The organism is Campylobacter porcelli, assembly GCF_002139855.1.
GTDB lineage: Bacteria > Campylobacterota > Campylobacteria > Campylobacterales > Campylobacteraceae > Campylobacter > Campylobacter porcelli.
Genome location: NZ_CP018789.1, coordinates 403,700 through 865,072, shown reverse-complemented (window position 1 = coordinate 865,072; position 461,373 = coordinate 403,700). Strand labels below are relative to the sequence as shown.

Here is a 461,373-nt window from a genome sequence, read left to right as displayed (position 1 = left end):
AAAGAAATCTGGTTTAAAGAATTCTTTATACTTTGATACTTCTGCTTCAATTTCTTCTTCTGTTTCTTCTATCTCTTCACCTTTGTGTTTTGTAGAATCCAACTGTTGATAAAGGGCAAAATAGACCTGATATGCTGAAATTTTCGATTTATCTTCTTTTTGGAAATTGATTTTATGAATCACCTTTTCTAAAGGCTTAAAGTCGCCGTTAATAGTCTGATCTACGAGATTATTTCTGTCTGCAAGATAAAGAACTTTCTTTTTAGTTCCAGATTCAAGAAGTCTCCATACAATCTGAAAAGCCGTATAGGTTTTTCCTGTTCCTGTTGCCATTGTAATAAGAATTCGGCTTTGCTGTTTTGCTACTGCTTCAAGAGTTCTATTTACTGCATTTCGCTGGTAGTACCTAGGAGGATAACAATTTGAACCAGAATAAAAAGGCGTGTTTAATAATTTTTCTTCAAAACAAAGTGGAACATTATATACTTTTGATTCTCCATCTATCTCATATCGTTCTTTGTTTTCAACTTCTACTATTTTTTTTGCATCAGCACCTTTCCATCTTTGATAAAGTTCGTCAGCTGTGGGGAATTCAGAAAGTGGTAATTCTTTTTCAAGCCCAGTTGTAAAATCGTGTTCAAAAAAGCTATCTCCGTTTGAAGTATAGACAAAAGGAACATTCATCATAATTCCATAGGAAATGGCTTGTTGCATACCAAAGGATGCTGGATGATTATTATCTTTAGCTTCTACAATTGCTAGTGGAGTTCCTTTATTATACCAAAGAACATAGTCACACCTTTTCCCTTTATCACGACTTGGAACATTTCCTTTAATGAGAACCTTCCCATCCGTGAAATTATTTACAGGCTCTGTCTCCATGGTGATTTTTCTAGTATCCCATTTAGCCGACAATGCTGGAGTAATATAGTGAAATTTAATATCTTCTTCTGTCATTTTCGATTTTGGTAATATATAGGAAGTTGCCATAAAATTATTCTTTCAATAATAAAAATTATAAAAACATTATAACACATTTATAAGAAATTTACTAATTACGAAAATCATAATATCTTATTGTATTTTTAATTTTATTTGACTTTGTTTGGCTTTATAATAATGAGTTAGGTGCAGATATTTAGAATAAACATTTTATTTTTTTTAAATTTCAATTATGCTAAGATAACCATTTTTTATGGAGAGTTGATGAAAAATATTTTGATTATTGCTGATGGAATTTTGGCTAAAAATTTCCTTGAGAGATTATTTAATAGCAAAAATAACGCCCTGCATAACTATACAGTAATAACCTATAATGAAGAGACTATCCCTAGCTGGGATGTGAATTTTGAAAATTTTATATTTTATAACTTTGATCCAACTAGCCTTGGTAAGCTAAAGCTACATTTAAAGAGCGAATTTGAACAAGCTATGGTGATAATGCAAAATGAATTTGACATAAAATGTGTATGCGAAAATCTGCGTCAAATTTACCCAAATTTAGATATGGATGTGCTGGATTTATGGGGTATGGGTAGATATTTTAGCGGTGATAATCATATATCTATCATTGATGCTAGGAAAATTTTAAGCTCTAGATTTATGGATTTTTTACCAGATGTGCCAGTTATCGCTGATAATATAGGCATGGGGGTAGGCGAGATTATGGAGGTTCAAGTCCCAAATGGTAGTAGCTACGCCTATAGACATGTAGGAAATATCCGTAAAAAGCGGTGGAAAATAGCTATGATATATAGAAAAGGTAGCTACACCATCGCTACTGCTGATGATTTAATAATGCCAAATGATACACTTTTAATCGTAGGGGAGCCTAGAATTTTAGAAAGCGTTTTTCGTGCGATTAAAAAGGAGCCAGGTCAATTCCCAAATCCATTTGGAAACAATATATATTTAGAGTTAGATATGAAATTTATGAGTAAAAATGAGATAGATCTACTCATAGATGATACTATCGAACTTCATAATAGATTAAATAATAAAAAGCTTTTTATAAAGGTGATAAATCCGACTCTATGCTCTAATTTTAGCCGTATAAAAGAGCTAAAATCTAATAAAATATTTATAGATATTGACTATTTTAGCACTAAAATTTCGATTAATAAATCTAAGATGAATGAGCTTGATATAGGCTTAGTAATCACTAATAGCAAGGTCTTTAACCACTATAAAAGAGGTTTTGAAGCCCTTAAAGTGCCTATTTTAAAAATAGGAAAAAATGGATTTAAAATATTAAAAAAAGGTGTAATACTAGGCGATAAAACAGATGCCGAGAGCAACTCTAGCGTGATAATGGACTGCTGTAAGCAGCTAGATTTTAGTATCGATTTTTATCATTTTGATACTAAAATTGATAATGATAGCAAAAAGGTTATAGAGCATTTTAAGAGTCTTTCTAAAATCTTTAATAAAAAGGTAAATATAATAAATGATGATATTAATCCGCTTTTAAAGTTGCGTAATAGTGATGATATTTTACAATTTTTAAGCTTTAGTAATAAAATTTTGGATAATAAATTTGGAGCGATATTTTCTAAAGATATAAATCGCCTGTACTATATATTAGATGATAATTATCAGCTTTTCATACCGCAAAATGATAAAATTTAAAGGATATATATGAAAAATACAGCTTTTATAACTGGAGCTACTTCTGGTTTTGGGGAGGCGATGGCTAGGGCTTTATCTAAAGATGGTTATAAGCTAATCTTGCTTGGTCGCCGTAAAGATAGGCTAGAGAATCTAGCAGATGAATTGCCAAATTCTCATATAATTGCTTGTGATATTAGGGATAAAAATGCTCTATTTAAAGCTATTGATGAGCTACCAAGTGAGTATAGAGATATTGAAATTTTGATTAATAATGCTGGGCTTGCCCTTGGGCTTGAGAGAGTTAATGAGGCGAGTTTAGATGATTTTGAGACTATGATTGATACCAATATAAAGGGACTTTTATACGCTACTAAGGCTGTTTTGCCTATTATGACTAAGAGAAAAAGTGGCTATATATTTAATCTTGGCTCCGTAGCTGGTCAGTGGCCATATCCTGGTGGGAATGTATATGGTGCTACTAAGGCTTTTGTAAAGCAATTTAGCTTTAATCTTAGAAATGACTTAAAGGGTGATAATATAAGGGTTACAGAGATTGCTCCTGGCATTGCTAAGACTGAATTTAGCCTAGTAAGATACAAAGGAGATGAGCAAAAAAGCGATGCTGTCTATGATGGGACGAAGTATCTAAGCGCTGATGATATCGCAAAAATCGTGCTTGATTGTATAAATTTACCCAAACATGTCAATATAAATAGCCTTGAAGTTATGCCTACGACGCAGAGTTGGGCTGGATTTTTCTTTGAAAAAGAGTAGGGCGTGGATTGTAAATATTTACATAAATGTGGTAGTTGCGCCTTAACGATTAGCTATAATGAGCAAAAGAAGCTAAAAATCGCTAAGATAAAAGAGCTTTTTGGAAAGTTTTATAGCGGGGAATTTGAATTTTTTCAATCAAATGAGGCTGGATTTAGGAGTAGGGCGGAGTTTGGTATCTGGCATGAAGATGGCGATATAAGCTACTGTATGCGTGGGGTTAATTCTCAAAAATTGCCAATTGATAGCTGTCAAATAGTGGATTTGAAAATATCAAATTTAATGCCTAGACTGCTAAATGCTATTAAAGATGATGAGGCTTTAGTGGGGCGGCTATTTGGTGTGGAGTTTATCAGTTCGGCTAAAAGCTTGGTGGCAACACTTTTGTATCATAAGGATATAGATCAAATTTATGATAATCTAGCAAGATTACAAAGCAGATTAGAAATCGGCTTGATCGCTAGAAGTAGGGGAGTGAAGCTAGAATTTGGCAATGTAAATATCGATGAGATATTGATGGTAAATGGGCGTAAATTTTACTATACTATGAGTGATACTGCCTTCATCCAGCCAAATAGAAATATGAATGAAAAGATGATTTCATGGGCTGTAGATGGGATTATGGGTGGGGCTGATTTAATAGAATTATATTGCGGTCATGGTAACTTTACTTTACCTATTAGTTTTAAATTTAATCAAGTTTTAGCTACTGAAATCTCAAAAAGCTCAATCAATATGGCTTTAAAAAATTGTAAATTAAATAGCGTAAATAATATCAAATTTGCTAGATTAAGTGCTGCTGAGATAATGAGCGCAATGGCTAAAGAGCGAGAGTTTGAAAGATTGCGTGGTGTAGATCTAGATAGTTATAAATTTAGCCATATATTAGTCGATCCACCTCGTGCTGGGTGTGAGGATAGTGTGCTAAAATTTATGAGCGGGATTGATAATATTATCTATATTTCGTGTAATCCACATACACTTAGAGATAACCTAAATATTTTATCACAAACTCACAAGGTGGTTAAATTTGCCATTTTTGATCAATTTGTCCATACTAACCACATAGAATGTGGCGTAATATTAGAAAAATTCAATTAAGATTACTTTCTTTCTATTTTTAATCATACTTTTAAATATATTAAGCTAAATTTAATTTTTGCATTCAAAATTTATATCTTTTTATATAGTATAATTTTACATAAAATAATACACATACAAAAGTCAAATATTTCACCTTAAATTTTATGGATAAATTACTATCATACAAAAGGTAAAGTCAATTAAAATATGGTAAAATCGATATATTAATATATAAAAATAGGTTGGAAATTGCTAAATTTATTTTAGTTTGAAAATTATAGTTTTCAATACAAAATATATAAAATAGTGCGTATTTTACTATTTTTAATCATTCTAGCTTGGGTTTTTATTTTGAGTTAAGATTTTGGTTTTCAGATACAAAAATATATAAATTATGGCTTTTAGCTTTTATTTATTATTATGTTTATTGATTTTAATTTTGAAATATTACCATTTTGATGTTTTAAGTATTGATTAATATGGGTTTATTTGATTTTAAAATTTATCGTTCATAATGCTTATTTAAATTTGCTTAACTCTAGATAATTAATTTTAGTCTGTGTATAGGCTACAATTGCTTATTTTATATCGGTAATTCAAGCTAAAAAATAGATAAATTTAAATAAAAGATATAAGAAGTAGAAATAAAATATGGTAAATAGGGGATTTATACACTCCCCTACTCTATTAATGCGATATGGCTCCACTAGCACCAATGCCAGTTTGTGCTCTGAAATCTTGAGCTTCAAATCCAGTTCTATCCACTTTAGCCCTTTGTGAGTTATCTAGTTTAGATATGATATAGATAGCTATAAATGTGATAGGCATACTAAATATTGCAGGATAATTATAAGGGAAAATAGCACTCTCAAATCCAAGCACACTTACCCAGATACTAGGACTTAATGTAACTAGACTAATTACGCCAAATAGTCCTATCAAGCCACCATAGAATACACCTTTTGTGCTAAGCCCACGCCAATATATACAAAGTAAAATTATAGGAAAATTTACACTAGCTGCTATGCTAAATGCAAGTCCAACCATAAATGCTACATTTTGCCCTTCAAAAGCCATACCAAGTAAAATCGCTAGTAATCCTAGAGCTATTGTAGCTCTTTTAGTTACTTTCATCTCTTGTTTTGCATCGCATTGTCCATTTTTGCAGACATTGACATACAAGTCATGGCTGATAGCTCCAGCTCCAGATATGGTAAGCCCAGCCACAACAGCTAAGATAGTAGCAAAGGTTACAGCACAGATAAATCCATAAAATATATCTCCGCCTAGCACTTTAGAAAGCTCTATTGCCTCCATATTTGCTATACCATTAAATTTACCATCAGCTCCTATAAATTCAGGATTACCAAGCAAAAATGCGATAGCTCCAAAGCCTATAATAAATGTTAAAATATAAAAATACCCTATAAATCCTGTAGCGTAAAATACAGATTTTCTAGCCTCTTTGGCATCTTTTACTGTAAAAAATCTCATTAAAATATGAGGTAATCCAGCAGTGCCAAACATCAAAGCAAGCCCCAAAGATATAGCAGATATAGGATCAGATAGTAAGCCACCAGGTCTCATAATATCTTCGCCATTAGGGTGATTTGCAATGGCTAAATCAAAATATAAGCTAAGATTAAATTCAGAGCGATAAAGTATCATAATAGCCATAAAAGTAGCCCCACCTAGCAATAATCCAGCCTTAATAATTTGCACCCAAGTAGTAGCGTGCATACCGCCAAAAGCCACATATAATATCATCATAATTCCTACGATAACTACCGCTACTTCATAAGGCAACCCAAAAAGAACTTGTATCAAACTTCCAGCACCAACCATTTGAGCTATAAGATAAAATACAATAAGTATAAGTCCGCTAATTGCTGAGATTACCCTTACAGGCTTCTCATCTAGTCTATAAGCAATAATATCTGAAAATGTAAATTTTCCTAGATTTCTAAATTTTTCTGCTATCAAAAATAGCACAATAGGCCAACCTACAAGCCATCCTATTGAATATACAAGCCCATCAAAACCGCTGTGAAATACAATCCCTACAATCCCTAAAAAGCTAGCCGCACTCATATAATCCCCAGCTGTGGCCATACCATTTTGAAATCCAGTGATATTGCCCCCAGCAGTGTAAAATCCAGAAGTGGATTTTGAAAGCTTATTGGAGTAATATGTAATTCCAAGTGTAGCTAAGACAAAGATAGCAAACATCACAATCGCTACAATATTTAGCTCACTTTTTGCTCCATTTAAATCTAAGCTAGCCCCATAAGAATAGGCAAAAAATAGTAGTGATATTATAAATACTCTCATTCTAACCCCTTTATACCATATTTTTGAGCGTTATCTAATTTACCATTTGATTTTAGTATTTCAATAATTTGCATTTGCTCCTTATCAAAATATTTATTTGCAAATAGCGTATAAACGCCAGTAGATAATATGGCGATAATGATTATCGACACACCACAAATAATCCCAAGCGTAATAGAGCTAGGTCCTATTTTGTATCCTAAAATATCGGGATAAAAACCAATAGCTAGTATAAAAGCGAAAAATATAGCAAAAATTCCGCAACTCATCAAAACGCAAAATCTATTTCTAAAAGAGATAAATTTATTATATCTCTTTAAAATATCTTGATTTTTCATCTTGCCTCCCTATTTTTATTTGAGCTACAATTCTATCTCAATCATAGGGATTAATCAATAAGATATTTTTATTAGAATATTAATTTAAAATTATATTAATCTTATTAAAGATATATAAATTAATTATATATTACTAATTATATTTTTATCTTTTATAAATATTAATATATATGATTTATAAAAATTATCAATAGATATAAGATTTATATTTAATAAAATTATATGATAAATTTAAATATATAAGATAATTTTGCGTAGTATTAATCCAAATTTGAAAAATATCTTAGAAATTTATCTCTATTCATCAAATTTAGACGCACTTTGAACTCTGCTTTTGGTATTTTCTAATGAGTCCTTTTCTATAATTGAGATAATTCCTTTTAAAAGTTTGATAGAAGCCTCTATTTCTACTTTGCGAGTAGAGATACTCTCCACATTAGCCCCTATGCTAACTCCTTTTGTAAGACCATATTTATATAAAAACTCAAACATATCAAGGCTTAATTTCACTGAATTTTCTAAAGCATCACTACTATTAAAAATCCTACGCTTAGATAGCTCACTTATGGATATTCCTAGCCACTGCATAAATTCAAAAGTCTTTTCATTGCCACAAGGCGTAAATGTAAAAATTATCGGAGTATTCTTAATCCCCAAAGCAGCAAAATCATCTAAAAATTTCTTAGCAGTCTCAATATCATAAACAGCTTGAGTGATGAAAAACTCACACCCCTTAACTCGCTTAGAGGCTACTCGTAGATCTTCATTGTTTTTTTTCATATGACGCTCTGGAATGCAGATACCACCAAGCGTTATGGTATTTGCGATCTCCTTTTTCATCTTATAGGCTTCATTTAGAGTAAGTCTAGGAGTATCACTAGCTGAGCTAGCCCCTACAAATACGCTTATAGCATTACTATGAGATAGCAAAAAATCTCTAAATTCGCTCTTATCATAGTTGCCAACGGCCTTATATATCACAGATTCATAGCGATTTTGTAAATAATCCTTAGCATAAATTTCAGGATTTATCGTTCGGACAAATTCAAATGTCCTATTATCTGAGTTACGACTACTCTCATCTTGTAAATCATAGATTACTAAGCCATCTATCTTTATCCCTTCAAGCCTTTGAAGTTGCTTTAAGGCTATCTCTTTAGCTTTATCTTCGCTTAGACTAATTTTGGGCGGAGTAAGACCATATAAAATAATTCCCGATCTACCTTGTTTTATCTTATCTTTTAGCATATATCTCCAAATTTACTTAGTAGAGCCAACCGAAGTTAGCTCTGTAAATAAATTAACTCATACGGACTATTTTAACCGCTTTTACCATATTTTCTAGGCTTGGCTTTACCTCTTGCCATTTGCGTGTTTTTAATCCGCAATCTGGGTTTATCCATAGTTGAGACTTAGGTAGAACTTCTAAAAGCGCATTTATCTGAGTTGCTATCTCTTCAACTGTAGGAATTCTAGGACTATGAATATCATATACGCCTGGACCAACTTCTTGTTTATAGCCAACTGATTTGAATATTTTTAATAGCTCATTTCCACTTCTAGCAGTCTCTATACTGATTACATCGGCGTCCATTGCTTCAATGGTTTTGATAATATCGTTAAATTCAGAATAACACATATGAGTGTGAATTTGCGTGGTTTTATCTGCTACGCAAACGCTTAATTTAAAGCAATCAACAGCGAATTTCTCATATGCTGGGATATTCTCTTTACGAAGTGGATACCCCTCTTTAAATGCCGCTTCATCAACTTGAATGATTTTGATACCAGCTTTTTGTAAGTCATCGATCTCATCATAGATACAAAGTGCAAGCTCTTTAGCTATATCACTTCTTGGCTTATCATCACGCACAAAGCTCCAATTTAGGATAGTTACAGGGCCTGTTAGCATACCTTTCATAATCTTTGAAGTTTTGCTTTGAGCGTATGTGATCCACTCTACAGTCATTGGTGCTGGACGGCTCACATCTCCAAATAGAAGTGGTGGTTTAACGCAGCGACTACCATAGCTTTGCACCCAACCATTAGCGCTAAATGCGTATCCTTTTAGCTGTTCGCCAAAATACTCAACCATATCATTTCTCTCTGGCTCACCATGAACTAATACATCTAATCCGCACTCTTCTTGGAATTTGATACAATCATCAATATATTTTTTAATCTCACTCTCATAGGACTCTTTTGTGATTAGAGATTTTTTATATGCGTTGCGGACTTGGCGAAGCTCTGGAGTTTGTGGGAAACTACCAATTGTAGTAGTAGGAAGTTCAGGTAGGTTAAATAATGCTTTTTGGGCTTTTATACGCTCTTCATAGGCTGTATCTCTATCAAATTTAGTTAGTGATTTAACTCTATTTTGAACATTTATATCATTGATTAAATCTGAAGTTTTTCTAGAGGCTATGGCTGCTCTGTTGGCTTCTATTAGGCATTTGCCAGTTTCACAAAACTCGCCACCATTTACCAATTTTTTTAGAATTTTAAGCTCTGTAAGCTTCTCAACACCAAAGGCCAACCACTCTTTTATAGCCAAATTATCTTCATATTTTAAAGTATATGGCACATGTAATAAAGAGCACGAAGTTCCGATATATAGGCGCTCATCTGGGATAAATTCTTTTATTTTATTTGCGATTTGAGCCTTAGCATCAAGGTTACTAACCCACACATTTCTACCATCTATCAAACCAGCAAAAAGCACCTTATCGCTATTAGATAGTATCTCAAGAGCCTTATCTTGAGATGAGGCATGGACAAAATCCAAACCTATAGCCCAAATTTTGCTTTTTACTACTTCTTTAACCGCTTCATTTGCGTGTTCAAAATATGTCATAAATATGATTTTGACACTGTTTGCAGCAGTGGCTAAAGCATCATAAATTGGCACTATTTTATCTGCTAATTCGCTAGCTTTATCAGTTACAAATATCGGCTCATCAATTTGAATAATAACCTCACTATCAAGCTTTGAAAGCTCACTAATTAGCTTGACATATTGCTCACTTAAAGCATTAAGGTGGTCAAATGCATTGCTACCATCTGTTGTTTTGCTAAGTGCTAAGAAGGTAATAGGACCAATTAGATTGATTTTGGCTTTATCAACCCCAGCTTCTTTAGCCTCTTTATACTCAGCGACAATTTTACTGCTATCTAGCTTAAATTTAGTATCTCGGTTAAGCTCTGGCACGATATAATGGTAGTTTGTATTAAACCACTTTGTCATCTCCATAGCTACGCTATTTGCATTTCCTCTAGCCATTGAGAAGTATAGATCATATCCGCTAAGCCCAGCAAATCTAGGCGGAATAGCACCAAAAGTGATGATATTATCAAGCATTAAATCATAATATGAAAAGTCATTTACACTGATTAGATCTACTTTTGCATCTATCTGATAGCCCCAGTGGCGTTTTTTTAGCTCACTAGCTACATTTTGAACTTCATTAAAGCTAGTTTTACCAGCCCAAAAACTCTCAAGGGCAAATTTAAGCTCTCTTTGTTCGCCTATTCTTGGAAATCCCGTTACAAAACTTTTTGACATATTATTTATCCTTATATAATTATTTTAAAAATTAAATTTAAATTCTACTATTGGCAAAGTTGCGCATCTCAAAAAGCACAAGCGGCGGCCAAAGTCCATGAAATCTATAAAATTGGCTAAAATCGCTAAAATAGAATTTTTTTAATTTTAATAACGCTATGCGAGCTTTGCGTCTAAATACGCAGTTGCAATGCGTAGGAAAAGCTACTATAAAGGCCAAATATGATATAGCACTTATAAATGAGAGCTGTAACCTAACTAAAAATATAAATTTATCTTTATTTAAAGCTTTAGAAATAGCACGATAAGCAAGCACACATGGGACAGCTCATAGCCTTGTATCCTTAAAAATTTAAAATTTGGCCAAAATTCTATCAAAAATCTTATAAATAATAGCTGAAATAGCCCTGTTTAAGCAAGGCTATTAACTCTCTTTAAAGAGTTTTGAAGCTAGAATTTGAACTTTATCTTGGTCGCTTGATTTTTTCATTGTTTTAAAGATTTTATTTAGATAACCTTCGAAAAATTCGTGATTATTTATCGCTTTTTCATTTGGAGCTCTTACCACACTGCTATACTCTCCATCGCTACCTAATTCAAATGCTAACTCATTATCTTGGATTTGTAAGCGTAAAATTTCGCCCAATTTCCCTTGTGATACCGCATCAGTAATAGGCGTCATAAGCTCTAATCTTCTTTCTAAATTTCTAGGCATCCAATCAGCACTACTTATGTAAAATTTAGGATTTGCGTGTTTAAAATAGAATATCCTAGCGTGTTCTAAGTATTTACCTATGATTGATCTGACCTTGATATTTTCACTCATTCCTGGCACTCCTGGACGAAGACAGCATATACCTCTTATGATTAAATTTATCTGCACTCCAGCATTACTAGCCTCATATAGAGCTTTTATAACATCGCTATCTACTAGGGCATTCATTTTGGCTATAATTCTGCCTTCACTTCCCATTTTTGCTTCATTTTTAATCATTGCTATTACACGCTCTTTAATCTGCATTGGAGACATTGATAGCTCATTTAAGCGACGATTTTTGCTAAATCCTGATAAGATATGAAAAAATGTAGTAGTATCCTTAGCCACATCATCTCTAGAGGTAAAATAGCTAATATCTGTGTAGATTTTGGCACTACTTCCATTATAGTTTCCAGTACCTAGATGGATATAGAAATTTAGCTTATCTCCAATTTGGCGTATAACTTGACTAACTTTAGCATGAACTTTAAATCCAGTAATTCCATATATCACATGAGCCCCAGCATTCTCTAATGCTTTAGCCCAGTGAAGGTTATTTTCTTCATCAAATCTAGCTTTTAACTCCACCATTACCGTAACTTGCTTTCCATCGTTGGCTGCATCTATAAGGGATTGGATTATGGCTGAGTTCTTCTCCACTCTATAAAGGGTCATTCTAATAGATATAACTTTTGGGTCTTTGGCTGCTTCTTTGATAAATTGCGTTACAGGATCAAAGCTCTCATATGGATGAAATAGCAACACATCTTCTTTATCAATAGCATCAAACATAGAGACATTTTGACCAAATGGCGGTAAAGTCTTAGGCGTATATGGTGGCAATAATAGATGAGAAAACTCTTTATCAGAGATAATCTGCCAAAGCGCCCCAAGTGTCAAAGGTGTGCTATATTCATATATATCTTTATAGAAAATTTTCATATGTAAATTTAGAAAATCTAAAATTTCAGGATCGCAACCAGAGTCTATTTGTAATCTTACAAACGCACCTTTTCGGCGAAGTTTTAGCCCTTGTTCTAAAATAAGCATAAAGTCATCGGCCTCTTCTTCTTCTATTACCATATCAGCATTTCTAGTAACCCTAAAAGCACAGCTACTAAGTAGCCTATAGCCAGGAAATATCTCGCCTGCATGCTTATGGACTATACTCTCAATTGGCACATATACGCCATTTCCAGCATAGTAAAATCTAGGTAATACTCTACTAATCCTAATCATACCAAATTTGACAATCTCAGGATGAGCATCATCGCATAATTTAACCGCTAAGGCAAAGCTAAGATTATTAAGATGAGGAAAAGGGTGCGTAGGATCAACCGCAATTGGCACAATAACAGGCAATATATTTGAGAAAAAGTACTCATCTGCCCTAGCTTTAATCTCATCGCTTAACTCTTCATAATTTTGTATATACAATCCATGCTCAGCAAGCTTACTAACGGTATCTTTATAGTAAGCTTCTAGTAGTTGTTGCTCATCTTTTAGATACTTTCTAATCTCTCTTAGCTGATCTAGTGGAGTCATCTCATCGCTACCGCTTACTACTATACCAGCGGCAAATAGCTGCTTAAGCCCAGCTATCCTAATCATATAAAATTCATCTAAATTTGTGCAATATATCGCTATAAATTTAAGCTTTTCTAATAGTGGAAGATCTTTGCTGCATTGAGCTAAAACTCTAGAGTTAAACCTAAGCCAAGATAGCTCACGATTGATAAACATATCTTTATTTTCCATATTAACTTCCCTTTTTGTCGTTTTTACCACTAAATTCTCGTAAAAATCTAGCTTGAGTCTTTAGCCAATCTTTAAGCTCTATAAGTGGATGTCCGCCATACTCCTTGCTACCTTCAATGCTCTTTGATACAGCACCACGCCCAGCTATCTTAGCAAAATCACCAATGCTTAAATGCCCCGCAGTTCCACTCTGACCGCCCATTATAACATTACGACCAAGCTTAGTGCTTCCTGCTAGACCAACTTGAGATACTAAGATACTACCATAGCCAATTTCGCAGTTATGGCCTATTTGGACTAGATTATCAATTTTTGAGTATTTACGCACGATTGTAGGCTCGAAAACCCCCCTATCTATCGTAGTACAAGCTCCAATCTCCACGTAATCTTCTAAGATTACCCAACCATTATGATATATCTTAATATGCTCTCCAGTCCTTGTGTGTGCGTAGCCAAATCCATCGCTACCTATTACTGAATTTGCGTTTATTATACACTCATTGCCAATTATACTATCGGCGTATATTGTTACATTTGGGTGGATTATACACTCATTGCCAATTTGGACATTATCACCGATATATGCCCCTGGCATAATTAGACTATTTTTACCAATGCTAACTCCGCTACCTATATATACATTTGGCATTATAGTTACGCTCTCATCTATATTTGATGGTTTAAATTCCCTAATTAGCGGTTTTGAAAAGTGCTTTGATAAGATAGCAAAGGCAAGATGTGGATTTTCTACCACGACCGCCCTACCCTTTACCATATCAACCATATCTTTAGTCACTAGCACAGCACCAGCTTTACAATCAGCTAAATACTTTGTATTTTTAGATGAATCGCAGTAGCTCATCTGTCCTTGCTTAGCTAAAGCTAGGGAGCTAAGTGAGGCAATCTCCATATCATCTCCGCTAAATTCTAATCCTAAAATAGAGTAAATTTGACTTAATTTCATCATACTTCCATCATTACTGAGCCGCTTCGGACTATTTGTATTGGGTTATATTTTTTCATAACTTTAATAAAACAATCAATTCTAGCAGAGTTATCACAGCCCATTACTATTATGTATTGTTCATTTGCGTTAGCTACTATAGCGTTATATGATTTTAGTATCGCATCAAGTCCGCTAAAATCCTCATTTAGTGAAATTTTGATAAGCGCCATCTCTTTTTCTACATATTCGCCACTATCATCTATAACTTTATAAGTTGGTATGAGTTTGTGAAGTTGCTTAACGATCTGCTCAAATACCCTAGCATCGCCACTTGTGGTGATCGTAACTCTAGAAAATTCACTCTCTGGCACAGGAGCTACAGTCAAAGAGTCTATATTGTACCCACGCCCTGAAAATAGCCCAACTATACGGCTTAAAACCCCGTGTTCATTTAATACAATTGCAGAAATAACCCTTCTCATTCTCACTCCAATATCATATTATAAATAGCCGCACCGGCTGGCACCATAGGCAATACATTTTCAAATCTATCTATTTTAACCTCAATCACACTCACGCACTCACACTCTAAAGCGGCATTTAAAGCAGATTCAAATTCGCTCTTTGTAGTAGCTACAAATCCCTTACCACCAAAGCCTTCGCAAATTTTGACAAAATCAGGCTGAATGCTAAGATCGGTATTAGAGTATCTCTCATCGTAAAAAAATGTTTGCCACTGACGCACCATACCTAAGAAATTATTATTTAAGATGATATTTATCACTCGTTTTTTGTTTGCTACTAAGGTTATTAGCTCTTGGATATTCATCAAAAATCCACCATCACCGCTAACAGCAATAACAGGCGCATCACTAGCCCAAGCAGCCCCCATCGCAGCTGGAAGTCCATATCCCATAGTGCCTAAACCACCACTTGTAAGTAGCTGTCTAGGGCGATTAAATGGGAAAAATTGCGCAACCCACATTTGGTGTTGGCCGACATCTGTGGTGATTATGCTCTCTTTTGGCAAAATTTCTCCCATTTTTTCTATTACCCATTGAGGCTTTAAGACTTCATCACTATCTTTATAATTAAGCGGGTGAAGCTTTTTGTAAATTTCGATCTGATCTCTCCAAGCGCTAAATTCATCGCCATTTAAATTTATCTTCTCATTTAATTCTATCATTACATTGTTCAAATCACCAACAATAGGATAATCTACTTTGACAATTTTGCCAATGCTACTTGGGTCTATATCTATATGTATGATTTTGGCATTTTTGGCAAATTCGCTTAGTTTGCCTGTAACTCTATCATCAAATCTAGCCCCAAGGCAGATGATCAGATCAGCCTCGCTTAATGCCATATTGGCAGCGTAGCTACCATGCATACCAACCATAGCTAAATTTAAAGGATTAACAGAGGTTAAAACTCCAAGCGCCATTAGTGTCTCTACTGCTGGAATTTGGGTCTTTTGGATAAATTTTCTAATCTCATCACTAGCTCCGCTACTTACAGCACCGCCACCTATATAAACAATTGGTTTTTTGGACGCTAGTATAGCCTCACAAGCCTTTTTAATCTGATTTGGATGGCCTTTTGTGGTTGGCTTATATGTTTTCATCTTTATCTCGCTAGGATACTCAAAATCGCCAATAGCAGCCGTTACATCCTTAGGTATATCTACATGGACTGGGCCTGGGCGGCCACTTCTTGCTATATAAAAAGCTTGCTTTAAGATAAGTGGCAACTCTTCAATACTTTTGACTAAAAAATTATGCTTCACACAAGGCCTTGATATGCCTACGGCGTCAATCTCTTGAAATGCATCTGTGCCGATTAATGGTAGGCCAACTTGACCGCTAATTAAAACTAATGGGATGGAGTCAGCATACGCCGTAGCTAGACCGGTTACAGCATTTGTAAATCCTGGACCGCTAGTTACAAATGCCACGCCGACTTCGCCACTAACTCTTGCGTAACCATCGGCTGCATGTAGAGCTGCTTGTTCGTGGCGGGTTAAGATATGGGTGAAATACTCTTGTTTATATGTCTCATCATAGATATTTAATGCTGCGCCACCAGGATAACCAAAAACAACGCTAACACCTTCGTGTTTTAGCGCTTCGCTTATCATTTGCGAGCCATTTAGCTTTTTCATATTTTTACCTTTAATTAACTTTGATTTTCAAATTTTTTGATTATAGCATTAATTTTATTCAAAAAGTTTAAAAATATGAAATTAAGTAAAATTAAATTGAAAATGTATCAAATTTACACATTGAATTTATATTTTCTATCACCTCTTTGGCATTTTGGCAATTTATGCTATCTGGAATTTGCCTATTTGCTCCCCAAGTTATATTTATATATTCTATTTTTGCGTTTTTAGCAGCTAGTTTATCTTTATAGCTATCGCCTATGAATATTGCTTGATTGCCAAGTCTATTTGTGATGAAATTTAGCATATCTGGAGCTGGCTTACAAGGCATGGTAGCGCTAGCACCTACAATTATCTCAAATTTATCTAATATTTTAAGATTTGATAATATCTGATTTAGGCTTGTATCTGGAGCGTTAGAAGCAACTGTCATTTTATAACCCATTTTTTGAAAATAATCCATTATATCCAAAGCATCTTGATAAATTTTAGCGTGTAAAAAGTAGTTTTTCTGATACTCCTCTTCAAAAATTTTAATCATATTTTGGCTAACTCTCTCTACTGCGTAAAATTCCATCATATAGTTTTTTGCTGGATTATTGATAATTTCTATAATCTCATTATCATCTAATGGAGGCATATTTAGCCCTTGTCGCATATAATTAATAGTATTACAAATCGCCTTATCACTATCAACAAGAGTACCATCCATATCAAAGATTATAACCCTACTCATAAATCTGACCTTTGTGTTTATCTTTTTTGTAGCTTTTTGAATTTTTAAGCTTTTCAAGTGAATTTGCAGCTTTTAAAAGTGTTGTTTTATCATTTAGAGTAATAACCAAATTTACAAACTCGCAAAGTGATTTTGAGTATGGCTGATCTAAATAGACAGGCTCTATTTTAGCTAGAATTTGTGAGTTTTTATCTACAAGAGCTCGAAATTTACTCTCATCATAATCATCTCTTTTTAAATTTCTAATAGCCAATTTAGCAAATTTTTCAAGCCCCCTTAGATATTTGACCCGCTTTACTTTATCATTCATGGCTTTACTATATCAAGACCTTTTTTAGTCGCTAATATCATACCACCGGATAAATTTATCACATCTTTATATCCATTTTGGATTAAAATTTCAGATGCGGTTTGGCTTCTATGTCCGCTTCTACAAATTACAGCAATCTTCTTATTTGGGTCTGTTTTTTCTTTTATCATATTTATAAAATTCTCATTATAATACCCATTATCATCTGTTAAATTTACTAAAATAGCACCCTTTAATACTCCATAACTCCACTCGATCGGAGTGCGAATATCTACAATTTGTATATTTTTGTCATTAACTATACTCTCATCTATATCTACATTTATATACTTAGCCATAGCCATCGCAGTTGTAAAAAACATCATTAATAACACCTTTATCATTTTATTTCCTTAAATTTGATTTAATTTTTCTAGTAGCTCTTCAGGCGTGATTAGCCCAGTTATTTGATATTTTAATTGGCTATTATTATAAATCAATAAAACTGGTGGGCCAAAAATTTGATACTCCTTCATCAACTCTTGATTTTCTATACTATTTTGGCTTACATCAATTTTAACAAGCTTAAATTCGCTCAATCTTTTTGCTACATCGCTTTGGGTAAAAACACTGCTTTCAAGCTCCTTACAATTCACACACCAACTAGCCCAAAAATCTATAAGAAGTGGGGTTTTAGTAGTTTTTATAATCTCTTTTAACTCTTTTAGATTGGTTACATAATCAAATTTAATCTCATTTTTAGCCAAATTTATCTTAGGATTTGGCTTTAAATTTGGTGCAAATTTACCAATACTAAAATCTACAATCACCACTATACTAATAGAAAAAATAATGATAGATATAGCCTTAATCACTCTTTGAGCCATGCTAAATGCCCTATCAAATGCACCAAAAATCACGCTAAAAATCACGCCTAAAATAGCATATCCAAGCATAGCAAATTCATCTTTAAGAATAGGCGAAACCACCCAAATAGCCATAGCAAGCATGATAAAACCAAATGCGATTTTTACCCTTATCATCCACTCGCCTGGCTTTGGTAATAATTTATTAGCACCAAGTCCAATGGCAAGAAGTGGTAACCCCATACCAAAGCTCATTACAAATAAAGCTACTCCACCAACTACCATATCACCACTATTTGCAATATACAAAAGTGCTCCAGCCAGTGGTGCTGCTACGCATGGCCCTACTATCAAAGCTGATGTAACACCCATAAAAATCACACCGCCAATATGGCTAAATTTAGAGCTTTTAGAGTTTATATAACTTTGCAAACTCTTTGGAATATCAAACTCAAACAGCCCAAACATACAAAGAGAGAGTATAACAAAAAGAGCACTAAATATAATTAGCACAACTGGAGTTTGGAGCAATCCTTGAACGCTAGCTCCTATCATACTAGCCACTACTCCGGCTATAGCGTAGGTAAAACTCATAGATAAGACATAGATTAAGCTGATGATAAAGTTACTTTTAATATCCTTAGAGCCTTTGGAGATTATTAGTCCAGAAAGAATTGGTATCATAGGAAATACGCATGGGGTAAACGAGAGTAAAACTCCATAGATAAAAAAGGTAGAGATTATCCACAAAATCGAGTTATTTTCTAAATTTAAAGCGATTTGAGATTGCTCATTTTGTGTGGTTTTACCGCTATCTTTATTTAGTGATTTTGGCGTTTGATCTGCTTTTAATCTATTTGCTATAACCTTGCCATCTGTATCAAATTTAATATCAAATTTATCCCGCAAAGGTTGATAGCAAAATCCACTATCGCTACAACCTTGATAGTAAATATCAAGCTCAAATCTATCTTTATTTATCGCCAAGCCAGCAGGGATAAATATCTCTAAATCCCTATAAATTTCATAATTATCATATTTTATCGCTTTTGGAATATTTAAAAATTTAGTAATATCACTACTATCAAGCTCTATTTTTATCTTATCTTGATACAGATATACCCCGCTAGCAATATCAAATTTAGCCACTATACCGCTTTGATTATCCCCTAAAATAGCGATTTTAAAGGCATCTTTAGGCTCTAAAATATTACCAAGACATAAAGATACAATGAAAATAGATAGATATAATAGCTTTTTCATATATTAAATCTGTTTAAATATCTCTACAGCATCTAGCTTCTCCCATGGATAGCTAGGATCTCCTACTTGCCCTTTAGCCGCTACATTGGAGTATAAAAATGTATCTTTGCTAGGTTTATCTAGTCCAAATTTATCAGTAATCCACTTTGGAGTTAAGGCAAATTTCTCATAGACAAACTCAGAAAGCTTATCATCATTGCTATTTATATTTGTCCCCATACAATCCACGCTTACGCTCACTGGTTTTGCTACCCCTATAGCGTAGCTTAGCTGGACGATACACTTTTTAGCAAGTCCTGCTGCGACTATGTTTTTAGCTATCCATCTAGCTGCGTATAATCCACTACGATCGACTTTTGTGTAGTCTTTACTACTTTGAGCGCCACCGCCAATAGGTGAGTATCCACCAAAGCTATCTACGATCAATTTCCTACCTGTTAATCCGCTATCGTGAAGTGAGCTGTGATTTACATATCTGCCAGTTGGATTTATGTAGATTATGGTTTTTTCTTTGTCATAAAGCTCTTTTGGAAGTCCAGCATCATCTATCAAGCCTTGTATCAAATCTCTTACTTCTTCTATTTTTAAGCTCTCAACGCTTGGGGCTGAAACTACTATTGTATGGATTTTTTCTGGTTTGCAATTTTCAAAATTTGATTTTGTGCCATAATCGATTGTAACTTGTGTTTTTATATCCACACCTAGTTTATCTGGATTTTTAAGAGCGTAATTATAAACCTTATCACAAAGCACTCTTGCGTAAGTTATCGCTGCTGGCATTAAATTATTAGTCTCGCACGAAGCAAATCCAAACATAATCCCCTGATCTCCAGCGCCTATTTCGCCACTTTGTTGATCTACGCCTTGATTTATATCTGGGCTTTGCTGATTTAAAAATACATCTACCTCGATATCATCTGGATGGAGACATTGAGCTTTGCTAAAGTGCGGATTGCCGTTATATCCTATTTTTGCTAAGGCATTTTTAACTATTGTTCTATACTCTTGATGACTTAAATTTACACTTGAGTTGATCTCGCCGCCAATTACAATATGCTTACCAGCAACGAAAACTTCACTAGCCACCCTTGCTTTTGAATCTTGCGAAAGTATCGCATCTACTATGCTATCAGCTATTATATCAGCACATTTATCTGGGTGTCCTGGACTTACAACTTCACTTGTAAATAGATACATATTTTTCCTTATTTTGACAATTTTTGGCGTGGATTTTAGCATAATTTTGTAAAATATATATTAAATTTGTAACTTGAATTTGATATTATCTCGCTATAAATATTACTAAATCTTATTAATAGTTATATAGTAATTTAGATAAAAATTTTATAACCCCCTACTCTTAGCCAAATTTAATTAAATTTAAAATATAATAATTGATTTTATTAAAGGATTTTTATGATTAGACATATTGCACAGCGATATAATGATGGCAATTTAATAGTCCAAATTTTAGTTGGTATTATCCTTGGTGGGATTTTGGGGTTTGTAGCTTATGGTGGTAATGATATTGCGATAAATTTAGCCAATTTTGCTGCGATTTTAGGCTCTATTTTTGTGGGCGCTCTAAAGGCTGTGGCTCCTATTTTGGTCTTTGTGCTTGTGAGTGCTTCTATAGTGCTTAAAGAATTTGGTCATACGCATGGAATGAAAAATATAGTTATACTCTATATAATTGGCACATTTTTAGCCTCTTTAGCTGCTGTTTGTATTAGCTTTATCTCTCCTACTACACTTGTATTACAAAATACATCTGTAGCTATGAGTGCTGCACCAAGCGATATATCAGTGGTGCTAAAAGATCTAGCATATAAGATAGTAGATAACCCCTTAAACGCAATCGCAAATGGTAATTATATCGGCATCTTAGCGTGGGCTATCGGGGTTGGTATAGCTCTTAGGCAGTGTAGTAATGAGACAAAAAAGGTATTTAAAGATATGAGCGGCGCAATTACAAAGATAGTTAAATTTATAATTCGCCTAGCTCCATTTGGTATATTTGGTCTTGTTAGTATTAGTGTAGCTCAAACTGGATTTGCTGCACTTGGCGGGTATTTAAAGCTACTGCTTGTTCTTGTGGGGACTATGCTATTTGTGGCATTTGTGATTAATGCAATTATAGTATTTATAGTAACAAAGAAAAATCCATATCCGCTTATAATGATATGCCTAAAAGAGAGTGCGGTTATGGCATTTTTCACCAGAAGTAGTGCTGCAAACATACCTGTAAATATGAATTTATGCAAAAAATTAAATTTAAATGAAAATCTCTACTCAATCTCTATTCCATTAGGTGCTACTATAAATATGGCTGGGGCTGCTGTAACTATAGCGGTTCTATCTTTGAGTGCGGTTTATACCTTGGGGATTGAAGTTGGATTTTGGGATGCTTTACTACTTAGTATAATAGCAGCAATTGGTGCGTGTGGAGCTAGCGGGGTAGCTGGAGGCTCTTTGATGCTTATACCGCTTGCTTGTTCGCTATTTGGAATTAGCAATGATATAGCTATGCAAGTGGTGGCTATCGGATTTATAATTAGCGTTATTCAAGACTCAGTAGAGACAGCTCTAAATAGCTCTACAGATGTTTTATTTACCGCTATAATTTCAAATAATATAAAGGAATAATTATGATATGGGATCTATCTAAATTTTTTAATAGTATTGATGAGTTGGATAAATTTTGTCTAAATTTACGAAAAAATGCTAATGAATTTAATGGCAAATTTAGTAAAAATTTGAGTAATCTAAATAGTGATGAATTTAAAAATGCTATGGAAGGTTATGAGGAAATTTTAGCTGGTATTGGCAAGGTTATGAGCTATGCTTATTTAAATTTTGCTAAAGATACAAGCAAGGGGGCATTTTTAGCCAAATATGAGGAGATTTGCACCAAGATAGAAGAGAGTGTGCTATTTTTCGAGATTGAATTTAATGAGCTTGATACAAAAACTCAAAAAAATTTTATAATAAACACGCCTAAATTTGGCTACTACTTAGAGAATTTGGCTAAGAGTAGATCTCACCAACTAAGCTTTTTAGAAGAGAGAATTCTATTAAGGACGGCAAATACTGGAGCAAGTGCGTTTAGTAGGCTATTTGATGAGAGTATGGCTAGGGCTAGATTTGAGTTTGAAGGAGAGCTTTTAAAAGAAGAAGAGATTTTATCTAAGCTTAGTAGTAGTGATAGAAATATAAGAAAAGAGGCTGCCAAATCCCTAAGTAAAGGGCTAGAGCCAATGCAACATCTGCTCACTTATATCTATAATATGATTAAAACAGATCTAAAAAATAGCTGCGAACTGCGTGGATATGAGTATGGGGAGTCAAGTAGGCACCTAAGCAATCAAATAGAAAAATCAAGCGTAGATGCTTTGATTAATGCTAGTGAAAATAGCTTTGGTTTGGTATCTAAATTTTATGATAAAAAGCGTGAAATTTTAGGCTTTGATGAGCTATATGATTATGATAGATATGCCCCTTTAGGTGGCGATGAAAAGATGGATTATGAGGAGGCAAAATCAATAGTAATTGAGGCATTTAGCCAGTTTAGTCCGCTATTTGGTAATTTGGCTAAAAGGGCTTTTGATGAGAATTGGTGCGATGTATATCCAGATGAGAATAAACAAGCCGGAGCCTTCTCACACTCTGCTAGTAGCGATGTCCATCCATTTGTACTGCTAAATTTTACCGGTAGAAGGCGAGATCTTTTCACATTAGCTCACGAGCTAGGCCATAGTATCCATCAATACCTTAGCTATAGCGTGGGATATTTAAATTCGCACACACCGCTAACCACAGCTGAAACAGCCTCTGTATTTTGCGAAATGCTGGTTTTTGAATATGTCAAAAATAGACTTCCAAAAGAGCAAAAAGTTGCTTTATTAGCTGGTAAAATAGAAGATATATTTGCTACTTTGTATAGGCAGATAAATTTCACTACTTTTGAACGCCTAGTGCATTCATACGAAGGCGAGATAAGTAGCGATGAATTAAATAGAATTTGGCTACAAGAGAGTAAAAAGATGTTTGGAAATTCTCTTATTTTAAATGATTATTATAAAATTTGGTGGAGCTATATTCCGCACTTTATACACTCCCCATTTTACTGCTATGCCTATTCATATGCTCAGCTTTTAGTGTTAGCGCTTTTTGGACTATATAAAAGCAAAGAGTGTGATAATTTTGTAGAGATTTATACTAAATTCTTAAGCCTAGGTGGAAGCAAAAGCCCAAAAGAGCTTGTAGGAATGTTTGGCTTTGATATTGATGATGAGAAATTTTGGAATATTGGAATTTCTCAAGTGGAAAATTTGGTTGATGAGTTTATAAAGGAGAGTAGTCTATGATTGAAGAGATTTTAAAAGATGATAAATTTGGCTCTATGATGCGTAAAAATATCTATGATTTGCTAAATTTTTTGATAGATAAAGGCTCTACATTTGATATTTTAGTAAATACTAAATTTGTAAGCTTTAATCCGGATTTGCCAGATAGTATCAAATCAAGCTTTAATCCATCTGTTATTTTATTTAGTTTAGCTGGATATACGCTAAGTAGTGTTAAAATCAGTAGTGATGAGATAAGCTTTGAAGCTGGATTTGGCGAAGATGACTTTGCTAGTGTAGTGAGTGTCCCAATTGGTGCTATTATCAGAATTAGTATAGATGAAAATCCGCTATTAATAAATTTCGCTACCTATACACCAAATAGCATTAAAACAAAACAAGAACACTCAAAACAGATATTTTTAAATAACCCCAAAAATAGGGATATTTTCAAAGGTCAATAGATATTTTACTAACCTTATCTAGTATATGCTCATTCTCCCTAAACCCAGCTATAAATACTGGGCGAATGATCTTTACTCCTTCTATATCGATAGGAAATAGTAGTCCATCAGCAATAGCTTGTCTTATTAAAAATCTAGGCAAAAATGCCACATACTCTTTAGCCTTATTATTTAGCATTGCATACTTAGTAGCTACAGCACCATCTAACCTATAAATGGTGCGAAGCTCTTCATAATTTACCCCAAACTGCTCAAAATACCCCTTTAAAAAGGATTTTGTCCTATCTGTAATGAAGTTAAACTCGCCAAGTTTTGCTGGGGTGATTTTTTGATTTGCTACCATATTTGAGACTAAGATTATATCATACTCAAACAGCTTTTTAAATATCAATTGCTCATTATATAATCTCTCTTGAGTCATGATAATATCGCATCTTTTATCTATTAGACTTGAGACTAAATCATTATTTGTATCAGCTATTTTAACATCTAAATCGCTATTTATCACATCGCAAATTTTATCTAGCATAAATGGCAAAATCGCATGTGCTATAAGCAAATTAGTAGCAACTGAGATTTTAAATTTCTCATCTTTTATCCTATGGGCTTCTTCTTTAAACCTAAACATAGCCCCTTCAAATTTCATACATAATTTATAAAATCTATCGCCCTCTTTTGTCAGCACTATACCATTTTTACGCCTTACTAAAAGTGTGGTTTGTAGTGCCTCTTCTAGCTTTTTAATCTGTAAGGTAACAGCTGGCTGCGATAGCCCTAAGGTCGTAGAAGCCTTTGAGAAACTCCTTTCTTTGACAATTGTCATAAAAGTGTATATTTTATTAAAATCGATCATCAAAAAACCTTTTGGATTTTATAATTTTTTGATTTTATAGTTTATAGCTTAAATTAAAATTTAATATAATGTAAATTTTAATTATATTGACAATTATTAATAAAATATGTAACTTTTTGTAACACATATTATTATTAAGTTTAAATTTGGTATAATCTTAGCTTTAATAATAAAAAAGAGTAGTTTATGGATAATGTATTAAATTCGCTTAACGAAAATCAAAAAATCGCCGCCACGCATATAGATGGACCAATGCTTATTCTAGCTGGGGCTGGTAGCGGCAAGACAAAGACTATCACTTCACGACTAGCATACTTAATAAGCGAAGTTGGGATCGATCCTTTAAATACGCTTACGCTGACTTTTACCAATAAAGCTGCTACTACAATGAAGCAACGAGCTATGGCTATGCTTGGGGGATATAATGCTAATCCTTTGCTTTGCACATTTCATAAATTTGGTTTGCTATTTTTGAAATTTCATATAAATGAGCTAGGTAGAAGTAATAATTTTATCATAATTGATACTGATGATAAGAAAAAGATTATAAAAGATATAGAGAGCCAAGTCCCAGCTGCTATAATATCAAATGAGATCTCAAAATATAAAAATATGCTTTTAAGCGTAGAATCTGTAATGGATAGCTCAAAGCTAGATACTCAATACTCAAAGACAAATTATGAAAAAATTGCTAAAGCCTATAAATTATATGAAGAGTATTTAAAGGGTAATAATTTAGTTGATTTTGATGATCTTTTATGCTTGACATATAATATTTTGGATAATAATCCTGCTTTAAGTAGCGAAATTTCAGATAGATATAAATATATAATGGTAGATGAGTATCAAGATACTAATGACCTTCAGTATAAGCTACTTCGCAAATTATGCCATAATCACCAAAATTTGGTCGTTGTAGGCGATGATGACCAGAGTATATATGGCTGGAGAGGTGCAAGAATAGAAAATATCTTAAATTTCAAAGATCAGTTTAATGATGTTAAGCTTATAAAATTAGAGAGAAACTACCGCTCTACCCCTTCTATATTAAAAGCAGCTAATGAGCTTATAGATCATAATAGATCTAGACTAGGTAAAAGCTTGATTAGTCAATTACCAGATGAAAATCCTATAGAGATACTAGATCATATCGATGAGAATGCTGAGGCTAAAAATATCGCTATAAAGATCAATAACCTACTATCAAGCGGTGTATCAGCTAGTCAAATTGCTATTTTATATAGAGTAAATGCTCTATCAAGAAGCTTAGAAGATGGACTAAATAAAGCAAGAATTCCATATAAGATGGTAGGCGGAGTAAAATTCTATGAAAGAGCTGAGATTAAAGATATTATAAGCTATTTAAGATTGATTTTAAACCCAAATGATGATTTTTCTCTTACTCGCATTATCAATAGACCAAAGCGTGGTTTAGGCAAGGTTAGCTTAGCAAAATTAGAAAAATTTGCCTTTGATAATAAAACATCTTTATATAATGCGATATATATGGCTAGTGAGAATGTATTAAGCAAGAAATTAAGTCAAACGCTTATTGAGCTAGCTAATAATATTAAAGATCTCTCTACCCTAGCCCCATATGATTTGATAAGCAAATTTGACTCTACATTTGGCATTAAGGCATATTATGAGAGTTTGCCAGATGGGGCTGAGAGAGTGATAAATATCGATGAATTCTACGCTTTATTAAAAGATCATATATTAAATACTCCAAATTTTGATTTAGAGGAGTTTTTAAATGAGCTAGCACTTGAGAGCGAGCAAGATAGGATTAGCGATGATGCTATATCTATTATGAGCGTTCATGCTAGTAAGGGGCTTGAGTTTGAGCATCTTTTTGTAATCGGGCTTGAAGAGGGATTTTTCCCACTTCTTGGCGATGGTAGCGATATAGAAGAGGAAAGACGCCTAGCATATGTAGCCATCACTAGAGCCAAAAAGGGATTAAATCTATCATACTCAAATTCGAGATTTTACAAAGGTCAAAGGACAAGACTAAATAGATCAAGATTCTTAAGCGAAGCTGGGCTTTGCGAAGGCTCTTTAAAGATAGAGAGCCAAAATGAGTTTAAAAAAGGGGATCTAATCCAGCATAAGATTTTTGGTATCGGGCGTGTTATAGAAGTAAGTAAAATCAAAAATGAATTTAAACTAAAAATAAATTTTGGTGGAAATATTAAAGATATTATGTCATCTTTTGTCAAGAAGGTTATATGAATAGGCTATTTGTCGCATATAAACCAAAAGGAGTGGTATCAAATCACTTTTTAGGCAGACTTAAGCGTAAATATGGGGTTAAAAAAGCTGGATTTTCTGGGATTTTAGACCCATTTGCTAGTGGGTGCTTGATTGTAGCGTTTGGGTCATATACAAAGCTATTTAACTATCTAAAAATCGAGCCTAAACTATATCGAGCGACACTTTGGCTTGGGGCTAGCTCACCTAGCTATGATAGTCAAAATATCACTCAAATTCAAAATATCCCATCACTTGATGAGAGAAAAATCAAAGATGAATTAGGCAAATTACAAGGCAAAATCACCTACACTCCACCGAAATTTAGCGCTAAAAAAATTAATGGCAAAAGAGCCTATGAATTAGCAAGAATGGGGAGTGAATTTGAGCTAAAAGAGTGCCAAATGGAGGTATTTGATGTGAAATTTATTAACTACTCTCACCCATTTTTAACCTTTGAGATTAAGGTTTCAGCTGGGTCATATATACGCTCTTATGCTCAAATTTTATCACAAAATTTATCTCAAACAGGCACTTTAAGCGCACTTGAGAGAATCAGCGAAGGTGAGTTTAAATTTCAAAATGAAGCACCGCTTGACCCTTTAAAATATCTAAATTTAACCAAAAATAGCTATAAAGGCGATATCATGGATATAATTTTGGGTAAAAAGCTTAGAGCGTGTGATTTTGATATTAGCAGTGATGGGGAGTATGTTATAGAGTATGATAATGCTTTTAGCATAATTAAGATAGAAAATCAAGAGGTAAAATACGCAATAAACAGGATGGAAAAATGCTTATATTAACAAGAAAAGCCACAGAGTCAATACAGATTGGAGATGATATAGAAATCAAAATTCTTAGCACCACTAATAACACGGTAAAAATAGCAATTGAAGCTCCAAAAGATATTTTAATTTTACGAAAAGAGCTAGTAAAAGAGGTCGCTGATAATAACGCAGTAGCTAGCACACCTAAACAAAATTTACTTGATCTTTTAGCTAAAAAGATATTTAAATGAGAAGCTTTGCTAAGATAAATGTATTTTTAAAGATTGTTGGATTTCGTAATAATTATCACGAGATTAAATCTAGATTTATCCTTTATAAAGGGCTTTATGATGAGATAGATTTGGTTAGTAGGGTTAGTGATGGGCTTATTATCGATAATCCTTTTAGTGATAATATAATTTTTAAAGCTTATAATAAAATAGCAAATTTGGGTTTTGCTAATAAGCTTGATGAGTATTTTAAAGATAATCAAGTAAAATTAATTAAAAATATCCCATCTGGCGGTGGTTTAGGTGGTGGAAGTAGCAATGCGGCGGCTTTTTTACACTTAGTAAATGATAGGTTAAATTTAAACATTTCTAAAGAGAAATTAATACAAATAGCCCATAATATCGGTGCTGATGTGGCGTTTTTTGTAAGTAGATTTGACGCAGCAAATGTAAGCGGGATTGGCGAGATTGTGGAGGCTTTTGATGATGATATCCCAAATTTGGATATTGTAACAAGCCCTATTTTTTGCTCCACTCCAAAGGTTTTTGCAAGGTATAGAGCTGAATTTAAGGGATTTGATATAGAGTTAGCTAATAAACTTTGCCAGATGAAAAGCAAAGAAATTTTAAATAGCTATGAAAATATCAGATTAAACGACCTACTAAAACCATGCCAAGAGATATATAGCGATTTAAGCGTGGCTAGTGATGAGTTTTTAAGCGGGAGCGGAAGTAGTAAGTTTAAACTAAAAATTTAATATAAAAAAGTAAAATTATAAAACCAAATCAAAAAGGAAAAATATGAAGGTACTACTAATAAAAGATGTAAAAGGCTTAGGAAAAGCAGGAGAGGTAAAAGAGGTAAAAGATGGCTATGGCAATAATTTTTTAATAGGCAAAGGTTACGCTAAGGCTGCTACGGATGCGGTTTTAAGGCAGTGGGAAGCCGCTAAGAGAAATGAGGCTCAAATAAAAGAGTATGAGATAAATCAAAATGAGAAGTTAAAAGATGAGTTAGCTGGGGTTAAAATCACCATAAAAACAAAATTAGGAGCTAATGGCTCTTTATTTGGCAGTATCACAAAAGATGAAATAGCTAAAGCCCTAAAAGAGCAAAAAGGCTATGAAATCGATAAAAAATCCCTAGAATGCAATAATATCAAAACCCTTGGAGAGCATGAAATTTCAATTAAATTAACCCACCAAATTCACGCTAAATTTAAGATTGAAGTAGTAGGTGAGTGATGTTTCATGCTACTACAATTTTAGCTTATAGAGGCAAGGATGCCGCAGTCATCGGTGGAGATGGTCAAGTTAGCTTTGGTTCTACTATTTTAAAGGGCAATGCTGTAAAGATAAGAAAGCTATATGGTGGCAAAATTTTAGCTGGATTTGCTGGTTCTACTGCTGATGCTTTTAATCTTTTTGATATGTTTGAGCGAATTTTAGATGGGGTTAAGGGGGATTTGCTAAAAGCCGTTGTGGAATTTAGCAAAGAGTGGAGAAAAGATAAGGTCTTAAGAAAATTAGAGGCTATGATGCTAGTACTAAATAGAGAGCATATATTTTTGCTTAGTGGCACTGGCGATGTAGTTGAGCCAGAAGATGGCAAGATAGCAGCCATTGGAAGTGGTGGTAACTACGCTTTAGCAGCCGCTAGAGCTTTGGATAAATTTGGCTCGCTTAGTAGCGAAGAGCTAGTAAAACAGAGTTTAAATATAGCTGGAGAGATCTGTATTTATACTAATACAAATATAAAAACTTATACATTAACGGATTAAAGATGAATTTAACACCAAAAGATATAGTAAAATTTTTAGATGATTATGTAATTGGTCAAAATGACGCTAAAAAGATTATCGCTATCGCACTTCGTAATCGCTATAGGCGTATGCAACTACCAAGTAGTATTCAAGATGATATAGTGCCTAAAAATATTTTGATGATAGGCTCTACTGGCGTTGGTAAAACCGAGATCGCAAGACGCCTCTCAAAGCTATTTGGGCTGCCATTTATCAAAGTAGAAGCTAGTAAATATACTGAAGTTGGCTTTGTAGGTAGAGATGTGGAGTCTATGATACGAGACCTAGCTATGGCGGCGCTAAATTTAGTAAAACAAGAGCACAGAGATAGAAATAGCGATAAAATAGAAGAGTATATAGAAAAGCGAATTTTAGAAAAGCTCCTTCCGCCACTACCAAATGGGGCAACTGATGAGAAAAAAGAGCAGTATGAAATCAGCTATGAGAAGATGAAGCAAAAGCTAAGAGATGGTAAGCTTGATGATTTGGTTATTGAGATTGAAGTGGATCAATCGAGCTTTGAAGCTGGGGCGAATTTGCCACCTGATATGGCTGCTATGCAAGAGAGTTTTATCAAAGTTATTGGTATTACAAATAAAAAAGTTAAAAAAGATATGAAGGTCAAAGACGCCAAAGAGAGCTTAAAAAATGAGGCTAGTGAGAAGATTTTGGATATGGAAAGTATCAAATCTGAAGCTTTAAAAAGAGCGCAAAATGAGGGGATTATATTTATTGATGAGATTGATAAAGTAGCTGTAAGTAGCTCAACTCGCCAAGACCCTAGCAAAGAAGGAGTTCAAAGAGATCTTTTACCTATTGTAGAAGGTAGCGATGTATCTACTAAATTTGGGACTATCAAGACCGATCATATCCTATTTATCGCTGCTGGTGCATTTCATATGTCTAAACCAAGCGATTTAATCCCTGAATTACAAGGGAGATTTCCACTTCGTGTAAGCCTTGATAGCTTAGATGTAAATGCTCTATACGAGATCTTAACCAAACCTAAAAATTCGCTTTTAAATCAATATAAAGCCCTACTAAGCGTAGAAGATGTGGAGCTTGAATTTGATGATGAGGCTCTTAGACAAATTGCTAAATTAACGCAAAATACCAATCAAAAAGTCGAAGATATCGGCGCTAGGAGATTGCATACTGTGATTGAGAAGCTACTTGAGGATATTAGCTTTGATGCTGATATTTATAAGGGGCAAAAATTTATAGTAACTAAAGAGCTTGTAGATGAGAAATTAGGCGAAATTTGCCAAGATGAAGATAGAGCAAAGTATATATTATGAGAAGTGGGTTTGTAACCTTAATAGGTAGGACAAACGCTGGTAAAAGCAGTCTTTTAAACTACTTGCTAAATCAAAAAATATCAATGGTATCACATAAGCAAAATGCTACTAGGCGTAAGATTTTAGGCATTGTAATGCATGGAGATGACCAAGCGATATTTATAGATACACCAGGATTACACGATAGTAGCAAGGCGTTAAATAAATTTATGATCCAAAGTGCTATAAGCTCCTTAGGCGATGCGGATGTGGCTGTATTTGTGGCAAGTGTGTTTGATGGTGTAGAAAATTATGAAAAATTCTTAAATTTAAATAGCCCCCTACCCCACATAATCGCACTAACAAAAATAGATGAAATTACCCAAGATAAGCTATTTAAAAAGCTAAATGAGTATCAAAAATACTCTAATAATTTTCAAGCCATTATCCCAATAACAATCAAAAAACAAGCTTATCGTAAGATATTTTTAGACGCACTTATGCCGCTTTTACCTACTCACCCACACTACTATGATCCTGAATACATAACTACAACAAATGAAAAAGATATATATAAAGATTTTATCTTAGAAGCGATATTTGAGTGCGTAAGCCAAGAAATTCCATATAGCTCTGATGCTATGGTATCAAAGGTTAAGCAAAATGGCGATATTTTAGAAATTCAAGCTAAGATTATTACTGATAATAACCATCATAAGGCTATTTTAATAGGCAAAAATGGGGCTACGATTAAGCGAATAGGAATTGTATCTCGTAAAATTATAAGTAAATTTAATAATCAAAAAGTTTGTATGAAATTAAGCGTAGAAGTGGATAAAAATTGGCATACAAATGAAAATAGTATTAAAAAATATTTAGATATAAAAGGAAATTAAATGGGATTTCAAAGAGTTCTTAAGGCCATAGAAGATATAAAAAATGGTAAAATGATAGTTATGGTAGATGATGAAGATAGAGAAAATGAAGGTGATATTGTATTTTCGGCCGCATTTAGTGATGTTCAAAAGGTAAATTTTATGATTACTCATGCTAGGGGCGTTGTATGCACTCCACTTAGCAAGGAGTTGGCTGATAAATTTGAGTTATATCCGATGGTTGGAGCAAATACTAGCTCTCATGAGACAGCTTTTACCATTAGTATTGACGCCAAAAAAGCCTCAACTGGAGTTAGTGCGTATGAGAGAGATATGACAATCAAAATGCTAGTAGATGGTGCTACAAGGGCTGGAGACTTTGTAAGACCTGGCCATATATTTCCTCTTATTGCTAAAAGTGGCGGGGTATTAGAAAGAACTGGACATACTGAAGGAAGTATAGATCTATGTAGGTTGGCTGGGTTAGCACCTGTGTCGGTAATTTGCGAAATAGTAAATGACGATGGGACGATGGCTAGGCGTGATGATTTAGAGAAATTTTGCGATAAATTTGGATTAAATATGGTTAGCATTGCTGAGATTATCGAGTATAGGCTCCACCATGAGAAATTAATTAGTGTTAGTGAGCTTGGCAAATCTCAAATTGCTGGTAAAAATGCAAATAAATATAGCATTATGGATCATTTAGGCAATACCCACTACGCTTTTATTTTTGGCGATATAAAAGATACAACAAATGTCAAATTTCATAAGATTAAAGATGATATTGAGCTTTTAAATTCGCATAAATTTAGTGAATTTATCTCCCATATAGATCTGCTTGATAAAGAAGGTGGGATACTAATATTTTTAGCTGGTAATGAAGATGATGGTAGCTTGATTAAAAACTATGGTATAGGCGCTCAAATCTTAAAATATTTTGGGGCAAGCGATATTAAAATTTTAAGCTCTAGCGAATCTAAGGAGTTTGTAGCTATCAAAGGTTTTGGGCTTAATATTTTGGGACAAAAATCATAATAAAATCACTTGAAAGTTATAATATTAGAATATTTATAAAACTATAAATATTCTAATAAATTTAAACTAGATTTTAGCAAATTTAAAAACTAGATAAAATCTTATTATAATAAAAATTCTTAAAACACACTGGTAAAAAATTTACTAAATGCATCATAAATTTACTTATTTCTATTTTCGATATCGCCTTTTAACCAATCCTCTTGCGGACTTGTGGCTAAATCTTGTGCTTCTATAAAATAAGAAGATTGATATATCTCTTTCTTTTTATTAAAATACCCATTTCCAGCCTGAATATTTAACTTTTTCTCCAAAAACATTTTATTACCAACCTGTTCTAAATACTCTTGAGCCTCCTTTTCATCCCAACCATTATAATTTGTATTTTGCCAATTTCTAGGAAAAATATGCTCAATCTCTGCCTTTACTAAACTATAATTTTTATTATCTTTATTCCATTGCATTACTTGATTTTCGTTATACAAAATAGCATAAAGAGATAAAATATAGCGAATTTGCTGTGGTCTAGCTTTTTTTGAAAAGTCTATAAAATTTTCTAATGATGGCATTTTTAAATCTGGTAAATTTATACTCGACTCAAAAATATTTTTTATCTTATTTTCTTTAATAATATTTACATTTGCTTTCATAAGACTCCAGAATAATCCAGAACTTCCACCCTTTCCATATATAAGCCCTAATGCATTATACGCTACAAGTTGTGGTAAGATTTTATCGAAAATACCCTTATTTTCATCATTTTTATCCTTATAAAAACATACACTTACAACCATCTGCCATAATCTATTTTGATAGGTATTTAAAATCGCAAAATATTTTTTAGCTTCTGGATTTAAATAATTATAAGGATTACACCAAAACTCACCCAATTGTTTAATAAATTCAAAAGTTTCTTCTTTATTTAATAAATCTTCATTCGCGGCAAAATTTACTCTTTTATTTTTAGAGTTCTCTTTATCTTTTTTAGTCCAAAACTCAAGCACACCAGGAATAACTGTATCAACTTCACCATGCTCCGCTCTAATAATGTGCTCATATTGAGTAAATAAGAAACTAACATCTTCTTTTTTTAAGATAGTTTGAGTTTTGAATTTGATTTTCTAAAGCTTTCCACTCTTTTGCAAATTCCATTCTATCCTTATCATTTTTATTAGTAAAAATCAAGCCTTTAAAAATATCAGCTGGACTTAAGGAGACACCTCTATTGTTTAATGTATTAAAAATTCTTAAAGCTTTATCTCGACCATCACATTCAATTGGCAAAATTACACAATTTTGCAATAAACATAAACAAAAATTAAACCACTCTGTAGGTTTGTCTTTTGCTAATTCATCAATTTTATTTTGAAATAATATAAAATTTTTCTCATATAAAGATAATTTTTTACTCTCTTTATCAATAATTAAGTTATCTTTAAAAATATTTTCTAAGCTTTGATTGTCTAAATCTGTAGCCACTTCACTTTTAAAATGCACTTTATCAAAATCAATATTTCCAGTCAAGGGATTTATATCCCAAAGACAAGAAGCTAAATTATCCTTTAGCTTATCGATACCATTTTGCCCTCTTGCTTTTTCATATAATGCACGAATAAATAAACATAAAGTTGTCGTTCTTTGCTGTCCGTCAATAATGTTTTGTTTGCCATCTTCCTTATAAATCACCACAGAGCCTAAAAAATACTCTTCATCTTCTTCTTTATTTTCAAAGAAATTATAAACATCTTCCCATAACTGTTCGCACTCATCTTCGCTCCAAACATAATTCCTTTGATACATAGGGATTAAAAATTTATTTTTTGATAGATACTCAAAAATACTCTTTCTTTCCGCTCTCATTTCAGCCATCTGATCCTCCTAAATAACTTAAATTTTAAAGTTTAATCTACCTTTTCTTTGGTCTAAATACCTTTATTTTACTCTCATCGCACTCTATATACGCAGCACCTATTAGGTCTAGGCAGTATGGAATAGCTGGAAAAACCGGCTCTAGACACTCTCTTATCGCTTTTGGTTGGCCGGGCAGATTTACTATTAAAGTTTTATCTTTGATACCAGCAATTTGCCTTGATAAAATCGCTGTTGGAACATATTTTAAGCTCACACTACGCATTAACTCGCCAAAGCCAGGAAGTATCTTATCGCACACTGCTTTGGTCGCTTCAGGGGTTACATCTCTAGGGGCTGGTCCAGTCCCACCAGTGGTAAATACAATATCGCACCCTTGTGAGCATAACTCTATTAAGCTAGATTTTATCAGCTCATACTCATCGGGAATTACCTTATAGATAAACTCCAAATCCCCTACTATCCACTCTTTTAATAAATTTTGAATAGCCACGCCACTCTCATCAGCATATACCCCAGCACTTGCCCTATCACTTAGAGTTAAAACCCCTATTTTAGCCATTATTTATCCTTTGTATTATCATTATTACATCTGATTTGCTAGCTGATTCATTCTCTATTAAAAATGTTGATAATAGCTCTATCTCGGCTCTCATTTTAGCAACCAAATCATCTACTTGAGCTCGTATATCTTCTAAAAGTTTGCTAATTTCATCATCGCTAGATATGATTTTCTCTCCCATCGCATACTCATCTACTATTTTTTTAGCAATATTTTTAGCGATTTTTAAATCATCTTTGGAGTTAGTATATAACTCGCCTTTTATTAAATTCAGTGCTGAAATACCAGCTAAATGCACCTTTATAAGTCCTAAAAGATCGCTTTTTGAGCTTAAATATGTATCGCTAGCACCAAATTTATCATTTAAAAGTGAAATTTGATTAAAATTAATACCATAATATTCAGCCATAAGGGCTTTTGCTGATTGATATATGGCTTGGATTTGCTTCTCATTTTGATTTAAGCTATGAAGTGGCTTTTTGCCATCAATTACCCTATTTTCCACAGCTTTAAAATCATCATTAGTTATAATATCCTTACCATTTCTTAGAGCATTTATAGCCGCTTCATTGACTAAAGTCGCAATCGCCGCACCGCTAAATCCAGTTGTATTTCTAGCTACAATATCTATATCTACGCTATGCTTTTTATCTTGTAAATACATTTTAAGTATATCGCTTCTATCTGAAATATCAGGCAGACCTACATAAATTCTCCTATCAAATCTCCCGCTTCTTAGTAGCGCTTCATCCATCATCTCAATCTTATTTGTAGCAGCGATCACCACCACGCCACTACTACTTAAAAATCCATCCATCTCTGTAAGCAACTGATTAAGAGTAGCCTCTCTCTCATCGCTTCTATTGCCACCCCTTGCCTTGCCAACAGCATCAATCTCATCTATGAATATTATGCTTGGGGCATAGGTTTTAGCCATGCTAAATAGCTCACGCACCCGCTTTGCCCCCATTCCAGCATAAATTTGAACAAAATTAGCACCACTTTGGTAGAAAAACGGCACATTCGCCTCCCCTGCTACAGCCTTTGCTATTAAGGTTTTACCCACTCCAGGAGAGCCAACCATCAAGACACCCTTTGGCATTTTAATGCCTAAATTCGCATATTTAGCTGGATTTTTTAAAAAATCCACTATCTCGATTAATTCACTTTTAACCTCTTTTATACCAGCGACATCATCAAATGAGACATTTGATACTACTGGCGTAATCTGATTTGTGATATTTTGAGCTAGCTCTGCGTTTTTACTTTTAGGCTCTAGCCTTGCTATCTGTGGTAGAAATTTAAATGCCATAAATGCCATTACACCAAATATAATTAGAATAAGAAAAATCCATATAAATGAGCCATCGCCACTTATCTCTACAGCTACTTTTTGACCCAATTCATTTAAATTTATCATCTCTTTTGGGATTATGAAGCTTCTATTTTCTGTTTTTATTATCACTTCGTTATTATCAATTATAGCATTTTGTATGGCACCAGCTTGGAGATAATTATCATACTCTAATAGGGTAATTTTGCTAGGCATTGAGCGAAATATAGCAATTGCAAATAGCAAAACCAAAACCAAACTAGCCGCTACAATGATGGATTTTTTGTTAAATTTAGATAGTTTTATTTGATTAAATTTTAGCATAGTTAAATTCCTGCATTATTTCATAATCTGAGATATTTATCCACTCTTTTGATATATTTTTAGGGCTTTTTATCTTTATTTTATTATAATATTGATCCCAACCTTCATAAATATCATCATCGCAGCGTTTCTCAACTAAAATATTTAAAGGCTTATTAGAGTTATTTTGCCTAAATTTATAGTTATTATCAGCAACTATATTTTGAAGTGTTTTTAATCTCTCTTTGGCTGTTTTTGGATCTACATTTATAGGCATTGTGGCTGATTTTGTCCCGCTCCTTGGGCTAAAGATAAAAGCGTGAATGTGAGTAAGTGGAAATTTAACAAAATTTTCTAAAGCCTCACTCCATATTTTTGGCGTTTCGCCTGGATGAGCAACGATAAAATCCGTCCCAAGTGCAAATCCCATCGAGCTAAGCTCACAAAATAGATCCACATCTCTAAGTGCCCTATTTCGTCTATTCATAATAGTAAGCATATCTTGACTAGTATGCTGAAGTGCGATATGCAAATGACGCTCTAGCCACGGCTCAAGCAAAATCTCCTTAAAGCTCTCATCGATTTGACTAGGCTCAATGCTACCAAGGCGAATTCGCTTAATTCCACTAATTTTACCAAGTTTAGCTAATAACTTACCAAGAGTAGTAGAGCCTCCCTTGCCGTAGCTACCGATATTTGTCCCAGTTAAGACTAGTTCGCTATACCCGTTACTTGCTAAAATTTTAGCCTCATTTAATATAACGCTCTCATCAGTGCTTCTACTAAGACCACGCACACTTGGAATTATACAGTAGCTACAAGAAAAATCGCACCCCTCTTGAATTTTGATAAAAGCCTTAGTGTGATTTTCATAGTTGCTTACTATATTTTTATCAATAAAATTTAGATCACCTAGCTCATAAAATGGCTCACTCCTGCTTAGCATCTCATCTATTTTACTCTTATTACTCGCACCCAAAACTCCAAAAATAGCTGAATTTTTAAATAGCTCATCGCCTTTGCTAACTGCCCCACACCCTGTCAAAATAACCTTTTTGCCACTATTTCGCATACTATTTATATAGCTTCTTACTCCGCTATCAGCACCATTTGTAACAGTGCAAGAATTAACTACAACTATATCAGCCACGCTCTCATCATTTATAATCTCATAGTTTTTTACATAGCTTTTTAAAAGTTCGGTATCATAGATATTTGTTCTACAGCCAAATGTTTTAAAATATACTTTCAATCTATATTTTCCTTATTAAATTCTAATTGCTGATTTTCGATTTTGCCAAAGTGCCTTCCCATAAATAGAGTTTGAGTTGGGTATGCGATTTTAATATCGCTCTCAGCATTTAATGCCTCGACAATTTCAGCGCTAATAGTGCTTCTAAGCGCAAGCGTGCCATATGAATTATTCATATACCATACACTAATATTAATCCCATAAGGCTCAAAAAAGCTAAATATCCTAGGTTCTACATTTGTATTTTTAATATTGTATTGATCTCTAAGCTTATTCATCTGTTGCTTGGCAATATCAGTGTAGCCTTTTGAATACTTTCTTGCTATATTTTTAATAATATGCATAGCCTTTTTATGATTACTATCAAAGCTTAGCATTATATCGATTCCATCCCACACGGTTTTCATACCGCTGTGAGTGTAGTTAGCAATTAGCTCTGTAAATATATAGTTATTTGGTATAAATATAATTCTACCACTTCGGCGATTTACCTTATATGTAGTTAGCGTAATATCCTCATAAATTGTCATTCTAAGCAGACTAATATCGATAATATCGCCTACATAATCGCCATTTTGGTATCTTACACGAATTCTATCACCCACATGAAATGTCCCACCAAAGATAATCACGCTCCATCCAAGAAGACTCATAAACATATCCTTCATAGCAATAGCCAAACCAGCTGAAGCAAAACCAAGGATAGTTACCATATAGCTGACATTTTCTATATACGCAAAAAGCAAAATAAATATAATAATAGTAAAATTAATAACATTTATAAATTTATTTATTGTGTAGAATTTTTGATTATCTGTAAGATATTTTTTAGCTGTATATTTAAGCAAAAATCCAATCAAAATAACAATAAGAATGGTAAAAAATATAGTTAAAGTCTCTTTAATTTGTGATGTTAGGCTATCAGTAGCACGGTTAATAGTCTCATCTAATCTAGTTTGATATACTCCAAATGTAGTTGTAGCAATCTCTTTGGCTATATTAAATTCGCTTAAAGTTCTATTGATCTCAACTAAATTTGTATAGTTTGCTGTAGTTTTATTTGCGTCATAAATCTCTTGGAGTAAATTTTGCTTTTTACTAAGAATATCCACAGCCACCTCAAGTTGTGCTAAGCGACTATAATACTCAGCCTTTTGCCCCTTAAGACGCTTAATATATGAAAAACCGCCAATTATAGCAATTGGATTTGTGATCTTATACTCCTCTTCAATATCAGGCACGGCTAACATATTTTGAAATGGAGATCGCTCATACTCTTTTAAAAGCTCAATTTGCTCTTTTAAACTAGCCACTCTGCTACTAGCTTCTTCATAGTTTTGAGTGGATTTATCACTATTTTTTAGCTGATTTTGAGCCTGTTCTAACTCTAATAGTAGATTTTGATAAGTGTTATAATTAGCATATTTTATCAGCCAAATATTGCTCTTTAAGGCTGTATCTAATCTATTTATATTCTCATTTAGCTGATTTTGATCACCAGCCATTAAAATGGTGGTAAAAAATATTAAAAAAGCTATGATTTTACTCATTTAAATAGCCTTAAAACTTCAATTACTTGCTCTTTGGATATATCACTTTTTATGGTATTTGCTCCAATTCCATTTGGAAGAATAAATTTAATCACGCTATTTTCACTCTTTTTATCTAGGTTAAATGCGTCATAAAATGCGTATTCATCTTTTATTTTATACTTTGTTGGAAGGTCAAATTTGATTAGTAAATTCTCTATTCTATCAAGCTCCTTAACGCTCAAAAGCCCTAAATTTACTGCTAATTTATTTGCCATATTCATTCCTACAGCCACTGCCTCGCCGTGTAAAAGACCTTTATAATTTAGCTCATTTTCTATCACATGAGCAAAGGTATGACCATAATTTAATACCGCTCTTAAGCCTTTTTCACGCTCATCTTGGCTAACTACCATCGCTTTTAGCTCAACGCATCGCTTAATAATTTTGGTTAAATCATCTTGATTGTTTATATCACAACTTTCAAAAAATTCAAAAAACTTTTTATCAAACATCACTGCCATCTTAATTGCCTCAGCTATGCCAGCTACGAATTCACGACTAGGTAGGCTTTTTAAAAATTTACTTTGGCAATAGACTGCTTTGGGTTGATAGAAACTACCGATTAAATTTTTACCAAATTTATTATTTATGCCGGTTTTACCACCTACACTTGCATCTACTTGAGCTAAAAGCGTAGTAGGAATAGTGATAAAGTCAATCCCACGCTCATAAATACTAGCCACAAATCCGCTCATATCGCTAACCACCCCACCACCAAGGGCTATTATAGTGCTAGAGCGATCTAAGCGACTTACAAAAAGCTGCTCTAAAATATCTTCGATTGTAGCTAAATTTTTATACTCTTCTCCATCTGCAATGGTGATAACATACTTCTCATCAGCTTCGATTAGATCTAAAATTTCAGCTAAATATAGTCCGCCAACCTTAGAATTGGTAATTATAGATACCTTGCCTTTAAATTTGAGTTTATCAAGCTCATCTATATAGACTTTATAACTATTTTTATCTAAATTTATATCAATTTGCATATTTTATCCTTTTTTTGATTTTATCCAACTCACCTTTAATTACTCTTTAATTAGCCTTGAATTGCGTATAATTTTTTACGCTCACTTGAGCTAGCAATATTTAGCATTTTACGATATTTGGTTATAGTTCTGCGGACTAATTTTATATCAAATTCACTCTCAATCATAGCCAAAATCGCCTCATCGCTTAAAGGCTTTAATCTATTTTCATTCTTAATTAAGTTTAGCAAAAACTCCTTAATAGCGGCATTTGATACCTCTTTTGCCGCTGCTGCTGTAAAGAAATTTTTTAGTGGGACAATTCCTCGTTTGGAGCTTAGAAATTTATTTTGTATCGCACGGCTAATAGTAGATGGATTTCTGCCTAAATCATCAGCGATATCTTTTAGCTTCATAGGCTTTATATCTCCACCAAAGAAGTAGTCATATTGATATTCTATTATCATTAAACCAATCTTATAAAGCGTGGATTTACGCATCTCTAATGCATCGATTAGATCCTTTGCCTCTTTGATTTTACTAGATACAAACTCGCTTTTTTCATCAACTCCATCTATATCAATATTAATATGTGGATAAAATTCATCATTTACAGCCACCTCTATCGCACCATCATTATCATAAACAAAAATATCAGGAATAACTAATATATCACTATCCATATACTCTATTGCCGGGGGGTTTTTGAATTTTTTTATTATACTCATAGCGGCGTCATAATTTTTGCGTTTTGTAAATTTACTGATATTTTCAAAATTTTCTATAATCTCAACACAAAGCCTATATATCTCATCATCATCGCATAGATCATTAAGCTGAAATATAAAACTCTCCTTATAATCCACAGCCCCAACTCCAATAGGCTCTAAATAGGCAAATCTAGCACGAACTCTCTCAACTTCCTCCTTGCTAAAATTAGCAAATTTCTCATCACTCCACTCAAAATAGCCCTCATCACTAATAGACTCAATAATCAAATTTGCTATCTCTTTGGACTTTTGAGAAGGAAACAATCTATCATCGATTTGATTATATAGCTTTTCATAAAGGCTCTCTTTATAAATTATGTTTGATTCTATCGCATCACTTATGCTAGTTTTATATAGATCGTTATAAAAATTAATAGATCTACTTTTTGGATTTGGCTCTAGCTGAGCAAATGGGTTTTTTTCTAAAAATGGCTCTAAAGTCTCCTTTAGCTCATCACCAGAAGCTTGTAAAATAGGCAACCAGCTGCGAAGAGTTTGATTTAATTTAGTTTTAGCGGTGAGCTTTTGAGAGAGTTTCATTAGTCTAGCAATTTAAACTCTTCGCCAAGATAGTGAGTTCTAACCAAATTATTATTGGCTACATCTTTTGCGCTTCCACTAGCTAGCAAAGTTCCACTTTTAATCACATAAGCCCTATCACAGATCGCCAAAGTCTCTCGCACATTGTGATCTGTGATTAAAATTCCAATATTTAATTTTTTAAGATCATTTATAATACTTTGAATATCAGCCACAGCAATCGGATCTACCCCAGCAAATGGCTCATCAAGTAGTAAGAATTTTGGCATTATCATCAAGCTTCTAGCAATCTCACATCTACGCCTCTCTCCACCACTTAGACTAAGCCCTTTTCTAGTCCTAATAGGTTCAATATTTAATAAATTTAGCATCTCATCTACTTTTTGATCTATGATCTTACCATCTTTATATAGAATTTGTGCTGCTAAAATGAGATTTTCTTCTACTGTTAAATCTTTAAAAATACTGCTTTCTTGAGGTAAATATCCAATTCCTTGCATCGCTCTTTTATGTAAAGGATTGGCCGTAATATCATTTCCATCAAGTAAAATCTCGCCACTACTAGGCAAAATAAGCCCACAAATCATATAAAATGTAGTGGTCTTACCAGCTCCATTTGGCCCTAAGAGCCCCACTACTTCACCGCTTTTAATCTCAAGCGAAACCCCATTTATGATATTGGTTTTTTTAATATTTTTCTTTAAATTTCTAACCTCTAAGCTATGCATAACTCACCTCATAAATTCTCTCATCACCGCAAATTTCAATATCCACAATACACACATCAAGCCCATTTGTCTTAGCAAACTCAAGTAGCTCATCATCTGCCCACTCAATTATATGAAGTCCATCTTCATATAAATTCTCATATAATCCATTTTGTTTTAATGCTTTAAAGCCACCGCTATATATATCATAGTGATACACTCCATCATACTCTTGCATTATGCTAAAAGTTGGCGAAGTAACTAAATTTGAACTATTTATAATTGCCTTGCTAAGTGTAGTTTTACCACTAGCTAAATTTCCCCTAAGAGCGATAATTCCGCTATTTGGTAGCTCTTTTACAAGGCTATTAAGCTCATTTAAACCAAGTTTAAATCTCTTTGACATAGCTACTTTGCTCGCTTTTTGGGATTGATTTGGTCGTTGGGATAGCTAATACTTCATAGCTAATCTCTTTAACTAGGAATTTAATCGTAATCTTATCGCTGATTTTTACCTCTTTACTAGGCTTAGCTACAACTCCATTTATGCTTACTACGCCACTTTTACACATATCTTCGCTAATTGCACGGCGTTTAGTGATATTTACTGTATTTAAAAATTTATCTACTCTCATAGGAGTTATTTTAGCTAAATTTGGCTGAATTTTGATTTTAATTTATATATTTTATATAGTAGAGATAGCTCCCTCTTCATTTGAAGAGGGCAAGGGATTATTTTTTCTTGCAAGATTTGCAGTTAGCAACTGCATCTTTAAAGTTTTTACCAACTTTAAATTTAACAACTTTTTTAGCTGGAACTTTAACTTCTTTACCAGTGCTTGGAACTTTAGCCGTTCTGGCTGCTCTTTCAGTTACGCTAAAAGTACCAAAACCGACAAAAGTAACACTATCGCCTTTTGTTAGCACTTCGCTAATTGCTTCAAGCACACCATCAAGTGCAGCTTCTGCGTCTTTTTTTGTCAAGCTAGCTTTATTAGCTACTAGGCCTACAAATTCTGATTTTGTCATTGTTAATCCTTATGTGGAAATTTGCAATATAATTCTACACTATTTTACCGCTAAATTCAAGAGTTTAGCCTATTTTTACGCAAAAACAAGCCATTTTATACTAAATTTATATAGTTTTGACTTTAAATTTAGTATAAATAGCCATAAATTCACTATCTTTTTACTATTTTAAAATTGAGTTAATAATGGTTTTTGCACCATCTTTATCTATTAAAGATATTAATTTTTGCGATATATTTTTTAAATTTATGCTATAAATTATATTTATTAAACTATCTTTATCTATCTTATTTTGCTCTATTATCATTCCAGCGTCTTGGTCTTGTAAAAATTTAGCATTATGGAATTGATGGTTATTTGCAGCGTGCGGAAATGGTATAAAAAGTGTAGGTAAGCCATTTGCACAAAGCTCCCAAATAGTGCTAGCTCCAGCCCTACTAATGCAAAAATCAGCTCTATTCATAAAAAGCTCAATATCTTTACTAAAAGGGAAAACTTCAGCTTTTACGCCAATTTCTTCATATTTTTTACAAATTATCTCATACTCTTTTTGACCGCATTGATGGATAATTTTAACCCCATTTTTATCTAAATCTTTAGCCAAATTTACAGCTAATGAGTTGATAAAATTCGCCCCTTGTGAGCCACCAAGAAATAAAATTGTCTTTAAATTTTCTCGAACTCTTCTTGTTTTAAAAAATTTCTCATCAACAGGATAGCTAAATTTTGGCTCAAAATATGAGCTAAAAAACCCCTTAGCAAATGGCTTAAGGATTAAATTTAACCTACCAATCACAGCATTTTGCTCGTGAATATATAACTTTTTACCCCACATAATAGCACCAAATGCCGCTGGAGCTGCACTATATCCACCCACGCTAATAACTAAGCTAACCCCATGAGTACTAAAAATTTGCTTACATTTAAAAGATAGACTTAGTATATTAATTAAAGATTTTAATCTACCCAAACCTCGCTTATTTACCACACCACTGCTATTTAAAAAGTATGTAGCATCAAATATATCACTATTTTCAAACCACATTCTATCTTGTCCGCTACTTGAGCCTATAAATATCGTCTTAATGCCACGCGAATTTAGCTCATTAGCAAACGCTTTAGCAATAGCTAAATGTCCACCAGTCCCGCCACCTGTAATTGCTATCATGATAGATCTGCTTTCTTACTAACCATAAGCACCATTCCAACTCCTACACAAAGTGCTAAAATAGAGCTACCCCCATAACTCAAAAAAGGAACCGCAATCCCTTTAATAGGCGTAATTGATGTAATACCATATGAGTTGATTAAAAACGCCATCGTAATAATCGTCCCAACCCCTAAACTAAATAGATGATAAACTCTATTTTTATTTCTTGATGAAATTTTAAGTATCCTATAAATTGCAAATATCATTATCAAAGTAATACCAAAAATACCGATAAATCCAAGCTCTTCAGCGATTCCAGCTAATACAAAATCTGTATGAACTTCGCTTAAAAATCCAAGCTTAAATGTCCCATTTCCAAGCCCCACACCAAAAAATCCACCATGATATATAGCATTTAGCGAGTGGCCTATCTGATATGGCTCCTCTGCTCCACTTATCCGTAAAATATCAGCCATACTAGCTGGTAAAAATGACAATACAAAATCTTGATTTGTAACCCACCAAGACTGAAATCTCCTAATCCTATGCTCCTGAGTTATAATAGCAAAAAAGACTAAAATTACCCCAGCAAGACCAAATAAACCAAAAAATCTCTTACTAGTACCAGCAAATGTAGCTAAGACTATCAAAGTTAGTGCTAAAACCACCACTTGACCTAAATCTTTTTGTAAAATCGCAATCAAAAATACAGCAATAGCAAAAATAATAAAATATGGAAAAAGTAACATAAATTCATCTTTTAGCCGCTTTTTATTGTGATCTAGCTTTCTTGAAAAGCTCCAAGCTAAAAAAAACACAAAGCCAATTTTAAAAAACTCCACAGGAGATAAAGAGATAGGGCCAAATCTTATCCAACGCTTAGCCCCGCCAGTAATAGGCACAAGCGAAGTTGGCAAAAACTGCATTATAATCATTGCTAAAAATGAGCCAAAAAATAGCGTAAATCCTATCACTTCAAAAGATGTAAGTGAGCCGATCCATCTCTTATCTGGGTCAATTTGCGAAAGCTTCCACATAATAAAAATTCCAACAACCCCCACCAAAAACTGCCTAATAAAAAAGTGATAACTAGAAAAATCATAATAAAGCACGGTAAAAGCTGGTAGCGATAGCGAAAATATCATACCAATAGTAATAAGCACAACACAGGTATAAAATAGCCTAAAATCAACCTCGTACATATTTCTCCATCACTAATCATTTAGCTCTTCAGCTACCTTTGCGGCTAGCTTTAGTTTATCGCTATCAAAATGTGTATAAATTCTAGAAGTATCAAGACTAGCATGACCTAAAGCTTCTTGGACTAAGACTAGGTCTTTTTGCTTTTTATATAGCATTGTAGCAAATGTATGTCTAAGCATATGAGCACCATTTTTGCCTTTTCTAATACCAGCTTGAAATAAAATTTGCTCTACAATCCGACTTACATAAGCTTGAGTTAGCTTTCCGCCATTGCGATTGACAAATATATAGCCATCTTGATTTATATAATTAATAGCTATAGCATCTAAATGCGTATCAATCAAATGCTTTTTTACCATCACAACTCTATATTTATTGCCTTTGCCTCGTATCCTAATAATATATAAATCCCCTTCTTGGCTAATATCTTTTCGTTTTAAATTTATTGCTTCACTAACTCTAATTCCAGTAAAAACAATAATCTTTATAATAAGTCTATTTCTATGCGTATTACTCTTAAATTCAGCCGTATCGATAGCGGCTATAAATTTTTTTACCTCGTCTTCGCCCATAAATTCAGGTAGTTTAGCCCCTTGCTTTCCGCTGATACCACCCCAATTTTTAAGCTCGATATCAAAGATATGAGATTTGCCATTCTCTTCATTTTGCTTACTTAGATAACTAAAAAAATTGATAACTGCTATCCTATAATTTTTCTTACTTGCATCGCTTAGTGAGCCAGTAGCACTAGCTAATACTTCGCTTAATAGCTCTTCATCTATCTGAGAGAGACTCTCAAGATCATAATAATTTAGAGTCTCATATATCTTTTTAAGGGGGTTAAAATATGTGTTTATCCCAGTCAAACCAGCATTTCTAGCAACCTTAGCTAAGCCATCTAGCTCTTCAATATCCTTCACACCTTTAGTTAAAGCAAAATTTACACTAGCTAGGGCTTTTGGATCTTTTAGCTCTTTGTTTGATAGGGAATTTAACTTATATTTTACATATCTACTAAGCCAAAATAGCATAGAGCTTCGAAAATTATCTTTATAATCTAACTTATACTTCATGGCTTAGTAAAACTTTATTAATCAATTTTTCTACCATTTTTACCAGCGATGATAAAGCGAAGAGCATTTAATTTGATAAAGCCATTTGCGTCTTTTTGGTCATATACGCTATCTTCTTCAAATGTGCAATAAGCCTCGTTAAATAGATTATCACTCTTACTATCTCTACCAATTATTATCACATTGCCTTTATATAATTCCACTCTTACTATACCATTTACATGTTTTTGACTCTCATCGATTGCGGCTTGTAGCATCTTTCTTTCTGGAGAGAACCAATATCCATTATAGATTAATTTTGCATATCTTGGCATTAATTCATCTTTTAAATGAGCTGCTTCTCTATCTAGAGTTATACTCTCAATGGCTCTATGTGCTTTTAGCATTATTGTGCCTCCTGGAGTCTCATAGCATCCACGACTCTTCATACCTACATAGCGATTTTCAACTATATCAAGTCTGCCAACTCCATGCTTTGCCCCAAGTCTATTTAGCTCTTCAAGCATCTTACTAGCTTTTAACTCCTTGCCATTTAATGCTACTGGGTCGCCATTTTTATATGTGATTTCTATGATTTCGCTTTCATTTGGAGCATCTTTTGGGCTTGTTGTCCAACGCCACATATCATCTTCTGGAGCGTTATTTGGATCTTCTAAAATCAATCCTTCATATGAGATATGAAGTAAATTTGCATCCATTGAGTATGGGGATTTGCCTTTTTTCTTGCTTATATCTATTCCGTGCTTTGAAGCATATGCTAAAAGCTTTTCACGACTATCTAAATCCCACTCTCTCCAAGGTGCTATAACTTTGATATTTGGATTTAGAGCGTAAGCCCCTATCTCAAATCTTACTTGATCATTCCCCTTGCCTGTAGCGCCATGACTAATGCAATCAGCCCCAGTCTTTGCCGCTATCTCAACAAGTCTTTTTGCTATTAAAGGTCTAGCAATAGATGTGCCTAGTAGATACTCGCCTTCGTATATAGCATTGGCTCTAAACATAGGAAATACGAAATCTCTTACAAATTCCTCTTTTAAATCTTCGATAAAAATATTTTCAGGTTTTATACCAAGGCTAATAGCCTTTGCGCGAGCTGGTTCTACCTCTTCACCTTGACCAATATCAGCTGTGAATGTGACAACCTCGCACTTATACTCATCTTGTAGCCATTTTAAAATTATACTAGTATCAAGTCCGCCACTATAGGCCAAAACTACCTTTTTGACATCTTTTGCCTTCATTTTTACTCCCTTAAATAAAATGGAGTATTTTAGCCAAAATATGCTTAAGATTTGATATTTTGTATATTTGATTTATCTTAAATTTAAAATATTTGGAGCTAGAATTGCTCCAAATTTATATGGTTTATTTTAAGATTGTGCCATCTTTGCGAATTAGTGAGCCATCTATATCGCGTAAAAATTTGCCATTTTCATCACATTTAAAAATATCTTTATTGGTAAATGAATCTACAATTTCCCAAAATTCATCAGCACTAAATCCACTATATTCAAGATACTTTTTAATAGCTTTTTTAGGCGGCTTACCATCATATTTATTTACTAGCCTTACGCCCTGCTCTCTATCTATATATCCTAGTCTAATATCCATACAAGCATTATCAGTAGCCCTTCCAAAGCCGTATTTACAATATTTTATATAATCATGTAGATGGTTTGAGTAGCAATCTAAATTCTCAAAATTCTCATATGTAGTCTCAACAGGGCGATCAGAGCAGCTAAAGCCATTCTCTTTTGCAATTCTTAAGTTCTCTTTATAATCCCACTTCACATAATAGCCTAAAAATAGCCCAGTTACATTTACTCTTTTTAGCTCCTCATCGCTTGGATATGTGTAAAAATACAAATCTTCTTTAGTAAGTCCATCTACACCTATCATATCCTCTATACTACAACCCAAAAGCCCACCAAATCTATGTAGCCAAGATTTATCTAAGATATTATTATCCTTTGATGAGGCTGGGCCACCATACTCTAATTGCGGACTTTCGCCCCAAATTATTAGAGGAATTCCAAAATTTACAGCAATTCGTGGCACGCATGAAAAGATCCCAAGATGGTTTTGCCACTCATTATCCCCAGTCCTTTTAAATGCTGCTTTGGCTAGTTTTTTATAGACATTTGGATCTCTTTTTATATGGATAATATCAATTCCAAGTCTATTTAAATTTTTTAGATTTTTGCGACCTACTTTAGTTGGGATAGTAGGCTCAAAGCATACACAAAGCGGATTTAACCCTAAATTTAGCATTGTTAATACCTGAAAGTGAGAGTCCTTACCTCCACTTACACCAATTACACAATCATATATTGGATGTTTTTTATGCTTTTTGATAATCTCTAAAAACTCAGCCTTTCTACCATTCCAATCAATATCTAAATTCTTTCTCTCTTGAGATCTACACGCATCGCATACTCCCTCTTCATCAAAATACAAATTTGGCTTAGTATCTGGCATAACGCATCTTTTACAAAATTTCATCAATTCTCCTAAAATTTTAAAATTTTCGCCAAATTATACCCCAATTGAAAAAAAAAAAAATAAATTTGAAAAATTAATAATCAAATAAAATAATATATTTAAAATAAATATAAATCTACTATATAATTAAAATATCCGTTTTTACCAATAATAATTAGATAAATTTAATAAAATATAGATATATTATTGATTTACTTGACATTGTTAAAATTTTTTGATACAATTCGGTTATTAATTTTGATTAGAAGGAGATAAAATGCAAAAGGAAACTTTAGCAACCCATTATGGTTATGATACAAAGGTTGGCACAGGAGCTATGTCAGTGCCTATATATCAAAGCACGGCTTATGACTTTGGCACAGCTGAAACTGCTGCAAATAGATTTGCATTAAAAGAGCTAGGGCCTATCTATTCTCGTCTTACTAATCCAACACTTGATATATTTGAATCTCGTATAGCAGCACTTGAAAATGGCAAAGCAGCCATCAGCACCTCAAGTGGTCAAGCTGCGATATTCTTTGCGATTGCAAATTTAGCTGAAGCTGGTGATAATATAATAGTTGCTAAGAAAATTTATGGCGGTGCTACAACACTTCTAACTCATACTATAAAAAGATTTGGTATAAAGGCTAAAATATTTGATTCTGATAGTGCTGATGATTTAGAGGCATTGATAGATGATAATACTAAGGCTATATTTTTTGAAACTCTATCAAATCCACAAATTGCCATTGCAAATGTAGAAAAAATCGTTGAAATAGCAAATAAATATGGCATTGTAACAGTAGCCGATAACACTGTTGCTACTCCAATTTTATTTAATCCAATAAATAAAGGCGTAGATGTAGTAGTTCATAGTGCTAGTAAATATATAAGCGGTCAAGGTATTAGCGTAGCTGGTGCCATAGTAGCTGGTGAGCAACTAAATAAAAAATTAATAGGAAATAAAAGATATAATCACTTCAATGTAGCTGAAGATAGCTATCACGGATTAGTATATGCTGATTTAGTCGGAGCCTTTGATATATATACGCTAAGAATTCGCCTAAGCTTGTTAAGAGATATTGGTGCTACTCTTTCAGCGTTTAATGCTTGGCAGTTAATACAAGGCTTAGAAACTCTAAGCATAAGAGTTAAAGAGCACTCTAAAAATGCACTTAAAGTGGCTGAATTTTTAGAGTCTCATCCAAAGGTAAAATATGTAAATTATCCAGGATTAAAAAGCTCAAAGCTAAATGATTATGTCAAAGCAAATTTCACAGATGGTTTAGCTAGTGGGCTTTTAAGCTTTGAAGTGGCTGATTATGATACAGCTAAAAAAGTGCTTGATAGTGTTAAAATATTTAGCGTAGTAGTAAATATAGGCGATAGTAAATCTATAATAACCCATCCAGCTAGCACGACTCATCAGCAAATTCCAGTTGATGAGCTAGAAGCTACTGGTATTAGCCCAGGACTAATCCGCCTAAGCATAGGTCTAGAAAACGCTGATGATTTAATAAACGATCTAAAAGAAGCGTTAAAATGAGCCTACTTACCACCAAAGGCGTATATGGCTTAATGGCGATCTTAGAAATATCAAAAGGAGATAGGAGCAATCCCGTCTCCTTAAAAGAGATCTCCACAGCCATTGATGTCTCAAAAAACTATTTAGAACAACTCCTAAATAGCTTACGAAAAGATGGTATAGTAGGAAGTATAAAAGGTATTAAGGGTGGGTACTATCTTAGTAAAACTATAGATGAAATTACCCTTTATGATATATTTAACAGCTTAGAAAATGAATTTAATCTAATAAGCATAGAGCTAAATATTAGCCCATACGATATATTTTTCAAAGAGTATAATAATAAATTAAAAGAGCTATTTATGCAGCCTCTAAGCAGTATTAAAATAGACTCAAAACAAGCTGGTAAATATCTAAACTACATAATCTAAGGAATAAATATGAAAATTGCAAATAGTGTAAGTGAGTTAATCGGTAATACTCCTCTTATAAAAATAAATAAATTTGGAAATGAAGCAACTATCTTAGCTAAATGCGAATTTTTAAATCCTAGCCACTCTGTTAAAGATAGAATTGCGTTAAATATGATTGAGAATGCAATTGCTACTAATAAAATTGATAAAAGCACAACAATCATTGAGCCAACAAGTGGCAACACAGGCGTAGGACTAGCTATGATAGCAGCTGAGAGAGGGTTAAAAATCATTTTGACAATGCCAAGCTCAATGAGTATCGAGCGTCAAAAGCTACTTAAAGCATTTGGTGCTGAGCTTGTATTAACAGATCCAAAATATGGCATGCAAGGTGCAGTAGATGAAGCTTTAAGGCTATCAAAAGAGATTTCAAATAGCTTTATTCCAAGCCAATTTGACAATCCAGCTAACCCAGAGATGCATAAAAAGACAACAGCACTTGAAATTTGGAATGATACAGATGGCAAAGTGGATATAATAGTAGCTGGATTTGGCACTGGTGGAACGGTAAGTGGAGTTGGTGAGATACTAAAATCTAAAAATCCAAATATCAAAGTCATCGCCGTAGAACCAGCTAAATCACCACTTTTAAGCAAAGGCGAAGCTGGCCCTCATATGATCCAAGGTATAGGCGCAAACTTCATACCAAAAAATTTAAATAGAGATATTGTAGATGAGTTTATCACAGTATCAAATGAAGATGCCATCGCTACAGCTAAAGCACTAGCTCAAAAAGAGGGTCTATTAGTAGGTATATCAAGTGGTGCAAATATATACGCTGCTAGCCAAGTAGCCAAAGCAAATCCAGGCAAAACAATAGTAACAATCCTATGCGATACTGGCGAAAGATATTTATCAACCGTGCTTTATGATTAAAATTTGGAGTGGATTCACTCCAAATTTGTATTTATAAAATTATAAAAGTGTAAAAAGCTTTTTAAGCGTGTTATCTTTTAAATTTTGGGTTTTAAAACCATAATTATTTTCTTGTAGCTCTTTTTTATATCTACTTAGCGTATCTTCTATACTAGCTAAGGCTGCGGCCTTATCTTTTGGCGACATATTTTGCATATCAAGAGCCTTTAATAGCTCAGCTCTTTTACGCTCAATTTGCTCTTTGATTTTGTCATTATTCATCATTGTGATGGTTGCCATAATGCCATATTGCATTATATTATCTTTAAAATTTTGAGTTATATCTGATGAGTTGCTACCATCTGTAAGATTAGAACTCATCTGCTCTAAAATATCGCTAAAATCGCTATTTGATTGAGATTTAGATATATATTGAGTGTAGCTATTTAGATTGTTATTTACTTGCATATCTATCCTTTAAAATTTAGATATATCAAGCAAATTTAATTCCAAATTTTAAGCTTTTTCTCTTTTAAATTTAGCTATTAAATTAAGAAATTTTAAGCTAATTATCTTTAGAAATCCACGCTTTTTACTCTTGCTTAGTAGATATTTGGCTATCTCTTGTCTATTAAACATCACAGCAAAGCTATATGGAGTAAGCCCCATTCCATTATTTGCATCTATATCGGCACCATTTTCGACTAAAAGCTTTGTCATTTCAAGATTACCTTTAAAGCACACACCAGCAAGAGGAGTTTGCCCTCTATCATTTCTCTCATCTACTCTAGCACCTTTTTGGATAAGCATTTTTGTAGTTTCTAATGATCCATTATATGCTGCTAGCATAAGCAAGCTATCGCCTTTATGATTTTTTAAATTTGGACTAAGTCCCGCATCTATCATCTTTTCAAGCTCATTTGTTTCGTTATTTCTAGCGAAGTTAAAGGCATATCCACATAGCTCTTCATATCGCTTTTCTTCTTCTGGAGTTATCATCTTTCTATCCTTATTGCAAATTTAAATTGCACCTTTGTGATACTTAAATTTACAATATCTCCCCAAGATGGGGAGCTTTTTATTTAGCTAATGCTACTTTTACGCCATCAGCGTAAGATGGGTCAATTTGGTTAAAGTGATTAATAGCTCTTTGAATTATCTCATCTTTAACCCCCTCCATACTCGCTGCGATATTAGAATAAAGCCTATTTTTCTCATCAGCTGGAAGGATATTATATAGAGATCTTGCATCAGTATAGTAATCAGCATAATACTCTCTATGACTAAATCTTTGTGCCACATCACCAATAGCTAGATCTGGCTCAGCGAATTTATCGCTCTCTACTGGACCACCAAAACTATTTGGCTCATAGTAAGCGTGTGATTCTTGCTTATAGCTACCATTATTCATAGATCCGCCAACATAATAGTTATTTACATCTACTATAGGTTTATTTACATTAAGTTGTTGATAATGCACACCTATTCTATATCTTTGAGCATCTGGATAGCTGAAAATTCTAGCTTGAAGCATTCTATCTGGGCTATAGCCAATACCTGGAACTATATTGCTTGGGCTAAATGCTGCTTGTTCTACTTCATTAAAGTAGTTTTCAGGATTTTTATTTAAAGTCATCACGCCAACTGGTATTAGTGGATACTCAGCATGAGGCCAAATTTTAGTTAGATCAAATGGGTTAAATTTGCAATTATTTGCTTGTTCTTCGGTCATAATTTGTATTTTAAAATCCCATTTTGGAAAATCGCCTTTATCTATACTATTATATAGATCTCTTTGGTGGCTCTCTCTATCATTAGCGACTATTTTTGCTGCTTCTTCGTTTGTTAAATTTTTTATACCTTGGCGAGTTTTAAAGTGGAATTTAACCCAAAATCTCTCACCTTTAGCATTTATAAGGCTATAAGTATGAGAGCCAAATCCATGCATATGGCGATAACTAGCTGGAATTCCACGATCGCTCATAAGTATCATTACTTGATGCATTGTCTCAGGGTTTAAAGTCCAAAAATCCCAGGCGGCATTATTTGATCGTAAATGAGTTTTTGGATCTCTTTTTTGTGAGTGGATAAAGTCTGGGAATTTCATACCATCTTTTATAAAAAATGTTGGAGTGTTATTTCCTACTAGATCCCAGTTGCCCTCTTTTGTATAAAATTTGATAGCAAATCCACGCACATCTCTTTCAGCGTCAGCTGCACCAGCCTCTCCAGCAACTGTTGAAAAACGGATAAATAATTTTGTTTTTTCGCCTTTTTGTAAAACAGAAGCCTTTGTATATTTAGATATATCTTCTGTAATCTCTAATTCTCCATAAGCTCCACTACCCTTTGCATGGACTGTTCTTTCTGGAATTCTCTCTCTATTTTGAAATGCTAGTTTCTCAATTAATTGATAATCTTGAAGTAGCACCGGCCCTCTAGCACCAGCTGTGATACTAAATTGATTTGAGCTAATTGGATTTCCACTAGCTGTGTTTAATTGTTTTGCCATATTCTTTCCTTCTTAATAAATTTGGTTTGTTTTGAAATTATATATAAATTTAAATAATATTTTTTAAATAAGAAAAATTATTATTTAAATTTATACCCCTATTTTGGGATATAAATTTAAATAACCTACTTTACAAGTGCGATCTTTAACACATCTAAAATCGTATCTACAGGGATAATATCCATATTATCAATGACTTGCTGTGGAATATCTTTTAGATCTCTATCATAATTTTTACTAGGGATTATCGCTCTTTTAACCCCAGCCTTATAAGCTGCTATCAACTTCTCTTTTAACCCTCCAATTGGCAAGACCTTGCCACTTAGCGTGATCTCGCCAGTCATAGCCACATCGCTATAAATTGGCGTATCGCTCAAAATAGAAGCAATCACGGTAGTCATAGTGATTCCAGCACTTGGGCCATCTTTTGGCGTGGCACCTTCAGGGACATGAATATGCAAGTCATAACTATCATATACAGCTTTTTCTTTATCTTTATCGTCTTTTTGGATTAAATTTTTAGGAATTTTAATCTCGCCTCTATCTATCAAGCTCTTAACCAAGCTAAAAGCAATTGTAGCAGACTCTTTCATCACATCGCCTAATTGACCTGTTATTTGCATAGCTCCTTTGCCTTTGATCTTTATGGCTTCTATCTTTAATACATCTCCACCAACAGCCGTCCAAGCTAAGCCATTTGCGATACCAATCTCATTTTTATTGCCTACAATCTCTATCTCAAATACCTTTTTATCTAGATAGTTTTCTAAATTTTTTGTAGTTATTGATACTTTTTGAGTTGTGTTATTTAGAATTTCTAAGGCTGATTTTCTTAATATATCAGCTATTCTATGTCGCAAATTTCTTACTCCGCTCTCTCTAGTGTAATCACTAATTAAAAGATTTAAAGCATCTTTTTTGATTGTTACTTCGCTACTTTTTAGTCCATGTTTTTTAAGCTCATTTGGCCACAAATATCGCTTTGCTATCTCAAATTTCTCTTGTGGAGTATAGCTATTTAGCCAGATAAATTCCATTCTATCACGAAGTGGTGCTGGTATGGCACTAGCGTCATTTGCGGTAGCTATAAATATCACCTTGCTTAAATCTATATGAAAATTTAGGTAGTAATCACGAAATTTGCTATTTTGCTCTGGGTCTAATATCTCTAGCAACACAGCAGTCGGATCGCCCTTATAAGATCTAGCAATCTTATCAATCTCATCTAAAACCACAACAGGATTCATACTCTTAGCTTCAATCAATCCTTGGACAATTCGCCCTGGCATAGCTCCTATATATGTTCGGCGATGACCTCTTAGCTCATTTACATCCTCTAATCCACCAAGTGCGATACGCACAAGCTCACGCTTTAAGGCATTAGAGATTGAATTTGCTAAGCTAGTTTTGCCAATCCCTGGAGGTCCTACAAAGCACAAAATAGCTCCATTATTATCCTCAAGCCCCCTACTATGTAAAAGCTCTTTAAGCCCAAAATACTCTACAATTCTTCTTTTTGGCTTTTCTAATCCAAAGTGATCGCTATCTAGCTCTTTTTGGACATCTTTGACTGTTAAATTCTTAGTGCTAAAATTGCCAAATGGAATATCAAGCACCCAATCTAAATAGCTAGTAGTCATGCTAGATTCTGCGCTATCTGCGTGGAGTTTGCTTAGTTTTGTTATATTTTTATCAATCTCTTTATAAGCATCTTCGCTCATAAATTTTTGTTTGCTTTTTAATCTATTTTTATATTGAGCTATTTGGGCTTCTTTGTCTAAATCTATACCTAGCTCACGCTGAATCTCTTTTAACTGCTCTTTTAAAAAATACTCTTTATTGGCTCTATCGATTTTAGAAGTAACTTTGGTTTTTATCTCTTTTTGGAGCTTGTTTGTCTCTATTTGAGTATTTACATACTCTATAATATCTAAAATCTTCTTTTCTAAATTCATCTCTATAAAGAATTTATACGCTATATCTTTTTTAAGATGTAAGGCACTACATACAAGATCACAAACCCTATTAGCCTCATTGCTATCATCAATAGTACGAAGTAGATCTGGTGGAAAAAAGTGATTTAATAGGCTTAAGTTTTTCACACTCTCTTTTAATACACCCAAACTAGCCTTAACTCTATTTATGTCATAATCATCTAAATTTACACTTTGTACTTTAGCAGTAAGTGGGTCTATATCTATAGGCATTACTATCTTGCCGATATTTAATCCCTGAAATAGAATTTTTACCCTACCATCTGGCATAGCTACCCGTCTCATCACATTGCCTACTACGCCAAATTCATATATACTATCAAAATCCCTCTCTCCATCCTTTGATGGCTTGGAGCAGACTACCATTACAGATGTGGAGTCTTTTATGGCTAGATCTAATGCTTTGATATTTTTCTCATCGCTTAAAAATATAGGCGTAATCATAAATGGGTATAAAAATAGCTCATCTTCAACTATAATTGGTAAATTTACTAAACTCATCATCTCTCCTACTCAAATGGCGTCATATACCAAGGCAATTTTGCCTTAGTGGAGTTAATATCATTTAAAGGCGAGTTATCAACCTTATCTTGATATATCGCAGCTGAATCTGGTCTATCAAGCTTATCATAAAGATTATAAATATCGGAATTTAAGTAATATTCAGCTAATCTAAATTTAACAAGCATAGTCTCTATAAGTGCTTTATACTGAGTATTTGGGTAATTATTTAAAAATTCATTAATTTGAGAAATGCTCTCTTGGATCAATTTTTGATTACGATTTGGCTTAGAAAATGAGTCGAAATTTGCTTTAATTTTAAGATATTGAATATACTCAATACTCTCTTTTGTGCCATATTTTTTGATATACTCATCTAGATAAAAATTTGCCATTTTATACTCTTCTTCATCTACATGAGCATTAGCTAAGATTATTAAGACTTGCTCTAAATATGGACTAGCCACATGCTCACTAGCAAATGATATATAGTGTTTATTAGCAGTTTCTAAATCAGCATCTTTTATATCATCTAAAATTTGTTTATACCACTGATCTGGAGTAAGATTATATAATTCATTATCCTTTTTAGCTCCGCAACCTGCTAATAGTGTCAAAGATATGACAAATATAGCAGATTTGAATTTCATATTCATTGTAATTTCCTTGATTTATTATTGAATTTAGTGATTATAACAATATTTTGGTAAATTTATGTATTATTAGCAAAAAATTATATATTTTACATTTTAAACTCTATGAATTTGGAATAAAAAATGCTACAATATCACAAACCAAAATTTTTAAGGAGAGTAAAGTGAAATATTCTGTAAAAAACCCCATTCCAGGCTTTGAAAGTATAAAAGAAGTTGAGATAACTAAGATTGATGATTTTTTTGTCAAAATGCAAGATGTTGATAGTAAAACATCATTTACTATGATTAATCCATATGCACTTCGTCCTGATTATGAATTTGACATTCCAACACCATATAAAAATCTACTTGAAATAGATGAAAATTCGCAATTAGAGCTTTATGCAATTGTAGCTATTAGTAGCCCAATTGAAGAATCTACTGTGAATTTCTTAGCACCTGTGCTTTGTAATACCACATCTGCTACATTAGCACAGATCGTTTTAGATAATCGCTACTATCCAAATTTTGGTCAAGCAGAGAAAATTAGCAATTATGTCCAAAAACAATAATTTGCTTATAGTGGCTCTTATTTGAGCCACGAATTTATGCGTTATGCCTTCTCATCGATTGAGTTAGTTATCTCAATTATCATTGTATCGATTGGAGTTTATTCGATACCATCAATAATACAAATCTCACATAAAAGTGCTAGTGATATGATTTTATCCCAAGCAATTAGCCAAAGCTATACTAAAATGTTAAATATAATCTCACACCCATGGAGTGATAGCATAGATCCAGCCCTACCCCAGCCCATCTACCACAGCGATACTCTACCGCTAAATTCACTTACTAGCAGACAGATATCTCAAATTTCGCCAAATAATATAAATAATAATAAAAATAGCATAAATGGATTTGATGGCGATAGCGGAGTATTAAAAGCTAGCTCAAAAAGTTTGCTAAATTTAGACTATTTAATTAAGGTTAAATTTGTAGATAAGCCAAATGGTATCAGCTCAAGTGATGCTATGCAAATTAGCATATCAACAAAAGCAAATGATCAATTAATTATACTAAATTCATATAGCTACAATATTGGCGAACCACTAATCAAAAGCCTCATAATCCCAGCAAAAGAGCAGCCGTGAGAAGAGCATTTAGCCTAATAGAGATGATAATCTGTATTGTCGTCGGGGTAATTTTAATAGGGGTAATAATACAAATATATAATCTCTTATATAGCAATTACCTTCACACATCATCGCTTAACAAGCTAGAATCTAGCTCCATAAATACTATGCTAATTATAGAAAATTATCTAAATCAAAGCATTAAAGAATCAATATCTATAAAAAGCAATAATCAAATTCTCCCACTTCATACTAGCATAAATTCAGATGAGTTTATATGGTTTAATCAAAGTGTAGAGAGTCGTCAAAATAGTAGTAGCCAATTTAAGTGGAGCGGATTTGTAGATATTGATAATTTAGAGATTAAGCAAAATTTAATTACTATTAATTCACCTCTAAGTAGCCTTAACTCTAGTTTAAAAGATAGGATTATAAATAATCTTAAATTTGATAATGATGATATAAGAGTGATATTTAAAGGTAGTGATAATATCTATCAAAACGCATATAAAATTCTAAGCTCAAATGGCGAAAATATCACAATCCAAAGAGAAAATCAACCAATTTTTATAAGTGAAATTTACTATCTAAGCCACAATCTAATATCGCTAAAACTACAAGATAACACTCTAATCTTAAATGAATTTAGCCCAAAAAACCTAAATTCACCCATTAGAAGTAATATCTTAGCCACCAATGTAAGCTCATTTAATATCAAACAAAATGGAGGCAATATAATCTTTAGTCTATGTATGTTTGATAATGATGTAGAGCTTTGTAAAAGTAGCGGAATATGAGAGGTGGATTTAGCTTGATTTTGACTATAGTTTTTATACTTGCCATCTCAAGCATCGCCTTAAATATTATAACCATAAACTCAACCACAATCTCTATGACAAACCAGCTATATCTACACTCCCAAGCAAAATTAATAGCTATCTCATCTACACAAAATGCCATTGCTAATATCCAGCGTAATGACTTTGATAAAAGCTGTCCGAGCCAATTTACGCTATATTATCCAAATAATGGAGATTATATGCTAAAATCCGTAGTTACAATCAAATATATCGGCGGTAAAATGCCTAAAACTTGTAATGCTCAAATTTGGAAAGAGAGCAAAGATAGTAGCGGTATAAAAGCAGCCATAATGCATACTTTAGTAAATTCCAATCCAAATCTACTAATAACCCCAGTAAATATAAGTAAAATAACCACTCAAAAGCCCTAAATAAGATTATTTATGATAAAATAGGTCCAATTTTTCAAAGGAGAGTGCAATGAATACAAGTATTGTAGGCAAACAATTTGAGCTAACTGAATCTATCAAAAACTATTGCGATAGTGCTTTTGATGCCCTTGGTAAATATAATTTAGATATTATATCTGCTAAGGCTATAATCTCAGCTGATGAAAGAAATGGCAAAAAGGGATTTGATGTGGAATTTGCTATTAATCTAGCTAAAAAAGATACAATAGTAATTCGCCAAAAAGATAAAGATCTATATGCCGCAATCGATCTAGCGCTTGATAGGGCCAGTAAGGTTCTTCGCAGACACCACGATAAGCTAGTAACTCACAAAAATAGCGATGAGATTAAAGAGAGTAAAATAGCTGATGAGATAGCTATTGATGGTGCTGATGAGATAGTCCCTACTGAGCTTGAGCTATATAAACCTATGGAGATTGAAGAGGCTTTAAATAAACTCAAAGATAGCGGTGCGCAATTTTATGTATTTAATGATATGGATGCTAAAATGCGTGTCATATACAAAAGAAATGATGGAAAATTTGGATTATATTAATCCTTATAAATATTCTTAAAGGGGGTTATACCCCCCCCCAATTTATTCTAAATTTAAATATAAAGGTAAATTATGAAGTATTGCAAAAATTGTTTGCAGCCAGATACTCGTCCGGGGGTAGTTTTTATAGATGGAATTTGCGGTGCTTGCAGATGGGAAAAAGAGTCTAAGTTAATTGATTGGAAGCAAAGAGAAAATGAGTTAAAGGATATAGCTCAAAATGCCAAATCCAAAGCCAAGGGCGCTTATGATTGCGTAGTTGGTGTAAGTGGTGGCAAGGACTCTACATTTCAAGCTTTTTATGCTAGGGATGTGCTTGGACTTCGTGTTTTGTTAGTTAATCACGAGCCAATGGAGATAACGCCTATTGGTAGAGCAAATTTTGAGAATTTAAAAAACCATGGATTTGAGACAATATCTATAAATCCAAATCGCCACATAGCTAAAAAATTGATGAAAAAGGCGTTTTGGGAGTATCTAAATCCCACAAAACCGATTGAATACACCCTATACGCATCAGCTTATATAATTGCTGATATGTTTAATATCCCTATGATTTTACAAGGCGAAAATGCCGCCTTAACCTTAGGAGCCAATAAAGGCCTTCAAGATAATAGCGGAAACGCCTTAAATATAGTCCAATCAAACACTTTAAAAGATGACCCACTATCTATATATATGGATGAAGAGATAGAGTTAAAAGATCTATTTTTATACAAAGTTCCAGTAAAAGAGCTAATGCAAAAAGATATAACCGCAGTGTGGCTAAACTACTACACAGACAAATGGAGCACAGGCAATAATGCTAAATTCTCAATGCAAAGAGGTCTTAGCATATATCCAAAAGATATAAATCCATATGATATAGGCACATATCGCAGATGCTCTCAGCTTGATGCTTATACAACTATAGTAAATCAATATTTTAAATATGTTAAATTTGGCTTTGGGCAATGCGCTGATCATGTCGGATATGATTTAAGAAAAGAGAATATAAGCAAAGATGAGGCTAAATTTTTACTTCGTGAATTAGATGGCAAGTATGGGGAATTTTACATGGATAAGATGAGCTCATATCTAGACCTTAGCAAAGATGAGATTATAGATCATGCTAATAAATTTAGGGGTGATATGTTTGAACTTGATGAGAATGGAGATTATAAGCTTAAAGACCCTATCTGGGAGATAGAGCCTATAAAGGGCGATTATAGCGTTAAAGATATTATGTCAAAACTAGATTATTAATCTTGGTAGTAAGCTACTATATCGCTTACTACTTTTGATATTTTATCTAAGGATTTTAGCTCTAAATTCTCATTTATGCTGTGCGGTGAGTGGATATTGGGTCCGATTGATGCAGCTTGTAAGCCCCTTTGCTTAGCTACAAATACCCCACACTCAAGTCCAGCATGAACTGCTTGAAATCTCGCATTTGGATTATGTTTTTGCATAAAATTTAGCACTAAATTAGCAAATTCGCCTATATCTGGTGTCCAAGCCCCACTACGCTCAAAAAAGCTTACATCAAACCCAGCAAGTCTAGCTAAATTTGATGTCTCAAATTTCACTCTCTCTAGCCCATCTTCACTCATTGAACGAGCGAAAAAATCTATCTCTAAGCTATCTTTACTATCATTAATTATAGATAAATTTATACTATCTCTAACAATTCTAAGGCTCTCATCATAGCTCCTAACGCCTTGAGAGAAGCTATTTATAAAATCTAGTATATTTTGGCTTTGCTTAATCACTTCGCACTCGCAATTTCTAAGATATTTTACACTCACCCTATCATCATTATAAGAGATATTATCACACACCATTAACGCCTTAGCATTTACAGGAATGGAGTTGCTCCTCTCACCACCGCTAAAGCTTACTATTTTGCCGCCATTTTTGGCTATAAACTCAGCCATTATTTTTATGGAATTTGGTATATCTTTGATAATCTCTATCCCACTATGCCCTCCAGGCAAGCCACTTACATTAAGCTCATATAAATTTGATTTTATAGCTACCATCTCTTTAGATATTTTAGCTCTAATTAGCTCCCCAGCAGCACACCCTATAAATACCCCATCTTCATCTTCGCTATCTAAATTTAAAAGCCGACTACTTTTAAACTCCTTTTTAAAGCCATTAGCTCCGATTAACCCAACCTCTTCATTAGCACTAAATAAAATCTCAAGATTATCAAATTTACTCATCATCTCCATCATCATCGCCACGCCAATTCCATTATCAGCACCTAAGCTAGAGTTTTTCGCACGCAAAATATCCCCATCAAATATCAGCTTAATATCTGGCGCATCACCTACACAAACCATATCATAATGTGATTGAAGGCAAATTTTTGGCTTGCCTTTAAAGGCGTATATATTATCAAATTCATCAATTTCAACGCTGTATCCACAACTTTTAGCAAATTCAACCAGATAATCCCTAAGCTTTAAAGCATTAAAACTACAATGAGGAATGGCACAAATTTGCTTAAATTTATCTAATATTTGCATATTTTACTCCCAAATTTTTGCAAAATTATATCTAATTAAACAAAATAATGGTAACATTATCGCTATGAGAAATTTGATTATTTTTACTATTTTGGTGCTACTTTTACAAGGTTGCTTATGGGTAAATAAGCGTGGAATTTCAGATAAATACTACAATGGTTGTAAAGAGTATTATGACGCCTCTGGGGTCTATCATAAAAAGTGCGATGAAAATCTAATAGATTGGAAAGATTTATGAATAGCACTTATAATGAGCTTTTAGCTAGAATTTCAAAGCTTGATAATAGCAATTCCAAGCTTAGCTTAGATGATAGCGTAAGGCTAGAGATACCAAATTTTACTAAAGATATTAAGGATATGGCTCTAGCCCTAAAGCCTTGGAGAAAGGGGCCATTTCATCTAAATGAGCTTTTTATCGATAGCGAGTGGAGAAGTTTTGTTAAGTTTAATATCCTAAAACCGCATTTAAATTTAAAAGATAAGGTTGTAGCTGATGTAGGCTGTAATAATGGCTATTATATGTTTAAAATGCTCGAATTTAAGCCAAAAAGCATAGTTGGATTTGACCCTAGTGAGTTAGCATTTTTGCAATTTAGCTTTATTAACCATTTTGCTAAAAGTGATATAAAATTTGAGATAGCTGGAGTGGAGAGTTTGCCTAGTTATGGTATTAAATTTGATACGATTTTTTGCCTTGGAGTTTTATACCATAGGAGCGATCCTATAAAGTGCTTAAAGGAGCTAAAATCCGCTATGAAGCAAGGTGGCGAGGTCTTTATAGATACTATGTATATTGAGCGTGATGATGAGATGGTGCTAAGTCCAAATGGCAGCTACTCCAAAATCCCAAATATCAGCTTTATCCCAAGTATAAAAGCACTGCAAAACTGGGTCAAAAGAGCTAAATTTAAAAGCTTTGAAATTTTAGCCACCAAAGATACTGATAGCTTCGAGCAACGCAAAACTAAGTGGATTGATAGCCAAAGCTTGGAGGATTTTTTAGACCCAAATGATAGCTCAAAGACAATTGAGGGCTATCCAGCACCAAAGAGAGTTTATATAAGATTAACTTAAAGGTAGATTATGAGTGAATATGATGAGAGTTTGCAAGATATTGGATTGATAGATAGCTCAGAGCGTTTTCAAGGGATTTTAAATATTCCAATGTCTATAAATTCAACACTATGTGGTGGAATATTAGATATGAAGTCAAACTACGCTAAAACCGCTTTGATGGCTAGTAATGAGATGGTTTTTGATGATGAGAGATTAGTTCATGGTGGATTTATCATTGGAGCTGGGGAGTGGGCTGCACATGTAGCTGTAAATACTCAATACTCAGTTACCATAAGCACAAAAGCAAATTTATACGCTCCAGCTAGGGTTGGGGATTTGATTGAATTTGAAGCTCACGCTTACTTTGAAGAGTCCAAAAAGCGTGAGATAAAAGTAGTAGGCACCATCAAAGGCGTAAAGGTCTTTGAAGGCACATACCAAATAGTTGTATTAGAAGAGCATATATTTAAACTTCAACAAAAGAAAAAATCTGACAACAACGATGAAGAGTAGCCTATATAGCTTGAGCCCATCTGGTTAAAGAGCTTCTTTGGCTATCTAGAGTTGTTGGCTCTCCATGTCCTGGGTATAACTTATAATTTCTAAATTCAAGAACCTTATATAGGCTTTTTTTCATTAGACTTCCATCGCTAAAAGGAAAGTCATATCTACCTATTGAATCTTTAAATATAAAATCCCCACTAAACATAACTTCACCAGCTGTTATCACGCTACACCCTGGCGTATGCCCAGCAAAGTGATGAAAGCAAAATTTAACCCCACCAAGCTCAATCTCATCTTTATCATCTACCATAATATCTGGCTCAAATTTCGCTTTTAAAAGCCCAAATGGATCATTTTGGCACATAAAAGCATCATCTTTGGGGATATAAATTTTGATTTTAAACTCATCTTTTATAGCTAAGCAATCATAAACATGATCAAAATGCCCATGAGTGCATAATATCGCTAAAGGATTTTTACACACTCTTTTAATCCACTCATAAGCCCCATCACCTGGGTCTATTATGACCTCACCACCATCTAAAACAACCACATAACAATTCGTCCCATAAATACCAAAAGACCTTGAAATAATCTGCATTTTTACCTTTCTGATAATAAATTTAAATATTATAAGATATATTTTACCTTAAAATAGATATAATTTTGCCAATATTTTTGTAGGTGATATTAGTGGAAAATTTTAAATTCTTAGAAAATAAACTTATAAATTTTCTTAGTTCTTATCTAAATAGCTCTAAAGCAAATGGCTTTATCCTTGGGCTAAGTGGCGGTCTAGACTCTGCGGTTGTGGCTACTCTTTGTTCTAAAGTCGCACCCACAAAAGCCCTTATAATGCCTACTTCTATCTCAAATAAAGTAAATTTAAATGACGCTCTAACCCTATGTCAAAGCTTAAAAATAGATCATCAAATAGTAGATATCAGCGAAATTTTAGCCTCATTTTTACCTTTTAGCGATGAAAATGATAGATTAAGAGTTGGTAATATCACTGCTAGAATTCGTATGATAATGCTATATGATCAATCTGCTAAGCTAGGATATTTAGTCGCAGGCACGAGTAATAAAAGCGAGAGACTACTAGGATATGGGACAATATATGGAGATATGGCGTGTGCTTTAAATCCAATTGCTAATATCTATAAAAGCGATCTTTTTAAATTTGCTTCATATCTTGAGATTAATCAAAATATAATAGATAAAGCCCCAAGTGCTGACCTATGGCCAAATCAAAGCGATGAGAGTGAGCTAGGATATAGCTATAAAGAGATTGATGAGCTATTAAAAGCTATAGAAAATAGTGATGATCTATCCAAATTTGATAGCGAGCTTAAAAGCCAAATCATAGATAGAATGGCTAAAAATAGCTTCAAACTAAAACCACCAGCGATACCATAAATTAGGAGATTTAATGAGAGATATACCATTTTTTCGCCCACTGATTACAGATAGAGAACACGAGCTTATCAAAGAGACCTTAGAGAAAAATGCAAACTATATGGTTGAGAATTTAGAAAACAACATAAAAAATTTCTTTGGTGCCAAACACGCCATTACGACAAATAACGGCACCGCTGCTATCCATCTAAGCCTATGTGCGATGGATTTAAAGCGTGGAGATAAGATCATCTGCTCTGTTAATGCCTTTCCTAGTATCGCTCAAGTCATTAGGCATTTTGATGCTGAGCCGATCTTTGTCGATATAAATGAAGATGATTTTAATATAGACCCAAATGATTTAGAAAAAATCCTAAAAACCCAAAAACATAAAAAACTAAAAGCCGCATTTATCACTCATGTAGCCGGTCAAAGTGCCGATATGGACGCCATATACGCCCTTGCTAATGAGTATGATATAAAGATTATTGATGATGCTAGTAGAGCGATGGGAGCTACATATAAGGGTAAGTTAATTGGCAATATGAGCTCATATATGTCTTGCTTTCAGATCAATCCACAAGTCCAACACGCAGTAGCAACTACTGGGATTATAGTTACAAATGATGATGAGATGGCTAGTCGTGCAAGGCTCATTCGCAACCACGCTATAATCAATGATAGCTTTGATAAAGATGGAAATTTAGGATATATGTATGATGTTATAGATATTGGACAAAAATATGATTTAAATTCACTCTGTGCGGCATATAGTATCGCTCAATTTGAAAAGCTTGATATGTTTATTGAGCGTAGAAAAGCTATAGCGGCTATATATAATGAAGAGTTAAAAGATTGCCCACATATCACCACTCCAGTAATTAAGCGAGATCACATCTATAATCAATATATAATCAAAATTGATAAAAACCGAGATAGCTTTGCTAGGGAGCTAAAGGATATTGGCATTCACACTAGCCTTCACTACCGCCCAATGCATCTATTAAGCTACTATAAAAATAAATATCACCTAAGGGTAAATGACTTCCCAAAAGCACTTAAAGCTTATCAGCAAATTCTCTCACTACCTATATATGCTGCCTTAAGCGATGAAGAGGCGCTATATATCTGCAATGCAGTCAAATCAGTAGCGCAAAATCGTGTTTAACCCTAAATTACACGCTTGGCTGGAGAGATACTTTTATCAGCCAGGCTATTTTGAGCTAATTATTAGCACCCTACTCTTGCCACTTTCACTGATATATTACTGCTTGGTTTGGTTGAAATTTAAACTTGCTAAGCCGGTTAAATTTAGCATTCCAATCATCAGCGTTGGTAACTTAATCTTAGGCGGTAGCGGCAAAACCCCGCTTACAAAGGCGATATTTAATGAATTTAGCCACAAATATAAGATATTTATAATCCTAAGAGGCTATAAAAGAGAGTCTAAAGGTATGCAAATAGTCGCCTTAAATGGCGTTATAAAGTGCGATGTAGCAACTAGCGGCGATGAGGCTATGGAGTATGCCATAAGCCTTAAAAATGCTAATGTAATCGTCTCAAATGACCGCAAAATCGCTATAGATAAAGCCATTAGCCTTGGTGCTAATCTTGTAATTTTAGATGATGGATTTGGCAAGGCTGATATTTATAAACTAAATATTTTGCTCCATCCAGCCAAAGAGCCAAGATTAAATTTCACCATACCAAGCGGAGTTTATCGCTATCCAAAGAGTTTTTACAACCTAGCTGATATTACCTTAAAAAGTAGCGATATAATCAAAGAAAATAGCATTATAAACCCCACTGATAAAATGGTTTTAGTAAGCGGTATCGCTAGTCCTTCAAGGCTTAGCTTCATATATGATAGGTGCGTTGGATATGAGCATTTTGGCGATCATCATAAATTTAGTAAATTTGAGTGTGAGAGTATATTAAAAAAATATAACGCCGATTCGCTTTTAGTAACGCAAAAGGATTATGTAAAGATTAAAGATTTTGGCTTAAAGCTCTCAATTTTAGAGCTTAAAACTACTATTTTACCAAATTTAATAGATAAAATTGATATGTTTATCAAAAGCTACCAAATTTCAGATAGAATATACTCAAATTCACAAAAAGGAGATCTATGTTAAAAAGCAGTAGAACAGCTGAAGTAATTCTTAGTGCTTTGCCATATATACAGAAATTTAGGGATAAAATTTTTGTGATTAAATATGGAGGCGCAGCACATATAGATGATAAGCTCAAAGATAGCTTTGCTAGGGATATTGTGCTTTTACAAATTGTTGGTATCAAGGTTATATTAGTCCATGGGGGCGGTAAAACAATTAACTCATTTTTGGATAGGCTTGAGATTAAAAGCGAATTTATAAATGGACTTAGAGTTACTGATAGCCAGACTATGCAAATAGTGGAGATGGCACTAAGTGGCTTAGTAAATAAAGAGATTACTAGTATGCTAAATAAGCACGGCGCAAGAGCCATAGGAGTTAGCGGTAAAGATGATAATATGCTAAAAGCTAAAGCTATGGATAATGGCAAATATGGCTTTGTAGGCGATATTACCAGCGTAGATGATAGGCTGATTAACTCACTTTTAGATGATGGATTGATACCAGTCATCGCACCAATTGCCATTGGAGAAAACTACGAATCATACAATATCAATGCCGATTTATGTGCTAGTGCGATTGCTAGTAAATTAAGAGCCAATAAGGTAATATTTTTAAGCGATATAAAAGGTGTTTTGGATAAAAATTCAAATTTAATTGGCAAACTTAATGAAAATAGCATTAATGAGCTTAAAAAAGATGGCACAATAAGTGGTGGAATGATACCTAAAATAGATGCGTGTCTAGAGTGTATAAGAAGCGGTGTAGGCTCAGCACATATAATTGATGGTAGAATTTCACACTCATTGCTATTAGAGATTTTCACAGATGAAGGCATAGGGAGTATAATACAATGAAATTTATAATTATAAAATTAGAAAAAGATATGAGTAAAAAGGCGTTAAAAGAGCTTTCAAAGCATAAATCAGTATATGAAATTTACCACTTAAACCAGCACAACGCTAAGAAAATATTAGATATTAACATTGATGATAGTAAAGAGCTTATAGCAATCATAGGCAAATACAAGAAGATTAAATCTATCTTAGAAAGAGATCTCCCTGAGCTTATTAGAAATTTAGAAGCTAGAAAGCTAAATGAGATGAATCCTAAAAGCATTAAGGCGCTAAAAGATATTAATCTACCAAAATTAGTAGGCACTAGAGCTAATTTTACAGATGAAGATAATGAGCCTGTGAATTTGGATTACGCACTTCTTAATCCAGCGGCTAAATATGGCGGATTATACGCTCCAATCAATCTACCATTAATTAGCAAAAAAGAGTTTAAAAAGCTCTCAAATATGGATTATAATAAATTTGCTCTAGAGATTATCAAAAAATTTAACTTCAATATAAGCTTAAATAAATTTAAAAAGGCCATAGATAGATATAATAAATTTGATAAAAGTGCTGTAGAGATCAAAAAAATAAACAAAAATCTATATATAAATGAGCTTTGGCACGGCCCTACAAGAGCCTTTAAAGATATGGCACTTCAGCCTTTTGGAGAGCTTTTAAGTTCGCTTTCTAATGGCAATAAACAGCTAATAATGTGTGCTACAAGCGGAGATACTGGCCCAGCTACTTTAAGCTCATTTGAGAATGCTAAGGATATTAAGGTAGTTTGTCTATACCCTAAAGATGGCACAAGCCAAGTCCAAAGACTCCAAATGATAAATCAAAAGGCGCCAAATCTCAAAGTTATTGGTATTGAGGGTAATTTTGATGATGCGCAACAAGCACTTAAAATGCTATTAAATGATGATGAATTTAAAAACACTCTAAAAGATTTAGGCTACAATCTCAGTGCGGCAAATTCAGTAAATTTTGGTAGAATTTTATTTCAAATAATATATCATATCTATGTCTGTGTGCATATAAACAAAAATGAAAAACCAATTGATATAATCATTCCAAGTGGGAACTTCGGCAACGCACTTGGAGCGTATTACGCTAAAAAAATGGGTGCAAATATCGATAAAATCAAGATAGCTTCTAATAAAAATAATATCTTAACCGAGTTTTTTAATACCGGAATTTACGATCTAAACAACAAAGAGCTAATCCATACAATCAGCCCAGCGATGGATATTTTAATTAGCTCAAACATTGAAAGATTGCTATTTGATAAATTTGGCCCAGTAAGAACTAAAGAGCTAATGGATAACCTAGCAAATAACAAAAAATATGAGCTAACAAACGATGAGTTAGAGGTGCTTAAGGCTGAATTTCAAGCAGATTATTGCGATGATGATGAGTGTATGGAGAATATTTGTAAAGTGGCTAAAAATGGTATATTAATAGACCCACACACTGCTACATGCTTAAAATTAACTCAAGATGATAAAATAAGCGTGATCACCTCAACCGCTCAGTGGGTTAAATTCACTCCAAGTATGATTAAAGCACTAAAAAATAGAGATAGCAGTGATGAACTAGCCGATATGAAGTTGCTAGCTGATAAATATCATATCAAACTTCCAAAAAGCATAATAAAACTATTTAAAGAAGATGAAATTCACACTCAAGTCGTAAAAAAAGATGAGATAAAATCAAATATAATAGATTGGATAAAAAGATGATAATCATACCAGCCCGCCTAGCTTCAACTAGATTTGCTAATAAAATCCTAGCCGATATAGGCGGGATTCCTATGTTTATAAAAACTGCCAAATTAGCCAGTAAATGCGATGAAGTAGCCATAGCTTGCGATGATGAGAATATAGCACAAATCGCAACCAAATTTGGAATAAAAGCCATAATGACAAGCAAAGAGCACAATAGTGGCACTGATAGAATCAACGAAGCGGCTAAAAAGCTAAATTTAAATAGCGATGATATTGTGATAAATCTACAAGCCGATGAGCCATTTTTCGAAGAGAAAAATCTAATTAAATTTAAAGACTTCACCACTCAAAGAATCAAAGATGGGGCTTTTATGACTAGTTGCTTGAAATTTACTAGCTATGAAGAGGCTAAAAACCCAAATTTAGTCAAGGTAATAACCGATAAAGATGATTACGCCATATACTTCTCACGCTCACTAATCCCATATCCAAGGAGTCGTTGCGATCTATATAAAGCACATATTGGGATCTATGGCTATAGCGTAGATACCTTAGCTAGGTTTTGCTCACTTACTACTAAAGAGCTTGAAAATATAGAGAAATTAGAGCAATTAAGAGCCTTATCAAGTGGCAAAAATATAGCTATGCTTGAGATAAATAGTAGTAGCATTGGTATTGATACCATCGAAGATCTCCAAGCTGCTGCAAATAAATTTGGATTTACATCTACTTTACTGCGATGAATACAGCCACAAAAGAGTTAAAATTACACCCAAAAATTTATCAAAAGCTAATGCTATTATACATCATTATTTTAGCTGTATATGGCTCAATGTATGTTTACTCTGGGCTATTTTTTCTATTTACAAATTTTGCAATATGCTTTTTCATATCTACGGCTCTTTATATTGATTTTAACGAGCCAAAATTTGAAAAAATTATAAATTTTTGGATTCAAATTAGTGCCACTTATGCTATGGTTATATCCATAATTACACTAGGCTGGGGATATGGATTTGAGCTATTTTTGCTTGAGTTAATAGGCGTTTGCTATGTATCGCCAATGAAAAATTTATTTATCAAATTTATGCTTCCATCTCTTCAGCTAATTCTATTTATAGTCTTATACTTTACATTTGGAGATCAAGATATTAAATATGGCTCACCAACACTTCAGCATATTAGCTTTCTATTTTGCTTTTTTATGATTGCTATTAAATTTATAGTATTACAAGATAGCCACAGCAATACCTATGCTATGGATATTATCGCTACACAAAATGAGAATATCAGCTATAAAAATATCGCTGAAATTGACTATCTAACTGGCTTATATAATAGAGCTCCAATGAATGAGATAATAGAGCAAAATTTCAAAATGCTATCAAATAAAAAGATTAAATCACTAGCTATTATCCTTTGTGATATAGATAATTTTAAAAGCATAAATGACACCTATGGTCATATATTTGGTGATATAGTTCTATCTAAAGTAGCAGAGATACTAGATAATAAAATATCTAAATTTGGTAAGATTAGTCGCTGGGGCGGAGAGGAATTTTTAGCTATAATTCCAGCTCAAAATATAAAAAGATCAATCCAAATCGCAGAATCTGCTAGAGTAGCCATTCATAATGCCAATCCAAATAAAGTCCCAATTAGTGCTACATTTGGTCTATTATATATAGAAGATGCCATAGATATAAATCAAGCTATTAGCCTTGCTGATAACCTACTTTATCGCGGCAAAAATCAAGGTAAAAATCAAGTAGTATCGGAAAAATATGAATCTAATAAACGATAATCTCTCATTTAATTTCAAATTTGTATTAATGCTATTTTTGTGTGTTACACTTCTATACTCTTTTATATTTTACATGATGAATATGTATATTCTATCTGTTGTCTCATTTTTGGGGCTTTTTGTCTATGCTGTTTCTATTAAATCCATAGATGAAAATGAGTATGATAGGGTATTTTTGCTATCGCATTTGCATATTGTCATATCAGCGGTGTTGGCTACTATTATACTTGGGTGGGATTATGGGTTTTATCTTATTATTATAGCTATTGCATCAACTACATATCTAAATATCTTTAAAAATAGAGTGATTACTTATCTATTAGCTGGATTTGATTTTGCTATTTTTATCTTTGTTTATATGATCTCAAATATATATTTTCCAAAAGAGCCAGGAGAATTTGTAGAGATATTTTATATAAGCAATCTTGCCTTTTTATTATTTTTATTTGTTGTGATATTTAAGGTTTATGGTATCGTAAATCAGATAAATATCAAAGACCTTCACAGATATAGACATGAGCTAAAAACTGCCTCTCAGACAGATCACCTAACAGGTCTTATAAATAAACGAGCACTAAATATAATACTAGCTAAAAAATCCAATAAAACAATCACCATAGCTATGTGCGATATAGATAACTTTAAGAGTATAAATGATAAATTTGGACATAATGTTGGCGATGAAGTATTAAAAACTCTAGCTAAGATATTTACCAAAAATACAAATAAGTCTGATATAGTCTGTCGCTGGGGCGGAGAGGAGTTTGTCATCGTAGCAACCAATACTAGTAGAATAAATTTTATAAACCAAATTCAAAATATCAGATTTATAATCAATCAAACTCCAGTTAAAATCTCTAATAATAAATCCATTCACTTTACAGTAACATTTGGAATTTCAGATAGCGGGACAGATCCAAACAAACTTACAGATCAAGCTGATAAAAGGCTATATAAAGGTAAAAGAAGTGTCAAAAACTGCATAATTGCCAAATAGAGCTTAAATTATAAAATAATACCAAAGATCGCCACACTTGAAATATTATAAGGAGCTTAGTCGTGGCGATCTGAGTTACCAAAAATGGTAACTCTAAAAATATTAATCTACTTTTTCATACTACCTGTTTTATTAAATCTATCATGCCAGCTTAAAGCTTCGCTTAAAATATGTGGAGTATGACCTGGCTTTGGCTGAGCGCACGCTCTATCGAAGTAGTCTTGTAGCATATCTCTATAATCTGGATGAGCTATAGCTATCATCTTTTGCGCTCTCTGTCTTGGACTACAACCTCTTAAATCAGCATATCCATACTCAGTTACAACCACCATAGTATCATGCTCAGTGTGATCAATATGGCTTACAAATGGCACGATTGCAGATATTGCTCCACCCTTTGCTACTGAAGGGGTTAAGAATAGAGATAGATAGCCATTTCTAGCAAAGTCGCCACTACCGCCAATTCCATTCATCATCTGCGTTCCCATAACATTTGTTGAGTTGATATTGCCATATATATCAGCTTCTAGCATACCATTCATAGCTACAACTCCAAGGCGTCTTACTAATTCTGGGCTATTTGATATCTCTTGTGGGCGAAGAATTATATGCTCTTTATAGAAATCAACATTTTTTCTAAATTCCTCTACCGCAGTTGGGCTAAGTGAGAGAGCTGAAGCTGAGGCTAGATCAACGGTGCCGTCTTTTACAAGATCTAGCATACCATCTTGGATAACTTCTGAGTAGCACTCAAGCCCTTTATATCCAGCCTTGCTAAGAGCAGCTAAAACAGCATTAGCTACATTGCCAATACCGCTTTGAAGTGGCAATAATTTGCCTTTTGGTAATCTACCAGCCGCCTCTTCAGCAGCAAAAAATTTAGCTACATTATCCCCAATTGCTATTGATACTTCATCAAGCGGAGTAAAGCTATTTAGCCTATCATCAGTAGAGCTTAATACCACAGCTACAACCTTATCAAAATCCACGCTCATATATGGAGTTCCTATGCGATCTCTAGCAGTTTTAAGCGGGATTGGCTCACGAAATGGCGGCTTTGCTTGGACATAAATATCATGGAAGCCCTCAAGCTCTTTTGGCTGATTGATATTTAGCTCTAATATAACCTTTTTAGCAGCGTTTAGCCAAGCTTGGTTATTGCCTACTGATGTAGTAGGGATTAATTTACCATCTTCTGTAATGCCTGAAATTTCAATAACTGCAAAATCCATATCACCAAAATATCCACACTCCACTTGCCACGCAAGAGATGATAAATGCACATCAAGATACCTAGTCTCACCTGAGTTAATGCGACCTCTCATACTTGGGTCTGTATTAAATGGAGTTCTAAACTCAACACAATTAGCCTTAGCCAAAATACCATCTAAATCCACATCAGTGCTAGCACCTGAATATATACTAATTTTATACTCATTTCCAGCGGCATGTAATTTTTGCGCTCTATTGGCAATTGCAATTGGAACATACAAAGGACTTCCAGCACCGACAAATCCGCTAAATCCGATTTGAGATTTATGCGGGATAAGGGCTGCTGCTTCATCAGCTTTGATAACCTTAGATAAATATCTAGCATCTTTGATACGACTAGTATCATTTATAGTATTGTCAATCATTTTTATCCTTTAATTAAAATTTGACTTGATTATAAGCAAAATTTCTATAATTTCTCTTATAATATTAATAGTAGAAATTTATTTTAAGCCAAATTTAATATTTAAATCGATGGCTTTGCCATACCAGCTTCGACTAAAAAGCAGCTTGGTTGATACTGAACTTTTCTTATCTTATCATACTTAGCATAGCTTAGCACTAATTCATCTTTTGCCCTTGTAACAGCTACATAAAATAGCCTTCTTTCCTCTTCTATATCACTCATTAATTTTGAATTTGGAAATCTACCTTGAGCTAAATCCACCACAAAAACAAGATTAAACTCAAGCCCCTTACTAGCATGAATAGTAAGTAAATTTACCCCTTCGCCTTGGCTCATTTCGCTCTTGCCTAAGGTTAGAAAATTATAAAAATTATCAATATTATTATGGCGGTTGCTAATCTCTAAAAGCACATTAGCCTTTGATATTATACGCTCCATTGCGTTATGTTTTAGCTCATTATCTATATTACCACTTTTTAGCGTTGCTCTTTTGGTTGCTAAAATATCAACTATTATATTGTAAATTTTAGATTTTATTATCGTGTTTATAATCTCATTTGAGCTACTATTTTTATCTAGATTAAGGATTAAATTTCTAAGCTCATATAAAAATATTGCACCATTTTGATTTAAATTTGAGTAATTTAAAATAGGAGATGCCATAAATTCATCATCAAATCCAAGATCACAAAATCTATTTGAAGGTATAAATTCACTAAAATCATCAAACAATCCAAGCTGGTAATTGTGCTTTTTAGTAGAGAGTTTTACACTATTTTTATCTGGATTTCTAAGACCTTTTATTATGCTTCCATGACCTGCTGAGCTTATAATGTCAAAAAGCTCTTTAGCGTGAGCATTACCCACACCCTTAGCATACTCTAATATATGGATAAATGCCATAATATCCCTAGGATTTACCAAAATTGCCACTAGATCAATGAGTGCTTTTATCTCACGAGACTCAAAAAAGCTAATCCCGCCCTTTCTTTTACAGCTTATGCCAAGCTCTTTTAATGCTATCTCTAAGCCATCTGCACTTGAGTTATTACGAAAGATTATGGCGATATCATTTTTATTATATCTGCTATCTGAGATTAGCTGTGCTACAGAGCTATACTGGATAAAAAGCTCATCATAAGTAAGCAAAATTGGGGGTTTGAACTCCCCTTGACGCCCTACTTTAAGGGATTTTGGATATAGGCGTGGGTTGTTAGAAATTACCCTATTTGCTAAGGCTAGGATTTTAGCACTTGAGCGGTAATTTATATTCAAAGAAAACATATTAGAATCTAAATATCTATCTTTAAAGCTACCAATAATCCCTATATTTGCCCCATTAAAAGCGTAAATGCTTTGGTCAAAATCCCCTACACAAAATAGACTTTTAGTATTAAAAGCATCTATTAATGAGCCTTGAAGGGAATTTGTATCTTGATACTCATCAACTAAAATTTCATCAAAATAAATTCTAGCCCCCTTTTTTAGCTCATTTTTCATCTTGATTAATAGATCGTTAAAATCAGCATAATTAAAATTTGCCTTAGTCTCTTCAAACTCACGCAAAATATCATCGTAAATTTCAGCAAATTCGGCCTGATCTGGGTAGTTTAAGCTAAACCAATCTACAAAGCTCTCATCATTAACACAGCTATTACAAAACAAAGAGTATATATCATACAAATACGCCCCGCTATAGCCCTTAATATCGCTAATTCTGTGGAATTGCCTTCTATCTGTAATGCTCTTTAATAGCGTCTTTAGCTCACTAGGCTGCTTTAAGATCACCCCTTTATCAAGAGTTTTTAGGAGTAAATTTGAAACTGAATGAAATGTCCCAGCTGTGATTTGCGATATTGTGGAGCTATCAAAATAACGCTCCAATCTCTCTATCATCTCGCTAGCGGCTTTATTGGTAAATGTTAATAATAAAATTTTATTAGCTTTTATGCCTGAATTTAGAAGGTGAGCTATCCTAGCTACTATTGTGCTAGTTTTGCCAGTTCCTGCACTTGCTATAATGAGATTATGCCCCATAGGTGCTGTAGCGGCTCTATACTGCTCTTTATTTAGCTTTGAAAGTGGCATTTACTTAGCCTTATTTGAGCGATTAATTGCTCTTATATGGGCTTCATAAGTAGAGCTAAATATATGAGCTCCTGTGCTCTTATCTCTTACGAAATATAGATAATTTGTCTTTTTAGGAAAAATTGCTGCCTTAATCGCATCAAAGCTGACATTACAAACCGCATTTGGCGGAAGACCAGCATATTTATAGGTATTATATCTTGAGTTGTCATTAGCTATTCTTTGTGGTGTTATCTTCTCGTGAGAGTGTAGATCATAATTTAGCGTCCCGTCCATCTGTAGTTTCATTCCGATTTTTAACCTATTATATATAACTGAGGCTACAATAGGCATTTCATCTTTATTTGCGGCCTCTTTTTGCACTACTGATGCTATGGTTATAAACTCATACCACCGCCTCTCATCCCACTGCCCAAATATCTTTTTGCTTAGGTTTTCGTGCTGTTTTTTTGAGATATTTATAAGGTAATAAACTAGATGAGCCTCGCTAATTCCAACTGGAATTTTATATGTTTCAGGGACTAAAAACCCCTCTTTAATTGGCGAATTTGCTAGATAATTCCTCATTAATTCATCATAATTTAAGCCAAATTTCTTAGAAATATCATAGAAAAAATATGCCGTAGTCTCTCCAGGAATTAAAGTAATATCTCTCATAGCAGCCTTAGCTGTAGTAAGCTTGTATAAAAAGTCAAATTTGCTAAGAGTGGTCTTACCGATATCTATCCAGCCAGATTGCGGAAATCCCATTAAAACCAAAATGTATTTATCAAATCCATCAACCTTAAAATTTAGTTTAGCTAAATAGGATATAATTTCACCTACGCTTCCTTGTGGCAAATATACGACCTTACTTGTATTCATTGTTTGGGATAGTGATGCGAAAATCGTTAGGAAAAATATGAATAAAATTTCACATATTATATTTAAAAATCGCCTTTTAATGCTGTTTTTAACGCTAATTATAGCCATCTTTGCCCTTTTTATATGGTTAAAAATCGGAATTAAAATAGAATCTTTGGATTTTAACCGATTTAAAATTTCGCAATTATATATAAAATTAGATAACAAAATTACACTAAGAGCAAAAAATATAGATATTTTCCCATCTGATGATAAGCAAAATAGCCAAAAATCATCACTTCAGATTATACATTATGCTAAATGGATTGATATGCTATTTGATAAAATAGAGCTAGAAAACATATCAATTGGTAAGCAAAAATCATACTTCATCTATACAGATAATAAATTTAATCTTGATAGCAAAAAAATCTATATAAACGCACATTTAGCTAGGCAAAATAATAATCTAAATTTAGCCATAAATGAGATAAATATTAAGGATTTTAATACCACAATTAGCGGATATTTAAGGCTAAATTTCTATGATGATAAGCATAGTTTTAATGGCAAATTTAACTCATATGAGCTAAATGGGGATATAAATTTAAATATAGATAAAGATATTTTAAGCTATGAAATTTCAAATGTAAAAGCACCAACCATAGCTCAATTTATGGACGCTTTAGCTGGTGCAATAAGCCTAGATAGCGAGGTTAAAAATTGGATTTATGGATATATCATTGCTAGTGATTATAGGCTTGAGATTTTGCGTGGAGAGTTTAATCTTAAGAGTAATGACCCACTTATTTCTAAAATATATGGCAAAGCAAGTGCTAATATGCCAGTTGTCAAATTCCACCCAAATCTCCCAGCGGCAACTGCTAACTCTGTTATAATCACATTTGAAAACTCAAATTTGATATTTGATATCAAAGAGCCAGTTTATCAAGACCAAATAGCCGATATAGGACTTAGTATAAACAATCTAGATAAAAACTCAAATTTAATCTTAGATATTAGCACAAAATCTCTATATAATAGTAGTATCAACGATATACTAAAAGCCTATGATATAGGAATTCCAATATTACAAAATAGCGGATCTCTTGATACTAAATTGCGTCTTGATATAAACCTTAATAGCTCAAATCTTAAAGCTGATGGGGAGTTTATACTAGATGATAGCGTTATAGATATAGCAGGGGCTAAATTTAGCTCCAAACACGCCAAAATAATTCTAAAAGATAATAAAATCACAATCCAAGACGCACATATACAAAATGATATTTTTGATTCTAATTTCACTGCTTTGATAGATGCTAGTAGCAAAGTAGCGCAATTTAATACCAAATTTAACTCACTGAAAATTCCAAATCTACTTGATATTAAAGATTTAGATGATAATATCACTTTAGAATTTGCTAGCGATACTATAATTAGCTCAAAAGCCCTAGGCTATAGTATAAATTTAAATCAGCCAATAAAAATAGATATCCCTAGCATTTCCCCGCTTAAGCCATATTCTAAGCTGATAAATGACCTAAACATAACCAAAGCCAATATATCAATCATAACTGATGATTTTAGCAATATTACAGCTAGGGCAAGTGATGTAAATTTTAATTTACCAATCATAAATAAAAAAGATGAGAGCTACACTAAGGATAACTTCACCATACAAATTAGCGATGTTATAGATATTAAAAGCGATAGTGGAGTGATAAATGCAACCATTATAAATGATGAGATCAATCTATTTTTAAACTCAGCTAAAATTTCCATAGATTCAAAAGCGGCAAAAAGTAGCTTAGATACCAATATAAATTTCATAGCTAATAATACAGCCATAAATGCTACTGATATTAATAAAAGCGTTTTATTTGAGCATTTTAGCGGTAGCAAGAAAAAAGATGAGTTTAGATTTGACGGGGAATTTGATGGGGGATATATATCTTTAACTGAAGGGAAAGATATATTAAAAGCAAGGGGAAATGGCATATCAGCTCAAACCGTAAATGATATTTTAGACTTTAATAGCTTTAGTGAAGGTATATTTGGGATTAAACTAATAGGCAAAAGTAGTAAAAATTTTAAGGCTGATTTAGAGCTACAAAACACATATTTAAAAGATTATATAATCTACCAACAGCTCTTAACTTTCTTAAATTCCGTTCCATCTTTGCTTATATTTAAAGTTCCTGATTTTAATACCAAAGGTTTTAGTGTTAAAAATGGAAATATAAGAATTCAAAGAGTTGATGATAATCTTACCATACACGCCATAGATATAGAAGGAGCAAGTGCAGATATAGTAGGTAGCGGGAGTATAAATTTAAAAGATAATAGCCTAGATATAACCTTGGAGTTAAAACTCCTAAAAGACGCTAGTACCATAATAGATAAGATACCTTTGGTTAATCACATATTATTAGGCAAAGATAAAAGCATATCAACCATCATCGCCATAAAAGGGACAATAGATGAGCCAGATATTCAAACTCAAGTGATAAATGATGTCTTAAAAACCCCATTTAATATAATTAAAAATACACTAACCCTGCCCTTTGTGATATTTGAGTAGTGTTGGTTAAATTTAGTTAGTTATAATATTGATAAATCAAAAGGAGAATATATGCAAAAACATCAATTTCAAACACAAGTGAGCGATCTTTTAAATTTAATGATCCACTCACTCTACTCTAATAAAGAGATATTCTTAAGAGAGTTAATCTCAAATGCAAGCGATGCATTAGATAAGCTAAACTATCTAAGCCTAACTAATGATGAGTATAAATCGCTTGAGTATAGCCCTAGAATCGATATTAAACTAGATAAAGAGAGTAAGACCTTAATAATTACAGATAATGGTATAGGTATGGATGAAGATGACCTAATCAACAATCTAGGCACTATCGCAAGGAGCGGAACTAAAGGCTTCATAGAATCCATGAGCGGAGATGCGAAAAAAGATAGCTCTTTAATAGGTCAATTTGGGGTTGGATTTTACTCAGCATTTATGGTAGCTAACAAAATAGAAGTTATCAGTCGCAAAGCCCTAAGTAGCGATGCATATAAATGGAGTAGCGATACAAATGGATATGAAATTTCAAAATCCACGCTAGATAGCCACGGCACACAGATCACTCTATACCTTAATGATGATGAATTTACAGATAGTTTTAGAATAGAAAATATCATTACAAAATACTCAAATCACATTCCATATCCTATCTATATGGATAGAGATGAGTGGATAGCCCCACAAGATGAGAACAAAGAGGGCCATTATGAGAGCAAAAACTCTCAAATCAACAAAGCAAGCGCCCTATGGAGAATGAGTAAATCTACTTTAAAAGATAGCGATTACAATGACTTTTATAAGCAAATAAGCCACGATAGTAGCGATCCACTACTGCATATCCATACAAAAGCAGAGGGCAAAATAGAGTATTCTACCCTATTTTATATCCCATCAACTCAACCATTTGATCTATTTAGAGTAGATTATCAAAGCGGTGTAAAACTCTATGTTAAGCGTGTATTTATCACTGATGACGCTAAAGAGCTTCTACCACCATATCTTAGATTTGTGCGTGGGGTTATGGATGTAGAAGATATCCCATTAAATGTAAGCCGTGAAATCTTACAAGAGAATAAAATTCTAACCGCAGTCAAAGACCAAAGCGTCAAAAAAATCTTAAGCGAATTAGAAAAACTACTAAATAACGATAAAGAAAAATACTCCAAGCTCTACTCTCTTTTTGGTAATGTTATCAAAGAGGGCCTATATGGATTTAATGCTAATAAAGATAATATCTTAAATTTATGCCTATTTAAATCCACTCTAAACGACAAGCCAATCACGCTAAAAGAGTATAAAGCCGCAATGAAAGAAGATCAAAAATCGATATATTATATCAGCGGCCAAAATGAGAGTATGCTACGAAACTCACCACTTCTAGAAGGATTTAAATCCAAAGGGATAAATGTTCTAATCTGTGATGAAGAGATAGATACAATAGTCTTGCCTATGGTAAATGAGTATGACTCCACGCCATTTAAGAGCATAAATAGCTCTGATATAGATAGCGAGATAACTAGCAGTGAAATTTCAACTAGTGATGAAACAAACGCCCTAATAAGCAAAATAAAAGAGATCTTAAAAGATGAAGTCAAAGATGTCAAAATATCAAATCGCCTAAGCGACTCCGTAGCGTGCCTAATCTATGACAAAAACGACCCAGATTATGCTATGCAAACTTTATTAAAACAGATGGGTCAAGAAGCACCAAAAATCAAGCCAATCTTAGAGATCAATCCAAATCACGAAATCATCACCAAATTAGCTAATAACGAATTGATGATAAACGATGTTGCTATACTAATCCTAAATATGGCTAAAATCAGCGAAGGTATGAGCATAGAAAATCCAAGCGAATTTAGCTCTAAACTTGCTAAAATTATATCCAAAGCTCTATAAATTTACTCTGCCCTACTCTGGGCGGAGATACTCTATCAAACTGAAATTTATAAATAAATTTAATTATAATGTTACGATTATACACACTCAAACGATTTTTTTAAACAATTTTTATAATTTATCTTAAATTTAATAATAATTTACGCTAAAATTAAATTTCACAAAATTTTTATCGATAGGAGTCTATATGCAATGGACACAGATATATGATCCACTTGGCAATATATGGCTAAGTGCGTTGGTGGCGTTTTTGCCAATTTTATGTTTTTTGGTTTCGCTTTTAGTTTTTAAGCTAAAAGGCTATATGGCTGCTTTTTTAACAGTTATTTTGGCTTCTGTTTTGGCGTTATTTGTATATGATATGCCTTTTTCTCTCATCGGTGCTAGCTTCGTTCAAGGCTTCGCACAAGGTATGTGGCCGATCGCTTGGATCATCATCGCTGCGATATTCTTATACAAACTTTCAGTTAAATCTGGCTCATTTGAAGTTATCAAACAAAGCGTTATTAGCATCACTCCAGACCACAGAATTCAAGTTATCTTAATTGGATTTTGTTTTGGTTCATTCTTAGAAGGTGCTATCGGTTTTGGTGGCCCAGTTGCTATCACTGCTGCGCTTTTAGTTGGTCTTGGACTTAAGCCTTTATATGCTGCTGGATTGTGTCTGATAGCTAATACTGCTCCTGTTGCCTTTGGTGCTGTGGGTATTCCTATTATTGCGATGGCGAATTTGGTTGGTGTAGAACAATATGAAGTCTCAGCGATGGTTGGTAGAATGCTAGTTCCACTTAGCCTTACTGTTCCATTTTTCATTGTATTTTTAATGGATGGATTTAAAGGTGTTAAAGAGACATTTCCTGCAATTTTAGTAGCTGCAATTAGCTTTACTGCTACACAATTTATCAGCTCAAACTACCTTGGTGCCGAGCTTCCTGATATTGTTTCTGCTGTTGTATCCCTTATTTGTACTACTGCATTTTTGAAAATTTGGAAACCATCTAATATATTTAGACTTGATGACCAAACAGACTTTACAAGCAAAACCGAACTTAGTAACGGCCAAATATTCAAAGCTTGGCTACCATTTATCCTATTAATCGCTTGTATAATTCTATGGACTCAACCATGGTTTAAAGCGCTATTTGCTAAAGGCGGAATATTTGATTACACAGTTGTAACTCTAGCTGCTAACAATGTAGGCACAAGCATAGTTGATGCTACTGGTAAGGCTATTGGGTTAAATTTAAATATCAGCTTTGTAGGCCTTCAAGCTGGCACCGCTATATTACTAGCTGCTTTCTTATCAATTTGGTTTTTAAAAATCAAAGCCAACGATGCCGCAGATTGCTTCTGGGATACACTAAAAGAGATGGCGATTCCTTGTATTACAATCGGTCTTGTTGTATCATTTGCCTTTATCGCTAAAAACGCTGCTATGAGTACAACTCTAGGTCTTGCCTTTGCTCAAACTGGCGATGCTTTTGCCTTCTTTAGCCCTGTGATTGGCTAGATAGGCGTATTCTTAACAGGTTCGGATACAAGCTCAAATCTTCTATTTGGCCCACTTCAACAAGTTAGTGCTAGAGAGCTTGGTGTTGGCGAAGCACTATTTTTAGCAGCTAACTCTGTTGGTGGTGTCGTAGGTAAGATGATAAGCCCACAAAGTATCGCTATAGCGTGCGCTGCTGTTGGTTTAGTAGGTCGTGAGAGTGAGCTATTTAAATTCACACTTAAATACTCAGTTGCTTTCATTATCTTAATTGGTATTTGGACTTTAATCATCGCATTCTTTATGCAAGGAATTATCCCAGATATCGTACTTAAGGGTTAATATCTATGAGAAAAGTATATTTTTTCGCTACTTGCCTTGGTAGTGCTGCTATGCAAGATAGCGTTTTAAATGCTATTAAACTTCTACGCCGCCAGGGCGTGGAGGTGATTTTCAAAAAAAATCAAACCTGTTGCTCTCAACCATCTTTTAATAGCGGATATTTTGATGAGAGTAGAGCCGTAGCTATGCATAATATAAATTTATTTGATGAAGATATCCCGATTATCGTCCCTAGTGGCTCTTGCGCTGGTATGATGGGGCATGATTATTTAGAGCTTTTTGAAGGCAGTAGCGAATTTGACAAGGTTCAAAAATTCGCCGCTAGGGTATATGATCTAAGTCAATACTTAGATGAAATTCTAAAAGTAGATTACCAAGATAAAGGCGATAAAATCAAAGTCGCATGGCACTCTAATTGCCACGCTTTAAGAGTAGCTAAAAGCGTAGAATCTAGCAAAAATTTAATCCGCAAACTATCAAATGTAGAGTTAATCGAGCTTGAACATGAAGAGGAGTGCTGCGGATTTGGTGGGACATTCTCAATCAAAGAGAGCGATATCTCAAACGCAATGGCACTAGCCAAAATAGAAGATATCAAAAATACAGGTGCTAGCTACTTGATAAGTGGCGATGGTGGTTGCTTATTAAATATTTCAGGCACAATGAAACGAAATGGCGTAGATATCAAATGTCTTCATCTATATGATTTCTTGATTAAACGCTTAGAAGGAGTATCTCTATGAGTAAAAAAATGCCACACGAACAAATCGTAAAAATCAAACTTGGCGATACTCAATTAAGACAAAATCTCACAGTCGCTATGCACACCTTACAAAAAAACCGCCTAAATGTGATAAATGCGAAATTTAATAATTGGCAAGGATTAAGAGATAAGGCTAAAAAAGCTAAAAATAACGCCCTAATGTCTCTTAGCGATAGATTAATTGAATTCGAAAAAAATGCCACAAAAAACGGCATTAAAGTCCATTGGGCTAGCTCAGCTACTGATGCTTGTGAGATAATATATGAGTTAATGCGCCAAAACAATATCAAAAAGATATTAAAAGGCAAATCTATGGCTAGCGAAGAGATCGGCCTTAATCACTATCTAGCTAATAAGGGATTAAATGCTGTTGAGACTGACCTTGGTGAGCTAATAATACAATTAAATGATGAAGCACCAGTCCATATAGTCGTCCCAGCAATCCATAAAAATCGCAATGAAATAGGCAAAATTTTTCAAGAAAAATTAGGCTCAAATTTAGAAAGCGAACCAGAAAAACTAAATCAAATAGCTAGAAAACATTTAAGAGATCAGTTTGAAGGCTTAGAGATGGGGCTTAGTGGTGTGAATTTCGCTATGTCTAAAGAGGGCGCATTTTGGCTCATTGAAAATGAAGGAAATGGTAGAATGTGTACTACCGCTCCTAAAATCCATGTTGCACTTTGTGGGATTGAGAAGGTTATGGAGAGCTTTGAAGATGCTGCTACTATGGTTCATCTACTCACACCATCAGCCACGGGACAATTCATCCCTACATATAACAACATAATCACAGCCCCAAGAAATGATGAATTCGATGGGCCCAAAGAGGTTCATTTGATACTATTTGATCATCACAGAAGTGATATGCTAGCTCATCATGACTACTATGAGGCTCTTAGATGTATTAGATGTGGGGCGTGTATGAATTTCTGCCCTGTATATGACAAAATCGGCGGCCATAGCTATCAAACTATCTATCCAGGGCCTATTGGCGAAGTTATTAGCCCAAATATCTTTGGTATGGAAGCAACCGGTGACATACTTACATTTTGTTCGCTTTGTGGTAGATGTAGTGAGGTTTGCCCTGTTAGAATCCCGCTAGCTGATCTAATTAGAAAGCTAAGAGCAAATAAAGTTGGCCAAGGCAAAAATCCACCACTTAGCACGCAAAATAGCCATAAAAATAGAGCCGAAGCATTTGCGATGAAGCAGTTTGCTAAGATCGCTACAAATGGTGCTTTATGGAGATTTAGCCTTAGTAAAACTCATCTATTTAACTCAGTTTTACATAAATTCCAAAACTCAATCCCAGTTATAAAAAGCTGGAGCCAATACAAAGAGCTACCACAGATTAAAAAAGATCTATATAAAGAGCTTGAAAATATGGAAGGAGTTCGCTATGAATAGAATAGATGAAATTTCAGCTAAATCAAAAAATTTAATTCTTTCTCGCTTAAAAGATAGCTACAAAATCACAGGCCATGAATCCACTCCTAGCATAGATCCAGTAGAGCATATCCAAACTACAGATAATGCTCTTACTGAAATGAAGCAAAAAATGAGCGATAACAAATATATCGTCCATGAGTGCGAGCCATCAGCTCTAGAAGATACGATAAATGAGGTTGTAGCTAGCTATGGGTATAAAAAAATGATCTATGGAAGTGGGTTGAATTTAAATTTAGATAAGATTAAAGCTGATCAAAAAATCTGCTTCGATAAGCCTATAGAAGAGCTAAGAAGCGATGTATTTCATAGTGAGTTCTCTATAGTTCATGCCGAATACGGCGTCAGCTCTCATGGCGTAGCATTGCTAAAATCTAGCCAAGCTCAACCTAGAATGCTAAGTCTAGCTCCAAATCTTTGTATAGTTTTACTTAAAAAAGATAAAGTCAAAAACTCACTAGTAAGCGCTCTAAACGCTCTAAAAGTCGATCAAAACGGCAAATTACCAAGCAATATTTTATTTATCGCTGGGCCATCTAGGACAGCCGATATAGAGCTTATAACTGTTTTTGGCGTTCATGGCTCACAAAAAGCACATTTAATTTTATATTAAAATCGCATGGAGAGACTCTCCATGCCAATTATCTATCTTTAAAATCTCTTAAAATCACTCTAAATTTAGTTTGATTATCGCCACTTTCACACTCGATACTAAGACCAAGCTCATCACAATATCGCTTAACCAAACTAAGCCCAATCCCAAAGCCACCATTTTGCGTATCAAAACGGCTGAATTTATCATAGATTTTGTCTATATTCTCTTTAGAGATAGTAGCTCCAAAGTTGATTATCTCAAAGCTATTTTGGTCTAAATTGATAATAATTTTGGAATTTTTGTTACTATATTTTATCGCATTTGATATGAGATTATCTAATATTTTACCAACTTTTTGTATATCGCTAGATAGCTCAAAAGAGTTAGAATTAATCTCAAATTTAAGCCCCTTTGAATTAGCTGAAAGCTCAAATAGCTTAATGCGACTCTCAAGCAGAGTTTGGATATTAAATTTACTAATAACATTTGGATTATTCTTTAAATTCAAAGCCAAATCATTATAAATTCCACTCAGAGTTTTGGCTGCTATTTTGATATTTTCTAAATATTTTGGTGGATTTTTATCAAACATCTCACTACTCATAAGTATCACACTCAAAGGAGTATTAATCTCATGCGTAGTATCTGTGATAAAGTTATTAAGCGCTTTTATCTGCGCTAAAAGTGGCAAATACGCAAGCTTAACCAAAACAAAAGCAATAAGCCCAACTAAAACAAAAACCGCCCCAGCAATAAGCCACACACGCCAAAAAAGCTGATTTATATCCTTAATAGTATCTTCGCTTTTTAACTCTACAAATAGCTCTATTGCTCGCCTTTTTGAGTGGATATTCTCTCTCATATACAAAGCATCAGAAGTCTCATAAAATTTATCTTTAAATTTAGGAATATCAAAGCTTTTATATATATACTTATTTGTTTTAATATTATAAAGATTGATTGGGTAAAGACTTGCTAGTTTCATAATATTATCTATATTATCATTTAAGCGAAGAAGGTACTCAAGCTCTTTAGCAAATGCCTCCATACGTATCATATCTCGTTTGATTATATCGAATTTGGCCTCTTTATAATACATAGTGGCAAATCCGATTAAAAAAATCATACTAGAGAGAGTATATAGCAAAAATATTGGTAAAATATACTTTTTACTATACATATTCATAGCCTATTTTTGGATGCGAGATTATCCTCTCCTCGCCTATGATTTTGCGTAAATTTCTGATATAAACTCTTAAGCTAAGCTCACTTGGTATTTGCCCATAATCCCATAAATTCATATAAATCTCATCTCTGCTTAATATTTTGCCACGATTTTTTAATAATAATACTAGCAAATCAGCCTCTTTTTTAGCAATTTGGACTATTTTATTATCTTTGATTAGCTTTTTTTGGATTATATCAAATTTTATATTTGGAGAAATTTCTACATAGCTATCACTACTTGAGTGGCTAAATTTGCGTTTTAAGATATTATCTACCCTTAAATGTAACTCTGCTAATTCAAATGGCTTTTTGATATAGTCATCGCAACCACTTTTAAACCCTTTGGCTAAATCACTTATATCATTTAACGATGTTATAAAAATAGATGGAGTATCTACTCCTGAGCTTCTAAGATTACTAAGCAACTCAAAGCCATTACCCCCAATAATCTTAACATCAAAGATAAAAATATCAAATTTACCCTCATACGCTAGGCTTAATCCATCATCATAGTTATCACTACTTACTACTTCATAGCCTTGCTCTGTAAGATAATCTTTAATCATCTCACAAAGCATTGGCTCATCTTCTATAAGAAGTATTTTGCTACTCACAATCTATCTCGCCGGGCAATCTAAATTTATACAATTTGGATAGTCATAGGTAAATTTACCTGGACGCTCGTGATGATATTTTACTCTTTTACCAGCACAAATTCCCTTATAAAACTTCTCATCTTTACCTAGTTTTGCCATATTTTGACGCATTTGGTATCTAAATTCCTTATAAAATTCCTCTTTTTGTTTAGCATCCATATTTTGGGTTGCTTTTGTTATTTTGTCGTGAATTTTATCGCAACCTTCTTGAATTTTATAATACTCCCTACTAGCTTCTTTTTTAAACTCAAACATCTCTTTGCTTAAACTAGCTGGGCTATCAGCACCAAATGCTATACTACTACCTACCATAGCTATTAAGGCTATACTTAACACTTTTTTCATCTTAAATCCTTTGTATTAAAATATAGCGAAATTATATATAGATCTTGTTGAAAAAATGTGAATTTAAAAAAGAGAGTTGAATTTTTCTATAAAAACTAATGGATCGACTTGAATATTTTGCACTACCACACCAAAGTGTAAATGTGGGCCACTTACCCTACCAGTTGCACCACTTAGACCGATTTTATCGCCTTTAAGAACCTTTTGCCCTACTTTAACATCAATTCTATCTAGATGGTAATACTGAGTGTAAATCCCGCCACCATGGTCTATCACAACGCTCTTTCCAGCATAATATCTATCTTTAGCGATTCTTACAATGCCATCATTAGCACTTATCACACTCTGCCCTATAGCCGCCCTATAATCAACCCCACCATGATAGCTTTTAACACTACCATTAAACACTCTAGCATTCCCATACTGACTGGTAATAAAGCTATTCATCGGAGATATAAACTGGCTATTTACTAGCAAATTTGGACTAAAAGTCCTATATATCTGCGTAGCCTCATCTCTTTCTTTTTCTATGCGTTTCATCACATTTTTAGGTGGATTTGCCTTTGCTGGAGCTACGCTTATACTCTCTTTTTTATAGCTTTTTTGTTCTAATTTTAATAACATTGAGCTACTTTGATTATTTAAGCTATTTGTGATATTTATATCATTTTTAGCATAATAGCTCACAGGAATAAAAGCTACTTTTACCCCATCTTTCTTAGGGTGATCTAGCCATAACGAGCTTTTATCATTAACCCTTAGCTCTCCTGCGTAATCTGACTCAATGCTAATAATCTCTAATCCACCATTAAATATAGTATTACCCCAGCTAAATAGAGCAAAAATCAAAAGAGAGAAAACTACTCGCATAATCAAACTGAATATAGGGATAAAAATCTTTTTCTACTAATTGGAGAGTATCCATTTAGCTGTTCATACGCCTCTTCTGTATCGCCATCTGTTAGCTCTTTAATCTTTTCAATAAGCTCATAAAGCTCTTCATCATCTAAATTTTCAAACTCCCCACACTCTTCTAAAACCTCTTGTATAATCGCTTCTAATTCTAATTCATCAAAACTCACTATGTCTCCTTAAAAAATTTTCGCAATAATACCCAAAATTCCTTAATCTAACTTTGAAATTTATATTTTGATAATTAAATTTATGCTAAAATTCCAACCAAATTTTTGGAGCTATGATGAGAATTTTACATTTAATACTACCTTGTTTAATCTGCCTTAGTGGCTGTGCTCAAAAGAGTCAGAATATAGATGATTTATCCATACAATCATACAATATAGAAGTGGATTTTATGGATGCAAATGAGCATAATAAAAGAGATATAATGCTTGGATACAATGATATACTACACGATGTTCAAATAGACTCAAATAAAGATAATTTAACGCTTATAATAAGTGGAAAAAAGGCTATAAATAGAATTAAATTTGATGAAATTTCAAGCAAAATCGCACAATATCTAAAAAATCATAGAGAGCAAAATAAAATAGCAATCGAGTATCATCTAGATTCTAAAAAGCTATTTAAAGCCCTATTTTAATCTTTAAATTTCATTTAAAATCGATCCCTTAAAGCGGGATCTAAAATCATATAGTTATCTCTTTAATATCAGCTACTTTTAAGAATGCTTGGTAAATTTGACCAATTATCGATATACGATTTGCCTTAATCTTTGGATCATCGCTATTAATCATAACATTATCAAAATACTCATCAATTTGTGGCTTGAGATTAAATAGAGTTGATAAATAGCCCTTTGTATCGCTAATATCTAGCTTTAAAGAGATAAATGCTAGGTGTAATGCTCTTTCGCTCTCATGCTCCATTAGACTCTCATCTACTTTGATAATTTTGCTATCTTTAATGATATTAGCTAATCGCTTAAATGTGGAGAAATTCTCTTTAAATTCGCTATCTTTGCTGATTTCATCTAGAGCGATTATTGCTGAGTTTAATCTCTTAATATCGCTTATACCGCTATTTAAACAAGCTTTTATAACCGATGGATTAGCACTATACATAGTATAAAGCCTATCTGTGATAAATTCCTCTAAGCTATTTAAGTTAAATTTAGCATAATTTTTAGCTATTAAAGATAGGATTTTTTTAATATCAAACTCTATATTTAAATTTAAAACAATGCGTATAATCCCAGCTGCGGCTCGCCTTAATGCGTATGGGTCTTTATTGCCTGTTGGGATTTTATTTATACTAAATAACCCCATCAAAGTATCAAGCTTAGAAGATAGTGCTACCATACTAGAAAAGTAGCTCTTAGGACAAACGCTACCCTCTTTATTAGGCAGATACTGCTCTTTTATAGCCTCAACTACAAAGCGATTTTCCTTTCTATACTGAGCGTAATAGCTCCCCATAATCCCTTGAAGATCAGTAAATTCATACACCATCGAGGTAGTAAGATCAGCCTTACTAAGCATCACAGCACGATCAAGCTCATCTATAAACTCACCGCCAAACTCATCTTTAAGCTCTTTTTCATAGATTTTAGCTAGCTCTCTTGCAATATCACGCTCTCTAATCTCTTTATCATACATTGAGCCAAGACCGGCTAAATAGGTGATATTTTTTAATTTCGCTGAGCTAAACTCACTAGCTAAATCACTCTCCCAAAAAAATTTAGCATCACTAAGTCTAGCTCTTAGCACCTTTTCATTGCCTTTGATTATTAAATTTGAATCGCTGCTAATAGAATTGCTAACTACCACAAAGTGATTGCTTAATTTTCCATCTTGATTATATAATGGGAAATATCGCTGATTTTCCTTCATAGAAGTAACAATAACCTCGCTTGGCACCTCTAAAAATTCCTTTTCAAAGCTACCCATAAGCGCGGTAGGCATCTCTGTAATAGCCACAACTTCATCTAGCAAATCCTCATCTAATTCGATTTTTAAACCACTATTTTGCTCTATTTGTTTAAATTCATTTAAGATTTTTTGGCGTCTATTATCAGCATTAAGGATAACTCCATTAAGCTCTAAAGCACTATAATACTCATCTATACTACTAAATTTTACCATCTCATAGCCATAATATCTATGCGGATAAAATGCCATTTGCGACCTAACGCCATAAATCTCCATATCCACTAATTCATCATCCAAAACCGCTACAATAGATCTAATCGGACGGATAAACTCATACTTGCCATCTCCCCATCTCATAGATTTACCGAAATTTAAAGATGATATAAACTTATTTATAACCTTATCAAGCAGATTTTTACTCAAATCTCCCTTAATCACGCTCTTATGATACAAAACCTCTTTGCCATTAATATTTTCAAATTTCAGCTCATCTAAGCTTATACTGCACTTTTTGGCAAATCCTATCGCCGCTGCGGACCAATTATGATCACTACCTAGCGCCACATGCTTTGGTGCGCCGATACTCTCAACCACCTTATCACCAGCGAATTCATCCATATCACCATGCAATACAACTCTTCTAGGGGTATAATCAAGCTTAAAATCACACTTAATATTATACTCATCTAATACGGCTTTAAATTTAGGCTTGATATTGCCAAGCTCTTTTAAAAATGGTATCGCAGGAAGCTCTTCTACTCCAATTTCAATCAACATTCTCATTACTCTCTCCATCTATTTTTTGCTTTTTATCCTTAGCTGCCTTTCTAGCAGCTACTATCTCATCTCTAATCCTATTTTTCTCCATCATTTGGCGATTAAACCCAACGACAAGGACAAAAATAATAAATATAACGACAACCCAACCCATAAAACCTAAAAAATCACTCAATTATCAGCTCCTTTTGCCCCTTATAATTCCAAACAACAGCCCTTTTAACCGCTATTTTCCCATCGCTTATTTTACGATTTGGGGAGTAAATTTTAAATTTATCTTTAGATATTTTAGCAAATCCACCACTAATATCTAAAGTAATATCACCTATCACATCGCCACTTGTAGCTATACTAATATCTTTTTTATCCATTAAATACTTGCTCTCATCTGCTTTAAATTCAGTATCTACACTTATATAAGATAGGCTAGTAACTTCGATATTTCCTTTATAATTCTCAATTTTATTTACCACCGCTTCAACCTTAGCCCCAACGCTAAGCGATGGATTTTTCTCATAGATATAAATTCCACGCCTACTCTCATCGCAGATTATATAGCCATTTTTATCCTTATACACAATTACCCCAGTGATTTTAGCCCTTTGTTTGGTAGATTTAATCTGATTAATCGATACCTTAGGCAGATCTTCAAAGAGTGATTTTGTGCTTAGAGTTGCATATATAGGGTAGTGATCAGAGTAGCTTTTATCCATAAAATTTGCCTTAAAAACGCCAAAACTTCCATCTTTATAACGCAAATTTCCACCCATTAAATCACTACTTAATATTATATGATCAATCGCACTCTTGCCATTTTTATAGCTACTTCTTTGACTAGCAGGGACAAACTCCCATAAATTCGTCCATTCATCAAGATCATTAAGCAGAAATTTATATCCATAATTGCTATTTAAATCGCCTAAAATCACCCCATTTTTACTATTTTTTACAGCCTTTTTCATAGTATCGGCTGCGGCAATTCTGCTTTTAAGTGGATTTTTAGCCGCTGGAAAATGAGCTACAAAAAACTCAACACTATAACCATCAAATTCAACCCTACTCATCAATATCGGCCTAGTTTTGACATTTGGCACTATATAAACCATACTATCACTAATCCTATATCTACTAAGCAGTCCAAGCCCTACTGGGGCACCCTTTGTGGTAGCAAATTTATAATATTTATATCCGCTTAAATCGGCCAATTTTTCAATTACATTTTGATTTTCAATCTCATTTAAAGCGATAATATCAGCATCTAATTCCTTTAAAACTCTAGCGATTTTTTGCAATTTTTGATGATACTTCGCACTATTCCATCTATTTGATTTAAAATCAGCATACTCGCTACCGCTAATCTTATCATCAAAAAGATTTTCAACATTATATGTAGCGATCTTTAACTCCGATGAAAACAGCACTCCAAAAAGCAGCATAAAAGCAATCAAAACTCGCATACACTATCCCTAAAATCAAATTTATCTATATTTTGGCGGATAGCCTCATAGGTAATAATCCCCACACTAGTGGCTAAATTCAGGCTTCTTCCTTGGCTTGTCATCGGAATTGTGATGCAATTATCCCTATTTAATCTCATCAGCTCAAGAGGCAACCCACAATCCTCACCACCAAAAATCAGATAATCTTCTGGATTAAATTTAGCCTTAAAATATAATTTATTACACTTAGTGGTCGCAAAGAAAAATCTATCCTTAAACTCCAAATTCGCCTCTAAAAACTCCCCTAAACTCTCCCAAATTATGGGATTTAAATTCGCCCAGTAGTCAAGTCCAGCACGCCTTAAATGCTTATCATCAATCTCAAATCCAAGAGGCTTAACTAGGTGTAATTTAGCTCCGCAATTTACACACATTCTACCGATACTACCGGTATTTGTGTGAATTTTTGGATTTACAAGAACGATATTAAACATTAAAATATCACCGTTTTATTATTATAAACAAAAACTCTCTCATCAAAAACAAGATTTAAAGCATTGCTAAGCACCATTTTTTCCACATCTCTACCAGCTTTTTGCATATCTTTCCAATTCATTTCGTGATTTACCCTTATAACATCTTGAGTGATAATTGGCCCTTCATCTAAATCATCAGTAACAAAATGCGCCGTAGCTCCGATAATCTTCACGCCACGCTCATAGGCTTGTTTATACGGATTTGCTCCGATAAATGCTGGTAAAAATGAGTGATGGATATTAATAATCTTTTTTGGATATTGCTTGACAAAATTAGGACTTAAAATTCTCATATATTTAGCCAAAACCATATAGTCAAATTTATATTTTGCCAACTCATTTAATACCAGCTTCTCATGCTCACTTCGCTCTATTTTATCGGCATTAATATAGATAAAAGGTATATCAAATTTATCGCTTAATGGACGCAAAGTATCGTGATTAGCAATCACAGCTAAAATATTTGCGTTTAAATCCCCGCTACTATGCTTAATAAGCAAATCACCTAAGCAGTGGTTCTCTTTTGTAGCTAGGATTACTATATCTTTTTTCTTAATAGCTTCAAAAAATATCACACTATCACTTGGTAAATATGCACTTAAAGTATTCTTAAACTCAATAGTATTTACCTGCCCTACAACCACAGCACGCATATAAAATCTACTATTTTCATGATCTACAAATTCACTCGTGCTAACATAGTTTAATCCATGCTTAAATACAATTTCACTAACTCGTAAAATGAGACCCTTTTCATCATTACAATCAATCTTTAAAATATAATCCACAATATCTCCAAAAATTTTAGAAAAATTCGGTAGATTATACAATTTTTTTGCTAAAAATTAGCCAAAATTAACCGCTTTGCTTATATATCAAAATTAACTATTTTTAATAATTTTAGCCAAAAAAAATGCGTCCATATCACAATCTGGTAAAATTCTAAGCCCAAATTCCCCCACAATCTCACTATCTAAACCAAAGCTAACTGGCTCAATGCTAATATCAAATTTAGAGTTCAACCCATTTTTTACCACCTCTTCATTTTCACATTCAAAAAATGTACAAGTGCTATAAACCACGCTTCCACCTGGCTTTAAAGCTGTAAGAGCTGAATTTAAAAGCTGCTTTTGTAATCTTGATATGGCCTTAATCTCTTTAGCTGATTTTTCCACAAACCCATCACCAAAATGCAAATAGCTAGAGCATGGTGCATCTAGCAAAATCTTATCAAATCTACCCACGCAAGTTCTTGAGATGCTCCTTGCGTCTTTATTATAAGCTCTCACCCACTCGCAACCATATTTATTTAAATTTGCCTTTAATGTGTAAAATCTCTTGCTATCGCTCTCTATCACTGCTAAACTAGCATTATTTCCCATCATATTTGCTAATGCAATGCTCTTTCCACCTGGACTAGCACACATATCCAAAACTGCATCATTTTTACTCGGATTTAGGGCTAAAACTGCTAAATAACTGCTTGGATTTTGGATATATATCGCTCCGTTATTAAATAGCTCACAGCGGGTTAAAATCTCTTTAAATTCACTCTTACATATATAAAAATTAGGCAAAATTTCCCTAATCTCAACCCCTAAATCATCTAAATTTGAGATAATATAATCTTTATCAAATTTAAGTAAATTTAAATAAAATCCAACACTTTTAGGCTTAAAAAAGCTATCCCAAACCCTTTGAAAATCAGCGTTATTTAAGCTAGATTTTAAATAATCTTTAAAACTCATCTATTTAAAAATCTCTCTAAAATTATCATCGCTGCTATGCTATCAAATTTGCCATCTCGCTTATTGCTTACTAGCTCACTAGCCTCAACGCTACTATAAGATTCATCTTGATAACAAATCTCTCCATCAAACTCTAAAAGCGATATAAAATGCTTAATCCTACGCTCCATTTCAGCCTCAGAGCTTCCACCCTTTGGCAAGCCAACGACTAAGATTTTTGCCCCTTTTTCCTTTAGCATATCGCTTACATCTCTTGCGGCTTGATTGCGATTTTTACGCAAGATTGGGGTGCTTGGGATAGCGATTTTGCCTTCTAGGCTTATAGCTACGCCAATTCGTTTAAGTCCAACATCAATAGCAACTATCATAAAATTCTCACATAAATGCCATCAATGGCAATCTTACCATCTAATTCATACTCATATATCAAATCCCCAAATTTAGCATAACAATCATCGAAATTTGAGTTTTGCTTGATAAATTCCACCACTTCATCGCCTATATTATCATAATTTTCCACGCCAAATTTCATAGCAAATTTATCAAAATCAGTGATAATCTGTGCCTTACCACTTTGTAATAGCTCATTTGTTCCACTACTTTCTCCAAGCCTTTGAGGCAATACATAAAGCGGAATACCAAATTTAATAGCAGCCCTAGCACTACTCATAGAGCCACTTTGAATATCAGCTTGAGCTACGACAACTGCGTCACTTAGAGCCACTGTGATTAAATTTCGCTCCAAAAATTGCCACCCCTTTGCTGTGATATCTGGCTCATATGTGCTAAGCGCTAATGAATTTTCATAAATATCTTTTATGATTTTGGAGTTTTGAATAGGATAAATTTGATCTAAACCATTGCCAAAAACTGCGATTGTATGCGGATACGCTCCGGTATGAGCGCAAATATCCACCCCAATGGCTGCCCCACTAACTACGCAAACTCCATATTTTTTAAGGGTTGAAGCTAAATTTATAGTCATATTTTTGGTATAAGATGAGCATCTGCGTGAGCCTACAATCGCAACTTTTGGATAATCTAATAATTTTAAATTCCCCTTATAATATAGCTTTTTTGGCGGATTTTGGAAATTTGAATTTAGCTTAAATTCAGTGATAAAGCTCATACATATCCTTTAAAAGTATTAATCTAGTTTGGCTTTCTAGCTCACTTTTTATGGCTTTTAGAGCTTTAAAAGTCTGCTCATATGGATGTCCGATGGCTATAGCAAAACCATTTTTTTGAGCTATTTTTATACTCTCCTTTAGCTTACTAATTATAGCTTTTTCATCTTTGATATTATCTATAAAAACATCTCGCTTTAGATATTTATTGCCAAATTCATCGCTTAAAATCTTAGCTTTAGAATCTTTGGTGGTGTAGCTATCGATAAATATCATATTATGCTTTTTAAGTGTCTTAAATAGATTTTTCATAGAGTTATAATCGCTTGTAAATTTACTTCCTGTGTGGTTATTTATATATATGACATTTGGGAAATTTGATCTGATTTTATAAATTTGTGCTTCTATTTTTGCGATATTATCGCCTACTTTTAGGGTATCTTTCTCTTGTGCTTGGTAGTTCATCGCCTCAAGTGGTAAATGTATCATATAAAACTCAAAATCCTTAGCCACATTAGCACTATTTGGGTAGTTTTTACTAGGTGGAAATATAGAAGGGGTGATATTCATATCCAAAGACTTAATCTTTTTAGCTTGATAAAATGTAGATATATCATCTATGATTATGGCCAAATTTGGTTTATCCGATTTTAAATCAATGCTATTTATCGTAGTTGGTGGTTCTATTTTTTCATCAAATTTAATATCATTTTGCGTCTGATTTTCATCTATATTTTTAGGCTTATCAAGGATGGTATAATCCCTTTTTTTACCTTCGAAATATCTATCAATATTATCAATAGCTTTAAAGCTTACACTCTCTTTTTTAGTGTTTGATGCTAAATAGACAACGCCAATTATAACTATAATAGATATTAAAATACCAAAATATACAAGCACCTCGCCATTTGAGGTGCTCTTTTTGCTACGCTTTGCCAATTAATTTTTATCTTTATTTACTAATTTACCTTTATTTATCCAAGGCATCATAGCTCTTAATTTTTCGCCAGTTTTGTTTAGCAAACTCTCATCGCTTAATTTACGCTCAGCATTCATTTTTGTATATCCGGCTTTACGCTCTAAGATGAAATTTTTAGCAAATGTACCATCTTGAATCTCTTTTAAAATCTCTTTCATAGCTGCCTTTGATCTCTCATCTACCACTCGTTTGCCACTTACATAATCGCCAAATTCAGCTGTATTTGAAATAGAGTATCTCATATCAGCCATACCACCTTGATAGATTAAATCCACGATTAATTTCATCTCATGTAAGCACTCAAAATACGCCATCTCAGGCTCATATCCCGCCTCTACTAAGGTCTCAAACCCAGCATTTATAAGCGCACAAAGTCCGCCACATAATACAGCTTGCTCACCAAATAGATCAGTTTCAGTCTCAGCCTTAAAGGTAGTCTCTATAATACCAGTTCTACCACCGCCAATAGCACTAGCATAGCTTAGAGCTATATCTTTTGCTTTGCCTGAAGCATCTTGAGCTACTGCGATTAGATCTGGGATACCACCGCCATTTACAAATTCATTTCTTACAGTGTGGCCTGGAGCTTTTGGTGCTATCATTATACAATCAATGCCTTTTGGTGGGACGATTTGACCATAGTGGATATTAAATCCATGACCAAATGCGATTGCACTACCGCTTTTTAAATTTGGTTCAATTTCAGCTTTGAAAATATCTGCTTGTAACTCATCAGGAGTAAGTATCATCACAACATCAGCTTCTTTTGTCGCTTCGCTTACGCTCATAACCTTAAAGCCTTTAGCCTCTGCTTTAGCCCAGCTCTTGCCATTTGGATTTAGTCCGATGATAACCTCTACTCCACTATCTCTTAAATTTTCAGCGTGTGCGTGACCTTGAGAGCCAAAGCCTATCATAGCTACTTTTTTAGATCTAATTAGGCTTAAATCACAATCTTTGTCATAATAAACTGTTATTGCCATAATCTTCCTTTAGTAAAAAATAAATGGCAATTATACATTATTAAAATTTAAATTTAATAAATTTTCAAAAAAATTATCCAAAATTTAAGTTCAATCATAGTAAAATTATGAAAATCAATCAAAAATTATTATGAGAAATTTCAATGAATGAATCAATATATAAAAGTATAAAATCTCTACCACCACTTGATGAGACAATTATCAAAATTCAAAAGATTTGTAGCAATGATGATAGCGATATAGCAGAGTTAATTAGCGTAATCCACCAAGACCCAATGCTTACAGCAAATATTTTGCGTTCAGCAAATAGCCCATTATATGGCTTTAGTAGAGAGATAAATGATGTTGATAGAGCCGTGGCGTTATTTGGTATGGCGACTATTAGAGGATTTGCCCTTGCTGGGACTGTAAGTAAAAATTTTAAAATAAATTTAACTCCATATGGAATTAGTGAAACTCAATTTATGGAGTTAGCAACAATGCAAAATGCCTTAGCATTTAACTGGTGTAATAAGATAGATCGTGGGCTTTTAAATATCATATCACCGGCTAGTTTTATGATGGATATAGGTAAAATAGTAATCGCTAAAGAGCTAATAGACTCTAATAAATCAGATAAATTTAAATCCCAAATACAAAGTATATCAACCCCAATAGAGCTATATAATTTAGAGATAGATATGGTAGGTATCTCAAGCCAGATGGTAACAGCACAGATATTTAAAAACTGGAATTTAGAGCCAGAAATTTCAAATGCTATTAGATATTTATTAAATCCATCTGACGCACCAAATAATGTGAAAAAACACTGTATAATCTTAAATATCATAAGCAATAGTATAAATATTTTTGGCACTCTATCACAAAGTCAGATTGATAGCTCAAAAGAGCTTTTAGATTTTTATAATCTTGATGTTAAATCATACCTAGACGCCATAGAAAAAGTAAGAAATTGAGAGCATTTTTAAACTCTTTAACAACTGGCTTAGAGAGCAAATATATAAAGTCAAGTGAGCTTGAAATTTTAAGAGTTTTAGAGCAGATAAAGGCCGTATCAAAACATAAAAATAGATACTATCTAAATGACGGCTTTGTCTGCGGAAAGCTCGATATATCTGGCAATGGAACTGGATTTTTATACCCATATGATAGTAGATTTAAGCAAGATTTAATGATAGAAAATCGTGATTTATGCGGAGCTCACTTTGGCGATATTGTCCTTGCTAAACTAACTAAATTTAAAAAGCCACGCCAAAAAGCAGCCGTTGTGGCTGTATTGTTTATGGCAAATGAAACAAGCGTGGTCTATACTAAAAAAATTGGCTCTGTTATAATGGGCGTAACAATCCCAAATTCCATCACAATAGCTCTAAAAGCCAGTCAAAAATCCCTAAAAGAGCTACCTCAAGGCACAGTTTTAAAAATAAATAATTTAGATAATGATATTGTAGAGGTCTTAGGGGTATTAAGCGATCCAAATGTGGATCAAAAAATCTCTATGGCACTATATAATAAACGCGAAATTTTCCCTAAAATAGCAAGCAATGAGGCAATTAGCTTTGGCGATGAGGTTGATAAAAGTATGTATCCAGATAGGATTGATCTTACTCATCTACCATTTTGCACGATTGATCCAGTTGATGCTAAGGATTTTGATGATGCGATATACTTTGATAAAAATACAAATGAAATTTACATAGCCATCGCAGATGTAAGCGAATATGTCAGCCCATATAGTGGGATTGATAAGGAGGCTAGATTTAGGGGCTTTTCTATATATTTTCCGCATATTGCTGTGCCAATGCTACCTAGAGAGCTTAGCGAAAATATATGCTCTTTAAAGCCAAATTGCGATAGACTTGCCTTTGCTTTTAAAATCTGCTTAAACTCAAATTTAGAAGCCATTAAAGAGGAGCTAATAAGCTGTGTAATTCACTCCAAAAGAAGGTTTAACTACGATGAGGTTGATAGCTTAATAAATGGTGAATTTGAGTGTCAAAATGAGATAAAAGAGTGGCTAATACCACTTTTTAATATAACTCAAAAATTAAAAGAAAAACGGCTTAAAAATGGCTTTGACTTCCACACATTAGAGCTTAGAATGAGCCTTGATGAAAATGGCAATATCAAATCAACTAAATTTGAAAGCTCCACTCCATCGCACTCACTTATAGAAGAGTGCATGCTCTTAGCCAATAAAGCTGCAGCAAAAAGAGTAAATAAGGGCATATTTCGCAATCACGAACCAGCAGATTTTAATAAAATAAACGCTCTTTTAGATGACCTTAACCTGCTTGGAATTAGCGTAAAACCAACAAGCGATCTAGTATCTATGATAGCTCAAATTCAAGCTAAGGCTAATGAGCTAAATATAAGAGAAGATGTAGATAAACTCATCATAAAAGCACAAAAAAGAGCCGAGTATGCAAGTGTATCAAGGGGGCATTTTGGGCTTGGATTTGAGCTATATTCACACTTTACTAGCCCTATTCGTAGATACTCTGATTTAATTCTTCATAGAATTTTAAAAGCTCAAGATGATGCTAAATTGACAAACTACCTAATGCTAGGCATTGATGAGCTTTGTGCGAATTTAAATGTATTAGAAAGAGAAGCCGATAAGGTCGCTTGGGATTTTATGGATCGTAAATTTGCCCGTTTTGCAGCAAAAAATATAGATAAAATTTTTAAATGCTACATATATGAAAATAGCAATCAAACTATCGCTAGACTTGATGATGAGATAAAGGGAGCTAGGATTTTTTTAGATAATTTTACTTGCGATTTACTAACTCCGGTGATGGTAAAAATCATAGAAGTAGATATTCCAACGGCTAAAATTTTAGGAAAAGTGGTGGAAATTTTAGATGTATAAAAAGGATTTTATAGCACTTCTAAACTCTGCTAATATACCAAATTTTTTCTTACTTTATGGTGCTGAGAGCTATCAAGTGGAGTTTTACGCTAAGGAAATTTTAAAAAAATTTAATAATGATAATTTGCTTAGCTTATACTATGATGATTATGATTTTAGCCTTGCGATTTCGCATCTTAGTGAGCCTTCGCTATTTGCTAATTCAAATTTATTGCACATCAAAAGCGATAAAAAAATCCCATCTAAAGATACAAAAGAGCTAGTCTCTCAGTGTCAAAATAACCCAAATAATATCTTTATCTTTGAGTTACACGAAGGCGATGAGAAATCCTTAAGCGATATAAAGAAGCATTTTGGATTAAATTTCGTTAGATTTTTCCCACCTAGCAGTGCCATAGAGGTAAATCAAATTCTATCTAATCACGCTAAAATCCTTGGTCTTAATATAGATAGCCAGTCTCTTTTATATATTTATAACTTACAAAATGAAAATCTATATCTTAGTGCTAGTGAGCTAAATAAACTTGCAACCATAGCGACTAAATTTAATTTAGAAGAGATAAAAGAGCGAGTTTATCCCTTAAATGGAATTGGATTTGATGCTTTATTTGATAAAATAATTAGCAAAAAAAGTATTAATAGCGACTATTTTGAGTTTATAAACGATAGCTCATTTAACGAAATTGCCCTTTTAAATATGCTTTTTAAGGCATTTCATAGACTATATTTGATCCATAGCTCAATTAAAACTAGTGGAAAATTTGACCCAAAAATTGTATTAGGATACACTCCCCCGCCACAAATCCTAAATAAACTCCAATCTCAAGCAATATCGATAAAAATTTCACAATACTCTCAAATATTTAAATTTTTAAACGAGATTGAATTTGATCTAAAATGCAAAAGCAATATAGATAAAGAGTGCTATTTACTCTCATCGCTTTTAAATTTACAAGATATACTAAATAAAAACAGCAAATTTTAAGTAATTTTTCAGTATAATTCAAACCGCATTTTATGCAAATTTCCTTGCTCTTTTGGCAGAAAAAGGGCTAAATCCATAAGGAGAATATATGAGACATTATGAGCTTTTATTCATCTTAAAGCCAACACTTACAGAAGATGAAGTTAAAGTTAAGGCTGATTTCATTAAAGAGATCATCACAAAAAATGGTGGCGAAATCGCTAGTGTAGTTGAAATGGGCACACGCAAATTGGCTTATAAAATTGATAAATATGAGCGTGGCACATACTTTGTAATCTATTTCAAAGCTCCAACTCAATTAATCGCTGAATTAGTAAGAAATTTAAGAATAACTGAAGAGGTTATTAGATTCTTACCTGTAAAATATGAAAACAAAAAAGAGATCACAGCTTGGGAAAAACTAAGCAAAGGTCAGAAATTAACTCAACCTAAAAAAGAGCCAAAAACAGAAGAAAAAGCAGCTCAACAAGAGTAGATATAAAGGCTAAATTATGTTTAATAAAGTAGTTTTAGTAGGAAATTTAACTAGAGATATTGAGCTTAGATATATCCAAAGTGGTACCGCTGTAGGCAGCACTGGAATGGCCGTTAATCGTAAATTTAATGTTAATGGCGAAAGAAGAGATGAAACTTGCTTTATTGACATAACTTTTTTTGGTCGTCAAGCAGAAGTGGCAAATCAATACCTAAATAAAGGTAGTAAAGTTTTAATCGAAGGTAGGCTTAAATTTGACACTTGGCAAGACCAAAATGGACAAAACCGCTCCAAGCACTCAGTAGTAGTAGAAAATATGGAGATGCTAGGAGGGCAGCAAAATCAAGGTGGATTTATTAAAGATGGCAATGAGCCAAACTACGCTAACAACGGATATAGCACAAATATGTATAATCAAAATAGAGAGTATAACCAAAATAGCGGTGGATTTAATAGAGAATTTAACCAAAATAATAACTACTCTCAAAATCGTAGCTATAATCAAAAACAGATGGATTCAGAGCCATACCAAGAAAAAGTCCCAGAGATTGACATTGATGCCGATATTAAATATGATAACAAACCTACTAAATCAAATTTTGATAGTGGCACCGAAAATGAAGAAATTCCATTTTAAAAGGATACACAATGGCAGAAAAAAGAAAATATAGTAAAAAATATTGCAAATTTACAGAAGCTAAGATTGATTTTATCGATTATAAAGATACGGCACTTTTAAAACAATGCCTATCTGAAAGATTTAAAATTATGCCAAGACGCTTAACTGGCACAAGCAAAAAACACCAAGAGATGGTAGAAAAAGCAATTAAAAGAGCTAGACATGTTGCCTTAATACCATACATCGTAGATAGAAAAAATGTAGTTACAAATCCATTTGAAGGTTTGTAATACACAGCGCCCTACTTTAGGGCGTTTGCTTTTACATAATCTCTTTTAGCCTTATAATCAAATTTAAACCGCATTAAACAAATCTCGACAAGCTTTAGTGATTGGTCTAAATGCTAAGAGCTTTAGCGAGTAACTATTCTTGATTTTTTATATAAGCTTTGATTGTTTTAGAATTTATCTCTTCTATACTACAAGCAAAAATCCATCACTCCAAAAGATTTTTTATTTTTAAAAATGTTTTTTAAATACTTCGAATCTTTCATCACGCCAAACATAAAAAGTGGTTATTTGCTTTATATATTAAATAATAGAGCCTATGCTAACTTATAGTAAATATTATATCATTAAATGGATATGGTTTATATCGCTAAATTATATGTGCTTTTAGATTGTGTTTAGAGCAATTTGTAGAAATATAACCACACAGTTTATAATTATTCTTTTTCATTTTTTACTTTACACCTTTATAATACAATTATATAAAAAATGTGGAAGATAACATTTGTTAAGTGTCATAAAGTATAGAATTTACCCAATTAAAATACAAAAAGAGTTAATTTATAAATACTTTGACTGTGCTAGAGTGGGTTTATAATTATTTTTAGACTAAAGAGTAATTTAGTAAAGGCATAAAAGAAGAATATTTTACTTGATAACAAAATAAAACTTAATAAATCTAGGATAATAATCACCCAAAGTTTCTCTAAAGATAGCAATGGCGTGGCATCAAAGTATGTTTATACACTCTACCCATCAAGTCAAACGCTCTTTAGGCATTCATCATCACACTTATCAATTTATAACTCAAATAATTTTTATATATCTTAGGTGAGAAAATTTTAAAATTATAAAGCAAAAATCCCTAAAGCAATCATCAAATTTAAATAGATATTTTCTATTTAAATTTTTTAAGATTAAAATATATAATTATGATATTTATAAAGCCACTTAATTATTAAGTAACCTTATAATATCCAAAATCTATGAAAACCAACTCTTAATCTTATCCCAAATTCCCTTATCAGTAGCCATCTCGCCGCTTTTAACGCTAAAGCTATTTTGAAGTTTTTTAAGAAGCTCTATCTGCTCATCATTTAGCTTTTTAGGCATTTGGATTGAAATTTGAACTATTAAGTTGCCAAGCTGCTTAGTGCGAGCATTTTTAACACCCTCTTTAGGTATTACAAACTGCTGCTTATCCTTCGCTCCTACTGGCAAGTCTAAAATCGTATCGCCCCTAAGTGTAGGTATCTTAATACTATCGCCAAGTGCTGCTTGAGTAAAAAATACTGGAATTTCTATATATACATCATCTCCATTTCTAAGAAAATGCTCATCATCTTTTACAACAATACGAACATATAAATCGCCACTCATATCCTCATATCTATTACCCTTTTGACTAACCCTTATCCTTGTTGCGTTATCTACGCCCTCTGGAATATTTATCTTAATGCTATCGCTTATCTCATTAAAGCCATTACCGCTACATTCAGGGCATTTATCCTTAATACTCTCACCAGTTCCAGAGCACTCCGGGCAAGTTTGCACAAACTGCATAAATCCTTGCTGAATTCCTATCTTGCCACTTCCACCACATTTAGGGCAAGTTTGCTTTTTGCCATCTTTTGAGCCAGTTGCATTACAGCTTTGGCATGGAGTTTTATATCTATATTTTATCTCCTTCTCGCAGCCAAAAACCGCTTCATTAAATTCAAGCGTAAGCCCTATTTCTATATCTAAAGCATATTTATATCTACTTTTAGAGCCCTTTTGACTAAAGCCAAATCCACCACCAAAAAATGAACTAAATATATCGCCCAAATCATCAAAGTCAAATCCGCCACTAAAGCCGCCACCGGCCATGCCTTTTAATCCATCTTTACCATATCTATCGTATATTTCTCTTTTTTCTGCGTTGCTTAAGACCTCATAGGCTTCATTGATCTGCTTAAATTTCTCTTCAGTCTCTTTATCGCCTTGATTTCTATCTGGATGATACCTAAGCGCTTGCTTTCTATAAGCCTTTTTTATGGTATCGCTATTAGCATCTCTTGATACCTCTAATATCTCATAATAATCAAATTCCAAAATATCTTCCTTTATAATTTTAACTGGCGATTTTATCTAAAAATTACTAAATTTATACATAAAAAGCAAATTTATTATTAATTTTTGGTATAATGTCGCTAATTTTTAATACTAGGAGTCAAAAATGATAAATGTATTAATGATAGAAGATGATCCAGAATTTGCTCAAATTTTATCTGAATATTTGATAAAATTTAATATCAAAGTTACAAATTACGAAGATCCATATTTAGGTCTTAGTGCAGGGATTAAAAATTATGATCTTTTAATACTTGATTTAACCTTGCCAGGTATGGATGGATTGGAAGTTTGTAAAGAGATTAGAGAAAAATATGATATTCCTATCATTATTAGCTCAGCTAGAAGTGATGTAAATGATAGAGTTGTTGGGCTTCAAATAGGCGCAGATGACTACTTGCCAAAGCCGTATGACCCAAAAGAGATGCATGCTAGAATCACAAGTTTAATTCGTCGCTATAAAAAAAGCAATGAAGTTCAAGAAGAGATAGCTGATACGCTATTTAGGGTAGATGATAAACGCCATGAAATATCATATAATGGCACACCACTTACCCTAACTCCAGCAGAGTATGAAATTTTAGAGTATCTTATTAAACAGCATAGCTTTTCAGTCTCAAGAGAGCAATTAGTCTATCATTGCAAGAGCCTAAAAGATAAAGATTCTAAAAGTTTAGATGTGATAATCGGTCGTTTAAGGACAAAGATTGGTGATAACTCAAAATCACCTAAGCATATATTTTCAGTCCGCGGAATAGGATATAAACTAGTCGGATGAGATACTCTCTAACTACTAAAATCACGATAATATTTGCTATTGGATTTATCGTGATTTGCACACTATTTTTTATGTTCTTCAAACTACAAAATGAGAGGATATTAGGCAAGATTGGGGAGAATCATTACAACTCAATTAATTGGCTACTCTCGCTATATCAAAAATCAAATATGCCAGAAGATTGGGAGAGATATTTTAGAAATTTTGATCTAGCCTATGTCAAAAATGTAAATTTACAAAAAGCAATCTTTGATAATGGCACAATTGTAAGCCGTGCTGATACATTAATTGGCACAGTAGATACCATCAGTTATAAAAATAATCTATATTTACGCATTAAAAATCAAAGTGTAACTATACTATTAGAATCAACCCTACATAGCGGAAATGATAGCTTATTATTTAGTTTTATCATTGTTATGGCGTTGTTTATATCTTTGTATGTATCGATTTTTAGAAGCCTAATCCCGCTTAAGAAACTTCGTAGCGATATACGCAAATTCGCAGCTGGAAATATGGATAGCGTATGCGTGGTTAATTTTACCAAAGGCAATGATGAGATAAGCGAAGTGGCATATGAATTTAATAACGCGGCTTGTAAAATTAAGGATTTAATACTCTCTAGACAGCTATTTTTACGCACCATTATGCACGAGCTAAAAACGCCAATTGGCAAGGGTAGAATAGTAAGTGAAATGATCGAAGATGAGACCCAAAAAGAACGCTTGATAGCTATATTTGAGCGGCTAAATATATTGATTAATGAATTTGCTAAGATAGAACAGCTATTAAGCAAAAGTTATAGCTTAGATTACGCAAAGTATCACTTCAGCCTTATACTAGATCAAGCTAAGGATATGATGCTTTTAGATGATTTTGATAGTAATGTCAAGGTAGAATTAATCTGTGATCCACTATTAAAAGTGGATTTTCAGTTATTCTCGCTTGCGATTAAAAATTTAATAGATAATGCATTAAAATATTCTGATGATAAAAAGGCAATTATAAAGTGCGATAATAACGCAATCTATATAAGAAATCATGGAAAACCGCTTAATCGCTCAATTGAGCATTATAAACAAGCATTCATTAGAGATAATAATGCTAAAACTAGCGGTATGGGGCTTGGGCTTTATATTATAGAGCATATCTGTTCTATGCATAAATTTAGCTTAGATTATAATTATATAGATGGGTTTCATGAGTTTTGTATTAAATTTGGAAGTGTAAATAGTGAAAAATCTTGATCAATTTGATAATCTCGTAGAAGCATTTGGCAAAATTCCTGGTGTAGGCAAAAAATCAGCCATAAAATATGCCTATTATATAGCACTTCAAGATCCATTTTTTGGTCTAAATTTAGCTCACACTATAGAAAATTCAATTCATAATCTAAAACATTGCGTAATCTGCGGAGGAATTAGCCAAAATGAGATTTGCGATATATGCGCTAATGATAGTAGGGATAGCTCATTAATATGCGTAGTAGAAAGCCCAAAAGATATATTAACCATTGAAGATTCTCACTCATTTGATGGGCTATATTTTGTATTTAGCGATATCCAAAGCGTTGAAAAATTAAAAGATATGATAATTAAATTTAGCTCAAAAGAGCTAATCTTTGCTTTTAGTCCAAGTATAAATAGCGATGGTATAATGCTATACATAGAAGATCAGCTAAAAGATATTAATATTAATTTTACAAAAATAGCTCAAGGAATCCCAACTGGTGTAAGTCTAGAGAATGTAGATATGCTCTCGCTTACTAAAGCAATTAAGGATAGAAAGGAGCTTTAAAGCTCAAATGCTTTACTCATTAACTCTGTTATTTTAAGCTCATCAAATTTATTATTATAAAATAGATTAAACGCAAGGACAGCTTGATAAAGCAACATATCCTTGCCATTTTTAAATTTCAATCCCATATCTTTAGCCAAATTCAAAAATGGAGTTGGTCTATTATATATCACATCAAAGGCAAATTTAGAGCTACCTAAAATATCTTTTAAAATAGCCTCATCGCATGGAAGCTCATTCTTGCAAAGTCCAGCTGAAGTAGTATTAATCACTAGATCATAACCTGAAGGAGTAAAGCTAGAATGAGTGTGAAATTTATAATTTACAAACTGGGATTTTTTATCACTTCGATTTAAAATTTCAACATCCACGCCATTGATTGATAAAATATATGCAAGTGCCTTAGCAGTTCCACCAGCACCAAGTATCAAAGCCTTATCAATCTTACCAAATTCCAAAATCGCCATCATAAATCCGGGCGCATCGGTATTATATCCTTTGATTTTTCCATTTTTATTAACCAAAGTATTGATCGAGCCTATATCAGCTGCAATTTTATCAAGCTCATCACAAAGAGTTAAAGCTGACTCTTTAAAAGGGATAGTGATATTTGCTCCAGATAGATTATATTTTCTAAATTTAGCAATAATATCACTACCTTGCTCTAATAATACCCTGCCATAAATACCGCTTTGCCCTAATCCTTGTAATGCACTATTGTGTAATCTAGGCGATATGGAGTGAGATACAGGGTTACCAAATAGAGCAAAATAGCGCATTATAAATTCCTATTTTACCCTATATACAAAGGCACCATTTGATATATCTTGGCGAATTTTTTGCATATTAGCCTCTAAATCAGAACCAAATGGCCCAATAAGAATTTTAATAACCGTATTGCCATTTACTACAACTTTATGTGTTTTGTATTTATAGCCACTTGCTACAATTTTTTTGATTAAGGCGCTATTTGTATCTAGCTTGGATACTGAAGCGACTTGTATATATGCACCTTTTTCTAAAGATGGGTTGCTTTGAGATGCGTTTGTTTTAACGCTATCTTTTTTAACTTCAGCCTTTTTAGGCTCAGTCTTTTTAGGCTCAGTTGGTTTGGTTTGAGCTTTTTTATTCTCTACTTTTTTAGGTTCTAAATTTTTAGATACTTCTTGTTTTGTAGGCTCTTTTTTAACCTCTTTTGGCTCAGCTATACTAAATGGCTCTTCTACCTTTGGTGGCAATACAGGTGTAATTGTATTTGACGCTGTCTCCATAGTAGCTTGAGCATTCTTATACTCATTTACTATATTTTCAAAACTATCTTTTGAATTTGTAGTATCGCTTACTATAGGCACTTGCTCAAAAAGATCATTTGAGGCATTGCCAACTGGCGTATTAGTCGTAGGCAACTCTGTAGGCAATAAAAGAGTATCGGCTATATCGTTATTTTTGTTCTTATTATCTGAATTTAAGAATTTCATAATAATTAAAACAACAACAAAAACGATAACAAGCAACGCCACACCAATTAAAATTTTACGTACACCGCCAGATTTCTCTTCTTCATTTTTATCTAGCAATATATCTTGTAAATTATTATTCTCTTCCATATTTATCCTTTACATATGCTTTGACCAGCTAGCGCCTCGTTCTTTTTGATACAAAGCGTATGGCAAAGCTAGAATATTATACTCTAATGGCAAATCCATAGTAGGAAACATTCTCCACTCTTGTGGTAGCTTCTGTGATAGCATAACTGAGAGTTTGTTAGCTATTTGACAACCCTCCATAAAGGTGGTGTGACCCTTATGTATATATAGATGTAGATGACCTGGGGTTTTGCTCTCATAGGCTGTAAAATTTATAAACCCCTCCTCTCTTAACATCAGTTGAGCCCTATGCCAAAATCGTTCTGGCATTCTACCATTATAGTCAAAAACGATATTTTCAACCTTATTTAGCCTATTAATTAAAGAGTGTGCTACAACAATTTTTCTCTCTTCGTGCTCTCTTTGGACTGATAAGCTAAGTGGTTCATCTACCCTTTCAAATTTATCAAAATAATACCTACCCTTATGCTCGATCTTTTTTACCGTCATATCTCGCTTAATATAGTAGTGATCGGTTATCATTTTAATAAGTGATAAATCTATACGCTGCATTAGAATGTCGCCTTATTATAAATAATAAACTCATTAGCTAACTCTTTAAGCTGAGCTGCGATTTTGCGTTGTTTATCAACATTATTAATATCATCTAGCACATCAGCAATACGATTTGCAATTAGCTCAAACTCACTCTCTTTCATACCTCTAGCAGTAAGTGCTGGACTACCTATCCTTATACCACTTGTGATAAATGGACTTCTAGTTTCGCCTGGGACTGTGTTTTTATTTACCGTAATTCCAGCATTACCAAGAGCAATATCTGCATCTTTACCACTAAATTCTTTATTTAAAAAGCTTACTAGCACAAGGTGATTATCAGTACCACCACTAACTAAATCATACCCACGGCTAATTAAAACTTCGCCTAATTTTTTTGCATTTGCTTTTACCTGTTTAGCATAAACTTTCCATTCATCGCTTAAATTATGCTTAAATCCTACAGCCTTACCAGCTATAACATGCATTAATGGGCCACCTTGAATTCCAGGGAATATGGAGCTATTAATTTTTTTCGCAAATTCCTCATCATTTGTCATAATTATACCGCCTCTTGGACCTCTTAGAGTTTTGTGAGTTGTAGAGCTTACTACATGGCAGTGCGGAAATGGATGAGCGTGCTCTCCAGCCACAACTAGCCCAGCTATATGAGCCACATCGGCAAATAGATATGCACCCACGCTATCAGCAATCTCTCTAAAGCGTTTAAAGTCAATCTCTCTAGTATATGCACTGGCCCCACAAACTATCATTTTTGGTTTGACAATATTTGCTATATCAGCTACCTTATCATAATTAATCCTACCATCAAGCTCAACACCATAAAAGAAACTCTCATAATATTTACCAGAGCTTGAGACTTTTGCTCCATGAGTTAAGTGACCGCCATGACTTAAATCCATACCTAGAATTTTATCGCCTGGTTTTAAAAAGGCACCATATACACCTTGATTAGCCTGACTACCACTATTTGGCTGGACATTAGCAAACTCGCAACCAAATAGAGCTTTACATCGATCAATTGCGATCTGCTCTATCTCATCTACAAATTCACATCCACCATAATATCTCTTACCAGGATAGCCCTCAGCATATTTATTAGTCAAAATAGAACCCATAACTTCCATAACTTCAGGATAGGTAAAATTCTCACTAGCAATCATCTCTAAATGGCTACACTGACGCTCAAGCTCTTTATTTAAAAGAGTATAAATCTCCTTATCGTAACTTTCTAAATTCATATCTACTCCTTAATTTTTGGTTTCATCGCTGGAAATAATATAACATCGCGAATTGATTTTTTATTTAATAATAGCATTACTAATCTATCAACGCCAAGACCCCAACCAACGGTTGGTGCCATACCATAACCAAGAGCTACGCAATAATCCTCATCCATCTCATGAGCCTCATCATTACCGGCGTCTTTACTCTCTATTTGAGCCTTAAATCTCTCATATTGATCGACTGGATCATTAAGCTCATTAAATGCGTTTGCTAGCTCACGACCAGCAATAAATAGCTCAAATCTCTGTGCTATCTCTGGCTCTTCATCACTTCTTCTTGAAAGTGGCGAAATAGATATAGGAAAATCTGTAATGAATGTAGGATTAATAAGCTTACTTTCAACATAATTATCAAAAAGCTCAGCTTGTAAATGACCTAAATCTAGCTTATCATTTGCTTCAAATTTATCATCTCTTAATTTAGCTAAAATTTTATCTTTATCGCCTATAATATCCCTATCGATGCCACCTATTTCCACTAACGCATCAAGATATTTAATCCTTCTAAAAGGCTTAGAAAAATCTATATTTTCTCCATCAAATTCGATAATTTTTCCTAAATTTAACCTATCAAGCAAGGTGGCAAAAAGCTCTTCAGTCAAATCCATAGCCTCAAAATAGTCATGCCACGCCCAGTAAAACTCAATACTAGTAAATTCAGGATTATGAGTTAGATCCATACCCTCATTTCTAAAACAACGATTAATCTCAAATACGGCCTCCATACCACCTACGATTAATCTTTTTAGATATAACTCTGGGGCTATTTTAAGGTATCTATCCACGCCTAGTGCGTTATGATGAGTTATAAATGGCTTGGCATTTGCTCCTCCAGCTATTGGGTGCATCATAGGCGTCTCAACTTCTAAAAATCCACGCTCTTCAAAAAATCTTCTAATAGTGCTAATTATGATTGAACGCTTAAGAAAATCATCTCTGACATCACTATTCATAATCATATCTAAATATCTTTGTCTATATCTAGTCTCGATATCAGTTAAACCATGAAATTTCTCAGGTAGTGGAGATATAGCTTTAGTAGCTAAAGTTATCTGACTTGCATGCAAGCTAAACTCCCCAGTTTGAGTAACAAAAGCATACCCCTTAGCAAGTATAATATCGCCTACTTCAAGATTTTTTTTGAATTTAGCGTAGCTATCTTCGCCAATACTAGCTAGTGAGTAGTAAATTTGTATATTACCGCTCTCATCTTCTATATTGGCAAATGTGGATTTACCAGCAACTCTTTTTAATTTTATTCTACCAGCTATTGTTACTTCTTTAGTAGCTTTTTTATCGCCATCTGGTAGATCTTTTATATAGTTAAATTCACTCTTAAAATTAGCTATACTAAACTCTCGTTTTAAAAAATGCGGATATGGAGCAACGCCCATCTGCCTTAACTCATCAGCCTTAGCTAGACGAGTCTGCTCTAATTCATTATCAAAAATCAATCAAATTCCTTTTATTTTTTGTTTACTACACTCACTACAAACGCCATAAAGTTGCATTATATGACCTGTAAGCTTAAAGCCATTATCTTTAGCAATTGCTAATTGTCGTTTTTCTATTACTTGATCTTCAAATTCAACTATCACACCACACTGTCTGCAAATCATATGATCATGATGCGGTTTATTGGCTAGTTCAAATTTTTTCCCTTGAGCCCCAAAGCTAATAGATGTTACCATACCTGATTCTTCAAGTAAATTCAAGCTCCTATATACAGTTGCTATACCCACATTTAAATCAGGATAACGCTCCTTAATATGCAAATATAGTTGCTCTGGAGTAAAGTGTTCGCTATTATTATATAGCGTTTGTAAAAGCACCTCACGCTGCTTAGTATATTTTAGTCCATTATCTCGCAACACACGCTTAAAACGCTCTAATAAAGCATCATACTCAATATTTTCTATCATTATTCCACCTTAGTTGAATTTTGTTCCATTGTCTCATTACTATCTAAAATTTCAGGCACGACTATTTCGCCATTTTCTAAGCTATTTTGGACGCTGCTTATATCCATAGCCATTATAAACTCCCCAGCAGTCAAAAGAACTGGATAGACCTTACTATCTTTGAAATATGGAGAAATTTTTTGGTTTAAAACTGAAATTCTAGATACAATCGCAACCAAAATAGCAAAAACTAAAAATATCTTAGCAGCCCCTACGAAAAATCCAAGCAATCTATCTACAAATCCAAGTCCGCTCATCTTTAACATTTTAGATAGCAAATTTCCAAGCAATAAACATACAAACCAAAATATTAATAAAGTAAGCAAAAACCCAAAGAAAAACTCCGCCGAATCACTAAGCTCATATAGATAAAGGCTGATTTGCTCCCCTACTAAACTAGCATTTCTACTAGCTACGATCACACCGCCGATAATGCCAATTAGCCCAAATACCTCTTTAATAAGGCCATTTATAACACCCTTAATCCCTAAAATCACTACAACGGCGATAACAATAATATCAAACCAAGTAATAAAATCCATCAACTTTGCTCCATTAAATTTAAATTTTTAGTATTAAAACGCATTGCAACCTCTTTTGTAATTATATTCTCATTTAGTGCTTTTTGAATTTCATTAGCCATCACTCTCATACCGCTTTGAGCACTACCAATTTGCATTTGAGATAGTATTTGATGAGTTTTGCCATCTCTTATTAAATTTGAAATTGCGATATTATTTAGCATAATCTCAAAAAGCGCAATCCTACCACCTCCAATTTTTGGTAGTAAATTTTGCGATATTACAGCTATCAAAGATGAAGCCAAAGAGCTTCTAATGTATGATTGATCGCTAAGGCTAAAGCTATCTACAATCCTATCTATGGAGCTTGGGGCTGAGTTTGTATGCAAGGTTGCAAAGACCAAATGACCAGTTTGAGCCGCTTCAATCGTCATCGCCATAGTCTCTTTATCTCTCATCTCGCCGACTAAAATAACATCTGGATCTTGTCTTAGGGCATATTTTAATGCTTTTGAAAATGAGCTAGTATCACTTCCTACATTTCTATGGGAAAATAGAGAATTTTTACTTGTATGAATAAATTCCACAGGGTCTTCAATAGTGATAATATGCCTATTTTGTGTCTGATTTATCTCATTTAAAATTGCTGCTAGAGTTGTGCTTTTACCACTTCCAGTAGCACCTGTAACTAGTATCAATCCTTTTTGCTTTTTTGCAAGCTCAAATAGCAAATTAGGCGCACAAATATCATCTAATGTAGGCGTTTTAAATGGTATTATACGAAAAGCAGCACAAAGCTCCCCGTTCATTGTATAATAGTAATTAGCACGAAATCTACCAGCCCTATTAAGATCTACTATAAAATCAAGCTCTTTAGCAGATTTTAGCTCCATTTTTTGCTCTTGGCTAAGCAGTGGCAAGCAGATCTCTTCTACATCTTTTGGCGTTAAGGCCACACTTCCAGTAGATATAAGCTCACCATCAACTCTAATCTTTGGCACACTTCTAGCCACTAAGTGTAGATCGCTAGCCTTCCTATCTATAACTAAATCAAGAAAGGTTCTTATACTCATACTCTACTCAATAATCTTTGGCACTTCAAAGCTTCTGCCATGCTTTTTTGGGGCATTTTGTAATATTATATCTATAACATCGCTCTTTACTGGCTCATCATCACGAAGTAAAGTTCCACCACTTATAGTGCTTACAGCAGCCTCTACACCATCTAAATTTAACTCATTTAAAACATCTACAAAATCTACAATTTTGCTAAGTTGGCTTTTAAACTCTTCTCGCTTGTCATCTGGGATTTTTAATGCGCTTAACTTTTCTAATTTTTCAAGCATTTTATCATCAATATGCACGGCTATACTCTCGTAATTTAAAATTTTGGCGCTCATTATATCATAAGTTTTCTTAGATATAAATTATCAATATTGGTAAGTTTTTAATAATTAGCTATTATTTGTTATATTTAAGAAAATTTATGCTAAAATTAGCAAATTTTTATTTTAAGGAACTTACTTTGGCAGTTAAAGAGAATATTGATTATATCAAAAGTGAGATAAGCTCTCAAGAGCAGTTTTTAGAAAGCGCTATAAAAAGCGAAAGATTTTTTAGAAAAAATAAGAGAATTTTAATTGCTATATTTTTGGTTATACTAATCGCAATTATCGCATATGGTGTTTTTAATACTATACAAGTTGAGACAAAAATAGAGGCAAATAAAGCATATAACGCACTAATAAATAATCCTGATGATAATAGCTCAAAAGAGCTTTTAATAGCTAAAAATCCATCTTTATACGCACTATTTGTGATTAAAACCGCAGATGATTTAAATAAAATCAAGCTTATAGATGAAGCATTGGCTTTAGATATTGATCCACTTTTAAAAGAGATTTTACAAAATTTAAAAGGTAATAAATCAGCTAAAATTTTATCAAATTATAACTATCTAATAGATGGATATGAGCTATTAAAAGATGGTAAAATCGACGAAGCAAAAGGCGAATTTGCTAAAATTCCACTAAATTCACAATTACAACCAATAGTTAAAAATTTAGAACACTATCAAGGAAAATAGTATGAATTTAAAAAACTACATTTTATCATCCTTAATTATTTTAACTCTTGCTGGTTGCTATACAAAAAGGGAGTATTATGAGCCTGAGTTTGTATCTAAAAATGTGAGTTTTGATGGCTCATTGAGCTCATCTTTGCAGCAAACTAGTAGATATGGAGCTGTCTTAAAAAATGGCAATATACTACTTAAAAATGGTAATATAATAGAGCTAAATTTAGATAAAAATGATAACTTCTTAGGCGAGTATCAAGGCAAATTATTAATATCTAGTATTGATGGTAATTTTAAGGTGTTAATGGGCGAAGATGAGTATTATACTACCAAATTTAAAACTCGCATAGTATCAGCATCTATAAATGACAACCACCTTGCAGCACTTAGCGTGGATAATACCATCTATCTAATAGATATGATAAGCGACAAGTTGCTACTAGAGTATAATGTCGGCGTAGCATATGCCATTGACGCTAAGATGGCAAATCCAGTATTTTTAAACTCAATTATCGTCTATCCAACATTGGATGGCAAAATTATGATAGTAGATAAATTTAATGGTCGCATATTAAGAGATGCAGTAGTAAGTAGTGAATCATTTTTTAATAATATTATATTCCTTGATCTCCTTGGGGATAAGATGTTTGCAGCCAGTGCTACTAAGCTAATGGCGATCTCTACTCAAGGAGTTAAGCACTATGATGGTCAAATCAAGGATGTCTTGATTTATTCTGGAAAAATTTATCTATTTTTAAAAGATGGAATGGTGGAGATTTTAGATTTAGAACTAAATAAGCTTAGTAGCAAAAACTTCAAATTTGCCATATTCTCAGGCGTTATCCCAAAAGATGATAAGCTATATATAATTGAAAAAACTGGATATATGTTTATCACTGATTTGAATTTAAATAATCTTGAAATTGTAGAGCTTAACTCAGAGATTAGCAAAAAGAGTTTTATGGGCGAAAATGCCTTTTACTATGATGATGAAATATTAGAATTAAAATAATGGATAATAGAATTTGTAATATTTTTAACCAGCATAAAATTCTACTTAAAAATCTACAAACCCTTGATATAAAGGAGTTTAGTAAAAAGCGTAACTATCAACTCTTTTTAGGTGTTGATAGTAGTGGATTTTATAATCTGCTTTTTTTTAGAGAGTCTAAAAGTAGATTTATAAATAAGGAGCTTGAAGAGTTGAAAAAAATAAGTGAGCTTGTAAAGCGTAAATTTGACATTAATATAGTTAAATTTGGCTTATTATATAACTCTGCGATATGCTCGAAAGTTTTAAAATCAAATTTAGATTGGAAATTCTATGATTTTGTGTGATATTGGCAATACTCATGCCACCTTTTTTGATGGTAGGAAGATTTGGAATTTAAATATTGATGAGTTTAATCTTTATGAACCAAAAGAGAAAATATATTATATAAATGTAAATGAAAGAGTAGCTCAAAAAATCCAAGAGCCACTATTTATAGATATTGAGCCATATATTAATCTAAATAGCACTTATATTGGCTTAGGAGTAGATAGAGCCGCAGCTTGCTACGCTATAAATAATGGGCTTATAGTGGATGCTGGAAGTGCCATCACGCTTGATTTAATGGCAAATGGATGCCATATCGGTGGGTTTATCATACCAGGAATTACAACTTCTCTATCTAGCTTAAAGACTATTTCAAAGCGTCTAGATCTACCGCTGAATTCGCAAATAGACCTAGAGTGTTTGCCACAGCACACACAAGACGCTATTAGTTATGGAATAATCAAGCCAATAGTAAACTTAATTAATGAATTCTCCCGTGGAAAATCAATATATCTCACCGGTGGAGATGGTGAGTTTTTATCTAAATACTTTACTCAATCCATATATGATAGAATGCTGATTTTTCGCGGTATGCAAAGAGCCATAAATGAAAATAAGGAGATTTTATGCTAAGTGTAGCACTACCAAAAGGTAGAATTGCTGATCAGACCTTGGAGATTTTCACTCAAATTTTTGGTGATGAGTTTAAATTTGAAGATAGAAAGCTCATTATGCAAAAAGGAGAGTTTAAATTCCTAATGGTTCGCAATCAAGATATCCCGACTTATATAACCGAAGGAGCTGCTGATATAGGCGTAGTAGGTCTTGATGTGCTTGAAGAGCATAGGTGCGATGTGCTTAGACTACTTGATCTTGGACTTGGAAAATGCAGAGTTTGTATCGGGATTAAGGATAATCAAGAGCTAGATTACACCAAACCGGAGCTAAAAATCGCAACTAAAATGCCAAATATCACTAAAAATTATTTTGACCAAAAGGCAGTTGCAGTAAAGATAATCAAGCTATATGGCTCAATTGAGTTAGCTCCGATTGTGGGGCTTAGCGATGCGATAGTAGATATTGTAGAGACTGGCACTACAATGAAGCAAAATGGCCTAAAAGTAGCCCAAGAGATAATGCAAAGTAGCGCTCATCTAATTGCTAATAAAAATAGTTTTATCACTAAACGAGATGAAATTCTCTTGCTTTATCATAAAATCAATAGCATTATCAAAAAGTAATTTTATCATCAATTAAGGTTTTAAATGAGTCCACATATATTCATTCCACTATCTACAATTATATTTTTTGGTATGAATTTATATAGTTATTGGTGGTTTAAAAATAGTTTAATATCTAAATTTAAATGGCTTTTAAGACTGATTTTTACTCTTATATTTCTATTTGAGGTTGCATATTTCATCGCCATTAAAAGCTCTCCGCTTCCGCCACTAATCTATCAAGTATCCATAATTTGCATAGGTATAAGCTTTATGCTATTTTGCACCATTTTGCCATTTAATTTAGCACTACTTTTTATAAAAAAGCTTAAAAAAAATAGTCAAAAAATAGCTAAATTTATCATTGATATATGTGTGATTTTTGGCTTTTGTTTGTATATTATAATTGGCGCTTATAATGCAAATTTTAACACCATAATCACTGAATATAATGTAAAAATTCAAAATCTCAAATCCCCATTAAATCTAGCAGTAATCAGCGATGTGCATATAGGTGAGTTTTTTCAAAAAGAGTATATGGCTAGTATAGTTGATAAAATAAATTTATTAAATCCAGATGCCTTATTTATCGTGGGCGATTTGGTAGATTTAAGTAGTGATGAATTGGGCGATTTTTTAGATCCTTTAAAAGATGTTAAAAGCAAATTTGGCACCTTTATGGTCGTTGGTAATCATGAGTATTATCACGGAATTGATGGATTGATTAGTAAATTTAAAGAGCTTGGAATTAGAGTTTTAGAAAATGAAAGTGTAGAAATGGGAGGCGTGAATTTAGCAGGTGTATATGATATTACCGGCTTTAAAATGGATAAATTTAAGCCCGATTTTAATCAAACTTTCAAAAGTGTAAATTCAAATTTGCCTACAATCTTACTAGCCCATCAGCCTAGATCTTTAAAATATCTTAATAAAGATGTGGATTTAGCTATTTCAGGTCACACTCATGGCGGACAAATTTTTCCATTTTCACTCTTAGTATGGATAAATCAAAAATATATCTATGGACTATATAAAATCAATGAAAATATGCAACTACTAGTAAGCAGCGGTGCTGGACTATGGGGACCGCCATTTAGAGTTGGAACAAATAGTGAAATTGTATATTTAAAGCTGGGAGATTAATATGGATTATAATAAATTTTCAAACTATTTTGGCTTGGTCGCACACTATAAATTTCCAAAATGGCTTCAAAATGCTATAAATAGCTGGTATGTTAAAAAATTTAAAATAGATATGAGTGAGTTTAATCCAATTAATAGCTATGATAGTTTAAATGCTCTTTTTACTAGAAAATTACAAGCTCCAAGACCACTTGGCGATGGCTTTGTCTCGCCAAGCGATGGGCTTTGCCTTGAGTGTGCTAAGGGGAATAATCTAAAAGCTTATAGCATAAAATCCAAAGAGTATAAAATAGATGAACTACTAGGCAAATCACTTGAAGATAGTGAGCTTGATGGCGAATTTGACTATCTAAACATATATTTATCTCCAAGAGATTATCACCACTATCACGCCCCTTGCGATATGGATATTTTGAGTTTAAATTACACTCCTGGAACGCTATTTAGCGTAGCAAAAAGCGCTCTTTTAAAGCATGATAATCTCTATGCGTTAAATGAGAGAGTCGTGCTAAAAGCAAGGCTAAAAAATGGCAAATTAATCTGGATGGTCTTTGTAGGTGCTTTAAATGTGGGTAAAATGAAATTTGACTTTGAACCACGCATTCAAACCAACTCAAATCTAACCAAAGCTTTATATAAATATGATAATTTAAGCTTAAAAAAAGGCGAACATATAGGTAATTTTGATCTAGGCTCAACCATAGTTATAATCACTCAAAATAACGCCATCAACTACACAATCAAAAAAGATATGATACTCAAACAAGCTCAAAGCATAGCTAATATATGCTAATTCTTAGCCTTTAATTTAACTGCTAGAGCTTGTAGATTTTTTATTCTATTTTCATGGCTTGGATGCGTGCTTAAAAACTCCAATCCACCATCGCCTGAGTGCTCTTGCATCTTCTTCCATAGTGAAACCGCACCATCTGGATTAAATCCAGCCATATAAGCAAGCTCAAGCCCTATCTCATCACTCTCATTCTCATGCGAACGGCTAAATGGCAGCGAAATTCCCACATTTGCAGCTAAATTTGCAACCCCTAAAATAGTATTATCAACCCCAAAAATCGAAGCTACATTTATTAATCCACTCTTTATCATCTCTTGGCTTTGCTGCTCTCTGACATGCTCTCTTAAGGCGTGAGCAATCTCGTGAGATAGGATGAATGCTAGCTCATCATCATTTAAATTTAATTTCTCTACAATTGCGGTATATACGGCGATTTTACCACCAGCCATACACCAAGCATTGATAGTATCGCTTGTAATTACATTTACCTCCCAATTCCACTTTGAGCTATCTTGTCTAAAATATAAAGTTTTAGCAATTAATCTATTTGATATATTATTTACTCTTTGTGTTAATTTTGGGTCTTTATTTAGCGTATTTGTCGCCCTTGCTTTATCAATTATCTGAGTATAAGCCTTAGCAGAAGCCTCATTTATCTCCTCGCTTGATATAAGCATTAACTGACCCCTATTAACTTCAGAGTGGCCTACATTTGTGGTATTTTGCATACAACCAACAAAAAATATAAGAGCAAATATCAATATAAATTTTTTCATATTTTTCCTTAAAATTTATGTTAGTAATTCTACCCAAATTTATCTAGTAAAATCCTAAATTTGCTAGAATTTAAGATTTATTTGGCTATAATCACGCATTTTATAGAAATTCAAAAGGTTAAAAATGAGTAAATGGAATAAAGATAGTTGGAGAGATTATAATATTTTACAACAACCGGTGTATCCAGATATTACCAAGCTTAGAGAGTGCGAAGATAAGCTTAGCAAACTCCCACCACTTGTATTTGCAGGTGAGGTTAGAAATCTCAAAGATGAGCTAGCTAAGGTCACTCAAGGCCATGGCTTTTTACTTCAAGGTGGAGATTGCGCTGAGAGCTTTGCTAACTTTAATGCAGTAAATATCCGTGATATGTTTAAGATTATATTACAAATGGCAATTGTCCTTACCTTCGCTGGTGGCTGTCCTGTAGTCAAGGTCGGTCGTGTGGCTGGTCAATTTGCTAAGCCTAGAAGTAGCGATTTTGAAGAGATAAATGGGGTTAAGCTCCCTAGCTATAGAGGCGATATCATAAATGGATTTGAATTTAATGAATCAGCTAGAGTCCCAGATCCTAAAAGAATGATAGATGCCTACTATCAAAGCGCATCTACGCTAAATCTTCTAAGGGCATTTTCAAGAGGCGGATTGGCTAATTTACACGAAGTTCATAGATGGAATTTAGGATTTGTAAAGCGAAGTGAATTAGATGAAAAATTTGAAAAACTCGCTTCCGAGCTTACAAATGCTCTTAAATTTATGGAGGCTTGTGGGGTTACAACTTCTAATACTCCAACCCTAAGCGAAACTAAGCTATACACTTCTCACGAAGCACTATTACTACCATATGAAGAGGCACTTACAAGGGTTGATAGCTTAAGTGGAGATTGGTATGATTGCTCTGCTCATATGCTTTGGATAGGTGAGAGAACTAGAGGTATTAATGACGCTCATGTCCATTTCTTAAGCGGAGTTAAAAATCCAATTGGGTGTAAAATCGGCCCAAATGCCACAGCTGATGATGTGATAAAATTAGCCAACAAACTAAACCAAAATAACGAAAATGGTCGCCTAAATATCATAATTAGAATGGGTGCTGATAAGATAGAGAGCTACCTACCAAATATCTTAAAAAATGTTAAATCTGAAGGATTAAATATCCTATGGAGTATCGATCCAATGCATGGTAACACAGTAAAAGCCTCTAATGGATATAAAACTCGTGAATTTGATAATGTTTTAAAAGAAGTTAAAAGCTTTTTTGATATTCATAATGCTTGTGGCACTATAGCTGGTGGGGTGCATTTAGAGATGACAGGACAAGATGTTACAGAGTGTACTGGTGGTGCATTTAAGGTTACTCAAGAGGCTCTTGCTAGTCGCTATGAAACCCAGTGCGATCCAAGATTAAATGCCGATCAAGCCCTAGAGCTTGCTTTCTTAATCGCAGATGAAGTGAAAAAATCTCGCTCTTAAGCTATGGTATTTTAGCCATAGCTTTTAGAATATATTAAATTCAAAATAAATATAAGCATATTTTTGGTATAATCCATATCTATTTTTACATAAGGTGATAGTATGGATTATCTACAAATCAAAGGTGGAAAAAATTTAGAAGGCAAAGTGGTAATAAGTGGCGCTAAAAACGCAGCCTTACCTATAATTGCTATGTCAATTCTAGCCAAAAATAGAGTAACAATCCAAAACGCACCACAAGTAGCTGATATAAAAACTTTGATAAAACTACTACAAAATTTAGGCGCTAAGGCTGAATTTACAAACTCAACCCTACAAATAGATACAATGGCTATAAACTCCACAAAAGCCACATATGATATTGTCCGCACTATGCGTGCTTCTATATTGGTGCTTGGCCCACTCCTTGCTAGATTTGGCCATTGTGAGGTTTCACTCCCTGGTGGGTGCGCCATTGGGGCTAGACCAATTGATTTGCATTTAAGCGCATTAGAGAAAATGGGGGCAAAGATAGAGATAAAAGATGGATATGTGATAGCTAGTGCAAATGATGGATTAAAGGGTGCTAATATCGTTTTTGATAAAATCACAGTTACTGGCACTGAAAATATCATAATGGCAGCAGCTCTAGCAAATGGCGTAACTAAGATATTTAACGCAGCCAAGGAGCCTGAAGTAGTCCAACTATGCGAAATTTTAAATCAAAATGGAGTTAGAATTGATGGTATTGGCACAAGCGAATTAACCATATATGGCACAAATAGAACGCTTATAAATTTAGATGAGATTAGAGTAATTCCAGATAGGATTGAAGCTGGAACATATATGTGTGCTGTAGCAATCACTGGTGGAAAGGTTATAATAGAAAATATAAATCCAGATCACCTAGTAGCCATCACTTCAAAGCTTTATGATATGGGGGTTAAATTTGAGTTTAATCCTAACTCAATAAAAGTAATTAGCGATGGCAATTTAAAACCATGTAATATAATCACTACTGAATTTCCAGGCTTCCCAACAGATATGCAAGCGCAATTTATGGCTCTTGCTTGTGTGGCTGATGGAGTATCTAGCATTGATGAGAGACTTTTTGAAAATCGCTTTATGCACGCTAGTGAGCTATCTCGCATGGGAGCTGATATAAAGCTAAATGGTCATATAGCCACTATCACAGGCACAAAGCTAAATGGGGCTGATGTGATGGCAACTGACTTAAGAGCTAGCTCGGCACTTATCATTGCTGCTTTAAGAGCTAAGGGGACGACAAGAATTCACCGAATTTACCATCTAGATAGAGGGTATGAAAATTTAGAATCCAAGCTTACTGCCATTGGAGCTGATATAAAAAGACTTAGTGAGTAGATTATGAGAGTTGATGAGATATTTGAATTAGCTAAAGATTTGGAGCCACTAAATAGGAGCGAAATTTTACCCATTAGCCAAGCTACTGGAAAAATCCTAGCTAGTGATATTATAGCTAGTAGAAGCTTACCAGCATTTGATAACTCTGCTTTAGATGGATATGCTTTTGCTTACGCTGACATAGATAGTCCTCTTAAAATTAAAGGAGTGATTTTAGCTGGAGATAAAAATAGCTATGAAATTAGTAAAAATGAGTGCTATAAGATTATGACCGGTGCGGCATTTCCTAAAGGCTCTGATAGCGTTGTAATGATAGAAAATGAGTCTTTTGATGAGAGTGGAAATTTAATAGTGCCACCAGATACACCTAAAAATAATGCTAGAAAAATCAAAGGCGAAGAGATAGAGGCTGGAGAGCTTTTACTAGCTAAAGGCTCAAGGCTCACCCCAGCTAACATTATGCTCCTAGCAGCTCAGGGAATTAGCTATATTAATACTTTTAAAAATCCTAGAATTGCTGTTTTTAGTAGTGGAAATGAGATAAATGAGCCTTGGAGCGAGTGCGATAAACTATCTATATATAACGCAAATAGCTTTGGTATCATATCAGCATTAAGCCAAAATGGGTTTAAAAGTGAGTATAAAGGGATTTTAAAAGATGAAATTTCATATATAAAAGAGGCTATTAATAGCTGCAGCGATTATGATATTATCATCACAAGCGGTGGGGCTAGTAAAGGAGAGGCTGATTATATGAGTGAAGTATTAAACTCGCTTGATTTTAAGCCATTATTTAGCTCTATTGATGCTCGTCCAGCCAAACCAACAAAATGCTATAAAAATGGTAATAAGCTTATTTTTGTTTTGCCTGGCAATCCTATGTCGTGCTTACTAGCTACATATATCACCGTTATACCATTTGTTAAAAGAGTTGCTAATTGGAGTGATTATCTACCTAAAACGCAGATTGTGAAATTTAAAGGTAGCTTAAAATTCAAAGCTAGTAGAGCAAATATTGTAATTGGTACAGCAAATAACGGCGAATTTAGAGCTACAAATGATAATATCTATAGTCCTTCGATGATAAGACCAATATCGTTATCAAATTCTATATATATCTCCAATATCGGTCAAAGTGAAATTTGCGATAATCAAGAGATAAAAATTTATAAAATATCTTGACAAGTGGGTAAAAATATGATATTATTCCACCCTAATTTACAAAAATGCGGGAATAGCTCAGGGGTAGAGCACAACCTTGCCAAGGTTGGGGTCGCGAGTTCGAATCTCGTTTCCCGCTCCATATTTTTGCTTCTTATATTTTTTATTCCACTTTTTAGCGATACCTTAGTTGATAGACTTCACAAAACCATAAAAGATGAGTATCCCTCTATAAATATCAGCTCTATAAATATAGATAAGCCAAATGATTTACCAAATAATTTTAATGAATTTATACTAAAAGAGATTATTTTACTTAATCTGCGTGATGATAGCGGGGCATTTCGAGCGATATACATAACGCCAAATAAGAGTAATAAAAGTATATTTTTTAACTTTAAAATTGATTTTAAACTTCAAGTATTAATCGCTAAAAGGGATATAGATAGAGATCATATCTTAAATTTAGGCGATTATGAGCAAAAATTTGTAAATTTAAAAGATTATGATAAACAAGCTTTAACTAGCATTCCCAAATATCAGCTCATAACTAAAAGCAAGATAAAGCGTGGTAAAATTTTAACAAACCGCCACTTCAAAACCCTAAGCGATATAAGAAAAGGCGATAAAATCACAGCTATGATCAATGATGGTGCTTTAAAAGTTGAGATTATAGTAACAGCTCTTAGCGATGGCAATATAGGACAGATTATCAGCGTAAGAAATCAAAATAATCAAATTTTAAAAGCACAAGTAATAAATAAAAATCAAGCTATAATCAAGTAGAGGTAAGAATGAAATCATGTATATATCCAGGGACTTTTGATCCTATTACAAATGGGCATCTTGATGTTATTAAGCGTGCTAGTAATGTATTTGATAAGGTTATTGTAGCAGTTGCTTTAAATGAGAGCAAAACCCCATATTTTAACTACAATCAAAGAGTTGAATTAGCCAAGATCGCTACAAAAGATCTATCTAGCGTAGAGGTTGTAGGATTTGACAATCTCTTAGTTGATTTTGCTAAATCGCTTAATATCAACACGGTTGTAAGGGGATTAAGAGCCGTAAGTGACTTTGAATATGAGCTACAAATTGGCTATGCTAATGCCTCTTTGTGGAACGAATTTGAGACAGTGTATTTTATGCCAAGTCTTAAAAATGCCTTCATATCAAGCTCCATTGTTAGATCTGTTTTAAGTCATAAAGGGGATATTAGCTTACTTGTGCCAAAAGAGGTTTATCAAAAAATAAAGGATGAGTATGTTAGTTAGTTTTGAAGGGGTCGATGGAGCGGGTAAAACAACGCAGATTAATATGCTAAAAGAGATCTATCCAAATGCCATAATCACTAAAGAGCCAGGTGGGACAGAGCTTGGAGCGATGATTAGATCGTATCTTATGAGCAATGCAAGTAAAATATCTCAAAGAGCTGAAATACTACTATTTTTAGCAGATCGTGCTGAACACTATGAGAAGATTATAAAACCAAATTATAAAAATTTAATCTTAAGTGATAGAAGCTTTATCTCAGGTCTTGCATACGCTATGGCAAATGATGATAATCTAGATATTAAAACCCTAATTGAGCTAAATAAATTTGCCCTTTGCTCGGACTTTGGGGATAAATTTATCTTTTTAAAAGCAAATAAAGAATTAATCCACCAAAGACTCTTTAATAGAGATTGTAGCGATGAGATTGAGAGTCGTGGGATTGAGTATTTAATGAGAGTTCAAGAATTTATGAGTATAATACTCACCGATTTAAAATTTGAAGTATTAGAGATAGACGCATCACTAGCACCAGAGATTATACAAGATAAAATAAGGAAATTTATATGATAACTGCTCTTCGTGGTATGAAAGATCTGCTTGAAAATGATGGCAAGCTATATAAATTTATAATACAAACCTGTGAAAGTGTAGTCAAAAACTACGGCTATAAATTTTGCGAGACCCCAAAGCTAGAAGAGACAACACTATTTAAAAGAAGCGTAGGACAAAGTAGTGATATTGTCGGTAAGGAGATGTATCAATTCATTGATAAAAGTGGTAATGATGTCTGCCTTCGCCCTGAAGGCACAGCTGGGGTGGTAAGAGCCTTTATAGAGAGTAAATTTGATAGAGTTGGTGGGATTAGAAAGTATTTTTATTATGGTAGTATGTTTAGGTATGAGCGTCCTCAGCGTGGGCGTTTGAGGGAATTTCACCAATTTGGCGTAGAGTGCTTTGGCGAAGCTAGCGTTTATGAAGATGCCTCAGCGATCTTAATGCTAAATGAAATTTTAAATAATCTAGGGATTAAAACAACTCTTAAAATCAACTCTTTAGGCGATGGCGAGTGCATGCCAACTTATAAAGATAAGTTGGTTAAATTTATAAATATAAACAAAGAAAATCTATGTCAGGACTGCCTAAGAAGGCTAGAGACTAATCCTATTAGAATACTTGATTGTAAAAATGATAGTTGTCAAAATATCCTAAAAAACGCGCCATTAATCACAGATAATCTAAATCAAATTTGCCAAGATGAGTTTAATAAACTTCAAGAGATTTTAAGAGCAAATGGGGTTGAGTTTGAGATTGACCCTAAGCTAGTTAGAGGTTTGGATTACTACTGCAAAAGTGCTTTTGAATTTGTAAGTGCTGAGATTGGCTCTCAAAGTGCTGTAGCAGGTGGTGGGCGATATGATAAACTTTGTGAGTATCTAGGTGGCAAACCTACTGCAGCAGTGGGCTGGGCTATGGGAATTGAGAGAATTATGGAAATTTTAAAGCAAAAAGAGCCACAAAATAGCCGTCAAGGGATTTATATATGTGCTTTAAATCCAAATTTAATAGATGAAATCTACAAAATCGCTCAAAAGCTAAGAAAGCACCATATAACAGAGATTTCATATGAAGCCAAAAGCCCAAATAAGCACCTAAATATAGCCGATAAAAGAGGGTTTGAGATATTTTTGTGTCTTGGCGATGATGAGTTTAGCCAAAATCAAATTTGGTATAAAAACCTAAATGATAAGAGTGAAAAACGAATATCTATAGATGATTTAGGGAGCAAAATATGACAAATGACTATGGACTTAGCCTTTGGGGTGATTCAAATTTTATAATTGATAGCGGTAAGGTCTGTCTAAATAGCGACTTAAAACCAGCATTAATCGATATAGTAAAAGAGATTAGAAATGATGGCTATAGAGGGCCTTTACTCCTTAGATTTCCACATCTTATAAAAAAGCAAATTGTCCAAGTCTATTCTAGTTTTGAAAGAGCCAAAAAGGAGTTTGGATATAGTGGAAGTTTTAATGCTGTATATCCACTAAAAGTCAATCAATATCCAGGCTTTGTAGAAAATTTAGTTAAAATCGGCCAGAGTTATGGCTATGGCTTAGAGGCTGGTTCAAAGGCTGAATTGCTCCTAGCTATGGCGTATAATAACTATGGTGCGCCAATTACCGTAAATGGATTTAAGGATAATGAGCTAATCGATATTGGCTTTATCGCTGCTGAAATGGGGCATAATATCACTCTTACAATTGAGGGATTAAATGAGCTAAAATCGATAATCTCCACTGCCAAAGAGAGATTTAAGCCAAAGCCAAATATCGGACTTAGAATTAGACTTCATAGTAGTGGGACTGGAGTTTGGGCTAAAAGCGGTGGGATAAATTCCAAATTTGGATTAACATCAACTGAGCTAATTGAAGCAGTAAATTTACTAAAAGAGAATAACCTAATAGAACAATTTACAATGATTCACTTCCATATTGGAAGTCAAATTGATGAAATTCACCCACTTAAAAAAGCTCTTATAGAAGCTGGAAACATATACGCAGAACTTCGTAAAATGGGAGCAAAATCCCTAAAAGCTATAAATTTAGGTGGCGGTTTGGCTATAGAGTATTCGCAATTTAAGGAAAATCCAAGTAGAAATTACACTCTAAAAGAGTATGCAAATGATGTTGTATTCTTACTAAAAACTATAGCAAATCAAAAAAATGAGATTGAACCTGATATATTTATAGAAAGCGGTAGATATATTGCTGCTTCTCACGCTGTCTTGGTAGCTCCAGTGCTTGAGCTATTTAGCCAAGAATATACAGAAGAAAAATTGATATTAAAAAAAAATAATCCCCCTTTAATTAGCGAATTATATGACTTATATAGGAGTATAAAACCAAGCAACGCTATAGAGTATCTTCATGATGCAATAGATCATATGGAGAGCGTTTTAACCCTATTTGACTTAGGTTATGTAGATCTTCAAGATAGATCAAATAGCGAAATTTTAGTCCATCTAATCATGAAAAAAGCGATCTCGCTTTTAGGTAATAAGCAAAATTACGCTGAGCTTTTAAAAATTCAAGAAGAGGTCCAAGAGAGATATCTAGTGAATTTTTCTATGTTTCAAAGCCTGCCTGACTTTTGGGGTCTTGGGCAAAACTTCCCTATAATGCCTCTTGATAGACTTGATGAGCGCCCTACTTTGTCTGCTTCTATTTGGGATATTACTTGCGATAGTGATGGTGAAATCAGCTTTGATGCGACTAAAAATCCTCTATTTTTACATGATGTGGATTTAGAAAAAGAGGATTATTTCTTAGGATTTTTCCTTGTTGGAGCGTATCAAGAGGTGCTTGGAATGAAGCATAATCTCTTTACCCATCCGACTGAAGCTACAATTATCCTTAATGAAAATGGCAATTATGAGATAAAAAATATCTTAGAATCACAATCTGTTATAGATATATTAGAAGATTTAGATTATGATATACACTCCATTAGAGATACTTTAAATGAAAGGATAGAAAACTCAACCTTAGTAGATGAGAAACAAAAAAAACATATCCTAGGTGAGTTATATCTATTTTTAAACGATAATGGCTATTTAAAAACTATAGGCTAAGAATGGGAATTTTAAAAACAATAATAGAAGATCTATCACAACCAAAATCTCAAGATCCAGCATATCGTAGTTGCGTAGATCTGATATTTAACTATCCTGGTGTATGGGCTGTGATCAATCATAGATTTATCCATGCTTTATGGGTTAAAAAATGGCATAAATTAGCTAGAATACTAGCTGGTATTAGCAACTTTCTAACTAGAGTTGATCTACATCCTGCAGCTGTGGTTGGCAGACGCGTTTTTATCGATCATGCAACTGGAGTTGTAATCGGAGAAACAGCAGTAATTGGCGATGATTGCTTAATATATCAAGGTGTAACTCTAGGTGGTGTAAGCTTAGATAAAGGCAAAAGGCACCCTACTTTAGAAGATGGAGTTGTAGTTGGTGCTGGGGCAAAAATTTTAGGAAATATAACTATTGGTAAAGGCTCTAAGATAGGTGCTAATTCAGTAGTGGTAAAAGATGTCCCACCTAACTCTACAGCCGTTGGAATTCCAGCTAAATGTGTTAGTGGCAACACTCGCCCATTAGAGCACAACAAACTACCTGATATTACAAAAGAGTTGCTAATATATCTAATAAAAAGGGTGGAAAATCTCGAATCTTGCGGCGATTCTAAAATAGTATTAGACAAAAAATATCAAGAGTATATAAAATCAATCAAGGAGTAAAAAATGTTACTATCTCAAAGAATTTCTGTCCTAAGCGAAAGTATCACAATAGCAATTAGCTCAAAAGCCAAAGAGATGAAAGCAGCTGGGCTTGATGTCATTAGCTTTAGTGCTGGTGAGCCTGATTTTGATACACCTGAAGTTATCAAAAATGCGGTAAAATCAGCATTAGATAAGGGTTGTGGTAAATACACTCCAGTTCCTGGCACACCTGAGGTATTAGAGGCTATTGCTACAAAACTAAAAAGAGATAATAATCTAGATTATAAACCAAGCCAAATAATCACAAATGTGGGTGCTAAACACTCTTTATTTAACCTATTTTCTTGTATTATAAACCACGGCGATGAAGTTATTATCCCATCTCCATACTGGGTAAGCTATCCTGAAATTGTCAAATATTGCGGTGGAGTTCCAGTTATCATAGAAACTAGTGAAGATAATAAATTTAAATTAACTGCTAATCAGATAAAATCAGCCATAACCTCAAAAACTAGAGCAATTGTCATAAATAGCCCAAGCAACCCATGTGGTGGCGTATATAGTAAAGCTGAGCTTGAGGAGATTAGCGAAGTGTTAAAAGGGAGCCAAATCCTAGTAATAAGTGATGAAATTTATGAAAAATTAACCTACAATGGCGAATTCATCGCCTCAGCGTCAATTAGCGATGATATGTTTAAAAGGACAATTACCATAAATGGACTTAGCAAGTGTGGCGCAATGCCAGGCTGGAGATTTGGCTATATGGCAAGTAGCATTGATGAGCTAAATAAAGCCCTTAGAAAGCTCCAAAGCCAAAGTACGAGCAATATCTCAAGTATCGTTCAAGCTGGTGCTATCCCAGCACTTTTAGGAAAAGCTGATAATGATATAAAGTATATGAAAAGTAAATTTATAGAGCGTAGAGATTACGCAGTAAGTGCTATAAATAGCATAGAAAATCTAAGCGTAGTCTGCCCTGATGGCGCATTTTATCTATTTATCAATTGTAAAAATGTCGAGCCTAACTCAATGAAATTTTGCCAAGAATTATTAGAAAAAGCCTTAGTAGCCACTGTGCCTGGAGTGGGATTTGGTATGGATGGATACTTTAGACTTAGCTTTGCGTGTGATATAGATAGCTTAAAAATCGGTATTGAGCGCATTGCTGAATTTGTCAAAAATTATAAAAAATAAGCTATAGGAGTGCCATAAAGCACTCTTATTCAAACTAAATTCACAATCTTTAGCTATAATCCTAAGCTTATAAATAATAAAAGTATTAAAATGGGAAAAGATTTAGCAAAAAATAAAAAAGCATTTCATGATTATACCATCATTGAGAGCTTTGAAGCTGGTATAGTGTTACAAGGTAGCGAGGTTAAGGCACTTCGTGCTGGTAGAGCGAATTTAAAAGATAGCTTTGTGCGAATAATTCGTGGTGAGCTGTTTTTATTAAATGCTCACATCAGTCATCTCCAAACCGCTCACTCACACTTTCGCCCTGATGAGAGAGCGCCTAGAAAGCTACTTATGCACCGCAAACAAATCGATAAGCTCCTTGGTAAAGTCAGCACCGATGGCCTTACTATCGTGGTTTTAAGTCTATATTTAAATAATAAAAATATAGTAAAAGCTAATATAGCTTTAGCCAAAGGTAAAAATCTCCACGACAAAAGAGAAGCATTGAAAGAAAAACAAGCAAATTTAGAAGCTAGAGCAGCCCTAAAAAGATACATATAAAGGAAAAATATGAAAAATATTAAATTTATAACCCTATTTCTAACGGCGTTTTTGCTACTTAATGGGTGTAGTAAAGATGAATCAAATACTCAAACAAGCCAATCAGAGCAGTATAAAACCGCAGATGAGATAGAGCTAACTAGCATAATTGGCACTAAAGCCACGCTAATACGCACAGAAAATGGATTTAAGCTCAAAGATAGCGATAAAATTCTAATGCTTGATATATTTGGTACATACTGCGCCCCATGTCAAAAAGAAGCCCCACACCTTATGGATTTTCAGCTTAAGAATGCAGATAAATTTATGTTAATTGGGCTAATTCACTTTGAAGATGTAAGCGATGAGTATGTGCTAGAGAACTTTAGCAAAAAATATAACGCCTATTATTTCATAGCAAATTCAAAAGAGAATAGCAAAATTGTAGATCAAATTCTAAATGATATTAACTACAATAGAGCCCTTTCTATCCCTTTTAAAGTGGTTTTAAAAGATGGAATATACCAAAGTCTAAGTGATAATATAGATGGCACAGTAGTTGGGAATAAATTCTACCTAGGAGAGGTTAGCACCAACACAATTAGCCAAGATATAGATAAGATTTTAAATGCAAACTAAAAGAACGCTTAATACTAAAACCAAGCTAAAAGAGTTTAAACCAACTCTTTTTAAGGTGATTTTATTAAACGATGACGTTACCACTATGGATTTTGTAGTTATGGTGCTTTGCGAAATTTTCAATAAAGAGCTAAGCCAAGCTGTAAATTTAATGATGCAAATTCATAAAAACGGAAGTGCGGTCTGTGGAATTTACACCAAAGAGATCGCACAAACCAAACAAAATCAAACGCTAAGCCTTGCTAAAGCAAATGGCTTTCCGCTAAAATGCGTTATAAAAGAGGATTAATGATAGAACAAAATTTAGCAATGTCAATAAAACAAGCCAATGACCTAGCCATATCTCAATCTCATGAGTATATTAGCTCAGAGCATATCTTATACACATTGACATTTGATAAGGAATTTATAAAACTTTTAGAAAATATCGGTATAAGCGATGTAGTAGCACTTAGAAATGATCTAATAAATATGCTAAAAGATACGCCAAAATCTAATGAGAAAAAGCCGCCGATACTCACTCATAAACTTAGCGAACTATTTTCTAATATCACTGAAGAAGAGAGATTTGGAGTAGAGGAATTTTTAGATGAAATTTTAGCTGATAAAAACTCCCAAATATATCAATTATTTGAATTTCACGGATTAAATTTAGAAGACAATGATCTACTATCTGTAGCCACAAATTTAAATGAATTAGTAAAAAATAATCAAATAGACCCAGTAATAAATAGAGATAAAGAGATTGATAAAGCACTACAAATCCTATGTCGCCATAAGAAAAATAACCCAATTTTTGTAGGCGAAGCAGGAGTTGGTAAAACCGCTATAGTCCAAGGAATAGCTCAAAGAATAGTAGATGGTAATGTCCCAGCTAAATTAAAAGATAGTGTGATTTTTAGCTTAGATATATTTGCTATTTTAGCTGGAGCCAAATATAGGGGTGAATTTGAAGAGAGATTAAAAGAGATAATAAACCGCCTAAAAGAGAATAAAAATCACATAATTTTTATAGATGAAATTCACACAATACTAAACACAGGTAGCAATGACAATGGTCAAGACGCTGCAAATATCCTAAAGCCGCATCTAGCAAATGGGGATATTAGGTGTATTGGTGCGACTACTTATAGTGAGTTTAGGAATTTTAATAAAGATAGAGCCCTACTTCGCCGTTTTAATAAAATTGATGTAGCCGAACCAAGCAAAGAAGAGACTTTAGAAATTTTAAAAGGCTTAAGGCCAACTTATGAGAAATTCCATAGCGTAAAGTATAGTGATGAAATTCTAACTCAAAGTATAGAGATGGCTAAACGATATTTAAGTGATAAATTCCTGCCAGATAGTGCTATAGATATAATCGATGAGGCTGGAGCCGCTACAAATATCGAGCATAAAAAAAGCGTAACAAAAGCTAAAATAAATGAGATTGTCTCTAAAATGGCAAATCTATCTAATATCCAAACAAACTCTGATAACACTCAAATTTTAAAAAATTTAACCACCACGCTAAGCCAAAAAATATTTGGTCAAGACCTAGCTATAAAGAGCCTAAATGATGCTTTAATCACATCATACGCAGGGCTAAATGAGCCAAATAGACCTATTGGGGTATTTTTATTTACAGGAAGTAGCGGAGTTGGTAAAACTGAGTTAGCAAAAGAGTTAGCAAATGCTTTAAATATCCATTTTGAGCGATTTGATATGAGCGAATATATGGAGAAACACGCCGTAGCTAAGCTCATTGGGGCACCTCCTGGATATATAGGATTTGAAAATGGCGGTATGCTTACAAATATGGTAAAAAAGCACCCATATAGCGTGATTTTATTTGATGAGATTGAGAAGGCTCACCCTGAGCTATTAAATATATTTTTACAAATTTTTGATAACGCAACTCTAAGCGATGCGAGCGGAAATAAGAGTGATTTTAAAAACACAATTATTATAATGAGCTCAAATTTAGGCACCAAAGAAGCACCGATTATGGGCTTTAATAAAAGTGATAGCGATAAAACTGATAGAGCTGTGAAGGGATTTTTTACCGCTGAGTTTAGAAACAGAATTGATAAGATTATAAATTTCAACTCTTTAAGCCACGAAGTGCTTGAAAAAATAGTCCAAAAAGAGATAAAAGAGCTAGAAATATCAGCTAAAAAAGTTAAAATTTCCCTAAGCAAAAAAGCTATAAATGAGCTTATAAATCTAGGCTATAGTAGCGAATTTGGCGCTAGAAATCTCAAACGCACCATTAAGGATAATATAAATCTCAAGCTATCAAAAGAGCTTCTTTTTGGTGATTTAAAAAATGGCGGCGATGTTAGCATTGATTTTGATAATGGTGAGTTTAAATTTAGTAAAAATAGCCTATGAAATCCATCTTTCCAGATCCATCTAAAGCACCAAAAGATACGCCACTAGCTTATGGTGGCGATCTAAGTAGCGAAATTTTAATTGATGCTTATACGCATGGTATATTCCCTTGGCCTTGTGATGGAGCGATATTTTGGCATAGCCCCGATCCTCGTGCGATATTCTACCCGCAAAATGTTAAAATTCAAAAGAGTTTAAGAGCGTTTTTAAGGGATTATAGAGTTAAATTTGATTATAATTTTGCAAATTTTATAAATTTTTGCAAAATACAAAGAGAGCTTAAAGAGCCAACTTGGATAGACCAAAATGTCGTAGATAGCTATATTAAAATGCACGATCTTGGCTATGCTCACAGCGTGGAGATCTATTATAAAGATGAGCTTATTGGTGGGCTTTATGGGTTGATATTTGGTAAGGTTTTTTGCGGTGAGAGCATGATAAGCAAGGGCAAAAATGCCTCTAAAGTTGCCTTGGTAACTCTAGCTAAAGCTTTATCAAAGTATGATTTTATCATTGATGCACAGGTTATGAATCCTCATCTTGAGTTTTTAGGAGCAAAGAATATATCTAGAGATGAGTTTTTGGCTATTTTAAATATTAAGTCAAATCAACCTAGTGGATTTGAGAAATTTAGTGATTTAGAGCCAAATTTGGAATAAATTTTGCTTAATCAGCCTAATAAATTTAAAAGGATATCAGATGTATGCAGGTTTTAGCACTAGCAAATCAAAGCAACTAGTTGATTCTGCTCTTAGTAGTAGGGTTACTCGCAACCAACTAATCGCCAGTAATATCGCAAACATCGATACTCCATTTTATAAAGCCAAAGATATTGATTTTGAAACTGCTTTGATAGAAAAAAGAAAAGAGATCTATAAGCTAGGCGCAAACGAGCCAAAGCTAGAGTTAGCTAGGACAAATGATAAACATTTTGAGGCTATTGATTTTCCATCATCAAAGATACCAACCATATATCTAAGAGATGGCCATATGGCTAGAAATGACGCTAATACCGTGGACTTGGATATTGAAACAAGCGAAATGAGTAAGAATGTTTTAATGATTCAAGCTCTAGATTCAGCTAGTAAAAAGCATGGCGATATATTTAAAAGCGTGATAGACGCAAGCTCAAAAATCTAAAGGATAAGTGATGGCATATTTAAGTGATTTTGATATTAGCGGATATGGTCTTAGTGCTCAACGATTTAGAATGAGCGTAATTAGCTCAAATATCGCTAACGCTCACACCACAAGAACAGCTGAAGGTGGTCCATATCGTCGCAAAGAAGTTGTATTTAAAGAGATTGAATTTGACAAAGAGTTAAATAATCAAATAAATGCTAAAAATGATTTTTTAGAAAACGAAAATCCATTAGATGATATAGATGCACCAAGATTTCCAAAACCTGCGATCTCAACTGTGATAGTAGATAAGATTGTCCGTGATGATAAGGATTTTAAAATAAAATTTGACCCTACTCACCCAGATGCTAATGATAAGGGCTATGTAATGCTACCAAATATAAATCCAGTAATTGAGATGGCAGATTTAATAGAAGCCACAAGAGCATATCAAGCTAATGTATCGGCATTCCAAAGCGCAAAAGCAATCGCAACAAGTGCAATTGATATGATGAAAGGATAATTTAGATGAATATTAATAACATATCAAATTTAAACCAAATAGAGCAAAAAAATAGTAAAAATACAAATTTAACAGACCAAAGCTTTTCTGATATATTAAATAAAACTCTAGGCGAGTTAAATGATGTCCAGCAAAAAGCTGATAAAGCTGTAGCTGATCTAGCCACAGGAGAGGTAAAGGATCTCCACCAAGCAGCAATAGCAATCGGCAAAGCAGAGACTAGTATGAAATTAATGCTAGAGGTTAGAAATAAAGCTATAAGTGCATATAAAGAGATAGCAAGAACACAGCTATAATGAATCAAAATAGTAGCCAAAGTAAGGTTTATATAGTATTTGTATTAATAATACTTGGTATTTTTATATTTTTAACGGTTATATTTTATCGCTCCAGTATAGAAAGAAGACTTCCAAAACTCCAAAGTAGCGACTACACAAGTGCAATGCGTGGATCTATCTTAAGCCAAGATGGATTTAACCTAGCAAGTAGCCAAAAGCTATTTAAAGCTATGGTTGATACTAGAAATATCGATCCAAATAAAAAAGAGCTATTTATAAAGCTATATACTCTATATAGTGGCGATGATCCTAAAAAAATTCGAAAAATCTTAGCCAAAAAGGGGTTAGTTACCCTCTCATATGAGATTGACGCTAAGGGTGCTGCATATCTAAAAGAGTTAGCTAGAAAGCTATATAGAAGCAAAGTTTTTATCGCATATCAAGATCCAAAAACAGGTATAGTCTCCACTCAAGGAATGAGTATAGTAGAAAGCGGAGAGAAAAGGCTATATATGGCAAGTGATGCTCTAACTCCAACTATTGGCTATATAAAAAAGATAGAGATTGATGGGATTACCAAGGTTGAAGGGGTAAAAGGTATTGAAAAAATATATGACAACCTACTCTCTTCTACTCAAGATGAGCTAACCAAAGGTCCAAGGGATTTAGCAAATACAATTATATTAAGCAAAGACGCAGAGCTCTCACGCCGCATTGATGGCTATAATGTCGTGCTAAATATCCCTTTAAAACTCCAAAAAATCTTAGAAAAAATGGCAACTGCAAAAATGAATGAGCTAATAGCAAAAGAGGTAATTATAGGGGTGATGGATGCTAAAACTGGAGCTATAATATCTCTAGTATCCACCTCAAGATACAACCCATCAAATATAACTAAAAAAGATTACCAAGCACTAAATTCAACCGCAAGCGAATATGCATATGAGATGGGTTCTGTTATGAAGCCATTTATCTTTGCCCTGCTCTTAAAAGCTGGTAAAATAGATCCATTAGAGATAATAGATGTATATGGCGGTAAGTATAAACTAGGCAAAAGAGTTATCACTGATAGTCATAAAAATGATAAGCTAAGCGCTCAAGATATTATAGTAGAATCTTCTAATGTCGGTATGATACAAATCGTAGATAGATTAAATGAATTTGAGCTATATAATGGACTTTTGGATTTTGGTTTTTCTAGAAAAACAGGGATAGATTTAAGCTACGAGCAAGTAGGCATTATGCCATCTATATCAAAATTAAAAAATAAAGTATATAAATCCACTTTAAGCTATGGCTATGGCGTTCAAGCTACATTTATGCAGCTTTTAACCGCTTATAACGCCATCACAAATGATGGTATAATGATAACTCCACGCATAGTAAATCACCTAGAAAAAGACTCCAAAGCATACAAATATAAAGAGCAAGAGCAAACCCAAGTCTTACCCAAAGAGAGCGCTCAAAAGATGAAAGATATCCTAGTAAAAGTAGTAGAAAGTCCAAATGGCACCGCTAGAAAAACGCAAATTCCAGGTCTTATAATAGGTGGTAAAACTGGCACCGCTCATATAGCAGCAAGTGGCGGATATAGTGATAAGAGATATAATGCTAATTTCTTTGGCTTTGTGCGTGATGCTAATGGCAAAGAATATACCATTGGGGTGCTAGTGCGTGAGCCTATGAGACCATATCCATACTATTACGCATCATGGAGTGCATTGCCAATATTTCGCTCCACAGTTGAATTAATGGTAGAAAATGGTTATTTAACACCAGCTAAAGTGGAGATAAAGAATACAAAAAGCAAAGAGACAAATGTGATATTAGACTAAAATTTACCATAAATAAAAGCTTTTTAAGTCTCTTTAGCATATAATTTAAGTTTCATTTTTTAAGTAGAGTTGATTATGAATTTAATAGAAAAACTAAAAACAGGTCAAAGATTAGAATTTGACGATGCTATTAAGCTTTATGATTTGGAGCTATTTACCCTTGGTAAATATGCCAACAAAATACGAGAGACAAAAAATGGTAAAAAGGTATATTTTAATATCAATCGCCATATAAATCCGACAAATTTATGTGCTGATGTGTGTAAATTCTGTGCCTTCTCATCTCATCGTCAAAATGCTGAGAAGAGCTATACAATGAGCTATGAGAAGATTATACAAGCAGTGGATAGAAGCGTCTTAAATGGAGCAAAAGAGATACACATAGTCTCAGCTCACAATCCAAATGTATCGTGGCAATGGTATTTAAAGATATTTAAAATGATAAAAGATAAATATCCAAATTTACATATAAAAGCACTCACGGCAGCTGAAGTGGATTATCTCCATAGGAAACATAATCTAAGCTATGAAGAAGTGATAGAAAAGATGATTGAGTATGGAGTAGATAGTATGCCAGGAGGTGGGGCTGAGATCTTTGATGAGGGGATTAGATCTGAGATTTGTAAAGGCAAAGTAAGTAGCGATAACTGGCTTAAAATCCACTCCCTTTGGCACCAAAAAGGTCGCCAAAGCAACGCTACAATGCTCTTTGGTCATATAGAGAGTAAAGAACATAGGATAGATCATATTCTTAGAATTCGCTCACTGCAAGATCGCTCACTTGCGTTAAATAATGGTGGCGGCTTTAATGCTTTTATCCCGCTAGTCTATCAAAGGGATAATAATTATCTTAAAAATATCCCATTTTTAGGCTCGGTTGAGATATTAAAGACAATGGCAATTAGCAGAATTTTACTTGATAATATCAACCATATTAAGGCTTATTGGGCTACTTCTACTCTGAATTTAGCTCTAATAGCACAAGAATTTGGTGCTGATGATTTAGATGGCACTATAGAAAATGAAAGTATTCAAAGTAGTGCTGGAGCAGCTAGCAAAAATGGCAAAAGTCAAAAAGAATTTATAGAACTTATCCAAACAAGCGGTTTTATACCCGTAGAAAGAGATAGTCTATATAATGAACTTAAAATATATAATTAGGAAAATCTTATGGATATATTTAAACTAAAACAAAATGGCACAACCATAAAAACTGAGTTGAATGCGGCTCTTACGACATTTTTGGCTATGTTATACATTGTCCCCGTTAATGCTTTGATACTAAGTGATGCTGGTATGCCAAAAGAGGCTTTGCTAGTAGCCACTGCTCTTATTACAATTATTGCTACTATATTTAATGGCCTATGGGCAAACACTCCAGTAGCACTAAGCACTGGAATGGGATTAAATGCCTATTTTACCTATAGTATGGTAATTGGTATGCAAATTCCATGGCAAACCGCACTTGGGGCTATATTTATTAGCTCTGCGGTATTTACTATTTTAAGTTTTACTAATTTTCGCCTTTGGATTATCAAAAATATCCCACTAGATTTAAGGTGTGCTATAAGTGCTGGTATTGGTGCTTTTATATGCTTTATTGGCTTATCGCAAATGGGGCTTATAGTCTCAAGCCCAGCAACCAAAGTAGCAATAGGCAATGTAGCAGATCCTAAGGTTTTAATCGGATTAATAGGCGTTATACTTATGATTATATTTTGGGCTTTGAAAATTCGTGGTGGATTTGTGCTAGCTATTGCTATTACTTCAATAACTGCTTGGGTATTTGGAATTTATGAAATTCCACAAAGCATAGTGTCAATGCCAGTTAGCATTGCTCCTATTTTTGGTGAGCTTGATATATTTTCAGCACTTCAAATTTCACTACTTCCAGCTGTTTTAACCCTATTTGTAACTCATCTATTTGATAGTATTGGCACTCTTACTGGGGTTGGAAATAGGGCTAATCTATTTAGTAGCTCTGAAGGAGAGAAAAAACTAGCTAGAAATTTAGAAAGTGATGCTATTGCTAGTATGGCTGGAGCCACTATAGGAACTAGCACTGTAACTGCATTTGCTGAGAGCGCAAGTGGGGTAGAAGCTGGTGGTAGAACAGGGCTTACGGCTGTATTTATCGGAATTTTCTTTATCTTTACCCTATTTTTCTTGCCGCTATTTGGCGCCATTCCTGCTAATGCGATATATCCAGTGCTTGTGATGGTGGGGATTTTGATGTTTAGCGAACTTGGCAAGATTAACTACACAGACCCAGCTATTTGCGTATCTACATTTTTAACCGTAATTTTAATGCCACTTACCTACTCTATTACCATTGGATTAAGCGTTGGATTTATCTCATATTTTATTGTCAAACTAGCATTAAGAAGATGGGAAGATCTAAATTTAGGCGTGATTACTCTAGCTGTGATTAGTCTATTTGCCTTTGCTGCTAGCTCTATGCCAGATCTATTTCAATCCATAATTGGAGGCTAAAGGTGAAGTATTATAGTTTTAGCTCATTTGAGCAAGATGTTAAAATACTAGCTAAAAAAATCAAAAGTGATTTTAATCCAGATGCGATCTTAGGTATAGCTAGAGGCGGACTTACTCTAGCTCATTTTTTAGCAAATGGGCTAGATATTAGAGATTGTTTTAGCTTAAATTCCATTCATTATGAAAAAACCAAAAAGCTAGATACTATTGAAATATACAATATTCCAGATTTAAGCAAATTTAAAAAAGTTTTAATCACTGATGATATTGTAGATAGTGGCGAGACTTTGGTAGCTATCAAAAAAGAGATTAATAAGCTATATCCAAATTTACAACTTTGCATAGCAACTATATTTTATAAGCCAAAAGCCCTTATAATACCAAATTTTAGTATTAGAGAAGCTGATGATTGGATAGAGTTTTTCTGGGATTTGAGTTTGGATTAGACAATGAAACAAGCTGAGATTTTGCTATATTATTTTTGCACGGGGCTAACTCTATGCATCTTATACGCAACTCAGCCTATTGGACCTATCTTTGAAAGTCAGCTTGGTATCTCTAAGACCCAGGCTGCTCTATTTACCACTGCGATCATGACTCCACTAGCGTTTGCGGGGATATTTTATGGCTATTTGCTTGAGAAAATTCAGATAAAAAGCATATTGGTTATAGCATTTTTACTTCTTGGAATTAGCGAGATTATCTTTAGTTTTACCCACTCATATTTTTTGCTTTTAAATATTCGTGGATTTCAAGGATTACTAATCCCTGCGGTACTAACAGGAATTATGAGCTATATCAGCCAAATTTCATCTAAAGAGAGTGTCGCAAATGCCATTGGCGTGTATATCGGAGTGACTATAATTGGCGGATTTATGGGTAGAGCGCTTAGTGGATTTTTTACTGATATTTTTGGGTGGAGGGTGTTTTTTTTTATAATTGGTTGTGTAGCCATAATCGCTTCAATGCTTTTGCTTAAATTTAGCCAAAATATTAAAGCTAGTTATCTCAAACCACGCCTAGTAGATATAATCCACACGCTAAAAACTAGACACAATCTATATATATTTTTAATGATTTTTGGGATATTTTTTACATTTCAAGCAATGCTAAATTTCATTCCATTTGAGCTAGCTAAAATAGATAATGAGTATAGCTCATCAAAGGCTGGAATGCTCTATATAGGCTATTTAGTTGGCGTATTGGTGGCATTTAATACTAAAAAAATAGTAGCCTTTTTTGGCGGCTCAATCAAGGCTATAACCGCTGGAATAATCATACTAATCATCGCTACTCAAATTTTTAGAGCAGATAGCTTTGAGTGGATTTTTATAGCGATGGTGATATTTTGCCTTGGCAACTTTATATCTCACTCAATTGCTAGTGGCTTTATAAACAAAATGGCAACTTCTCATAAGGGAATTTCAAATGGATTATATGTGAGCTTTTACTATTTTGGCGGTGCGCTTGGTAGTTTTGTGCCTGGGTTTATCTATATGCCTTTTGGTTGGAGTGCGTTATTGTGGTTTATTAGTGGTGTTAGCTTGATTTCGTTGATATTTATAATGGTGATTCGTGATATTAAAAATTAATATATATTGGCTCTTTGGAGCACTCATTTTAAACCTATCTCTTTTAATTTTTAGCCTAAGTGGATTAAGCATTAGCTATTATGAGGCTCAAATTTACTATAGTAACTCAAATTTAGGAGCAATACTACGCTATATTAGCTCTATTTTTAATAGCAATGAGACTATGCTTAGGGCAATGTTTTTAACCTTACATATAGCCAATTCACTCCTTATCTACGCCATCTCTTTAAAGATTTTAAAACGACAAAGCGATTGCGTGATAGCTGCTATTTTATATATGTTTTTGCCTGGGGTATTAGTAAGCGCTCTTATCATCAACCAAGAGAGCATTGCTATATTTCTTACACTCATCATAATCCTTCTAGAGCAACACTCTAAGAGAATTCTAATGAGCCTAACTCTAGCCATAACCTTGCTATTTAGTGAGCCATTTATCGCCTTATATCTTGCTATTATGCTATTTGGAGTATTTAATAGAGATAAAAAAATGGCAATCCTTGGGGTAATATTTTGTATCGCTTGGTATTATCTAAATGGCTTTGATGCTAGTGGCAAGCCACGGGGGTATTTTTTAGATTCTATGGCGGTATTTGCTGCGGTTTTTTCTCCTTTACTTTTTATATATTTTATATACACTTTATATAGAATCGCTATTAAAGAAAATAAGAGTTTTTTATGGTTTATTAGCACGACTGCCATTGGTGTGTGTATGCTAATCTCTATGAGACAAAGGGTGGAATTGGAGATATTCTTGCCATTTTGTGTGATTTTCGTGCCTGTTATGGTGCGGACATTTTTTGCTTCATATCGCTCAAGACTTCCACAATTTAGAACAACACACAAAATAGCAACTATAGTAGTCCTAGCTACCTTAGCTATAAATAGCCTAACTATAATATTTCATCAATATCTATATCTATTTTTGGATAAACCAAGCAATCACTTTGCTTATAAATATGATATTGTAAAAGAGTTAGCAAATGAGCTAAAAAAGATGGGTATAACGAGCGTTAGCACAAATTCAACCCTATCACTTCGGCTTAAATTTTATGGTATTGAAAATGGCAAAGAGTATAAATTAAGCCAAAAATATCAAAAATCTTGTAAAAATATTAAAATATCTAAATTTAATAAAACCATCGCCACATTCTACCTATGCAAAAAATAAAAGCTTTTAGTATTCTTGAGCTTATAATTGTTATGATAATAATTGGTATATTTATATCCATCACAACTATAAATTTCAAAAATGATGAGCTATTAAGAGCTGTAAATCAAGTAGCGTTTCATCTTAGATATACTCAATATCTAGCTTTGATAGATGATAAATTTAATCCAGATGATAAAGATTGGTTTAAAGGTAGGTGGCAAATATATTTTATAAAAACAATTGATAAAAAAAGCGTCTTACACTATGCTATATTTAGCGATAGTGGCAAATATAGCGGAAGTCCAGATGGCTATGAAGTAGCCAAAAATCCGCTAAATCCAACCAAGGTTCTAGCCATCTCCCACGCTGGGATAAGCAGTATAAATCCAACTGATGAGCTAGATTTGATGAGTAAATTTAATATATCTAATGTGGAGCTTTTAGATGGGTGTAGCTACTATAATTCAACTAGAATTAGCTTTGATAATCTTGGAAGACCATATAAAGGCAATCCAAAAAGTAGCTCTAACTCCACTCAAAATTTAATCACCTCCACTTGTAAAATCCGCCTAACCCATAAAAATGGCGAGTGCATCCATATAAATATCGCCCCAATCACTGCTCTAATAAGCATAGCAGATCCGCAAAAAAATTGCAATTAACCCCATTATACAAAGCTCGGAGCATCATTACTAAATAAGATTAAATCCCCACTCATAGTATTTGATGATAAAAACTCACCCATTTTAGACTTATCAAATAATCTTACAATCTTAGCTTTTTTAATATACTTTGTTAGCTCATTTTCATTTAAAGCACTTGTAATTACCAAAATATCAAAAACATCATCTATAGCCTTTGAAAGCTCGATATTTACGCCACTTCCACCCTCTATAATACCTGGCGTTAATATAATTTTTCTTCCTTTAAACTCACTTACAAGCTTATAACTAGCTAACATACCATTTAAATTTCCATTAAAGCTATCATCGATAATTACCTTGCCATTAGCATCAATCCTTTGAAGTCTATGCTCTACGCTTTTTATGCTATCTAAATTTATATTTTTAACCCCAGCAGCCTTACAAGCCAAAATCGCAGCGGCAAGATTATAGCTATTAAACTCACCAAGCAAATTCGCACTAAAATGCCTTTTTACCCCATCTAAGCTCATATCAAACCAAACCCCATCAAGGGTGCTTCTAACCCCACTTACTAGCTCATCGTAGATTATGGCTTTATCTTTTAAATTTGTAGAGCTGTGAGCTATACAAGTCTTAAGTCTATTTGAGTTTAACGCCTCTAACTTTACAGCCCTTACCCTATCAAGTGAGCCAAAATACTCTAAATGCGCCCCACCAATCTGCCCTATAACCACAATCTGCGGATTTATAAATTTAGCAATCTCATCTATATCGCCACTAAGTCTAGCCCCAGCTTCAACTATATAAAGCTCCACATCACTGCTTAAATTATCATTAATATCACGAATGATCCCAAGCAAAGTATTTACGCTTCGTGGGGTCTTATGAGTTTTAAGCTCCCCATTAGCGATATCATAGATAAAATTCTTAATACTAGTCTTGCCAAAACTAGCTGTCACTAAGATAATTTTTAAATTTGGCATAGATTTTAGCTTTGAGATGGCTTGATTTTTATACCAAATAGCTACTATTTTTTCGCTAAGAGTGCTAAATAAAATGGCAAAAATCAAGCTAAAAATCGTATGAAAAAGCCAATTCCCACTATAAGGACAAAAGATAAAAAGCCCAAATCCAACAATCAAAAAAGCAAAAAATCTCTTCACTCTAGCAGTTATCACAACCCTTTTATCTAATTTATAAGCCCAAAAAATAGTAGCTATCAGATACAAAATAGTAATTGAAATTTGATATATAAAATTATCAAAAATAGCTATCAAAAATAGCGGTAAAATGATAAAATATATATGCCACATCGGCTTAGTATAGTGAAAAATCACCCTTTTAATCTTATAATTAAACCACTGAAACGCACTAATAAAATAGTATCCAAGAGTCATAACAAAGATAAATTTAGCCAGCACCAAGAATATACTCACTTTAGCTCCTTAGATATGGTTTGAGATATAAATTTAGCATTATTTAAGAAAAAAAAGTGATCGCCTTCAAGTGGGTAAAATTTGCTATTTTTAATCAAACTAGCAATCTTTTTTCCACTACTAAGTGGCGTCGCATCATCGCTAATCCCCCAAAATATAAGAGAATTTGAGTTAAGATTAGCAAAAATGGAGCTAAAATCCTCATCTACAACGCTCTTTAGCGTCTCATACATAATCTTACTCATATTATTCACATCTTTAGTAGCAAAAAATCTCCAAAATCTACTAAATCCAAAACGCTTTAAAAGCTTAAAAATAGCTATCTTAAATCGAACACTAAGACGCTTTTTATGGATTATCCCAGCACTACTAAGCAAGATTAAATTTTTTGGCTCTAAAAGTGTAGCTACCTTCCCACCAAAGCTATGCCCCATAATAGCATCAAACTCAAATCCTAGCATACTACTAAATTTACTTACAATATTAGCATAATCACGACTATTAAGCGCTACTTCTAAATGGCTACTAAGCCCAAATCCAGGGAGATCTAAATATACACAATTATAATCATCAAAATATCTACTAAATGCCCTTTTCATCAGCTCCTTATTTGCTCCCCAGCCGTGTAGGATTAGGATATTTTGACCGCTATTTTGCCCTGAAATTTCATAGCTTAATTCATACTTTAATCCATTATACTCTATCTGTTTTACCGCCATCTTAGCTCTCTTTTTTCTTATTATAAATCGCTTCTAGCAAGGTTACAGCTTCGCTTAATCTCTCATACTCATCCATATTTAAAAGCACAGCTTCAAAGCGATTATTTTTTAGTATAAATGCACGCTTCATCTTAGCTTGTGAAATATCGCTCAAAATCGAGCTAAAATTTCTTACAACCTGTGTAGCAGTATAGATCTCATCTTTGCTAAATTTTGCCATCTATATTCCTTGATGCATGGTTTTATGTAAAATTATACATAAAACTAACTTTAATAGCGATGAATTAAGGCAAATTTAAATAGCCAAAAGGCCATTTAAATTTAGGCTAATTTACCCTTATTGCTTGTGATTGAGTTGATATATTTATAATCAACTGGGATTTTTCTCTCTATTTTTACACTATTTGCTAAGCGATTTATAGAGCTTGTAAAGTCGCTAAATAGATAGTTTGCTAAGCTACCTGGATTTGGATTTATCTCATTTAGATAGACCTCATCATCAATAACAAAAAAATCGCATCTAATGATCGCCCCATCAAAGCCACCACCGATATAAATCCTATTAAATGCCTCTTTAATCTTATCTTTAATCTTATCGCTAATATCAGCTTCTTGTGAATTTGAACTTGAAAAACTCATATATTTTTGATTAAAATCTAGCATTTTATCCTTTTTTGGCTCTTCGATTATAGATAGCTCAAGCCCATTATCACTCATAAATCCAGCTAAATTAAACTCTCTAACACCATCTATAAATGGCTCAACCAAAATCTCTTTATCAAACTCAAACCCCACATCTAAAGCATAATCTAGCTCTTTTTGGCTAGATACCACGCTTACCCCAATGCTACTTCCAAGGTGCGAAGGCTTTAGGATATATGGCAAGCTTAAATTTGGCTTTTGACCTCTAGTTATCACCTCGTATTTAAGCGTTTTAACACCGCATTTTAAGGCTAAAAATTTAGTTAAAACCTTTGAGTAGCTCATCACACTAGCCTCAAGTCGTGGGCCTATAAATTTAAGAGAGTAAAACTCAAATAGCCCAGCTATCTTGCCATCTTCGCCATCGCATCCGTGAATTAAATTTATATAACAATCCACCCCAATACTCTTAACGCCAAAGATATTATGAGTGATGAAACCACCATCTTTTAAATATAGTTTTTTACACTTTTTATACTTTTTAGAGCTGAAAAAATTAGCCCTCATATCGCTAGGCTCGATTAGATAAAACTCCCTATTAGCATCTACAAATATAAATTTCAAATTAGCTTTTAACGCCCTTTTAATAGCTATAGCTGAGACAATGCTAATCTCATGCTCCCAACTTGCCCCACCAAAGACTATACCATAATTCATAACCAACCTTTAAGATAATATTTTAAGCGCCTCTTTAATCAAAGATGGCGTATCGCTACTGGTGCATTTAGATAGAGCTGCACTTATTTTATCTCGTTTAAAGCCTAAGCTCTCAAGCGCCATAAAGGCTTCACTACTAATACTATTTGAGCCACTTATATCGCCTAATTTAGCATCGCTTAGCTGAGCTATTAGAGTTCTAGCACTCTTTGGGCCTATTCCTGGGACACGCTTTAGCACTCCATCATCACCATTTATAATAGCTGAGCTAAACTCCTCTGGGCTTAGAGATGAACAAACCGCCATAGCCGTAGAAACCCCAATGCCATTAACCTTTAAAAGCAATTCAAAAATCCTTTGCTCACTCTCATTTAAAAATCCATATAGCAAATTCGCATCTTCTCTAATAATTTGGGTGATAAGCAACTCGACATTATCGCCTTTATTTAATGAAGTGCTAGTAAATAGCGATATATTTACTGCGTATGTGATACCGCTACACTTAATGTGTATATTTGTTGGTTCCTTTTTAGTTATTAATCCCTCAATTGCCCTTATCATAGCTCATTTGACCTTTTTATCTCATATCCATTTATACCAGCCTTTAGCGTCATAACCCTTGCTATCTCATTCTCTTTAGTGCTATATGATATATCAATTGGCGGCTCGATTAATTTAAATTTAATCTCATTTAGCTCAGTCCAGCGATCTCTATTTATGATTTTAGCATCAAAGATTATACTCTCCATACTAATTAACTCATCTTTTAAGGTAGCTAACTCTATCTGTTTTGAATTTATGCGTTTTAAAATTTGATTATAATCAGCTACTAATCCTTGGAAATCTTTTAATTTATTTAAAAACGCAGCTGGTGGGGTAATACCCTCTTGTCTCATCTCTAATAATCTATTTTTTATCATATTTATAGAGTTTTTATTACTCTCTATAACATTCTTTTTATACTCTAGATCTTTTGGCAATACCTTTAGCTCATCTTCTAAGGCTTGGATTTTTTTATGATGTTTGGTTACTTCGCCATTTTGATCTAATATACTACTTACATCTACTATTAATCTATTATTATCGCCCTTTAGCTCATCTATGCTTATTAAGGTTGAAGCTCTTATAACTGAATTTGAGTGAAGAGTTTTTATATATATCTCATCAGCTTCTATATCGCCACCTAAAACACAACCTATATACGCCTTTTTCGCCTTTATCTTACCACCTTCTAATCTATCTATATGAGCTTCATCGCACTCCAAATAACCCATATGTAATGATATATTCGCATCTTGTGTATAGATTTTTGATTGGGCGTGAGTATTACCCTCTATTACTACGCTTTTAGCTTTGATTACTGCATCTTTAGCGACATTACCAATAGCTCTAACCTCGCTAGTTTCAACCTTCATACCACTACCAATAGCATCACTTAAATAATCACTCTCTTTAATATTTATCTTAACATCAGAATCCAAGCTTGTAGTAATCGAGCCAGTAGATTTTAAATTTACAGACCCTACATCTATCTCCTCTTTTATATCATATTTATTACCCTCTTCAATTACATAGCCACTTTTAAGAGCTATATATTTGATATGATCTTCGCTCTCTTCTGCTTTGATATTTTGACTTACTATTATTTGATTCTCTTCAGTGTTTTTAGGAGCTTCTACTGGGATAATATCCCCTTTTAAGCTACGCCCACAAGAGCCAATAGTAGGCTTAATATACTCCATTATCAAATCACCCTCTATAACACCACTTAAAAATCCCCTATCAATATCTCTTCTACCCTTTTTTTTATCATCATTATTGCTATCATCATTATTATTTTTATAATAAACTAGCAATTTACCATCCATAGATAGCACTGGATCAATGCCAGTAGCTACGACAATAGTCTCTGATTTTTCTATCATCTCATTTATTCTTAAAATTGAGGTTAGCCTAGATACTCTCTTTTTAAAATCTTTACATCTTAAATCGATTAAAAATCCAGCCTTAAGCATTTTTTTATAAATTGTATTTATCAGCTCTTTTTCAAATGTCGGAGTATATTTAACTGAGGTGTCTTCTTTTATCGTTGCTACTACCTTTGTGGAGTATTTATTTGCTCCTAGAGTTATTTTTGGAAGGTAGGGTCTAATATCTTCTCTAGTATCATAAAATTTAACCTTATAACTTTGCATAATGGATAAATTCTCATCTAAGAAAAACTCATCATCATCAAAAATAGACACATCTTCTGCTAGAGCAAACTCGGCTTGTTGATTATTTTTATAACTAGTAAATATCTCTAAAATATCAAAATCCAAATACTCTGGCGGTACCCCCATACTCTTAGAAACCGCATCAATATCTTGATATGGATTTTTGCTGTCTTCTACCATCTATAAACCTTCTTACAGATTTTAAAATAAACTTAATCGCAAAATTATATCTAAAAAAGATAAAACGGCTTTTAAGCCTAATTATATTATACTTCGCACAATCTAATTTTTGGAGCAAAATTTGAAACAAAAGCTAATCTTAATCGGTGCTTCTACTGGTGGTCCTGGTCATTTAAAGAAGTTGCTATCTGGTATAAGCTTACCATCAAATGTCTCTGTAGTTATAGCTCAACATATGAATAAAAACTTTGTTGGTTCATTTGCTAATGGGTTGGCTCAAGAGTTAAGATCAGGCGTAGAGCTACTAAATAATAAAATAACATTACAAAATAAAATTTATATTTGTGAGCAAAATAGCATAATGCTAAATCATCAGCTTTTAACGGCAAATATAGATCAAAGCGGAGTTACAACCACATATAACCCAAATGTAAATATGCTATTTAACTCCGCTGTGCCACTATGTAGGATCGTTGATGTGATGGGAATTTTGCTTACTGGTATAGGCGATGATGGAGCTAGTGGATTAAATGAATTATATAAAGCTGGAGCTAAATGCATAGCAGAAAACGAACAATCAGCCATAGTCTATGGAATGCCAAAAAGAGCTAAAGATATAAATCCAAAATTAGAAATTGGCAATTTAGATATGATTAAAACAAATTTACAAAGGTTTATTGTATGAGAGAATTTGAGTGTAGCAGTAATGATATTTTAGAATTTATTGAACTAGCTAAAAGATTTAGCGGAAATGACCTAATAAGCAAAAAAGATATAGTTAAAAATAAAATAGCTAGTTTTGCTAAAAATAAAAATATAGATAGTATGAAAGATATATGTAGCAAATTTCAATTTGATAGAGCTTTAAGACAGGAAATTTTAAATTTAATTACAATAAATGAGACATATTTTATGCGTGAGTTAAATCAGCTAAACTCTGCCATTCAATATGCTAATAACATTAGTATCGGCACAAATAGCGTTAAAATTTTATGTGCTCCATGTAGTAGCGGTGAAGAAGTCTATTCTCTTGGAATTTTATCTAAAATTATAGGAATAGATAGGTATAAATTAAAAATTATCGGGATAGATATCAACTCGCAAATGATCCAAAAATGTAAAGAGGGCGTGTATAATGAGCGATCTGTTAAAAATTTAAGGCAATCGCAAAAAGAGATATACTTCAAAAAATATGAAAATGAGTATCAAATCAAACAAGATCTAATGCCGATGATAGAGTTTAAAACCATTAATATATTTGATGATTCTCTATTTTCTCTTGGGCAATTTGATGTGATTTTATCTAGAAATATGATGATATACTTTGATGAGAATTATCGACTTTTAACTATAGAGAGATTTGCTAAAATCCTAAAGCCATATGGTAGAATTTACTTTGGTAATGCTGATTTGGTACCTTATTGCGATCTATATAATAAAGTAGTTGATCTATCTAGTACATATTATGAAAGAGTATAGTGTCTATATACATAAAGGTAGTAAAATGCCCCAAACAAAAATATCATCGCCATCAAAAATGTAATCATAGCTAGACTCACACCACTTTCATATAAAAGTCCAACCACAAAAGATATGGTAGCAGATATAAAATAATACACCATATCTTTATAAGCTATAACCCTACCATAAAATCTCTTATCGCAATTATTTTGTAACATTGTAAATGTATATGACCACAAAGTAGAGGTACAAAATCCAGCCGCCACAAGCCCTATAAGCCCCAAATAGTAATTAAACTGCAAAATAGCCCACAGCCCAATCCCCAAAAATTCACCAATAAATAGCCATATGAGCGTTTTGTCATTTGTAAATTTACTCAAAACCATAGGACCAACAACCAAAGAAAACGCCCTTGTCATATTCATAAATCCAATTATCAATGATATACTCATAATCTCCTTATACTCATATTTTGCCATAAGGGCGATTAAATTATCATAGGCTGTGACCCCTACAAATGAGTGTAGCAATATTATATGTATTAATACTGGATTTGATCTAATATACCTTAACCCCTCAATCATCATTTTTAAGATATTTTGAGTGGTGGTTTTTATGATTTGTGGTGCTTTTAAACGAGTTAAAATCAGCATACCAAAGATATATAGCCCAAAATCAAACAAAAATGACGCCTTAATCCCAAAATAGTGGATAAAAATCCCAGCTAACCCCATTCCAGCAGTATATGAGACAGCCCAGATGATGGAGTGAATTTCATTTGCTAATTTTAGATTTTTCCTACTCATTAAATTTGGCAGCAGACTCATCTCAGTTTGAAAATATACAACCCCTACCCCCATACGCACAAAAATAATTATAAAAAGCAACCAAAGCAAAGAAATATCATCTATAAAAAGTAGCATAAAAACGGTAATAGTCTCTATTAATAGCATTATCATCATTAAATTTTTAGGGTTAAATCTATCTACAATCACGCCATTTATAGGGGCTAAAAGCACATTTGGGATAAAGGCCATCGCAGCAGCTAAGGTAATAGCCCACACAGGAGCTGACATCTGTATCAAAAGGGTAAAAATCCCAGTATGAGAAAACCACATTCCAAAATAACATATAAATTGTATAGAGCTTAAAATTCTCAAATTTGGCTTATAACAAAGCAATGCGTAATACTTTTTCACAACTAACCTAATGCTAAATTTAAAGCCAAAATTATAGCTAAATTTATATAAATAAGCTTGAATTTTGCCACTTTTTGATACAATATCGCCTAAAAATTTAAGGAATTTTCGTGAGTAGATTAAGCGTTGATGAGGCTTTAAACCTTATCAAAAATGGAGATTTAAGAGAGCTTGGAGAGATGGCAAGCGCTAAAAAATTAGAGCTTCACCCTGATAAAATCACAACTTTTATAGTAGATAGAAATATCAATTACACTAACACATGTTGGGTAGATTGTAAATTTTGTGCGTTTTATAAGCATGTTAATGAAGATGAGGCTTACTTGCTTAGCTTTGATGAGATTAATAAGAAGATTGATGAGCTAATAGAGATTGGCGGGACGCAAATTCTCTTCCAAGGTGGCGTCCATCCAAAACTCAAAATCGATTGGTATGAAAAATTAGTCTCTCATATCGCCACAAAATACCCAAATATCGATATTCACGGCTTTTCTGCTGTGGAGATAGACTATATAGCTAGAGTTTCTAAAATTTCAATTAGCGAGGTCTTATCTAGGCTTAAAAAGGCTGGATTATATAGCATTCCTGGTGCTGGAGCTGAGATATTAAGCGATAGAGTTCGCGATATAATCTCACCTAAGAAGTGCTCTAGCGATACTTGGCTAGAGGTACATAAAGAGGCTCATAAAATTGGGGTAAAAAGCACGGCTACAATGATGTTTGGCACAATTGAGAGCGATGAGGAGATAGTAGAGCATTTAGATAAAATTCGCAATCTCCAAGATGAAACTAGCGGATTTAGAGCTTTTATTTTATGGAGTTTTCAATCAGCTAATACAAAACTAATCCAAGAGATACCAAATATCAAAAAGCAATCTCCAAATAGATATTTAAGACTACTAGCAGTATCAAGGCTATTTTTAGATAATTTTGCTAATATCCAAAGTAGCTGGGTAACCCAAGGCTCATATATAGGACAATTAGCGCTTAAATTTGGTGCTAATGACCTAGGTAGCACTATGATGGAAGAAAATGTAGTCAAAGCCGCCGGTGCAAGCTATAGAATGAGCCAAGATCAAATGATAGAGCTAATCAAAGATATAGGCGAATTCCCAGCTAAACGAAATACAAATTACGATATTTTACAAAGATTTTAATTTGTGGCTCTCATCGCCACAAATCCCTTAAAATTTATGTGGATTTCCACCATTTTAGGTTATCAAAATGAAATTAAAATAGAGATTAATTACTAATCCTATCTAATTAGTAGAAATTTCAGCTGGTTTTACTAAGCCTTTTTTTAGCTTTCTTACTAGAAATCTCGATGGATTTAAGGCGTGTAATATCGATTTTTTAACACAAATTTGACGCCCCAAAACCATATCAAGCAAGATATTAGCACCCATAATTGCCGTGCTAAGCCCCCTTGAGCCATGAGCTGCACTGATTAAAATATTTGGGTGATAGATCGGATCTTGATGGGTTAGTTTGCCCTTTGTCCATAGAAGTGAGCTATAAATTTGCATATATCTACTCGCATTATGAACTCCGCCAATTATAGGAAATCTATCGCCACTATAGCCTCTAAATCCAACATTTGAGCCAATTATATCTATATCTTTTCTATCGATAAATTCACTCACTAAAGCCAAATTCCCATCATCATCGCTACTTCTAGGCAAGGCATACTCATCGCCTCTAGCATAGCTAGCACCAATTAGCTGGATTTTATCTACTGCTTTGGTTATATACCCTCTAGCACTAAGTGGTCTATCAAGCTTGATAAACTCACTAACTAATGTAGTCTGCCCTCGAACACTGCTAAGTTGCATATATGGGTCATTAAACTCACCTAAAAAAAGCTCCCTTACCCTATTACCATTAGCAAAAATCACTAAATCCGCTTTAATAATATTTAAATTATTAAATTTAACCTCATAGCTACCATTTTGATATTTAAGGGATTTATACTCATAGCCATAGCAAATATTTAGCTTGCTAGCTAGGCTTTGAGAAAGATTTTTAGGCATAATTTGCATAGCAAGATCGATATTTGCCCTAGGATATATATCATTAAAAATGGTAAAAAACTCGCTTTTATGGTTAAATTTAGCCGCCATTTTATCACTTATCAAATACTCATCACAACCGCAAAAATCTACAAATTCACCACCAAATCTCTTATAAAACTGCCTTGATAATAAAAATGAGCTAATATGCATATCGCCTAAAATCACTCCAGGCTGAGTAATCAGTGGCGCACAAACACCAGCTAAATTTGAGCTAGCACCTTGAGCTGAGCTACTAGCACTCTCAGCCACAATGACTTCAAATCCAGCTTTGCTAAATAACGTAGCGATGGATAATCCAGCAATACCAGCACCAACTACCAAAACGCTTTTTGGCTTAACTATCTTTGGCGGCTCAAACCAAATTTCCCTTTTAACCCTACTCTTTGGCGTTACACAAATGGCTTGTAGCATCTCTCGCTTTTTATGATAGCCCTTAATCTTGCTAACTTCAAATCCATTTTGACTAAGTCTATCACGCACCACCCTAGCGCAGCTAAAGCTTCTAATAACCGCATTTTCACTAGAGTAAGCGGCTAAATTTGATAAAAACTCTTCGCTCCACATTTGGGGATTTTTACTTGGAGCAAATCCATCTAAATACCAAATATCAGCCCTAAACTCGCACTCATCTAAAAACTCCAAAATATCGCCAAAATATAGATCAACAATAATGGTTGAATTTAGCAAATATATACGCAAAAGCGAATTTTTGACAATATAATAACTATCTAAAAACTCATCATAAATATCGCCACCAAGCCCAAGCTCTCTATATATAGTAGTTAGCTCATTCTTGCTAAATGGATACTTCTCAACTGCGATATAGTGAAGGCTTTTTTTGTTTAGGGTTTTGAATTTTTCAATAGTGCAAAAGAGATTTAGCCCCGTGCCAAATCCAGCCTCAGCTACTACTATTTCATCATTATCAATCTGCTCCAAAGCACTACTATAAGAGTATTGGCACTCCTTAAGCGGCTCATAAGTATTAAAGTATATATCATCAAATTTAGAGCTATAAAGCGTATTATTGATATACTCAATCATTGATTTTTCGCAAAATAATCATCAATTCCATTTGCTATCCCAAGAGCAATTTTGTTAGTGTAGTTTTTATCCGATAGCAATTTATGGTCATTTGTATGGGTTATATATCCAGCTTCTATCAATACAGCAGGCATCAAAGCCCCCACCAAAACCCAAAATGGCGCCTCTCTTACCCCGCCATCTACTACTTTAAATTTAGATTTGACCGCACCTAAGAGATTGGATTGAACATCAATAGCAAGCTTATTAGAAGCGATAATCTTCTCTCGGTTTAAAAAATTTAGATAACTAATTTTGGTAAAATAGTTCATCTCATCGGTATCAGCTTTATTCTCTAAATTTGCAGCTTGCATGCTTCGCTCACTTCTAGTTGGACTTAAAAAATAGGTCTCAATGCCTTGCATCTCTTTAGCTTTTTTCTCATTTGGGGCGGCATTTGCGTGGATTGAGATGAATATATCAGCTTTTTTCTCATTAGCAAAGCTTGTGCGATTTCTAAGATTTATAAATTTATCGCTACTTCTTGTATAATACACCTTATAACCACGATTTTTTAAGATCCTTCCAGCCTCTAAGGCTATATTTAAAACAACATTTTTCTCATATAATTTATTTTTACCTACAGCTCCAGCGTCCTTACCGCCATGTCCAGCATCTAAAACTACAATCTTATTTTTACCTGAATTTGTCTTTATGGTGGCTTTTTGAGCGTTATCGCTTTTTTGTGTAGATTTTTTTGTGGTGGTGGCTTTTTGCGTAGTTGATTTTGTGGTGAAATTTGAATTTTTAGCTGATTTTAGGGTAAAAATCACACTATTACCGCTTAATTTATACTCAATATCTTGCGATTTATCATCAGTGAAAACAACCCTAACTATCTCTTTATTAAACTGAGCTATTCTGATTTGATCTGAGATTTGATCCTTTTTATTCTTATAACTTGTAGTTAATACTCCATTAAAATCAAATATTTTGCGATATGTTTTATTCTGATTAAGCTGTGATGATTTGATATTTAAATCACTACTATTACTATTTAAATTCAAAATAAAAGTGGTTTTAGAAGATGATATAGATAGGACTTTATAGGTTATATCACCGCTTTTATCTTTTTGATTATTTTTTTGATTATTCTTGCTCTCTTTAATGCTATTTTTAGTGGCGATTTTTGGCTTTAGACTATCTTTGATTGCGGTATTTTGGGCTTGTATGCTACTTAGCTCCTTAGCATAAACGCTATAATCTACCTTAAGAATCTTCCCGCCACTAACTAATCTTTTTAAGCTCTCTAATTTTAATTTGTCATTATCATTTAATATAGAACTAAGATATACGCCCTTTAACTCGTGATAAATTTGAACTTTATCTTGCTTATTTGCCTTAGTAAATTTATTATCAAAATCATCAAACACACCACCAAAGGCAAAAATAACAAGAATAAATGGCAATAAAAGCTTAACTATTTTCCCCATAAACCAACTTTTTTATAAGCTCTTTAACGCTAATTATCTCATTTAATCTATACCCATTTGCCCCACTGAAAAATAGCCCAGTCTCCTTATTACCGCTTACTGCGTCATATAGCCTATCAGCGATACAATATCCAACTTGCTTAGCCTCTTTGCCTCTTTGACATGGGGCTACGCAGTTGCTTATACATTGGATTTTTGGTCCAGCTTTTTTATCTACTAAATCAAGCAAATTTGTCTGAATTCCACGAGCTGGGTATCCAACTGGGCTTTTAATAAGCCTAATATCCTCTTTTTTAGCAGCGAGTAATACCTCTTTAAATCCATCCGCAGCATCACACTCATAGGTTCCTATAAATCTAGTTCCCATCTGAACGCCACTTGCTCCAAGATTAATAACCTTAGCAATATCATCATGATCCCAGATCCCACCAGCTGCTACTACTGGAATTTGCTCTTTTTTTATATCAGCCCATCTAGTTGCCTCATCAACTACTGGCTTAATCAAATTCTCAAGCTGATAATTTGGATCTAGGCACTGCTCATATGTAAATCCTTGATGTCCCCCACTAAGTGGCCCTTCTAGCACAACCGCATCAGGTAGTCTATTGTAGCGATCATACCACCTTTTACAAATTATTTTTAGAGCTTTAGCAGAGCTTATAATTGGCACCAAAGCTACATCAGCAAACCCCTTGGTAAGCTCAGGTAAATTTGTAGGAAGTCCAGCCCCTGAAATTATGATATTTATACCATGCTCACAAGCATCTTTTACAATCCTAGCATAATCATTACTAGCACACATTATATTTGCCGCTAGCGGTCTATCGCCACAAATTTTACGAGCATTATCGATTATAGCTTTAAACCCCTCTCTAGAGTAGAAATTCACACTATCATATGGCTTTGAATTTAACTCTTTGGTGATATGAGCTCTATGCTCATAATACCCAGTGCCAACAGAGCTTATAACGCCCAAACCGCCATTTAAGCTTACATTACCAGCTAATTTATTCCAGCTTATACCAAGACCCATACCACCTTGAATTATGGGATATTTGATTACATATTTTCCGATCTTTAAACTCTTTAATTCCATTATTTTACCTCTAATCTAGCATAAGCTTTTTTACCAACTTGTAATACATACTCACCCTTAGAAAGTCTAAGCTGTTCATCGCTAATCTTAGCTTGATTGATGCTTACAGCATTTGCCTTAATGTGGCGACGAGCATCTGAATTTGACCCAACTAACTTACATAAACTAAGTGCTTCTACTATCCAAATATCATCAGCATTAATCTCAAATTTAGCCATATCGCTTGGCAATTCGCCCTTAGCATGAACTCTATTAAACTCCTTCATAGCTTCCATAGCTGCTTCTTTAGTGTTAAATCTAGCTGCTAACTCTAGAGCTAAATTCTCCTTAGCAACCTTAGGGTGTAAAGCTCCACTTTTTACATCACTTTTAAGCTTATCAATCTCATCGATACTTAAGCTACTAAGTAGCTCATACCAAACCCACATAAGATCATCGCTAATGCTTAAAGTTTTAGCAAAAATATCACTGGCTGATTCAGTAACACCAATATAATTACCAAGACTCTTACTCATCTTATTAACCCCATCAAGACCCACAAGAAGTGGCATCATAATGATAGCTTGCTCTTTGCCGATATTATATGTTCTACCAAGAGTTCTGCCCATTAAGAGATTAAATTTTTGATCCGTTCCACCCATCTCTATATCGCACTTCATCGCTACGCTATCATATCCTTGTAATAATGGATACAAAAACTCGCTAATAGCAATTGGAGTCTCAGCCTTATATCGTTTAGTAAAATCATCACGCTCAAGCATTCTAGCTACATTAAATGTGCTAGCAAGTGCGATCAATCCATCAGCTCCAAGATTATTTAGCCAAGCTGAATTAAACATAACTTCAGTCTTGCTCTCATCTAAAATTTTAAATACCTGCTCTTTATAGGTTTTAGCATTTTGAGCTATAACCTCATCGCTTAAAATCTTTCTAGTAGCACTCTTGCCAGTTGGATCTCCAATTTTAGCAGTAAAATCACCTATCAAAAACTGCACGATACCGCCGTGCTCTTGGAGCAATCTCATCTTATTTAGCACCACTGTATGACCTAAGTGAAGATCTGGAGCTGTAGGGTCAAATCCAGCTTTGATATAGAAATTTTTGCCATTTTCATAGTAGTTTTTGACTAATTTCTCAATACACTCATAATCAATTATCTCAGCAGTTCCACGCCTAATTTCACTCATAATTTTAGCTATCATAATCTTCCTTAATTTTTATATGCATCACTTAGTGAGCTAAATTCAGCTATCTTATAGCGATCTTTTAGCTTATCTTTAATCACTGAACTATCTAAATTATCACTAAGCTCTATTACCACATCAAAATAATCAGCCGCTATCAAATCATCACTTTCACTAAGCGTAATAGTAACCAAATCGACATTTAGCTTAGCCAAATAGGTTAAAAATTCAGCCAAACTTCCCCTTTTATTTTCAATGCTTAAAATAACCTTATATCTATGTGGAGCATTTCTTGTCCATTTGACAAAGATCATCTCCTCTTTATCGCTCATCAACTTAGCAGCTCTTTCACATAGCTTATGATGAACTGTAACATTACTACCATTTCTAAATCCTATAATATCATCGCCCCGTTTTGGATTACAACAATAATCAAAATCCACACTCTTAATAGCGAAATTTGAATATACCACTATATTGTCAAATTTCTGCTTTTTAATCTCGTGTTTATCGCCAAATTTAAGTGAAAATAGCTTATCTTTTTTAGAGTGCGTATCTAGAATTTGAACAACCTCTTTTAGATATACAGAATCTGTAGCAATCTTAGAAATCTTCTTACTTAATCCTTCTTTTTCTAACCAATCTAAAATTCTATCATTGCTAACATTAAATATAGCAGATAATATATCAATAGATACTTGATAGTTTATATCCCTTAATTTTTGACGACAAAAGCTTCTAATAGTAGCTCTAGCCTTACCAGTTTTAACGCTATCAAGCCAGCTACAACGATATTTAGCCTCATCGCCTGTAATAATGCGAACTATATCTCCATTTTTTAGCTCGGTTAATAAAGGGACTTTTATCCTATTTATATAAGCCTCTTTAGCATGAAGACCAACTTCAGAGTGAATTTCATAGGCATAATCCAAAGCCGTAGCACCCCTAGGAAGTGTAAATATCCCACCTTTTGGTGAATATACTGCAATATCTTCTACATACAAGCTATCTTTGGCATACTCATATAGTTCTTCAATGCTTTTATCATCGCTCTCTTGAGCTTTAATATCACTTAGCCAATCTAGCTTAGGAGAGACCAAGCCACCACTTTTATACTTCCAGTGAGCTGCTACGCCATACTCTGCTGTCTTATGCATATCAAATGAGCGAATTTGAGCTTCGATAATAGTTTTATCATCAAAGATTGTTGTGTGGATAGTTTGATATCCATTTTGCTTTGGCAAGGCTATATAATCTTTAAATCTCGATATTAATGGGTTAAAATTCATATGTATAATCCCAAGTGCTAAGTAGCAATCCTTTGGATTATGGACTAAAATTCTAACGGCTAAAAGATCCAAAACCTCTTCTAAGCTTATACCCTTTCTTTGCATTTTTAAATATATTGAGTAGTAGTGCTTAATGCGTTTTTGCATCATAAAGCTATCTTCAGAAAAGCCATTTGCCAAAAGCTTTTCGCTCACCTTTTGGCTAAATGAATTTATCTTTAGTTGTAACTGCTGCTTATGCTCATTGATATATGACTCAATCCCAGCATACTCTTTAGGCATAACATACTTAAAGCTTAAATCCTCTAAGATATTTTTAATAGATGAGATACCAAGCCTATGGGCAATTGGAGCATAAACCACTAGGGTCTCTTCTGAAATTCTCTTTTGCTTTTCTGGTCTTAAGACATCTAAGGTTAGCATATTATGTAATCTATCACAAAGCTTGATAATCAAAACTCTCACATCTTCTATAGATACTAAAAGCATCTTTCTAAATGTCAAAGCTGAAGCTGCTAACTTCTCATTAGAACTGGAGCTAATAAGCTCATTTTCTCTAATTGCCACAATCTTCGTAAGACCACGCACAAGCACCGCAACCTCTTCACCAAACTCAAATTGCAACTCCTCTTCAGTGCATTCAGTATCCTCTACCACATCATGGAGTAAAGCGGCAATAAGCATACTCTCATCGCCACCCATATGTGCTACAAATGAACATACCAAAATAGGATGAATGGAGTATGGCTCACCACTTTTTCTAAACTGCCCATCATGCAATCTAACGCAGTAATCAACAGCCTTTAAAAGCATTCCAGTTGGCTTAGCCACAGAGTATAAAACATCTTTTGCCGATTCTATGCTTTTAGCACAGACAACATCATCAATAAGCTGCTCTAAGAGCTGCTCGCTATCTATTTGATTCAACTATTCCCTCTAAAGCAATTTTACCATAAGCTATCTCTAAAAGCGCAATATCAGTATATTTCATCTTTTGTGTGTTTATATCTACTAAAATTTGCGCCCCATTTGCTAAAGCTTCAGCTCTTTTAGCCACTAAAAGTGCTAATTTATATCTATCATCGCCCACAGCTTCTAAAGCCTTAGCCGCTATCTCTTCTATTCTCATTATCTTCCTTTCTTATAAATTCTTAACTATCGAGCAGTTAGTATAATCTCCGTTTGCAATTTTCAATAAATTACCATCTTCAAACATATTACAAACTATAATTGGTAAAGAGTTATCCTTAGCTAAAGCAATAGCAGTATCATCCATAACCTTGATATTATCCTCCATAGCTCTTTCATAACTTAGCTCATTTAGGAGTTTTGCGTCATTAAATTTCATCGGATCCTTATCATATACGCCATTTACCTTTGTAGCTTTGATAATCATATCTGCATTTATCTCAATTGCTCTTAAAGTCGCAGCAGTATCAGTAGTAAAAAATGGATTTCCCGTCCCAGCAGCAAATATCACAACCCTTTTTTTCTCCAAATGTCTTTGAGCCCTACCTGTAATAAATGTCTCACAAATAGCCTCCATCTTAATTGCGCTTTGGACTCTTACATCAAGCCCAGAGTGCTCCAAAGCTTCACGCATAGCAATAGCGTTAATCACAGTAGCTAGCATACCCATATGATCACCACTAGTTCTTTTAATGATACCGCCCTCAGCAGCACTCACACCACGAATTATATTGCCACCACCAATTACAATGCCAACTTCGATGCCATTATTAACTAGCGACTTAATCTCCCCAGCAATATATCTTAAAATATGAGAATCAATCCCAAATCCATTACCGCCAGCTAGTGCTTCCCCAGAAAATTTAACTAAAATTCGCTTATTCTTACTCATTGCTATCTCCATAAAATTTGGCAATTATATCTAAAACAAATTAAAAAACGCATTAATTAATAATCAAATTTAAATCCATCAATTCATAGCGATCAGCTCTAGCGGATTTATGTGATAATTTTTCTGTGTTACTTCAAATGTCAAATCTTGCTTAACTCGTCCAATTACATAGCCTTTTTTGACCTTTTGACCTACCTTAATCGTAGGAGCGATCTTATCAAGATGTGCGTAAATAGTATGAATTCCATTACCATTTTCTACTATTACAACCTTATCAAGCACAGGTGTTTGCTTAGCAAAAACTATAGTCCCAGCTAATACATTTTTAACCCTAGCATCAGTAGTAGCTGAGCGTAATACAACAGATTCATTAAAAATTTTAATATTATAAACTGGATCTATATAATCGCCAAATTTCTGTTTAACGCTAAATTTATCCAAAGGCGCAATAGTTTTAGCCCCATTATATCTCTTTACATTTCCAGCTTGATAGCTTGAGCCTATCATTCTGACATCATCGCTTTTAGCTGTAGTTTGCTCTTTGGCTTGTTTTTTAGGCTCCTCTTTTGGTTTTGCGGCTAAAATTTGTAAATTCTCAAGCGTCTTTCTCATCTCATCTTGTTGCTTTTTAATATCATTTAACTTCTTAGAGTAGATATTTTTATCTTGATTTAAAATCTCTAACTCTCTTTTTTGCTTATTTTGCAAGGATTTGAGCGAAGCTTGTTTTTGGCGAAATTCTCTAAGGTCAAATTTTATAGATTCTATCTTTTTTGATTGTGATTTTATAAGATTAGTTGTCTCTTCGTAATCTTGAGCTAATTTTTTAAACTCACTACTCATCACGCTATTTAAATTTAGCAAAATTTCAGTAGCGATAATGCTATCTTGGCTCTCTGAATAATCATTTGGCACGACAAGATCATAAGCAAAATCCTCGCTAATAATCTTTACCATCCTAAGCTCCATATCTTTTTGACTCTTAATAAGCTCCCCATTTTGGCTTGTAAGCTTATCAAGCTCGATATTTGCACTATGAGCACTATCTTCTAAGGCTTTAACTTGCTGCGATAGCTCACTAATTTGCTTAGCGGTATTCTCTACAGCCTTATTACCAGCGATAATATCGATAGCTAACTCTTCTAGTTTTTTATTTATCTGATTTTCTAATTTTTTAGCTGAGCTTATGCTATCTTTTTGATCTTTAATCTTTTGTGAGACATTTGAGGCAAAAATAGCATTAAAAAATAGAGCAATAAGTAGTAAAAATCGCATTATCTACGCCTTGAAAACATCATAACCAAGCTAACTGCAACAATAGAAACCACAACTGATGCACCAAATAAAATTGCCGCATCACTTAGCAAATCTAAATTTGGCTGGTCAAATCCAATGGCAAAAATCGCACTTTTAAAGCTTGGAAGTGCTGGAAAAATAGCATAAAAGATCACAACAAGAGTAGTGGCTATAATGCTATCTACAATTGCAAGTTTGTAAAGCATAGCTGATTTTAGCCAATATGGCGCACCAAAAAGCGTCATAATCTCAACTCTCCTACGATGCTCATAAAGCCAAATTCTCATCTGCTTAAATACCAAAACAAGCCCCAAAAGCCCAACCAAAATAGCAAAATACCCAGCTAGGCTTTTAGATAAAATTAGCATATTATAGACTTGATCGTGCGTTTTAGAAAATGTCTCTACTCGCTTTATGCCTTGGATTTTAACTAAATTTGTCTTTATATCCATCATAGTTTCCTTAGATGGAAATTTAGTCAATTTAAGGGAGTAAAATCTTGGTAAAACGCTCTTTAATACGGATATATTTTTAGCTGATATATCATTTTTAAGATGATTTAAAACCAAATTCGCATCAAGCGTAGAAAGTGAAGCAAATGTCGGTATAACCGGAATTAGCATATTATCATTTAACTCCACTTCTGATACAACTACTATATTATAATCATTTGCCATTTTTAGCTCATAATCACTCACAAATTTACCAAGCATTAAGCTAAATTCAATAGCAAAAAGCAAGATAAGAAGTGGGAAAATAACGCTGATATGACTCTTAAATGATCTCATTTATCTCTCCATTAGATAGCTCAAAATGGCGATAGTGCATTCTTAAGCCTGAAGGGATCTTATGTGTAACAACCACCACGCAAGTCCCAAGCCCCTCTTTTGCTGAGCGAAGGAGCGACCAGATAACATCGCTTGAATACTCATCCAAGCTCCCAGTAGGCTCATCGCATAAAAGAAGTTGAGGATTGTGTGCTAAGGCTCTTGCCATCGCTACTCTTTGCTGTTCTCCACCGCTTAGCTCAAGTGGAAATTTATCAGCTTTATGAAGTAAATTTACATGATTTAATAGCTTTGCAGCCTGTTTTTTACACACGCTTTGATTGTAGCCTTTGATTATTAGCGGTAGCATCACATTTCGCTCTACATTCCACTCATTTATAAGTCTAAAATCTTGAAATATTATCCCAACCCTTTGGCGAAGAAGTGCTAAAGCAGATCTACTAATACCCTTTAGCTCACTCAAACAGACATTTAAGCTACCCCCGCTAATACTCATATCCCCATACATTGAGCGAATTAAGGTGGATTTGCCACTACCACTTTTACCAGTTATAAACACAAAATCATTTACATTTATATTAAAACTAGCACCATTTATAACCTTAAAGCTTTTATCATACTCTAAAACCAAATCTCTAGCTTCTACAATGTGACGCATCTTAGCATATCCTCTAAATTCTTATGAGCTTTGATATTTTCTATGGTTAGTAATGGCTTTTTAAATAGATATGAGATACTATCTTTTGTTATTATTAAATATCTATGCTCGGGTCTATAAAATGAGCCAAATGCCACCCTTAATAAAATAGATCCATCACAAAGCGTATAAATTCGCTCTAAATGTATAAAATGATCGCTATTTTTGATAGTTTTATTGGTAAAATTTGATTTTATCTGCTCCAAATTTGGCCTATCAAACTCAAATTCACACTCTAAATTTAGCTCATCACTACTACCATAAAATAAGTAGATCACATCATAAATATCCTTATTTTGCCTTATCCATCTATCTTCATATTTGCTTGATATTTCTAAAAATCTATTTTTATATATCTGTATATTTGAAATTTGTAAATCCATAAAGCAACTAATGGTATAATCGCTATACTCTCTGTCATCACTTCTTAGCTCAAATTTGCCACCATCTTTTAATATACGCTTAGTCTCCATAGCAAATTGTTCGCTTACTACTCGTCTCATCTTACTCTTTGTCCATGGCACTGGAAAGTGTAAAAATAGCCTATCAATGCTATTTGACTTTAATAAGCTCATCACAAGTCTAGCATCTAAATTTAGCAATAAAATATTATTTAACCCATTAATTCTAGCTAAATTTTCTACTTGCATACAAGCTGGTTTATACACCTCTATACCGATTATTAGCGTATTTGGGTTCTCTTTAGCTTGATATAGTAGATGCCTACCACTACCAAATCCAATCTCTACAAAAATACTCTTATACTCACAACCATCTAATCTGCTTAAAAGCTCATCGCTGCTTATTATATACTGATTATAACTGCTATTTTTAGACTCTTTTAATGCTATAGCCTGACTAATAACATCAGTAGCAAATAGATCTTTATATGCTATTAATGCCTTTTGTATAGCCTTAAGATTGGCTGGTCTTGAGAGTTTATCGCACTTAATTACATATTTGTCGCCGCTATTTTTTACCACAAGGCAAAATTCACAATCTAAAGCTTTAGTATATACTAACTTCTCATCGCCATTTATAGCCTCCCAGATAAACTCCACCCCATCCAATGATACTGGAAGTTTAATATCTTTTAAATTCTTAGCTAAAAAATTTGGCATTATTTAGTTATCACCACTGCTTTTTGACTATATTTAGACTCTAAGCCAAACTCATCTATGGCTTGAATTTTATATGTATATTCTACGCCTCTTCTAACTTCAAAATCGCTATAAGTTTGAGAATTTATATCATAAATTATATTCTCGCCTTCACTGCTTGATTTTGTAATTTTGTATTTTACAGCTCTTAAATCACTACCTTGATTCCAGCTAAGCTCCACAGATGAGCCATTAAATCCAGCTGAGCTAAATAGCGGCTCTTTAGGGGCTGGAAGAGTTGAGCCGACTACTGCGTTATTTTGGCGTGGGCTTTCTAAGCCATCACTATCTACAGCTGTAACCTTATAATAATAATTCACCCCATTATCATTAATCAAATCCTCATATGCCGTATCTAAAGTGGTAGCGATCTTTGTCATAGGAAATATATCATTTGTAGCGCGGTAAATAGCATAGTGATTAAAATCATCATTTGAATTTGGATCCCAAGTCAAAATAATTTTTTTAGGTAAATTCACACTAGCACTTAAATTCATAACCATATTTGGTAACGCCTTTGTCTGTGCATCTACTACCTTACTAGGAGCTGATATGATACCGCTATAGGTTTTGACTGAAATTCTATATCTATAATTCTGCCCTGGCTCAACGCTATTATCTATATATTCGACATTTAACCTGCCATTTATACGAGCTACTTCGTGCCAACTATCGCTAGATAGTGAGCTTTTTTCTAATATATATGAAGCCACCCTAAGGTCTGGATGGGGGCGCCATAAAACTTTTATCTTATTTGGCAAACCATAAAGAGCTTGAATAAATGTAACTGACTCTATAAGAGGCTGAGTTGTAGCACTGATTCTTTGTCCTTGTGCTGAGATATTGCCTAGCTCATTATATGTCCTAAGCTCATATAGATACTCAGTTGATGGAGCTAACGCACTATCTACATAGTGGGTGGTGAATTTATCATCAAGCTTAGCTATTACATTTAATTGATGATTATCATTTGGATTTGAGCGATATAGATAGTATCCACTGATATTTGCATCTGCCATCAATGGCCACTCAAAAGCAATCTCAGTCATATCGCTAATAGTTTTTAGCTCATTTACTATAGGCAAATTCGGATCTATCTGCGTTGTTTTATTCGTAACACACCCAGCAAGAAATATCCCTAAAAACATCATACAAAACACCAATACTCTCATCTACTATCTCCTTATTAAATTCCTTACCAATACGCTCATAAAATTCATTAGGCAAAGGGGCTTTAAATTCCATAATTTGACCACTTCTAGGATGAATTAATCTCAAAATATATGCGTGTAAAAAAATTCTGCCTATTTTATCATTATTGCTCTTAAAACCATATAAATCATCTCCTAAAATATGACGATTTATACTTGCTAAATGCACCCTAATCTGATGAGTTCGCCCAGTAAATAGCTTCGCAGCAATCAAATTTACCATCTTATTTTCGCTTGTTAAAATATTAGCAAATGCTGATTTAGAAGGTTTTGCACCACTTATTACGGCATTTTTTAATCTATTTTGCATATGCCTACCAATTGGTCTATTTATAATACAATTTTCCTTAAGAGGCAAATCACAAAGTGCTAAATAAATTCTACCCATATCTCTACTGCTTAATTGAGAGCTTAAATTTGCGTGAGATTCATTATTTTTAGCCACTACCATCACTCCGCTAGTGCCTTTATCTAGCCTATGGACTATTCCAGCACGCTCTTGAGAGGCTAAATTTGAAAGCGTGTAGCCATTTTGCTTTAGCCACTCTACAAGCGTGGCTTCTTTGACGCTTGGAGCTGGATGGACTATGATATTAATTGGCTTATTAATTACCAAAATATCATCATCTTCATATATGATTTCTATATCAAACTCAGCTTTAAATTCGCTTTGAATTTGAGTGATTTTAGCTTGATTTATCGTGATTTTATCGCCTAAATTTAGATTAAATCCAGCTTTTTTTACCACCTTATCATTTACGCTTACATTTGCGCTTTTGATTAAATTTATCACTTGATTTCGTGAAATATTAAGATAAGATGTCAGCTCTTGGTCTAGCCTTGCGATATTTGTAGATATAAATTCAGTCAATATTAACCCTTTTTTGGCTAGAATTTTAGCCAAATTTTGCTTAGGTTTGAATTTTGATACTATTAGATAAGAGAATCTTAACACATTTTGACTATGTTCAACCAGCACTTATTTTGCCAATCATATTTCTTTCATATAGCCTAATAAACGAAGCTAGCGATATGCTCTCAGCTAAGATGGTGGCATATTTGATAATTGGCTTTGGGGCGTTTTTGTTATTTTTTTTATTACCAATTCGCAAACTTGAGTGGCTCATCCCTAGCGTATATTGGATAAATATAATTTTGCTACTAAGCGTAGAATTGGTCGGCGTTAGCAAGCTTGGAGCACAAAGGTGGATTGAAATTCCATTTATCAACTTTACAATCCAGCCAAGCGAGATTATGAAACCTGCTTTTGTCTTAATGCTTGCTTATATCATCAAAAAAACTCCACCAGATGATGAAGGCTATAATCTTAAGCAATTTATCAAAATTAGCTTTTACATACTGCTTCCATTTGTTTTAATATTAAAAGAGCCAGATTTAGGCACGGCACTTATGCTATTAATCACTGGATATGGAGTGCTATTTATAATCGGAGTAAATCGCAAAATTTGGATTAGCATAGCCCTTTTAATCGGGATTTGTTCGCCAATATTATACGAAAATTTACACGATTATCAAAAAAAGAGAATAGCTGATTTCATAAGCGAAAAGCCAAGTTATCAAGTAAGACAGAGCATTATCGCAATCGGAAATGGCGGAATAACTGGTAAAAGCGTAGATGAAGCAACTCAAACTAAATTTAAATTCCTACCAATTGCTACAAGCGATTTCATATTTGCTTATACGGTTGAGAGATATGGATTTATCGGTGGTGCTGGGCTTATTATGCTATATGGGTTTTTGATTGTCCATCTTTTGAGCTTAAATTACAAGCTTAAAGATGAATATTTCATCAAAGTCGCAGTAAGCGCTGTGGCGCTTTTGATATTTATATATGTTAGTATCAATATCTTTATGACTATAGGTTTTGCGCCTGTTGTAGGGATTCCACTTCCATTTTATAGCTATGGCGGAAGTAGCTTTATCACATTTATGTGTCTTTTTGGAATTTTGCAAAATCTATTAACATTTAGATTTGATAAAACAAATAGATTTGTTAAGATTAATTTTTAGTCAATCCCAAAATCTCTTTTCTTATCTCATCTTTGGTTAAATTTGAGATCTCTTTATAAAATTTCCCATCTTTTTGAAATAGATAGAGTGAAGAGCTATGAGCCACGCTATAATCCATAGCTGAATTTTGTAAATTTACAATCTTATATCTAGCGTTATAATTCTCTACTACCCTTTTTAACTCATCATCTTTCATCTTTAAACATACTGAATTTGAATAAAAATATTTAGCAAATTCATCGCACTCCTTTTCGCTATCTCTTTGTAAATCAAGAGTAACAAACAGAACTTTAATCCTATCATTTAACCCCATTTCATCGATTACTGATGAGAGAATAGTAAAAGTAGAAGGGCAAATATCAGGGCAGAATGTATAGCCAAAATATAAAATTTTATACTCATCTTTAAAGCTTGTTATATTCACAGCTCCAAGCGTACTATTTGCGTCAAAATTATATTTGGCAATTTTTAGTCTATTATCTACCAAAATATACGCACCAAGTGCTAATACAATTAACAAAACAGCATACGCCAATCTTTTCATAAGTGCTCCTAAAATTTGCTTAATCAAAATTTCCTTGCAAAGATTAAATTTGCAAGGATTAAAAAAGTGGGGGGGGGATTATTTATTTGCTCTTTCTATATACTCACCACGCACAGTATCTACACGAATTACCTCGCCCTCAAGCACATGAAATGGTATCTGAACTACAGCACCGCTCTCTAGAGTTGCTGGTTTTTTATTGCTACCTTGAGTGTCGCCTTTGAAATTTGGCTGAGTTTCAACTATTTTTAACTCCACAACTTGTGGCACCTCTACGCCAATTGCCTTGCCATTGTGAAATAGGATTTGAACCATCATTCCATCTATCATCCATTTTTTAGCTTCACCTATCTCCTCATCAGCAATGGCTACTTGCTCATATGACTCAACATCCATAAATTGAGAGTATTCGCCATCATCATATAGATATTGCATCTCTTTTTCTACTAAATTTGGAGCCTCACACTTATCGCCTGCGTGGAAGGTTTTTTCTAATACCTTACCATCGACAAATGATTTGATTTTTACACGCACAAATGCCGCACCCTTGCCAGGTTTTACATGTTGATACTCGACAATTTTATAAGGTTTGCCATCAATTTCGATTTTTAAACCCTTTTTTAAATCTCCCATAGAGTATGTTGCCATATTTTCTCCTTTTAAATTAATACTGCATATCTAGCCCACACACACGCATCAAGTGCATTTAGCTGGTCTAGTATATCTTTGTTAATATCCTCATCTACTAATATAACAGCTAGGGCAAAGCCATCATTATCTCTACCTAATCTAAAATCAGCAATATTAATCTTAGCTTTTGCTAGAATTCCGCTAATATCGCTAATAACGCCTGGTATATCACGATTTTTAAATACTATCATTCTACCTTTTGGCTTAAAATCAGTCTTAAAGCCATTTACGCTTACTATTCTTTGCTCTGTTTCGCTAAATACAGTGCCACCTACGCTCACAGAGTCCTCATCTGTGATTAGCTTGATTGTTAATTTGCTCTTATACCCACTTGTTGGCACTACATTAGTAGATACTTCAATACCCTTTTCAGCTGCTTTTAGCGTGGCGTTTTCATAATTTATAGTATCACCTAAAACATCTTTTAAAGCCCCAGCAATACCAAAAGATAGCATAGCTTCAGCGTAATCTGACACCTCTCCTTCAAGCTCTAATCTAATAGCTTTAATCTGCTTTTTGCCACTAAGCTGAGAGGCAAAATACGCCATCTTAGGTAAAAGCTCTGTATAAGGAGCCACAAACAAAGGTAAATCCTCTACTTTAATAGGTAAATTTAGAGCATTTGGATAGCAAATACCCCTTGCTGCACTAATGGCCTGCTCTGCTGCGTCAATGGCGATATTTTTTTGCGATTCATATGTGTTAGCACCTAGGTGCGGAGTAGCACTTACATTGCTAAGTTCTAGTAGCTGATGGTCATTGCCAGGCTCTTTAACAAACACATCGATGCCAGCATATGCTATTTTACCACTTTTTAAATTCTTATAAAGAGCCTCTTCATTATACAAGCCACCACGAGCGCAATTGATAAGCCTTACTCCATCTTTCATCTTAGCAATCTGCTCTTCATCTACCATATTTGTAGTCTCTTTATTTTTTGGTGTGTGAATAGTGATAAAATCACAACCCAAAATATCATCAAAATTCGTAGTATATGTAGCCCCCATATCTGTAGCCTTACTAGGATCGATATATGGATCATAGGCTATAACCTTCATACCAAAAGCAAGGCTTCTATATGCTACTCTTGAGCCGATATTACCAAAGCCAATTACGCCTAAAGTCTTGCCATAAAGCTCATTGCCATACCATTTTTCACGCTTCCAAATACGATTTTGCTGCAAGTCATTTACTGAATTAATATAATTTCTAGCACTATTTAACAGATGGCACATAGTCATTTCAACAGCCGCAATTGTATTTGCAGTTGGTACATTCATAACTATAATGCCCTTTTTAGAAAAGCCATCTATATCAACATTATCCACGCCGACACCAGCTCTAACTAAAGCCTTCAATTTTGTAGCTGCGTTTATAAATTTCTCACCACAATCAGTTGAGCTACGAGTAATAGCCACATCAGCCTCACCCAAAATCTCTAAAAGTTTATCTTTTGGCATATCTACAGCATCGATAACTTTTATATCACTTTGAGCATTTAAAATTTCAAAACCAACTGGATGGATAGCATCGCACACTATAACTGTTTTCATAGGTTAATTTCCTTTAAAGTTGTATGAATATTATATTTTTTGAGTCCATTAACTACTTTTAAAGCCATATCTTTATCATCTGTATCCATATAAATAGTAGCTATATCGCCATCTTTTACCACTGTAAAATTTAGATTAAAATCCTTAAAAACTCTATTTATACAAAACATAGAATAAAAATCACATCTATTGATAATTAATATATATTGCTTAGTAGGCTTATTATCAGCAATCTTCTTATCATCTATCTTAATTATCATTAAATTTGTAGGCAATACAGAGTTATTATTTTTAAACTCTGCAATCTTCTCTAGCCAATTACCTGATTTTTGATAATTATAATCTAAATTTATATCACTACTAGTAGCTGTCGCTAAAGGAGAGGATAGCCCCGAATTTGCATAAGCAAACAAGGCTATCAATCCACCAAAAACTACTACAAATATAACAGCTAAAATAAGATAAAGGCTGTTAGTTTTCATAACTCAATTATGCTAACTGCTCTTTAATAATATCACCAAGCGTCATTTTATCATCATCATTAATCTCATTTAAGACTTCACGCTCTTTTTGTTTAGCTAATCTTTTTACGCTTAGGCGAATTCTATTCTTTTTCTCATCAATAAAAGCAATAGCAGCCTCTATGCTATCTCCAATTTTTAAAGAATCAATATCAAGTGAACCTATATCTTCTTTTCTAATTAGAGCATCGACATTGCCATCTAAGCTTACAAATATACCAAAATCTTTAATATCTCTTATAGTTCCACTTACAATATCGCCTATAGAGTGAGATCTAGCATATTCCATAGCCGGGCTAGCTTTTAAATCTTTTTGGCTTAAAGAGATTTTTTGCTCTTTTGGATCAATTTTAATGATTTTTACCTCTACTTCATCGCCAGCTTTAAACATATCTTTACACTTATCATTTCTATCCCAAGATGAGTCTTCATTATGTAATAAGCCCTCTAATCCGCCTACTCTTACAAAAGCACCAAAATTAGTAAGAGTAGTTACTATACCTTTTACCACATCTCCTTCTTTAAATTTAGAGCTAAACTCATCAAATGGTTTTGGTAATAAATTTTTAAGACTTACTCTTAGGCGACGACTAGCTGGGTTAATCTCTATAACCTCTACATCTAACTCTTCATTTTCTTTGATGAAATCTTTAGGATTTTTTATATTTTTATCCCAAGAAATTTCGCTAATGTGTAAAAAACCTTCAATATCATTACCCAAATCAACAAAAGCACCATAAGGCTCGATATTGCTTACAGTTACCTTAATAGTATCTCCTACTTCTAAGCCATCTTTAATCTCTTCCCATGGGTCTGGAGCCGCTGCTTTAATAGATAGCGATAGATGCTTTTTCTCATTATCATATTTAATAATTTTGACATCTACCTTATCACCCTCTTTATATAGAGTATTTGGATTTACTGGACCTTTATAGCTAATCTCGCTATAATGGACTAAGCCATCTATTCCACCTACATCTACAAACATTCCATATGTTGTAATTTTTTTGATTGTGCCTTCTATTATATCTTTATTTTCTAAGATTGTAGATACTATCTCTTTACGCTTTTTTCTATCTTCATCAACTAGCTTTTTGCGTGAGACTACAATGCTTTGATTTTCCTTATCAATCTTAATTACTTTGACTTTAAAGCTCTTATTCATAGCTTGATTTGGGTCTTTAAATCCGCTTTGCGATCTAGGCATAAAAAACTCTATACCATCATCATTAACAGCGACAAAACCACCTTTATTTTTTGATATAATCTTTACATCAAATATATTCTCAGCATTCTCATCAAAATTATCTATAAATGCCTTTACCTTCTCTTTTCTAAGAGCTTTTTTATGTGATACGCTAGGTCTGCCATTTTTAGAGCCTGTTACTGCTACTTTAATGCTATCACCGATATTAAATAGCAAATTTCCATTCTCATCAGTGATCTCAGATATACTCATCACTCCTTCTGATTTTTTGCGTATATCTACATAGACTTCATCATCTTTGATATTTACGATTACACCATCGCACACGGTAGCTTCTTCACTCTTTAAAGACTCTTCAAACATAGTAGCAAAATCTTCTTCTAGCTCGATTTTGTCAATGTCATTATTAACGAATTTATTCGCCTCAGCCATCTTGTTCCTTTTATCTATAGATTTCTTTCTGCTTTACAGCATTTAAGTGCTAAATTCTACCTTTTTTTAGCTTTATATTATATTAACCATTACAAATTTTATCGATATTTTCAAGCTCTTTTATCACATTTTGTATAACCCACTCAGGTGTGCTAGCCCCAGCACTTACGCCACAATATTTCTTATCTTTAAACCAAGATGAATTTAACTCATCTTGACTCTCAATCAAATAGCTATCCTTGCATAAATTCTTAGCTATTAAATATAACTGCTTGGTATTTGATGAGTTTTTACCGCCTACGATTACCATCACATCTGCTTTTGTGGCTAACTCTCTTACGGCCTCTTGATTTTCTAAGGTCGCATTACATATTGTATTAAAGACTCTAACCTCTTTTACTCTTTGCATAAGGTAGGTTACAATAGTCATAAAATCTTCAATTTTCTTAGTAGTTTGAGATATTACTGCTACTTTTTGAGGTAGTTTAGCACTTTCTAATTCATCTTTAGACAAAACCACATGAACAGTCTTAGTCGAATAGCTCATAACGCCTCTTACTTCAGGATGATTAATATCCCCAAATATCACTATTTCGTAGCCTTCATTACTCATTTTCTCTACGATATTTTGCGGTTTGGTTACAAATGGGCAAGTAGCGTCTATTATCTCTATTCCAGTGGTTTTAAGCCTTTGCAAATCACCTTTTGTAATGCCATGAGTGCGGATAATTGCCTTTTTCTCATCAGTTAGCTCATTTATATTTTTTAAGGTTTTTACTCTAAATTTATCCTTTAACCTATCAATTTCTAAGCTATTGTGTATTAATTCTCCGATTGTGGCTGATGTGGATTCTTGCGAACCGGCTGAATTTTCAGCTATTTTAATAGCTCTTTTAACGCCAAAACAAAATCCATAATTTTTAGCAAGTTCAATCTTCAACCTTAGCTCCTAAAACCCTTAAAAAATGGCTAAATTTAGGAAAAGATGTAGCTATAAATTCGCTCTTTGATATATTCATTCCGCACTTTAGCCCAAGCACCGCAAAACTCATAGCAATTCTATGATCTCCGTGGCTATCTATTAATGCCCTATTTGGCTTAGATCCAACTACCCAAAATCCATCATCATACTCTCCAGCCTCTATACCACAAGCCTTTAAAGCGTTGATAGTTACGCTAATTCTATCGCACTCTTTTACTCTAAGCTCAGCCGCATTTCTTAATTCGCTCTTGCCATTAGCACAAGCAAAAGCAATAGCAAGGGCTGGGGCTTCATCTATTAGCCATGAGATGTTATCATCTACGATAATGGAATTTAATTTATCGCCGATAATTTCAATATCTCCTATATCTTCATACTCGCTATTTGTCAATGTGTAGCTAACTTTTGCACCCATTTTTTCTAAAATTTTATAGGCTTGAATTCTAGTTTTATTAAGTAGTATATTTTTAAATTTAATCCTAGCCCCAGGAGTTATAGCCGCAGCCACAGCGTAAAAAAAGCATGAGCTAGGATCATTTGGCACACTCATAATAAGTGGCTTTAATTTTTTGGAATTTAGTGGTTTTACTATGATTTTGCCATTATTATAGCTAATATCAGCTCCCATTCCCTTTAGCATTCTTTCGCTATGATCTCGGCTCAATTCTGGTTCACTAAATTCACACCCCTTAGCACAAAGCCCAGCTAAAATTAAGGCACTTTTAACCTGTGCTGAAGCTATCTTTGAATCATAGCTAAAATAGTCTAAATTTCTACCCCTAATAGCGATTGGAGCTTTGTTTGCGTCATCTCTACCATCAATCTTAGCCCCCACTTCAATAAGTGGCTTAGCTATGCGTCGCATTGGACGCTCATTTAGATACTCATCTCCGCTTAAGACATAAAATCCATCACAACCAGCCAAAAGCCCCATATATATTCTCATTGCCGTTCCAGAGTTGCCGCACTCTAAAACTGATTTAGCTGAGCTTATTTTAGCTGGTGGCGTGATATAGTATTTATTATCAATTTTCTCAATCTTAGCACCAAGTTTTTTGGCAATTTCTAAAGAATTTAGAGTATCTTCTGCTTCAAGATAATCACTAATAACGCTCACTCCATCACTCAAAAGAGAGAATATAGCACACCTATGGCTTATGGATTTATCTGTAGAGACTAGATCAAGCTCTATATCAAATTTAGAATTTAAAGCCTCTACTTTCATCTTAATCCCACACCTAAATTATCTTTTAACGCCGCTAAAATCCTATCCATTATAGCTACAATCTCCTCATCTTCTAGCGTCTTAGCATCATCTTGAAATGTAAATTTAACACTCAAGCTAACATTATCACCTAAGCTCTCATCGCTATAAATATCAGTCGGCAAAAACTCTTTTAAGCTTTTAATATCTAGCCCTTCAATTACCTCTTTAATGCGAAGATATGGCATATCTTTTGGCATTATAATGCTTAAATCTCTACTTAAACTTTGAAATTTAGAGTATGGATTTGCTAGTTTTTTTATAGGTTTTAAATTGTCAAAATCTATCTCACAAATATAGGTTTTAAATAGATCTCTACTTTGTTCTATTACGGCATTAACCCTGCCAATATAACCGATATAGTCGCCATTTTGATAGACTTTGGCTTGTTCAAATTCGCTTAAAAATTCAATATCAATTGATTTTTTTAGCTCAATTTTACCTAAAATATTTTGGATTAAATTCGCAAAATGGATAAAATCGATAGTAGCTGGTTTAGCACCATTTAAAAGAGTAGGCTCACCTAAAAGCCCACTAAAAACAAAGCCAAATTTAGCCCTTTGGATACCATCTTTATTAATCACATCGCCAAATTCAAATAGCTTAATTGATCTTTTTGAATTTTTAATATTAAAGCTAACTGCATTTAATAGGTGGTTAATAAGAGTTGGCTTTAATACGCTTAGCTCACTATTTATCGGATTTAGTAGCACTTCAGATGAGCAAGCCACGCCTAGCTCTTTAAGCTCAAGCGGATTATCAAATAGATAATGCACACTCTCAAAAAATCCTAAATTCGCAGCTTTTTGCCTAATATCACGAGATAATTTATATCTCTCATACGCTTGATTTGTGCGGTTTTTTTCACTATATTCTAGTGCTTTTACTGGGATATTATCAATTCCAATAATCCTTACAATCTCTTCGCAAATATCGTGAGAATTTAATATATCATGTCGATATAGCGGTGCTTTGGCATATATCTGCTCTTGTTCTACATTAGCATTAATATCAAATCCAAGCTTTTTAAGAATTTTAGCAATACCGCTACTGCTGATTTGCATTCCAATCATCGAGCTAATCTCAGATGCACTAAAGCTAATGGCAGATTGCTCCTTATCTAGCTGGACTTGTTGCGTGCCAGAGTATGGCGATACGCTACTATTTTTAGATAATAGACTAAATAAAATATCCATAGCGTAGTTTAAATTTGGCTCAGAACCACGAGTTGTCCTATGGGTAAATTCATCTTTTTTAATACTCTTATTATCGCCTAAGATTTGTGAGATTAAATTTGGATCTATATAACTAGCTTCTATTATGACAATTTTGCTATTTTCATCTACTCTGGCCTCATCGCTTTGATTAATCCCTGCTAGGCTTAAAATTTTATCCCCACAGCTAATCTCATATGCGCCACTGCTTTGCTTTTTAATCGTTATAGCTATTTTTTCATCAATATTATTTGCAAGTTTATTATAGTCATAAGCCCTAAATACAACCCCAGTATAGTGAGTGATATACTCTAGCACACGCTCTAAATTTGTATTTTTATTAGAGCCAATCATAGCTATTCTAATGGCTAATTTTAGCCTTTGATGAAAGCTTTGTGTGATGCCAACTGCCCTATAGGCAAAAGCACCATTAATCTTATCCTCACAATGAACACTAAGCAAACGACCAATCCCAAGCTGCCTATCATCATCGATATTTAACTCACCATCTCTCATAATAATATCAAAAGCTGCTGATAGATCCCTAGCTACGCCATATATACTTAGACAATCTCCACGATTTGGTGTCAGCTCAATCTCAATAATATCATCATTTAAAGCCTCATACTCGCTAAGAGCCTTGCCTAAACACAACTCGCCTATACTATCATCTAAGATCATTATCCCATCATTTATCTTAGGCAAGCCAAGCTCGGTTGAGGAGCATAGCATTCCGCTACTTTTAACGCCTCTTAATTTAGCCTCTTTAATCTCCAAGCCATTTGGCATAATAGCACCGACCATAGCCACAGCTACATATATATCAGAAGTTGCGTTTTTAGCACCGCAAACTATCTGCAAAATTCTATCGCCAACATCAACTTCGCAAACATGCAAATGATCGCTATTTTCATGCTTTACACAGGTTTTAACATAACCAACTACGATATTATTAGGAATTCTTATACTAGTAAGGCTATCTACTTCTAATCCAATTGAATTTAGCTTAGCACAGATCTGTTCGGTGCTACAATTTGAAAGATCTATAATCTCATTTAACCAATTTTTACTTATTATCATTTAAACTGCTCCAATAGTCTAATATCCCCTTCAAACAAGCTTCTAAGATCTGGAATTCTATGAAGTAACATCGCAAAACGCTCCACACCAAGCCCAAAAGCGTATCCACTGACATTTTTATATCCTACTGCTTCAAAGACATTTGGATCGACAACGCCACTACCAAGGACCTCTAGCCAGCCTGTTTGCTTACAAACTCTACATCCGCACCCACTACAGAATATACAGCTTATATCAACCTCTGTGCTAGGCTCTGTAAATGGGAAAAAGCTAGGGCGAAATCTAACCTTAACATCGCCAAACATATATCTTAAAAAATCTTCTAAAATATATTTTAAATTCGCAAAGCTAACTTTTGTGCCCTCTTCTACAACTAAACCCTCTATTTGATGAAACATTGGAGTGTGAGTAAGGTCTAAATCTCTACGAAAAACAGACCCAGGGGCAATCATACGAATTGGTGGCTTTTGACTAAGCATAGTGCGAACTTGCACTGGGCTAGTGTGAGTCCTAAGAAGTCTAAAATCTTTTAAATAAAATGTATCTTGCATATCTCTTGCTGGGTGATGCTTAGGCAAATTTAAAGCTTCAAAATTATGAAAATCATCTTCGATCAGCGGCCCAGTCTCAATGCTAAAATTTTGTGCTACAAAATAGTCAATAATCCTATCCATTGTCTGCATCACTGGGTGTAAAGCGCCAGTAAAAAGCGGCTCATCAAATAGCGAAATATCAATGGCTTCGCTTTTCATTTTAGTTTTAATATACTCACTCTCAAGGATTATTTTTCTCTCATTTAGCTTGGCTGTTAGAGTGTCTCTTTTGATATTTAAGCTTTGGGCATAAGCCTTCTTATTTTCAGGCTCAACATCTTTTAATCTATTAAATTCAGCCGTAATGCTACCCTTTTTGCCAAATAGCTCAAGCCGAATTTGCTCTAATTCATCTAAGCTTGCAGCTAAGTCAATCTTACTAATAATATCTTGCAAACCATATTCCTTAACTAATTTTTAGATTTATTGTATCCAAAATTTAATTAAAAAAAATTGATACTGATAAGTTAAATTTATTAATCCATCTAATACTAAAATGAGTTATCATTTGAATATTTAAACAACTTTAATAAAAATAGAAAAATTATCAAAATTTATAAGGAATTATAAAAATTATCTGATATAATTATGAATAATTTCACATAGGAGTTTAGCAATGTCTTGTATTTTTGATAAAATTGTAGCTGGTGAGATTCCATCAAATAAGGTCTTAGAAAATGATAAATTTCTAGCATTTCATGATATAAATCCTAAGGCGCCTGTGCATATCTTGATAATACCTAAAAAGCACTATGAAAATTTCCAAGAGATGGATCCAACTCTAATGGGAGAGATGACAAAATTTATCCAAGAAGTGGCAATAGCCATAGGCGTGGATAAAACTGGATACCGCCTAGTTACTAACTGCGGAGAAAATAGCGGTCAAGAGGTGCCACATCTACACTTCCATATGCTAGGTGGCACAATGCTTAAATGGACTGACAATCACCAACACGACCCAAAAAGTAGCTTCTAAGCTACATAAATACCGGCACTGGAGTATTTTCTAAAAAGTACTTCGTGCTACCACCTAAGAATATCTCTTTTACCCCATTTTCGCCATAACTACTAGCTATAACCATATCAAAATTGCCTTTTAATGTATTTTCTAGCAAGGCCTCACCTGGAATATTTGTAGTAGTTACCACCTCAAATGTAGCATTTACATCATGATACTCTAGATAGCTAAGAAGTCTGGTTTTAATATCCAAGACTGAATTATCATATTTTTTAGTTACAATTATATGAATATTTTTAGCTTTTTTTAATATACTCATTGAGTTTGTAAGACTTCTTGATATGCTTGTTGTGCCATTCCAGCCAATTAGTATATTATCCATACTAAATTTTTTCATTGAATTTGGCATTATAATTGCGTTTTTACCGCTATTTACCACAGCTGCGTCAAATGTCGATGTAGCCTCGCCTTTTATAGGACAAGCTGTAACGACTAAATCACAAAATTTAGCCTCATACTCATAAACACGACTTCTAATACCATTTTGTGTCTCAAAATTCGCACTTGCCACACCGGCGATATTGCCGATACTTATACCTAAATCATCGCAAACTCTTTTAAAAATTTGATAATTTTTATTTTTTTGTTCATTTAACTCTGTGGCAAATGCCCCCTTTAATGACTCAAACATATTACTTCTACTAATAGTCATATCTAAAATCGACTCAAAATCCATTTGCGAAGATAAAAAGTCTATATGAGCCTCAAATTTCTTAGCGATAAGCAAACCGCCATATATATCACTTTCTATCTCATCAGTGCGAATCAATGGACAAAATATCTTTTTAATATTCATAAACTCTCCTTTTAAACTAAATCTAATGAGATTTTACCAGACTTAATCTCGCTTACTTTTACCTTAAGACGCTCCCCTTCTTTGATTGGAGATTTGATTTTTGAGATATGTAAAAGCCCATCTACGCCATCTCTTAGTGAGATAAATGCACCAAATGTAGCTATCTTGATAATCTCTCCTTCAAATTCATCTCCTATTTTAAAGCTATCAATATTTTTGCTATCTTTTTTACCGCCTCTTGATTTTTGCTCTTTTTGTGTAATTTGGATTATATACTCTTTTGCTGCTTCTACCTTGCCTTTTTGTGCTCCAGATACCTTAACTTCGCCTTTTTCTCTATCTAAATCAATACTTACATCAAATTTCTCAATTATCTCTTTGATAGTCTTACCAGCTTGACCGATAATATCTACAATCTTTGATGGATCAACGCTAAATAGCTCTAGCTTTGGCAATATATCCTCATTTACCACTATATCATCATTTGCTTTTTGCATAATGTTTAAGATATGCTCTCTTGCCTCTTTAGCTTGTAAAAGTGCCTCTTTTAATACCTCTTGACTGATCCCGCCAAGTTTAATATCCATCTGAAGTGCCGTAATGCCATCTATGCTACCTGCTACTTTAAAATCCATATCCCCATCGTGGTCTTCTAACCCCATAATATCAGTTAATATCGCATATTTATCGCCTTCAAATACCAACCCCATAGCCACTCCAGCTACTAATTTAGAGCTTTGTACTCCAGCGGCTCTAAGTGCTAAAGAGCCACCGCACACACTAGCCATAGAGCTTGAGCCATTACTTTCTAAAATTTCGCTAACAAGCCTAATAGAGTATGGACTATCTAGCTCCACGCTTGGATATAACGCCCTTTTGGCTAAATTTCCATGACCTAGCTCTCTGCGACCTGGAGCCTTAATGGCAGATGCTTCCCCTACGCTAAATCCAGGAAAATTATAATTAAACATAAATTTATCTGCTACAACGCCTTTTTCTGTGAGTAACTCACTCATTTGAGCATCGCTATCAGTCCCCAAAGTCGCTACTACTAAAGCTTGAGTTTGACCCCTTGTAAATAGGCAACTTCCGTGTGCATTTGGCAATATATTTGTCTCAATGCTAATAGGTCTTACATCTCTTAAGCCTCTACCATCGGCTCTTAAACCTTGATTTATTATCTGCTCTCTTACAATTTTTTTCTTATATTTACTTAAGATATTTAAGATAAGCTCCTTGTCCCAAGACTCGCTTATAGCAGTATCGCTAGAGGCTATTTGACTAGCAATTTGATTTAACTGACTAGCTCGCTCACTTTTTGCCATCTGATTTATGGCATTTTTTACCTCATCTTTATAAAATTCATCTATATAAATGGCAATATCTCTATTTTCTATCTCACTTTTATACTCTAGTCGTGCTGGTGCTTTCTTATACTCTCTAAAGGCCTCTTCGTAAGCATTAGAGCCGTTTAGTATAGCTATATTGGCAAATTTAATCGCTTCGAGCATCTTATTTTCATCAAATTCATTCATAGATTGCTTTTGGATAAAATCACTACAAAGCCCCATATCCATCACTGGATCCATAATCATCATAGGTGCCATATCGTTTGAGATGGTTGGCAAACTTCTCATCTCTATCATCAAAAGCTCATCTTTAACACCAGCTACATATAGATCAAGGGTGGATTTTTTAAGCTCAGAGTTGCTAGGATTTAAAATAAACTCACCATCAATATGCCCAACTCTAACCCCACATACTGGACGCTCAACTGGAATATCGCTTAAATATAGTGCCACGCTTGCAGCATTTAATCCAATAACTTGTAAATCCACCTCTGGATCAGCACTCAATACCATCACTACTATTTGCGTAGGATAAGCATAGCCCTTAGGAAATAGCGGACGAAGACTTCTATCAATTATGCGACTTGTAAGGGTCTCAAAGTCGCCAGGTTTTGTCTCACGCTTAACATATCCGCCTGGAATTCTCCCAGCTGCGTATTGCTTTTCTATATATTGGACAGTTAAGGGTAAAAAATCTTCTTCAACTTGTGTATCTTCTCTTGCTACTGTAGCTAATACTACACTATTTTTTACTCTTAAAAGCACTGCTCCACTAGCTTGTTTAGCGACCTTGTTTAGATCGAAAATTTGAATTTGATTATTTACCTCTATACTGCACTGCATCTATATCTCCTTTGATTTTTGTATTTTTTGTAATGGTAGATAGTGTGGGCTATCTTCTAAAATAGACATAACAGAATCCACCGCCACCCTATCACTATAATAAAAATCCACATCCACAAAATTACTTATCTTCTTAGCATAATATAAGCTATCAACTAAGGTATTAAAATATGATAGTATATCAGAAGCGATTAATGGTGTGCCATACACTATGGATTTGACGCCTAAATTTATTAGTGATTTTATACACACTAAAGCTGTAATCCCTGTTTGACATCCTAAATCAACTAATAATATATTTCTACCTTGAAGATTTTCTAATAACTTGCCTTTGCGATATTTATAAACATTTTTTAAAATTTTCTCTTCATATTTACGATGAGCCTCTCCATATATAAAATCCAAGCTTATATCAAATGCATTAACTAACTCACTATTATAGACAATCTCCTCAGTCTCACTTACTATAGCAATCTCGCATTCAGGGTTATTTGGAGCGTATAATCTCTCACTAAAAAGCAATTCATAGCTAAGTTCAAGTCTATTAGCCAACTCATCAGCTAGCACTACACTATCTAAAGATGAGCAAACTATAACAAAATTTCCATCCATAAGCTCTTTTTGCGGCAGCGCCTCTAATAGCTTATTAGCAGCATCTAGCTCATTTTGAAATTTAAGTTCATTTGGATTTATCAATTTATCGCCTTACTATCTTGTTCTATAGAGAAATCATATTTAAACTCACCCAATGGATAGAAACTAAAATATATATATACTCCTTGGCTCTTTTTAGACTCTATACCAGCACTTGTGTTTTTTGGCTCAATATCTTCTTTATATATTAAACTATAATCCCAGCACTTTCTCTTATAGTGAATTCCACTTTGCCACATCTTAGTATAATCTCTTTGTAAATCATAATCCACCCCGGCAAATAGCTCATAATTATATGGCAATTTAAAATTTGCACTACCGCTTATATAGCTCTCTTTATCATATGCATCTCCATCATAGTAGTTTTTATCATATGTATGCCATACTCTTGTTGCGATTTTGCTACCATTATATGAGATGCCTGTTTGGATTTTTGAAAGATCATTATCAATATGAGAATACTCTATTTTATTGGCAAAATCAAAATTTCCATAGTATAAATTAAATCTATTCTCCAAGCTCTCCATATCACTATCATCAAAGTTATAGCTCTGTTTTATACTATGCCTTATTAGCTTTTGTCCCATTGAATCATAAAAAAACTGCGAACCTTCAAATGCCAGTCGCTCGATTGTATATTTATTTGAAATTCTATCTATAAAATTATCTTCAAAAAGCGATAAATTGCTAGCATTATACGCCATTCCATCTTGGATTAAATAATATTTTAAAAGCTTTTCATTAGTATCGCCATCATTATATCCAGGTTTAATATAATCAAATTTAAAATTTAAAGTGTGGTAAAAACTGCTAAAAGCTCTAGCTATATCACTTTCTAGTAAAATTCTGTGATAATGGTTGATTATATCATCGCTATTATTAGTATAAAAATCAGTGCCATTATAGTATTTAGCACGATTATAATCTATATGTGAAGCATATAGATTCTGGCTTAAATATAAATTCGCATAATCATCAAATATCCCAAACTGCAATCCAAGCGGAATATCTATCTCATATTGATTAGCACTAGCTCCAATCTTTCTTGTGTAATTATGATATTTAAAATCAAATGAATAGGTCAAATTTGGAACTATAAATGTATCAAAAAAGCTATGATATTGGATTCTTGGCAGCTCTTGAAGTGTATCATCGTTGCCATATTTAGTGCCGATTTTTGCTGTATCTATATAATATTTTGCATAAGTTCCTAAATATTGATTATCAGTAGTAATAAAGTAGTTTAACTTAGATTGGACTAAAGAGTCATAATTGCCCCCATTTCGACCTCGCAAATTTAAATAATCAATATCATTTAAATTTACAAACTCCAGCCACAACCCTTCTTTAAAATCGCCATCTATCAAATACCCAACAAGCTTATCCCTATCATATCCTACCTCTATACCAGAGTGCTGTTTGTTTTTTAAATTCTCTTTTTGTTTATACTCACTTCTTTCTTCAAATACACCACCACGGATATATCCACTAGAGTATGGCGAGTCAGCAAATCTAAATGTAGAGTATAGCCCAACACCTCTATTTGTGCGGATCTGCGGATCAAATTCCAAATCCCACTCATTATACTCAGCTATATAAAATGGCTGTAAATATACCAGTCCTTCATCTTTGCTATATGATAGTTGCGGGGTTAAAAGCCCTGTTCTTCTAGTCTTATCAGTGCTAAAACCAAAATATGGAAGATACATAACTGGGGTATTTTTGACATAAAATACTGGATTGTAAAGGTGTAAGAATTTACTCTGTTTATTTAACTCTCCTTTGCTAAATCCTATATGCCAATCTGGATCGCTAACATTACAACTTGAGACTATAGAATTCTTTACACTTACCATCTCATCGCTATTACAACTTTGAGCACCTTGTAGCCAAATCTCCTTCTTTTTATCCATTATAAAGCTATTTTCAAAGATCATTTCATTAGTGCTTAGATCTATCCTAGCATACTCAGCCCTACTAGTCTCATACTCTCCACGCATTAGGCTAACATTGCCAAATAGCTCAATAATTTTATTTTTTTGATCATACTTTGCACTACTAGCACTAGCTAAATAGTTTTGCGAATATAATAAAACATTACCATTAGCAGTGATTATATCTCCATCTTTTTGGACATCACTAGCTAGAAATTCGACATTTTCTACATTGCCTAAAAGCTTATTAAATAAAAGCCCAACAAAAGCTAGTGATCTAATACGCATTACAAACCACGGTTTTGGCTAACTTATCTTGCCAAGTTTGACGCTGAGAATTTCCAAATGCCCATAAAAATCCGATATAAAACAGAGTTTCGCTAAGTATCCTAACACAAGCTCTAATAAAGCTACTACTAAGGCTTGGGCGAGATAGCATAATGGTATCTATACAGACTATTTTACACAGCATTTTACCTGGGGTAGCAGCGTAATACCATATAAAAAATGTATGATAAACCACCTTCATAAGCGCAATTTGCCAAAATAACCCAGATATAGCGTTTAATGTCGCCTCAACCCCAACATTACTAGCCCTAGCGATAAAATCCCAATAAACTAGCATAAATAGCACAGATATGATAATATCATCAATAGCATACGCTAAAACACGCCTATTTATACTAGCGATGGTGATATTTTCCCTATATAATCTCTCTTCTAAACTCTCTCTCATCAAAGTGCCTGATACCCTATATCGTTGCGGTATTGCATACCATCAAATTTAATATTTTTAGCTAACTCATAAGCTCTATCTCTAGCCTCTTTTACACTTTTACCCTTACCAACAGCTACTAATACCCTACCCCCAGTAGCATATAGCTCATCACCAACTAGCGATACTCCAGCATATGCGATATGAGAATGGGGTGGTATATTCTCCACTGCTATTTTGGCTGCTGGGCTACTTTTATAAGGGTAATCCTTACTAGCTAGCACCACTCCTACAGCATACTCATCTTTAATCTCAAATTTATTAAGCTTTCCAAGTGCCGCACTATGCAAAATCTCACCAAGCTCTCCATCAATTAATGGCATCAAAACCTCGCACTCAGGATCGCCAAATCTTACATTAAATTCAAGCACATATGGCACTGAATTTACCACCATTAAACCCACAAATAAAACTCCACAAAACGGAGCTTTCTCATCTTGCATGCCTTTTAGAGTTGGTTTTATAATCTCCTCTTCAACCCTTTTAATTAAATTTTTATCCGCAAGCGGACTTGGGGCATAAGCACCCATTCCGCCGGTATTTGGCCCCTCATCACCACTTAATAATCTTTTATGATCTTGTGCTACTGGCAAGGATACGAAGTTGCTACCATCGCAAATGGCAAAAAAGCTTAGCTCAAATCCATCTAAAAACTCCTCTATCACAACCCTACTTCCAGCCTCGCCAAAGCTCTTTCCACTTAGCATATCCTTTGCTGCGTCTTTAGCCTCGCTCTTGCTTTTAGCAATTATAACGCCCTTCCCAGCACACAAACCATCAGCTTTTACAACGACTATATCACCTAAGGTATCTATAAATTTAGCCGCCTCTTCATAGTTATTAGTATTTATAAATTTAGCCGTTCTTATGCTATTTTTAGCTAGAAATTCCTTCATATAAGCTTTTGAGCTCTCTAGTCTAGCAGCCGATTTCGTAGGGCCAAAAATATTTAGATTATTAGCCTTAAATATATCTACAACTCCGTCACTTAGGGCATTTTCAGGGCCAACTATAGTAAGCTCTATTTTATTTTCAAGTGCAAATTTAGCCAAATCATTAAAATCGCTAATATCCACATTTTGCCCTAAATTCGCAGTTGCTCCATTGCCAGGAGCGAAATAAAGATTGTGTTTTTGTTTATCTTGAGTTAGTCTTAATCCTATGGCATACTCTCTACCGCCACTTCCAATAACTAAAATATTCATAGATTTCCTAATTTAAATTAAAGTACCCAAATGGTCGGTGCATAGTAGAATCGGCCCTAAATAAAGCCAATCTTGCAAATAGGCAGCAGCTTTAGGTCGCAGCTTCTAAACCAGTTAAGCCTCAAGCAAAGTCGCGTCACACCACTTCTGCACATCTTCGCCAATACTAATTTGTTGGACCTTCGTAAAAATGCTATCGAGCCATCCAGGCGGAGAAATTATATAAAAATTTGACTTAAAATTTAGCACTATTATTAGCTTTTAAAATATTTTTTTCAAATTCAGCTCCAAATTGCTATAATCTTGTTTTTAATTTTAAATTTAAAGGTAAAAAATGTATCAAATAAGAGCAGCCTCAAAAGATGATATAAATGAGATAATTGCCCTTGTCAAAGAGCTAGCTGAGTATGAGAAAATGAGCGATAGAGTTAAATTTAATGATACTCAATTTGCCTCTTGTATATTTGAGAAAAATTATGCCAAAATCCTAGTTTGCCAAAATGAAAGCCAAATTATAGGATATGCTATATATTTTTACACATTTTCAAGCTTTTTAGGTCGTGGTGGGATATATCTTGAGGATTTATATGTCAAATTCCAATACCGCAATCAAGGTATCGGCAAGAGATTTTTAGCCAAACTTGCTCAAATTTGCATAGATGAGAATTTGGGTCGCCTTGAGTGGGAGTGCTTAACTTGGAATGAGCCAAGCCTAGCATTTTATCGCAAAATTGGCGCAAAAAATAGAGATGAGTTTTTTCATCTTAGGGTAGATGGCAAAGAGCTTGAGAATTTAGCAAATTTTATTAAAGATTAAATCGCTTTTTGGTAGTATGATGGATAAAAATTGTAGTATTTATGAGCTTGAGATACTCCGTGCTATGGGATTTAAATTTCTTAACCAATCCCCAAATATAAAAAGTAATGAGTTTAACTCACTTAAAATGCTAAATTTACAGATAAAAAGCTGCAATCTATGCCAACTATGCAAAAGTAGAAATAAAGCAGTAGTTGGTAGTGGTAATAGCGGTGGTGGCGTGGTTTTTGTCTTTGAAAGTCCAGATATAAAAAGCGATAAAAGCGGAATTTGCACCCCTGATGCTTCGCTGATGAGATATTTAAAAATGGCTGATATTGATATTGATGGCTTTTATTTTACATATATTTTAAAGTGTATCAATAAAACTTCTGAGCTAAAATATATGGATATATGCTTAAAGTTTTTTGAATTAGAATTTGAGATTTTATCGCCTAAATTTATAGTTAGCTTTGGGGAAAATTGCTTTAAATATCTAGCGAAAAATAGCTCATTTGATAGCCATAGAGGTGGCGTATATCAGCTAAAAAACTCGCTATATATGCCTACTTTTGATAGTAATTGGGTGGATAAAAATCCTAGTAAAGCTGATGAATTTATAGCGGATTTAAAAAAAATTAAAGGATATATATGAGAAATTTAATTATAACTTTTTTTATTATTTGTATGATTTTTACTCAATCAAATGGGCAAAATAGATGCGATAAAGAGTGTTTAAAAGAGCTTAGCAATGGGGTGGATTTTATCCAATTTATATATAATCCACTTACTCTTAAAGAGCCGATTAAGGGCTATTATGCTGATATTAAAAAGCTTTTAAATATTCCTGAAATTGAGATTGGACGCAAAGATATTAAAGTTGCCCTAATCATACCTCAAGATGTGATAAAAAGCTACTCTGTTGTGGTTAGCGATTCTGTTTTTAGCTATATTTTTAAGCGAGATATTGGCTCTCATATTGAGATATTTTATAGCGGAGATGAGAGTAAAGATAGCCTAAATTTTACCATACAAAGAGCTAAAAATAGCGGATTTAAGCACTTTATAGCTCCACTTACTACAGATGGGATAGAGGTGATAAATAATAGTGATTATGATGATTTAATCTTTTACATACCTACAGTAAATATCAAATCAATCCAAAATCCAAGCTCAAATATATTCTTTGGTGGGATTGACTACGAAGCACAAATTCAAAAGCTATTAACCAAATCAAATGGCAAAGTATCGGTATTTGGCGATGGGAGTAAGGTCGCTAATATGCTAAATGATATAGTGGCTAATAATACAGATAATCCATATATAAAAAATATCGAAGGTAACGATATAAAGCTAAATTTTTTAAAAGATAATTATAGGGTAAAAAATAGCTCAATCTTTCTAAATACCCCACTTATAAAAAGTGCTTTGCTTAGTTCGCAATTTAGAGTATTTGATCTAAATCCACATATACTTCTTTCTACGCAGCTTAATTACAATAGTGCTCTTATAAGCCTTACTCAAAGCAAAGATCGCCAAAATATCTATATAGCTAACTCCATAATGACCCCAGATAGTCAGCTAGAGACCCTTAGTGCTCTTTTAGGGCAAAAGCTTGCTTATGATTGGGTCGCTTACTCAACGATGATTGGAATGGATTTTATATATCTAAACTATATCAACAAAAATGCAAAAGCGATATTTAAAGAGAAATTACAAAATAATCAAGTCCAATATAAGATAGATATTATGCGTGCTGGTAATTATGGGTTTTACATAGATGAAGAGATATAATGGGTCTGATGACCCAAATTTAATCTTGATTTAACTTGCTAAAAACTTCAGCAAATTCTCTATCCAGCCTAGATAACTTGCCATCACTAATAAATCCCACAGTAACATTCGCACGAAATATTAGCTCCCTTTGAGTCTCGCCTTTGATATTAGCTACTTTATATATATCTTGCTCTAGGGTTAGGCTTACACCACCAATCTTTACAAGCTTAGTTTGTATATCTAAAATATCTCCTAAAACAGCTGGTTTTAAGTAGCGTGCTTCTAGCTTGGTAACTACGAAGTGGCGACTTTGGGTAAATTCAATCCCAGAGTTAAAAACTATCTCACTTCTAGCTCGTTCGCAAAATTTAATATAATTGCTATGATATACAATCCCTCCACTATCTGTATCTTCATAATAAACCCTAACTTTTAACCCCATTAGCTCTCCTTACGAGCTCTGATAAAAAATAATGCCACTTGAGCTAAAAGCATAGCTTTCATCACAATCTCACTAGCCTTATGCATACTAGCAAATTCCGCTGTAGCAGTCGCTTCGGCACCAATTTTTTGAGCTTGTAGAATATATGGAGTAAAGTAAAACACAAACGCCATAGCTAATAAAGATATGATAAGAGAGAGAAAAAACGCACTAATTTTATAATTAAAACTCTCGCTATTTTTCAAATTCACAATCTCAAAAAGCAAAAGCAAAGATGAGACAAAAATAAGCATAATATTATATTTTAAAAATACCTGAGTCATTAGCTGACCGCTTTGATAGTGGCTTAAGACGCCTTCGCCGATATATTGCGATGGATAGAATATCACAGGTGCCATAAAAATACCAATAGCAAGCTCAGCACCAATACAAATTCCAAGTAAAAATAGATAAAAACTTCTAAATTTAACCATTATTTTCCTTTATTATAAGCTACAAATCCACGATCTAATCCAGCCAAATCAGTATAAAACTCACTCTCAAAGCCAAGCTCATTAAGATAGTTTTTCATAGGCTCCTTTTGGTCATAACCCATCTCGCAAATTAGATATTTAGCTCTAAATTTAGCGATTTTAGCAATATCTTTTAATATCTCATCGCCTATATCTCCACCTATCAATGCGATCTTTGGCTCACTTAGCACCCATTTATCTAGCGGATAATTAGCTGCGATATATGGCGGATTGGAGATAATTATATCAAATTCTCCATCAATCTCATCAAGATAATTTGATAATACAAGCTCAACATTAGCTCCAAATTTCTCCTTATTAATCCTAGCAAACTCCAAAGCCTTGTGGCTAATATCAGTAGCAACTATACTAGCGTTTTTAAGCTCTAAAGCTAAAGATATGCTAATAATCCCACTGCCAACGCCAATTTCAGCAATCTTGGGTGAGTTAAATTTTTTAGCTACTTCTATGGCTTTTTGAACTAAAATTTCGCTTTCAAATCTTGGGATTAATACCCCTTCCCCCACTACAAAATCTCGCCCTATAAACTCGCATCGCCTAGTAATATACTCTAGCGGCTCACCATCTTTATATCTATTTAAAAGATGGATAAATTCACTCTTTTTAAAAAGCTCATCATTTAAATGTAAAAATATCCACTCCCTACTTTGACCTAGATGAAATTCCATCAAACAATAGGCAAAATGGCTACCAAATTCTCTAGCTAAGCTTAGTCCATCACAAATTCTCAAGACGATTTAGCCTCTCATATAAGGTTGGATGTGAGTGATAAACCATACTATAAAGTGGGTGCGAAAGTGGAAACGCCTTATTCTCCTTACCAAGCTTTTTAAGTGCTAAAATCATACTATCTTTGCTTGTTTGTTTAGCGCCAAACTCATCTGCACCAAACTCATGCGATCTAGAAAAAGTAGATATAACTGGCTCAACTATCACCATAAAAAGCGCAGAATATAGTAAGAAAAATATAAATAATCCACCACCACTTTCTTCAAGTCCCAAAGCGGTATAAAAACTAGCTGGAATATTACCAAAAATTGCAAATAATATAAAAAGGATTATACTCATCAATGCTATATTTTTAATTATATCCCTATGCTTAAAATGCCCTAGCTCATGCCCTAAAACGGCGATAATCTCATCTTTATCAAGCTTATTAATCAAAGTATCAAATAGCACAACTCTCTTTGTAGCTCCTAAACCACCAAAATATGCATTCAAGCGGTTATCTCTCTTACTTGCATCCATGCTATACACGCCACTGCTTTTAAATCCGCAAGAGTTTAAAAGCTCATTTATAGCTAAATTTAAATCACTATTTTCTAGTGGCGTTATCTTATTAAATATCGGTGCTATTAGGGTTGGATATATCAAATTCACTATCAAAATCAATCCAAAACTAATCCCAAAAGCCCATATCCACCAGCTAGCCCCAAGCAGATCATAGCATAATAACAAAATCCAAGAAATAGCAAATCCAAATATCAAAATCATAACCAAACTCTTAATAAAATCTGTGATAAAAAGCCTAGCCGTGCTATTTGAAAAGCCAAATTTCTTATCCATCACAAAGGTGTTATATATCTCAAATGGCAAATTTAAAACCGCACCAATAGCTAAAAACAGAGTTACTAATAAAGAATCCCTAACCAAAATTGACTCCACTCCACTAAGAGCATTTTGTAAAGCATTAGCTCCCCATACGCTCCATATCGCCACTATAATAAATGTGTAGATATTATGGATTATCTCAAATTTCTGCTTTGCTATCGCTACTTGTGCAGCACTTTGAAACTCACTAGCAGATAAGACCACAGGCTCTGTGCAACCACTTATAAATTTAATCTGTAAAATACTCAAAATTACCTTATAAGCAGTAAATAGAGCAAATAAAAAAATCAAAATTTCAAGCATTAAACTCACCTTAAAAAATTATCATAAAAACTACTAATAAATACGATTAAAATGATAAATGGAATTATAAATTTAACATAATAAAACCATATATCAACCACCCTTTTTGAACTCTTGGTGCCGTGCATTATCTCAGCCCTGGCCTCATCCTTTAACACCCAGCCGACAAATAACGCACAAAATAGCGATGTCAGCACAAAAAATATCGTAGCACTAATGGCATCATAAGCATCAAATATATTCTTGCCAAAAATCGTAATATCTGATAATATATTTGTAGCCATCAGTGATGGGATATTGCCAATTATAAAGATAGTAGCAAGAACTATGGCTATGGCATTGTGGCGTTTTATTTTAAATTTCTCTTCTAAAACCGTTATTATAACCTCATATATCGGTAAAGAAGTAGTAAGTGCTGCTATCATAAGCAAGCCAAAAAACGCAATAGCTATGATCTGACCAGCAAACATATTAGAAAATACAATTGGCAAACTCTTAAAAACTAAGCTTGGGCCACTATCTGGCGAAATTCCAAATGTAAATAGCGAAGGAAATATCATAAATCCAGCCACCACAGCAATTATAGTATTAATAACTCCTGTGATTATAGAGGTTTTGATGAGATCTTCATCTTTTCTTAAAAAGCTAGAAAGGGTAATCATAACCCCAAATCCAAGCGATAAAGCGAAAAATACCTGCCCCAAAACATCAATAAATAATCTCATACTAATCTTGCTAAAATCTGGCGTAAGATAAAATTTAATCCCATCAATCGCCCCTTCAAGCGTAATATTTCTAGCTACCATCGCTAACATTAATATAAATAGCAATGGCATTAGATATTTGGCTGCTTTTTCTATACCATCAACGGCGCCTTTGGCTAAAATAATATAGTTTATAAGGACAAAAATCGCCGTTGCAATGCTAATGGCAAGGGGTGAGTTTATGATATTTTCATCATAAAATTTAGCCGTAGTAGTAGCATTAATAGGCTGCGAAAGCTCAAATCCGCCGATAATTATATTATAAATATAATCAAGCACCCAGCCGCCAATAACCATATAATAAGCCATAATACCAAAGGCACCGCAAATTCCCATCCAACCAACGACTTTCCAAAGCGGATTTATCTTTTTGCCATTTGCATAACCACCAAAAGCATCTACAGAATTTATATGCAAACGCCTTCCTATGGCATTTTCAGCTAAGATCATTGGAATTCCAATTACAATCATCGCTATACAAAATATTAAAACATAAGCCCCACCGCCATTTTGCCCTACTAAATATGGAAAACGCCAAGTAGCACCAAAGCCGATAGTAGCACCAGCAACAGCTAAAATATAAGTAAGCCTAGAACTCCATGTCTGTCTATTTTCTATCATTGATATTCCTTAACTTTGAGAAAGCTCAAGCACCTCAAAATACTCATTCTCAAGCAAATTTAGCTCACCCTTTTTCTCTTCAAGCTCTTCAAATAGGGTTTGTAAGCCAACTTTTTGGTAAATTTCTGGAGTTGAAAGAGCGTGATTGAGCTCACTTATTCTACTCTCTAAGGCTTCTATTAGTGCTGGGTGATTTTGTAAAATTTGATTTTGTTTATAACTAAGCTTTATCTTTGATGCCTTTTGTTTCTCTTTGGTTTCTATACTTTGACCTAGCTCTCTTTCCATATCGCTTAGCTGGTTTAGCTCCTCTTCAATATCTAAATACTCACTATACTCCATATAAATTTGCTCTATTTTACCATTTTCATACGCCCAAAGCTTATTAGTGATCTTATCTATAAAGTATCTATCATGGCTTACTATCAATATCGCACCTTCAAAGCTAAGCAAATACTCCTCTAAAATATTAATAGTAGCAATATCAAGATCATTTGTAGGCTCATCTAAGATTAAGCAATCATACTCTTTGGTAAATAATAGAGCTAGGGCTAAACGATTCTTCTCTCCCCCGCTTAGAGTGCTAACTGGCTTATCTAAAAACTCTTTTGGAAATAAAAAATTCTTTAAATATCCATACACATGGTAGTTACGACCCCTTACCATTATGTGATCTCCACCATTTGGACAAAATAGCTCAATTAGGGATTTATCATCGCTAATATTTTTTCTATGCTGGTCAAAATAGCCTATTTTGATCTCGCCACGATTGATTGTGCCACTATCTGCTTCTAACTCACCTAGTAAAATTTTTAGCATGGTGGATTTGCCACTACCATTTCTACCGACGATTCCTATACGCTCACCTTGTAAAACCCTAGCATTAAAATCACTAAAAAGTAATTTATTATCTATAGTTTTGGATAAATTTTTACACTCAAATAGCATTTTTTTGCGATTTTGGTTTAATCCACCGCCATTAAAGCTCTTACTAGCCCTTTCTAATTCTAGTTTAACTCTGCGTATTAATCCTGGATTTTTCTTAGCCTCTTGGCGCATAGCTAGGATTCTTTGCTTTCTTCCTTCATTTCGTTTTAACCTAGCTTTTACTCCACGCCTTAGCCACTCCTCTTCGCTTTTTAAATTTTTTATTAATGTCTCGTGAGATTTAGCCAAGCTTCTTAAAATTTCCTCTTTTTTGGTTAGGTAATTAGCATATCCGCCCTCAAAACTCCTTAATAAACCATCTTCTATCTCTACAGAGCGAGTAGCTAATCTATCGATAAAATATCTATCGTGGCTTATAAATACAATAGTTTGGTTTGAGGCTAAAAGTAGCTCTTCAAGAAATCTTACCATATAGACATCAAGATGGTTTGTAGGCTCATCAAGCAATAATACATCAGGCTTTTTAAGGATTAAAGCACCCAAGGCAACTCTGCGAATTTCCCCACCACTTAGGCTATTTACCAGCCTATCTTCATACTCTCTAAGACCAAAACTATCTAAAATTCTATCAATCTTATTTTCTATATTCCAACCATCTTTGGATTCTATAAATTTCACAAGCTCATCTTGGCGGTGAAGTAGCTCAGGATTATCATGCTCATCACTCATTTTAGCTAGGACTTTTTCATACTCATTTCTAGCATTAAATATATCTTTTAACTCTAGATTTAAAGCCTCTTTTACGCTTAGATTATCATCAAATTTAGGGGCTTGAGCAAGCATATCTATAGTGATGGAATTTTGTCTAATCACTCTACCGCTATCAATCTCGCACTCCCCACGCAATATCTTCATAAGAGTGCTTTTACCGCCACCATTTTTCCCTATAATGGCAATTCTCTCTTTTTCATTTACACTAAAATTTGCCTCATTTAAGATAATCTTATCGCCAAATTTCTTACTAACTTCTATAAGATCGATGAGTGCCATATCAATTCCTATAAATTAATATCTTTTCGTGCAAACATAAACCATACACTACAAGCAACAGCCACAAAACCAAGAAGAATCATATAATACGCCAAATACATAGGATCAAATTTAAACACCATCGCAGTTGCAAAAGGTGTAGTAACGCCCCCAGCTATAGCATAAGCAATATTATACGAAAATGAAATTCCACTAAATCTAAGCTTATTAGGATATATAGCAACCATCAAAAATGGCGCACCACACGGCCCAACACAGGCTAGTAATCCACTAAGCAAATATAAAACCAAAACTATCTCAAAACTCGCCCCACTATAAAGCGCATCAAAATAAGCATATACGCTAATTGAAAATAGCAAAGCTAATACTAAAGTGCTCTTTGCAATCCCATATTTATCACTTAACCTTCCATACACAAAACAGCCAAAACACAAAAGCACTATAGCAGCCATCTGCATATATATGGTAGTTAAACGACCAAGCTCTACCCCATTAGCACTAAATGCTTTTGGCATAAAATTTGGCATTAAGAGTATAAGCACCACGATACATCCAGTTAAAACCCAAGTTATAAACATAGATACAATGCTATCAATTTTATGAAATTTAAATATAGATTTAATCGGGATATTATCTAGCTCATTTTTAGCTTGCATCTCTTTAAATACCGGCGTTTCGCTTAAATATCTTCTAAGGTATATAGATATAATCCCAAAAAATCCACCCAAAATAAATGGCAATCTCCACATTCCATCTTGAATTTCAGCATCACTCCAAATATTTTTAACAACCATAGTTACAAAACTACCTAGTAAAATTCCAGCTACTACTGCTGCTGTTAAAACGCTTATGCTAGTATATAGCTTCCCACGAGGTGCATGCTCACTTACAAATACCCAAGCACCAGGCAGCTCCCCACCAATAGCAACCCCTTGTAAAATTCTAATAATCACTAAAATTATAGGTGCTAAATATCCAATACTCTCAAATGTAGGCATTATACCTAATAAGAATGTAGGAATTACCATAAGTAAAATAGAGAGCATAAACATATTTTTACGGCCATTTTTATCCCCAAAATGTGCCATAATAATACCACCAAGCGGTCTAGCTAAATATCCAGCAGCAAAGGTGCCATAGGTATTAAAAATAGCCCAAAAAGGATCTAGATCAGCAGGGAAAAATAGTATAGATATATAAGAAGCAAAGAATACAAAAATGATAAAATCATAAAACTCAAGCATTCCACCAAGAGATGAAAGCCCTAAAATCCTAATATCTGATCTACTAAATGACCTAGCCATATTATCCCTTAAAGCAAAAAAATAAGTCTAGCATTATACAAAAGCATTGCTAAAATTGAGTTTAATATAAATTTTAGACCGCATTTGTGATTATCTCAGCTTCTTTTGTGCGTAGTTGGTCGTCGTAACTAGCTATTTCTCTCATTACGGCGGCGTTTTTTGCTTTTCGGTAGAAGTTTGAGCTTTTACAAGCTCCGTTCTTGCTTTGTTAAACTCAATTTCAGCATTTGAGAGTAGTTTTTGGCTATTGGTTTGTTCTTTTTTTAGCTCTAATTCTTGCTTTGATAGTTCTAGTTGGGTATTGATTTGTTGCCAGTTTAAAGCCGTTTCTAATGCTTTTGCTGTTAGATTAATAGCCATCGCACTCATCAGATTTGATTGGATTGTTATCTTATCTTTTGGGGCTAGGGTTTTATCATTAAAGCTATCATCAAGATATTTAATAACCTTAGCAAATATTGAGTTTTCACTAACGATTGACGCTTCTATTTGTTTATAATCGCTAATTAGCTTATTTGTGTCTAAATTCAGCATTTTTTCATCCTTTATTTATTTTAACTTCGCACGGCAACAAGTCGCCGTTTGCGACAAGGAGCTACGCTCCCTTGACCCACCTAAAGCCCCACTTCGTGGGGTTCCCCATATTTTAACTTCGCTAGAGCCAAGCTAGTCTTTACGGCAACATTACAAGGCTTTTACAAGGGGTTTAAATACTCCCTTAGCCCACCTTTAAGCTAAATTTTGATAATATTCTCATATTCAACTTAATAGCTACGGCTATTAACCGAGCCTCTAAATTTTAGGGGCTTGGACTTATGAGAGTTTATGCTTACATTGATGGATTTAATCTTTATCACTCCATTTTATCATTTAACGAGCCACGCCTACTTAAGTTATCTATCCGACAAATGCGGATTTTTTTTGGTTGGTTTTTCTATATCTTTTTTAGCCTTTTTATAAGCCTTATAAAGCTCATTTGGGGCAACTTGCGTTGGCTCTTTAGCTTCAGCTAGAAATTTAGCGTATTGTTTGGCTCTAGTTTGATTTGCGGTATCTTTGTTTTTATATCCATCTACTATACTTTGAGTTCCCATATATCCAAGCCCACCACCAACAAGAGCGATAGGTAGCCCTACTTTGGTGTATGCACCCATCATATTTGAATTTGGATTAAACGCCCCATTATTGCTTATACTTTTTATTTGATTTGGGCTAAAAGCTGTGTATATATAGCCTATATCATCATTCCAATCTTTATATACTACGCCATCATAGCCGTGTTCTTTTAGCACTTGTGCTGGGTCAAATTCGCCATAATTTTCTTTTACATTAAATTGCTCTTTGACTTCTTTTACAAAGCCATAATTATCAATTGCTTTTGAGATATAAGGATTTTTGATATTTAAATATATCGACATTACATTTTTGCCATAGCCTTTTGCTTTTTGTTTAGTATCTGTAAAATAAAAGCTTTTACCTAGCCAACTACCCTTTAATTTATTTATGTCAAAAGCATCAAAATTTGCGTTAGTGCCGTGATAAAACACCTTTGGTGAGCCGTCTTTTTCTTTTGTAGCTGGGTGGCTATCTTTATGCCAGTTTGCTAAGTTAGCAATTTTTTCATCGCTATATTCTTGACCCATTTTTGTCATTTTTGCTTTAAATTTATCAGCCCATTTTGGCAAGTCTTGACTAATCTTTGAATTTGCGCTAAAATCAACACCATTACTTGCGGTAGCGGGTGTAGCAGTCGGGCTGCCTGTTGCGTGTGTCGCTCCGCTAGTAGCTGGGAGGGCGTCGCTGTCCAGTCGTATTAACTTCCCAGCATCATCTGCTAGTGTTATTCCCATAGCATATACTCTTTTGCCTTTTTGGACACCCTTATTTACTTCTTTTAGTGTAAAAAGTATTTGAACATTATTGCCGTGTATTTTGGCATCACTTCTAAAAAACAGTATATCAGTTAAATCATTATCACTTCTAAGGTCACGATGTTTGCCTAAAAATCTAGAGTTATTAAAGTAATAATCAAGTTTCCCAGCTACTGCTAGATATTCAGCTTTATTTATATAATCATACTCTTTTATGGCTTCATACCCACGAGCGATTTTGCCTTTGCCACGATTGCTTATTGTATAATATTCTCCACCATTATAAAGACTAAAATCAGCACTAGAATAATGTTTTTGTATTTTTTTTGCTAAATCTTGCGCTTCTTTATCACTTATATCACTTAAATTAATATGGCTAATAGGGCGAAATTCATCACTTCTATTTGAGAGCATTGCCATTTTTAAAGCGTTGTGTTTTTCATCTGCGCTTTTGGCATTTTCATACAATTTTATAGTATCTGCTTGTGCTTTTTCATCCATATTTGCTAGTTCTATGCCTAGCTTATCTTTTTGTTCTTTCAAAACGCTAGAATTTGGAGTATAACTAGCACTCATATCGCTATCAAACTTAACTATTCGCTCATTTGGATTGATATCTAAGGTTTTATTAGGGTGTTCTTTGCTATTAGCAGTTAGCCTAGTTTGGACATTTCTAGCTTCTGCTTCACCAGCTAATTTGCGATATACATTATACTCAGCACTATCAGATACATAGTTATATTTTAGCCCATCATATAGATTTTGCAAGTCAGCATCATTAGGGTATTTTTCTAGAAGTTTTTCAACCTTTGTTATATCAGAAAAATAGCCACCGCCACTAGCAAAGCCCTCTATACTTTGGATTTTATGTTGTATTTCGTGGTATAAAATGCTTCTTAGCATTTCAGGCTTATTATATAGCTTAGAGTTTAAAACTATTTCATCAAGCGTTTTATTGTAATATCCATCATACATAGACATTTGGCTATCAAGTTCATCAAATCTTACTTTCAAATCTCTTAGCTGTGGATAAGCATTAAAGAGCTTTTTATCATCTAGCACTTCGCTAAGCTTTAAACCATCTTTTGCCTTTGTGATAATACTAGCTTGTTGGCTTAAAGTAGCGTTTAAGTTATTTAGATTGGTTTGGTATTTATCATTTATTTTAGCTCTATCTTGTAAGACTTCTAGTTTTTCTCTATTTTTTTCTTTAAAAGCCTTAGCGTCAAACAAATCTTTTATTACTTTTTTAAACTTGCCACCAAGCGGATTTATCTCAAACTTCCATTTGCCATCAATGTCTTTATACCAGCCAGTTTTAGTCCATATTTGGCTCTCATCTGCTCCATTTTTTACCATCTCCCTAGCGGTTTTTAGTTTAGCCTTATTTGCTCCGATTGCGTTCTCTCCGCCAAAAATATAATTATAATTATCCTTTGGTGTTTTACCTAGGGCTTTACCCACAATATCAGGTCTATCATTTAAAATCACAGGTAAATCATTGGCTAATCTTTGGCTAATTCGTGCCAATTGTGGGGCTAATTTGGCTGAATTTTCTAGCATTTTTATAGCCCCAACTGAGCCACCAGCTCCTAGTAAAAATCCCTTGAGAAATGCTTCAGCCTTTTTGTCTGGGTCTTGCTCAGCATTAGCATTTATCGCTCCACCTGCAGCTCCACTACCTAGGTGTAATATAGCCTTTTCCATCGCCATAGTGCTAAAGCCACCCATCATATTTTTGGCTTGACTTTTATTAACCGTTGTGGTAGAATTCTCAGCGGTGGTTAGCTTAGGTGTCTTTGAGCTTTTAATTTCAGCATAAGCGGAAATGGTCTTGCTGTCGCCACCTTTTAAAGCTTTATCTATTCTAGCTTTTTTATCTATACTTAGGTTAGTTTTTTCATACGCTGTAATAATCCAGTTATTATCCCCTTTATTATAAAAGCCCTTGCTAAGACCGATTAAATAATAATCATTATCTTTTTTATACCATATAGTATCTACGCCGTTTTCATTTATAATTTTGCCATTTTTTATAATCTCATTTAAGCCATTTATTAATTTCTCTTGTGGTGTATCGCCGTAAAAACTAGCAAAGTCATTAAGGTGCTTAGCTTCTATCTTGCTAAGCCCATACCCTTTTATATCGCCATTTGCAGCTTTAGCTTCTCCCCACACTAAATCTATATCCCCTAGCTCTTTTCTCTCAAACGCTCCAGCTACTTGCCCTTGTCTTTCAACTAAAAGCTTTCTAATGGCATTTGCCCCATCGTGGTAAAACTCAGCGTAATTAGTGCCGAATTCTTTTATAGGATTAATGTTATACTTAGTTTCGATATCTTTGCGATACTGAGCTAAATTTTCAGCTTCTTTTTTAGCTTCAGCTTTTACTGGCTCTTGCGTTGGCTCTTTGGTTTTAGATAAATTTACTTGATTTTCAGCCTTAATTTGCGTTGGCTCATTAGCTTGAGATTTAACCACTTGTTCTATATCTTTTAACGCATTTTTAAACTCATTTAAGAGATTTCTTGTAGGCGTTGGCAAGTTGCCATCTGGGATATTCTCAATATTTTTAATCGCTAGTTTAAAGTCGCCATTAGCATTTAAAATGGCTCTATTTAAGTGTAGTTTTAAGGCTTCATTATTGCCTAATCTTGGTATTAAAGGCTTGAGCTTTTCTATTATGAAGTTTGCCTTCATAGTTTCAGCTCTTTTTCCGCTTTGGTTTTTAATAGAGCTAAATTCAGCCAAAAATATCTAAAATTTAGATAAAATGTCCCATTTGATAAAGGGGAGATATCTTGATAGAGTATGGGAAATTTAAGATAGAGTGCATAAAAAAGCGTGTTAAATATTTACGCCTAAAGATTACTTCAACTGGTGATATTAAGCTCATAGCTCCACTTTACGCTACTAAATTTCAAATAGACAACTTTATCAAAACTCACTCTATTTGGATAGAAAAGACCCTATCAAAAATCCCAAAAAACGATCCAAATCTGATAAAATTCCTAGGTAAAAGCTATAAAATCCAAATATCTAATGAGTTTAAATTTAGCGATGATTATATATTTACTCCAGATTTACAAACTCTAAATCATTACGCCAACGAAAAGCTAAAAGAGCTAATAAGCCAATATATCGCTATTTATAGCCCTAAAATAGGCAAAGAGATAAATGCTATTAGGATTAAAAAGATGACTACTAGATGGGGTAGTTGTAATAGTAAAAAGGGATATTTGAATTTTAGTTCAAATCTCATTCAAAGAGATATTAAATTTATAGAGTATGTGGTGCTTCACGAGTTAGCTCACCTAATCTATCCGCACCACCAAAAGGAATTTTATGATTTTATCGCATCTTTAATGGCTGATTTTAAATCTAGACTTAATCTATAAATCTCCTTGTAATATCTCCATAAGACTCAACCCTTCTGTCTCTTAAAAATGGCCACCACCTTCGGATTTGCTCGCATTTTTGCATATCTATATCTACTATTTGGACGATTTCATCTGTTGAATTTGACCTAAATAGCTCTACCCCTTGAGCGTCAAAAACAAAGCTATTTCCCCAAAATTTAATCCCACCGCCACACTCATCGCTTTCAAAACCCACACGATTAACGCTAATTACAGGGATATTATTTGCCACAGCATGACCCCTTTGGACTGCTACCCAAGCCTCTAGTTGGGCTGATTTTGTCTCTTCATCATCAGAGTCAAACCACCCAATCGCAGTTGGATATATTAATAATTTAGCCCCACTTAAAGCCATTAATCTAGCAGCTTCTGGATACCACTGATCCCAGCAAACAAGCACTCCAAGCCTTCCTAAACTAGTATCAATAGGCTTAAAGCCTAAATCCCCAGGCGTAAAATAGAATTTTTCATAGAAATTTGGATCATCTGGAATATGCATTTTTCTATATATACCAGCCTCTTTTCCATCGCTATCAAATACAACTGAAGTGTTATGATATAGCCCCTCGCTTCGCTTTTCAAATAGCGAAGTTACCAGCACCACTTTATTATCCTTAGCTACATTAGCCCAGTAAATTTTATCCTTTTGATAATCATTTGCTAAATCAAATTTATCCACATTTTCATCTTGACAAAAATACGCCCCTTGATGGAGCTCTTGAAGCACTACAAGCTGCGCTCCATCTCTAGCAGCCTTTTGGATCATCTGCGTTGTGTGGTTAATCGTGCTATCTTTATTGCCATAATATCTATGCGAAATTAGCGCTACTTTCATTATTCTATCCTTTTATATCTATTTTGACTTGAGCAGTGTAAGCTACCATTTTGTCTAATAAACACCCTACTATCCACGCCTATTATATCCCTATTTGGAATTGCTTTTTTAAGAGCATTTATAGCGTTTTCATCAGCGTTTTTATCCCCATATGTCGGCACGATTACAGCACCATTTATAAATATAAAATTACAATATGTCGCCCCAAGGCGTCTGCCATTATAGTAGATTGGTTTGGGTAAGTTTAATCCCACAAGCTCAAATCCAGCCGATTCTAGCTCTCTTTTCATTAAATTTAACTCCACATAATGCTCATCGCTCTCATCATCACAAGCTGCGTAAGCTACAATATTTGGGGCTATAAATCTAGCTAGAGTATCTATGTGGCTATCGGTATCATCGCCTTTTATAAAACCATGTTCTAGCCAGATTATTTTCTCTAGCCCAAATAGGGATTTTAATCTATTTTCTAGCTCAAATTTGCTTAAATTATTTCTATTATCATTTAATAAACACTCAGTAGTAGTTAGCATCACTCCATTGCCATCAAATTCTACACTCCCACCTTCTAATATCAAATCCACATCTTGTAAAACTCCGCCAAAATGCTTAAATAATTTTGCATTTACTGCGTTATCTTTACTACTACTAAATTTGCCACCCCAAGCGTTAAATTTAAAATTATAGCTAATTATCTCATCAGCCCTTTGAACATCGATAGCACCATAATCTCTAATCCAAGTATCATCGGTATCAACTTGGAAAAATTCGCAATTTTTATACTTTTTAAACCTATCAAAATCACTTAAATTCGGCGCTATCAATAGCACTTTTTGATAGCTACTAACCACCCTTACTAGCTCTTCATAGCTATCTAAAATTTCATCTAGATATAATGCCCAATCACTCTTACTATGCGGTATGCTAAGCATCAAAAGCTCTTGAGCTTCCCACTCAGCAAAAGCCCTAATCTTACTATTTAAATTTAACATAACAAACCTTTAATTAAATCGCAAAGAATAGCAAAAAATATTTTAAAATCTAATAAATTATATTTTAATTTAAGCTAAATTACGATAGCATTTAGACCCTATTTTTAATGAAAGATAAACAATGATATTTAGCTCATATGCCTTTATATTTGGCTTTTTGCCTATTATGCTCTTTGGATTTTATCTCTTAAAATATCTAAAATATCATAGATTTTCTAATATATTTTTAGTCCTTGGTAGTCTATTTTTCTATGGATTTTGGAATTTAATCTATATCCCATTGCTACTTGGCTCTATCTTAATTAACTACATAATAGCTAAGAGAATTTTAACGCCGAATTTGAGCTGGTGGGGGGGGGTAAAGCTCGCTTTAATTTTTGGCATAATATTTAATCTTGGATTACTTGGATTTTTCAAATATACAGATTTTTTCTTAGAAAATTTCAATCTTTTTAGCCAAATTTTAAATTTAAACTTCAATATTCCTTTACCACATATAGTCTTGCCTTTAGCAATCTCATTTTTTACCTTTCAGCAGATTGCGTTTTTAACAGATTGCTATAAAAAGGTAGATACTAATGATTTACAAGAGGGAAGTAAAAATATTGATTTTATAGATTACTGCTTATTTGTCAGCTTCTTTCCACAGCTAATTGCTGGGCCAATAGTCCATCACAAGGAGATGATGCCGCAATTTAAAGCAAATGAAACTATCAAGATTGAGCTTATAGCTAAAGGGGTTTTTATATTCTGTATTGGAATATTTAAAAAGATATTTATCGCAGATAGCTTTGCTAAGTGGGCTAATGCTGGTTTTGGCTATGTTGAAAATGGTGGAATTTTAAATATTGTAGAGTCGTGGGTAACCTCGCTTTCATATACATTTCAGTTATATTTTGATTTTAGTGGGTATTGTGATATGGCTATTGGACTTGGGCTTATGTTTGGCATTATCTTGCCTATGAATTTTAACTCTCCATATAAATCATTGAGTATAACTGAATTTTGGCGTAGATGGCACATAACTCTTGGTAGATTTTTAAAAGATTATCTATATATACCACTTGGGGGAAATAAATTTGGCAAGATTTTAACACTTAGAAATCTCTTTATAGTAGCATTTTTAAGCGGAATTTGGCATGGTTCTGGCTGGGGATTTGTGATTTGGGGAACGCTTCATGGCTTAGCTATGGTAATCCATAGGATTTACTCATATTATAGTAGCTCATTTAAATTTATTAATTTTAGAGTGTATAAGGTTTTTTGCTGGTTTATAACATTTAATTTTTTAAATATAACTTGGATATTTTTTAGAAGTCAAAACTTAGATGGGGCTTTAAATTTACTTAAAGGAATGTTTGGAATTGTCTGGATAGAACTACCACAAAAGCTTAGATTTCCTTTTATTTTAGAGCATATTGGTGGTAGAAATGATACTATTATATATCTAATACTTGCATTTATCATAACCTTAATATTCAAAAATAGCATTGAGATGCTAAATTCATTTAAGCCAAATTTAAAAAACGCAATTTTTGCTGGATTTTTGCTATATTTAGCACTTATTACTTTAAGCATAACTCCATATGTAGAGTTTATATATTTCAATTTTTAAGGTTACAAAATGCCAAATGATAAGAATTCAAAAAGATTTATAGCAGTTGCTATTGCTACGCCTATAGCTCTTGCTACTATTTTATTTGGTTTTATATACATATATGACCCACTTCAGATATTTCATAAAAGCTTTTTTGGTAAGCCACGATTTTTTGGTGAGATGCGTCTTGGGGCTAGAGGGATTATAGAGCATTATGATTATGATTCATATATCATTGGCACCTCTATGCTACAAAACACCTCAGCAAAAGAGGCAAACCAAAAAATTAGCGGTAATTTTGTTAATATATCTCCAGCAGCAAGCAGTATAGCCGAAAGAGCCATTATATTAAATTTTCTATTTAAACACAAAAAACCTAAAAATATAATCTACTCTTTAGACGCATTTACCGATGAGATGAGAGGAAAGATCAATTTTAAACTACTTTATGATGATTCAAAACTAAATGATTTAGAAGCCTATCTAAATGATAGATTTTTAATTTGTATTTTAACACTTAGCAAAGATGAAAAATGCGTCGGTAAGCCTGATATTGAAACTGCCTTACAATGGTATAGAGAAGAGAAGCATCAGCAAAGATTAGGCGGATTTGCTAATTGGATAAAGTATAATCCAGATGAATTAAAGAAATTTGATCTTTTTAATCTCAAACCAGTGATATTTGATGATAACTTAATGGATATAACAAAGCAAAAGAAATTTCTCAGCCAATTTACCCTACCTTTTATCAAGGATAATCCGCAAACCAAATTTTACCTAATACTCCCGCCATACTCTAGATTTCATTTTAAAGTTTTTCCATCAGCTTTTATGGAGCGTAAAAAGGTGGTATTGTGGCTACTTGAGCAAATTAGGGATTTAGATAATGTTAAGATTTACGCATTTGATGATTTAGATTACCCTGATGATATTGCCAATTACGCTGGAGACACAGTCCATTACGCACAAGATATGAACTCTTTAGAGCTTAGTGCTATTAAAGACAAAAGGCATATTCTCACTCTTGATAACGCAAAATCATACTTTGATAAAGTGGAGCAAAAGATTAAATCATATGATGTAGAGCCGTTTGTTGATATGATAAAAAATTTATAATAAACAAGGTTTTAAAATGCCAAATGATAAGAATTCAAAAAGATTTATACTTATTACCCTACTATATCCACTGCCTTTTGTGATTATGATTTTTGGATTGATATATATTTATGACCCGCTCCAAATATTTCATAAACCATACTTTAGAAAAGCTACATTTTTTACAGATATGAGAAAACAAGCTTTAGGGATTATAAAAAATTATGAATTTGACTCATATATAATAGGAACTTCAATGCTAGAAAATACAGACTCCAAAGAGGCTACAAACAAACTTAGCATTGATGGCAAATGGATAAATATATCACTTAGCGGTAGTGGTTTTGATGAAAGAGCTATAGTGATGGATTATATATTTAAAAATCAAAATCCAAAACATATTATATACTCTCTTGATGGATATTATATTGTAAATAATCACAATAATAGTAGTTTGGATTGGGATTTTTTATACAATAATAATTTATACGATGATATAAAAATTTATATGAATTGGAAATTTATATCTTGTGCTGTCAGATTTTCAAACCAAGAAAAATGTGTAGGCAAAATAGATGATATATATCAAATTACCAACTGGTATAAAAAAATAAAGCAATATTTGGTGGATTTGATAACTGGATAAAAAATAAAGATAATGATGCGATCAAGCAGCCGCTAATAGATATAAAAAATGGTAATCTAAAAAATATAAATAATCAAGATGTATGGGGGGGGGTAGATATATTAGCTCAACAAGATTATCTACAAAAATATTTAATTAGATTTTTTAAAGACTATCCAAATACCAAATTTTCAATAATAATCCCAACATATTCAAGACTATTTTATCGTATGCGAAATATAAAAGGAGCATATAGTGATAATTCTAAATATTTTTATATCTGGGAAAAATCTCTACGATACTTTATCACAAAAAGCAGTAATTATAAAAATGTCAAAGTATATGGATTTGATGATTTAGATTATGCTGATGATATTGCTAATTATAAAGACTTGCCACATTATAGCAAAGATTTAAATTCAATCCAACTTGACGCTATCAAAAATCAAACCAATATCCTAACCCCACAAAACATAGATAAGTATTTAAAAACAGTGGAGCAAAAGATTAAATCATATGATATAGAGCCATTTATCAAGGCTTTAGAAAATGTAGAGATAGAGCAGTAATAGCCCATAAATAGGGCTATATATTGAAATTTAATCAGCTAAATTATCGTTTTAGCTGATTTACGGTTTGGAGCATTTCATCACTTGCGGTGATAGCTTTTGAGTTGGCCTCATACGCACGCTGACCGGTGATGAGATCGGTCATCTCTTCAACGAGCTGGACATTACTCATCTCTACAAAGCTTTGCTTAATCTGACCAAATCCATCAGTTCCACCATTTCCAATATTTGGAGCTCCGCTTGCTGCTGTTTCTAAAAATAGATTATCCCCCATAGAGTGAAGTCCAGCTGGATTGACAAAACCAGCTAACTCTATTTGACCAATTTGCGTCATCTCTTGATTGCCTGGCTGAAGCACAGACACAGTCCCATCTGTGCCTATTGAAATTTCAGTCGCATCAGCTGGAATAGTCATCTCTGGAAGCAATCTATAGCCATCACTATTTACTATATTTCCATCGCCATCAAGCTTAAATGCCCCATTTCTTGTATATGCCGTAGTCCCATCTGGGAGTTGTACTTGGAAAAAGCCATTTCCGGCAATTGTCATATCTAGATTATTGCCAGTCTCTTTAAAATATCCTTGATTAAACATCTTTGTAATAGCAGTAGGACGCACACCAAGACCCACTTCCATACCTGTAGGGCTCATAGTTGTAGCACTAGTTGGGGTGCCTGCGTATTGCATTGTTTGATACATTAAATCAGCAAATTCAGCTCTACTTTTCTTAAAACCTATTGTATTAACATTTGAGATATTGTGCGAAGTCGTATCTATCTGTGTTTGCTGAGCCATCATACCTGTAGCTGCTGTATATAGTGATCTTATCATTACTCTATCCTTTAGTTAGCTCTCATTGAGGCTAGTTTATTTATCGCTTCTTGGTTTAAATCACTCATATGAGTTGTCATAACTTTTTGATACATATCTACCATTCTTTGGGTCTCTATTAGACTTACCATCTCTTTTACTGGATTTACATTTGAGATTTGTGCGTAACCTTGAGCTATAGAGCCACTTGTAGCATTATCTACCACATCTTCTAAGCTATCTATTTTATATAGATTATCCCCTTCTTTTTGTAAATTTCTAAGCTCTCTAGGCTGGGCTACATATAATCTTCCTACTGGATCTTGATTTGAGTAGATATTACCATTACTATCAATTGTCATTGGAGTATTTTGCGGAATAATTATCCCCCTTGTGAGCGGTGGCTGGGCTTCATAATTTGTCGGCAAAACCCTATACCCCTCTTTAGTAACCAAATACCCTTCATTATCTAAATTCAAAGAGCCATTTTTAGTAAGTCTTACACCAGCTGGAGTATCTACTAATAAAAATAGATCATTTTTACCAATTGCTATATCAAGAGGATTATTAGTATGATTTAATCCGCCTACGCTAAAATCTGTATAAACTTCATTAATATGAGGCACTCTATTTAAAGTGCGATTTAAGAATTTAGCAGAATCTTTAGTGTGATTTTCTAGTGGCAATATATCCTTAGTCTCTTTAAAAATTCTTTCAAAATCAGCTATTACCACATCATCTTTTTTATACCCACTGGTATTGACATTAGCAAGATTATTAGTAATAATATCCAAGCGGTTAAACTGCGTTACCATCGCACCAGTTGCTTGGTAATATCCGTTTTGCATAGTAGCTCCTAATAAAAATGATTTTAGGCAAATAAGCAAGTTGCGTTCCATAATAAAATTTGAGTATAAAAAACATATTATTTTCATAAACATTAAGCTATAAAAAATTAATTTTAATGTATAATCACAACTTCATTTAAACCAAAATTAAGGCTTATAAATTTGACCAAGATATTTAATGAGAAATTTTTTAAATTCATCTTTATAGTTACCATAATCATAATTGGCTTATGGCTTACTTTTCCAACTGAGCTAACCCAAGCACAAAAACTAGCCTACAAAAATGCCTATTTTACCACAATTATGCTGACTTTTGGCGGGATTAGCATAGGTATAATTCTAGGCTTTATTTTAGCATTTTTAAAATTTTTAGATATTAAAATTTTATCATTTATCATCGATGAATACATAGATATTATCCGTGGCACACCTGTGTTATTACAACTTATGATATTTGCTTTTGTTATTCTTGCTACACTTAGTGATAATTTTTACGCAGCAGTTATCGCACTTGGATTAAATAGCTCTGCTTATGTCGCAGAGATAGTTCGTAGCGGTATTAATAGCGTAGATCGTGGTCAAATGGAAGCAGCTCGTGCAATGGGGCTTAGCTATAGTGTATCAATGAGATTAATCATATTTCCACAAGCTATTAAAAATATCCTTCCAGCCCTTGCTAATGAATTTATAAGCCTATTTAAAGAGACTTCCGTAGTGGGGCTTATAGGTATTTTCGATCTAACAATGCAAAGCAAAAGCCTACAAGCTACACTATTTACTCCAGAGCCGATTTTGTTTGCTGGGGTGATATATTATGCTAATGTTAAGATATTTTCTGTTATAGCAAAATTATTAGAAAATAGGTTAAATAAAGATGATTAAGGTAGTAAATTTAACAAAAAATTATGGCGATTTATCTGTATTAAATGGCATAAATACCCAAATTCACAAAGGCGAAGTAGTAGCTATAATAGGTCCAAGCGGCGGGGGAAAAAGCACATTCTTACGCTGTTTAAATAGATTAGAAGAGCCAAGTAGTGGAGAGATATTTATAAATGGCAAAAATATCTTAGATAAAAAAGTAGATATAAATAAGGTAAGACAAAAAGTTAGTATGGTCTTTCAGCATTTTAATCTCTTTGCTAATAAAACCGTAATGCAAAATTTAACCCTAGCACCAATCCAAACAAAGCTATGCAGTGAGTCTGAAGCTAAAGATATAGCCTTAACTTTACTAAAAAAAGTTGGATTAGAGTCCAAAGCAGATGTCTATCCGCACAAGCTAAGTGGCGGTCAAAAGCAAAGAATAGCCATAGCTAGAAGTCTAGCCTTAAAGCCTGAAATAATACTATTTGATGAGCCTACAAGTGCCTTAGATCCAGAGATGATAGGCGAAGTTTTATCCATTATGAAAGAGGTGGCAAGTGAGGGTTTGACTATGGTTGTAGTAACTCACGAGATGGGATTTGCAAGAAATGTAGCAAATAGAATATTTTTTATGGATAAGGGGGTTATAGCAGTAGATGGCTCCCCTAAATCCATCTTTGCAGATACTTCGCACCCAAGACTAAATGAATTTTTAAATAAGGTTTTAAACCATTAAAAGGAGCTTAAATGAAACTATTTTTCAAACTATTTTTCGGTGTTGCTACACTAGCTACTTTGGCTCTTAGCCAAACGATAAAAGTCGGCACAAACGCCACATATCCGCCATTTGAATTTATAGATAAGCAAAATCAAATAACTGGGTTTGATATTGATTTAATAAGTGAAATATCTAAGATTGCTGGGTTTAAATTTGAGATTGTAAATATCTCTTTTGATGCTTTAATTCCAGCTTTAAAAGCCGGTAAAATCGACATTATAGCTTCAGCTATGAGTGCTACTCCTATAAGAGCTAAGGCTGTTGATTTTAGCAAACCATACTATAATACTATGAATTTATTTATAAAAAGAGCTGATAATAAAGATTTAACCAAGCTTGAGCAATTAGAAGGCAAAAAAATATCAGTGCAACTTGGCACCGTTCAAGAGTTAGCCGCTAGAGAGATTAAATCAGCTAAAGTTATGGCTATTGATGAAATTTTTGGTGCGGTTATGGCTGTGAAAAACTCAAAAGCCGATGCCTTAATAGTAGATAGCTCTATAGGCTATGGGTATTTAAAGCAAAATCCAGATTTAGCTGAATTTTTAATCCTTCCAGATGGTAGCGATGGATTTAGCTTTGCTTTTGATAAAAATAAAAATAAAGAGCTTCAAGCTAAGGTAGATAGCGCCATAGATGAGCTAAAGAGAAATGGCACCTATGATAAACTTTTAATCAAATATGATCTAAAATAAGGGAGTTAAATGAGAAATTTATTTAAGATATTTGTGGCTATATTTTGTCTATGTCTAGCCTTAAATGCTAAGGAGATTATCATCGGTTCTGATGCTGAATATCCGCCATTTGATTATATAGATGAAAATGGCAAAATCGCTGGATTTGATATTGATTTAATCGATGAAATATCTAAAGTTGCTGGATTTGAGTATAAATTTATAAAAATTGGCTTTGATGCCTTAATTCCAGCTTTAAAAGCCGGTAAAATCGATATGATTGCTGCTTCTATGAGTGCTACTAATGAGCGTAAAAAATCTGTTGATTTTAGTGATCCATATTTTTTTACTAAAAATTTATATTTAAAACTTGCAAATAATGATAAAATCGTATCAAAAGAGCAGTTAAACAATCTTAAAATTGGCGTGATGCTTGGCACAGTTCAAGAGAGCGTAGCACATTCAATAAAAGGAGCTAGAGTTATTCCAACTGAAGGCATTGCTGGTTCTATTATGAATTTAAAAGCCAAAAAAGTAGATGTAGTAATCGTAGATAGCTCTGTTGGGTTTGGGTATCTAAATAAAAATAGAGATATTGTAAATTTCTTAGAAGAGTCAGATGGTAGTGATGGATTTAGCTTTGCTTTTAATAAGGGTAAAAATAGCGAATTTTTAAATAAATTTAATGCAGCCTTAAAAGAGATCAAAGATAATGGCACTTATGATAAACTACTTGTTAAATATGATCTTAAATGAATCAAATTTACGCATTAACTGATCAAAATTTCACCCCAAATAATACTTTAAAAGCTCAAATTAATGAGCTTTTAAATAGTGGAGTTAAGATAATTCAATATAGAAATAAAAGCCAAAATCATGATATATCACTTCTAAAAGAGATAGCAAAAATTTGTAAAAGTTATAATAGTAAATTTATAATAAATGATGATGTAAATCTAGCCAAAATAGTTCAAGCTAGTGGCGTTCATATCGGCAAAGATGATGAGAGCCTAAAAAGAGCTAGGGATATTTTAGGGTATGAAGCATTTATAGGAGTTAGTTGTTATAGCAATTTAAACCTAGCTAGGAATGCTATTAAAAATGGTGCTGATTATATCGCATTTGGCTCGCTATTTCCTAGTAGCTCTAAGCCAAACGCACCGCTATGTCCGCTTAATATAATCAAAGAAGCTAGATTAAAATTTAAAGAAAAAATCGCCGTAATAGGTGGAATTAATAGCTCAAATTTAAATTTAATAAAAGATATTGGCGTTGATTACATAGCTATCATATCTGCACTATACACAGGTGGACCTATAAAAGATAATATAGATAAATTAAATAGAGCATTAAAGGGATAAAATGGATATAATCTCAGCGATAATCTTAGGCATTGTAGAGGGGCTTACTGAGTTTTTGCCAGTTAGCTCAACTGGGCATATGATCCTTACTTCACACTTTTTAGGACTTAAGCAAAATGAAATTTTAAAATGCTTTGAGGTTGTCATTCAGCTTGGTAGTATTTTGGCTGTTGTGTGGGCTTTTAAAGAGCGTCTTACAAGTGATATTTTACTATGGATCAAGCTAATTATCGGATTTATCCCAACTGCGATTATAGGTTTTTTGGCCTATAAATACATTAAAGAGCTATTTGACCCAAATACAGTAGCATATATGCTTATCATTGGCGGTATTGTTTTTATCATTGTTGAGCTATTTCAAAAACGCCCTAGCTATACTCCAAGCACCACGCATATTCACAATATCAGCCACAAACAAGCCTTTATAATCGGTCTTAGTCAGTGCTTAGCTATGATTCCTGGCACCTCTAGAAGTGGCTCTACTATTATTACTGGGTTGCTTTGCGGGCTTAGCCGTGAAGTGGCAGCTAGATTTAGCTTCTTACTTGCAATTCCTACAATGATAGCAGCTACAATATATGATAGCTATAAAAATAGAGAGATTTTCGCTACTAATTTAGATCAAATTTGGATATTTTTACTTGGTGGGGCTGTAGCGTTTATAGTTGCTCTTGTGGTTATTAAGCTATTTTTGCGTTTTGTGGCACACTTTAGCTATATTAGCTTTGGGATTTACCGCATAATTTTAGGATTAGCGTTTTTGTTATTTGGCTCATATCTTGTTTAAAGATTTAGCTAATTCTACGCAATCTTTTATGCTTTGCGATTTAGAGATTATAGGGTCGCAATAGTCCTTTAGCTCCTTAGCTGTAGCTTTGCCTATAGCTACTGCTTTGTAGCTATGATCCCAGCCAAAATTTTGGATAAACGCACGCACATTCATAGGGCTTGTAAAAATTAAAATTGAGTTTAATTGTGGTTTTTCATAGCTATTATTTTTTAAAATTATATTTTCATAGCCATCAATTACGCTTATATCAATGCCGTTTTGACGAAAGTATATATCTAAATTTGAAATTGTCTCTTTAGCTTTGATAAATATTACTCTCTTGCTAACTAATTTTTCTAAAATTTCAGCACCAAACTCACTTCCATGCGAATTCTTAGCCTCATAAATTTGCCTAAATCCAAACTCCTTACAAGCTAAAGCCGTAGCCTTGCCAATAGCAAAAACCAAAATATCAGCTAAGGTTATAGAGTTAAATTTAAGCGAATTAATAGCGTTTTTGCTAGTAACTATAAGAGCGTCAAATTCACTTAAATCAAGATTAAATTTATTAAACTCAATCCTACAAAGCGAAATTTGCTCCACGCTCTCATCATCAAAAGCTGTATTTGAGAGTAGATATATCATATTTCAATCTAGAAAATCCACCCTACTCCCACTCAATTGTCGCTGGTGGCTTAGAGCTGATATCATAAACTACACGGTTAATTCCGCTTACTTCGTTTATTATACGGCGGCTACAATTTTCTAATAAATCATATGGGAGCCTTGAAAAGCTAGCCGTCATACCATCGCTCGCATCAACTACACGGATACAAACAGCATTCTCATATGTCCTATTATCCCCCATTACGCCTACTGAATTTACATTTAAAAGCACGCAAAATGCTTGCCAAGTCTTATCATACCAGCCACTACTTTTTAACTCTTCTCGTAAAATTACATCAGCTTTTCTAAGTAGCTCAAGGCTAGGCTCATTTACCTCCCCCATTATGCGTATAGCAAGTCCTGGCCCAGGAAATGGATGGCGAAATACCACATCACGACTAAGCCCAAGCTCAAGCCCAAGTGCTCTAACCTCATCTTTAAAAATCTCTCTTAATGGCTCAATAAGCTCAAATTTCATCCATTCAGGAAGTCCGCCTACATTGTGATGGCTCTTAATGGTTTTAGACGCACCAGCTACGCTACTCTCGATTATATCAGTATATAGAGTTCCTTGAGCTAGATATTTTACATTAGCGTGTTTTTTAGCTTCAGAGTCAAAAACCTCTATAAATGTCTCACCAATAATTTTGCGTTTTTTCTCTGGATCCCTTACCCCTTTTAAACGGCTCAAAAATAGCTCACTAGCATCAATGCTGATTAAATTTACACCAAGTTTAAGCTTAAACATCTCTTCAACTTGCTTAGCCTCATTAGTTCGTAGTAAGCCATTATCTACAAATACCACTATCAAATTCTCAGGCACTGCAGCTGCTAAAAGTGCAGCAACAACAGAGCTATCTACCCCGCCACTTACAGCACATAAAACCTTATCATCGCCTACTTTTTCTCTAATGGCGGCAATTTGAGTTTTAGCAAAACTTCCCATATTCCAAGTGCTATCGCACCCGCAAATCTTAGCAAAGTTTTTAAGCATTACACTACCAAATTCGCTATGAGCCACCTCTGGATGAAACTGCATAGCATAAATTTTACGCTCAAAATCACCAAATACGCAAAATTCGCTATTTTGGCTCTTTGCTATCACTTCAAAGCCCTTTGGAAGTTCATTTACCTTATCAGAGTGGCTCATCCATACAACGCTATTATTTACCACACCACTCATAAACTCGCACTCTTTTATAATCTCTATATTTGCCTTACCATACTCTTTGTGATTGGCTGGAGCGACATTGGCGCCATTTTTATGAGCGATTAACTGCATACCATAGCATATCCCAAGGATAGGAAGTCCAAGAGAAAATACCCCATCATCACAAAAATAAGCATTCTCATCATACACACTTGCTGGACCACCACTTAGAATTATCCCTTTTGGGTTTTTTGCTCTTATGGTCTCAATACTAGCATTAAAGGGCATAAGCTCGGTATAAACGCCTTGCTCTCTAAGTCTTCTAGCAATTAATTGGGTATATTGTGAGCCAAAATCTAGCACCAAAATATCAGCATTTTTCATAATTTATCCTAAAATTAAATTTACGCAAGTCTATCTAAATTTGGCTTATTAATTAATTAGCCTTAATCTCTTGTTTAAAATCTGTATAGAATGGATCTGCCTTATATCCACATCCTGCTAAAAAAATTAAGCAAAAAACGGCTATAATTGCCATATGCAAAGTTTTGAGATTATTAACCATATTATAAACGATCCTAAATATAAAAAATTAAAAGCCGCAAAAGAGACAAGAGATATATTAAAATTGCTCGGCGTTGCCAAAAATAGGCTTATTAAATTCACATACCAAAAAGATGGAAATTTATTTATCGCTGTGGTGCATCCACTTGCCAAATTTGAGCTAAATCACGATAGTATCAAATTTCAGATAAAAAACCTATTAAACACATATATTCATAATGCTCCTAGCACCGCCCTAACCCCTGTAAATAGCGTAGTAGTTTTCATCACAAAACCAAAAAATTTCCAAGAAATACCCAAAGAGCAAAAGCCAATTTTCATAGAGCGAAGTGATGGAAAATTTCAAAATAACGCCAAAGATAGAGATATTTACGAACTTTTTGAAAGATTAAGAGAGTCTATAAATGCTAATAGATGAGCTAAAATCGCTACCAAATAGCCCAGGAATTTATCAATATTTTGATAAAAATGCAAAGCTTTTATATGTTGGCAAAGCTAAGAATTTAAAAAACCGAGTAAAAAGCTATTTTAACGCTGATGCTACGCCAAATTCAAATCTTAGCCCACGCATAGCAAAGATGATAAGCCAAGCTGTGCATATAGAGTGGATCACTACTCAAAGCGAACAAGATGCGTTGATACTAGAAAATTCATTTATCAAGCAACTTCACCCAAAATATAATATCTTATTAAGAGATGATAAAACCTACCCATATATATGCTTAGATTTAAATAGCGATTTTCCTAGATTTGAGATAACTAGAAAGGTGTTAAAAGGCTCTAATATCAAATATTTTGGCCCATTTTTTAGGGGTGCTAACGAGATTTTAGAAGCTTTGTATTTGGAGTTTAAACTAGTCCAAAAAAGATCGTGCCTAAAAGAGAAAAAGGGGTGCTTATTTCATCAAATTAACCGCTGCTACGCTCCTTGTCTTGGGCTAATTGATAAAAATGATTACGCTAAAATCGTAAATGAAGCTATAAAAAAGATTAAAAATCCAGAGCTTTTAATACCAAATTTAGAAAAAACAATGCTAAATTTAGCCCAAAATGAGAACTATGAAGAGGCTGCTAAGATAAGAGATCAGATCAAAACCATTAACGATACAAGCGTAAAAATCCAAATCGATCTAGCTAAATTAGAGGATTTTGAGGTCATTAGCGTCAATGTAAATTCTGGCTTTGTTTGTGGTGTTAGATTTAGCATTAGAGATGGTAGAGTTTGCTTTTGTACTCACAGCATTAAACCAGCTCAAGATATGATAGAATCGGATTTAGAAGCGTTATACTCAACTATGATTTTAGATGCTTTTACAATAGATCAGCCTGTAGGTGCGACTAAAATTTACACATACGCAAAGCTTGAAGATGAGAAGATTTTAACTGATATATTAAATTTACGCCATAATAAAAAATTTCAAATCACTCAGCCAAAAATCGCAGAGAAAAAAGAGCTAGTAGATATCGCCTACCAAAATGCTCTTGAGTTTATAAAAAAACATATCAAAACAAATGATTACACTCTAGCAAGGGAAATTCAAGATCTATTTGAGTTAAATAATCTACCATTAAAAATTGAGATTTTTGATAACTCTCATCTATTTGGCTCAGCTCCAGTTGGCGCTATGGTCGTGTGGGAAAATGGGGAATTTAATAAAGCAAAATATCGCCATATGCACCTTCAAGATATAAATGATTATGACCAAATGTCAAAGCTCTTAACCCATAGAGCCAAAAGCTTTGATAAAGCCCCAGCTCCTGATTTATGGATTATAGATGGTGGCGATGCCTTGCTAAATTTAGCCAATCAAATAATCAAAAGTAGTGGAGCAAATGTCGATATAATCGCAATATCTAAAGAAAAAATTGACGCTAAAGCAAATAGAGCAAAAGGCAGGGCAAGTGATAAAATTTACACAAATATAGGCAAATTTAGCCTTAATCCAAATGATACAAAACTGCAATTTATCCAGCGTTTGCGAGATGAGGCGCATAGATTTGCCATTAGTTTTCACCAAAAAAGTAGGCAAAAAATTGATATACAAAGTAGTCAATTAGCCACTCTTGGTATATCAAAAGGATCAATAATCAAGCTTATTAACTACTTTGGTAGCTTTGAAAATATCCAAAATGCTAGCTTTGATGAGATAAAAAAAGTAACCAATAAAAGCGTAGCCCAAAAGATAACAAAAAGCTAAATTTAGCCATTAAATCAAGAGCTAAAACTCTTGAGTATATTCGTATCCAGCGTCTTTTAAGGCTTTTTGAACTCTATCTTGGTGCTCCTTGCCTTTAGTCTCTAAAGTGATGGTTATCTTAGCATCGCCATAGCTTAATTTGGTTGAAAATCTATCATAATCAATCTTAACGATATTTGCCCCAGCAATCCTTAAGACATCTCCAAGTGCCATTAAAGCACCTGGCTTATCGATCAAAGTAACATTAATTATCATCTTTCTATAGCTCTTTAAAAGGCCTTTTTCTATAATCACGCTTAGAGTTTGTACATCTATATTGCCACCGCTTAAGATAGCACCGATCTTAGAGCCCTTTTTAAACTCAAATTTACTCTCCAAAATGGCTGCTACCGATACCGCACCAGCTCCTTCAACCATAATTTTTTGCTGCTCTAAAAGATATAAAATCGCATTTGCGATCTCCTCATCATCTACTTGTACCATCTCATCTACGCTTTCTAAAATATGAGCTAGAGTAATCTTACTAGCATCTCTAACAGCAATTCCATCAGCAATGGTGCGGACACTTTTAGAATTGTGTTGGCACCTATCTTTAAAGCTCTCAAACATAGCTGGAGCCCCCTTAGCACTAACGCCAATAATCTTAATATTTGGATTAATCTGCTTAGCACAACTTGCCACACCGCTAATAAGCCCACCACCGCCAACTGGCACAACTATATAATCAAGATCGCTAACCTCATCTAGCATCTCTAGAGCGATTGTTCCTTGACCGGCTTGGACTAGCTCATCATCAAATGGATGGATAAAGCTCATATTATTCTCTTTAGCATACTCTAAGGCATACGCATAAGCCTCATCAAAATTATCCCCCTTTAAAATCACTTCAGCACCAAGAGCTTTAGTCCCAGCGACCTTTGATAGCGGTGCTGCTTCTGGCATGATAATTGTGGATTTAACACCAAAGTGCTTTGCGCTGATTGCGACCCCTTGAGCGTGATTACCAGCACTTGCTGCTACGACTCCACACTTTTTAGCATCTTCATCTAAATTTGCAATTTTATTAAAAGCACCCCTGACCTTATAAGCCCCAGTTATTTGTAAATTCTCTTTTTTAAGATAAATTTGCGCATCTGCTATCTTGCTTAATTTAGGAGCAAATCCAAAAGGAGTTTTAGCCACAAATCCATCGATATTACGCTTAGCTTGGATAATTTTATTTAAACTTATCATTTCTTAATCCTTTTATGCTCTATCATTATACAAGCATCTTGAACGAAATTTAACCCCGCATTTTGCGCAATCTGCTTAGCCTCATCATTTATAATCCCTAATTGTAGCCATAGATTTTTCACGCCTAATTTCACTGCTTCTTTGGCTAATTCAGTGGCAAACTCAGCCTTTCTAAACATAACTATAGTATCTATATTTTGATTAATCTGGCTTAGGCTTTGATAGGTTTGGCGTCCATTTATCTCTACGCTTTTTGGATATATGGCAAATACATTAAAACCTTGCTCTATTAAGTAGTTACCAACATGATTACTAGCCTTACTTGGATCTGGACTAAAGCCTACAACGGCTATATTTTTCATTGAATTTAAAATATTTTGCATTATTTTTCTTTTTTGTGATTTTTAGGTTTAGATTTTAACGAAATTTTGCTAAGTTTAAATTTAAATTACCCAAAAGCTTTGGTAATAAGCTTTTGGTAGTGTGATTATTTATTTAATAATTCTTTTTACATCAATTTCATTGGCAAAAACGCCATTGCCATCGACTTCACCATATATTGTGACAACTTCATCAGGACCTACGCTAAGCCCATACCAATCCTCATCATCAATCTCTATAATAATAGTATCTTTGCCATCGCTAAATTTATACTTTTCATGTCCGACTTGAGCTATGATTTTGCCTTTTATCTCAACCAAAGTATCATCCCAAGCACGAAGAGCTTCTTTGACTGTTGTAACTCCGCTTTTTGGACCTAAAAATCCACCTTGATTAATCGGTGCTTGACCACCTGTAAAGCCTGCTGCGTTAGCACTAATTGCTAAAGCTAAAATCGCTATCAAACTAATTTTTTTCATTTTACTTCCTTTAATAATTAATATGGCGTAATTTTATACCATATTTGTTAAGCAAGTGTGAAATTTAAAAGTATATTTTAATAAATATATAAAAATTTTGTCTAAAGTTATAGCTTTTTATCTTTACAAAAGCAAAGATAGCCAAAAACTAATCAAACTAAATTCCCCCATAATAACTTATATTTTATTGCTTTTTTATAAAATACCTTAATTTTAACAAAATTTTCACCGAAACAAACTAGAGATAAAAAGCGTAGAAATCATAAAAATCGGGTATATTATCACATTAAAACGAAAAATTAATTTAAATAAAAACTCTCTAATTTTTTTAAATTTTTTTAACTCTTCATCAGTGTAATTAGAATAATCACCATTAGCAAAGCTAAATCTCAAAGCCAATTTTGGTATCTTATACAAAAAAGGAAATTTATCACCAATTCCTAAAAAATTATCCTTAAATGGCTTAGCGTATGGGTCTGGAAATAACCTATTAACAATAGCAAATGGTAAGAAAAATAGACAAATCAAGCCAAATATAGTAAGTATAAGCAATAAAGATATAAAAGCTCCAATTGTAAATAAACCAATAATACCAGCAAACATATTAATCTCCTTAAAAATATATTATTTTAATGAAAAATTATAAAAATATTCGCCCAAGCAAAAGCACTTAAACCAAGAATAAAAGTAAGAATTGGATAAGAAAAACAAAAAACAAAAATCCTAAAAGCTAAATCCGATTTAAAACTATAATCAGCTCTTTTTTTAAAATAAAAAAATATCATCAAAATAGATGAAAACAAAATAATCAATAGTAGTAATAGCGCAAAAATAAGAAACAAACCACTTAAAAAATCTACCAAAATCCCCATTTAACTGCCCATATCTAAATATCTACTAAATTAATATTATAATATATCGCTAAGCTTATTAAATAAATTTAACGCAAAATCATCAAATTTAGCCCCTTTTAAGTGGCGTTTGCAAAATTCCACAATAACCCCATGATAGCGGCAAAATAGCTCATTATCGCTTATATCGCCAATTGCTTTATAAACCTCATCTCTATCAATGCTCTCTAACCACTCTTTAGCCTCTTCATAACTCTCAAACTCATACCCAAGGGCTCTTAAAATCCGATTAGTATAGCTATCAACGACCATCTCATCACGCCCACAAGCAAAGCATAAAATAGAATAAACACTCTCTAGCCCCAAGCCCTTTTGAGCTATTAGCCAATCAAAGCTAACCCTACTAGCAAACTCATCAAAGCTATCAAATTTAGTTACAATATTATTACAAAGTAGATTTAATCTCTTAGCCTTAGTGTTGTAAAATCCACTTGGCTTAATAAGCTCACTTAATATCTCAATATCTAAATTTGCTATATCATTTAGAGTTTTAACGCCATAATTTTTTAGATTATTTAAGGATTTTTCTACGCTAGACCACTTGCTATTTTGGGTTAAAATAACACCCACTACAACCCAAAAAGTCCCATAATCAGGCCACCAATGCCTATTTAGATTAAAATCAAACTCACAAACCTTATCAAGTGCTAAAAATAGCTCAACGCTTCTCAATATACTCCTTTGTCATTTGCCAAAACTGCTTAGCATTTCTAGGGCTTCTTACACCTTTGCTAGCTGCGTATGCTAGGGCTTCATTTTTTATCCTATCTTTATTGATATTGCTACTTTCAAAAAATTTACTCACAATATCGATATATTCATCGATCCCTAACTCATAAAAGCTAATATGAAGTCCAAATCTATCAGCAAGGCTTAAATTCTCCCTGCTATTTTCCTTCTCAATGATATAATTATCGCTATTTGGTTTGCTTTTTACAAGGTGTTTTAAATTGGTCGTAGCGTAAAATATTACATTTGATGGGGTCGCTTGAATAGAGCCTTCAAGAAGATTTTTTAACTCAGATAATGAGCTATCTGTATTTTCAAATCCAAAATCATCGCAAAAAATAATAAATTTATACCTCTTTTTATCTCTAATTTTATCTAAAATTTTATGAAGATACTTAAGCTCTTTAGTGCTTATCTCTATAAGCCTTAAATTCATATCCATAAATTTACAAAATACAGCCCTTACAAGGCTAGATTTACCACAACCCCTCTCGCCCCATAAAAGCACATGATTTACAACATCATCATTGATAAATTTTAGCGTATTATTTACAAGCTTCTCTTTTTGCTCTTTAAGTCCTATTAAATCATCTAAATTTGTATAGGCAAGCTCACTTACGGCCTTTAATTTTCCATCTCTTACGATAGCTGCTTTGGTCTTTTTCCACTTTATTTTCACTAAAATACCCCTATTGTTTTAGATGTATAATCCACGCTCATAGCTGTGTATGGGTTTTTTAATTGCTTGTTTAGATAGTTTGTTGATTGCGAATTTTGGGTATTTTGATCGGCTTTTGCTTCTTGGGTTTGATTTTTTTGAATTTCTATCTTAGCATCAATCTCCATACTTGTGGCCGTAGCTGCTACTTGTAAATCAGCCGCACTAGGCTGAGCTGGTGCTAGGGCGGCTCTTTTGATTTGTCCTGCTTTTTTCAATGTCTCTTCTGGCGTATTGCCTGGAGATGTGTCTATACCAACTTCACCGCCTATAGCATACATTTTATTATCTGGTCCCCTTTGGTAGCTATAGGTAGCACCAGTTGTAAGCCCAGCTCCAGCTGACATATGCGCTGCTTCGTGAGTTCTAACTTCCAAATCACGCTTTTGCAACTGGGTAATTTGCATCTTTTGCTCTTTTGTTAGCTCATATTTACTAGCTTGATCTTGTGAATTTTGCGTATTGCTATCGCTACTTTGCTTCTCTTGCGAAACCTCTTTTTCTATAGTATAAAGTGGCTGATGGTAAGATAGCCCAGAAATAGTCATCTATTTTTCCTTAAATAGCGTAAAATTTCAGCTAAGACATCATCATCATCTTTGCTTGGCGATTTTAAAGCAACTTTTGTTCCATCGATTTTGGTTAAAGTGATATTTTGCTCATAGCTACTAACGCTCTTAAATCCTTGCTGTGCTGACATAATCTTTATAACTATAATATCTAAAAACTGCTTAGTATAAATATCAAGCTTGCCAAATCTATCTTCAATCTCCCCACCAATTTCATATACTTCACTTGCTTGATTACACTTACTAAGACGCCTATAAAGCTCTAGTCTTAATCTATCTTCGCTAATTAGCTCACTATTTAAAAAGGCATTTACACTAAGTTTAATATCTACTTGAGACTCCTTTTTATCATTTTTATTTAAAAGCGAATTTATCTCATCTTCTAGCATTTTAAGATATAAAGAGTAGCCAATGGCCTCTATATGACCGCTTTGCGCTTCTCCAATTAAATTTCCGCCACCCCTAATCTCTAAATCATGATAAGCAAGCAAAGCACCACTACCAAGGAATGAATTTGACTCTAGTGCCACAAGACGCTTAAGCGATTCATCGCTTAGCTCATCTTTATTTTCTACTAAGAAATAGCAATACCCCTGCTTAGAGCCTCTGCCTACTCTACCACGGAGCTGATGTAAATCCGCAATACCAAATTTATTTGCTTCATCAATTATAATTGTATTTGCATTTGGGATATGAATTCCACTCTCAACAATACTAGTACAAAGCAATAAATCATACTCGCCATTAGCAAATTTAATCATCTCATCTTCGCTAGTTTTCGCATCAATCTTGCTATGAAGAGTAAGAATCTTTAAATTTGGCACTATATCTTTGATCTCACGCTCAATGCTTGGCATATCAGCAATTTTATTATGCAAGTAAAATATCTGCCCAGCACGGCGTAGCTCACGCATAATCGCCTCTTTAATCAAGCTTCTATCCCACTGCTTAACAAAGGTGCGAACATCTAATCTATCAAGTGGCGGCGTGGTGAGTGTGGCATAGCTTTTAATGGAGCTAAGAGCCATATTTAAGCTTCTTGGAATTGGTGTAGCTGACATAGATAATAGGTGGGAGTGATCGCTAAATTCTTTTAATTTCTCTTTTTGCTTTACCCCAAATTTATGCTCTTCATCTATAATGATTAGACCCAAATTTGCACTTTGCACGCTCAAAAGTGCGTGTGTCCCAATAACCACAAGTGGCTTAGAGTCCTTTAAATCAGCTAATAACCTAGCCTTATCTTTAGCCGTGCTAAATCTATCAAGTCGCCTAACATCAATATCAAATTTACTCAATCTATCGCTTAAGCTTTTATAGTGCTGAGCACAAAGCAAGGTAGTAGGCACAAAAAATAGAGCTTGAAATCCACTTTTAACACAAGCAAATATCGCATTCATAGCTACTTCAGTCTTGCCAAAGCCCACATCGCCACTTAAGAGCATATCCATAACCTTGCCACTTCTTAAATGATTTAAAATAGAGCTTATAGCTACACTTTGATCTTGGGTGTATTCAAATCCAGCTTGTGCTTGAAAACTAGCAAATTCAGCACTATCAATATCGATTTTGACACCCTCTATCAGCTCCCTTTTAGCTGCTAGTGAGATAATCTTACTAGCGATGATAAATAGCTTCTCTTTGACTTTTTGCTTAAGCTTTGTAAAACTCGCTTTACCAAGCTTATCTAAATTTACCACCGCACCACTTCCAGCAATATACCTATCTATCATATCAAGGTGCTCTGTAGGAAGGAGCAATCTATCATCATTTTGATAGGTTAATACCACAAATTCCTTGCTATTGCCAAGCACACAAATCAGCTCAAGACCAGCAAATTTACCAATGCCATACTCACTATGAACTACAAAATCTCCGATTTTTAATTCATCTAAAACAATGCTAGTTTTCTGTCTTTTCTTACGAGAAGTAAGGCGGTTTAGGCTGATTATAAGCTCATCTTTGCTTATTAAATTTAATATTAAATCGCTTTTAATAAAGCTTAAATTTGGATTTATATCTAACCCCAAAGCCCTAAATGCACTCTCATTAGAGCTTAAAATCTCTATCTTTTTATCCTTATGAAATGCTATAAGATCACTATTAATGCTACCTTCAAAGGCTCTATATATTTTTGATTTTGGTAAGGTATCAATGCTACTAAGTTTGCTTATATCCATATCACAATCATCGTAGTCAATCTCACAATCCTTAATAGCTTTAAACTGCTCTAAGTAATCTATAAATCCATCAATGACCCAAAAACCAAATGAATTTAGATCATTTACCAAATTATTTGATTTGATATCTTGTAAGCTATCTAAAGTGCTCTTAAACTCACTATCACTAAGTGCTGCTACATATGGAGTAATCGTAATGCTCTCTTCATTGCTAATGCTCTTTTGGGTAGCGGGGTCAAATCTGCGAATACTCTCTACTATATCAATATCTAGTGTAATTCTACAAGGCTGCTCATCTCCAACGCTAAAAATATCGATTATATCGCCACTAACCCTTATCTCGCCCCTACTTTCTACAATATCAACAAATGTATATCCATACCCTAGCATCTCATCTTTAAAGCTATTTAAGTCGATGGTATCAGCGAAATTTATCTTTTTTACCTTTAGCTGATTTGCGTTTGGGAGTTTATTTAGGATTGTTCTAAATGGGGAGATTATAAGTTTATTTGGATTTGTGCTTAGATGAAATTCGCTCAAAGCCTTGCTAATATCTAAAAGCTCACTATTAAAAGTTCTTAAATCATCGCCGTTTTTAGCTCTAAAATCAGGAAGGATAAAGCACTCACGCCCAGCATAACTAGCTGCAGCGTAAGCTTTGAGCGCATCTTTATCATCGCCTACAATTAAAATTTGAAACTGATCTTTATGGGTTTTAAAAAACTCATATACCCTTGATTGCACCACTTTCCTCTGTGTCAATTATCTCTAAATTTTCTAAAGATCTCATAGAGTCTGAGGCTTTGAGCGAATTTTTACCATCAAATCTACCGCCAGTTTCTATACTTAAGCTACCTGAGCATATATCGCCTAGCACAAATCCACCGCTTAAAATCTCAACTGAATCAGAATCGATATTACCCTCAAAAACGCCATTTATCACAACTTTAGAAGCTGTGATAATCCCAGTAACTTTACCATTTTTACCAATTACAACTGTGTTGCTAGATTTAATCATACCATCTACATGCCCTTCTATGTATAAAACCGAACTGCAAGCCAACTCCCCTTTTATATAAGCACCTTCTGATATTATGGTTGTTTCAGAGTTAAATTTGCCACTGCCTTTACTAAAGACTGCCATGATACTCTCTTCTCCTTTTGAAATATTTCTTCGTAATTTTTTCTATTCCAATTAATAAAATTTGCTGGATCTAGTGGTCTTTGCACAAACCTAATCTCATAGTGTAAATGCGGGCCTGTGCTTATACCAGTATTACCACTATAGCCTATTAAATCTCCTTTTTTAACAAACTGCCCCTCTTTGACAACATCTTTCCTTGATAGATGGGCAAATCTAGTCTTAAAGCCAAAATTATGCTCTAAAACCACCAAATATCCATATCCGCTAACTATATTAAACCCAGCTACTTGCACCACTCCATCAGCGGGCGCATATACTGGAGTTCCAATTGGCGCTCTAAGATCAATACCTTGATGTAAGTGTCTATGACCTAAAACTGGGTGAATTCTCCAGCCAAACTCAGCCGTTACACCACCATCTTCCATCACTTTACCATTTGGAATCATCGAAAATAGTATATTTTGCTGCTCTACTGTAAGCTTAATATTTTCTAATCTATCATCTATTGTAGTGCTATTTGCCTCATCATTTAGCCCTATTTGCTCTTCTAAAAGAGAAATTTTATCCTCGATTGCTATTAGCTCCTCTTCTTTAGTGGAGAGCTTTTGCTTCATCTTTTCATACTCTAAATTTAAACTCTCGCTACTGCTTATTAGCTCCTCTTTGGTCTGCCTAAGAGCATTTGTCTCATCTTGTAAATAGCCCATATATAAAGCCCCAAAGACAAAAATCAATAATAAAATAGCAAAAATATATATAAAAATTTTCTTTAATACCTGACTTAATAGATAGTTTCTAGAGCCATTAACATCAGTTATGGTAACTACAATCTTATCTTTCAATCTCTTCCTTAATAAAATTTTCTACTAACATAAACGATCCAAAGAGCAAATAACGCTCTTTTTCATCAAGATTTTTAAACTCAAAGCACTTAATTTTAAGCTCTTTTGAAAGCTCAATAATCCTATCTACTGCTAATTTTCTATTTTGACTTGGATAATTATAAACCAAAATTGTATCAATAAAAGGCTTTAAGCTTGATAAAACTCCAAAAATATCTTTATCATCAAAGGCATTATATATCAAATTTACCCTATCCCAGCCTATATCTTGTAGATATTTTGCTACGGCTTTAGCTGCGTGGGGGTTATGGCCGACATCTACTATTAGATTATTCTTTATCCTTTGGCATCTGCCAATTAAGCTTAATTTATCTAAATTTAAAATTATATTATCCAAATTCTCTACACCCAAAATGTGAGCCGCATTTGCCGCTAAGCTTAGATTCATCTTTAAAAACTCAGGCAAATTAAATCTTTTAGCATACTCATCAATGCTACTTTGAAATATATCGCTTTGGAATATTAAATTTGTATTTTTACTCTTAGCAATCTCTTTAGCTATATCTTTACAGGCAAATTCGCTACTAACCAAAGCCACCCCTCCCATCGCATTAAGCTTGGTTGTAGCAATCTTACTAAGAGTATCCCCAAGTATATCAGTATGATCTAAGCCAATTGGCGTAAAAATGCTAAGGATTTTATCAAAGGCGTTAGTAGCGTCATACTCACCACCCATTCCAGCCTCCATAATAAGATAATCATACCCATCAAATAGCACTCCAGCCATCAAGGTTGCCCACTCAAAATAGCTTAAACTCTCTATCATCTGATTTGCGTTATCAAAGGAGTTAAAAATATCTAAAAGCTTAATATGAGCTAAATTTAATCTATCTTTATCAATGACTTCACAACTACTATAAAATCTCTCACTAAAATCAAATATATGCGGACTACTATAATGCGCTACTTTTTTACCACTAGAAGAGAGAATTTGAGTAAAAAATCTGCCAGTACTACCCTTGCCATTAGTGCCTAATATATGGATAATTGGTGGCGTATTTAGCTTAATTTGTTTAAAAATCCTAGGAAATCTCTCATAATCAATCTCTTTATAATAAATAGGCTTTGAGCTTAGGAATTTCTCATAATCCATCAAATCGCTTTTATGCAATTTAACCCCTCGCTTCTGGCTGATTTTAATCTCAAATTTGCCCTTTGTATCATATCAGTTTGGTTATTTACACTAGATCTAATGGCAATTCCACAGCTAGCACCTACTATGATATGCTCATTTTTATATCTAAATTTATACCCTGAAATATCATTTAACATCATTTGGGCTAAATTCACACAACCATTTGTATCCAAATTTGCTACTAATATCACAAACTCATCTGTATTTGTCCTAGCGATAAATTCGCCATTTAAACAGCGATTTTGTATAATTTTAGCCATTGTAGATAAGATAGCATCTTTAGCATTTGCCCCATATTTAGCACTAGTATCATCTAAGCCATTAATCCCAATAATCATAATAGCATAATCCACGCCATATTTTAAATTAGCCTCTTCAATGCTAGCTAGCTCCATCTCAAAGCTACTTTTATTATTTAACCCTGTTATCTCATCTTTTTGGATATTAGCCCTAGCTATCATCTCTTCAAGCTCTTTTACTCGCTCTTTTAGATTATTTATAACCTTACTATCATCGCTTAATTTTGAGCTCATCGCTTTTATCTTACTACGAAGGGTATTTGATGTATTTTGCAATTTTAGCTTTATAGTATTATAATCATCAATTGAAGTGATACTATCAATATCAAAAATAGCACTATCAACCATACTGCCATTATCTAAAAGCGTCGTGGCAAAATCTTGAATTTGAGTATTTAAGCTATTTAATATCTCATCTAAAATAGCAATTTTATGCTTTATCTCATTTTGGTCAAGCCTAACTCTTTTTAAGATACATCTCTTAATATCATCTTCCATAGCTGGACTACTAAGCAAGGCTGGATCTTGCCTTAAATGCTCGCTAACTGCGGCTAGATCATCATCGGCACCTGGGGCTATAGATGGGACTAAAGCCGCTATAAGTAGATCGCAAATTTTAGAATATTGTAAATCTTGCTCTTTAGAATTATCTTTAAATTTCTCTATTTTAGAGATTATGCTCTCTATATCATCGCTCTGTTTTATCCCATATTTTTCTAATCTTTTTATATAGTTATCATCAAAATGTGAAACAAAATCAAACCAACGATCTCTAATCAAATTTAAACTATCTACGCTTATTATGCCATCTAGCATAGAGATGCTTGAATTTGCTAAATCCTTAGCTTTGGTATTATGTAATAAATTTATAGCGTGTAAAATTCGCTTTAAAAGCATCATTTGAGCTAGGCTAATCTTAGTAATATCAGTTGGATTAGCACGATTTAGTCTAGAGCTAATGAAAACAAAAAGCTCATCAATATTCCTTACATTCATCTTTTTTAGCTCATTTTGATAGCTTTGATCTAGCTTGGATATATAATTTTCTAGCTTCTTACACTCCATCGCACTAAGACCCCTTCTAGCTGCTGCAGCACAAAAAAGAGTGTGATAATTATCAGGAGTTAGGGTGATTTTCTTTTGACTTGCTTCTTGAAATACATCTTTTATAACATCAGATATTAGACTTGCCATCTAAAAGACCTTGCATAGCTAACTTGCTTATAAATTCATCAAAGCTTTGAAGTGAGGCATTTGTAATAGCGTCAAATCTCTCACTATCGCTAATAACACTATCTGTAAATCGCTTATCATCAATCCTTCTTGTTACACGAAAATCATAATCCCCACTAGCTAAAATACTCTTAATATTGCCATTTTTTTGCTTTAATCTATACTCCATAATCAAATTTGCTTTATATGCAGTAGCATAGCCAAATTGGTCATATGAAATAGCGGTAAATGTCAGCGATTTTATAGATGCGATAATTATACTCTCAGCTAGATCTTTTGATACTAAATCAGTCCCAAGGCGTCTTAACATGGCAGATTTTATACCATCTTTTATATTTACTGAGCTCTCTGGGTCAATCTTGCTAATAATCACATCAATCCAAACACTACCACCCAAAACATCTCTAGCAGCCACGCTAGATGGCTTATATCCACAACCCACAATCAAAAAAGCTAGCAATAAAATGGCAAATAGTCTCACTTTAGCCCTTTATAACGATATTTACAAGTTTATTTGGTACATAAATTTCTTTTACTATTTGTGCTTGTACGATCCACTTAGATACTGCTACTTTGGCTTGAGTAATTATCTCTTCATTGCTTAAGCTCTTATCTACTTCGATTTGGGCTCTTCTTTTGCCATTTATAGTAATTACTAAATTTATTATATCACTATCAAAAACCTCGCTTTTTAGCTCAATTTTTCTAAAATTTTTAAGCCCAAATAGCTTGCTACTAAGTTCCCAACAAATATGCGGGATAATTGGCTCTAGTAAATTTAAAATTATATAGTAGCCCTCTGTCCATATATCTTTATTATTTTGAGCATTTAGGGCATTTAGAGCCTCCATACAAGCTGCGATTAAGGTATTAAAAGCAAAGCTACTCTCAAAAACATCGCTTGATTTTTTAAGCGCTTCATAGACCTTTAATCTTGCGTATTTTTCATCTTTATCTAAATTTGAGTGATTTATATCTGGAATTTGCTCTGTTTTATAGGCATTTACACTTCTATCACAAAGCCTATTTATAAACTTAAACGCACCCTCAACGGCACTATCATTCCACTCAAGCTCCTTTTGCGGTGGGGCTGCAAAGAGTATAAATAGCCTTGCTGTATCAGCACCATATTTAGCGATAATCTCATCAGGATCAACTGTATTTCCCTTGCTTTTACTCATCTTAGCACCATCTTTTAAGACCATACCTTGAGTAAGCAAACTAGCAAAAGGCTCACTATCACGCAAATATCCAAGATCTCTTAAAACCTTTTGAAAAAATCTAGCGTATAAAAGATGAAGTATAGCATGCTCTATCCCGCCGATATATTGATCTACGCTCATCCAGTAATCAACGCTTTTTTTATCTATGGCTACTTTTTCCCAAGTTTTCTCATCACTTGCATATCTAGCAAAATACCAGCTACTTTCAAAAAATGTATCCATAGTATCGGTTTCTCTGTTAGCTTGATTACCGCATTTAGGGCATTTGCAGTTTTTAAAATTTGGATGCTTATCTAGCGGATTTCCCTCTCCAGTGATAACCACATCATCAGGCAATAAAATAGGCAAATTTTCAAGCTTTTGGGCTACAATTCCGCATTTATCACAATGCACCATCGGTATAGGCGCACCCCAATATCTCTGCCTAGAGATACCCCAATCTCTTAATTTATAGTTTGTAACCTCTTTGCCAGTGTTATTATTTTGAAAATAATTTATAATAACCCTACTAGCCTCTTCATACTCCTTGCCATTTATCATATCGGAATTTATATGCTTACCACTTTTTTGAGTATATGGCAACTCATCGCACTCTATTACCTTCTTAATAGGCAAATTAAATTTAATAGCAAACTCATAATCCCTCTCATCATGAGCTGGAACTGCCATCAATGCCCCATGCCCATACTGGGCTAATACAAAATTAGCACACCATATCGGCACTAGCTCTTTGGTTAGCGGATGGATAGCATTAATACCTAAATATACCCCATCTTTATCGGCTATTTGACGCTCTTTAGGGCTTTGATTTAACATAGATTTAATCTTATCTTTTATATCTGTGCTTATAAATTCGCTATTTAATAATCCCTTTACAATATCATGCTCAGGTGCTAAAGCACAATAGCTAACACCATAAATAGTATCTGGTCTAGTGGTAAAGACCATAAATCCATCATTTTTGACTATCTCTTTACTACTATCATCAAACTCGAATTTAAACTCAAGCCCATTGCTCTTTCCTATCCAATTCTCTTGCATAGTAATAACCTGGCTTGGCCATTTGCCCTCTAAATCCTTTAAGCACTCTAAAAGCTCATTAGCATATTCAGTAATTTTAAGATAGTATCCTGGCATCTCTTTTTGGACTACTTCATGCCCACATCTCCAGCATTTGCCATCTTCGACTTGCTCATTTGCTAAGACGGTTTGGTCATTTTCACACCAATTTACTACAGCTGATTTGCGATATACTAAGCCTTTTTCATACATTTTTATAAAAAACTCTTGCTCCCACTTTGTATAAAGTGGATCGCTTGTAGCTAGTAATCTCTTTTTAGAGAAGCTAAACCCCAAAGAATCAAGCTCTTTTATCATATAATCAATATTTTCATAAGTCCATTTCTTAGGATGGATTTTATGCTTTATAGCAGCATTTTCTGCTGGCATACCAAAGCTATCAAAGCCCATTGGCTGAAGGACATTAAAGCCTTGATTTCTATAGTATCTAGATAGGGCATCTCCTATACTATAGTTTCGCACATGCCCCATATGGAGCCTACCGCTTGGATATGGAAACATTGATAAAATATACTTTTTAGGCAAATTATAATCATCTTTAGGCTCACTATAACCGCTATCTCTCCATGTGCTTTGCCATTTATACTCTATATCTTTAGCTATGTATTGCATTTATTTATCCTTAGAATTCATCTCTAGTTTTATACGCTTCTATCAATATTAAAATAATAGAAAATATATTTGCCAAAATCGCACCAATAACTAGCGTATATACCATACTTTGACTATAGCCAGTTATAAGCAACACAAAAGCAGGAATTAGATGTAAATCAGCCACCAATGAACTAGCAAAAAGCTCAGCTGCAAGTAGGTTTCTTACCCCTACTTTAAGCAAGGTAGAGATCAAATTTATACTAGCAGCGATAAATAACGCAACAGCATTATCCTCAAATAAAAAACCAGCCGTAGTAGTCAAGCTCATAAGTGCAAAAAATGTAAATATAACCTTACCCCAATCCATATAAACTCCTTATAATCTACCTTTTTCATACATAGCGCGAATTTTCTCTTTCTCTTTCTTTCTTAGCTCTTTAGCAACCATTAAAGCTCTATACTCTTCAACACTAAATCTAAACCAACTAAGCATAGGCGCAGCGATAAAAACTGAGCTAATAGTCCCAATCAAAATTCCAATTATCATAATAATAGAAAAGCCATGTATCATATCTCCACCATAGAAAAATAGCGTAATAACGGCTAAAAGTGTGGTAACTGATGTCATCAAAGTCCTAGAAAGAGTAAGCGATACAGACTCATTAATCACGCCAAATAGCTCTATAAATTTACTCTCTTTAACCCTCTCTCTAATCCTATCAAAAATAATGATAGTATCATTTAGCGAGTAGCCAAGAACGGTTAAAATCGCCGCAAGAGTATCTAAATTTACATCAATACTAAGCAAACTAATAGCCCCAAGCACTATAACCACATCGTGAATTTCGCTAAATATAGCAGCTAGAGCAAATCTCCACTCAAATCTAACACCGATATATATAAGTATAAGCACAAGAGAGACAATCACAGCCATTATCCCCTTCTCTCTTAGCTCACTACCGATTTTTGGTCCTACCACATCAACTCTGCGAATCTCAAATTCTCCACTATCTTTAAGCATATCAGCCACAAAAGCCCCAGGATTATTACCCAAACTATCGCTAGTTGTGGTATATCTAATGGTGATTTCACTAGCTGAGCCAAACTCAGTTATACTAGCATTTTTTAAAATTTCATTACTAGCAAATTTATCTCTAATCAAATCTATTGGCGCATCTTTATCATGATATTTAACCTGAATTAGCGTCCCACCAGCAAAGTCAATCCCATAATTTAACCCCTTGGTAAATAAAAGAGCAATAGAGCCAAAAAATAGCGTAGCAGAGATGGCAAACATAACCCATCTAATACCCATAAAATTATATATTTTACCCTTATCAAATATCTGCATTATTAGCCCCTTTTAATCCTATAACCAAACCAAAGCACACTACTACCTCTTTCTATCTTACGGCTTAAAAACTCAAACATACCATGAGTGCCTAAAATCGCAGTTAGCATAGAAGCGATGATACCGATACTCATAGTTACAGCAAAGCCTTTTACCGGTCCAGTCCCATAAGCATATAGGGCAGCTGAAGTTATAAGCGTGGTTAAATTTGAATCAACAATCGCACTCATAGCATTTTGATACCCCTTTTGGATACAAGTATGTATATTGTGCCCCTCTTTTAAAAGCTCCCTAATACGCTCATTTATAATCACATTTGCATCAACAGCCATACCGATAGTAAGCAAAATACCAGCCATACCAGGAAGTGTAAGCGTCGCACCAAATAACGCCATAACCGCTATAAGTAGCAATATATTTACAACCAAAGCAATATTAGCCAAAACTCCAGCTAATCCATACACTAAGACCATAAATAATAAAACCAAAACAGCCCCTAAAGATAGCGCTACCATACTTTGATCTATACTTTGCTGACCTAGGCTTGGGCCTATACTTCTTTTTTCTTCCAAATTTACAGGTGCTATTAAGGCTCCACTTCGTAAAGCTATAGCTATATCACGAGCCTCTTCAATGCTAAATCCACCGCTTATTTGACCACTTCCACCGCCGATTCTCTCATTAATAGATGGGGCTGAATATACTCTATTATCTAAGACTATAGCAAGTCTTTTGCCTACATTTGCCCCGGTAAAATCACCGAATTTAGCAGCCCCTTGAGCATTTAGGGTGAAATTTATAATTGGCATATTTGTTTGATTATCAAATGCCACTCTAGCATCTACTAGCATACTTCCATCTAAAATTGGAATTTCATTTACCAAATACTTATATCTTGGATTTTTAGCATCGCTTAATAGTAGATCTCCATAAGCTGCGGCCTCATCTTCATTCATAGTTTGAGCTATATCTTGACGCTTTTCATCAACTGCCATTAGCTGTAAGTGGGCTGATTTTGCTATCAAATCCATAGCCCTTTGCTCATCAGCAGCACTCTTAATACCAGGAAGTTCAACTAAAATTTTATCCTCTCCTTGCTTAATCACCGTAGGCTCAGCTAAGCCAAATTGATCTAAGCGGTTTCTAATAGTCTCTACAGCTTGATCTACTGCGTATTTAGAGGTATCGATCTTCTCTTGCGGGGTAAGCAAAACTCTATAATTTAATCCATCTTTTTGCACCTCTACACCGCTGATTTTAGTCAAAATTTCATCTAATCTCTTAGCATCATCTCCATCTAAAAGCGATATATTAATGCCATTTTCATCAGCTTTTAATCTATCTACTAATATATCATTTTTATCGGTATCATACTTTATAGCTGAGGCTATTGTTTTGATTTTAGAGATTATTGCAGACTCTGTTTGGACGCTTAAGAGCATATACAAACCGCCTTGTAGATCCAGTCCTAGGCTTACCTTTTTACCATTTTGACTATCAGTGAAGCTTGGCATAGAAAAGAGTATGCCAAACGCAAAAGCAAGGATAAAAACTATAAGCCTGTAAGTTATCCTACTTCTCATCATTAGACTCTATTTTGTCTAATTTTTTGGCGACAAAATTTCTATCAATGCGGACAATTACATCATCATTAAGTTTAACTTTGATAAAATCATCTTCTGGTTTTATGACCTCGCACACTAAGCCTCCATTTGTTACGATTTTATCGCCTTTTTGGAGATTGGCTAGCATATTTTTATGCTCACGCTGCTGTTTTTGCTGTGGTCTAATAACTAAAAAATAGAATATTGCGAACAATACAACAAGGGGTAATAATGAAGTTAGCATTGAATTTTCTGCCATGTGGATCCTTTAAGAAAAAATTAGTTGATTATTTTACATTAAAATTTATAATAAAAGGCTTTATAATATCTATTTTACTCTCGCTTTTTATATTTTTAGATCTACTAAATTTAAAATATATTGCAAATTTAGGTCTAATTAGTGCGATTTTAGGCCTATATCTATTATTAAAAAATAATAGAAAAATTTGGTTTTGGAGTGGGTTTTTTATCGGATTATTTTGGTTTTACTGGATTAGCTTTAGTTTGATTTATTATAATTTTAGCTATCTTATACCTATTGAAATTTTGGGAATTTGCTTAATATATGGCTTTATATTTTTGGCTATTGGTTGGCTAGAAAATATATATATTAAGGCGATTTTCTTGCTTTTTGCTAATCTCATCGCCCCTTTTGGCTTTGATTGGTTAAATTTTCAATTAATCTTTATAGATACCCCATTTATCCCATCTATATATACCCTTGCTTTGGTGCTAATCTGCCTTATTATAGCTATTAAATTTAATGGATATTTTGGGGCTATATTGCTTATTTGCTCCCTTATGATTAGCTACAATAAACCAGCCAAATATGAGAATTTGCCATTTGATATTTCGCTTATTAGCACAGATCTTAGCCAAGATCAAATTTGGGATCGCAACACAAAAGATAAGATTATCAAAAGCAATCTTGATATAATCGACCTAGCTATCAAAGATGGCTCTAGGGCTGTGGTGCTGCCTGAGAGTGCCTTTCCGCTATTTTTAAATAAAAGCCAAATTCTACTTAGTGAGCTTAAGCAAAAATCCCACCAAATAGCCATAATAGCTGGAGCCTTAGGGATTAGCGATAATAAGCTTTATAACTCAACATATATATTTGATAAAGGGGAATTTCAAAGGCTTGATAAGCTCATTTTAGTCCCATTTGGCGAGGAGATCCCGCTGCCAAATTTCATTAAAAATCCTATTAATACCCTATTTTTTGGCTCTGCGGTGGATTATAGCAAGGCTAATGGGGTAAGTGATTATGAGATTGATGGAGTAAAGATTAGAAACGCCATCTGCTACGAAGCTACTAAAGATGAGCTATTTAAGAATGATCCTAAATTTATGATAGCTATTAGCAATAATGCGTGGTTTAGCCCATCTACCCAGCCAAATTTACAAAGCAAACTACTAAAATTAATGGCATTTAAGCATAAAACCACGATATATCATAGCATAAATGGCAGCTTAAGTCAGTTAATCACCCCATAAAAGTTACCATAAGTAACACAATATTGAAATATTGTAAATTTTTATCTTATTTTATTAAATTTAAGCTTAGATTAATGGGGGGGGGTATAATGAAGTTATGAATTTTTAATTCAAATTTTATTATACAAGGGGTTTTTCTATGACAAACATAGTTAAATTTGGTGCTGCGGTTGTAGCAGCTACAGCTATTTTAAGCAGCAATGCAGTAACGCAAAGCGTATTTGTAGGGGTTGAGGGTGGTTTCTTACAAAGCAGAACAACATTAGATGAAATTTTCCCTTCAACTATTGATGATCCAAGTGATACTTCAGTTGAGCTTGGATTAAAAGGTGGTTATGACTTTGATACTTTTAGAATTTGGGGTGGATTATCGTTTAGAACTGCAGGTAGCCAAGTATATCATTTACAAAATTTAACAAATGGTAGTGATACTGTAAATATAAATGGTAAATTCATCTGGCAAACTAACAATATCTTATTAGGTGCTAACTATACTCCATCACTTAATTATAAATTCAAATTATCTCTTGGTGCTTATACCGGTCTTTCTATCGTTAAAGGAGAATTTAATGGTCAAGCTAGTTATGCTAGTGGTTCACTCGGATATGATTCAAAATCTGGCGTAGGCAATCTATTTGGTGTAAAACTTGGCGCTATCTATGAGGTTGATAAAAATAATGAGATTGAATTTGGCGTCAAAGGGGATTATCAAACAACCGGTATAGACGAATTTGATAATATACTAAATTATGGTATATATGTAGGATATAACTACAAATTTTAATAAACGGGGCGTTAATCTGCCCCCATATTTACTTTAAATTCTAAGATTTATCAAGCACCAAGATACTTCTTGCGAATTTCATCATTATTAGTCATATCTTTTGATACTCCCTCCATTACTATATGACCATTTTCTAACACATAGGTATAATCGCTGGTTTTTAGGGCTAAAAAAGCATTTTGCTCTACCAAAAGTATAGTAATGCCCTCTTCTTTTAACCTCTCTATAATATCAAAAACTTCCCCAACAATCTTAGGAGCTAGTCCAAGGCTTGGCTCATCTAGCATTAAGAGCTTTGGCTCACTCATTAAAGCTCTAGAAATAGCAAGCATTTGAGCCTCTCCACCGCTTAGAGTTCCAGCTAATTGATCTCTTTTATGCTTTAATCTAGGAAATAGCTCATACATAGCATCTCTTAAATGCTCATAATTTTCATCATTATTAAAAGCCCCCATTTTAAGATTTTCTTCTACGCTTAGATTTATAAAGACTCTTCTACCTTCTGGGACTAGGGCTATTCCTTGCCTTACTATAGTGTGAGTCTTATGTCTGCTGGTATCATAGCCTAAGAAATTTATCTCTCCGCTTCTTTTAACTGAGTTTATAAGTGCATTTAGTGTGCTAGTTTTACCCGCACCATTTGAGCCAATTAAGCTTACTATCTGACCTGTTTGAACTGAAAAGCTAATCCCCTTTACAGCCTCGATCATACCATAATAAACATGTAAATTTCTAACATCTATCATTGTATAAAATCTCCCAAATACGCACTTATAACATCTTTGTGATTTACTGCTTCAGATGGAGAGCCAGTAAAAATCACCCTTCCATAATCAAGCACCAAAACCCTATCGCACAAGCGATTTACAAATTTCATATCATGCTCGATTAATAAAATCGATAATCCATCTTTAGCCCTAAGATCAAATATCAAATCTGCTAGCTCATCACTCTCGCTAGGATTCATTCCAGCTGCTGGCTCATCTAATAATAGTAGCTTTGGATTAGTAGCTAGCGCTCTTGCTATCTCGACTTTACGCTGAGTTCCATAGCTTAGATTTTTTGCAAATTCATTAGCGTATCTAATAATCCCCAAACGCTCTAAAATTTCCATAGCTCTATCCTTGGCTAATTTTTCAGATCTTGCAAATCTACCAATATGCAAGCAAGCCTCTAAAAAGCTATATTTAGTAGATGAATTCAGTCCGATTAGGACATTTTCAACCACACTCAAAGAGCCAAAAAGGCGTATATTTTGAAATGTTCTAGCGATACCTAAATTTACAATTTTATTTGGTTTAATCCCATTTAGGATTTTATTATTAAATTTAATCTCACCCTTGCTTGGCTCATAGGCACCAGTAATTATATTAAACATAGTAGTTTTTCCAGCACCATTTGGACCGATAAGACCGAAAATTTCGCCACTTTTAATGCTAAAGCTTGTCTCTTTAATAGCCTCAACCCCACCAAAATTTTTAGAAATTTTATTTAATTGTAATATCATTTGTCGCTACCTTTACGCCTAAATAGATCACCTAGCTCCATCTGACCCATAATGCCCTTTCTAGCAAATAGCATAACAAATATAAGCACCAAAGAAAATACCACCATTCTAAGCCCTGGATAAGCATCTGTTTGATACCCAAATATATTCATCGGTTCATCTAAGAATCTAAGCCACTCGCTACCGCCGATGACAAGTATCGTCCCAATAATCGCTCCAGTAGTGCTACCAAGTCCGCCAAGCACAATAATAATAAGCAATAAAAAAGTAAACATAAATGTAAATTGATCAGGGCTTACACTACCTAATAGCCCTACAAGCAAGGCCCCACCCATACCCTCAAAAAACGCACTAACGCAAAATGCGGTAGTCTTAGTAGCAAAGGCGTTGATCCCCATAGCAATGGCCGCGTCCTCATCATCTCTTACAGCTTTCATGGCTCTACCAAATTTAGAATAGACTAAATTTAATATCACAATAGTAGCTATAATAGCCAGTCCGCCACTATAAAATATATTAGTAAAGCGACTCAAATCTCCGTTTTCACCTACTTTCATTACCTCATTTAGCCCAATTGAGCCATTAGTAAATGCTGGGAAATTCACAGCTAATAGCTGGATTATAAAGCCAAATCCCAAAGTAACAATAGCTAAATAATCACCCCTAACCCTAAATACAGGCATAGCAAGAATCAAAGCAAGCAAGGTAGCACAAATACCGCTTACAAACATAGCTAAAATAAAATTGCTAGTATATAGAGCTAGTATAATACCAGATGGTTCAGCAGCGTCAAATTGATATACTTTAGAATCGGCATTTAATAATAAAATAGCCGCTACATATGCCCCCACAGCCACAAATCCATTTGGCTCAAGGCTAAACTGACCAGTTACGCCATTTATAAGGTTGTAGCTAATAGCAAGAGTTATGAAAATAGCGATATTATTGATAATTCCTAAACTATACTCGCTAAAATATCTATCACAAAAAAATAAAAAACCAATAGCCAAAATAGTAGCTATCCAAAATTTAAATTTACCCACCATCTAAAACCTACTCTTTTCAAAATTAATCCCAAGAATTCCAGTTGGCTTAAATAATAAAACTAGGATTAAAAATATAAACGCAAATGCATCTTTAAATCCTGCAAGATCTGGAAATAAAGCCACAGCCACAACCTCGCTAAATCCTATGATAAATCCACCAAGCACAGCTCCGCCAACACTCCCAATGCCCCCAAGCACAGCTGCCCCAAAAGCCTTAAGCCCTATCAAAACACCCATCAATGGATCAATACTAGGATAATTAATAGCCCAAAACACTCCGCCAATAGCCGCTAGAGATGACCCAAGAGCAAAGACAATTGATATGATTAAATTCGCATCAATTCCCATCAAATTCACAGTGCTAATATCAAAAGCCAAAGCTCTAATAGCAATGCCATATTTGGTTTTATAAAGTATATATAAAACTATACAAAGCAAAAATATAGTAATCACAGGAACAAATATCGCACTAACAGGCAAGGTAATGGGGCCAATCTCTACAATATTTTCAAAAAAAGATGGAACGCTAAATGATCTAGGTATCCCGCCAAATACAACTTGAAATATATTTTCTAATAAAAAGCTAATCCCAATAGCTGTGATTAATAGTGAAATTCTAGGTGCGGCTCTAAGAGGCTTATAAGCTATCTTATCAGTGCAAATACCTAAAATCGCAGATACAATAACTGCAAAAATCAAAGCAAAACCAAATGGAAGCGACATACTTGTCATAGAAAATAACGCCACATAAGCCCCAACCATCATTATATCGCCGTGAGCAAAATTAATAAGCCTTAGCACCCCATAAACCATAGTATAACCAATGGCTATCAAAGCATACATAGAACCCAAGCTAAAGCCATTAACCATCTGCTGTAAAAATAGAGTTATATCCATAAATTCCCCTTATTAAAGCCTGTTTGCCTAATCTTACTCATTTCTTAAAGTAGTAAGAATATCGATATTGCTAGCCTTTTTGGCTGGATAGTATGATGAGAGCAAGACAATAATCAAAGCACCAACTAATATCATGGCTAGATCATAAATTGATAGCTCCATAGGGAGTTTTGAGCTACCATAGACATCAGCTGGTAAATTAATTATATCAAAACTTCCTAATAACCAAACTCCAAAAAGCCCCAAAATCAGCCCAAAAACTATCCCACTTCCACCAATTACAACCCCTTGAGCAAAAAAGCTCTTTTTAATCTCCATCTTACTTGCTCCAAGTGCCAAAAGCAAGGCTATCTCTTGGCGACGATTCATAACAGTCATAAGAAGTGAGCTAATAATATTTAAGCTAGCAACCAAAATAATAAGCATTAAAACTATAAAAAGTGCTCTTTTTTCTAGCTCTAAAGCACTGAAAAAATTGCCATTTTGCTCCCACCAACCAATGGCTTTTTGACCTGGTTTTAAGAGTTGATTTAGCTTTATAATATCATCTTTTGGATTGTCTGAATAGATGTGAATTCCATCATATTTTTTATCCTCATAGCCTAAAATTTTAGCCAAAAACTCCACATTTGTGTATGAATACGCCTTATCATAAGCATTAAGCCCTGAGCTAAAATTTGCTACATAATCAAATCTTTTCATAGTAGGCATAGATACTAAGCCACTTGGACTAAGCTGAGTAAAAAGTATAGTAACCTTATCATTTAAAGCAAGAGAGAAATCATCAGCAATCCCCTTGCCTAAAACCACCTCAAAACCCTTTGGAATGGTATCTTTTAAGGCTTCATTTATTACAGAATTTATCTGCTTTTCATCGCTAAAATTTACGCCAAATAGCACTCCGCCCTCTAGTTTGTTGCCATATTTTACAATAGCTTGTGTGGAGATATATGGGCTAAATTTAAGCTCTTTAAACTGCTCTTTAAGCCCAGTTACATCGCTTTCATCAATAGAGCCTTTAATATAGCTAATAATCGTAATTGGATAGTTCATAGTAAATAGCTTACGCTCAAATTCTTTATCAAATCCATTCATTATAGCCATAGCAATGATAAGCACCATCAAGCCAACGCTAACACCCAAAAAGGCTAAAATAGCCGATAGTGCGATGAAGGGCTGAGACTTATCAAAGCGTAAATATTTAAATAGCAAATACCTAACCACTAAGCAAAAACTCCTTTTTTTGGTCCGCTTTTACCACAACACTCTTTATATTTTGCCCCACTACCGCAAGGACAAGGCGAGTTGCGAGATGGCTTTTTATCTCTTTTTGACATATCTTTTGGCTCATCTATATTTGTTAATTCTGTTTTAAATTTAACCACTTGCAAAGCTCTTACACTCTCAGTTTTTAGCCTATTTACAAGCTCCATAAAGAGATTATAGCTCTCTTTTTTATACTCAGTTAGGGGGTCTTTTTGATTATATCCTCTAAGCCCAATTCCCGTTTTTAAAATATCCATTTGGTATAAATGCTCTCTCCAAGCTGCGTCTAAAATTTGTAGATATAAGAGTTTTTCTATACTCTTTCTTTGCTCACTATCTATATTTGACATCTTATTCTCATAATCTTTAGTAAGCTCATCAACTATAAAAGATTTGATTTCATTATAATCAAGCCCCTTTAGCTGGCTAGAATTTATATCTATTAGGCTATTTTCTTTGATTATCAAGCATAGTTTATCCATATCAAAATCCTCGCTAAGCCCACCATCGACAATATCAGCATCATCTAAAAACATAGCGACTAAATCTTGGCGATTAGAGATAATCTTATCTTTTAGATCGCTATTTGGATCTAGTAACTCATCTCTATATTTATATATGGTCTTTCTTTGTTCGTTTGCTACATCATCATACTCTAATACATGTTTTCTACTCTCAAAATGCAAGCTCTCTACCTTTTTTTGAGCATTCTCTACAGCACGAGTAACTAGCCTACTCTCTATACTTTCTCCCTCTTCAATCCCTAATCTTTCCATAATAGCCTTTATCTTATCGCTACCAAATATCCTAAGAAGATTATCTTCTAAGCTTAGATAAAATCTACTAATACCAGGATCCCCCTGACGCCCAGCACGACCTCTTAGCTGGTTATCTATACGGCGGCTTTCGTGCCTTTCTGTGCCTATTATATATAGCCCTCCAAGCGATCTGACCTCATCATCAATCCTAATATCCACACCACGACCAGCCATATTAGTTGCGATTGTTACAGCACCTTTAACACCAGCTTGAGCGATGATTTGTGCCTCTTTTTCATGGTTTTTAGCATTTAGCACAGAGTGGGCGATTCTCTCTTTTACAAGCATTTTATGAAACACTTCACTCTTTTCTATGCTTGCAGTTCCTACAAGCACGGGCTGACCGATGGAATTTGCCCTTTTAATCTCTTCGATAACGGCTTTAAATTTCTCATTTTCACTCTTATATATAAGATCATCTTTATCCAATCTTTTAATAGGCAAATTTGTAGGAATGGATATAACATCTAAATTATAAATTTGAGAAAATTCAGATGCTTCAGTCTGTGCTGTTCCTGTCATACCAGCTATTTTGCTATACATTCTAAAATAGTTTTGGAATGTTATATCAGCTAAGGTTTGGCTCTCTTCTTGAATTTTTACACCCTCTTTAGCCTCTAAGGCTTGGTGCAATCCTTCGCTAAATCTCCTACCCTCACTAAGTCTGCCAGTAAATTCATCAACGATCACAACCCCAGAATCACGCACCACATAATGGACATCTTTTTCAAATAAATTGTGAGCTTTTAAGGCTTGGTCTAGATGATGGCTTAATATGGCATTGTCTAGATTATATAAATTTTCAACCCCAAATAGCTTTTCAGCCTTAGCAATACCAGCTTCAGTTATCATTATGGTTCTGCTCTTTTCATCTACTATAAAATCCCCTGTAGGCTTATCTTGAGGCGTGGCTGCTGGCTCACCTTTTACCATAGCTCTAGCCACCTCATCAGCCTTGATATAGCCATCAAGAGTGCGATTAGTAGGCCCTGAAATTATAAGAGGAGTCCTAGCCTCATCGATTAAAATACTATCTACCTCATCTACTATTACAAAATTATGCTCCCTTTGAACCTTCATAGATAATTCAAATTTCATATTATCACGCAAGTAATCAAAGCCAAATTCATTATTCGTCCCATAAGTTATATCAGCATCATAAGCGGCCTTACGCTTTACATCATCATACTCACCACCTACTATAATGCCCACGCTAAGACCTAAAAAATTATATATAGCACTCATCTGCGTAGCGTCTCTTTTAGCTAAATAGTCATTTACAGTAACGACATGGACGCCTCTTTTATCCATAGCATTTAGCACCACTGGTAAGGTAGCTACTAAGGTTTTTCCCTCTCCAGTTTTCATCTCTGCTATGCGACCATCATTTAAAACCATACCGCCTATTAATTGCACATCAAAATGCCTCATATTTAGCACTCTTTTTGAGACCTCTCTTACGATGGCAAATACATCATTTAATATACTATCTTTAGTTACTTTTCCATCTATTAATGAATTTTGTAAAGAGAGAAACTCCTGCTTTAGCTCATCATCGCTTAAGGCTTGATATTTTGGCTCTAAAGCGTTGATTTTGGCTACTCTTTTGTAATATTTTTTTACCTCTTTATCATTTTTGGTTCCAAATATTTTTCTAGCAATGAGTGAAAGCATTTTATATCCTGTAGTTAAAATAATCTGCCATTTTACCTAAAATCGCTTAAATTTAGGCTTTTATTTGCTAAGTTTTGCTACAATTTGCCATTACAAATCACTAAATTTAAGGTAAAATATGAGAAAAATCATAGTAATTTTTATATTATCTTTAAATCTATTTGGCTATAACGAACTTGAATTTGATAGCATTGATGCTAAATTTACCCAAACCATAAAAAGCCAAAATCAAACAATAAATTATAGTGGCTTGGTGGTTATAGATAGCAAGTTTGGGGCATTTTGGCAATACCAAACCCCAACTACAAAGCTAATATATTTTAGAGAAAATAGAGTTACTATAATTGAGCCAGAATTAGAACAAGCTATAATCACAAGCCTAAAAAACTCACCAGATATAACCCAAATTCTAAAAAACGCAAAAAAGCTCACAGATGATAAATTTCAAGCCCAATATGATGATATAATCTACAATATCACAATGCAAAATAACTCCCCAAAGCTAATTAGCTATGAAGATAAACTAGGCAATCAAATCACCATTGAATTTACTCAAATAATCAAAAATAAGCCAATTGATAAAGGGCTATTAACTCCTAAAATACCAGCTAATTACGATATAATTAGCAATTAAAAATTCTTATCAAAATTACTATCTTGGATTAGATTTTCAATCTTTGGTAAATTTGGTAAAACTGAATTTGGCTCACTGCTATTTGGGGTATTTTTATTGATAGATTTTATAGCATCAAGTATCTTTTGGATATTTGTCTCTTCTACAAATTTAAGCTTGATTATATATATCTCTTCAATGGCAATTGAGTGCTTTTTATCTATATATTTTATTAAAGTGGTTTTAAAGCCCTCTTTGCCTTTTGAAGTCATAATATCCTCAGCATAAAAGCTCCCCACAATGATATTTAAAGCATCGTAAATAGGAGCTGTGGGCACATCATCATCTCTAGTTATAATCTCTAAATCCATAGATATTTTCTTAAGATTATTCGCATCATATTTGGAGTATAAATCACTCTCAAACCCCTCCACGCTCACAATATCACCAAAACCAAAACTACACAAAATCATCACTAATAAAATAGCCTTTTTCATATATCTTCCCTTATAAATTTCTCTTTTGAATAAAATTCACTCACGCTCTTATCCACATTTACAACGCTTTTTAAATATGAGTAAAAATCCATACTTTTAGTATAAACTATACTCAAATCACTCCAGCTAATCGCCCTTGAGAGTGCTACATATAGCTGACCATTAGCAAAAATATTATTTAAATTACAAACCAAACGCTCGATACTCATTCCTTGAGATTTATGTATGGTAATGGCGTAAGCTAGTTTTAATGGAAATTGAGTAAATTCCGCTCTTAATCTCTCATTTATACTATCTCCATCTTTTTCATACTCAAATAAAGAGTATGTAAATGGCTCCACTTCAGCGATTTCGCCGCTATCTTTTAGCACATTTATGCTAATTACATTGCCATTATCAGCTATATTTATATCTTTGATTATGCCTTGTTCGCCATTATAATACTCACCCCATTTATTAGTCAAAAACATAACCCTAGCATCTTTTTTAATCTGCAAATCACTTAAGACATTTAAGCTATCTACCCACTTATCATAAGCACTAATATGCAAATTCTCATCATATATCTTACTACTAGCCTTTATGGATATGAGCGGATTTGGAATTTGAGATAGCTTGTTGATATTTAGCATATCAGCTTGAGCGTTATTACCAAATAAAACTATACTATCGCTTGGGATTATATCTGTTATTTTAGATTTTAAGCTTTGATAAATTTCATCATCTATAATGCCAAGCCTAATTCGTGAGAGCATAGAGTAAAATCGCATATCAGAAGTTCTTTTAGATACCACTAATTCAACATTTTTAAATTTAAAATTATACCAAGCAGTAGATTCAAAAGCATAGTTAAATTTTATTAATGCCATATCATCTTTTTGGCGTTTAACAGGTGGAAGCTGATAAAAATCCCCTACAACCATAAGCCGCCCTTTAAATTCACCCTGTATCAGACGCAAGGATATCATCTCCATCAGATCAGCACTTACCATCGAAATCTCATCAATTATCAAAAGATCAATATTTTTGATAATATCAAATAGCTCTTTTAGCCGTCCTTTTTGCTTATTATCAAGAGCCATTAATTCAGAATAATTCCCACAAAGCCCAAATTTAAAAAAGCTATGAATGCTTACTCCACCAATCCCTACTGCGCTAATTCCAGTGCTACCAAGAGCTATGATATTTTTGCCATTAGATCTATAAATTCGCATAATCTCTTTAGTCGTGTAGCTCTTGCCAACTCCACCACCGCCAGTAAGAAAGATATTGCTATTTTCAAGAAGCTCTATAATGTAATTTAACAAAACAATTATCCTATTTTTGCTATAATTATACCTAAAAAATTAAGGATAAAAATGAGAAATTTACTACTATTTTTACTATTTTTCATATTTTTAGGGTGTTCTAAACAGAGCTATACGCTTAATGAGCTAAATTTGGCACTTGATCTAAATTTTACTCAAAATGCAAATATCTTACCAGATACCACTCTAAGCGTTAGCTCAAACAATAATGAGCTAATAGATAAATATTTTAGCGTTTGGGATAATGGCTTTGATATTGATATAAATAGCGCTATGTGGGCGTTTAATACTTACACTTTTGAGAAGCAAAAATATTATGGCGAGAGCCACATTTTACGCAATCAAGCTTGGTTTGATAAGAATAGACAAAACGCAAATTTCGCCGCTTATAAAACGATTTTAAAACCAGCAATTATCCTTAGAGATACCGCCGTTAGAAGCTTTGCGACTAAAGATAGGCTATTTTTAGATAGCAGACCAGGTGAGGGATATCCATTTGATTATTTACAAGATTCAAATTTAGAAGCTTTCCATCCGGTGCTTGTATCGCACTTTAGCCTTGATGGGGCGTGGGCCTTTATCCAAAGCGACTCATTTACTGGCTTTGTCTTAAGTAGCGATATAAAAATTTTAAACAAAAAAGAGGCTGATGAGTTTAGAAAATCCAAATTCGCTATATTTATAAAAGATGGAGTTGCGATAAAAGATAAGGTTGGGGAGTTTAAATTCTACTCAAGAATTGGCGGTTTGGTGCCATATAAAAGAGTTGAAAATGGCAATTTCATCACACCACAAGGATATAAAATAAGCCAAGATATAGCCACTGATAAATTGGAGCTAAACTCCAAAAATGCTAAACTGATATTAAATGAGATGCTAGGAATGAACTATGGCTGGGGCGGGATAGATGGACTTCGTGATTGCTCTGCATTTACAAAAGACTACTTTGCTAGTTTTGGAATTTGGCTACCACGCAACTCCAAACCCCAATCCCAAATCGCACAAATCATAGATTTAAAAGGCTTATCTGATGAAGAGAAAAAATCTAAGATAGTTGAATTTGGAGTGCCTTATGCTACGCTTTTATATATGCGTGGGCATATTATGCTATATACTGGCGTTGTAGATGGTAAAATCAGCGTTACTCACGCTTCTTGGGGACTAAAAACTAAAAATAACGCTAGAGCCATCATAGGTCGCACAGCTATAACTGATATTGAGATTGGCAAAGATAGAGATGATATAAAAGCTCTTTTACTCAGCCTTGTAGAATCGATGAATATCCTAGCCCCAAATCCAAAATTAGCCCTACAAAATAGCTATGATATTAAATTTCAAAATAATAATATAATCTTTGCCAATAACTCATCTATGCCATATGATGAGGGTGATATTTTAAATAACCCAAGTATCAAAGATATGTTTGCTTTAAAATATCCCCTTTTAGCCCCTTTAAACTCTAAGCTAATAGATGCTGGAAGGATAAGAAATGAGCGATTTTTTAACGAAATTTATGGTCAGAATAAAGAGGCTGTAGAGAAAAACTTAGTTGAAGTAACTTGGCTAAAAAACAGCCTAAATCAAAAAATTAAATTCAACTCCATCAATGGAGCTGCTAAGGCTTTACAAAAAGTCAGCGATGAGCTTGATATTTTGGTGCAAAATGAGCCAAATTTGATTATATATCTTAAAGATATTGGTGGGACATTTAAATATAGAAATATAGCTCAAACCAACAGGCTATCGGCTCATAGCTGGGGGATTGCTATAGACATAAATGTAGCAAATAGCCACTACTGGCTATGGCACAAAGATGGCTACCAAAACAAAATTCCATATAAAATAGTTGAGATTTTTGAGAAAAATGGATTTATCTGGGGCGGCAGATGGGAGCATTTTGATACAATGCATTTTGAGTATCGCCCCGAATTTGCCGCCCTTATATGGGGTTAATTAAAAATAGGCAAACCCACCATCGCTGAGATTACAAAAGCATTTATAATATCTATGAAAAATGCTCCAACTAATGGAATAACGATAAATGCCATATGGCTTGGACCATAATGCTTTGTTACTGTTTGCATATTTACAAGTGCTGTAGGCGTCGCACCAAGACCAAATCCACAATGACCAGCTGATAGCACGGCTGCGTCATAATTCTTCCCGCAAAATCTATATGTAACAAATATCACATATAAAACCATAAGCACAATTTGTACCACAAGGATTGTTAGCATAGGAAGTGCAAGAGAGATAAGCTGAGAGATATTAATAGTCATTAAAGCAAATGCTAAAAATAGAGATAGGCTAACATTGCCAATTACAGACATCTCGCGATCAAATACTGTGTGAATTTTAGTAGCTGATAGAATATTTCTAAGAATCGCACCTGTTAATAGACACCATACAAATGTAGGCATAGTTACGAAAGTAACAATCTTTTTAAGCTCAGTTCCAACCAATAAACATATAGCAATCAACGCCAAAGACTCAATAAACGAACTAGATGTTATTAATCTACTTTTTTCAGGCTTTTCAAATAGAGTTGGGTCTATCTTCTCTTTTGAAGTATGACCTATTAGATTATTTTTAACAACTAAATATCTAGCTACAGGACCACCGATAATTCCACCAGCTATCAAACCAAATGTAGCTGCTGCCATCGCTACTTCCATAGCTGGAGCATAACTATAAGGCTCTTTGATAAACTCAGCTGCCCACGCTGCACCAGTGCCATGACCGCCACTCATAGTTATTGAGCCTGTAAGTAAGCCAATAATAGGATTTTCTCCCATTGCCAAAGCCACGCCAACACCGGCTAAATTTTGTAAAATCAATAAGCCAGTAACAATAAATAAAAAACCAAAAAGGACTTTTCCGCCTTTTCTTAATGAGGCAAAATCAGCACTCAAACCAATACTAGCATAAAATGCAAGCATTAATGGATCCTTAAGCGAACCATCAAAATTAAAGCTCAATCCAGCATATCTATTTGCAATAAATATAGCCACAGCTACAATAATTCCACCTACAACTGGCTCAGGAATATTGTAATCTCTTAAAAATTTAATCTTTTTGATGATAAAAGTACCTAGTAATAGCACAAAAACCATCGCACAAAGAGTGGAGTAAAAATTAAGTGTAATTTCCATTTAAGCACCTTAAAAATTAATTTTGTTTATTATTATATTTAGTTTAGTTAAATAAATGAAGTATTTATCAGAATTTTGGTGGTTAAATTTAGCTTAACCACCTATAAAACTACTAATTAATCTAATTGATGGCGATTAATAGTTGGAATATCTAAATCATCGCTATTAATGTTTATATCCAAGCCTGATACCCTACGACGACTAAATATACTCTCTTTTGGCTCTTCAGATTTTGCTGGAGTAACCTCCTTGCTTGGTTGAAGTTTAGATACATTATTATCAGAAAAACCAGTAGCAACTAGTGTTACTAAAACCTTGTCAATTGGCATACTCAAATCGCATTTAGTACCCCAAAATATATCCGCATCAGGATCAGCAGCTGACTCTATAATCTCCATAGCTTCAGTCATATCACTCATCGGACAATCTGGATGTATAGTAAAATGAACTATAGCACCCATCGCTCCCTTAATATCCATATCATCTAAAAGTGGAGATTGCATAGCTGATTTTAAGGCCTCTTGAGCCGCACCATCACCTTGAGCTTCTCCAACACCCATAAGTGATAGCCCCCTATGACTCATAGCAGTCTTAACATCAGCAAAGTCAAGGTTAATATCGCTATCGCCATGGCTAAGAACTATAGAGCTCATACCATTTACCGCACGCGCTAAAATGCTATCAACAAGCTTAAAGCTATCTTTTATACCAGCTTTTCTATCTACAATATTGCTTAATTTTTCATTTGGAACAACTACGACGCTATCACACTCTTTTTTTAACTCATTGATACCCTCAATAGCAAGACGCATTCTCTTACTACCTTCAAATTTAAATGGAGTGGTTACTACGGCTATGGTTAATGCTCCAATCTCTTTAGCAGCTTGAGCCACTACTGGAGCCGCACCAGTACCAGTACCGCCGCCAAATCCAGAGGCTATAAACACAATATCAGAATACTCTAAAGTAGTTTTAATCTCTTCATAACTCTCAATAGCTGCCTCTTTACCAACGCTTGGTTGCATACCAGCACCAAGCCCCCTAGTCTTTTTCTCGCCTAGTTGAATTTTATTTGGAGCAGTTGAGCTATCAAGTGCTTGTGCGTCTGTATTGGCAACTATCAAATCTACAGTTTTCATACCATCTTCATTATTTATACCCTCTCTGATGATATGATTAATCATATTACCACCGCCGCCGCCTACGCCAACAACTTTTATCTTAGCACCATAAATATTTGTCTTCTCTTCTACAGTAAAACCACTCATTACAAGCCCCCTTGACTAAAATAAATTTTTTAAATAATTAACAAATTTAGAAATAGGATTTACCCTATCTAAATCACTATTTGACTTTAAATCACCTTTATCGCTAATATCATCGATCTTCAAATCTAGCTCCACTTTGGTTTTAGGCTCAGATTTAAGCTCATCATATGAATTAGAATTTGCGCTTAAGCCAGACTTCTCCATATTGTCATCAAACTCTTTAATAGATACAAAAGGATTTGGCTTTAAGACTATCTCATCTTTATATCTAAGCTTTCTTTCTGAATCTATCTCATATGGCGTAAAATACCCAGCACCATACAAGCAAAGACCAATTGCACATGAATTTGATGGGTCTTTGAAAACATCAATTGAGCTTTCAAATTCCCTTGGTTTAGCAATTCTAACAGGCATATTATCAAAAATAGCAGTAGCTAACTCCTTAAGCCCTTCAAGCTTTGCCATACCACCAGTTAAGACTATCCCAGCTGAAGCGTAGTCTTTATATCCACTCTTGCTTAACATAGTAGCTAGGATCATTAAAGCCTCTTCAACACGCATATATATAACATTTATTATAACGCTTATATCCACTTCACGACTTGAGTTTTCATCGCCTAAATCTGGCAAGACTATAAGCTCATTACTTTTAGCTTTTAAAGTTCCATATTTTATCTTAACCTCTTCAGCTACAGCTGGAGGGGTATGTAACACGGTAGAAATATCTGTGGTTATATTTAAGCTACCAACTGGTAAGAAATCGTTAAATCTAATTGAATTTCCAGAGTGAATAACCATATCACAACTTGAACCGCCAAGATCTATTAAGACAGTTCCTAATGACTTTTCATCTTCGTTTAGAGTAGAGATAGCCGAAGCATATCCAGATAATACGATATTATCAGCCTTTAAACCAGCCTTTTCTATAGCTTTTCTTAAATTTGTAATGGCTGATTTTTGCACAGCTATAATGTGAGCTTGCACTTCTAATCTAGTGCCATTCATACCTAGTGGATCTTCAATATTATCTTGCTCATCAACTTTAAAGTTATAAGGCAAAGTATGTAAAATCTCATAATCGTGAGGAATTTTAACCTTATATTCAGCTGAGCTAATAGCACGCTCAATTTGCTTGATTGTTACCTCTTTTTCAGGGATATTTATCACATCTTTACAATCTATATTTTTAGCATCTTTACCAGAAATAGATACAATAACCTTATCAAATTTAGTTCCAGCTACCCTTACTACATCGCTTACTACTGATTTTATAGAATTTGATGCTAACTCAATATTTGTAATTGAGCCCTTTTTTAATCCTTGAGATTTGATCGTCCCCATACCAATAATTTTTACTGAATTATTTGACCTTGGGTCGTGCTCTACCATCATAGCACAAATTTGAGTAGAGCCAATATCAATACCTAATATTTTAATTCCCACGACTATTGACCTTTATAATATTGTTCTATCTTATATCTATGTTGAAGCGATGATAGTAAATCCTCTATTAATTGCTCATTTTTGATACTAATCGCACTATTTCTAAGTAGATTTTCGTAATTAGATACATCACTAGCACTAGCTAATTTTTGATCTGTGATTTTATAAACTACAGCTTTATTGCCTAAAATCACATACCCATCTTTACTCTTGCTATCAAAGATTAAATTTATAAATTCAGACACTTCGCTCTCATTTAACTCAGCAATCTCCACCTTGCTATCTCTAGCTATAAAGCCAATATCTCTACCATTGAAATTTTCTAAAGCACCTTTAGCCATATTTTCTAAATTATTTTTAAGTTTATTATCTATATACTCACCTATTATAAACTCTCTAGCCTCTTCATAACTCATAGGCTTTGGAATATCTTTAGACTCTAATTTTGATATTAAATATCCATCTTGATAGTTCATTCTATATTTAACTGGCTTTATATAGTCGCCAATTTGTAGATTTTTCAACTCTTGTGCGTCAAATTCATAATCATCTTCTAAAGCAATTAGATCAAACTCAAACTCCAATTCACCCTTTTTTGCCTTTAGGTATTGGCTTAGAGCTAATTTCCTTGTTTGTCTCATATCATAGTCATCTTTTACACGCTCTTTAGCCACTTCAAAGCTCAAAATTTTATCAAATCCATCTCTATATTGGGCTTTATTTTCATCATAATACTCTTGCAAAGCGGTCAAATTCTCATCGCTTATAATTTTTGGTATAAATTTGCCTTTTAGATTATATTTTGTTTGAGTAAGATATTTATCTTTATTACTTTCCCAGATTGATTTTAGCTCACTTTCATCTACTTTAATATCTGATCTATTTAAATTTATAATCTGCGTAGATACCCTATCTTTCATAAAATAACTAGCCGCTAACATATCAAGATCTTTTGAGTTTGTGTCTATTTTTAAGGCATTAAATAGCTTATCAAGCAGTAAATTGCTAGCTAAATTTTGCTCATAATCCTTTGGTGAAATTCTAGCTTGTTTTAACACGCTTTCATATTTAGCTTTATCAAATTTACCATCGCTCATAAAGCTTGGATCTACCATTAAAGCAAGGATTATCTCCTCTTGAGATACATCTAGTCCTAGCTCATCGGCGTAATTTAACATTACATTATCTTGGATTAATCTTTTTAACACCACCTTATCAAGCCTCATTTGCTCGGCTTGTTCTTGAGTAAATTTACCATTTGAAGCATTTAGATAAAATTCATACATTGTGCTATATTTTTGTTGAAATTGGCTAATTGATATATTTCTATTGCCAACTTTTGCTACGGATTTTGCACGATTGGTATTCATATCATAAGCACCCCAACCTACAAATCCAGCACCCACAAAGGCTATTGTACTAACCCAAATAGTAACAACTAAATATTTTTTATGCTTTTGCATCCAAGTTATCATCAAACTACCCTTTTTATACACCAGACAATTAAACGGTGTTATTTTATCAATAATTGCTTTTAAATTACCTTAAAATAGACCTTAAAATCAAATTTTATCTTTATCTAAAATCAATTTATAAATCCATTTGATAAATTTAGCAATTTACAGCTATTTTCAAGCAAAGCTATGGATTTAGCTAAGTCATGAGCCGTTCGTTCGTATATATATAGCCCATAACCCTTAATAACAACTACATTTGTATGCTTTTCTATCATGTGGCGGCAAATTTCAGATGGTGCACGCTCATACCAATCATCAAAGCGTTTTGGGTCATATATAAATATATTTCCAAATTTCATATAACCAAAATAATCTTTAGGCTCAAAAAATGAGTGATTAATGCTATAAGCGGTTAGAAATGGCGGTATTGCATAGCAGATATACTTAGCTTCAGCTATATTTTTATAAATATTTAAGTGGATATCCGCATCGATACTAGCATCATTCCATCTATAATCTTTCTTAGAGTATAAAATGGTTAGCTCTTCATCGCTAAGACCATCAAAAATCGCATCTTTTCTATTTATTACAAATTGATTATGCTCTATTCTAGCTGATATAGAACCATGAAAAATGCCTAAAAAATTCTTTTTAAACATAGAAGATGAGATCTTCTTAATCTCATTTATTGAATACTCTACATTCATAATTATTCCTGAACTATCCCATAAAATTACCCACATTATACCAAAATATAAGACTCTATTCATCAAATTTATGATAAAATTTTTATTAAAAATTTCAATTAAGGGCTTATTTTGAACTCTATTCATACTCCTGTTTTGCTTAGCGAGGTTGTTGATACTTTTAAAAATATTGGCGATGGTGTGATATTGGATTGTACTTTGGGATATGGTGGGCATTCAAAAGCACTATTAGATTCTATACCAAATATCAAAATAATCGCTTGCGATCAAGATGATATGGCGATCAAATATTGTCAAGATAAATTTAAAGATTATAAAGATAGGATTGAGATTTACAAAAGCAACTTTAGCCAAATTATTAAAAAAATTCCACAAGAGAATATTAAAGGAATTTTAGCTGATATTGGCGTTAGCTCGCTTCAACTGGACCTTAATGAGCGTGGTTTTGGGCTTAAAAGCGATGTTTTGGATATGAGAATGGATAGCTCTAATCCAATTAGTGCTAAAACCATAGTAAATAACTATACTCAAGATGAGCTACAAAGAGTGTTTTGTGAGTATGGTGAGCTGCCAAATGCCAAAATAATAGCTCAAAAAATTATAAAAGCTAGGGAGAATAAAGAGATAATCTCATGCAAAGAGCTAAGCCGAATAGTTGGAAGCTCAAATTTAAAAAACCGATCTATAAGCGTAGCTACTTTGGTCTTTCAAGCTATAAGAATTGAGGTAAATAAAGAGTTAGATGTGTTAAAAGAGCTATTAAATTCCATTCAAAACTCCAAAATAGATGAGACCAAACTAGCAATTATTAGCTTTCATTCTCTTGAAGATAGGATTATTAAAGATACATTTAAAAAGTGGCAATCAAGCTGTATCTGCCCTATACAAGCTATGCGTTGTGAATGTGGCAATAATCACGCAATTGGCAAAATAATAACCAAAAAGCCTATAACTCCAACTGATAAAGAGATTAGCGATAATCCACGATCTAGCTGTTCTAAAATGAGAATCTTTAAAATTAAGAGGCAAAGATGAGAGATAAAGAGAATTTACTACAAAAAAATATCCAAAGAACAAAAAAAGAGAATAATCTGAATTTTAAAACTCTAATCATCGCTTATGCAGCTTTACTCATCATTCTAGCCTTAGCCTTGCCAAAGGTATATTTTAGCAATGAAATTTACTATACAAGCAAGAGTATAGCAGAGCTAAAAAGCAAATTAAATGTGCTAAAAGAAGAAAATAAACTACTAAAAAGAGACTTAGAATATATAAGATATAAAAATCAAATAATTGATAATATGAGCGATTAATGGATAAAATTGCCAAATTTTTTAAATACTATGACCCAGCTTGGTTTGCTCTAAGCTACTCTATCAAAGCCACCATATCTATACTAATATGCGGATTTATAGGATATTATATTGGCGGTTTTTTTGGTATGGTATATGCAGCAAGCTCATCTATGAGTATATTTTTTCTCTCATCGCTTGAAGGCAATATAAAGATAAAGATTAGCTACTTTGTAATATATATTATCCTTGGGATTTGCTCGGTTTTGTTTGTTAATGCTCTTTTTAAATTTCATATTATATTTTGCTTTTTTACGCTAATTTGGATGATATTTGTAGGATTTAGCAATCTTTTTAATCAAAATTTAAATAAAATTCTATCCATCGTTAATGCCACTGGGCTTCTTAGCATTATTGCTTCTAATCAACCAGGTTGGAATCTACAAGACTCTTTAGGTGGCTTTGTAGCAAGTAGCATTATAGCTGCGACCTTTAGGCTTACTCGCTTTGGAACATATGGTAAATTTACTAAACGATCTTGTATGATGATACTTGATGAGCTAGTTCAAATCAGTCAAAATATAAATAACGATAAGGAGTTTTTAAATTTATCCAAACAGTGTAATGAGCATATTAATGATATTAAAAATCTATTTGCCAATAAAAGCTCAACGATAAAAGATGAGCGACTCATCATACACCACTCTAGGGCGATATTTTATCTATATAAATTAGAGGATATATATAATCTACTTATTTCAATGCAAAGATATTTTAAAACGATTAAAAATCCAGATTTACTAAATTTAATAAATAGTGAGATTATAAGAAATTTAATTGAGTTAAAAAATATATTTATAGATAAAAATAGCACCATAAAAGATGACGCATTAAATATAGCAAGGCAGAGCGATCATACTATTTTTACTGCTTCTTTAGAGGTTTTATACTCTAAATTTCATCTAATAAAAGATGGTGGAGAGGATAAAATCACGCTAGAGTATAAAAAGCAAAAAAGCATAAAAGAGATAATAAAAGATACAACCTTACACAATCCAACTATCCAATACTCCTTGCGTTTAGCCATCGGCGTTAGTATAGCTATAATTATTGCTAGTTTTATAGATGTTCATAATGGGGTTTGGATAGCTATTGGCGTGATTAGTATGAGTAAGGATAGCTCATATATGACTAAAATCACAGGTATTGCCAATATCAAAGGTGCTATAATAGGAATTGCTCTAACTTCTATTTTAATAAATTTAATAAGCAATAATAGTATATTTGCCATACTTTGCGTAATATCAATTTTCCTAGCTTTTTATCTTAAAAATTTTCCACCTATATATGCAATGGGGGCATTTATGGGTGCGTTTGCCATGGCATACTCGCTTATTTTAGGCAACTCTATGGAGATGGTGTATATAAGAATTATTGATATTTTAATAGGATTTATAGTCTCATTTGGCGTGGCATTTATGCTATTTCGCCATACTAATGAGATTAAACTTAGCAATACATATATCGAGCTGTTGCCTAAATTTAAAAAGCTTAGCAATAGCGTAATTGAAGGTAGATTTACAATAGAACAAAATGAGATATTAAATAGCTTAACTTGGTATCACAACACAATCACGCAAAGCGATAGAAGTAAAGAGCTAAAGAGATATCTAGAAATTTATAGAAATTTATATGATATAAGCTCACTTCTTAGCAATCTAAAAGTCTATACTCAATGGCTTAACCACCCTTCAAAGCCAAACGGAGCCAAAGACGCCTTGATCTCAGATATAAATATCATATCAACTAGATTTGAGATGATAGAAAAAAGAGTAGATAAACTTCCATACTATTTTTATGATAATATGGAAAGCAGAATTCTAAGTCAAGATAAAAAAATAAGATTTTTACTGCTAGAGATAGCAAAAAGACAAGATAGGATAATAGCCTATAGCGACCTACTTATCAGATGATATGGTATGAACTAATCTATCTAAGACATATTTTTCTAAATCTTTGCGTGAAATCTCATGCTTTATAGCCTCATTATAAATTATCTCAATTTTTTGGGAGTATTTCTCATATGGAAAATATGGGAAATGCACCTTCCACGCAGCACGAATCAGCTCTAAGCTAATTAATCTTCTAGTCCAAACCCTAAAATAGTCAAATCCAATAAACACGCACGCAGTTAAAATCACAGTAATAATAACCGAAACATGCAAATCTGCTTCAAATTTGCTAAATAATATGTGAAGTATCCAGACAAAAAGCGTTAAAACAATAAGGCAAAGCAAGGCATAAATAGCGTAAAATCTACGATTACGATAGCGAAAATTCAGCTTAGATGGATCGATTAGCATTCCTTCATTATATAAGCAATTTGCCTCTAAAAGATCACGAAAAAGCACCGGTTGCTTAGATACTACAAATAAATTTTTAAATATAAATTGTTTAATTTTCTCTACCATTGTCATACTTTTTGATAATTTAAATGGGCTATTATATCTAAAAATTAGTCAAAAGCTGATAAAATAACTTAAATTTAAAAAAGGAATCAAAATGGCAGCAATGATCTCCATGCAAAAAGTCTTTTTAAATGGCGAATTTATCGATAAAGATAGAGCTAAAATAAGCATATTTGATCGTGGATTTATCTTTGGCGATGGGATTTATGAGGTAGTACCAGTGGTAAATTCAACCATGATAGAAAGAGATGGGTTTTGGGATAGATTTCAAAGGAGTTTGAGCGAAATTAGCCTAAATTTACCATACTCTAAGGGCGAATTTGAAACAATCTTAAACAAACTAATAAAGATAAATTCACTTAAAGAAGGTGGATTATATATACAAATTACCCGTGGGATTGCCCCAAGAGATTTTATCTTTGTAAAAGGGATTGAGCCAACTATAATGGCTTTTGCCTTTGCTGATAGCGTCCTTGAAAATCCAAAATCCAAAAGCGGTATTAGCATAATCTCCACTGAAGATATAAGATGGAAAAGACGCGATATAAAGTCCATCTCCTTACTAGGTCAATGCTACGCTAAAAATCAAGCTGCGATAGCTGGGGCTGATGAGTGCTTTATGGTAGAAAATGGCTATGTAACTGAAGCTGGAAGTAGTAGTGCTTTTATCATAAAAGATCACACTTTGATAACCAAACCCCTATCTAATGAGATTTTACCAGGAATTAGGCGTAATAAACTCTTAAGCTTAGCCACACAAATTGGTCTAAAAGTCCAAGAGCGTAAATTTAGCATGAGTGAAGTATATAACGCAGATGAGTGCTTCATAAGTGCTGCGACAATAATACTCTTGCCAGTTATAAAAGCAGATGGCAAAGCCATAAATGGCGGTAAAATCGGACAATACTCGCTTAAGCTTAGAGAGCTTTATAAAAATAGTTTAATAACTGAAGCTAATAAAATTAAGGAGATAAAATGATAAATCACACACAAATGCGATACGCCTACGACCATGGCTTTCACTCTTCAAATGATATTGCTAAGAAAAATACACTATATGCGATAATATTCACAATAATTATGATGGTAGCTGAGATTATAGGCGGGATATATTTTGGCTCAATGGCACTTTTGGCTGATGGTTGGCATATGAGTTCTCACGCTTTAGCACTGGGACTAGCATATTTTGCCTACATTATATCAAATAGATATAAAAGCGATGGTAGATTTAATTTTGGCACATATAAGATAGAAATTCTAGCTAGTTATACTAGTGCGTTATCTCTTTTGGTGGTTGCGTTTTTGATGATTTATCACTCTATTTTAAAATTTATAAACCCGCAAACTATAGCATATAAAGAGGCTATTTTCATCGCTATTATAGGGCTTGTGGTGAATTTAATCTGTGCTTGGCTATTAAGGTCTAGCCACGATCATCATAATCACGATCACCACCACGATGATCTAAATTTAAAGGCTGCTTATATGCATGTCATAGCTGATGCGCTTACTTCTATTTTAGCTATAATAGCTTTAAGTTTTGGGCTTTTATTTGGGGCTGATTTTCTTGATCCGCTTATGGGGATAGTGGGAGCTATTTTAATTTTAGTGTGGGCTATAGGGTTGCTAAGGCAATCAGGTAAAATACTACTTGATGCAAATATGAATGAGCCAATAGTTGGTGAAGTTATCGATATTTTACGCCTATTTAGAAGTGATCTAATCATCAAGGATCTACATCTTATAAAAGTAGCAAAGGATAAATACGCTTGTATAATCTCTTTAAGCTCAGATGAGCCATTAGATATAGAATCTATCAAAAAAGAGTTATCAAAGCACAAAGAGCTAGTTCATATATTAGTAGAGATATATCCAAAATAGCTTGAAATTTAGCCAATATGGCTTTCAAAATGACTATAGAGTGATGAAAATAAATAGGTTATTGTAAAATATCATCATATTAAAGGATAGAAGATGGAAATAGTAGGAATAATAGCTCTTGTTTGTGTATATTTAATATGTAAGTTTTGCGAAAATTTAACCCTTAGAGTATGGGGTTTCATCGCTACTATTTTAAGCTTTATTTTTATACTTAGTGGTGGATTTGAGGGATTATTATTAATTAGCATTGTAATGCCTATCATTGTTTTGCCTATATGGATTATAACTTTGGCTATTTTGCGATATGGCTTTAAGAAAAGCATCTCGCCAAGCCTAGTGTTTAGCACTTTTAGCTTTGTGGTTTGGTATGCTCTTAATCTAATTTTAAATATTTTTGTACTTATTATTTGCTGTGTTATATATCTTATTAATCTTAAAAAGAGCAGAGATTTTACCCCTTATTTGCTACACTATGCACAAGCTACTGGAGCTACTTTATATATATTCACACTAATTGGGAAAATATCGCGCGTATTAGAGAGTTAAATATTTTATAGCTAATTTAATAAATTTAAAATAAAATGGGAGTTCTGTGTCTCCCATAAAATTTTAATTATTTAACATAAATTTTATATTCAGAGTAGCCTCTTTTATCCATCTCATCATAAGGGATAAATTCCAAAGAAGCGCCATTTATACAATATCTCAATCCACCTTTATCGCTTGGACCATCATCAAAAACATGCCCCAAATGACTCCCACTTAGCCTAGAAGTTACCTCTATCCTATCCATACCATGGCTTAGATCACGATTATAGCCAGTCGCATCAGTGGTTATAGGCTTAGTAAAGCTAGGCCACCCACATCCAGCATCATACTTATCACTAGAGCTAAAAAGTGGCTTTTTGCTTACTATATCCACATATATACCACGCTCATCAAATTTATCATATTTGCTGCTATATGGGCGTTCGGTGGCCTTTTCTTGCGTTACTCTATACTCTAAATCACTCAAATTCTTTTTTAGCTCCTCTTTGGTAGGAAGTTTAAATTTACTCTCATCATATAGAGGTTTATTGGCTAAATTTAAATCTATATGGCAGTAGCCATTTGGATTTTTCTCTAAATATTTTTGATGATACTCTTCAGCCTCTACATAATTTTTCAAAGGCTCTATTTCAACGGCTATTTTCTTATCAAATTTAGCTTGTTTAGCCCTTATAAATTCAGTTACAATAGGCTTTAAACTCTCATCGCTATAGTAAATTCCGGTGCGATACTGCCTTCCTATATCATTACCTTGCTTATTGATAGAAAATGGATCTATAATGCGAAAATAGTGCTCTAAAATCTCATTTAAATCCACTACATTTGGATCAAATCGCACTCTTACAACCTCAGCGTGATCAGTTTTGCTTATCTCATAATAGCTAGTTTCCTGGCTTTTTCCATTTGCATAACCAACTTGAGTGTATTTAACGCCTTTGATACGATCAAAATACCCTTGAGTACCCCAAAAGCACCCACCACCTAAATATATCTCTTTTAAATTTGACATATCACCACCTTTTGGATTAGCCATTAGCGTAGTAATGGCAAGAATTGCTGTAAATATATACCTTATCACTATACAACCTTAAATTGGATTTTGGCAATTCTATCAAAGCTAAAAAAATAAAATCTAAATATTTTATTAAAGAGTTAAAACCAAAAATATCACAAAGCCATCAAAATAGCTTTATGATATTTAACCCAATAAATGAGATAATATAAGCGACAAATGTTGTAAATATAAATAGATAAAAGATATACTTATACCCACCAGCTTCCTTGCCAAAGACAATCGTAGCAGCCAAACATGGATTATAAAGCATAATAAATAAAATAAACGCTACTGCCACTTCTAATGGTATTAACTCTTGTATCTTTTGGGTTAATCCTTGAGTTGTTTCATCGACTTGACTACCTAATGAGTATAAAACACCCATTGTAGATATAGCAACCTCTTTAGCTGCTAAACCACTAACTATACAAACGCTCAATCTCCAATCAAATCCCAAAGGAGCAAAAATCGGCTCAATAAATTTCCCCGCCTTGCCTAGATAGCTATTTTCTATTAAGATATTTTCTAATTCGTAATATAATCTCTCCTTCTCATTATCATTTGCGGCTAGCTCTATCTTTTGCTTATAGCTATCTTTAACCTGGCTTTGAAATGGAAAGCTACTTGCAAACCATATAAGTATAGCTACTGCTAAAATGAAAGTCCCAGCCTTTTTAATATACATTTTAGCCTTATTATAGACCATAAACCATATAAGATTCCAATTTGGCATTCTATATTTTGGCATCTCCATGACAAATGGCTCATCTGGACCTTTAAATGCGGTTAAACGCAATATTTTCGCTGCGATAAGACCTAAAATAGCCCCAAAAATATAAATTCCAAATAGCCAATTACCAGCTTGATTTTCAGGAGCAAAAGCACCTATAAATAGCACATACACTGGCAATCTAGCACCACAACTCATAAAATTTATGATAAAAAGCGTAAGAAGGCGATCTTTTTCATTTTTTAAAGTCCTAGTAGCCATAAAGGCTGGAACAGAACAGCCAAAGCCGGTTACTAAAGGGATAAAGCTCTTGCCATGCAGACCAAATTTATGAAAAAATCCATCTAGCAAAAATGACACCCTAGCCATATATCCAGTAGTCTCTAAAAGTGCAATTCCAAAAAATAGAATAATTATATTAGGCAAAAATAACAACACAGCACCAACGCCACCGATAATCCCATCAGCTAATAAAGATGATATAAGCTCACTGCTTACACTCTGTTTTATCATATCACCCAACGCCACATACCCAGCCTCTATATAGTCCATAGGCACAGCTCCAAGGGTAAAAGTCAGCTGAAATATCAACCACATAAAAAACAAAAATATAGGAATTCCAATGTATTTATTGATCAAGATTTTATCAAGCATTTTGGTATAATTAAGCTCTTTAACACTATGAAACGCCACACTCTTAGCAATCACACCGCTTACAAAATCACTGCACTCTTGCATAAATATCTCATTTATGGATTTGGTTTTGTAGTAAATATATAAGTTGTTGTGAGAATTTTCAATAACCTTTGAAAGCTCTATCCAAATTGGCTTATCATGTAAAATTTTATAAATTTTATTATCTTGCTTTAACAAAGCAATAGCAACATCTCTATAATTTAACTCATCTATATTAATATCATTTTTAGCTTTTAAAAAGTCGCAAATAGCCCATATCTCATCTTCAATCACATCGCTAAAAATCCTCTTATTTGGAGTATATGGCAAGTTGTGAATATCTATTATACGATCCATTAATTCATTTAAATTTGATTTTAAACTAGCAGATACTGATATGCAAGGGATACCAAGGAGATTTTGAAGCACCTTTGTATCGATATTTATCCCCTCTTTTAATGCTTCATCGCTCATATTTAGAGCTAAAACATCTTCTTATTTCTCTCCATAATCTGAGTTGTAAGAATTAAATTTCGCTCTAAATTAGCAGAATCTACAACATTTACAATAATATCATAATCATCTCTATCTATAAATTCTTTAGTAATTCTCTCTTCTAACGAATAATCATTTATCGAGTATGTCCCAGGAAGATCAATAATTTTAATCTCATAATTTTTATAATTAAATTTTGCCTCTGATTTTTCCACCGTAACACCAGGGAAATTTCCAACTTTTAAATGCGACCCGCTTAGTGAATTTATAAGTAAAGTTTTGCCTACATTTGGCTGACCAACAAGTGCAATTTTAATAATCTTTCTCATCTAAATTCTATCTACTTCAATGCTTTTTGCCTCATCATATCTTAGCATTAAAAAGTTTCTATTACACTCTATTAAAATAGTAGAGCTACCAAGTGAGCTCTCTATCTTTTTTATAGTTTTAAATTTTGATAGCCCCAGACTAAAAAATCTCTCAAGCAACTTCTCAGCTACATTAAAATTTAGAATTTTAGCCATTTGACCATTTTCTAATAGATCCAAAGTCATATAACTCTCCAATAATGAAATCTATTATCAATTATAATTAAATAAAATTTAAATTATTATTAAAATTGATTATTATTTTATAAATAATTATAATAATATGAAAAATAATATATCAAAATCTAAATTTATATCCCATCGCCTGGGTCGCCATTATACCAGTGATATGGACTTTGCCCCACAAAATACTGATTAAGCCCTAAATCAAGCCACCTATCATATGAGTATGGTGCTACTGACTGAGACTTTATATCATAAACTCTTGTGTAATATACATTAGCTCTTAAGGTTGGGTGGTAAAAAATACCACTTCTATTTTTTACCCTACCTTTTCTAATTAACTGCTTATGTAAAAGCTCCACCATCTTATTTAATGCTTTATTTCTAGCTAGGAGCAAATCCTTTTTTTGCTCTACATATGGCTTTCCAGCTGGTTTCCAACCGCTTAAAAATGTATTTGGGTTCATTGGTTATTTGGTGTGATTTTATCGATTGTAGTTATCATTCTTTCTGATAAGTCTTTTGGGACTGCTACCCCACCACTAGCATAGCCAAATACCGCATTTGTGATTATCTCAGCTTCTTTTGTGCGTAGTTGGTCGTCGTAACTAGCTATTTCTCTCATTACGGCGGCGTTTTTTGCTTTTCGGTAGAAGTTTGAGCTTTTACAAGCTCCGTTCTTGCTTTGTTAAACTCAATTTCAGCATTTGAGAGTAGTTTTTGGCTATTGGTTTGTTCTTTTTTTAGCTCTAATTCTTGCTTTGATAGTTCTAGTTGGGTATTGATTTGTTGCCAGTTTAAAGCCGTTTCTAATGCTTTTGCTGTTAGATTAATAGCCATCGCACTCATCAGATTTGATTGGATTGTTATCTTATCTTTTGGGGCTAGGGTTTTATCATTAAAGCTATCATCAAGATATTTAATAACCTTAGCAAATATTGAGTTTTCACTAACGATTGACGCTTCTATTTGTTTATAATCGCTAATTAGCTTATTTGTGTCTAAATTCAGCATTTTTTCATCCTTTATTTATTTTTTTTGGTTGGTTTATCTAAATCTTTTTTAGCCTTTGTATAAGCCTTATAAAGCTCATTTGGGGCAACTTGTATTGGCTTATTAGCTTCAGATAAAAATTTAGAGTATTGCTTGGCTTTTTGCCTTAGATTTACACTAGCACTCACATCACTATCAAACTTAACTATTTGCTCATTTGGATTGGTATCTAAAGTATTAAATGGATGCGGACTATAAGTGCTAAACCCTTCTACATTTTTAATCACTTCTCTTTTTAAAAATTCTTTCATTTGGTCTAGCTGTTTTTTGATTTTATCTGCTTCATCTTGTTTCCCAGCTAAGACAAACTCCGTTCTTTTTTGTTTTAACTCTTGCCATTTAGGATTATCAATATCATTTATAAGAAGTCTATTAAACTCTCCGCCTATAGCGTCATCTTTAGTATATGTTCTATTTAGCCTAGTTTGGACATTTCTAGCTTCTGCTTCACCAGCTAGATTTTTATACTCTTTATAGCTTAGATTTTGTGTATTTCCGCCAGTTCCAAAGCCTTCTATCCGTTGGATTGCGTGTTGGATTTCGTGGTATAGTGTGCTTCTTATCTCATCATTGGTAGCGTTTTGTAAATAGTCATAATCAAAGAATATAGCATAATTACCATTACCATATGAATGAAATTCAGCATTAGCCTCATATCTTGAATTAGTTTGTAAAATTGGTAAATCTTTAAGCTCTGGATACGCCTTAAATAGCTCATCATCTTTTAATATATCATTTAGCAGATACATTGAAGGGACTTTTAGCTTTGCTATATCTAGCTTACCACCTTGTGGATTTATCTCAAACTTCCACTTATCATCTATATCCTTATACCAGCCAGTTTTAGCCCATATTTGGCTCTCATCTGCTCCATTTTTTGCCATTTCTTGTGCGGTTTTTAGCTTGGCTTTATTGGCTCCGATTGCGTTTTCTCCACCAAAAATATAGTTATAATTATCCTTTGGTGTTTTACCTAGGGCTTTACCTATGATATCAGGTCTATTATTTAAAATTCCAGGCAAATCCCTAGCTAATCCTTGGCTAATTCGTGCTAATTGTGGGGCTAATTTAGCTGAATTTTCTAGCATTTTTATAGCTCCTACTGAAGCCCCAGCTCCTAGCAAAAATCCCTTTACAAATGCTTGGGCCTTTTTATCTGGGTCTTGTTCAGCGTTAGCATTTATCGCTCCACCAGCTACGCCACTACCTAGGTGTAATATAGCCTTCTCCATCGCCATAGTGCTAAAGCCACCCATCATATTTTTAGCTTGACTTTTATTAGCGGTTGTGGTAGAATTTACACTAGAGTTTTGCGAAAGATTGCTGACTTCGCTTGTAAAATTGTCAGTCCGTGCTGTCTTGGCTTTTTTCTCTGCCATACTCATAGAATTATCAAAAGCCGTAACAACCCATTTATTATCTCCAGCGCCATTAAAACCTTTATTAATACCGATGATAAATCCATTATACTCTATATTTACGCCATCTTGACCGCTTCTAGGCTTTATCTTGCCATTTTTTATAATCTCATTTAAGCCATTTATTAATTTCTCTTGCGGTGTATCGCCGTAAAAACTAGCAAAGTCATTAAGGTGCTTAGCTTCTATTTTACTAAGTCCATATCCTTTTATATCGCCATTTGCGGTTTTAGCTTCTCCCCATACTAAATCGATATCCCCTAGCTCTTTTCTCTCAAACGCCCCAGCTACTTGCCCTTGTCTTTCGGTTAATAGCTTTTGTATAGCATTTTTCCCATCGTGATAGAATTCTGCGTAATTAGTGCCAAACTCTCTTATAGGATTAATATTTAGCTCTTTTTGGATATTTTCTCTAATATAGCTTGGCAAGTATAATCTGCTATTTCTCTCTTTGGCGATATTTTCTAAATCACTATCTTTTAGTCCCATTAATCCACGATTTTTAAGCTGTTTTTCTAAGCTATAAGAGTAATCTTTATTATCACTATTTATAAATGGATATAGCTTTTTCTCTCTTTGTTTTATCTCATTTTCTAAATATGTAAAGAGATTTTGATTAACTCTAGCATTGCTATCTTGTAGCTTTTGATATTGCGTTACTAGCTCTTTATCGCTCATTGATTTTATCTCAATTTCTGCTATTTTATCCTTTATATCTTTTGCTGTTGGCTTGACTAAATCGCCTATGCCTACGCTTCTTAACTCATCGAAATTCTCTTTTAAATTTTCAAAGGCATTTAAAGCTATTTGTCTATTTTCTCCACTTGTCTTTTGAGTAATTATCTCTTTTATCTCTTTATCGTGTTTTACTAAAAACTCTTTTGTGATATAATTTTCCATTTGGGCGTGATAATTAGTAGGTAAATTTAGCTCACTAGGATGCGCCCTAGCAAAATCATCTAAAACGCCTCTATATAACTCATTATAAATTTTTATCACGCTATCTAAGGCTTTATTTGTCTTGCCTTCTACAAATTTCTTAATATTTTCATATCTACTATTTGTATTTGGGTGTGGCTTTTCGGTGTTGTTTATATCCACTTCTTTGGCGGTTGTGGTAGCCTTTTGCGTTGGCTCTGCTTTAGCTATTTGTTCGTTTATTTGTGTGCTTTTTGTTTGTTCTTTAACTTCACTTTTAGCGTTTTGTGGTATAATGTTTCCATCAAAAGCAGTTAAATGTGATTTTTCACCAACGCTATAACGCCCCGTTAGACTGATATTATCGGCATCTAAGTGTGGAGGTAGGGCGTCTCTACTAACTGCTTTTTTCTCATCACTATTGAGCTTTCTTTTGTTTGCGTGAAAAACTTCACTATTTTGATTTATGCCTATTTCATCCATTTTTTTATCATTTTGTTTTAATAAAATTACTCCATCACCTTTTTTTGGTAAAACCATATTTTCAGGCTCTTTTAAAACATAATCAATAACTTCCTTTACTGCTCTTTGAGTTTTAAACATTTCAGGATGATTACTTCTTAGCCACTCAAGAGACGCACTTACTCTATCTGCAATATCTACTATTTGCCTTATCTCATTAGGCACTTCAAAAATTGCGTTATGCGGATATATCTGCCTAGCACTATCTGGATAAGTTACAAACCCATCGCCTTTTATAGAATTATTAACTAAATTTGCTTGATTTTCACTCTTAATTTTCGTTGGCTCTTGAGATTTAACCACTTGTTCTATATCTTTTAACGCACTTTTAAACTCATTTAAGAGATTTCTTGTAGGCGTTGGCAAGTTGCCATTTGGGATATTCTCAATATTTTTTATAGCTAGTTTAAAGTCGCCATTAGCGTTTAGTATGGCTCTATTTAAGTGTAGTTTTAAGGCTTCGTTATTGCCTAAATATGGTATTAAAGGTTTAAGCTTTTCTACGATGAAGTTTGCCTTCATAGTTTCAGCTCTTTTTAGTGGGTCAGCACTGATACCTTGGCTCATACCTTTTGATTTAACTACCCTACTACCTAAAGAGTTTAAAATATCGCTAGTATTATTTAGTATAGATTGTTTGCTTAAAATCTGACTTGTTAGCTCTTTAGCAAATTCACTTTGAAAGTCTATTTTAGCTAAACTCTCATTTAAAGCTTTAAAATCTACCACGCCATTAACGCTATTTTTATCCATTAAGCCTTTGATTAGATTAGCTTCAGCTACGGCTCTATCTTTAGCCCCTAGTGAGCCTAAAAAGTCATTTAAGCTAACGCCATTAATGTTATCACTACTTTTTAGCATAGCGTTAAGGGCTTCTATATTTGTCTTGCCATCACGGCTTATTTGGCTCATTAGATTACTATCGCTGATATTTTTCATCTTTGCATAGTCATTGTTGGCTTGTCTATATAAACCCATTAATCTCTCATCATTTTTTAAAGCTGTGTTGATTTCATTATCGATTAAGCCCTTAGCTTCATTTAGTGCTTTTTGATTTATAAAGTCGCTTGAGCTTTTAAAATCAGCCTTATTGATATAGCCTAACTGCTCGTTTATCGCATTTTTAGCATTTAAAAGATTATCTAGATTGCCACCACCATTTAAAGCGTTAAAAACTCCCCTTGTGCTTATATTGTGCGTATCGCTTAAGATACCCGCTAGATTGTCGCTTAAGGCTTTAAAATCGCTTTGGTAGCTTGAGTTTTTAATTAAAAAATCTTTGGTATCTGCGTAGTCTTGCTTGATTTGATTAAAGCTGTTTTTAAAGTATGATTTTAAATATTTTTAAGAATATGCATAAATATAAAGATAATTTTTAATATTAAATTTGCCGCCATTTATACTAATGAAACACAAATAACTACAAGGTAATTTAAATAGAATAATTAATATAGTGGTCTCCCCAATAGGATTTGAACCTATGGCCTCAGAATTAGGAATTCTGCGCTCTATCCTGCTGAGCTATGAGGAGACAAACCCCGCACAAAGCGAGGTTAGGATATTTTAGCCGTTTCTTTTCTTAATTATTTCATCAGAAACATTTTTTGGAACTTCTTCATAGTGATCAAATTCCATTGAGTATGATGCACGACCTTGAGTTTGACTTCTTAAATCCGTTGAGTAACCAAACATCTCAGCAAGTGGGCAGAAAGCTGTAACTATTTTATTACCGCCTCTTTCATCCATTGAGTTGATTTGACCACGGCGTCTATTTAAATCGCCAATCACATCACCCATATACTCCTCTGGAGTTTCAACCTCAACCTTCATCATCGGCTCAAGGATAACAGCACCAGCCTTTCTAGCACCCTCTTTAAAGCCCATAGAAGCGGCAAGTTTAAACGCCATTTCAGATGAATCCACTTCATGGTAGCTACCATCAAATAGAGTAACCTTAACATCTTCAACTGGATACCCAGCAAGAACACCGCTTTGAAGTGCTTCATTACAACCTTTTTCAACAGCAGGGATATACTCTTTTGGAACAACCCCACCTTTAATATCATTAACAAATTCAAATCCACTACCTGGTTCAAGTGGCTCAAGACGCAAATATACATGACCATATTGTCCGCGACCACCTGATTGCTTAGCATATTTATACTCTTGCTCAACTGTCTTTTTAATAGTTTCGCGGTAAGCAACTTGCGGTTGTCCCACTTCAGCTTCTACTTTAAATTCTCTTAGCATCCTATCAACGATAATTTCAAGATGCAATTCACCCATACCAGCGATGATTGTCTGACCGCTCTCTTCATCAGTGCTAACTCTAAAGCTTGGATCTTCTTGAGCTAATTTACCTAAGGCTATACCCATTTTTTCTTGGTCAGCTTTAGTTTTTGGCTCAACCGCAACACTGATAACTGGCTCTGGGAAGTCCATTCTCTCTAAGATAACTTTATCTTTTTCACTTGCTAGAGTATCGCCTGTTAAAGTATCTTTAAGACCAACTACAGCACCAATTTCACCCGCATAAAGAACTTTAATCTCTTCTCGTTTATTTGAGTGCATTTTTAATAGACGACCAATTCTCTCTTTTTTATCTTTTGTTGAGTTGTAAGCATAACTTCCACTCTCAAGCTGTCCTCTATAAACCCTTACGAATGTAAGCTGTCCTACAAATGGGTCAGTCATAATCTTAAACGCAAGACCGGCAAATTCGCCATTATCAGTGCTATCTACGATCACTTCTGAGCCATCTTCCATCTCGCCTCTAATAGCCTCAACCTCATCAGGAGCCGGTAAGTAATCAACAACCGCATCAAGTAGTGGCTGAACGCCCTTATTTTTAAAAGCAGTACCACAAAGCATAGGTATAATCGTCATAGACAAACAACCAGCTTTAAGACCCTTTTTAATCTCTTCGTTTGTTAGCTCTTCACCGCCAAAAAATTTCTCCATCAAAGCATCATCAGTCTCGGCAACTGCTTCGATCATTTTATTGCGATACTCATTAGCTTTTTCTTGTAATTCAGCTGGAATATCCTTTTCTACATAATCTGTTGGCTTGGTATCATCTTCCCAAACAATAGCCTTCATTTTGATTAGATCAACTACACCTTTAAACTCATCTTCAGCACCAATTGGAATTTGAATAGGCACTGGATTTGCTTTTAAGCGGTTTTTAATCTGCTCTTCAACATTATAAAAATTAGCACCGATTCTATCCATCTTATTTACAAATACCATTCTTGGAACGCGATATTTGTTTGCTTGTCTCCAAACAGTTTCACTTTGAGGCTGAACTCCGCCAACAGCACAAAATACAGCTACAGCACCATCAAGAACACGCATAGATCTCTCAACTTCAATAGTAAAATCAACGTGTCCTGGAGTGTCTATAAGATTGATTTGATGGTTTTTCCAAAAACAAGTTGTAGCAGCAGAGGTAATCGTAATACCACGCTCTTTTTCTTGCTCCATCCAGTCCATAGTAGCAGCACCATCATGAACTTCGCCAATCTTATGACTCATACCAGTAAAAAATAGAATTCTCTCACTAGTTGTGGTCTTACCAGCATCAATGTGTGCGGCAATACCTATGTTTCTAACCATATTTAATGGAGTTTTTCTAGACATAAGCTCTCCTTATTACCAGCGATAGTGAGCAAATGCTTTATTAGCTTCTGCCATTTTATAAGTATCTTCTTTTTTCTTAAATGAAGCACCTTTTGAATTTGACGCATCTAGCAATTCAGCGGCTAATTTTTCTATCATAGTTCTTTCGCTTCTTTTGCGAGCAAAGCTAATAATCCAGCGGATCGCTAAGGCTTGTTGGCGTGCTGGGCGCACCTCTACTGGGACTTGATATGTAGCACCACCAACACGGCGTGATTTAACCTCCATAATAGGCTTTACATTATCAATAGCACTATTAAATACATCAATTCCCTTTAGCTCACCACCTTTAGAATCTATAGCTTTTAACACACCATACATAATCTCAGTAGCTACGCTCTTTTTGCCATCATACATAAGTGAATTAATAAATTTAGTTATAACTTTATTGCCATAAATTGGATCAGGCATTACTTCCCTAACAGGGGCTTTTCTTCTTCTCATAACTTTCCTTCAAATTTAAATTTTACTCAAACTAAACCATATCTAAGGGCTAGTCTGCGTCCTAAAAGATTACTTTTTAGCTTCTTTTGGGCGTTTGGCACCATATTTAGAGCGTGAAACAGTTCTTTTTGCTACGCCAGCTGTATCAAGCGCACCACGGACAATATGATATTTAACACCTGGTAAGTCTTTTACCCTACCACCACGCACTAGCACGATGCTGTGCTCTTGTAGATTGTGACCTTCACCGCCTATATAGCTGATAACTTCAAATCCACTTGTTAGCCTTACTTTGGCAACTTTTCTCAAAGCTGAGTTTGGTTTTTTAGGAGTTGTTGTATAAACTCTAGTGCAAACTCCTCTTCTTTGAGGACACTCTTTTAACGCTGGTGATTTAGATTTTACGATCACTTTTTTGCGTTCTTTTCTGACCAATTGATTAATGGTTGGCACAATTTTTCCTTTCAACTAAATTTATTAAAAAGTCGCTATTTTACCCAAATTTTACTTAATTTAATATGAAATATACGCATTGAAAACCAGTAACTGGCAATTAAATGTATATAATAAATTATTTATTTATCTATTTTTTAGAATAATTTATTGCGAATTTTTGGCAAATTAGCATTTATTTTTAAGCAAAATTTGGATCCATAGACCCAAATTTTACTAAGTTATATAAAGTTAATTAATTATTATACTTCATCTTAATCTTTTTATCTTGATAAAGCCCGGTACCAACTGGTATCATACGACCTAAAATTACATTTTCTTTTAGATCTTCAAGATAGTCAAATTTAGCCGCTATACTAGCTTCGGTAAGCACTTTAGTAGTCTCTTGGAATGAGGCTGCTGAAATGACACTATCACTACCAATAGCTGCTCTAGTAACACCAAGAAGTACAGGCTCAGCAATAGCAGGCTCACCGCCCATTTTGATGATTTTCTCATTCTCTTCACGGAATTTACGGCGGCTAACCATATCTCCCACAATAAAATTCGTATCACCACTATCGATAATCTTAATCTGTCTTAGCATTTGTGATACGATAATCTCAATATGCTTATCGCTAATAGCAACCCCTTGAGAGCGATAGACTTGCTGAATTTCGCTAATCAGATATCCGTGAAGTGCCTTTTCTCCAAGTATTCTTAAGACATCGTGACTACTTACTAAACCATCTGTTAATTTCTCTCCAGCATGGACAAACTCGCCATCACGGACTTGAATTTGCCTTGATTTATCTATTAAATACTCAGCCGTTGTGCCATCTTCTGCTATTATTACCACTCTTTCTTTAGCACGAAGTGGCTTTTCAAATTTAATCACACCATCAATTTCAGCTATAATAGCCGTATTTTTAGGGCGACGCGCTTCAAATAGCTCTGATACTCTAGGAAGACCACCGGTAATATCTTTTGATTTAGCTACAGCTTTTGGCGTTTTAGCTATGGTATCGGCTCTATTTACTTTAGCTCCATCTTTGACAAATATCGCAGTTTTTGGCTCTAGTTGATAACGGATCAATTTACCATTATCGGTAGTTATAACTATTGTAGGTTTAACCCCACTTGGCAAATACTCATTGATAACTAGCCTACTCTCGCCTGTTGCTTCATCATATTGCTCAGTTACGCTATATCCTGGCTCTATATCTTCATATACCACTATACCAGCTTCTTCGGCGATTACAGGATTTGAGTATGGATCCCACTCTGCTATAACTAGCTTAGAATCAGCTTGAGGCTTAGCTAGTATATCAGTAGATGCAACATTAGAGCTATCATCAAATTCAATTACGCTATTGCGTGGGATATAGTGACGCACAGCCTCTCTATCGTCTTCATCAGCGATAACGACAAATAGGCCTTTTTCTTTTACTATATCGCCTTTTTTAATCTCTTTAATTCTCTCTAGATAATCCCCTTTTAAGATATAGTATTTTAGCACACCATGTGCACTAGCTACAATCTCTTGAGTTACTGGATCGCCATCGGCTACCTTAATCTCACTAGCAAATGGAATACGATTTGGGATATTCCACCCATCTTTAATCATCTCTACAATGCTCTCATTTTCTTTGACTTTATCGCCTTTTGAGTAAGGAATGTAGAATTTACCATCTATCTTACCGCTTACACCAGCTAACTCATTTGGCTTGGCTAAGTCATGTTTTCTTAAAACATACTTAACTTCATCTTTTTTACCTGTTATAGTGATATTTACATCTTCGTGAGCTATCTCAATATCTATAACCCCATCAAATGGAGCTTTAATCTTTGGCTCGACTAATAATATAGCCGCATTACGCCTATTAATAACTATAGATTTGCCATTATTTTCATAAGTTTTAAGATTATAATATCTGATAAAGCCCTCTTTTTGCGCTACAATTTGTCTATCTTGCTGCTCTGTTGATGCGGTTCCACCGATATGGAAAGTCCTTAGCGTTAGCTGAGTACCAGGCTCACCAATTGATTGAGCGGATATAATGCCTACTGCTTCGCCTGGTTTTACTAGCTTGCCTTCGCCTAGGTTAATACCATAACACTTGGCACACACGCCCTTTGGTGCTTTGCAAGTAATAGGAGTTCTAATACTAATTGATTTAATACCAGCATCGACAATTACCCTAACCTTAGTCTCATCGATTAAAGTGCCCTCTGTGTATAAAATTTCATTAGTAATAGGATCTATAACATCATCGCTTAAGACTCTACCTAGGGCTCTTTCTTCTAAGCTCTCAATCAATTCACCATTTTCAGTAATCTCAGTGATCTCAACACCCTCATGGGTGCCGCAATCTTCCATAGTAACTTTCACATTTTGTGCTACATCTATTAGCTTTCTTGTTAGATACCCAGCATTTGCGGTCTTAAGTGCAGTATCAGCAAGACCTTTTCTGGCACCATGGGTTGAGATAAAATACTCAAGCACATTTAGACCTTCACGGAAATTTGAAGTAATCGGCGTTTCGATGATCGAGCCATCAGGTTTAGCCATAAGACCACGCATACCAGCAAGCTGACGAATTTGAGCCGCACTACCCCTAGCACCACTATCAGCCATCATATAAATAGAGTTAAATCCACTCTTGTCATTTTTAATGAGCTTCATCATATCGCTTGCTACTTTATTATTTGTATCTGTCCATATATCAACAATTTTATTATATCTTTCTGAATCAGTAAGCAAACCTGAGCCATATTGATTTTGAATTTCACGAACTCTTTTTTTAGCTTCATCTACATATGAGTATTTGCTATCAGATACTATTATATCAGCTATTGAGATACTCACACCAGCTTTAGTAGCATATCTAAAGCCAAGATTTTTAAGCTTATCTAAAAATCCAGCAGTTGATTCTAAACCACCATTTTTATAGACATAATCAACTAAATTTGCTATGTCTTTTTTCTTCATAACTTTATTCCACATATTCTCAGGAACTGAATTTTCGCCTAAATCAGGTAAGATTGATTTGATAATTAATCTACCAGCTGTTGTAAATACAGTCCTACCATCTACCATTGTTTTAATCTTAGCGTGCAGATCAAGGAAATGGGTCTCAACTGCTATCATAACTTCATCAATGCTAGCAAAAATTTTATTTGATCCTATTACATCTACTTTTTCAAGGCTTAGATAGTAAATTCCCAAAACCATATCTTGGCTAGGGACGGTTACAGCCTTACCACTTGCTGGGAGCAAGATATTCATAGAGCTAAGCATTAAAATTTTACACTCAGCAATCGCCTCTTGAGATAAAGGGACATGAACGGCCATTTGGTCGCCATCGAAGTCTGCGTTAAAAGCTGAACAAACAAGAGGGTGGAGCTGAATAGCCTTACCCTCTATCAATACTGGGTGGAATGCCTGAATAGACATCTTATGCAGGGTTGGTGCTCTATTTAACAATACTGGATGATCAGCAACAACCTCTTCAAGGCACTCCCAAACCTCATTTGTCTTATCCTCTATCATTTTTTTGGCTAATTTTACATTTGTAGCATAGCCTTTTTCTTCAAGACGGGCTAGAAGGTGCGGTTTAAACAGCTCAAGAGCCATCTTTTTAGGAAGACCACATTGATCCATTCTAAGTCTAGGTCCAACAACAATAACACTACGACCAGAGAAATCCACCCTTTTACCAAGTAGATTTTGTCTAAAGCGTCCTTGCTTACCTTTAATAATCTCGCTTAGAGATTTTAACGGGCGTTTATTCGCACCTTTTACGGCATTTGCTCGTCTGCCATTATCAAATAGAGCATCTACTGATTCTTGAAGCATTCTCTTCTCATTGCGGATAATGATCTCTGGCGCATCAAGCTCCATAAGTCTTTTTAAACGCGCGTTTCTATTTATAACACGGCGATAAAGATCATTAACATCACTAACAGCGAATTTACCGCCATCAAGGCTAACTAATGGTCGAAGGTCTGGTGGGAGCACAGGCAGATTAGTTATCATCATCCATTCAGGGCGATTACCTGAATTTAAAAAGCTCTCAACTACCTTTAATCTCTTTACAATGCTCTTTTTCTTAGCTTCGCTATTTGTGCTATCTATCTCTACTTTTAATTGATCTAAGATAGTTACTAAATCCAAATTTTCAAGCATATCACGAATGACTTCGCCGCCCATTCTAGCTTTAAATCCACTCTCAGCAAATCTCTGTTCTAAAAGTATATATTGCTCTTCATTTAAGACATCATACAATTCAACTTTTTTACTATTTTCATTATCATAGTATGCTTCACCTGGATTTTCTACTATATATGCTTCATAGTATAATACACGCTCTAAATCTTTCATCTTTATACCAAGAAGTGTTCCAATGCGACTTGGAAGTGAATTTACATACCAAATATGAGCCACTGGAGTAACTAGCTCTATATGTCCCATTCTAGAGCGCCTGACTTTAGAGCTTGTGATTTCAACTCCACATTTTTCGCACTTAATGCCTTTATATCGCATCTTTTTATACTTACCGCATAAGCACTCATAATCTCTAATAGGCCCAAATATTTTAGCACAAAATAGACCATCTCTTTCTGGTTTTAGCGTCCTATAATTTATGGTTTCAGGCTTTTTAACCTCACCATGACTCCAAGCTTTTATACGCTCAGGACTAGCTAATCTTAATTTAAATGCCTCAAAATCTCTTGGTCTTGCATCTTCTTTAATCTCTATAGGTTTTAACTCACTCATTATTACTATCCTCATCGTAAATTTCAACATCTAACGCTAGAGATTTTAGCTCATTTGTTAAAACAAAAAATGTCTCTGGAATACCAGTACTTGGGACATTTTCTCCTTTGGTTAATGCCTTATAAGCTAACCATCTACCCTCAACATCATCAGATTTGACAGTTAGCATCTCTCTTAGAGTATGAGCAGCACCATAAGCCTCTAAAGCCCAAACTTCCATCTCTCCAAATCTCTGACCACCGCTTAAGGCTTTACCGCCGACTGGTTGCTGTGTCACTAAACTATATGGTCCCGTGCTTCTAGCATGGACTTTTTCATCAACTAAGTGATGAAGTTTTAGCATATACATACAACCGACATTTACACGCTCAGCCATCTTAGATCCAGTTCTACCATCATATAGCTCTGTTTTGCCATCCATATCGATTTTTGCCATCTCAAATAGCTTATTAAATTCTTCTGGCTTAACCCCTTCAAATATCGGAGTAGCAAACCTTACACCACTAGCCCAATCCCTTGCATACTCAATTAGCTTATCATCATCAATTTTTTCTAACATAGCTTTAGCGTCCATTAGTCTTGATACGCTAGCTATCTCAATCATTTTAGATCTTAACTCTTTAATCCACTCTTTTGATTTTCTATCAAAAATCTCTTGAATTTGCTCACCAAGTCTCATACCTACAAGACCTAGATGGCTTTCTAAAATTTGACCGATATTCATACGGCTAGGAACGCCTAGTGGATTTAATACAATATCAACCGATCTACCATCTGGCAAATATGGCATATCCACATCAGGGACGATATTTGATACAATACCCTTATTACCATGGCGACCCGCCATTTTATCTCCGACTTTTAACTTTCGTTTAGTAGCCACATACACCTTCACAAGCTTCACTACACCACTTGGTAAAATATCATCTTTTTCTAAAATTTCAAGCTTAGCATCATGTTCATCTTTTAGCTTTTTCTTCTCATTTTGAAAATAAGCCTTCATATCCTCATAGCTTTTTTGCACATCTTTATTGAAGTTTTTTACATATGAATTTAAGGTAAATCTATTTATATTGGCTAGATCTTCTTTTTTGATCTTTTGACCTTTTTTATATGTAGTTTTACCTACTTCTAGCTCACTTTGAAGTTCATTACTAGCTAACAAGGCAGTAACTCTTAACATCTCTTCACGATCAAGCATTAAAAGTCTATCGTGATGCTCTTTTTCTAAAATATTTTTTTCATCTTCATAAGCTTGAAATGATCTTGAGTCTTTTTCATACCCTTTTTTAGTAAAGATTTTAACATCAATTACCACCCCTTCCATACTAGCTGGAGCATATAAAGATTTATTTACCACATGACCGGCCTTCTCACCAAATATAGCCCTTAGAAGTCTCTCTTCTGGGGTTGGCTTGACTTCACCTTTTGGAGATACCTTACCTACTAAGATCATACCTGGTTTTATATGAGTTCCGATTTTTACGATACCACTCTCATCTAAGTGCTCGATCTCCTCTTCTTTCATATTAGGAATATCTCTAGTAATCTCCTCTACACCATCTTTAAGCTCTCTAGCTTCAATCTCTTTTTCATAAATATGAACGCTAGTAAAAGCGTCAGTGCGAATCATTCTTTCGCTCATTACGATGGCATCTTCGTAGTTATATCCATTCCATGGCATAAATGCGATCAGTGCGTTTTTACCTATTGCTAACTCACCTTGATCCATACTAGAGCCATCAGCTATTATTTGACCAGCCTCTACTTTTTGTCCTTTTTTAACGATTGGATGTTGGTTAAATGTCGTATTTTGGTTGGTACGCATATTTTTTTCCATAGTATATTGATCTATATATGGACCATTCTCATCTTCGCCTAAAATAAATATATTTTTATTATCAACTTTTTCAATAACACCGCCTCGTTTTGCTTTAATAGCCTCCCAAGCATCACGAGCAACTATAGCCTCCATACCAGTCCCAACAATAGGAGCAGTAGATTTTAAAAGCGGCACAGCTTGACGCTGCATATTTGAACCCATCAAAGCACGGTTAGCATCATCGTGTTCTAAAAATGGGATTAAAGAGGCAGCAACGCCCATTACCATCCCGCTACAAAGGTCAATTAGAGTAACATCATCTCTCTTAGCAAGAATCATCTCGCCATCTTGTCTAACCTCTATTAAATCCTCAGCTATCACACCATTTTCATCTAAAATTGTAGAAGCTGGAGCTATGATATGTCCTTCTTCTTGAGTTGCGGTAAGATATACAATCTCATTTGTAACCTTACCATTTTCTACCTTGCGATATGGGGATTCTACAAAGCCAAGATCATTTACCTTCGCATATGTAGAAAGAGTGTTTATAAGACCGATATTTTGACCTTCTGGAGTCTCAACTGGGCAAATTCTACCATAGTGAGTTGGATGGACATCACGAACTTCAAATCCAGCTCTCTCTTTTACCAAGCCTCCTTCGCCAAGTGCTGATAATCTGCGTTTATGCGTAATCTCGCTAAGCGGATTTGTCTGATCCATAAACTGACTTAACTGACCGCCAGTGAAAAACTCCATAATAGTTGTAGTTATCATCTTAGGATTTACTAAATCATAAGGCATAATCTCATCAATGTTATTGCTAAGGCTTGTGAATTTATCTCTAATAGCTTTTTGCATCTTGACAAAACCAAGATGAAGCTCATTAGCCAAAAGCTCACCAATAGAGCGAATACGACGATTACCTAAGTGATCTCTATCATCGATATAGCCTTGACCATTTTTAACTTTGATGAGATATTTGGCAGTTTTGATAATATCCTCATTTGTCAAAACTGTAACATAATCAGGTGCATTTAAACCTAATTTATGGTTCATCTTCATACGGCCAACTTTGGTTAAATCATATCTCTCTGGATTAAAAAATAGATCATTAACAAAGCTTCTAGCAGCCTCTTTAACCACAGGCTCACCAGGGCGCATTACCTTATAAATTCTAATTGCGGCTAGATCGTTTTCATCCTCTACACTTTCAGTTTGCTTAAGTAGCTTTAAAGTCTCATAATCTTGTAAAAATGAGTTAATAATAGCATCATCGACGCCATTTGCCAAATCATTAGCAATCTCAATACTATCTTGCTCATTGGCTATTTTAGCTATTTTACTCTCATCAAGCTGAGTAAGAGTATCATATAAAACTTCGCCACTATCTTTATCTATAACTGGACTAGCTAAATATCTATTTACCAGTGTTTCAAGTGGATATTCGATGAATTTAAGACCGTCTTCTATTAATTTATCAGCTTTTTTTCTAGTTAATCTTTTACCAGCTTGATGTAAAATATTACCATTTTCATCTTTTATATCATAATCAACTCTACCAGTGAAATCATCTGGATTAAATTTCACTAAAAATTTATTATTTTGAATTTTTAGAGTTTGCATAGGATAAAATAGTTTGACGATATCTTGCTTTTTATACCCTAAAGCTCTAAATAAGATGGTTATAGGAACCTTGCGACGCTTATTAATACGGACATATAATACATCTTTAGTATCATACTCAAAATATAACCAAGAGCCACGATCTGGAATAATTTGAGCTGTATATATCAATTTATTTACAACTGTAGGGCTCTCTTCTTCTTTGAAAATAACACCAGGACTTCTGTGTAATTGATTGACTACAACTCTTTCAACACCATTAATAATAAATGAGATTCTATCAGTCATCAAAGGAATTTCGCGAACAAATATCTCTTGTTCTTTTATATCTTTTACCCCGATTTTCTCACCTGTTTTTTCATCTCTATCATGAACTATTAATCTAATTTTTATTTTTAAATTTACAGAATATGTCAAACCTCTTTCCATACACTCTCTAATTGTGTATCTAGGCTTACCTATCTCGCTACTGACATACTCAAGTGAAAGTCTATTTTGCGGATCGTGGATAGGAAAAATAGATTTAAATACTTTTTCGATTCCGCTTTCAGTTTGTGAATTATCAAGATTTAAAAAATGATCAAAACTCTTTTTTTGTAATTGTAATAAATTTGGAACATCAATCTCTTTAGCAACATTAGAAAAATCTACTCTAAGACGATTTCCAGAATAAAGGCTATTTAACATTTTACTACCTCTATAGAATAGTTAATTGAAAGAAAGTTGCAAAAACAACAAGTGGATTGGAAGCGAGTATCTCTCTCGCTTCTACAAAATTGTAAATTATTTAAGTTCTACTTTAGCGCCAGCTTCTTCAAGTTGTTTTTTAGCTGCTTCAGCTTCTTCTTTACTTGCACCCTCTTTAAGAACTGATGGAGTACCTTCTACAGCATCTTTAGCCTCTTTTAGACCAAGACCAGTTAAAGCACGAACAACTTTAATTACTTCTATTTTTTTAGCACCGCTATCAACTAAAACGATATTAAAATCAGTTTTCTCTTCAGCAGCTTCAGCAGCACCACCAGCAACAGCGCCAGCTACCATTACTGGAGCAGCACTTACACCAAATTTTTCTTCAAATTCTTTTACTAATTCGCTTAGCTCAAGAACTGATAAATTTGAGATAAATTCTAATACATCTTCTTTAGTAATTGCCATTTTAATTCTCCTAAATTTTATTTTTTAAATTAAGCAGATTGCTCTTTTTTCTCTTTAAGCGCATTTAATCCAATAGTGAAATTTTGAATTGGGGCATTCCAAACTTGTAATAGCATAGCAATAAGCTCGTCGCGAGACGGCATTTTTGACAATGCAACAACTTTAGAAGCAGGTGCAACTTCACCATCGATATAAGCTGTTTTAATCTTAAATAGATCTTTATTAACTTCTTCAAATTTAGCTACAACTTTACTAACCGCTAATTGATCATCGCCCCATACAAAAATATTTGTATCTTTAAGCTCCATACCATCTTTAGCAGAGTTATTTAAAGCTATTTTAGCTAAAGTATTTTTAATAACTTGAACTTTAACATTTTGCTCTCTAGCAGCATTTCTAAGAGCTTCAAGTTTTTTAACACTTAAACCTCTATAGTCACAAACTACTATAGCTTCACTAGCTTTAAATTCAGCCTCAAGGTTTGAAATAATTTCAGCTTTTTCGTTTCTAGTCATTTTCATTCTCCTTTCCGACCGGCGATTTCAAGCAGAGAGAGTGAAAAATCACTCAATTAAGCATACGCCTCGGCTATCTCCAATCTAAGATAAAAATATTTAATTATTTAAGATCCATAAGCTCTTGAGTTTCAAGAGATATTGATGGACTCATTGTCAAAGATAGTGCAGCAGATTTGATATATTTACCTTTTGCGGCTGCTGGTTTATGTTTATTTATCATTTTGATAAAGGCAGTAATATTCTCATTTAATTGCTCTTTTGTAAAGCTAACTTTACCAAGACCAGCGTGGATATTTCCTTGCTTATCAACACGGAAATTTACTTGACCACCTTTAGCATTTTTAACAGCTTGAGCAACATCCATAGTTACAGTGCCAGTTTTAGGGTTTGGCATTAAACCTTTAGGTCCTAAAAGACGACCTATTTTGCCAACTAATCCCATTAAATTTGGAGTAGCAATAAGCACATCAAAGTTAATAACACCTTTAGCGATCTCATCAACAAAATCCTCAGCACCCACAATATCAGCACCAGCAGCTTTAGCCTCATCAGCCTTAGCATCTTTAGCTATTACGGCCACTCTTACAGTCTTACCAGTACCAGCAGGTAAAACCACTGAACCACGAACCATCTGATCTGCATGTCTAGGATCCACATTTAATTTAAGTGCTATTTCAACTGTTTCATCAAATTTTGCTGAAGCTAGTGTTTTAACTGTAGATACAGCCTCATCTAAATTATAAATTTTATTTGAATCTACTTTTTTTAGTAATTCTGTAAATCTCTTTGTAGTTTTTTTTGACATTAATTTCTCCGCATTTTTAAAGTGCTACCACTAATTTAAAATCCTAGTGGTAAGGATTAATCTACTATGGTTATACCCATAGAACGAGCTGAACCAGCTATAATCTTAGCAGCTTGCTCTCTATCTTTAGTATTCATATCAACTATTTTTTTATCTACTATCTCAAGTATCTGAGCCTTAGTTAATTGACCTACTTTATTTTTAAGCGGATTATCCGCACCTTTTGTAATACCAGCAGCTTTTTTGATTAAATCTGTTGCTGGTGGTTGCTTTGTAATAAATGTAAAGCTTTTATCAGCATAAACAGTGATAACAACTGGGATATTATAACCAGCCATATCTTTTGTTCTTTCATTAAATGCCTTACAAAACTCCATAATATTAACGCCTTGCTGACCCAAAGCAGGACCAACTGGCGGACTTGGATTTGCTTTTGTAGCTGCAATTTGCAGTTTAATTTCGCCTACAACTTTTTTAGCCATAAACTATCTCCTTAGACTATCTTTTCAACTTGTGAATACATAATTTCTACAGGCGTACTTCTACCAAATATAGATACATTTAATCGAAGTTTGCCATGAACCATATCATACTCTTCTACAGTGGCATTAAAATTAGCAAATGGACCATCAGTAACACGAACAGTCTCGCCAGTTTCAAATGAAATTTTTGGCTTAGGAGCTGCTCTTTTATTAACCTTTTCTAAAATAAGATTTATATCTTTATCGCTTAAAGGTGTTGGTTTTTTTGCTTCACCGATAAATCTACCAACCTTAGGAAGAGACTGAATCTTGTGCCAAAGTGCAGTATCAAGATCTAAATGTGCAAAAGCATAACCTGGATATAAACTTCTCTCATTAATCTTTTGCTTTCCATTTTTAATCTCAATAACATCTTCTGTAGGAACAATAACCTCTAAAAGTTGCTCCTCAATACCATGATCTTTAACTAAATTTTCAATGGCTCTTTTGACACTCATCTCACTACCTGCATAAGTCTGAATAGCATACCATTTATGTGCCATAACAATTCCTTATACAAGTTTAGATACAGAAAAAGACATAATTAAATCAACCAAGGCTAAAAATAGAGAAACCACAGTTACAACAGCAAAAACTGTTATAAAAGCATTTCTAATTTGCTCTTTGGTAGGAAATATAACCTTGCCAATCTCTGCTCGTGATAATTTTAAATAACTTATAAACTTTTCCATACCTAACCTCTTGTGGCAGGGCAGGAGGGATTCGAACCCCCAACCATCGGATTTGGAATCCGGCGCTCTACCGTTGGAGCTACTGCCCTATATAATACAGCTAAGAAGTTAGCTTATTTTAGCTTAACTTCTTTATGAACTGTATGTTTTTTTAATCTTGGACAATATTTTTTAAGCTCTAACTTTTCAGTTTTTGTTTTGCTATTTTTGGTTGTTGTGTAATTAATGTCATTACATTCAGAACATTTTAAACCAATTTTAACTCTATTTGCACTTGCCATATTTTTTCCTTAAAATTGGTGTGAAAATTCACACCAATAAGTTAAATTACTTAATAATTTTAGATACAACACCAGAACCAACAGTTCTACCACCCTCACGGATAGCAAATCTTGTACCTTCTTCTAGTGCAACTGGAGCGATAAGCTCAACAGTAATTTTAAGGTTATCACCAGGCATAACCATCTCTGTACCTTCAGGTAGAGTTATTGAACCAGTAACATCTGTTGTTCTAACATAAAATTGCGGTCTATAGTTGTTAAAGAATGGAGTATGGCGACCACCTTCTTCTTTAGTCAAGATATACACTTCGCCTTCAAATTGCGTATGTGGAGTGATAGATTTTGGCTTACATAAAACCATACCTCTCTCAACATCCTCTTTTTTAGTACCTCTTAGTAGAACGCCAACATTATCGCCAGCTTCACCTTGATCCATCTCTTTTCTAAACATTTCAACGCCAGTTACTGTTGTTGTTTGAGTATCGCGGATACCTACAATTTCAATAGTATCACCAACTTTAACAACACCTTTTTCAATTCTACCTGTAACAACTGTACCACGACCAGAGATTGAGAATACATCTTCAATTGGCATTAGGAAGTCTTTATCTGTAGCACGAACTGGAGTTGGGATATAGCTATCAACTGCATCCATAAGAGCCATAATCTTAGCTGACCACTCACCATCATTACCAGCTTTAGCCTCTTCAAGCGCTTGAAGAGCAGAACCGCTAATAATTGGAGTATCATCACCTGGAAAATCATATTCGCTTAGAAGTTCGCGAATTTCCATTTCAACTAACTCTAAAAGTTCAGCATCATCAACCATATCAGCTTTATTCATAAAGACAACGATATATGGAACACCAACTTGGCGAGATAGTAGAATGTGCTCACGAGTTTGTGGCATTGGACCATCAGCTGCAGATACAACTAAGATAGCACCATCCATTTGAGCAGCACCTGTAATCATATTTTTTACATAGTCAGCGTGGCCTGGACAATCGACATGCGCATAGTGGCGATTAGTTGTTTCATACTCAATGTGAGAAGTAGCAATTGTAATACCTCTCTCTTTTTCTTCTGGAGCGTTATCGATATTATCATAATCTTTAAGCTCTGCAAGACCTTTTCTTGATAAAACAGCAGAAATAGCAGCTGTTAATGTAGTTTTACCATGGTCAACATGACCGATAGTACCAATATTTACGTGTGGCTTATTTCTTGAAAACTTCTCTTTAGCCATTGTATCCTCCGTTATAAAATTCAACTTTTATAGTTTGTATCTTTTGTATTTCTTATTTTAACTTTTATGGAGCTCATAGCGGGACTTGAACCCGCGACCTCTTCCTTACCAAGGAAGTGCTCTACCTCTGAGCCATATGAGCGTTTCTAAAAAATGGAAACTTCAGCTTGGCAAAACAGAGTTATACTAAAATTAATACAAACACCAAAAACTAAAAATGACTAAGAATAACTGTAGATATAGAATATAAATTCAAAAAGACAGCTCCCAGTCAAATCCAAATGGAGCGGGAAACGGGACTCGAACCCGCGACCCTCAGCTTGGAAGGCTGATGCTCTAGCCAACTGAGCTACTCCCGCGTATAGCAATGGTGGTGAGACGTGGATTCGAACCACGGAAGACATAGTCAGCAGATTTACAGTCTGCCCTCGTTGGCCGCTTGAGTATCTCACCCTAAAAATAGATAAAAAATGATTGCTATATATATCTGGTCAAACACTGTAAAGATAAATGGAGCTGGTGAACGGAATCGAACCGCCGACCTACTGCTTACAAGGCAGTTGCTCTACCGGCTGAGCTACACCAGCACCTTTAACTTTTGAGCTGGAATTATATCTAATTTTATATGGTTTGTCAAGAGTTTTTATAAAGAATTTTAATTTTTTTGCCGACATTTTATAGTCGGCAAAATTTTGGAATTAAAATTTATTTTTATTTATATTAGAAAGCATATCTTCGCTCATTTTCTCTACTTCATTTGATATATCAGCTATTTTGGTTGTTTCTATGTGATTTTGCTCTGTGCCATTTCTTATAGTGCTCATCGCTTCGTTAATTTGATTAATAGCAGCAGTTTGCTCATGAATGCTAGAACTCATATCGCTGATACTTTGAGTTAGAATATTTACATTAGCCTCAATCTCGGTTAGAGATTTACCAGTTTTTTCAGCTAGAGTTCGCACCTCATCAGCAACTACTGAAAATCCCCTGCCATGTTCGCCTGCACGGGCTGCTTCTATAGCTGCATTTAAAGCAAGTAGATTGGTCTGTTCTGCTATATCTTTTATTATAGTAATAATATTTTTAATATCGCCACTTTGTTTGATAACCTCATCAGCTCTTTCATTTATAGAATTCATTGAGCTACTTAATTCTTCTACGGCTGTGGCACTCTCTTGCAATGAGCCAACTTGGAGTTTGGAGTAATCATTTAATTTATTTACCCCATCTTTCATATTATGCGACGCTTCATATAGAGTTTGGCTCGATTTTTGCGATAGATTAAGCATAGCCACAGTCGCATCTCCTAGCCCATTTATGCCATCTACCATTTTAAGAAGGTAGTGTTTTAAATTCTCGCTTGAGGCTCTTTGAGTATAATCTCGCTCTGAGTATTTAGCTATAATTTTTACAATCTCATTTATATTCTTCTCAAGTGTTAATGCCATATTATTTAATGTCTCTTGTAGTTTTTTCATTAAAGGAGAGTTGCAATCGCTATTTAATCTAATATCAAAACTACCTTGAGATAGCTCTCTTAATGTATTTACTGTATCATTTATAAATTTTCGTTCAGAGCTAATTTGAGTGCGTAAATTTAATATATTTTGATTGATCATCTTAGCTATTACGCCAAATTCATCTTTGGAGTTTATATTTATAGTTTTACAATCTTCTTTTTCGCTGCCTAAGAAAGCAAAAAATCCTCTAAGACCATCGCTGACTATCTCGATTTGACCAATCTTTTTACGAAGTAAAATAGAGCCTAATACAATTACTGTGATATTAATGATAAATAGACCAATTACTATGTTAAAATATAGTGATGATTTATCAATTTTAGATTGGACTTCGCTATTAGTTCTTTGCTTTAGCATTACAAAAAATTCATCAATAGGCTCCATAATTTTAGCCTTTTGTATATGATACTCTTTAGAGTGAGTAAGGCTCATAGCTAGTTCTTTATTAGGCTGCCCTATAGCATACCCCCCCCCATTAGACTCATCAGCAAATTTACCCATAACGGCATTCATCGCCTTAATCTCTATATCAACTAAATTATTTGATCGTTTTTCTGACTCTTTGAGCTTATCAAGTTCAGCTTGACTAAAGCCTAAATTTTGCATTTTTTGAGTTAAAGAGATCATCTCTTTACTATCAGGACGCGGTTTAACACCACTAGATGCTACAAAATCCCAATAAATTCTCTCATACTCAACTGGGCGTGGCGCTTTGCCACTTCTAATATCTAAAATAGCATTATATTGATCAATGTAGCTACTATCGCCTGTTACGCTATATGTGCGTACAAGTCTTGTTAAATCATCTGAGCTTTGGCGAAGTTCATCAGCAAGCAAATATGATTGATACCTTTTCTCATTAGCACTAATCAACTCATCTTGCACCCCCATTACACCTAAAATAGCTACCAAATTTAGCGCAATAGCAATAATAATCGCACCAAAAATAAGATAAAACAAGGTAGTAAATTTCATGTAAATCCTTTAACTTATAAAGTTTGATTTACATTATGGTACTGATATTGAAATTAAATATTGCTTAATATTATAAAAGTATTAGTAATTTATTATGAATTTAAGCGTGGTAAAATCACGCTTAAATAGTGATATTTTATAAACTCTCTTTAATCTCTATTGTATTTATTTTATCGCCTTGTTTAATTGCATCTAAAACACTTTTGCTATCATCATCAATTAGGTCTCCAAATATTGTATGGACGCCATTTAGATGCGGTTGAGGGCTATGACAGACGAAAAATTGACTACCGCCTGTATCTCTTCCAGCGTGTGCCATACTTAGGCTACCTCTTTCGTGTTTGCGTTTTTGACCTACGCATTCGCACTTTATTCTCCAGCCAGGTCCGCCAACTCCATTGCCATATGGACAACCGCCTTGGATAACGAAATTTGGGATAACTCTATGAAAATTAAGTCCATCATAAAATCCAGATTTGGCTAATTCTACGAAGTTAGCCACAGTTTGTGGGGCTTCATCTGGATATAGCTTGGCTACCATATCGCCTTTATCAGTTTTAATAACTGCGAATTTACACTTAGCTAACTCATTGCTATCTATATTATATACTTTCAATTTTTCCATTAATTCTCCTTTACTCTATATTTGTATATACAGCTTGTACATCATCGTCATCATCAAGCTTATCTAAAAGCTTCTCAATCTCGCCAAGCTCTTCATCATTAAGCGTGATTGTGGAATTTGGAATATACTGCAAACTGCCTTTTTTTAGAGTTAAATTACACTTCTCAATCCCATCACTAAGTGTGCCAAAGCTCTTATAATCGCCATATATCATCAGGCTATTTTCGCCCTTTTCTAAAAGCTCAAGACCATAATCAATCAGCTCCAACTCCAACTCTTCAAGATCGCTATTTGGCACCCCTACTTCAAACACTGCTTTACGACTAAACATAAAACTAAGGCTACCACTTGGCAATATCTCGCCGCCATTTTTATTAAATATCGCTTTGACATTTGCTACTGTTCTAGTGGCATTATCAGTAGCTGCTTCTACGATAATTTGCACTCCGTGAGCGGCCTTGCCATCGTAAAATATAGTTTTAATATCGCTACTATCTTTTCCACTTGCTCTTTTTATAGCTGCGTCAATATTATCTTTTGGCATATTTTGAGCTTTGGCTGTAGCTATGGCTGAGCGGAGTTTTGGGTTCATATCTGGGTCGCTTCCACCCTCTTTAGCTGCTACTGTGATGGCTTTGGCTAGTTTTGGAAATAGCTTACTCATCTTATCCCATCTAGCTTCTTTACTAGCTCTTCTATACTCAAATGCTCGTCCCATTTTTGTCCTTTTGGATTTTATAAAGCGTGAATTATAGCAAAAAATCGTTAAATTTTAATTAGCTATATAGTTATATAATTTTTTGAAATTTAATTCTAGGATAAGGTTGTGAAATTTGAAGTTAAAAATATCAATTGTCAAAGTTGTGTAAATTTGATTAAAAACTCCCTTGAAGATGAATTTGGCACTATTATCATTGATTTAACAAGTGAGCCAAAAATTCTTACCATAGATATAAATAGTGATGAGATTAAGGCTAAATTTATAGATGAGCTAAATGAGCTTGGTTTTGAAGTTATTAAAGAAATTTAGGATTTGACTTGAATAAGATTGAGCTAAAAATTAGCGGAATGAGCTGTGTAAATTGTGCAAATTCCATCGCCAAATCTGCCTTAAAAATACCAGGAATTAAATCTGCAAATATCGATTTTAACACTCATTGCGGTGTATTTGAATATGACAAAGAGGATAATATCCAAGCACTTAAAGATAAGATTATTAAGCTTGGATTTAGCATACAAAGTAGTCAAAGTGATTTAGAAATAGCCCAAAAAAAGGAGCTAAAAAGCTACCAAAATAAATTTATAATCTCCATAATTATAAGCATGATTTTAATGTGGATAGAGATGAGCCAATATGATTTAGCGTGGTTAATGGCTATTTTGGCCGCTATTGGGGTGTTTTATTGTGGATTTGGATTTTATTGGCATGCTATAAAAAGCTTAAAAGAGCAAAATTATGATATGAATGTATTGATATTTTTAGGCACTTTTTGTGCTTTTTGCTACTCTATTTTTGCGACAATTTTTAATAGCTATATCCCATTGAATTTAAACTACCTCTACTTTAGCGGTGCGACTATGATTATCTCTTTTGTCTTGCTTGGTAGATACCTAGAGAGTAAGGCTAAAGCTATGGCTTCATCGCATCTAAAAGCCTTAATCGACCTAAGTCCAGCCAAAGCCTTTATCATCACAAGCGATGGCAGTGCTAAGGAGATAGTAGCAAGTAAGCTTAAAATTGGTGATATAGTTTTAGTCAAAACAGGCTCCATAATCCCATGCGATGGTGTGATAGAAAATGGTGGAGCTGAGATTGATACAAGTGCTATAAATGGCGAGAGTTTGCCTGTTTATCGCAGTATAGCTCAAGAGGTTTATAGTGGGACTTTGGTTTGTAATGGTCATATACTAATAAGAGTTACTAAAAGCCCAAATTCAACCCTACTAGCACAGATATTAGAGCTTATACAAACCGCAGCGAGCAAAAAATTAGCCATATCCAAACTAGCAGATAAAATAGCAAATATTTTCGTCCCTAGCATAGTAGCTATAGCGGTGGCTACATTTTATATATGGGCGATTATGGGTATGCCATTTCAAGGCGCTTTGAGTGCGATTTGTGTGCTAATAATCTCATGCCCTTGCGCACTTGGACTTGCTACTCCAATTGCTATAGTTTGCGCTATATCTTTAGCCTTAAAACACTCCATTTTAATCAAAAATCCAGCAGCTCTAGAGCAGTTTAGCAATCTCAAATTTGCTGTATTTGATAAAACTGGGACAATCACAACTGGCGATATTAGCGTGATAGAGACAAATTTAAATAAAGAGAGCTTATCTTTAGTAGCTAGCATTTCATCATTAAACTCTCATCCAATCTCAAAAGCAATAGCACAATACGCAAAAGAGCTTGTAGATACCAAATTTCAAGCTAAATTTGAGTATATCAGCGGGCTTGGGATTAAAGGCGATAATATTTTAATTGGTAATGAGAGATTATTAAGCTTAAATTCAGTATTCATAGATGAAAATAATAAAGCCATCATAGAGCAAAAAATAGAAGTCGGATATGGCATCGTCCTAGTAGCAATAGGTGGCGAGTTTAGCGGATATATCGCAATTAGCGATACTATAAAACCTGAGGCAAAAGAGATTATAGATACTCTAAAATCGCAAAATATCACCCCTGTTATCCTAAGTGGAGATAACCAAAAAATAAGCAACGAAGTAGCCAAAAAGCTTGGAATAGAGATGGTATATAGCGAGGTTTTACCACAGCAAAAATATGAGATTATAGAGAGGTTAAAAGAGTCTGGCAAGGTCGCTTTCATCGCTGATGGGATCAATGACGCAGCTGCTTTGAAAAGTGCTGATATATCAATAGCGATGAATTCTGGGAGTGATCTAGCTAAAAATAGTGCGGATATAATCTTAATGCAAAATAATCTAAATGGCGTGATAAAAAGCATAAATTTAGCCAAAAAAAGTAGCGATACCATAAAGCAAAATTTGATATGGGCATTTGGCTATAATGCCATTTGTATCCCTATTGCCGCTGGGGTTTTGGAGCCATCTTTTGGAATTCATCTTACACCTATGTGGGCGGCATTTGCTATGAGTCTTAGCTCTATTAGCGTAGTTTTAAACTCACTAAGATTAAAGCTTAGTAAAATTTAATTATGTTTATTCACTTTAATCTTGATGCGTTTTTATCAATACGATAGTAAAATTGATAACGCTATAATCGAAATTCAAAAAAATATGGTATAGATGCGATCAAAAGTTTGTCTGAGTTTTAAGCAAAATTTAGCTAAAATCAGCCAAAAATTTAAGGAAATTTATGAAAGTAGCTGACGCATACTCCATGATTTGTATGATTTTTGCAACTAATTTTGCAAATGCCATCACAGATGAGGCTCTTAAAAAACTAAAGCCAAATTGGGTTTTAAAAACACAAAATCCAGAAAATGCTAAAGGCAATGAGCTTTTAGCCAAAACCTTATCGCATTGCACTGCTAGTGAGATTGTAGCGGATTTAGATAGCTTTAAGGGTGCTTGTTCTTTAAAATTTTTTAAGCAAATCAGCGATGAAGATATAAATAATTTTTATAAACAGATAAATTTTAATAAGCCTTTTTCTCACCTTCGAGATACGCATATATCGAATATGTTTTCACTTCTTGGAGTGATATTTAAAAATGACACAAATGATAAAACCCACGCTTTGCTAGGGCTGTATTTGGTAGATTTTTTCCTTCCTAGCCTTATACTATTTGCTAAATTTTTAAGATATAACGCCAAAACGCCATATTATCAAGCTATGGCTGAATTGATAATAGACTTCATCAAAACAATTAAGGTAAATTTGGGGCTTAAAATTGATATTAAATAGCTGGAATTTAATCTATTTAAATATGAACCCAGTGGCATTTAGCCTATTTGGAATAAATGTGCATTGGTATGGAATTATGTATGTTTTGGCCCTATTAATCGCACTTTGGGCTGCTAAATATTTTGTCAAAAAAGATAAGATTGCTATCTCAAATTCACTTTTGGACAGCTACTTTTTTTGGGTTGAGATTGGCGTAATTTTGGGAGCTAGGATAGGATATATCATCATATATGACCCAAATACACTATACTACCTTACCCATCCGTGGCAGATATTTAATCCCTTTGCTAATGGCGAATTTGTAGGGATTAGAGGTATGAGCTATCATGGTGCGGTGATCGGATTTGTCGTTGCTACCTTGCTATTTTGCCGTGTATTTAAACAAAATATACTTTTATATTTAGACCTTGTGGCTATTAGTGTGCCTTTAGGTTATATATTTGGCAGGATTGGCAACTTTTTAAATCAAGAGTTAATAGGTCGTGTAACGGATGTAAGCTGGGGTGTGATGAGTGCTGGAGCGCTTCGCCATCCTAGTCAGATATATGAAGCTGTGCTTGAAGGGGTGGCGATATTTATTATTTTATACCTTTATAGGCGTTATAAGAGATTTAATGGCGAATTAATCGCCCTTTATGCTATGCTTTATCCGATTATGCGATTTATCTGTGAATTTTATAGAGAGCCTGATTTTGGTATTGGATTTGTAGCATTTGGGCTAAGTATGGGGCAAATTCTATCTATTATTATGTTTGGCTTTGGTCTTTGGCTATACTTTTGGCTTAAATTTACTAAAAAATAGAGGCCGATATAGTGGCAATGATAATTTAGCCACTTTAAGCTATTTAAATTCAAAAAAGGGGACAAAATTTACTAGCTTTAAACAGCCAAGCGGTGGTAGTTGGGTGGGTATAGGTATGGGAATTATCACTACTTTAGAACAAGTGGATATGGAGACTTGTCAAAAAGAGATCGTAGAGACTGTAAAACCTGAATAATAATCTCTCAAGCCTAAATTTCTAGGCTTGATTTTATAATACTATTTAAATTCAGCCTTATAATAATAGATAAATTTAAAATAACCTTACGCTAATATTAATTTAACCACCTTAATCTATATAAAAATAGCAAAATATCTCACCGCAAATAGCACTATCAACAGATCAAATTTAAAATTTATAAGCCCAATACCAAGCTATGAATACGCTCTAAAGCCTTGTTTAAGGCTAAATTTAAAGCACTTATAGGGTTGGCTTCATAATCTTGCTGGATTGTTACTATATCGCTTAATACCATCTTATCGCAATCTTTTAGCTCTAAAGCAATCTGGATAAAAGCATAATCATCTCTAATACTCATCTCAATTATATTTAAGCCAAGTTGCAATTTCGCTTGGCTACTTAGCTTTAAATGACAGTTATTATATAGATATAGCTCAAAGGCCTTCTTAAGCATATCTTTTGGGCTGGAGATATATTTTACATTTTCCATTTTAGATATATTAATACCATCTTTAATGATAATATCTCTACTATCGTAGCCATTTTGTACCTTGATATATGATAATTTTATAAATGTATCGGCTCGTCTATCGCAAATTAAATTTTTATTACTATCATCATATCCAAGCTCGTAGTAATCTAATTTTGATGCATCTTTAGCTAGGCAGCCACTTAGGATAAATGCTAAAACTAAACTTGCAAAAATTCTACTTATCATCTCTATTTTTAAAGAAAAACTCATAAGGATTATCCTCCAAATTATTTAAATTATTTTTTATCTGAATTAATAGATCATTTAGCTGCGAAATGCTATCAGTGGCTAAATTCAAAGTCGGGGCAACGATGGATTTAAAATCCATTTGTCCATCTTTGACCCTACTATCAATACTAGCCCAAGTCCCACCTACGCTATTTATAGTTTTATCTAAATTTAAAATCACATTTTGTAAATTTGCCCCATTTAAATCGCTAGTTATACCATTTATGTTTGATATAATATTATCAATTTTCTCCAAATTTTCATAACTTGCTATGACATTCATAAGCGAATTTAAACGATCAATCGAATTTATCAATTTATCTATATTCTCTTGCTTTAAAGATATATCAATCTTATTTGCAATCCTATCTAAGCTATCTGTCAAATTTGCCGTTTTAGAGCCAATTTTATCTAATAAGCCCTCACCCATCATAAGCTCGGCTCGCTCTTTTTTATCAAATACCCTAGCCTCATCGCTACCTTTTGTGATATTAATATGAGCAATCCCGCTAATACCAGATCTCTCTACAATGGCTTTGCTATCGATTTTTATAGGTAAATTATCATCTACGCTAAGCCAAATTTCAATAGTAGCTAGACTTGGATTGCTAAAATAAATATCCTTCACATATCCTACTGGAACCCCTATAAAGCGAACTTCGCTATCTTTTTTAATCCCATTTGGAAGCTCTTTTGTAACGATATAATAATCTCTCATATCCTTACCATTATGCCCTTGCATAAAGAGTAAAAACACCCCCATAAAGCCAACAACTAAGCAAAAAAATAGCCCGACTATAAAGTATGAATTTCTATTTTCCATATCCTACCTCATCATAAATAGATCTTTTAATGGATTGTCTTTAAATTCCAAAGCTTGTTTTAAATCCCCCTCAAATACAATCTTCTTATTATCCACTATCAAAAATCTATCCAAAATATTAAATATACTATCTACATCGTGAGTTACCATAACTATGGTAACGCCCAAGCTATCTCTAATTTCACAAATCAATCTATCCATCGCCCTAGCACTTATAGGGTCAAGTCCGGAGTTTGGCTCATCTAAAAATAGCACCCTTGGACTAAGTGCTAAAGCCCTAGCTAACGCCACTCTCTTTTTCATTCCACCACTTAACTCACTAGGATACAAACTCATCGCATTTGGTTTTAATCCAACTTTTATAAGCCACATTTTAGCCACTTCATCTATATCATTTTGGCTAAATTCACTATACTCCCTAAGCATAATTCCAATATTATCCAAAACACTCATATTACTAAAAAGCGCCCCAAACTGAAACATAACCCCCATTTGTAACTTAATGCTCTCTTGCTCTTTTAAAGATGCTCTCCAAATATCCACCCCGCCAATCTTCACACTTCCGCTACTTGGCTTTTTTAAAAATATCATGGTTTTTAAAAGCGTGGTTTTACCACTTCCAGACCCACCCAAAAGACCATAAATCTCACCACTTTTTATATGAAAATTTGCCCCATCATTAATGATTCTATCATTATAAGTAGTTACTATATCTTTACCAACTATCATACGCCAAGCTCTGTATAAATCACTGAAAATAACGCATCTAATGCAATAATCCAAAATATCGCATTTACCACGCTTTTAGTAGTTAGCTGACCTACACTATTTGTGCTTCCACTAACCTCAAATCCCCTCATACAACCAATCAGTCCAATTACAGCACCAAAAAACGGCGTCTTAATCATCCCTACAAAAAAATGCCTTAGCTCCACACTCTCTTTAAATCTTTGTAAATACTCATAAAAGCTAAAATCTAAATATATTTTACACACTATCATCTGGGCTAAAATGCTAATTGCATTGGCTAAAAAGACCACCAAAGGCACAGCGATGATAAGTGCCATAATCCTAGGCATAACAACAAATTTAAATGGATCAAAGCCCATAGTTTTCATAGCTTCTATCTCTTCAGTTATCTTCATCACGCCAATTTGCGCTGTATAGCTAGAAGCAGACCTACCAGCTATCACAATCGCAGCTATCAAAGGCCCAACCTCACGCAAGGTCATTATCCCCATAATATCCACCACATAGATACTAGCACCAAATTGACTAAGCATACTAGCACCTTGATAGGCTAAAACCACACCAATTAAAAAACTAGTAAGCCCCACTATCCCCACAGACCCAAAACCAGCAGTTTTAATATGATTAGAAAGCTCTTGAAATCTAATCTTAAATGGCTCTTTAAATCCAGCGATCAACACAAACAAAAACTGCCCTAAAAATATACAAAAATTTATAATATTAAGCCGTATATCGATGATTGATTTGCCAACTTGCTCAATTAAATTTATATCCCTTGACTTGTCAATTGCTAAATTTAAAATCCCCTTATCACGCACTAAAGCAAAAATTTTATCAAATTTATCATTAGAATTAATAAGCTCAAATTCGCCCAAATTTTTACTAAAAAATATAGCCATAGCATAATCTATATGCTCTAAATTAGCAAGATCAATCTTAGATGGATTTAAGCCTTTTAATCTCCTTAAATCATCTTTGCTAATCCTATAATCCCATCTTCCAAATAGACGCAGTATATCGCCATCAAACTCAAATTTACTCATCTTTTTAAATAAACCCCAAAAGAAGCTATAAAAAGCGTCAAAATCGCTGGCCCTAAAATAATCCCCCAAAATCCAAAACTAGATAGCCCAGCCATCATAGCAAAAAATATTAAAAGCTCATTAATATTAGCCTTATCCCCAATAAGCCTAAAGCTAATAAATTTAATAATCAAAGGCTTTATAAAATTATCGGCCAAAATAGATATTACAACTATAGTATAAATTGCGATTATAAGGGCATTAGCCAATCCAGATACACCAAATTCATATATACAAAGTGGCACAAAAACCAAAGCCCCACCCACGAATGGTATCAGCGAAGCAAAAGCAAATAAAACTCCAAATAGCACCCCATCATATCCATAAAAGCTAGCTATCAAAGCAAATAAAACCCCTTGTAATAGCATATTAGCAATTGTGGAGTAAAATACCACGCTCATAGTATTTGCCACTTCGCTAAATATCTCTTTTATCTCCTTAGTTGCAATCGGCGCTACACTTGCCACATAGCTACTAAGATAAGCCCCATAATAGTGAGTAAAAAATATAAATATCATAATAAATCCCATATCTACAATGAAATTTACGCCATTATTAAGGGTTAAGCTAAGATACTCTATGGATTTTTTCGCTACCCCTTCTAAATCCAAATTAGCTAAGAAATCTACAATTTTTGGCTCTAAAAATCCAAATTTATCCAAAATTATAATATTATAGTTTTTAATCTGATTGATGGTTTCATTTATGGTATTTATATCTAAATTTGAGATATATTTTATTAATGAAAATATAAGATAAAAAAATGGCAAACAAAATATAGCAAAAAGGATAATCATAGTAATGATAGTGGCTAAAATTTGGCTATTTTTGCTTATTTTTAGGCTAAATTTTTGAATGCTTAGAGTTGATATAGCTAGCAAAATCCCAATTGACATAGTCATCAAATAATCTTTAAAAAGATACAATAAAGCCGCCAATAAAACAAGCAAAAATCCAGAGTAAAATACCTTGCTAGTGCGTAATTTTTCACTCATCAAAAAGCCCTTTATCAGACTCATTAATCATATGCTTTGGCGGCTGTTTGCCAAAAATTTTATAAGTTTGATCGCTTAGTATTCTACCCTTTGCGGTCCTTTGTATATATCCATTGCTTAATAGATATGGCTCAATTACATCTTCTATAGTGCCCTCATCTTCGCTCAAAGCCGCAGCTATAGTAGAAAGCCCCAAAGCACGAGTAGAGTATGCTAAGATATTAAGATATTTTAGATCCATCTCATCAAATCCCAGCTCATTTACCCCTAGGCTATCAAGCGCCATCTTAGCCCTTTTAGAGCTGATGTTACTCTCATCAGCCACTTCAGCAAAATCCCTAATTCTTCTAAGCAATCTAAGTGCTATTCTAGGCGTTCCACGACTACGCCTTGCTATTTCTAAACTAGCATCTTTACTAGTAGCCTTGCCTAATTTATTTGCTGCTAAGGATATAATCTCCCCTAGCTCATCAGCACTATAAAACTGCAATCTAAACTGCATTCCAAAGCGATCACGAAGTGGTGCTGAGATCATGCCAGCTCTAGTCGTAGCGCCTATTAGAGTAAATTTAGGAATATCAATCTTAATAGTTTGAGCTGCTGGGCCGCTACCTATGATAATATCAAGCCGAAAATCCTCCATAGCTGAGTAAAGCACCTCTTCAATAGCTGGACTAAGGCGGTGGATTTCATCTATAAATAGCACATCGCCCTCTTCTAAATTTGTCAAAATCGCAGCCAAATCGCCACTTTTTTCTATCATTGGGGCTGAAGTTATCTTGATATTTGCCTCCATCTTAGAAGCAATGATATGAGCCAAAGTGGTCTTCCCAAGTCCTGGAGGCCCATAAAATAAGGCGTGATCTAGACACTCGCCACGCTTTTTAGCCGCAGCTATAAAAACCTCTAAATTTGCCTTAATCTTATCTTGACCTATATATTCAGCAAAACTTGAAGGCCTTAAACTAACCTCATACTCAGCATCAAAGCTAACTCTCTCAATCTCTACAATCCTATCCAAATCCCAGTCCTATAACTCAAATTTATCAAATTTCGCACCCATTTTCTCATAATAATACGCCCCACCCCTAATCTCTTTAACATTGCTAAAACCATGCTTTTTAAGCAGTTTTAACGCATCTTTAGAGCGAGTTGCAGTAGCGCACATTAGATAAAATTCATCATCTTTTTTAAATATACTCTCAATAGAGCTTACAAATAGCGGATTAACCTTACCGCTTAAATTCGCATAAGTAATCAAATGCGACCCATTTAATATCCCAAACTCAAGCCACTCGCTAGGCAAGCGAATATCTACTATTTTACTATTTTGTATATTCATATTCTTGACTTGGAAATTTAATATTTTTTACTTCATCAGCGTATTTTTTCATCGCTTCACGAATCAAATTCGCCCCATCTAAATATCTCTTGACAAATTTAGGCTTAAACTCATCATAAAACCCAAACGCATCACTCCATACAAGCACCTGCCCATCAGTATCGCTTCCAGCTCCAATACCGATAGTAGGCACACTAAGAGCTTGTGTAACTCTTTTTGCTAGATGGCTTGGCACCCCTTCTATCAGCACCATTTTTGCCCCGGCTGCTTCTAAGGCCAAGGCATCTTCGATAATAGCATTTGCTTCATTCTCATCTTTTCCAGCGACCCTATATCCACCCTCTTTTCTTGAAAGTTGCGGCTTTAAACCTATGTGAGCGATAACGGCAATTCCATTTTGATTTAATAATTTTATCGTCTGAGCCATCTCTTTTGAGCCTTCGATTTTCACAGCATCACAAAGAGTATTTTTATAAATTTTCACAGCATTTTTTAATGTAATTTTTGGCGTTATAGTTGAGCCAAAAGGCATATCCACGACCAAAAATGCTCTCTTAGCACCTATTTGAACGGCTTTTGCGTGATATATCATCTCATCTACGCTAAGCCCTATAGTCTCATTTTTGCCACCAAAGCTCATATTTAAACTATCGCCTACTAAGATCATATCCGCATAATCATCAAAAAGCCTAGCAAACAAAGCATCATAGGCAGTAATCATAACGATTTTTTCCCTATTTTTCTTAGCGACTAAATCGCCGATTGTTACTTTTTTCACACATTTCCTTTAATTTTTTGAAATATTTTACTAAATTTAACTTAAATTTTGTTACAATTTGACAAAAATCTAAAGAGCAAGCGATGGGTTTATTAAAAGAATTAGAAGCAAATTATGAATTAGACATTATAGAAGATTATCTTACTCATTTTGGATTTATAAATGGCACTCTTGATAAACTCATTGTAAATTTAAGCCGTAGCGATAAATTTGATGATAGTAGCAATGAGCTTTATAGAATTTTTCACAATCTTAAAACCGCAAGTCAATATCTAGAACTAGATCAAATAGTCAAATTAACAACAATCGTAGAAGATATTACAAGTAGATTAAAATCCAGCCACACTACAGGTGCGACTGCTTCAAATGAGCTAATAGATTGGCTTCTTTTAGTAGTGGATCAATTACAAGGCTACTTAGATGATATAGAAAATGATGAGATATATTTAAGGATATTAAATCCTAAAATCATCGCCATTCCAAATGAAATTTTTAATTAATCTTTAAGCTAAATTTGAGTACTATTCCAGCCTTTTATGGGGGTGACTTGGCTTCGACAGGAGTAGTGAGGTCACGGTGGCATGCAGCTTTTGGCATAGCTTAAAAAGCCTAAATTAAAATTAAACGCAAACAACGTTAAATTCGCTCCTGCTTACGCTAAAGCTGCGTAAGTTCAGTTGAGCCTTGCTATTTGGCGATACTATCTAGCTAAACAAGCGAGTAATCCTTAGATAGTGTAGTTTTGGTATTTGACGAGTATCAAGGCGAATTTTAGTCTTAGCTTGGCTAGTTGTTTTGGGAAGTGAGCAAGGCTGAGTGAAAATTTCACTTCTGCTAAGCATGTAGAGGCTGTGGGTTTGTTATTTTTGGACTGCGGTTCGATCCCGCACACCTCCACCATTTTTATTTTTTTATCCTTTTTTATTTATTTTTGTTTATTTTTATAAAACCCCTATTTATCGGGATTTAACACATTTTTTTATACTATTTTTAATTAGTTTTATTTTATTTTGTTTAACTATTTTTAATAAACTTTACTTACAACTTTACTTACAATTGCTCAAAATCTACAAAATTGTAAGTAAATTTATTTTGGAGCAAAAAATGCATAAAAAGCCAATGACAGATAAAGAGCTAAAATCACTAAAGCCAACAGATAAGATATATCGCAAAAGCTGTAGCTACTGTGGATTGATGGTTAGGGTTATGCCAAGTGGAAATAAATATTTTGAATTTGAAAATAAAGCTAATAAAATACGCCTAGCTATAGGCGAGTATGGGGATATTAGCCTAAATAGGGCAAAAGAGATAGCATTTGATATGCTAAGTCGCTTAAAATCTGGCGAGAGCTTAAAAAATAGTGGCGTTACATTTGGGGCTTTGGCTGATAGATTACTAGAGATTAAGAGTGCCACGCTAGCACCAAGTAGTATAAAGCGTGATAGAATTTTGCTACAAAAGCCTAAAAAACTCCTAAATATGGATATAAGCAAGATAACAACGCTTGATATAATAGAGGCTATAAAAGAGTTTGAAAATGGCTCTGATACGCCAAAAAGGCTCTTTAACCTAATCTCTCAAGTCTATAAATCAGCCAATCACATCACAAGAAATATCACAACTGATATAAACTATAAATATACATTCAAATCAGTTAGTAAGCAAAACTACCCTACTCTTACAAAAACTAGCGATATAAAGGCTTTGATGATGGCTATAGATGAATATAATGGATATATAGCGACTAAATACGCTCTAAAATTAGCAATTTATAGCGCAGTGCGGCCATTTAACGCTAGGTCTGCTCACTGGGATGAGATAGATTTAAAGAATAAAATTTGGACAATACCAGCTAGTAAAATGAAAATGAAGCGTGAATTTGAGTTGCCATTAAGCACAAGTTTGGTAAGAATTTTAAATGAATATAAAGAGCTTCAAGGCGCGCGCGGATATCTATTTAAGAGTTTAAAAAGCGATATAAGGCCGCTAAGTGAAAATGCGTTAAATACCGCTTTAAGGCGTATGGGATATACCAGAGATGAGCTTGTCTCTCACGGGTTTAGAGCTATGTTTAGCACATTGGCTCATGAGAATTTAGAGGCACATAAACAAAGTAGCGAGATAATAGAGCGTTGCCTAGCTCATCAAGATAAAAATAGCGTAAGAGCAGTATATAACCGCTCAAAGCAGATAGAGTATATGCGTAAAGTTATGGAGTGGTGGGGAGAGTATTTAGATAGGCTTTTATTAGATAAAAATAACTAATAAAGCCTAGGTTCAAATTTACCTAAAATTAAGTCATTTTATATTTTTTGTGCGGTTTAAGCTAATAAAAGCAAATTTAAAGCTTATTTTTGATAAATTTTAAGTATTAAGGAGAATAGAGATGACAACTATATCAGCCATAGATACCGCTAAATTAGCTTTAGCTTTATTAAAAAAGAATGATGATGAGATTATAGAATATACAAGTAGATTAAAGCTTTTAAAGTTGCTTTATTATATTCAAGGCTACCATTTAGCTATGTTTAACGCACCTTTATTTGATGATAAAATGGAAGCGTGGCTACACGGACCGGTTGTGCCATCGGTTTATAGATGGGCGAAAAAGCTAACTGACGAAGAACTACAAAATCAAGCGATGAATGATGAGCAAATGGGCGCTCTTAATCTCCACCCACAGCAAACTAAGCTAATAAGTGAAGTATTAAACATGTATGATAAATATTCAGCCTATGGATTAAGAGATAAAACGCACACAGAGATGCCGTGGCTTAGTGTATATGAACAAGGTCAAAATAATGAAATCACGACTGATAGCTTAAAAAACTTTTTTACACCACTGGTTGAAAAATGAAATTAAAAGAGACCGCTAACAAAGAGTATCATAACACAAATTTAAAAGAGAGTAATCCTGAAATCCTTGATATTAGTTTTACAAAGATTATAGATGATTGTAAATTTGGCTTACCTACTAGCTCATCATATATTCTCAACGATAAATTAAAGATTCAAAAAATAGTAAAAACTCTTATGCATATAAGAGAGAAAAAACCCCGCGAGCTTATCTTGACCGAAAAAACACAATCTATAGGTGGTTGCGAAAAGTGCGACATTGATAAATGGAGATGGAGTAATGATAAAGTTAAGCATTTTTTAGCCAAATTCACAAGCCCAGTCTTTATCATTAGAGCAGGAGATAGCAGGATATTTGGCACTATTGATAATAATTGCTTTTATATCCACGCTATAGAATACAACTTAGGCGATATATATCAGCACTCATAAAAAGCTTTTATAGTCATCCCTAGCCCTCTCTAATCTCTTAATTAAGTTATTAGCTCTTCTAGGTGTTTGCTTAGCCCATTTTGAGTTTTTGATATTCTCTATAGCCTTAGAATAATCTAAAAGCTTTAGATACTTTTGCGTATTTACAAAGCTACCAAAGCCTTTGATACCTAATTGATAAATCATATCATAGATACCTATTTTTACCACTTCAGGAAGACTGTCTATCCAACTATAAATTTCATCTACACTCTTTATAAGCTTTTTAACTTTACGATTTAAAATTTGAGTAGCAACTTCTTCGCTCATTGGCTCTATAACGCCATCATTTAGAGCTATTTCATCTTTGGTTAGATACTTTACATTAAAGCCATAACCGATAGTATCAACTCCTTCTGAGCATTGATATATACTCGCTCTAAAACCTTCTTCAACTTTAAGCTCACTTATAAGCTCATTTAATCCATCTTTACTTAAACTCATCTTGCACTCCTTAATCTCTTAGTTTTATGTTATTCTCTTGTCTTCTAGCTGCACTAGCTGCCCTGATATTTTGTAAAATAGATTGAGTATCTCTAGTGCTGTTTTTCACTTCTATTAAGTCATTCTCTATCTTATCTAGCTTTGTATTTGCTAATTGCTCTAGCATTCTAATCATAGCCAGTTGATTAGTAGAGTTGCTCTCGCTTACTAAATGTTGCTTTTGCAATTCTGTTACAATAGCTTCTTTGCTAGATTTTATCTCACTTATAGCCGCATCTATCTTATCGCCTACTAGGTCTAATTGCTGCCTATTTAGCTTAGACTCTCTTAAATCTTGGATTCTACCTTCATAGAGCGTTTTAGATGTTTTAAAAAGAAAAAACACGCCTACTATCAAAAGAGCGATGATACCACCGCTCTCAACCATTTTTAAAACTTCATTTTCCATCATTTAACGCTTCCATCCCATAGTGTAACTCCATAATATATAGATATAGCTCCCATACCATATCACTAGCCTCCTTTTGGCTTTTAGCTCTCTTGCTAAAGTTAGGCTTACTTGGCTGATATAGGCTCATTGGTATATGAGCTTTTGGCGTTGCTTGTGGTTCTGTTATTCTCACGCTCCCACAACCGCTCATAAACAGCATTAATAGCATCAATACAGCTATTTGTATTACTTGAACGCTCTTTGACATACACTCTTTCTACCTCTTTTTTGCTTTTTAATTCACTTAGGGTCTCTAGCCCCTTAGCAAATTCGCTATTTAGCTTAGATATTTCAGCTTCCCACCTTTCATTAGCATTAATAGCCATCTTATTTATAGTGTGTTGCTCTTTTAGCTCATCTTGTAAGCTATCATTTTGCCACCATAATAGGGCTAAGATTAGCCCCATAATACCATAGCCCCAAATCACTGTGCAGCCTCTTTTGGCACTTTAACCTTAACATTAGCTAGGTCGTGCGTCTCATAGTCATAGCTCCCACCAGCATACATTACAGTTGATACTACCGCATCATCTACTAAGATATCATACCCAGTAGCCTTTCCGTGTCCATATGGACTTTGGATATATTGCACCTTAGCTGGGACAAAGCTACACTCAAATTCTAAATGGACAACCCCACTACCTGTGAGATACTCATTATTATACCCACCAGCAGCTGTATAGAACATCATCTTTTCAAATAGATAATTTCCACCATATTGAGGTGATATTCTCTTAGCTATTACCTTATACTCATTAGCAGCTTCATAGTCATAATCAGCTGGGATAGTATTAGCTACTTCAGTTTTTTCACCCTCATTTTTAGTTAGGATAAATGTAGCTACATTATCACCACTAGTTACTTGAACATATTTAGGATATAGCCTAGCACCTTCGTGATTGAAAAACTCAACATTACTTATACCAGTACCATAACTATCAATATGTATTGCTATACCTTTTAGAGTGAATTTAAATGGCTTATCACCACTTACTTCTCCTATTAGGTCTAATAATTTACCTATAGTATAGTTAGGCTCATACTGTGATGGTACTATATTCCAAGCCTTAGCTAACTCTACATACTTATCACCATTTAGATTTAAGTTCATCTTATTAAAATCTAAGCTTATAACCCTACTCTTATCGCCTTCATTAGCTGCTAGCTCCTCAGAGTAGAGCTCCCCAGCACTAACTACAAAGCTAGATTTAGTAATCAAATGGGTATTATTAGCATATCCTGTTCTTATCTCTAGCTTAGCTGGGGTAAAATCTTTAATAGTTATAGTTACTTCATCTTTATTTGCGGCACTACTAGCACTACACCAGCCACTACTACTACTAAATCTAGCACCTATTCTATATACATTAAATCCACTAAATGCTGATGTTGCCTTTATATCCACTTCTATCTCATCTTCGCCCTTGCTCCACTCACTACTTGTAGCACTCACGCTGCTTAGCTCAGGGATTACCCCATCATCTTTGGCTTTATAGACTAGCTTAGCATTAGTTAGTGAGCTATCGGTATAGCTATGCATTACATATTGCTTACCATCGCTACCATAAAGCTTTAGCTCACTTAGTGTTGCATAGCTATTATCTAGACACTCTTTAATCTTTATCTTAACTACTGTATCGCCACTGCGTTCTTTTAGGCTATAATCTGAGTATATAGCAAGGCTCTTTGGCAAGCTAGCCCCACTAGAGCTATAGTTTAACATCGCAGCTACTTGAGCGTATGTTGCACCTTGCATATTTGAGGCTAGATTTGCTACTGTGTTGCTTAGATTAGTGATGGTCTCATTAGAGGTTATAGCCTCTTGTAGCTCCTCTTTAGTAGCCAAATTCGCTAATTCTGTTTTAGTAGCTAAGCCCTCTAGACTACTTATATCAGCCTTAGCCCTTAGCTCATCTTTGGTTGCTAGATTATTTAGCTCATCTTTAGTAGCTAAGCTCTCTAGACTGCTTATATCGGCTTTAGCCCTTAGCTCATCTTTGGTTGCTAGATTTGCTATATCATCTACCCTTGCAAAGCCATCTAGATTTACACTACCACCACTTACTGCAGTAGCTACCTTCTCATCTACCTCACTTTTAGTATATACTAAGGTACTTAGCTCATCTTTAGTAGCAAATGTAGCCTTATCAGTAGTATATGTAGAGCTATCTAGCTTAGCATTTACTTCATCTTTAGTAGCTAGATTAGTTAAAGCCTCATCTACTTCATCTTTGCTATATACTTCAGCTCTATCTACTTTATTAATGAGTGCTTGAGAGATTAGGGTTTGGATTTGCTGCTCTCTTATACCACTACCATTTAACTCTACTGACCCACCAGCTACAACGCCTTTTAGCATATCCTTTGTAGCGTAGTTATTCTCTAGTACATTTGTATCTAATCTTAGCATAGCCTTTAGAGCATCATCAACTACCCAAAAGGTCTCCTTAGTTTTAGTATTAAATACTTCAGCGATATATGCTTTTTCTATATCTGCGTTATGTTTATCATTTAATACCTTAATTACAGAGTTTATTAGATTTTCTTTGCTCATTTGTAAATCACGGTCATTTATGACTACTAATACTCTTTGTGTTATCATTATTACCTCCTAATTATTTTTTATCTATTTTTATCTACTTTTAACGCACGAACAAAGTCCGTGCTAAAGTAGCAAACACTAAAGCCCCGCAAGCGGGGTACCCCTATTTTTAAACACTTTAAACTTATGATACCACTTCACCCAAAAGTAAAATAGCTTAGCTTTCCATTTAGCCACACCTATTTCAAGCATAGCGTCATAGAAGTATCTATCAGCCATCTCATACCCATATTCGCTTACATTAGCACACATATAATCGTGGATTACCACAGCGCTTAGGTACTCTGGCGAATTTGGTGGGAAAAGGCTCCAAAAAATCCTAGGGATATTAGCCCCATTGGTTACAAAACCTTTAGGAATATAAATCCCCTGATATGATAAATCCTTATATACTCGGAATTTATCTTTATCTATTGGCTGGACTACTACTCTATTCATTTAACCTCCTTTATAATTATTTAAACTGATTTTTTATACAATTAGCAAAAAGGTAAAATATGGCTGAATTAGATAAACTACTTTTGACTTCGCAGCTGAGCAAAGCCCAGCTTTGCGATGAAGGGCTACGCCCTTTCAAAACCCCTAAAGCCCCATAAATGGGGTACCCCGCTTGCGGGGCTTTAGTGCGGGGTCAAGCCGATGGGGCTTGTCGCAAAGACGGACTTCGTTCGTCTGCGAAGTCAAAATAGAAGCTAATCCTAATTAGCTGCTTAATACCTTTATTGCTAATCTTATTTATCATAGTTTGCCTAAAGATAAAACAAAAGCAAAAGGATATAAAGGATACCAAATGATACCTATAATCACTGCTTCTATCTTAATCATCAGCACTATAATATTCCTATACTTTTTAGTAACACTCACTAAGGCTTAATCCACCCACTCTATACCTTTTATCTCATCTATGCTAGTAGCGTTATTTACAGCAGTTCTTAGCTGGTCGTGCTTAAATAATATCATCTCAGTATGAGCTGCCACAGCTACACCAAAAGCCATAAATTCTTCCTTGCTAAAGCTTACTACCTTATTATCCTTAGTAATCCAATTTATAGCCCCAGTATCTTGCCCACTAGAGGTAGCTAGTAGAATTTGGCTTACCTTGCCACTTATATTTATCTTGCTATCGCTATCTATTTGATACTCATTGCCACCATAATTTAGCGTTAAAAGCTTTGTAGCCTTAATACTTGAGAGTTCATCTAGCTTTATCTCTTTAGCGTCTTCTAGGCTCACATCTGCTATCTCGTAGCTGATATTATAGATATTCTTAGCTTCGTCATAGCTCTTTAGAATAGATGGCTCTTTATAGATATCATCATTTGCTGGGGCTTCTTGCTCCACCACTCTAGCAAAGCCAAGAGACCTTAGCGTCTCATCATCGCAGTTATCTAAAAAGTATGTATCAACTCCTTGATGCTTTTCTCCGTTTTCATCACTGAATTCAACATCTTTATAGTATATTTCTAGACTAACTAGCTCATTTTTATTTATATCATAAAACATTTAAACTCCTTAGTAATATATTAGTATCTCTATCTTATATCTTGTACTGCTAGTATGCCACCCCTTTGAGCTTGTGTTATACTCTTCGTATATCATAGTAGAAGGAAGAGTAGCGATTTCATATTGATGGTTTGCTATCTCACCTACATAGCGATGTTTAGAAGTACTCATCGCCCACCAAGTTCGATTTAAAGCCGCACCATTTGACACCCCTTGATAGGTAAAACCTATTTTACAAGTAGTCTTAACCACCATAAAACCCTTCTTCCCTACTGCTTGTGATGGTAAATTAATAACTTGCCCACAAGTGGTAAAAGTAGCACTAAATAAATTAAAGTAGTTCCCAGTAACCCCACTAACCACATTTCCATCAATATCTTTTATTTCTAGAGCTCCACCACTTAATAACAACCCTAACTCCTTGTAATTCTAACTAAAGAGCTACTCACAACTACATAAGAAAACACTTCATTAGCCCCAAAGCCACTTTGAGCTATCCTAAAGTTAAATGGAGCTGAAAAAGCTTGGATATTAGCCCCTTTAGCTATGAATATCTCCCCAGTTTGACCTATATTTGCTGCTGCGTTAGCTACTGTTATATTTGTTGCTGCTGTTAGATTTAAGCTAAAGTTTATACCATTATTAAGGTTAATTGCCCCACCAGTTACTGCTACAAAAGCCCCACGCTTTTTAGAGTATGCTCTATTTACTAGATTTGTATCTGCTGCTGGTGCTACATTGCATATTGGGGCTTTGTTATTAAAGGTTACTTGACCAGTGTTAAAGGTTACATTTCCACTGCTAGTTATAGCCCCTGTAGCAGTTACTGCACCTTTTAGCTGAGTAGCTCCATTTATGACTGTAGCTGCTAGTGTCGTAGTTCCACTTAGGGTTTTATTACCAGCTATTGTCTGATTACCTGTTAAATTAACTGTAGCATTAGCATTAGCCTTAGTATTTAGTTGAGCTAAATTAACTGCGTGAGTATTTGCTGTAGCGTTTGGCACTACTACAGGGCTAGAAAAAGTTTTAATTCCAGCTATTGTCTGATTACCAGTTAAAGTTACTACGGCGTTAGCATTAGCTTTAGCATTTATACTCCCAGTTAGCGTAGTATTTATCCCATCAATATAAGCCTTAGTAGCTAAGTGATTAGCCACTGTAGGTGCTACACTAGATATTGGAGCTTTATTATTAAAGGTTACTTGCCCAGTATTAAAGGTTACATTTCCACTGCTAGTTATAGCCCCTGTAGCAGTTACTGCACCTTTTAGCTGCGTAGCTCCGTTTATGACTGTAGCTGCTAGTGTCGTAGCTCCACTTAGGGTTTTATTACCAGCAATTGTCTGATTGCCTGTTAAATTCACCGTAGCATTAGCATTAGCCTTAGTATTTATACTCCCAGTTAGCGTATTCTTTAGCTCATTGACAAAATCCTTAGTAGCTAGCTCAGGGCTTTTTATAGCCTCTTGCTGGGTTTGTTTGTTTTTGGCTTGTTCTTTTAGCAAAGGTATCTGTCTTTTAATCTCATTTATCTGCCCCTCTAGCGTAGATATCTCCCTATTTTTAGCAGCTAGGTCTGTCTCTCTTTGAGCCTTTGACGCTTCTAGTACTGTAGTGCTTCTACCCTCAGCCCTAGCTTCAGCTATTAAAGAATTTAGGTCTGCTATCTCTTGTTCTATAGTAGCCTTTTGTTGTTTTAGGTTTCTTAGCTCTTTTTCTTTTGGTGGTAGCTGTGCTTCCTTAGCTCTTATATCAGCCTCTATAGTCTCTACCTCTTTTAGCAAAGCCTCTTTAGCTGGGTCTAGAGGTATCTTAGCATCTACTGCATCTATCATAGCCTTTATATCAGCCATACTATAGTGTGAGCTAGCTACTGCATTACCCTTTAGCCCATATTCTACTCTTAGCTTTTCATTGATTACAATGTATTGGTCTCCAGCGTTATCCCCATTATCATATGCGTGTATTACGCTACATATATAGTCATTTGCTGGGTCTTTAGCTTCGTATTTATTTATCTGGGCCAGTGCCTCAGCTACTATATCATTTTTACTCTTAGCACTGCTAAGAATTAGTTTTTCAAATTTTCTAGTTCCCATATCTACTCCACTATCTCAATATTATCAAACACAGTTGCTTTACTTACTTCATCTAGTATAAACTGCTTAGTCTCTTCTACTCTATCTAAGGTATCAAAGACAACTTCTTGAAGTCTCTCATTTAGCTTAGCAAAGTTATCATACTCCACACCACCTATTAAAAATCTAGATGGATTAGCACTTAATGAGCTTATTAGTGCGTTATGCACCTCTTTACCTATCCTACTAGCCTCTTGCCAGTGAGCTGCTACCGCATCTATCCTTAGCGTTAGCTCTTCAAGCTTTGCTGGTACTGATATACTTAGATATCTTATTAGCTCATCTAGTTTATCATCACAGCAATTAGTAGTAGTTGGTTGATTTTGTGTAGGGGTTAGCCCTATACCACCACCAGCTAAGGCTGGGTCTATTATCATTGCACTATTTGGCATTACTCATCCTTTCCTATAAAGCTACTTAGATACATTATCTTATTATTAGCTTTTAGATTTTCTATAGTATTAGCATCATTTTGAGCTATATCTTCTAAGACTAAGCATATCACGCCACTACTCTTTAGTACTACTAGCTCACCCTCATATCCCCAAAATATGCTACTTTTATCCTCTAAAATCGGAGGCAAGCTCACAACCCCACGACGTAGCTTCCCACCGATAATCTCGCCATTTATCTCGCCACGGCTTATATCATAACTCTTTGGTCTCATTCTCACTCCTGCTTAATTACTATCATTACAAACTCTAGCTCATTAGCTACTACTTTATTAAACCTTACTACACTACCATCATCGCTTAGGGTATAATCCTTACCAAAAACAGCAGTATAAACCCCATCAAAGATAATGCAAAGCTCTTTAAAGCTATTTACACTCATACCATTTAAGCCAAACTCGCTCTTAACCCCATCACCTACGCAGGCTATATACTCAGTAGTTAAGACACCTCTAGCTACATAGCTTTCATTTATTACTCCTACATTTACGCCTATACCAGCATCAGCTGATACTCTTAGCTTCTGGCCATTTCTTACAAATATCTTAGTGTTATACCCTTTAAACCCTTCAAGCGTTGCGCAGTACAAAGTAGCCTTTAATCTGCCTAGTTCATCTAGTACTTCTATCGTAACTGCTTTTGGACTGGCTAAGGCGTTATATAGCCCTATGCTCACTACTGCATTGCTATTAAAGCTAACGGTCTTATCTCCACTAAAACTATATCCATCTAATTTCACAATACAACTCCTAATAAATTACCAAATTCACTATTTTTAATCATCTTATGAGCTTCTAGAGTTAATTCATCTAACTCTTTTAGTTTAGACGCAGCTGCTGCGTTACTAGCCTCTAGTAGTATGTTTAGCTCATCTAATCTATTTTGAGTTTGCTCTTTAATCTCTTTAGTCTCATCTTGCAAGGCTACTAGCTTTGGAATTTGGCGTTCATATCTAAGCCCTATAGCCTTAGCTGCCCCTGTAGCTATACTAAGCCCTAGCAATTCACTAGCTACCTTAGCCCTACCTAAGGCACTCTCGCCACGCACCAGATATAGCTCATCACATAGCTCATCATCCTTTAGCTCATTTATCAAATCTCTAGCTATAGTGCTACGCTCATCTAGCTCCATTTTATGGATATTAGCACTCTTAAACTCTCTAGCAAAGTAATCACTAGCCCTACCTAGCTCACTCTCCACTAGATTTATTACTTCTTCTTTTTTGCTAGCTATCTCGTGTTTAGCTCTAGTAGCCTCTAGCTTTAGCTGATTAGATTTTTTAATCAAATGCTCACCAGCACTACTTAGCCTATCCTCTACTATATCAGCAAAATCTAAAATACCATACCTTAGCTCCTCAAGCTTTGCTGATATAGCCTGGCTAAGCTGCCTTATCTCTTCAACCTTATGGTTATACTCATGGCTATACTCAGCCCTTTTTAGTAGCTCATCCATAGCCCTAACTAAAAACTCTTTATCAGATAATATTAGGCTTTGGATTATCTCATCAACTCTAACCCCATTACTTTGCTTTATCTGCTCTAAAGCATCAATTAGCTCAGAGAGATTCTGGGCTTTAGCTACTAGCTCTAGCTTTATCTGCTGAGCCTCTGATTTTATCTGCTGGGTCTGAGATTTTATCTGCTCAGTTTGGGTTTTTATCTGCTGGGTCTGAGATTTTATCTGCTCAGCCCCTATTTTGATTTGCTGAGTCTCTGTTTTGATTTGCTGGGTCTCTGTTTTTATCTGCTGGGTCTCTGTTTTTATCTGCTGGGCTGCGTCTTTATTAGCTTGTACTTCACTTTTAGCGCTTTGTATCTCACGCTTTATATTTTGGCTAAGATTATGAGTATCTAGCACGCTATCATATCTATCTAAAATTTCTTGACAAATTTGTGTAAATGCTTTTTGAATTGCCATTATCTTACCCTTTCACTCATCACTCTATCTAAATCTTTGATATCTGCTCTTTGGCTAGAAGTTACGCCATTTTGATAGTCTATAAAGTGCTGTATAAACTTCTCTACACTAAGCCCTCTAATCTTGCTATGATCACTTAGATAAAAATCCAGCTCACTCAAAAACGCTTCATCCCACGCATAATAAGCATTTAAAGCCTTTGTTACCACATATGGCTTAGCATATCCCCATCTATTTAAAGCTTTTTGTAGATCATTAACCTCATACCCATCATAAATAGTAGCTTGATACGCCATCATCGCTTTTCTAGCTAAAGATATAAAATAGCTTTGATTTTGCGCTACCGCACTAACGCTAAAACAAAATAGATATAATAAAGCTGAGTTTAAATTCTCATCATCATAGCCAAAGCTATCATCATAAATCTTAAATTTGCGTATAAAATAATACTCATCAATATGGCGATACACCTCAAAAAATCTCTTATCACACTCCACCAACTCCAGTGGCTCTATCTCATCACTGATTGTAGCAGCCGCCCTATATATCAGACTATCTATTAAATCACTACTTGCAGGCGGCGGATGATCACCCTTTAAGGCAAATTCCGCCCTTTTGATAAACTCCGCCTTGGTCATCTCAAACCTTTAGATTATGTAACCACGCAAAAGCATATGGAGTACAAACCCTTAGAGTAAATTCATTTATAATCTCATATAGCTCAGCATCATCAGTTGTCTCTCTTTTTTTCTCTGCCATTGGACGCCAATTGACCTTGACTATATCATCAGGCTTAAGTGCTATGATCTCATCATCTTTTAGATATGGGCTTAGCATTACTTGGATATTTGTGCCATAAGCTGTATTTCCAATGTGAGTTACATTATTATCAATTCTACTTGTATTTAACCCACTCACATGAGCTTTAGAAAAGATAATATCATCTAGCTTATCTTTTTGCTTATCATTCATCATTAGAATTCTATATGGCGAACCATTTAGATAGCCTATTTTTAAAAGCTCTCTAATACTGTCCCAAGTTAGATCAACTCTACCAGCATCAATCTTATTAGACGCTGTAGCAAAGCTCTTTAGCCCACCACACTTCCCAGCAACCTTAGCACCAGCTGTATTTACTCTAGCTACTGCTGTTTGCTCACTTAGTAAAATTTTCTCTAAAGTCTTTTTGAATTGGATCAAGGCTTGCTCTCTTTGAGCTGCTATCACCTTTTGACCATTAACTCTCATCGCCTCAGCCTCAGACCCAGTTACCCCAAAGGCTTGTTTTAGAATTTGGTAGTGATTTTCTAGCCTTTTACCAGTGTAATGACTCACACTACTCATACGCCCACCCTCATCACTAGCCGTGCTAGGATCATCATGACCTAATCCATCAGGCAACTGATCATAAAACCACATATGCCCAGCTGCTACGCTTCCATCTCTATTGCTTGGTGCCATAGAGCTAATTGAGCTTAGAAATGGCGTCTCATTTCTACCAACTTTTAAAATTCTAGATTCATAATCAGCGATTTTACCAAACGCCTCACTACTATCTATCAAACCTGCTTTAATCACATAATCTCCTTTTTGTAAAATTTCCAAAAAAAGCCGCAATAATCGCAGCTCACCTAATAAACCTCTTTTTGTAATTTAAAGATTTTAAGAAATTAATTTCGTAAAAATGGGTATTGATTTTGTTCTAATTTCAAATATAAGCTAGCTTTTAATGATCATAAAAATTGGGTTTTTAACTCTTTAATTTTTATAATAAAAATTTTATATTTTTTAAAAAATTTGAATTTATTTTTCTTTTAAGGATTTAAAATTTTTAAAATATGACAGAAGTGTAAATTTCTTTTTTAAAGGGGAAAGGGGAGCCTATCTTGACTTCGCAGACGAACAAAGTCCGTCTTTGCGATGAAGGGCTACGCCCTTTCAAAACCCCTAAAGCCCCGCAAGCGGGGTACCCCCTATTATCCGCCCCAAATCTTTTTTTAGTAAATTTAAAATTTTATTAAAAACTAAAAAGAGTTTTTAATAAAATTAGTTAAATCTGTGCGAAGCACAGCAACTTTAAAAGGCTTTTACAGGGGGTTAGGGGTTGTTAAGGGGGAAGCCAAGGTGTTGCTATCTTTCGTAGCGTCGCAAACGATGATTTACATCGTTTTTGCTGTCACGCTACTCATCTGCCAAAAAGCGCTCCCCTTCTCCCTTAAAAAGAAAAATAAATTGGTTAATTATTCCAAATTTTCGCCACAAAACAACCATTTAAGGTTGTTTTGCTATTGCGAAAATTTTATTTACAAATCTCACCAAGATGAGAGTAAAAATCCACCATATCAGCTGAACTTGCCTCACCTTTATTTATCTTTTCTATCGCTTCATTAGGGTTGAAATTCTCCATTCTAGCTCTATGGCTATCCATCACATTATCGCTATTTGCTTGATGAGCAAAATATTTATACCATATAAGCTCTAGCCCTTGAGAGCTAAATAGATTAGCAGCCGTAGCTGGGTCTTTTTTGTTTATCTCTTCTAGCTTATGAAGGACTTTGCCACGATCAAACCCAGGCACGCTCTTTTCAGCCATAGCAATCTCATTTGAAAATCTCTCTCTAGCCGCCGCCTCATCTAGCAATCTTCTATCTTCACTACTAAGCTCAAGCTTTTGAGTATCGCTCTGTTTTGGGGTATCTTTATCAGGCTCTTTTGCCACCTCTTTTTGCGGCTCGCTCTGCTGTGTATTTGATGATTCACTGCTCTCATCATCTAAATTTAGCTCATTATCCAAAGGCTCATCATACCAAGCTGTTTGCTGACTCATCATTTTCTCCTTTTAAATCACTCTCTTGCTCTTCAAATTCGTTTAATACTGGCTCATTTTTCTTTGCTGTTTTAGTAGCCTCTTTAGCGTTTTTTGGCATTGCTAGCCACTGCTCTTTAGAAAATACCTTATACTCTCTTTTGTTTTTAAATTTCACTACAGCGTCTCCTATCTCACCCATATCGATCTGACCTTTCTCGCCATCAACGCTACTATATACCATCAAACCATTAGTTGCTTTACTAATGATAAATCCTAAAAGCTCATAACTATCTTTTGTCATATTGTCTCCTTTTTATTTTTACCTACTTTGACTTCGCAGACTAGCAAAGCTAGTCTTTGCGACAGGGAGTTACACTCCCTTGACCCACCTAAAGCCCCGCAAGCGGGGTACCCCTATTTTTGCCCCAAACCTTTATAAAAATCCGTGGCGAAGCCACCCATTGAAAGGCTTTTACAGGGGGTTAGGGGTTGTTAAGGGGGAAGGGGTAGCGGCTGCCAAAAAAGCGCTCCCCTTCCCACTTAAATTAAAAAACTACTTTAACTTCGCAGCTGAGCAAAACCCCACAAGTGGGGTTCCCCTATTTTGCTTTACAGGTTAATAATATAAAAATATATTCTAAAAAATAAACACTAACTCCCACAATCAAATTTACTCTTATCACACTTATCCATCACAGCCTTAGCTTCTTTAGCACTCTTAAATCCTAGCCCCACTTGATCAGCCAATCTCCCAAACTCCCTTACATCACTTTTAACCGCCTTTTCATCTATTACTAGAGTTTTACCCTTTGGCTCTTCTATCCCCATCGCCCTACGCTCAGCTCTGCTTAAATTTAATTCTTGACTTTTATTAGCAGTTGTGGTAGAATTTTCACTAGAGTTTAAAGGCGAATTCGTGCTTTTTGTAATAGGCTTAGCGGATATATCTAAGTCTTTCTCTAATCTTTCATATGTTGTAACTATCCATTTATTTGTTGGTTCTCCATAATAATTAGATTTTAACACTATTTTAGTATCATCTGTTATAATTTGTATAGCTTCGTTAGGTTTTTTGATTATCTCCCCATTTTTTATTATATCAGGCAACTTATTTATAAGCTCTATTGCCCTTGCTTCGGCTTCTTCCTTGCTTAGTCCTTGCTGTATATATTGATAAATGCGTTTATCTAAGATATGAGATAAGCCATAACCCTTATGTTTTATATGGTCTGTTACTTCACCCCACACTAAATCTATATCGCCTAGCTCTTCTCTCTCAAACGCCCCAGCAACTTGACCTTGCTTTTCGGTTAAAAGCTTTTTGATAGCGTTTGCTCCATCGTGATAGAATTCAGCGTAATTAGTGCCAAATTCTTTGATAGGCTTTATATTTAGCTCTTGTTCGATATTCTCTCTTATATAGCTTGGCAAGTATAATACGCTATTTCTCTCTTTAGCTATATTTTCTAAATCACTATCTTTTAGCCCCATTAATCCACGATTTTTAAGCTGCTTTTCTAAGTCATAAGAGTAGTCTTTTTTATCACTATTTATAAATGGATATAGCTTTTTCTCTCTTTTTTTTATCTCATTTTCTAAATATTTATAGAGATTTTCATTGACCCTAGCCTTGCTATCTTTTAGCTTTTGAAATTGCGTTACTAGCTCTTTATCGCTCATTGATTTTATCTCAATTTCTGCTATTTTATCCTTTATCCCTTTTGCTGTTGGCTTGACTAAATCGCCTATGCCCACACTTCTTAACTCATCGAAATTCTCTTTTAAATTTTCAAAGGCATTTAAAGCTATTTGTCTATTTTCTCCACTTGTCTTTTGAGTAATTATCTCTTTTATCTCTTTATCGTGTTTTACTAAAAACTCTTTTGTGATATAGTTTGCCATTTCACTAGCATATTTAGGCAAATTTAATTCATCAGGATGAGCCTTAGCAAAATCATCTAAAACATATCTATATAGCTGATTATAAGTTTTTATATCACTATCTAAGGCTTTATTTGTCTTACCTTCTACAAATTTCTTGATTTTTTTCTAATCTGCTATTTGTATTTGGCTCTGCTTGTGTTGGCTCTTGACTTTTTATCTCATTTGGGGTAGAATTCTTGGTATTGGCACGGCTAAGGCTATCTAAGTTGGCACTAGGTTTAGGGCTTAGGGAGCTTTCGGCAGTTTCTATCTGCTTAGCTGATGCCGTGCTATCTTTAAAAAGTGGATTATTTTCAAGCTTACCATTTACTTTATACATAGTTTTAAAAGAGAGTTGCCTCTTTTTTGTTCCTATTGTCTCAACTACGACAAAATGTCCATTTATTTGTTTTGCACTGATTAAGACTTTTTGCCCATCATCACTAACGCCAAAAGTTCTTTTATCAGCGTTATTTACTATATCAGCGTGGTTTTTTATATCATCTAGCGTAATTGGCGGTTCGCCATTTTTGACATTTACACTATTTTCGCCGTGGCGTTGTAGTGTATGTTTTATAGCGCTTCCATTTAGCGTAATTTTCGCATTTGGCAAGCCTACAAGTTTGCTTACTTCATCACTAGCATTGTCTATCCATAGCTTACTATCATTTTTAATCACTTCTTCCATTAATTCATCTGTAAGTTCGCTTTTTTCAGCCTTTCTAAATGGCTTGGATTTATCCAAAATATCAAGCTTATCAGCCTTAACTACCGCATTTTCTAAGGCTTCATCAGACCCCTTTATCTCTTGATCTGATATACCCTTGCTTACTTCCCACACTCCACTCTCAGGCTCACGCTCTAGAGTATATCCATCATTTTCTAATCTACTTTTTAATTCAGGCGTCATATCGCTATCATCGATTAATTTAAATTGCGTTTTATCGCTACTTATCTCTTCTAAAATTTCATCTTGATTTTTTGGAGTTTTAGCCTTATTGCTCTTTGTAGTGTTCTCAAGCCACTCATTACGCCCATCTTCTACGCTCTTTTGCCTATTACTAGCTACCTTGCTATCTAGATATCTTCTAGCCACGCTTATATCATCAGCTATGTAAGCATCAGCAAATACATTAGCTAACTCATCATTAAAGCCGTGATTTTTAAATCTCTTTACCACTGTATCACGATCAAAGCGTGTTTTATACTCCATACTCTTTTGTAGCACTCCTAGCACCCTATACCCAGCCATTCGTGGAGTTACAGGCTTATCATCATTTATTATGCGTGTTAGCTCTTTTTCATTTTCGCTTGGTGCGTAAGTTTTATTTATATATATCTCTATATCACTAGCACTAGCCTTTGGATTATCATTAGCAAATTTAGCCACGCTATCATCTATCGCAGTTGATACCTCTTCACTCTCTTTTATCGCCTTATTTATATTATCATCATACTCTTGCCCTAAAAGCCTAGCTATATTCTCCCCATTCTCATCAGCGCTAAAAGCCTCTTCTATATCATCACTTATCTTTTGTAGTCTCTTATCTATATCTTGCGGGGTGCCTTTTTCTAGCTCTTTAGCTGCTTCATCTTTAGCGGTCTGTGCGTTTTGCTCTAGCGTAGATTTTTGACCAAATCTACTAGCTATCTTATTAAGCACAGCCCCCAGCGCCATAAATCCAGCCCCAAGAGCCACCCCAGCCCCAGCCCCCATCATCGCTGCACCAGCTACATTTTGTTCATCTTTGTCTTTATGGCTTCCATATTCGCTTATAGCCCCAGCCATACCACCGATGGCTCCAAGTTGAGCTAAATCAAAGGCTACATTTGCCCCCTTTTTAAAAGCGGTATTAGCTACCTTAAATCCTTTAGCTAGTCCCACAGCATTTAGCGGGTCAGTTACCATCTCTCCAGCGAAGTTAGCTACATTCCATTTATCAGGATTATTAGCTTCATACGCATCACGACTAGCTTGTAATATCTTTTGAGCGTCCTTTATATCGTTAGCTTCCTTGCTATCTTCGCCGTAAATTATTGATTTTATCAGATATTTAGTAGCATTAGCAGTTGTAGCCATACCGATATTAAATCTATCCATAGCCGTGTAGCCACTATTTTCAGCCTGTTCTACTAGATTTCTAGCGTAAGTTTTTGAGTCTTTAGTATATGATCCTATAGCATTAGCTAGTAAGTTATTGCTATCTATTTGATACTCTCTTTGAGTGCGAGCAGTAGTTGCTATTTTATCTAAATTCTTAGCTTCATTAATTGATTGTGTTAGCTTCATATCAGCTAAAATTTGAGCCTCTTTATCACTATCCCCCACGAGACTAGCTATAGGCGCAGCTACCTTACTAGCTACTATATCTATACCACGAGCGATACTCCCCATGGTCTCATATCCATTTGCGTCCATCTTATCACCCAGCCTAGTGAAAAAGTCCGCCTTTCCTTGCTTTTGACTAACTAAATTCATTCTATTTAGAGCATCTTTATCCCCACTCTTTATAGCCTCATCTTTATAAGCCTTAGCTATGCTTATTATCTCATCTTGACTTCTACCTTGATTAATTAAATTTTGTAAGCTCTCATCGCCTAAAATACTTCTAACCGTGTAAATCTCTGCCATAAATACTCCTTTAAAGCAGATAATTTACCATTATTTTTTCTAAATTTTAGCCATCAATCAATCTTTATATCCCCTATCTTATCTATATTTACCCCACCTTTACTTGGCATAAAATCCATATTAATCGGCACCCCAAACTTATATTGAGCAAATAACCCGCTATTTACATTACCATTTTGTATAAAGTCTTGTAGCAGTCTAGTCAATGTATAGTTATCTAGCCTTGCTAGATTATGTGCATCTCTTGCTATAGCCGCATTAGTATTCATCTGATTTATCTGCGCTTGAGTGGCCTTTTCGTCCAAATTTAGCTTTTTTACCGCCATATCGTTTTCAAATTTACGCTGAGCGCTATTATTTATATTTTGCTCTATCGCCATAGCCATCTCATTATCCTTATACGCCCTCTCCCAGTTAGCCCTATCTTCTTCTGCTATAGCCTTAGCCCTATCATCGCTAATCTTGCTTATATTACTTAAGGCTTGACCGATTGCCGCTAGCCCTAGCCCAGTGCCTACCCCACCATTTGTGCTAGGTGCTTGTAGTGTCCTTAGCATTCTATCATAGTATCCCATTTTTACTCCTATTTTTTAACTTCGCAGGTCAGCAGAGCCGACCTTTGCGACAAGCCCCACCCTTTTGACCCCGCACTAAAGCCCCATAAATGGGGTACCCCGCTCAAGGAAACCACCCCTTTGGGGTCGCATTCGCTGGTTTTGCGGGGCTTTAGTATTTGGTTCTTTAGGGGCGACTTCACAGAAACCACCCCTTCGGGGTCGCATTCGCTTGTTTTGTTGCCCCGCTAAAAGAACATAAAAATAGGGTACCCCTATATCAAATCTCCTTAGCATAATCACTAGCCCTAAACCCAGCTGCTAGAGCATCATCAGCTTTTTTGCGTCTTGCCCGCTCCTCTTCCATTAAGGCTTTATTATAGTTAAAGGTGTCCCTAGCCATCTTGCCTTGAGACTTTGCCGCCTTATACTGCCCTATCCCACCTAAGATTTGACCCCCAGCATTTAAAAAATCCGTGGCCTTAAAATCCTTAAATATATTTTTACCAAAATCAGCCAAACCGCCTAAAAAATTTCCCCACATTTTTTTCTCCTTTTATTAGATTATTCCAGCTATTATCGCCTCTTTATCCGCATCGCTTTGTGGCGCCATATCATTAGCCATAGCCTCTCCTTTCATAGCCTGTGTAGCCATCGCTAGCTCTTGCTGCGCTTGTAGCTCTTTAAACGCTTCATCTATTAGATATACTGGAGCATTCTCGCCTAATAGCGCCACGCTCATCTCTTTTATCAGTGGCATTATCAAATTTGGATTATTTAGCCCAAGTTGTGCTAGAGTGCCTAGCAATGTATTTATCTTACTTACTACCACATCGCTACTTATAGTAGTTCCGAAATTCACATTTATATCAAAGTCTATATCACTACTCATTCTCTCTTCTTTGCTACCAATGATATTTATAATATCCGGATTTTCAGTTATCTTAATTAGATACTCATCATCTAGATTTTTATATAGCAATTTTACATACTTTTTAGCATACTCATGTAGCATAGTAGCGGCCAAGGATTGAAACATACTTTCTACTCTTACCCCACTAGCAGCATTTATAGTCTGTAAGCTTGTATTACTCCTTCTATCACTAGCGCTTGTTACTCCAGTCATTATGCTATTTACTCCACTAGCTATCTCATACTCGCTTTTTATCATCTCTATCTCTGTAGTTACGTCATATACTGACCCAGTAGGCAAGAGTGGCGCTACAACCTTACTTATATCCCCATCGCCACTTAGATTACACCGTATCACCTTTTTACGGCTTAGCAAGTCATTAGCATTTACTATCCCGCCCTCAGAGTTTATAGCAAATTGCGGATCTATAGCATTTTCTATCAAATCTATCTTTTGATTACGCTTTATATTATACTCTTGTTGTAGCTCCTTTACCCGCTCAGGCAGACACGAGCCATACACCCCTATATAATCATCATTTAGCAAATCTTCCCTACCCACACTTGGCATATTCTCAAAGCAATATCCATAGCAAAAGGGCAACTGATTAAACCACGCCTTTCTAACCTCTATATCATTAGCATAGCTAGTTAAGTCCCAGCCACCCTTCTCCCAGTTTTTCTCATATATCTCTTTTATCAGTATCCGCCTACCAGCCTTTAGTACCGCATACTCATCATCACTTTTATAAAATCCACTTTTAAACTTCGCCTTAACATCATTTCTACTTTTAGCAAATTTATAGCATATATACTCCACATCATTTATATCACTAGCATATGGGTCAAATGCTATAGTATTTATAGGGATAAACTTAGTCTGTATATCCCCATCACCCCAGTAGACACTCACCACGCCTAAAGGCAGATACAACGCCGATAGCACCGCCCTACTAATGCCAATGAAATGCTTATTCTCTCTCCATTTAGCCTTGACTGCCGCTGTGAGTGCGTCCCTTAATGCTCTATCGTGATCATCATTATAGCCTATCCTAGTGATTTCTATAGGACACCCCGAGCCTAAAAAGCTAGATTTAAATATACTATGGAGTATATCTATACTTGTCTTAGCTAGTGGCACATAGATTCTAGAGCGCTCTACTATATTTGACCTTTGCGGTGCTAAGCGTCTGCGATGAGCATCATCATAAGTAGCGTTATAAACTCTTTCACAAGCTAAGAATCTATCTTTTTGATTTTCTAGTTTAGAGAATGCATCATCGATTAAAAATAGTCTATTTTTTGTCTTTTTCATAATTTAGCCTTTTATTTTAAAGCTATATTATAAAAGTGTGAATTCGTGATTTTAAATGCGTGGATTTATTATTTGATTAGGTTTTGTATCTGTTTTAAATCTTGAGTGAATTTATCTAGCAGGGCTTTATTGCCATAATTTATATAAAGAAGTATGAAATCTACTAGCTCAGGGCTTAGAGTATAGTTATGCTGGGTATTATCCTCTCTATCGTATCTAACCAATATCCCACCTATCCCCCCACCAAAAAACAGCTCATCAAAGGCCTCATCATCTTTCTTTTTATCAGCTTTGGCTTTTTCGAATTTGGATATAACTCTACTATTTAATCCATTATTACGCCAGTTATTAGCAGAATTTCTACTATATCCTAATCTCTCCGCTATATCTTCAAGACTATTTACTTTAAAAAAAGCTTTCATCTCTTTAATTAATTCTTTATCATCTTGCATTTTTAATTCCTAATTTGATTTTATATTATAACACTAATATTTTAAAATGTAAATATATTATTTTTATTCAAAAATATATTTTTTTCTATCATTATTCTATTAAATACTATTGACAATCTATTATAAATAATATATAATTATATTAATTTTCTATTTTTTGATATATTAATCACTTTAAAAAGTCGCCAATCCTTCAAATCTTGCAGGCGGCTTCTTAAAGTGATTTGCTGGTATCACTTAAGTTATTTAACATCGCAATCAAGCAGTTTTAAATCCAGCTTTAGCATACACATCCTGTAATTTCTATTGATTTTTCTAGCTTGATTGCCCCGTTTGGAGGTTTTCTTGAGCGCCTTTGTTTCTTTAGATGAGGCCGCCGCATTTCACGGCATCTCAAAGCTAAGCCTCCAAAAGCTTAAAAGCTCAGACAAACGACTTGGCAGAAGTGATAGATTTACTGAGGGTGGCTTAGTGCTTTTAGATTTTAGTAATCCTCTTTATGAGAAGACCACTTACTACTACTACAAAGCACTAGCCGTCGCAGGTAATGAAAGAGCCTTAGCTAGAGCCATCGCTATGAGTCTAGGCAAAAGCGAACATACCATCTATTCGCTTTTTCGTAGATTTAAGTTTAAAAATCAATACACGGCAACAAAGCTAATAGTTGCGCTACAAAGCTACATAGATAGCGCTAGTTTATTTGATGTGAAGGATTTATAATGCAAGATAATATCTTTGAACTACTCAAAACCTACTCCAAAGAGCAGCTAAGAGATCTTATGTCATCTCGTGGCATAATCTTTAAAGATTTTAAATACCACTGCCCTTTTCATGGGCAAGATAAAACCCCAAGCGGTAGCATAAGCTTTAAAAAGGGCTCTGCATTCTTCAACTGCTTTGCCTGTGGCACTGGTGGGGACGCTGGTAAATTTATAGAATTATACGAGAAGCTCTCTCCAGCCAAAGCTGCCAAAGTCGCTCTAAATTTCATAGGATTTAATTTTGAAGAGAGCCTAAGCGATGAAGAGCTAGAAGCTAAAAAAGAAGCATTCATAAAACTCCAAAAAGAGCAAGAAGCCGCTAGAGCCAAGCTAGAGCAAGAAGCCGAGCAAAAAGCCCAAATGGTGAGAGCCAAACTAAGCAAAATAGCTCCAAATTTCTTACAACAAGCTAAAAATCTTGGAGCCTTAGCTGAGCCTTTTGATATCTTCATTGCTAAGACTGATTATTTTGATTATCTCTTTGATAGATATATAGGTTTTGATCCGCAAAATGATAGCGTAGCTATAGTGATATCCAATGAGCAAGGCGAAGTTATAAATATCAAACACAGAACCAAATTCAAATGGGATAGTGAAGCACGGTGCTACTCAAATGAGCGGGTGTCAGGCAAGTGGATAGGAGCTAGTGGAGCATCTGCCTATCCATTCCCTATTGATTTTTATAATGAGTTTGATAGCGATATAGTAGTTATCTGCGAGGGCGAAAAGGACGCTATAAACCTATGTAGCTTAGGGGTATGCGCTCTAACTCTAGGTGGAGTAAATAACTCATGGCAAAAACACAAAGAGCTATTAAGAGATAAAATCGTATATATCTGGTTTGACAATGATAAGGCTGGATATACAAGCGCCATAGCTAGATATAAAGAGATTGAAGCTGTAGCCAAATCTGTATATATCACACTATTTTATAAGCTCTGCCCAGCAGCACCAGCTAAGTATGATATAAGCGACTATCTAGGAGCCAATCAAGCCAAATTCACAAGCAGTGATAAAATAATAGATAAGCTCATATATAGCTCATTTAAGCTCACAAATGACCTAATAGATGAGATAGGTGAGCTTTATGAGTGCGATTTAAAAGAGTTTAAAGAGCCATTTAAGAAAGTAACCTTTAGTGATATATGTAAAGAGATAATGCAAACTGACAAAGATGGCAACTATCTAAACATTATCCCCGTCAAAGGCGAACTAGATGATAATCAAATAGATTATTTCATCAAGCTATTTAAAAGCAAAGAGCTAAAAGATATCACCGCCGAAGTCAAATCCGCAATGCTAGAAAATAGGCTATTTATAACTCCACAAGCTGACAAAGACTTAGAGCAGTGGGCTAAGGTAGTTGATAAAATTTGCGATTTTCAAAAGATCCTTAGAACCAACTACCATCAAACCCATCTAGCTGATATGTGCGATAGCTTTATAAAAAGCGTCCGCAAACTAGGCTATGATATAGCCGAGTATAAGGGTCAGATATACTTTTGGAATGGCAACTTTTACTCATTTGTAGATGATAGAGAGATTTATAAGTTTTTGCTTCATCACTGGATGGGCGCTAGTGGCGTAGATAAAAAGAAGATTACAGATCGCACCGCCACAGAGCTAATAGACAATATCCGTGGCCAAGGGGTGCTAATCGATGCCAAAAGAAAGGAGCCTAGCCTAATAAACAAAAGGGTTATAAACCTTAGAAATGGCTCTATAATCATTAGCAAAAGTGGCAAGATAGTCTTTAGCCAGCATCACAACAAAAAGCTATACGCTACAAATATGTTAGATTTTGACTATAACCCAGAGGCCAAATGCCCAAAATGGGAGAAATTCCTAAGTCAAGTCATGAATGATGAAGACAGATTAACTCTAATGGAGTTTATAGGTTACTGCTTTTTACCTAGCCATGATTATGAATCATTTTTATTTTTATATGGCAAGAGTGGTAGCAATGGCAAGAGCGTTATACTAGACGTTTTAAGAAGCTTTTTTGGTGAAGATAATGTATCAAACTTACAGCTCCAGCAACTTGAAGGCCACGAACTTCACGGCCTAGCTAATAAGATGCTAAATATCGGTAGCGAGATTGATAAACTAGGCGTTGATAAAGGGCAGTTTAGCAACCTAAAAGCCCTAGTATCCCCAAGAGATCAGATACAAATCAACCCTAAAAATCAGCAACCATATAGTCTAAAGCCTGAAGATAAACCCAAATTTGCCTTTGCTGGTAATGACAAACCAAAGAGCAATATAGATAACGCAGTCTTTCGCCGTATGCTTTTAATAGGCTTTGATAAAGAGATTAAAGATGATGAGAAGATTAGAGGGCTAAGTGAGCGATTTAGCGATGAGCTAGATGGGATCTTCGCTCTAGCGTTAAAGGGACTAAATCGCTTAGTAACTAACGGCAAATTCACCAAAGGGCAAAAGATGCAAGACGCCCTTGATGAGTATAAAGATGAAGTTAATCCTACTAGAGTCTTTATCCGTGATGCCATCAAGCCAAATAAAGAGAGATTCACGCCAAATAAATATCTATATCTACTATATTGTGAATTTGCTAAAGAGCGTGGCAACAGACCAATGAGCCAGACCAAATTTACCCAAACGCTAAAAGATGAACTCGCAATGTCAAATATAGATTTTCAAGTTATATCAAGAAAAAGCTCAATTCCTAAAATCGGTCTAGCCTCTGTTGAGCGTGGCTTTGCTGGTATTGAGATAAATACAGATTTTGATATCACTAGCGTTACTATAAATAATATGAATTTAGATATAGAGAATATGTCTGAGCCTTGTAGTGTTTTGTAGTGAGTCTATGACTCACTATTCTTAAGGCTTTTTAAATCTTAAAAAAGTCTTAAGAATAGTATAAGCAAAACTTATCTATTGTGATATTTAAATTACTATTGTTATGAAATGTTTAAGGTTAATGGCGTTTTTTTGCTAGGATTATCTAATTTTGATAATCCTACCCCCATAAAATCGAGCGGTTACACTTGGTTACACTTTGTTACACTTTAAGAAAAAAAGTGTAACCGCTTCTAAGCCCTATTACAAGGGCGTTTCAGGACTTAGGTTACAGAGTTACACTTTTTTTCTATATAGCTATAGAAATATTTTTCTCTCTACTTAAAATTTTTTCTATAGCAATTATAGGAAAAAAGTGTAACCTATAGTTTTCTTAAGCCTTTAAATGCTTATTTTACCTATATTTGCTTAAGGTTACACTTTTTGAAAATAAGTGTAACCGAGCTTAGAAACCTTAAGCCACCAAATAGCCATAAAAAGGCACTTAGCCCAAGGTTACACTTTTTGAAAATAAGTGTAACCAAAGTGTAACCGCCCAAATTCAGCTATAAAAAGGATATTTATGAAACAGATAAATGATGTAGTTACCTTCTATGATGAAGATGGTAATCTAATAGGCGTAAGCCAAAAAAATCAAAGAGATGAGATATTAAACACAGATGAAGAGCTTAAAACTCTTAAAAGCGATGAGTTGCCCCCAATTGATATCATGAACGAAGAGCAAAAGAAGGCTTATGAGCTTTGGATAACTTCAGCTACCTTAGAAAACGACTTCACCCCTATAACAGAGCGTAAATTAGCCCAGAGTTTAGCAGAGCACGGCATAAGCGCTAGTAACTCTAGGATTAACCGCTGGAAGCAGAAATTTGGCTGGGCAAAACTGCTAGAACATAAAATCAATCTAGCAATGATAAACAACGAAAGCCTAAACCGCACGATAAAGCACACAGCATTAGGTGCGGCAGTAGAAAACACCAAGGTAGATCTAGAGCGAAACACAGCTCTACTAGGCACAGCCTACAGCATAGCTGAGATTGAGCTAAAAGAGCTATATCACAAACGCCAAAACGGCTCACTAAGTAAAGATGAGTTTAAACGCTTTGAAGCCCTATTTAAAATCATAGCTGATAGAGATGATAGGATGAATGACCGCCTAGCCCATATCGCTACTGAGGCAGTCTCAAGCGTAGAAGTTTTCGAGAGATTAAACCAAATTTCACTAGATATAGAAACCGAATAAAAGGAGAAAAGATGAACCCACTAAAACTATTTAAACCCCTACTAACCCCAAAGGTTACTACCAAACCATATATCTTAGGCGCCGATGGCATAAAATACTCAACCAAATTTTACATAGTAATGATGGACGCCATATACACTCGCCGTGGTGGCAAACTAATCACAAGAGTAAGCAGATAAAAGGAGAAAAGATGAAAATAGGCTACATAACACAAAAATCATTTACCAAAGATAGTGAGACCATCACCTATCTAAGCGGATCAATGCAAGTTTTAGGCATAGCAAATATGTTGGAATTTACTATAACAGAGTCAAATAGCGATAACCCAAACTCGCCAACATATTATATTAAGCTACCACGCCTTAAATCAAATTTAGCTAATAATATAATTATCGGCTCACTCTGGCTACGCACTAGCCAAAGTGGCAATGAGTATATGAGTGGCTATATAGATAGCCCAATCTTTAGTGGTGGTAGAATAGAGATTATCTGCTTTAAGCCATATGCTGATGATAATCCAGCGATTTTATGGAATATAATTTGGGAACCAGCTAAAAAACAAAAAGAGCAAACCACCCAAACAGCCGTGCCAGATTTAGAACCAACACAGCCAAAAGTTACGCCAAAAGATCTTCATAGCGGCGTAGCAGATGACTCTATCCCATTTTAGGAGGGGAAAAATGAAAATTGATTTAAATGAAATTTACAAAGGCTTAAAAGCGTGGAGGCACGAGCGAGGCATCACGGCTGATAGCCAAAAAGAGGGATATTTAGTTAATGTGATGGAAGAGCTGGGCGAGTTAGCGTCAGCCCTTAGAGAGTATGAGAGATTCTCTAAGCCAAGTTATCCTTACCCAAAAAATAAAAAATACGCCGAACACGGGATAATTGACGCCCTTTGCGACATTAGTGTATTCACGATAAACGCTGGGGCGGATATACCTTGCGATTTTAAGACTACCCAAATCCAGCCAAATGCGAATTACAGCATAAACGCTGAGTTAAATTTTCTCATAGAGAGAATAACACATTTTAATAAAGCTATTATTTTTGGAGATTATCCAAAAGATACGGCTATTTATTTTAACTCAATTTTAGATAAATGCGCTGATATTTGCGAACAATACGGCTTTGATTTTCAAATAGCTATGGATGAAACTATTAAAGAAATAAACTCACGCACTGGCTCTTATGATAAGGCTAGCAAAAAATGGGTTAAAGATGAGAGCGATGAGGCAAAATCTAAATGGTATAAAGCCGACTACGAAAAAGCAAGGATAAAAAATGATTAAAAAAGAATTCGCGGTGCTTTTGGCTGAAAAAGCTTGTGATGAAGTGGCAAAAATGGGCTTTTATCCAGTTAGCCCTTTGCTACTTTGGGCTGGGCGAATAAGCGAAAAAAAACAGCGAAGAGCGAGAGCCAGCAGAGCCAAAAACTACACTAAAAGATTTGCATAGCGGCGTAGCAGATGACTCTATCCCATTTTAAGGATAAATTATGTTTATAGACGCAGAGTTAAGACTGATCCACGCTATAGCCTTAAATAAAAAGGCTATAGAGTATATAAAAACAAATTTCCCTAAAAGCAATAAAAGAGATAAAAGGATAAAAGCACATAAAATCCTAATCAAAAGGTATAAACTAGCGCTTAAGGATTTACAGCTATGATGCCACATCAAGTACGAACCAATACTAAATTAGCCATAATCCTTAATCGATATAGAGGCGATGAATTTACTGCTATGTGGAAAGCAAAAGCAAAAGTAGTATCTAAACACACACAAAGGATGAGAATTATGTGGGAGAGACTAAGCGAAGGTGATGCGACACTGCCACTATTTGATAACGATTATGAGCCAAAAAGCATAGCCGAGCTTTTTACCCCAGAGTTGCCACAAAGCATAGAGACAGAACAGCCAAAAGAGCAAACTAAAAACAGACACAATAAAAGCACACCTACTATACAAGAGCTTAAAGAGCTATTTTGGGCAGAAGAGTTACGAAACCCACCAAGACAGAGGAGAAAACAATGAATAAGATAAATCACCCACCACACTACGGCGGAGATAATCCATATGAGACCATAAAGGTCTTAGGCGCATGGCTAAGCATTGAAGAGTTTAAAGGCTTTTGTAAAGGCAATGTTATCAAATACCTTAGCCGTGCTGGTAAAAAAGATGATGAGCTAGAAGACCTACAAAAGGCCAGATGGTATTGTGATAAGCTCATAGAGCTACACAAATTTAGATCTCTAAAAGGCTTATAAATGAAAGAAAAATATATAACAATCAAAGAAGCCATAAAACTTCTAAATGTCAGCCGCTCAACCCTATGGCACTGGGATAAGATTAATTATCTCAAGGCCTATCATATAGGCAAATCAGTCGTCTATAAAACTGCGGATATAGATAACCTTGCCACCAAAGCTAAACCAAAAACCCTAAATGCATATAAAAGGCACAAAATATAGTAGTACAAAATCTAATTTTAATAGTGATGGCAGTTGCCATCTTGCTACCTTGGCTAGAAATTCTAAGAGTTGTAGCACTATTTATTTTAAGCTTTTTCTTGATAATATTATTATATGGAATTTAAAAGCTACTAAAGATAAAAGCCTGTAAATAGGCTTTTATCTTGATTTAAAAGCTATTTTTGGTAAAATAATGATAAATTTTTTAGTAGTGATTATCGCCTACCAAATAGAAAAAAGGAGCAAAAAATGATAGGGCAATACATAGCAGTCGCAGTTGTAACAGCTTGTCTTATAATTGGCATTTACAAACTATACACTATGAAAAAACCACAACACTAATGAAATTTAGATAATTGTGGTAGAATATTGCTATAAATAGTTTAATCCGTATTAGTTACGCTTATTGCCACCAAGATTTTAATATTTGGCATCAAAAATGGTGGTAGGTAAGTGAAATTTTAATCAAAAAATGCTATATTGAGCTAATTAAATAAAGGATAAAAAATGAAAAAGCACGAAGCTATAATTGCTTATATAGTTAAACACTTTAGAGAGAGTGGAGTTGTAAAAACAAAACTTTTAAAGCTTTTATGGTTTGCGCATAGAGAATTTATGTATGCTTATAGTAAAAATTTGAGCGAATTAAAATTTATAAAACTTCCACATGGGCCAGTGCCAAAAATTAAAGAAGCTCAAAAAACGCTAGATCATGAAAAAATATTGTCTAAAATCATTGATGATGGAATATTAAAATTAGAAAATCGTAATGGTTACGACTATTTTTTATGCAATATTGATATAGATGTGGATAAATTTTTTGAGCCAAGTGAAATTTGTATTTTAGATGAAACTCTATATGAGCTTGAAAATCTAAGTGCTACAAAACTTTCAGAGCTTAGTCACGATTCTCAATGGAACGCTTTAAATATGGGCGATACAATGCTTGTAGAAAGTGTTTTTCTTAGAGATGTAGTAGAAATTCCAGAAAGCGAACTAGAAACTTTAAGGGCTAAATATCTATGAATCTTGATGAGATAATTAAGCGTTATGAAATAGAAGAACAAGAGCAGATAAAAGTGGCACAGTGGTTAAAACAATATGGGGAGCCTTTTTATTATAGGCTAAATAGCTTATTGCGTGGCATTGAACTTAATTTGCCAGAAATAAAATCTTTAAAATTAAATGAGAAAAGTCAAATAGTTAGGGATAAGAATTTAGAAATTGTTTTTACTTGCGAAACCAATGAAATAGTTCAGAATAATGAAAGAGTTAAAATTAAAAAATGTATTTTTACAAAAATAGAGATCATAAATACCAAATTTAGTAATTTCGGTTAAATAAATTAAGGCTAAACAAAATCATCAAAAACAAAAAAACAGAGCATTAACAGCTTTTTGCTACCCATTTTATAGAAAATTTTAAGCTATATTAAAATAAAAAGGCTTAAAATATGAATCAAGAGATACTTAACTATCTTAAATTTGCTAAGGATATTAGCCCTGAAATCTTTGAAAATCCTACGCCCAAATTTCATCTAGAGATATTAGATTTTATTCTTAGCAATGGTAATAAAAAGGCGTGTGCCATTTTTCGTGGTGCTGGTAAATCCACTCTACTTAATAAAATTTTTGTAGTATGTCAGCTATTTTTTCACTATGAGCCTTTTACTATGCTAGTATCAGCTGATAAAGAGAAGGCTTGTAACTTCTTAAGAGATATAAAAGATATGATAATTAGTGCTAATCGCAAAGGCTACGCTATAAGCAAGGGCGAGATTTGGGCTAGTGATAGATGTGAGATAATCATAAACGCAGGCCTAAAAGACGCAGATGGCAATAGCTTAGAGAGAGCTTGTTTCATCTGTGCTATGGGCGCAGGACAAGACCCTAGGGGATATATCTATCATCACAGAAGACCTAGCCTTATAATAGCTGATGACCTAGAGAGCAAGTTAGGTCAATACGCCATAGCAAATATCAAAAATAGACAAAAGATAAAAGAGTGGTTCTTTGCTGATTTAGCACCCACTTTACACCCTACAAAAGGCAAACTTGTAATAATAGGCACAATAATCCACGAAGATAGCCTATTAAATACCATTCTCATGGACAAAGAAGAGAACTCTAGGGGGTGGCAAACTAAGCGAATACCAATTATAGAAAATAATAGATCAACTTGGCCATCTCGTTTCCCTATTGGTCTTATAGAGGCTAAAAAGGCTGAATTAGCCCAGCTAGGCTTAGAAAATGAGTTTTATCAAGAGTATATGTGTAGAGCCATCAGCCCAGAAAAGCAGCTATTTAAGCGTGAGTATTTACGCTATTTTAAGCGTGTTAATTATGATCTAAGCGTTGCTCCAGTATATTACAGCGATAGCGATAGCATTAAAACCATAGAGATCACAGCCTACCCAGCCAAAAGCCTAACACTAGAAAACAACTCAGAGCTAGAGCTAAATAGATGCACTATCTATACCACCATGGATCTAGCCACCTATGATGGACATGATAAAACGGCTATTGTTACATTTGCGGTAAATGAGTATAATATCTATATTATCGATATTGAGTGCGGACATTGGACGCCATTTGAAAAGGGGCTAAAAGCTTTAGAAGTTTATTTGAAATTTCGCCCTGTTAGATTTGGTATTGAAAGAGCAGGAGCGCAAAATGACTTCTTCTACACTATTGATCAAGTCCAAAAACGATCAGGCATAACTATCCCAGTAGAAAAGCTAAAACACCATAGCAACGCCAAAAATGTGCGTATATCGCAGCTACATCCAGATTTTGCTAGTGGTAGAGTGATTATAAACGCAAGTTTGCAAAACGCTGGCGAGCTAGAAGCCCAGCTTCTAAGCTTTGACCCACAAACTGATAGCAAATATGATGATATTATAGATGCGGTAGCTTATATCAAAGAATTTACCCGTGGCAGATACTTTGCTAAAGATGATGAGAGTGAAGCTGATAATATATGGGATTATGACAGTTCAGATACTTCGTGGGTATAAATTGGCTTTTATCACCCCACCACAATAGATAAATTTTATATAAAAATTAGTGAAAATAAGCTATAATTTTACTACCAGAGCGCCCACATTAAGGATTTATTATAAAAAATAATTATACCAATTCTGATATTATTGGTATTGCAAGTTCTTATCTAACTTATACAAGTTGGATTGTTGCTATTGTTGTTGGTATTGCTACTGTCGCAACAGCTATTATTATCATATGGCTTACTGTGCAGTATAACAGTGATAAACAAAGATTAATAAAAGAAACAGCTGATGCATTTTTGAATAAAATTGTAGAAGATGAGAAATTACGCAATGATTTTATAAATAAAATTCTAAAAAATAGTGAATTTATGGAAGAATTTGAAAGAATGGTCGATTTACATATAAATGATAAAATACCTATATTGACGGATATTGACCAAGAAAAATCACAAATAGGAGGTTTAGAATGACCTATAAAGAGATAAAAGATAAAACCCCTTATGAAATTTTAGATTTATTGGAAATGAAAGAACCACCATTCAATCCGTTTAAAATTGCTCAAAAATTAGGCATAAATGTAGTTAAAGATCTTGATCTTAATAAAATTGACACTGAAGGTCAAATTAGTGTAGATGAAAATGGTGAGCCTATTATTTGGATAAATCCGCTTAAAAATGAAAATAGACAGCGTTTTACATTGGCACATGAATTAGGGCATTTAGCTAATGATATTTTGCCTAGCATAGAAAATCCTATTATTGATAGCTATGAAACCCTTTATAGAAGCAATACATATGGTGGAAGAGAAACTAGAGCCAATCAATTTGCGGCAAGACTACTTATGCCTCTTAGGCAAATAGAAGATTTTATATCAGAATGCAGAAAAACAAAACCTGATTTAAAGGCGGCGGAAGCAATATTACTTATTTCTTCAAAATTTGAAGTTTCAAAACAAGCTGTTTTTCACAGACTTAAAAACATAGGTCTGATAAAGCAAGATTATATATATCCTTTTTAGAGCAAAGAAGTTAAAAATCCTAAAGCTTCTTTGCTAAAATCTTTACTGCTTTTTATTTTTACATACTTTTAGCGTGGCAACAAGTCGCCACTAAAGTAGCAAATACTAAAGCCCCGCAAGCGGGGTACCCCTATTTTACCTACCTTTTAACTTCGCACGGCTACCACTTCCCACGGATACCACGCCGTCTTAAATCGCTGTGCTAACTCAAATTTAGCTTAGATATCCCTAATCAAGCAAAGCAAACCTTTAAAAATTCGCAAATTTACAAAATAGCGTAATATTACACGCGCGCAACTCCAATGGGGGACACGCCCCCTGTATGATAAACCCATTTATGCGCTTATTTTGCCTAGTATCCGCTAACTTCATCGCCCCATCGCCTAGCAAAGCTTAAGCAAAATCAAGGGGTTACAAAATACGAATGAGATACTATTAAGCTATATATAAGAATTATTTAGAATTAAAATTAAGTTTAATTTTATATTAGCATTACTTTTTTATTACAAAATAATATTATATCATTACAATAGATATAAAAAATAATTTCTAAATCCCAATTTATGGATAAATCACTATTTAAACTTATTTTAGTATTGAAAATTATGGTTTTCATAACTTTAAGTTTTCATCAATCCAGCCCAAATTCCGCCACGAAATAATCAAACAAACCTTAAACCACTCACCCCCCCACCACCACCAAATTCACCCCACCAAAGCAAACCAAAAAATCCCACACCACCACACGCCACCCCCCTACCGACACTATTATTTATAAACGAAAAAATAAAAGCCGTCTTAGGCTTTAGCGTTTGATAATACCCCTACCCTACTCTCTCAACACTCCCAGTAAACTTCCACCCACTAGGCGAGGTGTGATAAGCACCCCAAAAATATAAAGCCCCCTGAGCTTGTAGAGTAACATCTATATCCCACGACATATTATCACCATATGAGCTACCGGTTCTACCAGTATCTATGAGTATATGTAATGCCTTTGCATCATCATTAAAATAGCACCTTTTTTGATTATATGTAGGCCAAGTGTAGTTAGAACTCACCACACCTTTAATACGGTAAGACCCCCCCCCACTCATCATTAAGGCACCTTGCCCACTATTTAAGCATACAAAATTAGTAAAATCTTTTCTATTTACACCACATAACATCATTTTAAACCTCCTATAATATTTGTTTGTAAATTATCAAGCTGCGGCTCAACTCTAGGATTAAATTTGCTAAAAAAATCAGGCGTAGCCACACTCATCGCCATAACTAGCTGATATCTCCACCCAGCTTCGTCGCTTTTAGCCCAAGTTACTAGCGTAGACCAAGGTATTCCAGTACGCTGGCTTATCTGTTTTGTTGTCATTTCTTATCCTTTTGATTAAATTCAAAGCTAATTTTAGTCCTACTAATTCATAAAAATGAGCTATTTTACATCTCTACTTCTCATCTTCATAAGAGCCTCTAAGCTCACACCCATATCAGATGCCGCCGCCTTACACGCCATAAAGTCATTCAACGCCACCACCATAGCCCCCTCATCGCCTTTTTCTTTTGCTTTTTTATATCTATTTTTAGCACTTATTGCCGCACTTCTTAGCTCCTTTTTCTCATTTATCATTCTAAGACCCATAAATCTCCCCGCTAGCTCCCCTAGCCCCATCGGCTCATCATATGCATTTTTAGGATTATTGCCTGTAGCTATGGCTAAGCCTTGCCTACCATATCTACCCAAGGTTATCGATGGCAAAAACTGCTTAGAAAACGCATCTAATCTAGCCGTGAGCTGTTTTATAGCTGGATCGTGCTTACCTACCATATCATTCCCCCAGCTATCTCTACCACGCAAAATATCCAAAAGCCCACCAATTAATCCACCACCACCAGTGATATCATCAATACTACTAAGCCTAAATCCCGCCATCGCCCTAGCAGCGTTGAAGTATAGTCCAGACTCGCCTATTTGAACTTGATTTTTAACCCCAAAAAGATTAGGCAAATAGTTTGAACTCGCCCAATCAGGCAATCTTGAGTTATCAGCATCTTTTTGATCACTATCAAACCAATATGGCAAACTAGAAGCCCCACTGCCTATCAAAGCAGTTTGTAACATAGCAAATTTAGCTGGATTTTTAATAGCCGCTTTAGTTACCACTATACTAGATTTAACCGCAAAATGAAAAAACGGCAAAACCCCAGTCTTATCAAGCACCTTTAACGCAGGATTAAAGTGAGAGCTATAATCCACATAAGCACTATTAGCATCACTAAAGGCCGCTTCATCACTCATACCCATATCTAAATTCTTCTTAAATCTAGCTAGTTTAAACCACTTATCCTCCCACGCATAAGCACTCCTAGCTACCCTGCCAGTGGTGCTATTTTTAGTTAGATAGATATTTTGCCACGATGCAGCTATATAGTATCCTAGTGGATTTTGGCTTTTTAGCGCCTCTTTTGCCACTTCATCATTTGTCATTAGCAAATTTCTCATCTCTATATCATCGCTAGCCGTATCAAGCCCCATCGCTTCAGCTTTAGCTAGTAGCTCATTAAAGCTATTTTTATTAGTAGCTAAAAGCTTCATTAACTTTAAATTCGCCCCCAAATCCCCATGTAAGAAAGCCAAAACCGAGTTGCTTAGCACATTATACCCATGAGTTGCTGGATTTTTCACAGTTAAATTTACCTTAATATGATCTATCACATTTGTATATGGTCTAATGACATCAAAGATACTACTCACAAGCCCAGCATTTTGTAAGTCATCATACACAGCGCTTGGCACATACTTCCCAGCTAATGCCCCATATTTTTTAACCCCACCGCCCACACTCTCATCACTTACCTTTACATAACCATCTTTTGGCTGATCTATGGCATATTCATTAGCCAAATTTTTAAATAAAATAGCCTTTTGTATCTGAGAGTTTTGCGAATTTAGAGTTTGAGTTACTGCTATTGCTGCGTCTTCTATCAAACCTAATTGAACTCTATCTTCATAGCTTAAATTCTCATCTCTACCCCTTAATTTACCTATACCAAATCCACCTACAGCCCCATCTTTTTTACCATAATATTGCGAGTAGCTATATTTTATATAATTCTCTTTAGCATTCTCCCCTTTTAGCATTCCTAAAGAGATTAATTGCTCTGCTCTCTCATCTATTTTATCTCTTAGTTTTTGATATGTTGGGCGTAGTTTCCCAGCTAAATTTGGCTCCACTTCTTGCCCATCAAGCATTCTAAATAGCGCTACTCTCTCATCTATCTCTAACTTTACTAAGCTCTCATACACCTTCATAGCTTCCATTCTTGCTACTTGGTTATTGCGATAATATGCTGATTTTAGCCTACTTAAAGCACCTATCTCATCTTGTAGGGCAAAGGCTTTTTCTAAACCCCTTTGGATTTTTGCTCCACTCTCTTGCGAGCCAAACACCCTACCTACAACTCCAGCCCCCTTAATTCCACTCTTAACCCCCTTAGCATATATATTTTTATACGCCCAGTCAAAGGCTTCATCTACTCTTTTTTCCCACCTACCTGCTACGGTATTTGGATACTCCTTGCCATCAACGCCTTTTAAGATATTTTCTTGACTTTTATTAGCAGTTGTGGTAGAATTCGGCTTAGAAGTCGGTTCAGCGATGAAGCTTGAAGCTGGATCATTACGCTTAGTCTGGTGCAAATCTGCTTGGCTAAGGGCTTCATCTTTTTTGTATGCCGTTAAAACCCATTTATTATTTTCCCCTTTATAATTTAAGACTATTATAGCTCTATCTTTTGGCGTTTCTATTTTTACTCGATTTTCCCCTAATTTGATTATCTCCCCATTTTTTATTATATCAGGCAACTTATTTATAAGCTCGATTGCCTTTGCTTCGGCTTCTTCTTTGCTTAATCCTTGCTCCATAAACTCAGCCATTCTTTTATCTAAGATATGAGCTAAGCCATAGCCCTTATGTTTTATAGGGTCTGTTACTTCGCCCCACACTAAATCTATATCGCCTAGCTCCTCTCTCTCAAACGCCCCAGCCACTTGCCCTTGTCTTTCGGTTAAGAGCTTATCAATTGCCCCTTTGCCATCGTGATAAAACTCAGCGTAATTAGTGCCAAATTCTTTAATAGGCTGTATATTTACTTCTTGACTTTTATTAGCAGTTGTGGTAGAATTTGGCCGTTGGTTGGCTAAAGGTTCTTTAGCTGTAAAAGTATCGTGGTAGGAAGTCTCGATACTTTCCGACGACACTTTTTTATTATTATATGCAGTTATTATCCATCTATTATCACCTTGATTATTCCAACCTTTGCTAAGCCCAACTCTAAATTCACTGTTGTCTTTTTTGTAAATAATTGTATCTACGCCGTTTTTGCTCTCTAAAACGCCCTTTTGTATTATCTCATTTATACCATTTGCCATTTTCTCTTGTGGAGTGCTACCTTCAAATATAGCAAAATCATCAAGGTGCTTAGCTTCTATCTTGCTAAGCCCATACCCTTTTATCTCGCCTTTTACGACCTTAAACTCACCCCACACTAAATCAATATCCTTACCATCTTTATAAAATGCTCCAGCTACCTGCCCTTGTCTTTGGGTTAAAAGCTTATCAATTGCCCCTTTGCCATCGTGATAAAACTCTGCGTAATTAGCGCCAAATTCTTTAATAGGCTCATTAAGATTTCTATCAGAATAGAATGTTATAATATTATCAGTAGCCGTAGGTTGTGGTAATTCGGAGGTCGTCTCGTCCCTATGGCTACTATTCTCTTTATTTAATTTTGGATTTTTAAAATTCATAGGCTCATTAAGGTTTCTATCAGAGTAAAATGTTATAATCCTTTCACGCAAAGCTAAACCACTTTCGGATCCTACCGCTGTAGTAGGGGCTTTGCTTTGTATATCACCCACCACAGCTCTAAATCTTACACCATCACTATTTTCCCACTCATATATCCTAGCTCCATTTTTATCTATGAATGGCTCTTTATGATTTTTAATATACTCTCTTATATTTTTACCTAAATTTGCTAGTTCAATATCAATGATATAGCCTTTTGCATCTTTATTTATCGTGTGTTTTATTATATGCTCAGCACCATAGCCTTTATTATTTTTATTGTTAAATCCACGCTCGAATTTTATAGCACTATCTATACTATCTAAATCACGCTTTATTAGTGTAGATTTTTTGCCATTATTCATTACATTGTGTATTCCTCTAGCCTCTTTTTTAAAGACCTTTTCATACTCTCTAGCCTTTGCAGCCATCTGTAGCATCTCATCGCTTGAGTTATATAGAGAATTTAGGTTATCATTTTCTACCTTATTACTGCTAAATTTTTGAGTATTGATCTTCTTTATCTCATCACCCTTTTTTACACTATCAAAGCCATTTTTTATTAACTCATCACTCACATCAGGCATCTTACGCCCACTAGCTCTTGCCACCTCTTTAGCAAAATTATTAGGACAAATCATTATCAACTCCTTTTTTATAATGATTTTATCCCTTTAAATTCTAATTATTAGATGTGAATTTTTTATACATTAGATGGAATTAATGGCGCATATCTTTTTCTTAGCCTTGTTTGGATGATATTATCTACTAAATTTGCTAGATTTCCTTTGTCGTGGATATATGCCTTAAGCAGTGAGCGAACATAAATTAACGAATCTTCATCTAGCCCTAAATCCGCTGGCATTATATCACGCTCAAATCTCATCACTACACTAGAGCTCACACCTATCGCTCCATTGCCACTAGATAGAGCCTCTTCATCGCTTTGATTTGTAGGGATTTGCGGGTCTACTGGCTCCCCACGCAGTGAGCTTAATACATCTTTGACGCTATTAAATCCACCATATAAACTATTGCCGATGGAGTAGGTAGTAGTAGCTATATTTGATAAGCTCATTAGCTGCGTTGCTGTAGTCATAGAAAAGCCAAATTGTGCCGCCATAGAGCCTATAACCCCAGTCCCACTCATAGCCACACCATTGACAAACAAAACGCTTGAATTTGCTGTACCTACACTCACAACTCCCATACCGCTATTTACAGTAGTTACGCCCAAATTTGTAGCGATACTCATACCGCTATTTACCATTAGTCCAGTTGCTGACCCGCCACTTGCTGCGCCACTGCTAGCAAGTGCTGTTTCAGATAGATAGCAACCACTTTGACTAGCCACAGCTTGTGAAGTCGCTGTAGATAGTGATGTAGATATATTAACTCCAATTGATGCTACCCCCATTGCCGCACCAGCGAAACTAGCAATTTTACCACCAGTCATTAACCCTTCTATACCATACTTAGCCCCAGCGTAGCTAAGCCCATAGCCTAAAGCACTTAAAAATATAGAAGATAGTGCCAATGTCCCAGCAGCAGTAGTGATACCTATAGAGGCTAAAGCACTAGCCGTAGCACTATAAAACCCAGCAGTAGCAGTCCCAGCGGCTGCTCCAGCGCCAGTAGCTCCAGTAGTCCCAGCAGTCACAGCCGAACCAGCAGACGCAGTCTGAGCCGTACATGTCCCCCATGTAACGATAGTCACTACTATAACTATTATGATTACTACTATAGGCACTAGCTTTTCCCAAGTCTCTTTATCCTCTTCTACATGTAGTCCATAATGGCTCTGCCACTCAGTCACGAATTTAAACGCTCCACGAAGTGGCATATGAGTATTTGGGTCAAATGTCTCTATCAAATTTAGCGTAGGGATGTCATAATAAAAGTGGTGTGTATGGTCACTATCACCGCTAGAGGTAATAGTGTGTACCCCCCTCTTGGTGCCTTGTATCAGTATCCTGCCATCATCCATATACCCAGCTACTTCACCATCACCAAAGGCAATTATCCTACCAGCGTAACTCCCCAAAAGATATATATCCACAAAGTCATCATCGCCATTAAGCACTAGCTCCCACTCCAAAGTTTGACCTATTAATTTTGTCATCTCATCATAGGTATAAACTCTACTATCTTTTAACTCTCTATAAAATTTAGGCAAGTTTTGAAATATATCTATATCTTTATTATATCCAGTAAGCATTTTATCTCTTATACTTCCATCAGACCAATATGTATATTTATATATCGGTGTAGCTTGTAAAATTTCATTAAAGTTCAAATCCCTTATATCAGATATTCTCTGCCTAGAGCCATCAAGCTTGATTTTCCAACGCTCCATATCTATACTAACATTTCTAAAAACTTTTATAGTTGATTGTGATTTATGTATTATCTTATTTCCATTCTCGTCTAGTATCTCTTTAAAATTTTTAGTTGCATAAACTATCTTATCCCACTCAAATCTACAACTTATTTTAGCTTTAACAGGAAACCGATATATATACTCTCTATCTTTAAATGGATTAAACACAGGATGAAGGCTATGAACCATCTCACCTTGCCCCCATTTTTTGATTAGTGATAAATCTTTATAGCCATATTTGGTAGAAGTAGCGTTATCTTGAGTTCTAATTATCTCGCAAGTATCGTGATATATACCATCGTTATCGCCTGGGTCGCCATTATACCACGCATATGGATTTTGCCCTACGAAAAATTGATTGAGCCCTAAATTATATGGACTATGATAATCATATGGGGCTTTTGAGCCAGATTTTATATCATATTTGCTTATGCTATAGACATAGCCATATACAGGATGATAGTATAAGCCATAATTTCTATGTTTGCCTTTTCTTATTAGCTGTATATGTAAAAGCTCTACTAGCTTTATAAAGGCGATATTGCGCCATTTTATAATCTCCCAAGTCTGCCTAAAAAGGGGTATTAAACTGCGTTAATGGCTTATAACCTTTTAGATATGTATTTTTTACTTTTGCCATTATTTTGTGATTCTATTTACCGCATCAAGCATGCTAGTTTGTAACTCTCCAGGGATTGCCATACCACCAGCAGCATACATGCTGACTACATTGGCTAAATTTTCAGCCTCTTTTATCCTTAAATTATCATCAAAGCTTGCTTTCTCTCTATCGACAAGTCCAGCTTTTTTAGCCTCAGTTGCTGTTTGTGCTTTCACTAATGCTGTGCGTGCTGCGTTGAACTCCTTTTCGCCTTGAGCTAATCCAGCTTGAATTTGAGTTTTTAGCAGCTCAACTGTAGCATTAACACACACCGCTGTTATGCTAATTGTCATCTCTGAATTTGTCTTTGCTAGTAGCTCTGTAGCTGTTTTGCTATCGATTTTATACTCTGCGAATTTCTCTTCTAAATATCTTTGATTAGCCTTATAGATAGAGTTATCACTCATCACTGAACCAAAAATTGTATTTATAATATCTCCAAACTCATTTATATTCATTTTATCTCCTTTTTTTAAAATATTTTATAACCTTATTTTCTAAAAAAAGGACAAATTTAAAAAGCACCGATATACTTTATATAAATACAAATTTATTTATCAAAATATAGTTTATGTAATATAAATTTACTTATTTTACTTATAAATATAGTTTATATAAAATACAAAATTTATTTATCAAAATATACTTTATATAATATAAATTTATTTATCAAAATATAGTTTATGTAAATACAAATTTACTTAATAAAATCATAGTTTATGTATAAATTTACTTATAATTTTACTTACAAAAATCTATTTTTAATACTTTAAATATCATAAAACACGGCAAATACTATTCCGCACACCTCCACCAATGATATTTTTATAAAATAATCTTATTTTATCCTTTTAAAATACCAACAATATTTAAAAACTTTATCTTAACAACCCACTTAAATAATCTAATAAAAAGTATTATCTATAATATAGCTTTCCATCTCCACTATTTACAAAAGTTTTTAAATCCTCTTTTGTTCTTATTTTTAGCTCTGTGCCGTGTAGCTTACAAATATTATCAAGCGATGTAAAAATAGCAGAAAATTCCCCACCAAACTTAGCATTGGCATAATCGCTAAATGCTGAGTCTAGTACCATCATTCGCCCAATATGAGCCCCTTCTACTGCTAGTTCCAAGCTTTCTCTCTTAGCAATCAAAGCTGGCAAATTAGAAGCTACAAGCTCTGCTATTTCATCTGCTCTTTGCTTTGTTATAGCTTTACTGTAAAACTTTTCCAGGGTCAAACCACGCAGATTTTGCTTTTTGGATTTTGCTTAAAAACTGCTCATCTATACTAAACTTTTGCTCTAAATCTCCACACTATTTACGCTTTTGAAGTGAAATTTCTTAAACTTACCATTATTAAGCTCAAGTAAATATCAAAAGCCCATAAAAGTGCGATTTTTATAGGTTTTAGCTTAAGCTCTGCTTCGCGGTAAAGCACACTTATAAGGCGATTTTGCTTATTTATACGATGAAAATGGTCGCCCAAGTGTCAATATACCTTTGGCTGGTGGGACTTTACAAGGATATACTAGCAATAGCATATCTATAAAAAGAAGCTCTTTATCCACGATAAAAAAGGACAAATATAAACAATCCCAACCTAAGCGTATAATGTAGAGTTTTAGCTAAGTATTTCTACTTAGCTAAATGATTTTTTATTGCTAATCTCCATTGATTTTATTATTTATTTCTTTTAATTTATCTTTACCATTTTTTATATCGCTTAAAATCTTATTAATATATTCTTCAACACCATTTTCATTCTTGATATTCTTTAAAATAAAATCTTTTGGTGTCATGCTTTCAAAGGCAAAATCACCAGCTAAATACCAATCATAATATTGTGCCTGTATATTCATGTCTTTTAGTTTGATTTCTTCATTGTTTTTAAGAAAACCATATAATATCTCATTCGTTTTTCTTTCTACAACAAATCTAACATATTTATTATATTTTAGTTCTTCTGGTGTTATTTCGATAACACAAATATTTTTATTTTCAAACTTATTAAATGACAATTTCCAATTATCTTGAATTTCCAAATTATTGTTTAGCTCGCTATAAACTTTTTCAAAAAAGTTATTTGTTAATTCTATTTCTACGCTTTTAAAATTATCGTATATTGCAGCACAAAGCTCATAGTTGCTTCTAATTTGCTCTTTTACTATATCATTCGCCATTTTTTCTCCTTGATTTGTTAATATTTTTACTGCTTTTTCGTATTGTGAAATTATCGCGGTTAAATCCATCAAATTCGTAATTTCATCTTTTACTCTGCACAACCACTCTATAATTTCTTTCTTATAAGAAATGTGTTTAAAAGCGATTTCATTATTGTCGATTATCAAAGAATCATTTTTGACTTCATCAATTCCATCTAACTTTTTAATTACATCATCAGAAGGTGTAAGATATAAAACCAAAATTCTCTCACAAATTTCGCTTAATGAATCTTCGTTTTGTTCGCCTATTTCGCCTATAATAGTTCGTATATATCTTGCGATTTGTTCATTGTGGTCGCCAGTCCAGAGTTTATTTTCTATCATTATGTGTTTATCGCCATCGGTTATATAAATATCAATATTTTTATATTCTCTATAAACTAGCGCATTTGAAGCATCAAGTCCAAAATCACTTATACCACAAGCATTTATAAACTCACGCAAAAATAAATCGCCTTGATAATGCAGTCCCTTTGGGTCTAGCAAAGAGGCTATAAATTTTGAGTGTTTTACCTCTTTTGTTTCAAGCACATCAAAAATATTATAATCATGAATTCCACGAGCCCTACGCTCTTTTACTTTGTTTTCATACTCATTATAAGCCTTTTCAAACTCAGCAAAAAACTTTTGTAGTTTTTTTTCATTAAATTCCGCCATTGTAGTCTCCTAAAAAATGTTTAAAATTTTACCACAATTTCAATAGAAAATAGCGACCAAAAGCATCAAGTCCAGCCAAAGTACCAGCTCCACCAGGAGCAATCACACCATTTAACATAGAACTTAGTTCAAACACACTATAGCCAATTTTAGCAAGCTCAATATCTTTGCCATTGATTTCTACTGTATAATCATCGTTGGCAACTTCCAGTCTAGTAATTAGTGCTGCAAAGCGCTCTAAAGACCCGTTAAGGGCTTTTTGCTTCTCTTCTCCGAGTTGCTCAAATGATTGATTTGTTTTATCTTGAGTAGATTTAAAGGCACCAACAGCGTAAAAATACATATTTTGCTCTTCACTTCTTTCTATAGCTCCAACTGAATCTACTATCCAACCAGCTACTATAGGTATTAATGGTAATTGGCATATTATCTCCTTAAAATTCTTCTTTTATTCTGAAATTCTCATCAATGTTTTCAAGCCTTCATTACAAGCCTTAGCATTAATGGAATAAAACTTCTCTCTACTCCAAATCTTATTAAATAAACCATACATTTCATCAATACGGCAAATTAGCGGTCTATTGTCATATATTTTGCACTTATTGCTCTTAAGATCTAGCTCCTTACCCCCTTTTTTTTATCTAAATATTTACTTAAATTTAAAAAATAGCAAATTTATAAGCTCTTAAATTACATAAGAATATCAAAAAACAATTACTACCAAATGCGAGATAGTCTAATTTACAAGCTTGGATTGGCTTAATCATAATCCTAAGCTAATTTTAATAATATTATCATTACAAATTTATCTCACAGCCTAAATTTATAAATTTTCTTAAATTTTCATCTGGTTAATATCTAGAGTAATTTATTAAATTTAAGCCAAATTTAATGAAAATTTGAAAAATTTATATTAAATTTGCACTTTTTTTAAAAAAAGTGTTAAATTCCCCCCCCCATATTAATATTTTAATCTTTCGTGCGATATAATGAAATATGCTTAAGCAAAGGATTAAGCTTAAATCTTTTAAAAAGGATCAAATATGAGTTTTAGAATCAACACTAACATAGCAGCGATGAATGCTCATGCTAACTCACAAATCACAGATAGAGAGCTTACTAGCTCACTTGGTCGCCTTAGTTCAGGCCTTAGAATTCAAACAGCAGCTGATGATGCTTCTGGCTTAGTTATTGCTGATAGCTTAAAATCTCAAGCCAACTCATTAGGTCAAGCTATATCTAATGGTAATGACGCAATAGGTATAGTTCAAACAGCTGATAAAGCTATGGATGAACAGATTAAAATACTAGATACTATTAAAACCAAAGCTATCCAAGCAGCTCAAGATGGTCAAAATAGTGATTCAAGAAGAGCCCTTCAAAATGATATCTCAAGACTTCTTGAAGAGCTAGATATGATAGCTACTACTACAAGCTTTAATGGCCAACAACTCTTAAATGGTAACTTCTCTAATAAAAACTTCCAAATAGGTGCTTATAGTAATGAAACAGCTAAAGTAAGTATCGGTGCTACAAACTCAAATACAATTGGGCATACTAGGTTTGAGACTACAAGTAATGCTGCCATATCACAAATTTCTCAAGTTACTGCAATTGAAGTAAAACTTAGTGGAATTGATGGATATCCTAGTGGTTATACATTTCAAAAAATAGATGCTTCAACATTTCAAACTGATGGTTACAAAGCTGTAGCCGAAATGATGAATGGTGTAAGTGATAAAACTGGTGTAAAAGTAAATGTAAATAATACTCAAGTTATGAGTAAAGCGGTAGAGGCTGGAACTATACAAGGTCTTGTTATCAATGGTGTAAAAATAGGTAATATTACCGTAAAAGCCAACGATAGCGATAATACCTTAATCGCAGCAATCAACGCTAAAAAGGATGAAACAGGTGTAGAAGCTAGCTTAGATAATGGCAAACTAGTCTTAGCGGCCAAAGATGGTAGGTCTATTAGAATTGGAACAATTTCTGGTACTGGTAGTTATGCTGGTTTTCATGCTGGATTTTCTAATGGTAGTGCCGGTGGACATAGTCAAGGTTTAGTTTATTTAGGTCAAATCACATTTGTCCGCCAAGATGCTAGGGATATTAAAGTTGGCTTACAAGGTATGTCTACAATTTCTGGTTTAAATTTCAGTACTGCCTTGATAACAAATGCATCTGTGGCATCTCAAGCTTATAATCAAGCTAGTGTAAATTTGAAATATATGAATTCTGGAACTATCGATGTTTCAATGGCTAAAGCTATGGGATTTTTCGATGGTGGCGCTTCAAATGCTGCTGGATATGGCAATCAAGCCGGTGGGGTAAATACCTATGGTGGTGCTCAAGCTATGGTGGATGTAGCTGAATCAGCTAGAAAAACTTTGGATAAACTAAGAGCAGATCTAGGTTCAGTCCAAAACCAATTAGTAGCAACTATCAATAACATAACAGTTACTCAAGTCAATGTCAAATCAGCTGAAAGTCAGATAAGGGATGTGGATTTTGCTAGTGAGAGTGCAAATTTCTCTAAATTCAATATCCTAGCTCAAAGTGGTAGCTACGCCATGAGCCAAGCCAACGCTGTCCAACAAAATATATTAAGATTGTTACAATAATTTAATCTGTGCTTCGCACAGGTTTAAATTATTGTTTTATTTCTAACTTCGCAGTGGAGCAAAACCAGCGAATGCGACCCCGAAGGGGTGGTTTCTGTAAAGCCCCACTTTGCGACCAAAGGGGATCCTTTCACAGAAACCTCGGCTAAAGCCGTCGCATTCGCTGGTTTTGGAAACACACTGAAGTCCCTACTTTGTAGGGTTACCCTTATTAAAATCTGAGCGATAGCTCAGCAACCTTGAAAGGCTTTTTCAAAATTTTCGCAACAAAAAACTCTTTCGAGTTTTTTGTTGCTTCAAATTTAATTTTTATTCCAAATTTTCGTCATAAAACAACCATTTAGGTTGTTTTACTATTGCGAAAATTTTGATTAAAAAGTAGTAGCAAGATTTTAAAAGTTTTAATCGCTTCTAGCAATTGCCAAAATACAAATTGTATTATCCTAGAAATTATTGGGATTTAATCACGCATTTTGCCACTTTTGCCACTCATCGCTCTCATCAATTTCGTTGCCAATTGCCTCATACCTACTATAATAGTACTTAACAAAATTAGCAACTTCAATATCAGTTGGCAAATAAATCTCCCCATCAAAATAAGCAAATTTAGCTAAAAATTCACTAGCATTGAGCTTTTTAGTATAAAAATCAGCAAGATTGATGTAGTTTTGTAAGGCTAAATTTTTAAATTTTTCATAACTTTGATAATTAAAATCAACAACCAATCTAACCCCATCAAAACTAAGCACTCCAGCTCTAAATAGCAATGATAAATGTATCAATACCTCGCAATAATACGCCCTAGTCTCGACCACTTTTTGCCAAGCTATTAGCCCTATGCTTCTTTTGATTAGTTCGTAAAATACCGGCAAAATCAGCTCCTTTTCTTCATGTAAAAAGAAGTTAATAAGCCCTCCGGTTGTAGCCTTATACTCCTCAATAAATTTAAATTCTCCACCAATATTCATAAGATTTTCGCTATCGCTATCCATAAATAGTATATGCCCAAACTCATGACCGATAGTGGAAATTTCATAAACACGCTTCCAAATTTTCTCATTTTTAAATAAAATTTCACGCCCATAATTCAAAAATTCTCTATCAAAAATTTCACTTGCTAACTTCATAAACGGCTTGGCTTTAGAGTTTTGATAGACAAAATCCACAAAAGCAAATATCTTCTTACCGCACTCGCTGCTTACAAGCTCATCATTTGGCACCACTTGTGCTGAGAAAAGCCCATTAAATTCCGCACCATAATAGAGCATTGGAGTGCTTATATAAAGCTGAGTTTTATCAATATTAGAATGGACTAAGCTTACCATATTTGGATTTTTAGGCTCTATTTGAGAGTAAATTTTATCAAAGCTATCTTTTATATTGTTTTTCAATTTATTCTCATCAATATCGCTTCGAGAGCTTAATCTTATATCCCACTCCAAGGCTACGGCGTGCGTGTAAGCATCTTCATAATACTCTAGTGGATGACCGATCTGTATAGCTGAGCGAGTTTGCATCCAGGCTCTTTCTGCATCTTGCCATTTTGATATGACTTTATCATTATCTCTCTCATTAAACGCAGATTTTAAAGCTTCAAGGTAGATTATATATGCCTTATCTTGATTGGATTTTGCTAAAGGCTTTAATGAATTTATAGTGTTTTCAAATTCACTCACAACCGCCTCGCACTCACTAGCAAAGGCTGTGATATATGGTACCATTTTATACTTGCTACCATCTTTTACGACCGCTCCATAAACCCTATCGCATTTTAATCCATCGCTACTAAGCTGATACAAAGCATTATCACCTATAAATTTCATAGCTTGAGCGATGGTTGGAAACTTAAGCCCAAACTCCTCATTTATACCATCTATTATATGACTTTGCCATACTTTTTGCATATTCGTAATGGCTATACCAATTCTATGCACACCCCACAAAAGCTCCATCTCAAATTCGCTTAAAAGCTCATCTTGGCTTATAAGATTTAGCATTTTTGTAAATCTATCTATATAAAATTTACTCACATAATCATATAAATTTGAGTTAATTTCCTTGATTTTTTCTTTACTTAAATTTAACTTTTTTAGCTCATTTTCGACAGATGAAGCTCTAAGAGAGACTATTCTATCTGTTATGGCTGTTTTGGCTTGGCTATTATTTGGTAAATTTGCTATATTTAAGCCTTGTAAGATTATAGGATTATCCATATCTTTATAGAGCTGATTTAGCTCATTTTTAAAAGATTTTGATAACTCATTTAACTTTTGGTATTTCATATTTTGCCTTATATTTTATTTTAAAATGCAAATTATATCTATTTTAAAAAAACAAAATATCTACAAAGCAAAAATCCACTAATAGTATATATAATACCAGCTACGCATTGAGCTAGATAGACATCTATATCATATACCCTATAACTCATATATAAAAATAGCAAATTTAAACAATACGCAAATCCCATAGATATGGCAAATTTAATCGCTTTAAGTGGCGAATTTTTGGTTTTGAAAGTAAATTTGCTATTTAAAAAGTATGATAAGCAAACCCCAATCACATAACCCAAAAAATTTGCCATCTCAGCAACAAAGCCAAAATATGTTAAGACAAGGACGCTCCCAAGTCCAACAAAAGTATTTACCACTCCAACTAAACCATAAATGATAATATCTCTCATTTTATAGATATACTTTGTATATTATGATGATTAGCTACTGCTTGATTTATCCAGTGGTTTAAATCCTCTTGCAAATTGCCAAAATCTATAAATTTTTTCGATTTATAAATTAATTTTTTAGGTATTACAATATCGCTTTTACCAGCTATTTTTTGAGCGATAATCTCTTGATTTATCGCCTTTTGGCTCAAATATGTCTTATAGCTATGATAGCTAACAAATATTACGCTACATATAAATAAAGAAAAGCTTATAAGGCTAATTATTTTGCTATATTCGTTATACAACTCTTTAAATATTAAAATGATAATAGCCATCAAAACAATATCTCTTACTACGCTAGTTCGTTTTGGCACACCTTCTATAAGCCCAAACAGCACAACTCCCATAAAGATTCAAAGCAAAAATAGAGCGATAAAAATATAGTAAAATTTATCTTTTATAGCTAAATTTCTCATCATCAATAACAAAATAGCAAAGACCAAAGCAGCACAAATATGCTTTGCAAAAATAGCCGCAACGCCAGTTAATAAAATAGCTATAATCCAGCGATATGATTTAAATTTAATCTGATTTTTAAATATATAAAATATAGAAAAAGAGATAAGAAAAATCACAAATATATCAGAATAATTATGATCTAATGCTTGATTTATAGTAATAATTTTATCTAAAAATGATAGGTCAAAAAACTCACCCAAACTCATAAAATTCGCAATCTCTGCTCGTTTATTGCTCCCTGGTGATAAAAATAGAGTTATCCAGCCAACCACAAAACCAAAAAATCCCCAAATTTGCCAAAATGGCAAAGATATTTTATGATATTTTGCGTAAATAAAGCTAATAGTAGTTGCAAAAATAATCATAACTCCTATAAATTCACTCGCCATACCAGCTAAAAATGCTAAAAATCCAAAACCCAACCAAATAAAATTTACAAATACGCTATGACTACTCTTTTGAGTATGATTATAAATTTGATCCCAAAATAATCGATAAGGGAGGCAAAATATAAAAATCAAAGTAACTCCCCATAGGTAATTTACACTTCCAGCACCCCATAAAAATATCGAGCCAAAATATCCAAAAAGCCCTAAAATTGCAAACCACAAAGCAAGTAAAACTATATCTGCTTTATCTCTTATAACCCTTCCAAAACACAGCAAAAATCCCAAAAATAAAAAAGCCGTCCCAATAATCGCATTAATAATATCAAAAATAGGACTAAAGGCAAATTTCGCAAAATACCCAGAAAATAATATTTCTCCAATTCTGCCATTCCATTTAAAATAAGTTGACAAAAAATTGCCATTTAAAGCACTTTGATATAGCGTATAATCATCAGCTTGTGCTGGATAGAGCAAATTTAAGAAAAGCAAAATAGCAAACAAAACGCCAAAAATGGATAAATTTAAATATTTAATTTTTAAATTCATTTCTATCCTTTAAAATATAGTTTGGGCGATTTTTCACCTGCTCATAAATCCTAGCTATATACTCTCCAATTATCCCCAAAACAATCAAAATAATACCGCTAAAAAATATAATCACACACATCGAAGATGGATAACCTCTAACGGCATTTCCATATATCAAAGTATCAAAAATCAAAATAATCATATAGATAAAAGCACCAAAACAGCCCCAAACCCTAAAATAAAAGCTAGTCTAAGTGGTTGTAGAAAAGCTAATCAACCCTTCAATTCCATATTTAAAAAGCTTCCAAAAGCTCCATCCACTACTTCCAGCATTTCTGGGGATATACTCATATTCTAAATAAATTTTAGAAAATCCAACCCACTCAAAAATCGCCTTAGAAAACCGGTGATATTCGCTAAGTTGTAATATCGCATCTACCACTCCTTTACTCATCAAGCGAAAATCCCTAACCCCACTTTTAAGAGAAATTTCGCTCATAAAACGGCTGATTTTATAAAAACATATCGCTAAAAATAGCCCTAAGCTTACTCTCGCCTTTTCTATCTATCCGTCTGACACATATCATATCTATATTTTGTGTTATAAAATTTTGATACATTTTAGGGATTAGCTCCACTGGATTTTATAAGTCTGTATCAATCAAAATAGTAGCCTTAGCACTGCTATTTTGAAGTCCAGCTAAAATAGCAGCCTCTTTGCCAAAATTTCTTGAAAAATTTAAAATTTTAATTCTATTATCTTTTAAAGCTAAATTTCTTAAAATTTTTAAAGTATTATCGGTGCTACCATCATTGATAAATATAAATTCGCAACTAATTTGTTTGGAATTTTGCTTATTAATAATAGCAATTTGATTTAAAATTTGCAAGTAAAAATCATCTAAATTTAAACTCTCATTGTAGCAAGGCACTACAAAAGATAGATCTAGTAATACCCCCCCCCCAAGCAATTATTTTTCACTATTTTCTCCTAAATTTCAAATTCTCATTTAATCTAAATTTAAAAATCAAAAAGCCCTGATAAAAAGCTCTCTTTTTTCTTCTTGCGATAGCTGCTATGATAGCCATCATCATAGTATATTCTCTCATCTTTGCGTGGTTCATGCTCTTTTTTACCACTAAAATACTCATTTTGCCTAGAATTTGGCATTGATCTTTCAATAATCTTATCAAGCTCTCCACGATCTAGCCACACGCCACGGCATTTTGGACAATAATCAATCTCCACTCCACTTCTTTCACTCATCACTAAATCCGCATTTTACATACCGGGCATACCATTATTTATCCTTTTGATTAAATTTAAGTAATTAACCAAAAATATTAATAGCAAATTTCAAAAAGTTACACAAAAAGCAAAAAAATCAACTTAATAAAAAAAATTTATAAAAAAAAGTGTATAAAAAGAAAAAATTTGATAAACTTAGCATATTTAGCTCAAGGGGAAAGATGATAGAGAAATTTTCAAAAATTGGCTTTGTTTTAGCGATGGCTGGAAGTGCCGTTGGGCTAGGAAATGCGTGGAAATTCCCCACAATGGTAGGAAATAATGGCGGTTCGGCATTTATCTTGCTATATATTATCCTTACTCTTGGAGTGGCTGTCGTGGTCTTTTTGGCTGAGCTTGCTATTGGTAGATTAGGTGGTACTGATATTGTAAATTCGCTCACAAAGCTAGCACCTAAGCATAAACGAGCTTGGGGATTTGCTGGATTTTTTATGCTAACTGCGATTTTAATAGCGTCATTTTATATGATTGTTATCGGATGGATTTTAAGATACATATTTTTATCTTTTGATACTCTACCGCAAAGCACTCAAGAGGCCGCTAATGCCTTTGGTGCCCTTATTAAAAACGATTTTTTAAATGTATTTGTATGCTTTAGTATTGTGTTTTTAATCGTATTTTATGTGGTTTCTAAAGGGATTAAAAGCGGCATTGAAAAGCTAAATATATGGATGATGCCATCACTTTTTATACTTCTTGTGGGACTTTTGCTCTATGCGATCTTTGCTAGTGGCAACTTTACTAAGGCTTTAAATTTTATTTTTATTCCAGATTTTAGTAAGCTTTTAAATCCTCAGTTAATATTACAAGCCTTAGGATTAGCATTTTTCTCCATGTCAATGGGCGTTGGGACGGTGGCTACATATGCAGCTAGTTTGCCAGATGGGGCAAATTTGATTAAATCCACTCTCTCAATTATCTTTATTAATATCTTAATTGGCATTATGATGGGGCTTGTAGTATTCTCATTTATCCCTATTATTGATGGTCAGCCAGCTAGCGATGGACCTGGATTAATCTTTATATCACTTGCATCTTTATTTGCTCAAATGGGAATTATAGGAAATATACTTGCAATTGCCTTTTTTGCCTCGCTACTTTTTGCAGGTATTACCTCAGCTGTATCTATGATAGAGCCATTTACTCTATATTTGATACATAAATTTAATATCAGTAGAAACAACGCTATAGCTATAATTGGTATATTTGTATATCTTTTAGGTATATTTTGTATTTTATCATATTACGAAGTTACAAGTAACTATTTTAGCATTCCAGCATTAGCTATAAATAATGAAAAGCCAGTAGCATTTTTTGATATATTAGACTTACTAACTTCAAATATTTTAATGCCACTTGGTGCTTTGACATTTAGTATTTTTGTTGGTTACATTCTTAAAAAGGAAGGATTATTTACTCTATTTTCAGGATTTATGTCTAGACAATGGTTTGAGATTTGGTATTTTACACTCCGCTATGTTGCTCCGCTTGCGATTTTGCTAATTGGAGCTTATCAAATTATAAGTAAAATTTAAAAAAGGAAAGATATGGCAAAAAAATTTATTGATGTTATGGATACTACTTTTAGAGATGGTTTTCAGTCTGTATTTGGTGCAAGAGTCTTGATGGATGACTTTTTACCAGCAGTAAGTGCTGCTAAAGAAGCTGGTATAAATCACTTTGAATTTGGCGGTGGAGCTAGATTTCAAAGCTTATATTTTTATCTAAACGAAGATGCCTTTACAATGATGGATAAATTTAGAGAAGTCGCTGGAAAAGACGCTAATCTACAAACTCTATCTCGTGGCGTAAATACCGTAACACTAGATACTGGAAGTCGTGAGCTAGTAGATCTTCACGCAAAACTCTTTGCCAAGCATGGGACAACCACAATTCGCAACTTTGATGCCCTAAATGATGTTAAGAATTTAGAATATAGCGCTCAAAGAATCAAACATCACGGACTAAAGCACGAAGTTGTAGTAACAATGATGGATCTACCGCCAAACTGCGTTGGTGCTCATGATGCTAAGTTTTACGAAAAATGCTTAAGAGAAATTTTAGATAGCGGAATTGAATTTAATAGCGTCTGCTTTAAAGATGCAAGCGGGACAAGTAGCCCTGAAAAGGTATATCAAACTATCAAAATGGCTAGAAATCTACTAGGCGATGATATCCATCTTAGACTTCATACTCACGAAACTGCTGGGGTAAGTATCGCTTGTTATTTAGCTGCACTTGAAGCTGGTGCTGATGGTATAGATTTAGCCGCTTCTCCAGTAAGCGGTGGAACAAGTCAGCCTGATATTCTTACAATGCTTCACGCTGTAAAAGGTAAAAACTACGATCTAGGCGGATTGGAAGTTGATAAAATTTTAAAATATGAAGAAGTCTTACATGAGTGTTTAAAAGATTATTTTATGCCACCTGAAGCTACTCAAGTTAGCCCATTAATACCATTTTCTCCTATGCCTGGCGGTGCACTTACAGCAAATACTCAAATGATGAGAGATAATAATATTTTAGATAAATTTCCAGCAGTGATAAAAGCTATGAGAGAGGTTGTAGAAAAAGGCGGATATGGCACGAGCGTAACCCCTGTTAGCCAATTTTACTTCCAACAAGCATTTAATAATGTAATATTTGGCCCTTGGAAAAAGATAGCAGAAGGCTATGGTAAGATGGTTTTAGGCTATTTTGGTAAAACCCCAGTTACTCCAGATAGCCACATTGTAGAACTTGCTGCTAAACAATTAAATTTAGAGCCTACCACCGCTGCAGCAATCGATATTGCCGATAAAGATGAGACAAAATCTATAGCCTATACAAAATCACTATTAGAAAAAGAGGGCTTAGAGACAACTGAAGAAAATATCTTTATAGCTGCTGCATGTAAGGAAAAAGGCATAGCCTACCTAAAAGGCGAAGGTAAAGTAATGGTACGCAAAAATAGCGATATGCCAAAAGCTACTACAAAATCTAGCTCAAATCAATTTAGCGTAACGGTAAATGGTAATAACTACAATGTAGAAGTTGCAGATGGATTTAATAATTTTAGTATCAAATCCATAACTCTAGCTAAGCCTAGCGAACATAAAGAGAGCAAATCTGAGCCAAAAATAGTAAGCTCAACAGGTGCTTCAAATGAGATTATAGCTACTATGTCAGCTGGTGTGTTTAAAATTCTAGTAAATACAGGAGATAGCGTCCAATCAGGTCAAACTGTAGTAATCCTAGAAGCGATGAAAATGGAAATTCCTATCAAGGCTGAATGCGATGGCGAAATAGAAGAAATACTCATATCTCAAGGTCAAACCGTAGAAGATGGCCAACTCCTAATCAAACTAAAATAGTATTAAAGCTGCCAAAGCTGGCGGCTTTTATTAAATTATAAAATTTATTATCAAAAATTCTAAAATAAAACCAAAAATTAAGCTAAAAAATAATAAAATAAATCAAATTTTAATTTTGTAAAAAAGGTAAAAATATGATAAAGGATTTAGATAAGCTAGGGTTAAATAATATCAAAGAGATCTATCATAATCTAAGCTATGATGAGCTTTTTGCTCATGAAAAAGCTAACAATGAAGGCTATATCACAGACAACGGAACCTTTAGCGTAGATACTGGAATTTTCACAGGTCGCAGTCCTAAAGATAAATATTTTGTTAATCAAGACCCAAGCAATAAATATCTAGCATGGGGAAAAGTCAATCAACCTATGACAAAAGAGACATTTGATAAACTCCTTGCCAAAGCAAAATCCCAACTAAGCGGTAAAAATATCTATATCCAAGATGCCTACTGTGGCTCTAGCTTAGCAAGTCGCAAAAGTGTAAGATTTGTAACTGAAGTTGCGTGGCAAGCACACTTTGTCAAAAATATGTTTATCCGCCCTAGCGAGTCTGAACTAGCTAACTTTACCCCTGATTTTGTAGTATATAATGCTTGTAAATGCGTTAATGATGAGTATAAAAAAGATGGATTAAACTCAGAAGTTTTTGTAATCTTTAACATAGAAGAAAATATCGCTGTAATAGGCGGCACTTGGTATGGTGGCGAGATGAAAAAGGGGATATTTTCTATGATGAATTATTGGCTACCGCTAGAAAATAAGCTATCTATGCACTGCTCTGCAAATGTCGGCAAAGATGGGGATACGGCTCTATTTTTTGGCTTAAGTGGCACTGGCAAAACTACACTTTCAACAGACCCAAATAGAGCATTAATAGGCGATGACGAGCATGGCTGGGATGATGAGGGAGTGTTTAACTTTGAAGGTGGTTGCTATGCAAAATGTATAAATTTAGACCCAAAAAATGAACCTGAAATTTACGCTGCTATTAAGCGTGATGCTCTACTAGAAAATGTCTGCATAGATAAAAATGGGGTAGTAGATTATAGCGATGATTCAAAAACTGAAAATACCCGTGTAAGTTATCCAATCGAGCATATTCCAAATCACGAACCAACCCTAAAAGCTGGCCATCCAAAAAATATAATCTTCCTTACAGCCGATGCTTTTGGCATACTACCTCCAGTTTCAAAACTCACAAAAGAACAAGCGATGTATTATTTCTTAAGTGGATATACAGCTAAGGTAGCTGGTACTGAGCGTGGTATCACAGAGCCACAAGCGACCTTTTCAGCGTGTTTTGGAGAGCCATTTATGCCACTTCACCCTACCGTTTATGCAAGACTTCTTGGTGAAAAGATAGATAAACACAATGTAAATGTATATCTAGTAAATACCGGCTGGAGCGGTGGTGCGTATGGCGTTGGTAAAAGAATGAGCATTAAGGCTACTAGAGCTTGTATAAACGCTATTTTAGATGGTAGTATCGAGCAATGCGAGTTTGAAAATTTCGATAAATTCAATCTTGCGATCCCAAAATCCCTTGATGGAGTAGAAGCAAATCTATTAAACCCTATTAATACTTGGTCTAATAAAGATGAGTATATCGTAAGCAGAGATAATCTAGCTAATATGTTTATCAACAATTTTAAACGCTATGAAGATGTCGCAGAGGGTGTGCAATTTTCTAAAGCTGGTCCAGCAATCTAATCTTTCGCCTTTGTAATGGGCGAATTCTACCACTATCTCAATACTTTATTAAGGATTTTTTATGCAAAAAATGTGGCAAGGTAGATTTAACGAAGCTAGTAGTGAGCTTTTAGAGGCTTTTAATGCTTCGATTGAATTTGATAAGGAGCTATACATTCAAGATATAAATGGCTCAAAAGCACACGCAAAAATGCTAGCTAAATGCAATATCATTGATGATGAAACCGCCAAAAAGATACTAAATGGACTAGAGCAAATAAAATCCGAAATAGAAAATGGAGAATTTAAATTTTCTATCGCTGATGAAGATATTCATATGGCGATTGAAAAAAGGCTTAGCCAAATTATTGGGGCTGAATTTGGCGGTAAGCTCCACACCGCAAGAAGTAGAAATGACCAAGTGGCACTTGATTTTAGGCTATTTGCACTTGGGGCGAATATGGAAATTGCTAAATTAATTTTAGATCTTATCAAAACACTTAGCCAAATTGCCAAAGAGCATAAATCAACGCTGATGCCAGGATTTACTCACTTACAACACGCTCAGCCAGTTAGCCTTGCATATCATTTACTAGCTTATGCTTTTATGTTTAGCAGGGATTATGATAGGTTAATTAATAGCCATAAACGAAATAATCTTAGCCCACTTGGCTCATGTGCTATGGCTGGCACACCTCACCCAATCGATCGTGAGATGGTCGCAAGGGAGCTTGGATTTAGCGGTATTACGCCTAATGCTATGGATAGCGTTAGTGATAGGGATTTTGCTCTTGAGCTACTTTTTAATATTAGCTTGATCTTTACCCATACATCAAGGCTATGCGAAGAGCTGATTTTATGGAGTAGTAGTGAATTTGGATATATCACAATTAGTGATAGATTTAGCACAGGCTCAAGCATAATGCCACAGAAAAAAAACCCAGATGTAGCCGAGTTAATCAGAGGTAAAACAGGCCGTGCCTACGGTAATCTAATCTCACTATTAACCACGATGAAATCCCTGCCCTTAGCCTATAATAAAGATATGCAAGAGGATAAAGAGTGCCTATTTGATAGTGTAAAAAGTGCTAAAAACTCTCTAATCATTCTCAATGCAATGATGGCTGAGATTAAATTTAATAAAGAAAATATGCTAAAAGCGTGTAAAACAGGGCATTTAAGTGCTACTGATTTAGCTGATTATCTAGTTAAGCAAAAGCAAATTCCATTTCGTCAAGCACATTTTATAACTGGCAAATGCGTAGCACTAGCCGAGAGCTTAGGCAAGGATTTAAGCGAATTAAATTTAGAGGAATTACAAAGCATAGAGCCTAGCATTGACTCTGATGCCTTGGGGCTACTAAAGCTAGAAAGTTCTAAAGAAGCTAGAAAATCTATCGGTGGCACTAGCGATTATAGTGTAAATATCCAGCTTGAGTTGATTGATAAATTTATCAAATCCAATGATATTGAGCGTTAATTCGCTCGATATTTTAAATTTAATTTTTCATAATCATTCATCTATTTATCACTAAACTGCTTATAGCAAATCTTAAAAATTATATTAAATTTACCCTATTTAAATTTATCAATCTCATCTTGTATTATTTGATTTAGCTTAAGTAACTCTTCATAATTTTCTCGATTTTTCTCTAAAAGTTCATCGAATTTAAAACCAAGCATAACAATGCGGTATAAATTTGGTTTATGCTTTCTCCAATTATACAAAGTGCTAACATCAATATCCAACTCATATGCCATATCGCGTTTGCTCTTTTTTGCCATTTTTTGCCTTAAATTTTTTTAACTCAATTAGGATTTTACATTAAAAAATCTTTATTAAAAACACTAGAAATATTCAATTATTTACTAATAATATATCTAATATTTCAAGATTATTTAAGATATATTATGGAATAATTCGATACATTTTTATTAAGGAGATTTTATGGATTTTAATTCAGTTCTTTTAATCATTCAAGATAAGCTCCCAAAAGATGGTGCGTCTTCTGTAATATTAAAAGATAAATTTGAAAGCTTAAGTCAAGATAAACAAAAAGATTTTATCTCTAAACTTTCACAGATAAAATTAAAAAGCCCAGCTTTTGTATTTTGGGTGGGGAGCTTTTTGCTTGGCAATCTTGGTGTAGGACGCTTTATGATTGGCGATAAGATACTTGGTTTTATTCGTTTAGGATTGGCAATTTTAAATATTTATATAGAGCTTTCATCTTACAATACAGAATATCCTAAATCTATAGCTCTTATTATTTGGATTTGGTGGATTGTGGATCTATTTTTAGTAGGGAAAAAGCTTCGCAAACAAAATTTCGAAAAGATTATAAATCTTATGCAGTGATTGCGATTTAAGGAGATAAAAATGAGTGAAAAATACGCACCTTTTGAAGTAGAGCCTACCTTACTTTATGAGAAAGATACCTATCAAATTGTTGCAGGAGAAGCATATACAAATGAAGATGAAAAATTTTGTATTGGTTTAAAATCAAATGGTTTTCCAGCCAACTCTTATCTCATATTTCCTCCACAACTTAACCTAGATTTATTAAGAAATCTATTAGGTCAAAATGGAGCCAAAAATGATGAAATCATAAAATATATCAAAATAATAATGGAGTAAAATGAAAAATATTTTATTAAGTTTAATGATAATTTTATTATTTTCTGGGTGCTTTACTAATAAACCAAAATGTAATGATGAAAGCGTTAAGAGCGTGTTAAAGGAAATTTTGGATAGTGATGAGTGGATTTATGTGGAATATGGTTTAAATGAGCAGTCTTTAAGAGCATTATTAATAAGATCTGGAGGTATGGGGCTTAGAGAACTAGAAGCCGCATCTACCACCGAGATGCTTGGGGTTTTCTATTTTAAACCGATACTTGATATAAAAGAATATGCTAATGAAGTCGTTTATACTAATTTTAGTGATTTTATTACAGAAGATAGCGATAGCAAAGATTCTACTTATTGCAAAGCAACACTAACAATTACATATCCACAAATGCCAGAAGAAATGTTTAAACGATACAAAAATGGTGTATTAGAAGGAGCTTTGTTTAAAGGTGGTGATGTCGAAAAAACCATACAATATAGTGCTAGATATACTGATGATGGCAAGAAAATTTATGTAGAGTTATTTTAAAGATTTTAGGTCTTTAATAAATAACTCAATTTTATAGAAATTATAATGAATTATAATATCTTTCTTTTAAGCGTTCAAGATAAAGTAGATAAAGAGGATTTATCTACTTTAAAACTAAAATTTGAAAACCTACAAAACAAGGAAAAAGTATTATCAGACTTGATTCTTTTGCCACTTCAAGATCCTATAAAACCTCTAATTGCTAGCATTATATGTGGCACATTCTTGCTTTGGTGGCTAGCTATTGATAGATTTATGATAAAAGATTATGCCTTAGGAGCATTACGCACAATTTTATCCATATTATCTTGCGTGTTGTTTTTTTATCTCACTAGATCTATCTATTGATTATTATGATTATATTATCATTGATTTTTTACTAGTAACTGCTACTGTATTTTTACTTTTTTCTATTGCTTGGTGGGTAGTTGATCTATTTTTAGTCTATAAAAAGGTTAAAAAACAAAATTATAATAAAATTATAAAATTTATCTAATTGTGTTTAAATAGCACTATTAGAGCTCCCATTATATTTACCATAATAATGCAAATTTACCTATCTTTTAGACTAAATAAGAGCTAAAAAATATCAATTTTATCTATATATTTTAGCTCTATTTTTAGCCACTATAATCCAAATTTTAATTGATATTTTTAAATTTTATAACTATTTTGTGATATTTATTATATTTAAAGCAAAGTGGCGCGACGGACGGGGCTCGAACCCGCGACCTCCGGCGTGACAGGCCGATATTCTAACCAGCTGAACTACCGCCGCACCTGAAATTTAAGAATAAATGGTGGTCGCTATAAGACTCGAACTTATGACATCCACCTTGTAAGGGTGGCGCTCTACCAACTGAGCTAAGCGACCAAACTAACTATATGGCGACCCTTGCAAGATTTGAACTTGGCGTTTTTGCACAGAGAATGCAATGTCCTGGGCCGACTAGACGAAAGGGTCTAAAAAGTGGTGTCCTGTGTTGGATTCGAACCAACGGCCACCTCCTTAAAAGGGAGATGCTCTACCAGCTGAGCTAACAAGACACGATTGTGGCGCGGCGGACGGGGCTCGAACCCGCGACCTCCGGCGTGACAGGCCGATATTCTAACCAGCTGAACTACCGCCGCACCTGAAATTTAAGAATAAATGGTGGTCGCTATAAGACTCGAACTTATGACATCCACCTTGTAAGGGTGGCGCTCTACCAACTGAGCTAAGCGACCGAAGTGGTGTCCTGTGTTGGATTCGAACCAACGGCCACCTCCTTAAAAGGGAGATGCTCTACCAGCTGAGCTAACAAGACACTCAAAAAATGAAGTTGAATTATACAAAAATTATTAATCTTTGTCAAGATTTATAGAGAAAATTTTATTAAATTTTATCAATTATTATTTTTATCTAAAAATTAAAGGGCTAAAAACTCAGCCCTTTAAAATTCAACTATTTTTTAGTAGAGTTGCTATCTTTTTTGACTGGTTTTTTATCTTTTATGGTGCTTTTTAAATTCTTTGTATCTGTAGGGCCATTGACGATTAGATCTACTTTGATACTTTCATATATCTTATCGCCGATACCAGAGACATTTTTAATCTCATCTATAGTTTTAAATTTACTCTTAGTCCTATAATCAATAATAGCTTTAGCTTTTCCCTCGCCAATGCCAGGTAGCTCCATTAGCTCACTTTTACTAGCAGTGTTTATATTTACAGCTGCCAACATTATATTTGCACCTAGTGCGATTATGGCTATTGCCTTCATCTAATCTCCTTTGAATTAAAAATATGTTTATTATATATTAATATTAAATATTTTATGTCAAGCTTAGATAAATTTATAAAAATTAATATCCAAAGTGTTACTTTAAGTAATACTAAATATAAATTGCCGATAAATTCAAGCCCTACTTATCACTTTAGCAAAAATACTGCCATATTTACTATGCTTATCTATTTTATCGCAAGTTGCCCTTAAATCATCACTATTTTTTAATGATTCTAAGATTAGCTCCATTATCATCACAGCGTCTTTGGGATCTATGTGTGTTGGGCATTTTTTAGCGTGAGTATAATGGGTATGAATTTTGGTAATAAGCTCACTATTTTTAATCTCCAAAATGGCAGTTTCAAGTGGTAGCTTTAAAAACATCTTTTTTTCTTTAATATTTAGTGATAAATAAAACATATCAAGACCATATATTTTCTTATCATATGAATCGAAAAAATATATAGATTTATTAAGATTATCACGAAAAGTAGCAATCATCAACTCTAAAATTTGAATTTTCTGCTCTTTTGTGTAAAAATTACCAATATTTGCAAAGCAAAATTCCAAAAGCGACTTTACACTATACCACTCACTAGCCCCAAATGAGTAAGCTCGCATTTTCAAACCACGCTTTTGACGATATTTTGCCGCTTCTTGACTATCAAAATTATTATACACACTCTGAATTACAAAATCCCTATAGGCTGGATTTGGGAATGTGGGATGAAGTATCAAAGAGCCCTCATTTTCATTCTCATAAATATATTTTAAAAGGGACTCATATCCATCATCAATAATCCTTAAGCTACTATCATCTAGCTCATTTATATAGCGATAAAAGTCGCTCTCATCGCAATCCCATATATCTTTATAGTAGCGAAAGTGATTGCAAATTATGGATTTTACATCTTCGCTTAAGGATTTTGTCTCTTTATTTTCTATCCATGTAAGCAAAGTTCGTCTATCTTTGCCAAGAATTGTGGCAAATTTACTCATAGATAGCTTTGATTTTTCAAATATAATTATAAATCTATCCATCACACTTAACATCTTTAATCCCTTTAATATCCAAAATGTTACTTTAAGTAACATAATAAAAAAATTAACCAAATTTTTCACAAATTTAAATATAAAATTCTTGCTAGATTATGCGACAATTTAGCTAAATTTTGTATAAATTTTATCCAATTTTAAAATTTTATGCACCAAAAACTGCAAATTGTAACTAAATTTAGCATTTATATTTCTTTTACAAAGTCTTATAATTCTCTTAACCAACAAGAAAGGATTACAATGAGTTCTAGCCCTTATCAAAAGTCTTACGAACTTTCTATCAATGAGCCAGAAAATTTCTGGGCATTAGCCGCTCAAAAAGTTCATTGGTATAATGAGTGGGATAAAGTTTTAGATGATAGTGGTGATCACTATAAATGGTTTGTTGGCGGATGTATGAATACATGCTATAACGCCCTTGATTTGCATATACATAATAATCGTGGCGATCAACTCGCTTTGATATATGACTCTCCAGTTACTGATACTAAGAAAAAATATACATACAGGCAACTTCGAGATAGAGTAGCAAAGGTCGCTGGTATATTAACAAATAAAGGCGTTGTTAAAGGCGATAGAGTTGTAATATATATGCCGATGATGGCTGAGGCTGTAATTGCTATGTTAGCTTGTGCTAGGATAGGTGCTATTCATAGCATGGTCTTTGGTGGATTTGCAGCTCATGAGCTTGCCACTAGAATCGAAGATGCTAAACCTAGAGTTGTAATAAGTGCTAGTTGCGGTATAGAAGTAAGCAATATAATACCATATAAACCAATCTTAGATGAGGCTATCAAGCAATCATCGCACAAGCCTACAACTTGTCTAATCTGGCAAAGACCACAATATAGAGCAAATATGCTTCCATGGCGTGATGTCGATTGGGAAAGTGAAGAAGAGAAGACTAAAGGCGTAGATTGTGTGCCGGTGCTTGCTACTGATCCATTATATATCTTATACACTTCTGGAACTACTGGATCACCAAAAGGCGTAATTAGATCAAATGGCGGTCATAGCGTCGCTATGAAGTGGTCTATGGATAATATTTATAACGCTAAGCCTGGAGATGTATTTTTCGCTGCTAGTGATGTAGGCTGGGTTGTAGGGCACTCATATATAGTTTATGGGCCACTTATGAATGGTTGTACAACTATAGTATATGAGGGCAAACCAGTTCGCACACCAAATCCAGCTGCATTTTGGCGAATTGTAGATGAGTATAAGGTAAATGTCCTATTCTCAGCTCCTACTGCATTTCGTGCTATTAGACGAGAAGATTCTAAGGGCGATCTTATTAAAAATTATAATTTAGATAGCCTTAGAGCCATATTTGTAGCTGGCGAGAGATGCGATAGCGAAACGCTAAAATGGATAATGAAAGTTACTAAAAAAATAGTTGTAGATAACTGGTGGCAAACCGAAACCGGCTGGGCTATCGTGGCTAATCCACTAGGCTTAGAAGAGATGCCTATAAAACCAGGTAGCCCTACAAAGCCTATGCCAGGATTTAATCTAAAAGTTCTTGATGAAAATGGCAAAGAGTTACCAGCTGGTAAAAAGGGAGCATTGTGCCTTAAATTACCTCTTCCACCGGCTTGTTTGATGGGAATTTGGGAAAATGATGAGAGATATAGAAAAGGCTATCTAGATCATTTCAAAGGCTACTATCTAACAGGAGATACTGGCTATATAGATAAAGATGGATATGTTTATGTCTTAGGTAGAATGGATGGTATCATCAATGTAGCAGGTCATAGGCTCTCTACTGGTGAGATGGAGGAGATTATATCTAAGCATCCTGATATTGCTGAGTGTGCTGTAATTGGTGTAAATGATGATTTAAAAGGTGAAGTTCCGATGGGATTTATAGTCTTAAAACAAGGAATTGAAAGAGATCACAGAGGAATAGTAGATGGTGCTATCTCTTTAGTTCGTCAAGAAATAGGTGCGGTTGCTAGCTTTAAACTTGCTTGTGTAGTAAATGCTTTACCAAAAACTAGAAGTGGTAAAATCTTACGCAAAAGCTTAAAAGAGTTAGCAGATGGAGTTGAGTGTAAAATTCCAGCTACCATAGAAGATGCTGGTGTTTTAGATCATTGTAAAGAGATTATCGCAACACTAGGATATCCAAAAACAAAGGAGAATAAATGAGCATAAAAAGCCCAGGAAAAAGCTTTAGAGAAGCTGTAAATTCAAATAACCCACTTGCAGTCTTAGGCGTTATAAACGCCTATAGCGCATTACAAGCCACAAAGCTTGGAGCAAAAGCCATATATCTATCAGGTAGCGGTGTAGCTAGTGCGAGTTATGGTTTGCCAGATCTTGGCATTGTAGGTCTTGAAGATGTCTTAATAGATGTAAGACGAATAACCTCAAGAGTAGATACACCACTTTTAGTAGATGTTGATACTGGTTTTGGTGGTGCGTTTAATATAGCTAGGACTATAAAAGAGCTTATAAAAGCTGAAGCGGCCGCTTGCCATATAGAAGATCAAGTAGCACAAAAACGCTGCGGCCATAGACCAAATAAAGAGCTTGTAAGCATAGCTGAAATGACAGATAGATTAAAGGCTGCATTAGATGCTAGAACTGATGAGAATTTCGTGATTATGGCAAGGACAGACGCACACGCTATGGAAGGCCAACAAAAAGCGTTAGAGAGAGCTTTAGCATATGAAGCTGCTGGGGCTGATATGATATTTGCTGAAGCTGTCCATACCTTAGAAGAGTATAAAGAATACACAAAAGCTCTTAAAGTGCCTGTTCTAGCTAATATAACCGAATTTGGCAAAACTCCATACTTTACTCAAAGTGAGTTAGCAAGTGTGGGTATAAAATTGGTGCTATATCCACTATCAGCCAATAGAGCGATGAATAAAGCTGCGGTTGAAGTGTTTAATAGCATTATCAAAAACGGCCATCAAAAAGATGTCTTAGATATCATGCAAACTCGTGAAGAGCTATATCAGATGCTAGATTATTATGAATTTGAAAATAAATTAGATCAACTATTTGCAAAGGATAAAAAATGAGTATAAGCCAAGCAGCAAAAAAACAAGGCGGATTAGCTGGGGTTATAGCTGGTGAGAGTGCGATATGCACTTGCGGTACAGGTAATGGGCTAAATTACTATGGCTACGCTATTGAGGATTTAGCACAGCATTGTGAGTTTGAAGAGGTAGCATATTTACTACAATATACTAAACTTCCAAAAGCTGATGAATTAAAAGAGTATAAAAGCAAAATTATAGCCTCTCGTGCTCTTAGCCCTGAGCTTAAAGCTATGCTAAAGCTCATACCAAAAGGCGTTCATCCAATGAATTTATGTCAAAGTGCTGTTGCGCTCATTGGGACATTAGAAGCAGAAAAAGATGATTTTAGCAATCAAGATGAGAAGATCATAAGACTTCTTGGCGTTCTTCCTAGCGTTATTTGCTTTTGGCATAACTATGTAAATGGCGGTAAAGAGATAGATTTTGATAGCAAAGAAGATACCATAGCTGGATATTTCTTAGAAAAATTACATCAAAAAACGCCACCAACTGAATTTGTAAAAGCAATGCACTGCTCATTGATTTTATACGCTGAGCATGAGTTTAACGCATCTACATTTACAGCTAGAATTTGCGCTTCTACAAAAAGCGATATATTCTCAGCTGTTGCTGGGGCTATAGGCGCTCTTCGTGGCCCACTACACGGCGGAGCTAATGAGGCGGCATTTGGCTTAATCTCTAGCTTTGATGGCGTTGAAGAAGCTATAAATGGAGTAAATCAAAAACTAGCTAATAAAGAGCTTTTAATGGGATTTGGTCATAGGGTTTATGGAGTTGGTGGAGATCCTAGAAATGCCATTATCAAAAAATGGTCAAAGGCCTTAAGCAACGGCCATAAGCTATTTGCAATCAGCGAGGCAATCGAAGGCGTAATGAAAGAAAAACGCCCTAGCCTACCACCAAATGCTGATTTTTATAGTGCGTCAGCCTATAACTTTATGGGGATACCAACTGAGTATTTCACCCCTATATTTATAATGAGTAGGGTAAGTGGCTGGTGCGCTCACATAAAAGAGCAAAGGGCAAATAATAAACTAATCCGCCCAAGTAGTAACTATATAGGCCCTGAGCCAATGAAATTTATACAAATACACCAAAGATAAGGAGAAAATAGTGAGTAATATGGGAATATTAGAGGCTAAACGCCCTGAATTTGATGAGTTGCTAAGTAAAATTGCTAAATATGCCAATAGCTTTGAGATCACTAGCGAGCTAGCTTATGAGACAGCTAAATATACTATGATTGATGCTTTAGGATGCGGGATTTTAGCTCTTAAATATCCAGCTTGCACCAAGCTACTTGGACCAAGCGTTGAAGGGGCTGAATTTCGCCCATTAGGTAGTAAAATTCCAGGCACTTCATACCAATTAGAGCCAATCCGCGCAGCATTTAATGTAGGAGCAATGGTAAGATGGCTAGACTATAATGATACCTGGCTAGCAGCTGAATGGGGACATCCAAGCGATAATCTAGGTGCTATTTGGGCGGTGGCTGATTATGTAAGTCGTAAAAATTTATCTCAAGGCAAGGCTCCATTAAAAGTAAAAATAGTCTTAGAAGCTATGATAAAAGCTCACGAAATTCAAGGCATTTTAGCACTTGAAAACTGCTTTAATAAAGTTGGGCTAGATCATGTTTTATTAGTTCGTATCGCCTCTACTGCGGTTGCGGCTAAGCTCCTTGGGTGTAACTATGATGAAATTCGCAATGCCGTATCAAACGCCTTCATAGATGGCGGTGCATTAAGAACTTATCGCCACGCACCAAATACTGGAAGTCGCAAGAGCTGGGCAGCAGGCGATGCTTCTAGTCGTGGGGTTGATCTAGCATTAAAAGCAAAAAGCGGCGAAATGGGCTATCCATCAGCTCTAAGTGCGAAATTTTGGGGCTTTGAAGATGTCAAAATGAGAGGCCAAAAGCTAGTAATTCCTCAAGAATTTGGCTCATATGTAATGGAAAATGTGCTATTTAAAATCAGCTTCCCAGCTGAATTCCACGCTCAAACTGCGGTTGAGTGTGCTATGGCACTTCACAATGAGGTCAAAGATCGCTTAGATGAGATAGAAAAAATAGTAATCACTACTCAAGAATCAGGCCATAGAATTATAAATAAAACTGGCGAATTAGCCAATCCAGCTGATCGTGACCACTGCATTCAATATATGGTAGCTGTGCCTTTGATATTTGGCAGACTTGTAGCTGATGATTATGAAGATAGTGTAGCCAAAGATCCACGCATAGACGCTCTAAGAGATAAAATGGTAGTCGAAGTAGATCCAAGATATACAAAAGAGTATCTTGATAGCGATAAAAGAAGTATAGCAAATGCTGTAGAAATCTACTATAAAGATGGCACGAAATCTAAAAAAGTAGAGGTGGAGTATCCTATCGGTCATAAAAGAAGAAGAGATGAGGGAATTCCGCTATTAAAAGCTAAATTTAAAGCAAATCTAGCTACAAGATTTAGCCCAAAAACTTGCCAAATAATAGAGGATTTAGTAAATAATCAAAAAGCATTAGAAAGCTATAATTTTAATGAATTTAGCGATCTATTTTGGCTAGGATAACTTAAAAGCTTGGGAGCGATCCCAGGCTTAATATTTACTCATTTAAATACCATTTTTACACTTAAAAACAAAATCTAGTCAAAAATAAAACTTATAATTTTAAATTTATTTAATCAATTTTTGGGTATAATCCCTAACTTTATTTTGCTTATACAAAGGATATTTTGATGAGTACGGCCAAAGAGATATTTACACAAATTGAGGAGTTATTTAGAGAAAATGCTAAGAGCTATGTGACTTTCGAGCAGCTAGTTAGGCTATTTGACAAAGCTCCTACTGCTGGAATGATTAAAAAGATAGAATCTATAGCCGAGCTACACAAAATTCAGCTCACAAGTGCCGTTGAAGCTGCCAAACAAAAAACAATCCAAGAAGCAAAAAGATCATCTACTTCAGACCAACAAAAATCATCTGACGCAAATTTAGAAGATGAATTTGACCTAAGTAGCGAAACAGATTTGCTAGAGTGGAGTCGCTCAGATAGTCCTGTTCGTATGTATCTGCGTGAAATGGGTCAAATTCCGCTTTTAAGCAAAGAAGAAGAGATTGAAATTAGCAAAAAAATCGAGCTTGGCGAGGATATTATAATTGACGCATTTTGCTCTGTGCCATATCTGATAGATTTTATATTAGATTATAAAGAGCCATTAATCAATAGAGAGCGTCGTGTAAAAGAGCTATTTAAGAGCTTTGATGAAGAGGATAACGAAGAAGAAGAGGATATCGAAGAGAGCTACAATGAAGATGAAGAGATCGAAGATAGCAAAAAACAGCCTAAAAAACTTGATAAGAGAGCTGAGAAGGTAATTGAGAGCTTTAAAGCATTAGAAAAAGCCAAAAAAGATTGGCTAAAAATCGCTTCAAAACAGAATATCTCTGTGGAGAATGAAGCTGATTTATTATCTAAATTAAATTTAACATTTAAGAAAAAAGTTTTAAAAGATAAACTAATGGATTTAGGCCCTACAAGTAAGCTTATAAACGAGATTGTAAAGTCTATTGAAACAGCACTTAAGAGCGATGTAGACTTTGATAAAGAGCTTAAAAGGCTTGAGTATAGACTACCTATGTTTAGTGCTGAATTAAGAAAAAACCACCAACAAATCCTAAAAGATATAACCAAATTAAGCAAAGAAGATATAATATCTAGAGTTCCAGAAGCTACGATGGTTTCTACATATATGGAGATTAAAAAGCTATTTCAAACCAAAGAAGCAAGCAAAACTGGATTTAATCTAGATCCAAAAGATCTTAAAAATATCTTAGATCAAATAAAAAAAGGCAAAAATATAAGCGATGATGCCAAGGCTAAAATGGCTAAATCAAATTTGCGTTTAGTTGTAAGTATCGCTAAGAAATATACCAATCGTGGATTGCCATTTCTAGACCTTATCCAAGAAGGCAATATAGGTCTTATGAAGGCTGTGGATAAATTTGAGTATAAAAAGGGATTTAAATTCTCCACATATGCTACTTGGTGGATACGACAAGCCATTAGCAGAGCCATTGCCGATCAAGCTCGCACTATTAGAATTCCAATCCATATGATTGAGACTATAAATCGCATTAATAAAATAAATAGAAAATATATCCAAGAAGAAGGCAAAGAGCCAGATGTATCAATCATCGCAAAAGAGGTTGGACTAAGCATAGATAAGGTCAAACAAGTAATCAAAATCACAAAAGAGCCAATAAGCCTAGAAGCCCCAATAGGTAGCGAAGATGATGGAAAATATGGAGATTTCGTAGAGGATAAAAGCTCTCTAAGCCCGATGGAGCAGATCCTAAAAGCGGATTTAAAAGAGCAAATAGATGAAGTTTTAGATCAGCTAAATGATAGAGAAAAAGCGGTAATTAGAATGCGTTTTGGCCTGCTTGAAGATGAGAGTGATAGAACTCTTGAAGAGATAGGCAAAGAGTTAAATGTAACTAGAGAGCGTGTAAGGCAGATTGAGAGCTCAGCGATTAAAAAGCTAAAGCACCCAAAAGTTGGTCGCAAACTAAAAAATTATATAGAGGGATAAATTTTGCGTGGGTTAAAACAGTTTGAATTCGGTAATTTTTCTTGCTATAGATTTAAAATCAAAGGCTCTACCCCCCCCCTATTTGCTAAATTATAAAGGGAAAATATGCTAAATTTAGCCCACAAGCTACTTAGCCAAAGCGCATATAACTCACCGCAAAAGGTCGCATTCGTAGAGCCTAATGGATCCATTACCTACTCTAAGCTTGATGAGCTTAGCAGCGCTCTAGCTACCAAAATAGTAAATTTAAATATCAATAAATCGCCTATTTTGATAATCTTACCAAAGGGTATTAAGGCTATTATCAGCTTTTTTGGCGTGTTAAAAAGCGGGAATTTCTACACAATTATAGATGAAAATATGCCACTTCAAAGGGTAGAAAAGATAGTTAAAAAATTAAATCCCGCCCTACTCATCACCTCTAAAGCATTAAGCTTAAATATACCAACCATATCTATAGATGATTTAGATAGCTCTAAGATTGATTATAATCTCTTACAAAATATCCATATTTTAGATACAGATCTAGCCTATGTGCTATTTACTAGCGGTAGCACAGGTGAGCCAAAAGGTGTAAGTATCAGCCATAAAAGCCTAATGGATTTTATTATCGCATCTTCTAATGACTTAAAAATAGATAATAGCCATATCATTGCCAATCAAGCTCCATTTTATTTTGACCTAAGTGTCTTTGATATATATGTAAGTATATTTACGCGCTCTACTACTCATATTTTGCCAAGCTCTATCTTTGCCTTTCCGCTTAAGGTGGTTGAGTATCTACGCACCAATAGCGTTACTACCATACTTTGGGTGCCAAGCGTGCTAGTATATTTTGCTAATTCAAATGCCTTAAATGGAGCAAATCTCAACCTTAAAATGGTTATAGCATGTGGTGAGACTATGCCTACAAAACAGCTAAATTACTGGATCAAATCACTACCAAATGCCAAATTTTACAATATGTATGGCCCTACTGAGACGACTTTAGCTAGTTCGTATTATATGGTAGATAGGGAGTTTAGAGATGATGAGATCTTGCCTATTGGCAAAGCTTTTAGCAATACCCAACTTTTAATATTTGATGAAAATATGAATCTCATAACAAAGCCAAATTTAAAAGGCGAGATATATATCAGAGGGTGCGGGCTATCTAGCGGATACTACAATGACCCAGATAAAACAGCCCAAGTATTCATACAAAATCCACTCCAAAAATCATATAGTGAAGCTATCTACAAAACAGGCGATATAGCCGCATATGATGACAATGGCAACTTGCTTTACTATGGTAGGCGTGATTCTCAGATTAAGCTTAATGGATTTAGAATCGAGCTTGGCGAGATAGAAGTGGCTCTAAGCTCACACACAGATATCCATAGAGTTGCCTGTATATTTAAAAATTCTCAAATCATCGCATTTTACGAAAGCCAAGATGAGATTGAGAATTTAAAAGAGTTTTTAAAATCCAAACTCCCAGAGTATATGATCCCACGAAAATTCATCCATAAATCAAATTTCAAGCTAAACCAAAATGGCAAAATAGATAAAGAGGCGCTAAAAAATGAGTGAAGCAAAAATCCTATTAAACGAGATAGGCAGAGGTGATATAAGCGATATAAATTTAAATTTACTTGATAGTGGAGCTATCGATAGCGTCGATATCATCGCACTTGTTGGGGCTATGCAAGCTAGATATGGCAAGGATTTAGACGCCAAATTCCTAAGTGCTGAAAATTTCCAAAGCATAGCCGCTTTGGATAATATGATTAAATTAGCTTATGGAATTTAAATGAATTACAATCAAGAATATATCTACTCCCCAAAATGCTATGAGAGTTGCGCTGGATACTGCTGTGCTGGATTTGCCAATCCACATTTCAAGCTAATTCGCTCAAATTTCATCGCTCTACCACTTTTTGATATCGAGTATAAGGAGTATCTAAAATCAGGTGGCATCGATGGTATGGAAGTAGCTAAAAAGAGTGAGAAATTCAAACTCAAAGGCGGTCAAACCTTCACTATACATTGGCTACATTGTGATAAAAAGGGGCTTTGTCATCCACACCAAAATCGCCCATTGATTTGTAAGCTATATCCGATTTTACCTAAAATCAACGCTAAGGGCGAGATTTTGGGCTTTTTTAATGGGACGATTTTTGATATATTTTTTGCTGATGATACTCATCCATGCACCCTTATCAAAACACAAAAACAAAATATAGAAAATATGCTAAAATCGAATTTAAAAGAGCTTTTAAAAAACCCAAATTATATATTTATATTTAAAGTCGCTCAAATAGTAGTTGAATACCTACAAAACTACATAAAAGCCAAATTTGGCACATATATCATAGATGAAATTCCAAGCAATAAAGTGGCTAAATTTTGGAGCCAAATAGAGATGGCTATGGTTCTTAGACGAGCGTGGAATAGCGATGAATTCATATCTGATATTAATAGAACCTATGAAGAAATAGCGAAAATTTGGGGCGAATTTTTACAGGTTGAAGTATGAAATTAGATGAAAAACTCAAAAAATCTGACCGCCTAGAATCCAAATCGACATATTATATAACAGAGTATATTTGGAGAGTTTTAATAGTCCAAAAATTTATCTTATTGCCACTTGCAAAAACAAATATCACACCAAACCAAATCACAATTTTTGGTGGATTTTGTATTATTGGCTCATTTATTCTGCTCTATCTAGGGCATAATGTTTTAAGCGGAATTTTATTTTTAATCTATAGCATATCAGATCATACCGATGGAATGCTATCTCGCCTTAAAAATCAAAGCACAAAATTAGGCCATTTTCTTGATTATACCTGCGATTATATAGCGTGGTTTGGGCTTATTATCTTAGCTAGTTATCTTTATGATGTTAGTATATTTTGCACTATTTTTATCATCTCTACCTTGCTATTTCATCAGCAATTTTGTAAGCATTTTATCCATAAAAGATTAAAAAAATTAAATAAAATTTATAGATTTGGGCTTAAAAAATATCTTTTAGAGCGTGGAATTTTACTTGGAATTGATGTAAGCCTTCTTGCTATAGTGCTATCTATTGCGATTTTTAGTTTGAAATTTGAGCTATGTTTTTACGCTCTTGGGACGATATATTTGATAGATTTGATCTATCGTAGTACCGAGCTATACTATAATATAAAATTAAATGGGGGGGGTAAATGGAGTTTGAAAATAAAACTTATATAATCACCGGAGCCACATCAGGCATAGGCAAATGCGTAGCCAAAGAGCTTGCCAAAAGTGGCGCTAGATTGCTACTTCTTGGTAGAAATTTAAACTCTTTAAATAAGCTAAGAGATGAGCTAAACTCTCCAAATAACCACGATATAGCGATATTTGACTCAAACAAGCTTGATAGCATTGAGCTAGCAGTGGCGAAATTTGCTGATAAATTTAAATTAAATGGCTTTATCCATAGTGCTGGCGTGCTAAGCCCAATGCTACTTCGTGATCTAAATTTAGATAAGATGAGCGAGTTAATCAATATAAATTTACTAACATTTTTCGCTCTAGCTAAGGCTACATTAAAGCATAATAGATATGTCAAAAATGATACTAGCATTGTAGCCATTAGCTCTATGGCAGCTTTTGGCGCTGAGCCTGGACTTAGTCTATATGGAGCTAGTAAGGCAGCCCTAAACTCAGCCGTATCAAGCCTAGCCAAAGAATACGCCAAAAAAGGAGTAAGGATCAACGCCGTCGCACCACTATATGTAAATACCCCTATGTATGATGATTTTGTAAATAACTTCATATCCCAAGAAGCCCACAAATCAAAGCTAAATGAGATAATGCCACTTGGCTTAATAGAGCCTAGCGATGTAGCCAAATCGGTACTATTTTTGCTAAGTTCTCAATCTAGCAAAATCACCGCAGAGTGTATCAAAATCAGCTCTGGGGGGGGTATGATGAAATTTAAGTGGAAAATAGCATGAAACTAGCCTATTACTTACCAGATGAGACTATAGATAATGGCTACTTTGCTAGTCTTGCTAAAAGTGATGAGTATAGTTGTGAGCAAATTTATCAAAAATCAGGGATAAAATATCGCCACAAAGCCGCCCCAAATGAGCTTACTAGCGACCTAGCAGCTAAGGCGGCTTTAAATTTAATTAATGAGTATGATATAGACTCAGCTAGTATAGATATGCTTTTGCTTTGCACTCAATCGCCTGATTATCTCCAGCCAGCTACGATCTACCAGCTACATAATAAACTAAATTTACCCAAAAGCACAAACGCCATGGAGATTAATATAGCTTGTAGTGGCTACGCTCACGGACTATTAATAGCCAAATCCTTAATAATCTCTAAAAGCGTTAAAAGAGTATTGCTATGCACGGCTGATATGTGCTATAAAATGTTTGAAAATAGCGATATGGCACAAAGAATATTATTTGGCGATGGAGCAAGTGCGACTATAATCGATGATAGCAACGCTTATAAAATAGGTCAAATCATATGCGGCACAGATGGGGGCGGGTTTTTTAGTATGTATAAAAAATATGGTGGCTACGCAAATCCATTTAACGCCCAAACCACATCAAATACCCTTACCATGAATGGGCCAGAGATATTTCTATTTGCTATTAGGGAGGTTCCAAATTTAGTTAGACAAATCCTAAAAGCAAATAATCTAAATTTAGATGATATTGACTATTTTATATTTCATCAGGCCAATTTATTGATACTCAAAGCCATCGCCAAAAGCTTAAAATTAGACGACTCCAAGGTTATATTTGATATAGAAAATGTAGGCAATACATCATCTTCTAGCATACCAATAGCGTTAAAAAGAGCCATTGAAAATAACAAGATAAAATCTACAAATAAGGTATTAATAGCTGGATTTGGTATCGGTCTTGCGTGGAGCGGGACGATTATAACTATATAAAGGATTAAGATGGATAAAAAGATAGCTAAATTCAAAGATACCATAGAGTGCGATGAGCCAATCACCCCACAAACTCCGCTAGATTCACTAGCCGAGTGGGATTCTATGGGTAAGATTAGCACTATTGTTATGCTAGCTGATGATTATAACCATACGCTTACTTATGATGAGCTTAAAGAGTTAAAAGTAGTTGGCGATATATTGGATTTGATGAATGAGTGAATTTATCAGATATGGAGTTAAAATCGCAAGATTAGAGCTAAAAGATATAGAGATTTTACGCCAGTGGCGAAATGACCCAAAAATATCTAAAGTAATGCTAAACCAAAATGGCACTCATATCACAAAAGAGCAGCAATTAAAATGGTTTAACTCCATTCAAAACCAGCCAAATTCGCTTTACTATATGGCTTTTGTGGGTGGCGTGGCTATTGGGTATTTTTGTTTTCAGCAAATTAATTGGCAAGATCGCACCGCTATACCTGGCGAGATTATGGTGATACCAAAGCAATTTGATGAGGCTAGGATTACTCTTGGGGCATACTGCGCTATCTATGATATGGCATTTGAAATTTTAGGGCTTAAATGGCTCAAAGCATATTGCAAACTAGAAAATAAACGCGCCATTCGCATGGCTAAAATGCTAAATTTCAAATCCACCCACACAGATAATCAGTGTATATATTTTAAGCTTAACAAAGATGATTATTACCAAATGCGAGATAGCCTAATTTACAAGCTTGGATTGGCTTAAATTGATTTTATTAAAACTAAGCATAGCTCAGCAATCTTAAAAGACTTTTTCAAAATTTTCGCAAAAGTAAAATAACCTAAATGGTTGTTTTATATTATTTTTTACTTCTCAGTGGAGCTAAGCCCCACTTTGCGACAAGGTAGTTCCGCTCCCTTGACCCACCTGAAGCCCCTACAAAGTAGGGTTACCCTTATAAAATCCGTGGCGTAAGCCACCCATTAGAAGGCTTTTTCAAAATTTTCGCAACAAAAAACTCGAAGGAGTTTTTGGCGAAAATTTGGAATATCAAAGAAACTCTTTTTCTTTTTAAGTGGGAAGGGGGGGGACGCTTTTTGGCAGATGAGTAGTGCTATAGTCGAACGATACTAACTATCGTTTGACGGCACTACGAAACATAAAAGCGAAGCTACCTTGCCCTTCCCCCTTAACAACCCCTATCCCCTTGAAAAAGCCTTCTAAGGGGTGGCTCACTAGTAAAACTAGTTTCGCCACGCTTTACTCTTGGCTTACGCGCTTGTTTTTGAGACTACAAATGCGCTCTCTTTAGCTAGTTTCATATCTACTTCAAAGAATGCCTCTATCTCTATACTTCCACCAGATACTAGGCGTAGCATTACTTCAAGACTTCCAAAGCTACCAGCAAAAATTTTGCTAAAATCGCCAAATATGATATCGCCGTTTTTTATCGCAAAACTTTGTAAAATATTATAACCTTGTAAATCATTACCTTCGAGTAATTTTCTCTCTGTGCCGTTTTCTCTACTTGTAGCTCTTAGTGTGTTAGCTGAAGTCCCATTTAAAACAAAATTAACATTAGTAGTATCAATTTCATTCTCATATAGCTTTGAGCTAAACTCAAGCGTTTTAGCTAATGTTGGGGCGGTTAAATATCCTTCTATGCTAGGAATACCACTTATTTCAAATATACCCTTTATTATTGTTTTACCATAAAATAGCTGGGTTTCTAATTTGCGCCTGATCGCCGTTCTCATTTGTGTATAAACATAGTTTTCAAGGTCAATACTAGACATTAAAAGCATTTTTCTAGTGATTGTTACTTTAGCACTTAGCGTATTTGGTCTTAGCGATATAGTATCAAAGCTGGTATTTTGCTCTGCCGCACTAGCTCCTTCATTTATAAACTCAGCTTGTATATTTGAATTATCCCTTGGTATATCTATATTTGAGCTTAGATTTTCTAGCCATGTTAATTTATCTAAAATTCCACTCTCTTTTTTAAGATCTGCTATAAATAGATCACCCCTATAAGCGTTTTCTATAATAGCAGTGTTTGCGGTGGTACTTATACTTGCAAACTTAGCTATAAACTCATTAGGTAAGCTAAATCCGTTACTTCCTTGGTAGCTATTTTCATAATCAAGGTCTATGCTATTATCAATAGTGCCTTAAAATATTAGCAAGGCTGAAGGCTTTGATATCTTCTTTTTTAGAATTTTTATTAAAATGGACTGTTTCGTATTTGTTATTTTGTGTTTTATTTATTTTTACCTCTTCTTTAAATTCATTGTAGCTTTTGCCTGATTTGATAGCGCTTAGGGCTAAAGCATTCATACCCATAAGTTCGCCTAACTCTATAATAGAGTTTTGCTCTGCTTTTAAAGCTTCTAGCTTAGCTGTATTGTTTAGCTCCCCACTTAGCTTTGTCTGTTTTGGTTCTGCGTTTTGCATTACTACCTCATCGCTCATTTTGTTTATCTCCTTTTGTCTATTAAATTTAGCTGTCGTTTTGGCGTTTGGGTCGGCTCCTTGCCAAACGGCACTAAGCTCGATTATACTGCCTTTTACTATCTCAAAATGCTTAATACCATCAATCTTGTCAAGCTCTTTAATCTCATAATCACCAAATCCCACGCTGACACTATCACTAAGACCAAATTTATATTTAGCGTAAGCTTCACGGCTCTCTTTGATATTGTCATCAAATTTGACCTTTACTTTGAAATTGCCATTTTCAAATTTAGTCTCTATGATCTTGCCTATAGCATTATCAAAGCTTACTTTATGATCTTTAAAAAGTGTAGTCGCCTCAAAATTTACCTTAGCAGTATCAACGCTAAGGTAATACTCTTCGCCCCACAAATCCACTCTTTTATGCAAGTTGTCCTTGCTAAGAGCTATAAAGGTAATTGTCTTATCATTATCATTAAAAGCACTATTTGATATGCTTACTTCAAACTCTCTTACATTACCTAGATCTTCTATATTCAAGATTTAATCTCCTTTGTTTGTTTAATTTTATTTAAAAGCTCTACGATTTGTAAATCTTTATTTAAATCACTTATGAAATTATCATGTTATATTCCTTTTTCACGCAATACCTCCGTTATGCTTTTAAATCCGCTATCAATAGCAACTTTATTGGCATTAACCTCTTTAGTAGGGTCTATATACTCCCAGCCTTGAGGTTTAAATGTAAAGTTTGATACCACTTTTTTATATTCACTTGTGGTAATTGCTCCATTTAGCAGCTCACACTCACACCAAGCTTTAAATACAGGTGCGTGGAATTTACGCCGTAAAAAGCCTTGAAATCTTCTGAAATTTCGCCTTTCGCTTGTTGTGCCTTGGCGGATTGAGCTGTAATTAACTTCTCTTAAATCACCAGTATAAGTGTGATAGCTAACTCCTAAACTTCTTGCTACTTCTCTATCAGTGCTTTTTAGATAATACTCTATATTTTGTGGAGCGTGGCTATCTACAAATTTGACATCCATATCTTCATCTAATACGCTCATTTTGCCAACTTCAGCTTTAGTAGGTAGGGTTAGCTCAGTTGTAGTAGCATCTTCTTCATCAAAGCTAATGCTATCATCATTTTTACGGATAAAAAATCCCGTTATCTTTGATGACAAAGTCGCACGATCAAGCTCACTGCTTCTTAGGCGATCTTTGTCTTCTATATCTATGATACTACTTGCCATTTTTGAGATACCACGGAATTGCTGTGGTATGAGAGATTTTTTAATATGTATCATCTCATCAGCTGGAATTTTTAAAAGCTCTTTGTCATTTTTTCTAACATAGTAAAAAATTGGTTTTAGGCTATCTTTTGCCCTCTCTATTCCGTATTTTATATTTTTAGCTTCATTTGTGTAGTTATTATCGATTAAATTAGCATCTATTAGCTCTATTTGTAAAGAGCTATTTTTATGTAGTCTTATGAATACCTCGCCATCTCTATAAAATGATATAACTGCCATCTCCTCTATATCTTCAAAATCATAGACCCCATAAGGACAGCACTGGCTCTCCCAGTTAAAATACATATCCTCGATTTTCTTATCTAGAGTTTGATTGCCAGTAGTAACATCAAGGATTAAACCTTGTTCTCCTAAAATCTCACTCGTAATCATTTCAAAAAAACCACTAGCTAATGAGTTGCTTACGCTTATTGTTCTTGCTTGGCTTCTTAGTATTTTGTTGGCGTTGTCGGGATCTTGGTTTATGGCTAGTTTATATGTTTCGTTTTGTTTTACTAGGCTTGGGTTAGTGCTACGCCAATTAAAAAAATTTATTTTTCGTTTTTGCTTTTTTTGCTTTTTCATAAACTTAAACATTTATGACCTTTAAAAATAATATTGCATACTACGCACCTTTTTATTTTGTGCATCTTTTTTAATCTCTTTTTTCATCTTTCTTAGCTCACTAATAAGCTCAAGGGGGCTACGCTTTGAGATTTTAAGATTATCAATTGAGTACTCTTTTATCTCAATTCCATTTTGTAGATTTGATAAAACGCTATCTATGGTTTGGTCGATTAATTCTACTCTTTCTTGTGTTGTCATAGAGTTATTTTATATCCTTTTACCTGATTTGTTATACAATGTAGATAAAATTGATTATTTATAAAAAGTGTGTATAATAGTAAGTATAAATAATAAAGGATAAAAAATGAAAGATTTAAACTACTACTTAAATTTACCATACACAATAAGCGTTAAAAAGCTAGGTGATGAGGAGTATTTCGCTCAGTATTTGGATATTGTAAAACGCTTTTTAAAATCAAACAATTTTTTGCTTAAAATCAAACTACTTTAAAAACACACTAAAAAATAGTTTGATTTTAAACGCAAATAAATATTTAAATTTATCCCCCCCCCCGCCACCATTTTTTAAATATTTCAATCATTGAATACAAATAAAATATCTAACTAATTCTTTCTAAGCAACCCTATAAATTTTCCTACTAACTGACACTCACAAATATACAATCTAACTGGTTTATACGCAGGATTAAATGATACTAGTATAAGCTCATTTTCTTGTATATAGCACTCTTTGATGACTACTGGGTATTAACAGCCCAAACTTCACCATTTTTCATATTTTTACCACTTCTATCTATAAAGCACCAATCTGTGCTTTGGATGCGGCTTCATCTTGTAATTTATTAGCCGTACAAAAGCAAATATTATTAAGCATATATAGTGCTTCTTCTAACCCTTCTATCCCATCGCAATCTTCGCAAACTCTACCAAGCCCATAAAGCAAAACGCTAAGCCCTAGTAATGTATCTTTTGTATTATTAACTTCATCAATATAAGATATACTAACTTCTCTCATAATGCACCCCTTATAGCATTTCTTACTGCCGCGTCGCTTCTATTAGTTTGGCGGCAAATTTCAGCTTGGCTTAGACCACTTTTATAAAGCTTTATGATATTTTCCTTTTCAGCTTGGCTTAGCTTTGTGTTATAGATAGCTTCTTTTTTACTCTGATTTGCTACTTGCCTTAAAAGCACAACTTCATTTTCTAAACTCTCATAATACTTTTGCTTAAACTCATCTGCCTGGCTTGATTTTTCTTTTAAAGCAGATAAAATTTCAGCGAATTTGGATTGGAGATTTAAGCTACTACTTTGCTGGGCGGTTTTAATGCGGTTTAGCTCTGCTTCCATTAGATTAAATGCTTTGATAAACTCAATTTTCCACCTGTAAGCCTTTTCTCCCGTAAAGCCCATAACCAAAAGCGAAAAGCCATCACGGGTAATTTTATAATACGGCTCACTTCGCATGACAGCCCCAAATTTAGCGGTTCGCTCCGTAAGCGAAAAATTCCGCTCACGAAATTCATCATTTGGAAATTCAGCTATTTTAGCTATAATATCCGCGTGTCGTTTTTCAAAAACCTGAGCGACATCCAAAGAAGTGGCAAATACTCCACTATCTGCCACTTCAAACTCTACACTTTGACCATTTATAACGATAATTTCGTTCATTTTTTCTCCTTTAGATTTAATTTGTGAATGTTTATTGCGATATACGCAAGTAACAAAACTTCGGCTACTTCTAAAATTTCGCTCATTTTAAGCTCCTTTCGTGTAAAATGACTTAACGAAATGGCATAAGTCAGAGGCTTTCGCCCCTTGCTCTTAGATTATCCATATCTGAATAATCTTTGAGATTATATAGATTAAAGCGGCTACTTTAATCATCAAATCTAACTTTGCCATTTCGCTAACTCCTTTCGTTTAGATTTAAAAGATACATTTTTTTATATCTTTTATGCTGTAATTATACATTATTTTTAAACTAATGTCAATCCTTTTATACATTTTTATTGTATTTTTTTTAAAAAATAAGTATATTTTTATGAACTTTTATATATAATAATGAAAAATAAAGGATAAAGATGGATATACAAACATTTGAAACAAAATTAAACGAGTTAAATTTAACAAAAAAAGAGTTTGCAAATATGGTTGGAGCTGTTTATAATGGCGTCGTGAACTGGAATACAAAGGGAGAAACGCCAAAGTGGGTTGATAGCTGGTTAGAAAATTATGAAAATGTAGAAAAAAAAATTGAAAGTGACAAAATGCTTGACATAAGAGCATTTTTGACAAACCAGTATAATTTACAAACTTCTCAAAAAGAAGACGACTGTCTAAAATTGAACTATAAATTTAATAATGTTAGCGTAAATTTATACTTCGATATTTATGATGTAGATAGCATTGCTTTTCATATGATATTAATATATGAAGAGTCCTATTATTATACAGCTCTAAATATAGACAATATCATATCTAGAAATCAATATCTAACCAAAGTTCCTGAGAATATTTTATTTAAAATACTCACGAATGGTTCTTTAGATAAATTTTATAACAACATGAGACAAAGAATTTTAGAAGATAAATTTATAGCAAGTAAATATAGCAAAGATATAGATTTTAAAAAAGTATTAAATCATACAGATAAAGATACAGATGAGGATGAAAAGCCTTTCTTGTATTGTTTAAGAAAAACTCAAATGTCAGAAAAACAGCTAGAAAAACTATATTCTAGATTAAATATAGCTAGAAAAATATTATGGGAAATAAAAAAACAAGGGTATACTATCGTAACGACTTCAGATTTTACTAAAAGAAAAAAGCTTATTCTCATATTAAAAGATTTACAGATAAAAATATTTTAATAGTTTTTAGAATTGTGGGCTAAGATTTAGCCCACTAACGCTCAAACTCCACTACTTTTCACACATCAGCCATACTCTCTTCAAAGAGAGTAGCGGTTTTTATAGGTAGTACTATGGCTGCACCTCTTGCTATAAGAGATGTCGCACTAGCAAAATCAGCCTTTAACTCTTCAGCATTTACCTTTAGTTTTAGCTTTATATCCTCAAACTTTTTTACTTTTGCTAGTTCGCGACTAAAGCCTTTTAGGCTACCTTCACTTTGCCTAATTGCCCCTTTTAAATTTGCAAAAGAGCTATTAACCTTTGATATTTCGCCTATACCTTTTATAGCAAGTCCTATTGAAATGCCTAAAACTTCATTTTGCAAAAAATCTCCTTTTATAGTATAATAAACATATGAGAATGAATACTTATATGTCTATTAGAGATACTTTTTATAGCTGGGCTATATTTATTAGTGCCTGGATTATGGCTTGGTGCGTTTATGACTATGAAATTAAAAGCTTTTTTAGATATAATCTCAAAAAACCTTGTAACTCTATTTATCATGATTATCACCTATCCACTAACTGCCCTGTTTTTGGGTGCTCTTTTGAGATTTATAGACAAAAAGATACGCAAAAAATTACGCCTTAGCCTCTAAAATCTCTTTGGCTATCTTTAAATACTCCTTATACTCGCCCACATCCATACCCATAATCTCACTATATGAAAAGTGTAGAGCATGACCTATTAAAGCCACGCCCCCTAGAGCTGTGGGCTATGCTAAAAAATTACTCACTTCTTTTAAAAGCATTGTGCAATCTTTTGCGTCCAAATTTTCAAGCTCCTCTTCACTTAAGCAAGTAAGATTGCTTGTAAGCCTAAATAATAGATCGCTATCACTTGCTCCGTTACCACTCATCATAAATCTTACATCTCGACCCTTTGGATGTCTGATTTTTACCTCTTTTTCATCGCTTAGTGTAACTACTGTATATTTTTCATTGTTCTCTTGAATTATGTTGTTTTTCATCTTTTATTTCTCCTTTTTTATTTATTTTTACCTACTTTTAACTTCGCAAGACGGAGCAAAGCCCCACTTTGCGATAAAGTTTAATTTACACAATATTATTCTTATTCTTAAGTGAGAAGGGGGACGCTTTTTTGGCAGTCGCTACCCCTTCCCCCTTAACAACCCCTAACCCCTTGAAAAAGCCTTTCAAGGTGGTGGCTAACGCCACGGATTTTAGATAGAAGTGTTAAGTAATCCTTGACACCTTTGGTCGCAAAGACTAGCTTGGCTCTAGCGAAGTTAAAAATAGTTAAATTAAGCTTTATCAAGCGGTGTAAGCACCGCTTTATTAAGGTTTAATAAGGAGATAATGATGGCACTCATAGAGAACACTATAGATATAGGCTCTGCTATCCCAGCAGTAGCTAGATATAGATTAGGCAAGGCTCTAGCTATGGCTGGACTAAAGGAGCATTTACAAAAGTATGTTAGTAGTGTTGAGTGCGAAGATCACTTACTAACAATAGTATTTAATCACAATTTAGCACTAATGGAGTTTAACGCTGATAAAGAGCAGTTTTTAGCTAGGGCTAGAGAGTTTTACAAAAGAAGATCTAAAGCATTTAAAGAGCTAGATTTTATCCCAAAACGCATTGAAGCAAGGGTAATAATCCCTAAAAAAGAGCTGCGTAGCAATGAGCAAAAAAGCGTTAAGAGTCGTTGTAATTCTACCTTTAAAAACAACGCAAAAGATCCACAAATTTACGCTCTTTTTGAGCAGTTTAGAGAAGCTATAAAACTAAAGGAGAAAGAGTGAGTAAGATATTAGAATATAGAAAAAATCTACTAGCTAAAGTGCATATCCACCGTGGATGTGTGGAGCTTAAAAGGCTTGAGGCGTGGGAAGGGTATTTAGAAGATAAATTTGGGGTTAAAAGCTCAGCTAAGCTTAGCATTAATGAGCTAAAAACACTTCTAGATATGCTAAATGGCAAGGATATTAAGCCAGTTAAAGACCTAGCTGGTAGAGAGATAATACAAAGAGCTAGTAAGGAGATATCTAGCCTCGCTCAAGCAAGAAAAATAGAAGAGCTAAGGGTCGCTATAGGCTGGAGCCATAAAGAGCTACTTAGTTTTATGATAGATAAGATGCATATAATAGGCAACCCCTTAAAGCTAAAGCCACAAAACGCCTCTAAGCTGATATATATCCTAAGCAAGGTTTTAGAATATAAAAAATCTAAGGATAAAATATGATATGTCCCTTAAAGAAAATTTTCGCAACAAAAAACTCGAAGGAGTTTTTGGCGAAAATTTGGAATAGCAAAACCAGCGAATGCGACCCCTTTAGGGGTGGTTTTTTTAAAGAAATTCTTTTTCTTTTTAAGTGGGAAGCCGACCTTTGCGACAAAATTTTTTAAATTCTTTTCTTTAAGGGACAGGGGAAACTATCTCTATGTTCTTTTAACGCACGAATAAATCCGTGCTAAAGAACCAAACACTAAAGTTATCCGTCCGACTAACGCGGACTAAATTTTTGAAAGCCAAAACAGTTTCCCCTATCCCTTAAAATCCCAACCCCTTCCCAGTTTGGCATTTTTATTTTTAAAACTGAGCGATAGCTCAGCAACCTTAGAAGGCTTTTACAAGGGGTTAGGGGTTGTTAAGGGGGAAGGGGTAGCGTCTGCCAAAAAGCGTCCCCCTTCCCACTTAAGAATAAGAATAATATTGTGTAAATTAAACTTTAGTCGCAAAGTGGGGCTTAGCTCCGTCTTGCGAAGTTAAAATAGCTTTAAGGAATTACTATGATATGTCCATTCTGTGCTAATGGTAAAACTAGCGTGATAGCCACGATTAAAGGATTAGAAAATAGGCGTTTTAGGCGGTGTAATGCTTGTCATAGGACATTTGAGACAAATGAGAGAGTCTTAGCAAAGCATTTAGAGGCTAAATACTTAGTGAGTGAATTTAAGGAGTATATAGATGAGTCTAATACAAAAACTAATAAAACATAAAATCGCAAAGAGCAAAGATAAGCAAAAATTGATAGATGAGATGATAACAACGCTTGGAGCTAGGGCAAATGAAGAGCTAAAAGAGGCGCTAGAAGAGATCTATATGGCTGTGATGAGTAATTATGATAGCCCTGAGCTAAAGAGCATCATAAAAGATAGATTAGAAAATTTAGATATTCATATAAAAGATATAAATTATGAGGATCTGTATCGTAGTTTTTTAGAAGGGGTGGGTGGTAGGAGTGATTTGAGATTTGATAGTGTTGATGCTAGGGCTATAAAGGTTATGAGAGAGAACTTTTACTGGATAAAAGGGGAGTTTAATGCTAAGGTAAGCGATGAGCTAAAGGATATTACACAAGAGATATTTGAAGGCAAAATCCCAAGAGTTAAAGCTGGGGAGATAATGAGAGAGAAATTCAAAGGCGTATTATCAGTCAATACTAGCTACTTTGAAGGGGTAAGCGATCATATCATCAGCCAAATGCAAAATATCTCAAGGGTCAATGAAGCTTCTAAAAACGGCGTGAAATACTATAAAGTAGTAGCTAGGATAGATAGCAGGACTAGCGAGTGTTGCAGATCTATGAATGGACGCATAGTGCCAGCTTCACATATAGAGGCTCAAAGTCAAGCTATCCAAAACGCTAAAAGTATAGCCCAGAAAAAAGCAGCAGCTACTTGGCGAAATGGTGCATTTTATGGTAAGATTTTGCCTAAGAATTTTGGATTACCACCATATCATTTTAGATGTCGCACGGAGGTGGTGCCTGTGTGGATTGATGAAGAGGTGATAGATGGCGTAATGATGAAAAATACAAGCCCATTAAGCAAAGATGAAGTAGTAAAACATATAGATAAAACTGGGGTAGAAAGAGTGCTAAGCAAAGATAACTATTTTGGCAGTGGCAATCACTCTATGCCACTACATAAAAAAGCTCCTAAAAGCGATATAGTCAAGGCGTTAATTCTATAAATATAGTAGCTAAGAACGCCAAAAATGACTATATAAACGCCTTTAGCGATAATGGCTATTTTATTGTTTTTAACGGCGATGAGATAGTAACTTGCTTTAAGCCTAGTAAGAACAAGAAAAAATCTTTTGATTATTTTAAAGATGTTTCAGAATATGACAAAAAAGAGGTGATAAAATGGAAAATCGCAAATTTACTATAGGGTATGGCGGAATAGAGTGGGATATATGTGAGAAAAATTGGGAGTATCACGATAATAAAAGCGATGATAAGCTAAATAATCTTAATAGAGTAGATGAAAATGGCGTTATTAGTTATATTTTTGGAATATTACCAGTTTTTGATGAGAACCCAAATTACGAAAAACTAAGCGAAATTTGCGACTTTGAAGTATTAGCAAACGGTCATAAATTCAGCGGTACTTTCATAGATGCTTTGGAGTATATCAAAGCGAATTTTAAAGGATAACCACTATTTAAAAGCCATTTAAATGGGCTTTATTAACATTTTTATAAGTATAAACATAAATAAAATATTTTATAAAAAGGCGTAAAAATGAGAGAATTTAACCTTTATTTAGATTTTTATAACAATAAACCAATTGAGTGGGGAGTATATGAGAGGGGATATAATCTTTGGGATAATAAAGATTATGATAAAAAGTGTGCAGATAAATATTTATTTGCCACAGTTTGCGTTAGAAACGGCTTGATTATGGGCTTTTTTGATGTATCGCTGAGTGATGATGATATAAAAATATCTAAAAATGATAAGATAATGAGTGAAATTTGTGAATTTTTCGTACTTAAAAACGATAAAGAAATAACCAAATTTCAAGGCTCGTTCATAGATGCGCTAGAGTATATCAAAGCGAATTTTAAAGGATAACTCTAAAAGGGTAAAAACACTTAACAATAAGTAGTTTAAATATTTAAATTTATTGAGTATTACTATTATTCTTGTTTATATTAGGCTCGACAATAGAGTCGTTACCCTTCCCAGCCGTGCTGTTTCCTTCAGTACGCTGATGTATTTTACTAGTATTTTGGTCGATGTAGTTTTTAGTATTCATATCAAAAAAACGCCAATATATAAAAATTGCGCACATAATGCATGTAATAAGTAAATTAAATCTAAAAATATAGCTATTACAAAATCCGTTTTTTAAAGATTTTAAGGAAATAGCGCACTCTTTTTGTTTTTCGAAGTCCTGATTTATTTTTGAAAAATGTATCTCTCTGATAAAGGCATATAAATAGTGTAATATGTTTGTTATAAATAGACCTATTAGACAAACGATAAACGATAATCTGTATACACTTGCTTGGTGTATATTGGAAAGGACCGATGTAGAAAAAGTAAGCCCTGCAACAAATGCAAAAACGATAGAGGCAAAGATACCTAAAATAGTAATATATTCTTTTTGCATATCGTTTATTTTTTTGGTTGCCTTACTGGCACTATTGCTTGCATTTTCGGCTAATATTTGTGCTTCTTTTAATTTTTTTATAGTCTCCGAATTATTATTTTCACCTTTATTTTCAATTTCACGCATGTATTTTATTTGTAAAATTTCTAAAACAACATGATCGTATAGTTTTAAAAATTTATTCACAAAATTAGTGGAGTAACCATTGCTTTCGTCTTCAATATAAGCTCTAGCCTCCTCTATCGCCTCCATTAAATTATCTATACTTAGTTCGTTTTTCTCTCTGTCTATTCTTGATAATATAAGGAAAATTTTTGAATATTTATGCCTAAAATCTTCGCTGGCGTTGTCGGTACTACTAACATACACTTCTTTTAATTTATCGATATTGCCGTTAAGCCTAAACTGACCGCTTTTATCTCGTAGGGCGTTTTGTTTAGACAAAGAGCACAAAACATCTTTTATGATTAGGTGTTTTTTATCAAGATGAGGATTTATATCAGAAAGCATTATCTTTTATCTGCTGTTTTGGTATCACATCTCCAAATCCAGCACCATCTTTAAAAATAATATCCCATGCCTTACCTTTCGCGTGCGTCTCGCTAACTAGCGTCCAAGGATCCATATTGCGTTTTTTGCAGACAGTACTGTCTATTAGTGAAATATTATCACCTAAATTCTGTATTATTTTATCGTAATTGTCATATTCTTCATAAATTTTTAATGCCCCCAAATATGAGTACTCATAATAGACGCTAGGTACAACCGGTCCAAATTTCCAAGCTTCAAAATCATCATCAAATAGTGGTTTGTTATTTTTTTTTAAAAAATCATGCTGTATATAATAGAGTATTTTTTGAAGCTGTAAGTTACTAATAGGGCACTCTTCTTTTTTGCATTTTGTTACAACATATTTTGCTACCTCTAACGCTTTCATTTTTACTCCTTTCGTTTTAATTATAGTTAAATTATATTAAATTTTTGATACAATTAGTATTCTAAATTTTTTAAGTATATTTATAAATTTTGAAACCTATTTTAGCAAAAATTATACCAAATAATATTAAATTATGCAATTAATTCAAAAATACTCACGGTATTTTAAAGGGTTTTTGTATAAATAAACAAAAGTAATAAGCGGATAAAAAGGTGGCTTACGCCATTATCTAGTTTATTATATACGCCTTTCCCCTTTATCCCTAACCTTTTCAAAATAGCTTAATGCAAGCGCTAAAGCGCAAAACCTATCTGCGTGGCCGTGCTCGTTTCGGTCGCTGTCGTAAATAAAGCTTTTAGCGCCGGCTTTTCACTGCTCGTTATGGGCTTTACTGGCGAGAAGGCTTATAGATGGAAAATAGAGTTTATCAAAGCCTTTAATAAAATGGAAGCAATGTTAAAAGTCGCTTGCGGTAAGCTATACCATATGAGCTTTAGTCATATAAGGGCTTTAGATAATGCCCTTAAAAACTCTATTTAAAGCCCTTTTTAATATCAGTTATGATGCCTTGTTTTATATCTCTTACAAGGGCGGATTTTGCCCTTGTAAATCCCTCGCTTCTTATATAATTATCAAAAGCGTTTTTTAGATACGCATTAGCCTTTGTGCCTGGGTGATTTACCTTCTTACCAAAGACTACGCCAGATTTTTTATTTGCTAGAGCCCTAGCTTTTTTAACCTTAATCATATGTGGCTTAGTGCTAAAATATACAAATTTAGCATATGGTGCGAGTTTTGTATTGCCTACTACTACTTTTTTATGGCTATAGCTAATGACTTTTATATCTTTTTTTAGATTGCCTGTTTTATATGGAGCTATAGTTTTAGCTTCATTTGCCGTCTCAGTGCCAACTCTAAATAGAAATTTTTTGTAAATTATATTCATTTATATCCTTTATTTAACCTATTAAAATCCGTGGCGTTAGCCACCCATTAGAAGGCTTTTACAAAATTTTCGCAACAAAAAAACTCGAAGGAGTTTTTGGCGAAAATTTGGAGTAAAAATAAAAAAGCCAAACTGGGAAGGGGTTGGGATTTTAAGGGATAGGGGAAACTGTTTTGGCTTTCAAATTTTAGTTTCCCCTGTCCCTTAAAGAAAAGAATTTAAAAAATTTTTTATCGCAAAGAAATTCTTTTTCTTTTAAGGGGGAAGGGGGACGCTTTTTTGGCAGTCGCTACCCCTTCCCCCTTAACAACCCCTAACCCCTTGAAAAAGCCTTTCAAGGTTACTGAGCTAAAGCTCAGATTTTAATAAGGGCAACCCTATATTTATATAATCAATGCTCCGCCGCCTTTTTTGCTTCTTACTATGCTAATGTGAGATAGGGCTAAGGCTAAAGCCCAGAAGCGATCAGCGTGTCCGTATTCATTTCTTTTAGCATCGTATTTAAAGCTTTTAGCCCCTATAGTTCGCTTTATAGCGTGGATATCAGCTATTAAAAGTGGATCATTTGGTATCTTGATGAGCTTATCTTCAAAGGCTTTTTTTAAATTTAGCGCCATCTCTTCTTTTCTAGTGTTAGAAAACCACACGCCACTTACTCTACTTTTAAATTTACTATGCATATTCTCAGCTAAATTCATACCAATACCAGTTTTGTCTATCTTTAAAACGCTAAGCGGATATGTCTTTAAAAAGGCATTTAAATGCTCTTTTTGCTCTTCAAATTTAGCCTTAGCTAGCACATCCATCATAGCAGTTTTATACACTCCATTTTCTAAGATAACTCCAGCTAAGGTTGAGCGGTCATTTACCCTACCTACATCAAATCCAGCATAAATTGTCTCACTACTTTTTGGCGTGAAGTAAGCGGCTTTGTCATCTACGCAAGATTTTATAAGCGATATTGAAAGCAGACTACTCTCATCATCTACAAACTGACACTCATAAGCACTCGCCCAGGTATCAGCATCAAAGAGATCTCTCATAGTCTCAAGATCAAAGTCTAGCCCATCATCTATAGCTCTATAGATATTTACGCAAAAGCGTTTAAACATATAGTATTTGCTCTCATCACTGTAAAGCTCATGAAAAAGGCTATGCTCTTCAAATGGCGTTGAAAGTATGGTTAATCGGCCTTTTATAACTCCGATACTAGGGACAAATGCGTGCCAAATTCTCTTAGGGTTTGGATACCAGGCAAACTCATCCATCCAGATATCACCAGTAAAGCCCTGAACGGTTCTAAAGTTATTAGCTAGAGATTTTATATATGCGCCGTTATCCAGCACTACTTCGTGTTCGCTATCTTTAGCAAAATTTATGCCATACTCCTTAGCCCAGCTTCGCATATATCTCATCAAGATTAAAGCTTGTTCTTCACTAGCAGATAAAAATAGCTGATTACGCCCAGCTACTGCGCCAATTAGTGCATCAGCTGAGCTAACATAAGAAAAGCCTATTTGGCGGCTTTTTAGCACTATTCTAAAGGTATCATTTGAGTTTAAAAATTGACGCTGGTAGTTAAAAAGACCGCCATGGTCTAAAATGCGTTTTTTTAGCTCATTAGCAGTTGGTGAGTTCATATTTATAACTGGGCGTGGTTTTATGCTTTTTACCTTTTTTACGCCATTTTCAAGCTTAGCTAAAGCAGAAACTAGCTCACTCATCATTACAACTTCATCGGTTGATGGGTTAGGCTTTTTGCTTAGCTCTCCAATTTTGGCTTTAGTAAATTTAATAGCATTTTCTATGCTAAAATTCTCTTTTTCATAAGCCTTTAGCCAACTAGCTAGTGTGGGACGGCTAACTCCTGTCTGTTTTGAAAGCGCTAGAGCCGAAACCCCACTTTTAAGCAAATTTACGCACTCTTCTTTAAACTCTTTTGTATATTTCATTATTGTCCTTTTAAGCTCTTTTGCCAGCCTAAGATCTCTCTAGCTTCATGGACGCTTATGATACCGCTATTTATAAGACTTGTTACTATTTCGCCATCATCTTTAAAGTTAGTTACATCAATTGGTTTAAGCCTTAGCTTTATATTGATACTATCAAAAAAACTCTCTATAAGCTCAATTTTTGGCTTTATCTCTATCTCGTTAAACTGATGAAGTTGTCCTATAAGTTCACCGCTTCCCCCAAGAGCTGAGCTTTCAGTAATGCCTAAAAGCCTTGGCGGTAAGCCGTGAGCCGCTACTATCTCATCACGAGCTACTTTTTTAAGCTTCTCAAAGCTAATATCTTCTATATTTCCAAGCTTCTCAAAGCGAATTTTTGCATCTTTATCACCTATATCATTGCCAAATAAAACTAGAGTATTATGTGAGTTTTGATAGCCTTTAAATGAGTTTCCAAAGAAATCTTTAAAGGCATTTAGCTGCTCTTGTGAAGGCTCGGCATTTTCATATATGATAGCCATATCTGGTCTAGCCCCATTATCAAAAAACTTCTCATTGTAAATATCAGCTTTTTGATTTAGCATAATCTGCTTAAGTGTAGCTAAATAATCAGGCTCACCATAGTAGTGGCTTTTGGGGCTATAGTATTTAAGGACAAATCCATCTAGCTTTTTAACTTCACTATTTAAAACTTGGAAAATTTCGCCCTGCTTGCCAAGCCTTAGTTTATTGCCTTTTATATTATACATATAAAAGCTATTTTTATTCCCAGCACTCTCAATCCCAGCATTTCCGTATAGCTCTAAATTTAGAGTAAAAACTTTTAAAAAGTATTTTGGGCTTATACCGCCTGGTAGAAATTTATCTATATTACTCTTTTCTATCTCTATTTGAGAGAGTAAATTTGATTTTATTCTTATGCTTCTTGCGTGATAAACATTTGCGTAATATAGATCTAAAAGCATATCAAAATCACAAAATGGATCTATATACTCATCACTCATGCTATCATCTAATAGTTGCTTACTATCAAAGCTACTTTTATATACAAGTTTCATTTATATCCTTTTTAATTATTTTTAACTACTTTTTACTTCGCTAGAGCCAAGCTAGTCTTTGCGACCAAAGGTGAGCCTTTCACAGAAACCTCGGCTAAAGCCGTCGCATTCGCTGGTTTTGGAAACCCCTAAAGTCCCCGCAGGCGGGGTACCCCATTTATGAGGACTTTCTCAAAGAGAGTGCAAAGCACAAGAGTGTTTGGTTCTTTAGCACGGATTTTGGTTTTTATTCCAAATTTTCGCCAAAAACTCCTTCGAGTTTTTTGTTGCGAAAATTTTGTGCGTTAAAAGAACATAGAGATAGTTTCCCTTATCCCTTAAGATCCCAACCCCTTCCCAGTTTGGCTTTTTTATTTTATAAAAGCTGAGCGTAGCTCGGCAACATTAGAAGGCTTTTTCAAAATTTTCGCAAAAGTAAAATAACCTAAATGGTTGTTTTATTGCGAAAATTTGGAGTGTAAGTTAAGGGGGAAGGGTAAGGTAGCTTCGCTTTTATGTTTCGTAGTGCCGCCAAACGATAGTTAGTATCGTTTGACTATTGCACCACTCATCTGCCAAAAAGCGTCCCCTTTCCCCCTTAAAAATAAAATAATATAGATTACTTCGCTTAACATAAAAATCAAAAAATATTTAAAATTCCAAATTTTTTAATTTCTTTTTTTAAGGGATAGGGGAAACTAAAATTTGAAAGCCAAAACAGTTTCCCCTATCCTATTTTTTACCTACTTTTAACGCACGAACAAGTCCGTGCTAAAGTAGCAAATACTAAAGTCCCTACTCCGTAGGGTTACCCTTAAAAAGAAAAATAATTTCTTTATTATATTAAATACAAAATTCTTATTATAAAATTTGAAAATGTAAAAAATAAAAACCATCTTCCCAAATTTAATTATAAAACCATTACAAATTTATCTCACAGCCTAAATTTATAAATTTTCTTAAATTTTCATCTGGTTAATATCTAGAGTAATTTATTAAATTTAAGCCAAATTTAATGAAAATTTGAAAAATTTATATTAAATTTGCACTTTTTTTAAAAAAAGTGTTAAATTCCCCCCCCCCCATATAAACAATTTAATCTACCTTGCGATATAATCAAATAAGCCTAAGCAAAGGATTAAGCTTAAGGCAAATTTCTTTTAAAAGGATATAATATGAGTTTTAGAATAAACACCAACATAGCAGCTATGAATGCTCATGCTAACTCAGTAGTAAATGATAGAGCTCTTAGTAGCTCACTAGGTCGCCTTAGCTCTGGTCTTAGGATACAAACAGCAGCTGATGATGCCTCAGGGCTTGTTATAGCTGATAGCTTAAAATCTCAAGCAAATTCTCTAGGTCAGGCTATATCTAATGGTAATGACGCTATAGGTATAGTCCAAACAGCTGATAAGGCTATGGATGAGCAGATTAAAATACTTGATACTATTAAAACTAAAGCTATCCAAGCAGCTCAAGATGGACAAAATAGTGATTCAAGAAGAGCTTTACAAAACGATATATCAAGACTACTTGAAGAGCTTGATATGATAGCTACTACTACAAGCTTTAATGGACAACAACTATTAAATGGTAACTTCTCAAACAAAAACTTCCAAATAGGTGCTTATAGCAATGAGACTGCTAAGGTAAGCATAGGGGCTACAAATTCAAATACTATAGGGCATACGAGGTTTGAGACTACGAATAATGCGATATTTTCTACAATTTCAACACTATCTGGCGTAGCAGTTAAATTAAGCGGAATTGATGGTTATCCTAATGGTTATGAATTTCAAAAAGTAGATAATGATACATTTAAAAAAGATGGCTACAAAGCCGTAGCTGAAATGATGAATGGAGTTTCAGATAAAACTGGCGTAAAAGTTAAGGTTAATAATACGCAAATTTTTGGTCCAGTTGCAGCTGGCGATATAAAAGATTTAGTTATTAACGGAGTTAAGATTGGCAATATTAAGGTAAAAGCTAATGATAGCGACGCTGCCCTAATCGGAGCCATCAACGCTAAAAAAGATGAAACTGGAGTAGAAGCAAGTCTAGATAATGGTCGTTTAGTTTTAGCCGCCAAAGATGGTAGATCTATTAGAATGGGTGCAGTATCTACTGGATTAACAACAGTATTTAGTGCTAAAGCTGGTGCTTCACTTGCAAATGTATCGACTGGAGCTACCGGTCATAGTGCTGGTTTAATATATTTAGGAACTATTACATTTATTCGCCAAGACGCTAGAGATATTAAAGCCGGATTAAATAATATGTCTATAGTATCCGGTATGTCGGCAGCAGCTATTAGCGAGGCTTCTATTGCCAGTGCAACATATAATCAAGCTTCAGTAAATCTTAAATATATGAATTCAGGAACTATTAGTTTTTCAATGGCTAAGGCTATGGGATATTTTGATGGCGGATTTTCTAGTGCTTATAGCACAGCCAATCAAGCCGGTGGCGTAAATACTTACGGTGGAGCTCAAGCTATGGTAGATGTGGCTGAGAGTGCTAGAAAAACACTAGATAAACTAAGAGCAGACCTAGGCTCAGTCCAAAACCAATTAGTAGCTACTATTAATAATATCACAGTTACTCAAGTCAATGTCAAATCCGCTGAAAGCCAGATAAGGGATGTGGATTTTGCTAGTGAAAGTGCGAATTTCTCTAAATTCAATATCCTAGCTCAAAGTGGTAGCTATGCTATGAGCCAAGCTAATGCAGTTCAACAAAATATATTAAGATTGTTACAGTAAATTAAATTTTAAACTTCTATAAAAGCTGAGCTTTAGCTCAGCAACCTTGAAAGGCTTTTTCAAAATTTTTAAATTCTTTCTTTAAGGGACAGGGGAAACTATTTTTACCTACTTTTAACGGCGTAGCAAAGCCACGCCTAAAGTAGCAAACACTAAAGTCCCCATAAATGGGGTACCCCACTCGTGGGGACTTTAGGTGGGTCAAGGAAGCGTAGCTCCTTGTCTCAAAGGTCGGCTTTGCTGACCTGCGAAGTTAAAAACAGTTTCCCCTATCCCTTAAAAATCAGGGTCCCTTCCCAGTTTGGCATTTTTATTTTATAAAATTTTCGCAATAAAAAACTCGAAGGAGTTTTTGGCGAAAATTCGGAGTGTAATCCTTGACCCACATAAAGTCGGCAACTCTATTAAAATCCGTGGCGTAAGCCACCCCTTGAAAGGCTTTTACAAGGGGTTGAGGGTTGTTAAGGGGGAAGGGCAAGGTAGCTTCGCTCTTATGTTTCGCAGCATCGTTAAATGATGGCTATCCATCATTTAACTATCACGCTACTCAACTGCCAAAAAAGCGTCTCCCTTCCCACTTAAAAATAAATTCTTAACTTCGCACGGCAACAAGTTGCCGTTTGCGACAGGGAGTTACACTCCCTTGACCCACCTGAAGTCCCTACTGCGTAGGGTGACCCCTATTTGCTTCAAATTTGTTTTATAAAATCTGAGCGAAAGCTCAGCAACCTTGAAAGGCTTTTATAAAATTTTCGCTATAAAAATTATCAAATTTAATATTTAAAATCCAATTTTAATCTATTGAAAATTTAATTTTATAAATGCTTAATGCGCTTTTGGATATAATCTAGCCTAATCATTTCTAAGGAAATCTATGAAAGAAATAATACTAGTAGGCCGTCCAAATGTCGGTAAAAGCTCACTTTTTAACCGCTTAGCTAGACAAAGAATTGCTATAACTAGCGAAGTTAGTGGCACTACAAGAGATACAAATAAGACTGAAATTCAAATCGATGATAAAAGCTGTATATTAATAGATAGTGGCGGAATAGATGAGAGTAATGAGCTATTTATAAATGTCAAAAATAACACATTAAACGCTGCAAAATATGCTGATATTATAATCTTTATGGTAGATGGAAAGATGCTTCCTGATGATGTAGATAAAAAGCTATTTTACTCTTTATTAAAATTAAATAAGCCAATTGCACTAGTTGTAAATAAAGTCGATAGCAAAAAAGATGAAGAGCGTAGCTGGGAGTTTAATGAATTTGGCGCTAGTGTGGTTTTTAATCTATCTGTAAGCCACGCTACTGGGGTTGATGAGCTTTGTGAGTGGATCTATAAGCAACTACCAAAATCAAATTTAAAAGCTGACGCTGATGAATTTGATGAGTTTTTAGAAGATTTTAATGATAATGGTGAGTTGGATTTAGACAATAAAGCTATAGATTATGAGAATAAAAATATAAAAGTTGGTATAGTTGGCCGTGTAAATGTAGGCAAATCAAGTCTATTAAACGCACTTGTAAATGATAATCGCTCAGTAGTAAGTAGCATAGCTGGGACTACGATTGATCCTGTCAATGAGAGTTTTGTCTATGATGGTAGGGTCTTTGAATTTGTCGATACTGCTGGGATTAGAAAGCGTGGTAAAATAGAAGGGATAGAGAAATACGCCCTAAATCGCACCCAAAAAATCTTAGAAGTAGCCGATATAGCTCTGCTTGTGCTAGATGCGAGTGAGCCATTTACAGAGCTTGATGAGAGAATCGCTGGGCTAGTGGGGAAATTTGAGCTTGGTGTGATTATCGTGCTAAATAAATGGGATAAGGAGCATGATGAGTTTGATAAGGTCGCATTTGAGATTAGAGATAGATTTAAATTTCTAGCTTATGCTCCGATTATTAGTGTTTCAGCACTTGGTAAAAAGCGAATTCACAAGCTCTATCCACTCATAAAAGAGATATATCAAAACTACACTCAAAGGATTAAAACTTCAGAGCTAAACGCACTCATAGAAGAGGCTGTAAAAACCCATCCGATACCAAGAGATCATGGCAAGATTGTTAAGATTTTCTATGCGGCTCAGTTTGGATTTGCGCCACCAAAGATCGCTTTAGTGATGAATAAGCCTAGATCTTTACACTTTAGCTATAAAAGGTATTTGCTAAATAAGCTTAGAGAGAGATTTAGCTTAAATGGAACTCCAGTAGTTTTAATACCAAAAAATAAGGGCAAAAATGAGACAGACTTATAAAAATATAATTTTAATAGGATTCATGGGCGTTGGCAAGGGTAGCGTAGCTAGGGTTTTAGCTCGTAAGTTAAGAGTTTTTGCTATTGATGGAGATGATTTGATAGAGAGCTTTGCTAATAAAAAGATTAGAAAAATCTTTGAAGATGATGGCGAGGCTGAGTTTAGAAAGATAGAAAAGAGCCTAGCTAAATTCTTAGAAAAATCTGTAAATGGCTCTGTTATATCCACTGGTGGCGGATTTTATAAGGTTAAAAATTTAAACAAAATTGGCACCGTAATCTACCTAAAATCAAGCTTTGATAAAATAATGGAGCGTATCGCAAATTCCCCAAATGCGGATAAAAAACTAGCCAAAAGACCGCTTTTAAGCGATTTATCTAAGGCTAAAGCCTTACACAAAGAGCGTGATGAGGCTTATGCTAAAAAGGCTGATTTAATCATAAATGTAGAGAATAAAACTCCAGAACAAATAGCTACAAAAATCATAAAATTACTAAATAAAAAGTATCTAAAAGGATAAAATTTGAGAACTCTAACAGGACTTCAACCATCTGGCAAACTCCACTTAGGCAACTACTTTGCTAGTATCAAGCCGATGATAGATAGGCAAAATAGTAGCAATGATGAGATGTTTATATTCATAGCTAATTACCACGCTATGACCTCTTTAAATGATGCTAAATCGCTCAAAGCCAACACTATAGAGGCTGCTGCTGCATTCTTATCACTTGGGATAGACTCTAATCGCTCTACATTTTGGGTTCAAAGCGATGTTAAAGATGTCTTAGAGCTATATTGGATACTATCTCAGCTTACACCAATGGGGCTAGTAGAGAGAGCTCACGCTTATAAAGATAAGGTCGCTAAGGGCTTAGAGGCTAATCATGGATTATTTAGCTACCCTATTTTGATGGCGGCTGATATTTTGCTTTTTAATGCTGATAAAATCCCTGTAGGAAAGGATCAAATCCAGCATGTAGAGATAGCACGAGATTTAGCACTTAAATTTAATAACACCTATAAAGAGATATTTACCCTACCTAAGGCTGATATAGCTCAAGATCTAGCCACCATACCAGGGACTGATGGGGCTAAAATGAGTAAGAGCTATAAAAATACAATTGATATATTTAGCGATGCTAAGACGCTTAAAAAGCAGTGTAATTCGGTTGTAACTAATAGCACTCCCCTTGAAGAGCCAAAAGATTGGCAAAGTTGTAATATTTATGCGATTGCTAGGCTATTTTTAAATGAAAAAGAGCTAGGAAATTTACAAGATAGATATGCTAAAGGTGGCGAAGGATATGGGCATTTTAAGGCGTATTTAAATGAGCTTGTGTGGAATTATTTCGCACCTGCTAGGGATAAATTTGATTACTATATGAATAACCAAAATGAGATTATAGAGATACTAAATGAAGGTGGCAAAAAGGCTCAAAAAATATCAAATGAAACAATGGAAAAAGTAAGAGATTTTGTAGGAATTTATTAAGGAAGGATTATGATAAATTTAAGATTGATAGAGACAAATTATGATGAATTTAATGCCAAATTAAAGGCTAAAAAGGTTGGTGATGGAGTGCTTGCTAATCTTTTAGAAGCTTATAATTTACTTAAGGCTAAAAAGCTTGAACTAGAAAATCTTCAAGCCATACAAAACTCAAAAAGCAAAGAATTAGGCATAAAATCTAGAAATAAAGAGGATATAAGTGAGCTAAAAATGAAGCTTGAAGCTAATAAAAAAGATCTTCAAGCACTATCTGGCGTGGTAAATGAGCTAGAGTTAAATTTAGAAAAAATAGCCAAAAGCGTGCCAAATATCATAGATGATGATGTTCCGCTAGGCAATGATGAAGATGATAATATCTGTATTTTAAATGTTTTAAGCCCAAGGGAATTTGACTTTACCCCAAAAGAGCACCACGAGCTGGGCGAAGCACTTGGGTGGCTGGACTTTGCTACTGGGGCTAAGATATCAGGAAGTAGATTTACAATTCTTAGAGGCGATGGGGCAAGACTCTCAAGAGCACTTGTAAATTTTATGATTGATTTTAATACAAGCCGTGGGTTTGAGCTTGTTAATGTGCCGTTTTTGGTGAGTTCCAACACACTTTATGGCACAGGTCAGCTACCTAAATTTGCTGAGGATTTATATAAAGTAGATGGAGAAGATCTATATCTCATCCCTACAAGCGAAGTGCCTGTAACAAATATATATAATGATGAGATTATACCAGCTGATAAACTACCTATTAAAATGACTTGCTACTCATCTTGCTTTAGACAAGAAGCTGGGAGTGCTGGTCGTGATACTAGGGGTATGATTAGGCAACATCAATTTGAAAAAGTAGAGCTAGTAGCCATCACTAAAGCTGATAAAAGCGATGAAATGCTAAGTGAGATGGTAAGCTGTGCTAGTGATATGCTAACTGCTCTTGGCTTACCGCACCGCCATATGATGCTATGTAGTGGGGATCTGGGCTTTAGTGCTGCTAAGACAATTGATTTAGAAGTGTGGCTACCAGGTCAAGGCAAATATAGGGAGATTAGCTCAATCTCAAATACTCGTGATTTTCAAGCTAGACGCGCTAAAATCAGATATAAAGATGATAAGAAAAATCTTTTAGCCCATACGCTAAATGGCTCTAGCCTTGCAGTTGGTAGAACGCTAATTGCCATAATGGAAAATTATCAAAATAGCGATGGCTCAATAACTATTCCAGAAGTTTTGAAAAAGTATTTCTAATTAGGAATTTAAAGTGGCAGATGAATTAACAGAGTTAGAACAAGATGGGCAAGAAGTAGTAATCCTAGATAAAGATGCGGATTCTAGCGATGATATTGTATCTATAGAATCCACAGAAGCACCCGCTCTAAATCCTACTACAGATGAGGATTTAAAAGATATAGAAGATAGTGATGATACGCCAAAATCTCAACTTAACAAAAGGCTAATAATTATAATAGCCTTTGGTTTATTGGCTCTAATTTTGTTAATTACTATTATTATATTCTCAAGCTCTAAAGAAGAAACCATTCAAACCCAGCCAAATTCGCAAAAAGATGTAGAACCTATCACCATACCTACAATAACGCAAAAATTTCAAAATTCCAAAATCGATAGTATGCTAATCAAAGCTAATAAACTATACGAAAGTGGCAACAAAATCGAAGCACTCAAACTATATGAAAATATCGCACTATATAATGAATCTCTATCTAAATATAATCTTGGCGTATCTAAGATGAATCAAGGGCTATTTAAAGATGCTATTGAGACATTTAAAGAGGCCATTAGCAATAACGAAAATATCACAGTAAGTGCTATTAATATAGCAGTGTGTGCTTTGGAAATTGGCGATGAAGAGCTATTTAAATACTATATTGACTTAGCAAATGCCTTTATAAACAGAGATAGTGATGTGAATTTATATGAGTTTTATAATGCATTAGTGAGCTTTTACCGCGGATTTTATATAGAGGCTTTACACACTTTAGAGCTATCAAATTCAAAATATTACACCAGTCAAAAAAAGTATCTAAGATCAAAAATCCTAAGCTATCTCCACGAAGATAAAGAGGCGATTAAAGCCATTAAAGCCGCTCAAGACTATGATATAAACTTACCTCTTGGGCTTTTATACGCACGACTTGGCGAGTATAAAGAGGCTAAGCAGTATCTAAATAAAGCCCTAATAGATGAGAAAAACGCCCCATTAACCCATCTAGCCATATCTTTAATCGATCTTAAAACAGGCGAATTTGCCTCCACAGCCAAAATCTTAAAAATGCTAAATGATAATAACTCCACCTTTATACAAGATACATATCCTATTAAAACTATATTAAATCCAGAGATATTTGATATAAATTTAGCCCAAAAAAACTACGATACAAATAGATTTTTTAGCCAAAATACCCTATATCAAATTCTATTTTATTTCACTCCATATAAGGCATTTGACCCTAAACAGACAATTGAATATATCAGAAAAGGTGGATTAAGCCTATTTGTAGATGAAAATAGCGTAGCAGATGAGTATCTACAAACTAGTGGAGCAGTATCCAAAGCCAACGCAATGCTATCTCAAGCCATATTCAAAGCACTTAATAATAATTTAAGAGAGGCAAATAGCGACTTTTTAGAGATTACAAAACTATACCCAAATCACTCAATTGTCCAATTCAATCTAGCTCTTACATTTGCTCAGCTTGGGGATTTTGCTCAAGCATACAAGCACTTTGTTACTAGCTATCATCTTGATCCGCTAAATTATATAGCTGGAGCCTACGCTATAATAACTGCTCAAATGATAAGCAAAGATTCAAGGCGTCTTACAAATGAAGTGCTAGATAATATAGAATTAGACCCAAATTTAGATCAAAATAATATCTACAAAGCTATGATTCAGCTCACTCAAGGCAATGAGAGTGCACTAAATAACTGGCTAGATCAAAACCGCAATGATAGTGTTCTAAATATCGTATTTAACATAATTTCAGCCTATGTAACCAAAAGAAGTGAGATTATAGCTCCAGCTACTAGCAAGTTAAACGAAAAGCTACCAAATGATGTATTAACCAATATTATATACTCAGCTACTAGATTTGATACTAAAAATATTAAAAATTACGCTAAAGATATTCAAATCAAATTTCTAACAACAAAACTAGATAAAGGCGCGTTATATGGCGGCGCTTCTATCATAAGAAGTGAGTATATAAAGCTTTTACAAATTGCAGGGCTTTTACATAAAGAGCGTGAAAGTATCGTAGCTGATCTAAAAGTCTCTACTAAAAATACTAAAGATATTTTATACACTTTAGCATATCTAGATCTATTCACAGGCCACTATGAAGAGTCCTACACCATATATAATGAGCTAATAAATAATGAGAATATAGATGACGCAAATACGCTATTTTTAGCCAGTGTAGCAAGCATTGGAGCTAATCACCCAGATAGTGCTATTGGTTATTTAGAACTTGCTAAACTCACCAATCCAACCTACAGCGAAGCTAGATTAGCCCTTGGGTTATTATATCAAGAAGTTGGAAATATAGAAGCTGCTATAACCCAGTATAATGGACTAGGCGATAGCGGATATAAAAGTGAGTTTTTCACATTTAAATTAGAATAACCTACCTAATATGTCCCTCGCCCCTAATGATATACTTATATGTCGTTAGCTCATCAACGCCCACAGGGCCACGGGCGTGCATTTTCCCAGTGCTAATACCGATCTCTCCACCAAAGCCAAACTCGCCACCATCGCTAAATCTAGTTGAAGCATTCGCATACACACAAGCACTATCAACTAAGCTTAAAAATCTCTCACACGCACTATAATCATCGCTTACTATAGCTTCGCTATGACCGCTACTATGCCTATCTATATGCTCTATAGCATCATCAAATCCACTTACTACCTTTAAATTTAGCTTAAAATCCAAATACTCATTATCATAGCTATCCTTGCTAGCCTCTTGGCACTCTATTATCTGATTAGCTCTTTTACAACCATAAATTATAACCCCAAATTTATCTAACTGACTTTTTAATAGCGGTAAAAACTCACTCGCCAAATCTTCATCTACTAGCACGCTCTCAGCAGCGTTACACACTCCAGGGCGTGAGCATTTGGCATTTATACATATATCTAAGGCTTTTTTGATATTTGCAAATTTATGTATATAGATATGGCAAACGCCTTTATCATGCTTTAGCACAGGCACACTTGAGTTAGAGCTTACAAATTTCACCAGCCCTTCGCCACCCCTTGGCACCACCAAATCCAGATATTTATCCATTTTGATAAAATCCAAAATCTCATCTCTGCTAATATCAAAATACTCAACACAACCGCCATACTCTTTTAAGCTATCTTTGATAATCTCCACAATAGCCAAATTTGTATTTATCGCCTCTTTCCCGCCTTTTAACGCACATCCATTAGCGCTTTTAATAGCTAAAGCCACAACTTCAGCCGTTACATTCGGGCGAGATTCATATATGATAGCAATCACTCCAAGCGGGACGCTGATTTTTTCTATTTTTAAGCCATCTTTTGTTATCCAACCATCTTTTATTTTGCCTATTGGATCTTTTAATAACGCTATATCTTTAATGCTTTTAGCTAAATTTTTTATGCGATTTTCATCTAATTTTAATCTATCTTGAAGTGCTAGACTTAGATTTTTAGCATTTTGTAAATCTATAGCGTTAGCTTTTATAATCTTATCTATATTTTGCTCTATAGAATTAGCTATATTTTCTATTAAATTTGCTCTTTGATTTTGGTTTAAAATTTGTAATTTTTTGGTAGATTTTTTTAATTCTTGTAATCTTTTTTCCATAGCTCTGCCTAAATTTTTTATCTATATTAGCAAGTTTTTATTAAATTTACCCTTTTATTCTCTCTAAAAATCTCTCCAAAGCACCACTTTGACCAATGCGATATAGAGCAAAATCATATTTAATCGGATCATTTGGGTCAAAAATCGCAAGATTATTGCTAATTTGCAAAGCGGCCTTATAATCATAGCTTTTTCTATCACAAAGCCCAATTGCTTGAGTAACTTTATGAGTGTGAGTATCAAGCGGTAAGATTAAATTTGATTTATCAATACTCTTAAAAACTCCAAGATCAATATCCCTATCCCTTACCATCCATCTAAGCCACATATTATAGCGTTTATACGGACTTTTTGGCTCATTTTCAAAAACCTTGCCAAAGAAAAACTCATACCCACTAGAGCGATAATTATTTAGCTGATATAATGACTTTATAAGCTCGTTTATACCATAAATTACCTTGCCATTTTGTGTATTACTAGATATTATATACTCGAAATTTAACTCCCTAGCCCTAGACATAGTGATAAAAATCTGCGCTACATCAACGATATTTTGAAATCTATACAACCAGCCATTTTTAATCACAAAATCATAAATCTTGCTCTCATCTAAATTTAAAATATCAAACTCCAAACTATTTAAAAACTTCACAATCGCCCTAGCATTTCCATAGGCAAAAAGAGCACAAATCAGCGTTTTAATTGGATCATTTTTAAATTTCCTAGCCACTTGCAATGGATCAGCAGCACTATACAGACCATCTATACTATTTGCTCTAGCTAACTCATCATCTAAAGCTAGTTTAAGCCTATCCATCACTGCTTAATACTCAAAAGCGAATTAAGCATTTGATCTACCGTGGTGATGATTTTAGCTGCTGCTCCATAGCTACTTTGAAAGCGAATTAAATTTGATAGCTCCTCATCCATATTTACCCCGCTAATGCTTTGGTGCTGGGAATACACACTAGCATATAGCGATTGATTAGTTGTGTTTAGAGCTATTATAGATTCAGTTCTACTAGCTATATCAGAAGTCAAATAGCGATAATACCCAACTATACTCTCATTTTTCACACTACCATCTTTATTTATAAAATCTATCTGTTTGGTTTGGAGCTGTATCATCTCATTTGCCATAGTGTTATCGCCATCGATTGGGGCTTTATTTCCTTTAATTTTTGAGCTATCAGCTCTTAGACTTTGCTCTACTTGCATATTTGCTGCCTTATCCCCTTCAAAGAATTGGCTCATACCAAACACACCAGCAAAATTAGTCCCATTATCCTCAATCGATATAGTATATTCACCCTCAGCTTGTTTAGGCAAAAATCCCAAATGCCCCATACCATTTTTCTCATCATATGTATATATCGCTTCAAAGTAATCATCTAAGTCATTATTTAGGTTGTTATCATTATTCCCATCGACATTGGAGTTAAACTGCGATACGATCGAATTTCCTTGCCTTGTATCATTCATTGTAGTTGAAGCGTCGATATTTATCTGTTTTGTAGCGACAATATTTCCACTTGTATCATACACATTTACAGTAAAGCTACCATTTTTGATATATGAGCTATGATTTTGGAGTGGCTTTTCTGGTACCATATCCTTTAAATCCACACTTGTCATAGAGTTTTGTGCTGATAGGGCATAAATATTATTTGTATTTACTATCATAGTAGTAGCAAAGGTATCTAAATTATTTCTAAAATCCGTAATAGTCCCATCAGTTAAATTCCCATCTCCATCAAGATTTCTACCACGCATATCAAGCATCGCACCTAATTTACCATTGGTGATTTTGCTACTCATCTCTATTCTAGTCTCATCATTTAACTCATAATAAATAGTAGCAAATCCATCTTTTGAGCCTTGCGTATCTAACTTCAATGGATGGAAATTTGACCCTTCTACTATGGTAATGCCATCTATACTAAGAGTATAGTCCTTACCTTGGTCTGTCATACTGCCACCATATCTACTATCAGAGAGTATATCATTTTTAAAAGTTGATATATTTAGCAAATTTGCCATTGTAGATTCTAGTTGGTCGCGCTTATCTCTAAGGTCATTAGCATTGATTGTCCCGCCTTTAGTCTCTACTGCTTGAATTTGCTTATTTAAATCAGCGATTTGCTGACCAAGGCGGTTAATCTCATCAACTGCCAAAACTATATCGTCATTGATTTTAGAGTGGATATTTTGTAGCTGATAAGCTGTATCGTTTATCCTATTTGTTAGGGTTGTGGTGATATTTAATAAATTTGCCTTTTGGCTTGCTTCATATGAGTGAGAGGCAAAGTCATTCCACGCTTGATAGTAATTTTGTATATCATTTAATAAACCAGTATCTTGCAAATCTGGAAATCTCTGCGCTATCTCTTTTAAAACCTGCTCTTTATATGCCGTGCTCTCCTTATTTGAAGAGGCATTTTTAAGCTTAGTAAAAGTAAATTCATCGTGAATTCTAACAATTGTATCAACCTTAACCCCAAGCCCTATATCTCCAGGAGCCGAGTGTAACGGACTAGCAGCAGATTGAACAACCCTTTGCCTTGTATAGTAATCACTATTTACATTTGTGATATTATGGCCTGTTACTTGAATTTGAATTTGAGCTGCGTTCAGTCCGCTTACCCCAGTATATAAAGAATCGAAAATTCCCATATCAAACCCTTAATTTAAGTAGTTTTTCAGCATCTGCTAAGCTAGAGTTTTTACTATCTCCATATGAACTAGCCGTATTTTGCGCTCCCATCATCGCCTTTAGCAAAGAGTCGTAAAATTCCTTGACTACCACTACAGATTTAGCATACTCCTTATTTACTTTATGAAGTCTCTCTAAAGAGCTTCGTAAATCGCCTAGCCTATCTTTTATCTCATCTGATAAAATACTAGCAAGATCTGTTCCACTACTAGCTTGTGCGAGTTTGATTAATTCGTTATCTAATTGCGATTTTGTCTTTTCAAATTTACGGACTAACTCATTTTTTTTCTTAGTGTGCTCATCTACAGATGAGTGGTCAGCTTTTTGAATGTTTTGTATATCTTGATTTGTGATTGAAATTAGCTCTTCAAGCTCTGCTATAGCTTCATCTAAGTATTGTTTTATCATATTTTGCTCCTTTTAACTCAAAGGAGCAAAAATTACATCAAAGAGTCGGCAATCTTCTTAGAAAGGGCGTCTATATCTATCTTATATTCGCCATTTTGTATCATCGCAGATAACTCTTTTATCTTGTTATTAGTGCTACTTTGAGTTTGTGTTATATCTTCGTTTTTCTTATTTTCGTTTTTTGGCGTTGCTATACTACTATATATACCACTTGCTTTTATAGAACCTATCATTATAAATCCTTTTTAGCTAATTTCATTTAAGCTAAATCGGAAAAATTCAGCTTTTATTTAGGCTCTGGCTTTTAAAAAATCATATAGCATTTGCGAAAATCCAAATCCACCGCTTAATGCCCTACTCATCGCATCATTATACATTGAGTTATAAATTTTATCTCCTGGGTCTTTTGGAAATAGTGGATTTTCATTTTTTAAGGCAATATCCAAAACCTCTTTAACCAAAAACGCCTCAAAAGCATCAGTTTGCTCCCTAAGTGCTGCGTCATCTATAGCTCTTTCTTTTCCTAAATTTTGTGTATTTGCTGCGTCATATGCATTAAGCGCAACACTTGTATCTACTCTCATTATATCACCTCTACACCAGCGTGGATCGCTCCAGCTCGTTTTAAATTCTCAATAATAGCTATTATCTCTTTTGGGGTGGCACCTAGCTTATTTAACGCTCTTGTGATATTTGCCACCGTGGTATCCCTTTCATTTATCTTAATCATATTTGTATTGGTATTGATAGCTACATTACCTATATCAACATCGCCATCAGCTAAGGCAGCTGGATCAAATCCGCCATTATCAATCTGTATTGTGATAGCTCCATGTGAGATTATCACAGGCTCAACCTTGATATTTACCCCACTAACTACCGTGCCAGTTCGCTCATCGATTATAATCTTATCTTCAGCCTTATAATCCATATCAATGTCAAGCACACTAGCTAAAAACTCAACCATACTAATCCTATCAGGCTTTGTCAAACTAATCGTCCTAGGGTCTAAAGCCACCGCAGAGCCACCGCCAAATTTAGCTATAATCGCATTTTGCATATCAATCGCAGTTTGAAAGCTAGAGTTTTTTAAACTCAAATTCGCATTTGGCTTATTGTATATATCATACACAACCTCTTTTTCTACCAAAGCTCCACTTAATATAGTCGCAACCGTTGGGTGATTACCACCCTTTGCTGTAGAGCCACCAAGTGTCAAAGCCCCTTGTGCTAAAGCGTATATATCGCCATCAACGCCCTTTAACGCAGTTAGCAATAGCGTTCCACCAATTAAATTTTTCGCATCACCAATGGAGCTTACCGTTACATCTAAGCTATCGCCTTGACGGGCAAATGGTGGCAACTTCGCCGTTACCATAACCGCAGCTGTGTTTTTAGATTTAATATCATTTGGATTTATTTTGACATTTACCGTTTGAAGCATATTTGATAGCGATTGAATGGTAAATTCGCTACTACTACCATCGCCAGTGCCATTTAAACCAACTACCAAGCCATAGCCGATAAGTTGGTTTTCACGCACACCAACAACACTAGCTAAGTCTTTAATAACCGCCGCCTTAGCCGCCACCGCTATTAAAAGCCATAAAAGTGCGATCTTTAGAAGTTTCATACAAGCCCTTTATCTAAATTTCTACACTATTTAAGCAATTATTATTCCTATTTTTACTTCGCAGCTGAGCTAAGCCCAGCTTTACGACAAGCCCCATCGGCTTGACCCCGCACTAAAGTCCCTACTTCGTAGGGTTACCCTTATTTTTAACTTCGCAAACTAGCCAAGCTAGTCTTTGCGATAAACTTTAGAAAAGTTTAATCAAACTAAAGTCCCCACAAGTGGGGTACCCCTTATTTTTAACTTCGCAGCTGAGCTAAGCCCAGCTTTACGACAAGCCCCATCGGCTTGACCCCGCACTAAAGTCCCTACTTCGTAGGGTTACCCTATTTGCTTCAAATTTGTTTTATAAAATCCGTGGCGTAAGCCACCCCTTAGAAGGCTTTTTCAAGGGGTTAGGGGTTGTTAAGGGGGAAGGGGTAGCGACTGCCAAAAAAGCGTCCCCCTTTCCACTTAAAATTCTTAACTTCGCCACACGAGCTAAGCCCAGCTTTGCGACAATTTTTTTAATTTCTTTTTTTAAGGGACAGGGGAAACTAAAATTTGAAAGCCAAAACAGTTTCCCCTATCCCTTAAGATCCCAACCCCTTCCCAGTTTGGCATTTTTATTTTTACTCCAAATTTTCGCCAAAAACTCCTTCGAGTTTTTTATTGCGAAAATTTTGTGGCGTAAGCCACCCCTTAGAAGGCTTTTTCAAGGGGTTAGGGGTTGTTAAGGGGGAAGGGGTAGCGACTGCCAAAAAAGCGTCCCCCTTTCCACTTAAAATTCTTAACTTCGCCACACGAGCTAAGCCCAGCTTTGCGACAATTTTTTTAATTTCTTTTTTTAAGGGACAGGGGAAACTAAAATTTGAAAGCCAAAACAGTTTCCCCTATCCCTTAAGATCCCAACCCCTTCCCAGTTTGGCATTTTTATTTTATAAAATTTTCGCAATAAAAAACTCGAAGGAGTTTTTGGCGAAAATTTGGAGTGTAATCCTTGACCCACATAAAGTCGGCAACCCTATTAAAATCCGTGGCGTAAGCCACCCCTTGAAAGGCTTTTTCAAGGGGTTAGGGGTTGTTAAGGGGGAAGGGGTAGCGACTGCCAAAAAAGCGTCCCCCTTTCCACTTAAAAAGAAAAATTTAAATTTTCTAAAAATTTTTATTATAAATTTGGAATGTAAAAAAGTGGGGGAAGGTAGCTTCACTTTTATATTTTGTAGTGCCGTCAAACGATAGTTAGTATCGTTTGACTATCACGCTTTATATTGCTTTACTTCATTTACAATGATGGCTTTTGCTTAGCTACCAACAAAAGCCACAAAAATATAATAATATAAATTTATTTAGGATTTACAGTATCTTTATAGACAGCCTTAGCGTTGATAATCTCTTTAATTACAATAGAACGCTCTGCGTTGCCTTTTTTATCGATATTTATAATACCTGAAACGCCCTCAAAGTTTTTACTATTTTTAATCTCTTTATTAATGCACTCCCTATCAGTCGCATCAGCACAACGATTCATCGCATCTATCATTAAATAGTATGAGTCAGCTCCAAGAGCGGTAAATCCAGGCACATTAGACTCGCCACTTTTTTTAGTGTATGCTTCTACAAAAGCTTTTGATTTAGCCGTTGGGGGATTTGAGCTATCAAAGGCATCTGTATATAAATATCCATTAGATGCATCTCCAGCTAACTCTATAAATGTATCGTTGCTTACTCCATCGCCACTGGCAAATTGAGCTTTTACCCCTATTTGTCTAGCTTGACGCACCAATAGCGCAGCCTCAGGATGATAAAATGGCATATATACCAAATCAGGATTTAAGCTATTAATCTGTGATACTATGGCTTTAAAATCCTTATCTCCGCTACTGATTTTTAACTCTTTTAGTAGTTTGCCACCTTGATTTTCAAATTCTTTCTTAAACGCTCTAGCTAGACCAATTGAGTATGAAGTGGATTGGTCTATTACTAGCACCGCACTTTTCATCTCTTTAGATATCGCCCACGAAGCAAAGCTCGTCCCTTGAAATGAATCCATAAATGTAACTCTAGCACCATATTTAGCACGATCTAAGAGCTTATCAGCTGTAGCTGCTGGAGCTATCATCGGAACCTTTTTCTCATCTGCGATTTGTAATACTTGTTGAGTATTGCCAGTTACCATAGCTCCGATTAATCCACTTACCTTATCTTCACTTACTAGCCTTGTAGTAGCTGTGGCGGTCTCTACCTTATCGCCCTTATTATCTACTAATATTAAGCTAACTTTATCCCCATTTTTTAGAGTTGGCTCTAACTCATTAGCTAGCTTAATCCCAGCCCACGCAGTCTGTCCGTAAGCGGCTACCGCACCAGTAATAGGCATAATAACGCCAATTTTAATCTCTTTAGCCGCAGCTGAGCTAATAGCCATCGCAGCAGCTAGCGCAATTAGTGAAAATTTTTTCATTTTAATCCTTTATATTAAATTTACTCTAGATAGCTACCTTGTTTAGTTGGGGTAGTCCTAATCTCATTACTCTCATCATCATCTATAACAAAAGCGTTATCCCCTTTAAGATAGGCTATAATATGCCCCAAATCCTTTAAGCTCATTCTAGTAGCAATTGGTGCCATAAGATATTTTAAACGCCCACCAAACTGCACATCACCCCTATATCCAGCCATAGAATCAGCTATATCATCGCCACTCATATCACTTAGCCTTTGAGATACTCCCATAGCCCTTTTAGTCCCATTTTCTCCGTGGCAAGATTTGCAGTTTTTCTCATATAGCTCTTTTCCTTTAGTGCCATTATAATTTGCATTTTTATCAATGCCGATATTTAGAAATCTACCACTCTCATCATCATCTGATGAATTTGATTTTTCATATACTTTCACACTTATATTATTATCTTTAGCGTGTTTTTCTACTAAAGATTTAAGCTCCTTGCCAAATTCCCCATCAGCTTCTATTATATAGCTATCATTTGCGACCAAATTTGATACCACAAGTAGCGATATAGCCAATTTTGCTATTTTCATTTAAATTCCTTTTTTATACCATAATCCCATCTTATGCGTTAAAGTAGCCCATAAATCATTACTACAAAAACGCAAAATTCTATCTAAATTTGACTTTAGAAAAATTTAAAATTTCTTACTGCTACTCTCATTTAGCATATCTCTAGATAGATTTGCCACCTCTTTTGAGATATTAGCACACTTAGATACATTTAGGCTATTACTCTCTGTTAGCTCTTGCATTTGCGATATGCTACTATTAATATCATTTATAATTTCAGTTTGTTGGCTAATTGAGCTTGATACATCTGTAACGCTTTGGATTAATAGATTAGTATTTGCCTCTATCTCGCCAAGGCTTTTTTGCGTTTTTTCAGCTAGATTTCTTACCTCATCTGCCACCACGGCAAATCCCCTACCATGCTCTCCAGCCCTAGCAGCTTCAATAGCCGCATTTAAAGCTAGTAGATTAGTCTGCTCAGCAATATCCCCAATTATATTTAAAATTTCCTTTGTATCCTCGCTTTGTTTGATTAACTCTCCAGCTTTTATATCTATTTGAGTGATGCTTTCATTTATTATATTTATCTCGTTTGAAGTTTTATTAAAGGCTGAATTTTGCGTTCTTTGAGACTCTTCTAAGACCTTTAAAACCTCTTCTAGCTCCTCTGTTTTCTCTTTTAGGGTTAGAGCGATTTTATTAGAGCTTTTAACATCTCTTTAATGTATAAGCCAAGCTTATTTAAATTATCATTTGTCTTTTTAAACTGCCCTTGAGCGTTCTCATTTACTATAGTATGCGTAAAATCATCTTTGACATATGTATCCAAGGCTGCAGCTATATCTATAAAGCTCTTATCAAGCTCTTTTAAAGTCTCTTTTAAATGGTTAGCTAGTTCATTAACTCTATTATTTGCCCCATTTACTTCAAAATCACTGCCAAAATCCCCCATTTTAGCCATATCTAGAGCTTCAGATGTCTTTTTTATCAGCTCATCATCTTTTTGTATATCCCTTGCTATCGACCTTACATTGTCATTGAATGCACCAGCTATCAAGCCAAGCTCATCGCTAGTATTTAATCTAAGTGGCTCAATACTTGTCTTTTTATGATTTAAATAATCAAAGAAATTTAATAACGCATCTTTGATCTTTACTACCGGTCTAGTTATACTCTTTACTATTAAAAATGTAGCTACAGCAAGTATCAAAGCAAATATAAGTAGCGATACAACCATAAGAGTTGTGGTATCTTTAACTGCTGAAAATATGGAGCTTTTATCATTGATTAAGCATACCTTCCACCCACTTATCTCATTTATCCCACAAAGAGCCAATTTATCAACCCCATTTTGAGTAAATTCAAAAAAGCCTTTCGCATCGCTACTGATATTTGATAATATTTTGATAGCTCATTTTGCTTAAATAACTGCTCTTTATCCTTGCTAATTACGATATTATTAGCAGGGTCTATAGCCGCTATAGTGTAACTAGCCCTATTTTGTATATTATCTAGATATAAATTCAAAGGCCCTAAAGCTATATCCCCAGATACTACTCCTACTAATCTACCTTGATTACTAATAGGTGCACTAAACCCAAATACCGGAATTTTCTTACTCGCTTGCATCCACGCCGTGCCTAAGACCATATCTTTATTTGACGCTTTAGCTAGTTTATACCAGTCCCTACTCCTTGGGTCATAGCCGCTTGATGGATAGACATGATTGCCATTGCTCCTTAGCATACGACCATTATCTTCCTTGCCAAAATATAGTAGATTAAAGCTACCTAGTCTCTCGCTCAAAGCTAGATAATCAGCTATCTTATTCTCATCATCGATATTATTAGCTATGCTATCTCTAAGAGAATTTACAATCGCTTGTTTCTCTCCTATATATGAATCAAGCAAAGAATTCACACTTTGTAAATTTGTCTGATACTCCATCAAGCTACCATCTTCTTTCTGAATAGTTAAAAATGAAATCACCACCACACCAAAAACAATCAATCCAACCAAACAAGCAACTATAACGCTTGCTGATACCTTCAGGCTTAGACTTACCTTACATTTTTGCGTATTTTGCATTTTTTACCTTTTTATTTTATATTTTTAACTTTGCTAGAGCCAAGCTAGTCTTTGCGACAAACTTTTTTTTAAATTCTTTCTTTAAGGAACAGGGGAAACTAAAATTTGAAAGCCAAAACAGTTTCCCCTATCCCTTAAGATCCCAACCCCTTCCCAGTTTGGCTTTTTTATTTTATAAAAACTGAGCGAAAGCTCAGCAACCTTGAAAGGTTTTTTCAAAATTTTCGCAACAAAAAACTCGAAGGAGTTTTTGGCAAAAATTTGGAGTATTAAACCTTTTTTGATTTTATCCTAAAAGCCTAGTCTTAAAAATAAAACAACCTATATTAATTTTCTTTTTTAAGGGGGAAGGGGAACGCTTTTTTGGCAGACGCTACCCCTTCCCCCTTTACAACCCCCAACCCCTTGTAAAAGCCTTTCAAGGTTGCTGAGCTACGCTCAGATTTATCATTTGATGGCACTACGAAAAATAAGAGCGAAGCTACCTTGCCCTTCCTACTTAAAAAAGAAAAATTTCTTTTATATCTAAACTTTTGAAAAAACCTTTTATGGTTCTCAAACTATCACTTGACGATTTTTTGCTTCTTAAAAAGCCCAAGCAATCTTTACAACACACTATTTATTACTAAAGATTTTATCAAAATTCGACTTTAGGAAATTTAAATTTCATTAATTAATTAAAATTACAAAGATAAGAAAAATAAAGAATTAAAAAAGCATAAAAAAAGGGAGCCCAGCCATAAATAGCCAGGCTCCCCAAAGAGATTAAACCCTATTAAAATTAGAAGTTATATCTAGCTTCAAATCTTAGGTGCTTAGCATCTCCTTTATCGCCACTGTCTCTATCAATGTATGAGTACCAAGTTTTGAAGTTAAGTTTTTTGCTATATTTATAATCTACTCTAGCTACTGCTTCATACTCATCAACAGATACATTACCACTAGTTACTCTACCAGATACATAGTCAGCACCTACTCTTACTTTATCAGCAAATGTATAACCAGCTTTTAAGAACCAGTATTTATTTTCGCCATTTATTAAAGTGTAGTCTAGTATATCTTCACCAGCGTCTATGAAGCTACCTTTATCTTCAAATGAGATTAAAGAGTTTGTATCTGTATCAAACCATACATAACCAGCACTCGCATCAAAGCCAAAAGCTTTAGCACCAGCTTCTACAGCTGCAAATTGTGCATCATCTAGTGGTAAAGCACCAGCTGCTGCGGCTGTTCTAGCATTGTCTGCCCACATACTTGAGCCAGCATATTGAGCTTGTAAGCTTAGATCTATATCAGCTATATTAGCTCCTAGTGTTACATCAAGAGCATATAGTTGAGCTACGCTATCTAAAGCTGCATACCATAGCTGGAAGCTAACTGGATCATATGAGCCAATAGCAGCTACACCATATAGGTTTCTATCATATACAAATTCACTAGAACCATTTTCGCCGATAAATAATCCTCTTGTACCGATATCGCCATCATTTTGAAGGTTATCAAATGCTATAGCAGCTAGAGTAAGACCACTAATATCACTATTAAGTAGCTTAATACCAGTACCTACCATATCATCAGTAAAGAATGTGCCTAGTACTTGGCGACCAGCTGTGATAGTGGTGTTACCAGCTTTGTAACCTACATAGAATTGGCGAACATTGAATGTTTGACCATAATTATCAGCATTGTTGCCTTGATTAACTGTACCTACTTGAGTAGCAGCATTTACTCTCTCGCCTGATGCATCACGGCTATCATATCTAAAGCCGATAACACCAAAGAAGTTATCATCTAGAGCAGATTTGAAGTTAATATCTGATGTAAATCTGTGGTAGTTATTTGTAGCACCTGTAGTGTTAGTTGTAGTATTTGTGCTATCAAATCTATATCTTGCATAGCCTGATACATCTACATTTTTAACAGCTTCTTCAAGTGATGCAGCACTTGCTACGCTTGAAAGGGCACCGGCAGCTACGATTGCAGCTAAGCTTAGTTTAACTAATTTCATTTTATCTCCTTATTAAAGTATAGGTTTGAAATTGTAATGGGTTTTTACTTAATATTTACTGAATTCTTGCCGAATTATTACCGATTATTTACCAAAATTTAAAAATTCAAAGAGTATAAATCATCAAATCTATACTTATTTTGCTAAGTTTAAAGCTTTTGATATTTTAAAAATTCTTGCAAGTTTTTTATTGCTATTCTTTATTTTTAACACTTCAAATTTTTGCAAACGGCAATTTATTGCCGTAAGAAGTAAAAAATAGTCAAGCGATAGCTTGACAACCTTGAAAGGTTTTTTCAAAATTTTCGCAAAAGCAAAATAACCTAAATGGTTGTTTTACGGCGAAAATTTTGTAAAAGCCTTTCAATGGGTGGCTTACGCCATGGATTTTGATATAGCTTTTTATAAAATAAAAATGCCAAACTGGGAAGGGGTTGGGATTTTAAGGAATAGGGGAACCCCATTTTTACCTACTTTTAACGGCGTAGCAAAGCCACGCCTAAAGTAGCAAACACTAAAGTCCCCATAAATGGGGTACCCCACTCGTGGGGACTTTAGTTTGATTAAACTTTTCTAAAGTTTATCGCAAAGGTCGGCTCTGCTGACCTGCGAAGTTAAAAATAGTTTCCCCTGTCCCTTAAAGAAAATTTTCGCAACAAAAAACTCGAAGGAGTTTTTGGCGAAAATTTGGAATATCAAAGAAACTCTTTTTCTTTTTAAGTGGGAAGGGGGACGCTTTTTGGCAGATGAGTAGTGCTATAGTCAAACGATACTAACTATCGTTTGACGGCACTACGAAAAATAAAAGCGAGCTACCTTACCCTTCCCCCTTAACAACCCCCAACCCCTTGAAAAAGTCTTCTAATGTTGCTGAGCTAAAGCTCAGATTTTATAAAACAAATATGGTAACACTTGCGAAGTAAAAATAAAATAACAAAAAACTAAGATAACAATAAAAATAAATAAAATAGAAAATGATTGATAAAAATGTATTGAAATTCAGTGGCGGACAGAGAGGGATTTGAACCCTCGAAGCCTGATTAAGACTTGCACCCTTAGCAGGGGTGTGGTTTCAGCCGCTCACCCATCTGTCCTAAAAAGAAGTGGAATTATACTAATTATAGACTTAAAAGCTACTTAAATTTGGCTTAGTATCTTTTGAGCGATCTCTTTGGGATTGGTAGCTGTGTATATAGGTCTGCCAACTACGATAAAATCGGAGTGATTTTCTATGGCTGTGGCTAGATCAGCTACCCTTTTTTGGTCTGCGTTTGCTTCGCCAAATGGGCGAATTCCAGGCGTTAGAGTGATGAAGTTATCGCTTGTGACTCCTTTAATAGCTAGGCTTTCATAAACTGAGCATACCATTCCATCTAAGCCCGATTTATACGCTATTTGAGACATATTAATCACGCTTTTTTTAATATCAGAGTTATAAATAGCTTTAAATCCACTATCATCAAAGCTAGTCAAGGCTGAAACTGCTAGTATAAGTGGTCGTTTGGGGAGTAAATTTAGCCTATCCATAACCGCTCTCATCGCTACTTCTCCAGCACTTGCGTGGATATTTATCATATCTACGCCAAGCGATGAGATGACTTCACAAGCATCGGCCATAGTGTTTGGTATATCGTGAATTTTAAGGTCTAAAAATATCTTAAAATCGCTAATATTTTTCAGCTCTTCTATGAATTTCGCCCCATCTCTAAGGTAAGCTCTAAGCCCAACTTTAAGCCACAAATCAAGCCCTTTAAGCTCCCTAGCAAGGGCTAGACAATCATCCTTTTTAGCCATATCTAGTGCTACACAAAGCTTCACTTAAGCTCCTTTGCGATTGCGTCTAAAACGCCATTTATAAGCTTGATTGAAGACTCAGAAGATAGCTCATTGGCTAAGATTACAGCTTCATTTATCACAATGGCTAAATCTATATCACTATATCTCATCTCATAGGCTCCAAGGCGTAGAATTTGTCTTTCTACACTGCCGATTTGATCTAGCTTCCACTTGCCAAGATAGTTATTAAGCAAGGTATCAATGCTATCAAGATTATCTAAAATTCCATTATATAGAGCGATTGTAAAGTTTTTTTGGTCGTTTCTAATCTTTTTTTCTTCTAAATATTCATTGCTAAATTGCTCCATCTCGCTACCCATCTCTTTAGCATAAAGTAAGCTTACTACAGATTGTCTCACTTGGTGTCTAGTAGCCATTTTAAGCCTTTAAATTCTCATATAAACTAAGCAACTCAATAGCTCCAGCCATAGCTTCAAAGCCTTTATTTCCTGCTTTTGAGCCTGCTCTTTCGATGGCTTGTTCTAGATTATCCACGGTTAAAACGCCAAAGGTTACTGGCTTATCATATTTTAGCGTTATATTGGCTATGCCTTTTGTGGTCTCAGCACTGACATAATCAAAATGCGGAGTGGAGCCACGGATCACGGCACCTACGCACACTACAGCGTCAAATTTGCCACTTTGTAAGGCTCTTTGAAGTGCCATTGGTATCTCAAATGCCCCAGGCACCAAAATCAAAGATAAATTCTCACTTTTGCCACCATGGCGTAAAAAAGCGTCTTTAGCCCCTTCAACCAATCTATCTGTGATAATGTGGTTAAATCTAGCGTTGATTATAGCTATTTTTTCATCGCCTTTTAGGGCTAAATTTCCTTCTATTATATTCATCTTAACTCCTTAAATTAATTTCAACATTATTACACTAAAAATTATTAAAAATAGATAAACCGCCTTTGGGATATTGAATTTCTCACCATTAAAGACCACCCCCACAGCCACAGCACCAACAGCACCGATACCAGTCCAAACCGCATACGCTACAGACATTGCAAATTCATTCATAGCATAGCCAAGTAAGGATAAAGAGCAACCAAAAGTAGCTATTAGGAGTATGAAATTTAAGAGCTTAGCAATGCTTTTGCTTCTTGACATTTGGTTTAATACAATCACTCCTAAAACTTCACAAACCCCAGCCCCAAATAGTGCAATGCTATATATCATGCCTGACTCCTTTTAAGCCCTAAGACACCGATGATAATAAGCAAAATAAATAAAATTCTAAGAAAGCTAATGCTATCATTATTAAAATAGTTAGTGATAATCTCAGCACCTACTATAAATATAGTCCCAAAGCCAATAAACATAGTATATGCCACGCTTACACTAAGATACTTAAAGCTTAGCATAAATGATAAAAAGCTACAACAGACTAAAATAGCCGTAGCAATCCACTCAAGCGGAGCGTTAGCGTATTTTAATCCATAGGCCCAACTCGCTTCAAATGTAGCCCCAACAATAACCCAAAAAAAGCCCTTATTGCTCATTTAAAGCGTCCCTAATCCTTTTTATCTCATCTAAATTTAATTTTAGTTTATCTAGGCTAAGCATATTTGGTCCATCGCACATAGCTTCGCATGGATTTATATGAGTTTCATAGAAAAATCCATCTACGCCCACAGCCGCTGCAGCCCTAGCAAGATATGGCACAAATCTGCTATCGCCACCGCTTGTAGAGCCATTCGCACTTGGCATTTGAACGCTATGAGTCGCATCAAAAACAACAGGAGCAAACTCCCTCATAATAGGCAAACTTCTCATATCCACTACTAAATTTCCATAGCCAAAAGTGGAGCCTCTCTCGCATAAAAATACCCCATTTTCTCTAGCTATTTCATAGCCAAATTCGCTTATTCCCCTTGTTTCTAAGACCTTTTTTACGCTATGCTTCATCGCATCTGGGCTTAGAAATTGCCCCTTTTTGATATTTACCATAGCTTTGGTTTTAGCTGCTGCTACAAGCAAATCTGTCTGGCGACATAAAAACGCTGGTATTTGTAATGCATCTGCTACTTGTGCTGCGGGCTTGGCTTGATAGCTTTCGTGAATGTCAGTTAAAATTTTAAAGCCAAACTCTCTTTTGACCTCATCTAAAATTTTTAGCCCATTTTCAAGTCCTGGCCCCCTAAAGCTACTAATACTTGTGCGATTAGCCTTATCAAAACTGGATTTAAAATAAAAATCTATCCAATCTAAATTTGCTATTTCTGCTAATTTCTCAGCAACTTTAAAAACCAAATCCCTACTCTCAATAACACAAGGCCCCGCTATTAATATCATCTTTACACCTTAAATTTAATTTTAATTGGCAAATTATAGCTAAATATTGCTAAACCTATTTAATATTTTAAGAAATAATCTTGAATTTCTTGAGTATTATTAGTTTTAGTTAGTGCTAACATAAATAAAACTCTAGCTTTTTGCGGATTTAAATCCTCAGCACTGATAAAACCAAGCTCTTTATCCCTATCGCTTATGGCTACACGACCACTTACAACTCGTGAGCTTACAACTACCTTAAGTCCTTGCTTCATAAGCTCTTTTAGGGCGTTTTTTTGATCTTCGTGTATGCTTCCAGCGCCACTTCCAGCCACTACTATACCCTTAGTGCCATTAGCAAATAGAGCCTTTGCTGCTACGGCGTTGCCGTCATTTGAATAACTATAAAGTATATCTACTTTTGGCAAATTTGTGATTTTGCTTATATCAAATGGAGTATCTTTAGTGTGTGCTTTTGTAGCGTTATTATAAAAAAACGCCTTACCATCTACGATATAACCCAAATCACCAAAATCAGGCGATGAGAAAGCGTCTAAATTTAAAGTATGTGTTTTAACCACGCCTCTAGCACTTAAAATTTTATCATTCATTGCTACCATAACGCCTTTGCCTTTAGCGCTTGGATTTGCCGCTAATGCTACGGCGTTGTAGAGATTTTTAGGACCATCAGCACTCATCGCAGTAGCAGGTCGCATAGCCCCCACTAGCACTACTGGTTTATCGCTTTTTAGCACAAGGCTTAAGAAAAACGCCGTTTCTTCCATAGTATCTGTGCCATGCGTAATGACTATGCCATCAACCTTGCTTAAAAGCTCATTACAACGCTTAGCGAGTTTAAGCCAAATTTCATTTGTCATATTTGAGCTATCAATATTGGCGATTTGTTCACCTGTAATATCAGCCAAATTTTTTAACTCAGGCACGGCTTTTACTAACACATCAATACCCAAAACTCCAGCCTTATAGCCTGTAGTAGCTAATTCACTATTAGCACTTCCTGCTATCGTGCCACCTATAGCTAAAATCGCCACCTTTGGCTTTACCTGTGCCATACTCACTCCTACCAAAAAGAACCATTATACAAAATAAAAGTTTTCTCATACCTTTATCCCTTCAAAATAAATTTAATTGTATATAAAAACTCATTAAATTCGACTAAAAACTCAACGCGACCAAAACTCCAGCCCCAATAATCATTATAATACCCAAAAACGCTAAAGAGCTCGGCAAAGGATCGCCTAAAATCAACCCAAAAATCATACTAAAAACCACATCGCTATATCCCACAGCTGCTACTACACCAGCTTTTTTGCTTGCGGCGTAGGCTTTGGTAAGATAGATTTGAAACCCAGTCGCAAGCAATCCCATCACAATCACTAGCCCCCAGCCATTTAAGCTAGGCATTACAAATGGACTAATCAAAAAATCCAAATTTGGCTTATAATAAAAGCTCCCAATAATCATTGATAGTAGCGGAATGGCACTCCCACATAGCATAAATGATAAGACAATTGCCCTAGTATCATAGTGCTTTCTAAGTCCTCTAATGCTCGTATATGCCATCGCCGCACCAATCCCACTAAGCAAACCTATATACTCATCTTTGTTAATTCCAAGTGTTGGCTCGATTACAAACAAAATTCCAACAAACCCAATAAAAATCGCAAACCAACTAAGATAATTAAGCCTCTCTTTAAATATAAAAGCCGCAAATAAAGCAGTAAAAATCGGACTAGTCTTAGAAAATGTAAAAGCTGTCGCAAGGTCTATATGAGCGATATTATAAAAAAACGCATATAACCCAATTGTCCCTATAATCCCACGAAACGCAAGTAGCCAAAATTTGCCACCAGATTGATGAAGTGGCTTTTGATAAATCATAAAAATAATAAGAAATAGCCCGATGATATTACGGAAAAAGACAATCTCAATGGAGCTAAGCTCACTGCTTAAAATCTTCGATAATGCCCCAGTCCCAGCAAAGAGCATAGAGGCAATTAGCATATAGTAGATGCCTAGATGGCGAATTATAAATTTATTGTATCTCATTGTTTTACTTAAATTTGATTTTAAATCTGTAATATTAATTAAATTTAATTTAATTTAAAATAAAAAATATGGATTTATGGAAGCTATTAAAAGTGATAAGCCACGGAATTCCGTGGCGATGAAGGAGCAAAACAAATCAGTTAATAGCAAAATTATATAACTGATTTGGTAAATAATCAGTCAAAAAAGTTAAATTTAATTTAACTCATCACTATAATCAGCTGCGGCTAGGCGTTTTAATTGTCTATAGCGTCGCTTAGCGTCGCTTAAATTTTGAGCAAATAGCTCATCAGCGTGACTAGGATTTATTTTTTTAAGCGAGTTATAGCGAACTTCATTTAATAAAAACTCCTCATATCTATCCCAGTTAGGCTCTTTTGAGGTAATTTTAAGCGGATTTTTACCTTGCGAAACTAGGCTTGGATCATATACATATGTCGGCCAGTATCCACAAGCTGTGGCTAACTCAGCTTGCTCTCCTGACATAGTAAGGCCACCTTTAATGCCGTGAGCGATACATGGAGAGTAAGCTATAATAAGGCTTGGGCCATCATATGCTTCGGCTGCGGTGATGGCTTTTATAACATTTGCTTGACTAGCATTTAGATTGATTTGAGCTACAAAAATATTACCATAAGTCATAGAAATTTGACCCAAATCTTTCTTTTGGACTGCCTTGCCACTAGCGCTAAATTGTGCTACTGAGCCACTTCGGCTAGATTTTGAGCTTTGACCGCCTGTGTTTGAATACACCTCTGTATCAAGCACTAAGACATTGACATTTTCTCCACTTGCTAATACATGATCTAGCCCACCATATCCAATATCATAAGCCCAGCCATCGCCACCTATAATCCATTGTGATTTTTTTGCTATGTATTGCTTTAGGCTTAAAAGCTCTTTTGCCCCTTCAAAATTTGAATTTGCTTCAAGAAGTGGGACTAAGGTATCTCTAATGCTTTGAGTGACGATCCTATCATTTTTATTAGCTAGCCAGTCATTATATAAAGCAGCAATAGCGTTTGGTGCTTTGTCTTTGGTATTTAGCATAATGCTCTCTACTCTATTGCGGATAGTTTGCATAGCTATCTCCATACCCATACCAAACTCAGCATTATCTTCAAAAAGCGAATTCGCCCATGCTACGCCGTTGCCAGTTTTATTAGATTTTCTATATGGAGCCGACGGGGCTGATCCACCATAAATAGAGCTACATCCAGTAGCATTAGCTACCATTAATTGCTCTCCAAACAGTCTTGTAATTAGGGTGATATATGGAGTTTCACCGCATCCAGGACATGCTCCATGGAATTCAAATAAAGGTTGAGCAAAGCCTGAGCCTTTGACACTTTGCTTATTCATCAAATCATCTTTATATACTACTTTTTTAAATAGATAATCAGCATTTTCTTGCTCGCCCTTTTCTATCTCGCCATTTAGTGGCACCATTACTAGGGATTTCTCTTTGCTTGGGCACTCATGAGCACACAGCTCACAGCCTGTACAATCTAGTGGGCTTACTTGAATTTTATATTTTAATCCAGTTAGCTCCTTGCCTTTAGCGTCAATTGCTCTATCTTTTACGCCTTGTGGGGCATTTGCCATCTCATTTTCATCTATTAAAAATGGTCTAATAACAGCGTGAGGACATACAAAGGCACATTGATTACACTGGATACAATTCTCCTCTATCCATTTTGGCACCATTACCCCTACGCCTCGCTTTTCAAATTCTGTTGTGCCAGATTCAAAAGAGCCATCTTCATACCCCACAAAGGCTGAAACCGGTAAATAATCCCCACGAGCTGCGTTCATAGGCTTAACGATATTTTCTACAAAATCGCTACCTTTGTATTTATCCTCTTTTACATCATCGCTTAAATTTACCCAGCTTGGATCAATATCGATTTTTACAAGCTCACTAGCACCCTCATCAATGGCTCTATAGTTCATCTCTACAATTTTATCGCCCTTTTTATGATAGGTTTTGTAAGCATACTCTTTCATATATTTTTGAGCTTCTTCATAGTCTATAATGCCTGAAAGCTTGAAAAATGCCGATTGCATAATTGTATTTGTGCGATTTCCTAGACCTATTTCATAAGCTAATTTGGTAGCATTTAGGATATAGAAATTTGCGTTTTTTTGTGCTAGAATGCGTTTTACTCTATTTGGGATTTTCTCTATCGTTTTTTTAGCGTCCCAGATGGAATTTAATAAAAATGTCCCCCCATCTCTTAACCCATCTACCACATCATAAATATCCAAATATGCCGCCACCGAACATGCTATAAAATGCGGATTTGATACTAAATATGTAGAGCGGATAGGGTTTTTGCCAAATCTTAAATGGCTTCTAGTATATCCACCTGATTTTTTACTATCATAAGCAAAATATGCTTGAGCGTATAAATCTGTTTTGTCCCCTATAATTTTAATTGAGTTTTTATTTGCTCCTACTGTTCCATCTGCTCCAAGCCCATAAAATAAGCACTCTATACAATCTTTATCACTTAGTGAAATTTTATCCCCTACTGGTAATGAAGTAAATGAAACATCATCTATTATCCCTATTGTAAATCCATCTTTTGGAGTAGGTGAATTTAAATTTTCATAAACTGCTAACATTTGAGCTGGATCGACATCTTTTGAGCTTAAGCCATACCTTCCACCTACGATGATTGGGGTATTTTCTTTGCCATAATATGCAGCTTTGATATCTAGATATAGTGGCTCACCTAAACTGCCTGGCTCTTTAGTGCGGTCTAATACTGCTATTTTTTCTACTGAAGTAGGCATTACATCAAACATATGCTTAATACTAAATGGTCTATATAGATGGACTTTTAGCACGCCTACTTTTTCGCCTTTTGAATTTAGATAATCCACCACTTCTTCAAGAGTTTGCGTTACTGAACCCATTGCTACGATAACTCTAGTGGCATCTTTGGCACCATAATATACAAATGGGGCGTATTTCCTACCTGTAACCTTAGATATTTCATCCATATAATACGCCACGATATCAGGGATTGCGTCATAAAATTTATTTGTTAGCTCTCTAGTTTGGAAGTATATATCATCATTTTGGGCTGTTCCTCTAATCTTTGGATTTTCTGGATTCATAGAAGTGCGTCTAAACTCTTCAACCGCCTCTTTATCAAGCAATCTATCAAATACACTATAATCCATCACTTCGATTTTTTGAATTTCATGGCTAGTTCTAAACCCATCAAAGAAGTGCATAAATGGCACTCTACCCTTAATAGCACTAAGGTGAGCTACTCCAGCTAAATCCATTACTTCTTGGACTGAGCCAGTTGCAAGCATAGCAAAACCAGTCTGCCTACAAGCATATATATCTTGATGATCGCCAAATATAGATAGAGCTTGAGCAGCAATAGAGCGAGCCGCAACATGGATTACTCCTGGTAGCATTTGACCTGCGATTTTATACATATTTGGAATTTTAAGCAATAGCCCTTGAGCGGCTGTAAATGTAGTAGTCAATGCTCCAGCTTGAAGGCTTCCATGCACCGTTCCAGCTGCTCCTGCTTCGCTTTGCATCTCTACTACTTTAACAGGCATACCAAAGAGATTTTTCTTACCCTCACTAGCCCATATATCCACATGGTCTGCCATAGGAGAGCTAGGAGTTATGGGGTATATTCCAGCAACCTCAGTAAAAGCATATGATGCATATGCTGCTGCTTCATTGCCATCCATGGTCTTCATAATTTTATTCATCTATATTTCCTTTCTAAGCTTAAATTTTACTACAAGAGATAGAAATTTAAAGACTTATTTTGGTTTAATTATTTTACTTAACTTAAGATTAGTAATTATATTATAAAAACTTAAAAACTAGGTTAATTATAAATTTATTTTTATATAAATTATCAGTTATATTAATATTAAATAGCTCAAAATATGATTTTACCATAAATTTATATCAAAATAATCGAAACAAATTATCTGAATTTATTTAATAAATTTATAAGTTTTAAATAAAAATTCAATGAATTGTTTATAAATTAACTATATTTTGAGCTATAATATACTCTATAGCATTTAAGGCACTAGAGCAAACATAATCACAAATCAACTCCAAATTCTCCCTACTATCATATCCACAAGTAACGCCGATACTAAAAATACCAACACTCTTAGCAGCTTTAGCATCCATTGGTGTATCTCCTATCATATAGATATTTGAAGTTTTACCAATTACTTCTAACGCCTTTAAAATCGGCTCTGGATTTGGCTTTGGGTGAGTTACATCATCTCTACCTATTACAACGCTAAAATATTTTAAAATTCCCAAATTTTCAAGCAAATTTTTAGAATACAAAGAGGTTTTAGTAGTAACAACACCTAAATTTGCAAATTTACTAGCCTTGCTAACTGCTTCAAATCCGCCTGGCAAAAGAGTAGTTTGAGATAGATAGTTTTGCCTATAATCATCTTTGTAAATTAAGATAAAGGAGTCTATAAGGTGCTTTGGCACACCAAGGGAAGCAAACATATACTCAAGCGGATGGCCAATTAGCGAACAGATTTGCTTCTTTGTAGGCTGGGTAAGATTATGCTCTTTAAAAGCTTTATAAAATCCATTTAAAATAGCCTCCGTAGAGTCTATAAGCGTCCCATCAAGATCAAATAAAATGGTAGGTTTATTGCTCATTATCATCTCTTTTTTCATAAATATGATGGGTTATAATCTTTGGATATGGTATGCTAATTCCACTTTCGTCAAATGCAATTTTCACACTCTCAAGCATAGAATATTGTGCTGAAGTATAATTCTCATTAAGCACCCAAAATTTAGCCACTAAATCAACGCTATGCTCTCCAAGGGCGCTTACTGATACGCTTGGAATTGGGTCTTTTAATATTAGCTCATTTTTGATTGCTAAATTTAATATCAGCTCTTTTGCTAACTTCAAATCATCTTTATAATCAACGCTAAAAGATAGATCAATCCGCCTTGTGGGAGTTATAGAAAAATTGATAATTTTGCTATTTATAACCTGTTTATTTGGGATAATTATGCTTTTGCCATCGCTAGTTGCTATACACATATTAAATAAATTTAGCTCACTAACAACACCGCTACTACCGCCAATCTCTACACTATCTCCAATTTTAAATGGTCTAAAAAATAGAATCAAAATCCCAGCACCAACATTGCTAAATGAATCCTTAAATGTCATTCCTATGCCAAGTCCGATTGCACCAAACATAGCTATAAATGATGTAGTTTCAATGCCAAGGTTAGCAAGTGCGGCGATAATAACTATGATTAAAAGGATGGTTTTGGCTGCATTGATGATAAAACTAGCTATTAATTTATCAACTTTAGCTCTAATAATAACTCTTTGTAAAATAAGACAAATTCTACCTACAACCCACTTTCCAATAAGAAATATAAGTAGTGAAAAGAGAAGTCTAAGGCCATATTTGGCAAGTAATGCCAATATGACCGTATAATCAAAACCGGTTATAATCTGCATAATTAATTTCTAAATTTAGCATCAACACGGCGATTTTGAGCGCGTCCCTCTTTAGTTTTATTTGTAGCAATTGGGGATAATTCGCCATAACCAATCGTTTGAATTCTATCTTTGCTTACACCCATTTTGATTAGCTCGGCCGCGACTGCGTTAGCTCTTCTTTCAGATAGTTTTTGGTTATACTCTTGTGAGCCAGTAGAGTCAGTATGACCCTCTAATATGACTTTATACTCTTGATTTGCATTTAAAACCTTAGCTACTTCATCGATTTTAGCGATATATTCTGGAGTTAGAGTTGCACTATCGCTTGCGAAATTAGCATGTAAATTTAGGTTTAATCTAATTACTTTTTCGCAACCATTTTCATCAACTACAGCTCCAGCTGGGGTATTTGGACATCTATCTTTGCTATTTAATACACCATCATTATCATCATCGCCATCTACTAAATTTGGTTGAGTAGGTGCTACTGGAGTGGCAATAGGCTCAGCTTTTGATGAGCTACCAAAGCTACTAGCAAAACCTAAAGTGTATAAAAATGTGTTATCTCCGTCTTTAAAATTAATAGCATCTCTAGCTTCTAATTTAAGAGAGAAATTATCTACAACTTTAAATTTAAATCCAAGACCAGCTTGACCAAATCCATCATCACCAGCATCATTTGCCTCACGACTAAGATCTTGATAGCCAGCACCTGCTAAAGCATAGATAGAAAATCTATCAGTTAAGACAAAATCTTTGACTAAATTTACAAAATATCTAGCAATTCTTGTATCATATCCTACTGCTTTGCCATTTTGATCTTCAAATGTAGCCTTTGGAGTATAGTCAAATCCTAACTCAATTTGGCTTAGCCATGATAGATCTAGATTTCGGCCTAATCTAAGACCTATTAATTTTTGGTCATCAATGCCTTGAGTTCCTTCTGGATGAGCGTATCCGCCAACTATGGTTAATTCATACTTGTCAGTTGCAAATAGTGCTGAAGCCGCACAAAGTGCCAAAACGATTTTTTTCATCTTAATTCCTTTATAATCAATTATAGATTGATATAGGAATGATACATTAAATCGCTTTAAAACAATATAAAAGATTGATAAATGAGATGAAAAATCGGAGTTGAAATCTCAACTCCGAAACTATTACAAAAAGGAGGTTTATCTGTTGGACATTGGAATTATAAGCAAACAATATTAACTTAATGAAAATCTATTATAAATTTTTACTAAATATAGAAAATTAAATTTTAAAAGAGATCCAAAAGCCAAAAAAGCTTTTGGAAATTTGATAAAGATATTATCTTTTTGAGAATTGTGGGCTTCTTCTTGCTTTTCTGCGACCATATTTTTTACGCTCAACAACACGGCTATCGCGAGTTAGAAGACCTTGTGGTTTAAGAGCAGCTCTAAAAGTAGCATCAATAGAAGCTAACGCTCTTGAGATACCATGGCGAAGTGCTTCTGCTTGAGCTGAATATCCACCACCTAAAGTTGTAGCAGTTATATCCATAGAAGTCTCTTGCTTTGTTACTAGTAGGGGTTGAACTACTTTTAATTTGATAGCTTCGTGTCCGCCAAGCCAGCTATTTAGATCCATACCATTTACTGTGATTTTGCCGCTACCTGGTTTTACCCAAACCTTAGCAACTGCTGTTTTTCTTTTACCTGTTGCGTATGTTGTTGCCATTATTATTTTCCTTCTTTAGCTATTTGTGCAGTGTGCGGATGCTCACTACCAGCATAAATTTTTAATTTTTTAAGCATCTCTTTGCCTAATTTTGTCTTAGGTAGCATACCACGAACTGCTAATTTATAAAGTTTCTCAGGTTTATTTGCTAATAAATCACCAAATTTCTCACTCTTTACACTTCCAAAATAGCCTGAATGTCTATGATATAACTTCTCTTGAGCTTTATTAGCACCTGTAAATTCTGCTTTACTAGCATTAATGATGATTACATAATCGCCACAATCAACATTTGGGCTAAATCCTGGCTTATGTTTGCCACGAAGTAGTGTAGCGGCTTCAGTTAGCAATCTACCAAATCTCTTTCCAGAAGCATCAAGAACTATCCAATCTCGTTTTACTTCATTTGGCTTTGTTATCTTTGTCATAATCTTGCCTTTTATCTATATTAATTTAAGAGCTGAAATTATAGCGAGATTTACTTAAAAATAGCTGAATTTAAGTAAAATTTTATATTAGAGTTTTAAAATTTGAATCTTTTCACTTAATATATAAATTATAGCCGCCTTAACTGATTTATCTGGATAAATTTGGGATAAAATTTCCAAATATTGCTCCACTTGAGCCCTATCTTTATCTAAATTTTTATCTGAACTTTTATAATCAACGATATAAATTTCGCTCTCATTCATACAGAGCAAATCTATGCGTTTTAATGCTCCATTAAAGCCAATTTCTTGCTCTTTATATAGCTCTTTGCCATCTATAATTTCTAAAAATTCTATATTATTTATAAGTCTATTAGCCCTTGATATAATATCTTCTAAACAATCACTATCAAGATATGCTCCAAATCTATTATATAGGCAATTATTAGCTATTTTTTGTGATTTTATATCATTAAAATTTAAACTCTCAAGATAGTAGTGTAACGCATTTCCAAAATATATTAAATCTAGATTTTTCTCACTTTTTATCTCATCATCTTTTACAATCTCTTGACGAGCTACCTTGATAAATGGCTCAAGCTCAACTGGCTTAACCAAGCTACTCTCTTGCTCTTTAATGGCTGGTTTTATACTTCCTAGCTCACACTCATCTAAATTTAGATACTCCACTGTATTATGATTACTTATATATTGCGTAAAATATGATATATTCTTGCCATTTGGATCATCTTTTGCTAAGATTATTAAGCTATGCTTTGCTCTAGTTAGTGCGACATAGAGTGCATTTATCTTATCAATTTTATCAAGCTCTTTTTGTCTATTTTTAAGCTTTATATAACTCTCATCGCCTAAATTCTCAAAAGCTTTATTATTTAATCTAATCTCCCATCTATTTGAATTTAAATCATACTCAATTAGAAATTTATTCCTATCTACACTAGATTTTGCTATACTATCCATCACAATCACATGGTCAAACTGCAACCCTTTGCTCTTATGAAGTGTCATTATAGTAATGCCGTTTTGGCTACTTTTAGCACTTTTGGTCTGATCCTCATCAATATTAAAAATAAAATCATATATATCGCTATAGTTATTGCTAATCTCATATAGCTTTAGCATATCAATATCATAAGGCTCAATGCCAAGATATTTTGCGATAAATTTAAGAGTGCTAGAGATGGGGGCGTCGATTTTTAACTCTAATTTATCATTTTTGCTTTTTAAAATCTCATAGACTATTAAGGAGTAAATCTCATCACCTAAAATACAATATTTGACAAATGCCACCACAGCAGCTACATTAGCACTTTTAATAAGCATATTTGTCATCTGCGTAGATACTATCAAGCCTTTAGATTCTAAAAAATTCTTAATTTTATAAATATCATCATTTTTCCAGCAAAGTATCGCCATATCGCTATATGCTACGCCAGATTGGCTTAGATGGGTGATATTTTCATAAATTTTATCCAAATACTCATTAAAATCAAATCTATCAACCTTTACATAGCCATCATCTTTGCTATTTGGAATTTGATCTATATAGTTTGTATATTTTGATCTAAAAATATTATTTACATACTCTACTATGAACTTATCGCTGCGATAATTTTTACCTAAATTTTGAGTTTTGATCTGTGAAAAATCATCTTTGAGCTTATTAAAAAGCCCACTTTGCCCACCACGAAATCTATAAATACTCTGCTTTGTATCGCCTACATAAAAGAAGCTCCCAAGACCACTTTGCCCTATTCCAGCCACACTTTCAGCGATTAATGGCTCTAAAATCTCATACTGATTTACGCTAGTATCTTGAAATTCATCAATCAAAATATGCTTAATCCTAGCATCAAGGCGAAAATATAGCATATCAATATCTTGCTTATTTTTGCTCGTTAGTAGCTCATTTACCCAGTTTGCAATATCAGCAAAACTCAAGCTATTTTCACGGCGATTTACATTTATAATAGCTTGTTTATATAGATTAATCAAATTTGAAATTTGAGCTATTTCATACTTCTCAAGAGCTAGATAATACTCTTTAGCCGCACTTATAAATGCATCTCTAGCACTATTAAACTCGGCATTATCAATTACTTTTTCAAAATAATCTGTATTTATAGCTTTGACAATTGGCTTTTCAACTATATCTTTTAAGCTTAAATTTTTATTAAAATTCTTTATATAGTTCTTATGGCTACTTAATTTTAACGCTACATCACATAGCTCTTCATACTTTTTCATCGCTAGTTTGGTGGTAGGGCATATGGAGCTATAGGGTTTAAATTTACACTGGCTAAGCATATCTAGCTTATCAAATAGATCGCTCTCCTTGCTATTTGTGCTATTTAAATATTTAGCTACGCTAGTAATCATAGAGTTAGAAATTAGCAGTTTTTTAAACTCATTCTTTACTAATATTTTATTATTTTCTACTGAATTAAAATCAGGCATAATGCCTAAATTTAAGCTAAATTGCCTAAGAATCGTAGCAAAAAATGAGTCAAATGTAGATATTTTAAGCTCACTTGATAAAAACTCATCCATCATCTCATCTCTTAAAGCCAAAATCTGCTTAGGCTCCTTGTCTAAAAGCTCACAAAGTTCTGCTAACTCGCCTTTTTGCTTATCTTCATGTAGATTACAAAATGTGGTTATAATCCTATGAAACATCTCATTGGCAGCTTTGTTCGTAAAAGTTAGCGCAAGAATCTTGCTTGGGTGATTGCCTTGTAATAATAAGGCGATGTATCTAACAGAAAGTGCAAATGTCTTACCGCTTCCAGCACTTGCTTCTAGGCATAAATAGCTCTCAAAACTCATTTTAATTCCCTTAAGCATATCTGAGTATAAGGACAATAAACACACGAATTTGTATTTTGACTAAAGGGAATTTTGGATTTATTAATATCTTTTAGCTTTTTTAAAGTATTACTTAATTCATCAATACTTTTTTTATTTGGTGTAAATTTATTATCTTGTAATGAGTAGAAAAAGCCTTTAGCTTCTCTATTAAATTTCGCCATATAAAGCGCTTCGTAAAATGCTAGTTGGAGTGATGCCCCATCTACACTTCCGCTTTTATAATCAATTAGCCAAATCTCATCGCCTTTTATATCCACCCTATCAATCTTGCCTTTGATAGGAATTCCATTAAACTTAGCTTCAATCTCCATCTCACAACCCAAAACACTAAAACCATCATCAAAATGGCTATTTTGCTCAATTTCAAACTCATCAAGCTTAATCTTAAAAAGCTCATTTTTCAAGGTTGTATCGCTATCTTCATACTTGCTATATAGCTTTAAAAATTCATCTTTATTAAATTTATCTAGGGATTTCTCAAAATACTCTTGCAATGCATTATGCACAGCACTTCCAAACTCAACCGCCTCTTTATCGCTAAATCTATCTTGGCTAATATTTTTAATGTATTTATAGTAGTATTGCCTTGGGCATTTAATATATGTATTTAAGCGACTAAATGAGATTGGAGAATCAAAGAAATCGTGCTCTAATATAATTTGGCTAGGCTCTAAAATAATAGATTTTCCGCCTTTATAAAGCGAGTTTTCATATGAAATTTGCGGAATTTGAATATGGGTGATATTTTTAAAATCCTTAATAAATCTAGATACCATCTGCTCATCATTCTCAACATAGCTAATAGATACCATCTTAGCCCTATTTATCAGGCTTTCATAATAAAATCTTTGTAAATTTTCCCTATCACTATGGCTGATTAATCCAGCATTTTTCCTAACTGATGAGCTTAAAAACATCTCTTTATGGCTTCTTTTTGGCACAAATGAGTCATTAAAATCTACAATTATCACCCCATCATACGCCTTTGAGCGACTCTCTAAAATTCCCATCGCAGTTACCAATCCCCCACCAACCATACTTTGGGTTTTAGTCGAGATATTAAGCAAAAATAGCTCAAAAATATCGCTAAATTTAAGCTCAATTTGACGCAAAAGATTTTTAATGGTAAATAATTCACCTTGGATAATCTCAGCCACTTCAGAATCTATTTTCACGCAGTTTGATATGGATTTTATCAAATTCTCAAAACTATCAAAATCAGCCTTGCTATAAAATATATTTTTTATATCGCCATATAGCTGCACAGGTAGCTTGAAGTCATTTAAAGTGGCGATTATTTGGTTTGGATTTTTGGCTTTTTTGATATAATTCTCATCAAATTCATACTCTAGCTCTTCTATAACTGCCTCTTTTATGCTATGCAAAATTATATAAATAGGGCTATTTTTCAAGCTTTTACCCATAGCGTAATTTAGCATATTATTCTCATCAAGATTTTGTAGTATCAAAGCAAAGCTCTCATCAGGTAGTATCACGGCGATATTTTGCGGCTCTATTCCACTCTTAACCATCTTAGAAATCTCATCAAATACAAAAGCCGCTTGTAAGCTGCGAAGAGAAAATCCTTTAAGATTGATTGTTGGCTGAGTGTTTAATTTTATCTCTTCTTCTATAATTCTATCGCTTAAATTAATCTTATAACTATAGCCGATTTTTAAATTTAAACCCGTAAAATGGGTAATCTCTTTTATAATTTTTTGATTAAATTTACTACAATCAACGCTTATAATAAATGGAATTTGCTCACTTACCTTAATCAATATCTCCCAATCCAAAGCGGTCAAATTCCCATCAAGTCTAAACTCAATCTTATCAAAATTATTAATAAAATTTAGATTAATCTCATAGCAATCGCTAACTACTATATCATCATATAAATTTAACTCTTCTAAGCTCTTTTTATAAATCCGCCCTAAATTATCTAAAATAGCCAAATGCTCCTCATAGCTTGCGTATGTATCAGCCATATTTAAATCAGATATGGAGCATTTTTCTCTACTAAGCTCTTTAAAAAATGAGAAAAGATAGTGTGAATTTTTTAAAAATAGCAAAAATTCATCTTTGATATTTAAGATTTTTGAGATATTTTTAACCTTGCTAATTGCCGTTTGCATATGGAGCAAACACTCTATTTGAGTAGCACAGCGTCTATTAGGCACATAGATAATTTGAGTGAAAAAATCAGCTATACTAATACTTTTTGGCAAAAGCGAATTTGCCCCTAGCTCATTAGAGTAAAAATCCCTTACATTCCTAGATGAACTAAGAACAAAAAGCGTCCTATTTGGCATACAACTCCACTTGATAAAATCCAGTTTTATTCTCATCAACAGCGAGTTTAGCCTTTAGCTGCCACCTACCTGCTTTGGTTAGATTAAGATTGTTTATTATCAATTTACCATCTAAAATTTGAGGTGCTAACTCTTTATCAAATTCACTACTATCTGGGCGAGTGAGTAATATTTTAGCACTATATTTAGTAGCATTTGTATCGAATTTAAGAGTAAAATCTTGGTTTAATGGCACTATTGTGGCGGTTTTTCTTTTACGAAGTTTTTCTACTTCATTTGGTAAAATCTCACCATTTAGCTCAATTTGCGGAGTTAAATCAAAGCTAAATTCTCTATTAAAATTTGATTGTGCGGCTTGAATATCATTAAATTTACTATCTACTTTTTGATACTTATCAAAGTAGTAATCATCCATATATACAGGATAATCCAGCGAATAATATATAGTGTAAGCACAAGCACATACTATGGCAAATATGGAGATTAAAATACCATATGGCCAAAATGTTTTACGAGTTTGCATTATTAGCCTTTTTAAATTTACGAATAGTTAAGAAAATAATCACAAAAATAATTGTCCCATATATTAAGTATCTAAAGATATTTATAGTGTCTCTATTTTGTGAGCCTATTGAAGTTTCTAAGCTTATATTTTTGCTATATGCTATTTGGTCGGCTATATCAGCATAGCCATTTAACATAGAGGAATTATAAATATCCTTACCCTTATTTTGTGTCAGCAGTGGGATTATGGAGCCAGTTTGTGGAAATGGGCTTAATACGGCTTCTTTGTCAAAAAGCCCCAAAGCATCACTTGAAGCAAAAATATCAAGCTTACCAGCCTTGCTAGAAAAGTCTTTAGGAAATATAGCTAAAACTACATAAGGTGGCTTTAAAGTTGATATATGCCCAGATGCGGCATCTTTTAGCGTAGAACCATTTAAATCAGATATAGTAAGCAAATCCAAGCTAACGCCAGTTTTACTCTTTAACTCTTCGCCGATTAAATTTAATTTTACCTCCACCGCATCGCTTATAATATTAGCATTATCTACAACCACGCCATAAGCACCTAGACCAAAAAGAGCAGCTATAAAGCCACTCTTAAAAATATTAAACAATATCATCCGATATAAAGACTATTTGGTGTAAGAACTGACCAAGCAGTGATAACGGCTGCGATAACAAGTCCGATAACAATCAACGATTCTAGTAAATTAGACATATCTTACTCCTTAATTACCATAACTTCAGCAGCTTTTTGAACACTACTTCTCATCTCAACAGATGATGGATCTACTAATTTATATGGTTTTTGCATTACATCTTGCTGAGCTACTATACCAAGATATGTAAGCACAACTAATATAGATAGTAAAAGAACAGTAGCAATCAGCATACCGCTAACACCGCCAAGACCAAATACAGATCTATTCATATTTTCCATACTATTCTCCTTTTGAAAGCGAGATTATATATTCGCCAACGGCTTTTTCTTGAGTAGGATTAATAAGTCCTGTATCTGTAAATTTAGGCATATGACCGATATCACCACTCTTACCGCGTTTTAAAACTTCTACTACAAAATCGCTTGAACCATATGTGCTAAGATCTGGAGCCATACCATCCATACCCTTACCATCTTCTCCATGACAAGCCGCACAAGTAGCCCATGCCGCACGACCAATCTCTACTAAATCCTCATTTATAGTAGATTTAATAGCCGTTATCTCCTTAGCGGTAAATGCAGCTATTGCCTTAGCAGTAGTCTCATCAATGCCATTATCAACAGCATTTGGCATATCTCCTAGTGGATAGCCTAGACCTTTTGAGCCTTTGATAATAGCATCATAAATGCCTTTTTCGCTACCCCACTCTATTAAATTAGCCGCTTTGCCATTTATCCCATCGCCTGTTATACCATGGCAAGCCGCACATTGGACTAAAAATACTTGCTCACCAATAGCTTTTAACTCATCTTTAGTAGCATTGTGAAATTTCGCTTGGAAGTTTGCATTATATCTTTTTACCTCTTCATTGTATTCTCCAATTTGAGAATATGAATTTAAAGGATAACCAAATAAGAAATACCATATAGCCCAAGCTATAGTCAAAACAAACACCACAGCCCAACCAACCGGTATTGGGTTTTTATACTCGCCTATTCCATCCCAGTTATGCTCACTTAATTCGCCACCTTCTTTTTTCACTTTCATTAGTTTAAATAGCCTACCTACGACAATCAAGGTCAATAAGATAATAGCTATAGCACCAAGAATAGAAAGCGAATTTACATTGTCTTCTAGATTAAACCATTTCATTTTTTAACGCTCCTATTATCATCTTTGTCTGAAGATGAGAGACTCTCAAGAACATCATCTTGTAAATTATCATTTAAGGCTAAATTTGAGTATTTTTCATAATCTTTTCTGCCTACTTTTTCTGACCTTTTTAAATGAAACCAGTAGCTATATAGTATAACCACCATAGCTACTAACATTATATAAAAGCCATAAGCTTGAAGTTCTCTCATAGTCTCTATACTCATAACAAACCCTATTTTAAGCTATTTAGATATGCAATCAATGCGACAATCTGACGAATTTCGCCTCTAGCAAACGCATCTTTCACATCTTGATCTTTCATTTGGCTTATAATAGCCTCCGCTTCTGCTTTTACCTGCGCTTGAGCCTCCTCCCAGCTACCTAGTTTTGGCATACCCTCAATATCATAAGGGACATTAAATACCTTTTTAACCGTTAAAGCTTCAGCATAGGCTGTTTCTATATCAGCATTTTTATTAAACATATGTTTATACGCAGGCATTATAGAGCCTGGAACGACACTTACTGGGTCTTTCATATGATTTTCATGCCAATCAACACTTCTATAATTACCAATTCTAGCTAAATCTGGTCCAGTTCTCTTTGATCCCCATAAAAATGGTCTATCATAGGCAAATTCACCACTTACTGAATACATACCATATCTATCAGTTTCAGACTTAAATGGGCGAATTAATTGAGAGTGGCATGCATTACAGCTATCAGCTATATATACATTACGACCAGCTAATTGTAAGACTGTATATGGCTTTTTATGCTCTACAGGTCTAGCACGATCAGCAAAATCTGGCAAAATTTCCACAATACCAGCATAAGCTATAAAGATAAACACAAATACCGCAAAAAAGAATGGATTTTTCTCTAACCAACTAAACATTCATTCCTCCTTACGCAGCCATCGGTGAAGCACTAACTGGCTCACGATCTATAGGCTTACTTGATGAGATAGATTTCATAATATTGTAAGCAAACATGAAAAATCCGATTAAATACAATAGACCGCCTATAGCCCTAATCCAATAATATGGAATTAAAACAGTAACAGTATCTATAAATGAGTAAGCAAGGTTACCATACTCATCAGTAGCTCTCCACATCATACCTTGAGTAATTCCAGCTATCCACATAGAAGCAAAGTATAAAACTATACCTGTTGTTTGGATCCAAAATTGTGCTTCCATCAAAGATTTGCTATAAAGTTCTCTTTTAAATATGCGTGGAGTCATATGGTATAGTGCAGCCATAGTCATAAATCCAACCCAGCCAAGAGTCCCATCATGGACATGCCCTGGGATCCAATCAGTGAAGTGAGCTAGTGCATTTACTGATTTTATTGAAAGAATCGGTCCTTCAAGAGTAGAGAACATATAGAATGTAGAGGCTAAAACCATAAATTTGATTAGTGGATTTTCTCTTAGTTGTCCCCATTCACCCTTCATTGTTAAAAGTATATTTATAGCTGAACCCCAACTAGGCAAAATAAGAACTATAGAGAATATAGATCCCATAGTCTGCATCCAATCTGGCACCGTAGAGTAGATAAGGTGGTGACCACCAGCCCAAAGATAGACAAACATAAGACCCCAAAATGAGAATAATGATAGCTTGTAGCTAAATATTGGCTGACCGCTCTCTTTTGGTAAGAAATAGTAAATTTGTGCGATAATAGCTACTGTAAATACAAACGCAACTGCATTATGACCAAACCACCATTGAACTAATGCGTCATTTGTGCCAGCATACATAGATACAGAGTGAATCCAGCTACCCATACCTGTAACTAAACGAGTAGGAACTTCCATATTATTAAATAGATATAGCATAGCCACGCCAAGGAATGTAGCGATATAATACCAAAGTGAGATATAAAGTGTTTTTTCACGGCGAATTCCGATAAGTCCAAATATAGAAACTCCCCATAAAACCCACACAACAACAACTATAATATCAATAGGCCACTCAAGCTCTGCATACTCCTTAGATGTAGAAACACCAGCAAAAAGAGTAATAACTGCTAAAGCTATAACTAGCACATATAGCCAAAAGTGCAACTTGCCTATAAACATTAAAAATTTAGATTCGCTCATAGAGACCTTAAGCACTCTTTGTCCGATATAATACCAGGTAGCAAAGATACCTGATAACATAAATCCATAGATAACGCCATTTGTATGAAGCGGTCTAAGACGACTAAATGTTCCATATTCACCAGCTAGATAGTTAAGATCTGGGTATGCTAGCTGAAAGGCTATCAAAGTACCAATACCCATACCAACTATACCAAAAATAATAGTGGTAAACATGAAGTACTTAGCGACTGTATAGTCGTAGTTCAATGCATTACTTGGCTGCATTAAAAGTCCTCCTGTAAAGTTTATTATCTTTAAAAAATATCTATAATTATATGGTAAATAAAATATAAATTAACTTAAAATAAACAAAATAAATTTAAAATATTTTACATTTAATAAATATGCGTGGAGTTACCGCATTTTAAGGTAACTCTGTAAATAACAAAATTTAATTTAATGTTACGATTTTACTCATTTTTCATCATTTGTTGTGATTTTATAGCCAAGACCAGAGATATTTTTGATTAAATTTGCTCCAATTTTATCCCTAATTCGCTTTACAAATGTTCTAATTGCCGCTTCACTTACCTTCTGACCTGTCCAAACTCTTTGCTTAATATCTTCATGCAAAACCAAAGTATCCATTCTTTGAGTTAAAAGCATCAAAAATGCTATCTCCTTTTTAGTCAAAGATATCTCTACTCCATCGCTATTTATAAGAGCTCTTTTGGCTTTATCAAATTTAACTCCATTACCAAAATCAACTTGAGCTATAAATCCCATATCCTTAGCAAATTTATATATAATCTCCAAAAGCTCCTGCATTTCAACTGGCTTTATTAAATATTTATTAACCCCTGCATCGATCGCACCTAGCAATCTATCTTGATCGCTAAAGGCACTAAGCACAATTACCGGAGTGGATCTAGATATACTCTTAATCTGCTTAGTCATCTCTAGTCCATCTATAATAGGCATTACAATATCGGTAATTACTATATCGGGATTGTATTTTTTAAATTTCTTTAGCCCTTCATCTCCATTTTTAGCCAAAATCAAATTTTTAAAAACGCCATCTATAGACTTAGATACCCAGCTTTTTACATCATTATCATCTTCTACAAACAAAATAGTCAAAGACTTTAAAATCTCATTCACGCTAACCCCTATTAATTATCTCATTTTAATACCATAAATCCTAAATATAAAAGGTAAATTCCATATCCAAGCATAATAAAAAATGAGACTAAATTTATATAATTTTTAAATTTAGCACCAATGGCTGACAAAATACCGCCAAACCCCATCATAACTGGAATAGTACTAAGACCAAAAATAGCCATAATCGCCGCCCCTTCTATTATCGATCCACTTCCAAATGAGATAGCTAGAAAATAATATACAACCCCACAAGGCAAAAGCCCATTTAAAAAACCCAAGATTAGAAGCGATATAGTGCTATTTTTTTGTCTGAATTTACTAAGTAGCGACATTATAAACGAGATTATTTTTTGATTTTCAATACAAGAAAGGAGCCTACCTCTTTTAAAAATGGCAAAAGATAAAATTATTAAGATAACTCCAGCAAAAAAGATAAATAATCCCTTGCTAAAGCCGCTAAAGATAACTGCCGAGCCAAAAAGACCAAACAAAATACCTAAAATCACATAGGCCAAAACTCTACTTAAATGATAACCAAGAGATAAGATAAAATGGGTTATTCTATCTGTTTTGCTAAGCTTAAGATTACAAGCTGCTACAAATCCACCACACATACCAATGCAATGAGAGAGGCTAAAGCCTATCCCAAGGGCAATGGTGGTAAGAATTGTAGTTAGCTCCATTATAAGATTTCTACAAATTTATTAAATATATACTTACTCTCATTTGGCCCACTACTTGCCTCTGGATGATGCTGAACTGAAAAGACCTTGCCACCATTATAGCACACGCCTTCGATTGTATTATCAAAAAGATTTCTATGAGTAATTGTAGCTACTTCACAAATGCTCTCTGGGACATTATAATTATGATTTTGCGCTGTGATCTCTATGCTTTTTGTATCTAAATTTTGAACTGGGTGATTTGCTCCATGTTGTCCAAATTTAAGCTTATAAGTCTCATAACCATAGGCATTAGATAGCAGCTGATGACCAAGACATATACCAAACATAGGGATATTTGCCGCAATTAGCTTTTTGATTTGTGCTATCTCATCTACTAGCATTCTAGGCTCGCCTGGACCATTGCTTAAAAATACTCCATGGATTTGACCTTTATTAAATTTATCTATCAAAATCTCAGCCCTTACATCATGCGGATAAACCTCAAGCTCAAGACCAACGCTACAAAGCTCATTTAATATATTTCTTTTTACCCCATAATCAATCACCGCAACCCTTTTGCCAATGGATTTGACACTACCATAAGATTGATTTTTATGCTCCCATCTTGTGAAAAGATGAGTATATGGCTCTTTGGTGCTAACAACGCTTACATAGTTTATTTCATCGATTCTAGCGCTACTTTCTAAAGCTTTTTTTAGCTCATTTTTATCGCTAATTTGAGTTGATACATATGCTCTTAAATTTCCACCATCTCTTAGCATTTTGGTTAAATATCTAGTATCTATATCATATATTCCAAATTTGCCTTGATCGTAAAAAAACTTCTCAATGCTCTCTTGGGATCTAAAATTACTTGGATTGGCATTAAAATTACGCATAAATACACCACTTGCGTGAATTTTACTGCTCTCTTTGTCATCATCATTTATCCCTACAATCCCAATTTCTGGCATAGTAAATATGATAAATTGCCCAGCGTAGCTTGGGTCTGTGATGATCTCTTCATATCCAGTCAAAGACGTATTAAACACAAGCTCCCCAAAGGCACTTCCGCCCTTACCAAAAGCCTTAGCCTCTAAATAGATACCATTTTCTAAATATATATAAGACTTCATTATATCATTCCTCTTTTGCGTAGCTCTTCTTCGTATAATTTCTCAAATATCAAATCATACTCATCTGTGCCTGGGACCACTTTCTTTTTATAGTTTTCTAAGCGGTCAATTACACTATCTTCGATAGCCTCATACTGCTTTAGATAGCTTTCTATGGCGTTATAAATTAAATTTTTTACCCTATTTTCTGAAACTTCATAATCTATTAAATCATCTTTCCATAATTTTTGTAAAATCTCATGTGATAAGCTACTATAACGATCATCATAAGCAAGCATTACGCCAAAATCTTTGGCTAATTTTTTCTTAATGAGCCAAAACATACTCTTGCGATCAACTTGCATAAAATCAATCTCATTTTCATTTTGATCCAAAAGCTCTTTTACACGCTCTTCTAACGCTCTTTCTTTATTTATATCAACACAAAGAATATCTTTAGCCACAGCCGCTATAGGCTCAGTTCCGCTCTTAAATTTAATAAAACCAGAATTTAATAGATCAATTGCAATTTTTCTTGCTATATATGGAGCATGTGGGAGTTTAATACGCATTTAAATGGCCTTTATAAATTTTTTGGCTAATTTTATCAAAAAAATATATAAAATCAGCTAAAAATAGAAAGATAAATTAAATTTTATTTAGTTGAATTTGACTCTTTAAAAAGCTCATCATTTTTTAAAATTTGGGTAAGTTCAGCTGCGATTTGCGGATCCATTTTAGCAAAAATTGCAGATATTTTCTTAGCTTCAAGTGAGTGTAAAACCTTAGCCGCCTCATCTCTTGGAAGTTGCGAAATTATCGTAGCTGCTGGAGCGTCTTTCATCTTAGCATATATCTCTAAAACCTTATCGCTTGTAATGCTTTTTAACTCAGATAAAATTTTTTCATTTTTCTCAAGCATTCTTTTAATATTCTCTTCTTTTTGAGCTATTATCTCTAAGGTTTTATTTAAATCTTGCTCTTTGGCTAAAATTTGAGCTTCACGCTGATTAAATAAAGTAGTAGTAGCCGCCCTATAAGCCTCTAGCTCCTGGCGTGAGCTATCTATGAGTTCTAAATTCTTAGCGATATTAGCCTCTCTATCAGCTAAAATCTCATCGCTATTAGCATATAAAAATGTGTTTAAAATAAGTATAAAATATATAAATTTCAAATTCTATCCTTATTTCAAAAATGAGTATCTCATAGTGCCTAGCTCATCAAGCTCTTTGCTCTCTTTTTTCTTAAGGTTTTTTAGCTCTTTTTGTATTTCTTCTCTTTCCATATATTTGACTTTTTCTAGCTCTATATATGCTTTTTTATACTTAGATTCAAAGTGCATAATCTCCTTTTGCATAAGTAGCATTTTCTCTTTTATCTTATCTTTTTGACTTCTTAAGAGCTTTTGTTGTTCGATTGTGGATTTAATTTTAGATGATGAGCCGCTTTTTGGAAATTTACTCATATTTATCTCAGTATTTATAGCATCCATAGAGCGACTAAGCTCACGAAACATCGCCTTAGATTTAGCTAGGCTCATCTCAATCTTATTTAGCTCCTCTTCTCTAACCTTTACAATTTGCGAAAATTTATTATTCATCTTAGTATTGTATCGCTCCTTTCTGGGCTAGTAGAGATAATGCTAACTCTAACTCCTGTTAGCTCCTCTATCCTTTGTATATATCGCTTAGCATTTTGCGGAAGATCATCATAATTTTTAATCCCACTAATGCTATCCCAACCTTCAAGCTCTTCATAAATAGGAGTTACCTCATCTAAATTTACTGGCACATAATCTATAATCTCGCCTCTATACTCATAAGCTTTGCAAATTTTAACACTCTTAAATCCATCTAAAACATCTAATTTCATCAACGCATAGCTATCTACTCCATTTAGCTTTGAAGCATATCTTACGGCTACTGCATCTAGCCATCCACAGCGTCTTTTTCTACCAGTAGTGGTGCCATACTCCTTGCCTACTTCGCACATTATATCCCCATCTTTGCCGTGATCTTCAGTAGGGAATGCACCATTGCCAACCCTTGTTGTGTAGGCTTTTAAAATTCCTATTACATTTCCTATACTTTTTGGGCTTAAGCCAAGACCCGTACAAGCACCAGCTGAGATTGTATTTGAGCTAGTAACATATGGATATGTGCCATGGTCAATATCTAAAAGTGTGCCTTGAGCCCCTTCTAAAAGAATTTTCTTATTCTCATCTATAGCTTTCCATAGAATTTGAGTAGTATCAGCAATGTATGGCGATAGAGAATTTTTAAATATTTCAAGCTCTTTGTATATCTCATCTTTGCTAGGTATATTCACCCCAAGAGCGTCTAAATAAGCCCTATTGGCCTCAAAATCGCTTATTAAATTTTCGCTAAGTTGCTTAGGATTAAGCAATTCGCCAACCCTATGCCCCGTGCGACTAATCTTATCAGCATATGCTGGGCCAATGCCTTTGCCAGTGGTGCCTATGGCTTTATCCCCTTTTAATCTCTCTTTGGCTTGGTCTATTAAGGAGTGATGCGATAAATTTAAGTGTGCCCTATCGCTGATATAAAATCTCCCTTTTAAATTTTCAAACTGCGACATCTCTTTTATAAGCACTTCAGGATTTACCACCACGCCATTGCCTATAATATTTATTATATTAGGGTGCAAAATTCCGCTTGGAACTAGATGCAAAGCGTATTTAACCCCATCTACCCATATAGTGTGTCCAGCGTTGTGTCCGCCACCGCTTCTACATACCAAATCATAATTTTGTGAGAGCATATCGACAATTTTACCCTTGCCTTCATCTCCCCACTGAATTCCAACAATTAAATCCGCTTTTGTCATATCAATCCTTCTATTTGCTTCTTAAATTCTCTATCACAGCATCGCTAAATATAGCAAATCCCGCTGAAATATTACCATCTATCTCATAGCTTCCGCCACTACTTAAAATACTATTATCGCATAAAAACCTAAAAAATAGCTTATCATAATATCGCATTTTGGAGTAGTATAAAGGTGCGTATATGCGTTTTTCGTAGTTACTAGCTAATCCTTTAATGGAATTTAAAGGCTCTTTTAACTCGCTTGGGGCAATAGCGATTACTGAGTCTATATCTGCGTCGCTTTTAATGTTAGCAAGGCGATTTAGCCATGGTAAATCAAGACCCAATATCACCTCTAATCTGCCATTTTCAAAAACGCTAATTGGTAAATTTAAAAGCTGGCATATTATCTTTGGAATTTGGATATTGCTAATTTGTAAGTGCGCCTCAATGCCAAATTCCTTAAAAATTTGACTAACAATATCAATACAAGGCATTATACTACTATCGCCTAGTATCTCAGCGCCTATTTGGTAGATCTCGCTATTTGGGTATTTAAATACTGGCTGGATATAAAACCATCTTTTTGTATTGCTATCTTTTAGCCTTTTTGTGGCTATCCGCACGACATCGATGGTGCTATCGCTACGAAGTGCAATCTCTAAATTTTGCTTATCACCAAAGCGTATTAAATTCTCAGGCTTTACGCTAACTCTTTGATGATGGCTAAAATATGGAGTAATAATTTCACTAAAACCGCTATTTTCTAAAATATCTGCCGCTTTAGACTCAATCTGTCTTTTTAGCTTAGCACTAGAGCCAAAATATAGCTTAGAGCCATCTGGAATATCGTGCTCGTAAATCTTTTGCGTATCCAAATTCAAATCTCTCTCCTTACTCCATAATTTTATAAAATGATGCTATATAGCGTTGGATTATGCCGTGTTCATCTTTAATAGCTGTTATAACCAAATGCTCCAAATAGACCTCACCTGCGCGATTTTTGTTATAAATTTTCCCACTCCAACTACCAAAATGCTTTATATCAGACCACATTTTAGCATAAAATACATTATCGTGCCTATCTGAGCGTAATATTTGTGGGGTTTTGCCTATTATCTCATATTTGCTATATCCTGTAATCTTAGAGAAACTATCATTAATATCAAGGATATTCCCATTTACATCGCATATCATAATGCCATTAATAGAGCTTGACATTATAGCATTTGTTAATGCACTTTGGACTATATAGTTTTGATGGTCGCTAATATCAGTAGCAGTTCCGATAATCTCATCAGAATCATTTAGCGTATCTAGAGCTTTGGCTTTTATTTTAGTATAAATTTGCTTACCATCTTTTTTAATTAATCTTATATCGCACTTAACAAGCCTTGAAGTGCCTTCTATATATCTATCTAACTCATCTATTAATATATCAATATCATCTATATATATAATTTTATAAATATCTTCAATGGAGCTAACACCCATATCAATGCTATTTTTATAGCCTAAAAACTCCACAAAATCAACGCTAAATTTCAAAGCCCCACTCTTAGCAAAATACTCAAATCCCAGCAAATCACTACTTAAAATTCTACTTTCGCATCTTTTTAATTTGTTTGTTAAAATCTCTTTTAATATCTCTTGATCTGTATTATCTAATAAAAACATTATAACTTCTATTTGTCCATTTATATTCTTACTGCTTGATACAAATACCCTAAACCACCCATACTCTCCACTTGCTAATTTAAATCTATATGAGCGATCAAGCTCTTTTTTTGTATCATATATGCTATTTTCTAGCTTGATTTTACGCTCAATTTCTAGGCTTAAAGAGGCTATATCATCGCTATGACACAGAGCTTTAATATCTATATTTTTTTCATCACTTTGGATTAGTAAATTTATATTTGAGCTTAGCTCAGTAGCTACCCAGTGATCTGCATATGTAAATTTAACCACAATCGCTGGATTATTCTCTATTATAGCAATTTCGCTATTTAAGCTTTCAATCTTCTCTTGTGCTTTTGTAGCATCTAATATAATCATAAAATATGAATCATTAAAATATAAACTTACTGGCGTGCTAATAACCTCAACAAATTTAATCTCACCATTTGAAAGTCTATGCTTATGATATGATGCTTTGGTATCATAATTTATCTGAATATCAAATATACTCATAGTCAAAAGCTCACCCTTAGAATATCCATAAAAATCCACCGCACACCGACTAGCGTCCATTATGCTACCATCTTTAGCATCAATAAATAAGATCTTTATATCACTCTTATCAAATAGCAAACTATAATACTCTATATAATATTTTAAGCTATTTTGAGCCCCGATCCACGATGTAAAAAACTCATAAATATTCTTATTAATATGGTAAAAATCTAAATTTGAAATCGGCTCAATGACCTCTTTGGCTACAAGTCTTTCAATGAATATTTTGGTATTTGCAATTGGTAAGATAAGATTATTTCTAATATATAAAATTACCTCTAAAAATAGAGCCAAAAGTATAATCACAAAGGTAGAAAAACCAAGATAAGCAACTCCATCTACACTACTATCAGAAAATATAAAATAGAGACCAAAAACACTCATAGTAACAAACATTACTATGATAATTATAGCTCTTTTAAGTAGCCCAGAAGCAAGGAAAACTTTGCCTTGTTGCATATATCTAAACCTTTGGCATAAGTGAATTTACGCAATGTAAGCCTAAATTCTACCTAAATTTTAATAAATTCAAGCTAAATATATATTTTTAAGAAAGCTTTGGTTTAAATTTGGCTAAAATGGCACAATGAAGTTTATAATATTAGCAATTTTGACTAGCATTATCATCAGTGGCTGCACCTTTAAATCCCCACTTTTAAATCTAAACTCCATCTATGATACATATACAATTAGCAAGGACGAGCGAGGTATTTACACCATAATAAAAGATAATATAATCCAAAAAAAGATCCAAGCCAAAATCCTAGCAACACCAAATTTAAGCAACTTCCACATAGATGTAGTCTCACAATGGGCTGAAGTATTGCTAATTGGCGAGGTAGCTAGTATGAGTGATAAGATGGAGCTAATCAATCTAGCTAAAAATACAATGGGGGTAAATCATATCAAAACATATATAAATTTAAAAACAGAAAATTCTTGCCACTTTACAGATGAACTAGCCATACTAACTAAAATCAAAACCAATCTCATCAGCGATCCGCTTATAGATAGCACAAATATAAATATCCATATTATCCAATGTGATGTTGTATTTAGCGGTGCGATCGCAACGATAGAGCAAGAGAAACGAGCCCTTTGGTATGCTTTACATACTGATGGGGTAAATAGTGCTTATTCATTTTTACATATTTTAAAATAGTAATTAAATTTAATTTAACATATTTTTAACATACTTTTGAAATAATTTTGCCAAATTTAACTCAAAGGATAGGCAATGAAAGTCTCTAAACCAATAGCCACCACAGCCACTATAGCTACATTTGCCATTGTCGGCGTTACTGGTGTTTTTATGTTTTTTAATCTTAAAAGCTATGGCATCAAAATAGCCCACGAATATATCGGTATGGCAATGGTGATTGCCTGTGTGCTTCACATATTTGCTAATCTTGCCCCATTTAAGAAGTATTTTACTGGCAAAAAGCTTGGCTTTATCAGTGCTACCATAATAGCTGCTATAGTATTTATGATTTTTGCTCCAAATTCAAACAAGTCAAAACTACCGCAAAAAGAGCTATACTCTAGCTTTATGAATGCGAATTTAAGTAGTGCAATGGCAGCTTTAAATAGTGATAAAACCGCATTTGAAAAATACTTAAATAGCAAAAATATTAAATTTGAAGATAGTAGCATTAAAGATTTTATCTCTAAAAATAATTTAAATGAAGTAGAATTTATAAATACTCTTTTAAATCGCTAAATTTTAGAGCCATCTTAGGCTCTAAATTGACTTTTTATAAAATGAAAAGATCAACGCAGGAAGTAAGATTAACGCCCCAAGAAGCATCATTAGCATAACCAAATCAGTCAAAACGCCAAAATATATAGTCGGCCAAAAATTAGATAGACTCATCACACTAAAGCCTAAAAATATCGCAAATGATGTATAATACATCGCATAGCCAATGCTTAAATGAGAATTTAAAATTGAACGCTTAATACCATAAATACGGCTTTCGCTCTTAAATCTATGAATATAGTGGATAATATCATCAACGCCAATCCCAAAGCTAATAGCTGCTATGGTGATACTCATAATATCAAGGGCAATTCCAGCTATTCCCATCACGCCAAATACCACACAAAGTGGGACTAGATTAGCAATTATGCCAATAATTGAGAGCTTAATACTCCTAAATATCAAAATAAAAACCAAAAATAGCGCCAAAACAACAAAGATAATCGTATCAGCTTGAGAGGCAAATAGAGCTTGGAGCATATTATTATAAAGCACCATTATACCAGCTACTTCTATCTCTACTGGCTCATTTTCAAGCAAAGATTGTAGATCTTTTTTTAATGATTTTATAAACTCATCTCGCTTTAAATTTGGATCACTATCAAGTGTTCTAATGCTAAATCTAGCTTCATTATTTTCTATATTTATATATGGAGTTAAAATCAGCTCCTTATACTCACTTGGCAAATTTTTATATATTAGCGAAAGGGATAGCGGATCAAGCTCTTTATTGTTATTTACACTCTTGCCTACTTCTAATAGGGTTGCTAGTGAGCCGACATTGCCGATAAAATCACGCTCTTGTAGAAATTTATCCACTTTTTTGATAATCTCAAGCTTATAGCTATTAAACCAATATTCAGGCTCGTTAGTAGCAAATTCATCTTCAAAATCCCCTAACTCATCATTGCTATACTCATCTTTGATAGAAGCAAATTTGATAATCACATCAAGTGGAATTGTCCCACCTAGCTCTGTATCTATAACCTTCATACCTTGGTAAATTTCGGTATTTGACTTAAAATAACCTATAAAGCTATTTTCAACCCTTAATTTACTAACACCATAAATCCCAATTATCACAATAATAAAGCTAATAATATAAACAATATATGCCCTTTTAATGGCTATTTTCGCACACCAGTGTGTGAATTTAAAGCTATTTTCAAAGCTCATTTTTGGCTCTATTTTCTTAAGCAGTGTAAGCAAACTACCAAAGACAAAAAACGCCACAAAAAGCGATATAGAGATACTCACGCTCATCATCATTCCAAGCATAATAATAGGCTTAATATCGCTTAAACAAAGTGATAAAAATCCAATCACAGTAGTCAAAATCGCAAAAAAACATGGCTTAAATTTTGATCTAAGAGTGAGATAAACTAGCTGAATATTCGTATAATCTCTATGCTTAAAATATAGCTCACGATAAGCAACAATCAAATGTATAACAACTGATATAGTAATAATAAGCTGAAGTGCTATATAATTAGAGCTAATCACGGTAATCTCATACCCTAAAAGCCCAAACAAACCACTAGCTAAAACCACGCTTAAAAAGCAAACTATAATAGGCACAATCACAAATCTAATCTGCCTAAAAAATAGCCACAAGCAAAATCCAAGTAGTAATAATACGCCACTTCCATACACTAGCAAATCACTCTTAACAAAGCTTACCATATCATCGGCTATCATACTAATTCCGCCTAAAAATAGCTTCTCATCGCCACTATGACGCTTGATAATCTCTCTTATTTGGCTAATGGTTTGATGCTCTAAAATACGCTGAGAATCCCTATATTTTTTAAACTCACTCTCCAAATTTTCAACCATATTTTGATCTAGATTTGGCTGCTCTTTTAATCTAGCTCTTTGCTCTATAAAATTAGCATATTTCTCATCATCTTTTAAATTTACCACAATTGAAGTGGTCTTAAAATCACTACTTACGAGCGAATTTTTGTATAATGGGCTATTTGTTAGCTCCATTTTAGCAGCATTCATATCAATGCCAGCTTTGCTTAGATTTGGCACATTATCTACAAGTTCGCTCATAGTTAAATTTGGATTATTTGTTAGAAGTGGCGCTTTTAATAT

General features: G+C 34.3%; 458 protein-coding genes, 15 tRNA genes, 1 other RNA gene and 8 pseudogenes (2 of these 482 only partly in view). 183 read left to right on the top strand and 299 right to left on the bottom strand.

Annotated elements, in window-relative coordinates:
• Positions 1–957 carry the beginning of an EcoAI/FtnUII family type I restriction enzme subunit R gene (hsdR, locus tag CSUIS_RS04375; protein WP_202819627.1) on the bottom strand. Its footprint begins 1,509 nt before the window's first position, so only the first 957 of its 2,466 coding nucleotides appear in the window; it begins with the start codon at positions 955–957; its stop codon lies off the left edge, out of view.
• A 249-nt stretch (positions 958–1,206) separates the two neighbouring features.
• On the opposite strand from hsdR, the gene CSUIS_RS04370 reads away from it, so the two are divergent.
• From CSUIS_RS04370 to trmA, 3 genes are read left to right on the top strand one after another with little or no spacing between them, the layout of a single operon-like run.
• Entirely contained in the window at positions 1,207–2,628 is a 1,422-nt protein-coding gene (locus CSUIS_RS04370; protein ID WP_086236674.1) for a COG3400 family protein, read from the top strand.
• 9 nt (positions 2,629–2,637) lie between these two features.
• Positions 2,638–3,384 carry an SDR family NAD(P)-dependent oxidoreductase gene (locus CSUIS_RS04365; protein ID WP_086236675.1) on the top strand — a complete coding sequence of 249 codons (747 nt, stop codon included), beginning with the start codon at positions 2,638–2,640 and terminating at the stop codon, positions 3,382–3,384.
• A gap of 3 nt (positions 3,385–3,387) precedes the next feature.
• Positions 3,388–4,485, top strand: a complete 1,098-nt coding sequence (trmA, locus tag CSUIS_RS04360; RefSeq protein WP_086297382.1) for a tRNA (uridine(54)-C5)-methyltransferase TrmA — start codon at positions 3,388–3,390, stop codon at positions 4,483–4,485.
• 669 nt (positions 4,486–5,154) lie between these two features.
• Here trmA and CSUIS_RS04355 read toward each other — a convergent pair.
• The 4 genes from CSUIS_RS04355 to metE all read right to left on the bottom strand — a co-directional run bounded on the left by CSUIS_RS04355 (position 5,155) and on the right by metE (position 10,698).
• Positions 5,155–6,798, bottom strand: coding sequence for a cation acetate symporter (locus tag CSUIS_RS04355; protein WP_086297380.1), 1,644 nt, complete (start codon positions 6,796–6,798; stop codon positions 5,155–5,157).
• Positions 6,795–7,136 (bottom strand): DUF485 domain-containing protein, encoded by a 342-nt coding sequence (locus CSUIS_RS04350; RefSeq protein ID WP_086297377.1) that lies wholly within the window; start codon positions 7,134–7,136, stop codon positions 6,795–6,797. Before CSUIS_RS04350 ends, CSUIS_RS04355 begins: the two co-directional genes overlap by 4 nt.
• Positions 7,137–7,433: 297 nt before the next feature.
• The gene (locus CSUIS_RS04345; RefSeq protein WP_086297375.1) at positions 7,434–8,384 is read right to left on the bottom strand and encodes a methylenetetrahydrofolate reductase; all 951 of its coding nucleotides are present in this window, start codon (positions 8,382–8,384) and stop codon (positions 7,434–7,436) included.
• 52 nt (positions 8,385–8,436) lie between these two features.
• Positions 8,437–10,698, bottom strand: a complete 2,262-nt coding sequence (metE, locus tag CSUIS_RS04340; RefSeq protein WP_086297373.1) for a 5-methyltetrahydropteroyltriglutamate--homocysteine S-methyltransferase — start codon at positions 10,696–10,698, stop codon at positions 8,437–8,439.
• 158 nt (positions 10,699–10,856) lie between these two features.
• Between metE and CSUIS_RS08495 the strand changes: the two genes are divergently transcribed.
• On the top strand, positions 10,857–11,006 hold the full coding sequence (locus CSUIS_RS08495; RefSeq protein WP_192940165.1) for a hypothetical protein: 150 nt from the start codon (positions 10,857–10,859) through the stop codon (positions 11,004–11,006).
• A 116-nt stretch (positions 11,007–11,122) separates the two neighbouring features.
• On the opposite strand, the gene CSUIS_RS04330 is transcribed toward CSUIS_RS08495, so the two are convergent.
• From CSUIS_RS04330 to metK, 9 genes are all read right to left on the bottom strand, one after another.
• Positions 11,123–13,213, bottom strand: coding sequence for an RNA degradosome polyphosphate kinase (locus CSUIS_RS04330; protein WP_086297370.1), 2,091 nt, complete (start codon positions 13,211–13,213; stop codon positions 11,123–11,125).
• 1 nt (position 13,214) lies between these two features.
• Positions 13,215–14,177, bottom strand: coding sequence for a UDP-3-O-(3-hydroxymyristoyl)glucosamine N-acyltransferase (gene lpxD / locus CSUIS_RS04325; protein WP_086297368.1), 963 nt, complete (start codon positions 14,175–14,177; stop codon positions 13,215–13,217).
• Entirely contained in the window at positions 14,177–14,641 is a 465-nt protein-coding gene (gene ilvN, locus CSUIS_RS04320; RefSeq protein WP_086224528.1) for an acetolactate synthase small subunit, read from the bottom strand. Before ilvN ends, lpxD begins: the two co-directional genes overlap by 1 nt.
• 2 nt (positions 14,642–14,643) lie before the next feature.
• The gene (locus tag CSUIS_RS04315; protein ID WP_086297366.1) at positions 14,644–16,320 is read right to left on the bottom strand and encodes an acetolactate synthase large subunit; all 1,677 of its coding nucleotides are present in this window, start codon (positions 16,318–16,320) and stop codon (positions 14,644–14,646) included.
• Between the two features lie 91 nt (positions 16,321–16,411).
• Positions 16,412–17,056 (bottom strand): HAD family hydrolase, encoded by a 645-nt coding sequence (locus CSUIS_RS04310; RefSeq protein ID WP_086297363.1) that lies wholly within the window; start codon positions 17,054–17,056, stop codon positions 16,412–16,414.
• The gene (locus CSUIS_RS04305) at positions 17,049–17,366 is read right to left on the bottom strand and encodes a hypothetical protein (RefSeq protein WP_086297361.1); all 318 of its coding nucleotides are present in this window, start codon (positions 17,364–17,366) and stop codon (positions 17,049–17,051) included. Before CSUIS_RS04305 ends, CSUIS_RS04310 begins: the two co-directional genes overlap by 8 nt.
• Positions 17,363–17,749: a rhodanese-like domain-containing protein gene (locus CSUIS_RS04300; RefSeq protein ID WP_086297359.1), complete on the bottom strand. Its 387-nt coding sequence runs from the start codon at positions 17,747–17,749 to the stop codon at positions 17,363–17,365. Before CSUIS_RS04300 ends, CSUIS_RS04305 begins: the two co-directional genes overlap by 4 nt.
• A 9-nt stretch (positions 17,750–17,758) precedes the next feature.
• Complete coding sequence (dsbD, locus tag CSUIS_RS04295; RefSeq protein WP_086297357.1) at positions 17,759–19,474, bottom strand: protein-disulfide reductase DsbD; 1,716 nt, start codon at positions 19,472–19,474, stop codon at positions 17,759–17,761.
• Between the two features lie 3 nt (positions 19,475–19,477).
• Positions 19,478–20,671, bottom strand: coding sequence for a methionine adenosyltransferase (gene metK / locus CSUIS_RS04290; RefSeq protein ID WP_086236690.1), 1,194 nt, complete (start codon positions 20,669–20,671; stop codon positions 19,478–19,480).
• A 219-nt stretch (positions 20,672–20,890) separates the two neighbouring features.
• Here metK and sstT point away from each other — a divergent pair, with 219 nt between their 5' ends.
• From sstT to CSUIS_RS04275, 3 genes are read left to right on the top strand one after another with little or no spacing between them, the layout of a single operon-like run.
• A complete protein-coding gene (gene sstT / locus CSUIS_RS04285; RefSeq protein ID WP_086236691.1) occupies positions 20,891–22,120 on the top strand; it encodes a serine/threonine transporter SstT in 1,230 nt (409 codons plus the stop codon).
• Positions 22,120–23,841: a M3 family oligoendopeptidase gene (locus CSUIS_RS04280; protein WP_086297355.1), complete on the top strand. Its 1,722-nt coding sequence runs from the start codon at positions 22,120–22,122 to the stop codon at positions 23,839–23,841. Before sstT ends, CSUIS_RS04280 begins: the two co-directional genes overlap by 1 nt.
• Positions 23,838–24,284 (top strand): hypothetical protein, encoded by a 447-nt coding sequence (locus CSUIS_RS04275; RefSeq protein WP_086297353.1) that lies wholly within the window; start codon positions 23,838–23,840, stop codon positions 24,282–24,284. The genes CSUIS_RS04280 and CSUIS_RS04275 overlap by 4 nt, the downstream gene beginning before the upstream one ends.
• Here CSUIS_RS04275 and CSUIS_RS04270 read toward each other — a convergent pair.
• Complete coding sequence (locus CSUIS_RS04270) at positions 24,271–25,137, bottom strand: LysR family transcriptional regulator (protein WP_236860761.1); 867 nt, start codon at positions 25,135–25,137, stop codon at positions 24,271–24,273. The two genes, CSUIS_RS04275 and CSUIS_RS04270, sit on opposite strands and share 14 nt — an antisense overlap.
• Before the next feature lie 186 nt (positions 25,138–25,323).
• On the opposite strand from CSUIS_RS04270, the gene CSUIS_RS04265 reads away from it, so the two are divergent.
• The 9 genes from CSUIS_RS04265 to CSUIS_RS04225 are packed head-to-tail and all read left to right on the top strand — an operon-like array spanning position 25,324 to position 33,382.
• Positions 25,324–27,372 carry an ATP-dependent helicase gene (locus CSUIS_RS04265; protein WP_086297349.1) on the top strand — a complete coding sequence of 683 codons (2,049 nt, stop codon included), beginning with the start codon at positions 25,324–25,326 and terminating at the stop codon, positions 27,370–27,372.
• A complete protein-coding gene (truB, locus tag CSUIS_RS04260) occupies positions 27,369–28,196 on the top strand; it encodes a tRNA pseudouridine(55) synthase TruB (protein WP_086297347.1) in 828 nt (275 codons plus the stop codon). The genes CSUIS_RS04265 and truB overlap by 4 nt, the downstream gene beginning before the upstream one ends.
• The gene (csrA, locus tag CSUIS_RS04255) at positions 28,184–28,411 is read left to right on the top strand and encodes a carbon storage regulator CsrA (protein ID WP_086297345.1); all 228 of its coding nucleotides are present in this window, start codon (positions 28,184–28,186) and stop codon (positions 28,409–28,411) included. Before truB ends, csrA begins: the two co-directional genes overlap by 13 nt.
• The gene (locus tag CSUIS_RS04250; protein ID WP_086297343.1) at positions 28,408–29,148 is read left to right on the top strand and encodes a 4-(cytidine 5'-diphospho)-2-C-methyl-D-erythritol kinase; all 741 of its coding nucleotides are present in this window, start codon (positions 28,408–28,410) and stop codon (positions 29,146–29,148) included. The genes csrA and CSUIS_RS04250 overlap by 4 nt, the downstream gene beginning before the upstream one ends.
• Positions 29,149–29,191: 43 nt before the next feature.
• Complete coding sequence (gene rplI / locus CSUIS_RS04245; RefSeq protein ID WP_086297341.1) at positions 29,192–29,635, top strand: 50S ribosomal protein L9; 444 nt, start codon at positions 29,192–29,194, stop codon at positions 29,633–29,635.
• A complete protein-coding gene (gene hslV / locus CSUIS_RS04240) occupies positions 29,635–30,171 on the top strand; it encodes an ATP-dependent protease subunit HslV (protein WP_086297339.1) in 537 nt (178 codons plus the stop codon). The genes rplI and hslV overlap by 1 nt, the downstream gene beginning before the upstream one ends.
• A gap of 2 nt (positions 30,172–30,173) precedes the next feature.
• Positions 30,174–31,490: an HslU--HslV peptidase ATPase subunit gene (hslU, locus tag CSUIS_RS04235; RefSeq protein ID WP_086297337.1), complete on the top strand. Its 1,317-nt coding sequence runs from the start codon at positions 30,174–30,176 to the stop codon at positions 31,488–31,490.
• Positions 31,487–32,365: a GTPase Era gene (gene era / locus CSUIS_RS04230; RefSeq protein ID WP_086297335.1), complete on the top strand. Its 879-nt coding sequence runs from the start codon at positions 31,487–31,489 to the stop codon at positions 32,363–32,365. The genes hslU and era overlap by 4 nt, the downstream gene beginning before the upstream one ends.
• Positions 32,366–33,382, top strand: coding sequence for a bifunctional 3,4-dihydroxy-2-butanone 4-phosphate synthase/GTP cyclohydrolase II (locus CSUIS_RS04225; protein WP_086297333.1), 1,017 nt, complete (start codon positions 32,366–32,368; stop codon positions 33,380–33,382).
• A 161-nt stretch (positions 33,383–33,543) separates the two neighbouring features.
• Here the strand turns inward: CSUIS_RS04225 and CSUIS_RS08580 are convergent, their stop codons facing one another.
• The 17 genes from CSUIS_RS08580 to pseA form a co-directional block, all read right to left on the bottom strand.
• Entirely contained in the window at positions 33,544–34,386 is an 843-nt protein-coding gene (locus tag CSUIS_RS08580; protein ID WP_236860760.1) for an HNH endonuclease family protein, read from the bottom strand.
• Positions 34,387–34,456: 70 nt separating this feature from the next.
• Entirely contained in the window at positions 34,457–35,251 is a 795-nt protein-coding gene (locus tag CSUIS_RS08575) for a DUF262 domain-containing protein (RefSeq protein ID WP_236860759.1), read from the bottom strand.
• A gap of 37 nt (positions 35,252–35,288) precedes the next feature.
• Complete coding sequence (mog, locus tag CSUIS_RS04215; protein ID WP_086297331.1) at positions 35,289–35,816, bottom strand: molybdopterin adenylyltransferase; 528 nt, start codon at positions 35,814–35,816, stop codon at positions 35,289–35,291.
• A complete protein-coding gene (locus CSUIS_RS04210; protein ID WP_086297329.1) occupies positions 35,806–37,470 on the bottom strand; it encodes an AAA family ATPase in 1,665 nt (554 codons plus the stop codon). Before CSUIS_RS04210 ends, mog begins: the two co-directional genes overlap by 11 nt.
• Positions 37,457–38,701, bottom strand: a complete 1,245-nt coding sequence (gene mtaB, locus CSUIS_RS04205; protein WP_086297327.1) for a tRNA (N(6)-L-threonylcarbamoyladenosine(37)-C(2))-methylthiotransferase MtaB — start codon at positions 38,699–38,701, stop codon at positions 37,457–37,459. Before mtaB ends, CSUIS_RS04210 begins: the two co-directional genes overlap by 14 nt.
• The gene (locus CSUIS_RS04200; protein WP_086297325.1) at positions 38,698–40,251 is read right to left on the bottom strand and encodes a mechanosensitive ion channel domain-containing protein; all 1,554 of its coding nucleotides are present in this window, start codon (positions 40,249–40,251) and stop codon (positions 38,698–38,700) included. The genes mtaB and CSUIS_RS04200 overlap by 4 nt, the downstream gene beginning before the upstream one ends.
• The gene (gene aroB / locus CSUIS_RS04195; protein WP_086297323.1) at positions 40,248–41,282 is read right to left on the bottom strand and encodes a 3-dehydroquinate synthase; all 1,035 of its coding nucleotides are present in this window, start codon (positions 41,280–41,282) and stop codon (positions 40,248–40,250) included. The genes CSUIS_RS04200 and aroB overlap by 4 nt, the downstream gene beginning before the upstream one ends.
• Before the next feature lie 50 nt (positions 41,283–41,332).
• The gene (locus CSUIS_RS04190; protein WP_086297321.1) at positions 41,333–42,571 is read right to left on the bottom strand and encodes an RNA polymerase factor sigma-54; all 1,239 of its coding nucleotides are present in this window, start codon (positions 42,569–42,571) and stop codon (positions 41,333–41,335) included.
• On the bottom strand, positions 42,571–43,299 hold the full coding sequence (lptB, locus tag CSUIS_RS04185) for an LPS export ABC transporter ATP-binding protein (RefSeq protein ID WP_086236711.1): 729 nt from the start codon (positions 43,297–43,299) through the stop codon (positions 42,571–42,573). Before lptB ends, CSUIS_RS04190 begins: the two co-directional genes overlap by 1 nt.
• Positions 43,292–43,684 (bottom strand): tRNA (adenosine(37)-N6)-threonylcarbamoyltransferase complex ATPase subunit type 1 TsaE, encoded by a 393-nt coding sequence (tsaE, locus tag CSUIS_RS04180; protein ID WP_086297319.1) that lies wholly within the window; start codon positions 43,682–43,684, stop codon positions 43,292–43,294. The genes lptB and tsaE overlap by 8 nt, the downstream gene beginning before the upstream one ends.
• Positions 43,668–43,913 (bottom strand): RNA-binding S4 domain-containing protein, encoded by a 246-nt coding sequence (locus CSUIS_RS04175; RefSeq protein ID WP_086236713.1) that lies wholly within the window; start codon positions 43,911–43,913, stop codon positions 43,668–43,670. Before CSUIS_RS04175 ends, tsaE begins: the two co-directional genes overlap by 17 nt.
• Positions 43,914–44,010: 97 nt before the next feature.
• A complete protein-coding gene (locus CSUIS_RS04170) occupies positions 44,011–44,307 on the bottom strand; it encodes an HU family DNA-binding protein (protein ID WP_086242107.1) in 297 nt (98 codons plus the stop codon).
• A gap of 163 nt (positions 44,308–44,470) precedes the next feature.
• Positions 44,471–45,475 carry an undecaprenyldiphospho-muramoylpentapeptide beta-N-acetylglucosaminyltransferase gene (murG, locus tag CSUIS_RS04165; protein WP_086242108.1) on the bottom strand — a complete coding sequence of 335 codons (1,005 nt, stop codon included), beginning with the start codon at positions 45,473–45,475 and terminating at the stop codon, positions 44,471–44,473.
• Positions 45,472–46,659 (bottom strand): FtsW/RodA/SpoVE family cell cycle protein, encoded by a 1,188-nt coding sequence (locus CSUIS_RS04160; protein ID WP_086297316.1) that lies wholly within the window; start codon positions 46,657–46,659, stop codon positions 45,472–45,474. Before CSUIS_RS04160 ends, murG begins: the two co-directional genes overlap by 4 nt.
• 12 nt (positions 46,660–46,671) lie before the next feature.
• A complete protein-coding gene (locus CSUIS_RS04155) occupies positions 46,672–47,733 on the bottom strand; it encodes a tyrosine-type recombinase/integrase (RefSeq protein ID WP_086297314.1) in 1,062 nt (353 codons plus the stop codon).
• Between the two features lie 17 nt (positions 47,734–47,750).
• Complete coding sequence (locus CSUIS_RS04150; RefSeq protein ID WP_086242110.1) at positions 47,751–48,977, bottom strand: argininosuccinate synthase; 1,227 nt, start codon at positions 48,975–48,977, stop codon at positions 47,751–47,753.
• 124 nt (positions 48,978–49,101) lie between these two features.
• On the bottom strand, positions 49,102–50,238 hold the full coding sequence (gene pseA, locus CSUIS_RS04145; protein ID WP_086297311.1) for a pseudaminic acid biosynthesis protein PseA: 1,137 nt from the start codon (positions 50,236–50,238) through the stop codon (positions 49,102–49,104).
• Between the two features lie 256 nt (positions 50,239–50,494).
• Between pseA and CSUIS_RS04140 the strand changes: the two genes are divergently transcribed.
• Genes CSUIS_RS04140 through cysK form a run of 3 tightly spaced genes read left to right on the top strand, consistent with a single transcriptional unit; the run spans position 50,495 to position 53,094 of the window.
• The gene (locus tag CSUIS_RS04140; protein WP_086297309.1) at positions 50,495–51,766 is read left to right on the top strand and encodes an O-acetylhomoserine aminocarboxypropyltransferase/cysteine synthase family protein; all 1,272 of its coding nucleotides are present in this window, start codon (positions 50,495–50,497) and stop codon (positions 51,764–51,766) included.
• Positions 51,763–52,176, top strand: coding sequence for an RrF2 family transcriptional regulator (locus tag CSUIS_RS04135; protein ID WP_086236721.1), 414 nt, complete (start codon positions 51,763–51,765; stop codon positions 52,174–52,176). The genes CSUIS_RS04140 and CSUIS_RS04135 overlap by 4 nt, the downstream gene beginning before the upstream one ends.
• A gap of 9 nt (positions 52,177–52,185) precedes the next feature.
• A complete protein-coding gene (gene cysK, locus CSUIS_RS04130; RefSeq protein WP_086297307.1) occupies positions 52,186–53,094 on the top strand; it encodes a cysteine synthase A in 909 nt (302 codons plus the stop codon).
• Between the two features lie 39 nt (positions 53,095–53,133).
• Here the strand turns inward: cysK and CSUIS_RS04125 are convergent, their stop codons facing one another.
• The 5 genes from CSUIS_RS04125 to CSUIS_RS04105 form a co-directional block, all read right to left on the bottom strand.
• Positions 53,134–53,541: a hypothetical protein gene (locus CSUIS_RS04125; RefSeq protein WP_086236723.1), complete on the bottom strand. Its 408-nt coding sequence runs from the start codon at positions 53,539–53,541 to the stop codon at positions 53,134–53,136.
• A 48-nt stretch (positions 53,542–53,589) separates the two neighbouring features.
• Positions 53,590–54,072, bottom strand: a complete 483-nt coding sequence (locus tag CSUIS_RS04120) for an ankyrin repeat domain-containing protein (RefSeq protein ID WP_086242113.1) — start codon at positions 54,070–54,072, stop codon at positions 53,590–53,592.
• A gap of 79 nt (positions 54,073–54,151) precedes the next feature.
• On the bottom strand, positions 54,152–55,585 hold the full coding sequence (locus CSUIS_RS04115; RefSeq protein WP_086297305.1) for a catalase: 1,434 nt from the start codon (positions 55,583–55,585) through the stop codon (positions 54,152–54,154).
• 125 nt (positions 55,586–55,710) lie between these two features.
• Positions 55,711–58,080: an endopeptidase La gene (gene lon, locus CSUIS_RS04110; RefSeq protein ID WP_236860794.1), complete on the bottom strand. Its 2,370-nt coding sequence runs from the start codon at positions 58,078–58,080 to the stop codon at positions 55,711–55,713.
• 8 nt (positions 58,081–58,088) lie between these two features.
• The gene (locus CSUIS_RS04105; RefSeq protein ID WP_086242116.1) at positions 58,089–58,736 is read right to left on the bottom strand and encodes an outer membrane protein assembly factor BamD; all 648 of its coding nucleotides are present in this window, start codon (positions 58,734–58,736) and stop codon (positions 58,089–58,091) included.
• A gap of 161 nt (positions 58,737–58,897) precedes the next feature.
• On the opposite strand from CSUIS_RS04105, the gene fliW reads away from it, so the two are divergent.
• The 6 genes from fliW (at position 58,898) to CSUIS_RS04075 (ending at position 62,901) form a co-directional block, all read left to right on the top strand.
• Positions 58,898–59,287, top strand: a complete 390-nt coding sequence (gene fliW, locus CSUIS_RS04100) for a flagellar assembly protein FliW (protein ID WP_086297299.1) — start codon at positions 58,898–58,900, stop codon at positions 59,285–59,287.
• A gap of 36 nt (positions 59,288–59,323) precedes the next feature.
• Positions 59,324–59,869 carry a hypothetical protein gene (locus tag CSUIS_RS04095; protein ID WP_141083156.1) on the top strand — a complete coding sequence of 182 codons (546 nt, stop codon included), beginning with the start codon at positions 59,324–59,326 and terminating at the stop codon, positions 59,867–59,869.
• Positions 59,866–60,648 (top strand): PilW family protein, encoded by a 783-nt coding sequence (locus CSUIS_RS04090; protein WP_086297297.1) that lies wholly within the window; start codon positions 59,866–59,868, stop codon positions 60,646–60,648. Before CSUIS_RS04095 ends, CSUIS_RS04090 begins: the two co-directional genes overlap by 4 nt.
• Entirely contained in the window at positions 60,645–61,082 is a 438-nt protein-coding gene (locus tag CSUIS_RS04085) for a hypothetical protein (RefSeq protein ID WP_086297295.1), read from the top strand. The genes CSUIS_RS04090 and CSUIS_RS04085 overlap by 4 nt, the downstream gene beginning before the upstream one ends.
• 49 nt (positions 61,083–61,131) lie before the next feature.
• Positions 61,132–61,656: a ribosome hibernation-promoting factor, HPF/YfiA family gene (gene hpf, locus CSUIS_RS04080; RefSeq protein WP_086236732.1), complete on the top strand. Its 525-nt coding sequence runs from the start codon at positions 61,132–61,134 to the stop codon at positions 61,654–61,656.
• A 72-nt stretch (positions 61,657–61,728) separates the two neighbouring features.
• The gene (locus CSUIS_RS04075) at positions 61,729–62,901 is read left to right on the top strand and encodes an N-acetyl sugar amidotransferase (protein ID WP_086297293.1); all 1,173 of its coding nucleotides are present in this window, start codon (positions 61,729–61,731) and stop codon (positions 62,899–62,901) included.
• On the opposite strand, the gene CSUIS_RS04070 is transcribed toward CSUIS_RS04075, so the two are convergent.
• The gene (locus tag CSUIS_RS04070; protein WP_086297291.1) at positions 62,898–64,169 is read right to left on the bottom strand and encodes a M28 family peptidase; all 1,272 of its coding nucleotides are present in this window, start codon (positions 64,167–64,169) and stop codon (positions 62,898–62,900) included. The genes CSUIS_RS04075 and CSUIS_RS04070 overlap by 4 nt on opposite strands.
• 64 nt (positions 64,170–64,233) lie before the next feature.
• Here CSUIS_RS04070 and CSUIS_RS08490 point away from each other — a divergent pair, with 64 nt between their 5' ends.
• From CSUIS_RS08490 to CSUIS_RS04055, 3 genes are read left to right on the top strand one after another with little or no spacing between them, the layout of a single operon-like run.
• Positions 64,234–64,407, top strand: coding sequence for a hypothetical protein (locus CSUIS_RS08490; RefSeq protein ID WP_180379355.1), 174 nt, complete (start codon positions 64,234–64,236; stop codon positions 64,405–64,407).
• On the top strand, positions 64,404–65,243 hold the full coding sequence (cmoB, locus tag CSUIS_RS04060; protein WP_086297289.1) for a tRNA 5-methoxyuridine(34)/uridine 5-oxyacetic acid(34) synthase CmoB: 840 nt from the start codon (positions 64,404–64,406) through the stop codon (positions 65,241–65,243). Before CSUIS_RS08490 ends, cmoB begins: the two co-directional genes overlap by 4 nt.
• Before the next feature lie 9 nt (positions 65,244–65,252).
• A complete protein-coding gene (locus CSUIS_RS04055; RefSeq protein ID WP_086297287.1) occupies positions 65,253–65,738 on the top strand; it encodes a hotdog fold domain-containing protein in 486 nt (161 codons plus the stop codon).
• Between the two features lies 1 nt (position 65,739).
• Here CSUIS_RS04055 and CSUIS_RS04050 read toward each other — a convergent pair whose 3' ends face one another.
• A complete protein-coding gene (locus CSUIS_RS04050) occupies positions 65,740–66,330 on the bottom strand; it encodes an MBL fold metallo-hydrolase (protein ID WP_086236738.1) in 591 nt (196 codons plus the stop codon).
• 92 nt (positions 66,331–66,422) lie between these two features.
• Here CSUIS_RS04050 and CSUIS_RS04045 point away from each other — a divergent pair, with 92 nt between their 5' ends.
• The 8 genes from CSUIS_RS04045 to CSUIS_RS04010 all read left to right on the top strand — a co-directional run bounded on the left by CSUIS_RS04045 (position 66,423) and on the right by CSUIS_RS04010 (position 74,611).
• The gene (locus CSUIS_RS04045) at positions 66,423–67,148 is read left to right on the top strand and encodes an NAD+ synthase (protein WP_086297285.1); all 726 of its coding nucleotides are present in this window, start codon (positions 66,423–66,425) and stop codon (positions 67,146–67,148) included.
• Between the two features lie 13 nt (positions 67,149–67,161).
• Positions 67,162–68,295 carry a DegT/DnrJ/EryC1/StrS family aminotransferase gene (locus tag CSUIS_RS04040; RefSeq protein WP_086297283.1) on the top strand — a complete coding sequence of 378 codons (1,134 nt, stop codon included), beginning with the start codon at positions 67,162–67,164 and terminating at the stop codon, positions 68,293–68,295.
• A complete protein-coding gene (locus CSUIS_RS04035) occupies positions 68,288–69,262 on the top strand; it encodes a tetraacyldisaccharide 4'-kinase (protein ID WP_086297280.1) in 975 nt (324 codons plus the stop codon). Before CSUIS_RS04040 ends, CSUIS_RS04035 begins: the two co-directional genes overlap by 8 nt.
• Complete coding sequence (gene argB, locus CSUIS_RS04030) at positions 69,256–70,098, top strand: acetylglutamate kinase (protein ID WP_086297278.1); 843 nt, start codon at positions 69,256–69,258, stop codon at positions 70,096–70,098. Before CSUIS_RS04035 ends, argB begins: the two co-directional genes overlap by 7 nt.
• 245 nt (positions 70,099–70,343) lie before the next feature.
• Positions 70,344–71,825, top strand: a complete 1,482-nt coding sequence (gene thrC, locus CSUIS_RS04025; RefSeq protein ID WP_236860802.1) for a threonine synthase — start codon at positions 70,344–70,346, stop codon at positions 71,823–71,825.
• The gene (gene kdsB, locus CSUIS_RS04020; protein ID WP_086297276.1) at positions 71,822–72,553 is read left to right on the top strand and encodes a 3-deoxy-manno-octulosonate cytidylyltransferase; all 732 of its coding nucleotides are present in this window, start codon (positions 71,822–71,824) and stop codon (positions 72,551–72,553) included. The genes thrC and kdsB overlap by 4 nt, the downstream gene beginning before the upstream one ends.
• Positions 72,550–73,614, top strand: a complete 1,065-nt coding sequence (locus CSUIS_RS04015; protein ID WP_086297274.1) for a GGDEF domain-containing protein — start codon at positions 72,550–72,552, stop codon at positions 73,612–73,614. The genes kdsB and CSUIS_RS04015 overlap by 4 nt, the downstream gene beginning before the upstream one ends.
• On the top strand, positions 73,595–74,611 hold the full coding sequence (locus CSUIS_RS04010; protein WP_086297271.1) for a GGDEF domain-containing protein: 1,017 nt from the start codon (positions 73,595–73,597) through the stop codon (positions 74,609–74,611). The genes CSUIS_RS04015 and CSUIS_RS04010 overlap by 20 nt, the downstream gene beginning before the upstream one ends.
• A 107-nt stretch (positions 74,612–74,718) precedes the next feature.
• On the opposite strand, the gene CSUIS_RS04005 is transcribed toward CSUIS_RS04010, so the two are convergent.
• The 3 genes from CSUIS_RS04005 to mltG all read right to left on the bottom strand — a co-directional run bounded on the left by CSUIS_RS04005 (position 74,719) and on the right by mltG (position 79,388).
• Positions 74,719–76,248, bottom strand: coding sequence for a succinate CoA transferase (locus CSUIS_RS04005; RefSeq protein WP_180380040.1), 1,530 nt, complete (start codon positions 76,246–76,248; stop codon positions 74,719–74,721).
• A 101-nt stretch (positions 76,249–76,349) separates the two neighbouring features.
• Entirely contained in the window at positions 76,350–78,377 is a 2,028-nt protein-coding gene (locus tag CSUIS_RS04000; protein ID WP_086297269.1) for an ATP-dependent helicase, read from the bottom strand.
• Positions 78,378–79,388, bottom strand: coding sequence for an endolytic transglycosylase MltG (mltG, locus tag CSUIS_RS03995; protein WP_418229003.1), 1,011 nt, complete (start codon positions 79,386–79,388; stop codon positions 78,378–78,380).
• Between mltG and CSUIS_RS03990 the strand changes: the two genes are divergently transcribed.
• The 6 genes and pseudogenes from CSUIS_RS03990 to CSUIS_RS03965 all read left to right on the top strand — a co-directional run bounded on the left by CSUIS_RS03990 (position 79,279) and on the right by CSUIS_RS03965 (position 88,359).
• Positions 79,279–81,804: a YhdP family protein gene (locus tag CSUIS_RS03990; protein WP_152023643.1), complete on the top strand. Its 2,526-nt coding sequence runs from the start codon at positions 79,279–79,281 to the stop codon at positions 81,802–81,804. The two genes, mltG and CSUIS_RS03990, sit on opposite strands and share 110 nt — an antisense overlap.
• Before the next feature lie 51 nt (positions 81,805–81,855).
• The gene (gene htpG / locus CSUIS_RS03985; RefSeq protein ID WP_086297266.1) at positions 81,856–83,703 is read left to right on the top strand and encodes a molecular chaperone HtpG; all 1,848 of its coding nucleotides are present in this window, start codon (positions 81,856–81,858) and stop codon (positions 83,701–83,703) included.
• A 187-nt stretch (positions 83,704–83,890) separates the two neighbouring features.
• Positions 83,891–85,534 (top strand): annotated as a pseudogene (locus CSUIS_RS03980) (lactate permease LctP family transporter).
• Positions 85,535–85,539: 5 nt separating this feature from the next.
• On the top strand, positions 85,540–86,277 hold the full coding sequence (locus CSUIS_RS03975) for a (Fe-S)-binding protein (RefSeq protein ID WP_086224419.1): 738 nt from the start codon (positions 85,540–85,542) through the stop codon (positions 86,275–86,277).
• On the top strand, positions 86,274–87,707 hold the full coding sequence (locus CSUIS_RS03970) for a LutB/LldF family L-lactate oxidation iron-sulfur protein (RefSeq protein WP_086297263.1): 1,434 nt from the start codon (positions 86,274–86,276) through the stop codon (positions 87,705–87,707). The genes CSUIS_RS03975 and CSUIS_RS03970 overlap by 4 nt, the downstream gene beginning before the upstream one ends.
• Entirely contained in the window at positions 87,700–88,359 is a 660-nt protein-coding gene (locus CSUIS_RS03965; RefSeq protein ID WP_086297260.1) for a LutC/YkgG family protein, read from the top strand. The genes CSUIS_RS03970 and CSUIS_RS03965 overlap by 8 nt, the downstream gene beginning before the upstream one ends.
• A gap of 28 nt (positions 88,360–88,387) precedes the next feature.
• Here the strand turns inward: CSUIS_RS03965 and CSUIS_RS03960 are convergent, their stop codons facing one another.
• The 5 genes from CSUIS_RS03960 to CSUIS_RS03940 form a co-directional block, all read right to left on the bottom strand.
• A complete protein-coding gene (locus CSUIS_RS03960) occupies positions 88,388–89,527 on the bottom strand; it encodes a sensor histidine kinase (RefSeq protein WP_192940218.1) in 1,140 nt (379 codons plus the stop codon).
• Positions 89,514–90,182 carry a response regulator transcription factor gene (locus CSUIS_RS03955; RefSeq protein WP_086292601.1) on the bottom strand — a complete coding sequence of 223 codons (669 nt, stop codon included), beginning with the start codon at positions 90,180–90,182 and terminating at the stop codon, positions 89,514–89,516. The genes CSUIS_RS03960 and CSUIS_RS03955 overlap by 14 nt, the downstream gene beginning before the upstream one ends.
• 3 nt (positions 90,183–90,185) lie before the next feature.
• Entirely contained in the window at positions 90,186–90,569 is a 384-nt protein-coding gene (locus tag CSUIS_RS03950; RefSeq protein ID WP_086297255.1) for a hypothetical protein, read from the bottom strand.
• Positions 90,570–90,632: 63 nt separating this feature from the next.
• Entirely contained in the window at positions 90,633–91,439 is an 807-nt protein-coding gene (gene pgp3 / locus CSUIS_RS03945; RefSeq protein WP_086297252.1) for a peptidoglycan metallopeptidase Pgp3, read from the bottom strand.
• A 2-nt stretch (positions 91,440–91,441) separates the two neighbouring features.
• Positions 91,442–91,651, bottom strand: coding sequence for a hypothetical protein (locus CSUIS_RS03940; protein WP_086224406.1), 210 nt, complete (start codon positions 91,649–91,651; stop codon positions 91,442–91,444).
• A gap of 116 nt (positions 91,652–91,767) precedes the next feature.
• On the opposite strand from CSUIS_RS03940, the gene CSUIS_RS03935 reads away from it, so the two are divergent.
• Positions 91,768–92,130, top strand: a complete 363-nt coding sequence (locus tag CSUIS_RS03935; protein ID WP_086297250.1) for a hypothetical protein — start codon at positions 91,768–91,770, stop codon at positions 92,128–92,130.
• Between the two features lie 46 nt (positions 92,131–92,176).
• Here the strand turns inward: CSUIS_RS03935 and glyS are convergent, their stop codons facing one another.
• From glyS to ilvC, 10 genes are all read right to left on the bottom strand, one after another.
• Positions 92,177–94,201, bottom strand: a complete 2,025-nt coding sequence (glyS, locus tag CSUIS_RS03930; protein ID WP_086297247.1) for a glycine--tRNA ligase subunit beta — start codon at positions 94,199–94,201, stop codon at positions 92,177–92,179.
• Positions 94,185–94,370 carry a hypothetical protein gene (locus tag CSUIS_RS03925; RefSeq protein ID WP_086236760.1) on the bottom strand — a complete coding sequence of 62 codons (186 nt, stop codon included), beginning with the start codon at positions 94,368–94,370 and terminating at the stop codon, positions 94,185–94,187. The genes glyS and CSUIS_RS03925 overlap by 17 nt, the downstream gene beginning before the upstream one ends.
• Positions 94,363–95,652: an endonuclease/exonuclease/phosphatase family protein gene (locus CSUIS_RS03920; protein WP_086297245.1), complete on the bottom strand. Its 1,290-nt coding sequence runs from the start codon at positions 95,650–95,652 to the stop codon at positions 94,363–94,365. Before CSUIS_RS03920 ends, CSUIS_RS03925 begins: the two co-directional genes overlap by 8 nt.
• Positions 95,640–96,128 carry a tRNA (cytidine(34)-2'-O)-methyltransferase gene (locus tag CSUIS_RS03915; protein WP_086297244.1) on the bottom strand — a complete coding sequence of 163 codons (489 nt, stop codon included), beginning with the start codon at positions 96,126–96,128 and terminating at the stop codon, positions 95,640–95,642. The genes CSUIS_RS03920 and CSUIS_RS03915 overlap by 13 nt, the downstream gene beginning before the upstream one ends.
• The gene (gene purU / locus CSUIS_RS03910) at positions 96,128–96,961 is read right to left on the bottom strand and encodes a formyltetrahydrofolate deformylase (RefSeq protein ID WP_192940222.1); all 834 of its coding nucleotides are present in this window, start codon (positions 96,959–96,961) and stop codon (positions 96,128–96,130) included. The genes CSUIS_RS03915 and purU overlap by 1 nt, the downstream gene beginning before the upstream one ends.
• A 90-nt stretch (positions 96,962–97,051) precedes the next feature.
• A complete protein-coding gene (locus CSUIS_RS03905) occupies positions 97,052–97,918 on the bottom strand; it encodes an RsmB/NOP family class I SAM-dependent RNA methyltransferase (RefSeq protein ID WP_086297240.1) in 867 nt (288 codons plus the stop codon).
• Entirely contained in the window at positions 97,915–98,286 is a 372-nt protein-coding gene (gene ruvX, locus CSUIS_RS03900; protein WP_086297238.1) for a Holliday junction resolvase RuvX, read from the bottom strand. The genes CSUIS_RS03905 and ruvX overlap by 4 nt, the downstream gene beginning before the upstream one ends.
• A complete protein-coding gene (locus CSUIS_RS03895; protein WP_086297236.1) occupies positions 98,283–99,047 on the bottom strand; it encodes a DNA-processing protein DprA in 765 nt (254 codons plus the stop codon). The genes ruvX and CSUIS_RS03895 overlap by 4 nt, the downstream gene beginning before the upstream one ends.
• Positions 99,031–99,984: a divergent polysaccharide deacetylase family protein gene (locus CSUIS_RS03890; protein WP_086297233.1), complete on the bottom strand. Its 954-nt coding sequence runs from the start codon at positions 99,982–99,984 to the stop codon at positions 99,031–99,033. Before CSUIS_RS03890 ends, CSUIS_RS03895 begins: the two co-directional genes overlap by 17 nt.
• Positions 99,985–101,007: a ketol-acid reductoisomerase gene (gene ilvC, locus CSUIS_RS03885; protein WP_086297231.1), complete on the bottom strand. Its 1,023-nt coding sequence runs from the start codon at positions 101,005–101,007 to the stop codon at positions 99,985–99,987.
• A gap of 143 nt (positions 101,008–101,150) precedes the next feature.
• On the opposite strand from ilvC, the gene CSUIS_RS03880 reads away from it, so the two are divergent.
• From CSUIS_RS03880 to rpsR, 6 genes are all read left to right on the top strand, one after another.
• The gene (locus tag CSUIS_RS03880; protein WP_086297228.1) at positions 101,151–101,963 is read left to right on the top strand and encodes an HDOD domain-containing protein; all 813 of its coding nucleotides are present in this window, start codon (positions 101,151–101,153) and stop codon (positions 101,961–101,963) included.
• Complete coding sequence (locus tag CSUIS_RS03875; protein WP_086297226.1) at positions 101,960–103,882, top strand: RNB domain-containing ribonuclease; 1,923 nt, start codon at positions 101,960–101,962, stop codon at positions 103,880–103,882. Before CSUIS_RS03880 ends, CSUIS_RS03875 begins: the two co-directional genes overlap by 4 nt.
• Complete coding sequence (holA, locus tag CSUIS_RS03870; RefSeq protein WP_086297224.1) at positions 103,875–104,867, top strand: DNA polymerase III subunit delta; 993 nt, start codon at positions 103,875–103,877, stop codon at positions 104,865–104,867. The genes CSUIS_RS03875 and holA overlap by 8 nt, the downstream gene beginning before the upstream one ends.
• Positions 104,868–104,955: 88 nt before the next feature.
• The gene (gene rpsF, locus CSUIS_RS03865; RefSeq protein WP_086297222.1) at positions 104,956–105,342 is read left to right on the top strand and encodes a 30S ribosomal protein S6; all 387 of its coding nucleotides are present in this window, start codon (positions 104,956–104,958) and stop codon (positions 105,340–105,342) included.
• Positions 105,343–105,358: 16 nt separating this feature from the next.
• Positions 105,359–105,979, top strand: coding sequence for a single-stranded DNA-binding protein (locus CSUIS_RS03860; RefSeq protein ID WP_086297220.1), 621 nt, complete (start codon positions 105,359–105,361; stop codon positions 105,977–105,979).
• An 11-nt stretch (positions 105,980–105,990) separates the two neighbouring features.
• Positions 105,991–106,251 (top strand): 30S ribosomal protein S18, encoded by a 261-nt coding sequence (gene rpsR, locus CSUIS_RS03855; RefSeq protein WP_086224380.1) that lies wholly within the window; start codon positions 105,991–105,993, stop codon positions 106,249–106,251.
• 133 nt (positions 106,252–106,384) lie between these two features.
• Here the strand turns inward: rpsR and CSUIS_RS03850 are convergent.
• Positions 106,385–106,699, bottom strand: a pseudogene (locus tag CSUIS_RS03850) (transposase).
• 54 nt (positions 106,700–106,753) lie between these two features.
• Here CSUIS_RS03850 and CSUIS_RS03845 point away from each other — a divergent pair.
• Positions 106,754–106,846 carry a helix-turn-helix domain-containing protein gene (locus CSUIS_RS03845; RefSeq protein ID WP_086292575.1) on the top strand — a complete coding sequence of 31 codons (93 nt, stop codon included), beginning with the start codon at positions 106,754–106,756 and terminating at the stop codon, positions 106,844–106,846.
• 386 nt (positions 106,847–107,232) lie between these two features.
• Here the strand turns inward: CSUIS_RS03845 and dnaJ are convergent, their stop codons facing one another.
• On the bottom strand, positions 107,233–108,342 hold the full coding sequence (gene dnaJ, locus CSUIS_RS03840) for a molecular chaperone DnaJ (protein ID WP_086297218.1): 1,110 nt from the start codon (positions 108,340–108,342) through the stop codon (positions 107,233–107,235).
• Between the two features lie 124 nt (positions 108,343–108,466).
• On the opposite strand from dnaJ, the gene CSUIS_RS03835 reads away from it, so the two are divergent.
• Genes CSUIS_RS03835 through recR form a run of 3 tightly spaced genes read left to right on the top strand, consistent with a single transcriptional unit; the run spans position 108,467 to position 110,935 of the window.
• Positions 108,467–109,138, top strand: coding sequence for a response regulator transcription factor (locus CSUIS_RS03835; protein ID WP_086236775.1), 672 nt, complete (start codon positions 108,467–108,469; stop codon positions 109,136–109,138).
• Positions 109,135–110,385 carry an ArsS family sensor histidine kinase gene (locus CSUIS_RS03830; protein ID WP_086297216.1) on the top strand — a complete coding sequence of 417 codons (1,251 nt, stop codon included), beginning with the start codon at positions 109,135–109,137 and terminating at the stop codon, positions 110,383–110,385. Before CSUIS_RS03835 ends, CSUIS_RS03830 begins: the two co-directional genes overlap by 4 nt.
• The gene (recR, locus tag CSUIS_RS03825) at positions 110,369–110,935 is read left to right on the top strand and encodes a recombination mediator RecR (protein WP_086236777.1); all 567 of its coding nucleotides are present in this window, start codon (positions 110,369–110,371) and stop codon (positions 110,933–110,935) included. The genes CSUIS_RS03830 and recR overlap by 17 nt, the downstream gene beginning before the upstream one ends.
• Here the strand turns inward: recR and CSUIS_RS03820 are convergent.
• The 9 genes from CSUIS_RS03820 to gatC are packed head-to-tail and all read right to left on the bottom strand — an operon-like array spanning position 110,932 to position 118,229.
• Positions 110,932–111,714: a shikimate dehydrogenase gene (locus CSUIS_RS03820; RefSeq protein WP_086297214.1), complete on the bottom strand. Its 783-nt coding sequence runs from the start codon at positions 111,712–111,714 to the stop codon at positions 110,932–110,934. The two genes, recR and CSUIS_RS03820, sit on opposite strands and share 4 nt — an antisense overlap.
• Positions 111,715–111,723: 9 nt before the next feature.
• A complete protein-coding gene (locus tag CSUIS_RS03815; RefSeq protein WP_086297212.1) occupies positions 111,724–112,542 on the bottom strand; it encodes an SPOR domain-containing protein in 819 nt (272 codons plus the stop codon).
• Positions 112,543–112,551: 9 nt separating this feature from the next.
• Complete coding sequence (locus CSUIS_RS03810; protein ID WP_086297210.1) at positions 112,552–113,094, bottom strand: DUF1882 domain-containing protein; 543 nt, start codon at positions 113,092–113,094, stop codon at positions 112,552–112,554.
• A complete protein-coding gene (locus tag CSUIS_RS03805; protein ID WP_086292569.1) occupies positions 113,094–114,338 on the bottom strand; it encodes a serine hydroxymethyltransferase in 1,245 nt (414 codons plus the stop codon). Before CSUIS_RS03805 ends, CSUIS_RS03810 begins: the two co-directional genes overlap by 1 nt.
• A 2-nt stretch (positions 114,339–114,340) precedes the next feature.
• Complete coding sequence (lysS, locus tag CSUIS_RS03800) at positions 114,341–115,834, bottom strand: lysine--tRNA ligase (RefSeq protein ID WP_236860801.1); 1,494 nt, start codon at positions 115,832–115,834, stop codon at positions 114,341–114,343.
• A 3-nt stretch (positions 115,835–115,837) separates the two neighbouring features.
• Positions 115,838–116,308 carry a Fur family transcriptional regulator gene (locus CSUIS_RS03795; RefSeq protein WP_236860800.1) on the bottom strand — a complete coding sequence of 157 codons (471 nt, stop codon included), beginning with the start codon at positions 116,306–116,308 and terminating at the stop codon, positions 115,838–115,840.
• Positions 116,305–116,886, bottom strand: coding sequence for a CvpA family protein (locus CSUIS_RS03790; RefSeq protein ID WP_086297206.1), 582 nt, complete (start codon positions 116,884–116,886; stop codon positions 116,305–116,307). The genes CSUIS_RS03795 and CSUIS_RS03790 overlap by 4 nt, the downstream gene beginning before the upstream one ends.
• Positions 116,886–117,938 carry a type IV pilus twitching motility protein PilT gene (locus CSUIS_RS03785; protein ID WP_086292565.1) on the bottom strand — a complete coding sequence of 351 codons (1,053 nt, stop codon included), beginning with the start codon at positions 117,936–117,938 and terminating at the stop codon, positions 116,886–116,888. Before CSUIS_RS03785 ends, CSUIS_RS03790 begins: the two co-directional genes overlap by 1 nt.
• 3 nt (positions 117,939–117,941) lie before the next feature.
• Positions 117,942–118,229 (bottom strand): Asp-tRNA(Asn)/Glu-tRNA(Gln) amidotransferase subunit GatC, encoded by a 288-nt coding sequence (gatC, locus tag CSUIS_RS03780; protein ID WP_086298570.1) that lies wholly within the window; start codon positions 118,227–118,229, stop codon positions 117,942–117,944.
• A gap of 161 nt (positions 118,230–118,390) precedes the next feature.
• On the opposite strand from gatC, the gene CSUIS_RS03775 reads away from it, so the two are divergent.
• From CSUIS_RS03775 to CSUIS_RS03745, 7 genes are read left to right on the top strand one after another with little or no spacing between them, the layout of a single operon-like run.
• A complete protein-coding gene (locus CSUIS_RS03775) occupies positions 118,391–118,951 on the top strand; it encodes a YfgM family protein (RefSeq protein ID WP_086236946.1) in 561 nt (186 codons plus the stop codon).
• 1 nt (position 118,952) lies between these two features.
• Complete coding sequence (locus tag CSUIS_RS03770; RefSeq protein ID WP_086297204.1) at positions 118,953–119,954, top strand: L-seryl-tRNA selenium transferase; 1,002 nt, start codon at positions 118,953–118,955, stop codon at positions 119,952–119,954.
• On the top strand, positions 119,954–120,280 hold the full coding sequence (locus CSUIS_RS03765; protein WP_086292560.1) for a hypothetical protein: 327 nt from the start codon (positions 119,954–119,956) through the stop codon (positions 120,278–120,280). Before CSUIS_RS03770 ends, CSUIS_RS03765 begins: the two co-directional genes overlap by 1 nt.
• Complete coding sequence (locus CSUIS_RS03760) at positions 120,267–120,893, top strand: type III pantothenate kinase (protein ID WP_086297202.1); 627 nt, start codon at positions 120,267–120,269, stop codon at positions 120,891–120,893. Before CSUIS_RS03765 ends, CSUIS_RS03760 begins: the two co-directional genes overlap by 14 nt.
• A complete protein-coding gene (hisG, locus tag CSUIS_RS03755) occupies positions 120,887–121,501 on the top strand; it encodes an ATP phosphoribosyltransferase (protein ID WP_086236789.1) in 615 nt (204 codons plus the stop codon). The genes CSUIS_RS03760 and hisG overlap by 7 nt, the downstream gene beginning before the upstream one ends.
• Before the next feature lie 24 nt (positions 121,502–121,525).
• On the top strand, positions 121,526–122,623 hold the full coding sequence (locus tag CSUIS_RS03750) for a metallophosphoesterase (protein WP_086297200.1): 1,098 nt from the start codon (positions 121,526–121,528) through the stop codon (positions 122,621–122,623).
• 1 nt (position 122,624) lies between these two features.
• Entirely contained in the window at positions 122,625–123,416 is a 792-nt protein-coding gene (locus CSUIS_RS03745; protein ID WP_086297199.1) for a phosphatidylserine decarboxylase, read from the top strand.
• On the opposite strand, the gene CSUIS_RS03740 is transcribed toward CSUIS_RS03745, so the two are convergent.
• A complete protein-coding gene (locus CSUIS_RS03740) occupies positions 123,413–124,192 on the bottom strand; it encodes a M48 family metallopeptidase (RefSeq protein WP_086297197.1) in 780 nt (259 codons plus the stop codon). The genes CSUIS_RS03745 and CSUIS_RS03740 overlap by 4 nt on opposite strands.
• 124 nt (positions 124,193–124,316) lie before the next feature.
• Between CSUIS_RS03740 and CSUIS_RS03735 the strand changes: the two genes are divergently transcribed.
• From CSUIS_RS03735 to CSUIS_RS03610, 26 genes are all read left to right on the top strand, one after another.
• Positions 124,317–125,666 carry a class II 3-deoxy-7-phosphoheptulonate synthase gene (locus tag CSUIS_RS03735; protein ID WP_086297195.1) on the top strand — a complete coding sequence of 450 codons (1,350 nt, stop codon included), beginning with the start codon at positions 124,317–124,319 and terminating at the stop codon, positions 125,664–125,666.
• Between the two features lie 102 nt (positions 125,667–125,768).
• The gene (gene murA, locus CSUIS_RS03730) at positions 125,769–127,028 is read left to right on the top strand and encodes a UDP-N-acetylglucosamine 1-carboxyvinyltransferase (protein ID WP_086236794.1); all 1,260 of its coding nucleotides are present in this window, start codon (positions 125,769–125,771) and stop codon (positions 127,026–127,028) included.
• A gap of 3 nt (positions 127,029–127,031) precedes the next feature.
• Positions 127,032–128,210 (top strand): molybdopterin molybdotransferase MoeA, encoded by a 1,179-nt coding sequence (locus CSUIS_RS03725; RefSeq protein WP_086297193.1) that lies wholly within the window; start codon positions 127,032–127,034, stop codon positions 128,208–128,210.
• 46 nt (positions 128,211–128,256) lie between these two features.
• Positions 128,257–128,331: transfer RNA gene (locus CSUIS_RS03720), tRNA-Gly, on the top strand.
• 5 nt (positions 128,332–128,336) lie between these two features.
• Entirely contained in the window at positions 128,337–128,975 is a 639-nt protein-coding gene (flgA, locus tag CSUIS_RS03715; RefSeq protein ID WP_192940217.1) for a flagellar basal body P-ring formation chaperone FlgA, read from the top strand.
• Positions 128,976–128,983: 8 nt separating this feature from the next.
• Complete coding sequence (gene coaD / locus CSUIS_RS03710) at positions 128,984–129,463, top strand: pantetheine-phosphate adenylyltransferase (protein ID WP_086297189.1); 480 nt, start codon at positions 128,984–128,986, stop codon at positions 129,461–129,463.
• Positions 129,453–130,031: a dTMP kinase gene (gene tmk / locus CSUIS_RS03705; RefSeq protein WP_086297187.1), complete on the top strand. Its 579-nt coding sequence runs from the start codon at positions 129,453–129,455 to the stop codon at positions 130,029–130,031. The genes coaD and tmk overlap by 11 nt, the downstream gene beginning before the upstream one ends.
• On the top strand, positions 130,028–131,257 hold the full coding sequence (gene hisS / locus CSUIS_RS03700; protein WP_086297185.1) for a histidine--tRNA ligase: 1,230 nt from the start codon (positions 130,028–130,030) through the stop codon (positions 131,255–131,257). Before tmk ends, hisS begins: the two co-directional genes overlap by 4 nt.
• Positions 131,254–133,095, top strand: coding sequence for a biosynthetic arginine decarboxylase (speA, locus tag CSUIS_RS03695; RefSeq protein ID WP_086297183.1), 1,842 nt, complete (start codon positions 131,254–131,256; stop codon positions 133,093–133,095). The genes hisS and speA overlap by 4 nt, the downstream gene beginning before the upstream one ends.
• A gap of 2 nt (positions 133,096–133,097) precedes the next feature.
• Complete coding sequence (cysE, locus tag CSUIS_RS03690; protein WP_086297181.1) at positions 133,098–133,769, top strand: serine O-acetyltransferase; 672 nt, start codon at positions 133,098–133,100, stop codon at positions 133,767–133,769.
• A 3-nt stretch (positions 133,770–133,772) separates the two neighbouring features.
• Positions 133,773–134,945 carry a pyridoxal phosphate-dependent aminotransferase gene (locus tag CSUIS_RS03685; protein ID WP_086236802.1) on the top strand — a complete coding sequence of 391 codons (1,173 nt, stop codon included), beginning with the start codon at positions 133,773–133,775 and terminating at the stop codon, positions 134,943–134,945.
• A 90-nt stretch (positions 134,946–135,035) separates the two neighbouring features.
• Positions 135,036–135,491 carry an SsrA-binding protein SmpB gene (gene smpB / locus CSUIS_RS03680; protein ID WP_086236803.1) on the top strand — a complete coding sequence of 152 codons (456 nt, stop codon included), beginning with the start codon at positions 135,036–135,038 and terminating at the stop codon, positions 135,489–135,491.
• Between the two features lie 9 nt (positions 135,492–135,500).
• Positions 135,501–136,109 (top strand): thioredoxin domain-containing protein, encoded by a 609-nt coding sequence (locus tag CSUIS_RS03675; protein WP_086236804.1) that lies wholly within the window; start codon positions 135,501–135,503, stop codon positions 136,107–136,109.
• A complete protein-coding gene (locus CSUIS_RS03670; protein ID WP_086236805.1) occupies positions 136,099–136,398 on the top strand; it encodes an ATP-dependent Clp protease adaptor ClpS in 300 nt (99 codons plus the stop codon). The genes CSUIS_RS03675 and CSUIS_RS03670 overlap by 11 nt, the downstream gene beginning before the upstream one ends.
• Positions 136,398–138,482: an AAA family ATPase gene (locus CSUIS_RS03665; protein ID WP_086297178.1), complete on the top strand. Its 2,085-nt coding sequence runs from the start codon at positions 136,398–136,400 to the stop codon at positions 138,480–138,482. The genes CSUIS_RS03670 and CSUIS_RS03665 overlap by 1 nt, the downstream gene beginning before the upstream one ends.
• Positions 138,479–139,141, top strand: a complete 663-nt coding sequence (aat, locus tag CSUIS_RS03660; RefSeq protein WP_086297176.1) for a leucyl/phenylalanyl-tRNA--protein transferase — start codon at positions 138,479–138,481, stop codon at positions 139,139–139,141. The genes CSUIS_RS03665 and aat overlap by 4 nt, the downstream gene beginning before the upstream one ends.
• A gap of 40 nt (positions 139,142–139,181) precedes the next feature.
• Complete coding sequence (flgB, locus tag CSUIS_RS03655) at positions 139,182–139,622, top strand: flagellar basal body rod protein FlgB (RefSeq protein WP_086236808.1); 441 nt, start codon at positions 139,182–139,184, stop codon at positions 139,620–139,622.
• Between the two features lie 10 nt (positions 139,623–139,632).
• Positions 139,633–140,127, top strand: coding sequence for a flagellar basal body rod protein FlgC (gene flgC, locus CSUIS_RS03650; protein WP_086236809.1), 495 nt, complete (start codon positions 139,633–139,635; stop codon positions 140,125–140,127).
• 5 nt (positions 140,128–140,132) lie between these two features.
• Complete coding sequence (gene fliE, locus CSUIS_RS03645) at positions 140,133–140,423, top strand: flagellar hook-basal body complex protein FliE (RefSeq protein ID WP_086236810.1); 291 nt, start codon at positions 140,133–140,135, stop codon at positions 140,421–140,423.
• Positions 140,423–142,240 carry a peptidoglycan D,D-transpeptidase FtsI family protein gene (locus CSUIS_RS03640; RefSeq protein WP_086236811.1) on the top strand — a complete coding sequence of 606 codons (1,818 nt, stop codon included), beginning with the start codon at positions 140,423–140,425 and terminating at the stop codon, positions 142,238–142,240. Before fliE ends, CSUIS_RS03640 begins: the two co-directional genes overlap by 1 nt.
• 72 nt (positions 142,241–142,312) lie before the next feature.
• Positions 142,313–143,401 carry an aminofutalosine synthase MqnE gene (gene mqnE, locus CSUIS_RS03635; protein WP_192940221.1) on the top strand — a complete coding sequence of 363 codons (1,089 nt, stop codon included), beginning with the start codon at positions 142,313–142,315 and terminating at the stop codon, positions 143,399–143,401.
• A 9-nt stretch (positions 143,402–143,410) separates the two neighbouring features.
• Positions 143,411–144,733 (top strand): NCS2 family permease, encoded by a 1,323-nt coding sequence (locus CSUIS_RS03630; RefSeq protein ID WP_086297172.1) that lies wholly within the window; start codon positions 143,411–143,413, stop codon positions 144,731–144,733.
• A gap of 2 nt (positions 144,734–144,735) precedes the next feature.
• Entirely contained in the window at positions 144,736–145,179 is a 444-nt protein-coding gene (locus CSUIS_RS03625; RefSeq protein ID WP_086236814.1) for a phosphoribosyltransferase, read from the top strand.
• Positions 145,180–145,182: 3 nt separating this feature from the next.
• Entirely contained in the window at positions 145,183–146,325 is a 1,143-nt protein-coding gene (locus CSUIS_RS03620) for an MFS transporter (RefSeq protein ID WP_086297170.1), read from the top strand.
• Entirely contained in the window at positions 146,309–147,493 is a 1,185-nt protein-coding gene (locus CSUIS_RS03615) for a hypothetical protein (protein WP_192940216.1), read from the top strand. Before CSUIS_RS03620 ends, CSUIS_RS03615 begins: the two co-directional genes overlap by 17 nt.
• On the top strand, positions 147,481–148,137 hold the full coding sequence (locus tag CSUIS_RS03610; RefSeq protein ID WP_086297167.1) for a prepilin-type N-terminal cleavage/methylation domain-containing protein: 657 nt from the start codon (positions 147,481–147,483) through the stop codon (positions 148,135–148,137). Before CSUIS_RS03615 ends, CSUIS_RS03610 begins: the two co-directional genes overlap by 13 nt.
• 5 nt (positions 148,138–148,142) lie before the next feature.
• Here CSUIS_RS03610 and CSUIS_RS03605 read toward each other — a convergent pair whose 3' ends face one another.
• From CSUIS_RS03605 to CSUIS_RS03580, 6 genes are all read right to left on the bottom strand, one after another.
• The gene (locus CSUIS_RS03605) at positions 148,143–149,555 is read right to left on the bottom strand and encodes a Mur ligase family protein (protein ID WP_192940215.1); all 1,413 of its coding nucleotides are present in this window, start codon (positions 149,553–149,555) and stop codon (positions 148,143–148,145) included.
• The gene (locus tag CSUIS_RS03600; protein ID WP_086236817.1) at positions 149,552–150,274 is read right to left on the bottom strand and encodes an alpha/beta fold hydrolase; all 723 of its coding nucleotides are present in this window, start codon (positions 150,272–150,274) and stop codon (positions 149,552–149,554) included. Before CSUIS_RS03600 ends, CSUIS_RS03605 begins: the two co-directional genes overlap by 4 nt.
• Before the next feature lies 1 nt (position 150,275).
• A complete protein-coding gene (locus CSUIS_RS03595; protein WP_086236818.1) occupies positions 150,276–150,494 on the bottom strand; it encodes a prevent-host-death protein in 219 nt (72 codons plus the stop codon).
• A gap of 101 nt (positions 150,495–150,595) precedes the next feature.
• The gene (locus CSUIS_RS03590) at positions 150,596–151,633 is read right to left on the bottom strand and encodes a D-alanine--D-alanine ligase (RefSeq protein ID WP_086297164.1); all 1,038 of its coding nucleotides are present in this window, start codon (positions 151,631–151,633) and stop codon (positions 150,596–150,598) included.
• 9 nt (positions 151,634–151,642) lie between these two features.
• The gene (gene ruvA, locus CSUIS_RS03585) at positions 151,643–152,194 is read right to left on the bottom strand and encodes a Holliday junction branch migration protein RuvA (RefSeq protein ID WP_086297161.1); all 552 of its coding nucleotides are present in this window, start codon (positions 152,192–152,194) and stop codon (positions 151,643–151,645) included.
• Complete coding sequence (locus CSUIS_RS03580) at positions 152,191–154,029, bottom strand: flagellar assembly protein A (protein ID WP_086297158.1); 1,839 nt, start codon at positions 154,027–154,029, stop codon at positions 152,191–152,193. Before CSUIS_RS03580 ends, ruvA begins: the two co-directional genes overlap by 4 nt.
• A gap of 121 nt (positions 154,030–154,150) precedes the next feature.
• Here CSUIS_RS03580 and CSUIS_RS03575 point away from each other — a divergent pair, with 121 nt between their 5' ends.
• Together CSUIS_RS03575 and CSUIS_RS03570 are read left to right on the top strand one after the other, a co-directional pair.
• Positions 154,151–154,714: a CheB methylesterase domain-containing protein gene (locus tag CSUIS_RS03575; protein WP_086297155.1), complete on the top strand. Its 564-nt coding sequence runs from the start codon at positions 154,151–154,153 to the stop codon at positions 154,712–154,714.
• A complete protein-coding gene (locus tag CSUIS_RS03570; protein WP_086236823.1) occupies positions 154,711–155,508 on the top strand; it encodes a CheR family methyltransferase in 798 nt (265 codons plus the stop codon). Before CSUIS_RS03575 ends, CSUIS_RS03570 begins: the two co-directional genes overlap by 4 nt.
• On the opposite strand, the gene CSUIS_RS03565 is transcribed toward CSUIS_RS03570, so the two are convergent.
• Complete coding sequence (locus tag CSUIS_RS03565) at positions 155,493–156,689, bottom strand: MFS transporter (RefSeq protein ID WP_086297152.1); 1,197 nt, start codon at positions 156,687–156,689, stop codon at positions 155,493–155,495. The genes CSUIS_RS03570 and CSUIS_RS03565 overlap by 16 nt on opposite strands.
• A 110-nt stretch (positions 156,690–156,799) precedes the next feature.
• Here CSUIS_RS03565 and CSUIS_RS03560 point away from each other — a divergent pair, with 110 nt between their 5' ends.
• Entirely contained in the window at positions 156,800–157,846 is a 1,047-nt protein-coding gene (locus CSUIS_RS03560; protein WP_086297149.1) for a dehypoxanthine futalosine cyclase, read from the top strand.
• Positions 157,847–157,948: 102 nt separating this feature from the next.
• Here CSUIS_RS03560 and mnmC read toward each other — a convergent pair whose 3' ends face one another.
• From mnmC to CSUIS_RS03495, 13 genes are all read right to left on the bottom strand, one after another.
• Positions 157,949–159,805, bottom strand: coding sequence for a bifunctional tRNA (5-methylaminomethyl-2-thiouridine)(34)-methyltransferase MnmC2/FAD-dependent 5-carboxymethylaminomethyl-2-thiouridine(34) oxidoreductase MnmC1 (gene mnmC, locus CSUIS_RS03555; RefSeq protein WP_086297146.1), 1,857 nt, complete (start codon positions 159,803–159,805; stop codon positions 157,949–157,951).
• Complete coding sequence (locus tag CSUIS_RS03550) at positions 159,802–161,277, bottom strand: N-acetylmuramoyl-L-alanine amidase family protein (protein ID WP_086297143.1); 1,476 nt, start codon at positions 161,275–161,277, stop codon at positions 159,802–159,804. The genes mnmC and CSUIS_RS03550 overlap by 4 nt, the downstream gene beginning before the upstream one ends.
• Positions 161,261–162,373, bottom strand: a complete 1,113-nt coding sequence (locus tag CSUIS_RS03545) for a nitronate monooxygenase (protein ID WP_086236828.1) — start codon at positions 162,371–162,373, stop codon at positions 161,261–161,263. The genes CSUIS_RS03550 and CSUIS_RS03545 overlap by 17 nt, the downstream gene beginning before the upstream one ends.
• The gene (gene tyrS / locus CSUIS_RS03540; RefSeq protein ID WP_236860798.1) at positions 162,373–163,578 is read right to left on the bottom strand and encodes a tyrosine--tRNA ligase; all 1,206 of its coding nucleotides are present in this window, start codon (positions 163,576–163,578) and stop codon (positions 162,373–162,375) included. The genes CSUIS_RS03545 and tyrS overlap by 1 nt, the downstream gene beginning before the upstream one ends.
• 5 nt (positions 163,579–163,583) lie before the next feature.
• Positions 163,584–165,773, bottom strand: coding sequence for a RelA/SpoT family protein (locus tag CSUIS_RS03535; RefSeq protein ID WP_086297137.1), 2,190 nt, complete (start codon positions 165,771–165,773; stop codon positions 163,584–163,586).
• A complete protein-coding gene (locus tag CSUIS_RS03530; RefSeq protein ID WP_086236831.1) occupies positions 165,757–165,975 on the bottom strand; it encodes a DNA-directed RNA polymerase subunit omega in 219 nt (72 codons plus the stop codon). The genes CSUIS_RS03535 and CSUIS_RS03530 overlap by 17 nt, the downstream gene beginning before the upstream one ends.
• 12 nt (positions 165,976–165,987) lie before the next feature.
• Positions 165,988–166,707 carry a UMP kinase gene (gene pyrH, locus CSUIS_RS03525; RefSeq protein ID WP_086236832.1) on the bottom strand — a complete coding sequence of 240 codons (720 nt, stop codon included), beginning with the start codon at positions 166,705–166,707 and terminating at the stop codon, positions 165,988–165,990.
• A gap of 78 nt (positions 166,708–166,785) precedes the next feature.
• On the bottom strand, positions 166,786–167,982 hold the full coding sequence (locus tag CSUIS_RS03520) for a murein hydrolase activator EnvC family protein (RefSeq protein WP_180379360.1): 1,197 nt from the start codon (positions 167,980–167,982) through the stop codon (positions 166,786–166,788).
• Positions 167,982–168,791, bottom strand: a complete 810-nt coding sequence (locus tag CSUIS_RS03515; protein WP_192940214.1) for an FtsX-like permease family protein — start codon at positions 168,789–168,791, stop codon at positions 167,982–167,984. Before CSUIS_RS03515 ends, CSUIS_RS03520 begins: the two co-directional genes overlap by 1 nt.
• Positions 168,778–169,449 carry a cell division ATP-binding protein FtsE gene (locus tag CSUIS_RS03510; protein ID WP_086297135.1) on the bottom strand — a complete coding sequence of 224 codons (672 nt, stop codon included), beginning with the start codon at positions 169,447–169,449 and terminating at the stop codon, positions 168,778–168,780. The genes CSUIS_RS03515 and CSUIS_RS03510 overlap by 14 nt, the downstream gene beginning before the upstream one ends.
• A complete protein-coding gene (gene trmB, locus CSUIS_RS03505; protein WP_086297133.1) occupies positions 169,434–170,609 on the bottom strand; it encodes a tRNA (guanosine(46)-N7)-methyltransferase TrmB in 1,176 nt (391 codons plus the stop codon). Before trmB ends, CSUIS_RS03510 begins: the two co-directional genes overlap by 16 nt.
• Entirely contained in the window at positions 170,609–171,820 is a 1,212-nt protein-coding gene (locus tag CSUIS_RS03500) for a fibronectin type III domain-containing protein (protein ID WP_086297131.1), read from the bottom strand. Before CSUIS_RS03500 ends, trmB begins: the two co-directional genes overlap by 1 nt.
• A complete protein-coding gene (locus CSUIS_RS03495) occupies positions 171,756–172,730 on the bottom strand; it encodes an RluA family pseudouridine synthase (RefSeq protein ID WP_086297127.1) in 975 nt (324 codons plus the stop codon). The genes CSUIS_RS03500 and CSUIS_RS03495 overlap by 65 nt, the downstream gene beginning before the upstream one ends.
• 53 nt (positions 172,731–172,783) lie before the next feature.
• Here CSUIS_RS03495 and CSUIS_RS03490 point away from each other — a divergent pair, with 53 nt between their 5' ends.
• Complete coding sequence (locus tag CSUIS_RS03490) at positions 172,784–173,890, top strand: FtsW/RodA/SpoVE family cell cycle protein (RefSeq protein ID WP_086236836.1); 1,107 nt, start codon at positions 172,784–172,786, stop codon at positions 173,888–173,890.
• Here the strand turns inward: CSUIS_RS03490 and CSUIS_RS03485 are convergent.
• From CSUIS_RS03485 to pheS, 9 genes are all read right to left on the bottom strand, one after another.
• Entirely contained in the window at positions 173,880–174,434 is a 555-nt protein-coding gene (locus CSUIS_RS03485) for an SCO family protein (protein WP_086297123.1), read from the bottom strand. The two genes, CSUIS_RS03490 and CSUIS_RS03485, sit on opposite strands and share 11 nt — an antisense overlap.
• Before the next feature lie 78 nt (positions 174,435–174,512).
• Positions 174,513–175,082 (bottom strand): elongation factor P, encoded by a 570-nt coding sequence (efp, locus tag CSUIS_RS03480; RefSeq protein ID WP_086236838.1) that lies wholly within the window; start codon positions 175,080–175,082, stop codon positions 174,513–174,515.
• 11 nt (positions 175,083–175,093) lie between these two features.
• Positions 175,094–176,677: a phosphoglycerate dehydrogenase gene (gene serA / locus CSUIS_RS03475; protein ID WP_086297119.1), complete on the bottom strand. Its 1,584-nt coding sequence runs from the start codon at positions 176,675–176,677 to the stop codon at positions 175,094–175,096.
• Positions 176,674–177,159 carry a hypothetical protein gene (locus CSUIS_RS03470; RefSeq protein WP_086297112.1) on the bottom strand — a complete coding sequence of 162 codons (486 nt, stop codon included), beginning with the start codon at positions 177,157–177,159 and terminating at the stop codon, positions 176,674–176,676. Before CSUIS_RS03470 ends, serA begins: the two co-directional genes overlap by 4 nt.
• A gap of 7 nt (positions 177,160–177,166) precedes the next feature.
• Entirely contained in the window at positions 177,167–178,837 is a 1,671-nt protein-coding gene (locus CSUIS_RS03465) for a 30S ribosomal protein S1 (RefSeq protein WP_086236841.1), read from the bottom strand.
• Between the two features lie 82 nt (positions 178,838–178,919).
• The gene (locus tag CSUIS_RS03460) at positions 178,920–179,777 is read right to left on the bottom strand and encodes a 4-hydroxy-3-methylbut-2-enyl diphosphate reductase (RefSeq protein WP_086292509.1); all 858 of its coding nucleotides are present in this window, start codon (positions 179,775–179,777) and stop codon (positions 178,920–178,922) included.
• The gene (aroA, locus tag CSUIS_RS03455; protein ID WP_086297110.1) at positions 179,767–181,044 is read right to left on the bottom strand and encodes a 3-phosphoshikimate 1-carboxyvinyltransferase; all 1,278 of its coding nucleotides are present in this window, start codon (positions 181,042–181,044) and stop codon (positions 179,767–179,769) included. Before aroA ends, CSUIS_RS03460 begins: the two co-directional genes overlap by 11 nt.
• The gene (pheT, locus tag CSUIS_RS03450; RefSeq protein ID WP_086297108.1) at positions 181,041–183,377 is read right to left on the bottom strand and encodes a phenylalanine--tRNA ligase subunit beta; all 2,337 of its coding nucleotides are present in this window, start codon (positions 183,375–183,377) and stop codon (positions 181,041–181,043) included. Before pheT ends, aroA begins: the two co-directional genes overlap by 4 nt.
• On the bottom strand, positions 183,374–184,366 hold the full coding sequence (gene pheS / locus CSUIS_RS03445; protein ID WP_086297106.1) for a phenylalanine--tRNA ligase subunit alpha: 993 nt from the start codon (positions 184,364–184,366) through the stop codon (positions 183,374–183,376). The genes pheT and pheS overlap by 4 nt, the downstream gene beginning before the upstream one ends.
• A gap of 220 nt (positions 184,367–184,586) precedes the next feature.
• Between pheS and CSUIS_RS03440 the strand changes: the two genes are divergently transcribed.
• The gene (locus tag CSUIS_RS03440) at positions 184,587–184,946 is read left to right on the top strand and encodes a histidine triad nucleotide-binding protein (protein ID WP_086236846.1); all 360 of its coding nucleotides are present in this window, start codon (positions 184,587–184,589) and stop codon (positions 184,944–184,946) included.
• A gap of 1 nt (position 184,947) precedes the next feature.
• Here CSUIS_RS03440 and CSUIS_RS03435 read toward each other — a convergent pair whose 3' ends face one another.
• From CSUIS_RS03435 to purD, 6 genes are read right to left on the bottom strand one after another with little or no spacing between them, the layout of a single operon-like run.
• Positions 184,948–185,784, bottom strand: coding sequence for a universal stress protein (locus tag CSUIS_RS03435; protein ID WP_086297105.1), 837 nt, complete (start codon positions 185,782–185,784; stop codon positions 184,948–184,950).
• Between the two features lie 11 nt (positions 185,785–185,795).
• Positions 185,796–187,976, bottom strand: a complete 2,181-nt coding sequence (locus tag CSUIS_RS03430; RefSeq protein WP_086297103.1) for a polyribonucleotide nucleotidyltransferase — start codon at positions 187,974–187,976, stop codon at positions 185,796–185,798.
• The gene (locus tag CSUIS_RS03425) at positions 187,977–188,672 is read right to left on the bottom strand and encodes a phosphoribosyltransferase family protein (protein WP_086297102.1); all 696 of its coding nucleotides are present in this window, start codon (positions 188,670–188,672) and stop codon (positions 187,977–187,979) included.
• Positions 188,669–190,852, bottom strand: a complete 2,184-nt coding sequence (locus CSUIS_RS03420; RefSeq protein ID WP_086297101.1) for an LPS-assembly protein LptD — start codon at positions 190,850–190,852, stop codon at positions 188,669–188,671. The genes CSUIS_RS03425 and CSUIS_RS03420 overlap by 4 nt, the downstream gene beginning before the upstream one ends.
• Entirely contained in the window at positions 190,842–191,300 is a 459-nt protein-coding gene (locus CSUIS_RS03415) for an RDD family protein (protein WP_086297100.1), read from the bottom strand. The genes CSUIS_RS03420 and CSUIS_RS03415 overlap by 11 nt, the downstream gene beginning before the upstream one ends.
• Positions 191,300–192,544 (bottom strand): phosphoribosylamine--glycine ligase, encoded by a 1,245-nt coding sequence (gene purD, locus CSUIS_RS03410; RefSeq protein WP_086297099.1) that lies wholly within the window; start codon positions 192,542–192,544, stop codon positions 191,300–191,302. The genes CSUIS_RS03415 and purD overlap by 1 nt, the downstream gene beginning before the upstream one ends.
• A 334-nt stretch (positions 192,545–192,878) precedes the next feature.
• Here purD and CSUIS_RS03405 point away from each other — a divergent pair, with 334 nt between their 5' ends.
• From CSUIS_RS03405 to CSUIS_RS03395, 3 genes are read left to right on the top strand one after another with little or no spacing between them, the layout of a single operon-like run.
• Positions 192,879–193,361: a GNAT family N-acetyltransferase gene (locus tag CSUIS_RS03405; RefSeq protein WP_086297098.1), complete on the top strand. Its 483-nt coding sequence runs from the start codon at positions 192,879–192,881 to the stop codon at positions 193,359–193,361.
• Between the two features lie 19 nt (positions 193,362–193,380).
• Positions 193,381–193,995, top strand: coding sequence for a uracil-DNA glycosylase family protein (locus CSUIS_RS03400; protein ID WP_192940213.1), 615 nt, complete (start codon positions 193,381–193,383; stop codon positions 193,993–193,995).
• On the top strand, positions 193,992–195,134 hold the full coding sequence (locus tag CSUIS_RS03395; protein WP_086297097.1) for a hypothetical protein: 1,143 nt from the start codon (positions 193,992–193,994) through the stop codon (positions 195,132–195,134). The genes CSUIS_RS03400 and CSUIS_RS03395 overlap by 4 nt, the downstream gene beginning before the upstream one ends.
• Positions 195,135–195,153: 19 nt before the next feature.
• On the opposite strand, the gene CSUIS_RS03390 is transcribed toward CSUIS_RS03395, so the two are convergent.
• The 9 genes from CSUIS_RS03390 to CSUIS_RS03350 all read right to left on the bottom strand — a co-directional run bounded on the left by CSUIS_RS03390 (position 195,154) and on the right by CSUIS_RS03350 (position 207,254).
• A complete protein-coding gene (locus CSUIS_RS03390) occupies positions 195,154–195,558 on the bottom strand; it encodes a YbgC/FadM family acyl-CoA thioesterase (RefSeq protein WP_086297096.1) in 405 nt (134 codons plus the stop codon).
• On the bottom strand, positions 195,558–196,031 hold the full coding sequence (locus tag CSUIS_RS03385) for a DUF4149 domain-containing protein (protein ID WP_086236857.1): 474 nt from the start codon (positions 196,029–196,031) through the stop codon (positions 195,558–195,560). Before CSUIS_RS03385 ends, CSUIS_RS03390 begins: the two co-directional genes overlap by 1 nt.
• Complete coding sequence (prmC, locus tag CSUIS_RS03380; RefSeq protein WP_086297095.1) at positions 196,031–196,822, bottom strand: peptide chain release factor N(5)-glutamine methyltransferase; 792 nt, start codon at positions 196,820–196,822, stop codon at positions 196,031–196,033. Before prmC ends, CSUIS_RS03385 begins: the two co-directional genes overlap by 1 nt.
• Positions 196,809–198,005: a M48 family metallopeptidase gene (locus CSUIS_RS03375; protein WP_086297094.1), complete on the bottom strand. Its 1,197-nt coding sequence runs from the start codon at positions 198,003–198,005 to the stop codon at positions 196,809–196,811. The genes prmC and CSUIS_RS03375 overlap by 14 nt, the downstream gene beginning before the upstream one ends.
• A gap of 5 nt (positions 198,006–198,010) precedes the next feature.
• Positions 198,011–199,390: a sodium-dependent transporter gene (locus CSUIS_RS03370; protein ID WP_086297093.1), complete on the bottom strand. Its 1,380-nt coding sequence runs from the start codon at positions 199,388–199,390 to the stop codon at positions 198,011–198,013.
• A gap of 9 nt (positions 199,391–199,399) precedes the next feature.
• Complete coding sequence (abc-f, locus tag CSUIS_RS03365) at positions 199,400–201,328, bottom strand: ribosomal protection-like ABC-F family protein (protein ID WP_086297092.1); 1,929 nt, start codon at positions 201,326–201,328, stop codon at positions 199,400–199,402.
• Positions 201,329–201,336: 8 nt separating this feature from the next.
• Positions 201,337–202,632 (bottom strand): MFS transporter, encoded by a 1,296-nt coding sequence (locus CSUIS_RS03360; RefSeq protein ID WP_086297091.1) that lies wholly within the window; start codon positions 202,630–202,632, stop codon positions 201,337–201,339.
• A gap of 144 nt (positions 202,633–202,776) precedes the next feature.
• Positions 202,777–203,166 (bottom strand): hypothetical protein, encoded by a 390-nt coding sequence (locus CSUIS_RS03355; RefSeq protein WP_086297049.1) that lies wholly within the window; start codon positions 203,164–203,166, stop codon positions 202,777–202,779.
• A gap of 359 nt (positions 203,167–203,525) precedes the next feature.
• Positions 203,526–207,254: a putative barnase/colicin E5 family endoribonuclease gene (locus CSUIS_RS03350; protein WP_086297090.1), complete on the bottom strand. Its 3,729-nt coding sequence runs from the start codon at positions 207,252–207,254 to the stop codon at positions 203,526–203,528.
• Between the two features lie 50 nt (positions 207,255–207,304).
• Here CSUIS_RS03350 and CSUIS_RS03345 point away from each other — a divergent pair, with 50 nt between their 5' ends.
• Positions 207,305–207,901: a M48 family metallopeptidase gene (locus CSUIS_RS03345; RefSeq protein ID WP_180379393.1), complete on the top strand. Its 597-nt coding sequence runs from the start codon at positions 207,305–207,307 to the stop codon at positions 207,899–207,901.
• Here CSUIS_RS03345 and CSUIS_RS03340 read toward each other — a convergent pair.
• Positions 207,891–208,757: a carbon-nitrogen hydrolase gene (locus CSUIS_RS03340; RefSeq protein WP_086236868.1), complete on the bottom strand. Its 867-nt coding sequence runs from the start codon at positions 208,755–208,757 to the stop codon at positions 207,891–207,893. The two genes, CSUIS_RS03345 and CSUIS_RS03340, sit on opposite strands and share 11 nt — an antisense overlap.
• Positions 208,757–209,728, bottom strand: a complete 972-nt coding sequence (locus tag CSUIS_RS03335) for an agmatine deiminase family protein (protein WP_086298559.1) — start codon at positions 209,726–209,728, stop codon at positions 208,757–208,759. The genes CSUIS_RS03340 and CSUIS_RS03335 overlap by 1 nt, the downstream gene beginning before the upstream one ends.
• A gap of 142 nt (positions 209,729–209,870) precedes the next feature.
• Between CSUIS_RS03335 and CSUIS_RS03330 the strand changes: the two genes are divergently transcribed.
• The 4 genes from CSUIS_RS03330 to CSUIS_RS03315 all read left to right on the top strand — a co-directional run bounded on the left by CSUIS_RS03330 (position 209,871) and on the right by CSUIS_RS03315 (position 213,635).
• On the top strand, positions 209,871–211,364 hold the full coding sequence (locus tag CSUIS_RS03330; RefSeq protein WP_086297089.1) for an MBOAT family O-acyltransferase: 1,494 nt from the start codon (positions 209,871–209,873) through the stop codon (positions 211,362–211,364).
• 9 nt (positions 211,365–211,373) lie between these two features.
• Positions 211,374–212,462, top strand: a complete 1,089-nt coding sequence (locus CSUIS_RS03325) for a hypothetical protein (protein WP_086297088.1) — start codon at positions 211,374–211,376, stop codon at positions 212,460–212,462.
• A gap of 16 nt (positions 212,463–212,478) precedes the next feature.
• Complete coding sequence (locus tag CSUIS_RS03320) at positions 212,479–213,087, top strand: hypothetical protein (RefSeq protein ID WP_086297087.1); 609 nt, start codon at positions 212,479–212,481, stop codon at positions 213,085–213,087.
• A 209-nt stretch (positions 213,088–213,296) separates the two neighbouring features.
• Entirely contained in the window at positions 213,297–213,635 is a 339-nt protein-coding gene (locus tag CSUIS_RS03315) for a hypothetical protein (RefSeq protein WP_086297086.1), read from the top strand.
• A gap of 43 nt (positions 213,636–213,678) precedes the next feature.
• Here CSUIS_RS03315 and flgG read toward each other — a convergent pair whose 3' ends face one another.
• Positions 213,679–214,467: a flagellar basal-body rod protein FlgG gene (gene flgG, locus CSUIS_RS03310; RefSeq protein WP_086236872.1), complete on the bottom strand. Its 789-nt coding sequence runs from the start codon at positions 214,465–214,467 to the stop codon at positions 213,679–213,681.
• 11 nt (positions 214,468–214,478) lie between these two features.
• Positions 214,479–215,294: a flagellar hook-basal body protein gene (locus CSUIS_RS03305; protein ID WP_086297085.1), complete on the bottom strand. Its 816-nt coding sequence runs from the start codon at positions 215,292–215,294 to the stop codon at positions 214,479–214,481.
• 171 nt (positions 215,295–215,465) lie between these two features.
• Here CSUIS_RS03305 and CSUIS_RS03300 point away from each other — a divergent pair, with 171 nt between their 5' ends.
• Genes CSUIS_RS03300 through CSUIS_RS03275 form a run of 6 tightly spaced genes read left to right on the top strand, consistent with a single transcriptional unit; the run spans position 215,466 to position 219,761 of the window.
• Positions 215,466–216,176: an amino acid ABC transporter permease gene (locus tag CSUIS_RS03300; RefSeq protein WP_180379395.1), complete on the top strand. Its 711-nt coding sequence runs from the start codon at positions 215,466–215,468 to the stop codon at positions 216,174–216,176.
• On the top strand, positions 216,169–216,897 hold the full coding sequence (locus tag CSUIS_RS03295) for an amino acid ABC transporter ATP-binding protein (protein WP_086236875.1): 729 nt from the start codon (positions 216,169–216,171) through the stop codon (positions 216,895–216,897). Before CSUIS_RS03300 ends, CSUIS_RS03295 begins: the two co-directional genes overlap by 8 nt.
• An 11-nt stretch (positions 216,898–216,908) precedes the next feature.
• Complete coding sequence (locus tag CSUIS_RS03290; RefSeq protein WP_086297084.1) at positions 216,909–217,634, top strand: basic amino acid ABC transporter substrate-binding protein; 726 nt, start codon at positions 216,909–216,911, stop codon at positions 217,632–217,634.
• A 9-nt stretch (positions 217,635–217,643) separates the two neighbouring features.
• Positions 217,644–218,369, top strand: a complete 726-nt coding sequence (locus CSUIS_RS03285; protein ID WP_086297083.1) for a transporter substrate-binding domain-containing protein — start codon at positions 217,644–217,646, stop codon at positions 218,367–218,369.
• On the top strand, positions 218,366–218,974 hold the full coding sequence (gene thiE, locus CSUIS_RS03280; protein WP_086297082.1) for a thiamine phosphate synthase: 609 nt from the start codon (positions 218,366–218,368) through the stop codon (positions 218,972–218,974). Before CSUIS_RS03285 ends, thiE begins: the two co-directional genes overlap by 4 nt.
• Position 218,975: 1 nt before the next feature.
• The gene (locus tag CSUIS_RS03275) at positions 218,976–219,761 is read left to right on the top strand and encodes an undecaprenyl-diphosphate phosphatase (protein ID WP_086297080.1); all 786 of its coding nucleotides are present in this window, start codon (positions 218,976–218,978) and stop codon (positions 219,759–219,761) included.
• Here CSUIS_RS03275 and CSUIS_RS03270 read toward each other — a convergent pair.
• A complete protein-coding gene (locus CSUIS_RS03270; RefSeq protein ID WP_086297079.1) occupies positions 219,747–220,388 on the bottom strand; it encodes a uroporphyrinogen-III synthase in 642 nt (213 codons plus the stop codon). The genes CSUIS_RS03275 and CSUIS_RS03270 overlap by 15 nt on opposite strands.
• Positions 220,389–220,410: 22 nt before the next feature.
• Entirely contained in the window at positions 220,411–221,943 is a 1,533-nt protein-coding gene (gene guaA / locus CSUIS_RS03265; protein WP_086236881.1) for a glutamine-hydrolyzing GMP synthase, read from the bottom strand.
• A gap of 154 nt (positions 221,944–222,097) precedes the next feature.
• On the opposite strand from guaA, the gene CSUIS_RS03260 reads away from it, so the two are divergent.
• Complete coding sequence (locus CSUIS_RS03260) at positions 222,098–222,541, top strand: hypothetical protein (protein ID WP_086293598.1); 444 nt, start codon at positions 222,098–222,100, stop codon at positions 222,539–222,541.
• Positions 222,528–224,321, top strand: coding sequence for an excinuclease ABC subunit UvrC (gene uvrC / locus CSUIS_RS03255; protein WP_086297078.1), 1,794 nt, complete (start codon positions 222,528–222,530; stop codon positions 224,319–224,321). The genes CSUIS_RS03260 and uvrC overlap by 14 nt, the downstream gene beginning before the upstream one ends.
• Before the next feature lie 21 nt (positions 224,322–224,342).
• Here the strand turns inward: uvrC and ilvA are convergent, their stop codons facing one another.
• The 18 genes from ilvA to yajC all read right to left on the bottom strand — a co-directional run bounded on the left by ilvA (position 224,343) and on the right by yajC (position 242,345).
• Positions 224,343–225,554, bottom strand: coding sequence for a threonine ammonia-lyase (gene ilvA, locus CSUIS_RS03250; RefSeq protein ID WP_086236884.1), 1,212 nt, complete (start codon positions 225,552–225,554; stop codon positions 224,343–224,345).
• Positions 225,551–225,937, bottom strand: coding sequence for a CoA-binding protein (locus CSUIS_RS03245; protein WP_086236885.1), 387 nt, complete (start codon positions 225,935–225,937; stop codon positions 225,551–225,553). The genes ilvA and CSUIS_RS03245 overlap by 4 nt, the downstream gene beginning before the upstream one ends.
• A gap of 108 nt (positions 225,938–226,045) precedes the next feature.
• Positions 226,046–226,414, bottom strand: coding sequence for a YgiW/YdeI family stress tolerance OB fold protein (locus CSUIS_RS03240; protein ID WP_086236886.1), 369 nt, complete (start codon positions 226,412–226,414; stop codon positions 226,046–226,048).
• A gap of 225 nt (positions 226,415–226,639) precedes the next feature.
• Complete coding sequence (locus CSUIS_RS03235) at positions 226,640–227,017, bottom strand: hypothetical protein (protein ID WP_086242512.1); 378 nt, start codon at positions 227,015–227,017, stop codon at positions 226,640–226,642.
• Between the two features lie 305 nt (positions 227,018–227,322).
• Entirely contained in the window at positions 227,323–227,997 is a 675-nt protein-coding gene (locus CSUIS_RS03225; protein WP_086297076.1) for a 3-methyladenine DNA glycosylase, read from the bottom strand.
• Entirely contained in the window at positions 227,984–228,733 is a 750-nt protein-coding gene (locus CSUIS_RS03220; RefSeq protein WP_086293602.1) for a DUF815 domain-containing protein, read from the bottom strand. Before CSUIS_RS03220 ends, CSUIS_RS03225 begins: the two co-directional genes overlap by 14 nt.
• The gene (locus CSUIS_RS03215; protein WP_086297075.1) at positions 228,733–229,320 is read right to left on the bottom strand and encodes a putative metalloprotease CJM1_0395 family protein; all 588 of its coding nucleotides are present in this window, start codon (positions 229,318–229,320) and stop codon (positions 228,733–228,735) included. The genes CSUIS_RS03220 and CSUIS_RS03215 overlap by 1 nt, the downstream gene beginning before the upstream one ends.
• Positions 229,317–232,265 (bottom strand): transcription-repair coupling factor, encoded by a 2,949-nt coding sequence (mfd, locus tag CSUIS_RS03210; RefSeq protein ID WP_086297074.1) that lies wholly within the window; start codon positions 232,263–232,265, stop codon positions 229,317–229,319. The genes CSUIS_RS03215 and mfd overlap by 4 nt, the downstream gene beginning before the upstream one ends.
• Entirely contained in the window at positions 232,246–232,665 is a 420-nt protein-coding gene (locus CSUIS_RS03205; RefSeq protein ID WP_086297073.1) for a bactofilin family protein, read from the bottom strand. The genes mfd and CSUIS_RS03205 overlap by 20 nt, the downstream gene beginning before the upstream one ends.
• A complete protein-coding gene (locus tag CSUIS_RS03200) occupies positions 232,614–233,507 on the bottom strand; it encodes a M23 family metallopeptidase (protein WP_086236894.1) in 894 nt (297 codons plus the stop codon). Before CSUIS_RS03200 ends, CSUIS_RS03205 begins: the two co-directional genes overlap by 52 nt.
• Positions 233,497–234,660 carry a Mur ligase family protein gene (locus tag CSUIS_RS03195; protein WP_086297072.1) on the bottom strand — a complete coding sequence of 388 codons (1,164 nt, stop codon included), beginning with the start codon at positions 234,658–234,660 and terminating at the stop codon, positions 233,497–233,499. Before CSUIS_RS03195 ends, CSUIS_RS03200 begins: the two co-directional genes overlap by 11 nt.
• Positions 234,660–236,195: a diguanylate cyclase domain-containing protein gene (locus tag CSUIS_RS03190; RefSeq protein WP_086297071.1), complete on the bottom strand. Its 1,536-nt coding sequence runs from the start codon at positions 236,193–236,195 to the stop codon at positions 234,660–234,662. The genes CSUIS_RS03195 and CSUIS_RS03190 overlap by 1 nt, the downstream gene beginning before the upstream one ends.
• On the bottom strand, positions 236,176–236,715 hold the full coding sequence (gene lptE / locus CSUIS_RS03185) for an LPS assembly lipoprotein LptE (protein ID WP_086297070.1): 540 nt from the start codon (positions 236,713–236,715) through the stop codon (positions 236,176–236,178). Before lptE ends, CSUIS_RS03190 begins: the two co-directional genes overlap by 20 nt.
• A gap of 1 nt (position 236,716) precedes the next feature.
• A complete protein-coding gene (leuS, locus tag CSUIS_RS03180) occupies positions 236,717–239,149 on the bottom strand; it encodes a leucine--tRNA ligase (protein WP_086297069.1) in 2,433 nt (810 codons plus the stop codon).
• A gap of 10 nt (positions 239,150–239,159) precedes the next feature.
• Complete coding sequence (locus CSUIS_RS03175) at positions 239,160–239,498, bottom strand: DUF6394 family protein (protein WP_086236898.1); 339 nt, start codon at positions 239,496–239,498, stop codon at positions 239,160–239,162.
• Positions 239,499–239,507: 9 nt separating this feature from the next.
• Positions 239,508–240,482 (bottom strand): protein translocase subunit SecF, encoded by a 975-nt coding sequence (secF, locus tag CSUIS_RS03170; protein ID WP_086297068.1) that lies wholly within the window; start codon positions 240,480–240,482, stop codon positions 239,508–239,510.
• 2 nt (positions 240,483–240,484) lie between these two features.
• A complete protein-coding gene (gene secD / locus CSUIS_RS03165; RefSeq protein ID WP_086297067.1) occupies positions 240,485–242,068 on the bottom strand; it encodes a protein translocase subunit SecD in 1,584 nt (527 codons plus the stop codon).
• Positions 242,055–242,345 carry a preprotein translocase subunit YajC gene (yajC, locus tag CSUIS_RS03160; RefSeq protein WP_086236901.1) on the bottom strand — a complete coding sequence of 97 codons (291 nt, stop codon included), beginning with the start codon at positions 242,343–242,345 and terminating at the stop codon, positions 242,055–242,057. The genes secD and yajC overlap by 14 nt, the downstream gene beginning before the upstream one ends.
• Here yajC and CSUIS_RS03155 point away from each other — a divergent pair.
• Complete coding sequence (locus tag CSUIS_RS03155) at positions 242,318–243,583, top strand: apolipoprotein N-acyltransferase (RefSeq protein WP_086297066.1); 1,266 nt, start codon at positions 242,318–242,320, stop codon at positions 243,581–243,583. The two genes, yajC and CSUIS_RS03155, sit on opposite strands and share 28 nt — an antisense overlap.
• Positions 243,584–243,722: 139 nt before the next feature.
• The gene (locus CSUIS_RS03150) at positions 243,723–244,367 is read left to right on the top strand and encodes a hypothetical protein (RefSeq protein ID WP_086297065.1); all 645 of its coding nucleotides are present in this window, start codon (positions 243,723–243,725) and stop codon (positions 244,365–244,367) included.
• A gap of 50 nt (positions 244,368–244,417) precedes the next feature.
• Here the strand turns inward: CSUIS_RS03150 and CSUIS_RS03145 are convergent, their stop codons facing one another.
• From CSUIS_RS03145 to secA, 6 genes are read right to left on the bottom strand one after another with little or no spacing between them, the layout of a single operon-like run.
• Positions 244,418–245,113 (bottom strand): ABC transporter ATP-binding protein, encoded by a 696-nt coding sequence (locus tag CSUIS_RS03145; protein ID WP_086236904.1) that lies wholly within the window; start codon positions 245,111–245,113, stop codon positions 244,418–244,420.
• Entirely contained in the window at positions 245,110–245,874 is a 765-nt protein-coding gene (locus CSUIS_RS03140) for an ABC transporter ATP-binding protein (RefSeq protein WP_086236905.1), read from the bottom strand. Before CSUIS_RS03140 ends, CSUIS_RS03145 begins: the two co-directional genes overlap by 4 nt.
• Entirely contained in the window at positions 245,871–246,920 is a 1,050-nt protein-coding gene (locus tag CSUIS_RS03135) for a branched-chain amino acid ABC transporter permease (RefSeq protein ID WP_086242502.1), read from the bottom strand. The genes CSUIS_RS03140 and CSUIS_RS03135 overlap by 4 nt, the downstream gene beginning before the upstream one ends.
• Positions 246,921–247,817: a branched-chain amino acid ABC transporter permease gene (locus CSUIS_RS03130; RefSeq protein WP_086242501.1), complete on the bottom strand. Its 897-nt coding sequence runs from the start codon at positions 247,815–247,817 to the stop codon at positions 246,921–246,923.
• Positions 247,818–247,850: 33 nt separating this feature from the next.
• Positions 247,851–249,041, bottom strand: a complete 1,191-nt coding sequence (locus CSUIS_RS03125) for an ABC transporter permease (protein WP_086236908.1) — start codon at positions 249,039–249,041, stop codon at positions 247,851–247,853.
• The gene (gene secA / locus CSUIS_RS03120) at positions 249,041–251,575 is read right to left on the bottom strand and encodes a preprotein translocase subunit SecA (RefSeq protein WP_086297064.1); all 2,535 of its coding nucleotides are present in this window, start codon (positions 251,573–251,575) and stop codon (positions 249,041–249,043) included. The genes CSUIS_RS03125 and secA overlap by 1 nt, the downstream gene beginning before the upstream one ends.
• A gap of 118 nt (positions 251,576–251,693) precedes the next feature.
• Here secA and lolA point away from each other — a divergent pair, with 118 nt between their 5' ends.
• The gene (gene lolA, locus CSUIS_RS03115) at positions 251,694–252,209 is read left to right on the top strand and encodes a LolA-like outer membrane lipoprotein chaperone (RefSeq protein WP_086297063.1); all 516 of its coding nucleotides are present in this window, start codon (positions 251,694–251,696) and stop codon (positions 252,207–252,209) included.
• On the opposite strand, the gene CSUIS_RS03110 is transcribed toward lolA, so the two are convergent.
• Together CSUIS_RS03110 and CSUIS_RS03105 are read right to left on the bottom strand one after the other, a co-directional pair.
• The gene (locus tag CSUIS_RS03110) at positions 252,206–252,685 is read right to left on the bottom strand and encodes a hypothetical protein (protein ID WP_086297062.1); all 480 of its coding nucleotides are present in this window, start codon (positions 252,683–252,685) and stop codon (positions 252,206–252,208) included. The two genes, lolA and CSUIS_RS03110, sit on opposite strands and share 4 nt — an antisense overlap.
• Complete coding sequence (locus tag CSUIS_RS03105; RefSeq protein WP_086297061.1) at positions 252,682–253,992, bottom strand: ATP-dependent DNA helicase; 1,311 nt, start codon at positions 253,990–253,992, stop codon at positions 252,682–252,684. Before CSUIS_RS03105 ends, CSUIS_RS03110 begins: the two co-directional genes overlap by 4 nt.
• Before the next feature lie 51 nt (positions 253,993–254,043).
• Between CSUIS_RS03105 and CSUIS_RS03100 the strand changes: the two genes are divergently transcribed.
• Positions 254,044–255,945, top strand: coding sequence for a bifunctional C40 family peptidase/M15 family metallopeptidase (locus tag CSUIS_RS03100; protein WP_086297060.1), 1,902 nt, complete (start codon positions 254,044–254,046; stop codon positions 255,943–255,945).
• Here the strand turns inward: CSUIS_RS03100 and gltS are convergent.
• The 5 genes from gltS to CSUIS_RS03075 form a co-directional block, all read right to left on the bottom strand.
• Positions 255,942–257,144: a sodium/glutamate symporter gene (gene gltS / locus CSUIS_RS03095; protein WP_086293609.1), complete on the bottom strand. Its 1,203-nt coding sequence runs from the start codon at positions 257,142–257,144 to the stop codon at positions 255,942–255,944. The two genes, CSUIS_RS03100 and gltS, sit on opposite strands and share 4 nt — an antisense overlap.
• Before the next feature lie 116 nt (positions 257,145–257,260).
• A complete protein-coding gene (ftsZ, locus tag CSUIS_RS03090) occupies positions 257,261–258,412 on the bottom strand; it encodes a cell division protein FtsZ (RefSeq protein WP_086236915.1) in 1,152 nt (383 codons plus the stop codon).
• A gap of 15 nt (positions 258,413–258,427) precedes the next feature.
• Positions 258,428–259,855, bottom strand: a complete 1,428-nt coding sequence (gene ftsA, locus CSUIS_RS03085) for a cell division protein FtsA (protein WP_086297059.1) — start codon at positions 259,853–259,855, stop codon at positions 258,428–258,430.
• A 2-nt stretch (positions 259,856–259,857) separates the two neighbouring features.
• Entirely contained in the window at positions 259,858–261,330 is a 1,473-nt protein-coding gene (locus CSUIS_RS03080) for a peptidylprolyl isomerase (protein WP_086297058.1), read from the bottom strand.
• A gap of 110 nt (positions 261,331–261,440) precedes the next feature.
• Entirely contained in the window at positions 261,441–262,019 is a 579-nt protein-coding gene (locus CSUIS_RS03075; protein WP_086236954.1) for a class II aldolase and adducin N-terminal domain-containing protein, read from the bottom strand.
• 111 nt (positions 262,020–262,130) lie between these two features.
• Between CSUIS_RS03075 and rsmH the strand changes: the two genes are divergently transcribed.
• The 3 genes from rsmH to CSUIS_RS03060 are packed head-to-tail and all read left to right on the top strand — an operon-like array spanning position 262,131 to position 265,284.
• Positions 262,131–263,054, top strand: coding sequence for a 16S rRNA (cytosine(1402)-N(4))-methyltransferase RsmH (gene rsmH / locus CSUIS_RS03070; protein ID WP_086297057.1), 924 nt, complete (start codon positions 262,131–262,133; stop codon positions 263,052–263,054).
• A complete protein-coding gene (locus CSUIS_RS03065; RefSeq protein WP_086297056.1) occupies positions 263,051–263,332 on the top strand; it encodes a hypothetical protein in 282 nt (93 codons plus the stop codon). Before rsmH ends, CSUIS_RS03065 begins: the two co-directional genes overlap by 4 nt.
• Positions 263,332–265,284, top strand: a complete 1,953-nt coding sequence (locus tag CSUIS_RS03060) for an FUSC family protein (protein WP_086297055.1) — start codon at positions 263,332–263,334, stop codon at positions 265,282–265,284. The genes CSUIS_RS03065 and CSUIS_RS03060 overlap by 1 nt, the downstream gene beginning before the upstream one ends.
• On the opposite strand, the gene CSUIS_RS03055 is transcribed toward CSUIS_RS03060, so the two are convergent.
• Entirely contained in the window at positions 265,270–265,782 is a 513-nt protein-coding gene (locus CSUIS_RS03055) for a hypothetical protein (protein ID WP_086236921.1), read from the bottom strand. The genes CSUIS_RS03060 and CSUIS_RS03055 overlap by 15 nt on opposite strands.
• 91 nt (positions 265,783–265,873) lie before the next feature.
• Between CSUIS_RS03055 and CSUIS_RS03050 the strand changes: the two genes are divergently transcribed.
• From CSUIS_RS03050 to CSUIS_RS03040, 3 genes are all read left to right on the top strand, one after another.
• Entirely contained in the window at positions 265,874–266,758 is an 885-nt protein-coding gene (locus CSUIS_RS03050) for a D-amino acid aminotransferase (protein WP_086297054.1), read from the top strand.
• Positions 266,755–267,660: a CDF family Co(II)/Ni(II) efflux transporter DmeF gene (gene dmeF / locus CSUIS_RS03045; protein WP_086236923.1), complete on the top strand. Its 906-nt coding sequence runs from the start codon at positions 266,755–266,757 to the stop codon at positions 267,658–267,660. The genes CSUIS_RS03050 and dmeF overlap by 4 nt, the downstream gene beginning before the upstream one ends.
• A 93-nt stretch (positions 267,661–267,753) precedes the next feature.
• A complete protein-coding gene (locus CSUIS_RS03040; RefSeq protein WP_086297053.1) occupies positions 267,754–268,206 on the top strand; it encodes a hypothetical protein in 453 nt (150 codons plus the stop codon).
• A gap of 67 nt (positions 268,207–268,273) precedes the next feature.
• On the opposite strand, the gene msrB is transcribed toward CSUIS_RS03040, so the two are convergent.
• The 29 genes and pseudogenes from msrB to CSUIS_RS02900 form a co-directional block, all read right to left on the bottom strand.
• The gene (msrB, locus tag CSUIS_RS03035) at positions 268,274–269,242 is read right to left on the bottom strand and encodes a peptide-methionine (R)-S-oxide reductase MsrB (protein ID WP_086298557.1); all 969 of its coding nucleotides are present in this window, start codon (positions 269,240–269,242) and stop codon (positions 268,274–268,276) included.
• A gap of 145 nt (positions 269,243–269,387) precedes the next feature.
• Positions 269,388–271,492: pseudogene (feoB, locus tag CSUIS_RS03030) on the bottom strand (ferrous iron transport protein B).
• Complete coding sequence (locus CSUIS_RS03025; RefSeq protein WP_086297051.1) at positions 271,493–271,717, bottom strand: FeoA family protein; 225 nt, start codon at positions 271,715–271,717, stop codon at positions 271,493–271,495.
• 125 nt (positions 271,718–271,842) lie between these two features.
• On the bottom strand, positions 271,843–272,181 hold the full coding sequence (locus CSUIS_RS03020) for a hypothetical protein (RefSeq protein WP_086297050.1): 339 nt from the start codon (positions 272,179–272,181) through the stop codon (positions 271,843–271,845).
• Complete coding sequence (locus CSUIS_RS08480; RefSeq protein ID WP_192940210.1) at positions 272,178–272,339, bottom strand: hypothetical protein; 162 nt, start codon at positions 272,337–272,339, stop codon at positions 272,178–272,180. Before CSUIS_RS08480 ends, CSUIS_RS03020 begins: the two co-directional genes overlap by 4 nt.
• A complete protein-coding gene (locus CSUIS_RS03015; protein ID WP_086297049.1) occupies positions 272,339–272,728 on the bottom strand; it encodes a hypothetical protein in 390 nt (129 codons plus the stop codon). The genes CSUIS_RS08480 and CSUIS_RS03015 overlap by 1 nt, the downstream gene beginning before the upstream one ends.
• 11 nt (positions 272,729–272,739) lie before the next feature.
• Positions 272,740–276,603, bottom strand: a complete 3,864-nt coding sequence (locus CSUIS_RS03010; protein ID WP_086297047.1) for a putative barnase/colicin E5 family endoribonuclease — start codon at positions 276,601–276,603, stop codon at positions 272,740–272,742.
• Positions 276,604–277,079: 476 nt separating this feature from the next.
• Positions 277,080–277,156: transfer RNA gene (locus CSUIS_RS03005), tRNA-Arg, on the bottom strand.
• 32 nt (positions 277,157–277,188) lie between these two features.
• Positions 277,189–279,264 (bottom strand): elongation factor G, encoded by a 2,076-nt coding sequence (gene fusA, locus CSUIS_RS03000; RefSeq protein WP_086297046.1) that lies wholly within the window; start codon positions 279,262–279,264, stop codon positions 277,189–277,191.
• Between the two features lie 12 nt (positions 279,265–279,276).
• The gene (gene rpsG, locus CSUIS_RS02995) at positions 279,277–279,747 is read right to left on the bottom strand and encodes a 30S ribosomal protein S7 (protein WP_086297045.1); all 471 of its coding nucleotides are present in this window, start codon (positions 279,745–279,747) and stop codon (positions 279,277–279,279) included.
• Between the two features lie 69 nt (positions 279,748–279,816).
• Positions 279,817–280,200, bottom strand: coding sequence for a 30S ribosomal protein S12 (rpsL, locus tag CSUIS_RS02990; RefSeq protein ID WP_063998572.1), 384 nt, complete (start codon positions 280,198–280,200; stop codon positions 279,817–279,819).
• Positions 280,201–280,435: 235 nt separating this feature from the next.
• On the bottom strand, positions 280,436–284,959 hold the full coding sequence (gene rpoC, locus CSUIS_RS02985; protein ID WP_086242590.1) for a DNA-directed RNA polymerase subunit beta': 4,524 nt from the start codon (positions 284,957–284,959) through the stop codon (positions 280,436–280,438).
• Positions 284,952–289,091 carry a DNA-directed RNA polymerase subunit beta gene (gene rpoB / locus CSUIS_RS02980; RefSeq protein WP_086297044.1) on the bottom strand — a complete coding sequence of 1,380 codons (4,140 nt, stop codon included), beginning with the start codon at positions 289,089–289,091 and terminating at the stop codon, positions 284,952–284,954. The genes rpoC and rpoB overlap by 8 nt, the downstream gene beginning before the upstream one ends.
• 96 nt (positions 289,092–289,187) lie before the next feature.
• On the bottom strand, positions 289,188–289,562 hold the full coding sequence (gene rplL / locus CSUIS_RS02975; protein WP_086224027.1) for a 50S ribosomal protein L7/L12: 375 nt from the start codon (positions 289,560–289,562) through the stop codon (positions 289,188–289,190).
• A gap of 29 nt (positions 289,563–289,591) precedes the next feature.
• Complete coding sequence (gene rplJ / locus CSUIS_RS02970; RefSeq protein WP_086237861.1) at positions 289,592–290,077, bottom strand: 50S ribosomal protein L10; 486 nt, start codon at positions 290,075–290,077, stop codon at positions 289,592–289,594.
• 103 nt (positions 290,078–290,180) lie between these two features.
• Positions 290,181–290,885 (bottom strand): 50S ribosomal protein L1, encoded by a 705-nt coding sequence (gene rplA, locus CSUIS_RS02965; protein WP_086237860.1) that lies wholly within the window; start codon positions 290,883–290,885, stop codon positions 290,181–290,183.
• Positions 290,886–290,941: 56 nt separating this feature from the next.
• Positions 290,942–291,367, bottom strand: coding sequence for a 50S ribosomal protein L11 (gene rplK / locus CSUIS_RS02960; RefSeq protein WP_086237859.1), 426 nt, complete (start codon positions 291,365–291,367; stop codon positions 290,942–290,944).
• A gap of 11 nt (positions 291,368–291,378) precedes the next feature.
• A complete protein-coding gene (gene nusG / locus CSUIS_RS02955) occupies positions 291,379–291,909 on the bottom strand; it encodes a transcription termination/antitermination protein NusG (protein WP_086237858.1) in 531 nt (176 codons plus the stop codon).
• Positions 291,910–291,918: 9 nt separating this feature from the next.
• Positions 291,919–292,098 carry a preprotein translocase subunit SecE gene (gene secE, locus CSUIS_RS02950; RefSeq protein WP_086237857.1) on the bottom strand — a complete coding sequence of 60 codons (180 nt, stop codon included), beginning with the start codon at positions 292,096–292,098 and terminating at the stop codon, positions 291,919–291,921.
• Positions 292,099–292,111: 13 nt separating this feature from the next.
• Positions 292,112–292,187, bottom strand: a tRNA-Trp gene (locus tag CSUIS_RS02945).
• A gap of 24 nt (positions 292,188–292,211) precedes the next feature.
• Positions 292,212–292,379 carry a 50S ribosomal protein L33 gene (gene rpmG / locus CSUIS_RS02940; protein WP_086226555.1) on the bottom strand — a complete coding sequence of 56 codons (168 nt, stop codon included), beginning with the start codon at positions 292,377–292,379 and terminating at the stop codon, positions 292,212–292,214.
• Positions 292,380–292,425: 46 nt separating this feature from the next.
• Positions 292,426–293,625, bottom strand: a complete 1,200-nt coding sequence (tuf, locus tag CSUIS_RS02935; RefSeq protein WP_086237856.1) for an elongation factor Tu — start codon at positions 293,623–293,625, stop codon at positions 292,426–292,428.
• Positions 293,626–293,692: 67 nt separating this feature from the next.
• Positions 293,693–293,767 (bottom strand) — tRNA-Thr (locus CSUIS_RS02930).
• A 140-nt stretch (positions 293,768–293,907) separates the two neighbouring features.
• Positions 293,908–293,984 (bottom strand) — tRNA-Gly (locus CSUIS_RS02925).
• A 9-nt stretch (positions 293,985–293,993) separates the two neighbouring features.
• Positions 293,994–294,078, bottom strand: a tRNA-Tyr gene (locus CSUIS_RS02920).
• Between the two features lie 58 nt (positions 294,079–294,136).
• Positions 294,137–294,212, bottom strand: a tRNA-Thr gene (locus CSUIS_RS02915).
• Positions 294,213–294,323: 111 nt separating this feature from the next.
• Positions 294,324–294,785: pseudogene (locus tag CSUIS_RS08710) on the bottom strand (methyl-accepting chemotaxis protein); the annotation flags it as partial.
• A gap of 1,471 nt (positions 294,786–296,256) precedes the next feature.
• Positions 296,257–296,745: a peptidylprolyl isomerase gene (locus CSUIS_RS02905; RefSeq protein WP_086293690.1), complete on the bottom strand. Its 489-nt coding sequence runs from the start codon at positions 296,743–296,745 to the stop codon at positions 296,257–296,259.
• 10 nt (positions 296,746–296,755) lie between these two features.
• Positions 296,756–297,463: a YebC/PmpR family DNA-binding transcriptional regulator gene (locus CSUIS_RS02900; RefSeq protein ID WP_086237852.1), complete on the bottom strand. Its 708-nt coding sequence runs from the start codon at positions 297,461–297,463 to the stop codon at positions 296,756–296,758.
• Positions 297,464–297,571: 108 nt separating this feature from the next.
• On the opposite strand from CSUIS_RS02900, the gene CSUIS_RS02895 reads away from it, so the two are divergent.
• The 5 genes from CSUIS_RS02895 to CSUIS_RS02875 all read left to right on the top strand — a co-directional run bounded on the left by CSUIS_RS02895 (position 297,572) and on the right by CSUIS_RS02875 (position 301,635).
• The gene (locus CSUIS_RS02895) at positions 297,572–297,775 is read left to right on the top strand and encodes a heavy metal transport/detoxification protein (protein WP_086226559.1); all 204 of its coding nucleotides are present in this window, start codon (positions 297,572–297,574) and stop codon (positions 297,773–297,775) included.
• Between the two features lie 8 nt (positions 297,776–297,783).
• Positions 297,784–299,922, top strand: coding sequence for a heavy metal translocating P-type ATPase (locus tag CSUIS_RS02890; RefSeq protein ID WP_236860791.1), 2,139 nt, complete (start codon positions 297,784–297,786; stop codon positions 299,920–299,922).
• A gap of 163 nt (positions 299,923–300,085) precedes the next feature.
• The gene (locus CSUIS_RS02885) at positions 300,086–300,637 is read left to right on the top strand and encodes a hypothetical protein (protein WP_086237850.1); all 552 of its coding nucleotides are present in this window, start codon (positions 300,086–300,088) and stop codon (positions 300,635–300,637) included.
• A gap of 22 nt (positions 300,638–300,659) precedes the next feature.
• On the top strand, positions 300,660–301,439 hold the full coding sequence (gene lgt / locus CSUIS_RS02880; RefSeq protein ID WP_086237865.1) for a prolipoprotein diacylglyceryl transferase: 780 nt from the start codon (positions 300,660–300,662) through the stop codon (positions 301,437–301,439).
• Entirely contained in the window at positions 301,390–301,635 is a 246-nt protein-coding gene (locus CSUIS_RS02875) for a hypothetical protein (protein WP_152023641.1), read from the top strand. Before lgt ends, CSUIS_RS02875 begins: the two co-directional genes overlap by 50 nt.
• A gap of 178 nt (positions 301,636–301,813) precedes the next feature.
• On the opposite strand, the gene CSUIS_RS02870 is transcribed toward CSUIS_RS02875, so the two are convergent.
• From CSUIS_RS02870 to panB, 8 genes are read right to left on the bottom strand one after another with little or no spacing between them, the layout of a single operon-like run.
• Positions 301,814–302,380 (bottom strand): hypothetical protein, encoded by a 567-nt coding sequence (locus CSUIS_RS02870; protein WP_086297042.1) that lies wholly within the window; start codon positions 302,378–302,380, stop codon positions 301,814–301,816.
• Entirely contained in the window at positions 302,346–303,221 is an 876-nt protein-coding gene (locus tag CSUIS_RS02865) for an MlaD family protein (protein WP_086237847.1), read from the bottom strand. The genes CSUIS_RS02870 and CSUIS_RS02865 overlap by 35 nt, the downstream gene beginning before the upstream one ends.
• Before the next feature lie 3 nt (positions 303,222–303,224).
• Positions 303,225–303,950 (bottom strand): ABC transporter ATP-binding protein, encoded by a 726-nt coding sequence (locus tag CSUIS_RS02860; RefSeq protein ID WP_086297041.1) that lies wholly within the window; start codon positions 303,948–303,950, stop codon positions 303,225–303,227.
• A complete protein-coding gene (locus CSUIS_RS02855; protein WP_086297040.1) occupies positions 303,947–305,014 on the bottom strand; it encodes an MlaE family ABC transporter permease in 1,068 nt (355 codons plus the stop codon). The genes CSUIS_RS02860 and CSUIS_RS02855 overlap by 4 nt, the downstream gene beginning before the upstream one ends.
• Complete coding sequence (locus tag CSUIS_RS02850) at positions 305,011–306,048, bottom strand: AI-2E family transporter (RefSeq protein WP_086237844.1); 1,038 nt, start codon at positions 306,046–306,048, stop codon at positions 305,011–305,013. Before CSUIS_RS02850 ends, CSUIS_RS02855 begins: the two co-directional genes overlap by 4 nt.
• Positions 306,041–307,069: a Holliday junction branch migration DNA helicase RuvB gene (ruvB, locus tag CSUIS_RS02845; RefSeq protein WP_086297039.1), complete on the bottom strand. Its 1,029-nt coding sequence runs from the start codon at positions 307,067–307,069 to the stop codon at positions 306,041–306,043. Before ruvB ends, CSUIS_RS02850 begins: the two co-directional genes overlap by 8 nt.
• Before the next feature lie 9 nt (positions 307,070–307,078).
• A complete protein-coding gene (locus CSUIS_RS02840; RefSeq protein WP_086242584.1) occupies positions 307,079–307,390 on the bottom strand; it encodes a rhodanese-like domain-containing protein in 312 nt (103 codons plus the stop codon).
• The gene (gene panB, locus CSUIS_RS02835; RefSeq protein WP_086297037.1) at positions 307,374–308,168 is read right to left on the bottom strand and encodes a 3-methyl-2-oxobutanoate hydroxymethyltransferase; all 795 of its coding nucleotides are present in this window, start codon (positions 308,166–308,168) and stop codon (positions 307,374–307,376) included. The genes CSUIS_RS02840 and panB overlap by 17 nt, the downstream gene beginning before the upstream one ends.
• Positions 308,169–308,251: 83 nt before the next feature.
• On the opposite strand from panB, the gene CSUIS_RS02830 reads away from it, so the two are divergent.
• The 5 genes from CSUIS_RS02830 (at position 308,252) to CSUIS_RS02810 (ending at position 311,456) form a co-directional block, all read left to right on the top strand.
• Positions 308,252–308,668, top strand: a complete 417-nt coding sequence (locus CSUIS_RS02830) for a phosphorelay protein (RefSeq protein ID WP_086297036.1) — start codon at positions 308,252–308,254, stop codon at positions 308,666–308,668.
• Between the two features lie 38 nt (positions 308,669–308,706).
• Positions 308,707–309,068, top strand: a transfer-messenger RNA (tmRNA) gene (gene ssrA, locus CSUIS_RS02825).
• Positions 309,069–309,272: 204 nt separating this feature from the next.
• Positions 309,273–310,433, top strand: a complete 1,161-nt coding sequence (locus tag CSUIS_RS02820; RefSeq protein WP_152023640.1) for a tyrosine-type recombinase/integrase — start codon at positions 309,273–309,275, stop codon at positions 310,431–310,433.
• Between the two features lie 121 nt (positions 310,434–310,554).
• Positions 310,555–311,025: a Panacea domain-containing protein gene (locus tag CSUIS_RS02815; RefSeq protein ID WP_086297035.1), complete on the top strand. Its 471-nt coding sequence runs from the start codon at positions 310,555–310,557 to the stop codon at positions 311,023–311,025.
• A complete protein-coding gene (locus CSUIS_RS02810) occupies positions 311,022–311,456 on the top strand; it encodes a hypothetical protein (protein WP_086297034.1) in 435 nt (144 codons plus the stop codon). The genes CSUIS_RS02815 and CSUIS_RS02810 overlap by 4 nt, the downstream gene beginning before the upstream one ends.
• On the opposite strand, the gene CSUIS_RS02805 is transcribed toward CSUIS_RS02810, so the two are convergent.
• From CSUIS_RS02805 to CSUIS_RS02695, 23 genes are all read right to left on the bottom strand, one after another.
• Positions 311,451–311,939: a glycoside hydrolase family protein gene (locus CSUIS_RS02805; protein WP_086297033.1), complete on the bottom strand. Its 489-nt coding sequence runs from the start codon at positions 311,937–311,939 to the stop codon at positions 311,451–311,453. The two genes, CSUIS_RS02810 and CSUIS_RS02805, sit on opposite strands and share 6 nt — an antisense overlap.
• A gap of 10 nt (positions 311,940–311,949) precedes the next feature.
• Positions 311,950–312,387 carry a hypothetical protein gene (locus CSUIS_RS02800; RefSeq protein ID WP_141081974.1) on the bottom strand — a complete coding sequence of 146 codons (438 nt, stop codon included), beginning with the start codon at positions 312,385–312,387 and terminating at the stop codon, positions 311,950–311,952.
• Positions 312,377–312,517, bottom strand: coding sequence for a hypothetical protein (locus CSUIS_RS08475; RefSeq protein ID WP_192940209.1), 141 nt, complete (start codon positions 312,515–312,517; stop codon positions 312,377–312,379). The genes CSUIS_RS02800 and CSUIS_RS08475 overlap by 11 nt, the downstream gene beginning before the upstream one ends.
• Complete coding sequence (locus tag CSUIS_RS02795; protein WP_086297032.1) at positions 312,495–312,857, bottom strand: hypothetical protein; 363 nt, start codon at positions 312,855–312,857, stop codon at positions 312,495–312,497. Before CSUIS_RS02795 ends, CSUIS_RS08475 begins: the two co-directional genes overlap by 23 nt.
• Complete coding sequence (locus tag CSUIS_RS02790) at positions 312,854–315,031, bottom strand: hypothetical protein (protein WP_086297031.1); 2,178 nt, start codon at positions 315,029–315,031, stop codon at positions 312,854–312,856. Before CSUIS_RS02790 ends, CSUIS_RS02795 begins: the two co-directional genes overlap by 4 nt.
• Positions 315,032–315,109: 78 nt before the next feature.
• Positions 315,110–315,469, bottom strand: coding sequence for a DUF1353 domain-containing protein (locus CSUIS_RS02785; RefSeq protein ID WP_086297030.1), 360 nt, complete (start codon positions 315,467–315,469; stop codon positions 315,110–315,112).
• Positions 315,470–315,901: 432 nt separating this feature from the next.
• Entirely contained in the window at positions 315,902–316,534 is a 633-nt protein-coding gene (locus tag CSUIS_RS02780; protein ID WP_086297029.1) for a DUF4376 domain-containing protein, read from the bottom strand.
• A gap of 9 nt (positions 316,535–316,543) precedes the next feature.
• Positions 316,544–316,945 carry a hypothetical protein gene (locus CSUIS_RS02775; protein ID WP_086297028.1) on the bottom strand — a complete coding sequence of 134 codons (402 nt, stop codon included), beginning with the start codon at positions 316,943–316,945 and terminating at the stop codon, positions 316,544–316,546.
• 2 nt (positions 316,946–316,947) lie between these two features.
• Complete coding sequence (locus CSUIS_RS02770) at positions 316,948–318,636, bottom strand: hypothetical protein (protein WP_086297027.1); 1,689 nt, start codon at positions 318,634–318,636, stop codon at positions 316,948–316,950.
• A gap of 2 nt (positions 318,637–318,638) precedes the next feature.
• Positions 318,639–319,067 (bottom strand): hypothetical protein, encoded by a 429-nt coding sequence (locus CSUIS_RS02765; RefSeq protein ID WP_086297026.1) that lies wholly within the window; start codon positions 319,065–319,067, stop codon positions 318,639–318,641.
• Positions 319,067–319,342, bottom strand: coding sequence for a hypothetical protein (locus CSUIS_RS02760; RefSeq protein WP_086297025.1), 276 nt, complete (start codon positions 319,340–319,342; stop codon positions 319,067–319,069). The genes CSUIS_RS02765 and CSUIS_RS02760 overlap by 1 nt, the downstream gene beginning before the upstream one ends.
• A gap of 2 nt (positions 319,343–319,344) precedes the next feature.
• The gene (locus tag CSUIS_RS02755; RefSeq protein ID WP_086297024.1) at positions 319,345–319,866 is read right to left on the bottom strand and encodes a hypothetical protein; all 522 of its coding nucleotides are present in this window, start codon (positions 319,864–319,866) and stop codon (positions 319,345–319,347) included.
• Positions 319,863–321,047, bottom strand: coding sequence for a coiled-coil domain-containing protein (locus tag CSUIS_RS02750; protein ID WP_086297023.1), 1,185 nt, complete (start codon positions 321,045–321,047; stop codon positions 319,863–319,865). The genes CSUIS_RS02755 and CSUIS_RS02750 overlap by 4 nt, the downstream gene beginning before the upstream one ends.
• Entirely contained in the window at positions 321,047–321,685 is a 639-nt protein-coding gene (locus tag CSUIS_RS02745; RefSeq protein WP_086297021.1) for a hypothetical protein, read from the bottom strand. Before CSUIS_RS02745 ends, CSUIS_RS02750 begins: the two co-directional genes overlap by 1 nt.
• Before the next feature lies 1 nt (position 321,686).
• A complete protein-coding gene (locus CSUIS_RS02740; protein WP_086297020.1) occupies positions 321,687–322,625 on the bottom strand; it encodes an SU10 major capsid protein in 939 nt (312 codons plus the stop codon).
• 721 nt (positions 322,626–323,346) lie between these two features.
• Entirely contained in the window at positions 323,347–323,874 is a 528-nt protein-coding gene (locus CSUIS_RS02735; protein ID WP_086297018.1) for a hypothetical protein, read from the bottom strand.
• Positions 323,849–324,157, bottom strand: coding sequence for a hypothetical protein (locus tag CSUIS_RS02730; RefSeq protein WP_086297016.1), 309 nt, complete (start codon positions 324,155–324,157; stop codon positions 323,849–323,851). The genes CSUIS_RS02735 and CSUIS_RS02730 overlap by 26 nt, the downstream gene beginning before the upstream one ends.
• Positions 324,158–324,507: 350 nt before the next feature.
• The gene (locus tag CSUIS_RS08470; RefSeq protein WP_192940208.1) at positions 324,508–325,758 is read right to left on the bottom strand and encodes a putative barnase/colicin E5 family endoribonuclease; all 1,251 of its coding nucleotides are present in this window, start codon (positions 325,756–325,758) and stop codon (positions 324,508–324,510) included.
• 118 nt (positions 325,759–325,876) lie between these two features.
• Positions 325,877–328,411, bottom strand: a complete 2,535-nt coding sequence (locus CSUIS_RS02720; protein WP_086297014.1) for a PBECR3 domain-containing polyvalent protein — start codon at positions 328,409–328,411, stop codon at positions 325,877–325,879.
• Between the two features lie 53 nt (positions 328,412–328,464).
• Positions 328,465–328,986, bottom strand: coding sequence for a hypothetical protein (locus tag CSUIS_RS02715; protein WP_086297013.1), 522 nt, complete (start codon positions 328,984–328,986; stop codon positions 328,465–328,467).
• 259 nt (positions 328,987–329,245) lie between these two features.
• A complete protein-coding gene (locus CSUIS_RS02705) occupies positions 329,246–329,509 on the bottom strand; it encodes a hypothetical protein (RefSeq protein ID WP_086297011.1) in 264 nt (87 codons plus the stop codon).
• Between the two features lie 15 nt (positions 329,510–329,524).
• Positions 329,525–331,192, bottom strand: coding sequence for a portal protein (locus CSUIS_RS02700; RefSeq protein ID WP_086297010.1), 1,668 nt, complete (start codon positions 331,190–331,192; stop codon positions 329,525–329,527).
• A gap of 68 nt (positions 331,193–331,260) precedes the next feature.
• Positions 331,261–331,644, bottom strand: a complete 384-nt coding sequence (locus CSUIS_RS02695; protein ID WP_086297009.1) for a hypothetical protein — start codon at positions 331,642–331,644, stop codon at positions 331,261–331,263.
• Between the two features lie 345 nt (positions 331,645–331,989).
• On the opposite strand from CSUIS_RS02695, the gene CSUIS_RS02690 reads away from it, so the two are divergent.
• From CSUIS_RS02690 to CSUIS_RS02630, 16 genes are all read left to right on the top strand, one after another.
• Positions 331,990–332,364: a hypothetical protein gene (locus CSUIS_RS02690; RefSeq protein ID WP_086297008.1), complete on the top strand. Its 375-nt coding sequence runs from the start codon at positions 331,990–331,992 to the stop codon at positions 332,362–332,364.
• The gene (locus CSUIS_RS02685; protein ID WP_086297007.1) at positions 332,364–335,228 is read left to right on the top strand and encodes a phage/plasmid primase, P4 family; all 2,865 of its coding nucleotides are present in this window, start codon (positions 332,364–332,366) and stop codon (positions 335,226–335,228) included. The genes CSUIS_RS02690 and CSUIS_RS02685 overlap by 1 nt, the downstream gene beginning before the upstream one ends.
• Before the next feature lie 562 nt (positions 335,229–335,790).
• Positions 335,791–336,468 (top strand): hypothetical protein, encoded by a 678-nt coding sequence (locus CSUIS_RS02680; RefSeq protein WP_086297006.1) that lies wholly within the window; start codon positions 335,791–335,793, stop codon positions 336,466–336,468.
• Between the two features lie 11 nt (positions 336,469–336,479).
• A complete protein-coding gene (locus tag CSUIS_RS08465; protein WP_180380826.1) occupies positions 336,480–336,647 on the top strand; it encodes a hypothetical protein in 168 nt (55 codons plus the stop codon).
• Positions 336,648–336,658: 11 nt separating this feature from the next.
• A complete protein-coding gene (locus CSUIS_RS02675) occupies positions 336,659–337,138 on the top strand; it encodes a DUF736 family protein (RefSeq protein WP_086297005.1) in 480 nt (159 codons plus the stop codon).
• Between the two features lie 10 nt (positions 337,139–337,148).
• On the top strand, positions 337,149–337,760 hold the full coding sequence (locus tag CSUIS_RS02670; protein ID WP_086297004.1) for a hypothetical protein: 612 nt from the start codon (positions 337,149–337,151) through the stop codon (positions 337,758–337,760).
• The gene (locus tag CSUIS_RS08460; protein ID WP_192940207.1) at positions 337,753–337,926 is read left to right on the top strand and encodes a hypothetical protein; all 174 of its coding nucleotides are present in this window, start codon (positions 337,753–337,755) and stop codon (positions 337,924–337,926) included. Before CSUIS_RS02670 ends, CSUIS_RS08460 begins: the two co-directional genes overlap by 8 nt.
• Positions 337,927–337,966: 40 nt before the next feature.
• Positions 337,967–338,137, top strand: a complete 171-nt coding sequence (locus CSUIS_RS08455) for a hypothetical protein (protein ID WP_180381038.1) — start codon at positions 337,967–337,969, stop codon at positions 338,135–338,137.
• Entirely contained in the window at positions 338,137–338,502 is a 366-nt protein-coding gene (locus CSUIS_RS02665) for a hypothetical protein (RefSeq protein WP_141081579.1), read from the top strand. Before CSUIS_RS08455 ends, CSUIS_RS02665 begins: the two co-directional genes overlap by 1 nt.
• Complete coding sequence (locus CSUIS_RS02660; RefSeq protein ID WP_086297002.1) at positions 338,499–338,735, top strand: DUF3310 domain-containing protein; 237 nt, start codon at positions 338,499–338,501, stop codon at positions 338,733–338,735. The genes CSUIS_RS02665 and CSUIS_RS02660 overlap by 4 nt, the downstream gene beginning before the upstream one ends.
• A complete protein-coding gene (locus CSUIS_RS02655) occupies positions 338,736–338,939 on the top strand; it encodes a helix-turn-helix transcriptional regulator (protein ID WP_086297001.1) in 204 nt (67 codons plus the stop codon).
• 507 nt (positions 338,940–339,446) lie between these two features.
• Positions 339,447–339,965: a Panacea domain-containing protein gene (locus tag CSUIS_RS02650; RefSeq protein WP_086297000.1), complete on the top strand. Its 519-nt coding sequence runs from the start codon at positions 339,447–339,449 to the stop codon at positions 339,963–339,965.
• Positions 339,962–340,279 carry a hypothetical protein gene (locus CSUIS_RS02645; protein ID WP_086237806.1) on the top strand — a complete coding sequence of 106 codons (318 nt, stop codon included), beginning with the start codon at positions 339,962–339,964 and terminating at the stop codon, positions 340,277–340,279. Before CSUIS_RS02650 ends, CSUIS_RS02645 begins: the two co-directional genes overlap by 4 nt.
• A gap of 113 nt (positions 340,280–340,392) precedes the next feature.
• Positions 340,393–341,955 carry a hypothetical protein gene (locus CSUIS_RS02640; RefSeq protein ID WP_086296998.1) on the top strand — a complete coding sequence of 521 codons (1,563 nt, stop codon included), beginning with the start codon at positions 340,393–340,395 and terminating at the stop codon, positions 341,953–341,955.
• A 233-nt stretch (positions 341,956–342,188) separates the two neighbouring features.
• Positions 342,189–342,416, top strand: coding sequence for a hypothetical protein (locus tag CSUIS_RS02635; RefSeq protein ID WP_086296997.1), 228 nt, complete (start codon positions 342,189–342,191; stop codon positions 342,414–342,416).
• Positions 342,413–342,964 (top strand): ImmA/IrrE family metallo-endopeptidase, encoded by a 552-nt coding sequence (locus CSUIS_RS02630; protein ID WP_086296996.1) that lies wholly within the window; start codon positions 342,413–342,415, stop codon positions 342,962–342,964. Before CSUIS_RS02635 ends, CSUIS_RS02630 begins: the two co-directional genes overlap by 4 nt.
• Positions 342,965–343,788: 824 nt before the next feature.
• On the opposite strand, the gene CSUIS_RS02625 is transcribed toward CSUIS_RS02630, so the two are convergent.
• From CSUIS_RS02625 to CSUIS_RS08390, 9 genes and pseudogenes are all read right to left on the bottom strand, one after another.
• Positions 343,789–344,136 carry a hypothetical protein gene (locus CSUIS_RS02625; RefSeq protein WP_086296995.1) on the bottom strand — a complete coding sequence of 116 codons (348 nt, stop codon included), beginning with the start codon at positions 344,134–344,136 and terminating at the stop codon, positions 343,789–343,791.
• On the bottom strand, positions 344,133–344,336 hold the full coding sequence (locus tag CSUIS_RS02620; protein WP_086296994.1) for a hypothetical protein: 204 nt from the start codon (positions 344,334–344,336) through the stop codon (positions 344,133–344,135). Before CSUIS_RS02620 ends, CSUIS_RS02625 begins: the two co-directional genes overlap by 4 nt.
• Positions 344,337–344,396: 60 nt before the next feature.
• A complete protein-coding gene (locus CSUIS_RS08450; RefSeq protein ID WP_192940206.1) occupies positions 344,397–348,452 on the bottom strand; it encodes a putative barnase/colicin E5 family endoribonuclease in 4,056 nt (1,351 codons plus the stop codon).
• Positions 348,453–348,514: 62 nt separating this feature from the next.
• Positions 348,515–350,380: a hypothetical protein gene (locus CSUIS_RS02610; RefSeq protein ID WP_152023639.1), complete on the bottom strand. Its 1,866-nt coding sequence runs from the start codon at positions 350,378–350,380 to the stop codon at positions 348,515–348,517.
• 450 nt (positions 350,381–350,830) lie between these two features.
• The gene (locus CSUIS_RS02605; RefSeq protein WP_086290384.1) at positions 350,831–351,310 is read right to left on the bottom strand and encodes a hypothetical protein; all 480 of its coding nucleotides are present in this window, start codon (positions 351,308–351,310) and stop codon (positions 350,831–350,833) included.
• Positions 351,311–351,769: 459 nt separating this feature from the next.
• Positions 351,770–352,096, bottom strand: coding sequence for a hypothetical protein (locus CSUIS_RS02600; RefSeq protein WP_086296992.1), 327 nt, complete (start codon positions 352,094–352,096; stop codon positions 351,770–351,772).
• Positions 352,097–352,519: 423 nt separating this feature from the next.
• A complete protein-coding gene (locus tag CSUIS_RS02595; RefSeq protein WP_086296991.1) occupies positions 352,520–353,737 on the bottom strand; it encodes a PDDEXK-like family protein in 1,218 nt (405 codons plus the stop codon).
• A 28-nt stretch (positions 353,738–353,765) separates the two neighbouring features.
• Positions 353,766–354,080, bottom strand: a complete 315-nt coding sequence (locus CSUIS_RS02590; RefSeq protein WP_086296990.1) for a hypothetical protein — start codon at positions 354,078–354,080, stop codon at positions 353,766–353,768.
• 105 nt (positions 354,081–354,185) lie between these two features.
• A pseudogene (locus tag CSUIS_RS08390) lies at positions 354,186–354,344 on the bottom strand (YkgJ family cysteine cluster protein); the annotation flags it as partial.
• A 436-nt stretch (positions 354,345–354,780) separates the two neighbouring features.
• On the opposite strand from CSUIS_RS08390, the gene CSUIS_RS02585 reads away from it, so the two are divergent.
• Positions 354,781–356,361 (top strand): flagellin B, encoded by a 1,581-nt coding sequence (locus CSUIS_RS02585; protein ID WP_086296989.1) that lies wholly within the window; start codon positions 354,781–354,783, stop codon positions 356,359–356,361.
• A gap of 464 nt (positions 356,362–356,825) precedes the next feature.
• Here the strand turns inward: CSUIS_RS02585 and ciaB are convergent, their stop codons facing one another.
• From ciaB to CSUIS_RS02550, 8 genes and pseudogenes are all read right to left on the bottom strand, one after another.
• On the bottom strand, positions 356,826–358,643 hold the full coding sequence (gene ciaB, locus CSUIS_RS02580; protein ID WP_086296988.1) for an invasion protein CiaB: 1,818 nt from the start codon (positions 358,641–358,643) through the stop codon (positions 356,826–356,828).
• 38 nt (positions 358,644–358,681) lie between these two features.
• Positions 358,682–359,044: a GtrA family protein gene (locus tag CSUIS_RS02575; protein WP_086296987.1), complete on the bottom strand. Its 363-nt coding sequence runs from the start codon at positions 359,042–359,044 to the stop codon at positions 358,682–358,684.
• Positions 359,041–360,480, bottom strand: a pseudogene (locus CSUIS_RS02565) (DUF6056 family protein). The gene CSUIS_RS02575 and the pseudogene CSUIS_RS02565 overlap by 4 nt, the downstream one beginning before the upstream one ends.
• The gene (locus tag CSUIS_RS08445; protein ID WP_192940205.1) at positions 360,464–360,664 is read right to left on the bottom strand and encodes a hypothetical protein; all 201 of its coding nucleotides are present in this window, start codon (positions 360,662–360,664) and stop codon (positions 360,464–360,466) included. The pseudogene CSUIS_RS02565 and the gene CSUIS_RS08445 overlap by 17 nt, the downstream one beginning before the upstream one ends.
• Before the next feature lie 48 nt (positions 360,665–360,712).
• Positions 360,713–360,961: a glycosyltransferase family protein gene (locus tag CSUIS_RS08440; RefSeq protein ID WP_192940204.1), complete on the bottom strand. Its 249-nt coding sequence runs from the start codon at positions 360,959–360,961 to the stop codon at positions 360,713–360,715.
• A 13-nt stretch (positions 360,962–360,974) separates the two neighbouring features.
• The gene (locus tag CSUIS_RS08630) at positions 360,975–361,100 is read right to left on the bottom strand and encodes a hypothetical protein (protein WP_257789243.1); all 126 of its coding nucleotides are present in this window, start codon (positions 361,098–361,100) and stop codon (positions 360,975–360,977) included.
• 6 nt (positions 361,101–361,106) lie between these two features.
• Positions 361,107–361,433, bottom strand: coding sequence for a glycosyltransferase (locus CSUIS_RS02555; RefSeq protein ID WP_086296984.1), 327 nt, complete (start codon positions 361,431–361,433; stop codon positions 361,107–361,109).
• 50 nt (positions 361,434–361,483) lie between these two features.
• Positions 361,484–361,764: pseudogene (locus CSUIS_RS02550) on the bottom strand (TFIIB-type zinc ribbon-containing protein).
• A 168-nt stretch (positions 361,765–361,932) separates the two neighbouring features.
• Here CSUIS_RS02550 and CSUIS_RS02545 point away from each other — a divergent pair.
• The 4 genes from CSUIS_RS02545 (at position 361,933) to argH (ending at position 368,295) form a co-directional block, all read left to right on the top strand.
• Positions 361,933–363,306 carry a sodium-dependent transporter gene (locus CSUIS_RS02545; protein ID WP_086296983.1) on the top strand — a complete coding sequence of 458 codons (1,374 nt, stop codon included), beginning with the start codon at positions 361,933–361,935 and terminating at the stop codon, positions 363,304–363,306.
• Between the two features lie 12 nt (positions 363,307–363,318).
• Entirely contained in the window at positions 363,319–365,124 is a 1,806-nt protein-coding gene (locus CSUIS_RS02540) for a biotin/lipoyl-containing protein (protein ID WP_086296982.1), read from the top strand.
• Between the two features lie 137 nt (positions 365,125–365,261).
• A complete protein-coding gene (pckA, locus tag CSUIS_RS02535) occupies positions 365,262–366,836 on the top strand; it encodes a phosphoenolpyruvate carboxykinase (ATP) (protein WP_086298549.1) in 1,575 nt (524 codons plus the stop codon).
• Between the two features lie 61 nt (positions 366,837–366,897).
• Entirely contained in the window at positions 366,898–368,295 is a 1,398-nt protein-coding gene (gene argH, locus CSUIS_RS02530) for an argininosuccinate lyase (RefSeq protein ID WP_086242576.1), read from the top strand.
• Between the two features lie 95 nt (positions 368,296–368,390).
• Here the strand turns inward: argH and CSUIS_RS02525 are convergent, their stop codons facing one another.
• Positions 368,391–368,600 carry a transcriptional regulator gene (locus CSUIS_RS02525; RefSeq protein ID WP_086237677.1) on the bottom strand — a complete coding sequence of 70 codons (210 nt, stop codon included), beginning with the start codon at positions 368,598–368,600 and terminating at the stop codon, positions 368,391–368,393.
• Positions 368,601–368,763: 163 nt separating this feature from the next.
• Here CSUIS_RS02525 and CSUIS_RS02520 point away from each other — a divergent pair, with 163 nt between their 5' ends.
• Genes CSUIS_RS02520 through CSUIS_RS02505 form a run of 4 tightly spaced genes read left to right on the top strand, consistent with a single transcriptional unit; the run spans position 368,764 to position 370,324 of the window.
• On the top strand, positions 368,764–369,174 hold the full coding sequence (locus CSUIS_RS02520; protein WP_086296980.1) for a hypothetical protein: 411 nt from the start codon (positions 368,764–368,766) through the stop codon (positions 369,172–369,174).
• A gap of 21 nt (positions 369,175–369,195) precedes the next feature.
• Entirely contained in the window at positions 369,196–369,453 is a 258-nt protein-coding gene (locus tag CSUIS_RS02515) for a hypothetical protein (RefSeq protein WP_086296978.1), read from the top strand.
• Between the two features lies 1 nt (position 369,454).
• Positions 369,455–369,976, top strand: coding sequence for a hypothetical protein (locus CSUIS_RS02510; RefSeq protein WP_086242573.1), 522 nt, complete (start codon positions 369,455–369,457; stop codon positions 369,974–369,976).
• Between the two features lie 45 nt (positions 369,977–370,021).
• The gene (locus CSUIS_RS02505) at positions 370,022–370,324 is read left to right on the top strand and encodes a hypothetical protein (RefSeq protein ID WP_236845310.1); all 303 of its coding nucleotides are present in this window, start codon (positions 370,022–370,024) and stop codon (positions 370,322–370,324) included.
• Between the two features lie 353 nt (positions 370,325–370,677).
• Here the strand turns inward: CSUIS_RS02505 and CSUIS_RS02500 are convergent.
• The 9 genes from CSUIS_RS02500 to CSUIS_RS02465 all read right to left on the bottom strand — a co-directional run bounded on the left by CSUIS_RS02500 (position 370,678) and on the right by CSUIS_RS02465 (position 372,794).
• Positions 370,678–370,754, bottom strand: a tRNA-Asp gene (locus CSUIS_RS02500).
• A gap of 20 nt (positions 370,755–370,774) precedes the next feature.
• Positions 370,775–370,850 (bottom strand) — tRNA-Val (locus CSUIS_RS02495).
• Between the two features lie 12 nt (positions 370,851–370,862).
• Positions 370,863–370,940, bottom strand: a tRNA-Glu gene (locus CSUIS_RS08385).
• A gap of 7 nt (positions 370,941–370,947) precedes the next feature.
• Positions 370,948–371,023 (bottom strand) — tRNA-Lys (locus tag CSUIS_RS02490).
• 7 nt (positions 371,024–371,030) lie between these two features.
• Positions 371,031–371,107, bottom strand: a tRNA-Asp gene (locus CSUIS_RS02485).
• 20 nt (positions 371,108–371,127) lie between these two features.
• A tRNA-Val gene (locus tag CSUIS_RS02480) sits at positions 371,128–371,203 on the bottom strand.
• 4 nt (positions 371,204–371,207) lie between these two features.
• Positions 371,208–371,283 (bottom strand) — tRNA-Lys (locus CSUIS_RS02475).
• A 137-nt stretch (positions 371,284–371,420) separates the two neighbouring features.
• The gene (locus CSUIS_RS02470; RefSeq protein WP_180379402.1) at positions 371,421–371,738 is read right to left on the bottom strand and encodes a ComEA family DNA-binding protein; all 318 of its coding nucleotides are present in this window, start codon (positions 371,736–371,738) and stop codon (positions 371,421–371,423) included.
• 135 nt (positions 371,739–371,873) lie between these two features.
• The gene (locus CSUIS_RS02465) at positions 371,874–372,794 is read right to left on the bottom strand and encodes a hypothetical protein (protein ID WP_086237673.1); all 921 of its coding nucleotides are present in this window, start codon (positions 372,792–372,794) and stop codon (positions 371,874–371,876) included.
• Positions 372,795–373,037: 243 nt separating this feature from the next.
• Here CSUIS_RS02465 and CSUIS_RS02460 point away from each other — a divergent pair, with 243 nt between their 5' ends.
• From CSUIS_RS02460 to CSUIS_RS02400, 13 genes are all read left to right on the top strand, one after another.
• Positions 373,038–374,948, top strand: coding sequence for a propionyl-CoA synthetase (locus CSUIS_RS02460; RefSeq protein WP_086296976.1), 1,911 nt, complete (start codon positions 373,038–373,040; stop codon positions 374,946–374,948).
• The gene (prpB, locus tag CSUIS_RS02455) at positions 374,945–375,829 is read left to right on the top strand and encodes a methylisocitrate lyase (protein WP_086296974.1); all 885 of its coding nucleotides are present in this window, start codon (positions 374,945–374,947) and stop codon (positions 375,827–375,829) included. Before CSUIS_RS02460 ends, prpB begins: the two co-directional genes overlap by 4 nt.
• On the top strand, positions 375,826–376,953 hold the full coding sequence (locus CSUIS_RS02450; RefSeq protein ID WP_086296972.1) for a citrate/2-methylcitrate synthase: 1,128 nt from the start codon (positions 375,826–375,828) through the stop codon (positions 376,951–376,953). Before prpB ends, CSUIS_RS02450 begins: the two co-directional genes overlap by 4 nt.
• Before the next feature lie 10 nt (positions 376,954–376,963).
• Positions 376,964–378,418: a 2-methylcitrate dehydratase gene (gene prpD, locus CSUIS_RS02445; RefSeq protein WP_192940203.1), complete on the top strand. Its 1,455-nt coding sequence runs from the start codon at positions 376,964–376,966 to the stop codon at positions 378,416–378,418.
• A gap of 167 nt (positions 378,419–378,585) precedes the next feature.
• The gene (rpoD, locus tag CSUIS_RS02440; protein WP_086296969.1) at positions 378,586–380,442 is read left to right on the top strand and encodes an RNA polymerase sigma factor RpoD; all 1,857 of its coding nucleotides are present in this window, start codon (positions 378,586–378,588) and stop codon (positions 380,440–380,442) included.
• Positions 380,443–380,547: 105 nt separating this feature from the next.
• Positions 380,548–382,014, top strand: a complete 1,467-nt coding sequence (locus CSUIS_RS02435; protein ID WP_086296967.1) for an amino acid adenylation domain-containing protein — start codon at positions 380,548–380,550, stop codon at positions 382,012–382,014.
• On the top strand, positions 382,007–382,234 hold the full coding sequence (locus tag CSUIS_RS02430; RefSeq protein WP_086296965.1) for a phosphopantetheine-binding protein: 228 nt from the start codon (positions 382,007–382,009) through the stop codon (positions 382,232–382,234). Before CSUIS_RS02435 ends, CSUIS_RS02430 begins: the two co-directional genes overlap by 8 nt.
• On the top strand, positions 382,235–382,960 hold the full coding sequence (locus CSUIS_RS02425; RefSeq protein ID WP_086296964.1) for a hypothetical protein: 726 nt from the start codon (positions 382,235–382,237) through the stop codon (positions 382,958–382,960).
• Positions 382,957–383,664 (top strand): CDP-alcohol phosphatidyltransferase family protein, encoded by a 708-nt coding sequence (locus CSUIS_RS02420; protein WP_086296963.1) that lies wholly within the window; start codon positions 382,957–382,959, stop codon positions 383,662–383,664. The genes CSUIS_RS02425 and CSUIS_RS02420 overlap by 4 nt, the downstream gene beginning before the upstream one ends.
• Positions 383,637–384,413: an SDR family NAD(P)-dependent oxidoreductase gene (locus CSUIS_RS02415; RefSeq protein WP_086296962.1), complete on the top strand. Its 777-nt coding sequence runs from the start codon at positions 383,637–383,639 to the stop codon at positions 384,411–384,413. Before CSUIS_RS02420 ends, CSUIS_RS02415 begins: the two co-directional genes overlap by 28 nt.
• Positions 384,410–385,372 (top strand): ketoacyl-ACP synthase III, encoded by a 963-nt coding sequence (locus tag CSUIS_RS02410; protein ID WP_086296961.1) that lies wholly within the window; start codon positions 384,410–384,412, stop codon positions 385,370–385,372. Before CSUIS_RS02415 ends, CSUIS_RS02410 begins: the two co-directional genes overlap by 4 nt.
• A gap of 9 nt (positions 385,373–385,381) precedes the next feature.
• Positions 385,382–385,594 (top strand): hypothetical protein, encoded by a 213-nt coding sequence (locus tag CSUIS_RS02405; protein ID WP_086296960.1) that lies wholly within the window; start codon positions 385,382–385,384, stop codon positions 385,592–385,594.
• Positions 385,587–386,126 carry a GNAT family N-acetyltransferase gene (locus CSUIS_RS02400; protein ID WP_086296959.1) on the top strand — a complete coding sequence of 180 codons (540 nt, stop codon included), beginning with the start codon at positions 385,587–385,589 and terminating at the stop codon, positions 386,124–386,126. Before CSUIS_RS02405 ends, CSUIS_RS02400 begins: the two co-directional genes overlap by 8 nt.
• A 506-nt stretch (positions 386,127–386,632) precedes the next feature.
• Here CSUIS_RS02400 and CSUIS_RS02395 read toward each other — a convergent pair.
• From CSUIS_RS02395 to CSUIS_RS02380, 4 genes are all read right to left on the bottom strand, one after another.
• Complete coding sequence (locus CSUIS_RS02395) at positions 386,633–387,349, bottom strand: phage major capsid protein (protein WP_236860797.1); 717 nt, start codon at positions 387,347–387,349, stop codon at positions 386,633–386,635.
• A 172-nt stretch (positions 387,350–387,521) separates the two neighbouring features.
• Positions 387,522–388,355, bottom strand: a complete 834-nt coding sequence (locus CSUIS_RS02390) for a hypothetical protein (RefSeq protein ID WP_086296956.1) — start codon at positions 388,353–388,355, stop codon at positions 387,522–387,524.
• A gap of 86 nt (positions 388,356–388,441) precedes the next feature.
• Positions 388,442–389,704, bottom strand: a complete 1,263-nt coding sequence (locus tag CSUIS_RS02385; protein WP_086296955.1) for a phage portal protein — start codon at positions 389,702–389,704, stop codon at positions 388,442–388,444.
• A gap of 9 nt (positions 389,705–389,713) precedes the next feature.
• A complete protein-coding gene (locus CSUIS_RS02380) occupies positions 389,714–389,932 on the bottom strand; it encodes a hypothetical protein (protein ID WP_086296954.1) in 219 nt (72 codons plus the stop codon).
• Between the two features lie 106 nt (positions 389,933–390,038).
• Between CSUIS_RS02380 and CSUIS_RS08680 the strand changes: the two are divergent.
• Positions 390,039–390,128: pseudogene (locus CSUIS_RS08680) on the top strand (type II toxin-antitoxin system HicB family antitoxin); the annotation flags it as partial.
• A 360-nt stretch (positions 390,129–390,488) separates the two neighbouring features.
• Here CSUIS_RS08680 and CSUIS_RS02370 read toward each other — a convergent pair.
• Both CSUIS_RS02370 and CSUIS_RS02365 read right to left on the bottom strand, forming a co-directional pair.
• Positions 390,489–390,710: a hypothetical protein gene (locus tag CSUIS_RS02370; protein WP_086296953.1), complete on the bottom strand. Its 222-nt coding sequence runs from the start codon at positions 390,708–390,710 to the stop codon at positions 390,489–390,491.
• The gene (locus CSUIS_RS02365; protein WP_086296952.1) at positions 390,707–391,366 is read right to left on the bottom strand and encodes a Rha family transcriptional regulator; all 660 of its coding nucleotides are present in this window, start codon (positions 391,364–391,366) and stop codon (positions 390,707–390,709) included. Before CSUIS_RS02365 ends, CSUIS_RS02370 begins: the two co-directional genes overlap by 4 nt.
• 413 nt (positions 391,367–391,779) lie before the next feature.
• Between CSUIS_RS02365 and CSUIS_RS02360 the strand changes: the two genes are divergently transcribed.
• Positions 391,780–392,568, top strand: coding sequence for a hypothetical protein (locus CSUIS_RS02360; RefSeq protein WP_086296951.1), 789 nt, complete (start codon positions 391,780–391,782; stop codon positions 392,566–392,568).
• A gap of 58 nt (positions 392,569–392,626) precedes the next feature.
• Here the strand turns inward: CSUIS_RS02360 and CSUIS_RS02355 are convergent, their stop codons facing one another.
• The 3 genes from CSUIS_RS02355 to CSUIS_RS02345 all read right to left on the bottom strand — a co-directional run bounded on the left by CSUIS_RS02355 (position 392,627) and on the right by CSUIS_RS02345 (position 393,583).
• Positions 392,627–392,935 (bottom strand): BAR domain-containing protein, encoded by a 309-nt coding sequence (locus CSUIS_RS02355; protein ID WP_086296950.1) that lies wholly within the window; start codon positions 392,933–392,935, stop codon positions 392,627–392,629.
• Between the two features lie 11 nt (positions 392,936–392,946).
• Positions 392,947–393,117, bottom strand: a complete 171-nt coding sequence (locus CSUIS_RS08435; RefSeq protein ID WP_192940202.1) for a hypothetical protein — start codon at positions 393,115–393,117, stop codon at positions 392,947–392,949.
• A gap of 211 nt (positions 393,118–393,328) precedes the next feature.
• The gene (locus CSUIS_RS02345) at positions 393,329–393,583 is read right to left on the bottom strand and encodes a phage tail assembly protein (RefSeq protein ID WP_086296948.1); all 255 of its coding nucleotides are present in this window, start codon (positions 393,581–393,583) and stop codon (positions 393,329–393,331) included.
• 352 nt (positions 393,584–393,935) lie between these two features.
• On the opposite strand from CSUIS_RS02345, the gene CSUIS_RS02340 reads away from it, so the two are divergent.
• The 6 genes from CSUIS_RS02340 (at position 393,936) to CSUIS_RS02315 (ending at position 397,439) form a co-directional block, all read left to right on the top strand.
• Positions 393,936–394,379, top strand: a complete 444-nt coding sequence (locus CSUIS_RS02340) for a hypothetical protein (protein ID WP_086296947.1) — start codon at positions 393,936–393,938, stop codon at positions 394,377–394,379.
• On the top strand, positions 394,376–394,819 hold the full coding sequence (locus tag CSUIS_RS02335; RefSeq protein WP_086296946.1) for a phage protein GemA/Gp16 family protein: 444 nt from the start codon (positions 394,376–394,378) through the stop codon (positions 394,817–394,819). Before CSUIS_RS02340 ends, CSUIS_RS02335 begins: the two co-directional genes overlap by 4 nt.
• Before the next feature lie 548 nt (positions 394,820–395,367).
• The gene (locus tag CSUIS_RS02330; protein WP_086296945.1) at positions 395,368–395,577 is read left to right on the top strand and encodes an NrdR family transcriptional regulator; all 210 of its coding nucleotides are present in this window, start codon (positions 395,368–395,370) and stop codon (positions 395,575–395,577) included.
• Complete coding sequence (locus tag CSUIS_RS08430) at positions 395,546–396,553, top strand: hypothetical protein (protein WP_192940201.1); 1,008 nt, start codon at positions 395,546–395,548, stop codon at positions 396,551–396,553. The genes CSUIS_RS02330 and CSUIS_RS08430 overlap by 32 nt, the downstream gene beginning before the upstream one ends.
• Positions 396,554–396,728: 175 nt before the next feature.
• Complete coding sequence (locus tag CSUIS_RS02320) at positions 396,729–397,019, top strand: hypothetical protein (RefSeq protein WP_086296944.1); 291 nt, start codon at positions 396,729–396,731, stop codon at positions 397,017–397,019.
• An 87-nt stretch (positions 397,020–397,106) separates the two neighbouring features.
• Complete coding sequence (locus CSUIS_RS02315; protein WP_086296943.1) at positions 397,107–397,439, top strand: hypothetical protein; 333 nt, start codon at positions 397,107–397,109, stop codon at positions 397,437–397,439.
• Positions 397,440–397,488: 49 nt separating this feature from the next.
• Here the strand turns inward: CSUIS_RS02315 and CSUIS_RS02310 are convergent, their stop codons facing one another.
• Together CSUIS_RS02310 and CSUIS_RS02305 are read right to left on the bottom strand one after the other, a co-directional pair.
• On the bottom strand, positions 397,489–398,490 hold the full coding sequence (locus CSUIS_RS02310; RefSeq protein WP_086296942.1) for a hypothetical protein: 1,002 nt from the start codon (positions 398,488–398,490) through the stop codon (positions 397,489–397,491).
• Positions 398,480–398,917, bottom strand: coding sequence for a Panacea domain-containing protein (locus CSUIS_RS02305; RefSeq protein WP_086296941.1), 438 nt, complete (start codon positions 398,915–398,917; stop codon positions 398,480–398,482). The genes CSUIS_RS02310 and CSUIS_RS02305 overlap by 11 nt, the downstream gene beginning before the upstream one ends.
• Positions 398,918–399,298: 381 nt before the next feature.
• Here CSUIS_RS02305 and CSUIS_RS08705 point away from each other — a divergent pair, with 381 nt between their 5' ends.
• On the top strand, positions 399,299–399,457 hold the full coding sequence (locus CSUIS_RS08705; RefSeq protein ID WP_086298547.1) for a hypothetical protein: 159 nt from the start codon (positions 399,299–399,301) through the stop codon (positions 399,455–399,457).
• Here CSUIS_RS08705 and CSUIS_RS02295 read toward each other — a convergent pair.
• The 3 genes from CSUIS_RS02295 to CSUIS_RS02285 form a co-directional block, all read right to left on the bottom strand.
• Positions 399,450–399,863 (bottom strand): HK97 gp10 family phage protein, encoded by a 414-nt coding sequence (locus CSUIS_RS02295; protein WP_086296940.1) that lies wholly within the window; start codon positions 399,861–399,863, stop codon positions 399,450–399,452. The two genes, CSUIS_RS08705 and CSUIS_RS02295, sit on opposite strands and share 8 nt — an antisense overlap.
• A gap of 383 nt (positions 399,864–400,246) precedes the next feature.
• On the bottom strand, positions 400,247–401,815 hold the full coding sequence (locus CSUIS_RS02290) for a terminase large subunit domain-containing protein (protein WP_086296939.1): 1,569 nt from the start codon (positions 401,813–401,815) through the stop codon (positions 400,247–400,249).
• A complete protein-coding gene (locus tag CSUIS_RS02285; protein WP_086296938.1) occupies positions 401,815–402,873 on the bottom strand; it encodes a phage portal protein in 1,059 nt (352 codons plus the stop codon). The genes CSUIS_RS02290 and CSUIS_RS02285 overlap by 1 nt, the downstream gene beginning before the upstream one ends.
• Before the next feature lie 1,154 nt (positions 402,874–404,027).
• Between CSUIS_RS02285 and CSUIS_RS02280 the strand changes: the two genes are divergently transcribed.
• From CSUIS_RS02280 to CSUIS_RS02255, 6 genes are all read left to right on the top strand, one after another.
• Positions 404,028–405,614: a flagellin B gene (locus CSUIS_RS02280; RefSeq protein WP_086296937.1), complete on the top strand. Its 1,587-nt coding sequence runs from the start codon at positions 404,028–404,030 to the stop codon at positions 405,612–405,614.
• Positions 405,615–406,488: 874 nt separating this feature from the next.
• Complete coding sequence (gene der / locus CSUIS_RS02275; protein WP_086296936.1) at positions 406,489–407,874, top strand: ribosome biogenesis GTPase Der; 1,386 nt, start codon at positions 406,489–406,491, stop codon at positions 407,872–407,874.
• The gene (locus CSUIS_RS02270; RefSeq protein WP_086238122.1) at positions 407,858–408,394 is read left to right on the top strand and encodes a shikimate kinase; all 537 of its coding nucleotides are present in this window, start codon (positions 407,858–407,860) and stop codon (positions 408,392–408,394) included. Before der ends, CSUIS_RS02270 begins: the two co-directional genes overlap by 17 nt.
• 3 nt (positions 408,395–408,397) lie before the next feature.
• Positions 408,398–409,366: a tryptophan--tRNA ligase gene (trpS, locus tag CSUIS_RS02265; RefSeq protein WP_086296935.1), complete on the top strand. Its 969-nt coding sequence runs from the start codon at positions 408,398–408,400 to the stop codon at positions 409,364–409,366.
• A gap of 9 nt (positions 409,367–409,375) precedes the next feature.
• Positions 409,376–410,620 (top strand): serine--tRNA ligase, encoded by a 1,245-nt coding sequence (gene serS / locus CSUIS_RS02260; protein WP_086296934.1) that lies wholly within the window; start codon positions 409,376–409,378, stop codon positions 410,618–410,620.
• Between the two features lie 13 nt (positions 410,621–410,633).
• Positions 410,634–413,015: a tetratricopeptide repeat protein gene (locus CSUIS_RS02255; RefSeq protein WP_086296933.1), complete on the top strand. Its 2,382-nt coding sequence runs from the start codon at positions 410,634–410,636 to the stop codon at positions 413,013–413,015.
• Between the two features lies 1 nt (position 413,016).
• Here the strand turns inward: CSUIS_RS02255 and CSUIS_RS02250 are convergent, their stop codons facing one another.
• The 7 genes from CSUIS_RS02250 to CSUIS_RS02220 are packed head-to-tail and all read right to left on the bottom strand — an operon-like array spanning position 413,017 to position 418,985.
• Positions 413,017–414,231 carry a glutamate-5-semialdehyde dehydrogenase gene (locus CSUIS_RS02250; protein WP_086296932.1) on the bottom strand — a complete coding sequence of 405 codons (1,215 nt, stop codon included), beginning with the start codon at positions 414,229–414,231 and terminating at the stop codon, positions 413,017–413,019.
• 46 nt (positions 414,232–414,277) lie between these two features.
• Positions 414,278–415,048, bottom strand: coding sequence for a TIGR02757 family protein (locus CSUIS_RS02245; protein ID WP_086242626.1), 771 nt, complete (start codon positions 415,046–415,048; stop codon positions 414,278–414,280).
• On the bottom strand, positions 415,048–416,904 hold the full coding sequence (flgK, locus tag CSUIS_RS02240) for a flagellar hook-associated protein FlgK (RefSeq protein ID WP_086296931.1): 1,857 nt from the start codon (positions 416,902–416,904) through the stop codon (positions 415,048–415,050). Before flgK ends, CSUIS_RS02245 begins: the two co-directional genes overlap by 1 nt.
• Before the next feature lies 1 nt (position 416,905).
• Positions 416,906–417,352 (bottom strand): flagellar export chaperone FlgN, encoded by a 447-nt coding sequence (gene flgN, locus CSUIS_RS02235; RefSeq protein ID WP_086296930.1) that lies wholly within the window; start codon positions 417,350–417,352, stop codon positions 416,906–416,908.
• A 32-nt stretch (positions 417,353–417,384) separates the two neighbouring features.
• Positions 417,385–417,585 (bottom strand): flagellar biosynthesis anti-sigma factor FlgM, encoded by a 201-nt coding sequence (locus tag CSUIS_RS02230; protein WP_086296928.1) that lies wholly within the window; start codon positions 417,583–417,585, stop codon positions 417,385–417,387.
• A gap of 57 nt (positions 417,586–417,642) precedes the next feature.
• Positions 417,643–417,936 (bottom strand): rod-binding protein, encoded by a 294-nt coding sequence (locus CSUIS_RS02225; RefSeq protein WP_086238104.1) that lies wholly within the window; start codon positions 417,934–417,936, stop codon positions 417,643–417,645.
• Complete coding sequence (locus tag CSUIS_RS02220; RefSeq protein WP_086238103.1) at positions 417,936–418,985, bottom strand: flagellar basal body P-ring protein FlgI; 1,050 nt, start codon at positions 418,983–418,985, stop codon at positions 417,936–417,938. Before CSUIS_RS02220 ends, CSUIS_RS02225 begins: the two co-directional genes overlap by 1 nt.
• Before the next feature lie 651 nt (positions 418,986–419,636).
• Here CSUIS_RS02220 and CSUIS_RS02215 point away from each other — a divergent pair.
• Positions 419,637–420,206: a hypothetical protein gene (locus tag CSUIS_RS02215; protein ID WP_086296927.1), complete on the top strand. Its 570-nt coding sequence runs from the start codon at positions 419,637–419,639 to the stop codon at positions 420,204–420,206.
• Between the two features lie 103 nt (positions 420,207–420,309).
• On the opposite strand, the gene CSUIS_RS02210 is transcribed toward CSUIS_RS02215, so the two are convergent.
• From CSUIS_RS02210 to CSUIS_RS02015, 39 genes are all read right to left on the bottom strand, one after another.
• Entirely contained in the window at positions 420,310–421,428 is a 1,119-nt protein-coding gene (locus CSUIS_RS02210) for an ABC transporter substrate-binding protein (protein ID WP_086237694.1), read from the bottom strand.
• A 20-nt stretch (positions 421,429–421,448) separates the two neighbouring features.
• Positions 421,449–422,006: a c-type cytochrome gene (locus CSUIS_RS02205; protein ID WP_086237695.1), complete on the bottom strand. Its 558-nt coding sequence runs from the start codon at positions 422,004–422,006 to the stop codon at positions 421,449–421,451.
• 105 nt (positions 422,007–422,111) lie between these two features.
• The gene (locus CSUIS_RS02200; RefSeq protein ID WP_418228998.1) at positions 422,112–422,552 is read right to left on the bottom strand and encodes a methyl-accepting chemotaxis protein; all 441 of its coding nucleotides are present in this window, start codon (positions 422,550–422,552) and stop codon (positions 422,112–422,114) included.
• A 119-nt stretch (positions 422,553–422,671) separates the two neighbouring features.
• Positions 422,672–423,322, bottom strand: coding sequence for a sensor histidine kinase (locus CSUIS_RS02195; RefSeq protein WP_086296925.1), 651 nt, complete (start codon positions 423,320–423,322; stop codon positions 422,672–422,674).
• Positions 423,304–424,074, bottom strand: a complete 771-nt coding sequence (locus tag CSUIS_RS02190; protein WP_086296924.1) for a cache domain-containing protein — start codon at positions 424,072–424,074, stop codon at positions 423,304–423,306. Before CSUIS_RS02190 ends, CSUIS_RS02195 begins: the two co-directional genes overlap by 19 nt.
• Positions 424,075–424,855: 781 nt before the next feature.
• Positions 424,856–426,082 (bottom strand): porin, encoded by a 1,227-nt coding sequence (locus tag CSUIS_RS02185; protein WP_086296923.1) that lies wholly within the window; start codon positions 426,080–426,082, stop codon positions 424,856–424,858.
• Between the two features lie 1,003 nt (positions 426,083–427,085).
• Positions 427,086–427,176: transfer RNA gene (locus CSUIS_RS02180), tRNA-Ser, on the bottom strand.
• 43 nt (positions 427,177–427,219) lie between these two features.
• Positions 427,220–427,900 (bottom strand): orotidine-5'-phosphate decarboxylase, encoded by a 681-nt coding sequence (gene pyrF, locus CSUIS_RS02175; RefSeq protein WP_086296922.1) that lies wholly within the window; start codon positions 427,898–427,900, stop codon positions 427,220–427,222.
• Positions 427,897–428,295: a transcription antitermination factor NusB gene (gene nusB, locus CSUIS_RS02170; RefSeq protein WP_086296921.1), complete on the bottom strand. Its 399-nt coding sequence runs from the start codon at positions 428,293–428,295 to the stop codon at positions 427,897–427,899. Before nusB ends, pyrF begins: the two co-directional genes overlap by 4 nt.
• A gap of 1 nt (position 428,296) precedes the next feature.
• Positions 428,297–428,767, bottom strand: coding sequence for a 6,7-dimethyl-8-ribityllumazine synthase (ribH, locus tag CSUIS_RS02165; RefSeq protein ID WP_086296920.1), 471 nt, complete (start codon positions 428,765–428,767; stop codon positions 428,297–428,299).
• 9 nt (positions 428,768–428,776) lie between these two features.
• Positions 428,777–429,100 (bottom strand): DMT family transporter, encoded by a 324-nt coding sequence (locus tag CSUIS_RS02160; RefSeq protein ID WP_086296919.1) that lies wholly within the window; start codon positions 429,098–429,100, stop codon positions 428,777–428,779.
• Positions 429,097–429,423, bottom strand: a complete 327-nt coding sequence (locus tag CSUIS_RS02155; protein WP_086296918.1) for an SMR family transporter — start codon at positions 429,421–429,423, stop codon at positions 429,097–429,099. Before CSUIS_RS02155 ends, CSUIS_RS02160 begins: the two co-directional genes overlap by 4 nt.
• Complete coding sequence (gene kdsA / locus CSUIS_RS02150) at positions 429,413–430,216, bottom strand: 3-deoxy-8-phosphooctulonate synthase (RefSeq protein ID WP_086293527.1); 804 nt, start codon at positions 430,214–430,216, stop codon at positions 429,413–429,415. Before kdsA ends, CSUIS_RS02155 begins: the two co-directional genes overlap by 11 nt.
• 59 nt (positions 430,217–430,275) lie before the next feature.
• Entirely contained in the window at positions 430,276–431,268 is a 993-nt protein-coding gene (locus CSUIS_RS02145) for a type II asparaginase (protein WP_086296917.1), read from the bottom strand.
• Between the two features lie 103 nt (positions 431,269–431,371).
• Complete coding sequence (locus CSUIS_RS02140; RefSeq protein ID WP_086296916.1) at positions 431,372–432,265, bottom strand: DMT family transporter; 894 nt, start codon at positions 432,263–432,265, stop codon at positions 431,372–431,374.
• A 195-nt stretch (positions 432,266–432,460) separates the two neighbouring features.
• Positions 432,461–436,012, bottom strand: coding sequence for a pyruvate:ferredoxin (flavodoxin) oxidoreductase (gene nifJ / locus CSUIS_RS02135; protein ID WP_086296915.1), 3,552 nt, complete (start codon positions 436,010–436,012; stop codon positions 432,461–432,463).
• A 280-nt stretch (positions 436,013–436,292) separates the two neighbouring features.
• Entirely contained in the window at positions 436,293–436,949 is a 657-nt protein-coding gene (locus CSUIS_RS02130) for an HAD family hydrolase (RefSeq protein ID WP_086237707.1), read from the bottom strand.
• Positions 436,939–437,742, bottom strand: a complete 804-nt coding sequence (locus tag CSUIS_RS02125) for a mechanosensitive ion channel family protein (RefSeq protein WP_236860789.1) — start codon at positions 437,740–437,742, stop codon at positions 436,939–436,941. Before CSUIS_RS02125 ends, CSUIS_RS02130 begins: the two co-directional genes overlap by 11 nt.
• 38 nt (positions 437,743–437,780) lie before the next feature.
• A complete protein-coding gene (locus tag CSUIS_RS02120) occupies positions 437,781–438,797 on the bottom strand; it encodes an OmpA family protein (RefSeq protein ID WP_086296912.1) in 1,017 nt (338 codons plus the stop codon).
• Positions 438,798–439,074: 277 nt separating this feature from the next.
• On the bottom strand, positions 439,075–439,464 hold the full coding sequence (rpsI, locus tag CSUIS_RS02115; protein ID WP_086237710.1) for a 30S ribosomal protein S9: 390 nt from the start codon (positions 439,462–439,464) through the stop codon (positions 439,075–439,077).
• A gap of 2 nt (positions 439,465–439,466) precedes the next feature.
• On the bottom strand, positions 439,467–439,892 hold the full coding sequence (gene rplM, locus CSUIS_RS02110) for a 50S ribosomal protein L13 (protein ID WP_086237711.1): 426 nt from the start codon (positions 439,890–439,892) through the stop codon (positions 439,467–439,469).
• A gap of 87 nt (positions 439,893–439,979) precedes the next feature.
• Positions 439,980–442,739 carry a RecB-like helicase gene (locus tag CSUIS_RS02105; RefSeq protein WP_192940200.1) on the bottom strand — a complete coding sequence of 920 codons (2,760 nt, stop codon included), beginning with the start codon at positions 442,737–442,739 and terminating at the stop codon, positions 439,980–439,982.
• Positions 442,736–445,129: a PD-(D/E)XK nuclease family protein gene (locus CSUIS_RS02100; RefSeq protein ID WP_192940199.1), complete on the bottom strand. Its 2,394-nt coding sequence runs from the start codon at positions 445,127–445,129 to the stop codon at positions 442,736–442,738. Before CSUIS_RS02100 ends, CSUIS_RS02105 begins: the two co-directional genes overlap by 4 nt.
• On the bottom strand, positions 445,083–445,616 hold the full coding sequence (locus tag CSUIS_RS02095) for a hypothetical protein (protein WP_086296909.1): 534 nt from the start codon (positions 445,614–445,616) through the stop codon (positions 445,083–445,085). Before CSUIS_RS02095 ends, CSUIS_RS02100 begins: the two co-directional genes overlap by 47 nt.
• A complete protein-coding gene (locus CSUIS_RS02090; protein ID WP_180379366.1) occupies positions 445,603–446,214 on the bottom strand; it encodes a TPM domain-containing protein in 612 nt (203 codons plus the stop codon). The genes CSUIS_RS02095 and CSUIS_RS02090 overlap by 14 nt, the downstream gene beginning before the upstream one ends.
• 107 nt (positions 446,215–446,321) lie before the next feature.
• On the bottom strand, positions 446,322–446,540 hold the full coding sequence (locus tag CSUIS_RS02080) for a DUF4006 family protein (protein WP_086237716.1): 219 nt from the start codon (positions 446,538–446,540) through the stop codon (positions 446,322–446,324).
• Between the two features lies 1 nt (position 446,541).
• The gene (locus tag CSUIS_RS02075; RefSeq protein ID WP_086237717.1) at positions 446,542–447,414 is read right to left on the bottom strand and encodes a cbb3-type cytochrome c oxidase N-terminal domain-containing protein; all 873 of its coding nucleotides are present in this window, start codon (positions 447,412–447,414) and stop codon (positions 446,542–446,544) included.
• Positions 447,411–447,641: a cytochrome c oxidase, cbb3-type, CcoQ subunit gene (locus tag CSUIS_RS02070; protein ID WP_086237718.1), complete on the bottom strand. Its 231-nt coding sequence runs from the start codon at positions 447,639–447,641 to the stop codon at positions 447,411–447,413. The genes CSUIS_RS02075 and CSUIS_RS02070 overlap by 4 nt, the downstream gene beginning before the upstream one ends.
• Before the next feature lie 8 nt (positions 447,642–447,649).
• Entirely contained in the window at positions 447,650–448,315 is a 666-nt protein-coding gene (gene ccoO, locus CSUIS_RS02065) for a cytochrome-c oxidase, cbb3-type subunit II (protein WP_086296908.1), read from the bottom strand.
• Between the two features lie 10 nt (positions 448,316–448,325).
• Positions 448,326–449,792 (bottom strand): cytochrome-c oxidase, cbb3-type subunit I, encoded by a 1,467-nt coding sequence (gene ccoN, locus CSUIS_RS02060; RefSeq protein WP_086293511.1) that lies wholly within the window; start codon positions 449,790–449,792, stop codon positions 448,326–448,328.
• A gap of 189 nt (positions 449,793–449,981) precedes the next feature.
• The gene (locus tag CSUIS_RS02055; protein WP_086237721.1) at positions 449,982–450,668 is read right to left on the bottom strand and encodes a response regulator transcription factor; all 687 of its coding nucleotides are present in this window, start codon (positions 450,666–450,668) and stop codon (positions 449,982–449,984) included.
• Between the two features lie 20 nt (positions 450,669–450,688).
• A complete protein-coding gene (locus CSUIS_RS02050; RefSeq protein WP_086296907.1) occupies positions 450,689–451,354 on the bottom strand; it encodes a sulfite exporter TauE/SafE family protein in 666 nt (221 codons plus the stop codon).
• On the bottom strand, positions 451,354–452,472 hold the full coding sequence (carA, locus tag CSUIS_RS02045; RefSeq protein ID WP_086296906.1) for a glutamine-hydrolyzing carbamoyl-phosphate synthase small subunit: 1,119 nt from the start codon (positions 452,470–452,472) through the stop codon (positions 451,354–451,356). The genes CSUIS_RS02050 and carA overlap by 1 nt, the downstream gene beginning before the upstream one ends.
• Positions 452,472–453,023, bottom strand: a complete 552-nt coding sequence (locus CSUIS_RS02040) for a DUF507 family protein (protein ID WP_086296905.1) — start codon at positions 453,021–453,023, stop codon at positions 452,472–452,474. The genes carA and CSUIS_RS02040 overlap by 1 nt, the downstream gene beginning before the upstream one ends.
• Before the next feature lie 83 nt (positions 453,024–453,106).
• Positions 453,107–453,625: a MotE family protein gene (locus CSUIS_RS02035; protein ID WP_086293505.1), complete on the bottom strand. Its 519-nt coding sequence runs from the start codon at positions 453,623–453,625 to the stop codon at positions 453,107–453,109.
• A gap of 9 nt (positions 453,626–453,634) precedes the next feature.
• Positions 453,635–454,051 (bottom strand): flagellar FliJ family protein, encoded by a 417-nt coding sequence (locus CSUIS_RS02030; protein ID WP_086237726.1) that lies wholly within the window; start codon positions 454,049–454,051, stop codon positions 453,635–453,637.
• Positions 454,048–455,298 carry an adenylosuccinate synthase gene (locus tag CSUIS_RS02025; protein ID WP_086237727.1) on the bottom strand — a complete coding sequence of 417 codons (1,251 nt, stop codon included), beginning with the start codon at positions 455,296–455,298 and terminating at the stop codon, positions 454,048–454,050. Before CSUIS_RS02025 ends, CSUIS_RS02030 begins: the two co-directional genes overlap by 4 nt.
• 10 nt (positions 455,299–455,308) lie before the next feature.
• Entirely contained in the window at positions 455,309–456,163 is an 855-nt protein-coding gene (locus tag CSUIS_RS02020) for an ATP phosphoribosyltransferase regulatory subunit (protein WP_418228977.1), read from the bottom strand.
• Positions 456,164–456,173: 10 nt separating this feature from the next.
• Complete coding sequence (locus CSUIS_RS02015) at positions 456,174–457,973, bottom strand: PAS domain-containing protein (RefSeq protein WP_086296904.1); 1,800 nt, start codon at positions 457,971–457,973, stop codon at positions 456,174–456,176.
• A gap of 127 nt (positions 457,974–458,100) precedes the next feature.
• On the opposite strand from CSUIS_RS02015, the gene CSUIS_RS02010 reads away from it, so the two are divergent.
• Together CSUIS_RS02010 and CSUIS_RS02005 are read left to right on the top strand one after the other, a co-directional pair.
• Complete coding sequence (locus tag CSUIS_RS02010; RefSeq protein WP_086237729.1) at positions 458,101–458,676, top strand: BON domain-containing protein; 576 nt, start codon at positions 458,101–458,103, stop codon at positions 458,674–458,676.
• Positions 458,677–458,751: 75 nt separating this feature from the next.
• A complete protein-coding gene (locus CSUIS_RS02005) occupies positions 458,752–459,234 on the top strand; it encodes a DUF4405 domain-containing protein (protein ID WP_086296903.1) in 483 nt (160 codons plus the stop codon).
• Between the two features lie 21 nt (positions 459,235–459,255).
• On the opposite strand, the gene CSUIS_RS02000 is transcribed toward CSUIS_RS02005, so the two are convergent.
• On the bottom strand, positions 459,256–461,373 hold the 3' portion of the coding sequence (locus CSUIS_RS02000) for an efflux RND transporter permease subunit (protein WP_086296901.1). It continues 309 nt past the right edge of the window; the window shows 2,118 of its 2,427 coding nt (coding positions 310–2,427); its start codon lies off the right edge, out of view — the gene reads right to left on this strand; its stop codon occupies positions 459,256–459,258.

Coding starts and splice junctions, on each gene's coding strand:
- CSUIS_RS02365 (WP_086296952.1), bottom strand. CDS start 391,366: ATGAACGAAATTATCGTTATAAATGGTCAAAGTGTAGAGTTTGAAGTG.
- CSUIS_RS03835 (WP_086236775.1), top strand. CDS start 108,467: ATGATAAATGTATTAATGATAGAAGATGATCCAGAATTTGCTCAAATT.
- CSUIS_RS03630 (WP_086297172.1), top strand. CDS start 143,411: ATGGATATATTTAAACTAAAACAAAATGGCACAACCATAAAAACTGAG.
- CSUIS_RS03975 (WP_086224419.1), top strand. CDS start 85,540: ATGAGAAAAGTATATTTTTTCGCTACTTGCCTTGGTAGTGCTGCTATG.
- CSUIS_RS03670 (WP_086236805.1), top strand. CDS start 136,099: ATGCAAACTAAAAGAACGCTTAATACTAAAACCAAGCTAAAAGAGTTT.
- CSUIS_RS02590 (WP_086296990.1), bottom strand. CDS start 354,080: ATGTATTTTTACGCTGTTGGTGCCTTTAAATCTACTCAAGATAAAACA.
- kdsA (WP_086293527.1), bottom strand. CDS start 430,216: ATGATATTAATAGCGGGGCCTTGTGTTATTGAGAGTAGGGATTTGGTT.
- CSUIS_RS02850 (WP_086237844.1), bottom strand. CDS start 306,048: ATGAGTGAAAAATTACGCACTAGCAAGGTATTTTACTCTGGATTTTTG.
- ftsZ (WP_086236915.1), bottom strand. CDS start 258,412: ATGAGTGGTTTTACTGTAGAAGAGAAGACAAATATTTATGGTGCTAAG.
- CSUIS_RS02385 (WP_086296955.1), bottom strand. CDS start 389,704: ATGTTTAAGTTTATGAAAAAGCAAAAAAAGCAAAAACGAAAAATAAAT.
- CSUIS_RS04000 (WP_086297269.1), bottom strand. CDS start 78,377: ATGCCACTTTCAAAGCTAAATAAAGAGCAGTATAGAGCCGCTACAGCA.
- CSUIS_RS02450 (WP_086296972.1), top strand. CDS start 375,826: ATGAGTATAAGCCAAGCAGCAAAAAAACAAGGCGGATTAGCTGGGGTT.
- pseA (WP_086297311.1), bottom strand. CDS start 50,238: ATGAAATTTTGTAAAAGATGCGTTATGCCAGATACTAAGCCAAATTTG.
- CSUIS_RS03860 (WP_086297220.1), top strand. CDS start 105,359: ATGTTTAATAAAGTAGTTTTAGTAGGAAATTTAACTAGAGATATTGAG.
- CSUIS_RS04345 (WP_086297375.1), bottom strand. CDS start 8,384: ATGCTAAAAGATAAGATAAAACAAGGTAGATCGGGAATTATTTTATAT.
- CSUIS_RS08445 (WP_192940205.1), bottom strand. CDS start 360,664: ATGATTATTTTGATTTTTGATACTTTGATATATGGAAATGCCGTTAGA.
- CSUIS_RS04120 (WP_086242113.1), bottom strand. CDS start 54,072: ATGATAACTCCAGAAGAAGAAAAGCGATATGAAGAGCTATGTGGATAT.
- CSUIS_RS08435 (WP_192940202.1), bottom strand. CDS start 393,117: ATGATAAATAGAGTTACAAGGTTTTTTGAGATTATATCTAAAAAAGCT.
- dsbD (WP_086297357.1), bottom strand. CDS start 19,474: ATGAAAAAGCTATTATATCTATCTATTTTCATTGTATCTTTATGTCTT.
- ciaB (WP_086296988.1), bottom strand. CDS start 358,643: ATGAAATACCAAAAGTTAAATGAGTTATCAAAATCTTTTAAAAATGAG.
- CSUIS_RS04275 (WP_086297353.1), top strand. CDS start 23,838: ATGATTGAAGAGATTTTAAAAGATGATAAATTTGGCTCTATGATGCGT.
- thrC (WP_236860802.1), top strand. CDS start 70,344: ATGAATCCTAAAAGCATTAAGGCGCTAAAAGATATTAATCTACCAAAA.
- CSUIS_RS02015 (WP_086296904.1), bottom strand. CDS start 457,973: ATGCAACAAGGCAAAGTTTTCCTTGCTTCTGGGCTACTTAAAAGAGCT.
- CSUIS_RS04250 (WP_086297343.1), top strand. CDS start 28,408: ATGAGAAGCTTTGCTAAGATAAATGTATTTTTAAAGATTGTTGGATTT.
- CSUIS_RS03790 (WP_086297206.1), bottom strand. CDS start 116,886: ATGGATTTTATTACTTGGTTTGATATTATTGTTATCGCCGTTGTAGTG.
- CSUIS_RS03530 (WP_086236831.1), bottom strand. CDS start 165,975: ATGAGAATAGAAGAGATAGCGGCTAAGGCTTTAGAAGCTGTGGGCGAT.
- CSUIS_RS03500 (WP_086297131.1), bottom strand. CDS start 171,820: ATGAGAGTATTGGTGTTTTGTATGATGTTTTTAGGGATATTTCTTGCT.
- CSUIS_RS02290 (WP_086296939.1), bottom strand. CDS start 401,815: ATGAAATATACAAAAGAGTTTAAAGAAGAGTGCGTAAATTTGCTTAAA.
- CSUIS_RS03725 (WP_086297193.1), top strand. CDS start 127,032: ATGAGAGTTGATGAGATATTTGAATTAGCTAAAGATTTGGAGCCACTA.
- CSUIS_RS03895 (WP_086297236.1), bottom strand. CDS start 99,047: ATGAGCTTTATCACTGAATTTAAGCTAAATTCAAATTTCCAAAATCCG.
- CSUIS_RS04210 (WP_086297329.1), bottom strand. CDS start 37,470: ATGCTAAAATTTAATCAAATAAAACTATCTAAATTTAACAAAAAATCC.
- flgC (WP_086236809.1), top strand. CDS start 139,633: ATGGCATATTTAAGTGATTTTGATATTAGCGGATATGGTCTTAGTGCT.
- CSUIS_RS08495 (WP_192940165.1), top strand. CDS start 10,857: ATGCGAGCTTTGCGTCTAAATACGCAGTTGCAATGCGTAGGAAAAGCT.
- CSUIS_RS03520 (WP_180379360.1), bottom strand. CDS start 167,982: ATGCGATTTTTACTACTTATTGCTCTATTTTTTAATGCTATTTTTGCC.
- CSUIS_RS03040 (WP_086297053.1), top strand. CDS start 267,754: ATGGAAATAGTAGGAATAATAGCTCTTGTTTGTGTATATTTAATATGT.
- CSUIS_RS02840 (WP_086242584.1), bottom strand. CDS start 307,390: ATGAATATACAAAATAGTAAAATAGTAGATATTCGCTTGCCTAGCGAG.
- CSUIS_RS02670 (WP_086297004.1), top strand. CDS start 337,149: ATGAAAATTGATTTAAATGAAATTTACAAAGGCTTAAAAGCGTGGAGG.
- CSUIS_RS02695 (WP_086297009.1), bottom strand. CDS start 331,644: ATGCAAGATGATAAAGAATTAATTAAAGAGATGAAAGCTTTTTTTAAA.
- CSUIS_RS04055 (WP_086297287.1), top strand. CDS start 65,253: ATGAGTGAATATGATGAGAGTTTGCAAGATATTGGATTGATAGATAGC.
- ilvA (WP_086236884.1), bottom strand. CDS start 225,554: ATGATAAGTTTAAATAAAATTATCCAAGCTAAGCGTAATATCGATGGA.
- CSUIS_RS02675 (WP_086297005.1), top strand. CDS start 336,659: ATGAAAATAGGCTACATAACACAAAAATCATTTACCAAAGATAGTGAG.
- CSUIS_RS02420 (WP_086296963.1), top strand. CDS start 382,957: ATGAAATTAGATGAAAAACTCAAAAAATCTGACCGCCTAGAATCCAAA.
- CSUIS_RS03145 (WP_086236904.1), bottom strand. CDS start 245,113: ATGATAGATGTTAGAAATTTACATGTTTATTATGGTATGATCGAGGCT.
- CSUIS_RS03015 (WP_086297049.1), bottom strand. CDS start 272,728: ATGCTGAATTTAGACACAAATAAGCTAATTAGCGATTATAAACAAATA.
- CSUIS_RS03150 (WP_086297065.1), top strand. CDS start 243,723: ATGACAAACATAGTTAAATTTGGTGCTGCGGTTGTAGCAGCTACAGCT.
- rpoD (WP_086296969.1), top strand. CDS start 378,586: ATGAGTACGGCCAAAGAGATATTTACACAAATTGAGGAGTTATTTAGA.
- CSUIS_RS08490 (WP_180379355.1), top strand. CDS start 64,234: ATGAGAAATTTGATTATTTTTACTATTTTGGTGCTACTTTTACAAGGT.
- CSUIS_RS03740 (WP_086297197.1), bottom strand. CDS start 124,192: ATGAAAAAATTTATATTGATATTTGCTCTTATATTTTTTGTTGGTTGT.
- rplI (WP_086297341.1), top strand. CDS start 29,192: ATGAAGGTACTACTAATAAAAGATGTAAAAGGCTTAGGAAAAGCAGGA.
- CSUIS_RS03010 (WP_086297047.1), bottom strand. CDS start 276,603: ATGGGTTTATATAGACAAGCCAACAATGACTATGCAAAGATGAAAAAT.
- CSUIS_RS02030 (WP_086237726.1), bottom strand. CDS start 454,051: ATGAATAATAAATTTTCGCAAATTGTAAAGGTTAGAGAAGAGGAGCTA.
- nusG (WP_086237858.1), bottom strand. CDS start 291,909: ATGGCACATAAATGGTATGCTATTCAGACTTATGCAGGTAGTGAGATG.
- rpmG (WP_086226555.1), bottom strand. CDS start 292,379: ATGGCAAGTGCAAATAGAGTTAAAATTGGTTTAAAATGTTCTGAATGT.
- CSUIS_RS02505 (WP_236845310.1), top strand. CDS start 370,022: ATGAATTATAATATCTTTCTTTTAAGCGTTCAAGATAAAGTAGATAAA.
- CSUIS_RS03330 (WP_086297089.1), top strand. CDS start 209,871: ATGATATTTAGCTCATATGCCTTTATATTTGGCTTTTTGCCTATTATG.
- CSUIS_RS03970 (WP_086297263.1), top strand. CDS start 86,274: ATGAGTAAAAAAATGCCACACGAACAAATCGTAAAAATCAAACTTGGC.
- CSUIS_RS04350 (WP_086297377.1), bottom strand. CDS start 7,136: ATGAAAAATCAAGATATTTTAAAGAGATATAATAAATTTATCTCTTTT.
- CSUIS_RS04015 (WP_086297274.1), top strand. CDS start 72,550: ATGAATACAGCCACAAAAGAGTTAAAATTACACCCAAAAATTTATCAA.
- CSUIS_RS02210 (WP_086237694.1), bottom strand. CDS start 421,428: ATGAAAAAATTTTCACTAATTGCGCTAGCTGCTGCGATGGCTATTAGC.
- CSUIS_RS04075 (WP_086297293.1), top strand. CDS start 61,729: ATGAAGTATTGCAAAAATTGTTTGCAGCCAGATACTCGTCCGGGGGTA.
- CSUIS_RS02585 (WP_086296989.1), top strand. CDS start 354,781: ATGAGTTTTAGAATCAACACTAACATAGCAGCGATGAATGCTCATGCT.
- rpsF (WP_086297222.1), top strand. CDS start 104,956: ATGAGACATTATGAGCTTTTATTCATCTTAAAGCCAACACTTACAGAA.
- ilvN (WP_086224528.1), bottom strand. CDS start 14,641: ATGAGAAGGGTTATTTCTGCAATTGTATTAAATGAACACGGGGTTTTA.
- der (WP_086296936.1), top strand. CDS start 406,489: ATGAAAGAAATAATACTAGTAGGCCGTCCAAATGTCGGTAAAAGCTCA.
- coaD (WP_086297189.1), top strand. CDS start 128,984: ATGAAATCATGTATATATCCAGGGACTTTTGATCCTATTACAAATGGG.
- rpsR (WP_086224380.1), top strand. CDS start 105,991: ATGGCAGAAAAAAGAAAATATAGTAAAAAATATTGCAAATTTACAGAA.
- efp (WP_086236838.1), bottom strand. CDS start 175,082: ATGGCAACATACTCTATGGGAGATTTAAAAAAGGGTTTAAAAATCGAA.
- CSUIS_RS03110 (WP_086297062.1), bottom strand. CDS start 252,685: ATGAAAAAGGCTATTTTATTAGTGATGATTTTGTGTAGTTTTGGTTTT.
- CSUIS_RS03395 (WP_086297097.1), top strand. CDS start 193,992: ATGAGAAATTTAATTATAACTTTTTTTATTATTTGTATGATTTTTACT.
- CSUIS_RS02620 (WP_086296994.1), bottom strand. CDS start 344,336: ATGACAACAAAACAGATAAGCCAGCGTACTGGAATACCTTGGTCTACG.
- CSUIS_RS02465 (WP_086237673.1), bottom strand. CDS start 372,794: ATGTTAAGTGTGATGGATAGATTTATAATTATATTTGAAAAATCAAAG.
- hisG (WP_086236789.1), top strand. CDS start 120,887: ATGCTAAGTGTAGCACTACCAAAAGGTAGAATTGCTGATCAGACCTTG.
- CSUIS_RS03950 (WP_086297255.1), bottom strand. CDS start 90,569: ATGAAAAAAGTGTTAAGTATAGCCTTAATAGCTATGGTAGGTAGTAGT.
- uvrC (WP_086297078.1), top strand. CDS start 222,528: ATGCTAATAGATGAGCTAAAATCGCTACCAAATAGCCCAGGAATTTAT.
- lon (WP_236860794.1), bottom strand. CDS start 58,080: ATGAGTTTAGTAAATTTACCAATTATAGTTGAAGATGAGCTATTTTTA.
- CSUIS_RS04310 (WP_086297363.1), bottom strand. CDS start 17,056: ATGAGTAGGGTTATAATCTTTGATATGGATGGTACTCTTGTTGATAGT.
- CSUIS_RS03760 (WP_086297202.1), top strand. CDS start 120,267: ATGATTTTGTGTGATATTGGCAATACTCATGCCACCTTTTTTGATGGT.
- CSUIS_RS02330 (WP_086296945.1), top strand. CDS start 395,368: ATGATATGTCCATTCTGTGCTAATGGTAAAACTAGCGTGATAGCCACG.
- CSUIS_RS03640 (WP_086236811.1), top strand. CDS start 140,423: ATGAATCAAAATAGTAGCCAAAGTAAGGTTTATATAGTATTTGTATTA.
- CSUIS_RS03385 (WP_086236857.1), bottom strand. CDS start 196,031: ATGGTTAAATTTAGAAGTTTTTATCTATTTTTACTTGGAATTTGTATT.
- CSUIS_RS04315 (WP_086297366.1), bottom strand. CDS start 16,320: ATGAAAAAGCTAAATGGCTCGCAAATGATAAGCGAAGCGCTAAAACAC.
- glyS (WP_086297247.1), bottom strand. CDS start 94,201: ATGAGAATGTTGATTGAAATTGGAGTAGAAGAGCTTCCTGCGATACCA.
- CSUIS_RS02605 (WP_086290384.1), bottom strand. CDS start 351,310: ATGAATATAAATGAGTTTGGAGATATTATAAATACAATTTTTGGTTCA.
- CSUIS_RS04300 (WP_086297359.1), bottom strand. CDS start 17,749: ATGATAAAGGTGTTATTAATGATGTTTTTTACAACTGCGATGGCTATG.
- trmB (WP_086297133.1), bottom strand. CDS start 170,609: ATGCCAAATTTTTTAGCTAAGAATTTAAAAGATATTAAACTTCCAGTA.
- CSUIS_RS02415 (WP_086296962.1), top strand. CDS start 383,637: ATGGAGTTTGAAAATAAAACTTATATAATCACCGGAGCCACATCAGGC.
- CSUIS_RS03430 (WP_086297103.1), bottom strand. CDS start 187,976: ATGCAGTGCAGTATAGAGGTAAATAATCAAATTCAAATTTTCGATCTA.
- tuf (WP_086237856.1), bottom strand. CDS start 293,625: ATGGCTAAAGAGAAGTTTTCAAGAAATAAGCCACACGTAAATATTGGT.
- msrB (WP_086298557.1), bottom strand. CDS start 269,242: ATGGCTAATCCAAAAGGTGGTGATATGTCAAATTTAAAAGAGATATAT.
- CSUIS_RS02320 (WP_086296944.1), top strand. CDS start 396,729: ATGGAAAATCGCAAATTTACTATAGGGTATGGCGGAATAGAGTGGGAT.
- CSUIS_RS03965 (WP_086297260.1), top strand. CDS start 87,700: ATGAATAGAATAGATGAAATTTCAGCTAAATCAAAAAATTTAATTCTT.
- murG (WP_086242108.1), bottom strand. CDS start 45,475: ATGATAGCAATTACAGGTGGCGGGACTGGTGGACATTTAGCTATTGCT.
- secF (WP_086297068.1), bottom strand. CDS start 240,482: ATGCAGATATTTGATAAGGGTAAAATATATAATTTTATGGGTATTAGA.
- CSUIS_RS03195 (WP_086297072.1), bottom strand. CDS start 234,660: ATGGATTATGAGAAATTCCTAAGCTCAAAGCCTATTTATTATAAAGAG.
- rplM (WP_086237711.1), bottom strand. CDS start 439,892: ATGACAAAGATAACAAAGCCAAATGAAGTAAAACGAGATTGGATAGTT.
- CSUIS_RS02905 (WP_086293690.1), bottom strand. CDS start 296,745: ATGGAAAAATTGAAAGTATATAATATAGATAGCAATGAGTTAGCTAAG.
- CSUIS_RS02650 (WP_086297000.1), top strand. CDS start 339,447: ATGAAAAAGCACGAAGCTATAATTGCTTATATAGTTAAACACTTTAGA.
- CSUIS_RS03600 (WP_086236817.1), bottom strand. CDS start 150,274: ATGGCGGTAAAACAGATAGAGTATAATGGATTAAAGTATGAATTAAGC.
- CSUIS_RS02785 (WP_086297030.1), bottom strand. CDS start 315,469: ATGAATAGAGTAGTAGTCCAGCCAATAGATAAAGATAAATTCCGAGTA.
- CSUIS_RS02225 (WP_086238104.1), bottom strand. CDS start 417,936: ATGAGAGTAGATACAAGTGTTGCGCTTAATGCATATGACGCAGCAAAT.
- CSUIS_RS02130 (WP_086237707.1), bottom strand. CDS start 436,949: ATGAGCAATAAACCTACCATTTTATTTGATCTTGATGGGACGCTTATA.
- CSUIS_RS03270 (WP_086297079.1), bottom strand. CDS start 220,388: ATGATATATCTACTCTCAAATACAGCTTTTGATGATGAGAGCGTGGAG.
- CSUIS_RS03155 (WP_086297066.1), top strand. CDS start 242,318: ATGAAGTTAGCATTGAATTTTCTGCCATGTGGATCCTTTAAGAAAAAA.
- CSUIS_RS04140 (WP_086297309.1), top strand. CDS start 50,495: ATGCAAAAGGAAACTTTAGCAACCCATTATGGTTATGATACAAAGGTT.
- CSUIS_RS03075 (WP_086236954.1), bottom strand. CDS start 262,019: ATGAATGTAGAGTATTCAATAAATGAGATTAAGAAGATCTCATCTTCT.
- CSUIS_RS04355 (WP_086297380.1), bottom strand. CDS start 6,798: ATGAGAGTATTTATAATATCACTACTATTTTTTGCCTATTCTTATGGG.
- flgN (WP_086296930.1), bottom strand. CDS start 417,352: ATGATAAAACAATACTTAGATGAAGCTATAGCAGAGCTTGAAGAGCTA.
- CSUIS_RS03905 (WP_086297240.1), bottom strand. CDS start 97,918: ATGAGTTTTAAAGATTATTTAAAATCTAGCTTAAATAACGCTGATTTT.
- CSUIS_RS04050 (WP_086236738.1), bottom strand. CDS start 66,330: ATGCAGATTATTTCAAGGTCTTTTGGTATTTATGGGACGAATTGTTAT.
- CSUIS_RS02540 (WP_086296982.1), top strand. CDS start 363,319: ATGGCAAAAAAATTTATTGATGTTATGGATACTACTTTTAGAGATGGT.
- CSUIS_RS02805 (WP_086297033.1), bottom strand. CDS start 311,939: ATGAGTTTAAGTAAAGATGGATTAAATGAGCTTATAAGTGAGCTTAAA.
- smpB (WP_086236803.1), top strand. CDS start 135,036: ATGGGAAAAGATTTAGCAAAAAATAAAAAAGCATTTCATGATTATACC.
- CSUIS_RS08430 (WP_192940201.1), top strand. CDS start 395,546: ATGAGTCTAATACAAAAACTAATAAAACATAAAATCGCAAAGAGCAAA.
- abc-f (WP_086297092.1), bottom strand. CDS start 201,328: ATGGCACTCATCGATCTTATAGAAGTTAGTAAGAAATTTGGCGATAAG.
- CSUIS_RS04010 (WP_086297271.1), top strand. CDS start 73,595: ATGAATCTAATAAACGATAATCTCTCATTTAATTTCAAATTTGTATTA.
- CSUIS_RS02340 (WP_086296947.1), top strand. CDS start 393,936: ATGGCACTCATAGAGAACACTATAGATATAGGCTCTGCTATCCCAGCA.
- CSUIS_RS03370 (WP_086297093.1), bottom strand. CDS start 199,390: ATGATAGAAAATAGACAGACATGGAGTTCTAGGCTTACTTATATTTTA.
- CSUIS_RS02370 (WP_086296953.1), bottom strand. CDS start 390,710: ATGAGAGAAGTTAGTATATCTTATATTGATGAAGTTAATAATACAAAA.
- CSUIS_RS02730 (WP_086297016.1), bottom strand. CDS start 324,157: ATGACAAAAGATAGTTATGAGCTTTTAGGATTTATCATTAGTAAAGCA.
- CSUIS_RS03470 (WP_086297112.1), bottom strand. CDS start 177,159: ATGAAAACTAACAGCCTTTATCTTATTTTAGCTGTTATATTTGTAGTA.
- ccoN (WP_086293511.1), bottom strand. CDS start 449,792: ATGCAGCCAAGTAATGCATTGAACTACGACTATACAGTCGCTAAGTAC.
- CSUIS_RS03805 (WP_086292569.1), bottom strand. CDS start 114,338: ATGAATTTAGAAAGTTACGATAAGGAGATTTATACTCTTTTAAATAAA.
- CSUIS_RS03130 (WP_086242501.1), bottom strand. CDS start 247,817: ATGGATATAACTCTATTTTTACAGCAGATGGTTAATGGCTTTAGCTTG.
- CSUIS_RS04150 (WP_086242110.1), bottom strand. CDS start 48,977: ATGAAGGCAAAAGATGTCAAAAAGGTAGTTTTGGCCTATAGTGGCGGA.
- CSUIS_RS02830 (WP_086297036.1), top strand. CDS start 308,252: ATGGGTTTATTAAAAGAATTAGAAGCAAATTATGAATTAGACATTATA.
- CSUIS_RS02010 (WP_086237729.1), top strand. CDS start 458,101: ATGAAGTTTATAATATTAGCAATTTTGACTAGCATTATCATCAGTGGC.
- secA (WP_086297064.1), bottom strand. CDS start 251,575: ATGCTTTCACTCATTGCTAGAAAAATATTTGGAACCAAAAATGATAAA.
- CSUIS_RS02820 (WP_152023640.1), top strand. CDS start 309,273: ATGCATAAAAAGCCAATGACAGATAAAGAGCTAAAATCACTAAAGCCA.
- CSUIS_RS02295 (WP_086296940.1), bottom strand. CDS start 399,863: ATGAATATAATTTACAAAAAATTTCTATTTAGAGTTGGCACTGAGACG.
- purD (WP_086297099.1), bottom strand. CDS start 192,544: ATGAATATTTTAGTTATTGGAAGTGGCGGTAGAGAGTATGCCATAGGA.
- flgG (WP_086236872.1), bottom strand. CDS start 214,467: ATGATAAGATCACTATATACAGCAGCTACAGGTATGATGGCTCAGCAA.
- CSUIS_RS03285 (WP_086297083.1), top strand. CDS start 217,644: ATGAGAAATTTATTTAAGATATTTGTGGCTATATTTTGTCTATGTCTA.
- argB (WP_086297278.1), top strand. CDS start 69,256: ATGTTAAAAAGCAGTAGAACAGCTGAAGTAATTCTTAGTGCTTTGCCA.
- CSUIS_RS03750 (WP_086297200.1), top strand. CDS start 121,526: ATGAGTCCACATATATTCATTCCACTATCTACAATTATATTTTTTGGT.
- CSUIS_RS02160 (WP_086296919.1), bottom strand. CDS start 429,100: ATGATATATAGCATTGCACTATTTGGGGCTGGGGTTTGTGAAGTTTTA.
- CSUIS_RS02705 (WP_086297011.1), bottom strand. CDS start 329,509: ATGTGGGGAAATTTTTTAGGCGGTTTGGCTGATTTTGGTAAAAATATA.
- nusB (WP_086296921.1), bottom strand. CDS start 428,295: ATGGCTACTAGACACCAAGTGAGACAATCTGTAGTAAGCTTACTTTAT.
- rplJ (WP_086237861.1), bottom strand. CDS start 290,077: ATGACTAGAAACGAAAAAGCTGAAATTATTTCAAACCTTGAGGCTGAA.
- pyrH (WP_086236832.1), bottom strand. CDS start 166,707: ATGAGTAAGAATAAGCGAATTTTAGTTAAATTTTCTGGGGAAGCACTA.
- CSUIS_RS03415 (WP_086297100.1), bottom strand. CDS start 191,300: ATGAGAGAGAGTTTAGAAGAGAGATTATATAGGGAAAATATCACCATC.
- CSUIS_RS02310 (WP_086296942.1), bottom strand. CDS start 398,490: ATGCTTTCTGATATAAATCCTCATCTTGATAAAAAACACCTAATCATA.
- CSUIS_RS02005 (WP_086296903.1), top strand. CDS start 458,752: ATGAAAGTCTCTAAACCAATAGCCACCACAGCCACTATAGCTACATTT.
- CSUIS_RS02700 (WP_086297010.1), bottom strand. CDS start 331,192: ATGAAAAAGACAAAAAATAGACTATTTTTAATCGATGATGCATTCTCT.
- lpxD (WP_086297368.1), bottom strand. CDS start 14,177: ATGAAATTAAGTCAAATTTACTCTATTTTAGGATTAGAATTTAGCGGA.
- CSUIS_RS03175 (WP_086236898.1), bottom strand. CDS start 239,498: ATGGATTGGGGTAAGGTTATATTTACATTTTTTGCACTTATGAGCTTG.
- CSUIS_RS08450 (WP_192940206.1), bottom strand. CDS start 348,452: ATGATTTGTCCTAATAATTTTGCTAAAGAGGTGGCAAGAGCTAGTGGG.
- lgt (WP_086237865.1), top strand. CDS start 300,660: ATGAACCCAGTGGCATTTAGCCTATTTGGAATAAATGTGCATTGGTAT.
- ccoO (WP_086296908.1), bottom strand. CDS start 448,315: ATGTTTAGTTGGTTAGAGAAAAATCCATTCTTTTTTGCGGTATTTGTG.
- CSUIS_RS04005 (WP_180380040.1), bottom strand. CDS start 76,248: ATGATTGACAATACTATAAATGATACTAGTCGTATCAAAGATGCTAGA.
- CSUIS_RS03215 (WP_086297075.1), bottom strand. CDS start 229,320: ATGACTATTTCTGGGCTATCTTACCATCAGCCACTTTATACTATAGAA.
- ribH (WP_086296920.1), bottom strand. CDS start 428,767: ATGAATATAATAGAAGGAAATTTAGCCCTAAAAGGCGATGAAAAAATA.
- CSUIS_RS02190 (WP_086296924.1), bottom strand. CDS start 424,074: ATGCAAAATACGCAAAAATGTAAGGTAAGTCTAAGCCTGAAGGTATCA.
- rplL (WP_086224027.1), bottom strand. CDS start 289,562: ATGGCAATTACTAAAGAAGATGTATTAGAATTTATCTCAAATTTATCA.
- CSUIS_RS03990 (WP_152023643.1), top strand. CDS start 79,279: ATGAATAAAATTTCACATATTATATTTAAAAATCGCCTTTTAATGCTG.
- CSUIS_RS02575 (WP_086296987.1), bottom strand. CDS start 359,044: ATGAGAGATATTATCATTTATGGTTTAGTTGGAGTGGTAAATACTTTT.
- yajC (WP_086236901.1), bottom strand. CDS start 242,345: ATGGCAGAAAATTCAATGCTAACTTCATTATTACCCCTTGTTGTATTG.
- CSUIS_RS03830 (WP_086297216.1), top strand. CDS start 109,135: ATGAGATACTCTCTAACTACTAAAATCACGATAATATTTGCTATTGGA.
- CSUIS_RS03915 (WP_086297244.1), bottom strand. CDS start 96,128: ATGTTTAATATCGTTCTTGTAAATCCAAAAATTCACACAAATACCGGT.
- guaA (WP_086236881.1), bottom strand. CDS start 221,943: ATGAAAAATGCTGATATTTTGGTGCTAGATTTTGGCTCACAATATACC.
- lptB (WP_086236711.1), bottom strand. CDS start 43,299: ATGCATAGCTTAGAGGTTAGAAATTTAAAGAAAAATATTAAAAAAACC.
- CSUIS_RS03135 (WP_086242502.1), bottom strand. CDS start 246,920: ATGGTGGGTAAATTTAAATTTTGGATAGCTACTATTTTGGCTATTGGT.
- CSUIS_RS02435 (WP_086296967.1), top strand. CDS start 380,548: ATGCTAAATTTAGCCCACAAGCTACTTAGCCAAAGCGCATATAACTCA.
- CSUIS_RS04070 (WP_086297291.1), bottom strand. CDS start 64,169: ATGCAAATATTAGATAAATTTAAGCAAATTTGTGCCATTCCTCATTGT.
- cysE (WP_086297181.1), top strand. CDS start 133,098: ATGGGAATTTTAAAAACAATAATAGAAGATCTATCACAACCAAAATCT.
- ilvC (WP_086297231.1), bottom strand. CDS start 101,007: ATGGCAATAACAGTTTATTATGACAAAGATTGTGATTTAAGCCTAATT.
- CSUIS_RS02105 (WP_192940200.1), bottom strand. CDS start 442,739: ATGAGTTTTGAGAGCTATTTATGCCTAGAAGCAAGTGCTGGAAGCGGT.
- gltS (WP_086293609.1), bottom strand. CDS start 257,144: ATGGAAATTACACTTAATTTTTACTCCACTCTTTGTGCGATGGTTTTT.
- CSUIS_RS03290 (WP_086297084.1), top strand. CDS start 216,909: ATGAAACTATTTTTCAAACTATTTTTCGGTGTTGCTACACTAGCTACT.
- CSUIS_RS04040 (WP_086297283.1), top strand. CDS start 67,162: ATGAGAGATATACCATTTTTTCGCCCACTGATTACAGATAGAGAACAC.
- CSUIS_RS02430 (WP_086296965.1), top strand. CDS start 382,007: ATGAGTGAAGCAAAAATCCTATTAAACGAGATAGGCAGAGGTGATATA.
- CSUIS_RS04175 (WP_086236713.1), bottom strand. CDS start 43,913: ATGAGAGTAGATAAATTTTTAAATACAGTAAATATCACTAAACGCCGT.
- CSUIS_RS02280 (WP_086296937.1), top strand. CDS start 404,028: ATGAGTTTTAGAATAAACACCAACATAGCAGCTATGAATGCTCATGCT.
- CSUIS_RS03545 (WP_086236828.1), bottom strand. CDS start 162,373: ATGGAATTAAAGAGTTTAAAGATCGGAAAATATGTAATCAAATATCCC.
- CSUIS_RS03485 (WP_086297123.1), bottom strand. CDS start 174,434: ATGAAAAGATTGGCGTATGCTGTTTTGTTAATTGTATTAGCACTTGGT.
- CSUIS_RS03360 (WP_086297091.1), bottom strand. CDS start 202,632: ATGGCTAGGTCATTTAGTAGATCAGATATTAGGATTTTAGGGCTTTCA.
- flgK (WP_086296931.1), bottom strand. CDS start 416,904: ATGGGAATTTTCGATTCTTTATATACTGGGGTAAGCGGACTGAACGCA.
- hslV (WP_086297339.1), top strand. CDS start 29,635: ATGTTTCATGCTACTACAATTTTAGCTTATAGAGGCAAGGATGCCGCA.
- CSUIS_RS02410 (WP_086296961.1), top strand. CDS start 384,410: ATGAAACTAGCCTATTACTTACCAGATGAGACTATAGATAATGGCTAC.
- CSUIS_RS02305 (WP_086296941.1), bottom strand. CDS start 398,917: ATGAAAGCGTTAGAGGTAGCAAAATATGTTGTAACAAAATGCAAAAAA.
- CSUIS_RS03235 (WP_086242512.1), bottom strand. CDS start 227,017: ATGTTTGCTGGTATTATTGGTTTATTTACAATTGGAGCTTTTATATCT.
- CSUIS_RS03590 (WP_086297164.1), bottom strand. CDS start 151,633: ATGAATTATGGTATAGTCTTTGGTGGGGCAAGTTGGGAGCATGAGATT.
- csrA (WP_086297345.1), top strand. CDS start 28,184: ATGCTTATATTAACAAGAAAAGCCACAGAGTCAATACAGATTGGAGAT.
- CSUIS_RS04105 (WP_086242116.1), bottom strand. CDS start 58,736: ATGAATATGAAATTCAAATCTGCTATATTTGTCATATCTTTGACACTA.
- CSUIS_RS02185 (WP_086296923.1), bottom strand. CDS start 426,082: ATGAAATTAGTTAAACTAAGCTTAGCTGCAATCGTAGCTGCCGGTGCC.
- CSUIS_RS03770 (WP_086297204.1), top strand. CDS start 118,953: ATGAATTTAAAAAACTACATTTTATCATCCTTAATTATTTTAACTCTT.
- CSUIS_RS02885 (WP_086237850.1), top strand. CDS start 300,086: ATGAAAGTAGCTGACGCATACTCCATGATTTGTATGATTTTTGCAACT.
- CSUIS_RS02145 (WP_086296917.1), bottom strand. CDS start 431,268: ATGGCACAGGTAAAGCCAAAGGTGGCGATTTTAGCTATAGGTGGCACG.
- argH (WP_086242576.1), top strand. CDS start 366,898: ATGCAAAAAATGTGGCAAGGTAGATTTAACGAAGCTAGTAGTGAGCTT.
- CSUIS_RS03510 (WP_086297135.1), bottom strand. CDS start 169,449: ATGCGTCACATTGTAGAAGCTAGAGATTTGGTTTTAGAGTATGATAAA.
- CSUIS_RS03610 (WP_086297167.1), top strand. CDS start 147,481: ATGCAAAAAATAAAAGCTTTTAGTATTCTTGAGCTTATAATTGTTATG.
- rplA (WP_086237860.1), bottom strand. CDS start 290,885: ATGTCAAAAAAAACTACAAAGAGATTTACAGAATTACTAAAAAAAGTA.
- CSUIS_RS04155 (WP_086297314.1), bottom strand. CDS start 47,733: ATGAAGTATAAGTTAGATTATAAAGATAATTTTCGAAGCTCTATGCTA.
- CSUIS_RS02595 (WP_086296991.1), bottom strand. CDS start 353,737: ATGGCGGAATTTAATGAAAAAAAACTACAAAAGTTTTTTGCTGAGTTT.
- CSUIS_RS03305 (WP_086297085.1), bottom strand. CDS start 215,294: ATGCAAAACGGATATTACCAAGCAACTGGTGCGATGGTAACGCAGTTT.
- dmeF (WP_086236923.1), top strand. CDS start 266,755: ATGATAAATCACACACAAATGCGATACGCCTACGACCATGGCTTTCAC.
- CSUIS_RS03260 (WP_086293598.1), top strand. CDS start 222,098: ATGCAAAGTTTTGAGATTATTAACCATATTATAAACGATCCTAAATAT.
- CSUIS_RS02245 (WP_086242626.1), bottom strand. CDS start 415,048: ATGGATAGGCTTAAACTAGCTTTAGATGATGAGTTAGCTAGAGCAAAT.
- CSUIS_RS04265 (WP_086297349.1), top strand. CDS start 25,324: ATGGATAATGTATTAAATTCGCTTAACGAAAATCAAAAAATCGCCGCC.
- CSUIS_RS04330 (WP_086297370.1), bottom strand. CDS start 13,213: ATGGAAAATAAAGATATGTTTATCAATCGTGAGCTATCTTGGCTTAGG.
- CSUIS_RS02270 (WP_086238122.1), top strand. CDS start 407,858: ATGAGACAGACTTATAAAAATATAATTTTAATAGGATTCATGGGCGTT.
- CSUIS_RS03550 (WP_086297143.1), bottom strand. CDS start 161,277: ATGGGGAAAATAGTTAAGCTTTTATTGCCATTTATTCTTGTTATTTTT.
- CSUIS_RS02140 (WP_086296916.1), bottom strand. CDS start 432,265: ATGAGATACAATAAATTTATAATTCGCCATCTAGGCATCTACTATATG.
- speA (WP_086297183.1), top strand. CDS start 131,254: ATGACAAATGACTATGGACTTAGCCTTTGGGGTGATTCAAATTTTATA.
- CSUIS_RS03355 (WP_086297049.1), bottom strand. CDS start 203,166: ATGCTGAATTTAGACACAAATAAGCTAATTAGCGATTATAAACAAATA.
- CSUIS_RS08460 (WP_192940207.1), top strand. CDS start 337,753: ATGATTAAAAAAGAATTCGCGGTGCTTTTGGCTGAAAAAGCTTGTGAT.
- CSUIS_RS03400 (WP_192940213.1), top strand. CDS start 193,381: ATGGATAAAAATTGTAGTATTTATGAGCTTGAGATACTCCGTGCTATG.
- CSUIS_RS04370 (WP_086236674.1), top strand. CDS start 1,207: ATGAAAAATATTTTGATTATTGCTGATGGAATTTTGGCTAAAAATTTC.
- CSUIS_RS02865 (WP_086237847.1), bottom strand. CDS start 303,221: ATGGAAAATAGAAATTCATACTTTATAGTCGGGCTATTTTTTTGCTTA.
- CSUIS_RS04125 (WP_086236723.1), bottom strand. CDS start 53,541: ATGCAAGTAAATAACAATCTAAATAGCTACACTCAATATATATCTAAA.
- metE (WP_086297373.1), bottom strand. CDS start 10,698: ATGTCAAAAAGTTTTGTAACGGGATTTCCAAGAATAGGCGAACAAAGA.
- CSUIS_RS02760 (WP_086297025.1), bottom strand. CDS start 319,342: ATGAGACCAAAGAGTTATGATATAAGCCGTGGCGAGATAAATGGCGAG.
- CSUIS_RS08475 (WP_192940209.1), bottom strand. CDS start 312,517: ATGAGCCTATATCAGCCAAGTAAGCCTAACTTTAGCAAGAGAGCTAAA.
- aroB (WP_086297323.1), bottom strand. CDS start 41,282: ATGCAAATTGATATAAATTTAGATAAAAATAGTTATAAAGTCTATATA.
- CSUIS_RS03190 (WP_086297071.1), bottom strand. CDS start 236,195: ATGGCAAGTCTAATATCTGATGTTATAAAAGATGTATTTCAAGAAGCA.
- CSUIS_RS02765 (WP_086297026.1), bottom strand. CDS start 319,067: ATGCCAAATAGTGCAATGATAATAGACCCAGCCTTAGCTGGTGGTGGT.
- CSUIS_RS03275 (WP_086297080.1), top strand. CDS start 218,976: ATGGATATAATCTCAGCGATAATCTTAGGCATTGTAGAGGGGCTTACT.
- CSUIS_RS04200 (WP_086297325.1), bottom strand. CDS start 40,251: ATGAGTAAAATCATAGCTTTTTTAATATTTTTTACCACCATTTTAATG.
- CSUIS_RS03735 (WP_086297195.1), top strand. CDS start 124,317: ATGAGTAAATGGAATAAAGATAGTTGGAGAGATTATAATATTTTACAA.
- CSUIS_RS08465 (WP_180380826.1), top strand. CDS start 336,480: ATGAACCCACTAAAACTATTTAAACCCCTACTAACCCCAAAGGTTACT.
- CSUIS_RS02525 (WP_086237677.1), bottom strand. CDS start 368,600: ATGGCAAAAAAGAGCAAACGCGATATGGCATATGAGTTGGATATTGAT.
- serA (WP_086297119.1), bottom strand. CDS start 176,677: ATGAAAACAGTTATAGTGTGCGATGCTATCCATCCAGTTGGTTTTGAA.
- CSUIS_RS02745 (WP_086297021.1), bottom strand. CDS start 321,685: ATGACCAAGGCGGAGTTTATCAAAAGGGCGGAATTTGCCTTAAAGGGT.
- CSUIS_RS08480 (WP_192940210.1), bottom strand. CDS start 272,339: ATGAGAGAAATAGCTAGTTACGACGACCAACTACGCACAAAAGAAGCT.
- CSUIS_RS02315 (WP_086296943.1), top strand. CDS start 397,107: ATGAGAGAATTTAACCTTTATTTAGATTTTTATAACAATAAACCAATT.
- flgB (WP_086236808.1), top strand. CDS start 139,182: ATGTATGCAGGTTTTAGCACTAGCAAATCAAAGCAACTAGTTGATTCT.
- CSUIS_RS04270 (WP_236860761.1), bottom strand. CDS start 25,137: ATGATCGATTTTAATAAAATATACACTTTTATGACAATTGTCAAAGAA.
- CSUIS_RS02610 (WP_152023639.1), bottom strand. CDS start 350,380: ATGGTTCATAGCCTTCATCCTGTGTTTAATCCATTTAAAGATAGAGAG.
- CSUIS_RS03745 (WP_086297199.1), top strand. CDS start 122,625: ATGGATTATAATAAATTTTCAAACTATTTTGGCTTGGTCGCACACTAT.
- CSUIS_RS03100 (WP_086297060.1), top strand. CDS start 254,044: ATGAGAAATTTACTACTATTTTTACTATTTTTCATATTTTTAGGGTGT.
- CSUIS_RS02520 (WP_086296980.1), top strand. CDS start 368,764: ATGGATTTTAATTCAGTTCTTTTAATCATTCAAGATAAGCTCCCAAAA.
- CSUIS_RS03295 (WP_086236875.1), top strand. CDS start 216,169: ATGATTAAGGTAGTAAATTTAACAAAAAATTATGGCGATTTATCTGTA.
- kdsB (WP_086297276.1), top strand. CDS start 71,822: ATGATAATCATACCAGCCCGCCTAGCTTCAACTAGATTTGCTAATAAA.
- hisS (WP_086297185.1), top strand. CDS start 130,028: ATGATAACTGCTCTTCGTGGTATGAAAGATCTGCTTGAAAATGATGGC.
- CSUIS_RS03685 (WP_086236802.1), top strand. CDS start 133,773: ATGTTACTATCTCAAAGAATTTCTGTCCTAAGCGAAAGTATCACAATA.
- rplK (WP_086237859.1), bottom strand. CDS start 291,367: ATGGCTAAAAAAGTTGTAGGCGAAATTAAACTGCAAATTGCAGCTACA.
- prpB (WP_086296974.1), top strand. CDS start 374,945: ATGAGCATAAAAAGCCCAGGAAAAAGCTTTAGAGAAGCTGTAAATTCA.
- CSUIS_RS02790 (WP_086297031.1), bottom strand. CDS start 315,031: ATGATAACACAAAGAGTATTAGTAGTCATAAATGACCGTGATTTACAA.
- CSUIS_RS03020 (WP_086297050.1), bottom strand. CDS start 272,181: ATGAACCCAAATACATTTTTAAGCGGTTGGAAACCAGCTGGAAAGCCA.
- CSUIS_RS04305 (WP_086297361.1), bottom strand. CDS start 17,366: ATGAATGATAAAGTAAAGCGGGTCAAATATCTAAGGGGGCTTGAAAAA.
- CSUIS_RS03580 (WP_086297158.1), bottom strand. CDS start 154,029: ATGGTAGAAGACAGCAAAAATCCATATCAAGATATTGATGCGGTTTCT.
- CSUIS_RS03050 (WP_086297054.1), top strand. CDS start 265,874: ATGGCAGCAATGATCTCCATGCAAAAAGTCTTTTTAAATGGCGAATTT.
- CSUIS_RS03440 (WP_086236846.1), top strand. CDS start 184,587: ATGTCTTGTATTTTTGATAAAATTGTAGCTGGTGAGATTCCATCAAAT.
- CSUIS_RS02425 (WP_086296964.1), top strand. CDS start 382,235: ATGAATTACAATCAAGAATATATCTACTCCCCAAAATGCTATGAGAGT.
- cysK (WP_086297307.1), top strand. CDS start 52,186: ATGAAAATTGCAAATAGTGTAAGTGAGTTAATCGGTAATACTCCTCTT.
- CSUIS_RS03320 (WP_086297087.1), top strand. CDS start 212,479: ATGCCAAATGATAAGAATTCAAAAAGATTTATACTTATTACCCTACTA.
- CSUIS_RS02780 (WP_086297029.1), bottom strand. CDS start 316,534: ATGTTTTATGATATAAATAAAAATGAGCTAGTTAGTCTAGAAATATAC.
- CSUIS_RS02625 (WP_086296995.1), bottom strand. CDS start 344,136: ATGATGTTATGTGGTGTAAATAGAAAAGATTTTACTAATTTTGTATGC.
- CSUIS_RS04135 (WP_086236721.1), top strand. CDS start 51,763: ATGAGCCTACTTACCACCAAAGGCGTATATGGCTTAATGGCGATCTTA.
- CSUIS_RS03665 (WP_086297178.1), top strand. CDS start 136,398: ATGATAGAACAAAATTTAGCAATGTCAATAAAACAAGCCAATGACCTA.
- leuS (WP_086297069.1), bottom strand. CDS start 239,149: ATGCAATACATAGCTAAAGATATAGAGTATAAATGGCAAAGCACATGG.
- rpsG (WP_086297045.1), bottom strand. CDS start 279,747: ATGAGAAGAAGAAAAGCCCCTGTTAGGGAAGTAATGCCTGATCCAATT.
- CSUIS_RS03595 (WP_086236818.1), bottom strand. CDS start 150,494: ATGGCAAAATTTAGCAAAGATGAGATCTATACTGCTACACAGGTTGTA.
- CSUIS_RS02545 (WP_086296983.1), top strand. CDS start 361,933: ATGATAGAGAAATTTTCAAAAATTGGCTTTGTTTTAGCGATGGCTGGA.
- tsaE (WP_086297319.1), bottom strand. CDS start 43,684: ATGTCAAAGAGATTTAAACTTGGTTTAAATGAGCTTAATAGCCTTGTA.
- CSUIS_RS03935 (WP_086297250.1), top strand. CDS start 91,768: ATGAGAATTTTACATTTAATACTACCTTGTTTAATCTGCCTTAGTGGC.
- CSUIS_RS02680 (WP_086297006.1), top strand. CDS start 335,791: ATGAAACAGATAAATGATGTAGTTACCTTCTATGATGAAGATGGTAAT.
- CSUIS_RS03055 (WP_086236921.1), bottom strand. CDS start 265,782: ATGGTAGAGAAAATTAAACAATTTATATTTAAAAATTTATTTGTAGTA.
- CSUIS_RS02640 (WP_086296998.1), top strand. CDS start 340,393: ATGAATCAAGAGATACTTAACTATCTTAAATTTGCTAAGGATATTAGC.
- CSUIS_RS02120 (WP_086296912.1), bottom strand. CDS start 438,797: ATGAAAAAAATCGTTTTGGCACTTTGTGCGGCTTCAGCACTATTTGCA.
- CSUIS_RS03245 (WP_086236885.1), bottom strand. CDS start 225,937: ATGCAAAATATTTTAAATTCAATGAAAAATATAGCCGTTGTAGGCTTT.
- CSUIS_RS03205 (WP_086297073.1), bottom strand. CDS start 232,665: ATGGCAGTCTTTAGTAAAGGCAGTGGCAAATTTAACTCTGAAACAACC.
- CSUIS_RS02645 (WP_086237806.1), top strand. CDS start 339,962: ATGAATCTTGATGAGATAATTAAGCGTTATGAAATAGAAGAACAAGAG.
- nifJ (WP_086296915.1), bottom strand. CDS start 436,012: ATGAATAAAATTATGAAGACCATGGATGGCAATGAAGCAGCAGCATAT.
- lolA (WP_086297063.1), top strand. CDS start 251,694: ATGAGAAAAATCATAGTAATTTTTATATTATCTTTAAATCTATTTGGC.
- CSUIS_RS03765 (WP_086292560.1), top strand. CDS start 119,954: ATGGATAATAGAATTTGTAATATTTTTAACCAGCATAAAATTCTACTT.
- ruvX (WP_086297238.1), bottom strand. CDS start 98,286: ATGATAGTTGCTATTGATGTTGGACTTAAACGAATTGGCGTAGCTATA.
- CSUIS_RS02515 (WP_086296978.1), top strand. CDS start 369,196: ATGAGTGAAAAATACGCACCTTTTGAAGTAGAGCCTACCTTACTTTAT.
- CSUIS_RS03080 (WP_086297058.1), bottom strand. CDS start 261,330: ATGATAACTTGGATGCAAAAGCATAAAAAATATTTAGTTGTTACTATT.
- CSUIS_RS03820 (WP_086297214.1), bottom strand. CDS start 111,714: ATGCGCTATTTTGCTCTATTTGGTAACCCTGTATCTCACTCCATATCG.
- CSUIS_RS02800 (WP_141081974.1), bottom strand. CDS start 312,387: ATGGAAAATGAAGTTTTAAAAATGGTTGAGAGCGGTGGTATCATCGCT.
- CSUIS_RS02220 (WP_086238103.1), bottom strand. CDS start 418,985: ATGAAACTTCTAAAGATCGCACTTTTATGGCTTTTAATAGCGGTGGCG.
- CSUIS_RS02660 (WP_086297002.1), top strand. CDS start 338,499: ATGAATAAGATAAATCACCCACCACACTACGGCGGAGATAATCCATAT.
- aroA (WP_086297110.1), bottom strand. CDS start 181,044: ATGAAAGTAGAGGCTTTAAATTCTAAATTTGATATAGAGCTTGATCTA.
- CSUIS_RS02205 (WP_086237695.1), bottom strand. CDS start 422,006: ATGAAAATAGCAAAATTGGCTATATCGCTACTTGTGGTATCAAATTTG.
- holA (WP_086297224.1), top strand. CDS start 103,875: ATGTATAAAAAGGATTTTATAGCACTTCTAAACTCTGCTAATATACCA.
- CSUIS_RS03465 (WP_086236841.1), bottom strand. CDS start 178,837: ATGGCTGAGGCGAATAAATTCGTTAATAATGACATTGACAAAATCGAG.
- CSUIS_RS03785 (WP_086292565.1), bottom strand. CDS start 117,938: ATGAGTATAAGAACCTTTCTTGATTTAGTTATAGATAGGAAGGCTAGC.
- CSUIS_RS03340 (WP_086236868.1), bottom strand. CDS start 208,757: ATGAAAGTAGCGCTAATTTCGCATAGATATTATGGCAATAAAGATAGC.
- CSUIS_RS03065 (WP_086297056.1), top strand. CDS start 263,051: ATGAGAGATAAAGAGAATTTACTACAAAAAAATATCCAAAGAACAAAA.
- CSUIS_RS08455 (WP_180381038.1), top strand. CDS start 337,967: ATGTTTATAGACGCAGAGTTAAGACTGATCCACGCTATAGCCTTAAAT.
- CSUIS_RS03390 (WP_086297096.1), bottom strand. CDS start 195,558: ATGGGGTTAAAAGTTAGGGTTTATTATGAAGATACAGATAGTGGAGGG.
- CSUIS_RS03675 (WP_086236804.1), top strand. CDS start 135,501: ATGAAAAATATTAAATTTATAACCCTATTTCTAACGGCGTTTTTGCTA.
- CSUIS_RS04190 (WP_086297321.1), bottom strand. CDS start 42,571: ATGAAACTCTCTCAAAAGCTCACCGCTAAAACTAAATTAAATCAAACT.
- CSUIS_RS03920 (WP_086297245.1), bottom strand. CDS start 95,652: ATGCGAGTTTTGATTGCTTTTATGCTGCTTTTTGGAGTGCTGTTTTCA.
- pheT (WP_086297108.1), bottom strand. CDS start 183,377: ATGATAATAAGTAAAAATTGGTTAAATGAGATTATAGATCTTTCAAAT.
- CSUIS_RS02095 (WP_086296909.1), bottom strand. CDS start 445,616: ATGCAAACTCGTAAAACATTTTGGCCATATGGTATTTTAATCTCCATA.
- CSUIS_RS03435 (WP_086297105.1), bottom strand. CDS start 185,784: ATGAATATTAAAAAGATATTTTGTCCATTGATTCGCACTGATGAGATA.
- htpG (WP_086297266.1), top strand. CDS start 81,856: ATGCAAAAACATCAATTTCAAACACAAGTGAGCGATCTTTTAAATTTA.
- CSUIS_RS02665 (WP_141081579.1), top strand. CDS start 338,137: ATGCCACATCAAGTACGAACCAATACTAAATTAGCCATAATCCTTAAT.
- CSUIS_RS04365 (WP_086236675.1), top strand. CDS start 2,638: ATGAAAAATACAGCTTTTATAACTGGAGCTACTTCTGGTTTTGGGGAG.
- CSUIS_RS02405 (WP_086296960.1), top strand. CDS start 385,382: ATGGATAAAAAGATAGCTAAATTCAAAGATACCATAGAGTGCGATGAG.
- CSUIS_RS04170 (WP_086242107.1), bottom strand. CDS start 44,307: ATGACAAAATCAGAATTTGTAGGCCTAGTAGCTAATAAAGCTAGCTTG.
- CSUIS_RS02735 (WP_086297018.1), bottom strand. CDS start 323,874: ATGAGTCAGCAAACAGCTTGGTATGATGAGCCTTTGGATAATGAGCTA.
- era (WP_086297335.1), top strand. CDS start 31,487: ATGAGAAGTGGGTTTGTAACCTTAATAGGTAGGACAAACGCTGGTAAA.
- ruvA (WP_086297161.1), bottom strand. CDS start 152,194: ATGATAAGGGCAATTGAGGGATTAATAACTAAAAAGGAACCAACAAAT.
- CSUIS_RS02685 (WP_086297007.1), top strand. CDS start 332,364: ATGCAAGATAATATCTTTGAACTACTCAAAACCTACTCCAAAGAGCAG.
- CSUIS_RS02250 (WP_086296932.1), bottom strand. CDS start 414,231: ATGGAAAAAAGATTACAAGAATTAAAAAAATCTACCAAAAAATTACAA.
- CSUIS_RS08440 (WP_192940204.1), bottom strand. CDS start 360,961: ATGAGCGAAATTTCTCTTAAAAGTGGGGTTAGGGATTTTCGCTTGATG.
- CSUIS_RS03880 (WP_086297228.1), top strand. CDS start 101,151: ATGAATGAATCAATATATAAAAGTATAAAATCTCTACCACCACTTGAT.
- hslU (WP_086297337.1), top strand. CDS start 30,174: ATGAATTTAACACCAAAAGATATAGTAAAATTTTTAGATGATTATGTA.
- CSUIS_RS02750 (WP_086297023.1), bottom strand. CDS start 321,047: ATGGCAATTCAAAAAGCATTTACACAAATTTGTCAAGAAATTTTAGAT.
- CSUIS_RS04095 (WP_141083156.1), top strand. CDS start 59,324: ATGCGTTATGCCTTCTCATCGATTGAGTTAGTTATCTCAATTATCATT.
- CSUIS_RS02510 (WP_086242573.1), top strand. CDS start 369,455: ATGAAAAATATTTTATTAAGTTTAATGATAATTTTATTATTTTCTGGG.
- hpf (WP_086236732.1), top strand. CDS start 61,132: ATGAATACAAGTATTGTAGGCAAACAATTTGAGCTAACTGAATCTATC.
- CSUIS_RS04115 (WP_086297305.1), bottom strand. CDS start 55,585: ATGGCAAAACAATTAAACACAGCTAGTGGAAATCCAATTAGCTCAAAT.
- CSUIS_RS02075 (WP_086237717.1), bottom strand. CDS start 447,414: ATGAAATGGTTTAATCTAGAAGACAATGTAAATTCGCTTTCTATTCTT.
- CSUIS_RS02470 (WP_180379402.1), bottom strand. CDS start 371,738: ATGAAGGCAATAGCCATAATCGCACTAGGTGCAAATATAATGTTGGCA.
- CSUIS_RS02900 (WP_086237852.1), bottom strand. CDS start 297,463: ATGGGACGAGCATTTGAGTATAGAAGAGCTAGTAAAGAAGCTAGATGG.
- rpoC (WP_086242590.1), bottom strand. CDS start 284,959: ATGAGTGAGTTAAAACCTATAGAGATTAAAGAAGATGCAAGACCAAGA.
- CSUIS_RS03315 (WP_086297086.1), top strand. CDS start 213,297: ATGCGAAATATAAAAGGAGCATATAGTGATAATTCTAAATATTTTTAT.
- CSUIS_RS03815 (WP_086297212.1), bottom strand. CDS start 112,542: ATGGAAGAGAATAATAATTTACAAGATATATTGCTAGATAAAAATGAA.
- CSUIS_RS03810 (WP_086297210.1), bottom strand. CDS start 113,094: ATGCAGCGTATAGATTTATCACTTATTAAAATGATAACCGATCACTAC.
- CSUIS_RS02230 (WP_086296928.1), bottom strand. CDS start 417,585: ATGATAGGTTCTATAAAAGCAAGTGGTATATATAGTAGTATAGCAACG.
- pgp3 (WP_086297252.1), bottom strand. CDS start 91,439: ATGCGAGTAGTTTTCTCTCTTTTGATTTTTGCTCTATTTAGCTGGGGT.
- CSUIS_RS02360 (WP_086296951.1), top strand. CDS start 391,780: ATGGATATACAAACATTTGAAACAAAATTAAACGAGTTAAATTTAACA.
- CSUIS_RS02860 (WP_086297041.1), bottom strand. CDS start 303,950: ATGATAGTTGGTAAAGATATAGTAACTACTTATAATGATAGAATCATT.
- CSUIS_RS02810 (WP_086297034.1), top strand. CDS start 311,022: ATGAAATTAAAAGAGACCGCTAACAAAGAGTATCATAACACAAATTTA.
- CSUIS_RS02400 (WP_086296959.1), top strand. CDS start 385,587: ATGAGTGAATTTATCAGATATGGAGTTAAAATCGCAAGATTAGAGCTA.
- fliE (WP_086236810.1), top strand. CDS start 140,133: ATGAATATTAATAACATATCAAATTTAAACCAAATAGAGCAAAAAAAT.
- CSUIS_RS02285 (WP_086296938.1), bottom strand. CDS start 402,873: ATGAAACTTGTATATAAAAGTAGCTTTGATAGTAAGCAACTATTAGAT.
- CSUIS_RS02025 (WP_086237727.1), bottom strand. CDS start 455,298: ATGACAAAAGCGGATTTAATTGTTGGAATTCAGTGGGGAGATGAAGGC.
- CSUIS_RS02870 (WP_086297042.1), bottom strand. CDS start 302,380: ATGAGTTTTTCTTTAAAAATAGAGATGATAAGTAGAATTTTTGCAAGT.
- aat (WP_086297176.1), top strand. CDS start 138,479: ATGAAATCCATCTTTCCAGATCCATCTAAAGCACCAAAAGATACGCCA.
- CSUIS_RS02050 (WP_086296907.1), bottom strand. CDS start 451,354: ATGGAGCTAACTACAATTCTTACCACCATTGCCCTTGGGATAGGCTTT.
- truB (WP_086297347.1), top strand. CDS start 27,369: ATGAATAGGCTATTTGTCGCATATAAACCAAAAGGAGTGGTATCAAAT.
- CSUIS_RS02715 (WP_086297013.1), bottom strand. CDS start 328,986: ATGGGATACTATGATAGAATGCTAAGGACACTACAAGCACCTAGCACA.
- thiE (WP_086297082.1), top strand. CDS start 218,366: ATGAATCAAATTTACGCATTAACTGATCAAAATTTCACCCCAAATAAT.
- CSUIS_RS02100 (WP_192940199.1), bottom strand. CDS start 445,129: ATGAGAATAAAACTGGATTTTATCAAGTGGAGTTGTATGCCAAATAGG.
- metK (WP_086236690.1), bottom strand. CDS start 20,671: ATGTATCTATTTACAAGTGAAGTTGTAAGTCCAGGACACCCAGATAAA.
- CSUIS_RS03570 (WP_086236823.1), top strand. CDS start 154,711: ATGAGAGAATTTGAGTGTAGCAGTAATGATATTTTAGAATTTATTGAA.
- CSUIS_RS02855 (WP_086297040.1), bottom strand. CDS start 305,014: ATGAGTAAATTTGAGTTTGATGGCGATATACTGCGTCTATTTGGAAGA.
- CSUIS_RS02770 (WP_086297027.1), bottom strand. CDS start 318,636: ATGGGAACTAGAAAATTTGAAAAACTAATTCTTAGCAGTGCTAAGAGT.
- tmk (WP_086297187.1), top strand. CDS start 129,453: ATGTTAGTTAGTTTTGAAGGGGTCGATGGAGCGGGTAAAACAACGCAG.
- carA (WP_086296906.1), bottom strand. CDS start 452,472: ATGAAGTCTTATATATATTTAGAAAATGGTATCTATTTAGAGGCTAAG.
- CSUIS_RS02080 (WP_086237716.1), bottom strand. CDS start 446,540: ATGGAAAATATGAATAGATCTGTATTTGGTCTTGGCGGTGTTAGCGGT.
- CSUIS_RS02155 (WP_086296918.1), bottom strand. CDS start 429,423: ATGAGCAATAAGGGCTTTTTTTGGGTTATTGTTGGGGCTACATTTGAA.
- CSUIS_RS02040 (WP_086296905.1), bottom strand. CDS start 453,023: ATGCGTATTAAACTCCCACATGCTCCATATATAGCAAGAAAAATTGCA.
- CSUIS_RS02345 (WP_086296948.1), bottom strand. CDS start 393,583: ATGAAAAACAACATAATTCAAGAGAACAATGAAAAATATACAGTAGTT.
- rpoB (WP_086297044.1), bottom strand. CDS start 289,091: ATGTTAAATAGCCTTTATTCTGGAAATCGTCTTAGAGTAGATTTTTCT.
- CSUIS_RS08470 (WP_192940208.1), bottom strand. CDS start 325,758: ATGGCAAACTATATCACAAAAGAGTTTTTAGTAAAACACGATAAAGAG.
- CSUIS_RS03025 (WP_086297051.1), bottom strand. CDS start 271,717: ATGACTTTGGATCTATTAGAAAATGGTCAAATGGCTAAAATTCTAAAT.
- CSUIS_RS03420 (WP_086297101.1), bottom strand. CDS start 190,852: ATGCGTATTAGATCACTAGCTTTTGTTGGGCTTTTATTTAATAAGCTT.
- CSUIS_RS08575 (WP_236860759.1), bottom strand. CDS start 35,251: ATGGCTGAAATGAGAGCGGAAAGAAAGAGTATTTTTGAGTATCTATCA.
- CSUIS_RS03405 (WP_086297098.1), top strand. CDS start 192,879: ATGTATCAAATAAGAGCAGCCTCAAAAGATGATATAAATGAGATAATT.
- rpsI (WP_086237710.1), bottom strand. CDS start 439,464: ATGGCAACAACATACGCAACAGGTAAAAGAAAAACAGCAGTTGCTAAG.
- CSUIS_RS03240 (WP_086236886.1), bottom strand. CDS start 226,414: ATGAAAAAAATTAGTTTGATAGCGATTTTAGCTTTAGCAATTAGTGCT.
- CSUIS_RS03140 (WP_086236905.1), bottom strand. CDS start 245,874: ATGATATTACAATTAAATAAAATTTCTAAAAATTTTGGTGGGGTTGAG.
- CSUIS_RS03375 (WP_086297094.1), bottom strand. CDS start 198,005: ATGCTTGAAATTTTGATTTTTTTATTTGCTCTATTTACTGCTTATAAG.
- CSUIS_RS04160 (WP_086297316.1), bottom strand. CDS start 46,659: ATGTACGAGGTTGATTTTAGGCTATTTTATACCTGTGTTGTGCTTATT.
- CSUIS_RS02380 (WP_086296954.1), bottom strand. CDS start 389,932: ATGACAACACAAGAAAGAGTAGAATTAATCGACCAAACCATAGATAGC.
- secD (WP_086297067.1), bottom strand. CDS start 242,068: ATGATGAGAAGTAGGATAACTTACAGGCTTATAGTTTTTATCCTTGCT.
- CSUIS_RS03060 (WP_086297055.1), top strand. CDS start 263,332: ATGGATAAAATTGCCAAATTTTTTAAATACTATGACCCAGCTTGGTTT.
- CSUIS_RS03620 (WP_086297170.1), top strand. CDS start 145,183: ATGAAACAAGCTGAGATTTTGCTATATTATTTTTGCACGGGGCTAACT.
- CSUIS_RS02070 (WP_086237718.1), bottom strand. CDS start 447,641: ATGAGTATAGAGACTATGAGAGAACTTCAAGCTTATGGCTTTTATATA.
- CSUIS_RS02815 (WP_086297035.1), top strand. CDS start 310,555: ATGACAACTATATCAGCCATAGATACCGCTAAATTAGCTTTAGCTTTA.
- CSUIS_RS03515 (WP_192940214.1), bottom strand. CDS start 168,791: ATGAGATCATTTAAGAGTCATATCAGCGTTATTTTCCCACTTCTTATC.
- CSUIS_RS08705 (WP_086298547.1), top strand. CDS start 399,299: ATGGGCTTTACTGGCGAGAAGGCTTATAGATGGAAAATAGAGTTTATC.
- CSUIS_RS03325 (WP_086297088.1), top strand. CDS start 211,374: ATGCCAAATGATAAGAATTCAAAAAGATTTATAGCAGTTGCTATTGCT.
- CSUIS_RS02655 (WP_086297001.1), top strand. CDS start 338,736: ATGAAAGAAAAATATATAACAATCAAAGAAGCCATAAAACTTCTAAAT.
- secE (WP_086237857.1), bottom strand. CDS start 292,098: ATGGAAAAGTTTATAAGTTATTTAAAATTATCACGAGCAGAGATTGGC.
- CSUIS_RS02720 (WP_086297014.1), bottom strand. CDS start 328,411: ATGGCAGAGATTTACACGGTTAGAAGTATTTTAGGCGATGAGAGCTTA.
- murA (WP_086236794.1), top strand. CDS start 125,769: ATGGATTATCTACAAATCAAAGGTGGAAAAAATTTAGAAGGCAAAGTG.
- fusA (WP_086297046.1), bottom strand. CDS start 279,264: ATGTCTAGAAAAACTCCATTAAATATGGTTAGAAACATAGGTATTGCC.
- mnmC (WP_086297146.1), bottom strand. CDS start 159,805: ATGATTGAGTATATCAATAATACGCTTTATAGCTCTAAATTTGATGAT.
- serS (WP_086296934.1), top strand. CDS start 409,376: ATGATAAATTTAAGATTGATAGAGACAAATTATGATGAATTTAATGCC.
- CSUIS_RS02460 (WP_086296976.1), top strand. CDS start 373,038: ATGAGTTCTAGCCCTTATCAAAAGTCTTACGAACTTTCTATCAATGAG.
- cmoB (WP_086297289.1), top strand. CDS start 64,404: ATGAATAGCACTTATAATGAGCTTTTAGCTAGAATTTCAAAGCTTGAT.
- sstT (WP_086236691.1), top strand. CDS start 20,891: ATGATTAGACATATTGCACAGCGATATAATGATGGCAATTTAATAGTC.
- CSUIS_RS03960 (WP_192940218.1), bottom strand. CDS start 89,527: ATGAATATGTATAGTAAAAAGTATATTTTACCAATATTTTTGCTATAT.
- CSUIS_RS02630 (WP_086296996.1), top strand. CDS start 342,413: ATGACCTATAAAGAGATAAAAGATAAAACCCCTTATGAAATTTTAGAT.
- CSUIS_RS04225 (WP_086297333.1), top strand. CDS start 32,366: ATGGGATTTCAAAGAGTTCTTAAGGCCATAGAAGATATAAAAAATGGT.
- CSUIS_RS04085 (WP_086297295.1), top strand. CDS start 60,645: ATGAGAGGTGGATTTAGCTTGATTTTGACTATAGTTTTTATACTTGCC.